This window comes from Psychroserpens ponticola (assembly GCF_023556315.2).
Lineage (GTDB): Bacteria > Bacteroidota > Bacteroidia > Flavobacteriales > Flavobacteriaceae > Psychroserpens > Psychroserpens ponticola.
Genome location: NZ_CP116221.1, coordinates 115343 through 576715, shown reverse-complemented (window position 1 = coordinate 576715; position 461373 = coordinate 115343). Strand labels below are relative to the sequence as shown.

Here is a 461373-nt window from a genome sequence, read left to right as displayed (position 1 = left end):
TGAATTGATAAAAAGTTGTCCATTTGTTGGATTTGGATACACAGAAACAGAATTCTTTAGTCCAAATTCATCAACTGATAAGGCATCAAAAGTTGTGGTTGCAATGTTGGTTTCAATAGGATAGTTATAATCGAAATAAATATCTGCTTTATTTGAAACTGAATCACCAATAGATAACGAATTCAAAGTTTTAATTTTAAATACGACATTTCCTCTTCCTTCAGGTTCTAGGTTAATATTATCAAAAACAAACTCAATACGATTATCAGTTATTCTTGTCATCATTTCATGAGAAGCGTGCATAACTCGCAACGTATTCATATCAAACTTAGTCTCATCAATATCATCTTTAACAACTACAAAGGTTGCAGCAGCTGTACCTGTATTTTCAAAATTGATAGTGTAATGCAGGTAGTCTCCTATTTTATCTGGCGAAACAATATCACCTTCTAAACAAGTAATATCGTTAGGATCATAAGAACCAATAACTTCTTGTTCGAAGCTAAACTCATTATCATCTGGTGTTTCATCACTACCAATAGGATTTATGGTTGCCAAAAAGTCTAATTGATCATCAATATTAACAGCTGGTTTTTCAATAAGATGTATTAATATACAAAAGGTTGCGTCTAAAAACAAAAAAACCTACACGAATCAACGGATAGGTTTTATAATCTCTATTTGAAAAATTCTTACTTCACTTTAAACGCATTCATTTTAGGAAAGTAAGCCACGTCTTGTAGTTCTTCTTCAATACGTAATAACTGATTGTATTTTGCCATACGATCACTACGAGAAGCAGAACCTGTTTTAATTTGTCCAGTATTTAAAGCAACTGCTAAATCTGCAATGGTATTATCTTCCGTTTCACCAGAACGATGTGACATTACTGATGTATAACCAGCATTATGTGCCATGTTTACTGCTGAAATTGTTTCAGTCAACGTTCCAATTTGATTCACTTTAATTAAAATAGAATTTGCGATGCCATTTTCAATGCCACGTGATAAACGCTCTACATTAGTAACGAATAAATCATCACCTACTAATTGTACTTTATCTCCAATTTTTTCAGTTAAATATTTCCAACCATCCCAATCGTTTTCATCCATACCATCTTCAATAGATAGAATAGGATACTTTTCAGAAAGTTCAGCTAAATAATCGGCTTGTTCTTTGCTAGTTCTTACAACTCCAGAATCACCTTCAAAAAGTGTGTAATCATATTTACCATCTTTATAGAACTCTGCAGCAGCACAATCTAAAGCAATCATCACATCATCACCTAATTTGTAACCAGCATTTGCAACCGCTTTAGCAATCGTTTCTAAAGCATCTTCAGTTCCTCCTTCTAGGTTTGGTGCAAAACCACCTTCATCACCAACAGCTGTACTTAAACCTCTATCGTGTAATACTTTTTTAAGGTTATGGAAAATTTCAGTTCCCATTTGCATAGCGTGTGTGAAATTTTTCGCTTTTACAGGCATTACCATGAATTCTTGAAATGCAATTGGTGCATCACTATGAGAACCACCATTAATGATATTCATCATTGGTACTGGCAATGTATTTGCGGAAACGCCTCCAACATATCTATATAATGGCATTCCTAATTCGCTAGCAGCAGCTTTTGCAGCAGCCAAAGACACACCTAAAATAGCGTTAGCTCCCAATTTTGACTTGTTAGCTGTTCCGTCTAAATCAATCATTAACTGATCGATTCTATTTTGATCAAATACTGACTCTCCTAATAATTCTTGAGAGATGATTGAATTTACATTATGTACAGCTTTAGTAACACCTTTTCCCATATATGCATCTCCACCATCTCGAAGCTCAACTGCTTCATGTTCTCCAGTAGAAGCTCCAGAAGGCACAGCTGCTCTTCCCATAACTCCATTTTCAGTAATTACATCAACTTCAACGGTTGGATTTCCTCTTGAATCTAAAATTTGTCTTGCATGAATATTAATTATAATGCTCATTTTCTTTTGATTTTTATGTTTAGAATGTATTACAAATTTACGAAATAGTTGACCTAAAACTGATTTGACTCTTCAGAATTACATTATATCTCAACTATAATGTTTTCGTAAAATAAAAAAAGCAACAAATTTATAGTTTCGTTGCCTTTTTAATATTAATTATTTTTAATATTCTGAATAAACTCATCAAACAAATAGGTCGAATCGTTTGGTCCAGGACTTGCTTCTGGGTGATATTGTACTGAAAAGCAATTTTTATGTTTCAATTTAATTCCTGCCACAGTATGATCATTTAAATGTACATGAGTGATTTCAATATTTGGATTTGCCTCAGTTTCTTCTCTATTGATTGCGAAACCATGATTTTGAGAAGTAATTTCACCTTTTGTCGTTACTAAATTCTTCACAGGATGATTGATTCCTCTATGACCATTGTGCATTTTATAGGTTGAAATTCCGTTAGCCAAAGCTATTACTTGATGTCCTAAGCAAATTCCAAATAACGGTAAATCTCGTTTAATAATTTCTTTAGCTACTGTTTGAGCTTCTACTAAAGGTTCTGGATCTCCAGGCCCATTAGATAAGAAATAACCATCTGGTTTAAACGCTTCTAAATCTTCAAACTTTGAATTATAAGGAAACACTTTAATATACGCATCTCGCTTAGCAAGGTTACGAAGGATGTTCTTTTTAATTCCGATATCTAGTGCAGCAATTTTATGCGTTGCATTTTCATCTCCAAAATAATAAGGTTCTTTAGTTGAAACTTGCGACGCTAATTCTAGGCCTTCCATACTTGGCACTTCGGCTAATTGCTTTTTCAAATCTTCAATATTTTCAACATCTGTAGAAATTACTGCATTCATTGCGCCATGATCTCTAATATGACTTACTAGAGCACGCGTATCTACATCTGAAATTGTTAACAAATTATTGTCATTTAGAAATTCTTCTAAAGACTTATCTCCTGAAGGACGTGAATAGTTGAAGCTAAAGTTTTTACAAATCAATCCTGCGATTTTGATAGAATCAGATTCTACTTCATCAGCTTTGGTTCCGTAGTTACCAATATGTGCATTGGTGGTTACCATTAGCTGACCATAATAGGAAGGATCTGTAAAAATTTCTTGATAGCCTGTAGTTCCAGTATTGAAACAAACTTCACCAAAGGCAGTACCTTCTTTGCCGATTGATTTTCCGTGAAAAATTGTTCCGTCTGCAAGTAAGATTAGTGCTTTTTTACGTTTTAAGTATGCCATTGTTGTTGTGTGTCGTAAACGTTGTTTGTTGTTTTGTCTAATTTTCCTATTATGTTTCTCCTACGTTAAGGATTGAACGGCCTGTTTGAGCTCCTCGCAGAGAGCGAGTAGTGAAAGCCTGACTTTTTGCGATCCTGCAAGGTTTTAAAAACCTTGTAGGTATGAGTAAAAAGTAACGCCAAAAATAGTTTCACAAAAATCTATAAAAAAAAGGATAATCTAAAACAGATTATCCTTTATATATTAAATGCTTATTAACATTTATTCTTCTTCGTTAGTTGCTACTGGTGGAACTGGAGTAGTTTCAGTTTTTGAACCTCCTCTTCTACTTCTTCGAGTCGTTTTCTTCTCTTTCTTACCAGCGTTGTAGATTTCGTTGTAATCTACTAACTCAATCATTGCCATATCAGCGTTATCACCAAGTCTGTTTCCTAATTTAATGATTCTAGTATAACCACCTGGACGATCGCCAATTTTAGGCGCTACATCTCTGAACAATTCAGCAACTACATCTTTTTGTCTTAGCTTAGCCATAACAATACGTCTGTTGTGAGTTGTATCTGATTTAGACTTTGTAATCATTGGTTCAACAAATTGTTTTAAAGCTTTTGCTTTAGCTACAGTTGTGTTGATACGTTTGTGTTCGATTAACGAACATGCCATGTTAGCTAACATTGCTTTTCTATGAGCAGTTTGTCTTCCTAAATGGTTAAATTTCTTTCCGTGTCTCATGACTTTCTATTTATCATCTTGCTTCCAAACTCAATTTCTGAGGAGCAAAATATGATTATTATAATTTAATCTTTATCTAATTTGTATTTTGCTAAATCCATTCCGAAGTTAAGACCTTTAACATTTACAAGCTCTTCAAGCTCAGTTAAAGATTTCTTACCAAAATTACGGAACTTCATTAAGTCATTCTTATTGAACGATACTAAGTCTCCTAAAGTATCTACTTCTGCTGCTTTTAAACAATTTAATGCACGGACTGAAAGATCCATATCAACTAATTTAGTTTTCAATAGTTGTCTCATATGAAGTGATTCTTCATCATAAGTTTCAGTTTGTGCAATTTCATCAGCTTCAAGAGTGATACGCTCATCAGAGAATAACATGAAGTGATGAATTAATATTTTAGCGGCTTCAGTTAATGCATCTTTAGGTGCAATTGAACCATCAGTAATAATTTCAAAAACTAATTTTTCAAAATCTGTTTTTTGTTCAACACGCCAGTTTTCAATGCTATATTTTACATTCTTAATTGGTGTATATATTGAATCTGTAAAGATAGTTCCAATTGGTGCAGAAGCTTTTTTGTTTTCTTCAGCAGGAACATATCCTCTACCTTTTTCAATAGTGATTTCCATATTGATGCTCACTTTTGGATCTAAGTTACAAATGACTAAGTCTTTGTTTAATACTTGGAATCCTGAGATAAACTTTTGGAAGTCACCTGCAGTAATTTGATCTTGACCAGAAATAGAAATTGAAACAGATTCGTTATCAACTTCATCAATTTGTCGCTTAAAGTTTACTTGCTTTAAGTTCAAAATCATCTCAGTTACATCTTCAACTACACCTGCAATTGTAGAAAATTCATGATCTACACCTTCAATTCTAATTGAAGTAATTGCAAATCCTTCTAAAGAAGATAATAAGACACGTCTAAGTGCATTACCCACTGTTAAACCGTAACCTGGTTCTAAAGGTCTGAATTCGAATTTACCTTCAAACTCAGTTGAATCGATCATTATAACCTTGTCAGGTTTCTGAAAATTTAATATTGCCATATTTCTTCGTTTTGATTGTTATTTAGTTGCGCGATTTATAGTATGAAGAAGACTAATAAATCCTTTGGCTAAATTCCAATATGATTAATTAATTATTTAGAGTATAATTCGACAATGAATTGCTCATTGATATTTTCTGGAATTTGGATACGTTCTGGAACAGAAACGTAAGTTCCATTCTTAGTATCGTTATTCCATGTAATCCACTCATATACTTTGCTAGAATTAGCCAATGAGTTTTGAATAGATTCTAAAGATTTAGATTTTTCTCTAACAGCAACAACATCTCCTGCTTTTAATTGGTAAGAAGGAATATTTACAATTCCACCATTTACAGTAATGTGCCTGTGAGACACTAATTGTCTTGCACCACTACGAGAAGGAGATAATCCCATTCTGTAAGCGACGTTATCTAAACGAGACTCACATAATTGCAATAATACTTCACCAGTAATACCTTGTGCAGCAGTTGCTTTTTTGAACATGTTTCTGAATTGCTTTTCTAATATACCATACGTATATTTTGCTTTTTGCTTCTCCATTAATTGGATTGCATATTCAGATTTTTTTCCACGACGTCTTGCGTTTCCGTGTTGACCTGGAGGATAGTTTCTTTTTTCGAAAGCTTTATCATCTCCAAAAATAGCTTCACCGAATTTTCGGGCTATTTTAGTTTTAGGACCAGTATATCTTGCCATTTTAAAATTTGTTTTGAGAGTGTTTATGAATTAAGGTCTTAATCTTATCCTTCGACAAACGTTGATCTCTCGTTGATACTTGTTTATAATTTTTCAGTTTGCAAATTTATGCAAAATAAACTAATATCATACATAAATGTATTAATATTAGTTTATCTTAAATTTTATGAGATTACATAATTAAAATCATGTAGTATCTGAAGGTGGTTCAGATTAAACTCTTCTACGTTTAGGAGGACGACATCCATTGTGTGGCAATGGAGTAACATCAATAATTTCTGTTACTTCTATACCAGCATTATGGATAGATCTGATAGCAGATTCTCTTCCGTTACCTGGACCTTTAACGTATACCTTTACTTTTTTGAGTCCAGCTTCTTTTGCAACTCCTGCAGCATCTTCTGCAGCTAATTGAGCAGCGTAAGGTGTGTTCTTTTTAGAACCTCTGAATCCCATTTTACCTGCAGATGACCATGAAATAACGTCACCTTTTTTGTTTGTTAAAGAGATGATGATATTATTGAATGAAGCAGCAACATGCGCTTCTCCAACAGCATCAACTATAACTTTACGTTTTTTAGTACTTGACTTTGCCATACTTTTTAGTTTCTAGTTGTTAGTTTTGAGTTGTTAGAATCCTAAACATTACTATTTCAAACAGATTCGTCTAACGCTTTAAACTAATGACTAATGTCTTAATTATTATTTAGTTGCTTTTTTCTTGTTAGCAACAGTTTTTCTTCTACCTTTTCTAGTTCTAGAATTATTTTTAGTACGTTGCCCTCTTAAAGGTAAACCAGCTCTATGACGAATTCCTCTGTAACAACCAATATCCATCAAACGTTTGATGTTTATTTGTGTTTCTGAACGTAATTCACCTTCAATAGTAAAAGTTCCAACAGCCTCACGGATTGCTCCAATTTGCTCATCTGTCCAATCTTCTACTTTGATGCTTTCGTCTACTTTAGCTGTAGCTAAAATTTCTTGTGATCTACTTCTACCTACTCCGTAGATATAAGTTAATGAGATCACTCCTCTTTTTTGTTTTGGTATGTCTACACCTGCAATTCTTGCCATAATTACCCTTGTCTTTGTTTGAATCTAGGATTCTTTTTGTTAATGACGTAAAGTCTACCTTTTCTGCGCACTAATTTACAGTCGGCGCTTCTTTTTTTAACTGATGCTCTTACTTTCATCTGTTTTCTTTATTAGTTATTTAACTGTTAGATATGGAATCTTGCGATTTTATCTAATTAGTATCTATAAGTTATACGAGCCTTAGTTAAATCGTAAGGACTCATTTCTAATTTCACTTTATCACCTGGTAATAATTTTATATAATGCATACGCATTTTACCAGAGATATGTGCTGTCACAATGTGACCATTTTCAAGTTCAACACGAAACATTGCATTTGACAATGCCTCTATAATTGATCCGTCTTGTTCTATTGCTGCTTGCTTTGCCATAGTATTATATTATTACGAAACCGCTTTTCTATTTTTACCAGTTTTCATCAAGCCATCATAATGCTTATTTAACAAGTATGAATTAACTTGTTGCATCGTGTCTATTGCAACTCCAACCATAATTAATAGCGATGTACCACCAAAGAATAAAGCCCATCCAGCTTGTACATCCATAAGCTTTACAATAATTGCTGGGAACACAGCTATTAATGCCAAGAATATAGAACCTGGTAAAGTAATTTGAGACATGATTTTGTCTAAATATTCTGAAGTTTCTGTTCCTGGTCTAATACCAGGAATAAAACCGCCACTACGTTTTAAATCATCTGCCATTTTGTTCGTTGGAACAGTAATAGCAGTATAGAAATAGGTAAATATGATAATCAATAAAGCAAATACGATGTTGTACCATAATCCAAAAATATCAGAAAATTGAGCAATCATCCATTGACCAGCGTCACTACCATCAATTGATTTACCTATTAAACTAGGCACAAACATAATCGCTTGAGCAAAGATAATCGGCATTACACCAGATGCATTCAACTTTAATGGTAAAAACTGTCTAGAACCAAAAACATTTTTCTCATATCCACCAGAAGCAGTTCTTCTTGCATATTGAACAGCGATCTTACGAACAGCCATAACTAACATTACAGATGCCATAATAATGACGAACCATATTACTAATTCAATTAAGATCATCATTAATCCTCCATTACCACCACCACTTAATCGTGAAAGCGCATTTTGAATGAATGAAGCAGGCAAAGTTGCTATAATACCAACCATAATCAATAATGAAATACCATTACCAATACCTTTATCTGTTATCTTTTCACCTAACCACATTGCGAATACACATCCAGTAACTAAGATAATCACTGAAGATATATAGAATGTAGGTCCTGTACCTAATAAGAATGCAGATTGAGGAATACCAAACGCAGTTGGTAAACTAGCTAAATATCCTGGTGCTTGAAATAAACAGATAACGATAGTTAACCAACGTGTAATCTGAGTGATTTTCTTTTGTCCGCTTGCACCTTCTTTTTGTAGTTTTTGAAGATACGGAATTGCTATTCCCATCAACTGAACTACAATAGAAGCCGAAATATAAGGCATAATACCCAATGCAAAAACAGAAGCGTTAGCAAAAGCACCACCAGTAAACATATTTAATAATCCAAGTAGACCTTGTCCAGTTTCAGATTGTAAATTACTTAGTTGACTTGCATCAATACCTGGAAGTACAACCTGAGCACCAAAACGGTATACTAAAAGCAAACCAAGCGTTAGAATGATTCTATCTTTTAGTTCGGTTATTTTCCAAACATTCTTTAATGTTTCTATTAATTTCATACTCTAAAGTTGTCTTATAAAGTTACAGCTTCTCCACCTGCAGCTTCAATTGCAGCTTTTGCTGAAGCAGTAAATTTATGAGCAGTTACTGTTAATTTTGATTTTAATTCACCACGTCCAAGAATTTTTACTAATTCGTTCTTTCCCGCCAAACCTAGATCAACTAAAGTTTGAAAATCAACTGCATCTTTTATTTTCTTATTGTCTACTAACTCTTGTAGTTTATCTAAGTTAACACCTTGATATTCCACTCGGTTAATATTTGTAAATCCAAATTTTGGCACACGTCTTTGAAGCGGCATTTGACCACCTTCAAAACCTAATTTCTTAGAATAACCAGAACGAGATTTAGCTCCTTTGTGACCACGAGTTGCAGTACCACCTTTTCCAGAACCTTGTCCTCGACCTATTCTTTTACCTTGATTCTTTACAGAACCTTCTGCTGGTTTTAAATTACTTAAGTCCATTCTATATTATTATTTTGTTTCTTCAACAGAAACTAAATGTGAAACTTTATTTACCATACCAAGAACACTTGGTGAAGCATCATGCTCAATTGTTTGACCAATTCTTTTTAGTCCAAGAGCTTCTAATATTCTTTTTTGGTTTTGAGTACGATTGATTGCACTTTTCACCTTTGTTACTTTAATCTTTCCCATCGTCCTAATTGATTAACCGTTAAATACTTTTTCAAGAGAAATTCCTCTATCCTTTGCAATTGCTTTTGCATCTCTCAATTGTAATAAGGCATCAAAAGTTGCTTTTACAACGTTGTGAGGATTAGAAGATCCTTGAGATTTAGATAACACATCATGGATACCAACGGCTTCTAATACTGTTCTTACAGCACCACCAGCAATTACACCTGTACCAGGAGCAGCAGGAATAATGTTAACTCTAGCGCCTCCAAATTTACCTTTTTGTTCATGAGGTAAGGTACCTTTAATGATAGGAATTCTTACTAAGTTTTTCTTAGCATCTTCAACTGCTTTTGCAATTGCTGTAGCTACATCTTTAGATTTTCCTAAACCGTGACCTACAACTCCAGCTTCATCACCAACCACTACGATCGCTGAAAAACCAAAAGCTCTACCACCTTTTGTTACTTTAGTAACTCTTTGAACACCAACTAAACGATCTTTAAGATCAATTCCACTTGGTTTTACTAATTCTGCGTTTTTATATTTTTGATACATAGTGTCTTAGAATTTAAGTCCGCCTTCTCTTGCGCCTTCAGCTAATGATTTTACTCTTCCGTGATATTGGTATCCACCTCTATCAAAAGAAATAGTATTTATACCAGCTTTTATTGATCTTTCAGCAACAGCTTTACCAACTAAGGCTGCCATTTCTGATTTAGTTCCTTTTGCAGAAGCTACATCTTTGTCTCTAGAAGATGCTGCAGCTAAAGTTTTACCTGTTACATCATCTACAACTTGAGCGTAGATTTCTTTATTGCTTCTAAAAACAGCTAATCTAGGTCTTGCTTCTGTACCAGAAACAACCTTGCGGATTCTGCTTTTTATTCTTAGTCTTTTTTCGTTCTTTGTTAATGCCATAACTAATTTTTTAAGCTGATTTACCTGCTTTTCTTCTTAATTCTTCACCAACAAACTTGATTCCTTTTCCTTTGTAAGGTTCTGGTTTTCTGAAGCTACGTATTTTTGCAGCAACTTGACCAACCAATTGTTTGTCAAATGATGTTAATTTTATTACTGGATTTTTTCCTTTTTCAGAAATTGTTTCAATTTTCACTTCTGGAGCAATATTTAAAACAATATTATGAGAAAACCCTAAAGCCAAATCTAATTTTTGACCTTGATTTGAAGCTCTATAACCTACACCAACTAATTCCAATTCTTTAGTCCATCCTTTAGAAACACCATCTATCATGTTGTTCATTAAAGATCTGTATAAGCCATGTTTAGCTTTTTGCTCTTTATTATCTGCTGATCTAGTTACAAGTACGTTTCCGTCTTCAACTTTAATCTCTACAGTATCATAGTTTTGTGTTAATTCTCCTAATTTACCTTTAACAGTAACTACGCTGTCTTTAATATCTACTGTAACTCCTTCTGGAATTGCTACTGGATTATTTCCTATTCTTGACATGTTCTTTCTGCTTTAAATTAGTATACGTAACACAATAATTCTCCACCAACATTATCTCTTTCAGCTTGCTTACCTGTAATTACACCTTTAGATGTAGAAACAATCGCAATACCTAAACCGTTAAGGATTCTGGGCATTTCTTTAGCATTAGCATACTTACGTAAACCTGGTGTACTGATTCTTTGTATTTTCTTAATTACTGACTCTTTAGTTTCTTTATTGTACTTCAAAGCAATTTTAATTGTTCCTTGTACAGTTGAGTCGTCGAATTTATAACTTAAAACATATCCTTGATCGAATAATATTTTAGTCATTTCCTTCTTTAAATTTGACGCAGGAATCTCGACCACTCTGTGGTTAGCCATAACTGCATTTCTGATTCTTGTTAAATAATCAGCAATTGGATCTGTATTCATTTATATTAATTTGCGGTAGTGGTTTTCGACACTATTGTCGAACCTAAAACCAATTTATAATTCATTGTTTATCGCAGAGCGATAGATTTTACCAAGATGCTTTTCTAACACCTGGAATCAAACCTTGGTTAGCCATTTCACGGAATGTTACACGTGAAATACCAAAAGTTCTCATATACCCTTTAGGTCTTCCTGTAAGTTTACATCTGTTGTGCATACGAACTGGAGAAGCATTTTTAGGTAACTTTTGTAATGCTTCGTAATCTCCTGCTTCTTTCAAAGCTTTACGTTTCTCAGCATATTTAGCTACTGTTTTTGCTCTTTTAACCTCACGGGCTTTCATTGATTCTTTAGCCATATCTTAGTTCTTTTGAAAAGGTAATCCCATTTCAGTTAATAACGATTTTGCTTCTTTATCTGTATCAGCTGTTGTTACAAATGTAATATCCATACCAGATATTTTATTGATTTTATCAATATCAATTTCTGGAAAGATGATTTGCTCTACAACACCTAAGTTATAATTTCCACGACCATCAAAACCTGTAGCTTTGATACCGTTAAAATCTCTTACTCTTGGTAATGCTGAAGTTACTAAACGATCTAAAAACTCATACATTTGCTCACCTCTTAACGTAACACGAGTACCAATTGGCATTCCTTTACGTAATTTGAATGATGCAACATCCTTTTTAGATAATGTAGCTACAGCTTTCTGACCAGAAATTTTTGTTAATTCATCAATAGCATGATCAATTAATTTCTTGTCTGCAACTGCTGCACCAACACCTTTAGATATTACTATCTTAATAAGCTTAGGAACTTGCATTACATTTTTATATCCGAATTCTTCTGTAAGAGCAGAAACTACTTTGTCCTTGTACTCTTGTTTTAATCTTGGAATATAAGCCATAACTATATTACTTCATTTGATTTCTTAGAAAATCTAACTTTCTTATCACCTTCCATTTTAAAACCAACTCTAGTTGTTTCTCCTTTTGAAGTTAACAACGACAAGTTAGATAAATGCATAGGTGCTTCTTTTTCTACAATTCCACCTTGAGGGTTTTGTGCACTTGGTTTGGTATGTTTCTTTACCATGTTCACGCCTTCTATGATGGCTTTGTTCTTATCTTTAAATACTTTAAGCACTTTACCTTCTGTACCTTTATGGTCTCCAGCAATTACTTGAACTGTATCTCCTGATTTAATTTTAAGCTTTGTCATTTTTTTAGTCATTAAAGCACTTCTGGTGCCAATGATACAATTTTCATGAACTGTTTGTCACGAAGTTCTCTAGCTACTGGTCCAAACACACGTGTACCTCTCATTTCTCCTGTTGGATTTAAAAGCACACAAGCATTATCATCAAAACGAATATAAGATCCATCTGGACGTCTTACTTCTTTTTTAGTACGAACCACTACTGCAGTTGAAACTGCACCTTTTTTAATACTTCCGTTAGGTGTAGCGTCTTTTACAGATACTACAATTTTATCTCCAATTGAAGCATATCTTCTTTTTGTACCACCAAGAACACGTATTGTCAATACTTCTTTTGCTCCTGTGTTATCAGCTACTTTTAATCTAGATTCTTGTTGTACCATAATTATTTAGCTCTTTCTAATATTTCTACTAATCTCCAACATTTAGATTTACTTAAAGGTCGTGTTTCCATGATCTTTACCGTATCACCAATGTTACAGTCGTTTGTTTCGTCGTGAGCAACATATTTCTTTGTTTTCAAAACGAATTTTCCATACATAGGATGCTTTACTTTTTTTACTTCAGCAACAACGATTGATTTCATCATTTTGTTACTAGTAACAACTCCTATACGTTCTTTTCTTAAGTTTCTTTTTTCCATCTTTCAGCCAGAATACAATTACTGTATTTCTCTTTTAGTTAATTCTGTTGCAATTCTTGCTACTGAACGTCTAACGTTACGTAACTGAATTGGATTTTCTAATGGAGAGATTGCATGAGCCATTTTTAGGTCTGCATAACTCTTTTTTGTTTCGCTAAATTTTTCTTGTAACTCGGTTACTGATAGCTGTGTAATTTCTGCTTGCTTCATAATTTTTTATATTAAGCTTCGTAATCTCGAGCTATTAAAAACTTAGTTTTTACTGGTAGTTTTTGAGCTGCTAGACGTAATGCTTCTTTAGCAACGTCCATTGGCACACCACCAACTTCAAAAAGGATTCTTCCTGGTTTAACTACAGCTACCCAGTATTCAACAGCACCTTTTCCTTTACCCATACGAACCTCTAAAGGTTTTTTAGTAATTGGTTTGTCTGGAAATATTTTAATCCATAATTGACCTTCTCTTTTCATATAACGTGTTGCTGCAATACGAGCTGCCTCGATTTGACGCGACGTTAAAAAGTTTGTGTCTAGAGATTTTATACCAAACATACCATAAGAAAGCTGATGTCCTCTTCCAGTATTTCCTTTCATACGTCCTTTTTGGACTTTACGAAATTTTGTTCTTTTCGGTTGTAACATTGTTCTTTGTCTTTAAAAATTACTTTCTGCGACGAGATTTGTTGTTCCCACCACGTCCTCCTGACTTGCCACCTTGTTTCTTAGACAAGCCAACTAATGGAGAAAGTTCTCTTTTACCATATACTTCACCTTTCATAATCCATACTTTTACGCCTAATCTACCATAAGTAGTATGCGCCTCAACTAAAGCATAATCAATGTCGGCTCTAAATGTTGATAAAGGAATACGTCCTTCTTTGTAGTGTTCACTACGTGCCATTTCAGCACCATTTAAACGACCACTAATTTGGATTTTAATTCCTTCAGCATTCATACGCATAGCAGCAGCAATTGCCATTTTTATTGCTCGTCTATAAGAGATACGATTCTCAATTTGACGTGCAACACTTGATCCTACTAAAAACGCATCGAGTTCAGGTCTTTTAATTTCAAAGATGTTTAACTGAACTTCTTTACCAGTAATTTTCTTAAGCTCTTCTTTTAACTTGTCTACCTCTTGACCGCCTTTTCCGATAATGATACCAGGTCTTGCAGTAGTGATAGTAACGGTTACAAGTTTAAGCGTACGCTCAATAATTACTCGTGACACACTTGCTTTTGATAAACGAGCGTGAACGTATTTTCTAATCTTATCGTCTTCTGCTAGCTTGTCGCCATAGTCATTTCCTCCATACCAGTTAGATTCCCATCCTCTGATAATTCCTAAACGATTTCCGATTGGATTTGTTTTTTGTCCCATATCTCTATTTAAGCTTGTGTGTTATTTTTTGCTCCAATCACAACTGTAACGTGATTAGATCTTTTTCTAATTCTGTGTGCACGACCTTGAGGTGCTGGACGCAATCTTTTTAACATAGATCCTCCATCAACTCTAATCTCTTGCACAAATAAATCTGCATCTTCAATACTTGCATCTTCGTTTTTAGCTTGCCAATTAGCGATAGCTGACAATAACAATTTCTCTAAACGACGTGATGCTTCTTTAGAACTAAATCTTAAGATTTGAAGTGCTTTTTCAGCTTCTTTCCCTCTTACCAAATCTGCTACTAAGCGCATTTTTCTTGGTGAGGTAGGACAGTTATTTAATTTTGCAAAAGCAACTTTCTTTCTGTCTTCCTTAATAGCGTCTGCCATTTGTTTTTTACGACTTCCCATAGCTTACTATTTTTTTCCTTTATTTTTTGCACCTGCATGACCTCTAAACGATCGTGTTGGTGAAAATTCTCCTAATTTATGACCTACCATATTTTCAGTTACATAAACTGGTACAAATTGACGACCATTGTGAACAGCAATTGTTTGTCCAACAAAATCTGGAGAAATCATAGAGGCTCTAGACCATGTTTTGATTACCGTCTTTTTATTTGAAGCAACATTAGCTTCAACTTTTTTACTCAATTTATAATGGATGTAAGGTCCTTTTTTTAATGAACGTGCCATATTATCTCAATTATTTCTTTCTACGTTCTACAATATATTTATTACTCGCTTTAGTCTTAGAACGAGTTCTATAACCTTTAGCTGGAATACCATTTTTAGATCTTGGATGTCCTCCTGAAGACTTACCTTCACCACCACCCATTGGGTGATCAACTGGATTCATTACCACAGGTCTTACTCTTGGTCTTCTACCCAACCATCTTGAACGCCCTGCTTTACCAGAAACCGTTAATTGATGATCTGAATTAGAAACAACTCCAATAGTTGCCATACATTCTGTAAGCACTAATCTTGTTTCACCTGAAGGTAATTTAACAGTAGCAAACTTTCCGTCTCTTGCCATTAGTTGAGCAAAAGCTCCAGCACTTCTTGCCATTACTGCTCCTTGTCCAGGACGCAATTCAATACAAGAAATAATAGTACCCAAAGGTATTTGACTTAATGGCATTGCGTTACCAATTTCTGGTGCAATTCCTTCTCTACCAGAAACTACATTTTGCCCAACTTGCAATCCATTTTGCGCAATGATGTAACACTTTTCTCCATCTTGATAGTTCAATAATGCGATAAAAGCTGTTCTGTTTGGATCATACTCGATAGACTTAACTTCAGCAGGAACTCCTGTTTTGTTACGTTTAAAATCGATAATACGATACTTTCTTTTATGACCTCCACCAATATGGCGCATAGTCATTTTTCCTCGACTGTTTCTACCACCAGATCTCTTGTTCGGAACGAGTAAACTCTTTTCCGGCTTATCAGTAGTTATGGCATCGAATCCATTTACTACTCTAAAACGCTGAGCTGATGTGATTGGTTTTAATTTTCTTACTGACATTATTGTCTAATTACATGTTAGTGTATAAATCAATTACTTCACCTTCCGCCAGTTGTACAATTGCTTTTTTAACAGCATTTGTTTTACCATGTTGAATACCAGTTTTTGTAAACTTAGTACTACGATCTGGACGGACATTTATAGTACGAACTTTTTCAACAGAAACGCCATAGGTTGCTTCCACAGCCTTTTTGATTTCTACCTTGTTCGCCTTAGTGTTCACTTGAAATGCATAAGCATTTAACAACTCACTTTGCATGGTTGCTTTTTCGGTGATTATAGGTTTAATTAAGATACTCATGACTTTCTATTTACTTAAATTCGATTCAATTCCTTCTAAAGAACTCTCTAGAAGAATTAATTTATTTGCGTTTAAAATTTTATAAGTACTTAATTCTGAGTTTATTACAACTTCAGACCCTTTAAAATTTCGTGATGACAAATATACATTATTATTTGAAGCACCCAACACAAACAACGATTTTTTGTCTTGTACATCTAATGCTTTCAATACTGCTGTAAAGTTTTTCGTTTTTGGAGCATCAAAATTGAAGTCTTCCAAAACGACGATATCTTTAGCATTTGCCTTCATTGTCAAAGCCGACTTACGAGCTAGACGCTTAAGGTTTTTATTCAGTTTAATACTGTAATTTCTCGGTCTTGGCCCAAACATACGTCCACCACCTCTAAATACACCAGATTTGATACTACCAGCTCTTGCTGTACCAGTACCTTTTTGTTTTTTAATCTTACGTGTACTACCTGAAATTTCAGCTCTTTCTTTAGACTTATGTGTACCTTGACGTTGATTAGCTAAATATTGCTTAACATCTAAGTAAACTGCATGATTATTTGGTTCAATAGCGAACACATCCTTAGAAAGCTCTGCTTTTCTACCTGTGTCTTTTCCGTTTATATCTAAAACTGCTACTTTCATTACTTCTGAATAATTACATAAGAGTTTTTGTGTCCTGGAACACATCCTTTAACCACAAGTAAGTTCTTTTCAGCAACCACTTTATAGACTCTTAAATTTTCAACATTCACTCTTTCGCCACCCATTCGACCAGCCATTTTCATACCTTTGAATACTCTCGCAGGATATGAAGCTGCACCAATAGAACCTGGAGCTCTTAAACGGTTGTGTTGACCATGCGTTGCTTGACCTACACCTGCGAATCCATGACGTTTTACAACACCTTGGAAACCTTTTCCTTTTGAAGTTCCAACTACATCAACAAACTCACCTTCAATGAAGTGTTCTACTGTTATAGCATCTCCTAATTTGTAATCTCCTTCAAATCCTTGAAATTCCGCGACTTTTCTCTTAACAGAAGTACCAGCTTTTTTGGCATGACCAATTTCAGCTTTAGTGGCACTTTTCTCTGTCTTGTCATCGAAACCAAGTTGAAGGGCACTGTACCCGTCGACCTCTTCGGTTCTGACTTGGGTAACGATACATGGTCCAGCTTCGATAACTGTACAAGGAATATTCTTCCCGTTTTCATCGAAAATGCTGGTCATACCGATCTTTTTTCCTATTAACCCAGACATAATTATTAATTTATTTATTATTACTATTTATTAAAATTCAAGGTCGAAAATACATTCGACCTTGAATTGTATTTTTACCGTTTTTCCTTTGCTCGCAGCTCAGGACATGTTTCGCTTTAAATCTTAAGCGATAAAATTCACTTACACCTTAATTTCCACTTCAACTCCGCTTGGCAATTCAAGTTTCATTAATGCGTCAATAGTTTTAGAAGATGAAGAGTAAATATCTAATAAACGCTTATAAGAGCTTAATTGAAATTGTTCTCTAGACTTCTTGTTTACGTGTGGTGAACGTAATACAGTGAAAATCTTTTTGTGTGTTGGTAATGGAATTGGCCCAGTTACAACAGCACCTGTACTTTTTACTGTTTTTACAATCTTATCAGCAGATTTATCAACTAAATTGTGATCGTAAGATTTTAATTTTATTCTGATTTTTTGACTCATTTTATTAAGATTTACGATTCAACGCCTTTAGCTACTGCTATAACTTCCTCTGAAATATTCTTAGGAGTTTCTGCATAGTGTGAAAATTCCATTGTTGATGTTGCACGACCTGATGACAATGTTCTTAATGTTGTTACATAACCGAACATTTCAGATAATGGCACAGTAGCCTTAACAGTTTTTGCACCAGCTCTATCACCCATATCACTTACTTGACCACGTCGACGGTTTAAGTCACCTACAATATCACCCATATTTTCTTCTGGAGTGATAACTTCAAGTTTCATAATAGGCTCCATTATAACAGCTTTAGCTGCTTTTGCAACGTTTTTAAAACCTAATTTAGCTGCTAACTCAAAAGATAATTGATCAGAATCAACATCATGGTAAGAACCATCTCTTAAGGTAATTTTCATAGCATCAACTTCGAAACCTGCCAATGGCCCATTTACCATTGCCATTTTGAATCCTTTCTCAATTGAAGGAATAAATTCCTTAGGAACATTACCACCTTTAATTACAGATTCAAACTGAAGTCCTACTTGTCCTTCATCTGCAGGCTCAATAGTAAATACGATATCTGCGAATTTACCACGACCACCAGATTGTTTCTTATAAACTTCTCTATGATCTGCAGAAGCCGTAATAGCTTCTTTATATTCTACTTGAGGTTGACCTTGGTTAACCTCAACTTTGAATTCACGTTTTAAACGATCAACAATAACATCTAAGTGAAGCTCACCCATTCCAGAAATAATTGTCTGTCCTGAAGCTTCGTCTGAACGTACAGTAAATGTAGGATCTTCTTCAGCTAACTTAGCTAATCCCATTCCTAATTTATCAACATCAGCTTTAGTCTTAGGCTCAACCGCAATACCAATTACTGGATCTGGGAAGTCCATAGATTCTAAAACGATAGGATGTTTTTCATCTGTAAGTGTATCTCCTGTTTTGATAGATTTAAACCCAACAGCAGCTCCAATATCTCCAGCTTCGATAAAATCAATAGCATTTTGCTTGTTAGCATGCATTTGATAGATACGAGAAATACGCTCTTTTTTACCAGAACGATTATTTAAAACATAAGAACCTGCATCTAAGCGACCAGAATATGCTCTAAAGAATGCTAAACGTCCTACAAACGGATCCGTTGCAATCTTAAATGCCAAAGCAGCGAATGGCTCCTTTACATCTGGCTTACGCAATTCTTCTTGATCTGTATCAGGATTCATTCCTTTAATACCTTCCTTATCTGTTGGAGAAGGCAAGTAACGACATACAGCATCTAATAAGAACTGTACCCCTTTATTTTTGAAAGCAGAACCACAAATCATAGGAATGATTGCCATATCCATAACAGCAGCTCTAAGCGCAGCATGCACTTCCTCTTCTGTAATAGAATCTTCATCTTCCATGAACTTCTCTAATAAGTTCTCATCGTAGCTAGCTACTTCTTCAATCAATAAAGCTCTGTATTTTCTTGCTTCAGCTTTTAAATCTTCAGGAATTTCAATAACATCAAAAGTTGCTCCTTGAGTTTCATCATGCCATACAATTGCACGATTTTTTACTAAATCAATAATTCCTTTAAAGTTATCTTCGTCACCAATATTTAATACGATTGGCACAGCATTAGACTTTAACATGTCTTTTACTTGTTGACAAACACCTAAAAAGTCAGATCCTTGACGATCCATTTTATTAACGAAACCAATTCTAGGAACTTTATAGTTATCAGCAAGTCTCCAGTTAGTTTCAGATTGTGGCTCAACACCATCAACTGCACTAAATAAGAAAACCAAACCATCTAGTACACGTAATGAACGGTTTACTTCAACCGTAAAATCTACGTGACCAGGAGTATCAATAATATTAAAGTGGTATCCTTTAGTATCTGGAGTTTTTTCGCCATTTTCAATCGGAAAATCCCATGTACAAGTTGTAGCAGCAGAAGTAATTGTAATACCCCTTTCTTGCTCTTGTTCCATCCAGTCCATTGTTGCAGCACCATCATGTACTTCACCAATTTTGTGAGAAACACCTGTATAATAAAGAATACGTTCTGTTGTAGTAGTTTTTCCTGCATCAATATGAGCAGCAATACCTATATTTCTTGTGAATTTTAAATCTCTTGCCATCTTAAATTAAAATCTAAAGTGTGAGAATGCCTTATTCGCTTCTGCCATTTTGTGAGTATCAACTCTCTTTTTAACAGCTGCTCCTTCTTCTTTAGCTGCAGCTAAAATTTCAGCAGCTAACTTTTGAGGCATAGATTTTTCATTTCTTTTTCTTGAGTAAGATATCAACCACTTCATAGCTGTTGATACTTTACGATCTGGACGAATTTGCATTGGAATTTGAAATGTCGCACCACCAACACGACGACTACGTACTTCTACGTGAGGCATTACGTTTGATAAAGCGTCTTTCCAAGTTTCTAAAGCTGTTTTTTCTTCGTCAGTTTTCTTTGATTCTACGATATCAATTGCATCATAGAATACTTTAAAAGCGACAGACTTCTTTCCATCCCACATCATCATGTTAACGAAACGAGTTACTAACTGGTCGTTAAAACGTGGATCTGGTAAAAGCGGTCTCTTTTTTGCTGCTCTTTTTCTCATGTCTTCTTCTTAAAGTTTTAAATTACTTCTTAGGGCGTTTTGCACCATACTTAGATCTACGTTGTGTTCTACCTGCAACACCTGCTGTGTCTAAGGCACCACGAACAATGTGATATCTAACTCCTGGCAAATCTTTTACCCTTCCACCTCTAACCAATACTATCGAGTGCTCTTGTAAATTATGTCCTTCACCACCGATGTATGCATTAACCTCGTTTCCGTTTGTTAAACGAACCCTTGCTACCTTACGCATTGCTGAGTTTGGTTTTTTAGGAGTCGTCGTGTAAACACGAGTACACACACCACGTCTTTGTGGACACGAATCTAAAGCAGCCGATTTACTCTTCTTGGTTATTTTGGCTCTTCCTTTTCGTACTAATTGTGAAATTGTTGGCATATATTTCTATATAATTATTATTTAACCCTCTACTTTGAGGGCTGCAAAGGTAGAAATAAATATCAATTTTTCAAATGCTAAGCCATTAATTTTTAAAAGTTTCCTAAATTATTTTATTACTTGCATATTTTTACTTGTTAATTTGCGTTAGTTTTGAAAAACAATCCAGTACATGCCTAATAAATTTCATACTTACATTGCTATTCTGTTTTTTCTTTTTTTTGTGAAAATTTATTCTCAAAATCTAGAACTTAAAGTTATTGGAAGTGATGAATTAGAAACCAAAGTTATTGATTCAATAGGATATGAAAATTTTTTTAAGGATTATATTACTCTAAAAATCGAAATCGATTCAATAGCCAAACGATTTTTATCTATTGGCCATATAAATAGTCAGTTATTAAAAATTAAACGGCAGAATGATTCTTTATATGAAGCAAAATTCAGTTTAAAGGCACGCTATAATTCTATTACCATAATTCATAATGGTTTAATTGATAAAGACATTTTAAAAGTAGCTGATATAAAATCAGAAGGAACGTCATTTACGCTTCCTATTTCTAAATTAGAAAACACTTTAAAGTTTATAAATACTGAAATTGCTAATCGTGGCAAACCCTTTTCAACTCTTCAACTAAAAGATATTAAGAAAGAGAGTGATAGTAGCCTTTCAGCAAACTTAGAATTATCACTGCCTATTGAGCGTTCAATAGATAAAATAATTATTAAGGGCTATGAAAAGTTTCCGAAGACATATATAAAACATTATATGAAGATTAAAATTGGGCAACGCTTTAACTTATCTCGTATTAAAGAAAAAACGTCTGAGCTTAATGATTTACGTTTTGCTAATCAGATTAAAGATCCTGAAGTGCTATTTACAAAAGATTCTACAATACTATATATGTATATAGAAAAAACCAAGAGTAATTCTTTTGATGGCTTTTTAGGTTTCGGAACCAATGAAGACACTAACAAAATAGAATTTGATGGATATCTAAACTTAAGTCTCACCAACAATCTTAATTATGGCGAGACATTAAAGCTACTTTATAAAAGCGATGAGAATGATCAACAAACCTTTGATGGCAACGTTACAATGCCATATATGTTTGGTTCTCCTTTAGGCGTTGAAGTCAACTTAAATATTTTCAGGAAAGATTCTACTTTTGTAACTGCAAGACAATCTGCAAAACTCAATTACCAAATAAATTCTAATCATCTTGTAAGTGTTGGTTTGAGTAGTGTCAATTCTTCAGACTTACTAGACACTCAAGTATCTTCAATTAATGATTTTAATTCAAGTTATTATTTTACGAATTATATTTACACCAAACGCCAAAATTATGACTTCCTATTTTCCGTAAATTTCTTGTTTGATATTACTGGTGGATTTGGAAATAGAACATTTGACGATGTCCATGAAAACCAAACGAAGTTTACACTAAATACATATAAAATATTTAACCTTAATGATCGGAATAGTATTTATATTAGAGGAAGTGGTCAAATTATAGATTCTGAAACGTTTCTTGAAAATGAACTTCCTAGATTTGGAGGTATTAATTCTATTCGTGGTTTTGAAGAAAATAGTTTGATTGCTAACATGTATGGCGTGATTAATACCGAATATCGTTATCGATTAAATCGCGACATTTATGTACATTCAGTTATTGATGCTGCTTACTTTGAAAACAAGATAAGCAACCAAAAAGGAAAGCTATTTGGATTTGGATTTGGGTTTGGGCTACTTAGTAAAGCTGGTTTATTTCGTTTTAACTATTCTAGCGGAAAATCAGAAAATCAACAATTTAAATTATCTGATTCTAAAGTGCACTTAAGTTTAACGGCCACTTTTTAGTAATATTCACTTAATCTTATTCACAAAACAAACCCTGAAAAAGCCTTTTTTCATACCTTTATCCCATTGAAAAAGAAAAATTAGTTTTGAATAAAAATGATTTCAGTGAAATTAAAGCTAGTATAGTTTAAGGTTTCTAACATTATTCATTGTATTCAACAATATTATAATTATGACATTAAAAAAAATTGCAACGCTCTTAGTCTTTATCGCATTTAGTTCAGGATTAGTATCTCAGAATACCGTTGGAGTAATTTCCTATAATCAAAACGACACGTATAACGGATTAACATTATTTACATCTCTAACTGAAACCTATCTCATAAATAGTTGTGGAGAAGTCGTGAACCAATGGACTAGTGCCTTTCCTCCAGGAAATGCAGTTTATCTTTTAGAAGATGGCTCATTATTAAGAGCAGGAAAAGTAACAAATACGACTATAATGTTTGGTGGCACAGGTGGAATAGTTGAAAAATTTGATTGGGAAGGCAACCTAACGTGGAGCTTTACAATGTCTGATGACACCACAATACAACATCATGATATTTTCCCGATGCCAAACGGAAATATATTAATACTAGCGGTTACAATAATGTCTAATGCTGAAGCAATTCAGGCAGGTCGTGATCCAAACCTACTTACAGATGGTGTGCTATTTAATGAACAGATTTTAGAGATCGAACCTTTGGGTATTAATCAAGCTAATGTAGTTTGGGAATGGAATATCAAAGACCATTTAATTCAAGATTTTGATGTTACTAAAGATAATTTTGGTGTTGTTGAAAACAATCCACAATTACTTGACATTAATTTTTTAGGTGGTTTAAGTGGAAGTGAAAATTGGCTACACATGAACTCCATACAATACAATAACAATCTTGATCAAATTGTAATGAGCGCGAGACATATGAGTGAAATTTATATTATTGATCATTCAACATCAACAGCTGAAGCTTCTGGTGATACTGGTGGAATTTACAATAAAGGTGGCGACTTTTTGTATCGATGGGGAAACCCACAATCCTATAGACAAGGCACTCAAAACGATCAAAAGCTTTTCGGACAACATTATCCACATTGGATTCCTGATGGTTTGCCAAATGCTGGTCAGTTGATTTTATATAACAATGGCTTCTCAAGAACACCTAGTTTTTCAGAAGTCTTTATTTTAACACCTCCAACTACAGCTCCTGGTGTATATGATTACACGTCAAACACAGCTTATGGACCAACAGCTACGGATTATACGTACACCAATCCTGTTGATCCTATTAATTTCTTTTCAAGAATACTATCTGGTGCTCAAGTACTTCCCAATGGAAACATCTTGATTTGTGATGGTGATTCTGGATACTTCTTTGAGATTGATTCTAATGAAAATATCGTTTGGGAATATATTAATCCTTCTGGAGCAACTGGAATATTATCACAAGGAGATGATCCTGAAGGTATTCCAAATTTAGTGTTTCGAGCACATAAATATGGTTATGATAACCCAGCTTTTACTGGACGTGATTTAACTCCTGGAAATCCAATAGAATTAAACTCAGGTATAAATGAACCTTGTGATGTTTTAAGCACTGAAGAATTTGCATTTGAAGATGTAACAGTGTATCCAAATCCTGCCACTGATGTTATCAAAGTAAATTCAACACATCAAATCAATAAAATTGAAATTTACAATAGTCTTGGAGCTATAATAAGTCAAGTAAGTAATTCTAATGAAATAAATGTTTCAAGTTATAATTCTGGAATTTACTTTGTACGAATTTCGTCAGACACGAGATCTATCACTAAAAAAATAATTAAACACTAATTTAACAATACATAATTATCAGACCACCTTTTATAAGGTGGTTTTTTTTATACCTTTGACCCATGGAAAAAGAGACTACAATTTTTGGTATTCGTGCAATTATGGAAGCCATTAAATCTGAAGAAAATATTGATAAAGTATTTTTACAAAAGGGATTACGAGGTGATTTATTTTCAGAATTAGAAGACTTACTAAGAAAAGAACGTCTCAATATATCTTATGTTCCAGTAGAAAAACTAAACAGACTTTCTAAACAAAATCATCAAGGCGCAATAGCTCAAATAGCTCCTATAAGTTTCTATACGATTGAAAACTTAGTCGAATCGGTTTTAGAATCTGGTAAAACACCTCTCTTTCTTCTCCTCGATCAATTAAGTGATGTCAGAAATTTTGGTGCAATTATAAGAACTGCAGAATGCACAGGAGTTTCAGGAATTATCATTCAGAAAAAAGGAGGAGCTCCTGTAAATGGTGATACTATAAAAACAAGTGCAGGCGCAATTTTTAAAATCCCGATTTGTAAAGTTGATCATATTAAAGATGCTGTATTTTACATGCAAGCTTCTGGAATAAAAGTAATTGCAGCAACCGAAAAAGCTGAAGACACCATTTATGATGTGTCATTTAAAGAACCATGTGCAATCGTAATGGGTTCCGAAGGTAAAGGCATTAATCCTTCCGTATTAAAAGTTTCAGATGATAAGGCAAAATTGCCAATCTTAGGGGAAATTGAATCTTTAAATGTTTCTGTAGCTTGTGGTGCGTTTCTTTATGAGGCTGTAAGGCAAAGACGTTAATCCTTTTTTTCTTTAAATGTATAGGTAATATTCAATGTGTTTTCTTCGGAAGGCATCTCATCTTCGATTTCAGGTTCTGAAATTTCAATAAAGTTTCCGTTTTCATCAAAGTGCTTTAGAAACGGATCATCATCTTCGTTATAATCTGGCTGCTGCCAAACATAACGTTCTGGCTTTGCGACCGATTTCCTAAAAACAATTGCAAAAAACAATCCAGATATTAATCCGCCCAAATGTCCTTCCCAAGACATACCTTCCTTAACAGGAAACACGTACCAAATCATGCTTCCGTATAAAAAAATAATAATTAGAGATAAAGCAACTAATCTGTAATGCTTAGCAAAAATGCCCTTAAAGAAAATAAAACTTACGAGCACATAGACTAAACCACTTGCTCCAATATGATTTGAAGGTCGACCAATTATCCATGTAATTAATCCTGAAAGTAAAATACCATAGAAAATGACTTTCCAAGAAATTTTTCGATAGAAATAAAATAAGGCTACCGAAAGGATAAACAGCGGAATACTATTGTGATATAAATGCTGAATATCTGCATGAATAAAAGGGCTAAATAAAATACCACTTAGTCCTTCAAGCTTTTGAGGATACACGCCAAACGTTTTAATTACTGGAAAAAAACGCACTTGTAACCAAAACACAACCCAAATAAAAAGCACAAAAAACACAGGATACGCAACGACTCCTGTAGAATATTTAAACTGTTGTTGGTTTTGACTCATCTTCAAATTTAGAATTTAATTAGCAAAATGCTCTCCATTTATTAAAACTATGAAATATTGTCACATTCATTTTTGTAATTTTACAATATGAACGAACCATTAGCAGAACGATTACGTCCGCAAACACTTGATGATTATTTAAGTCAGTCGCATTTAGTTGGCAAAACTGGCGTTTTAACTCAACAATTACAAAATGGAGCCATAGCTTCCATGATATTTTGGGGACCACCTGGAACTGGGAAGACGACACTAGCGAACATTATAGCCAATGAGTCTAACAGACCTTTTTATACGCTAAGTGCTATCAATTCTGGAGTTAAAAACATTAGAGACGTTATAGACAAAGCCAAGCAAAGAGGTGGATTGTTCACCACTAAAAATCCTATTTTGTTTATTGATGAGATTCATCGGTTTAGCAAATCTCAACAGGATTCACTTTTGCAAGCTGTTGAAAAAGGTTGGGTGACATTAATAGGTGCCACAACAGAAAACCCAAGTTTTGAAGTGATTCCAGCATTACTTTCAAGATGTCAAGTATATGTTTTAAATGCATTTGACAAATCCGATTTAGAAGCGCTTTTAAAGCGTGCCATAAAAGAAGACGATTCACTATCAAAGCGCAACATAAAACTAAAAGAAACAGAAGCACTTATTAGACTTTCTGGAGGTGATGCTCGTAAATTACTTAATGCTTTTGAACTTATTGTTACTTCATTTACAAGTGATGAAAAGATTGTAATTACAAATGAAATTGTTTCAGAGAAAGTACAAAACAACACGGTTAGATATGATAAAACTGGAGAACAGCATTACGATATCATTTCGGCATTTATAAAATCGATTAGAGGTAGTGATCCTAATGCAGCTGTATATTGGTTGGCGAGAATGATTGAAGGAGGTGAAGATGTAAAATTCATCGCCAGACGTTTACTTATTTTAGCTAGTGAAGATATTGGTAATGCAAATCCTACTGCCTTAGTGATAGCGAATAACACTTTTCAAGCAGTCTCTATAATTGGCTATCCTGAATCACGAATTATTTTAAGTCAGTGTGCTACCTATTTAGCTACGTCTCCAAAGAGCAATGCTGCATACGAAGCAATTGGTAAAGCACAACAATTAGTTAAAGACACTGGAGATTTGTCTGTACCTCTTTCCGTACGAAATGCACCTACAAAATTAATGAAAGAATTGGGCTATGGCGATAATTATAAATATGCACATAGTTATGACAACAATTTTGCAAATCACGAATTCTTACCAGAAGAGATTATAAACACAACCCTTTATAATCCTGGAAACAACACAAGAGAAAATGCGCAACGTGAATTTTTAAAGCAACGCTGGAAAGACAAATACGGTTACTAGAACTTAATATTTAAACGCTCTAAAGACGTTACATTACCATCATTTTTTGACAAGTACCAAAATCCGTCCTCTTTATAAACAATCGCGTTTTGGTCTTTTACAATGAACGTGTTTTCTTTTGGTGTTACTAAAAGTATCATGATTACTTTTGGTGTTTTATCAACGACTTGAAAACCGTTATCAATAGGCTGTGCGTAGAGTATGCTGACATTCGTTTTTAACGCTGTTGATTTTATAATCTTCTTATTGTTTATAGAAGTTTCAGCTACTGGTACAATTACGGTTTTGTTGACTTCCTTTTCTTCTTTTAGAGAAGCAACTTCTTGTTTTAAACGTTCTATTTCTTCTTGAGCAACTTTAGTGTCTTCTACATTTGGCTTTACTAAACTTGTAGTACTAGAAGTTACAATTGCTGCATTTGGATTTGGTTTGTATTTGTAATTATGAAACTGAAAACTTTGAAATGCATTTCGTACTGCTAAATTATATGCCGTTTTGAATTCTTTCTCTCTCGTTTTCCCAACTTTTGAAGACACAACCAACTGCCCATTACAATCCATAAGGTTAATTTTAAGTCGTGTACTTAAAAAACCCCCTTTAACTTTAATAACATCTGCTTTAAGAGCCAAGCATCCATTTTGACGTAAATCTTCTGGAAACGAATCATTCTCTAGAAACGCTGCATAGCCATATTTATTAAATAAAAATTTTGTTAATGAATTGATTTGATACTGATCTACTTCGCTCAACACTTCAAACTTTAAGGGAATTATGACATATTTATAATTATTAATAGCTTCAATATTGATCTGCTCATCTTGTGAAGAAGCATTAAAAGAAATCAGTAATGATAGTGAAAGAAATAAGATTATATTTTTCATGTAAATTGACTATTTTAAATGTTCAAAAAAGAGTGATTAAAGATACATTTTTATATCTAATAAAGACGTTACTTGCTTTATTTGAACATCTGCTTTATGATTATGATAATTGAACAAAATGGCATCAAAACCCATCTCAAGTGCTCCTAAAATATCGGCTTCAATATTGTCTCCAATCATTATACTTTCATGTGGCTTTGCTTTAGCACTATTTAAGGCATATTCAAAAATAATAGGATTTGGCTTTTTTACACCTGCAATTTCTGAATTTGTAACCGTTTCAAAATATTGAGAGATATTAGCATTATCCATCTTTTTTTGCTGAGCTTCATCAAATCCATTCGTAATAATATGCAATTGATAATGTTTAGTTAAGTGTTCTAATAACTCAAAAGTGCCTTCAAATAAGTGATTAAAGCTTGTTAAATATGTTATATAGTCTTCAGATAATTGATTTATGGTATCGTCTGAAACTTCAAACTCAATAGCATCAAAAGTATCTTTCAAACGTTTATAACGCAAATTAGACTTGTCTATTTTCTCTTCACGATAGAGTTTCCAATAGTTCAAATTAATAGGTTCATACCTTGATAAAAATTGATTCTTATCAATATTCAATTGATGCAACTCAAATATTTTATCGAAGGTAAGCGCTGAGTTTTTATCAAAATCCCAAAGTGTATGATCGAGATCGAAAAACACATGTTTAATATCCTTAATCTTCATTTGCTGAATCTAATATTATGGTGAATAATTCTCTATACCCTTTCCAAAGTACATCGTCACTAAAACTATAATTATGGAACACAGGTGTAAACGTCCCATTGACTTGTTTGACTTGTTTTATTATACGCTGTAGGGCTTCTTTTTTATCTAATTGAGACTGGTGTTTCAACAATGCTGCGTCTAAGCAATGAAAAGAATGAATTTGCAATGGAGTTTGGACTTCATAATCCAAATCATAAAACAAAAATGGCGTGCAAGTTCCTGCTCTAAATCCTAATTCTTTAATATAACCCATTGTATAATCCTGGTTAATTTCAAGTTCTACCAGATGACGATATGACTTGGGCAAGTTTAGTTTAGAAAATGAATGTCTTGACGCTTGAAGTTCATAATTAACAATTGCTTCCATTTTTTTCTTTTCCTTTTTCAAAATAGAAATATCATCTAAGGCAAAATATGAGGCTTTGATACCTACTTTACAATAATCTGCAACGGATTTAATTAGAGATACGAATTCCTTTTTATTGACATTGATATTTTTGTCATATGTAGAATAATCACCTATTAAAAATAAAACTACAAACTTAAAATCACAGGTTTTTTGTTTATTAATTATCCATTTAAATGTATCGTGTGGATCACGCTTAAACCCAGATAAAACTAAAGTTCTTAGATACAAACGCTTCAATCGTAGTCGAAACAAGTCATTAAAGATTCCACCAAAGGTTCGTATCAATCCTTTTTTTCGATAATAGTATGCTCTTGGCACATCAATAACGGGTTGCACAGTATATTTTTTCTGCGGAAAATTAAAGTTTTCAAATTTATATTCTAAAATCGTTTTAAACTTATACGCCCAAATATCTACAACTGGTTGATGTAAAAAATTGTTATTGAAGGCAATACTTTCAGAAGCTGTAAATCGACCAAAATCATCCTTTACATGAGGCAAGTATTCTTCATATCGACTCAGCAAATAAAAAGAAGCCGCAAAAATATCAAAAGGCAAAACACTCTTTTCTCCTGTAGAAAAAAAACATTTTGTTTCTTCCCATTTCTGAACATTTATATCAATATCTGAAAGGCCTTGTTCAAAAAGCAGCTCATGACATCTCACAAAAATTTCATTACTCAAAGGTTGTTTTGTATATGATATTTTTATACTCTCATGAGCAATAAAATCTTCAATTGTAGTTGTAAACGATACTGGAATCCCTAATATTCGTGTACACAAATGCTTAAATGTGTAACGTAACCTTGGTGTTATTTTATGTGTATAAACGAGGAGCATATTTGATATCAGATTCCAATTCCTAAAAATACCAAATTACGAATTGAAAATCATCATTTTACAATAGAGATTCATCAGCAAAACTAAAGTAACTATTTTCAGTAATGATGAGATGATCTAAAACCTTTATATCTAAACTTTGAGCAGCCAATTTTAGTTTTTGAGTCAAATTTTTATCGGCTTCACTGGGTTTTAAAGTACCAGACGGATGGTTATGAGCTAATATCAACCCAACAGCTCCAACTTCTAAAGCTATTTTAAGTGCCAAACGAACATCGACTAAAGTTCCAGTAATTCCGCCTTTACTTAATTGGTTTTTCTGAATGACTTTATTAGAATTATTTAAATAAACAATCCAAAACTCTTCATGAGGCAACTCACCAATTATGGGTTGTAGGAGTTCAAAAACAGAAACACTAGAGCTAATTTTATTTTTTTCTAGTGCTTCGTTACCTCGTCTGCGTCTACCAATTTCTAAGGCAGCAACAATAGCTATGGCTTTGGCTTCCCCAATTCCTTTAAAGGTCATGAGTTGTTTTAAAGACAACTTTCCTAATGCATTAAGATTATTATCAACACTTGCTAAAATTCGCTTACTTAATGACACAGCGCTTTCATCTCTATTCCCAGAACCAATTAGAATAGCGACTAATTCTGCATCGCTTAGGACTGCTTTGCCTTTATCGCGAAGCTTCTCTCTAGGTTGATCGTCTTGTGACCAATTTTTTATGGAAAAGGCTGTATGTTTTTTAGTCATTTTATAAAGATAAATTGTAACTTTCTGAGGTATAAATATATGAATTGTATAGAAAAAATACTATGTTGTTATGAAATCCTTATTCACGACTGAAGCTCATAATGAAATTATGAGCAGAATTGAAAAACTTAATACACAAGCACAACCAAAATGGGGAAAAATGAATGCTAACCAGATGTTAGCCCACTGTAGTTTTCCTTTACAAGTTGCTTTACAAGAGCTTAAATTAGCAAAACCCAATGTAGTTAAACGCTTATTATTCTCTATGTTTAAAGCGTCTTTATATGATGACAAGCCTTGGAAAAAAAGCCTTCCAACTACGAAACAGTTTATAGTGCATGATAGCAAAGATTTTACTACTGAAAAAAGTAACTTATTAGAGAAAATTACTCAATTTCATAATGAAAAATCAAAAATAGAATGGCCTCCACATCCAATGTTTGGTAAATTCACAAACGAACAATGGGGAAAAATGCAATACAAACATTTAGATCATCATTTAAAACAATTTGGTGTCTAATGAAGTATCCTCCTAAATATCATTTGGACAATGATCAAAATCATATGATAGAAGTTATAAAAACCTATCCTTTAGCGACTCTAATATCAATACAAGATAATATTCCATTGATTACACATTTGCCATTAATATTTGATAATGGAAAACTGATTGGTCATATAGATATTTATAATCCGCAAGCCAAACTATTGAAAAGCAACAACGATGTTACGCTTATTTTTTCTGGGCCAGAATGTTACATTTCTCCTAGTGTTTATGGCACCACACAATTACCTACATGGAATTACATTAAAGTACACTTAAAAGGAAAGGTAAACGCTATTGAAAGTAAAGCAGCTTTAAAACAATCTTTGATTGCCATGACAGAATTTTTAGAAGCTCCAGACCACAAATACGCTTTAGAACCAGATAACCCAAGATTAGATAAAAACCTGAATTATATCAACATGTTTGAAATTACAATTACCAATTGGGAAGGTAAATTTAAATTATCTCAGGACAAAAAACCAAGTGACACAAAGTTAGCTAGAGCTCAATTAGTGAAGGCAAATCAAGACAGTACTAAGGAGTTTCTGGATAAAGTATTTGCATAAATATATCTGATTAATTTATTATTTTTGGCATAAGTTTTGAATAAAGCTTGTTTTTAAAAATCAATACTTATGAAAAAAATAACCTTTTTAACTTTAGTACTTGTGAGTTTGTTTTCAACAGCTCAAGAATCTCGTTTAACTATTTTCTCTGAAGATGGAAATCCATTTTATGTGATCCTTAATGGCATTAGACAAAATGAAGAACCAGTCGTAAATATAGCTGTAGATTATTTAGTACATGAATATTATGATACTAAAATTATTTTTGCTGATGAATCTATTCCAGTGCTTGAAAAAAGGCACCTTATGGTTGTAGATGCAGATAATAAACATGGTGAGTTTGTTTATAAAATAAAAACGACTAAGCGTGGTAAAAAATTACGTTTTTACTCATTTACACCGTTTCAAAATATTCAAGCTCCTCCGAGCAATGTTTCTGTAATTCGTTATAATACTGTAGCACTTCCTCCTATTCAAACCATTACACAAATGACTACCACTACGTCTTCAGGTAACGGAGAACAAATTAATATTGGTGTTGGTGTAAATACTAGTGACACTAATGTAGGTATTGGCATTAATGTGAATACAGGTTCATCTTCAACGACAACACAAACCACGACGACAACAATTGGAGCACCAGATGAAATTGTGATTATTGAAGACACTGATTGTTATGAAATGTCTCGTTCAGATTTTAATCAGGCATTGGAATCCATTAGAAGTAAAACATTTTCAGATTCAAAATTAACACTAGCGAAACAAGTCACTAAAGGCAATTGCCTAACTTCTGGTCAGATTGCTCAAGTTACAAGTTTATTTGATTTTGAAGCTACCAAAATAGAGTATGCAAAGTTTGCGTATTCGTATTGTTTTAATCCAGAAAATTTTTGGAAGGTGAATAACTCATTTGAATTTGAATCTACAATTGAGGAGCTAAACGAGTATATTGAGTCTTTTGGGCACTAAATTAAGTTTTAAATAAAACTATTATTGAATACTATAAGAAAAACATACTTCGTGATAAAATGGTGTTTTGGTTAAAACTTATTGAATGTCATAAGACTCTAATCGTCTTATAACCACTGGTATTTCTTGAGTTACAAAAGAGGATGAGTCATAAATTAATCCGATACCATCTGAATAATAAAATTTATCTAAAGCAGGCGCTTGTTCTCCATCTGGAAAAATAACAAAACGCTCAGAATTTATACATTCGAAAGTTCCGGCTTCAACACTGAGTGTTGTTGTATTTTCTGTTAATTTTTCTACGATATTTCCCCAATCATTTTCGTCAAGAGTTCTAACAGAATAATCATTATTTGTGAATTTCACTTCACCAGTATCCCAAATAAGATTGCCTTCAAACTCTCTTAAATACTCAAAATATTCTCCATTGGCATTACAATAAGTGATTTGATCTTCATTACCTGTCGTGAGTCTTCTAAACTTAAAATAAGTGTTTCCATCGATATCTTCAGTACCTAAGATACTAACTGCATCAATAACTCCTGTATCTTCGTAAGTTTCTGTATTTATATTATACTGATAATTTTTATACACCCAAGAGTTCCCAACGGTTAAAGCATAAAAATTTCCGACTTGAGCTTCTGGTGCATTAGAATCGTCATTAGAACATGAAAAAAATAAAGACAGCATGCATACTGTGATAAGAATACGCCTCATAATAATTTATTGATTTTAAAAATTGATTAATAAACGTAATTGTGTAGTATAGATTATATGGGTTTGGTTGGTTTGAAATGATAACGAGATAAGATTAAAATTATTATAAACTTAAATAATAATCTTTACTGTGTTCAGAATGACAGAACATCTAAAATAGTTTCTTCACTTCATCAAAATCCAATCCACCATAATTACCAGAACTCATTAATAATAACGCTTTATTATCAAAATTTTGAGCGAACAAAAAGTCTTTAAAGTCTTCTGGATTGGTGTAGATAACTAAATCGTCACGCTCAAAAGCATTGGCAATTTGTTCATGAGTTACTTTATCCAATTTTTTAATTTCTACAGCATGTGGTGAATAAAAAACGACAGCAACATCTACAGCATTCAATGCGCCTTTATATTCTTTTAAAAATTCAGCATTTAAACTACTGTAGGTATGCAGCTCTAAACAAGCAACAAGTGTTCTGTTAGAATATTGTTCTTTAACAGCATTGGTTGTTGCTTCAACTTTACTTGGTGAATGTGCAAAATCTTTATAAGCGACACTTTTAGGAGATTCAGCAATTTTTTCTAAACGCTTACTTGCTCCTTTAAAGGTTGCAATGGCTTCATAAAAATCATCCTCATCAATTCCCATGTGCTGACAAATCCATTTGGCACCAGCAAGATTATTAAGGTTATGTGCTCCAAAAATCTCAATAGGTAATTCACCTTCAGGTGTTTCTAATAATGTTTGTCCGTTGTCAACACGATATTCTGGAGTTTGATACGCCAATTTTCTAATAGTGTTTTCAGAAGCTTCTACGACTCGTTTTACTTCTAAATCTTCTTCATTATAATTAATGCTTCCACCATTAACAATACTATCGACAAATATTGAAAATTGCTCTACATAATTTTCATAGGTAGGAAACACATTAATATGATCCCAAGCAATTCCACTTAACAAAGCAATATTAGGTTTATACAAATGAAATTTTGGTCGTCTATCGATTGGAGAACTCAAGTATTCATCACCTTCTAAAACGATAAAATCATTGTTATCAGTAAGTTTCACCATGACATCAAAACCTTCCAACTGAGCGCCAACCATATAATCGACATCGCGATCATGATAATGCATCACGTGTAAAATCATGGAGGTTATTGTTGTTTTTCCATGACTTCCACCAATAACAACACGTGTTTTATGCTTGGACTGCTCGTATAAAAACTCAGGATAACTATAAATTTTTAAACCTAATTCTTGTGCTTTTAATAATTCAGGATTGTCCTTTTTAGCATGCATTCCCAGTACGATTGCATCTAACGAATTTGTAATTTTTTCTGGAAACCAACCAAACGTATCAGGTAACAACCCTTTAACTTCTAAACGCGATTTTGAAGGATCAAAAATTGTGTCATCACTTCCAGTAACTTTATAACCTTTATTATGTAAGGCAATAGCAAGATTATGCATTGCTGCTCCACCAATAGCTATAAAATGTACGTTCATGAGATGATATTTTTAAAAATTAACTTATTCAATATATGACTTTGCAGCATTAACAGCCTTGTCTATTCCATCTGGATTTTTACCACCTGCAGTTGCGAAAAAAGGTTGTCCTCCTCCACCTCCTTGGATGTGTTTTCCTAATTCTCTTACAATTGTTCCTGCATTTAAATCTTTACTTGCTACAAGTTCTTTAGAAATGTAACAGGATAAAATCGCTTTACCGTTATTTTCAGATCCAAAGAGTAAGAATAAATTATCAAACTGACTACCGAGTTCAAAACATAAATCTTTAATACCAGAAGCGTCTAAATCAACTTTTCTTGCTAAAAACTGTACACCATTAATTTCAGTTATCTCACTTTTTAAATCACCTTTAATATTCTTAGCTTTATCTTTAAGGAGGTTTTCAATCTGTTTCTTTAAATCTGAATTTTCCTCTTGTAGATTTTGAAGTGCTTTAACAGGTTTCTTCGCATTATTTAATAAATCTTTCATTTCGAAATACGCTCTATTATTTTCAAAATAGAAATCTTTCACTGCATCATTAGTTATGGCTTCAATACGGCGAATACCAGCAGCAACTGCACCTTCTGAAACAATTTTAAAATGCCAAATATCACCTGTATTCTTCACGTGTGTTCCACCACAAAGTTCAATAGACTGACCAAAGCGAATGGTACGTACTGAATCACCATATTTTTCACCAAATAATGACATTGCGCCATCTGCAATAGCTTGCTCTTTTGGCACACTTCTATGTTCCACTAAAGGCAATTTACCTTCAATTCTTGAATTCACAAAGTTCTCAACATCACGCAACTCGTCAATACTAAGTTTAGAAAAATGTGAGAAATCGAAACGCAAATGCTTTGAATGCACTGCAGACCCTTTCTGCTCAACATGAGTTCCTAAGACTTCGCGTAATGCTTGGTGCAATAAATGTGTAGCAGTATGATTACACTCTGTTCTATAACGTTGTTTAGCATCAACAACCGCTTTTAAAACCTCATCCGTATGCTTCGGTAAATTTTTAGCAAAATGAATAATTAAATTATTTTCTTTTTTAGTGTTTAATATATAAACTACATCTCCATGTTGACCTTCCAAATAGCCTTTATCTCCTACCTGTCCACCACCTTCAGCATAAAATGGTGTTATATTGAACACTAGCTGATACATTTCACCATCTTTTTTAGAAACAACTTTACGATAGCGTGTAATTTTCACATGTGCTTCTAAAGTATCATAACCGATAAATTCTTCAACTTCGTCTTGATGTAATATTGTCCAATCATCAGATTTTAGTTGTGACGCCTGCTTACCTCTTTCTTGTTGTTCTTTAAGCCTTAACAGAAATTCTTCGTTGTTATATGTATATCCTTTTTCTCTTAGGATTAAATCTGTCAAATCTTCTGGAAACCCATAAGTATCTTTAAGTTCGAAAACTTTCTCTCCAGAAATTTCTTTTGAATCTGAATCAGAAATAATTCGATCTAATAGTAACAAACCTTGATCCAATGTTCTTAAAAAAGAGACTTCTTCTTCTTTGATTACATTTTCAATCAAATGCTTTTGCTCTTTTAACTCAGGGAATGCAGTTCCCATTTTTTTAACAAGAACATCTACCAATCTGTAAATGAAAGGTTCTTTTTTATCTAAAAAAGTAAATCCGTAACGAACTGCACGACGTAAAATTCTTCGAATCACATAACCTGCTCCAGTATTACTTGGCAATTGACCATCAGCAATAGAAAAAGCTACAGCTCTTACATGATCAGAAATCACACGAATGGCAATATCTACTTTATCATCGTTTCCGTAGTTTTTATTAGTAATCGCTTCAATCTCTCTAATTATTGGTGTAAACACATCAGTATCATAGTTAGATTGCACACCTTGTAACACCATACATAAACGTTCGAAGCCCATTCCTGTATCAATATGCTTATCAGGTAAATTTTCTAGACTTCCGTTAGCTTTACGATTGTATTGCATAAATACGAGATTCCAGATTTCAACAACCTGTGGATGATCCATATTTACTAATGACTTTCCGTCAACTTTTGCTTTTTCTTCTTCAGAACGAATATCAACATGAATCTCACTACAAGGTCCACAAGGTCCTTGCTCTCCCATTTCCCAAAAATTATCTTTCTTATTTCCCATAAGAATACGATCTTCAGGAATTAAAGCTTTCCAGAAATCATAAGCCTCTTGATCCATAGGCAATTGATCTGCATCTTCACTACCTTCAAAAACAGTCACATAAAGGATGTTCTTATCAATGCCATACACTTCAGTCAATAATTCCCAAGCCCAAGCAACAGCTTCTTTTTTGAAATAATCTCCAAAGCTCCAATTTCCAAGCATTTCAAACAATGTGTGATGATAGGTATCGTATCCTACTTCCTCTAAATCGTTGTGCTTACCAGAAACACGTAAGCATTTTTGAGAATCTGAAATTCTATTGTTTTTGGGTTCAGCATTTCCTAAAAAGTACTCTTTAAAAGGAGCCATCCCTGAATTAACAAACATCAAGGTTGGATCGTTTTTTAAAACCATTGGTGCAGAAGGCACGATACTATGCTTCTTTTCTTGAAAGAAGTTTAAAAATGTGTTTCGAATGTCTTGAGACTTCATAATAAGAAATTAAATCCTTGTAAATTAACAAATTGAAACACCCAAATTAATGAAAACCACTAAAACTAAAGTTCAAATGACTTCAAAGTGTGAAACAATTTATATATTTGTGTTACGTTCTATTATTCCTGCAAAAATAGAACTTTTTAAGATATGGCTAAAGTAAAATATTATTACGATTCTGAAACGCTTTCTTACCGAAAAATAGAGCGCAAAAAAAGAACTACAATAAAGTTTGCTTTGTTGTTTGTTCTTGCATCAGCTTTATTTGGATTTCTTTTCGTTTTTATTGCTAGCCAATATATTGAATCACCTAAAGAACGTGCTCTAAAAAGAGAACTCGCTAATTTAGAATTACAATACAAACTTATTAATAAGCGTGTTGACAATGCTTTTACTGTTTTAGAAAGTGTTGAAGAACGCGATAATGCGATTTACAGATTGTATTTTGAAGCCAATCCAATACCTTCAGAACAACGAAGAGCAGGTTTTGGTGGTATTAACAGGTACAAAAAATATGAAGGTTACGACAATTCAAAACTAATTATTGAAAGTAACAAACGTTTAGATTTACTTCAAAAGGCGATTGTTGTTCAATCAAAATCTTTAGATGAGATTGCTGTTTTAGCCGAAGACAAAGAGAAATTTTTATCAGCAATTCCAGCTATTCAACCTGTGAAAAATGAAGATTTAAAACATATGGCTTCTGGTTATGGTTACAGAACAGATCCTTTTACAAAGGTTAGAAAATTTCACTTTGGAATGGACTTTACTGCACCAAGAGGTACACCTGTATATGCTTCTGGTGATGGCAAAATAACTCGTGCAGATAATAATGCATCTGGTTATGGAAAACATATTAGAATAGATCATGGTTATGGCTACATGTCGCTTTATGCACATTTATATAAATACAATGTACGTTCAAATCAAAAAGTAAAACGTGGTGATTTAATTGGTTTTGTAGGAAGTACAGGACGATCAGAAGCACCTCATCTTCATTATGAAGTATTCAAAGACGGAGAACGTATCAATCCAATAAACTTTTACTACGGAAACCTTTCTGCGGACGAATATGCAAGACTGTTAGAGAAAGCATCTTTAGAAAATCAATCCTTAGACTAATGCATATAGATTTACCTGAAAAACGATATTACAATATTGGCGAAGTCGCTAAAGCTTTTGGTGTAAACACCTCCTTAATTCGATTTTGGGAAAAAGAATTTGATGCTATTAAACCTAAGAAAAACGCCAAAGGAAATCGAAAGTTTACTCCTGAAGATATTAAAAATCTTCAGTTTATTTATCACTTAGTCAAAGAACGTGGTTTCACATTGGAAGGTGCAAAAACACATCTCAAAGAGGAAAAGCAAAAATCATTAAACAACTTTGAAATTATCAATAAGTTAGAAGGCATAAAAGCGCAGCTTATTAAAATCAAAACACAACTTTAAAACTATATCATTATGAAAAAATGGCTTATTCCTGTTATTATAATTGCAGTAATTGTACTCGGATCCTATTCTTGGGTTAAAGGATTTAATAACACAGCAGTTCAACTTAACGAAGGTGTAAGTGAAGCTTGGGGAAATGTTCAAACCTCTTACCAACGACGTAATGACCTTATTGGCAATCTAGTAAACACGGTAAAAGGGGCTGCAGATTTTGAACGTAACACATTAAAGGATGTGATTGAAGCTCGAGCAAAAGCAACTTCAATAAATATTGACCCTTCAAACGTAACTCCAGAACAATTGGCACAATATAACCAAGTTCAAGGAGGTTTAAGTGGTGCTTTAAAAAGTTTATTAGTGACTGTTGAGCGTTATCCTGATTTAAAATCAAATCAAAATTTCTTAAAACTTCAAGACGAGTTAACTAGTACTGAAAACACAATTCAAACTGCAAGAACACGTTATAATGAAGCTATCAAGCCTTATAACATTCATGTAAAAGAGTTTCCAAACTCTTTATTAGCTGGAGTTTTAAACTTTGATGACAAGCCTTATTTTGATGCTGAAGTTGGAGCTGAAAAACCAGTTGATGTAGAATTTGATTTTGACAATTAAGATGTCTAAAATTGAAGCCTTTCTTACTGCTCAAGAAGAGCAAGACATTATTAAAGCAATTCGAACTGCTGAACAAAACACTTCTGGAGAGATTAGAGTTCATCTTGAAAAAACTTCAAATAAGGATGCTTTTGATCGTGCAATGGAAGTCTTTCATTATCTTAAAATGGACAATACCAAACAACAAAATGGCGTATTAATTTATGTTGCTGTTGAAGACAAAACATTTGTAATTTATGGTGATAAAGGTATCAACGATGTTGTACCTTCAGATTTCTGGGACTGTACAAAAGATGTTATGCAATCTCATTTTAAAAATGGTGATTTTAAGCAAGGGCTTATTGATGGAGTTCTGAAAGCTGGCAAACAGTTAGAAACTCATTTCCCTTGGATTCATGGTGATGTAAATGAATTAACCGATGATATTTCAAAAGGATAAATAACATGTTAATATCAATTCATAAAAACATCAGAAATTCAAATGTTTACAAAAGGAGACTAAAACATTTACTAACAGTATTACTTTTAGTATGCTCTTTCTCTTTATTTGCGCAGTACAATATTCCGGAAAAACCAAATTTCATTCCACCTGTAATTGATAGTACAAACACTTTATCCCAAAGCGAATACAAACAACTATATGATAAACTAAAAAATTATAACGACTCGACTTCAACAGAGGTTATAGTTGTCATAATTCCTACAACCAAGGGAGAAAATATTGGTTTATTAACTCCAAAATGGGGTCAGAAATGGGGAATTGGACAAGCCAAAGAAGACAATGGTGTTTTCATTTTATTGGCTAGTAATGATCGTAAGATATGGATTTCTCCAGGTTATGGTGTTGAAGACAGACTTACAGCAGGAATTACAGGAGAACTTATAAGAAATGTAATTATTCCTGAGTTCAAAAAAGAAGATTATTACCAAGGACTCAATAAAGGTACAGATGCAATCTTTGAAGTATTATCAGGTAAATATCAAAGTAATACAGAAGCTAACTCTAATGAATTTCCATTTATAATCTTCATTTTCTTATTTATAATTTTTATTATTTTCCTAATTGCCATTTCTAAAAATAGACGTGATGGAAACAATGGAAAGGGTGGCAATCACACTAATGGAACTAGCATACTTGATGCCATTATCCTAAGCAACATGGGACGTGGCAGCTATGGAAGAAGCTCTAGCGGAAGCTTTGGTGGCGGATTTAGTGGAGGGAGTTCTAGTGGTGGTTTTGGAGGCTTCGGAGGTGGAGGAGGATTCTCTGGAGGAGGAGCTGGTGGAAGCTGGTAGTTGTTAGTTGTTAGTTGTTAGTTGTTAGTTGTTAGTTGTTAGTTGTTAGTTGTTAGTAAACAAAAAAAAGCACTATTCCAAAAATGAAAAAGTGCCCTGATTATCAAATCATTAAATCCATCTTTATTTCTTACGCATATAAATACTAATAGGAACACCTTTGAAATCAAAATGATCTCTTAATTGATTTTCTAAATAACGCTTATATGCATCTCTTACATACTGAGGTAAATTACAGAAAAATGCGAATTGTGGCTGAGGTGTTGGCAATTGCATGATATACTTAATCTTTACAAATTTACCTTTATACGCTGGAGGTGGATAATTTTCTATTATTGGTAGTAATACTTCATTAAGCTTACTTGTCTTAATTTTTTTAGTTCGGTTATTATAAACTTCTACAGCAGTTTCTATGGCTTTAAAAATACGTTGTTTATTTAGTACAGAAATAAAAACAATAGGTACATCAGTAAATGGTTCTATTTCTTTTCTAATTTTTCGTTCAAAATCACGCATAGTCATCGTGTCTTTAACTACTAAATCCCATTTATTAACGAGTATTACTATTCCTTTTCGGTTACGTTGTGCCAACCAAAAGATATTTTGTACTTGACCATCAAAACCTCTAGTAGCATCTAAAACGACAAGACACACATCACAATGCTCAATCGCTCTAACGCTTCGCATTACAGAATAAAACTCTAAATCTTCTCTAACTTTTGATTTTCTTCTAATACCAGCTGTATCCACTAAGTTAAATTCAAATCCGAAGCGATTATATTTAGTATCTATAGAATCTCGTGTGGTTCCTGCAATATCAGTTACGATATATCTATCTTCTCCAATTAATGCATTTATAAAAGAAGATTTTCCTGCATTTGGGCGACCAACAACAGCAAAACGCGGCAATTCGTCTTTCTCTTCCTCTTCTTCTTGCTCTGGCAAAGCTTCAACTAAAGCATCAAGAAGATCACCTGTTCCACTTCCATTAATACTTGCAATGGTATAATACTCTCCTAATCCTAATGAGTAAAATTCAACAGCATCTTCTGAACGTTTTCCATTATCAACCTTATTAACAGCTAAAAATACGGGCTTGTCAACTTTACGAAGCAATCTCGCTACATCTTCATCCATTCCTGTGACACCAGTTTCGACATCTACCATAAAGATGATAGCATCGGCTTCATCTATGGCTAATTCAACCTGTTTATCAATTTCGGCTTCAAAAGCATCATCACTTCCTTTAACATATCCACCTGTATCAATTAATGAAAATTCTTTTCCATTCCAATCACTCTTCCCATAATGCCTATCTCTAGTCACTCCACTAACAGCATCAACAATGGCTTCACGACGTTGAATTAATCGATTAAAAAATGTTGACTTTCCAACATTTGGTCTTCCTACAATAGCAACTATATTACTCATAACTTATATTTTATCTGCATTACATATCCTGTAAGCGGCTGCAAATGTACTAAATAAGTACTGATGTAGCATCAATTTTACGTTAAACATGAAATGAATTCTTTTTATGAATAAAAAACAGTAATTTGAAATACTATAAAACATCTAATGGCTACAGCTAACGAAATTGTATTAAGACCTCGATTTAAGTTTAAAGTCGCACATGAAAACGAGATACTTTTACAATTATTTGAAGACACAAAAGTTACTCAATCAGATTTTATAGTATCACGTATTGATGACCATGTTTTTATTAGAATCCCTAAAGCTAAACAGCATTTTTGGTCGCCTCAATTGCATTTAGAAATTAATAACGAATACGACAAAGAAGGCAGTACCATTCATGGCTTATTTGGACCAAATCCAACAGTTTGGACCATGTTTATGTTTTTTCACTTTTTAATAGCTGGACTTTTTATAGCCTTTGGAACTTGGGCTTACGTTAATTGGTCTTTAGGTCATAGCTACGCCTTTCAATTATTTTTTGCCTTGTTTACAATTGTTATTTGGTTTGCCCTTTATTTTGGTGGACGTATTGGAAAAAAAACGGGAATGAATGAAATGCAACAATTACATCACTTTATGCGTGACACACTAAGAAGCAAAGGGATACATACAGAACTGTAATCTACTTTTGGTTATATCCAAAACGTCTCAATTGTCGTTGATCGCTTCTCCAATTCTTATTGACTTTTACATAGAGTTCTAAATGTACTTGTTTGCCAAAGAATTTTTCTAAATCCTTTCTAGCTTCTACACCAACACGTTTAAGAGCCGAACCTTTATGTCCTATAATAATTCCTTTTTGAGTCTCACGTTCAACCATAATTACCGAACGCATTCTGATAATATTTTCTTCTTCAAAAAACTCTTCGGTATCTACTTCAACAGCATAAGGAATTTCCTTTTTATAATGCATTAGAATTTTCTCACGAATGGCTTCGTTTACAAAAAATCGCTCAGGTTTATCTGTTAATTGATCTTTAGGATAGAAGGCTGGCGATTCTGGTAATAATTCTATAATTCTATCAAATACATTCTGAACATTAAACCCTTGCAACGCAGAAATTGGAAAGAATTCTGCATTAGGCACCTTACTTTGCCATAGTTCTGCTTGTTCTTCTAATTGTTCTTGATTAGAGTTATCTATTTTATTAAGTAATAATAAAACTGGAATTTTTGAATTTTGAATTTTATTAAAAAAGGCTTCATCTTTTAATTCTTTTTCACCGATTTCAACCATATAAACCAATACATCTGCATCATCAAAAGCTGACTTTACAAAATCCATCATAGACGCTTGTAACTCATAAGCTGGTTTGATGATTCCTGGTGTATCACTTAGAATAACTTGAAAATCCTCGCCATTAACTATTCCTAAAATACGATGTCTTGTGGTTTGCGCCTTTGATGTAATGATTGATAATTTCTCACCAATAAATGCATTCATAAGCGTAGACTTACCTACATTAGGATTTCCAATAATATTAACAAAACCTGCTTTATGACTCATAATATGCTTTTAAACTAGACTACAAAGTTACGACCTTGGTTTGTTTATTCCTCTATCATACATCACAATACTTCCAGCAACTGAAACATTTAGACTTAATTGCGATTTAAACTTTACTAAAAAATGACTTTTTTTAATGGCTTGATTAGACAAACCATGATCTTCTGCGCCTAGCAGATACACACATCGTCTTGGATGATGAAAGGTTTCTAAATTTTCTGCTGCATCAGTCAACTCTACACCAACCAGTCTAGTCCCTTTAGGCATATTAATTAAAAAATCATCAAAGGTTTTATAATGAAAATAAGGCATTGCATTTACAGCATTATGTGTATCACAAGCTTGTTTAGCATAGCGATTTCCAATTGTAAAAATAAAACTAGCACCTAAATTTTGAGCAGATCTCCAAAGCACACCTAAGTTTTCTGGAGTTTTACCGTTTTGGATTCCTATTCCGAAGAATTCATTTTTGAAATTGTCATTCATATTACAAAAATAAAAAACAAATAATTTAGAGAGCTAAAGGAATTTAATTCAACACTCAATAATTGTCTTTTTTTGCAATATTTAAGTTTTAGTTTCTTTTGCATTATGGTTTAATTTTTAAATTAATAATTACGCAACAACTAATTGACAAAAAAACTCAAATACTTGAATTATTCCTAAATTTTACATTAAATTTACTGTATACCAATAAGTTACACGAAAAAGAATGTCAAAAAAAAAGATAACTAATGCACATACACACGTATTCACAAGTCATTTTGTACCACCATTTCTTGCAAAGACTATTGTTCCTTGGCCATTATACTATCTCGTTCATACGCAATGGATTGTAACCTTAGCTAAAAACTATTATCGACATAAAAACAGTTCAAAATTTCCTATAAAAAGTGATGACGAAAGTTGGGAAAAAATTTATCATGAACGAAGAAAAAAGAAACGTCAAACAGATTTTCATTATAGCTTAAAATCTAAACCATATTTATACATTCCATATAAGTTAATCATTTTTATAGTTTCTTTAATTGCATTTTTTTACACCGTTGAATTCCTAGCTTATATTCTTGGTTTAGATAATGATATTAATCGTTTTTTAAGTAAAACCAAAATATGGCTATCAACATACTATTTGTATTTTGAACTGCCTGTTTTCTGGAAGATTATTTGGGTTACTTATGTTATTATTTTCATTAACTGGAGTCGTAGATTTCTATGGTTTGCTTTGAAGAGTCTCTTTCCCATTTTTAATAAAATTATTAGTCCAAAAGGTGTAGAATTACTTGAACGCTACCTTTTAATGGGACGTTTTTCTCTTTATAACTCACAACAACAAGTCGCACAACGCGCTCTTTTCCAACTACCTCATAATTCTAAAATGGTAATACTACCGATGGATATGGAAGAAATGGGAGCTGGAAAAACTAAGATGACTAAGAACATGCTAAACTCAAAGGCTGAAAACCTTAAGGAAACAAAATTAAAAAAAGATATTGATGGATGGACTGAATATGATTATAGTGACACCTACAAGTACCAAATGCGAGAATTGTGGGAATTTGTGAAAACAAATAGAATATCAAAGGCAAAAAAAAATGAATCAGCATCATATTATCCATTTCTTTTCTTAGATCCTAGACGTATGGCAAAAGAAAAAACAGCCTTTTTTGATTACGAAATTGTTAATGATCGCATGAAACTTAAAGACTGTTTTGTAAAAACTTACATGGAAGATCGCAATTTTAGTGGATTTAAGATATATCCAGCATTAGGATATTATGTTTTTGATGAACTTTTACTTCCTGTATGGAGGTATGCTTCAGAAAATAATATTCCAATAATGACTCATTGTGTTATTGGTGTTATTTATTATCGTGGCAAAAAGAAAAAGACATGGAATTACCATCCCGTTTTTAAACAATACTATGCTGACAGAACAAAGCCTGAAAATGAGTCACAACCTATGTTATTACCACAAACAAAAAATGTAGACATACAATTTAACTTCACTCACCCTTTAAACTATCTGTGTCTGCTTGAAGAGCAACTCTTCAAAGAAGTCTTAAAAACAATTAAAGATGATGAGATTAAAAATTTATTCGGTTATAAGGATGATAATACTCCGTTAAGTTATAATTTAAGTAACCTCAAAATATGCTTAGCACATTATGGTGGAGAAGAAGAATGGATTAAGTTCTTAGAAACTGATCGTGATGTTTACAGCAGGCGTATTATTAAAAATCCAGATGAAGGCATTCTATTCATGAAAAACAATAACAATCAATTTTCGCATGATAAAATTAATAGCTTATGGCATGATACTGATTGGTATTCAATCATAACGAGTATGTTGATGCAGTACACAAATTTTTATGCTGATTTAAGTTATATCATAAGTAAACCTTCTATTTATCCTTTATTAAAACAAACACTACAAAAAGGTAAAAACTATAAAAAACAACATCTAAATTATTTGGCTGAAAGTTCTCCAAACAAAAAAGCATCACACTTAAAAGGAAGAAATCGACTGAGAAGTCACATTCTTTACGGAACAGATTTTTATGTTGTTCGAAATCACAATTCAGACAAAGACCTATATACTGAAGCAAAAGCGGTATTAGATGAAGAAACTTTTGACCTCATCGCTAGAGAAAACACGCATAATTATTTATCAAGACATTAACACAAACATCATGAGGTTTATAGATAGAAATTTAGTTCCAGCTCCACATAGTTTATTAAGTGAGATTGTTCCTAACGAAAAGAAGCGAATGCAACGTTATTTTTAGTGATGCAGGTACAAAAAAACAGTAATGGATCTTCTTGTTGAACATGAAAAACCGTTGAAACTTTTGATTGAAGACTTAAATCGTATTTTCCAACTGAAACATATTACCTCTGTAATATTCTAACACTTTAACACGTAATATATATTCATATTTTGCATTAGTAAAATTAACTTTAGCGTTATCTAAATTATTCTTACTAGTCACATAATTTAAGAAATTTGAAATCCCATTATTAAATCTTATTTCGTTTACGCGATACGATTCTTCAAAAGCTTCAACTTGTTTTGCTAAACTTTGATATCTTAAGTAAGCTGCATTCATTTCAAAATGCACTTGAGCAATCGCATTTTTAATATCTAAATGTGTGCGTTCTAATTCTAGAATTGACTCTTCAACTCGAACTTTTTCTAAAGCCACATTGTTTTTTGCTCTCAACCCGTTAAACAATGGCACATTTACTGCGACTCCAACTACAGTGCTTAAATTATTATCTAATTGCTCTTTATAAGGAATCCCTTCAGAACTAAATGAACTTTGATGAGTAAGGACTGGAAAATCTTGACCATTTACAGTAACAAAATCTCCTGTTGGTGTAATGCTTGAACCTATCTCAGAAAATATTTGAGCTGCACTTGAATAATTTGAATTAACGCCTGCAAAAACAGAAAACTCTGGTGTAAATTGAGCTTTTGCTATACTAACTCCTTTTTTTGCTGCATCAACTCTAAGTTCATTGGCTTTAAATGTCGCCATATTTTTAAGAGCATCTGCATATACTTGGTCTGCAGAAAAAGCATAATGATCAATATCTAAAAGCAAATCTTCTGTATCTAAAGTGAGTTCATTATTTATATTTAGTAATCTAGTAAGAGATAATTTAGCATTATTGAGTCCGATTTCTGCAACTACAATACTCGTTTCGTCTATCGCTTTTTGAGCAACGATATCTGTGAAATCAGCAGGATTACCAACCTCGTTATTATAAAAATCCTCTTGAATTTTCATTTGTTTTTCGGTCGTTTCAAGACGCTGTTTCGCCAATCTTAAATTATCCTTACTATTTGAAACTTGAAGATATGCTAAGGTCACTCGCAATACTAAATCTTGCTTTACAGCTTCATTTTCCATTTCGGAAGCAAGTCTATTTAATTGATTCTGCTTAACCGTATTTATTAATCGGAACCCATTAAAAATGGTAGCATCTAAGTTTAAACCTACATTTGAAAACGTAAACTCTTGATTAATAAAATCATTAGTAAAAGGATCAATACTTCGTCCTCTATTAACTCCCAAATTAAAATCTCCATTAATAGATGGTAATAAATTTGCTTTTGAACGTTGGTGATTAACTTTTTCTCTATCAGCATTTAAATGGGTAGATTTTAAGTCTAAATTATTTTTCAAAGCCATACTAAGGCATTCTTCTAACGAATAACTAATTTCTAGTTCACTTTGAGCAAATCCTCCCCAAACCATCATCATCATGAAGGCGTAAATTATTGTTTTCTGTTTCATACTATTTAGCTTATTCTGTGACTATTTTTCCATCGAGAAGATTAACAATTCGCGAACCGTAAGATGCATTCTTTTCTGAATGTGTCGCTTGAATAATAGTGACACCTTCATTATTAAGTTGAGAAAATAACGCCATAATCTCTTCACTTTGTTTTGAGTTTAGATTCCCAGTAGGTTCATCTGCTAATATCAACTTTGGTTTACTTATTAAAGCTCTTGCTATGCCAACTAATTGTTGTTGACCTCCACTTAATTGAATAGGAAATAAATCTTTTTTACCAACAATGTTAAATCGGTCTAACATATCAGCTACTAAAGCTTTTCGTTCTGAAGATTTTACATTTTTATAAAGTAAAGGTGTTTCGATATTTTCTTGCACTGTTAATTCATCAATTAGATGATATGCTTGAAAGACAAAACCGATATATTCTTTATAGAGTTTAGATCTGTTTTTTTCTTTCATGCGATGTACAGGTTCACCTAAAAACGTATAACCACCATCTGTAAAATCATCTAACATTCCTATACAATTGAGTAAGGTCGATTTTCCAGAACCAGAAGGTCCCATTAATGAAATAAACTCACCTTCTTTAACTTGTAGATTGATAGTATTTAATACTGTAACTTTATTATGTCCTGAATTAACAGTTCTTGATGCTTCGTTTAGACTTAATAGTGTATTTTTCATTTTGATTTTAGCTTTAATTACTACTCTGTTTTTAAACTATCCACTGGATTTGCCACAGCTGCTTTAACAGCTTGAAAACTTACTGTAATCATAGCAATTCCAATAGCGCATAATCCAGTAAAAACAAAAGGTTGCCAACTCATATTGATTCTATATGTGAAATCTTGCAACCAATTATTCATTACATAATAAGCCAATGGAAATGAAATTAATAAAGCAATAGCGACCAATTTGATAAAATCTGCAGACAATAGTTTCACGATACTAGTAACGGAAGCTCCTAGTACTTTACGAATTCCTATTTCTTTACCACGTTGTTCTGCAGTAAAAGCTGCAAGACCGAAAAGACCTAAACAAGCTACAAATATGGCGAGTAAAGAGAATACCATTCCAATAGAAGCGGTTTGTTTTTCTTCAAGATATAATTGTTCAATATTTTGATCTAAAAAACTATAGTCGAATGGAATATTTGGCGCTACCTTTTTAAACTTTTTTTCTATGCTTGATATACTTTTCTGCAAATCAGCTACTTTCATTTTAACCAAGAGATATTCTTTATATTCACTAGGAAAATTATGAAATGCATATGCACCTATTGGCTCACGTAATGAAGCATAATTGAAATCATCTACAACACCAACAATAAACGCATTCTGACTCGGTAACATTTGAATGTTTTTACCAATAGCTTCTTCTGGTGTATAACCCAAGTAGTCTGCTATCTTTTTATTAACCACAACATCAACTAATGAATCGCCTTCGCTTTTAATAACTGGTATATTTTTTCCAGCAATAAACCGCAATCCCATAACATTAAGCGCTTCAGCATCAACACGATTTGTCTGTACAGATATTCCTCCATCGTCTTCAAGTGGGTTTTGCACCATTCTTCCGCTTACTGTTTTTCCAGGAAAACCTTGTGCAGCTCCAACATTTGTAATCATAGATAATTCACCTAACTCTTGTTCTAAAACCTTTACATTATTAACGTCATTTATGCCATTAATAGAAATTGCCATGACTTGTTCTGTATCGAATCCTAAATCTTTTTCTTGAATGAATTTCAATTGATTATAAATTACAACGACACCAATTATAAGCACAGTAGATGCTCCAAACTGTATAACAACGAGACCTTTTCTTACATTAGTAGCCCAAAACGATCCTATTTTTCCTCCTTTTAATATATTTTTAGCAGAAAGATGGGACATATATATTGCAGGATAAGAACCTGCAAGCAAAGTTGTAATTACCCAAATAGTCACAAGTGATAAAAGAAACATTACAGACCACAACATTGAATCAGGAATCTCTTTGCCTGCAATCTGATTAAATAATGGCAAACACAGCAATGCCAAACCTATACCAAGAAGCATTGAAATTGCTGTTATGAGCCCAGTTTCCGCATAAAACCGCATCATTAAATTACTAATAGACGCGCCCAATGTTTTACTTACACCTATTTCACGAGAGCGTATTTGAGAACGAGCCGTAGTAAGATTCATATAATTGATACATGCGATTACAAGAATTAATAACGCAAGCCAAGACAAACTCTTTACTTGATCTATTGAGCCTTTTCGAGAACTATAAGCATTTTGGATATGACTAGAATACAAATGAACTCTTTCTAGTTGTTGGGTGTTTAAAGCATACCATTGTGATTCTTTCTCAATATGCTTATCTAGCATTATTTTAAACTTCGATTTTAAAGACTTTTGGGTTGCACCTTTTGCTGTTAAAATATAAGTTTCCAAACTTGCATTAGACCAGGTTGGTCTTTTAGAAAAAAAGCTCGTAGCAAAAGAAACATAAACATTACCATCTAAAGTTGTATTTGATGGTAAATCTTGAAAGACTCCTGTGATTTCAATGTTCAGCCTGTCGTCTATTTTAAAAAGCTTACCTATTACTTGGTCAGTTCCAAAATATAGCAAAGCAGTATTTTTAGAAATTATTGCTGTATTTGGCTTCACTAATGCTTCATTTTCAAAGCCTTGAATTAATTTAAAATCAAAAATTTTAAATAGACTAGAATCTGCATAGTATAATGACGATTCAATAAATTCTGAATCACCAGTACTTATATAAGCAGGCTCACCAAAACCATGTTTTAAAAAACGAACAGCATCTAACACTTCTGGTATTTCGACCATGCTGGTTGGTGCAACCATTGCTGGAACTGTTGCATATATTTCATTGCTATGACTTTCAGATGTTTCCATTAAAACTCTATAAATCTGATTCTTTTGTGAGAACATAGTATTAAAACTATTCTCGTGATTAATAAACATAAACAACAAGGTTGAAATAGCAAGACTTAATGTTAACCCTAAAACATTTATAGATGAAAAAAGAGGATTCCCTTTAATGTTTCTCCATGCTATTTTTATATACGTTTTTATCATGACTAATAGGTTTTAAACGATTAATTTACTCTGATCGTAAAGCGTTGACAGGATTAGCATTTGCAGCTTGTAACGTTTTGATACTAATCACTAATAAAGCAAAGAAAATCATAGCACAACCACTTATTAAAAACACCCAGAAATTAATACTCGTTTTATACACAAAATCCTGCAACCAATTATTAATACCATACCATGCAATAGGAGATGCAACAATAAAAGCAATGGTAACTAACACTAAAAACTCTTTACAAAGCAATGTATTTATTTGCATCAATGAAGCTCCTAAAACTTTACGAACACCAATTTCTTTAACACGTCGGTTTGTGGTATAAATCACAAGTCCGAGTAATCCCAAACAGCTAATTAAAATAGATAAGCCTGTAGCCCAATTTAGAAGTTTCGATATTTTTTGTTCACGTTGGTAAAAATTTTGAATGGTTTCATCAACGAACTCTAACCTAAAATTACTATCTGGATAAACGTCTTTGAATACATTTTCAATCTTTGAAAGGCTCGTTTTTAAACTTTCAGGTGAATCATTCTTAAACGCTATATGTACGGCTTGAAAGTATGTCCAACTTTCTCTATACCAATCACCTCGTAATGCCATTGGTCTAATTTCTGCTTTTAATGATCGTTGATGAAAATCACTCATAACTCCTACAATAGGCAAGTTTTCTTTATCGTAAAGAAGTGTTTTACCAATAGCATCTTCTGGAGATTCGAAGCCGTAGAATTTTCTGGCAGCCTCATTGATTACTAATTCTTTAATAGTATCATTACGATATCCACGACCAGCAAGCAACTTTATTTCAAAGAGTTCTAAGAAGTTTCTATCACCAGCTAGCAATTGTATATCTCCATAGATTTCCTCATCACCAATCATTCGTCTCATATCTGTAACATTGCTGCTTTCTGAAGCTGGAGGCGCACCACCTAGGCTAATTTTCTTTAGTTCTGGAATAGCTTGAAGTTTTTCAGCAAACAACTCTATTTTATCCAGGCTACTAACTTCTATTGGCTTATAAACAGAAACAACAGCATCTGTTTTAAATCCCATATCCTTATTTAGAAGGTAATTAATTTGTTTTCCAACCAAAAGCGTTGCTATAATAAAAACTTGAGCTATTGTAAATTGAAAAACGGTTAGAAATTTTCTGAGTCCTACTTTTTTATCTCCAACTCCTATATTCTGTTTTAAAACAGAAACTGTATTAAATCTTGATAATACAAGTGCTGGATAAAATCCTGAAAGAAGAGTCACTAAAATTAAAAGCAAAACAACTCCACTTATAATTATTGGTGATTGAAATAATTCAAAATCTAAGCCTTTTGGAACAAAATCTGAAAAGACAGTAATTAACCATTTAGAAAGCAATAATGATAGGATTGAAGAAAAAAGCACCAGTAAAAAAGTTTCTCCCAAAAATTGAGTAACCAATTGCTTTTTTGAACTACCAAGTGTTTTCCTAATCCCAATTTCCTTAGCTCTTTGAGAAGCCTGAGCTGTATTTAAATTAATAAAATTAATACACCCAAGCAATAGCAAAAACAGCGCTACTAAGGCTAGGTTTTTTAATAACGATTTACTTGCTTGACCATTAGACCAATCGTAAATCCCATAGTTTTCATTAAAGTGAATATCTTGAATTGGTTGCAACGTAAAACGACGTTTATCACCATACTTTTTAGACTCTTCATCTTCATGTTCAGTTGCTAAATTATCTAATCGTTTTTGAAGCGTTTCGAGGTCTGCATTAGAAGTTACTTTTACAAAGAGTTGTGAGTTTGAATTTGTATTATTCCAATTTTTATTTAATATATTTTCTCGAAGTCTAGTTTGTAATAGAGTTGGACGCGAAATTACTTCTTGAAAAACAAGATCAGTTCGTTCCTTAAAATTTTCAACAATACCTGTAACGGTTGCATTTAAGGAGTCGTTATAAACTAGTGTTTTGCCAACTATTTCATTAGGAGATAATTTTGGAAAATATTGAGATGCGCGTTTTTCAGTAAGAACAACTTGATTAGGACCTGTAAACACATTCTGTTCTTCGCCAGCTAAAAAATTATAATCGAATATATCAAAATAACCTTGGTCAGCATAGATGACAAATTTTGGTAATTTAAATTCAACATCTGTACTTTGATTTTTTACTTTCATAGGACGTTCAACATAAAAACCACCTACAGCTTCAAAATTACTATTATCAGCTATTTCATCTTCAAGAGCCAATGTTACACCTGAATTATGGAAACTCCCATCAGGCGTAATAAAATCGGATACAACTCTATAAATACGATCTCCATCTTTATGAAATGTATCAAAAGTTACATCGTAATAAATCATTAGACTAATAACAAATGAAGCGCTAAGACCTATAGTTAGACCAATAATATTAATTAGAGAAAACACTTTGTGTTTCATAATATTTCTCCATGCTATTTTGAAATAATTTCTAATCATGATTATACTGTTTTGATTGGTTATTCAGTTCTCAAGGATTCAACAGGGTTTTGCAATGCTGCTTTAATCGTTTTATATCCAATTGTTAATAGTGCAATTACTAAGGTGATTAATCCTGCTACAACAAAAAATCCAAAATTAAGTGAGATTTTATATGAATATTCTTCTAACCATTTATAACTCAACCACCAAGCTACAGGAGTTGCTATTACAAAGGCAAGTATTACAAGTTTTATAAAATCACCTAATAATAATTTCATCAAACCAGTAATACTGGCACCAACAATTTTCCTTACTCCAATTTCTTTAGTTCTTTGATTTACCATAATCATGGATATTGCAAACAAACCAATACAGCTTAATATAATAGCCACAATAGAACCACTAGTTATAATGGTTGTAAGGACTTTTTCTTTTTTTAAAGTCCTGTCAATATTTTCATCTAAAAAAGACCCTAAAAACGGTGCATTTGGCTCTATATCTTTCCATGCTTTTTCAATTTTATCATATGCTGAAATTGCATTTTTAGGATCTACTTGAACAAACGCATAATAATATCCTAAACTATTATCCATAAACATAGTAATAGGCTCTACCTGTCGTTTTAAACCTCTAAAATTATAATCTTTCACCACTCCAATTACATTATAACGCGAACTATCTCCTATAGCAACAGTTACATCTAAAGGGTTTTCTTTGCCATATTCTTTTGCCATGGTTTCATTTATAACCATTGATAAACTATCTGTTGAAAACGCTCGATTAAAACCTCTACCAGCAACTAGTTCCAAACCTAATGTCTTTATGTAATCATAATCTACAACTAGGCTATGTGTCTTTAGTCCTCTACCTTCATAATCAAAACCAGAAACACTTGTATATCCACTACCATCTCTTCCATAGCCAAGATTGTTGTCGGCTGCGGTTATACTTAATACTTCAGGTTCGTTTTGCAAACTATTACGCAATCTGTTTAGTGCAGTATAACTATCTAAACTCCCATTAAAAGGAAATGAAACAACATTATTTTTATCAAACCCTAAATCTTTATGTCTTAAGTAATTGATTTGACTGCTCAATACAAGTGTTCCGCTTATTAGTAAAATTGCAATACTAAATTGGATGATTATTAACGTGTTTCGTAGTTGAGTGCCTGCCTTAGCTTCCAATTTACCTTTAAGTGCTTTTAGTGTACCAAGTTTACTTAACAACAGTGCAGGATAACCACCAGCTATGATTGTAATTAAAAGAATGGTTACAAAAAGCATCATTAGAATTTGTGGTCTTAATAAAGTTTCGAATGAACCTTCAGTTCTAAATAGGGTTTGAAAATCTCCCAACAAACCATATCCTAACAATGACCCTAAAACTAAGGATAGAGTAAAAATGAAGATACTTTCAACCCATAATTGAATAAAAAGTTGTGATTGTGAAGCACCTAATGTTTTTCGCATTCCTATTTCGCGAAGTCGTTGTCCGCTTTTTGCAACGCTCATATTAATAAAATTAACACTAGCAATGAATAGGATAAGAATAGCAATACCTAGCACTATGTAAGGCATGGTGTGCGAAACATTAGCGATACCACCTTTGAATGATGTAAACTCACTCTCTGCAAAGGGAAACAAACGGAATTGGTAGTATTGTCCATTTACATCTACAGACACACCATCTCTCTTAGCATCATCGATAGTTTCTTTATAATGTTTAGCTACAAATGCTCTTGTACGTTCTTCAAATTGCTGAGTGGTTACACCTTTAGACAGTTTAAGATAAACACTATGATTTCGACTATTCCATGCATTTAAATTCTCTTTATAATTTGGACTCTCATCAAATGCCAATAACAGATGAAAACCCATTGAGCTTTCATGTGGAATATCTTTTAGAATTGCAGTAATTGTAAAGGGTTCTTTTACATTTTCCTTTTGAATCATTATTGTTTTTCCAACAACCTCATCTGTACCAAATAGCATATTTGCTGACTTTTGCGTTAAAACGACCGATGATTTTTTAGCGAGAGGAGAATCAGTTTCTCCTTTTAAAACAGGAAACGTAAATAATTGCAGAAAATCTTGATCCACATAAGACAAATCTAAGATTAGCTCTTTATCTCCATCAGACACCAATGTATTCATTTCTAAATGTCTAGAAATCTTCTCTATTCCAGGCACCTCGTTTTGCAATGTTGGAGCAAACGGTATTGGTCGTGAAATAGCTTCTTTTGGGCCCTTAACTGTTTGCTCAGTAGCATATACTTTGTAAAGGTTATCTTTTTCTTCATGAAACTGATCTGTGGCTAATTCATCTAATGATGAGATTATTAAAAGCGTGGCTACGCAAAATGCTACAGATAAGCCTAAAATATTAAGACATGTAAATACTCTATCCTTCCAAAGGTTACGACATGCAAGTTTAATATAGTTGAAGACCATGATTGTTTGTTTTTTGATTGGTGATGATTATTCTGTTTTTAAACTTTTAACTGGATTAGCAGTTGCGGCTTTAATAGACTGAACACTTACTGTAATTAGAGCAATAACAATTGCTATAATAGCCGATAAAGCAAAAATCCACCAACTTAAATCTGTTCTATATGCAAATTCCTGAAGCCATATTTTCATGATATACCAACCAACTGGTATGGCTATTATAAAAGCAATTATCACCAACTTTATAAAATCCTTATTAAGTAATTTTAGAATTTGAAATATGCTAGCTCCAGTTACTTTTCTAATTCCTATTTCTTTTCTACGTTGTAAGCACATATATGATGTCAAGCCAAATAATCCTAAAGCCGCTATTAAAATCGCTAATACTGTGAAAATTTGAAAAGCAATACCAAACTTTTGGTCTTCGATATATTGCGCCTCAAATTTTTTATCTAAAAACGTATAGTCTAAAGTACTATTAGGAAAAATGGACTTGAATACCATTTCAACCTTATCTAAACTGGTTTGCATTCCTGCAACAGAATTTGCAGAAGAATTAAACTTCACTAGAACGTTATTGTTATTATTTTGATGACTATAAACTATCAAAGGTTCAATTTCTGTCTTTAAACCAAAATGATGGTAATCTTCCATAACGCCAGAAATATTCCATTTCTCACCCCAAAACTCAACATGTTTATTCACAATAGCGCTTGGGTTTGTAAATCCCATTTGGCGAGCAAATGTTTCGTTAATAACTATATTTTTAGAAATTTTATCGGAACTTTCTTTGAAAGCCTCTCCTGCTGAGAATTTAATATCTACAACATTAAAATAATCTGGCTTAGCTGAATGAATATAGAATACTTTTTGTTCATTAGTCTCTCCATTTGGATATTGTATACCTATAGTTGATGATAAATTATCATAGCCGTCGCCTGGATAAGTTTGAGTTCTAGCGACGTTTTTAATAAATGATAGATTTTTTAATTCATTTTCAAAGATTCCTACTTTAGTAATCATTAAAGAGTCTGATAATGTTTCTAAAATTTCACCTTTAAAAGCGCAGACCTGAGACAACTCTACACCAATAGGTTGTTCTTTTAAAAAATTGATTTGCTTTACTACAACCAAAGTCCCTATAATCAATATTATTGTTGCAAAAAACTGAAAAGCAATAAGGCCTTTTCGAATATTAAGTTTATTTGAGGATGTCTTAATTTTTCCTTTTAAAGCTTTTATAGGTGAAAAATTACTTAAAATAAGCGCTGGATAAAATCCTGCAAGTAAACTTCCTAACAACATTAAACCAACAAATGGAAGTAGTGCTTTTATATTTCCTATTCCAAGTACTAAAGACTTTTCAACAAAGCCATTGAAAACTGGTAATAACACTACAACAAATAATATTGCCACAATAAAAGCAAGAATAAACAAGCACATAGACTCAACTAACGATTGTATTATTAATTGCGAACGCTGAGCACCAGCAACTTTTCTTATACCAATTTCACGAGAACGCTCTAAAGATTTTACAGTAGAAAGATTGATGTAGTTTAACCACGACAAAATGAGAATAATTATGGCTATAATTGATAAAAATCTTATGCGACTTATACTTCCATTTGCTTCTGCTTCATAAGGTTTATCTGAATGTAAATGAATGTCACCTATGCGTTCAATATTATGCCTTTCATCAGGATCATTTTCTATGTCTGTGTTAATTATTTTGTTTTGAAGTTCGTCAAAATTAGAATTTTTATTAACTTTTATGTACGTAAAGAAGTTATTCCTGCTCCAGTTTAATTCTGCCTGACCATTTATCGCTTCCCAGGTTTTCATAGTTTCAAAAGACACCAAAAAATTCAGTTTCATGTGCGTAGTTTCGGCAACATCTGGCATTACAGCTATTACTTCTAGCAATGCTTCAGAACCATAAAAAACAGAAACTGTTTTGGATATCGGATTTTCGTCACCAAATAGTTTTTTCGCTAAAGTTTCTGATAGAATGATTGTATTGGGTTTGCTATAATCTTGAGCACTGCCTTTTAATAGTGATATATTGAAAATATCTAAGTAAGGAACATCTGTTAACGCTCCACTAGGTTGCTCGATTGCTCTATCGTCTTTAACAAACGTTACTTTTTCTAATCTATAAATTCTAACATTATCAATAACCTCAGGAAATTCTTTTTCTAATGTAGGTCCAGATAAATTATAGGTTTGTGCATCACCAGCCTCAAATGTTTCTCCTTTTAAGTAATCCATATAAACCCTATAAACTTGGTCTGAGTCTTCAAATGTATCGTAGCTCTTTTCATAACTTACATAAAGTGAAATAATTATAAACGCAGCAATACCCAGAGAAAGACCAATAATATTAATAAAGGAATACAGTTTGTTTTTAAACAAGTATCTAAAGGCTATTTTAATATAGAGTAGATTCATAATCTCTAATATTTATTATTCATTTTTTGATTGATTTATTCCGTTCGCAATGATTTTACTGGATTTGATGTTGCGGCTTTAATGGCTTGAAAACTCACAGTAAAAAGTGTGATAATTAAAGCACCGAAACAAGCAACTGCAACGACATCCCAACCTACTGACGTTCTATAACTAAACTTTTGCAACCATTGTCCCATGATATAATAGGCTAAAGGAGATGCAATCAATAAAGCAATAACCACTAGTTTGATAAAGTCTTTTGATAACAATAACCATAACTGGCTGATAGATGCTCCTAGGACTTTTCTAACACCAATTTCTTTGGTGCGTTGTTCTGCTACAAAAGATGCCAATCCAAATAAACCTAGACAACTAATAAAAATTGCTAAACCTGTAAATACTCTAGCCAAACTGGCAACCCGTTCTTCTGATTTAAACTTTTTTCCGTATTCTTCATCCACAAACTGATAATCGAAAGGTGTATTTGGAAAGTTTTTTTTAAAGACGCTTTTAATAATCTTTAAACTTTCTGCAGTACTTTTCTTAGGATTTAACCTTATATTATAAAAATTCCCATTTCCACGATTATCAAATGCATATATTGATTGTTTTACAGGATTATAAGGCGATTGCATAATAATATCATCAATAACTCCAATGATTTTCAAAGGATCATTTTGATTTTCAATATCAAGATCAGAATCTCTCAAATACTTTCCTATTGGGTCTTTAATTCCCATATATTCTACTGCAGTTTTATTCAGAATAACTCCTAAAGAATCTGTAGGAAAATCTCTTGAAAAACCTCGACCTTCAATTACTTTAGCTCCCAAAGTTTCAACAAACTCATAAGACACTGAAGTATGAGCCAAATCTTCCTGAAACCCAACCTGCTTGCCATCCCAAGTATAACCAGATCTATTAGACCAAACACTAGTTGTAGGGCTACTAGTTGTTGCCATTTCTAGAGCACCTTCAGAAGCTATAAATTGAGTTCTCATGACTTCTGACTTTCCTACAAATTCATTGCTCATTACAGGTATTTGAATCAATCCTTCTTTATTATAACCTACAGGTCTATCCTTGCTAAATTGAATTTGATTCATAACCACTAACGTTCCAATAATTAAAGCGATGGATACCGTAAATTGAACTACGACCAAAACTTTTCGAGGTAATGATGCATATCGACCAGATTTAAAAGTTCCTTTTAAAACCGCAACAGGATTGAATGATGATAAATACAAAGCTGGATAACTACCCGCTAAAAAGGCTGTCACTATAATGAATATTAATGAAGCTAACCAAAATTGAATATTCAACCATGGAAACACAATCGCTTTACTAGCCAAATTATTGAATCCATTCAAGAAGAGCAAAACAATGCCAAGAGCAAATACAAATGACAAAACGACGATTAAAAAAGACTCACTTAAAAATTGAAATATAAGTTGACCACGTTGCGAACCGATGGATTTTCTAATCCCAACTTCGGTTGCTCGTTTTTCAGAACGTGCAGTACTTAAATTCACAAAATTGATACAAGCTAATAACAGGATGAAGATTCCTATAATTCCGAATAACCATACATTTTCAATGCGTCCACCAGACTGAATCCCATTTTCAAAGTCACTTCTTAAATACCAATCTTCCATTGGAAATAAAAATAGCTGAGGGTTAAACTCAACATGAACTGGGCTCTCATTTTTCTTAACATCAATAATCTTTGATGTTACGTTTTTCATAGTCGTATTATCATTGATTTGAACAAACATTTGAAAGGAATTGTTTCCCCAAGATGTTTTGGCACTTTCGAACCAATCTTGTGTTGTAACATAATATTTCCATGGGATTAAATAATCCATTTCACTGAACGAGTTATTCTCTGGTATATCATTATAAACAGCTGTTACCATTAAATCATCTTCATTATTCACTTTTACTATTTTACCAATAGCAGTATGAGAACCAAATATTTTTTTTGCAGAAGTTTCTGAAAGCATTATGGAGTTCTTTTCCTTTAAACCATCTCTTACACCTTCAATAATTTGAAGATCTAATAATTCTGGTGCACCTTCTTGCATCGCATTTCCAAGTGTATAAATATTAGTTTCTCCAAACTTCAAATATCTTGGTTGCTCCCATGAAGACATGATAATATGTTTAAAATTATCATTATGCTTTTCGCGTAATGCAAATTCTAGAGGTCTCGGAATTGCTGAACCAGTTTCAACTTCACCATTACTTGATTGGTTTTGAAAAATTTGGGCTATAGTCGCCTTATTTTTAAAGTGATCGTCATAACTCAATTCATCTGCTATCCATAAACCTATCATCATAGTAGCTGCCATACCAACTGCTAAACCCGAAATATTTATAAATGAATACACCTTGTTTTTGAGAAGATTTCTAAACGCTATTTTGAAATAATTTTTAAGCATGATATCTAAAATTTACTGTTCGTTTTTGATTGATTTGGCTTTAACACTTCAGTACAAGTTGGTTAATTGAATGATTTTATACTGAAGTGCTTTCCACCTGATTGATTGATGAAAGTCGATTTAGGTTAAAATATTCTCGGTAACTTTTTGTCCGTCTAACATTCTAATAATTCTGTGACTGTATTTAGCATCGTGCTCACTGTGTGTAACCATTATAATTGTAGTACCAGCTTCATTAAGATCAATTAGCAAATCCATAACTTCATTTCCATTTGTACTATCTAGATTTCCTGTTGGCTCATCTGCAAGAATCAATTTTGGTTTGTTTACTACTGCACGTGCAACAGCAACACGTTGTTGTTGACCACCAGATAGCTGTTGTGGAAAGTGATTTCGACGATGCATGATTTGCATTTTTTCTAATACAGCTTCCACTTGTTTTTTACGTTCAGCTGGTTTCACTCCTGTATAGATTAATGGCAATTCTACATTTTCAAAAACGGTAAGTTCATCGATAAGATTAAAACTTTGAAAGACAAAACCAATATTGTGTTTACGTAATTCTGAACGCTTACGTTCATTGTAACCAGCAACTTCAATTCCGTTGAACATAAAACTTCCTCCATCAGGATCGTCTAATAAACCTAAGATGTTTAACAATGTAGATTTACCACATCCTGAAGGTCCCATTATGGCAACAAACTCACCTTCTTTTACTCCAAATGATAGTTTATTGAGAGCAATAGTCTGTACTTCTTCAGTCTTATAAAACTTCTCTAAATCATTAATTTGTATCATTATATTCGTTTTTTATTTGATTGTTTTTATTTTAAAATAAGTTCTTCAGTATCTCCAAATGAATCATAACTAGATGTTATCACTTTGTCACCAGAATTTAAACCTTCAATAACTTCATAGTATTCTGTATTTTGACTTCCTAATCTTATATTTACTTTGTAGGCTGTGCTTCCGTCTTCGCTCACTTTAAAAATCCAATTCCCTCCAGTTTTTTGAAAAAACCCACCTTTAGACACCAATAATGCCTCCTTTTCTGCACTTAAAGCAACTCTAATTTGAAGGTTTTGACCTCTTCTTATTCCTTCTGGCAAATCTCCAACAAACTTCATGTCTACTTGAAAACGACCATTTGTTACTTGTGTAAATACTTTCTTTATTTCTAAAACATAAGTCTTATCATTTAACTTAAACGTTCCTCTTTGCCCATTATAAATTCTTGATATATAATGTTCATCAATATCTACTCTAACTTTAAATCCGCTTAACACATCTACTTGACCTAATCGAGTTCCTTTAGTAATTGACTGACCAATTTCTGCATCTAAAGATGTAAGCTGACCATCAATTGGAGCTCGCACAACTAAATCTCCAACTTTTTTACGCATAAGTTCCAAAGCACTCTGCGTTCTTGCGTAAGAATTCTTAGCTTGATTGACTTCTAATTTAGAAGATGTAGAATCTTCAGACAAAACCTGTTCTGCTAATCTCATGCGTTCTTTTTGATACTCATAATTATTTTTAGAAGATTCAAAATCTTGTCTCCCAATAGCACCTTTATCATATAAACGATTATTCAAATCAAACACACGTTTGGCTTCTATTAAATTATTCTCTACATCTGTATATTGATTTTGTCTATTAATAGTGTTTTGACGCGCAGCATTTTGAGATATCTGCATTTGCGTCAGTAAATTATACACTGACGTTTCTTGATTGACAAGGCTTAATTCTAAATCGGTGTTAGACAATCTTAAAATAGGCTCACCTTGCTTTAAAATAGCACCATCTTCAACAAATTTTTCTTCAACACGACCACCTTCAAGAGCATCTAAATAAATGGTTGTTATTGGTAATACGATTCCATTAACTGGAATATTTTCTTGAAATACATTTTGAGTAATTTCTGTAATCGAAATACGTTCTTTTTGAACATTTAATTTAGAACCTCCTGAAGTTTGAACAACCACATAAATTATTAATGATACAATAGCAAGAATCCCTAATACAAGCCCTATTTTTTGTTTTGAGAATTTTTTCTTTTGAATTGGAACGTCCATTTTTAATTTTTTGATTACACAATACATATAGTGAAGATGATGCCAAAATAGTAAAGATCTAACTATCATATGTTTACAAATAATCAATACGATATAACTGTTCGATTTTGATACACTTTATGTTCGAAAATGCACACTTTTACCACTATTCCTATTTTTGTTTTTCTAATCTTTTTAAGCTGAAGATAATATCGTAATATTGTATAGATGGTATTAAAAAACGCTACAATATTAGTTATAGACGACGATGCAGATGTGCTTACAGCATTGCGATTACTTCTTAAACCACTTGTAAAAAATGTGGTTACTGAAAAAAATCCAAGCAATATTTCGTCACAAATAGAAGCTTCAGATTATGATATCATCATATTAGACATGAACTTTAATGGTTTAGTAAATACTGGTAATGAAGGCATTTTTTGGTTAAATAAAATTCGACAACAGAAACCTGAAACGTCTGTTATTCTAATGACTGCTTACGCAGATATTGATTTAGCAATACGAGGTCTAAAAGAAGGTGCTTCAGACTTTTTAATGAAACCATGGAAGAATGAAAAAATCATTGAAACAATTACAACGATTCTAAGTAATAAAAAGTCTAAAAAAGCTCAGAAAAACAAACTCAATTCTAACCGTTTAGAAATTATTGGCGACAGTGATGTAATGAATGATGTCTTCGTCAAATTAAAAAAGGTTGCTCCTACAGATGCTAATGTTTTGGTGCTTGGAGAAAACGGAACTGGAAAAGATTTAATTGCTAGAGCACTTCATGATAATTCTAACAGACGAAACCAACCTTTTATAAAAGTAGATGTTGGTTCATTAACGGCTTCGCTTTTTGAAAGTGAATTATTCGGTTATAAAAAAGGTGCTTTTACAGATGCAAGAGAAGACAGAAAAGGACGCTTTGAAGTTGCAAGTGGAGGCACATTATTCTTGGATGAAATTGGCAATATTAGTTTAGGTCAACAAGTACGTTTATTAACAGTTTTACAAAACAGGCAAGTCACACCTTTAGGTTCTAATGAATCTATTCCGATAGATATACGATTAATTTGTGCAACTAATATTGACCCAAGCGTATTAGCAGATGAAAAGAAATTCAGAAAGGATTTAATTTATAGAATTAATACAGTTGATATCATTGTACCTCCTTTAAGAGATCGTGGTACAGATATTACCGAATTGGCACACCATTTTGTAGCATTGTTTGCTGAAAAATACAATAAGAATCCGTTTAGTTTTGATTCTGGGTTTATTTCAAAATTAAAAGATCACGATTTCCCTGGCAATGTAAGAGAACTTCAATATGTTTTAGAACGTGCTGTAATTATGACTGATGGTTCCGTTTTAAAACCTGAAGATTTAGTGTTTTCATCAATAGAGCGTTCAACAACAACTACGAGCAACACAACAACGAGCTTAAATTTAGATGATATTGAAAAGAATGCGATTCTTACAGTACTAGAAAAAAACAAAGGCAATGTTTCAAAATCAGCCAAAGAATTAGGAATCACAAGAGCTGCTTTATATAGACGACTAGACAAGTATGAACTATAGAGCATACATCTTTAAGTTGTTTTTTAGAATTCTACTTTTAGTTAGTATAATACTAGCTTTAACCTATGCGATCTATAAGGACAAAACAGCTTATACTGTGATTATAGGTATCGCATTATTTTACTTACTCATCAATACATACACATTTATAAAACGCCGTTTTGTTGCAATGGACGATTTTTTTGAAGCTGTTAAGTATCGTGATTTTTCAAGGTGGTTCCCTGAAGATAGAGGTCCGAAAGACATAAGGTTTTTGTACACAGGTTTTAATGAAATCAATAGAACTATTAAAGAAATTAACTCCCAGAATCAAGCCCAATATGTGTACTTGCAAAAGATTTTAGAAATGGTAGACATAGGCATTATAGCTTATAATCTGGAATCTGGAGACGTACTTTGGAGCAACGATTCTTTTGGTGACATTTTGGATGTACCTTCGTTTAAAAACATCAGATTTGTAGAACGCAGAAAGCCAGAATTATTCAATACTGTTTTTGAAACTTACCATAGAGAACCGAATTCTATTTCTATAGCATTACAGAATGAAAGCATTAAAATCTTAATTTCTGACACGGTTTTTCAAGTTGATGAAGATGCTTTTAAATTAATTGTCATTCAAAATATTGATGATACTTTAAATAAAAATGAATCTGAATCTTGGAAAAAGTTATTAAGTGTAATGACACATGAAATCATGAATTCTATTGCACCTATTTCGTCCTTAGCAGATACCCTTCAAAAAAACTTAGAAGTAGCAATTAATAAACCTGAAGAGTCGCATTTAGAATTAGAAGATCTCAATTCTGGAATAAAAACCATTAAAAACCGAAGTGAAGGCCTTTTAAAATTCGCAAAAACCTATCGCAGTTTAAGTAAAGTCACTCATCTTAATTTACATCGCGCTAAAGTTTCTGAATTACTCAACAATATTCAGTTGCTTATGGAACCGTCAATAAAAGCTAAAAATATTAATATACAGTTCAACGTTTCTGATCCAAAATTGGAATTAGATATAGATACACACCTAATTGAACAGGTATTAATTAATCTTATATTAAATGCTGTAGACGCTTGTAAAAGTGACGATAATGCAGAAATCAAAGTACTTGCCTCGCAAAATTCAAATAGAAACATTGTTATTAAGGTCTATGACAATGGTTCTGGTATTCCTCAAGACATTCTAGAAAACATCTTTGTTCCATTCTTTACAAGTAAAGCTACTGGAAGCGGAATTGGTTTGAGTTTATGTAAGCAAATAATGCTTCTTCATAAAGGGAGAATACTTGTAAAAAGTATTGAAGGAGAAGGCTCGGTATTTAGCTTGGTGTTTTAGAATTGAAAAACCTCCAGCCAAAATGACTGAAGGTTTTATTAGTAGCGGGAACTGGACTCGAACCAGTGACCTTCGGGTTATGAGCCCGAACCCGACCCCTTTTTCAACACAAACACTGGGTGTTTGAGCTGCTACTTATATGAAACCGTGTTCAAAACCGTGTTCTTAGTTTTGTCTACGTGATTAAACTATATATTAACCCAAAGGTAGATTTTTTCGCATGTAATCCTGCCATTTTATGAGAATATATTTACCAATACTATGCTCTTCTCTTTTTAAAAATCCATATTCATATACAAATAAATAAACATCGCCTTTATTGTTTTTCCAATAATGTGTGAAAAAATTAGGATCAAAACCTTCTTTTCTAATCAATGATACTCTAACAATTGCTTTACCAGCTTTATTATACTGCTTAAGTATTCTTCTATTAGCTTTAAGTTGATTGTCTACCTCATTAAAAAATCTAGGTGCCTCTTCTATTGATTTTATTATAATGGTATGAGCTTTTACAATAAGCATCACAGAACTTTTTATCTGATCTTCCCTTTAATTCTTTCCCACATGAAACGCAAGTTTTCTCTCTTTTACTCTTAATCATATATAACCGTTGGCACACATTATGACCCGTCCTGAAATATGTATACACTAAACCAAATGTATATGTATAAAAATGATGGATATGTAAGACGTTATAGCGAAAGCTTTAAGCTCAAAGTTCTTGATGAACTTGCTAAGGGAAACCACTCTAAAAGACAAGTAGGACTGCTCTATGGCGTACAATCCAGTACCATTAACGAATGGATAAAAAAGTACAATCGCAAAGATTTAATGAACACCCGTGTAATTGTTCAAACAGATGATGAACTTACCCGAATAAAAGCCCTACAAAAAGAGCTTAAACAGCTAAAGGAACTTCTCATAAAGAAAGACCTCGATAAACTTATTGATAATAGTTATCTCACTGTGGCTGCTAAGAAACTAGGCTACAAAGATGCTTTAGAACTCAAAAAAACTAAACATCTAGCACTAATGGAGACTTTAGACAATAATCCAAAAGAAAGACCTTACAGTATAGCAACAATCTGTAAGGGATATTTCCTAACTCGTGATGCGTTTTATAAATACAAAAAGCGATATGTCAAGCGAATAAAGATTGAAAACCAGGTGTTGGAAATCGTTCATAAAAGAAGAAGGACTTTACCAAGAGAAGGAGCTCGAAAGTTGATGCGGTCCCTAAAAACGGACTTTAAAAAACACAACATCAAAATTGGTAGAGATCAATTGTTACGTATCCTTAGAGATAATAATCTTTTGATACGGCGAAAGAAATATTCGTCCAGAACAACCAACTCACATAATAGATTTTACAAATACAATAATAGTATTAAAGATGTAGAAATAGTTAGTTGCAACCAAGTGTGGGCTGCAGATATAACTTACATCAGAACTATTAAAGGATTTTGTTATCTAGCACTCTTAACAGATATGTATTCACGTAAAATCGTAGGATATGACCTAAGTGACAGCTTAGAGCTAACCGGTTGTGTTAGGGCGCTTAAAAAGGCAATCTATCATAACAAAGAACTCAAGAATCTAACCCACCACTCAGACAGAGGAATACAATATTGCAGCAATGTATACATCAACGAGCTAAACCGAAAAAAGATAGTAATAAGCATGACAGAAGAAAATCATTGCTATGAAAATGCCCTAGCAGAGCGGGTAAATGGAATTTTAAAAGATGAATTTTACCTCGACCAGACCTTTGCCAGCGTAGAAGATGCAAAAAGAGCAACTAAAAATGCAATCAAATTATATAACTCTAAAAGATTACATTTATCTTTAGACTATAAAACACCTAATAACGTGCACCAAAATGCAGCTTAATTTTAATCAATAACTTGTAGACGTATTTAGGACGAGACATTAAAAATAAAGCATCCAGTTTAAAGTTTTTTTGAGAAAAAAATTTCTTTACCAAAAAACTTATCTATATTTGCATTCTATATATCAAGTATATCAAGTATGAGTTACTCTTTATCTTTTACAAAATCAATATTAGTTGTCATTTTTATCTCTGACAAGATCAGACAAAAACAACTTGGATTTTTATCGACTGCGGATATTTCAAAATATTTAAGCATACCTAAACCAACTTTAGTTAAAATCCTTCAAAATTTAAATGCAGCAAACATCATTGAAACAAAAGAAGGAAAATTAGGAGGCATACGATTAATGAGAAAACCTTCTGACATAACAATATTGGAAATTTTTGAAGCTAGTGAAAAAGGAAAACCATTATTTCAAACTTCATTCAATATTTTGGCAGAAGGAAAAAGACCAAATAACGCTCAAAAATCAATTAAAAATATTTTTAGCAATGCTGAAAATCAAATGAAAAGTGAATTATCAAAAAAAACCATTGCTGAAATATTATTAGAAATGAACTATTAATTTTTTTTGCAATAACTAAATATACATAATATATCGTATAGTTATTAATAATTTATATAAATCACAAATCTTAAAAACAAAAAAATGAAAACAAAATTAAAACTATCAATGGTAGTATTAGGTTTAACTTTTACTACCCTATCCGTTTCAGCTCAAGGAAATAAAAAAGCAGAAACAAAAACAAAATTCTCAATAGAAATCGACCCTGCAACTTTTGCTTTTAAAGGTTATTCGGCACATTTCCGAATTCAACCAAAAAATTGCGAACATTTACTATTTGGAGTTGGTATCTATGCTATGGATATGCCAAGTCTTCTAGTCGATTTCAATAAAAATAATAAAGATAAGGGATGGGATGTTCGACTAAACAATGGTGTTGGGCTTTTTGGCGAGCATCATTTTACAGAAGTAAATCGCAAATGGTTTGTAGGAGCGCAAATGAGTATTCAAGAATATAAAATTGAAAATGAAACAGCTACTGGCAGTGAAAAATTTACAAACTTCCTTGCTATGGGCTATTTTGGTTATACTATAAAACCGTTTAAAAACAATTTATATATCAAACCTTGGGCAGGAATTGGATACACATCAAAAATAGCTGGTAATAACACTTTAGAGACTTTGGAATATGACATATCTCCTATTACAATGTTTGCAACGTTACATATTGGATACACATTTTAATATAAAAAAACAAAATGAGTACTAAAACAAAAAACAACTTAGGAATAGCTATAAATTATCTAATAGCTATCTCATTAATTATAAGTGGAGTTTTGTTTCAATAAAAGCGCTCACAAATCCTAATCAGAAACATCTAATTGAATTAAAAGAACTTGCTGAAAAGGGAAACGTTAGACCATATATAGACAAAAGTTTCCCACTTTCTGAAATTATGGCTGCACACGAATATGCTGATAAGGGAAGGGAAAAAGGGAATGTAGTCATTGAAATAATAAATTAAAACGAACACACAACGCTCCCTGTTGATCGCACCTCGACAATTTAACGTATATTTATACTGTTCCTTGTGAACTCCTCACGAAACTACACACAACATAGTGTATAGCTAATGAGGCGCGAACATGTCTCTCCGTCAGGCGCGCCTTACTACGCCATACACAGGGAGCGTTGGCAAATATTTGAGGAGAGTCAAGTTACATTTTTCTTTAAATAAGGAAAAAAGACATTTAATCTTTAGAAATTATTTTCTGAAATATTTCTAATACTACTATGAATTATAAAAATTGTGAATTTTCGGAATCTTAGCTAAGCCCAAATTTTCATCGTAAAAAAATATGGGAAGTTTAGATATTATTTTAATTACAATTAGTGGCGCAGGTTTAATGCATGGTATTTTAGTTTCAATACACCTACTTACTAATAAAAAAAATCAAACACTTTCAAAATCATTAATGGCAATAATACTGCTATTAATGGCTTTTAGAGTTGGTAAATCAGTGTTGTTCAATTTTGCCGAGGATTTGGAATTCTCTATTATAATGATTGGATTGTCTGTATTATTACTTTTAGGTCCTCTACTCTATTTTTACATTCAATCTATTACAACACCTAATTTCCAGCTGAAGAAATCTTATGTCAATTATTTTTCACCATTCGTTGCAATGTTCGTTATAAGCTTTTTTGCTACTGAACAATGGTTTATTGAAAATGGAAAATTCTGGTCTTTCTTGCTACTTGCATTTGTATATCTTCATTTTGCCTACTATATAATTAGATCCTCGAAAATTGTAATGAAGGCATCAAAAGAAGGAAACCAAGTATTAACTAAATCTCAAAATACGGTAATTCTCTGGTCAAAATATGTCATTGTAGGAGTTATAATCATTTGGTTGTCCTATGTGTTAAATATTTTTGAAGATAAGATTCCTTATATATTAGGACCAGTAATATATAGTATTACTATATACGCACTTACATTTATTGCTTTTAATTTAAGAGTTATTAATTATGATGGAATGGTCTTTAAAGAAGACTTAAATAAAAATACCTTGTTTAAAAATATTGATGCTATCATTAGAAAAGATAAACTCTATCTAAATTCAAATTTAGATTTAACTCAAATTGCTAAAGTTTTATCTGTTAGTATTCATGAAGTCTCACACATGATAAATGAAAAAACCGATACTAATTTTAATGGTTATATTAATAAATTCAGAATTGAGGAAGCAAAAAAAATTATCTCTAAGGATAAAGCAAAGCAATATACAATTGAATCAATAGCCTACGATGTTGGTTTCAACAGTATGTCTACCTTTAATTCTGCCTTTAAAAAGCTTGAATCTACTACGCCTTCTCAGTACAGAAATTCTCTTTCTTAAAACTGACGAATTTATAATCTCGTCATTGCAATTTATAATTCTTCGTTTAATTCATAATGTTAAATGGTTCTTTTGTTTGTAGAAATCAAAAAAAAAACAAATCACGTGCAAAGAGTCTTAATTATATTTACAATTTTATTTTGTTTCAGTTTAACTTCAAAAGCTCAAAATCCAGAATTCGAAAATTTAAAAAATATTGACAGCTGGTTAGAATCAAATATAAAGGATCGTAACTTATCTGGAGCGACAGTCTTAATCGCAGATAAAAGTAAGCTTATATATTCTATAACAGTAGGCAAATCTAATTTAGAATCGCAAAGAGAGCTACAACCCAATGACTATTTTAAGATTGCATCATTATCTAAAGTAATCACAACTGTTGCTGTAATGAAGTTATATGAAGATGGCTATTTTGATCTAGACGATCCTATTGAAAAGTATATGCCCATTTTTAAAAACACCAAGGTGATTAACCGTCAAGATGATTCTGATAGCTTTACCTTTGAAAACGCTAACACTAAAATAACCATAAGACATTTATTAAATCAAACTGCGGGTTTTGCTTATGATGGTCCAATAATTTCAAAACTTTACAAAGAGAAAGGTTTATCTTTTTTTAATCCTTCACATGAAAGCTTATCAAGTTTTATGAATGACTTGAGTTCTATGCCAATTATTCATCAACCTGGAAAAAAATTCACTTATGGCCCATCTACAGATATTCTTGGGTATCTAATTGAAACTGTAACTAATCAAAATTTAGAAGCCTACTTAAACAACAGTATCTTTATTCCTTTAAATATGACAGGCACAGGATTTGATGCACACCGGAAAGACATGAATCGATTAGTAAGATCTTATTCTAAACAAGAAAATAACCTGAAAGCAATTAATAATGAACTCGATTTAACAAAAGGTTTCAAAACAAAAGTATTTATGGGAGGAAGTGGTTTAATTTCAACTTCTTCAGATTATATGAAGTTTTGTCAAATGCTTCTCAATTATGGAGTCTACAAAAATACGCGAATAATTTCAAGAAAATCCATTGAGATGATGACATCCAATCAAATTGGAGACATTGACTATCCTCAAGGATTTCATCCAATATTGGGTAAAGGCAACAAATTTGGTTTTGGCCTAAATGTGATTACCAAAAAAGGTAAGGTTAATGAATTCTATAGTCAAGGTAGTTACTACTGGGAAGGTGCTTATTCTACTACATTCATCATTGATCCTAAAGAAGGTTTTGCTGCTTTAATGATGACACAACTGGGTGGAAGACAATCCTTGAAGGTAAGAAAAGACTTTAGAAAAACAGTTTATAAAACCTTAAAATAGTACCTCCAATTTTATGAAACGTAAATTCATTAAATTTTTGCTCCCAATTGTTGGTCTAGCAGTATTATTCTTTGCTGGTTTATATTGGCCTCTTCAAGACTTAAAAGTCCCCATAAAACATGGGACTATCTTAATTAAATCTGTAACCGTTATAGATGTCGTCTCTGGGGCTTTAATTGAAAATCAAGACATCATAATAAAAGGGAACAGAATTACTGAAATAGGAATGTCTGATTCTATTAATAGCTCTAATGATGCATTTGTAATTGATGGTCTAGGAAAATTTGTAATCCCTGGACTTTGGGACATGCACACACATTCAAATCAACATTCAGAATGGCTTCATCATCCTCTTTACATTGCCAATGGCGTTACAGGTATTCGCGATATGTCTGGTCAACTTAATGAAAAAGACAGTTATTGGGTTGGCAGTAAAGAACGCTTGCATTGGAATACCGAATTGAATAATAATGAAAGAATAACACCAAGATATGTTTTGCAAAGCAGTTACCAAATTGACGGCTCTTCTTCTGTTCCTGAAAACTTTCCAGATTTTTTTAAGCTTGAGAAAGACGAACATGTTGACTCTCTTTTAAGTTTTTACAAAAATGAAAAAGTAGATTTTATTAAAGTATACCAACAAATACAACCTAATATCTATAAAAAATTGGCTTTGGCTGCACCAAAATACAAATTACATCTTGCAGGCCATAAACCAATGTTTGTGAGTCTTAAAGATGCCATTTTATTAGGACAGAGAAGTTTTGAACACGGACGTATTTTTATGTTTGAGTCTTTTCCTAAAGCAGATAGTTTGCGAAATCCAAAAAATTGGAAAGCGTTATTTTCAAAATTCAAAAAATCAATGATTGAAGATTTTAATCCAGAAATAGCAATTAAATTAATGACGTTAATGAAAGAAAATAACGCCTATTGGACACCAACACTTCAAACCCTCAAATTCGAGGCATTTGCTCATAAATCTACATTTATTGATAATCCCAACTTAAAATATATTACTTCAATACGAAAAAACATATGGTGGGGAATTGATGTAAAAAATAACAAGAAAAAGAATTTATCTGAAGAAGGAAATGGATTAAGTACAGATTTTTATAATGCGGCAAAAAAACAAATTAAAATGGCTAAAGATATCGGCGTTCCAATTATGACGGGAACAGATGTGACAGATTCATATACTTTTGCTGGGTTTAGTATACATAATGAATTAGAAGATTTGACTAAAAGTGGTTTATCGAACCTTGAAACTTTGCAAAGTGCTACTATTATTCCAGCAAAGTTTGTTGGAAAAGAAAAAGAGTATGGAACAATCGAAAATGGAAAAATTGCAGATTTAATTATTTTAAATAAAAATCCTTTAGAAAATATTGTCCATTCCAAAACAATCAATGGTGTTGTTATGAATGGAACTTATTATGATTCGGATAAATTAAATGAACTAAAAAACTTTACACAATCAATTTCTTCAAGTTTTCATATGAACATCAAAGTTTTTTATAGTCTTATAAGTAGTCCTCTGGTTAGAGTCCAATTTGCAGATTAAAACGTTTGCTAACTTAAGTGTATAAACAACGTAACTAACCTTATACAAATACGTTACCAAACATATTGACAAAAATAGAGAATTATTAAATGCTACTTTCAAATGAGGTTATCCGTAAAAAAAACTGTTTTTAGTGTTTTCTTAACAAGAATATACTATGAATGATTGTAAATATGCATTTATTATTATGTTGACAAAAATTAAAAACTTAAACAATGAGAAATAACAACTTTATATTTTTAATACTTGTATTCGCACTATTTTTAAATGCCTGCAATACTAAAAAACAGAAATCAAAAGACAGTGATGCTCCAATTACAGAAGAAGCCTATCTCGGGCAAAAGCCACCTGGCTCAATTCCTGAAATTTTTGCTCCCTTCAACTTTAACGTAAATTGAAAACAAATACTCCGTAACGGCTACTATTCTAAACAAACCATTGTAAGACATAAAAAAACTAAATGAAAAACACATTAATACTCGTTTCTGCATTAATTATAAGCCTTAATGCAATTGGACAAAAAAAAGAACCTAATAATTGCTTAAATAACATTCACCTTGAACCAAGCTTTATCGCTTTTACCACACATAAAAATAGTGAGCTAGGAAATTGGTATAAAAATACTTTTGGACTAAAAATTGTTAAAGAATTTGCATTCCCTGACGGAAGTACAACAGGTGTTTTGATGAAAAAAGGAGAATTTGTTGTTGAAATATTTTTCAGAAATGATGCACTTAAAAAAAGTGAACTTAAGCCAGGTTCTAACTCTGAACAATGGAGTGGTTTCATGAAATTTGGATTCTATACAGATGCAAACCTGGTAACATTAAAAGCTTGCTTAAAGAGAAAAAATATAAATGCAGGCAGAATATTTAAAGATGATAATCTTGGAGTTGATTTATTACAAGTTATAGATCCCGAAGGAAATATTCTTGAAATTATTAGTAGGCATAAGAAATAAACTCTCGATTCCAATGAATAACTCAGAACAACAACGTGTATGTTTAATTGCTAGGTCTCGGCTACTTACGAATATTCCTGCGGAATATTCTATCTGTGATTTATTTGCTAAATTAGTTGCTTAACCTCGCAACTAACCATACACAAAACCGTTAGCAACAATTAAGACTATGAATTTTCCTGAAATAGTTGGAATGAAAGAAGTTTACATTGACAATAATTTAGTCTATAAAAGTTCAAATAGCGAACTCTTTACAGGAGTTGCTCAAAGTAAACGAAAAAACGGACATTTCGTTTATGACGAGGAATACAAAAACGGAATTATTCTGTCGAGCAATTTATATTACAATGGAAAAGAAATAAGAGTTTCCAATAAAACGATATATAATCCGAATAAACCATTAGTAGTTTCAAAAGAAAATAAATACCATTTGGATGGCAAAATTCATGAAACTACAACTTATAACTACGATGGAATAAAAATCCTTGTAGAACAATTTGAAAACGGAAAATTGATGTATAGTTTCAATATTTAGGAAAAAAGAAACACGGAACTAAATATTGCCTGAATGGTGACGGCACTGAAACAAAAAAAGAATATAGAAACAGAAAGAAAATAACTATTGCCAACAACGTTTATAACTAATTGCTTGGTCAATGTGTACTCGGAAAATCCTATCGGATTTCCCTACTGGTTAGTTTTCTTTTTGCTAACTTAGTTCTTGCCAACGCAACTAGCCATGCACGTACACGTAAGGCATAAAAAAATCACGATTGACAAAAGAAAAATACATTTCAGAATTAAAGTTAAAGTTTGAAAGTTATGCCCAAATCTCAAATAGATCTTGGACGTTAATTGAATCTATAATAACATTTCAAAAATTAGAAAAAGACGAAACTTTACTAAGAAATGGACAGATTGCAAAAAAAACACATTTTGTTTGTAAAGGTGCTTTAAGAGCATATGTAACTGATTATGATGGAAACATCTATAATAAAAATATTTTCCTTGAAACAGATTTTGCTGGTTCAACAGTTTCATATCTATTAGGTGTTCCTTCAAATTTCACTTTAGAAGCTCTAGAAGAAACTATTTTAATCAATCTTGATTATAAAAAATATAGACAGTTTATTGAACAAAACATCGACTTAAAAAATTTCTATATCGCCTATATGGAAAATAATTGGATTGTTGAAAAAGAACAAAGAGAAGTTTCTTTAGTAATGGAAAACGCTACGGAAAGGTATCTGAAATTACTTCAAAAACACCCAAACATTGACCAAAGAATACAAAAACTACATATAGCTTCTCATTTAGGGATTACACCTACTCAATTAAGTAGAATAAGAAAAAATATAAAGAAAGATTCCTAAATCAACATATGTAAAGGCACAACTTTACTCTTCATTATATCTTTGTACTGTTAATCAATATAAAAAAGTCATTATGAATTTAATTAATAATTTAGAGTGGAGATATGCCACTAAAAAATTCGATACTTCCAAAAAGGTTTCTACAGAAAACTTAGAACAAATCAAGAAAGCTATTCAATTATCAGCATCTTCTTATGGTCTTCAATTGTATAAAGTGCTTATTATAGATAGTAAAGAAATAAGAGAAAAACTAAAATCAGCTTCTTACGGACAAACTCAAATAACAGAAGCGTCTCATTTGGTCATTTTTTGTAACTACTCCATAGTAACAGAAGAACATATAGATGAGTACTTCGCCTTAAAATCTCAAATAGAACAAGTTAATGTTTCTGATTTAAAAGATTATTCAGACTTTATTAAAGAAGATATTAACAATAAATCTAAAATTGAGAAAGATAAATGGACATCTAATCAAACTTATCTTGCCTTAGGAAATTTATTGAATGCTTGTGCAGAGCTTAAAATAGATGCTTGTCCAATGGAAGGCTTTGAAAGAGGAAAATACAACGAGATATTATCTCTTGAAGAACAAGGGCTAAATACTTCTGTTATTGCAACTATTGGTTATCGTTCTGATAATGATACTTCCCAACACACAGCAAAAGTTAGAAAACCAACCAAAACCTTATTTGCATAATGGAATCATTAAAACAAGCATTAACAATGGGAATAACGGGGGCAATAGCCGTTTTTACAGCCTCTTATTTTGGACTACCTACTTGGGTACTATTTATGGCTTGGGTCAGCTATTATTTATTTGGCACGAAAACTAAAACTACTTTCTTAGTCCTTGTTCAGCAAATATTTGGAATTCTAATAGCTATGATTATTCAATATTTAGGTACTTTGCTTTCAGAAACTTTAGCAATATTCGGATTTCCCATCATCGTATTTATTGTTATGATTGGAGTATTTTATATATCTAAATTAAAATATTTAAATAATATACTTGCTTATTTTTTAGGAATGATTATTGGGTTTGGTTCAAATTCAGAAATAGATATAAACATTCTTCTATTATTAGGAATAACCTTACTCTCTGGTTATACTTTTGCTTGGTTAAACGTAACTATAAGTAAACGAATTGAATCCAAATAATAAGCATATGAATAATTCTGGATTAATAATTTTTGCTTTTATTGGAGGAGTATTTTTAGCGATGCAAGGTGGATTGAATGCACAATTGGGTGTTTTATTAAGAAACCCTTTATTGGCAAGTTTAGTTGCATTTTTTTGCAGCACAGTGTTTGCTTTAGTATTTGTCCTACTTAATTTCAAATCGCTACCAACAATTTCACAAATAAAAGAGATACCTTTTTATCTATGGTTTACTGGTGGTTTTTTCAGTGTATTCGGAATAAGTTTATACTATTACACCATTCCTAAACTAGGAATTTCTACAATGATTTCAATTGGGCTTTGTGGTCAATTAATCTTTGCTGTAATTGCAGGGAATTACGGTTGGTTAAATTCACCTTTAGAACCTATAACGTTAAAAAAGACAATAGGCATCTCATCAATGATTCTAGGAATCATATTAATCAATATAAAATGAACAATATAAAATCAAATATTCAAAATTTGACATCTCTTTGGCAAACAGTAAGTAAACCATTCAATTCGTATTTTATTGAAACAAATTTTAAGTATAGTTTAATTGAAAACTCAGAATGGCCAAATAGATTGTGGTTAAATCAAGAAATTAACAAAGATGTAATCACATTAGTCAAGGAAAAATTATTATCTATCTCTACAAATCTAACTATACCATATTGGGATATTTACAATAGTGATTCTTTTAAAATATTAGAGCAAAATGGATTCATTCTTAAGTTTGAACAAACAGGAATGTCTTTAAAATCATCTCAAATATTTACTGAATTAAAAGGATTAAGCTTACACAAAGTATCTACAAAAAAAGAAGCAAAATTATGGTCTATCCTTTTTTCTAAATCTTTTGGGTATTTTACAAATCCCGAATTATTGATCAAATCTCAAAAAAACACGAACTACTATATTGCTTATGACCAAAATATAGCTGTTGGAACAGGTATTTTACACACGACAGGTAATGTGTCTGGCATTCACTCTGTTGGTATTATACCTCAACAAAGGCAAAAAGGTTATGCAGAGCAAATAATGAAGCTTTTAATTAATCAGTCAATTAAAATAGATAGTGATTTTATAACTTTACAATCATCTGATATGGGAAAAGGATTATATTTAAAATTGGGGTTTGAAGAACAATTCACGATAAAAAATTACGCCTTACAACACCGTGTATAATTAATTCCTTGGTTTTAGGCAATTTAGTCGCTTAACCACGCAACTAAGCATACACAACACGTTGTAAGACATAAAAAAACTAAATGAAAAACACATTAATACTCGTTTCTGCATTAATTATAAGCCTTAATGCAATTGGACAAAAAAAAGAACTTAATAGTATATCCTCACAAGATGGCACAGACCCTCATTTACATAAAAAAACCGAGTCTTTCATTAAAGCTTATAGTGCAAAGCAACAACCACATAGTGACTTAAAAGATATAGATTACTTCTTATCCTTTTTTGCAGATGATTTTATTGATGAGCATATTAAGTATAATGTAATCATAACCGATAAAGAAATATTTAGAAAGGGAATGATCGACAAACTTCAAAATAAGGTATATTATCATATAGTATCTATTGATGACATTATGCTAGGAAAAAATGTAGCTTTTATAAAAATCACCATTAAAGCCAAGGTTAAACCGTTTCACATGGATAAAGTTATTGAAAATACTGCAAGTCAAATAATGTCAATTGAGTACGACCAAAATGGATTAATAAAACATTTAAGAAGGCACCATAATTAGCAGAGTTTAATCTAGAAACATGATATATGGAATTTAGAAAAACAAAAAAACCGATGCTCCTGCAATTGTAGAAATGATTACTGATGATAAGCTAGGGTAAACAAGAGAATATTTTCAAATCCCCTTAACTAAAGAATACCATAGTGCATTTAATAATATAAACAATGATGATAACCAAGAACTCATCGCTTACTTTCAGCGCAACTTACTTCACTATACATAGTGTGCGTCATCGGAAAAAATAGGATCATATAGTTTACATTAAGACGTGGTTAGATTTTCGAATTTTAAAAAAGAATCCCTTGTGTATTTTTATTTGGTGGTGGTGTTCCTTTGAAAAAGGATTATCGAGCCATTTGTATAGATCTACTTTAACAAAAAGATTAAGTCTAATAAAGGTGACTAAATTTGATAAAAAACAAGGATGTTTAGCTTGTATTTTTAATGCTTTTATATTTTAAAACTTTCGTTTTCCGAATTAAAAAAACAAAAACCAGTTGCCAACACCGTGTATAATTAATTGCTTGATGGTGTTTAAAGACTTCTTGGGAAATTCTGGCGAATTTCCTAAACGCTGTTCCTTTTTGTTATCTTAGTGCCAATCGCAACAAACCATACACGAACACGTTCACCAGTCAATCGGCAAATGAATTTTCCTGAAATAGGTTGACTAAAAATTAAGCAATTAATTACAGTCACTTATGAAAACACATAATGAACACTGGCGAAAAAAAAGCTATCAAAAAGCAACTTTAGAGACTAAACTTTTAGTCGTTGACCAAATCCTTAGCGGACAATTATCCAATAACCAAGCTTCTAAAAAATATGACGTTCCCAGAACAACTATCTCCTATTGGTTAAGAAAATACAGTACCTTAGTACAGCAAAATACTATTCTGAAAAAAAATGTTTGTATTGCTCATTAAAGGAATAAACTCAAATGTAATTGTGAGTGTTAAACTCCACATTAGATTTGATAAAGGGTATTGTTTAAGGATTAGAAAAAATGATCAGATAGGTAGATAGATATAACTTCGTTCTTCGGAGTAATATAAAAACTCATTTACTTAACAATTTAACCATAATCATAAATGAGTTTGTAAATTAAAGGTGTTTTAATAATATTTTGTATCACACTCAAACTAAAGTATTGCAATAAGTCAATTGAGAGAAAAAGCACTAAAATAGGCGTTATTGATAACTATCGTACTCATAATCAACAGTTAAAAACAGTTGTTATATTTTGTGATATTATTGTATCACAAAAATATCACACTATTTATCACAAAATATTTTGGATTAATTTTTAAAATATGATGCCTTCTTATTAAAAAATATTAGTTATATTAACCTCTCCTCTTTCAATAAAGGCTTCCAATATGTTTTCATCCAATAGAAACTTTTCTACTTTTTCGTAATTGAATTTTTTGTCATCACTGTAGTTCTTAGGAAAATCAAAACGATCTCCATCATATCCTTTACTAACTCTAACTACAAGCAAATTATTTAGCACCTTATCAAGCTCAAATACTAAATTTTTAGGAAGAAAATTCTCAGTTCTTTTTAATGTCTTAACATAACTATCTAAATCATTTTTATCAACTTCACGACTATTATTTTCACGTTTTCTATAAATCCAAACTATCAGTTGTAAAAACTCTTTTGAAAACAAAAAGTCTTCACGTTCAGATTTCAACTTATCCAGGTGACAATAACTTCCATTATGTACTGACTCTAATAAATTACGCAGATATTTAGAACTAGTTATTTTTTCTATTTCGGCCTTAGCAACAATTGTCGCTTTTAATGATTTCGGCACTCTAAAATTTAGCGTTGCATCTTCATCCGTAATTGATTTTTTATTAGTCATATATTTCAGTTTAGATTACTCTAATCGTACGTTAAATATAGTTTTTAAAAGGAGTTTTTCTGCCTCATCTTCTGTAATAAGCACTTTCTTTTTGTTTTTTATAGGTTTAGCCAACTTCTCAAATATACGTTCTGTCTGTGACTGATCACCAGTTATGAAATCAGGTATTTTTACTATATCTTGAGTATTCAATTGAGCACTATCAAAATAGTTTTCTATATGTTTTGGAATCAAAAAATGTTTTTCAATATAGTCCCAATGTTCAGTAAATGCTACTTTCTGAATCCCAAATGAATTTATAGTTTCTTCACTACAGTCAGGAATATCGTGTTTAACATGCTCTACCATCCAATTTGATACATGTTTATAAAATGCTACGCTTAAAGAATATCTTTCACATAAAAAACTGAAAGCTTCAGGGCTTAACTTGGCTTTCAAATCTAAAAGTTCATAAATATTGTCAGCCAACGCGGAAGCTTTACTCAATAAATACAAACTGGAGGCATCATTATCAAGGATATAATTATCTCCATTCTCACGCATTAGAATAACAGTATTGAACACGGTATCGAACTTTTTATCCATCCACATGCCATCCAGATCAGCCCAGATCTTTCGAGGAAAGTAAAATATGAGTGGTTTATACAATCTATGTATTAATTCACTGTGTTTATCTTTTAAAGGCTTTTCCAAAATACAAACTTAAGATTTTATTAATTCAGAATAATCATCAGGAAACTCGGCATCAATATCACGTAAATATTTTTCAAGTGCTGTCATTGAAGAGTGTCCTGTAATCTGCATCAATTTACTTTTAGCTTCGAATGGTGACGACCCCTTGACTAACTCGCGATATAATTTTGTAATATATGTATGTCTAAAGCTATACAACCCATAATCTGCCCCCAAATTAAATGGGTCCTTGATAATACGCTTGAACCGTTTTGAAAAGTAATCCCGCTTGTTACTTAACTCGGACTCCCAAACACCTCCTATACCATCAGGAGTAAACAAATTATGTTCTTTATTTAGTTTCGAGAGATCAGGCAAATCATTCAGCAATAAATCAGGTATGATTTTAGTCTTTAAAGGACTATTCTTGGCTCTAAATTGAATGCGCTTATGATGTATATCTAAATCACCAACTCGTAATCTACAGACTTCTATAGGTCTCAAAAAATTATAAGAAATAAATTTTATAAAGAGCAATAAGGTTTTATCTGTTTTCTCCAAATGTTCAAATATATCCTTCTGTTGCTCCTTTGAGTAAGTTTTATTTCGTTGTGGTGTAGATTTTAAAACAGGTATCTTTTTAATAAAGTTGGACGAGATAATATCATTATCCTCTAACGCCTGCATAATACTACTTAAATCAGTTCGATAATTATTACGGTTTCTAGGACTAGTTAGGTCTAAAATATGATTTAAAAAATCCATGACCACTTTCTTGTCAATATCGGTAATCGCCTTTAGTTCTGGATGATGCTTTTCAACCCAAAGAAGAAAGTTTTTTAAGCGATTTTCATAACTACGTCTTGTAGTATCACTTATTAGCTTTTCCTTGTACTTCAACCCTTTTGTAAAGGCTACTTTATAAGATAAAACGGAAACTTTTGGCTTAATCATTAATTCAACTTCAGGCACTTTATTAGTGTTCTTCATTGGATTTAGTGTCTTATCCTCACGATTTAAATAACGTGCAGTATTATCTTCAAAGGGATTAAAACCCTCATTTAATAAACTTAAAAGCTTAACTCTATAAATACTTAAAATAGTAAGTCGATCTTCTTTTGTATTATATCTATTTGCACCACCGTAGACATTTTTCATACGTTGGAGTATACCAGATTCAGGATTTCGATAGGAGTAATAGACGTACCAACGCTTGTTCAAATTTCCGTTAGAGGAATAAATTTTGGGGACAGTAAATTTCTTCTTGTTTGACAAACTGTGTTCTAAAATGTGTTCGTTTCCGTGTTCATTCGTAAGATAAGAATTTAAATTAAACATAAAAAAAATGGTTTTGCGTAAACAAAACCATTGATTTTAAACAGATAACATTTAGTAGCGGGAACTGGACTCGAACCAGTGACCTTCGGGTTATGAGCCCGACGAGCTACCTACTGCTCTATCCCGCGATTTAAACTTAAAATGATTTTCTTAGCTTTCAACTTTCGGTTCATAATGCCGACTCAATCATTTTAGGAATGCAAATATACAACGCTTTTTGTTTATTACAATAATAAACGCAAAAAAATAACTCTCAATGTAAAACACAGTGAGAGTTATTTAAAAATTAAAACAATAAATTATATATTAATCGTCGTCGTCTTCTATATCTAAAGTTGCTAACACTCCAGAATCACCACTGTTTACAGCATCAAACTGCTGAATATTTGGAAACTGTGTTTCTAACTGTGCAAATTCTCCTTTGAAATCATTGTTACCAATCATCAACACTTTTAAGTTTGATAAGTTTGCTAAGTCTCTAGGAAGGTTGCCATAAAAAGCATTATTTGCTAAAACTAATTCTTCTAAATGCACTAGACTTGAAATAACATTAGGAACAGTACCAATAAAACTATTATCGAAAACACTTAGTATTTTTAAATTTGACAAGTTACCTAGACTATGAGGCAATTTACCTGTTAGGCTATTACTACTTACTAATAATCCTTTAAGCTTAGACAAATTACCTAAAGAATTTGGTAAAACTCCAGAAAGATTGTTACTATACAATTCTAAAGTTTGTAGTTGAGTTAGTTGACCAATAGACTCAGGAATTGATCCCTTTATATTGTTCATAAATAATTGTAATGCCTCTAAAGACGATAAGTCTCCAATTGTACTTGGCAATTCTCCATCTAGCTGGTTGATTGCAACATTGATTATTTTCAGAGCTTTTAGATTTCCAATTGAATTTGGAATCGCTCCTGTTATATTATTTCTAAATAAATTTAACTCTCTAAGGAAAACCAAATCTCCAATTGCTTCGGGAAGTTGACCTTCAAGGTTATTAAATTCTAAATTAAGGGCTATAACTTTATCTTCTTCAAGAGTTACTCCATACCAATCCGAAACTGGACTATTTAAATCCCAAGGATTATTCCATGATGTTCCATTTGTTGAATTATGTAAAGCAACAAGTGCTTCCTTTTCTTTTGTAGTTATATTAGCAAACGAAAATATCGTTACCAAACATAATAGCATTGTAATTTTAGCGGTTTTCATAATAGTAGATTTTTGTGAGGGAGCACATTTACTATAACGAAAATAAGAGAATATCGACTATCTACCAATTTTTTTCGATGAAATGCATGGTCAATCATCGAATAAATTTCAAACAATTGATTATCAATAGTTTAAAAAACAGCTATTGTTCAATATTTTTAGCTTCAAAACTTAAAATAGCATTATTTTCAGTACTGATATTCAATTGAATAGGATTACAACACACTTCACAATCTTCAATATAAGTCTGTTTTACTTGTGAAAAATCAATGAGCATTGATATATTTTCCCAACAATATGGACATTGAAAAAAATGCTCTTTCATAGATTTATATTAGAATTTAGAATTCTACATTTAATAATTCTCCACCTAACTGAAGAACGGTCAACTCTGCCAATTTTGCATCGTACTTTGCTTGATTTCTACTTAATTCAGAATTAAGTAAATTAAGCTGAGCTTGTCTAAACTCAATTGATGTCGCTTGTCCGATTTTAAATTTTTCTTGTGTACGATCAAAATTATTTTGAGAGGTAATTATATTGTCTTCTTGTATTCTATAAATCAATAACTTATTTTGAAAATCATCCCATGCGTTATTAAAATTACGTTCAATTTCAATGATTAATTGATCTTTTAAAAACTGCTGGCTCTCTAAATTGATTTGAGCATTTTTAACACGTGTAATTGTGCTTCCTCCATCAAATAAATTCCAAGACAAATTTAAGCCACCAGACAATCCAGTGTTTGTTGATACTGAAACAAAAGAAGCTGCATTATTATTACTTTTATTCCATCCATAAGTACCTACTAAATCTACTGTTGGTAAAAATTGTGCCTTGTTTGTTTTTATATCAAACTCACTTATGCTGATATTTTTTTCTGCTTGAAGTAAAGACACGTTATTAGATTTTGTTTTTTCTAGCAAGTCTGCTTTATTAAGCTGAAGCATAAAATCAATATTTGTATCAACCTTAAATTCTTTAGAAAGCTTATTACCTAAAACCACGTTTAAATCTCGCTTAGTGTTTTTTAATTGTTGCTTAATATTTATCAAGCTAATACTATCATTATTAATATCAACTTGAGCATTTAAAACACCAAGTTTTGTGCTCTGACCATAATCAAACTGATATTGAGCACGTACTAATCTATCCTTAGAAACAGTTATCGTTTGTTCTAGAGCATTCGTGTTTTCAGAAAATTGAGCTATAGTATAATAAATTGAGAATATCTGAAGTACTGTGGTTTCAATAGTTTCTCTTGCTTCTAATTCAGAAAGTTGATGTTCTTCTTTTAAGCGTTTATAGTTATATAAGCGACCTAATCCATCAAACAGTGTGTAATTTAAATTTACAGAAGCATTATAACGAGAACTTTCAGCACCTTTCAAAACAGTATCAGGAATACTACTATCTGAAAATTCAGATTCATTATTATCTAAACTATGTGTTGCTCCTGCACTACCTGTAAGCGTAGGCAAATATCCCGAATTTAAAATACTAGTGTTATTCTCTGCAACGTCTGTATTATTGTTCGCTATTTTTATTCCGTAGTTATAGTCTAAAGCTAATTCTACAGCTTCTTTAGGACCTAACATTTGTTGTGCGTTAAGATTTAATCCTATAAAAAACACAATACATGTCATATAAATTCTAGTGTTCATCTGCCTCATTTTGTTCTTTTATAGCACGTTCTACTTCTTCTTTTGTAACACTTTTATTCGTCCACAACCATTTTACATTTTGCTTAATACTATTACTAAATGATAAAAATAACGGCAATACTAATAAAGTTAATATAGTTGCATAAGCAATTCCGAAGGAAATAGAAATCGCCATAGGTTTTAAAAATTGGGCTTGTCTACTTTTTTCTAAAAGCAAAGGCGCTAAACCTGCAATGGTTGTTAAAGACGTTAAGAAAATAGCTCTAAAACGAGATTTTCCAGCATTTAAAAGTGCTTCATCAAATTTTAACCCTTCCCGTAAATTAGAATTAAATTTACCGATAAGCACTAAGCCATCATTTACCATAATACCTATTAAAGCAATGATTCCTAAAAGTGATAATATATTTACCGAAAACCCTAAAAGCCAATGTCCCCAAGCTACAGCAGTTAAACTAAAAGGCACTAATAGAATTAATAAAATTGGCTGACTGTAACTTCTAAACGTAAAAGCTATCACAATATAAATTAGTAATAAAATTGGGATTCCTGCTTTACCTAAAGAACTCATTAATTTATCTTTCTCTCTGTTTTGTCCTTCAAAAGATGCAGATATAGTTGGATATTTAGATTTTAAATCTACTATAGTTATATTTTTTAAATCATCAATAATATCAGTTGTACTAGTACTTGGGTCTTTTAAGTCTGCAGATACCTGTATTTCTCTTTGACCTTCTAAATGATTAATTGCAACATCACCTCTTTCTATGGTGTAAAAAGCTATATCTTTAAGTGTTACTCGCTCTTCCGTTGGAGTAACAATTCTCATCTCATCAAGATCATTAATAGATGCTCTATTATTTCTATCATAACGAACCCAAACGCGAATTTCATCTTGACCTCTTTGAAAACGTTGCGCTTGTGTCCCGAAGAAACCAGAGCGCACTTGACTCATCACTGTACTTAAATTTAAACCTAATAAATAAGCACTTTCTTTAAGTTCTATACGAATTTCTTTAATTCCTGCAGGATCATTATCTTCTATATCCTTTAATAAAGGATTAGATGCTAATACTTGCTTTAATTCTATTTTAGCAGCTTTAAGTTCTGCGATATTATTGCCTAATAAAGACACTGAAACTGGACTACCACCAAAGTTTCCACCTGAACCAAAAATCAATCGTTCTGTACCAATTACAGGACCTACCAACTCACGTAATCTATTTGCAACTACATCAGATTTTATAGCATCTGGTCGTTCTTCTCCTGGCAGTAAATTAATTTGTAAACTTGCGCTAGAACTACTGCTAATTGTTAAAATTGTATTTTCAAAAAGTTGCTTATTGGTTCCTTTTAAATATTTTTCGGTTAACTCTTGATTTACTATAAACGATTTTTCTTCTATCATTGAAATAATAGAATCGGTTATTTTTTCATTCGTCCCATTAGGCATATCTAATTCTATAGAAACACGGTCACTTGCGATAGATGGAAACATAGTCACACCTATAATTCCGCCTCCAATTGAACCAAAGGTTAGAATTAATAGTGCCACAAAAACACCTAAGGATAGTAATTTAAAATTTAAAATAAAAGTGATTGCTGGTGTGTATAATTTATCTCTTAAGAAGTTCATAAAATTATCTCCCGCTTTATTTATGACTCGCATTATAGAGAAGAATTGCTTCATTTTCGAAGGGTTTTCTTCGACAACTTGCTTTCTTAGTGCTTTAGAATGTGCCAAATGAGCAGGAAGAATTATTAGCGCTTCTACTAATGAAACTGTCAGTGTAAGTATTACAATTACAGCAACCTCACTAAAAAACTCACCTATTCTACTATCTAAAAACAGGAATAATGAAAATGCTAAAAGTGTCGTAATAATTGCAGAAACCACTGGAGGAATTACTTCCATAATACCATCTACGGCTGCTTCAATTGGCGATTTTCCCTTTTCATAATGTTGATAGATGTTTTCGGCAATAACAATTCCATCATCAACTAAGATTCCGATGACGATAATCATTCCGAAGAGAGATAACACATTTATGGTTACATCAAACTGTCCTGCAAAAATAAACATGCCTAAAAATGAAATTGGCAATCCAAAAGCCACCCAAAATGCTAATCTTGTATTTAAGAAAATAGATAAAAACAGTAATACTAACAACATCCCAATGATGGCATTTTCTGTTAATAAATCGGTTCGTTGGTTTAGTGTTTTAGACAAATCTCTAACCACATCTAATTGAACGTTATTGTGTTTTTGATTGTAGGTTTCTATGTAGTTTTTTACATTATCGGCAGAAGTTATTAAATCTTCAGTATTGGTACTTGTTATGGAAATATTTATAGATAACTTTTGGTTAAAATAAGTGGCATTTGGTGTCTCAGAAAAACGATCTCGAATAATAGCGACGTCTTTTAATCGTACTACTTTACCATCATTAGAGGCACTAACTACAACATTTGAAAGCTCATCACCATAATAGGAACGATTGTTTGCACGAATAAGATATTCTTCAGCATCTGTTTTAATTGTACCTCCAGTTGTTAAAATATTTGACCTGCTAACGGCTTGTGACACCTCTGCAAAGGTTAAGTCATAAGCCAATAAACTTGTTTCGTTTACAGCGATTTCAATTTCTTCATCTGGATATCCAGAAATGGCTATTTGCGAAATACCATCAATAGCTCTTAAATCATTTTCTACCTGTCTTCCAATTTGTTTTAAAGTTGCTAATGGAATATGTTCACCACTTAAAGCAAAAGAAATCGTTTCCCTTACAGCTTCTTGCTTTGCAACAATTAAAGGTTCCATTCCTGATGGAAAAGAAGGCACGCGATCTACGGCATTTTTAACTTCTAATAACATGAAGTCTATGTTCTCATCTTTTTCTATTTCAACAGTAATACTTCCACTGTTTTCTCTAGACACAGACGTAACTCTATCTATCCCTTTTAAACCTTTTAGATTATCTTCAATTTGAAGCACAATACCTTCTTCAATCTCCTGAGGTGAAGCACCAGGATACGTAACACTTACCGTTATAATTTTAGAATCTGTTAAAGGAAAGAAAGACGATTTTAAGGATAAAGCACCTATTATACCGAAAACAACAAAAGCAAAAATGAAAATATTAACTGCTACGTGGTATCTAATAAAATATTCAATGAGTTTTCTCATGCTTATTGCTTGTCTTTACGATCCTGATTATCCTGAAAAGGTTTTACTAACATTCCTGCGTAAGCGCCTGGAACCGCTTTTTTAAGTATAATTGTTCCATTTGGTATATTTTTCAAAACCACTTTTGTTTCTGAAAAATATACAGGTTTTACATCTATAACATCTAACAAACTATCTTTAACCACATAAATTTGTTGACTTTCTAATAAAAGATTTCTATCTATTTCAATGGCTTCAGACTCTTCTTTAGCATTTAAATTAGCCTCTAGATACATACCTTCTTTAAGGTTATCATTTTTTACTTCAATAAAAGCAGTAATGGTTTGCGTTGTTGCATCAATACTTCCATTAACACGTGACACAATTCCCGTATAGCTTTCTGTATTCTCTAAATTATTTAGCACTACAGTTTCTCCAACTTTTAAAAGGCTAGCGTAAGTTTTACTCAAAGCCACTTCCATTTCATAAATTGAAGGATCAATAAACTCACCTAATTTTTGTCCGCTACGAATTAAAGAGCCTTCAGTAGCTAAAGCTTGTGTAAGTATTCCTGAAAAAGGTGCTCTAATATTGTACTTTGCTAATCGTTGTTCTAAATTTTTAACCGAATAATAACTAGAAACAATTCCGCGTCCAGTAATGAAATAATTTTCTTTTTCAGAAGTCATTTCAGGAAGTTTAGGTGTCGTATTACTTAAATCAAATCCATTAAGATAGGATTGCCATTTTTGAAAAACCTCAGGAAAATCTAACTTTAAATCTGGCATAATAGCCGCAATTGAATTATAGAGATTACTTTTTGAAGATTGCACACTTGCATAATATTCTGAAGCATCAATACGAATAAGCGCTTCACCTTTACGATATTCCTGGCCTGGTTTAAATAATGGGCTTCCAGATTTAAAAACACCTTGCACTTCTGAGTATAATTCTACTCTGCGTTTTGCGATTAAACTCCCATTAGCTGGAATTACAATTGGAATCGTTTTATTTAAAACCGTATCTATAAAAACCGTTTTTACAACCTTAGCTGGAACTGGTTTCGGTTTTGTTTTAGTATTAATAAGATGTTTGGCAAAAAAATAAGAACCAACAATAAGTAAGATTCCTAAAATTGAAAGTATAATATTTCGCATTGGTCTGGTTATTTTAATATGACCACAAAAGTATCAGTTAGTTTAGTCTGTAATTGTTAATTATTCCATAAAAAATGAACTGAACTCTTTTAACTCAATTCATCTAATTCTAAAGTTATGGTTTCCCAATCAGACATTAATTGTTGAAGCTTTGTTTTCTTTGCTTGGTAACGGTCAAAAAAAGTTTCATCTGATACTGTGGCATCGTAGTTTGTTGCCAGCTCAACATCATCAGTTTTAATATCCTTTTCTAACTGATTTATTTTAGATTCAATATTACTGAGTTTATTGTTAAGAGATTTAAGTTTCTTTTGATCTTCATAAGATTGCTTATTCGTTGTTTTTGGGGTTTCTTTTACAATGGTACGTTTTTCAACTTCACGTAAATTTTCAACATTACGTTGTTCAAGATAAAAGTCGATATCACCTAAGTATTCTTTAATTTTTTGATCTTTAAATTCATACACTTTATTAGTAAGTCCTTGAAGAAAATCCCTATCATGAGAAACCAAAACTAAAGTTCCTTCATACTTTTTTAATGCTTCTTTTAATACATTTTTAGATTTGATATCAAGGTGATTTGTTGGTTCATCCATGATCAAAACATTAATGGGTTGTAGCATAAGTTTAGCTAAAGCCAATCGATTTCTTTCACCACCAGAAAGCACTCTAACATATTTCTCGGCTTCTTCGCCTCTAAACAAAAAAGAGCCTAAAATATCACGTACTTTACTTCGATTCGTTTCATTTGCGGCATCAATCATTGTGTCTAAAACGGTTTTACTACCATCTAAATATTCAGCTTGATTTTGAGCAAAATATCCTATTTGAACATTATGACCTAGTTTTAGGTGTCCATCATATTTAATCTCACCAACAATAATCTTTGCTAATGTTGATTTACCTTGACCATTTTGTCCAACAAAAGCTGTTTTACTATTTCGCTCAATCATTAAATTAACATCAGTTAATACCTGATTATCATCATAACGTTTAGATATGTGCTCTGCTTCGACAACAACTTTACCAGGAATAACGGATACTGGAAAATTTAAGGTCATTACACTATTATCATCTTCATCAACTTCAATACGATCAATTTTATCTAACTTCTTAATAAGTGATTGAGCCATTGTCGCTTTACTCGCTTTCGCTCTAAATTTTTCAATGAGTTTTTCAGTTTGTTCAATTTGTTTTTGTTGATTTTTCTGTGATGCCAACTGCTGTGTTTTAATTTCATGGCGAAGCACCAAAAACTTAGAGTAAGGTTTCGGATAGTCGTAAATTCTACCTAATGAAATCTCAATCGTACGATTAGTGACATTATCTAAAAACATTTTATCGTGAGATACAATTACTACAGCTCCAGAATAGTTTTTCAAAAAACTCTCTAACCAAATAATAGACTCGATATCTAAGTGATTTGTTGGCTCATCTAGCAGCAACACATCATTATTTTGTAACAGTAATTTTGCTAATTCAATACGCATTCTCCAACCTCCTGAAAACGTATCTGTGAGCTTATTGAAATCTTCACGTTTAAATCCGAGTCCTTGCAGTATTTTTTCAGTTTCTCCTTGATAATTATAACCGCCTATAATTTCATATGAATGTTGAACTTCATTAAGATCAATCATTAATTGATTATAACTTTCGCTTTCATAATCTGTTCGTTCTACTAATTGCGTATTAACGTCTTCCATTTTAGCTTCAAGTTCTTTTATCTCTTTGAAAGCTTCATAAGATTCTTCTAGAACTGTTCTTCCCAAAACAAAATCTATATCCTGTTTTAAAAAACCGATGCTTAAATTTTTATCAGCTGCAATTTGACCTGAATCTGGTTCTAATTCTTTTGACAAAATTTTGAGCATTGTCGATTTTCCAGCGCCATTTTTTCCGATTAAACCAATGCGATCTCCAGGACTGAGTTTAAATGTAATATCCTCAAAGAGAAATTCGCCTTGAAATGAAATAGAAAGATTATGGATATTGAGCATTTGTTACTTTTGTTACAATTAAATTATTAATAAAACGTAAATTTGTATTGAAATACAAAACGCAAAAGTAAACAAATTTAAATCATGTTAAAAGGCACGAAAGTATACAGTATTTTCACTGGAGTTTGTCCTAAATGTCATCAGGAATCTATGTACGAAACTAAGAACCCTTATGTATTAAGTGATGTTTTAAAAATTAATGAAAAGTGTTCCAAATGTAATACACGTTATCGTATTGAACCTTCATTTTTTTATGGTTCAATGTATGTAAGTTATGGCGTTGGAATTGCATTTGCTGTTGCAGCTTTTATTATTAGCTACTTATTTTTTAATTCTACGCTTTTTACAGCTTTCATTGCAATTATTGTAACGACTATAGCATTTGGACCTATTATAATGCGACTTTCAAGAAATATATGGATTAATCTATTTATGAGTTATGACAAAAATTTGGTGAAAAAATAATTATTATCATTTAAGTATTAACGACCTACTTTGAATCTTTTTATGTTTATTTCTTTATCTAATTCAATTTCATGTTCAATATGATTGAATAACTGTTCTGCTACAAATGGAGATATCATGACACCTCTTGTTCCAAGACCATTAAGTACAAACAGATTTTTATGCTCTGGATGAACACCAACTAAAGGCCTACGATCTTTTGTAGTTGGTCTAATACCTGCGACTTGGTGAATGATTTCAAAATCACAATTAATAATTTTTTTTAACTTTTCAATTAATTCATCTTTAGCTTTAGTTGTTATTGAATGTGATTTATCTTCTCTTTCATAAGTTGCACCAATCCAATATAAATCATCTCCAAGAGGTACTATAAAAACTGAAGATTTTAAAATAAAATTCATCTTCAAATCAGGAGATTTAATTGTAAGCATTTCGCCTTTTGTTCCATTTAATGGAAGTGTCTTAAAAAACGGGTTTTTATATAATCCGAAGCCTTCAGCAAATACAATATATTTTGAAACAATATTTTTATACTGCACTCCATATGCTTTAATCTCTAATTGATTATAATAAAACTCTTCTTGAAACAACTTGTTTTCATTATCAAGATAATTTCGATAGGATGGAATTAATTGTGATGTCTTAATTCTACCAGAATGCAAGACTTCACCAAAACCAAATTCAGCATGTATAGATGGGTTTACATTTTTGATTAGTGCTGTAGACAAGAAATCTGATAAAACAGGTTGATCTGAAGCTGTAAACCAATCGTTTTGTTCTTCAACTGAGGTAAACTTTCTGTATACAGGCATTGTATAATCAAGTTTAAGGTGAAGTAACTCTTCAAGCTCCTTATACTTTGGAATTGCTAATTCTAGTTGAAGTTTAGCGTTCCAAACTTTTGTAAACCGTTTTAGAATTACAGGATTGTATAAACCTGCTGCAACCATTGAAGATTGTTGAGATTGGTTGTCAAATACAACAAAGTCTTTATTATGTTTTCTAAGTTGCTCACAAAAAGCAATACCTGCTAATCCATTACCAACTATTATATAATCTACCTGCTTCATTATAACAAAAGTAATATAAAAGAGTATTGTAATACATATTCTTAAAATAAAAAACGCTCACTAAAATAGTGAGCGTTTTTATATATACTATGTGATACTTAATAGGACCACATGTCTTGCTCGAAATTACGAATCTTATTTTTAATACGATCAGATTCTAACATTTGCATTAAAGCATTATCTGCAACATATTCTTTTACTTCACGATCTCCATATACATTTTCTTCTTTGTACATGTAAGCGTTAAAGCGTCTAGAATTTAACAAATGATCAAAAGATATTGGCATTGCACTATTCTTGTTATTAAAAGCTTTAGAATTGTGTAAAACTTCTCTAGCTTCAGGGAAAAACACCCAAAACAATGCATTTGGAACTCTATTCGTTTCGTCATTAGAATCAATAAAGTTAATATCTGGTGCTGCTGGCGCAATACCTAAAATTCTATACTTTAATTCTCCATGACGCTTATCAAAATACCAAAGCCCTTTAATTAAATAAGCGCTAATATCAAAAGCTTCAATATTTCTTGTTGTGATATATTCAGGATCTACATAACCATCAGCGTTTAATTGGTCGTAACCAATATCTAAAGTATCTACTTTAGTGGTGATGTCTTTAAGTTCCTTAACCGATCTTTTTTCAGTAAAATAAGAATCATTATAAACATTTTCAATCTCTCCATCTTTAACAGCTTTTATCAATGTATGATATAAAGAACGTCTGTCTTTACCAATATTATTTGTATCTGTTGGAAAGTACATAGGAAAGTTTACACGTTCATCTAAAACCACTTTTTCCCAAGTCATTTTAGAGAACAATATATCTCTATCATCAAGATAACCGTATTCTAATGGTTTGTCATTATCTAGTGCTAACTGAGCTTCAGTTTTAACACCAACTTCTTGAGGTGTTTTAGCATTTAAAATATTTGCCTGAGAAAATACACTAGAGGTGATTCCTACAGTAACAAAAATTGATAATACGAATTTATAATTCATCTCTTTTAATTTTAAATTTGGGTTATTCTATAACGTTGATTAGTTAGATAACTCTATAACAACTGGTGTTGCAGGCTTGATAACTGGCCCAGTACTTCTAGACTTGATATCAAAAATTTGAACTGCTGCACCTCTTTTGGCTTTACGTAAAGCCCCTTTTGCTGTTCCATTTAATCTGTTTCCAGAACATGTTACAGATGGTTGACCAGGTACTTTAATTTTAAAGCTTGTTACAGTTAATGGTAAATCAAAATCGAAATCTTCTAATACAGATTCAACTTTACCAATCTCTACGTTATTTCTAGGTAATTTACCTTCACTCTGACCGTTAATTTTTCCGGTAGGTTTAGGAATATCTTTAATTCTAAATACAGCTTTATCACTTACTTTAGAACCATCATCTAATGTTGCAGTAACATTAATTGTCACTTCTCTACCAGAACTAGGAACCATTGAGTATTTACCTGTACCAGATCCTTTTTTCAATCCAGCACCTGAAGCAGATACTTTATTATCTGGAACACCAGCAAAAGAAATTGTCATTGGATTTACAACACCACGATACACAACGTTCATCTTATCTGCAGAAATTGTAGCAGAATTTGGTCTTGGTACAACAACATAATTAGATTCAATTTTAATAGGTAACTCTTTACCGTTTTCGATAAATGTAAATTCACCATTAATTGTGTGTTCACCTACAGCTCCAACATTAAAATCTAATCGAGCAGCACCTGAAGAATCAATAGCTTTTGATAGATCAACTTCTTGACCTTCGACAACTAATTTAGTTGGTGGTACATTAGCATATTTACCTATTACAACACGTCCTTGAAACTTCTCACCAGCAAAAAATGCAGATTTATCAGCTAATACGATTGCTTTATAGTTATTTAAGGTAGTTGCTTCTGTTAACGTTTTTCCTAAAAACAAATTATACATACTTGCTTCTGCAACTTTAACATCATTTTGCATTGCTGTTAACTTCGTATAAGATGCAATAGCAGGAAAACCTTGGAAATTATAATTTAAAAAATCAATTTTCTTTCCATCTTTGTTCACCTCTTGAGCTGTACTAAAAGTCTTTTCAAAAGATTCACTAGAACCTCTGTAAGCTTCATCAGTTGCTAAAACTGTTTTAATAGCGTCTTTATACCCATTAAGTTCAGCCATTACTTCATCACCTTTTTTAGTTAGGCGATCTCCTGTAAACCATGCTTCATCAAGAATATCAGTTTTATCCATTGCTTCAAAAGGCAACTTACCAGTTTCAGGATCGATTTTATACTCTCCTTTCCTAAGTAAATCTACTTTTAAAGATTCAAGATAATTATAAAATTTATCAGATGCTATTTGTACTTGTTCAGCACGTGCAGCCGGTATTTTAAACTCTTCTGGTTTTTCAACACCCTTTTCTTTTAAATCTGTCAATAATGCTTCATTTCTATTTGAAGTCGCTTCGTTAGCATCAGCAAATTTTGCTTCCATTAATCCGAAAGCGGATAGTACTTCTTTAGACATATTCATCGCCATCATAGCAATAAATACTAAGTACATTAAGTTAATCATTTTCTGCCTTGCAGATAATTTTCCTCCTGCCATTTTAAATTAGTTTTTTAGTTTGTTAATAGTTATTATTAATTCTAGTTTAAAAACTAATTAGCTTTTATTCATTGCAGTAAGCATTCCACCATAAACACCATTTAAAGATGACAAGTTAGATGCTAATGATTGCATTTGTTCTTTTAATTTAGTTGCGTTTTCAACAGCTTCTTCATTAATAGTAGCTTGACGATTAGCGCTTTCCATTTGTACTTTATAAAGGCTATTTAATGATTCCATTTGAGCAGCAGCTAAAGACATTTCTTCGCTATATTTCTTTTGAGCATTCATAGAATCAACAGTTGGACTGATTCCTTTTGCAGCGCCTTCGAAATTTTTGATACTTGACCCTAAGCTTGCCATTAATTCACCATCAATTTTAGCTTCTTTTAAAAGGTTATCTAATTTTTTAGACAGTAATCCTTCAGCATCTTTAGGCTCTTCTTTTTTCTTTTTACCACCTAATGATTGACCACCAGCTAATTCTGGATACACTAAAGACCAATCTAATTCACCACCTTGCTTTTCGAAAGCAGATAAAGTAAATACTAATGCTTCAACAATCATACCTATAGTTAAGATTAAAGATCCATAAGGCCAGTGTTGTATTTTGAATAAAGCTCCTACAATTACAATTGCTGCTCCAAGTCCGTAGACCATATTCATTGTTGATAATTTCTTTTGTGCCATAATTTGTTTTTAGTTTTAAGCCTAAGTTAATTACTTAAGGTAGATTAATATATTTAGTTTAGTTAATTATTAGTTAGTTGCTGCATTTAATGTTACTTCAGTTCCCATATAATCCTGAACTGTTCTAAATCCAATGTAGCTTCTTGCAGAATCTGCATATTCGTAATCTCTAGAACTTACTTGTAAGAAGTATGCAACATCTTTCCAAGATCCTCCACGAACAACTTTACGTTCGTTATCTGGATCATTTACATTTGGATTAAATGATGCAGAATACTCGTATGAAGCAGGATCATAAGATCCTTGAACCCATTCTGAAACATTTCCTGCCATATTATAAAGGTCGAAGTCATTTGGCTCATACGCATCAGCTTCAACAGTATAAAGTGCTTGATCTGCTGCATAATCACCTCTTAATGGTTTAAAGTTCGCCATAAAGCAACCTCTATCATTTTTAGCATAAGGTCCACCCCAAGGATAAGTCGCTCCTTGAAGACCACCTCTCGCAGCGTATTCCCACTCTGCTTCTGAAGGTAATCTAAACGTATTTACAAATGGCTTCCCTTTACTTTTTTGATATGTATTTTTCTTTAATGTTCTCCATTGACAGAAAGCTGTAGCTTGTTTCCAAGACACTCCTACTACAGGATAATCACCATAAGCGTCATGCCAGAAATAATCATTATGCATTGGCTCATTATAAGAATATGAAAAATCTCGAATCCAAGCAGTTGTGTCTGGATACACTTCAACTTCTTCAGTAATTATAACATCTTTACGTGATAAGTTACGATCTTTGGCAGCTTTTTGGATATCCATATATTTATACTGGAACTTAAATTTCTTCACATCCCAAGTACGTTGCCCATTATATGATTCCTCAATAGGTATATACATCGTATCCATAACTTCAGCATAATACTCATCTGGATAGTCGTTGGTATCGAAAATCAATTCAGCATCGCGATTAAGTTTACGGCCTTCATAACCAGTTGGTCCTAATCCACTATAGTTATCATACATGTATTTCTCGTACACAGACATGTTTTCTGGATCGGCATCATTAAATGCAAACTCTCCAATTCCTCCAGTACCTGGAGTTTCGCCAATTTCATCAGCTAAAATTGCTAGTTTAGTCTTTAATATTGAATCTCTAACCCAATATACAAATTCACGATATTCGCTGTTAGTAATTTCAGTTTCGTCCATATAGAACGCTCTAACTGTAACAGTTCGTGTTGGTGCATCTTGAACACCAGCAAGGTCATCATCTGATTTTCCCATAATAAATGCTCCACCAGGAACAAGTGCCATACCATAAGGTTTTTCAGGATGCCATTTCTTTCCTTTAACTCCTATCAGTTCTCCTCTGTCACCAGAGCCACAACTGACTAATAAAGCTAAAACAGCAGTCAATAAAACAAACTTCTTAATATTCATAGAAACTCGAGGTTAAATTATTTAGTTGTAATTATATGTCTTAAAAATGTGTTTATTTTTTTTAAGGCAGTAAACATATTTATATATTTTGTAAAAAACAATTTTTTTTACAGTTTTTTTGCATTTCATCCTACAAAATTAACATTTCATCGATTAAAAAAGCGTTGAAATTTTAAAAGCTAAATATACTAAAAACTGTTCTTTTTATACGCTTTATACCATCTTTCTGGTATTTTACCTTGACTCGCTTCTAGATAATCTTCGTGCGTGCAAGGTAATAACGTATGCTTTTTTAATTTATTATTAACATTTGGCAAAAAAGGTATTTCTATCCACCATCGTCCAGTTTTTATACTTTTATAGAATATAAGCTCTTCATCTTCAATAAGTACATTGTATTTTTGATAGTTATTTTCATCCTCAAAACCATCATCATTTATTCTACAGTTAACACCTTCGATGAAATACCATATCATTTGAGATATTAGCATTGGAGTCGCATCTAGTTCTGTAGTAGATTTGAATTCATAAATACCAAAAGAGGACACCTTATTACTAATACCAGCATAACGTGAAATAGCACAAATCTCTTTTCCATTAAAACCATTCGGTGAATACTTTTGTTTTGCTCCTACTTCTGCAGCACGAACAGATTTCAAATCCATTGTTACAATATGAGCATCACGCATTACAGGTTCTACCACATTAATATTATGAGTTACTTCTCCTAATCTGTAAGCTTCAAAATAGAGTTTATCCATTAAATCTATCTCTTCCTGAGAATTGAAATAGGTTTGATAACCTACAACTGAGTAATTGAATAAATTATAAGGTTGTTCTAAAATGATTTTACCAAAGAAACTATTGTTCTTCATTTCGACAGAGGCATCTCCTAAATCAAAATTACTATCTACATTCACAATATTAACCATAGGAGCCATAGTATCATATGCACGATAATTAGCATAAGTTAAATCTTGACTTCCGCCTATTATTATTGGAATGATCTTTTTTTCAATTAAAACAGAAATAATTGTACGTACAGCATAGTAAGTATCTTCAATCGTTGATCCTGCAGGAATATCACCTAAATCGGCAATATTTGTATGCCAGTTTCCAGGAAATAGAGAATATAACGATGTACGAATGGTATCAAAGTTTAGCTCTTCTCCCATATAATTAACATCGTTACGGTTTTCTTTTACACCAATGATTACTAACCGAACTCCTTCTAGATTCGGGATTCCGTTTTGGGTAGAATGTATTTTAATTTTTTTACCTAGCGCTTGCTCAGATAAAAGTTCATTATGAGCTAATACTGAATCTGTTACAGGAGACAAAAAATTAAAATTCATTTATATTACTTTTTAGTAGCTGTTTTCTTTTTAGTAGTCTTCTTTTTTGTTGCAGTTTTTTTCTTAGGCGCTTTTTTCTTAGGAGCCTTCTTTTCTATTTCAGCTTTAGCTTGCTCTAAAGTCATTTCTGAAACATCAACTGTTTTTGGAAGCTCTACTTTTATTTTTCCTTTAATAATATTATGTCTTCCCCATCGTGCCTTTTCAACTCGAATCCCTTCTTCTTCCCAATTGTGAATGACTTTATCAATTTCTTTCTGAATTTTTTCTTCAATCAAAGTTACAATATCAGTATCAGATAAATTATCCCAATCGTATTTTTTGTTGACATTGATAAACATACTGTTCCATTTTATAAATGGCCCAAAACGTCCTTTTCCTTTTTGAACAGGTAAATCTTGATACATATATATAGGAGCATCAGCTTTTTGCTTTTCTTTAATCAATTCAATAGCCATATCCATCTCTACATCCATTGGATTTGTACCTTTTGGAAGTGAAACGAATTGCTTTCCAAATTTCACATAAGGACCAAAACGACCATTATTAACCTCAACAGGTTCATCTTCATAAGTTCCTAATTGCTTTGGCAACTTAAATAGCTCCATTGCTTCTTCATAAGTAATCGTAGTTAATTGTTGATCTGGAGATAAGCTTGCAAATTGAGGTTTCTCTTCATCATCAACTGTACCTATTTGAACCATTGGCCCGAATTTACCTAAACGCACACTAACTTGCTTACCTGTTTTAGGATCTTTTCCAAGAACACGTTCACCAGATTCGCGATCTGCATTTGCAGCAACATCTTCTACTTTTGGATGAAAGTCTTTATAGAAATCTTTCATCATTTTTTTCCAATCTTCTTTTCCTTCAGCAATTTCATCAAAATCCGCCTCTACTTTTGCTGTAAAATTATAATCTAAGATACCTCCAAAATGATTGACAAGAAAATCGGTAACTATCATTCCAATATCTGTTGGCACCAATTTTCCTTTATCACTATTTACTTTTTCTGTAAGTGAATTATCTTTTACACTTCCGCTTTGAAGTAGGAGTTGTGTATAATCTCTTTCTACACCTTCATTAGATCCTTTTTCTACATAATTTCTATTCTGTATCGTAGAAATTGTTGGTGCATATGTTGACGGACGACCAATACCTAATTCTTCTAATTTTTTAACTAGAGATGCTTCAGTGTAACGATATGGTGGACGAGAAAAACGCTCAGTTGCAGTGATATAACTATTTAATAGTGTTTCATTGACTTTCATTGCAGGCAACATTCCTTCTTGCTCAGTATCTTCATCATCTGTACCTTCAAGATATACTTTTAAAAACCCTTCAAAAGTAATCACCTCACCATTAGCAGTAAATGTTTCTTTATGAGTTGACGCATTAATTTTCACATTGGTACGTTCTAACTCTGCATCACTCATTTGAGAGGCAATAGCACGTTTCCAAATTAAATCATATAATCGTGCTTGATCACGCTCAATATCTACGGAATGTTTTTTAAAATCTGTTGGTCTAATCGCTTCGTGAGCTTCTTGAGCTCCTTTTGATTTTCCTTTATATTGTCTTGATTTACTAAACTTAGAACCATAAGCATCTTCAATTTCTGCTTTTGCTCCTTTTTGAGCTTCATTAGATAAATTAACACTATCAGTTCTCATATAAGTAATCAAACCAGCTTCATATAAACGTTGTGCATTTTGCATTGTTCTACTAACTGAAAATCCTAACTTTCTGGATGCTTCTTGTTGTAAGGTAGACGTTGTAAATGGTGCTGCTGGTGATTTCTTTGCTGGTTTTTTTTGTAAATCTGCTACTTTAAAATCTGCATTTGCATTAGATTCTAAAAAGGCATAGGCTTCTTTTTTTGAAGAAAAATTCTTTGGAAGTTTTGCTTTAAATGTTTGTCCATCTTCATTTGAAAACTCAGCATCAATACGATAAGACGCTTCAGCAGTAAAATCAATAATTTCACGTTCACGTTCTACAATTAAACGTACTGAAACCGATTGCACACGTCCTGCAGATAATCCGCCTTTTACTTTTCTCCATAATACTGGAGATAATTCGTAACCAACTATACGATCTAAAACACGTCTTGCTTGTTGCGCATCTACCAAATCATAATCTATACCTCTTGGGTTTTCGATTGCATTTTGAATGGCAGATTTTGTAATCTCATGAAAAACAATACGTTTCGTCTTTGATTTATCTAATTTTAAAGTTTCAGCTAAGTGCCACGCAATAGCCTCTCCTTCACGATCCTCATCACTTGCTAACCAAACCATTTCAGCTTTTTTAGCGAGCTCCTTTAATTTTTTAACGACATCTTTCTTGTCTTTTGAAACTTGATATTTAGGATCAAAATCTCCATCTACATCTACTCCTAATTCTTTTGAAGGTAAGTCTGCAATATGTCCAAAACTAGATTCTACTTTAAAATCTTTTCCAAGAAATTTTTCTATGGTTTTGGCTTTTGCTGGTGACTCTACAATGACTAAATTCTTCGGCATATTTGATTTTTTCAGGCTACAAATGTATGTCAAAAAAAATTTATCATCCTAATTTTTAAAAATTTCGATGGTATTTAATCTTAAAAAAGTGTGTGTTTATCTATGAAAATTCACTTAAAAAAAGTGTAAAATTTAATACATATATAATGTATGACCTCATTTTAATTTATGGATATAAATAATTAATAGGATCTGGAACACCTTCAATATTCAAAACTATTTCATTTGAGCCATCAACTCTTAATCCTGAAAGATCAAATACACGACTCTGACTAAACACTGCCAAACATGCTTCCTCATTTGTAAATACAAACTTTAAATAACGCTGTTCTGGTGATGATTCAGCAACAGCTCCTGAGTCAACTAAAACCATACTCCATGACTCGCCATCACATCCACTTGCTGAAACTTCAATGGTTAAGCAATCTTCAATAATTTCAAAACCAACTAATGCATAATCTCCTGAAATTGCAGATTCATAAAACGCATTATCAATAATGACTGTTTGACCACAATTACGAACTTGAAAGTCATCATCTTCATCACATTGCGTATTCATCAATAATAACGGGAAACAGATTAAAGCCATACTAATTTTAGATAATTTCATAACATCAATTTTTATTTAGATGTACAAACAAACAAATGGTTGCGTTAAATTCCTTATTCACTGCCAATGTATTTGATTTCATCATGATCTTCAAAACCTACAACTTCACGATATATAAAATAGACTGGTAGGTAAACTATTGAAATAGTGAATATAACGCCTATTCCACAAGCGATAATACCAAGCATGCCTAAAATCCCAGTAATAAACATTAATCCGAAGGTTAAAAACCATTTCTTATTCCCTAAACTAAAGCTTAGTTTAACAATTTCTGTTTCACTCAATTCTGGATTATGAGCAAAAACAACCGCAAAAAATGATAAAGGAATGAAGACATATATATAAGGTAATAAAAATAACGCTTGTGCAACAGTAGCAATTATTGAGTATATGAGACCAAGCATTAATACCTTTCTAACATTATCACCTTTAAAAAAATAAAATATATCATCGTCTTGAGACTCCTTTAAATCAACTTGCTTACAAATTCTATAAAAACCAGCTAACATTCCAAAAACCACAGGACTAACGACAATTGTTTGAGGTAAATTATTAAATGCACTTTTAGCATAATAGGTTGTTAAATTTAACGCTTCACTTCCTGCAACATCATAAGGGTTTGGAATTAGACCAATAGACACAAATAAAATAGCGATAACACCTCCAAAAACCATCGTAATTAAAATCATTAAAACTCCTTTTAACCAAACCTCTTTAAATAGTTTAATAGAAAGGTCAAGTATATTCCCAAAATCTAATTTTTGAGAACTTTTAATTTTATTTTGAATATTTTGAAATGCCATTTGTAATAGATTGATTCGTTCCTCAAATGTAATTATTCTTATTTAGAAAATTATAGCACTGCCACTTTGTCATATTTTTCAAAAATATCGTATCTTTGCATGCTTATTGAATCAGCATCATTATTATAATTGGAAGTTTGCTGGAGCTAAAATCACCTATGAAAAAAACAATTGACGAAAACAAGCAAGGAGAATCCCTTTTTCTCGAAGCTAAACAAGAAAATAGTCGTAAACTTTTTATTGAAAGTTATGGCTGTGCCATGAATTTTAGCGATAGTGAAATAGTAGCTTCAATATTGTCTGAACAGGGATTTAACACCACACAAAACCTAGAAGACGCTGATTTGGTACTTGTAAACACCTGCTCTATACGTGACAAGGCTGAACAAACAGTAAGAAAACGATTAGAAAAATACAATGCAGTAAAACGTATAAACCCAAAAATGAAAGTTGGTGTTTTAGGTTGTATGGCTGAACGTTTAAAAACTAAATTTTTAGAAGAAGAAAAAATTGTTGATTTAGTCGTTGGTCCAGATGCCTATAAAGATTTACCTAACCTTTTAGCCGAAGTTGATGATGGTCGAGATGCTATAAATGTTGTGCTTTCAAAAGAAGAAACCTATGGCGACATTTCGCCAGTTCGATTAAACAGCAACGGTGTTTCAGCTTTAGTTTCTATAACTCGTGGCTGTGATAACATGTGTACATTTTGCGTAGTACCTTTTACCAGAGGTCGCGAACGTAGTCGTGATCCTCACAGCATTATTGAAGAAGTTAATGATTTATGGAATAAAGGCTTTAAAGAAATTACACTTTTAGGTCAAAATGTAGACAGCTATTTATGGTATGGTGGCGGACTCAAAAAAGATTTTTCAAAAGCGAGTGATTTACAAAAAGCAACAGCTATAAATTTTTCACAGCTATTAGAATTATGTGCTAAAGCTCAACCAAAAATGCGTATTCGTTTTTCTACCAGTAATCCGCAAGATTTGACATTGGATGTGATAAAAACCATGACGAAATTTGATAATATATGTAAACACATTCACTTACCCGTTCAAAGCGGAAGTAATCGTATTTTAAAAGAAATGAACCGCTTACACACAAGAGAAGACTATTTTAATCTCATTGACAACATAAGACGTATCCTTCCAGAATGTTCTATTAGTCAGGACTTAATTGCAGGTTTTCCGACTGAAACAGAACAAGATCATCAAGATACTTTAAGTTTAATGGAGTATGTGAAATACAACTTTGGTTTTATGTATATGTATTCTGAACGTCCAGGAACTATGGCAGAACGCAAATTGGAAGACGATGTAACTGAAGACACAAAGAAACGACGCCTTGCTGAAATTGTACAATTACAACGTGAGCATGGTGCCATTCAAATTAAAAAATATCTCAACACAGAAGTTGAAGTCCTTATTGAGCGAGAATCAAAAAAATCAAACGACCAATGGTCTGGAAAAACATCCCAAAACATTGTAGCTGTATTTCCTAAGGAAAATTTCAAGGTTGGAGAATTAGTTAAAGTTAAAGTTTTAGATTGCACAAGTGCCACTTTAATTGGTGAGGCTGTTGGATATTAAAAAGAAAATTAAGAAAAACAAATGGAATCAATACAAGCCATAAAACAACGTTTCGGAATCATTGGCAACAACGCTAAACTTAATCGCGCAATTGAAAAATCGATTCAAGTCTCTCCTACTGATATTTCGGTATTAGTGACAGGTGAAAGTGGTGTTGGTAAAGAAAGTATTCCAAAAATCATACACCAATTATCACATCGCAAACATGGCAAATATATTGCTGTAAACTGTGGTGCAATTCCAGAAGGAACTATTGACAGTGAACTATTTGGCCATGAAAAAGGAGCCTTTACAGGAGCGACTTCAACACGATCTGGCTATTTTGAAGTTGCAGATGGAGGAACCATCTTTTTAGATGAAGTTGGTGAATTACCTCTAACAACCCAAGTACGTTTATTACGTGTTTTAGAAAATGGAGAATTCATAAAAGTAGGTTCAAGTAAAGTACAAAAAACTGATGTTCGAATTGTAGCTGCCACAAACGTAAATATGTTTGAAGCTATAAAAAAAGAAAAATTTCGTGAAGACCTTTACTACAGGTTAAGTACTGTAGAAATCAATATACCTCCTTTGAGAGAGCGTCAGGAAGACATTCATTTATTATTTAGAAAATTCGCTAGTGACTTTGCATTAAAATATAAAATGCCAACCATTAAGCTAAATGATGATGCCGTAGACATGCTATTAAAGTTTCGTTGGAATGGTAACATTAGACAACTGCGTAATGTTGCTGAACAAATTTCGGTGCTAGAGCAAAATCGTATTATAAATGCAACGTCGCTTAGAGCTTACTTACCTAATACATCCACAAATTTACCAGCTGTTATAAATAATTCTAAATCTGAAAGCGATTTCAGCAATGAACGTGAAATTCTTTACAAAGTACTTTTTGACATGAAAAGTGATCTTACAGATCTCAAAAAGCTTACGATGGAATTGATGAAAAGTGGCAATGGAAATGAGGTTCAAAAAGACAACGAGCATTTAATTCAGAAAATATATGGTGGCAATAAAGAAAAAGCATCTTTTGAAGATGAATTTCAAGATTTAGAAGTATTACCTATTGCTGATAAAAATGATACGTTTACTGAAACTGTTGATGACGCTTCTCAAGATAAATATCATTTTGCTGAAGAGATTCAAGAGGAAGAAACCTTATCTTTACATGATAAAGAGTTAGAGCTTATAAAAAAATCACTAGAACGTCACAGTGGAAAGCGTAAACTTGCAGCTGCAGAATTAGGCATCAGTGAACGCACTTTATATAGAAAAATAAAGCAATTCGATTTATAGATTTTTTAGTAACTTTAAGGAAATCATAAATTGCATAAAATGAGATTCCTTTTTACGTTTCTAATTACCATACTTCTATTAACCTCTTGTAGTTCTTCTGAAGATCCTGATTCGCAAGAGGTTGACAACTCTGCTATAGAAGTTACAGTTACAGCTTCAGTAATTGACGAAGGTAATGGTATTAATGGTGTTGATGACATTATAGAATACACCATTTCAATACAAAATACTGGAGATGTCTCTTTATCAAGCTTATCTCTTGTAAGTTCATTAAAAGATTTTTTAAATAATTCATTAGAACTTGATACAGCTCCCAATTTTATAAATGCTTCTTTAGGAAGCACAATGGGTTCTATTCAAGCTAGCGAAATTGCTACTTACACTGCACGTTTTACAATTACACAAAGTGAAGTCGACGCAGACGGATTGAGTTATTCGGTAACAGTAAATGCGATGACACCTCAAAATGAAAGTGTTTCTGACCTTAGCGATAATGGTGACGATTCTGATGGTAATTCAGAAAATGATGACACAGAAATCAATATTGAATTTGACCCATTAATTATTGCTGAATATCATTTATTAAATTCAGAAGGAAACCCATCTAACAAGTATTTTTTTAATGCTGATGGTCGTATTAAAGAATTGCACACTACAGATACTAAATTTTATTTTGAGTTTGACAATTCACAACAACTAATCAACATTACCATAACAGATATTAATAATGTTCCTATTGAATCTCAAGATATAGTTTATGGCACTGGAAACCGAATCTTAAGCATTGGAAACCGAAATTTTGAATTCTTTGAAACTGAGAATTATTATATAGATTCTGAAAGTTATTATAGTGATGGGCCATTAACCTATGAAGACAATGGTGTCACTTATGAAGAATATGAATTATGGTATGATAAATATGAAGTATTTACAGGAAATCCTATAGTAAAACGCTGTCTTTATTCAGGTGGCGAGATAACTAATTTAACAACTAACGAGCTACAAGTTTATGGTGACTGTTCTGAATTTGAATCTAATGGATATTCAAATAACGTCACTAATAGTTGTGGAGATACAGACTGTGTTGATTATGGATATGACACAAATCCAAATCCACTTTTTGGTGACACAAATCTTATTGATGTTTATGGTTTTATTAGGAACTTAACCTTTGGAATTCAGCCATCAAAATTAAACATTTTAATAAACGCAAATAACCTAACGCTTATAAATTATTCAGATCCAAGTTATATACTCTATGATTATGAGTTTAATGAAAACAATTTACCCATTACAGGTAGCAAACAATATATGGATGAACTTGGGGCTTATGATATTAATCCATATTCTAGATATTACTACCAAGGTGATGTTATTACAGATTAAATAATTTTTGAAAATTTTATGACAATCAGATTTTTAAAAAAGTTATTTTTGAACTTATAAAATCATCTAAACAATACATGAAAGCAGTTGAAATATTTAGATTAAGACGATCGTTTGGACCAAACAGTTCGGAAGCTATTAGAAAAGAGGCTGAAGATTTAATCAACGAAAAACACTACAAAGGCTATCGATTAATAACCACATCTTTTACAATTGAAGGTGGTAAAATTTATGCTTTCATAACAATGAAACGTCCAAACACGTATTAAATGAACGTATTAAAAAAAATAATTCTCCTTTGTGTACCTGTGCTATTTTTTGGATGCTGGAAGTATTCTTTCACAGGAACTTCAATTGCTGACAATATTGAAACCTTTCAAGTTAATTATTTTCAAAACGCATCAGATTTAGTAGAACCTGGTTTAGATCGTGACTTCACGTTAGCGCTTCAAGATTTGATTTTAAATCAAACCAATTTAAGCATTGTGAATTCTGGTGGTGATTTAATTTATGAAGGTGAAATTACTGAATACCGAATTTCACCAACAACTGCTCAAGCAAATAGTACAGCTGCACAAAACAGACTAACGATTGGTGTTAATGTTCGCTTTTATGATAAAAATGAACCTGAAGAAGAATTTGAAAAACGCTTCTCTTTCTTTTTTGATTATGATGGTGGCGAACAATTAATAGGCTCACAAAAAGATACAGCAATAGAAGAAATTTTTGAGCGTATCACACAAGACATATTTAATGCTACCTTAGCTAAATGGTAATACTATTTTGAATACAACAGATTTCACACACATACTCCAAAACCCTCAGAATATTACACCTGAGCAAACCCAACAATTACAAGAGTTAATCACAGAGTTCCCGTATGCACAATCTGCAAGAGCATTATACCTTAAAGGACTTAAAAACAAAGAAAGCTTTAAATACAACCAAGAGTTAAAAACGACTGCAGCCTACACTACAGATCGTAGTATTTTGTTTGATTATGTCACTTCTGAAGCTTTTAATCAAAATGAAATATCTCAAATTATTAAGCAAAACTCAGAACACCTCAAAGGCATTATTGTCAATGAAGCAGATGATATTTCGATTGACAGAAGTGTTACCATTGACGATGCACTAAAAGAGCATGTAAAAAATACTGAAGGTGTTCTTGACCCACACCTATTTGAAGAAAAGTTAAAAAAAGAAGATGTTGCAAATTTTTTAGCTCTTCGGAATTCTACACCAGAACAAGTAATTCTTGATATTGACGCCAAATCAATAGAAGAAGCTCCAGAAGAAGCTTTACAGATTGGAAAACCCTTAGATTTTAATAAATCTGAAACACACTCATTCACAGAATGGCTAAAAATAACAAGTTTCAAACCTATCAATCGCGAGGAATCAACTACGGTTTCAAAAGACAAATCAGACAATAATTCTGAAAAAACGAACCCTTCAATTCACAAAAAATTTGAGCTTATTGACAAGTTTTTAGAAAGCAATCCAAAAATAGTGCCTTCAAAAGAGAGTCCAAAAATAGAGCTAAAATCAGAGGACACAGCTAAGCATGATGGCTTAATGACAGAGACATTAGCAAGAATCTACCTAGAACAGAATAATTATGAAAAGGCAATTCAATCTTATAAAATTTTAAGTTTGAAATATCCAGAAAAAAGTGGTTTCTTTGCAGACCAAATTAAAGCAGTCAAACAATTACAAGAAAATAATACATAGAACTAATGAATACGTTTACTATATTTTTAATCCTTATCGTACTAGTTGCATTTTTACTAGTCGTAGTAGTAATGGTACAAAACCCAAAAGGTGGCGGATTATCATCTTCTTTTGGAGGTGGTGGCACACAACAAATGGGTGGTGTTAAAAAGACAACAGATTTCTTAGATAAAAGTACTTGGGCTTTAGCTACTTTATTGTTAGCGCTAATTTTAGCATCTAACTTTGCTATTCCTGGAGCTGGTGGTGCTCAAGATTCTAAAGTAATTAATGGAGACGACACAGAAATATCAGTTCCTGTAACAACTCCAAATACTTCAGCTGAAGACACTGCAACTCCTGATGGAGCTACAGAATAACAAATACAAAACATACCATATAAAAAATGCCAACAGTACTGTTGGCATTTTTTATATCTGAAACTTTGTCAGTATTATCCCATTGGCACATTTTTAGCATAATGCATAAGCATTAACATTAATCATTTAATTAAAATCTTATATAACAATGAGCTTAAATATTAAACCATTAGCAGATCGAGTTCTTATTGAACCTGTTCAAGCTGAAACTAAAACAGCTTCAGGAATTATTATTCCAGACAATGCTAAAGAAAAACCACAAAAAGGAAAAGTTGTCGCTGTTGGTAAAGGCACTAAAGATGAACCTATGACTGTTAAAACGGGTAATACTGTTCTATACGGAAAATATGCAGGAACTGAACTAAAGCTAGAAGGTAAAGATTACCTCATCATGCGTGAAAGTGACATATTAGCAATTGTTTAAACAATTCTGTCATTCCGTACTTGATACGGAATCCAATTAAAAATCAGTTAAAAACATAATACTCCTGCATTCGTAGGAATGACAAAAACATAAAAAAATGGCAAAAGATATAAAATTTGATATTGAAGCACGTGACGGATTAAAACGTGGTGTTGATGCATTAGCAAATGCAGTAAAAGTAACCTTGGGACCAAAAGGGCGTAATGTAATTATTAGCAGATCATTTGGAGCACCTCAAGTCACTAAAGATGGTGTTACTGTAGCAAAAGAAGTAGAACTTGAAAATGAGCTTGAAAATATGGGAGCTCAAATGGTTAAAGAAGTCGCTTCTAAAACTAATGATTTAGCTGGAGACGGAACAACAACTGCTACAGTTTTAGCTCAAGCCATCGTTAAAGAAGGGTTGAAAAATGTTGCTGCTGGTGCAAATCCAATGGATTTAAAACGTGGTATCGACAAAGCTGTAATTGCAATTACTGAAAACTTAGATAAGCAATCTAAAAAGGTTGGTAATTCTTCTGAAATGATTAAGCAAGTCGCTTCAATTTCTGCAAATAATGATGATACTATTGGTGATTTAATTGCAACTGCTTTTGGTAAAGTTGGAAAAGAAGGTGTAATCACTGTAGAAGAAGCTAAAGGAACCGATACCTATGTTGATGTTGTTGAAGGCATGCAGTTTGATAGAGGTTACCTTTCTCCTTACTTTGTTACAGATTCGGATAAAATGATTGCAGATTTAGAAAATCCATATATTTTATTATTCGATAAAAAGATTTCTAACTTACAGGAAATTCTTCCAATTCTAGAACCTGTTGCACAATCTAGCAGACCATTATTAATTATCGCTGAAGATGTTGAAGGTCAGGCCTTAGCAACTTTAGTAGTTAATAAATTACGTGGTGGACTTAAAATTGCTGCTGTAAAAGCTCCAGGATTTGGAGACAGAAGAAAAGCAATGTTAGAAGACATAGCCATCTTAACTGGTGGAACTGTAATTTCTGAAGAAAGAGGCTTTTCTCTTGAAAATGCAGATTTAAGCATGTTAGGTACTGCTGAATCTATCATGATTGATAAAGACAACACAACAATTGTAAATGGTTCTGGAAAGTCTTCAGATATTAAAGCAAGAGTTAATCAAATAAAAGCTCAAATTGAAACGACTACGAGTGATTATGACAAAGAAAAACTTCAAGAACGTCTGGCTAAATTAGCTGGTGGTGTTGCTGTTTTATATGTTGGTGCTGCTTCTGAAGTGGAGATGAAAGAAAAGAAAGATCGTGTTGATGATGCTTTACATGCTACAAGAGCTGCAGTTGAAGAAGGTATCGTCGCTGGAGGTGGTGTTGCATTGGTTAGAGCAAAATCAGTTTTAGAAAAAATCACTACTGAAAACCTTGATGAAGTTACAGGAATTCAAATTGTAGCTAGAGCAATTGAAGCGCCTTTAAGAACCATTGTTTCTAATGCAGGTGGTGAAGGTTCTGTAGTCATCTCTAAAGTTATGGAAGGTAAAAAAGACTTCGGTTTTGATGCCAAAACAGAAACTTATGTTGATATGCTAAAAGCAGGAATTATCGATCCTAAAAAAGTAACTCGTGTTGCTTTAGAAAATGCAGCATCTGTTGCTGGAATGATTCTAACTACTGAATGTGCATTAGTTGACATTAAAGAAGATACTCCTGCTGGCGGAATGCCACCAATGGGAGGCGGAATGCCAGGAATGATGTAAAATCATTTTGATAAAATTTTTTAAATTATAAAAGAGCTTTCAAATATTTGGAAGCTCTTTTTTTTATTATAAGGCACAAAATTTGTGATTTTATCTTTATCTTAATCAATAAATTCATATCATGAAAAATCTCTACTCAGTTTTATCTTCCGTAAGTATTCATCATTTACCTAAATTAGTTTTTGCTTTTTCATTCCTCTTTTTGTTGACTCCAAGCATCACCTATTCCCAAAACAAAGAAAATATTTTAGAAGACAGTTACACGTCATACTTTAATGCAGAACGTGAAACTATTTATTTACATTTCAATAAACATAAATTCCTACTAAATGAATCTATTTGGTTTAAAGGCTATATTTACGATAAAAAAGGAGACATTCCTTTTATAACATCTTCAAATATTTATGTTAGTCTTTATGATAAAGATGGAAACACACTAAAAACCAACCTATATTATGCAGAAAACGGAACATTTTCTGGTCAGTTTAAAGTCACTAAAAATCTAGCTTCTGGTCATTACTTTATTAAAGCACACACCAATTGGATGAAAAATTTTCAGGAGGATGAGTCTTTTACTTCCGAAACGCTTCAAATTATAAACCCAAATTCTGAAACTAATGAGGTAATAGAAAATAACACCTCTACATTCGATTTACAATTTTTACCAGAAGGAGGTCATTGCATATCTGATGTCACCAATAGTATTGGCTATAAAATTATAAATTGTGAAGGCAAAGGCTTAATGATAAATGGACAAATTGTAAACTCGAAAAATGAAATCATAAATACTTTTAAAAGCAATCTATTTGGAATAGGTAAATTTGATCTTCACATGGTAACTGGTGAAAGTTATACTGCAAAATACACAATTAATAATAAGAATTTTGAAACCAAATTACCTATAAGTAGACCTATAGGGTTTTCAATATCTTTAAACAATTACACCACTAAACTCATCACTTATTTAACACTTAAAACAAATAAGAATACACTTCTAAAAGAGGCTGGAAAAACCTACTATGTCGTAATTCATCAAAATAACAAAAGCTCTGTCATTAATCTTGAGATTGACAAATTAAACCTAAACCATGTCATTCCAATTGATAACAAAAAACTTCCTATTGGTGTGAATACGATAACCGTTTTCAACGATCAACTTCAGCCATTGCTAGAGCGTTTAATATTTAATTATAGAGAAGGTGATTATATTAAAACCAATCTAACTGCAAAACCGATTAGCAATGATTCTATTCCAATACATATTAATTTAAAAGACAATTCTAATGTTGCATTCTCATCTAATATTAGTGTTTCAGTTCTTCCTGCAGAAACCGAATCGCTAAGCACAAGCAGAAACATAATTAGTAGTATTTATATTGATCCCTATATAAATGGTGAATTAGAAAATGCGAATTTTTATTTTGAAGATGTTAATAGGATTAAATCCTTTCATCTTGATCTTGCCTTACTCACTCAAGGATGGAGTAAGTACAAATGGGATAATATTAAAAAAGGGACTCAAAATCTTATCATACCATTTGACAAAGGGGTAACAATAAATGGCACCATAAATGAGACTTTAGATCCTAAATCTAAATATCAGATTCAACTGTTTTCACTCGTAAATAATATTAACGAAACGAGACCTATTGGAGAAGACAAGGCATTCAACTTTGACAACTACTATATACAAGATTCAACTAAAGTTCATTTTAGTGTTTTTAAAGATGGAGAAAAAATAGCACAGCCAAAACTTTACGCGAAGGTTCTTAACAAAGACAGGAGTTCGTTGAACCAAATTTTTAAATCACCTAATACTTGTAGTATCATTGAATCTAACCAAGTAATCGAGCTTACAAAATATGCTGACATTGATTTTAAAGGAGAAGTACTTGATACGATAAACCTATATTCAAAAAACACTGTGAAACAAAAAAAACAAGAGAATGTATTAAAATATATAGGGAATGCTTACAGTAAAGGCATTAAAGTTGGATCTGATCAAGAGCGGGCTTTTCCATTTATTATAGACATTATCAATGCTAATGGATTCACTGCTAGAAATGATGTTGGACGAATTACTATTTTTAATAGGCAACCTGTTTCTTTCCTTGGAAGCAACTCTCCACTACTCATCGTTGATGATGTAAACTTTGGAAGAGATTATCAAGTTTTAACAAGCATGCGAACCAATGAAATTGATGAAATATATTTTAATAAATCTGGTCTAGGCTATGGATCAAGAGGTGGAGCTGGTGTGATTAGAATTTATTTAAAAAAAGACTTAGGACTTCTATCTGATAATAGTTTAGCACGATACGCAAATTCACTATTAGTTAGTGGTGGATTCGCAGATCAAAAAGAATTTTATTCACCTTTATTTTATAATAAATCAAACCATTTATTTAATACTTATGGTGCCGTTGACTGGCAACCTAAACTGATCTCTGATAAGAACGGCAACATCCAATTTAAAATAAAAAAACCTGATGCTGATAGGTTATTATTTATTATTGAAGGCTTTACTGTAAATGGTAAATTGATTTCTGAAATCAAAGAATTTTCAATTAGCAAAAACACGAACAATTAACCCAAAGATCAATTATAATCAATAAATTGAACACTATTAACCTCAATTCAAATATGAAAAAACAACACTTAGTATTATTCGTTTTACTTAGCTTTTTAGTAAACCTTACTAATGCTCAAGTTGAGAGAAAAAACCAATTAGAAGACACATACGCTTCCTATTATAGTATTGAAAGAGAGACGATACATTTACACCTTAACAAAAATGTATTTATTCTTGAAGAACCTGTTTGGTTTAAAGCCTACATTTACAATAAGGACACTAATAAACCAGCTATAAATTCTACAAATATTTTTGTGAGTTTATATGATGAAAAAGGCAAAGAAATTGATAAAAAATTGTTTTTTGCACAAAATGGTGTCGTTAGTGGTACAATGGAATTAAGCTCAGCTGTAACACCTGGTAATTATTATTTAAGAGCCTATACCAATTGGATGAATAATTTTCCTGAAGATGAATCTTTTACATCTTTACCTATTCATGTTGTCAATCCTTATAAAGAAGAATTAGAAGCGTTTCAAGATGAAGAAACAGCAACTCCTCATGATGTTCAATTTTTACCAGAAGGTGGTTATGCCATAGAAAACTCGAACAATACAATTGGTGTTAAAGTTTCAAATTTAAATCAAAATGAATCAAAAATAAAAGGCTCCATTTTTGACAATAATACTACTGAAGTATTAACCTTTGAAACTAATTCGTTTGGTCATGGTAAATTCAATTTAATATATGAAAAGGACAAAACATACTATGCCGTTTACACTATTAACAATAAAGAAGAAAAAACATTCTTACCTAAACCCAAACCAACTGGGTTCAATATAACAATTGACAATTACAGCAACGAAAAATACACGTACATAAATCTTAAAACAAATGCGAATACATTAGAACTCAACAAAGGTAAAACGTATTATCTTGTTATAAATCAGAATTCAAAAATTTCAGTTGTTAATCTTGATTTAAACAATCTTAAAACACAGAACACCATTCCAGTAGAATCAGCAAACTTAGTTCCAGGAGTGAATACTATTGCATTATTTGATGATAATTCAAATCCAATTTTAGAACGCTTAATTTTCAATTATCAAAATATAAACGTAGCATCTGTTAACACCAATATAAAAAAAGTTAAAGATTCAATCACAGTTAATTTAAAGGTTAATACACAAAACAACCAAAATCAATTATCCCAATTAAGCGTAAGTACTTTACCAAACATTAATATCACCAATGCTTCAAATGCAGATATCATGTCTTCATTTTTAATTCATCCCTATATTAAAGGTCAGGTTCAAAATGCAAGTCATTATTTTAAAAATGTAGATCGATTAAAAAAATACGATTTAGATTTATTATTACTCACACAAGGCTGGAGTAAATACGAATGGAAAAACATTAAAAAAGGGCAGCTTCCAGTAACCTATGGTTTTGAAGTTGGTCTTAAAATTGAAGGCACTTTTAATAGATATGCAAAAAAACATCGTTCAAATAAAACTCAAATGTTTTCAATGACAAATGGCGTTAATGAAAATACAACTATAGACCAAAACACAAATACATTTGTTTTTGACAACTATTTTTTAAAAGATGGAGCTGTCATTAATTTCTCATTATATGAAAATGATAAAGCTGTACCTAAGGTAAACCCTGTAATACAAACTATAAATGGCAAAAGAGAATTAATGCATGCTTTTAAATCTAAAACAAAAGTTATTCGTAAAAAATCGACTCAATCAGATTTAAGAACGGCTTTTAAAGCTTATAATATAGAAAAGCTAGACACAGTAAATCTTTCATATAAAAAGAAAAAAGTAGTAGAGAAACCTTTAAAGCACGAAAAATCATATATCGCAAATAAATACAGTAATGGTATAAAAATAGATTCCATGATTGAACGAACTTATTTTAATATTTCAGATCTAATAAATGCCAATGGTTTTGTTGTTGAAGATCTAGCAGGTACTGGTTTTACAAGAATTAAAAATAGAAATCCAGTAACATACTTAGGAAGCAATGAACCTATTCTTATTATTGACAACGTTAATCTAGGTAATAACTATGACATGTTATTTAACCTAACCTTTGAAGATATTGATGAAATATACATAAACACAAATGGTTTAGGTTATGGCGCTGCAGCAGCAGCTGGAGTTATTAGAATCTACAGAAAAGATGGGAGTCAATCTTTAGAAAAAATTAAACTAAGAGAATATGGAGATGTTGTAATAAAAAATGGTTTTTCTATTGAAAAAAAGTTTTATACACCAGCTTACTATTTTAAATCAGACGATGTGTTAAGTGAATTTGCTTGCTTAGATTGGGCTTCTAATATCACAACAAATGATTTAGGAATGTATACTTATAAAATGAAAGATTCAGGACTAAACGATCTTGTTTTAGTCATTCAAGGTTTCACAAGTACTGGTGAATTAATCTCAGAAATAAAAACTGTAAAAGTAGATAAAAATCAGTAGTAATTTTAGACAAAAAAAAACCTCTTTAAACAAAAAATGCCACATAATATGTGGCATTTTTCTTATAAGTTATTGTTATTAATTTTTATGATCATCTTGCACTTCTTCATCGCGATACTTACAACATGGATGAACCGAATTATAAGCTTCATCTGTAGCTTTAACTTCTTTAGTATCATGACCAACAGCAACGATACTTTTTGTAATCGCATCTAAACTCGTTTTGCGCTCGTCGTAAATAAGTTTCAACTCATGAGTCTCTACACTCCAAATAGCAGATTTAACACCTTTTGTTCTAATTGCTGCTTTTTCAATACGCTCTTTACACATTAAGCATACTCCATCAACTTCTAAAGAAGCTTTTGCATTTTTGTTTTGAGCAAATGATGCTATTGAAACTAACATCACAATCATTATAACTAGTACTTTTTTCATATCTGTAATTTTAAATTTATTTATTTTATTTTAAATCGTAATCCTGCGTAATACATACTTCCATAAATTGGACCATATACAAATGTAGTATCAAAATTTGAACCAAACGGATCATTTGCGCCTAAAATTGGATTATTTTGTCTTACATTAGTTACATTTTCACCTCCTAAATATACTTCAAATTTAGGAGAAAAGACTTTAGTCACTTGAGCATTTAAAGTTCCGACTGTTGGTGATTCTTCAGGCAATCTATATCCTTGTGAACTAGAACTTGTTGAAGCAAAACGCTGCTCACTTAGCCAATTATAAGTCAAATCAAATTTCCATCTAGACGTTGCGCCTTCTTCAGCATTTGTTACATAAGATGCATTTGCAAAAAAACGATGCTTAGGTGTTAGTGGTTTTGATTGTTTCCCTGTTAGATACTCTGTTTGAACATCATAATATTTATAAGCTGTTCTAAAATCAAAATGATCAAACATATTATAATTTAATTCCACTTGAAAACTATTAGCAAAACTATCCCCTTTCAGGTTATAGAAATTCACTTCTTGAGGATTTTCCCAATCTACAACTACTTGATTTTGAAAATCGGTTCTATAGAAGTCAAAAGTAACATCTGCTTTTCTTCCGAAGAGATTAAATCCTTGCAAATAAGACACACCATAATTCCATGCAATTTCAGGATCTAATCCATAAATGCTTCCATTTGTATTTAAAATATTTATGCTTCTTGAAGTGGCAAACATACTTTGATTTTCTGCAAAAATATTTGCACTTCGTTTACCTTTACCAATAGAAAAACGTAATGCTGATTTTTCCCAAGGCGTATATCTCATATGCAATCGTGGTGTGATAAATTCTCCTAACAAATTATGCGTATCAAACCGAAGTCCAGCCGTTAAAGTTAGCTTATCTAAATTATCATAAGCGTATTCAAAAAAGCCACCAAATGAACGTTCACTACGTTCAAAATTAGTGTTTATTGCCAACTCATCATAATGATCATAAGTAAAACTTAATCCTGTTTTAATCTTATGTCTAGAATCATTTATAATAGAATTGTAAATCACATTTGAGTACACGCTATTATGATTAATATCATAGGTGTTCAAGCCATAATATGAATCTTGCTTATGTGAGCTAAAAGCAAATTGCACACCTAAACTTTGCCATGGAACTTCTGGATTTACATATCCAAATTTAGTAGTGATTTCAAAACGTTCGGTATCAATTTCACTTCCCCAAAAATTAGTAGTTAGCTTATCTCGACTGGGATCAAAATCTAATTGCCCAGCCTGTTTGGAATCATTTAAATACCTAACATTAATAAAACTCACTAATCCCTTTTCAGGATTTACATACTGCCAACGATTCATCACATTAATTTGATTATACAAAGGCATATCTAGAAATCCGTCATCATTAACATCATGTTTGGCCTGATGCGTATTACCATGAATATAAAAACCTGTACTCCATTTATCACTCACCTTAGTATTAAAATGAGTATTTAATTCCATACGCTCACTACTTGCACCATATAAGTTTACAAAAAATCGGTTGTCTGTTGAAGGTTTTTGAAGTTCTGCATTAATTTGTCCTGCAATACTTTCAAATCCATTAGTAACACTTCCAGCACCTTTAGTAATTTGAATACTCTCTACCCAAGTACCTGGAATAAAACTCAAACCAAAAGCTTGAGATGCACCACGAATTGATGGCACATTTTCTGTGGTTATTAAAATATATTTACTGGTTAAACCCAGCATTTTAATTTGTCGCGTACCAGTAAGAGCATCAGAAAAATTCACATCAATTGACGGATTGGTTTCAAAGCTTTCAGACAAATTACAACAGGCTGCTTTAAGTAATTCATCACTACTTACAGTAATTATATTGGCTGCTCTCATATAAGATTTCACAGTAGATTGTTTACGTGAAGTTACTATTACTTCATCTAACTCACTTGAAGGCTTAAGGTTGTGTTTGATAAATTTTGGCGCATCAATAGTTAAAGTATCTGTCTGATAACCAACGTAACTTATAACCAATTGCTTATAACTCGTTTCATATGGAATTGTAAATTTCCCATCTAAATCTGTTACTGCACCAACAGTCGTATTGAGCCAAAACACATTAGCTCCAACTACTGGAATTGTTTTATTTTCGGTATTAGCTTCCAAAATTTCACCAGATAATTGATCTTGGGAAAACAGCAACAAAGGAAGCATAAATACGATATATATTATGTTTTTCATTTAATTGTAGGATTTTAATAACATGACAACAGCCATAGTAATCATAATGCTGTTTTCAATGAACGTCGCTTTCGTCATAGGCAATTTCAAAGCAGTTCCTAAGCAAGCACATTGAATGGATTTTTTACTCCATAAAGTTCTAATAACTCCAAAAGTTGTAACACCAAGAATCACCAAGGTTATTACAAGTGCTAAAGTGATTTCCATTCGCATTAAGAACAATAAGCCTAAGCCTAATTCAATAAAAGGATATAGCCATCCATATACAGGAATTCGCTTTGCTAATGGATCATACATTCTGAATGAATCTGGAAAACCTTTTAAATCGAGTAGCTTAAAGAAACTAAACACAATGTAAAATAAGCCCATAAAATCGAGCATAAAACTGGTAGTGCTCCAAGGGTTATTATTTAACAATATTGAAGCTCCTATGATATATCCAAAGATTATAAACAAAGGGAATAATTGTCTGAATTCACTTTTAGGAGTATCTTTCTCTGAAGTCGAACTATTAAAAATATTAACTTCTGAATCGTCTAAAATTGTATATTTTGATGGTAATCCGTTTTGTAATGTTTCAACAGAAACTGGGTTAGACATCTCAATTATAGCCTTAGATTTTTCCAAGTCAATAGATATATTTTCGACAGAATCAATAGATTTTAATGCTTTCTCAACAGAAGCTTTGCAATTATTACAAGTCATACCTGTTATGCTGTATGTACGTGTCATGATTTTGATTTATTAGTATATAAAATTTGTATAGGCTAATCAAAACCTATACTTAAAAGAATTTATACTAGTAAATCAAATTAAGAAAACCGCATCGAGAACTTGAATATCATCAATGAGATCAGGTGGAGAATAATGTAAATGAGGAATAACAAGTTTAGATAATTCCTCAATACTATTAATATAGGTGTATAGATAAGAAACAACAAAAATCTGTTGCTCAAATGTAATATCTTCAAATTGTGAACGCTTAAGTTTGTCTTGTCCTTTAACAACTTCTAATTCATCTTTACAACAATGTACTTTCGTAATTTTAGTTTGTTCTATTTCAAAAGCTTCCATTTTGCATTTCTGTGCCTCAGAAAACACAGCAGAATCAATTAAAACATCACCACAAAAATGCTTCTCCACAGTAAATGATACTGTTGAAAACAGCACTAAAATAGCCATGAAAGCCGAAAATAATTTATGTATTATTAGTTTAAACATTGAACAAATTGAATGACAAAGTTACAAAAAAGATAAATACAGCACTTTTTTTAAGTTAGGATTAACGTTTTATTGTTTTAACCTATAATAGTAAAACGCTGGCAATAAGAGTAATAATAATATTGGCTGAATTAAAAAACGTCTGAAATTAAAAAACAAATAGTAGTCTTCTTGTCGTGGATGTATTACAAAATACAAAAATAAGGCAATCAAAATAACATAAGCTAATCCAAATACAGTTAAAGAAAATTTAACAATAGACTTATCTTTAAAAAACAGATAAATAATTCCGAGTGACATACCAGAATTAAGGATATATCGTAAGGTTGTGTACATCGTTAACTTAAAAACCTCACGTCTTGGAGAATCAATGTGCAAATAATCATTTTTAAAAAACGAGAGGTATGGATCGTAAAATAATTCATTTTCAAAAACGCGAATAAGCACTAACATTCCGAACAAAACAAAAAGCAATATGTAAGTAATAGGATTACGCATTGGCTTTTTCTATTTTAGAAAATCGATTGACCCAAAACATCCAAAGGAGAAAGACCATTCCGTAAATAATTAATGGAAAAATTACAGTATGCAAAATTTCTCGTCGCCAAGGGTAATTATACAATCCTATAGATAAAATGACAATACGCAATAAATTAACTGTATAAATCAAAACACTTCCTGATAATAGATATAAAAATGTGGCCTTGAATTTACCTGCAAAAGCAATAATAAAAGAGATAAATAAAATAATAACACTTATAGAATTACAACCTTCGACGACTCTAGCAACAAATTTATCGTTTATAATAAGTTTCATAGATGGTTCATCTGGGTGTGGTATAACACTCGCATCATAACCAACAGCATGTAATAATACATTGCACTGTTTAGACACTAAATTGGTAAAATAGTCTGGATAGTAAATAGAACCTTCAGAATAATCCAGATAAAATTTATATACTAATGTTAGTATAAAATAAACCGTTAGAAAGGTTAAAATAAACGTTACGACAGATTTATATTTAAGAAAAAGTGCTTTCAATAGCTATCTATTTTATTCAGTTAAAATTATATAAAAATAAATCTAGAACTAACACTTTTTAAATACTTTTACCAATATTTTTTAACACATGACATTAGAAACGCTAAAACCAAAAGTAGAAGACATCATAAAACTCAGCTCTGCATCTGTAGATGAACGCCTTATGAATATTTGCAAACTTCTTGAAGAACACATTTCTCATTATAATTGGGTCGGTTTTTATTTTAAAAATGGAAATAAAAACGAGTTAAAACTTGGCCCTTATGTAGGTGAACCAACTGACCATACTATTATTCCTTTTGGAAAAGGCATTTGTGGACAAGTAGCGGTTTCTAATGAAAACTTTGTAGTACCAGATGTTGCAGCTCAAGACAATTATATAGCTTGTAGCATTACTGTAAAAGCTGAAATTGTGATTCCGATTTTTAAGAATGGTAAAAATATTGGTCAAATTGACATCGACTCAAATACGCCAGATCCTTTTACAGAAGATGATGAACGTTTTTTAGAGTTTGTTTGCGAGAAGGTTTCTAGAATGATAAGCTAAAACAAATTACATTCCAGTTCTAATGGCTTCCACAGGATCTAATTTGGAAGCAGAAATTGCAGGAATAACTCCAGAGATCAATCCTATCAAGGTAGATAATCCAAACCCTAATAATATATTCCCAAAAGATAAGATAAACTCAAAGTCATCAATCATATAATTTGCTCCTAAAGAAATAAGCCAAACAAGAAAAACACCAATTACACCTCCTAAAAGCGAAAGTATAACTGCTTCAAACAAAAACTGAAATAATATAAATCTGTTTTTAGCACCTAACGATTTTTGAATTCCAATAAGATTGGTTCGTTCTTTTACACTAACAAACATTATGTTAGCAATACCAAATCCACCAACTAATAATGAAAAGGCACTAATCACCCAACCTGCTCCATTTAAAAAACTAATAATTCCATCAATAGCATCTGTAAATCCAGACATTTTATTGACAAAAAAATTATCAGGCTCACCAGCTTTTAGCCCTCTATAAACGCGATATTTTTGTTTTAAAACCTCTTCAAACGCTCCAATATCAACACCCTTTTTAGGTTTAATAATAATGGCTCCTGCAATTCCATCTGCTCCTCCATTTTTAAAACGTCGTACAAAATTAGCAGGAACGTAAGCTTTATCATCTGGCGAATCAAAGATTCCTGACCCAAATTTCTTTAGCACACCAATGACTGTAAGTTTTCTTCCAAAAACGCGAACTTGTTTGCCTATAGGATTCAAATTTTTGAATAAATTTTCGGCTACAGAATGCCCTAATACAATTACTGGTGCTCCAGAATATGATTCAGATTCTGTATAAAAGCGTCCGTTTACAATTTTAAAATCTTCAATATCATAAATACCATTAGACACTGGAGTTAATTCAACACCTGTAACAGATTCTCCTTGATATTTTATAGATTCTGTAGCGCCAAATATCACATAAGCTATCGCCTCTATATTTGGAACATTTCGCTCAATAAATTCAAAATCATCATTCTCAGTTTGAGGAAAATTATCACGTTGCCATCTTGGTATGTCTGTAGGCCCAAAGGAGTACTTAGTTAAGTACATGGTGTTTTTGTCTAAACCAGACAAGTCTTCTTTTATACTTCTGTCTAAAGAATCTACAGCAGCAAGAACTGCAATAATTGAAAATATACCAATTGTGATACCTAATAAAGATAAAAATGTGCGTAGCTTATTATTACGCAAAGCATTAAGAGCAAACGAAAAACTTTCTTTAAATAATCTTAAATAAACGAGCATAAATAAAAATAGCTACTTGTAAGTTATAAATAAGACGCAACAACTAAGTCAATGTTACAAATAATTCTAGTTAATTGATAAATTAAAAAGAACCAGAAATATAATATCGATTACATTCCAGATCTAATAGCCTCAACAGGATCTAATTTTGAAGCAGAAATTGCAGGAATCACACCTGAAATCAACCCTATTAAAGTCGATAAAGCAAACCCTAAAAAGATGTTATAAAAGGATAAAATAAATTCAAAATCTTCAACCATTCCCGAAGCAATAAGTGAAAGAATCCAGACCAAAACAATCCCTATTAATCCTCCAAGTACTGATAATATAATCGCTTCAAATAAAAATTGAAACAGTATAAAACGATTCTTTGCGCCTAAAGATTTTTGTATTCCAATTAGGTTCGTTCTTTCCTTAACACTAACAAACATAATATTAGCAATCCCAAAACCACCAACTAAAAGGGAAAACGCACTAATCACCCAACCAATAATATTTAGCGTTGAAATTATACCATCAATAGCATCTTGCAAACCTGAAATAATATTGACAAAAAACGGATTAATTTCATTTGGTTTTATACCGCGTCTCGCACGCATTTTCTGGACTATATCAGCTTTTAATTCAGCAACATCAGCTCCAGAATCTGGCTTAATAATCACAATATGATTCATATTAGTATTATTATCACCAAAACGATTTCTAACATAATTAGCTGGCAGAAAAATTGAAACATCATTACTGTCTCCGAAAAGTCCAGAACCTTCCTTTTTAACGACACCAATAACTGCGAATTTCTGACCATATAGCCTTACTTTTTTTCCTATAGGCTCAAACTCTCCAAAAAGTGCTTTGGCAACTTCATCTCCTATGACAACGACTGGCTTTCCAGAATTTGATTCAGATTCGTTATAAAATCTCCCCTTCGAAAATTTTAATGCTTGTATATCTTCAAATTCATTGCTAACCACCACAGTATTAACACTAGTCATCATTTCTTTACCATATCGAATATTCTCACGCTGAACAAACAATTGGTAAGCCACATGCTCAGCATCATTTAACGACGATTTTAAATGTTTATATTCATTGTATGATACTTCTGGAAATTGTAAGCGTTTCCATCTTGGCACATCTGTAGGTCCGAATGAAAATTTTGCAACATACATCGTATTGCTATCCAAACCACTTAGTTGTTCTTTGATACTTTTATCTAAAGAATCAACAGCAGACAAAACTGCAATTATTGAAAAAATACCAATCGTAATTCCTAAAAGAGATAGAAATGTTCGAAGTTTATTATTACGCAACGCATTGATTGCAAAAGAAAAACTTTCTTTAAATAATCTGAGATAAACGAGCATAGAATTGGTTTGGTTTTCGGAAAAATTAAAGATAAGATGTTTTCAACAATTTATTGTTACAAAAAACTTAAATAAACTCCATTTCTCACTTATAAAAACTATGGATATTACGTACTTTTGGACTTAAAATTTCACAACACTGTTTCAACTATAGAAACGCAACGACAACAACACAACAATGAGTAACAACAAAGCAATAAAATCTGCATTAATTTCTGTTTTCAGCAAAGATGGTTTAGAACCTATCGTAAAACAACTTAACGAACAAAATGTCACCATTTATTCTACAGGAGGCACCGAAAAATTCATCAAAGACTTAGGTATTGATGTCGTACCAGTAGAAGATGTTACATCATATCCATCAATTCTAGGTGGTCGTGTAAAAACATTACATCCAAAAGTTTTCGGAGGAATTTTAAATCGCCAAAACAACGAAAGTGATGTTGCTGAATTGGTCGATTTTGATATTCCTCAGATTGATTTGGTTATTGTAGATTTATATCCTTTTGAAAAAACAGTAGCTACTGGAGCTTCTAATCAAGATATCATTGAAAAAATTGATATTGGAGGCATATCTTTAATTCGAGCTGCTGCCAAAAACTATTCAGATGTGGTTTGTGTATCTTCCGTAGATGATTATTCTGAATTTTTAGAATTGCTAAAATCTAAAAACGGCGACACTTCAGAATCAGATAGAAAACATTTTGCTGCAAAAGCGTTTAATGTATCATCACATTATGATGCTGCTATTTTCAATTACTTTAATGCTGACCATAGCATTGCTTCTCTTAAAATTAGCGAAACTAACGGAAAAGTTTTACGCTATGGTGAAAACCCTCACCAACGTGGTTTTTTCTTCGGAAACTTTGATGACATATTCACAAAACTCCACGGAAAAGAATTAAGCTACAACAATCTTTTAGATGTTGATGCAGCTGTAAATCTAATGAACGAATTTAAAGGTGAAACGCCAACATTTGCTATCTTAAAACATAATAATGCTTGCGGTTTTGCGCAACGGGAAACGATTCAACAAGCCTACAAAGATGCATTAGCAGGCGATCCTGTTTCTGCATTTGGTGGTGTTTTAATTGCCAATACCGAAATTGATAAAGCCACAGCCGAAGACATTCATACACTTTTCTGTGAAGTTGTAATTGCACCTTCCTTTTCTGATGATGCTTTAGCCATTTTAAAAGGAAAAAAGAACAGAATTCTACTCATTTTACATGATGTAGATTTTCCTCAAACCAATGTAAGAACTTGTCTCAATGGTGTTTTAGTCCAAGACAGAAACAATAAAACGGATAGCATTAATGATTTATCTAATGCGACTAACAATAAACCAACTCTAAATGAGTTAGATGATTTAATATTTGCCTCAAAAATATGTAAGCATACCAAATCAAATACTATTGTTTTAGTAAAGGACAAACAACTGTGTGCAAGTGGAACAGGGCAAACAAGTCGTGTAGATGCACTTAATCAAGCGATTCACAAAGCACAATCATTTAAATTCGACTTAAAAGGTGCTGTTATGGCTAGTGATGCATTTTTTCCATTTCCAGATTGCGTAGAAATTGCAGATAATGCAGGAATTACTGCTGTGATACAACCTGGAGGCTCAATTAAAGATCAATTAACTATTGATTATTGTAATGATAATAATTTAGCAATGGTTATGACTGGAACACGTCATTTTAAGCATTAAAATTCCTTAAAAAAAAGGAATCTCTAACATGGAATGTTTTTACCTAATTTCAAACATCCAAATGTAAAAAGCATACGTTTAACTATAAAAAGTTAAACACTTAGCTTTCATGTAAATTGAAATACAAATAAACTGTAAATATTTAGTAAGTTTTACTACATTTACAAAAGACCAAGAACTGAATACAATAACGCCCTCATAATATTAGAATAGCATATGGGATTTTTTGATTTCTTAACCGAAGAAATAGCCATAGATTTAGGAACTGCGAATACGCTTATTATCCACAACGACAAAGTAGTTGTTGATAGTCCTTCAATAGTTGCAAGAGATAGAATTTCAGGTAAAATTATCGCTGTTGGAAAAGAAGCCAACATGATGCAAGGAAAAACGCATGAAAACATTAAAACGATTAGACCTTTGAAAGATGGTGTAATTGCCGATTTTGATGCATCTGAGCAAATGATTAGTATGTTTATTAAAAACATTCCTGCACTTAAAAAGAAATTATTTACACCAGCACTTCGCATGGTTGTATGTATTCCATCTGGAATTACTGAAGTAGAAATGCGAGCTGTAAAAGAATCTTGTGAGCGTGTTAATGGTAAAGAAGTGTATCTTATTCATGAACCAATGGCAGCAGCAATAGGTATTGGTATTGATATCATGCAACCAAAAGGAAATATGATTGTTGATATTGGAGGTGGAACCACTGAAATTGCTGTTATTGCACTTGGTGGAATTGTTTGTGACAAATCGGTAAAAGTTGCAGGAGATGTATTTACCAACGATATTATTTATTACATGCGAACACAACATAACCTTTATGTAGGTGATCGTACTGCTGAAAAAATAAAAATTCAAATTGGTGCAGCTACTGAAGATTTAGATCTTCCACCAGAAGAAATGAGTGTTCAAGGTCGTGATTTATTGACTGGAAAACCTAAGCAAGTTCAAATCTCATATCGCGAAATTGCAAAAGCACTTGATAAATCAATTTTGAGAATTGAAGATTCTGTTATGGAAACCTTATCTCAAACACCTCCAGAATTAGCTGCAGATATTTACAATACTGGTATTTATTTAGCAGGTGGTGGTTCTATGTTACGTGGATTAGACAAACGTTTATCTCAAAAAACAGATTTACCAGTTTATATAGCTGAAGATCCCTTAAGAGCAGTTGTTCGTGGTACAGGAATTACACTTAAAAACTTACCTAAATTTAAAAGTGTATTGATTAAATAACTGAGAATACCTACTTAACATGCAACAGATTATAAACTTTGTCATTAGAAACAAAACTTCTCTTTTGTTTCTGCTGTTGTTTTTTGTTTCTATTGCTTTAACGATTCAATCGCATTCTTATCATAAAAGTAAATTCATTAATTCTGCTAACTTTTTTACTGGTGGCATTTATGAAAGTGCAAATAATGTTTCAAATTACTTCGATTTAAAGACTCAAAATGAAATTCTAGTTGAAGAGAATAATAAATTACGTTCGCAGATTCTAAACCGTGAGGATTCTACAATAGTTTCTACATCAATTATGGATACAACTACATATAACGGTCGTTATAAAATTCAAACTGCAAAAATCATAAACAATAATTATTCAGCTTCAAAAAATTACTTAACACTAAATAAAGGTGAAAAACACGGATTTAAAGAAGATTTAGCTGTAATCACTTCAAAAGGAATTGTTGGTATTATTGATAATACGTCTAATGGGTATTCGAGAGTACTTTCAATTTTAAATACAAAAAGTCGAATTAATGCACAGTTAAAATCTTCTAATCATATAGGCTCATTGGTTTGGAATGCAAAATCATCAGCAAAAGGTCAACTTACTGATATTTCAAAATTTGCGCCTGTAAAACAAGGTGATACTATTGTTACAGGAGGTGAATCTTCAATTTTCCCTCAAGGGATTCCAATTGGGATTGTGGATAATTTCGTTTTAGATATTAGTGGAGACACCTATACTATCGATGTTAAATTATTTAATGACATGACAAATTTATCACATGTTTATATCATTGAAAATTTAGATGCAGAAGAAATAAAACAACTAGAAAACCCAGGCAATGAATAGTTTAAATATTAATAGCATCATACGTTTTGTTGTGTTAATATTGACGCAAGCATTGCTGTTCAATCACATTAATTTTTTAGATTCTGTAAATCCGTATCCTTACATTCTGTTTATACTCCTATTCCCAGTAAACAACAATCGTACACTCTTTATTTTTTTAAGTTTCATGTTGGGATTATTTGTAGATATCTTTTCAGATTCTGGAGGTGTTCATGCAGCAGCATGTGTCACAATTGCGTTTGCAAGACCACCAGTTTTAAAGTTTGCTTTCGGAATGATTTACGAACATCAAAATATAAAATTTAACAACACCGAGTTTGGGAATAGAGTTATTTACTTTTTAATATTAATAATTCTTCATCATCTTATCCTATTCACTTTAGAGGTATTTAACATCTCAAATATACTTTTAGTACTTAAAAAGACGTTATTTTCAAGTGTCTTTACACTTATACTTTGTATATTAATTTCGATACTTTTTAGTAACAAACAACAATGAGAAAACTGCTACTCTTATTAACTGTAATCATTGTTGGGCTTTTGTTTATTACACGTTTGTTTTATCTACAAGTATATAATAAAGAAGTCTATAGCCTTTATGACGACAATGCTATTCGTCCAGTGTATAATTATCCAAAGCGAGGTTATGTTTATGACCGAAATGGGACTTTACTAGTAGCGAATCAGCCATCATATGATGTCATGGTAATTCCTAGAGAGGTAGAGCCTTTAGATACTTTAGAGTTTTGTAACCTTCTTAAAATCACTAAAGAAGATTTCATTAAAACTTATAATAAAGCCAATAACTATTCACCAAGATTACCATCCGTTTTTGTTCCACAATTATCGAAAAAAGATTATGCAGTCCTTCAAGAAAAGATGCGAAAATTTGATGGCTTCTATATTCAAAAGCGATCACTTAGAGATTATCAAACTACTATTGGAGCAAATGTATTAGGAGATATTGGTGAAGTAAATCGGCGTATTATTAGCAATGATCCTTATTATAAAATGGGAGATTTAATAGGAAAACAAGGTGTCGAGATATCTTATGAAAAAATATTACGTGGTGTAAAAGGTATTAATTTCATTCAAAAAGACAGGTTTAATAAAAATATTGGACCATATAAAGAAGGTAAATTTGACACCTTACCTCAACCAGGAAAAGACATTACAATTACCATTGATTCTGAGCTACAGCAATATGGTGAATTATTAATGACCAATAAAAGAGGAGGCATAGTAGCCATAGATCCAAGTAATGGAGAAATTCTAGCACTTGTTTCAGCTCCAAGTTATAATCCAAATATATTGGTTGGTAGAGGTCGTTCAAAAAATTTCACAAAATTATTCAGAGACAGCATTGCTAAACCCTTGTTTGATAGAGGATTGCAAGCACAATATCCTCCTGGATCGCCATTTAAGGTAATTAATGCTTTAATAGCACTTCAAGAAGGTGTTGTTGAAACTACAGATAAGTTCACCTGCAGAATGGGTTATTACTACGGAAGCAGAAAGCTTACAGGTTGTCATCATCATAAAAGTCCAGTTGACATGAACAAAGGTATTGCTCAATCGTGTAATGCTTATTTCGTAAATGTGTATCGAAGAATTATTGATAACTCTGATGATGCTGGAGATGCTATGAATACATGGGCAAATCATGCTAAAAGTTTTGGACTTGGTGATTTTTTAGGTTACGATTTACAAGTTGGTCGACCTGGCCGAATTCCTGATGGAGATTATTACGATAGAGCCTATGGTGATAATCGATGGGGTTCAACCTACAATGTTTCTAATGCAATTGGTCAAGGTGAAGTTGAAGCGACACCTATTCAGCTAGCTAATATGGCTGCTGCCATAGGAAATCGAGGTTATTTTTACACACCACATATTATAAAAGCAATTGAAGGAGATACAATTCCAAGTAAATATACAACTCCTAAATACACAACTATAGATAAGCGTCATTTTGAACCTGTGGTTGAAGGCATGTTTGATGTTTATAATGATGGCACAGCTTCAACACTGAGAATTCCAGGAATTGACATCTGTGGAAAAACGGGAACTGCCGAAAACTTCATGAAAATTGATGGAGTGAAAACCCAACTAACAGACCATTCGATATTTGTTGCTTTTGCTCCTAAGGACAATCCAAAAATTGCTATTGCTGTTTTTGTTGAAAATGGATATTGGGGAAGTAGATTTGCTGGTCGAATGGCTAGTTTAATGATTGAAAAATATCTTAAAGGCGACATAACAAGAACAGATATGGAGCATTGGATATTAACCCATAGTCTTGAAAACGAATATGCGAAACCATATTCTGGAGAACCTTTTAAAATTAATGGAGAAACCACATTACAAATCGTAGAAAAAGTTCAAGCTCCAAAAAATATTGATTATAACTATTCCATTTCAACAAACTCAAATAAACCAAATCTGTAGTTATGAATAGAGAAAGCCATAGAGGTTTTAAATTTGATTGGGTAATTATCGCATTATTTTTACTACTCGTTGCATTTGGTTGGCTAAATATTATGTCTGCGTCTCATGTTGGTGACATTGAGAGCTATTTTGACATGAGTCAACCCTATGGAAAACATACTGTTTTTATTGGACTAACATTTGTTATAATTGTTTTTATACTCTCCTTCGAAGCGAAATTCTATGAACGCTTTGCAAGTATTATTTACATTGTCGCCATGCTAGCGCTAATTGGATTATTTATCTTCGGAAAAGATGTAAATGGTGCAAGATCTTGGTACGGAATAGGAAGTATGACGTTACAACCTAGTGAGTTTGCTAAATTCGCTACAGCTCTTGCAGTTGCTAAATACATGAGTGATCTACAAACAGACATGAATACCTTGAAGCATCAATTACGAGCGGTTGCAATCATTATATTCCCAGCACTATTAATTTTATTACAAAATGATGCAGGAAGTACTTTGGTATATGCTTCTTTCTTTTTTGTGTTTTATAGAGAAGGTTTACAACAAATATATTTAGCCATTGCACTTTCAACAATTATACTTGCCGTTTTAGCTCTAAAATTTGGGATCATAATTACTGCAATAATAGCAACATTAGTTATTTTCGGATTCTATTTTTTTCAAAAGAAAAAGCGCGTGTCCATTATACAATCTGTTGTTATTCTTTTGATTTGCATTTCATTTTCTTCTGGTATAAAACTATTTTATGAACATGTACTAAAACCACATCAACAAAACCGAATTAGCCTTTGGCTAAGACTTGAAAAAGACCCTGTAAAGCTTGAAAGTATGAAAAAGGCTGAAGCTTATAATCTTATTCAATCTGAAAAAGCGATAAGCTCTGGTGGTTTTACTGGTAAAGGTTTCATGGAAGGAACTCGCACCACAGGAAAATTTGTTCCAGAACAACACACCGATTATATTTTTAGTACTGTTGGTGAAGAATGGGGATTTTTAGGAACCTCCTTTGTTGTCATTCTTTTTGTTGCACTTATCATTAGGATTTTATTTTTAGCAGAAGCTCAGAAATCACAATTTAGTCGTGTTTATGGTTATGCAGTTGCATCCATACTATTCATTCATTTTACAATAAATATCGGAATGGTCATGGGATTAATTCCAACCGTTGGAATACCGCTTCCGTTCTTTAGCTATGGAGGTTCTGGACTTTGGGGTTTTACTATTTTGCTATTTATTTTTGTAAAGTTGGATAGCAATAAGATTAATGAATGGTAAATAAAAAAAGAAGCTTAATGATAAGCTTCTTTTTTTATTTTAATAGTACAGTTTAATCGAATCTATTTCAGACTTGCTAAACTTGCTTTAATCGTTTCAATTTTAGCCAAGGCATCAGCTTCTTTTTTCTTTTCTGATGCAACAACTTGCTCAGGTGCATTATTAACAAAACGTTCATTTTTCAACTTACCTTGAACCGATTTCAAAAAGCCTTCGGTATATTTAAGTTCTTCTGAAAGCTTTATAATTTCGGCATCAACATCTATACTACCTTCCATTGGAATAAAGTATTCGTTAGATTTAACACGAAAGGTTAAAGCACCTTCAATAGGTTCATTTATAGTATCAAAACGTTCTATGTTACCTAATTTTGAAATCACTTCGTCAAAAGTATTGGCTACATTTTCATTATTCACAACTGAAAAATTAATAGCATCCTTAAAAGCTATATTTTTTTGTTTTCTTATATTTCTAATACCAGAAATCACTTCAGAAGCAAAATCAAATTCAGAAATCAAAGCTGATTTGATTGGTTTAGCTTCTGGCCATTTTGAAATAATTAAAGCATTTTCTGGAGTACGTTCTTCAATTCTTTGCCAAATATCTTCAGTAATAAAAGGCATAAATGGATGTACGATCTTTAGATTCTCTTCAAAAATAGACATCACTTTTTTATATGTAATAGCATCAATTGGCTTCTGATAAGCTGGCTTAATCATTTCTAACATCCAACCACAGAAATCATCATAGATTAATTTATAAATAGCCATTAAAGCATCACTTAATCTGTATTTACTAAAATGATCTTCAATTTCGATAAGTGCAGCTTGAAATTTAGACTCATACCATTCTAAGGCGATTTTACTTGAATTTGGTTGTTCAATGTCTGAAACATCCCAAAGCGTTGTTAAATAAAAAGCACTCCAAATTTTATTAGCTAAACCTCTACCTTGCTGACACAACGCTTCATCAAACATTAAATCATTTCCAGCTGCAGAACTCAACAGTAACCCAACACGAACGCCATCAGCACCATAATCTTCAATTAACTTTAAAGCATCTGGCGAATTACCAAGAGATTTAGACATCTTACGACGCTGCTTATCTCTTACCAATCCTGTTAGGTAGACATTTTCAAATGGCTTTTCGTTTTTATATTCATAACCAGCTACAATCATACGTGCTACCCAAAAGAATAAAATATCTGGACCAGTAACTAAATCATTTGTAGGATAGTAATATTTAATTTCTTCGTTTTCAGGGTTTCTAATTCCATCAAACACACTCATTGGCCACAACCATGAACTAAACCAGGTGTCTAGAGCATCTGAATCCTGAGTTAAGTCTTCTAAAGTTAAAGACCTCTCGACTGCGCTCGAGGAAACATTAATTTTTTCTTGAGCTAATTTTAAAGCTTCTTCTTTAGTCTCTGCAACTACGAAATCTTCTTTTCCGTCACCATAAAAGAATGCAGGGATTTGCTGTCCCCATCTTAACTGACGAGAAATATTCCAATCACGAATATTCTCCATCCAGTGTCTGTATGTATTCTCAAATTTCTTAGGAAACAATTTAACGTCACCATTAGTTAAAACAGCATCTAAAGCTGGTTTAGCCAAATCTTCCATTTTCAAGAACCATTGATCACTTAGACGAGGTTCGATAACAGCTTTTGTACGCTCTGATGTTCCAACTTTATTAATGTGATTTTCACTTTTCACTATAATACCAGCCGCTTCCAATTCTTTTGCTACTGCTTTTCTAACCACAAAACGATCTTGACCTTCATAATGCATACCGAAGCTATTCAATGATGCATCTTCATTAAAAATATCTACAACATCAAGCTTATGCTTATCTCCTATAACTTTATCATTTTCATCATGAGCAGGTGTCACTTTTAAACATCCTGTACCAAATTCAATATCTACATACTCGTCTTCAATAATAGGAATAACTCTTCCGCAGATAGGAACGATGGCTTTTTTTCCTTTTAAATGAGTAAAGCGTTCATCTTTAGGATTGATACAAATTGCAGTATCACCAAAAATAGTTTCAGGACGTGTCGTTGCTATGGTAAGTTTCTCATCACTGCCTTCAATTTTGTATTCTAAATAGTAAAGTAATCCTTGTTGCTCAATATGAATTACTTCTTCATCAGACAATGTTGTTTTAGCCTCAGGATCCCAATTAACCATTCGATAACCTCTATAAATCAAACCTTTGTTGTATAAATCAACAAAAACTTTAATTACAGCTTCACTCATGTCATCATCCATTGTGAATTTGGTACGATCCCAATCACATGAACAGCCTAATTTTTTTAGTTGCTCAAGAATAACACCTCCATATTCATGAGTCCATTCCCAAGCATGCTCTAAAAATTCTTCTCGAGTTAAATCATTTTTATCAATTCCTTGTGCTTTAAGCTTAGCCGCTACTTTAGCTTCAGTTGCAATAGAAGCATGATCAGTACCTGGTACCCAACATGCATTTTTACCTTGTAATCTTGCTCTACGAATAAGAACATCTTGAATGGTATTATTCAACATATGTCCCATATGCAAAACTCCAGTAACATTTGGTGGAGGAATAACTATGGTATAAGGTTCTCTTTCATCTGGAACAGAATGAAAATAATTATGTTCCATCCAATAGTTATACCACTTACTTTCTACATTAGAAGCTGAATATTTTGTTGGTATGCTCATGCTTTGGTATTGTTTTTGCTTTATAACTAACAAAAGTACTTATATTTCTTTTTTCGCGAAATTAATGACAATATATTATTGCTAGAATTATCCTTGAAGATGTTAATAATTGTTGCATTACATCTAATTAATTTTGCAGAATGCCAAAAAGTAAGTAGCTTTGATAGTATCAATTTAAAACATAAATGATGAAAAATGTATTATTAATTTTATTCGTAGGCTTAATAAGCTTGGGTGTTAATGCTCAAGAAAAGGTCGCAAAAATAGAATTTAAAACCGATGTGATTGATTATGGAACCATTGAAAAAGGTTCTGATGGTGTAAGAATATTTGAATTTACAAATACAGGAAATGCACCTTTAATTATTTCTAAAGTAAAATCTACTTGTGGTTGTACTGTGCCAAAAAAACCAGATGGACCGATCATGCCTGGTGAAACTGGAGAGATTTCTGTCAAATATGACACGAACAGAGTGAATCCTATAAGGAAGACAATAACCGTAACATCAAATGCAGACACTCCAAGTGTGGCTTTAAAAATTAAAGGCCTAATTATAGATCCTAACAAGCAAAATCCTCTTGAGAAAAAGGAAAAAAGTGTTATGGAACAATAGTAACTCCTTTAAATAACAGTTAAGAACTCTCTTTCAAGGGAGTTCTTTTTGTTTAAACACATCTTCTAATCTAAAAGTGAACAGCATCATCTCTCCATTTCGATTAATTTTAAGGTTGATCAGTTTTCCTGTTTTAGATTTAAAATATCCGATTACATTTTGAAGCTTTAATAAGTGAGTTTCTTTATTATTTATTGTTACTATAATATCACCTTTTAATAAGCCAGCTTTTTCTGCAGGAGAATCTTCACGTATTTCAACTATGGTATAGGCAGGTTTTACGGAAAGCTTATAATGTGTAACTGTTTCGACATGAATATTGGAATCACTTTTATCATTAAAACCTAGGCCTGAACGGTTCTTTCTTTCTTTTACAATCATGACGCCATTTTGCTCAATAATAATTCCACTTTTATTATAAGAAAAAGCCGATTTGAAATTTTTATTCTTTTTGAGAGTTAGCTTTCTGTTCTTATAATCAACGATGATATTAAAACGTTTTAGCACTTCTCCAGAAACACTTCCACTCCGTTTGATATTTTTTCGAGCAAAACTTATAGAGGTAGAATCTGGAAACGCTGTATTCACATTGTTAAGCACGAAACTTTTTAATTTAAATTTTTCAATTTTTGAGCGTTTACCATAGATGTTCCCACTCAAACCTTTACCTAGAAAATCTTCGAAATACATATTTTCAGTTGGCACAAGACCTTTATCTTCATTTTCAAAAATCCATAGGGCATCACTACTTCCTGTATCAATTAGCAAATTCAGTGGTATAAAAGTAGAATCGACTTCAATTTCACCAGTAACATATGGCTTATTCTTATAAAATGACAAATTGAAGGTTTCACATCGTTTACATGATTTATATTTATAAGTATCAGGTCTGTGAAGTACAATATATTTAGAAGCATAATTTATTTCAACAATAAAATTTTTGAATAAATCATATCCAATAATACCATGAACTGGTCTTCCTAGTCTAGGTGTAAAATTTATTGAATTATCAAAAACCATATAAATGTCTTGATTGATATTAATAGCATCACCTACTCTTAAAAAGTTCTGTTTTGACCTAATAGCTTCAATTGGCTCTCCTCCTCCAAGTCCTCTTATTAAAATAGTTTCTACTTTATTGATCTGTAATGAATCAACATGAGCAAGATTAAACAAAATAGGCTTACTAACTCCAGAGTCTAATACAAAAGACAATTCTACGCCGTTAAGCTCAACTGGAATAATTATTAAATTACCTACAAGATCAAATCTTATTTTATCTTTTTCTAAACTCGGCAAACTAAACTCATTTTGCGAAAAAGAAGACGCAATAGCAGATAAAAATAACAGTATTAGAGTATTCTTTTTTAACATGAGTTGGATTGTAATTATCTCAATTTACAAATCTTAAAATTAAACACATTTTTTAGATGTATTTTTTAAATAAACTTTAAGATAATTTTCAGAACTTTACGTCATAAATAATTCATTATGCCAAGAATATCTAATAAAGGGCTACAAATGCCTGAATCACCAATACGAAAATTAGTTCCTTTTGCTGAAAACGCTTATAAACAAGGTAAAACAGTTTTTCATTTAAACATTGGCCAACCTGATATTAAGACGCCTCAAATAGCATTGGATGCCGTAAAGATTCACTCTTTAGATATACTAGCATATACGCGTTCTGAAGGTTCAGAAGGTTACCGTCAAAAAATTGCTAACTATTACGCTAAAAATGATATTCATGTTACACATGAAGATATTATTGTAACGACAGGAGGAAGTGAGGCATTATTATTTGCCTTTGGTAGCATCACAGATGTTGGTGATGAAGTTATTATTCCAGAACCATTTTATGCAAATTATAACGGATTTTCAACAGCTTCTGGTGTAAAAGTAGTTCCTGTTATTTCTAAAATTGAAGATAATTTTGCTTTACCACCTATTGAAGAGTTTGAAAAATTAATTACACCAAAAACAAAAGCAATTCTTATTTGCAATCCTGGAAATCCAACTGGATATTTGTATTCAAAAGAAGAAATAAAAAAATTAGCTGAAATTGTAAAAAAACACGACCTGTTTTTAATTGCAGATGAAGTATACAGAGAATTCACCTATGATGGTATAAGTCATTATTCTATTTTACAAGAAGAAGGACTAGAAAACCATGCTATAATTATTGACTCTGTATCAAAACGTTATAGTATGTGTGGTGCTCGAATTGGGTGTCTAGTTTCGAAAAATAAAGAGGTTATTAAAACGGTATTAAAATTTGCACAAGCTCGTTTAAGTCCACCAACGTTAGCTCAAATTGCAAGTGAGGCAGCTTTAGACACACCTCAAAGCTATTTTGATGATGTCATTAATGAATATGTCGAACGTAGAAATGTACTTATTGAAGAGTTAAATAAAATAGAAGGTGTACAAGTTGCTAATCCAAAAGGTGCATTTTATTGCATTGCACAGTTACCAATAAAAAATTCGGATGCATTTGCCCAATGGCTATTAGAATCTTTTGATGTCAACGGAGAAACAATTATGGTTGCTCCAGCTGGTGGTTTTTATAGTACTCCAGGTGTTGGATTAAATCAAATTAGAATTGCTTATGTATTAAATAAAGAAAGCTTGATAAAAGCTGTTCACATCTTAAAAGAAGCATTAAAAGTTTATAAAGACTAGTGAAAATTCAAAACAACATATCTCTAAAATCCTATAATACGTTTGGCATCGATGTAAAAGCTAAGCAATTTATTTCTATTACTTCTGTAGAAGAATTAAAAACGATTTATAGTTCTGAAAACAATTCGTCAAAATTTATTTTAGGAGGTGGAAGCAATATGCTACTCACAAAAGATATTGATGCACTAGTGATGCATATCAACTTAAAAGGCAAGCAAATTATTTCTCAAACAGATGAAAACGCTTTAGTTAAAGCTAATGCTGGAGAAAACTGGCATGAGTTTGTTCTATGGACTCTAGAAAACAACCTTGGAGGTTTAGAAAACCTATCTCTAATTCCTGGCAACGTAGGTACAAGTCCAATCCAAAATATTGGTGCTTATGGTGTCGAATTAAAAGACTCGTTTCATTCCTGTGATGCATTAAACCTTGAAACTTTAGACATAGAAACATTTACAAATTCAAACTGTAATTTTGGCTATCGCAATTCAATCTTTAAACAAGAAGCCAAAGGAAAATATATCATTTTGAGTGTTGTTTTTAAATTATCATCAACAAATCATGTGTTACACACCAATTATGGAGCGATTAAATCAGAATTAGAACAAAGACACATTTTAAAACCGAGTATTCAAGACGTTTCAAAAGCAGTAATTTCTATAAGACAAAGTAAATTACCAGATCCCAAAGAGATTGGAAATAGTGGAAGTTTTTTCAAAAATCCAATTATCTCTAAAGCCAAATTTTCAAGATTAAAAAGCAACTTCCCAAATGCACCACATTATGAGGTGTCTGAGCAAGACGTAAAAGTTCCTGCTGGTTGGTTAATTGAAACTGCAGGATTTAAGGGCAAAACATTAGGTAAATATGGTGTTCACAAAAAACAAGCTTTAGTGCTTGTCAATTATGGTGGTGCTTCTGGTAGTGACATTTTGAAATTTTCAAAGCTAATACAAGACACCGTTTTACGTCTCTTTGATATTAGTATTGAAGCTGAAGTGAATATTATATAACAAAAAGCCTCAACGAATTGAGGCTTTAGAATTATTGTAGAAATTTGAAAAAGCTATTAATCAATTTCTTAAGAAAGAAAATTAATTTCTACAGATATAAATTTTAATTTTGTACATTAACTTTACCAACCATTTATATATACGAACCAAAATAGGTATTTAGATCATTTCAAATTAAATTCTTTTTGAGCACACCTTTAGAACAACAAATCGTACACTTACTTGCAAAAGGTGATAAAAAAGCCATTAGTCTTCTCTATGAAAATTATTCAGATAGTTTGTATGGTATCATTCTCAAGGTTACAATAAATGAAGAAATTGCCCAAGATGCATTACAAGAAACCTTTGTAAAGGTCTGGAAAAACGCCAAAAAGTACGACTCCAAAAAAGCAAAACTTTTTACATGGCTCTATCGAATAGCCAAAAATACTGCTATCGATAAATTAAGAAGTTTTAATAAGAGATTTGAAAAGGAAGTCCAAATTGATAAATCAAACGTATATATCTTACCAACAGCGAATTTAAATCAAGATGTCTTAGATTTAAAAGAGCATGTGGCAAGATTAGACGAGAAATACCAAATTGTTTTAAAAGCTTTGTTTTTTGAAGGCATGACACAGCAAGAAGCAAGTGATGAATTAGAGATTCCATTAGGTACAATTAAGTCTAGATTAAAAATAGGATTACGAGAACTCAAAAAAGTTTACAATCCTTAAATAAGTTATATATGGAAAAAAAACTACATACTTTTTTTCAATCTGGTTTACTTGACAAGTACATACTAGATGAAACCTCTGCTTCAGAAAGTCTGAAAGTAGAACATTATATTGACACCTATCCTGAAGCGGAAAGCGAATATAAAAGGTTACAAGACAACCTCGAAATCATCGCCAAAGCTAATGCTGTAGAAGTTCCAAAATTTGTTTTAGAAAACATCTTAAATGAAATTGAAGAAGACTCTATTCCCGTTATTAAGTTAGAAAAAATGCAACGCCGAACTCCTTGGTATAGCATCGCAGCAAGTATTATTGCTTTACTTTTTGCTGGTGGATATTATATGAAGACACAACAAAACCTAGATTTATTAAAAGAAAATCAAGTTGTTGTTGAAGAAATTTTTGATTTAAGAAGTGACATTGATGAAAATAACAAAAGACTCGATAATTTAATGCATGAGTTTTTGAAACTCAATAATCCAGAAACTGAGAAATACGTATTTAGAGGAAATGATCGTGCTAAAGACTTAAAGACTGTAGCTTACATTAACCCTGTAGATGAAACATCTATGATAGATGTTGTATCTTTGCCTCAATTACCTGAAGATCAAACATATCAACTCTGGGCAGAAATGCAGGACAGAATGGTAAATCTAGGAATTTTAGATGCTTCTCAGAAGAATCTACAATCTGTTCCTTATGTAAAAGATGCATTAGCTTTAAGCATCACTATAGAGCCATCTGATCGATTAAACACCATTGCCACTGATAGTGCAGTAGCAGAAATAGACCTAAACAATAAAAAACATAATTAATAGCAATTTTTTTAATAATGAAAGCCACTTTTGAACACGTCAAAAGTGGCTTTCTTTATTTAGATAGAAACAAGTTTTACCTATTCCTTATCAAATAGTGCTTTATGAATAAATCCTGCAACAATTGCACCTGCTATTGGAGCTAACCAAAACAGCCATAATTGAGCAGTAAAATCGCCTCCAGCAAATAAAGCTTGACTTGTAGAACGTGCTGGATTAACAGACGTATTAGAAATTGGAATACTAATTAAATGTATTAAAGTTAATCCAAGTCCAATAGCAATAGGAGCAAATCCTTTAGGTGCTCTTACATTAGTACTTCCTAAAATGATAAGCAAGAAAAATAATGTTAGTACAAATTCAGCAATTAATACAGACATCATACTAAAACCACCTGGAGATAAATCACCATAACCATTGGAAGCAAATCCTCCTATATCAACAAAATCAGATTTTCCAGAAACAATAACATACAAAACACCTGCAGCAGCAATGGCTCCAACAAGTTGCGCAATGATGTAACCTAAAATATCTTTAGCAGGAAACTTTCCTCCTGCCCATAAACCCAGTGAAACTGCTGGATTAAAATGCCCTCCAGAAATATGACCAACAGCAAAAGCCATTGTTAAAACGGTAAGACCAAAAGCTAGTGCAACACCAGCAAAACCGATACCTAATTCTGGAAATGCAGCTGCAAAAATAGCACTACCACAACCTCCAAAAACAAGCCAAAATGTTCCAAAAAATTCTGCAAATAATTTTTTCATAATACTTAATTTAGTTAGTTAAAAATTTAATTTATTAACTTTTAGACACTTAAACAAACTTCAAAGTCACAATCTTTATTTAAACACCAATAAACTGACGACTAAATTTTGTATAAAAGCATCCAAAACATGTATCTTTACACAAAATAGAATTCAATGAAACTTGTTCTAATTACATTAGTACTTTTAGGTTTAGGCGTTGCAGGTATTGCCATAAAAATTTGGGCAAAAAAAGATGGTAAGTTTGCTGGCACTTGCGCAAGTCAAAACCCTATGCTCAATACTGAAGGTGAAGCCTGTGGTTTTTGCGGAAAATCACCAGATCAATTCGAAGATTGCAACGAACCTCAACACTCTTAATTATTAATGGTAATTCTTGAAATAGCATTCTACATATTTATAGCTGTTGTAGGTATTCAAGTTTTCTTTTACGGAATTATTTTTAATAGTCTTACTCGACACAAAGTCATAAAACCAAAACAAAAAAACATTTCAGTTTCAGTTATTATTTGTGCTAAAAATGAAGCTGAAAACTTAAAAAAAAATTTACCATTGATCATGACTCAAGATTATTCTGATTTTGAAGTCATATTAATTAATGATGATTCAACAGATGACACTTTAAAGGTATTAGAAGAATTTCAAGAAAAGCACAATAATATTAAAATTGTAAATGTAAAATCAGTTGAAAAATTTTGGGGTAATAAAAAGTACGCACTTACTTTAGGAATAAAAGCTGCTACTCATAATTTCCTGTTATTTACTGATGCAGATTGCAAACCTTTATCAACATATTGGATCAAAGAAATGACCTCTCATTTTTCAAATGACAAAACGATAGTTTTAGGCTATGGAGCTCATAAAAAAATTAAAGGCTCATTCATTAATAAGCTCATTCGTTATGAAACCTTCTTAACTGCTATTCAATATTTATCTTATGCTGCACTAGGTCAACCTTATATGGCAGTAGGCAGAAATTTAGCCTATAGAAAAGAACAATTTTTTGAAACAAATGGTTTTATGCAACATATGCACATAAAATCTGGTGATGATGATTTATTCATCAATCAGGTAGCAAAGGCATCAAACACCACTATTTGTATCACAAAAGAAAGTTTTACTGAATCAATTCCTAAACAATCTTTAAAAGATTGGACAATACAAAAACGCAGACATATAACCACTGCAAATCATTATAAATTAAAACATCAATTTTTTCTAGCGACCTTTTACTGCTCGCAATTATTATTTTGGATATTAGCTATTACATTATTAATTGTCATGTTTAATTGGAAAATCGTAGTAGGATTAATTATTTTAAGATTTTTAGTTCAATTTATTAATCTCTTTTTGGCTTCAAAAAAACTTAACGAAAAAGACCTTCCTCTTCTTAGTCCATTACTTGAGTTGTTTTTAATTGTCTTTCAATTCTTTATATTTATAAAAAATATGATCTCAAAACCTAAATATTGGAAGTAAAAAAAGCAATTGAAAAAGCAAAAACTAACGATCAAATTGCATTTAATTTTTTGTTGGACACCTTTTGGAATAGTGTTTACGGATTTCAACTAAAACGTACGGAAAATGAAAACGATGCTGAAGACATAACCATTCAAACCTTTTCTAAAGCCTTTGATAAAATTGAGACCTATGATGACAAGTATGAATTCAAAACTTGGTTAATAACAATCTCAAAAAACATTCATATTGATTTAATACGGAAACGAAAATCATCTATTCCGCACACATCCAATAGTGATAAAGATGATAGTTTTCATACAATAATTGATGAATCACCTTCTCCTGAAGACAAGCTCATTACTGAACAAAACCTTGCAAAATTGCTTCGTGATATAAAAAAACTAAAACCACATTATCAAGAAGTTATTCATTTAAGATACTTTCAAGAATTTAGTTATAAGGAAATATCTGAACAACTTGATGAGCCTATGAATAATGTAAAAGTTAAACTTCTAAGAGCTAAAAAACTTTTGGCTGAGATTATTAAAAAGAAATAATTACAAGTGAATTTCAGTCTCAAAAAAATAGGTCCAGGATTACTTTTTGCTGGTGCTGCTATTGGTGTTTCTCATTTAGTCCAATCTACAAGAGCTGGAGCCGATTTTGGTTTTGGATTAATATGGGCATTACTTTTAGTCAACCTTTTTAAATATCCCTTTTTTCAGTATGGGCCTCGTTATGCTTCAGCAACTGGAGAATCACTTTTAGATGGTTATAAAAAACTTGGCAAACCTGTTTTAATTGTCTATTTCTTACTCACATTTGCAACAATGTTTACCATTCAAACTGCAGTAACAATTGTAACTGCTGGTATTGCTGCATCATTATTTGGAGATGTTTTCAGTATTGAAATTTGGACAATTATTGTATTAATAGTTTGTCTACTAATATTACTCATTGGAAAGTACAAACTTCTTGACAAGCTTATTAAAATCATAATCATAACACTTACGATTAGCACTATAACGGCTGTTTGTTTTGCTTTATTTAATGAAACAAAAGCCATATCAATCAATCAAATATTCCCATCAAACGGAATAGAAATTGCCTTTTTAATTGCTTTTATGGGCTGGATGCCTGCACCTTTAGATATTTCGGTATGGCATTCACTTTGGACGATTGAAAAGAAAAAAACTTCAGGTGAATTTTCACCAAAATCGGCATTATTCGATTTTAACGTAGGCTACATCAGTACTATCTTATTAGGTATTGCATTTGTAGCATTAGGAGCATTAGTCATGTTTCAGAGTGGTACGACATTTAGCAGTTCAGCAGGACAATTTGCCAATCAATTATTAGATATGTACACAAAACACATTGGGAACTGGGCTTATGTTTTTATTGGCATTGCAGCATTTACAACTATGTTTAGCACCACTTTAACCACTCTAGATGCATCTCCAAGAGCTATGGCGAAGACCTCACAATTACTCACTGGGAAAATTTTTAATAAAGGATATGTATTTTGGATACTAATTTTAACCTGTGGTACTATTATTATTTTCTTCATATTTGCTTCAGAAATGGGATTACTTATCAAGGTCGCAACTATTCTTTCATTTTTAACAGCTCCTTTTTATGCAATAATTAACTATATTTTGATTTCTAGCAAGCATACACCTAAAGAATGGAGACCATCTAAAGGGTTACACCTACTAAGCATTCTTGGAATTGTATTCCTAATAGGATTCGGGATTTGGTATCTTATTTATTAAGATTAATTTAAAAGAATACTTCGTATCTTTGTATTTGAAATTTTTTTAGAATGAGTACAGAATCAGCTTCAAATACAATCACTAAACGTCAACCGAAACCTAAATGGCTTCGCGTAAAGCTACCTACAGGAAAAAAATACACGGAACTAAGAGGTCTAGTTGACAAGTACAAATTAAATACGATTTGTACATCTGGGAGTTGTCCAAATATGGGTGAATGTTGGGGAGAAGGAACAGCAACATTTATGATTTTAGGCAATGTATGTACACGTTCTTGTGGTTTCTGTGGAGTAAAAACAGGACGACCTGAAACTGTAGATTGGGATGAACCAGAAAAAGTAGCACGTTCTATAAAAATAATGGGAATCAAACATGCTGTCTTAACAAGTGTTGATAGAGATGACCTAAAAGATATGGGAAGTATCATGTGGAGCGAAACTGTGAAAGCAGTAAGACGAATGAACCCTGAAACAACTTTAGAAACACTCATTCCTGATTTTCAAGGTTTAGAACAACATATTGACCGAATTATTGATGTTGCTCCAGAAGTCGTATCTCATAATATAGAAACAGTAAGACGTTTAACTAGAGAGGTTCGCATTCAAGCTAAATACGATCGTAGTATGTATGTTCTTAACTATTTAAAACAACAAGGACAACGTCGTACAAAATCTGGAATTATGCTAGGTTTGGGTGAAACACGTGAAGAAGTCATTGAAACACTTCACGATTTAAAAGCAAATGATGTTGATGTCGTCACTATTGGACAATATTTACAACCAAGTAAAAAGCATTTACCTGTCAAACAATTTGTTACTCCAGAACAATTTGATGAATATAGAGACATTGGATTAGATTTAGGTTTCCGTCATGTAGAAAGCAGTGCTTTAGTTAGATCTTCATACAAAGCGCAAAAACATATCAACTAGATGATTAACGTTGCTATTAATGGTTTTGGAAGAATTGGAAGACGCGTTTTTAGACTAATTCAAGATCGTGAAGACATTCAAGTTGTTGCAATAAATGACCTTGCAGACGCAAAAACGCTTAGTCATTTACTTAAATATGATAGTATTCATGGTGTTTCAAAACATGACATTTCATCTGCAGAAGCAATAATTAGCATTAATGGTAGACACATTCCACTTTTAAACAAGAAGCACCCAAAAGAAATTGATTGGAGTCCATTTAATGTTGATTTTGTCATTGAGTCATCTGGGAAATTTAAAATATCTTCAGATTTAGAATACCATATTAAGAATGGAGCAAAACAAGTTATTTTATCTGTTCCTCCAATTGACGATGACATAAAAACTGTTGTTCTTGGTATCAATGACCACGAGATTCAAGGAAACGAATTAATTATTTCAAATGCATCGTGTACTACCAACAATGCTGCACCAATGATTTCTGTCATTGACAAACTTTGTGGTGTTAAACAAGCCTACATAACAACTGTTCATTCTTATACTACAGATCAAAGTCTACACGATCAACCTCATAAAGATTTAAGAAGAGCAAGAGCTGCTGGACAATCTATTGTACCAACAACAACAGGTGCTGCAAAGGCTTTAACAAAAATTTTCCCTGATTTATCTGACGTCATTGGTGGTTGTGGCATTAGAGTTCCTGTAGCAAATGGTTCATTAACAGATATCACTTTTAATGTTGATAGAACAGTAACTATTGAAGAAATTAATACCGCATTTAAGCATGCTTCTCAATCTCACTTAAAGAATATACTTGAATATACCGAAGATCCTATTGTATCAATAGATATCGTTGGCAATCCTCATTCTTGCATTTTTGATTCTCAAATGACTTCTGTGATTGGAAACATGATAAAAATCGTTGGCTGGTATGATAATGAAACCGGATATTCTTCAAGAATTTTAGATTTAATTTGCAATTTATCGATGAAATTAGTACGTTTATCGAATAAATAATTATATTTGTCCAAATAAAGTGGCCAAAATATGTCCCAAATTAAATATTACATATTAGCTTTTTTAATCACTTTATCGACATTTGCTTTTGCTCAAATTGATACAGAAGAAGATGTTGATATATTAAAAATGCGCATTGAAAACCTAATCACTCAATCAACTTTTGATAATGAGAGAGGTGAATATTTTAATGCAAAAGACAACCTTGAAAAAGCGCTTGTTATCGCTGTAAAAATAAGCGACAGAAAGAGCGAAGGCGAAATTCACACCAAAATAGCTAAACTACAATACACAGTTAACGAGTATGAAAATGCTTTAGTTTCATTGACTAAAGCAGCAGAAATACAACGTGAAATTAATGATTATGGTAATTTAGCCATGACCTATAATATTAGAGGCTCACTTCACGCAAGTAAAAAAGAATACCAAACAGCTTTAGATTACTACAATTCAGCAAAAACCAAATTCGAGGAAGAAAACCTTGAGCATTTTATACCTGAAGTGACATTAAATGAAGCAAAAGTTAATTTAAAACTTAAAGATTATAAAACAGCAAAAGCACTGCTTGAACGTACAATCGTACTTGCCAAAAAATATAATCAAAATAATATTTTATCAAACGCCTTAATCTATAGTGGAAAAACAGTTGACAAACTTGGAAATAATCAATTGGCGATTTCGATAACAAAAGAAGGTCTTGACATTGCAAATACTAACGGATTTATTGAGAATACTAATGAAGCCTATTTAACATTAAGTAATATCTATGAAAATGAAACTGATTTTGAACTAGCACATGAATATCTTGCTAAACATGTTCAGCTTTCGGATTCTATTCTTAATGTCAGAAGAGAAAATTTAACGCCTGAAAAAAGAGTACAATATATTGATGCATACAATGCTGCAGATTATGAAAAGCTAAAAAATATAATAGAAAAACAAGAATCTGAAAGTAGTTTAGCAAAAATAACAACCATATTAAGCATTGCCTTAATTACAATTTTATCATTGTTAACCTTAGCTCTTTATAAAAACAACAATATTAGATTGAAATCTAATAATATGCTTCATGAAAAAAATGATGATCTTATAGAAGCGATGCGTAAAGCAGAGCAAGCTTCAAAAACTAAAGCAAACTTTTTATCTACAGTTACTCACGAGCTTAGAACACCTTTATATGCTGTAACTGGTTTAACAAACATGTTATTAGATGAAGAACCTAAAGAACACCAAATACCACATTTAAAGTCTTTAAAGTTTTCAGGTGATTACTTATTGACCTTTATTAATGATATTCTTCAAATTAACAAAATTGAAGCTAATAAAGTCGAACTTGATCCTGTTCAGTTTAACTTGCAAATGAAAGTAGAAAACGTAGTTTCTGCACTTAATAATTCGGCATTAGACAACAATACCATAATGCACTTCGAATATCAAAAAGATTTACCACATACGTTTGTTGGAGATAATTTAAAAATATCACAAATATTAATCAACCTCATTGGTAACTCCATCAAGTTTACTAAAGATGGAGATATTTGGGTAAGAGTATATAGTATTTCTAAAAACGGAAACGACCACATGCTTCGATTTGAAATTGAAGATAATGGTATTGGAATCTCTAAAGAAAAACAAGACAATATGTTTGAGAGCTTCTCCCAAGGCTCTATACAAATTAATAGAAAATATGGTGGAACAGGTCTAGGTCTATCCATTGTAAAAGGATTAATTGAAATATTAAAAGGAAAAATCTACCTAAAAAGTGAACTCGGAAAAGGAACTACTTTCTTTTTTGAAATCCCATTAACCTACGCTCCAGAAGAAGTTAAAATTATTAAAGAGGATTACTCTAAAAACATTAGCAAATTGGACATTAGCAACATTAAGATTTTGATTGTTGAAGACAACAAGATTAATCAAATGATTACCAAGAAAATCTTGAATAAGATGGGTCTTGAGTGTGAAATCGTAGACAATGGTGAAGCTGCAGTAGAAAAAGTAAGAGAAAATACTTACGACGTTGTACTCATGGACATTCACATGCCAGGAATTAGCGGACTAGAAGCCACTAAAATCATTAGAACATTCGACAAAGAACTTACTATTTTTGCACTTACAGCGGTAACTCTAGAAGACAAAATGCATGAGTTTGATGAAGCTGGATTTGATGACATCATTTCTAAGCCTTTCAAACAAGAAGATTTTGAGAAGAAGTTATACGAAGTACTTGCAGAAAACGAAAAGACAACTCCGTCTGTATAATTAAGTTTTTAGATAATTATTAATTGTATTTTTAAATACTTCAGATTGATCTATCTTAAATTCAATCGGTAAATAAAACAAGGTATCATTATCTTGAAAATAAGGTTGCAATCTTACATAATCCTTTTCGGTAGTTAGTATTCTTTTCTTCCTTTTTAAACTAGAAATCTCTTCATCACTAAAGTTATGATGATCTTTAAATTTCAAGTGCTCAAATTTCAACCCTTTATGCTTTAAGTAATCTTCTAATGGTTGCGGATTGGCAATTCCAGTAACTAAGGTAAATTCATCTTTTAAATCTGATAATGCTATATTTCCAGTCTCATTCAAAACAGTTTCAGAATATACAATCGAACTAAAAAACACATCTTGATTAGGCAATGGTTTTAGTCGATTAATAACAGTAAATTTTTCTTCCTCAGAGATCGTTCCTGGACATTTAGTTACCACAATTAGATCAGCACGTTTTGCTCCAGACCTTGGTTCTCTTAAATTCCCTGTTGGCAAAACAATATCATCACAATACAAATTATCATAAGATGTCAATAAAATATTAAATCCAGCTTTCACCTTTCTATGCTGAAATGCATCATCTAACAAAATAAGATCGAGTTGCTTTTGTTTCAGTAATTCTGAAATCCCATGCCTTCTATCTGCATCTACAGCTACGGTTACATCTTGAAATTTTTTATAAAACTGAAAGGGTTCATCACCAATTGAAGTTACAGTTGCATTTTCATCTGCAATAATAAATCCTGAAGAGTCACGCTTATAACCTCGACTTAAAGTCGCTACTTTATAATTCTGACTTAAAAACCGAATAAGATATTCTATTGTTGGTGTTTTCCCTGTGCCTCCTACACTCAAATTGCCAACACATATTATTGGAATTTGATAGACTGTAGAAGACTTCCAACCTAAATCATACAATCTATTTCGCAACCATGTTACTGAATAGTAAACGGGAACAACTGGAAAAAGTATGTTTCTAATTAGTTTCATCTTGACGAAATCAATTGCTAAGATAATCATATCAAATGACTATAAAATTTTATATTTGAAACAAATTTATAATTATGATTGTAAAAGATGTTATCAATTATCTAGAAGAATTGGCTCCTCTTCAATATGCTGAAGACTTTGATAATGTCGGACTTCTAGTTGGAGACAAACAATCAAAAATCACAGGAATACTAGTAACATTAGATACTTTAGAAACTGTTGTTGATGAAGCCATTGAAAAGAATTGTAATCTTATTGTGAGCTTCCATCCTATTATTTTTAAAGGTTTAAAAAAGATAACAGGAAAATCATATGTTGAAAGAACTGTTTTAAAAGCCATTAAAAATGATATTGCTATTTATGCAATTCACACAGCTCTAGACAATGCACTTAAAGGTGTAAATGATATTATTTGTAACACTTTAGGCTTAATAAATAAAAAGATTTTAATTCCACAAAAAGGAACCATAAAAAAATTAACCACTTATGTTCCAACAAAGAATGCAGAAGCTTTAAGAACTGAATTATTTAAAGCAGGAGCTGGAAATATTGGAAATTACGATAATTGCAGTTTTAATACTGAAGGAAAAGGTACATTTAAAGGAAATGAATCATCAAATCCGAAAGTTGGAACAAAAGGTGAATTACATGAAGAACCAGAAACTCAAATTTCTGTTACATTTAATAAACATGTCGAGTCACAGCTTTTAAATACACTTTTTAAACATCATCCATATGAAGAAGTTGCATTTGAAGTTACAACGCTTGATAATTACAACCAAAATATTGGAATAGGAATGGTTGGCGAATTAAAAAACAGTCAAAAAACAGAAACATTTCTTCAGTTTGTAAAAGAAAAAATGAATGTCTCTTGTATTAGACATTCAAATCTCTCAAAAAATAATATCGCTAAAATCGCAGTCTTAGGAGGATCAGGAAGTTTCGCAATCTCTGCAGCTAAAGCAGCTGGAGCTGATGTATTAGTAACTTCAGATTTAAAATATCACGATTTCTTTTCTGCAGGAAACGACATTATATTGGCTGATATTGGACATTACGAAAGCGAACAGTTCACAAAAAGCTTTTTAGTAGACTATCTCTCGAAAAAAATTACTAATTTTGCAGTCGTTTTATCAACGACGAATACAAATCCGGTAAAGTATTTATAATTATGGCAAAAAAAGCTGAAACATCTGTTGAAGTACGATTAAGAGCATTGTATGATTTACAATTAATCGACTCTAGAGTAGATGAAATTAGAAACCTAAGAGGAGAATTACCTCTAGAGGTTCAAGATTTAGAAGATGAAGTTGAAGGTTTAAATACAAGACTTGAAAAGTTAGGTACGAACTTAGATCTTATTGACGACCAAATCAAAGGAAAGAAAAATCTTATTGAAGAAGCGAAAGCGCTAATCAAAAAATATAGCGAACAGCAAAAGAATGTTAGAAATAACAGAGAATACAATTCTTTAACGAAAGAAGTTGAGTTTCAAGAATTAGAAATTCAATTAGCTGAAAAGCACATCAAAGAATTTAAAGTTCAGATCGATCAGAAAAAAGAAGTGATTTCTGAAACTAAAAGCAAACTTAAAGATCGCACAACACACCTTAAGCATAAGCGTGGTGAGTTAAACGAAATTTTAGCTGAAACTCAAAAAGAAGAGGATGCATTACTTAAAAAATCTGAAGATTTCCAAAAGAAGTTAGACGATCGTTTAGTAAACGCTTACTTACGTATTAGAAATAATGTAAAAAATGGATTAGCGGTTGTACCAATTGAAAGAGGTGCTTCTGGAGGATCATTCTTTACAATTCCACCACAAATTCAAGTTGAAATTGCTTCTCGTAAAAAAGTAATTACTGATGAGCATAGTGGACGTATTTTAGTTGATGCTGAATTAGCTGAAGAAGAGAAAGAAAAAATGGAAAAAATGTTTGCAAAACTTTAGTGAACTATCCATTATAAATTTTAAAAAGCCTTCACTTCTTATTGAAGGCTTTTTTATTGTTTTTATAATCGTAATATTGCAATATTACAATTTCAATATTATAGAACTTAATAATCTCAAAACTAAACTTTAATATAATTTTCACAAATTTCATATTAAGGTATCTTCCCTTTTATCGACTAATTGAAAAACTATTCATAAAAATGAAAACATTATTTATAACATTAATCATCACATTACTCTTCAGTTGCAAAAACATTGCGCAAGTTAGTAATGAACAACAGGCCATTATTAATGCAAGTCCAATTGAAGTCCCTTTAGATAACGGAAAAGCACGCGCTTATTTTGCTAGTGGTTGTTTTTGGTGTGTAGAAGCTGTTTACGAAAGCGTTAAAGGTGTAGATGAAGTCATTAATGGCTATTCTGGTGGTTTTACAGATAAACCAACTTATCAATTGAGCAATACCGGAAGAACAGGACACGCAGAAGCTGTAGAAGTTATTTATAATCCAAATATAGTAAGCTTTGCAACTTTAGTGGATGTCTTTTTTGCGTCTCAAAATCCAACACAGGTTAATGGTCAAGGACCAGATTATGGATCTCAATATCGTTCTATTATTTTTTATCAAAATGATACACAGAAAAAAATCATTGAAAAGAAGAAAACTACTTTAGCTAAAGAACTCAATGCAAAAATTGCTGCGGAAGTTTATCCGTTTTTAAAATTCTGGATAGGAGAAGACTATCATCAAAATTACGAAAGGCTTCATCCAAATAATAGTTATATTAGGAATGTATCAATTCCAAGATTAAGAAGTTTTCAAGCTAAAATGCCAACTATTTTAAAAGCGAATCATTAAATTTTAGTTGCCTTAATTTCAAAAATAAGAGGATACAATTTATCATTAGTTGCATAATTTCCAGATTTAGTTTCTACTAAGTTTGGTAAAACATTATACGGACTTTCATCACATTCGTTTAAGTAATCAATTTTCAAACCTGCCTCAACAAGAGCATTAATAACTTCGCTTAAACCATGATTCCAGCCATATTCCTTACTTATCATTTTTGATTTTTGATTCGCATAAGTACCTTCGTATTCTTCGTAAATAGCCTCGTCTTGCATATAGCCATATGTCATCATTGGTTTACCTTCTAAATAATCAAACATCCAAACAATAGGATGAAATTCAACCATATAAAACGCACCTCCTTTTTTTAAGCGCTCAGCAATCATTTTTCCCCAAGGTTTCAAATCTGGTAACCATCCAATAACACCGTAAGACGTAAATACAATATCAAACACTTCTTTTATATTCTTAGACGTATCTAAAACATTACATCGCACAAAGTCAGCATCAAGTTGAAGTTCTTCATTTAAAGATTTCGCTAAAGTAATCCCTTCATCACTTAAATCAATACCAACACATTTGGCACCTGCTCGACTCCAACTTAAAGTATCTTGTCCGAAATGACACTGTAAATGCAATAAGGATTTTCCTCTTACATCACCTAAAGCATTTAATTCATAAGTCATTAATGAAGACTTACCGTTTTTAAAAGCTTCTAAATCATACATATCACTTTTAGAATGTATTTTCACTTTTTCATTCCATGTTTGTCTGTTTACTTCAAAATAATCTTCTCTCATTGCTTCATTAATAAAGTGCTAAAGTAATAATAACTATGGAAATGCAAACACCAAACATCATCTGCTAGGTTTCTACTACTTGATTAGATTATCTTTGTTAAAAAACTAATGACACGACTACTAACTATTATTTGTATACTCTCAATTCTGGCAGCTTGCAAAGCTGAAACAAAAGAACAAAGCTCAAAACCTGAAACTATATCTGAAGTAAAAAAAGAGCTTAGTTCTGCCGAAAAAATCGCACAAGCTCATGGCATTGATAATTGGAAAAATGTGAATGAAATTCAATTCACATTTAATGTTGATCGAGATGAAAACCATTCTGAACGGACTTGGAAATGGCAACCAAAAAATAATTATGTGGTTTCTATTGTCAGTAAAGACTCTATCATCATGTATACAAGACATGATAAACTCGAACCTAGTTTTGTTAAAGTTGACCAAGGTTTTATTAACGATAAATTCTGGCTATTATTACCTTTTCAATTGGTTTGGGATGAAGGCACAACAATTTCAGAATCTATAAAAGAAGTCGCTCCAATTTCAAAAATAAAACAAAACAAAATCACTTTAACTTACGGAAACAAAGGAGGCTATACTCCTGGTGACGCTTATGATATTTATTTTGATGAAGATTATCTCATTAGAGAATGGGTGTTCAGAAAAGGTAATTCTGAAACACCTTCAATGACCAATACTTTTGAAAACTATGAAGAATTCAACGGTATGAAAATCGCAAAAGACCATAAAATGACTGAAGGTAATTTTAACTTGTACTTTTCAAACATTAAAGTTAAATAAATATTAAAATTGAAAATCGCCTGTAATTATAACATCCAATTTACGACTCATAGACGTATATAAAGTATATATAAAAATATTCCGCATATTGCGTCTATATATATTCAAAGCGCTTCAATTATTTAGTTGAAGCGCTTTATTTTTTTCTAAAAGTCTATAATTCGATTGATTTAATCGGTTTTTAAATCCATATCTATACTAAACCAAAAAGAAGTTCCTTCACCTACTTTACTTTCTAATTCCAAATCTCCTCCTAACATTTCCACATAAGCTTTTGCTATTGAGAGACCAACACCTGAACCATTGAGCGTATTTTTATTAGCCACATCAACTTGATAAAAAGAATTAAAAATAGTTTCTACTTTATCTGCAGGAATTCCAATACCAGTATCGTTTAGATAAAATTTTAATTGTGAAGCACTACTACCATCCAAACTACAACTAAGAACAATGCTATCGCCTTCTGAAGTATATTTAATAGCATTTTCAATCAAATGTTTTAAAATAGCTGTAAACTTATCTTGATCTGATTTTATAATACTATCTCTTTTAGAAATAAAACTATTTAAAGTAAAATGAACCTTTTTTGTTTCAGCTTCTGGCAACAACAATTTATAAACAGCTGCAATACTCTCATTAACATCAAATTTAGATGTGTTAACTTTCATCAATCCTGTTTCTATTTTAGAAATACTTAAAATATCTGTAATAATCCCTAACAATTCTTTTCCGTTATTTTCAATAACATTCACGTATTCCTTAAAATCCTCATCTTCTGAATTGTATGATTTTAAAAGTTCAGCACATCCTAAAATACCATACATTGGTGTTCGAATTTCATGACTCATATTGGCTAAAAAAGCAGACTTTAACTTATCTGATTGCTCAGCTCTCTCCTTAGCTATTATGACATTTTCATGTTTTTTAATAAGCTCTTCCTGCAATAGACTTTCCTTTAATAAAGCATTGTGCAATTGGTCTATTAAAAATGAAACCGAGAAAACAGTAAGTAGAGTAAAAAGTACATTATTAACACAAACGATTAGGACAATCTCAATAGGAGATATTTTATAAAATGGCAAATCAATCCATTTAAAATTATATATAGTTAAAATAACCACATAAAAAATAGTAGTCACTAACACAGATATTATTCCTGCTTTTCTTCCACTGTAAAGCGTCATTAAAACACTAAGTAAAAAAAGCAAAATCGTACCATTTCCATTAAATCCTAAATCAATAATAAGCGCAAATGACAAAGCAAAAAAATTGACAGAAAACACAATTTTCTTTGTTTTCAAACTCATTTGTTTATTAAAAAACAAAATCAATAATACAAAAACAGCAATGGTATCAACATAAAACACAAACCATTTGTCTAATAAAATAGCCATTCCTGCACTAGGAAAGTAAGAGACAAGGCCTAGTACAACCGTTAACATTAAAATAGAAATAAACAATTTGTCTCTAAAATAAGTCAAGTCTTCTTTTTCGTTTTCACTTGAAAAACTACTATAATTCACATACCATTGGTGGTATAAGGACCAAAGTCTTTTTAACATATAAAAATAATTGTATCTGATAAATTTTGTTAGAAATATAAGCACAAAATTATCTAATTCCTTTTAATTTCATGTTTCTTTCTACTTTATTCGATTAACAGAAATATCATATAATTATGCTATTTTTGTTAGCAACCGAAAATAAACACATTTTGTCCAACTATAAACTTGGTCTTGATTATGCAAAGCAACAAGACACATTAGACGAATTATCAGGCTATCGACAGCAGTTTCATATCCCGAAAGACAACAAAGGAAATGAGGTCATTTATATGACAGGAAACTCTTTAGGCTTACAACCTAAAATCACAAAAAATTATATTAATCAGGAACTTGAAGATTGGGCAAATCTAGGAGTTGAAGGTCATACTGAAGGCAAAAATCCTTGGTTACATTACCACGAGTTCTTAACAGAAACTATGGCTAACATTGTAGGTGCAAAACCTTTAGAGGTTGTTGTTATGAATTCGCTAACAGCAAATCTTCATTTTATGATGGTAAGCTTTTACAAACCAACTTCAAAACGTTATAAAATATTGATTGAAGCAGATGCATTTCCTAGTGATAAATATGCTGTTGAATCGCAATTGCGTCACCATGGTTATGATGATAAAGACGGTTTAATTCTCTGGAAAGCTCGCGAAGGTGAAGAACTAGCCAATTACGATGATTTAGAAACCATTTTAAAACAACATGGAGACGAGATTGCTATGGTTATGATTGGTGGTGTCAACTATTACACAGGGCAATTTTTCGATTTAAAACGTATTGCTGCTTTAGCACATCATCATGGATGTGTTGTAGGTTTCGATTGTGCTCATGGAGCAGGAAACGTACAACTAAATCTTCATGATTCTGGAGCAGATTTTGCTGTATGGTGTAGCTACAAATATTTAAACTCTGGACCAGGAAGTTTATCTGGTGCTTTTGTACACGAACGTCATGCAAACAATAAAGACCTGAATCGTTTTACAGGTTGGTGGTCACACAATAAGAAAACACGTTTTAGAATGCGTGATGACTTTGATCAATTACCTGGCGCTGAAGGTTGGCAATTAAGCAATCCTCCTATTCTATCAATGGCTGCAATTCGAGCATCATTAGATGTATTTAAAACGGCTGGATTTGAAAAATTATGTAAGAAATCAGAGCATTTAACAGGTTATTTTGAATTTCTATTAAATGAACTAAATAACTCAGATATAAAAATAATCACACCTAGCAATCCTAAGGAACGTGGTTGTCAGCTCTCAATTCAAGTAAAAAATGCAGATAAAGCTTTGCATGATAAACTCACTGATGCTGGAATCATAACCGACTGGAGAGAACCTGATGTGATTAGATGTGCTCCTGTTCCTCTATATAATTCGTATATGGATGTGTATGGATTTGTGGAACGTTTAAAAACAATATTGAATTAAAGATAGTGTCACCTCGAGCACTACTGAAGTGAAAATATGTTTTCATTGAAAGTACACAACGCAGTTAGCGAGAGGTCTCAAAAAGGTCTCGACTGTACTCGACCAGACAAAAAATCATATGAAACAACAACAAAATATATTAATCATTGGTGCAGGACTCTGCGGAAGTCTTCTCGCATTGCGCCTTGGTCAAAGAGGTTACAACGTTACGGTCTACGAAATGCGTCCAGATTTACGTAAAACAGATATTTCTGCTGGTCGCTCTATCAACTTAGCATTTTCAGATCGAGGCAATAAAGCCATGAAATTGGTTGGTATTGAAGACAAAGTCAAAGCGCTTTGTATTCCTATGAATGGTCGTATGATTCACGATACTGAAGGCAATACGTTTTTATCAAACTATAGCGGAAGAGATCACGAATACATCAACTCTATTTCTCGAGGTGAACTCAACGGACTTCTACTTACTGAAGCCGAAAAACACGACAATGTTACCATTCATTTTAATAAGAAATGTAAATCGGTAGATTTTGAACACACGACTGCAAGATTTAGAGACTATCAAACAAAAGATGAATTTGTCGAAGATGCTGATATAATCATAGCCACTGATGGAGCAGGTTCTGCCTTAAGAAGAAGTTACTATTTAGAACGTAAATTTCTATTCAGTTTTTCTCAAGATTATTTAACACATGGTTATAAGGAATTATCAATTCTTCCAACCGAAACTGGAGATTATAAAACCTATAAAAACGCTTTGCATATTTGGCCAAGAGGTGATTTTATGGTCATCGCTTTACCCAATTTAGACGGAAGCTTTACAGTAACTTTATTCTTGAGTTATGATGAAGGAGCATACAATTTCAATAATTTAACAACACCAGAAATCGTAACAGAATTCTTCCAAAAAGAATTCCCTGATGCTTTAGAATTGATGCCTAACTTGATTGAAGACTTCTTCGGAAACCCAACAGCTCCCTTAGGAACCGTAAAATGTTCGCCTTGGCATTATAAAGGAAACACACTATTAATGGGAGACTCTGCACATGCTATTGTACCTTTTTACGGACAAGGAATGAATGCGTCTTTTGAAGATGTAGTAGAATTTGATAAGGTTCTAGATGAACATGAAGGCAACTGGGACACTATTTTTTCTGAATATGAAAAAACAAGAAAGAAAGACACAGATGCCATAGCAGATTTGGCGATTGATAATTTCCATGAAATGAAAGGTCATGTTGGTCAAGCCATATTTCAAGAAAAGCGAAAAATAGAAATGGCTTTAGAGAAAGAATTCCCTGAAGATTATTCCTCAAAATACAGCTTAGTCACTTTTAACGAAGATATTGGTTACAGAGAAGCCATGTTAAAAGGAAGAGCGCAAGACAAAGCCATCTTAAATCTGTTAACTGATGGAATTATATCCACTGAAGATGATTTAAAAGATATTTTAGACAAAGTAATAACAGAAACCGATGCCATTCTTCAAGACGATAGAATTGCAAGATTGAGATAATGTCACCTCGAGCGCAGTCGAGAGGTCTCGACTGCACTCGACCAGACAAATAAACAAAATTATGAGCAAAAACATAGTAACACCAAGAGGAGCCTATCCACACATCAAACAAGTTGGCGATTTTATTTTTGTTTCTGGAACGAGTTCAAGGCGACCAGACAATACCATTGCTGGTGTTGACATCATTGACGAGATGGGAACCAAACGTTTAAACGCCTACACGCAAACCCAAGAAGTCTTAAAAAATATTGATAAGAATTTACAAAAAGTAGGCGCAAGTTTAAAAGATGTGGTCGATGTCACGTCATTTTTAGTCAATATGAATGACTTTGCAGATTACAACAAGGCCTATGCAGAGTTTTTTGAAAAAGAAACTGGACCAACACGAACCACAGTAGCTGTGCATCAATTACCACATCCAGATTTAGTAGTAGAAATTAAAGTCATGGCTTATATGCCAAAATAACAAGCCTGTTTTGTAATGTTGAGCGTAGTCGAAACATTTCAACATAAGATTAGTGAATAGAATTCCTTATTTTTAAACATACTTACCTCAAACCAACCATCGCTTAATCACTTTTTAAATAAAAAATGTGATTAAATTTTTCAGAGGTATACGTCAACAATTGCTATCAGAAGGAAAAACTCCCAAATATTTTAAATACGCTGTTGGTGAAATAATTCTTGTGGTAATTGGTATTCTTATAGCTTTACAAATTAACAATTGGAATCAAGACCGATTGAACCAATTAGAAAAAAAAGATTTAATATCTAAACTACATTTAGAATTTAAATCGAATAAAAAAGTTGTTGCGAACTTTAGGATCGAAGAGAAAAAAGCCATTAATGCCTTAATTAAGTTAATGAGTTTTGTTGGTGCTTCTGAAGAAGAACTTTTAAATCATAATTTAGACAGCTTATTTTTTAAATCATTCCCTTCTAACGAAATTGCATTTGCTAACAATGCAGTTCATAGCATCGTACAAAATGGACGTCTTAATCTTTTTGAAAACGATTCGATTTCTTCGCTTTTATACCAATGGAATTCGCTCTCTGAAATTAGTAAAACACGTTATGAAAAACTAGATTCATGGAGTAACGATCATTTTTTACCCTTTTTGTTACCACATATTTCTTTCAAGGAAATGGACAGTAATGCCAACTTTAAATGGGCTGGAACTTCTAAAGTAAAGCCTAATTATTATCCATTATTTCAAAAAGTGGAATTTGAAAACTTAATAGATAATTCATTATGGTTACATCAACAGGTCATTTTTAGACTTGATGAAACTGATCTACTAATAGAAGACATTCTTCAAGCAACAGAACCTCAAGCTAATGATTAAATTCTTCCGAAAAATTCGTCAAAACCTTCTTATGGAAAACAAAACAGGCAAATACTTTAAATACGCTATTGGTGAGATTGTACTTGTGGTTATTGGGATTCTGATTGCGCTTCAAATAAATAATTGGAATGAAAACCGATTAAAATTAAACAAAGAATCTGCCATTTTAGCTAATATTCACAAAGAGTTTAAAGGCAACAAAAAACAATTAGACTCAGTCCTATACCAACATAATTTAGCTCATAACGCTTGTAAAAAAATCATAAACTTTTTCCCAATCACCTCTAAACCTAAACCAATAGAATTAGACTCTTTATCGCGTTATATGTGGGATTCTTATGGAGGTATGACATTTAACCCTTCACAATCAAGCATCAATGCACTGACCAACACCTCTTCTTTTGATATTATTTCTAATGAAAATCTACGCGATTTATTGATTTCTTGGAATGATTTAATTGAAGACTATCAAGAAGAAGAATTAAGGTCTAGAGCTTATGTATGGGAACAATTCGACCCTTATTTTGCAAAACATTTTGATTGGGATATTAACTTTAACGATCCTCGAAATAATTTTGATGCTTTGCAAACATTAGAATTTGAATACTTAATTAAGAATAGATCAGATTTATTAGATCAAATTTTAAATTCTAGTGGAGAATTACAAAAAGTATTAGAGACTTTAGATGACATCATTGCACTTTCTAAACCAAAAAACAATTAAAGTAATATGATTAAATTCTTTAGACATATTCGCAAAAACTTACTCATGGAAAACAAAACATCCAAATACTTCAAATATGCCATTGGAGAAATAGTGCTCGTCGTGATTGGGATTCTCATTGCACTTCAGATTAATAATTGGAATGAGAACAACAAACAAAAAGCCGAACTAAAAGGCTATCTTAATAATATTTCTAAGAATATACAATCAGATGTCATAGATCTAAATGTTATTAAGAGCTTTCGAGACAGTTCGAAATTGGGTGCGCAACAGTTTATAAAACTTGCAAATCAAAACACAATAACAATTGATGAATTTAGTGAATATACATCAACGTATTTATATAAATACAATAGCCTTTTTGATGTCTATTTTAAATCTGACAAAAGCGGATTTGAAGCCTTAAAAAACTCAGGTTACTTAAGTAAAATTCAAGGCACTGTTATAGAAACAGAACTCTATAAGTATTATAATTTAGTTACAGATATTGAACAAGAAGAACAGAGCTTGAATAACTTTATAGAAGAAATGGAATATGACATGTTTAAATCTAATGTTGTACTTCAATTTATTACTGCTATAAAAGACATCAGAAGCGATCCAACTGAAGACAATTTAAAAAAGGCACATCAACTAATGAATTTTCCAGCTTTTAAAGGCGCTAATTTTAGGGTGTCAAGGTTAAGAACCATTCTTAAAAGCTATGAAACTATGGATAGTGCTGCAAAAAAAGTCATGTCATTAATTGAAAATACAAAATGATAAAATTCTTTACAAAAATCCGTCAAAACCTCCTCAGGGAAAATAAAACAAGTAGATATTTCAAATATGCTATTGGTGAAATTATCCTCGTCGTGATTGGGATTCTCATTGCACTTCAGATTAATAATTGGAATAACAACCGACAAGAACGCCAATATGAAAAACAAATTTTAGTTGAAATTCAAAAATCACTTCAAAACGACTTTTCACTTTTTCAACGATTAGGTGATCGAAACATTGTTAAAGATCAAGCCATAGATAGCCTTTTACTCGTTAGGCAAAATCGATTACAACTTAATGACAAAACAATTACTAAACTTATTCAAAAAGCAAATTGGGGTTTAGTGTTTTCATATGACAAAGGTGCGTATGAAGCATTAAAATCTAGTGGTGTTGAAAAAATTAAAACAGATTCTCTGCGTAACAGCCTTATACGTTTTTATGAAGTTTCTTTACCACGTACGAAGTACTTTATGGATAATATATATGTTAGGTATGAAAATGAGATCATTGAAAAGAACAAACAATTGAAAGACATCAATCTTTACGAAGATTATTTTAAGCCCAATAAAGACACTACAGGTTTTTACAAAAGCCGCAGATACAATGTTGAGCAAATCCACCATCCAATATATAAAGAATATTTGCTTTTACAAGCTAATAAAAAAGAAGACTATCGCTTAAGGCTTTATTATATAGTTGAGGATATTAAAAAGCATTTAGAAAACATTAATAAAGAGTTAGAAGTTAGATTTAATATAAAATGATGATTAAATTCTTCAGAAAGATTCGTCAAAACCAAATTATGGAAAACAAAACAGGCAAATATTTCAAATATGCCATTGGTGAAATTATTCTTGTAGTTATTGGGATTTTAATTGCGCTTCAGATCAACAACTGGAATGAACACAAAAAACAGAAAGAAAAAGAGCGACAAGTACTCACTGAGATTATTTCAGATTTAGACTACACACTTTTTGATTTAGACAGAGTTCTTAATACTAGAACCAATAATTTAAACAGAACAATTAATTCTATTAAAACAATAATTGATGTCCTAGAAACAGACAACACCTATCACGATTCTCTTGCTTATCATTTTAGAGCTGTTAATGCATATGATGAAATTGATTTTAAAACTAGTGGTTATCAATCTCTGGTTTCTATAGGAACAGATCTTATTGAAGATCCACAGTTGCGTTCTGAAATTGGAAAATTCCATACCTCATCTATAAATGATACAAAAGGAAGTTTTCAAGAAGTGCATTTAGATTTCTACAGTTATATGTTAGATTATTACAGAACGTATTTCACAACAGTCATTGTTAATGATTCTATTGACAAAATGGTACCCAATGATTTTGAAGGGCTAAAAAGTGATCGCGAATATCAACAATCATTAAATGCTTTTTTAGGCGTTAATATTGCTTACTTAGAAACCTTAAATAAAGTCAATATTGAAGCAGAAAAATTAAAAGAAGCTATAGAAAATTATATAAAATAATGTTAACTTGTCACTTCTTGTACTTAAGGTTTGTCAGGTCGAGCGCAGTCGAGACCTACTTTAAATAATAATTTAAATTGAAATCATATTTTGTTTACATATTACAATGTTCAGACAATTTAACTTACACAGGAGTTACAAACGATTTATCTAGAAGATTAGAAGAACATCAAAAAGGAAGGAATAAAAATTGTTTTACATACAAAAGAAGACCTTTAAAATTAATATTTCATCAAGAATTTAACGATATTGAGCAAGCAATACTTTTTGAGAAGAAAATTAAAAATTGGAGTGCAAAAAAGAAACTAGCTTTAGCCAACGGAGAGTTTGATTTGTTGCATATTTTATCTGAATGTAGAAATGCAACACATTCTAATTATAATCCTAACAATAAAGTAGGTCTCGACTGCGCTCGACCAGACAATAAAATGAACATAAAAAACTATATCAACGGAAACTTCCACAATCCAATTCAAGACCAATGGATTGATAATTATAACCCTTCAAACGGTGAAGTTTACGGACAAATACCAAACTCGTCAAAAGAAGACGTTGAAAACGCATATATAGCTGCAAAATCTGCTTTTCCTGTGTGGTCACAAACCACTTTAGAAGAACGCAGTCGCATTCTCATCAAAATCTCAGAATTACTCGAAGCTAACGTACAACGCTTTGCAGAAGCAGAATCTAAAGACAATGGCAAACCTGTTTCATTAGCTAAAAGTGTTGACATTCCAAGAGCAGCAAGTAATTTTCGGTTCTTCGGAAATGCCATTACTCAATTTGCTAGTGAAAGCCATGAAAGTGTCGGACAGCAAGCCATCAATTATACTTTACGTCAACCTATTGGAGTTGTGGGTTGCATTTCACCTTGGAACCTTCCACTCTATCTCTTTACTTGGAAAATCGCTCCTGCTCTAGCTGCTGGAAATTGCGTCGTAGCAAAACCGAGTGAAGTTACACCAATGACTGCTTACCTTTTAGGTGAAATTTGTAATGAAGCTGGACTCCCAAAAGGTGTTTTAAATATTGTTCATGGTCTTGGTGGTTCAACTGGACAAGCCATTATTGAACATCTAGATATTAAAGCCATTAGTTTTACTGGTGGAACAGCAACTGGAGCTCACATTGCAAAAGTGGCAGCACCAATGTTTAAAAAACTATCGTTGGAATTAGGTGGAAAAAACCCAAACATCATTTTTGCAGATTGCGATTATGACGATATGTTAAATACAACAGTCCGTTCCTCTTTTGCTAATCAAGGTCAGATTTGCCTTTGCGGAAGTAGGATTTTTGTGGAAGCTTCTATTTATGACAAGTTCAAAACTGATTTTGTTGAAAAAATAAAACAACTCAAAGTAGGTCATCCATCTGAAGCTGACACGAATATTGGTGCTTTAGTATCAAAACCACATTTAGAGAAAGTAAAAGAATACATCCAAATTGCTAAAGACGAAAATGGAACGGTGTTATGTGGTGGAAAGGAAGTCTTAGTCAAAGGTTATGAAAATGGATATTACTTAGAACCAACCGTTATTGAAGTACCTAATGATGAGTGTCGTGTGAATCAGGAAGAAATTTTTGGTCCAGTAGTGACTATTATACCTTTTAATACTGAAGACCATGTATTAAAAATGGCAAACAAAGTTAAATACGGATTATCAGCAACACTTTGGACAAACGATTTAAAACGCACCATGCGAATGAGCAACCAATTACAAGCTGGTATCGTTTGGGTAAATACCTGGATGATGCGAGATTTACGAACACCATTTGGAGGAGTTAAAGCATCAGGTGTTGGGCGTGAAGGTGGTTTTGAAGCCTTACGCTTTTTTACTGAAGCTAAGAATGTATGTATAAAATATTAATCGTCACATCGAGTGATTTTTGAAAAAAATTGTATCAAGATGTAATTTGTTCTCGATATAAAAATTCTAAAAAAGAATTTTCACTCGAACTGACGCCAAAACCATATTATGAATTTAAACTTAAATAATAAATACGCATTAGTCTGTGGAAGCACAGCAGGAATAGGAAAAGCAACAGCAATCGCTTTAGCTGAAGAAGGGGTTCAAGTCACTCTTATTGCTAGAAATGAAGATAAACTTAAAACAACTTTAGCTGAATTACCTCAACACAGAGCTCATGATTACATCGTAGCCGATTTTTCTAATCCAGCAGCATTGAAAACAAAAGTAGAAGCCTATATTTCTCAACATCACGGATTTCACATTTTAGTGAATAATACTGGAGGACCAAAAGGTGGACCCGTATTTTCTGCTGAAGTCTCAGAATTCGAAAGTGCGTTTACGCAACATTTAAAATGCAATCATGTGTTAGCACAAGCGGTTGTTCCTTATATGAAAAGCGAAAATTATGGTCGGATTATTAATGTGATTTCAACGTCTGTAAAACAACCTCTTGATGGTTTAGGTGTTAGCAATACCATTCGTGGTGCTGTTGCCAATTGGAGCAAAACCTTAGCTAATGAATTAGGTCAATTTGGAATTACTGTCAATAATGTACTTCCTGGCGCTACAGGAACAGATCGTTTAGCTGAAATCATTAAAAACAAATCGGCTAAAACAGGAAAAACCGAAGACGAATCTGCCAATGCTATGAAAAGTGCTGTGCCTGCAAAACGTTTTGCCAAACCAGAAGAATTAGCTGCAGCCATAACTTTTTTAGCTAGTGAACCTGCTGCTTATATCAATGGAATTAATCTTCCTGTGGATGGTGGACGAACAAAAAGTTTATAGACTAAAAAATTCCGTTTTTTATTACTAATTTTATAGGATTGATGAATTTGCGTTAAGGATTGAAACGGCATCCTTTTTATTTGACGACTTCTCGACTGCGCTCGAAGAGACAAATAAAAAGATACAGTGAAAAGCCTGACAATTTGCATCCTGCGAGGTTTTAAAAACCTTGTAGGTATAAGTAAATTGTAACGCCCAAAATAAAACACGATGAGTAAATTATTTCCACCAATAAATTTTAAAGCTTGGATTGAAGAAAACCGACACCTTTTAAAGCCTCCAGTTGGTAATAAAGTGGTTTGGAAAGATGGTGATTTTATCGTTATGGTTGTTGGAGGACCAAACAGTAGAAAAGATTATCACTACAATGAAACGCCAGAATTTTTCTATCAAGTGGAAGGTGATATCGTTTTAAAAGTGATTGATAAAGGCACACCAAAAGACATTCATATTAGAGAAGGAGAGATCTTTTTATTACCTCCAAAAGTGCCGCATTCTCCGCAAAGAGGTGCTAATACTGTAGGTTTAGTTATTGAATATCCACGTGATGAAGGCGTACAAGATGCTTTATTATGGTTTTGTGAAAACTGCACGACCAAATTGTATGAAGAAGACTTTACTTTAGATAATATTGAAACCGATATGCCTGCCATTTTTGACAAATATTATGGTGATACAGACAAGCGTAGTTGCCCGAATTGTGGCGAAGTCATGCAACCACCAAAAAAAGTACAATTAGAAGACTAATTTTAATTACAATAGATTTCTGTTTTTGCAGTAATGACAAATAACGTTAATGAAACGCTTCAATTCCGCTCAGTAGAACTTATGAAAGAAAAACGCAAACTAAGAATAAACGGTCACTCACATCTGCTTCCTTATCCTGAAGAGATTCCTGAATTCATGAAAAATAAAGGAATTTTTTGGGTCGATAAAGACCGAAAATTTATGCTTCAAAAGGATTGGAATCGTCCCATTACAGATTCTAGTTTCTTTTTAGACGAGAAGCTGGCTTGGATGGAGCATTTTAAAATTGATCATGCTGTGGTTTTAAACTTATCTCAACTCTACGGAAATGGCCTTAGACTTGAAGAAATGAAGCAAGCTTTACGTTTTCAGAATGATTTTAATGCTAAAGTCCAAAAAGAGAATCCGAGTAAATTTACGACTGGTTTTGTAGTACATCCTGGTTTTGTTAGAGGTGCTTGTTGGGAAATTGAGCGTTGTGTTGAAGAATTAGGCATGCAATTGTTGTGTTTACCAACACATTACATGGATACTATTGGTACTTGGCGCTGCATTTTTGATGAAGAGAACGAGCCTATTTTTGAGCTTGCTGATAAATATAATTTAGCGGTTGAAGTTCACCCTTATGATGGTGAGAAATTCATTAAACTAGAAAATACATCTTGGCGTTTTCATTTGATTTGGATGCTTGCTCAATGTGCTGATGCGTATCACTTTTTAACCTTAAATGGTTATTATGAAAAGTATAAGAACATGCGAATCTGCTTTGCTCATGGTGGACAACTAGCACAAATCAATTTAGGAAGACGTATTCAAGGGTTTGATGGCAGACCCGATTTATTTGAAGGCAAAACCCATCCTAGAAAAGCTGTTGGACATAAAAATATTTTCTTTGACACCTTAGTTCACGACACAGGTGGTCTAGATTTACTTATGAAAAACCAAGGTTCAAAACAGGTGTTAATGGGATTAGATGATCCTTATCCTTTAGGAGAAATGGAAAGCGAAAAACAAAGTTCTTATCCAGGAAAAATATTAGACCTCGCCGTGAATCAAAATATTATCAATGAAGCTCAACGTGATGCTATTTGGGAAGATAATGTCATACAATGGTTATGTGGTGATGATGAAAAGGCTAAACAAAAATTGGTCAACAGAATTTTAGGATAATTACAATGACCTACGTTTCTGAATTTTATTTTTTATCACATATTTTTATTTCACTAATTGGTGCTATCTTACTATTAGCGCTTTGGTTTAATATCAGAAAACGATTTAAAATAATTTTAGAGGAAGACGAGACCAAAAAGCGTGTTGATAAAGGGTTGTTATATTTAAGTCTGGCCATGTTTATTTGGGTTATTTCTGGATGTTGGTCTTATTTTGGACACTTACTTTCATTTGAAAAAACAATCCCTTTTCAATTCGGAATTCATTTGTTGTCTATCGTCAATAACATGTTTTTATTATTGGCTCTATTCTACTTTTATTATGCGCCACGTTTTATTTACAACAACACTAAAAACATTAATAAAATTCTAGTTGTGATTGTAATCACTTCAATTTCCACGTTTTTATTGTCCAACTTTTCAGAAACAAATACGATTAGAAATGATATTAATTTTAGTGGAATTCCGGATTTAATCTTATCAGGATTATTATGCTCTTTATTAGGCATTTCCCTTTACAGAACGTTTGCACACAGAGGTTTAAAAATCGTTGGTATCATTTCTACACTTGTTGTATTGCTCATGTTTTCCTCTCAACTTTCAGAAGTTTTCGTAAATTACGGCAATGACTTCAGCAATAATCTTATTAAAATAATTGCTAAAACATCGTTGATTTCTATTTTTTTAGTACTCTCTACAACTTGGGTTATTCGCTTAGCAAATATGCCTAAGCCTAACGAAATGACCATCAGTTTCAGGGATTGGAGTTTGGTTAAAATCAGTATTCCTACAAAAGGTGTGTTTGAACAAACGATAGATTTTGGTTCTAAAACGACGCAATATAAGAATCTATTAAAATTTGCTATTAGACGTAAATATGGAGAAGGCGATACGCAAAGTTTAATTGTTGGATTAGCTGGAGAAATAAAGAATCAAACGTATCTTACAAGAATTATCGATAATACGAATACAATTTTAGACTTAGACAGCATGCAACAGTTAGAAAGACGAGATCTTTTTACATTTATTGGTGAAGGTCGCTACAGATTACGTATGATTCCTAATCACATCACAATAGATTCGACACTCCTAGAAGAATTCTTAAAAACCACTGAAAACAAAGACTATAACTCACTTATTACAGTAAACTAACTTCAGTTACAAATAAGCACAATTGATTATAAATTACTATAATTAGAAACAATGTTCGAAATAAAAATGCTTGGTTAATACATTGCCAAACATCAAAACACGAACAGATGACTACAACTAATTCCAATGAAGCTTTTGGGCATCCAAAAGGATTAATCTACTTATTTTTTGCTGAATTATGGGAACGTTTTTCCTTCTATGGAATGCGAGCACTTTTGGTGCTCTATATGACCAAACAATTATTATTTACAGACGACATGGCTTTTGGTGTATATGCAGCTTATATGTCACTAGTTTATGTAACACCAATGATAGGAGGAATTCTAGCCGACAAAATTTTAGGCTTTAGGAAAGCCATTTTACTTGGAGGTGTTTTAATGGCCTTAGGGCATTTCTTTTTAACCTTTGAGCATCCTATTTTCTTTTATGGCTCCTTAGGATTAATAATCGTAGGAAATGGATTTTTCAAACCAAACATTTCGACATTTGTTGGTGATTTATACCAAAAAGGTGACACAAGGCGTGATTCTGGCTTTACAATTTTCTATTTAGGCATAAACCTTGGCGCAGCCATTGCACCTCTAGCTTGTGCTTGGTTTGCTGAAACCTATGGCTGGCACTATGGCTTTGTTTTAGCAGGAATTGGAATGGTTGCTGGATTATTGGTATTTAATAAAGGCTTAAAAAACAATGTTTTTGAAGATAAAGGATTGGTACCAAATCAAGAAATATACGATTCTAAATGGCTTGGTTTAAATAGAGGAAAACTCATAACTATTCTAGCATTTTTATCTGTTCCAGCATTTGCATTGGTTATTAAATTTCATGAGTTTGAACATTATCTGGTTTGGATCATATCTATGTTTTTAATTGGCTATATTTTTTACATTTTATCTACTGTAAATGCTGATGAGAAAAAGCGATTAATTGTTGCCGTATATTTCACAGTATTATATACGTTGTTTTCAGCTATATTTGAACAAGCAGGAAGTTCATTAACATTATTTGCCGATAGAAACGTAAACCTTGTAGGTATGGATGCTGCTGGAACAAACAGTATAAATGCAGGTTTTATTATTTTGTTTGCGATTCCATTTTCAATGTTATGGACTTTTTTAAGTAAGCGAAAAAAGAACCCAAACTCTCCAATTAAATTCGGATTAGGATTAATGTTCTTAGGCTTAGGTTTTTTAATCTTTGCCTTGTCTGCACAAAGCATTGATGAATTTGCAAGAACCTCAATGATGTACTTAGTTTTAGGGTACTTGGTTTTAACTATTGGTGAGTTATTTTTATCTCCAATCGGTTTATCTAAAATGACAGAATTATCTCCTCTAAAATATGTTTCTTTTATTATGGGAGTTTGGTTTTCGGCAAATTTTTATGGTCATTTTTTTGCTGGAAAAATCGCAAAATTAACAACAGTGACTCAAGGTGAAACCAATGTATTTACCAAAGGTTTTTTTGGAGATATCACAGAGTTTATTACAGGAATAACACCAGAAATTGCAATGAAAAATGGAGATAATTTCCAGCAATTATTTTCTTATGTATCAGTATATGCTAGCTTTGGAGTTATTAGTATTGGTGTTGGATTATTAGCCATTTTAATAGCTCCAATAATTAAAAAAATGATGATTGATATACATTAAAAAAAGACCTGTCATTTTTTAAAACATGACAGGTCTAATAAAATTTTCTGTAAAACAATGGTGTCTATTACAAGCCTAATGCTTTTGTTCCTTGTTCAAAAATTACATCAACTGGAATATTAGCTTCAGTCAATCGATCTAAATCAGCTTGAAGTTCAGGAGAAATAATTCCTTTTTCAGCAACTAAATTTGCAACACCTTCATAATCTCCATTTCCTTGAAGTGTTAAGATAAGGTTTGACAAATCTTCCATCGCTGTTTCCATTTTATCAAAATTCACTTTATAAGTTCCATTTTCATTTCGAGAAAATGCGCCCTTTTCTTTAAAGAAATTAAAACGTATCATATTGGCTTTTCCATGTGCAGATGAAGCTCCAAAACGCACAGACCTAAAAATACCAGCCATAAACGTGACCATATTATCTTTTAAATCTTCTTCCAATTCTCCTTTAGCATGTAATTGCTGAATCATATATAATCCTAAAATATCGGCTTTACCTTCTTCTAAAGCGCTAGCATGTTCTTTTAAAGAAGTTCTAACAGTTCCTTTGCCATTAATGGTATTCTTAATCCCTAAACCATGAGCGACTTCATGAAACATAGTATTAGCAAAAAAGGCATCAAATGTGATGTGTTGACGCTGACTTTCTTCAATCAATTCATCTGCAATTGGCATTAAAATTTTATCAAACTTTGCACGCATTGCATTTTTTAATTGTAAGCGACGTGTTCCTTTTTGCAGTTGTACTTCTTCATCATTAGGAAGATTTATAGCGATGGTTTTACTTCCTGAATTACAATCTCCAGCGTAATACACAACATCATAAGCATTTAAATCACTATCTGTTCCTGGTGTTTCTTGTTTATATTTTTCATCAACAGGTAAACCAACTTGAAGTTCTGGCAAATACGCACTAAATTTTGCTAATCGCTTACTCCATTCTTGATCTTTAATCAACACATAACCTTCGTGAGCCGCTTTATTACCAAACATTTGGTCTTCGTAAGTTTCAATTGGGCCAATAACAATATCAAGTGTATTTGTTTTCATATCCATCCAAGCCAAATCACTTTTTTGGTAATCATCATCTAATAAAGCTTGAGACCTTAACTCCAAGTATGTTTTAAGTCCAGCATCTTCAGCAAGTTCTGAGGCTTGTTTTAATAAATCTGAAACAACCTTAACTTCTTTTTCAAATTGCTTGTGATAAGGAATAGAAAACAACGTTCCATTTTCATTGCGACGTACAAAATTATAAATGCTTGATTTGTTTTCTATATCTGCAGCATCAAATTCTTCCTTAGTCATATCTTTTGGATAGAAGTTTGCTCCAGCTGGTTTTTCACCTATACCTTCAACAAACGAGCTGTTTCCATCTAAACGATCCCAAGGTCCATAATTTATCGTTACATATTTTTTAGTATTCTCATCTGAAATAGAATTCAAAAGGGCATTCTTATCACCATAAGATTCGTACCAAAATAATTCGTTCATTTTATCAGCCGCTTGAATAAGCAACGGAAGCATTTGACGTTCATTTTCAGTTAATCCACTAAGATCTGCTGTGAGTTTAAAACTCACATATTTGCTAAGATTCTTTTCCATTTTAGTCATTTCTTTTTCTGGTGTAACGACCTCCTCTTTTTTATCTTCTTTACATGACATAACTATCACTAAAAGTGACAATAAGGCTATTATTTTTTTCATAAATTTTGATTCGTTTATTTGTTTTTCAAAGTTAATTAAATTCAGAGGATTGCAAAACTTCCGTTTCCATTATATTTTTTAAATAATAAATAATCATTCTTTTGATTATCGCGCAATTTATATAACAAACCAATATTCAATATAATGTTACAACATATTGAAAAAACTCAAAAAAGTTAAATTGAGGTTAAAACCGATAACACGTTAAACCTTAATAAATTATTACAGTCTTACTTACATCTAGTAAAAACAAATATTTATAAATTATGAAAAAATTAATGATAATAGCTATAGCTTTATTAACCTTAAATGCAACAGCTCAAGACAAGAAAAACAGAAAAGGATTTCTTAATGATTTATCTGCGGAAGAAGCAGCTACTTTGAAAACAAAAAAGATGACCTTACAATTAGATCTTAATGATTCTCAACAACAAAAAGTAAAGGTATTAATGCTTGAAGATGCCAAACAAAAAGAAGGCATTAGAGCTAAACGTAAAGCAAAAAAAGAAAGTGAAGATTCTAAAAAGCCGACTAAAGAGGAACGTTATGCAATGGCTAATAATCGATTAGACAAACAAATCGAAATGAAGAAACAGATGAAAATCATCTTAAACGACGAACAATACAAAAAATGGGAAGCGTCACTTTCTAAAAACGGGAGAAAGAAACAAATAAGACATCAGAAAAATAAATCTGATAAAAAACAGTAATACAGATTGATTGGTTTAGTTTTAAAAGCATTGTTTTTTTTTAATCAATGCTTTTTTTATTTGCCGTTTTAAATTAAAAATCATTAATTTAGTAGCCTAATTTCATTTACAAAATTCATAATGATGAAAAAACTAATAACACTTTGCTTTTTTTCTTTTGCACTTTTATTTAGCACACAAGGATTGGATGCTCAAAACAAATTAGAAATTAATGCAGCAGCTTCAGAAAAAGCAAAAGAAATTCGAAAAACTATTAAAATTGACAAGAATCAATTAGAAGAAGTTTACCAAGCTTATAAAACATATGAGACTACATATCAAAAAATAAGTAGTGATTTAGAAAGCAATCAGCAAAAACTTGAAAAAATCAATACAATTTTAGATACTAAATTAAAAAGCATCTTAACCGAAGCGCAATTTGAAAAATATATTGCTATTTACAGAACAGATGAGTAATCTATTATTAGTAACAACAAAAAAGCCTGCTTAAATTTAAGCAGGCTTTTTTGTTGTTAGCCGTTAAGAACACTATAAACTTTTTATGTTGTGTATTGAGATGCTTCGCTTAACTGTAGATGATATCTAATATACAGTGTCTTGTTTTTTTATAAGGTTTTTGCAATTTTTGCTACAGCAGCTATCGTTTCATCTAAATCCTTATAACTAAGAGCATCTGTTATAAACCAAGTTTCAAAAGCGCTTGGAGCTATATAAATTCCTTCATTTAGCATGCCATGAAAGAAGCTTTTAAATGTCTCATTATTTCCCTTTGCAGAACTCTCAAAATCGACAACTTCACCTTCCGCAAAATGTATTGAAATCATTGAACCTATTCTATTTATAGTATGTGTAATTCCAGATGCTGTTAAAACTCTTGAACAGCCCTTATGCAAATAAGCTGTTTTTTCTTCTAAACGTTGAAATAACTCAGCATCATTATTTACAGATTCTAACATCGCTAAACCTGCAGCCATTGCAAGTGGATTACCACTTAATGTTCCTGCCTGATACACATTTCCTATAGGTGCTAAATGATTCATAATTTCTTCACGAGCTGCAAAAGCACCAACTGGAAGTCCGCCTCCAATAACTTTACCAAAGCAGACAATATCGGCATCAACTCCAAACAATTCTTGACAACCACCTTTGGCAAGTCTGAAACCTGTCATTACCTCATCAAAAATTAATAGAATAGCATTCGCATCGCAAAGACTTCTTAGCTCTTGTAAAAAATTAGCTTTTGGCGGAATACAACCCATATTACCTGCAACAGGCTCTAAAATTATACACGAAATTTCATTAGGATTGGCCTCAATAAGTGATTTCACATTATCAATGTCATTATACCTTGCCAACAATGTATCTTTTGCAGTTCCTTCTGTCACTCCTGGACTGTTTGGACTACCAAAAGTAACAGCTCCACTACCAGCTTGAATTAAAAAGGCATCACTATGACCATGGTAACAGCCTGCAAATTTTATAATTTTATCTTTTTTAGTATAACCTCTAGCCAATCGAACAGCACTCATACAAGCTTCAGTTCCAGAATTCACAAAACGAATTTTGTCAATATTTGGAACCATTGACACTGCCAACTCCGCAATTTTAGTTTCAATTTCGGTTGGCATTCCAAACGATGTACCTTGCTTTGTTTTTTCAATAACGGCATCTACCACAGGTTGAAAAGCATGACCTAATAACATTGGTCCCCAAGAATTAATGTAATCAATATAACGATTATCATCTTCATCATAAACATAAGCTCCTTTGGCAGATTTTGCAAAAATTGGAGTTCCTCCAACAGCTTTAAAAGCCCTTACAGGAGAATTAACACCACCAGGAATTACCTGTTCTGCAGCTTTAAAAAGCGCACTACTTCTTTTATATAACATAGGTCTTTATTTTATAATCAAAACCTGACCGATTGATAATTCATTATCAGAAAGATTGTTCAATAATTTAAGTTTATCAACACTTGTATTATAGGTTCTAGACAATGAATACAAGGTATCGCCTTTAACTACTGTATGATTGAATTCACTTTTTTTGTCATTAGTTCTAATCACTTCTGCTCTTCCTAAAACCTCATTATCAAACTTATAAAGCTGATAGCGTTCTATTAAACTAATCAATTTTTCAGGATACTTTCGGTCTGTAGCATAACCAGCAGCTCTTAAGCCTTTAGCCCATCTTTTATAATCGCCTTCATTTAATTGGAATAATTTTGAATAACGACCACGAGTGGTTAAAAATGCAGAATGGTCTTCAAAGGAAGATTCTGCGTGTTCGTATTTCCTAAAACACTCTTGAGACGCATCATCATCATGATAAATTTTTTGACCTGTCCATCCATGGCATTTAATTCCAAAATGATTGTTTGCTTTAACAGCCAAACGCCCTTTTCCTGAACCCGATTCTAAAATCCCTTGAGCTAACGTAATGCTTGCTGGTATTTTATATTTTCGCATTTCTTCTTTTGCAATGGCACTAAAATTAGCAATATAAGCTTCAATAGCATTGGCATAAGTTGTAGGTTTCGCAGGCACATTTGGAGTGCTAGGCTCTACTGTACTCGTTGGTTTTGACACCTTTTCTGTTTTTTGCCTATTGTCTTTCTTTTTGGTGACAATTTTACGCTTAGAGCTACAACTAACAACGACAAGCGACATTAAAAAAATAATACTAATTCTCTTCATAAATTCTTAAACGATTAAGGGCTTATTTTGTTGTTTTAACTTTGCATTCATTCCCTCAATTCCTTGTAAACCTCCTGTATGAATTGCTAAAATCTTTGCATCTTTTTCAAAATAACCTTTAGAAATCAAATCATAAATACCATACATCATTTTACCAGTATAAATCGGATCTAATGGTACATCATACGTCTTTTTAAATTCATTTATAAAATGAATTAAATCTTCATTTATTTTAGCATAACCACCAAAGTGATAATCTGTAATAAGATCCCAATTTGTTTTCGTTACAAATTTAGCAATTTCTTCTCTTAAAAAATCACCTTTTAATGCTGGAAAACCAATAATTTTTTGAGACGGATGACTCGAGTTTATTAAACCAGAAATCGTACCTCCAGTTCCTACTGGGCAACAGACATAATCAAATTCCTCATGGACTTCAGTTAAAATTTCTTCACAACCTTTAACTGCTAAATTATTAGTTCCGCCTTCTGGGATGAGAAAAAAATCACCAAATTCTTGTTCAAGTTCCTCAATAAAACTGAGCGATGTTTTAGTGCGAAATTGTGCTCTAGACACAAACTTAAACCGCATTCCACAAGTCTTAGAAAATGATAACGTGGGATTTAAAGTTTTAAAATTTTTAAGCTCTTCACCTCTAATCACACCTATCGTTTGAAACCCATTTTCTTGTCCTGCATGAGCCACTGCAGCAATATGATTTGAAAATGCGCCACCAAAAGTTAATAGCGTCTTTTCACCTTGTTTTTTGGCATCAAGGAGGTTATACTTGAGCTTTCTCAATTTATTGCCAGAAACATAAGGATGGCTTAGATATTCAGGCTTTATAAAAACATGATTATCAGTTAAAATAAGATTTTTATCCATAAAAAGAAACACTTTATCAAAAAAACAAAATAATCAATAAATATCACGAAATATTATTTATTTTTGAGTAAATTTGGATGCCACTTCTCGAAAGTATTGTCCAGACCTTATAAATCCTACAAACATTGACTTTTTTAGTCGATGCTATTTTGTTTTAAAAATTTAAAGATTATGATAAGAAAAATACTTTTCTTTTGCCTCTTAACAATCACCACTCAATTATCTTTAGCGCAAGCACCTGGACCTGTTGCTGCATCAGCAACGCCTTTAACACTTATACCAGGTGGAACTGTCGGAACTGGCTTACAATCCACTTCTGGTTTAGGCACAAATTATGATGGTACAACATTATGTGGTGGAATTGCACCATTTTATGGTATTGGTGAAGATGGTATCTATTCTATAAATGTAATATTCCCTGGAAATCACGATTTCACATTTACGAATCAAGGAAATAACTGGAAAGCATTAACGGTACATTCGGATCCTTCCATTACAGCTGGAAATTGTTTAGGTGGAATTAATGTTACTGGAACCGTTGTTGCGGCAACATTTAGCACATATTTAGCTGCTGGAACATACTATATTCGTATTGATGCAGCACCATTTAATATTGTTAATTATGCAGATTTTGAATTACAAGTAACAGCTCCTGTAGCAAACAGCGATTGTATAAATGCGTTAGAATTAAACTCTAATATTAATTGCGATTTTAAAACATTTTCTAATAACGGATCGTCAGATTCTGGAGTTGGAGATCCTACTTGTGGAAGTTATGATACAGTAGGAGGAACTACTGGAGATGTTTGGTTTTATTATGAAGTGAATTCTACTGGTGAATTTACAATAGAAACAACATCTGGAACCATGACTGATAGCGCTGCAGCTGTCTATTCTGGAACTTGTGGTGCATTGGTATTAGAAAGCTGTAATGATGATGGTGGACCAGGAAATAATGCTTTAATAACCCTTTCTGGAAGAACAATTGGAGAGATTTTATACATTAGAGTTTGGGACTTTTACGATGGTGAAGGCACATTTGATATTTGTATTACAACTCCTGTTCCTGTAGGTACTCATGGTGTCGTATTAGATTGTGCTGGTGATGATTCTTTGGAAATGTCTTCTGATATAGGACTAACATGTGGCGCTGTTGCTGGTACTACAAGTTTAGGAAATACCATTTCTGGAAATCTCAACTCAGCAACAGATCCTGTAACGTTTCAACTTGAAGCTTCATTAGATAGTGGTGATCCTTGTGGATTTGAAATTGCTCCAGATACAGCGAATTACCAAGCTATTAATTTCACAGTGACCCAAACTGGTACTTATATTTTTGAATTTGATGTGCCAACACCGTATTTTGATGCTCAAGGCTATATTCTTGTTAACGATGTAAATTACAATCCTGGCTCTTGTACCTCAACTTATGTTGATGGAGATGATGATAGTTCTCTAGCTGGTCTTTACCCATTAATGACTGTAGATCTTGTTGCTGGCACAAATTATACTTTAATTACAACTCTATATGGCCTTGGTGCTACAACACATACTGGACCTTACAGTTGGTCTGTTAGTTTTCCTATTTCAACGCCTGAACCTGATTGGTATGATTCAGCAATTGGTGGTACATTATTAGGATCTGGAGATGGCTTTAATCCTGTTGGTGTGGCTGGCTCTGGTCTTCCAGATACAGATACTCCAGGCGTGTATTCTTTTTGGGTTGAATGTCCTACTTATCCTGGAACTAGAGATCAAATAGATTATGTTATTGGTAATGTTTGGAATGGCTCTACATCTAGTAATTGGACCAATGCGTCTAACTGGTCTAAAGGTAATGTACCAACAGATTCTGAATGTGTATGCATTGCAGCAGGCACACCTAATGATCCCGTTTTATTAGATAACGATAATGGAGATGGTTTAAGCTTAACTGTAAAAACAGGTGCTTCTTTAACCTTAACTTCTGATACTGACGGACTTGGCTTAGCATCTTCTTTAACCATTCAAGATAATATTGATGTTCAAGGTACAGGTGTTTTAACGGTTCAAGATGGTGCTAGTCTAATACAAGTATTTGATACAGATCAACCAACGTATGCCTTGCAACCAAAAGGATCAAATACTGGTAATATATCACTTCGTAGAATAGCTGATGTGAGTCGAACAGATTATGTATACTGGTCTAGCCCTGTACAAGGTTTTGATGTCGCTGATGTTTATGGTGCGAACACGCCTTTAAGTTATATTTTTGAATGGATTCCAACTATTGATACAGGCTTTTTTGGACCTCCTACTGATAGTGCACCTATTTGCTTCGGAGAATGGAATAACAATAGTAATTTAACAATGAGTCCTGGTAAAGGGTATGCTGTTAGAGGACCAAATGACCACGATAATGTCGCTTCTCAAAATGAAACCGTTACATTTAATGGTGTGCCAAATAATGGTGTTATTAAAATGCCTATACTTAGTGGTTCAAATCCTTCTGCTAATAGTCCTTATTTAAATACGATTACAAATAATTATGGCTTAACAGTGACATCTTCTGATGATAACTGGAACCTTATAGGAAATCCTTATCCTTCTGCTTTAGATGCAACTGCATTCTTATCTCATCCTGATAATGCAATTTTGGAAGGCTCTGTTCACATTTGGACACATTCAACTCAAATTGGTAATAATGGACAATCATTTTATACGCAATTTGGATCGTCTTATGATGCTAGTGATTACATTTCGTTCAACTTTTCTGGACCTAGTTATCCAGACACCTCATTTTCAGGAGATATCGCTTCAGGACAAGGCTTTTTTGTCATGGCATTAAATGATGATGAATCTGGAAATGTGACTTTTAATAACAGCATGCGAAGTAGAACGCAAAGCAATACTGATTTTTATAGAATGTCTGGCGAAAATCCAAACATTACAGATTCTAATGCTATAGAGCGTCACCGAATTTGGTTAGATTTAATTGATCCAAACAACGCATCATCAAACATATTAGTTGGTTATATTGAAGGCGCAACTCAAGAAAAAGACAGACTTTATGATGCTTACGCTAGAGAAGCTAACAGCTTAAGTTTGTATTCAAAAATTGGTAATGAACGCATGCTTATTCAAGGACGTGCTTTACCATTTAATGTAAACGACCAAATTCCTTTAGGAACAGTACTTCCTCAAGCTGGAGAATATACCATAGCTATCAATAAAGTAGATGGTTTATTTTTAGATGAAAGTCAAGACATCTATTTAGAAGATACTGTAGCTGGTATCATTCATGATTTGAGAGCTGCTCCATATACGTTTACTGCAACAGAATCGACTAACTATGACGATAGATTTATATTACAATATAAAAATAGCGCTTTAAGCATAACTGATTTTGATTTAAACACTGTAAGTATCGTTGCTCCAAAAGGAGACTATATAAAAATCAATTCTGATACGAGTCCTATTGATGCAGTAATTGTGTACGACCTTCTAGGAAGAACATTAATTAACGCAACTGCTATTAATACTTCAGAATTTGTGATACACAATCACAACCTTACAAGTGGAGCTTACATTGTTAATGTCACTTTAAGTAATGGACTTTCAAAAACACAAAAAGTAGTCTTAAAAGATTAATTTTTAATACATTTCAAAAACATAAAAGAGCCTTGATTTAAAAAATCAAGGCTCTTTTTTTATGGCAACACATTAAAATTTAAAATTCGATTTCTAGTCAAACGATAGTACAAGTTACTGCGACATAGGACCTAAGAAAAAACACTTTTTGTAGGAATTTTAAGCCACACAATCCTATGATTATCAAAGGATATCTTGTTTTTATCTATAAAACAAAACACTTTAACAAAAAAGCAAAGAAATTCTAAATATTTTGTTAAAATTATATAATTTTTAACTACATTGTTAATACATATTACGCCCTCACCTACCCAAAATCACTTAATCTTACCTGCTAGCTAATAATAGCTAGCATCAGTTATTGTAAAAAATTTAGATTATGATTAAAAAATTACTCCTCATTCTGCTATTAATAATTACACCAATATCTGCTCTTGCGCAAGATCCTGATGATGATTGTGGAGCAGCAACCGTTCCATTGGCACTGATACCAGGAGGAACTTATAGCACAGGACTTCAATCAACCTTAGGTCATGGTAATGATTATTCTAATGCCATAATGTGCATTGGAGGTTCTCCAGCTTATGGTGCCCAAGAAGATGCCGTCTATTTAATAAATGTAACCGTTGCAGGAAATTATACTTTTGAATTCACCAATGCAGGAAACAATTGGAAATCACTCTCTGTGCATTCAGCATGTGCTCCTACGAATGGAAATTGTGTAGGTGCATTTTATACAAACGCATCAAATACTGGTACAGCAGCTACTGGTGCTCCGCTAGTCGTAAACTTGCCAGTTGGATCGTATTATATCGTTATTGATGCAGCTTCAATTGGAGATCCTTACGCAGAGTACGTTTTAGAAATCACATCACCTATTGCCAATGATGATCCCTGTGGTGCAATAAGCCTAACCGTTAATCCAGACTACTCCTGTACTAACACAAGTCCTGGAACTGTAGAAAATGCAACAGATTCTGGCATAGGTCCAGCTGCCTGTGGTGGCACAGAAGATGATGATGTTTGGTTTAGTTTTGTAGCGACAGGAACCTCTCACACTGTAGACTTAATAAATGTGGCTGGTAGTACAATAGATTTATACCACGCACTTTATGGAGGTTTTATTGCTCCAGATTGTTCAGTTGCTGTTGGAGATAATTTTGGTTGTTCAGATTTTAATTCGAGTATATTAACAGGTTTAACATCAGGAGAAACTTATTTTATTCAAGTGTTTACATGGACAGGAACTACAGGTCAAGATACAACGTTTGACATTTGTATTGGTACACCTCCTCCACCTCCATCTAATGATAATCCTTGTAATGCAGAAGTATTAAGTGTCAATACACCTTGTTCATATTCAACGTTCACTACAGATAGTGCCACTGCAACAGGTGGTGTGCCAAATCCTGGTTGTGCCTCTTACAATGGTGGCGATGTTTGGTTTAGTGCTACAGTTCCTGCAGGAGGTTCAATCATTATAGATACCAATGATATCGATTTTACAGATAGTGGTATGGCACTTTATCAAGGCCCTTGTAATTCACTTACATTTATTGAATGTGATGATGATGGCAGTGCAAATGCTAATATGTCTTCAATTTCAGCATCTGGCTTAACACCAGGCAGTACTGTATTTATTCGGGTTTGGGTCTATGGCAATAATAATATCTCAGGGAATTTTGGCATTTGCGTGTCAGAACCACCACCACCACCAACAAATACAGATTGTGCTTCTGCAGATGATATGACGTGCGGACAATCAATATCTGCAACAACAAATGGAGTTACTGGAAGTTCAGCTCATGGTTCAGGATGTACAATGAGTGATTATGGTGTATGGTATCACTTTGTTGGTGATGGAAATATAACGACCATAGATGTAACACCAAGTGGTGGATATGATACCGAATTAGCTGTAATGCAAGGCAGTTGTGGATCACTAACAAATATTGATTGTGATGATGCATTTGGAACTGATTCTTACACATTTACAACAACGAATTTAACGGATTACTATGTATATGTCGCACATTATGGTTCAGGAAGCACGACAACTGGAGACTTCACCATTAGTTTAACGTGTACACCTCCTAACTGTACTGTAGGACCAGGAACAGGAACGTCATCTCTTGGATTACCAAATTTAATGGCTTTAGATACCAATGGTAATAATCCTACAACGACTTCGTGTGGTGCAGTAGCCACTGTAGATATTGAAGCTACTTATTTACAATTAGGTGATCCTAGTGCTTATAATGTTGCTTCAATTCCGTACAATCCTCCATATCAGTTTGATTGTTTAGCAAATCAATTTTCTACGTTTAATGATGATACTTGGTCTCCAGTAGTCCCAATGAATTTCGATTTTTGTTTTTATGACAATGCTGCAATAAATGCCTTTTCACAATTACAAGTTACTGCAAACGGTGTTATCTCTTTTGATAGCTTTACACCTGGAGATAATTGTGGCTACATAAATGATTGGAATGTACCTAACGCTATAAATTCTGATGGAATTTATGGAACAGAATTTTATGGTCGTTCAATTTATGGTGTGCATCACGATATTGACCCAAGTCAAGGCGGAGAAGTTGGTTATGAAACCATTACTTTAGATACTGGTGAGAGAGCTTTTATCATGTCGTGGCATGACATTCCTATGTTTTCAGACAATAGTATACTTTATACAGGTATGATGGTTTTATATGAACATAGCAATGTGATAGATGTCTATATTGAAGAAAAAAACATTGATGATAATGATGTATTACCATGGAATGATGGTAATGCTACTGTAGCCATTCAAAATGATGCCTCTACAGGTTTGGCAGCTCCTAATAGAAATAGTTTAAACAATAACTGGAACGCAACTCAAGAAGCTTGGCGATTCACACCTTCTGGTGGTGGATTAGGTTCCATTTCAAATTTAACCTGGTATGAAGGTTCTGCAACTGCAAATGGAAATACCACAACTGGATTAACTTCAATTGGAAGTACAGATGTTATTGCTGTTGCTCCAACGTCAGACACAACATATACTGCAGAAATAATTTATACGTTTTGTGATGGCACAACATTATCAAGATTTGAAGAAATTTTAGTTCAAATATCAAGTACTAAAATTTGGAATGGATCAGTAAATACAGATTGGTTTGTAAATGCGAATTGGACGCCATCTGGATTTCCAACAGCAGCAGATTGTGTGATTATTCCTGTTACAGCTAATGATCCAATCATAAGCGATGACACGCATGGAGACGGTTTAAATTTAACGATTTATGCAGATGCTACTTTAACGTTAAAAACCAATTCAAGTGGAAACAACTTTGCGTCGTCACTAACCATTCAAGATTATATTGATATTCAAGGTGTTGGCATAAATGCTGGTAATTTAATTGTGGAAGATGATGCGAGCTTAATTCAAGTTTTTGACATTTCAACACCAACAACACTACCAACAGCAATAAATACTGGAAACATAGAGTTATATCGAAATACAGCCGATATTAGACCAACAGATTATGTGTATTGGTCCTCTCCAATAGAGAGTCATGATGTATCAACCATTTATGGAGCCAATACACCAAGTTATATCTATGAATGGGTTCCTACTACAGGAACCGTTGGCAATGGTCCTGGACCAGATTTTGTTCCTATTTGTTATGGATATTGGAATCCATTACCTTCAGGTGGTGCCATGAATGCAGGTAAAGGATACATTGTAAGAGCTCCTACAAATCAACCTGCAGGACTTAATCCTGCAACGTCTCTGTTTACAGGAGTTCCAAATAATGGTGTAATTACTGAGCCCATATTTAGTGGAGAAAATACGAGTTTAACGTCATATTTCTATAACCCTTATGGTGTTGATTTGATAGAAGTTACGCGTTTTGATGATAACTGGAACCTTCTCGGAAATCCTTATCCATCCGCTTTAGATGCGTTATCATTTTTAACACATCCAGACAATGCTTTAATTGAAGGTGCTGTGCATATTTGGACGCACGGAATTCAAATTGGAAATAATGGAGATTCGTTTTATGATGATTTTGCATACACCTATAGTGTTAATGATTATACCACTTTTAATCATTCTGGTACTAATGTTTATAACGATCAATCGTTTGGTGGAAAAATCGCATCAGGACAAGGCTTTTTTGTACTGGCTCTAAATGATGACGAAGATGGAAGTAATACTGTAACTTTTAATAACAGTATGCGTGATAGATCACATAGTAATACTGTCTTTTATAGAACCACAAATGAAGATGAAGCAACTTCTTCTATAGAGCGCAATCGAATTTGGCTTAATTTAATAGATCAAAACGAATCAACATCGAGTATTATGGTCGGTTATATTGAAGGCGCTACCCAAGAAAAAGATAGATTATTTGATGCCTTTACTAGAGAAGTTAATGAACTAAATATCTATTCAAAAATTGGAAATCAACGTATGATTATTCAAGGTCGTGCCTTACCTTTTAATGAAAACGATCAAATCCCATTAGGAACTGTTATTCCTTCCGCTGGAGAATATACCATTGCTATAAGTAATGTAGATGGTTTGTTTTTAAACGACAATCAACCCATCTATTTAGAAGACACATTAACTGGAATAATTCACGATTTAAGAGCAGCACCTTATACGTTTTCAGAAAGTGAAGCTATCGATTATGAGCATCGTTTTATATTAAGATATACAAATGAAGCGCTTAGTATTAACGAATTAGAATATGAAACTGATTTAACTATAATCGCACCAAAAGGTGATTTTATTAAAGTGTATTCTGAGCGAAGCATGATAGAATCTGTGATTGTATATGACCTATTAGGAAGAATATTATTTGATGTGAATTCGATTAATGAAACGACATTCATTTTAAATAATCACAACTTATCTTCTGGTGCATATATCGTAAAAGCAACATTAACTAATGGACAAACAAAAGCCCAAAAAATAGTTTTAAAAGATTAAATTTTAATATAATTTATAAAATTCCAAAAAGACCTTGATTGTAAATAATTAAGGTCTTTTTCATTGGCATAAGCTTCCCTCTCAAATGAAATATTTTGATAGGCTGTATTCCAACTTCTATACGCTAAAAGTCGGATTAAAAACTCAAAAGCATAAAAGAAATAAAATGGAAGTACAAAAAGCTCTAATTGTTGTCTTAGGTGAATTTTTTCATGATTCATTAAAGTAGTATTCATTTTCAAATGCCTATATCTAAGAAAAACAAATGGAAATATTGCAATCCCAACATAACCTTTAGGAACCAAATATTTAGAGATTAAGATCATAGTTTATTGCTTTCAAAAATCAATCCAATTTGCACTATCTTTGTAATATATGAAGAAAATCATTCCTTTAGAAGAAGGCGATTATTATTTAACACCAGAAGGCTATCGTTGTTTCACAGAGCAATATCTCTTAAAAAGAGGTTATTGCTGTGAAAGTGGATGTAGACATTGTCCTTATGGTTTTGACAAAAACTCTTTAAAAAAAAAGTAATGCAAACAACACATATATCGTTTCAGAATCAAATTAAAGAAGGAATCCCAAAAAGTTTACCTCAAGCTAAACCTTATGATACTTCAATTAATCATGCGCCAAAACGTAAAGCTATTTTAGCTTCAGAAGAAAAGAAATTAGCCTTAAAAAATGCACTTAGATACTTTGATAAATCTCAACATGCCGAATTAATTTCAGAATTCAAAAATGAATTAGAAACCTACGGAAGAATATACATGTATCGTCTTCGTCCAGATTACAAAATGTATGCAAGGCCTATTGAAGACTATCCAGCAAAATCTAAGCAAGCTGCTGCAATAATGCTAATGATTCAAAATAATCTAGATTATGCCGTTGCACAACATCCTCATGAATTAATAACCTATGGTGGAAATGGAGGCGTGTTTTCTAATTGGGCTCAATATCGCTTAACTATGAAATACCTTTCAGAAATGAATAACGAGCAAACACTTGTTATGTATTCTGGACATCCTATGGGCTTATTTCCTAGTCATGATAATGCACCAAGAGTTGTTGTCACCAATGGCATGATGATTCCTAACTACTCTAAACCAGATGATTGGGAAAAATTTAATGCCTTAGGTGTTACGCAGTATGGACAAATGACAGCTGGAAGCTATATGTATATTGGACCACAAGGCATCGTACACGGAACAACAATTACTGTATTAAACGGATTTAGAAAAATAAATAAAGATCCTAAAGGCAATCTTTTTGTAACTTCTGGACTTGGCGGAATGTCTGGAGCGCAACCAAAAGCAGGTAATATTGCTGGTTGTATTACGGTTTGTGCTGAAGTAAATCCGAAAATCACTCAGGTTCGATTAGACCAAGGTTGGATCGATGAAAAAATCACAGATTTAAATGAACTTGTAGCTAGAGTTAATAAAGCAAAAGCTGAAAAGGAAACCATTTCTATAGCATATTTAGGAAATATTGTAGATGTATGGGAAAAATTTGATGAAGCAAATCTTCATATCGATTTAGGAAGCGATCAAACCTCACTACACAATCCTTGGGCTGGTGGCTATTATCCTGTAGACATGACTTTTGAAGACGCGAATGAGATGATGGCAAACAATCCAGAACTTTTTAAAGAGAAAGTACAAGAAACCTTACGTCGTCATGCAACTGCCATAAATAAACACACAGAAAAGGGCACCTATTTCTTTGATTATGGTAATGCGTTCTTATTAGAAGCTTCCAGAGCTGGCGCAGATATCATGGCCGAAAACGGTATAGATTTTAAATATCCTAGTTATGTACAAGACATCATGGGACCTATGTGTTTTGACTATGGTTTTGGACCATTTAGATGGGTTTGTGCTTCTGGAAAATCTGAAGATTTAGCAATAACAGATGCTATAGCTTGTGAAGTGTTGGAAGCACTAAAAAGAAAAGCTCCTAATGAAATTCAACAGCAAATGGCTGATAATATCCAATGGATTAAAGGCGCACAAGACAACAAACTCGTTGTTGGCTCACAAGCAAGAATTCTATATGCGGATGCTGAAGGACGACTAAAAATTGCTGAAGCCTTTAATAATGCAATTAAAAATAAACGCATAGGCACTGTTATTCTTGGACGAGATCATCACGATGTCTCAGGAACAGATTCTCCTTATCGTGAAACCAGTAATATTTACGATGGCTCACGTTTTACAGCAGATATGGCGATTCACAATGTTATTGGAGATAGTTTTAGAGGAGCAACTTGGGTTAGCATTCATAATGGTGGAGGCGTTGGTTGGGGAGAAGTTATAAATGGTGGATTTGGTATGGTTCTTGATGGTAGTATTGAAGCAGAAAAACGTTTAAAATCGATGCTATTCTGGGATGTAAATAACGGAATTGCAAGACGAAATTGGGCAAGAAATGAAGGTGCTGTATTTGCTATAAAACGTGCCATGGAAAGTGAACCTAATTTAAAAGTAACACTTCCAAATATAGTTGATGAAGACCTACTAGACGCATTATAACTTAAAAAACCATTGCTATGAAAAACTTTCTTACAAAATCATTACTCGTTCTCTTTGGACTCTTAATTGTGTCATGCGCTTCAGTAAAAGTTGCCGCAGATTATGATAAAGAAGCCGATTTTAATTCTTATAAAACTTTTGCTTTCTTTAAAACAGGAATAGATAAAGCTGAAATAAGTGATTTAGATAAACGTAGAATTTTACGTGCCATCGAATCAGAATTATTAGCCAAAGGTTTTACAAAATCTGAAAACCCAGATATGTTGGTTAGCATCTTTACCAAATCTCAACAACGTATAAATGTCTATAATAACACTTGGGGTTGGGCAAATTTTGGTCCTCGTTGGGGTTACAATAATCAAACTATAGTTTCCTCAAATCCAGAAGGCACATTATATATTGACCTTATTGATATGGAAAAGAAAGAATTAATTTGGCAAGGAATGGGAACAGGTTATATTTCTAAAAAAATGGATAAAAAAGAAGAACAAATCAAAGAGTTTGTAATGAAAATAATGGAAAAGTATCCTCCAGGAGAGAAACAATAAATAATATATATTACAATTTCACAAGCATCTATATAATATAGATGCTTGTTTGTTTTATGACATGAGTTTTAAGCTTCATTTATAAAAGCCTATATTTGCCGACTTTTAAGAGCATGTATTATGATATTAGGTCAAACCACTAGAAAAAACTTCACTCAAAACCCAAAAAACGATATTCTCTCAGGTCTTACTGTCGCTTTAGCACTTGTACCAGAAGCGGTCGCCTTTGCATTTGTTGCAGGTATAGACCCATTAGTTGGACTCTATGGTGCATTTATGATGGGAATAGTAACTGCGCTATTTGGTGGTCGACCAGGAATGATTTCAGGTGCTACTGGAGCAATGGCAGTAGTTATGGTTCATTTAATTCAAAAAGGAAATGAAGTTGGTATTAACCTTGATACACCAATAGACAACCTTGGTCTTCAATGGCTGTTTATCACCTTACTATTTGTAGGTGGAATTCAAATATTAGCAGGTGTTTTTAAATTAGGAAAGTTCGTTAGACTTATACCACATCCTGTAATGATGGGTTTTGTAAATGGTCTTGCTATAGTAATCTTCCTTTCACAATTAGGTTTATTCCCAAATGCGGTTCCAAAAGACTTATCCATTTTATCAAATACATCTGAATGGTTTTCAGCATTATTTACAAATGCTACCTTCTGGAAAATGATGGGTTTTATTGGGCTGACAATGGGAATCATGTATGGTTTACCTAAACTTACCAAAAAGATTCCAGCTGCTTTAATTGCTATAATAGTTGTTGCATGTATTACCATTTTTGGTGGTATCGAAATGAGTACTGTAGGATCTTTTATTCAAGAAGGAGGTGGCAAAGGTTTAGAAGGAGGATTACCAACATTTCAAGATCAAATATTTGGATTATTTAGCACATTAGCTGGACATTGGGATTTAATACTTTCTACAGCATTTATTTTAGCTGCAGTTGGTTTAATTGAATCTTTAATGACACTTAACCTCATTGATGAAATGACTGAAACTAGAGGAAATGGAAATAGAGAATGTATTGCACAAGGTGGTGCAAATATGCTTAACGGATTATTTGGAGGTATGGGTGGCTGTGCCATGATTGGTCAATCTATTATTAATGTAGATTCTGGTGGACGTGGCAGACTATCTGGTGCTGTAGCAGCAGTCGCATTATTATGTTTTGTACTCTTTGGAGCTCCATTAATTGAGCAAATTCCTATTGCTGCACTGGTAGGCGTTATGTTTATGGTTGTTATTGGAACCTTTGCTTGGAGTAGTTTTAGAATTATTAGAAAAATTCCATTATCTGATGCCATTGTTTTAATAGCAGTTTCTGCAATCACAGTATGGAAAGATTTAGCTGTTGCTGTAATTGCTGGAGTTATAATTTCGGCTCTAGTATTTGCATGGAAAAATGCAACGATGATTAGAGCGCGTAAGCGATTACAACCTGATGGTACAAAAACATATGAAATTTGGGGTCCTCTTTTCTTCGGATCTATCCAAAATTTTAATTCAAAATTTGATGTAAAAAACGACCCGAAGAATGTTGAAATAGACTTTATAGAATCTAGAGTAAGTGACCATTCTGCTTTAGAGGCTATTTTTAACTTAGTTAACAAATACGAAGCTGAAGGTAAATCAATAAAATTAAGACATTTAAGTGAAGATTGTAAAATTTTACTTTATAAAGGAAATCCAAAATTTCAGGAAGTTATTGTTGAAGATATTGACGACCCAAGATATCATTTGGCAGCTGATCCAGAAAAATTCACCAAACCATTATCTGAATATGATATATAAAAAAAGCGACCATAGTTGGTCGCTTTTTTTATATAGATTTAAAGATCATTTATTAAATTCTAAAAACTTGGCATACTGTTCTTCCGTTAAGATTTCTTTCATCTTATACTCAATATAATGTTTTATTTTTGCCTGTTTAGCAGTTTTTTCTTTAGCATCTGAAATGCCATTTACATTTGTAATTTTCTTATCAAAACTCTCATAAAGTTTATAAATTTTCCCCTCTTGAGATTTAGAAAGCGCATCAGTTCTTGTAAAAAGTGCAACTACTTTTTTCGCTTGAGTTTCTGCACTCATATCTTGCTGAATGATTGCATTAGTAGAAGACATTGACGGGGTTTGGGCGTGTAAAGATTGAGCACCTATAAAAGCACAACATCCTAAAGCCAATAAAAATAATTGTTTTTTCATAATAACATTTAATAAATTAAAGGTTCAATATACAAAATTTGAGCTACTTAACATTAAAAAATAAAAAGCTAGTAACTTAACAATACTTCTATTTTAGTTTTCACTTTTTTAGTTGAAGGAATCATGGTTTCCTCTAACGTAGAATTTAATGGAATTGCTGGCATATTCTCACTACCAATAGTCATCACTGGAGCATCTAAATATTTAAAGCATTCTTCTTGAATTTTACCAGACAATGCTCTGGCAAAACTATTATTGGAAGGTTCTTCTGTAACTACTAAACACTTCCCTGTCTTTTTAACCGATTTCATAATCGTGTCTTCGTCTAACGGAAATAAGGTTCGTAAATCAATTATTTCAATTTGATCTCGCATTCCTAATTCTCCAGATGCATTATAAGCCCAATGCACTCCCATTCCATAAGTAACAATAGTTAAGGTTTCAACATCGTCTTGTTTCCAAATTTCTTGTAATATCCAAGCTTTTCCAAAAGGCAACACATAATCTTCAGAAGGTTCTACAGATGTTGCAGTTAAAGTTCCAGGCACTTTTGACCAATACAAGCCTTTGTGTTCTAAAATTACAACTGGATTCGGGTCATAAAAAGCCGCTTTCATCAAACCTTTTAAATCTGCGCCATTACTTGGATACGCGATTTTAATGCCGCGAATGTTAGTAATTACACTTTCAACAGAAGACGAATGATATGGTCCTCCACTTCCATAAGCGCCAATTGGCACACGAAGAATCATGCTTACAGGCCATTTTCCGTTTGAAAGGTAACAGCTTCGACTTACTTCAGTAAACAACTGATTTAATCCAGGCCAAATATAATCAGCAAACTGAACCTCAACAATGGGTTTTAATCCAACAGCACTCATGCCAACCGTAGAACCAACAATAAATGCTTCCTGAATTGGTGTATTAAACACGCGATCATCACCAAATTTCTGAGCTAAGGTTGCAGCTTCTCTAAACACACCTCCAAGTCGTCCACCAACATCTTGACCGTAAAGCAAACATTCTTGGTGCTTTTTCATCAATTCTTCAACGGCAAATAAGGCACAATCGACCATGACCACTTTCTCTGCACCTTCAGGAGCACGTGTTCCTTTTTCTTCAGTAATAGGCGTAGGCGCAAAATCGTTAGTAAATAGATCTTCAGGTGTTGGATCATCCGCTTTTAAAGCTTCCTTAAAATCACCTTCAACTTTCGCTTTCGCGGAATTTTCGATAGCATCAACTTCCTTTAAAGAAAACCCATTATCTAATAATTGTTGTTTTAAAACAGGATAAGGATCACGAGATTTAGCTTCTTCCAAATCATCACGATACCATTCCATTCTTACTCCTGAGGTATGATGATTCAATAACGGGACTTTTGCATGTATTAAAAATGGTCGTCGTTCTTCACGAATGGTTTTGATTACCTTCTGTACAGCTTCATAGCTTTCTATAAAATTTGCACCATCAATTGTAATAGCTTCTAATCCATGGAATCCTTGCGCATATTCATGAGCATTTTGAGCTCTAGTTTCGGCTGCATTAGCCGAAATATCCCAACCGTTATCTTGAACCAAATAAAGTATTGGCATTTGCTTTAAGGCAGCCATTTGAAAGGCTTCGGCTATTTCACCTTCGGTAACCGAAGCGTCTCCAAGAGAACACACTGTTATTGGTTTGAGAGCGTTCTCGACTGCGCTCGAACTCACAGGGTCTGATTCTAAACTAAAATCATCTAAACCTTGCAATTCTTTATATTGCATTCCCATAGCAACACCTGTTGCAGGAATGGCTTGCATACCAGTTGCAGAGGATTGATGCGGAATTTTAGGTTTATCATCATCCTTCAAACTTGGATGTGAATAATAGGTTCTTCCACCAGAAAACGGATCAGATTTTTTGGCTAATAATTGCAACATTAAATCATATGGTTCTAATCCGAATGACAACAACATGGCATCATCTCTATAATATGGAAACGCATAATCTTGTGGTAATAATTGCATTCCTAAAGCCACTTGAATGGCTTCATGACCTCTTGAGGTTGCGTGTACATATTTTGAAACTTGCTTAAAATTAGCTTCGTATAATTCTGCCATTGCTTTGGCTGTACACAAATTTGAAAATCCTTTCTTTAGTATCTCTTTGTCCATCTTTAATGCCTGTTAAAACAGGAGTGTTTTATTATTGTCGGCAGTTCGAGTGAAATTGTTTTTTGAAATTTTGTATCGAGAACTACTGAATGCTTCTCGATACAATTTGTTCATACTTCACAAATCACTCGAAGTGACGTAACTCTTTTAAATTTCTCTATTGCTATCAAATTGCTCAAAGTAATCTGCAACACAACGCACAAAGCTTCCGCCTAAAAATCCATCAACAACTCTATGGTCAAATGATAAGGATAAATACATCATACTTCTTATTGCGATTTCATCACCTTTTTCTGTGGTAATTACTTCAGGGCGTTTTTTTATAATTCCTAAAGCAAGAATAGCGACTTCTGGCTGATTAATAATTGGTGTGCCCATAACACTTCCAAAGGTTCCTACATTTGAAATTGTGAAAGTGCTTCCTTGAATGTCGTCAGCTTTTAAATTATTCTCTCGAGCTTTATTTGCAAGTTCATTTACATTGACTGCTAATGTTTTTAAATCTTTCGTATCAGCATTTCGAACTACTGGAACAATCAAATTCCCACTAGGCAAAGCCGTTGCCATACCAATATTGATATTCTCTTTAACGATGATGTTTTTACCATCAACTGAAGCATTAATATTTGGAAAATCTTTTATTGCTTTTGCAACAGCTTCAACGAACAATGGTGTAAATGTTAAACGCTCGCCATGTTTTTCTTGAAATGCCACTTTATTCGCATTTCGCCAATTTACCATATTGGTTAAATCTGCCTCAACATAAGCTGTAACATGAGGTGAAGTATGCTTTGAATACACCATATGATCTGCAATCATTTGTCGCATTCTATCCATTTCAATCACTTTGCCTTTGCCTTTATCAAAATTCAATTGCGGAATACGATAAGCTGTTGGATCTTGTTGTGCAACAGGTTGCGCAAATTTAAATGGTCTTCCATCTTCTATGTATTGAAAGACATCACTTTTACGTAAGCGATTGTCGTGACCAGTTGCAGGAATTCTTGCTAATTCTTCAAAACTAATATGATGTTCTTTGGCGATTTTGACTACTAATGGTGAAAAAAAAGTATTACTGTTAGATACTGAAAACGAATTTGAATGAGACATCTCGACTGCGCTCGATGTGACAGTACGCGTTTTTTTAGCTTTTTCATCTTTCTTTTGAGACGCCTTAACTGTGCTCGACGTGATATCTTGCTTTGTATTAGTTTTAGATTTTGAAGATAATGTTTTATTTACCTTAATTATAGCGATAGTTTCACCTATTTTGATAACATCATTGGCATTATATAAAATAGCTTCAATAACTCCTGAAACTGTTGAAGGCACTTCAGAATCTACTTTATCTGTAGCAACTTCTAGAAACATTTCATCTTCTTCTATGGTATCACCAATATTTTTGAACCAGGTAATAATGGCTGCTTCGGTAATGCTTTCTCCCAATTTGGGCATTTTGAATTCGAATTTTGACATTTTTATTTTCAATTTCGTCAGTTAGCGTAAAACTTATTTTTACAATTTTATATCGAGAACTTTTGAATGCTTCTCGATACAATTCCGATAAAATATCGGAATCACTCGAAGTAACGTTAATTTATTTTTTCATAAAATCACGAAGGGTATCATAGGCTCCTTCTTGCATTTTCATAATTGAAGGAACTTCCCTTAAAGGTTCAACTTCTCTTAAACTCTCATGACAATCAGTTGGTAATTGTTGATATAATTTTGTGCCTTTTGTTTTCCAAGCAATCATTTCATCACTAACTTGTTTAATCACTTTTGCAGGATTTCCTACAACTAAACTTCTCTTCGGAATTTTGGTTTCTGCTTTTACAAATGCCATTGCACCAACTATAGATTCATCTCCAATTTCGGCATCATCCATGATGACTGTATTCATCCCAATTAAGCAATTTCTACCCAAATTAGCGCCATGAATTATGGCTCCATGACCAACATGCGCACTTTCTTTTAGTGTAATCGATTTGCCAGGAAACATATGCACTGTGCAATTTTCTTGGACATTTACACCATCTTCTAAAATGATTTGTCCCCAATCTCCACGAATTGCAGCACCTGGACCAATGTAACAATTTTTACCAATGATGACATTTCCTGTTACTGCAGCCAAAGGATGCACGAAACTTGACTCGTGTACTACTGGTGTATAGCCTTTGAATATATAAATCATAATTATTGATTTGTCATTGCGAGAACAAAGAATGTGGTAATCTCATCATGAGATTATTCGCTTTGCTCTGAATAACATTTCTATTTAAATCCTTTTAATTTCTCTTTTGTAAAGTCAGACAGCACTAGTCGTCCGCTTGTTTGGGCACGTATTGCTAATAACTCATCCCAATCATCTGTTCCTTTCCAGAATACTTTTTTCATTTCCAGCATGGCTTCAGTATTGTAAGTACAAAGATGTTCTGCAGTCGTTTTCACAGCGTTGTCAAGGTCTTCTGTACTCTCATAAACTTGTGTAAATAAGCCTTTTTGTTTTGCCCATTCAGCAGGATAAAAGGAATTGGCATCAATTGCTATTTGCGACATTGCGCTTAGTCCCATTTTACGCTCAATTGCTGGTCCAACAACAAATGGTCCGATACCAATATTCAATTCACTTAATTTGATGGCTGCAAATTTTGTTGCCATACAATAGTCGGTTGAAGCTGCTAATCCAACACCTCCTCCAACGGTTTTTCCTTGAATGCGACCAATAATGAATTTTGGACATTTGCGCATCGCGTTGATGACATTAGCAAATCCAGAAAAGAATACTTTCCCTGTTGCAGCATCATTGATGTTTATTAATTCTTTAAAGCTTGCTCCAGCACAAAATGTTCTGTCTCCTCCACTTTTAAGAACGATGACTTTAATAGCATCGTTGTCTCCAGCTTCGGTTATGGTTTGTGCCAGTTTAGCTAATACATCTCCTGGTAAAGAATTGTGCGCAGGATGGAAAAATTCTATGTATCCTACTTCGTTAAGAATATCCAACTTTACATAAGGGTCACTCATATTTATATTTTTTGTTATTCCTGCGAAAGCAGGAGTCTAATTTTAAACTTATTCTTCTGTTGTGAATTCCTGCCTTCTCAGGAATGACAAATTATAGTAATTCGAATTGCTCGAAGTGGTGGTTTAAATGTTTTCGTTCTAACAAATACGATTCATATTTATTTAATTCACCGAAAACTAAATTCTTTAGTTTAGCTTCAGGATTTTCTTTAAAATACTTCAAATACTTTTCTCTTTGCTCTTTAAACTTTTCTATTGCTGTTTTTAAATCCGCATGTTTCAATTCATCTAAAGTATTTTTTTCAAGATGCGGAAACTGTGATTTAAGTGGAAACTTGTCATAGTTCCATAAACTATTATGCACTTTATCCAAAATCTTATCTGGTGTTGCTATTTCGAAATCTTGAATATCTCCTGAAGTAATTTTATAAGTGTATTCTAAATGCTCAATCATGTGTTGAGGCGTCATAATTCCCCATTTTGGCTTTGCATCTTCTATTAATGCGGAAAGACATTCATCAATCTTCTCGTCTGTCATTTCAACAAAAACCTCTTGCTTTTTCTGAACCATTGTTAAGACCGTTGCAAAAGCTACTTTCTCATCGTTGTTAGCATCAAAAATTTCTGCATACCATTTTACAATTCCACTAGGATGTTCTGCAGAAGCGACATCACGATCTACTTTTTGCTTACAGGTTAAACGCACATAAATAGTATCGTTGTGATATAATGGACGTAAGAATCTACATTCTTCTAGTCCATAATTTGCAGATACTGGTCCTTTATTTGGATAGACGAACAATCCGGCTGCTGCTGAAATAATGAAATAACCATGTGCTGTTCTCTTCTCAAAAATACTTCCGTCTAAAGAAGTAATATCTGTGTGTGCATAAAAATGATCCCAAGTGATATTGGAAAAATTAATGATATCTGTGTCTGTAAATGTTCGGTTATGAGTCTTCATAGACATTCCAGGTTGGATGTCTTCCCAATGGTATTTAAATGGATGCTGTGGTGCTTCTTTATATTTCGCATTTTGCTGATAAATCCCAGTAATTTCTGTGATTGTTGTTGGTGAACCTTGAATAGCTGTACGTTGTAAATAATGTTTTATGCCACGCATTCCTCCCATTTCTTCTCCTCCACCTGCTCGTCCTGGACCTCCATGCACTAAGTATGGTAATGGTGAACCATGACCTGTACTTTCTTTTGCCATATCTCTATTAATGACCATGATTCTTCCATGATGACTTGCTGCATTGACAACATAATCTTTAGCAATTTTATCGTCATTGGTAGCAATTGAAGATACTAAAGACCCTTTACCCATTTGAGCTAAAGTAATCGCTTCTTCTAAGCTTTTATAAGGCATTATGGTGCTTACTGGTCCGAAAGCTTCACGTTCATGAATGACTGTGTTTTGGAATGGATGGTCTGCACGTAATAAAATTGGACTAATGAAAGCACCTTTTTTAGCATCTGCGCCAATAGTATTTATTTCATCTAAACTTCCATAAACGATTTGAGCTTCTTTTGATAAATCACTTACGGAATCTCTAACCGCTTGTACTTGTTGATGACTAACTAGTGATCCCATTCTGACTTCTTTTAGTCTTGGATCACCAATGGTCACTTTATCTAATTGTCTAGCCAATGCAACTTGTACATCTTCTACTAAGCTCTCTGGAACAATAATTCGTCTAATAGCAGTACATTTTTGTCCTGCTTTAACCGTCATTTCTTTTCGAACTTCTTTAATGAATAAATCAAACTCTGGTGTTCCAGGAACTGCATCTTCGCCTAAAATTGAAGCATTTAAAGAATCTGCTTCCATAGTAAAAGGTACAGATTCTTGAATTAATCTTGGATGTGCTTTTAGTAGTCGTCCTGTTTGCGCAGAACCAGTAAAAGTTACCACATCTTGAGATTCTACAGTATCTAAAATGGTTTTAACAGTGCCATTTATGATTTGCAAAGCGCCTTCAGGTAAAATACCTGAAGCGATTATTTCTCTAGCAACTGCTTCTGCTAGATACGCTGATGAAGGTGCTGGTAAAACTACAGCAGGAACTCCAGCCATCCAATTAACAGCACATTTTTCCAACATTCCCCAAACAGGGAAATTAAAGGCATTAATATGAACTGCAACCCCTTTTTTAGGCACCATAATATGATGCGCCATAAAGCGTCCACCACGAGATAAGTCGATAGCATCGCCTTCTACATGATAAGGCTGATTTGGAAACAGTTTTCTTAACGATGCATTGGCGAATAAATTTCCGAAACCACCTTCAATATCAATCCAACTATCTACTTTTGTTGCTCCTGTTCTATAGCTCAATTCATAGAATGCATCTTTTCTTTTGGTAAGATATAATGCTAATTTCTTGAGCATATTTCCACGTTCTTGAAACGTCATTTTACGAAGTTGCTCACCTCCTTTTGTTCTTCCGTAGTTTAAAATTTCAGGAATATCTAATCCTTCAATGGCTACACTAGTGAATGCCTCACCAGTAACTGCATCTAGAATTGGTGCTCCTTCTTCTTTTCCTGTTGTCCAATGACCTTGAACGTAATGTTGAATTTTATTCATACTTTTTACTTTATAGTGGATTCCGCATCAAGTGCGGAATGACAAAACGGATTAATTTTCATGAGATCCTGAAACAAGTTCAGTATGACGTTTCTATTTTATCTTATTCTCGATACAATTCCGATAAAAAATCGGAATCACTCGAAGTGACGTTTTGTACTATTTATTTGACCTACAAAATATTATAATCTTCAATTTGTTTAGCAAAACTTTCTTCGTCTTTAAACGCAATTAAATTCCCATCAGGATCTTTAAATTTTGCTACTTTTCCCCAAGAATGCTCTTGGTAATCGACTTTAATATTTTGTTGTTTTAGTTGTTCTGAAATTGTTTTTACATTGTCAATATTAATTCTTAAACAACTATAATTTTTCAATTCGGAATTATCTTCTAAATAATCTTTTCGATCTTCTTTTTCAACCATTAGATAAGTTCCAAAGAAATCAAAACAAGTTAAATCTTCATTCTGAAATAATATCGTAAGGTTTAGATTTTCAGCATAAAAAACAACGCATTCCTTGTATGCTTTTACGTATAAAATTAAACCTGTTCTATCTATTTTCATATTCATTGCTAGTAAGCAGCTATCTTATTATTTAAGCTTCTATTTTAATAACTACAAGGTTTTGAAACCTTGCAGGATTACATTTTAACCGACTACGCAAGCGTTAGCGATTGTAACGGCATCCTTTTTTACGTCAGTTCGAGTGAAATTGCTTTTTTGCAATTTTGTATCGAGAACAAGTAAAAAAGATATAGTGGAAAGCGCGACCCTTGTGGTAACGCCCAAATTATTTTACAAATTCACATTCTCAATAATTGCGGCATACCCTTGACCAACACCAATACACATCGTAATTAACGCATAACGCTTATTTTGCACTTGTAATTCTAAAGCTGCTGAATAAGCTACTCTCGCACCTGTTACTCCTAGTGGGTGACCAATAGCGATTGCACCTCCATTTGGATTTAATCTAGGATCGTCATCTGCTAATCCCCAAGCTCTAGTACAAGCTAATGCTTGTGCTGCAAAAGCTTCGTTTAACTCGATCACATCCATATCATTCATCGTCAATCCAGCTTTTCCTAAAGCTTTATTAGACGCTTGAACTGGACCAATACCCATAATTCTTGGTTCTACTCCAACCACTGCAGAACTTACAATTCTAGCTAAGGGTTTTAGATTATATTTTTCAACAGCATCTTGAGAAGCAATAATAGTTGCCGCTGCTCCATCGTTTAATCCTGAAGAATTTCCAGCGGTTACACTTCCACCTTCTTTTTTAAAGGCTGGTCTTAACTTCCCTAAGACTTCTAAGGATGTTGTTGGTTTTACAAATTCATCTTTTGAAAATCGAATTGGATCTTTTTTGCGTTGAGGAATTTCCACAGTTACAATTTCCTTAGCCAATCTGCCACTTTCTTGAGCTTTAGTGGCTTTCATTTGACTCCAATATGCAAATTTATCTTGATCTAATCTTGAAATGGCATACTTTGCTACTAAGTTTTCGGCAGTATTCCCCATACCATCCGTTCCATATAATTCTTGCATTTTAGGGTTTATAAAACGCCATCCGAACGTAGAATCATACATTTTTGAATCACCACCAAATCCAGTTGAAGGTTTTGCAATGACGTATGGTCCACGTGTCATATTTTCAACACCTCCTGAAATAAATAGATCTCCATCTCCAGCTTTGATAGCTCGATTTGCGTGAATTATAGCTGATAATCCAGAACTACATAACCTATTAACCGTTTCTCCAGGAACCGTAAATGGTAAACCTGCTAATAAAGAGGACATTCTTGCGACGTTACGATTGTCTTCTCCTGCTTGGTTTGCACAACCCATAATAACATCATCATAAGCTTCTTTTGGGATACTTGGATTTCGTTTTACGATTTCTTCAATTACAATTGCACCTAAATCATCTGTTCGAACAGCTGACAATGTACCTTTGTAGTTTCCAATTGGTGTTCTAATTCCGTCTATAATGTATGCTTCTTTCATTGTTCCCAATCTTTTTGTGTTCTATATACAACGCCTTTAAATAAGGCTACTAATTCTTCTCTTCGTTTGACTTCAATAATATTGAAGCCTAATTTGTTTTTCACATTTTCTATGACTGATTCTGCTGTTAAATAATCACCTTCATCTAAAGCTTCAATGTGATTAATACTTGTTTCGATGGACACTGCATATTTACCATGAGTATTGGCAGCAAAACCGAACGCAGTATCAGCTAACGAATAACTAATTCCACCATGCGCTTTGTTCATGCTATTTAGCATTTCCTTTCTAATGGTCATTCCGACTTTGCATCGTCCGATTTCACATTCTAGAATTTCTATTCCTAGCCAACTGCTATAAGCATCTTGGGAAAGCATTTTATATGGAATTTGTTCTCCTTTCAATTTATAATCTTATTAATTTAAGGCCTTTCGCTAACTTCGTTATGTACTTTCAATGAAAATATATTTTCATTTCAGTAATGCTCAAGGTGACCTTTTTATAATTTGTTCTCTATTCAAAATTGCTAAAAAGCAATTTCACTCGAACTGACGTTTTAACTAAAAAACGTTTTATGTTCTCTATTCATTTTACGCAATAATGGACTACAACGGTATCTATCTTCGTGATATTCGTTGTACAATTCATCTAATTTAGACACACACCAATCGATTCCATATTCGTCTGCCCAAGCCAATAACCCTTTTGGATAATTAACGCCTTTGGTCATTGCATTATCAATATCTTTTGCTGAAGCGATATTTAAAAATAAGGCATCTGCCGCTTCGTTGATTAGCATGACTAGAACACGTTCGAAAATTTGTTCCTTTAAAGACTCATCGACTGCGCTCAGTGTGACATCTGAATTTTCGATTATCTTTCCGTTTTCATCATAATCATAATAGCCTTTTCCAGATTTACGTCCTAAATAACCTGCTTCAGCAAAACGTTTTTGCGTGAATGCTGGTTTGTATCTAGGATCGAAATAGAATGCTGTAAAAACCGTTTCTGTTACTGTGTAATTGACATCGTTTCCTATAAAATCCATTAACTCAAAAGGTCCCATTCTAAAACCACCTAATGTTTTTAAACTGTAATCTATAGTTGTAAAATCAGCAAGTCCTTCTTCATAAATACGAAGTGATTCTCCGTAAAATGGTCTAGCGACTCTATTTACGATAAAACCTGGAGTATCTTTAGCCACAGCAACTACTTTTTTCCAATCGGAAATGGTTTGTATCGATTTTTCAAGAACTGCTTTTGAGGTTTGAATAGCAGGAATTACCTCAACTAATTTCATTAAAGGCGCAGGATTGAAAAAATGAATTCCGACACAGCGCTCTGGTTTTTGTAATGATGCTGCAATGGAAGCTATAGATAAACTTGACGTGTTTGATGCGATGATACAATCCTCAGCAACATAGCTTTCTAATTCTGAAAAGACTTTTTGCTTGATATCTAGGTTTTCTATAATGGCTTCAATGGTTAGGTTTGAATCTGCTAAATATTTTAAAGAATCGACGTAACTAATGTTCGATTGAATTCTTTTTTTTTCAGCAGTATCTATTCGTCCTTTTTCAATTAATCGCGCTAAGATTTTCTCAAGACTTGCTTTTGCTTTATCTAGAGCGGCTTGGTTAGTATCGTATAATTTCACTTTACAACCAGCAGTAGCAGCAACTTGTGCGATACCGCTTCCCATTGTTCCTGAACCGATTATTCCTATGTTCATATTTTTTCTTTTATTGTGAATTCTGCATCAAATGCAGAATGACAAACTCTTCTTTTTTATATCTGTTCTCGATACAAAATTGCTAAAAAGCAATTTCACTCGAACTGACGTATTATTTGTAATCAAGACCTAATAAGATTCTTCGCTTTGCTCTTAATGACATCTATCTTCCTTTGAATTCTGGTTTACGTTTTTCAATAAATGCTGCAACACCTTCTGCGTAATCTTCGCTTTGTGCTGCTTCAATTTGCAATTTAGATTCTAATACCAATTGGGCATCTAAATCGTTAGTCATTGATTGATTAAATAATTCTTTAATAAAACCTAGAGCTTTAGTTGGCATATTGGCTAATTTTAAAGCTAGCTTATTTACTTCCTTTTCAAAATTTTCTAGCGGAAGTATTTTGTAAATCATTCCCATTTTTTCAGCGTCACCTGCTGAAATTTTATCGCCTAACATTGCTAAAGCTAGTGCTTTTTGAAATCCGATTAATCGTGGTAAAAAAAATGTTCCGCCACTATCAGGAACCAAACCAATTAAACTAAAAGCTTGAATAAAACTCACTTTTTCATGAGCAACCACAATATCACATGCTAAAGCAATGTTAGCTCCTGCTCCAGCTGCTACTCCATTTACAGCAGCAATAATTGGTTTCTTTATAGCTCTAATTCTTGTAATAATTGGATTGTAATGTTCTTCGAGTATTTTTTTGAATCCAGGATTTAGGTCAGGATCTGTCACTTCTTTTAAATCTTGACCAGCACAAAATGCTTTTCCGTTTCCTGTAAGTACGATTGCTCTTACATCATCGTTTTTTTCGCAAGCGTCTAACGTGTCGTGAAGCAAAAATGCCATTTCACGATTGAAACTATTAAACACTTCTGGTCTATTGAGCGTGATGTACGCTATTTTGTTTTCAATTTTTAGCTGAATACTTTTATTCATATTTATTCTTTTACAGTCGATTCCTGCTTTCGCAGGAATGACAAAACTTTGTGTGTTCTCGATACAAAATTGCAAAAAGAGCAATTTCACTCGAACTGACGTTAATTGTTTATTCTTAATGAGATTCTTCACTAACGCTCAGAATACCATTCACTTTAAACACTTAAAATAATCAAAAGGTTCTTGGCAATCCTCACACTGAAATTGTGCTTTACATGCTGTTGAACCAAACTGACTTACTAGTCGTGTGTTTGTTGATCCACATTGTGGACATTTTACAATTCGTTTTCCATTTAGCAATACATCTTTATCTGCTTCAGCCTCTAAAGGTGCTGCTATACCATAATTTTCTAGTGCTTTTCGTCCTCTTGGCGTAATCCAATCGGTTGTCCAAGCTGGATGCAAAATCAAATCAATTTCAGATTCATAACCTGCATCTTTTAATTCTTTTTTGATATCGTCACCAATCACATCCATTGCTGGACAACCGCTATAAGTTGGAGTGATTTCGACTTTCACAATATCATTAATAATTATAGCAGAACGCACAACTCCCATATCCATTATAGACAATACTGGAATTTCAGGATCTGAAACCTGTTCCAAGATTGGAATTAAGATGTCATCTATGTTTTGTTCTGTTGTAATCATTTTTGCTTTCCAATCTTCTCGATACGATTTTCTCGTTCCTCACAAATCACTCGAAGTGACGTATTTTTTTTGTTTTATGATGAGATCCTGAATCAAGTTCAGGATGACAAATCAAATATCTCTTACCATTCCATATTTGGATATGTACGTTGCATGTATTGCAAATCGCTCAATAAATATCCTAAATGTTCTGTATGAATGCCTTCTTTTCCTCCTTTTTGAAACCATTTAGATTCAGGAATTTGAAGGTTTGCTTCTTCTAAAAGAAGACTTACTTGTTTATAATAATTTTCTTTTAGTTTGGTTACATCAACACCAATTCCTTCAGCTACCATAGTTTTATCAGCTTCAGTTTGATGAAATAATTCATCAGTATACGTCCATAAAGCATCAATAGCATCTTGCATTTTTTGATTACTTGTTTCAGTACCATCACCTAAACGCTTTACCCAATCTGAAGAGAAACGCTCATGATAACTCACTTCTTTAATACACTTATTTGCAATTGCAGAAAGCGTTAAATCTGTACTCTTTTGTAATTCAGCTAGAAATGCTAAATGATAGACATCAAATAAAAACTGACGTCCAATCGAATACGCAAAATTAGTATTAGGTTGTTCTACAAGTAAAACATTTTTATACTCACGTTCTTTACGAAGCATGGCAATATCATCCTCTGTTCTTTTATCTCCTGCAATTTTTGCCGCATACTGAAAATAACTTCGTACTTGTCCGAATAAATCCAATGAAATATTAGTACAAGCAATATCTGTTTCTAAACTTGGTCCATGACCACAGAGTTCTCCTAGGCGTTGACCAAGGATAAGGCTGTTATCTGCGATACCAAGAATGTATTTGTATAGATTTTTGTTTTTCATATAAATTTTCCACAAAAGCGGCTGTCTTTTTAATTACTTCTCGATACGATTTGCTCGTTCCTCACAAATCACTCGAAGTGACGTTTCTTTTATTATTGAGATTCTGAAACAAGTTCAGAATAACGTTAGCATTACATATGTTTTACTTCGTCTGGTAAATCATAAAATGTTGGATGACGATATACTTTATCTTGAGCAGGTTCAAACATTTCTCCATTATGCTCAGGATTAGATGCTGTTATATTTTTAGATTCTACAACCCAAATACTAACACCTTCGTTTCGTCTAGTGTAAACATCTCTTGCATTCTCTAGTGCCATTTCTGCATCTGTAGCGTGAAGGCTACCAAAGTGTCTGTGTTCTAATCCGTTTTTACTTCTTACGAAGATTTCCCAAAGAGGCCAGTTTTTTGTTGACATAGTTTTATTTTATTTCTATTAAATAGTTCTCGATACAATTTTCTTAGATTTCGACTGCGCTCAATCTGACAGAAAATCACTCGAACAGACGATAAAAATTTAAATTGCTTGTTTTTGTGTTCTTTCTTGTTTCTTTTTGGCATGAGCCATTGCTGCATCACGAACCCATTCGCCTTCTTCCCATGCTCCAACTCTAGCTTTCATACGCTCTTTATTGCAAGGTCCATGACCTTTTACAACTTGCCAAAACTCATCCCAATCTATTTCACCAAAATCATAACTTCCTTTGTCTTCATTCCATTTTAAATCTGGATCTGGAATTGTGAGTCCGATTAATTCAGCTTGAGGAACGGTTTGATCTATAAATTGCTGACGTAAATCATCGTTAGACTTACGTTTTAATTTCCATTTCATGGATTGTTCAGTGTGAATAGACTCTGCATCTGTAGGACCTAACATCATTAAACTTGGCCACCACCAACGATTAAGTGCATCTTGAGCCAATTCTTTTTGCTCAGGCGTTCCGTTAGCCAATTTTATCATGATTTCATACCCTTGACGTTGATGAAAGCTTTCTTCCTTACACACGCGAATCATTGCTCTAGCATAAGGACCATAGGACGTATTACACAAAGGTACTTGATTAATAATAGCTGCACCATCAACCAACCAGCCAATGGCTCCCATATCTGCCCAAGTGATGGTTGGATAATTAAAAATACTTGAGTATTTGGCTTTACCTGAGTGCAATTGCTCATACAATTCATCTCTTGACACTCCTAGAGTTTCGCAAGCTGAATATAAGTACAATCCATGTCCTGCTTCATCTTGAACTTTAGCAAGCAAAGCCACTTTACGTCTTAGAGAAGGCGCTCTTGTAATCCAGTTGCCTTCAGGAAGCATGCCGACAATTTCAGAATGTGCATGCTGTGACATTTGTCTGATATGTGTTTTGCGATACTTTTCTGGCATCCAGTCTTTAGGTTCGATTTTTTCGTCTCTTGCGATACGTTTATCGAATTGTGCTTCTAGATTTTTTATTTGTTCTTCACTCATCTTAACAGCTATTCGCTATTAGCTTTTGGCCTTTAGCTAGTTGAACTTTTTCTTTCTTTTTCAAAATATATTTAAGATTCCTCGACTAAACTCGGAATGACCTATTATTTTTATTAGACTTTCGCTTTGCGTTAAGGATGGAGCAATTGTTGGAGCTCATCTTTGATAGCGACTTGCGAGAGCCTGACCCTTTTGGGTAACGCTATACTTATTTTAAACATCGAAATCGACGACTACTTTATCTGTTGTTGGTACAGCCTGACAACTTAAAACCAAATTTTGCGAGACTTCTTTTTCGTCTAGCGCGTAATTAATTTTCATTTCTACAGCACCTTCAATCACTTCACACTTACAGGTACTACAAACACCACCTTTACACGCGAAAGGCAAATCGGCTCCAGCACCAAGAGCTGCATCGAGAATATTATCATAGTCTTTGGTCATGGTAAATTCAAATTCTTTTCCTCCATCGACAATGGTCACTTCTACGCCTTCGACATTTTGTTGTGCTAGGCGTTCTACTCGTTTTATATCCTCTTCTGACAGACCTGTTACAAACAATTCAAAATGCACTAATTCTTTTGGTAATCCTTTGTTTATTAAATACTCACTTACATAGTTTACCATGTTTTCTGGACCACAAAGAAACACTTCGCTAGTATCAGGAATATCGATAAATGTTTTTGTGAGGACTTGCATTTTCTCGTCATCAAAACGTCCATTAAACAAATCGATATCTCTACGTTCTTTGGTTAAGAAATAATAAATTTCAAATCTTCCGAAATAGGTATTTCTCAATTGCTCGAGTTCCTCTTTAAAGATAATGGATTTTGCTGTTTTATTGACATAAAACAATTTACAAGTTGAATTTGGTTCGGCTTTAAGGTGCGCCTTCACCATTGACAAAACAGGAGTAATTCCGCTTCCTGCAGCGAAAAATAGATAATTTTTTTGTTCTTCAGGCTTAACGGGAACTCCAAACGTTCCGCTTGGCGCCATGACTTCAAGTTGATCTCCAATGTTAACGTTATCATTGATGTAAGTTGAAAATTTTCCGCCAGGAATTAATTTTACAGCGACTTTCCATTGCTTATCCAATGGGCTTGAACATAAGGAGTATGAACGTCGAACATCTTCGCCATCAATATCAGCTTTTAAGGTCAAATGCTGTCCTTGTCTAAATTTAAATGCGTCTTGTAATTCTGAAGGAATTGTAAAAGTTACTACTGAAGTATCCTCTGTTTCCTTATAAATATCTGCAACTTTTAAATTGTAAAATTCTGCCATACTGTGACACGTATAGAACGTGCGAACTTTAAATTAAACTTTCAATTTTCATTGATAAGATTCCTGATTTCTCAGGAATGACAAACTTAACTAACACTTGTTAGTTAAGGAAACAAAGATACAAATATAATTCTTAATTAGGTATTAATTCCTTCAATGAGGACTTCGCTTAAGCTGTGAGCTAAATCGTTTGCGTAAAGCTCTTCTTTTTTAGGAATCCATAAATACAATGATCGCAAAGTGGTTAGCATAGAAAACATGATAATTTCGGGATTGCTACTTTTAATTTCAGAAGTTGAAATACCATTTTTTATGACGTTAAGAAAGTTCGTTTCATATTCATTTCGAAGCTGAAGATAGTAGTCTAATTGATCTTCGAGATGCATCCAATCATTATTTAAAGATGCCATACCATTTGTATTATGAGACGTAATATAGACATGAAGCGAAACAATTTTCTTTAATTTTTCAATATTAGTGACTTCAGAATGGATAATGGTATTCATTCCTGAAGTGAACTCTTCAGCTATAGAAATGATAATAGCCTTTAGAATGTCTTGTTTAGAATTGATATGATTATAAAGACTAGCGGCTTTAATTCCCATAGCAGTAGCCAAATCGCGCATTGTAACAGCACTGTACCCTTTTTCTTTAAAAAGTTTTGAGGCTGTATTTATAATTTCATCTTTTCTAGTTTCTGTTTTCATATTGTTGAGGAAGATAAAAAAAATAAGTTGTAACTATTGTTACTAACCTTTTGAAATAATTGTATGTAATTTGTAAAAAAATAAAAATATGGGATTATTAGACACATTATTTGGAAACAAGAGTGATAAAATTAAAGATTTTCAATCGAGAGATGCTTTAATAATAGACGTAAGAACTGAAGGTGAATATAATCAAGGTGCAATTCCTGGGTCTAAAAACATTCCTTTGCAAATTATTAAAAGCAAAATAAGTGATATTAAAAAACTGAACAAACCAGTGATTACATGTTGCGCAAGTGGTATGCGTTCTGGCAGTGCTGCTAGTATTCTAAAAACTCAAGGTATTGAAGCAATGAATGGAGGAGGATGGCTTAGTTTAAGTAAAAAACTATAGTTTAAAACCATTAATATTGTCTAAATTAGTAATTGGTGTATCATTAAATTTTAATGTCCAACCTAAAGAATTGGTCAATATATAAAATTTAGCCAACTCACTAATCAATCTATTTTTTGCATTAGATTTCAATTCTGAATCTTCAATTTTTTTCATTAATGACGTTTTTACAATCTCTTTAATTTCATTATAATCTTTAGCTTCAAATTGATTAAAAAAATCTGCTTGTATGTCGTAATATTCAAAATCGGGATTGATATTAATCTCTTCTTTAGGAATGCTTTTAATGTGTAAAGTTTTGTTTAGTTCGTCAATTTGATAATCAATCAAACTTAGATCATATCCAATTGTGACATCTGCATTAACGATGACTACAGCTCTTTTTTCAGCTTCTAACCAATCTCCAAAAACAGTTTTTGAGTTTTCATAAGTAAACACCTCACTAAAATGACCTTCGGTAACTACCAATTTACCTACGTTTTTGACTTGTTTATTGATGAGAGCTGAATGCTCTCGCAAAGTGATTTTATCTTCCTTTATATCTCCACAATATTTAAAAGTAAACAAGACAACTAAAGTAATAAAGACACCAAAAAATATTTTTCGCATGTGCTAATTTAATTATTAAAAAATGATCATTACTAATGGACATTAAATTTATACAAAATCTTCAACTAAACAGCTAATAATTGTGACCAATTCGAAATGTAAGTGTCTAAATTATGAATGACCCGAATTAAATAATTCTTTTAAAACAAACACAAACAAAATGAACAAAAGATTGTCTTTATCAATATTAATTTTAATGATTACCACCTTTTTGGCTTATGGTCAGGAAATAACTTTCCAAAAGAATGTAAACTACAAGGCAAGTACATTACTACAAAATTTGAACAAAAATAGAGATAGTCTTTTACTCGAAAGCAAAAACAAGCAAATCAGTCAAGTTGATATTTTCAACGAAAACTTTTCGCAAAGTATTGATGTTTACAGTAATAAAACTAAAATTGACCTTAAAACATTACCAGTAGGAGATTTTGTTATTCAAGCTATAGTGGACAAAAACCTAATAATCATGTATTTGCATAAAAACAAAACCATGAAGATTGCATCTTCTGACCAAATGGGAAATATTATAGTTGATAAAGAAATAGCATCAAATCACAATGCTAATATTATTGGTAAAGAGGAAAACCACCTTTATTACTGGGTTGTATCTGAGAGTAATTCTAATTTTGGATCAAGTAAATCTATGACGTTAGTATACAGGGAAGATGTAGCTAAATTAATTTCAAAAAATAAATTAGAATTAAAATCTGGCGTAGGAAAAGATAATAAACTACTTGTCTATACGATTTATAATAAATCAAAATTCATGAATAAACAGTTTAGAAATCCTAAATATTATAAATCTGCTGAAGAATCAAAATTCTTCAATGCAGAACCCTATTATGCATCAAATAATGAAAAAGAGGATACCTCTAAGCCTTAAAACCTTCTAAAACGAAGCTTTCAAATAATTGCATTCAAATCAAGGTTAAATTACTTTCACACATAGCCTAATCGAATACAAATCGAGACTGAGATTGGCATATCTCATTATTTTTAACTATATTAGATTTAATTATAGCCCCAAACTATGACTAAAAACACCTACATTGTAGCAGCTTTGCTATACACTTTATTTAGCTATGGCCAGCAAATTACTTTTCATAAAAATGTAAACTACAAAGCGAGTACTTTACATCAAAGCCTTAATAAGAAAAGGGACAGCCTTATATTAGAAAGTAAAAATCAGCAAATCCACATCATAGATATTTTTAACAAAAACTTTTCAAAAAGTATAGTTATTAATAGCAATAAGGCTAAAGTTGACCTTAAATTTTTACCCATAGGAAATTTTGTTATTCAAGCCAAAATAGACAAAAAATGGATTATAATGTATTTAGAGAAAAGTGAAGCTATAAAAATTACAGCTTCAGACCAAAAGGAACAAAATATAGATTATAAAGTTAGTGACTTCAAGGATATTGAAACCAAGGACAAGTCTGACGGTATTACAACATCAGTTCAAAATGTACATGATTTAGAGGAAAAAGGATTAGCATCTAATATAACACCAGAAAACACTAAAACAAATAACAGTTCACATTATTACTGGGTTGTATCTGAAAGTAATTCTGGTTTTGGATCGAGCAAATCTATGAGGCTGGAATACAAAGACGATATTGCCAAATTGATTTCTAAAAACAAGTTAGAATTAAAATCGAACGTCGGAAAAAATAATAAATTAATAATTTATGAGATTTACAACACTTCAAAGTTTATGCCTAAGCAACTAAGAAATCCAGTGTATTATAAAACAGATAAGTCAAATTTCTTTAATGTGATACCTATTTATGCTTCAACAAATATGGAAACAAGCTCTTACAATCCATAAACGCTAACACTCGTAAAGCAATTAAACATAAATATTAAAAGTGCTGTTTTGCTAGATATATTTAATAAAAAAACATTAGTTTCCTTCGACATATGAAGTCTAACTAATGTAATTTCAAATTGAATTGACAGCAAGACAAAAATAACAAGTTTATCACATTACTACATGACCAAAGCTTTAATCTATGATTAAATTATTATTTCTTTTTCAACTCTAATTTTTCTGCAAAATAATCACAGAAATCCATCATAGTTGCCGACATTTTTTCATCTTGAGTAGCTCTATGAAACGTCTTACTCATTTCAACCAAGGTTTGATGAAAAAATAATTTCATTTCATCAACAGGCATGTCTTTAGTCCAAAGATCAATTCTAAGAGTTTCTTGAGCTTTACTGTCCCAAACAGCAAGCATCATCGCTTTCGCTTCAGCATTAGAAATCCCTCCATCTTGAGCAGTCCAATGCAATTTCTCAGGCACTCTGTTTTCGTCAAGTGAAACGTTGAGTTCTATTTTAGAAGTATGTTTTTTTGCCATTATTTTGGTGGTTTATAATTCGAATTATTAAAAATTTCAACGGCATCTTTTTTCAACATATCTAAAAAAGGCACATTGTTATTATTCATATAGGCTCTTACAATTTGCCAGCCAATATATTGACCAAGACGTCCTGGAGATTCTCTATCTAATTGCAAATAAAACTTTGAAAAAGGTGCATCTGCTATAAAGCGACTAGGTAAAGTATTATCAGTACTAAACACATATTCATTCTCAATAAAGTTGGTCCAAATCTCACCTTCATTGTTCTTAGCAAATTCTAATTGTAATTGAGTATATCCTATTTTTTCCTCATCCGTTTTAAACGGAATCATTTTATCTTTAAAATATAACTGCTTCCCAAAATAGACCATATCATCCAAAAGAGTTTTCTTTTGAGGCTGAAATATATAACGTTCAGCATAGTCAGATGTGAGATTAGAAACAATCTGAGAAGGCTTCATGTTTTGTGTAATGTATTTTGGAATATTAGCATAATACTCATGTTCTGAGCCTAGGTAATTATCAAGAGGAATAAGTACAATTGTATCTGTAACAATCACTTTATCTCTATACTTTACATCATTGGTTAAGGTAATCACACGTGGTTCAGAAAACGTAAGGTCGTAATACTTTAAGTGTTGAAAAAGCCCAGTAAGTTCACTTTCAATAGTTGAAAAATCATTAAATTTTTCATGTACTTCATTCAATAATTCATTCTGTAAAGTATCTTTCATTCGAGCTATAAAAACAGAATCAGGAACGTATTTAGAAAACATAAAAGGAAATGCTTTCTTGAGTTGTTCTAAATCTTGAGGACGAGCTTCTGAAAATGCACGATCAAAACGTTCAACCATAAGGTTGACATCAATTTTAGAAATTTCAGTTTCCACTTGATCTTCATTTTTACAAGAATAAACAGTTAATAATAAGAAAAGAATACAACAAATGTTTTTCATATCTATGTTCAAAAAAACTTAAGCATTATTAATTTTTATAACTAACGTCATTGCTTTATTTTTGTTTTGCAAAGGTACTATTCTTTCATTTAAATTCTATAAAAATGCAAACAGAAAAAGTTGTTGATTATATTGTAAACTGGCTTAAAGATTATGCTACAAACGCAAAAGTAAATGGCTTTGTGATTGGTATTTCCGGTGGAATTGACTCTGCTGTAACTTCAACTCTTTGTGCAAAAACAGGTTTAGACCTTTTATGTATTGAAATGCCTATTCATCAAGCTGCAAGTCATGTTAGCAGAGCTCAAGAACACATTACACAATTAAAGCAACGTTTTCCAAATGTTAAGGACATTAAAACTGACCTAACACCAGTATTTGAAGAATTTAAAACAGAGGTCTCACTTGAAGGTAAGCAGAGTACTGTTGATATGGCATTAGCAAATACTAGAGCAAGATTACGAATGACCACTTTATACTATCATGCTGGACTTTTAGGTCTATTAGTAGCAGGAACAGGCAATAAAGTTGAGGATTTTGGTGTTGGATTTTACACAAAGTATGGTGATGGAGGCGTTGATTTAAGTCCGATTGCTGATTTACTAAAATCTGAAGTTTATGACATTGGCAAACTTTTAAACGTCCCAGAATCAATAATGAAAGCTGCACCAAGCGATGGTCTTTTTGGTGATGCCAGAAGTGATGAAGATCAAATTGGAGCAACATATCCAGAATTAGAATGGGCAATGCAGCAAAAAGATGAAGGCAAAACCGCTGATGATTTTGAAGGAAGACAACGCGACGCTTTTCAAATATTTTCGCGATATAATAGTAATAATCAACATAAAATGGTGCCTATACCAATTTGCGAAATTCCTAAGAATTTAAAATAATCAATGAATTAATCACTATAAAAAGCCGTACTTATTATTTTTTTTCTATTTTTACGTTGTTGTCTCCACATTCTAGAACTTAATCTAATTAGGTTCTGGCACTTAGTAACCAACTAAAATAAATATCATGATTAAGGTATTAGTAGTAGACAGCCATCCAATAATAAGGACTGGTTTAGAACTCTTATTTAAGGAACACAATGAGATAGAAGTTATTGGAACAGTTGGAAGTGGTGTTGAAATATTTGAGTTTGTAAGACGTCATCAGGTCGATGTTATCATATCAGAAATTGATCTTCCTGAACTTAATGGCATTACTGCATTGAGAGCCATTAAGAAAGAGCACAGTAGCATTAACATTATAATGTTTAGTTATCATCCTGAAGAAATATATGCGATTAGCACTATAAAAGCTGGAGCTTCTGGATATGTATCAAAAACAGAATCTACTGAAGTTATCGAAAAAGCAATTCTACTTGCTCATAGAGGTGATTTGTATTTAAGTGAAAAAATGTCAAAACATCTTAAATATAATGATACCAAAAAATCAAAAAGCAGAATTTACAAGCGACTATCAACTCGTGAAGTAGAAGTTTTAAAACTATTGTCTTCAGGTAAAAAGAATAAGGAAATTGCTTTAGAACTAGATATTAATGAAAAAACCGTTAGCACCTACAAAGCTAGATTATTCAAAAAATTGAATGTTACCAATTTAATAGATCTTGTCAACCAAGGCAAGCATATGGAAATTACTTAAACTTTTCCACCAATGACTTTTCCAAGCTTTCTTGAGAGCAACATTTTAAGACCTAGATAATCTTTGACATCTTCTAGAATACTTCTTGAGTTTGAATCTTCTTTTAATGTCTCATTTTGATATTCAGCAACTTTTTTATCAATTAAATAGCATCTTAATGTTAAAATAGTCTGATTTACCAATTGCGAAATACTATGTTGTTTTTCTTTTGGAATGATATGATTGCGCTCCCAATCGTGCAAATTATAACGTTCGTCATTCATTAAAATAGTGGTCACTTCCTCAGCTAAACTTTGGTCTAGTTTATTTACAAAGTTTCGTGTAGAGAATTCAGACTCTTGATGTAAGGTATCAATTATTGAATAATACAATGTTTTGAATATTGCATTTGTAAATTGCATTTCATCTTCTTGTAAATCCAAGTAGACTTTTTCAAAAACGCGCGCATTATGAACCACAGGTTCTAATTGTAATTCGCCATCATCACCTTCCTTTAAAACTAAATCTTCAAAATCTTCTGTTTTAGTTCCGTAGAGCAATAATATTTCAATGATTTTGCGTTCTAACTCGTATTGTAAATCTATTTTAGGTGCTTTAACCTCAGGTTTTACAACTTGAAATGCTTTTTGTTGCGTTTTATATACTTTGTTTGCCTCCTGATTTTCTTTTTTATTGATTTGAGCCAAGGTGCTAAATAACACATCTTCACTAATATCCATGATTCGTGAACACTCTTGGATATAGATTTCCTTTTTTATTTGGTCTGGAATTTTAGAGATACTATTAACAATTTCTCTAATCGTTTCGGCCTTTTTAATAGGATCATTATTTGCTTCTTTAACCAATAAAGAAGCCTTAAACTGAATAAAATCTTTAGCATTATTATCTAGATATGATGCCAACTCTTCTAGCGTATTTTGTTTTGCAAAACTATCTGGATCTTCACCTTCTGGAAACGTACAGACTTTAACATTCATACCTTGTTCTAGAATGAGATCAATACCTCTAATAGACGCTCTAATTCCTGCAGCATCACCATCAAAAAGAACCGTTATATTTTTTGTTAATCGATTTACAAGTCTAATTTGTTCTGGTGTTAATGCTGTTCCAGAGGATGCTACGACATTTTTAATTCCGGTTTGATGAAACTGAATTACATCTGTATACCCTTCAACCAAATAGCAATTATCTTCCTTTGCAATACTTTGTTTTGCATGAAATAAACCATACAAAATTTTACTTTTGTGATAGACTTCACTTTCAGGTGAATTTAGGTATTTAGCTGCTTTTTTATCCGTTTTTAAAATTCGTCCACCAAATCCTAAAATACGTCCACTCATACTATGAATAGGAAACATTACACGACCTTTAAAACGATCAAATTTCTTTTCCTCTTTTACAATAGTAAGTCCCGTTTTATTTAAAAACTCTAATTGATATCCTTTCTTTAATGCTGCATCAGTAAATGCATGCCATTCGTTAAGGGAATATCCTAAATTAAATGTTTTAATCGTTTCATTTGTAAAGCCACGTTCTTTAAAATAACTCAGTCCAATGGCTTGTCCTTGGTCAGTTTTAAGCATGACTTTTTGAAAATACTCATTCGCAAATTCGTTAACTAAGTACAAACTTTCGCGTTCATTAGCCTCTAACTTTTGCTCGTCTGTTTGTTCAGTTTCTTCAATTTCAATGTTATATTTTCTAGCTAAATATTTAATCGCTTCAGGATAAGTGAAGTGTTCATGCTCCATTAAAAACGTTACTGCATTTCCTCCTTTTCCGCTAGAAAAATCTTTCCAGATTTGCTTAACAGGTGACACCATAAAGCTTGGTGAACGTTCATCACTAAATGGACTTAAGCCTTTGAAGTTACTACCTGATTTTTTTAATTGCACAAAATCACCAATAACCTCCTCAACTCGAGCGGTTTCAAATACTTGTTCTATACTTCTTTGTGAAATCAAATGATTAAATAAAATTGAATGGTAAATTTAGGATATTATTAGCTAACAAAAAAGCTTCATTACTAATGGTAATGAAGCTTTTTAAGAAAATTAGTTTTCTATCTAATGTAAATCAAATCTTAGACCTAAAGATACATTATGTTGTTCAACAAGTTGGTCTTTAAACAATGGATTTAAATCATATTTTGCATAAAGTGATATTTGGCCATAACCAACATAAGCACTCAATCCATAAACAAAAGTAGAGGCATTAAAACTACGTCTTGATTTGTCTTTTACTTTATCTCCATCTTCTTTATAACGCAATTTACTTTGTGTGGCTAATCTCACTCCAGCATAACCTCCAAGTCCAACTTTAAATTTATTATATGTTGAATAACGGATTCTATTACCATAATCTTTAAATTTAGAAGGTCCAAATTCAATATGAACAGGGAACACCAAATTAGTGACTCTAAGTTGTGATTTCCTAAGTTCAACAGGAAACTCCTCAAGTGTAGTTTGGTCTCCATTTTGAACAAAATACAAATCATCTTTTACATTGAGTTTATTCCATTGAAAGGCAAATCCATAGTTGATTCTTGCAAAATTAGAAGTCTTAGACAAACGTGTTTCCCAAATCCATCCTAACTCAACAAACCCAGAACCACCAAGCTCATAAGGTGTATTGCTCAAATCTTGACCATCACCAATAGCGTTATTAAACCCTATTGAGAATAATAATTTGTTAGACGTACGAATATCATATTTAGGTGGTTTTCTTTTCCCTTTTGCAAAGTCTATTAAAAATCCACTAGAACCAATATTAATAGACATAGCGTTGTTTTCTTCATCTGCAATATGCTTAATTCCAGGATTTCGTTTAAGAAGATTAATCTTTGCATCAATAATAGCAATACGATCTTCAATATTTGCTGCATGTTTTAAAGCGGCTTCCTTTTTAAGATTTTCAGCTTCTTCACTAGTGATATCACCTTTGTCTAATCGCTGATTAATCGTTTCGACTTCTTGTTTTAAAAAATCACGTTCTTCATTAGCAATCGTTTTTTTAGTTTCTTCCAATCTATCAATTTTTAAACCGTTTTCTACATACGGAATTGTTTCTTTTGCGATGGAATCTTTTTGTTGTTCTTGTGCAGTAATTGTGCTTGCAATTAGACATAGGACTAGCAGCACTACATGTTTAGTAATAGTGTTCATAATGTTAGTAATTTAATTGATGTTTTGTTTAACTATTCGTTTTTGATTGATGATTTTTTTTTAGTTTCGACGTTCGGCAACTGCAGTCTTTACCGAAGTATAACTAGATTTTAAGGCTTTAAATACTTTGTCTCTAAACGATTGCTCCAACTCTACTTCAACGTCTTGAAGTAATGCATCGGCATCAACAGTTCTCGTAGTTTCATCGTATATACGTTGCTTTAAAATTTCTCTTTGAGCTTGTTTTAAAAGTGAATCTATTTCTTTATCAGTCACTGATGATTCATTGGTTTGAAGCTGTTTTATTACGTTAACAACTTCAATAATTTTTAAGTCTTCATTAGATAGGACTTCTACTGGACTATTATCATTCCTTTTCGTTTTATCATTCTGTACTGAAGCCATCACATTTTCAGGTTCTTCTTGGAGTAGATTTTTTTTCTCTTTAACTACTTTCTGTGTATTTAGAGTTTTATTATTTGACGCTGAAGCGACTTTAGTTGCATTTATCTTCTCTGTATTTTTATTCTCTAATGCTGTATTTGTTACGATGTTTTCGACAGGATTAGGTTCAGGGATTAATTCCGTTTCACTTTGAGTACCTGTATTTGTTTCAACAACAATTGGTAGTACATCTTCAGTAGTAGAACTTTTATAAAACTGAGTCGTTACAAGAATGACACCTACAATACTTGCAGCTATCCCAATCCACCAGAATCTAGTGTTATTGTTCGTTTTTTCTTCTTTATCTAATCGGTCTGCCAAAGTATTCCAGGCAGCTAATGTTGGCTCTAAGGTTCTATTTTCGAGCTTGTCTTTTAGTTTGTCTTCAAATTTAATTGGTGCCATAACTCGTTTTATTTAATTCTTTAATTTTTTTCTGAAGCATTTGTCGTGCTTTAAATAATTGTGATTTAGAAGTTCCTTCAGAAATATTAAGCATTTGAGCTATTTCAAAATGTTTGTAGCCTTCAATTGCATACATCACAAATACCATTTTGTAACCTTCAGGAAGCTCGTCAATTAATTGTTGAATTTGCGCAACTTCAATTTCAGTGTTGATATTATTAGAATATTTTTGTGGAATGGATACCTCTTCAATTGAAAATTCTATTTTTTTCAGTTGTCGTAAAAAAGAAATAGATTCTCTTACCATTATTTTCCGCAGCCATCCTTCAAAACTTCCTTGATGCTTAAACTTTTTCAAATTTGTAAACGCTTTTAAAAAACCATTAAGCATTACAGATTCTGCATTTTGAATATCCTTTATATAATACCTACAAACACTTAACATTTTTGGTGCATGAACCTTATACAATTCGTGTTGCGCTTCACGATTGTTTTTGGCTGCTTTTTTTAAAAGTGCAGTGTTGTTGTTATGTAAATGAATAACTTTCAAATGTGCTAGTTTAGGTCTTCTATTTATAAAGACGCAAGAATTGTGCAAATGGTTGCCTAGTAGCTAAAAAAAAATTATTGAGCTGTTTTTATTGAATTTCAAATGTACTTCTATAACATTTAAATCAACTTAACAACCTTTTATTTTTTACGATCAATAACGTAATTTACCATGAGTTGTAAAGCAGATTTATATTGAGATTCCGGGTATGTATTTAGTAGTTGTAATGCTTCGTGCTGAAAGGATTTCATCTTAGTAACAGCATATTCTAATCCGTTGTTTTGTTTGACAAATGCAATAACCTCTTTAACTCTCTTTTTATTTTTATTATGGTTTTTAATAGAATTAATCAACCACTTTTTTTCTTTTATAGAGCAGTTATTCAAAACATGAATTAACGGCAAGGTCATTTTTTGCTCTTTTATATCTATTCCAGTAGGTTTACCAATAGCTTCTTCTCCATAATCGAACAAATCATCCTTAATTTGAAATGCCATACCAATAAGTTCACCAAACTTCCTCATAGTATCAACATCTTGAGAATTTGGTTTAACAGATGCTGCTCCAAGACTACAGCAAGCTGCAATTAAAGTAGCCGTTTTTTGACGGATAATATCATAATAAATTTCTTCAGTAATATCAAGTTGTCTGGCTTTTTCAATTTGAAGCAATTCGCCTTCACTCATTTCTTTAACTGCAACCGAAATAATCTTCAGCAAGTCAAAATCGTTATTATCAATAGACAGTAATAATCCTTTAGACAACAAATAATCACCAATAAGAACAGCAATTTTATTTTTCCAGAGTGCATTTATTGAGAAAAAACCACGTCTTCTGTTGCTATCATCTACAACATCATCATGCACTAAAGTGGCTGTATGAATCAACTCAATTACAGAAGCACCTCTATAAGTCCGTTCGCTTACCTGACCATTATCAACCATTTTAGCAACCAGAAACACAAACATAGGACGCATTTGTTTCCCTTTTCGATTTACGATATAATGTGTGATTCGATTTAATAAGGCCACCTTACTTGACATAGACAACAAGAACTTTTGTTCAAAAAGTTCCATTTCATAGGCAATGGGTTGTTTTATTTGTTCCGTTATTTTCAAGTGAAGTCAACTTTTAACAAACCTAGTAAAAAAAAGAATAGTCATTAGATTTAGAATGCAAAAAATGCATATATTTAAGTTAAATTTTTTTTATGAAAAAAATAGTATTGTTTGTTTTTATCTTCAGTTTCATAAGTTGTAACAATGATGATGATTCAGAAACTATAAATCAACTTCATTTATCAGAAAACATTGAAGTTTACGAAGAAAATCTGATAGAAAATAGTTTAGTTCTAGCTATTGAAAATGGCGGAAACACTTCATATTTATTAAACAAACAAGGGCAACGTTTACATCAATGGGATTTTGATACTAATTTAGGTAATGATTTAGAACTGTTACCTGATGGAAATTTAATAGGTATGTTTAAGGTGTTTGGTCCAGACATTAGTTTTGGTGGATCTGGAGGAACCATAAAAATATTAAATTCAAATTCTGGTGTAGAATGGCAATACACATATGCCTCAAACAATTATATCGCTCATCACGATGTTGAGTTACTACCAAATGGCAATGTATTGTTTATTGCTTGGGAACGTGTTTACGGATTAGTAGCACAAACTAATGGTGTTAATGTAGCTGATGACATTTTTCCTGAAACTTTAGTAGAAGTAAATCCTACAACAAATCAAATTGTTTGGAAATGGAATAGTTTTGACCATATAATACAAGATTTTGATGCAAACGACTTAAATTTCGGATCGATAAACGAAAACCCACAACGCATTGACATCAATTATAATAGTAGTGCCAATGGAGGAGATATCATGCATGCCAATGGTATTGATTATGATGAAACAAACGATATTATTTACTTAAGTGTCAATAATTACAGTGAAATTTGGGTCATAGACCATAGTACAACTACAATTGAAGCTGCTTCAAATACTGGAGGAAATTATAATAAAGGAGGTGATTTGGTATACCGCTTTGGAAATCCTGAAGCTTATAATAGTATTGGAAATCGTTTATTCTACAATAATCATTTTCCAAATTTGATTGAAAAAGATGTTCCAGGAAAAGATAACATGCTTGTTTTTGTGAATAAGGATAATAATCTAGAACAATCTGCTGTTTATGAATTAGAGTTACCAGTCCCTTTTAATTTACTTCCAAACACAAATAATGAACCAAACATTGTTTGGGAATTCACAGACCCAACGATGTATTCTCGTATTATTTCAGGAGCCGTAAGACTAAAAAATGGTAATACGCTTATTTGTGATGGCGCTTATGGTTTCTGGGAAATAACTCAAGATGGTGTTATTGCGTGGAAATATAATAGTCAAAACACAAATATGTGGCGTGGTTATAATTATTATCAAGATGACAACGCATTGTCATTCTTAGATTTACAATAAAACCACACAAAGCTAAAAATTACTATATTTGTTTAATAATCAATTTAAAACACGAAAATTATGAAAAAAATTACTCTATTACTTTTATTTTGTTTAACAGCTGTGTCTTGGTCTTATAGCCAATGTTTTGACCCAGTTTACCAGTATCCACCAACAACAGTTACTTTAGGCGCTATACCTGGTCCACAAGAGATAGCTGAAGATAACTGGCCACAAAATGAATTTTCAGTTCTTGATGGATTAGTAATTGGTGAGTCCTATACTGTTACTGCTACTCCTGATCAAACTGATCCAGATTACACACCAGGCGCAATGACTTACATTACGGTATCATCTGATGGTATAACAGAAATAGTTTCTGGTTTTGATTCTGTATCTTTTGTTGCAACAACTGCTGGAATTACAATTTTTTGGACTCTGGATGCTGCATGTAATGATGGGCCTGACTTAAACACAGAAACAGCAATTGAATGTACAACGTGTACATGTGATGCAACAGCTGCTCCAGAAGCAGTATCAAATCCTACACCAGCTGATTTATCTGATGTAGTATTAACTCTAACAGGAGGAACTACATTCGCATGGGATGAGAGTATGACAGGTGATGCTGCAGATAGCTTTACGATATTCATTGGCACAACAATGGCAGCCGATGAAATTGGCTTCTTAACAAATGCTACAAGTGGTAATGGTGTTAATTTTGGTGGAGTTGCTAATACCACTTATTTCTGGAAAGTTGATGCGATAAACTGTTTTGGTACAACAACAAGTGCTGTATGGAGCTTTAACACCATAGACTGCCCAGAGGTAGCTGCTCCTGCTTGTAATATGATGCTTGCTCCTACTGACAACCAAATGGATGTCGCTACAGTTGAAGCAACTGATACGTCAAGAGAGGTTAATTTATCATGGAATGCGATTGCTGGTGCAGACTCGTATCAAATAACATTTGATGGAAATGTACTTGGTGCTACTCCAGAAACAGATATCGATATTTTTGGATTAGATTACAATACTTCTTATACTTGGTCTATAGCTCCTACAAATTGCTTTGGTGCAGCTGCTGCTTGTAGTACATTTACTTTTACTACAGAAGAAGATCCTGCATTAAGTGTTGCTCAATTTGAAAATCAATCACTTTCTGTGTATCCTAACCCAGTAAAAGATCAATTGACTATTAAAACAGAATTATCAATTGAAACTGTTGAAATTTTCAATATCCTTGGAAAACAAGTGAAAAGCATTTCAGGTAATTCTATGTTAAACAATAAAGTAGACATGACATCTTTACTTGATGGTATTTATTTCTTAAATATTACAGCTGAAGGTAAAAAACAAACTATAAAAGTTATCAAGCAATAATAACTTATTTAATGTATTAAAAAAGAGCTACAAATTGTAGCTCTTTTTTTATGCTTTATTTGCTAGTTGTCCGCAAGCAGCATCAATATCCTTACCTCTAGATCGCCTCACAGTAACAGTAATGCGATTGGCCTCCAACATGGACACATACATATCTAAAGCTTTTGAATTGGCTTGTTGAAACTCACCATCATCTATTGGATTATACTCAATAAGATTCACTTTACTTGGTGCAAATTTGCAGAATTCGATTAAAGCTTCAACATCTCTTTTAGTATCATTAATGCCATCCCAAACCACATATTCGTAAGTAATTCTATTTTTTGTTTTAGCATACCAATATACTAGAGCTTCTCTGAGATCTTTAAGAGGAAACGTCGCATTAAACGGCATGATTGATGTCCGAACCTCATCTATAGCAGAATGCAACGATACAGCAAGCTTAAACTTCACTTCATCATCTGCCATTTTTTTAATCATTTTTGGCACACCTGAAGTAGATACAACTATTCGTTTTGGAGACATTCCTAAACCTTCAGAAGATGTGATTTTATCAATAGCCTTGAGCACATTATTGTAATTCATGAGCGGTTCTCCCATTCCCATAAAAACGATATTACTTAATGGTCTGTTATGATATAATTTACTTTCTCTATCAATAGCCACCACTTGATCGTAAATCTCATCTGGATTAAGGTTTCGCATACGCTTAAGTCTCGATGTAGCACAGAATCTACAATCTAAACTACAACCTACCTGACTAGACACACAAGCAGTTGTTCGATTTTTAGCAGGAATTAGAACCGACTCTACTATTAAACCATCATGTAATCGAACTGCATTTTTAATCGTTCCATCAGAACTACGTTGCATTTGATCAACCTTAATATGATTTATGGCAAAATTAGTCTCTAGCATCTCTCTCGTTTCTAAAGAAACATTTGTCATGTCTTCAAAACTATGAGCACTCTTACTCCATAACCATTCATAAACCTGATTTCCCCTAAACGCTTTATCACCTTGACTCACAAAAAAATCACGCAATTGTGCTTTAGTTAATGCTCTTATATCTTTCTTTTTTATTTCCATTGGTTCATAAATGATGTTACAAAAGTAAGCAAAGGTTTTTTGATTTGATTGAAATTAAAGGATCTCACACTTAACAAAAAAACAAAGCCTTATCATTTAAGACAAGGCTTTGTTAAATATTGTATAAAAAATATTTACTTATATAATTAACATCGCATCACCATACGTATAGAAACGATATTTTTCTTTTACTGCAATCTCATAAGCTTCCTTCATAAAATCGTGTCCAGCAAAAGCAGACACCATCATTAACAAAGTAGATTTTGGCGTATGAAAATTAGTAATCATGCTATTTGCGATACTGAAATCATAAGGAGGAAAAATAAATTTATTTGTCCATCCAGCATAATCATTTAATGTTCCGCTTGAAGACACTGAACTTTCAACAGTTCGCATTGCAGTTGTACCTACAGCACAAATACGTCTTTTTTCAGTAATGGCATTATTAATAACATCTGCAGCACCTTCTAGGATTTCGATTTCTTCGCTATCCATTTTATGCTTAGATAAATCTTCAACTTCGACAGGGTTAAAAGTTCCTAAACCAACATGAAGTGTCACTTCTGGTAAGTGAACACCTTTAATTTCTAAACGCTTTAACAAGTGTTTTGAAAAATGTAAACCTGCAGTTGGAGCAGCGACAGCGCCTTCTTTTTTAGCAAAAATAGTTTGGTAGCGCTCTTCATCTTCTGGCTCAACCTCTCTTTTAATGTACTTAGGTAATGGTGTTTCGCCAAGTTCGGTTAATTTTCGTCTAAATTCTCTGTAAGATCCATCATAGAGGAAACGTAATGTTCTTCCTCTTGATGTTGTATTATCAATAACTTCAGCTACTAAAGTATCATCATCACCAAAATAGAGTTTATTACCAATTCTAATCTTTCTAGCTGGATCAACTAAAACATCCCAAAGACGTTGTTCTTGGTTAAGTTCTCTCAGTAAAAACACTTCGATTCTCGCACCAGTTTTTTCTTTATTTCCATACAAACGCGCAGGAAACACCTTTGTATTATTTAAAATCATCACATCATCCTCTTGAAAATAATCGATAATATCTTTAAAAAGCTTGTGTTCAATGGTTTTATTTTTTCTATCTAAAACCATTAACCTAGCTTCATCTCTTATGTCTGAAGGGTGTTCTGCTAATAATTCTTCTGGTAAATCAAAATTGAAGTGTGATAATTTCATTTGTTATTTTTTATTTTTCAAGTTGCAAATATACAATCTCAAAGTAGGCCTTGTCAAGTAAATCGACTGATTTTATTAAGAAATATTAAATCCGAGGGTTTTAAGGTCTTCCCAAAACGACGGAAATGACTTTGAAACGACATTAGCTTCATTAATTTGAATTGATATTTTTAATGCTAAAGGTGCAAACGCCATAGCCATTCTGTGATCATTATAGGTGTCAATTGAAACGTCACAATTCAAACTTTTATTTGAGAATAAATGAAGGGAATTTTCTGTAATATCAATTTGTCCTCCTAACTTCTCAATTTCAATTTTTAAGGCCTCTAAACGGTCTGTTTCTTTAATCTTTAAGGTATGTAATCCCGAAAGTTGACATTCTATTCCTAATCCGAGACAAGTCACAGCTATTGTTTGAGCAATGTCTGGCGAATTATTAAGATTATACATTTTAGGAGTGACGTTTTCAGCTGTCTTTTTCAAAACAATTGCGTTTTTATTAAAACGTGTTTCAACACCAAAATCTTTATAAATAGTAATTAAAGCGGAATCCCCTTGCAAACTATTCTGTTTATAAGAAGACAGAGTAATCTGTGTTCCAACAGGACTCAATGCCAAGATGCTATAAAAATACGATGCAGAAGACCAATCAGATTCTACGATTAATGTTTGCGAATCCGCTTTTGTAGTTTTAGGACTTACCGAAATAACATTTGCTTCAAACTCGGTTTTAACTCCAATTTGATGGAGTAAATCTAAAGTCATATTAATATATGGAACAGAAGTTATTTCACCTTCAAGCGTTAACTCAAGTCCGTTAGTAAGTTTAGGAGCTACAAGCAATAATGCTGAAATATATTGGCTACTCACATTTGCGTTTAGAGTTACTTTATCTTTAATTAGTTGTTGTCCGTTAATTTTCAAAGGCGGACAATCTTCACTTTCTAAATATGCTATGTCAGCGCCTAGAGTATTTAAAGCCTCAACTAAAATTTTTATTGGTCGTTCTTTCATACGAGACGAACCCGTTAACACAACTTTTCTATGTTCTTGAGTTGCAAAATACGCCGTAAGAAAACGCATTGCAGTTCCTGCGTGATGAATATCTATATGATCTTCTGAAGTCTGCAAAGCGTATTGCATGACTTTAGTATCATCACTATTTGAAAGATTTTTAATGTTGATTTCTGGGAATAAAGCCTGAAGCAATAACAATCGATTAGATTCACTTTTAGAACCTGTAATAACGATTGATGATTGATTTGCTATTGACGATTTTTGAAGTATAACGTTCATCGTTACTTCAATTTTTGATTATTATGGTGTCTGTCGTGGTCACGCTTTGTTTTGATATCTAATTTTTTATCAAAAGCAGACTGAAGATCAATACCAGTTTGATTAGCAAGACATAAAACCACAAACATAACATCTGCTAGTTCTTCACCTAAATCTTTATTCTTATCGCTTTCCTTTTCACTTTGCTCACCATATCTACGCGCAATAATACGAGCTACTTCACCAACTTCTTCTGTAAGTTGCGCCATATTAGTCAATTCGTTAAAATAACGAACACCATGTTTTTTAATCCAGTTATCAACCTCGAGTTGAGCATTTTTGATATCCATTTATTTTTTTTTGAGAACAACTTGTTCTGTCTGTTTTTCAATCATTAATTGATAAAACTCTTTAAATTGCTCATATTCTGAAGGCAAAATTAAGGTTTTGTTCAAGTCTAATGAAACAATAAACTGAATAAAATTACCATTCTCTTTTGCTAAGTAAGTAAACTCACCATCAGTTCCATTAAATTGATACTTTACACTCTCAGGCAAAGACTCTATTGCATAACCTTCTGGAATCATCATATTAACCATAAACTTATCTGCAATAGGATATACAAAATCAATTGGATACACTCGTGTATCATCTTTAAAAGGGTTCTCATTATTAGCTAAGAACAATAAAGGCGTTACGTATAAATTACCTCCAATATCTTCCATTGCATTATTGAGAACATAGCTGTAAGATTCATTAATTGGTTTATTGACGTCATTCATATGGTCTAATTTCACTTCTGAAATTTCAATTTCACCTTTATCTTTTTCTAAGCTTTCAATAATCTCATCATCATTGTGATTTTCAAACTTGTTTCTGATATTTTTTGCTTGATAATCCGTATACTGATGTCTAACTTTACCACTAGCAGATAGGTCTTCGCTAAGTTTCACATTAAGGGAAACAGATTCTTTTGAAGACATTTTAGGAATCAAATCAACCCAATCTGAGCTACCATCTTCTTTGATTAATCGACCTAACCAATTTAATGTATTTGTAGGCAAAATATTGGCTGTATTAAACTTACGTGTTGCATCTAAGAGAACAATATTACCATCAATATTTATTGTAGAAATCAAGTAATTAAAACCTTTACGAGTTGGTACTAATGGAATTCCATTACTTTTAGTGCTCACTAAAACTGGGTTTGCATCTAAACCTGCATAACGCAGCATAGATGTCAGCATTAAATTAATATCTCCACTATTTCCAGTGCCTGTTTTATAGGCCTTAACAACTCCTTCATCAGAGGTGTAACCATAATAATCATTCCATTTTACTTTTGACTTTACATGATTAAATATTAAAGCTGCTCTTTGCTGTGCATCACTTTCTGGAACACCAGACAATAATGCGTCAAGTTCATCTTTATAATAGTTCTTTTTCTTTAATTGATCACCAAAATCTGAGTTATCGTAAATACTTTTAGTTACTTTTTCCCATGTATTAGAAAAATATTGAATAGGATCTCCAGGAAACTCTAAACGTTCTAACTCTACAATCAACCTAGATTGATAGTTTCTCAAGTTATCAATATAGTTTTCATCTTTTAAGGGAGGAATATTAGATAAATCTGCTTCTACAACAACATCCATAAAAGTTATTTTAGATGTATTATATTCAGTTATTCCGCCTGCTCTAGCTTTTGAGCGCTCTTTACTTGTAATTGTAACAGTTCTATTCTTCTTGCTATTTACAAACTCAGGAAGATAAGAAGCTCTAGGGTTTAAAAATGTTTTGTAGACTAAATATTCTGGCATATTTAAAGAAATATCCAGTTTTTTAGTTGGAATTAATTGCTGGAAATCGATATCATCAATTCCATAGAGCTGAGATTGAACAGTATACTCAAACTCAATAATGCAACCTTCTTTGATGTTTGGCATTGTGAATTTAGTAGTTTTCCTATATTTATTTGTTTCCTCTTCAAAAACACCATCATTCTTTAGCTTGTCTTTAATTATTTTTCCGCCTTCAATATTATAGGTATAAGCTTTTAAACCCAAGACTTCTTCCTTAGAAGTACTATTTCCTCCAACATATAAACTAATTGATTTTGTAGCATAATCGAATCCTTCTTTTGTATAAATTTTAATACGTTGATGAATCTCATTATTCTGAATAAAACCCTTTCCTTGTTGATAATCAAATTTAACCTTTTGCTTTTTATACAATATTGCTGCAGTAGCATCTGGGTATTCTGGATGTGATTTTTCTAAAAGTTCTGCTTCACTAACTTTACCAAATTTATAGTTTTGCGCAGTGAGTGTTTGAGCGATAATTAGAACAGCAATTATTACTAATTTTTTCATTATTTAAGCTTTAGATTTTAGTACTATTTTTGATTTATCATATTTAACAATTTCGAGCCAAAATTGCCTAAAATCATCATATTCTTCTTTGGTATACTTGCCTTTATTCATAATCAATTCACGTTGATATAATAAAGTGTCATCTGAAGTTTGTGTAATTGAAGCTTTATAAATTCCAAACTTGTTTTCTATGAAAACGGGATTCATCAAAGCCTCGACTTCAAACGTGCTAGGGATTTTAATTTCATAAGCATCTGTATCTGTGAACCCTCGATCCATTTCAAATGGAAGTGTACGCGTAACATATCGTTTTGGAGCAGATTCAATTCGGTTAAAAACATTAGGTTGCAATAAGAGTCTATTTCCAGCTTTTGCTGCATAGCGTTCTGCTGCAACTTTAAGGGTTTCAGTAAAAACAATACTATCTTTATCGTTGCTGTAGTTCATGCCAGAAACATTAAGTCCATTGATATAATTCCAATAGTCTTTATAAGCTAACATTTGATCTTTGACAGGTAACGCTTCAGTCTCTTCGTGTTGGCCATATTGCGTACCATAAGATTTTGAAACAATTTCAGCCTCTATATTTCCAGTAACATCTACGTTAATTAGTGCTTTAGTATCTAATAAATTGTCTTCAGTTTTATACACTTTGGTATGAACAATTTCACCGCCTTCTGGAGTAATAATAAGAGCATTTCTATCGTCTGTAAACCCAGCATTATAAGCAAATGGAGCCGTTTGACTTGTACATTCTAACCAAACATAATCAGATTCATTTGGCAAGCACAAAATAACATGATTACCTTGAACAGATGAAAACGTTTCATCAATATGCCTTATATCTCTACCTCCATAAATAACTGTGTAAAAACTTTCTACATCTAATTCATCTAACATTGCTTTTGTGTAATTTGTAAGACCTTTGCAATCTCCATAACCCAATCTATCAACGTCACTAGCCAGCATTGGTTTCCATCCACCAATACCAACCTGTACACTTATATATCTCGTACGACTCTGCATATATTGATATACTATTTTTGCTTTTTCTAAATCTGTTTGTGCATTTGCGGTCAAACCTTTTATTTCATCGATCACATGTTGAGGTAATTCTTGTGTATCTTGAATTAATTCATCACTCATCCACTTACCAAAATCCTTCCAATTGGTATTTACTCCCTCAACACCTTCCATGTCAAATCGAGTTAATGACGCTTTAAAAATGGGTGCAAAACTGTTAAATGGAGGACTGTACGTTTCGTATTTTAAAGCCTTCAAATTCTTAGCAGAATAATGTGTTTCGCTGTGTTTTTCAATGCTGTAATCTTCAAAATTGGATACTTTTGTTTTTAAATCAACACCAGAATTGTTAGTTATTTTATAATCCACATTTTGTGAACTTGTGTAATAGCCATCTACAGGTCTCCATATAGGAATAAAAGCTGTAGAACGATACTCAACTTTAGTCTCAAAAACAACAGTATATGGATAATTTATGGGTGTATAATCCATGTATTTAACTCGATTATCGGAATACAAGGTTCCACCAGACACTGCGGATTGATCTTTAAAATCGCTTTTACGTATTTTCTTGATTTCCTTACCTTGTTCATTATAAACTCTAGCTTCTAATTTTTTAATATTAGTATTTTTATCATAGCCCATGTAAGCACCATGTTTCGAATCAGCAGAAGAATTTAGAATTGTTACAATTCGCTTATTTGTATACACCATTTTATTATACGATTCAATCTCGATGAGTGTGTTTTCCAATCTAATAATGGCATTAGCATTCTCTCTTAGTTCTGTAGGAATTGAAAGTGATTGTAGCAAAAGTTCATCTTGTGCCATTGAAGGTAAAGACGTAAACATAAAGCAAATAAGAAGCAGTAGTTTATTAAGCATTCTTAAGAAAAATAGTTCTTTATTCAAAAATATAAATAATTAAATCAGAACAAAACTTTAAGACTATTTTCTATACTTATTTCTTAAAAAAATAACACATAATACTAATATACAAGGAGTAACAATATATTTCAACTCGCTTAACAATACTTGCAAGCCCCATTCTGATAAGAATTTTTCAATACCAATTGGAGAGACTTTTATGCCTCTAAATGAAAAAAAATACCGTTCAGAATTAAATGGAATTAAAAAACCAACTCCTTTTCCACCTGAAGTCATGGCATCTAATATCCCATGAGATAAGGTTGATAAAAATAAGACGATAAAGAAAATGATTCTTTTGGTTTTTGAAAACAGAACGGTTAACACTAACGACCATAGTAATGCAAAAGCTATGGAATGTGTGAAACCACGATGACCTAACATATGTTCATATGGAATCCCAAAACTAAAGGCTAAGACATCTGCATCCGGAAGAATAGACGATAGTATGGCCAATAGCATTAAGATTTTTAAATCTTGCTTATCAATAACTTTCGAAATGGTGAACGCTAAAATCCCATGACCAAAAAGAGATGCCATTATACTTTATTTTTAGAATCCATAATAATAGTTACTGGTCCATCATTTAGCAATTCAACTTTCATATCTGCACCAAATTGCCCAGTACCAATCGATTTACCTAAATCTGATTCTAATTGCTTAATAAATGATTCATAGAGTGGAATTGCAATATCAGGTTTTGCAGCTTTAATATAGCTTGGTCTATTTCCTTTTTTAGTACTTGCCTGAAGCGTGAATTGACTTACTACAATTGCATCTCCTTTTGACTGAAGTAAAGACTCATTCATGACGCCATTTTCATCAGAAAAAATGCGAAGATTTGTAATTTTATTAGACAGCCATTTAATATCTTCTGAAGTATCTTCATCAACAACACCAATAAGGATTAACAATCCGTTTGCTATGGAAGCAACGATTTTAGAATCAATTGTCACGCTGGCTTTTGATACTCTTTGGATGACTGCTTTCATAAATTGAAACTATTTAATCTTCCCAATTATCAGTTCTATAATGTTCATCTTCACCTTCTAAAATTTGAAGATAACTTCTGTATCTAGAATAGGAAACTTCATCATTATCTAAAGCTGCTTTAACAGCGCATTTAGGCTCCTCTTTATGCAAACAATTATTGAATTTACAATCTTGTTTGAGTTCAAAAAACTCTGGAAAATAATCACCAATTTCTTCCTTATCCATATCAACGATTCCAAAGCCTTTAATACCAGGTGTATCAATAATTTTTGCTCCAAAACTCAAATCAAACATTTCTGCAAATGTTGTTGTATGTTGCCCTTGACTATGCTGCGTAGAAATTGCTTTTGTTTTTAAATCTAAATCTGGCTCAATCGCATTTACCAATGTTGATTTTCCAACTCCAGAGTGACCAGCAAACATGCTGACCTTATCTGTCATTAGTGCTTTCACTTTATCTACATTCTTTCCTGTTACTGCTGAAACACCTATACATTCGTAACCAATTTTTCGATAGACATGCGCTAAATATTTCACCTCATCTAAAGTGGTATTATTATAAGTGTCAATTTTATTAAATAGCAATACTGTTTTTATAGAATAGGCTTCCGCAGTCACTAAAAAACGATCAATAAAACTGGTGAAAGTTGGAGGATTATCAATAGTAATCAACAAAAACACTTGATCAATATTTGAAGCAATTACATGAGTCTGTTTAGATAAATTTACCGATTTACGAACAATATAATTTTTACGATCATGAATGGTATTAATGACACCTGTAGTTGTATCATTATTCGTTTCCAATTCAAAATCAACAACATCACCAACAGCAATAGGATTGGTACTTTTTATGCCTTTTAATCTGAATTTACCTTTAATTCTACATTGATAAACAGCACCAAGATTTGTCTTAATGGTATACCAACTTCCTGTAGATTTATAAACGGTTCCTGTCATTACAACAAAGATGCTAATTATTATAGCATTTACCAATAAAAAAAGGCCGTCAATTGACAGCCTTTTTAGTTTATGAATTTATATTAGTCCTTTTTCATTCGACCCAATTTATCTTCAGACTTTCGAGATGAATAAATAATATATTCTGTAGGAGTGCTTCTGTAATGCACTCTTGGTCTTAAAACTAATTGATGCTTTTCGACATCTTCTTGATCTACACGTGTCATGACACCATTATCATCAAACATGATTGCAGCAGGAACTGCTTTATTGTAATTCCCCAACCATTTAATGTCTTCGATGTCAGTAATTCCGTAATTTTTCTTATTATCATTGAATAACACAGTTAATTGCCCGTTTTCATAAATAGGCATTGCGCTTAAATATTCAGGACCTTTTCCTAGAACACCAATTGGAACACTTACACTAGCACTCACTGTAAAATTTGAATTTCCAGCAAAAGCAGCAAAACCAATTGCTAATGATGAATACGATGCTTTTTGTTTTTTAGGGATCACATTTGCCCAATCTACTGAACCATCAGGTGCAATAGAAGTCACAATAATTTCATTATTAATATGTGTGATTGGTGTAATTTGCAAAGGTCCAATCCCAGAAGGTCTTCCAACAATAATTAGTTGATATTCTGAAAGCAATATAAGTCCACCATCACTCTTTTGAACTAAACTATGTGTAACATAAAGAGGCTTAACATCCTTTCCTTTTTTAGCTCTACGCTCGCCTAATAATTTCACTTTAGTGTCATAATCAAACTCGTTAAACTTTAATTGATCTACACTTTTAGCATTAACATCAACTACTGAAGCATACACGCCTTTAAGCTCTTTATTTGCTTTACCATTTTTTCTTACACTAGAATAAAATCCAACTAATCGTACTTTACCATCTTCACCAGCTAACATTTCACAATTGATAATTTCTTTATTAGTAAAGGCGATATCTATAACTTCTTTTTTAAATCCGTTAGAAGATTTAAATGCATGAAGTTGAAATTTCTCATGATTTGTTTTTGTTTTTCTATCTCTAAAACTTTCGTTAATTACAATAAAAACATCATCATTAAAGTTCACATCAAAATCAGCGATATCAAACTCTAATCCTTTTCTATCGTTAAAAGGAACTTTTTCTATTTGTTCCATCAATATATCAAGGTTATTATTAATCAGTTTTATTTCATACTGAATCACTTCTTCTTTATCAAATAAAGCCGCATGCAAAATTAAAAGTCGGTCACGATCAGGAGATTCTTTTATGTAAAATGCACCACGTTCTCGTTTTTTGGTCACTTTAGTAGAAAATAGTTTCTTCGCATTTGATGTTAATTTCCCATCTTCTGAAATCTCGACTGCTAGTAGATTTGCAATTTTAGCTTTTTTATCATAGACACTTCCAAGAATAAAAACTTTGCCATCTAAAACAGCAATTTCTTCAAATTCTGGCTCTTTGTCTTTAAAATCTGACATTTCGATTTCATTAGTTGAAATCAAAGCCATGTCATCAGATTTAAATACTTTAATATAGAAGTTTTTACCTTTTGTAGCCAGTGTGTAGATTTTACCGTTGGCTTCACCAGCGATTCTGACAATCTTTTCTTTATCAGCTTCTATTTCTTTTCCATGAGTGATTGAAATTGGGCCAATATTTTGCGCGTTTACTAGTAATGAGAGGCCAACCATCATTATTAGGCACATCATTTTTTTAATCATAAGTTGAGTAATCTTGTTGTTGTTGAAAATTCTTTAGTTAACAAAAATAGACTTTTAATTGACTTTACAAATGTTACAGTCTATAATCTAATTGCTTTTCTAGAAGCAACATGCATGCCATTAAAACAAAATATTAGCGAAGACAAAAAAAGCCTCGAATAAACGAGGCTTGTTTTTTAATGATTAATAATCTTTTCTTGGTGATTAATCGATTCTTGGTGAATGGCTTTAAACATGCGTAAAATAAACTCTTCACTGAGTCCTTTTTCATCACCTTCGAGAACCATTTTTCCTAAAATCTCATTCCAACGTTTGCTTTGTAATACAGCAACGTTCTTTTGTTTTTTAAGCTGACCAATGCCATCGGCTACTTTCATTCGTTTGCCTAATAACTCAATAAGTTGATTATCTACAACATCAATTTGAGCTCTTAAATTATTAAGTTCGCTATTATATTCTGCTTCAGGATCTGTTTCTTTTCTAATTCTCAAATCCGTCATAATCTGCACCAAATGTTCTGGTGTGACTTGTTGAGCAGCATCACTCCATGCTTTTTCTGGAGTTGTATGAGTCTCAATCATTAAGCCGTCAAAATTAAGATCCAATGCCGTTTGAGATACATCAAAAATCATATCACGTTTTCCAGTTATATGTGATGGATCATTAATTAATGGCAAATCTGGAAATCTATTTTGAAATTCAATAGCAAGTTGCCATTCAGGAATATTTCTATATTTAGATTTCTCATATGTAGAAAAACCTCTGTGTATGGCTCCTAAGTTTTTTATTCCTGCTGTATGCAATCTTTCGATGCCGCCTAACCATAAAGCCAAATCTGGATTTACTGGATTTTTCACGAGTACAACCTTGTCTGTACCTTTTAAAGCATCAGCAATTTCTTGCATTATAAATGGGCTCACAGTAGATCTTGCACCAATCCATAATAGATCAATATCATGTTCTAAAGCAAGTTCAACATGATTTCTATTGGCTACTTCTGTTGCTGTTTTTAATCCTGTTTCTGCTTTAACTTTTTGCAACCATTTTAAACCTAAAGCACCAACACCTTCAAAATTTCCTGGACGTGTTCTAGGTTTCCAAATGCCAGCTCTGTAATAATTTACATCTGTGTTTTTAAGCTCGTTCGCTATTTTTAAAACTTGTTCTTCGGTTTCTGCACTGCATGGTCCAGCAATTACTAGAGGATGATTTAATCCTAAATCATCTAACCATGTTCTCATTTCTTTTTTATTTTCCATAATCTTTATTAAGCAATTCCTTTTAATATGTCTTTTATATGATTTGTATTTTGCATTTCCTTAAATATCTCTTCGAAATCGTCAGATTCCATCAATGATTTAAACTGTTTTAAATTATTGATATATTCATCAAGAGTCTCAATTACATTCTCTCTATTCTGTTTGAATATTGGTGTCCACATAGCTGGTGAACTTTTTGCTAAACGCACTGTACTTTCAAAACCACTTCCAGCCATATCAAAAATATCGCGTTCATTTTTTTCTTTTTCAATGACTGTTTTTCCTAGCATAAAAGAACTTATATGTGATAAATGTGACACGTAAGCGATGTGTTTATCATGAGCTTCTGAATTCATATACCGAATACGCATTCCTAAGTCTGAAAACAACTGCAAAGCTTTCTCTTGAAGCTTAAATGCTGTTTTTTCTACTTCACAAATAATATTAGTTTTCTTCTGAAACAATTGATGAATAGCAGCTTTTGGACCAGAAAATTCAGTACCAGCAATGGGATGCGTTGCTAAAAAATTACGACGCTTTTTATGATTTTCAACAGCTTTGCAAACTGGACCTTTAGTAGAACCAACGTCTATAACTAAGGTTGAATCTGAAATTACATCTAACACTTTTGGCAATTCTAAAACTGCTTTATCAACTGGAATAGACAGCACTACTAAATCGGCTGATTTTAAATCTGCATATGTTGCTTTTTCATCAATAAGATTGCGTTCTAAGGCGTCTTCTAAGTGAGACATTTTAGTATCTATTCCGAAGATTTTAGCATGTTTATTCTTAGACTTGATATCTAAAGCCATACTTCCTCCAATTAACCCAACTCCTATGATATATATATTATTCATTTTTATTTCAATCTTGCTAAGGCTTCTTCTAATTGATCTTGAGGTGCACAAAGCGATATTCTTATGTAGCCTTTTCCGTTAGTTCCAAAAATTGTTCCTGGAGTAATAAACACTGACTTTTCTTTCAGTATCAAATCGATATATTCTTCAGCATCTATATAATCAGGAAGTTTGCACCAAACAAATAATCCTGCTGCATTTGTATCGTAAGTACATTTAAGTGCTTCTGCAATTTTCCATACGATTTGTCGACGTTGTTCATATACGCTATTGAGACTAAGGTACCACATATCAGAACAGTTTAAAGCTTCAATTGCGCCTTTTTGAATTCCTAAAAACATCCCAGAATCCATATTACTTTTAACACGTAAAACGGCATCAATATATTCGGTTTTACCTAATAACATTCCAACTCTCCAGCCAGACATATTGAATGTTTTACTTAAAGAATTTAACTCTAGACACACATCTTTAGCATCTCGATATTTTAAAATACTTCTTGGGTAACGATTTAAAATAAAACTGTAAGGATTGTCATTTACTATTAATATATTATGACGTTTAGCAAAAGTTATTAAATCTTCAAATAATTTATTAGTTGCTTGAGCTCCTGTTGGCATGTGCGGATAATTAATCCACATTAATTTTACTTTTTTAAGGTCCTTTTTCTCTAAGGCTATAAAATCTGGAGACCAATTATTTTCTTCTGTTAAATCGTAAAACACAGGTTTTGCGCCTACTAAATTAGTAACTGATTTGTATGTTGGATAACCTGGATTAGGAATTAACACCTCATCACCTTCATTTAAAAATGCCATAGAAATGTGTAAAATCCCTTCTTTACTTCCCATTAAAGGCAAGACTTCTGTTAACGGGCTTAGAGGCACGTTAAAATGTCGTTTATAAAAATCTGTAATAGCTTCTCTAAATTCTGGAATGCCTTTATAACTTTGATATTTATGAGCTCCATCTTCATTAAAGATTTCAACCAATGCATTGAGAACACGTTCTGGCGGATTTAAATCTGGGCTTCCAATTCCTAAATTGATAATCGGTTTCCCTTGAGCTTTGAGCAGATTTACTTCTCTCAATTTCTTTGAGAAATAATATTCTTCAACATTTTTTAATCGATCAGCAATCTGTATCATAGTCTTGCATTTTTATATTCTCCTAGTACTTTAAAATCTTGTGCCATGATTTTCATGATAGACTTCGCCTTAATATAATCGCTATATGCATCAAAAGTGACATCAACAAAAAAAGCATATTTCCAAGGTGTTTCAATTTTCGGAAGCGATTGTATCTTGGTTAAATTTAACTTACAATCACTTAATACATTCAAAATAGTCGCTAAACTTCCTCTTTTATGGTCTAATTCAAATTTTATAGACGCTTTATTAATTTCTATTTCTGGTATTTCAGAATTTTTAGTTTTTACGATAAAAAACCGTGTCTCATTATGCTTTATCGTTTGTATGCTTTCCGACAAAATTTGAAGTTGAAATAACTCAGAAGCTAATCTTGATGCAATAGCAGCAACATTTTTTAATTGGTTAGCTTGAATGCGTTGCGCTACTTCAGCTGTATCTTTATCTTCAATTAATTTTATATGTGGAAATTTCTTAAAAAACGCTTTACATTGTAACAATGCCATTGGATGAGAATACACTTCTTTAATGTCCTCAATGGTTTGATTTGGCAAGGCCATTAAATGATGCTGAATATCTAAATAATGTTCACCAACTATATGCAAACCAAAATTATCAATTAATGCGTAATTAGGAATGATAGAACCAGCAATAGAATTCTCAATCGCCATAATAGCAGCATCATTTTTAGCATTCATAATGCTATCTACAACACCATCAAATGTTAAATATTCTGAAACATCAATCGTCTTATCAAAAAACTGCTGTGACACAATGTGATGAAATGATCCTTTAACTCCTTGTATGGCTACAGTTTTTATCATAAAAAAAGTCTCGATTTTCATCGAGACTCATATTAAATTTATTGTTGTAAATTATACATATAACGCCTCTATCTTTTAGCTAAAAAAGAAATAAAACCAGTTATAATATGCAAAATTTAGTGTATTCATGTTATTAATATGTTGCTAATGTAATTATTATTTTAGTAAATCAAAATTGTTATACGTTATTTTTGAGTTTTGCGTTACCGTTTTAAAGAATTCATAATTTAAAGGTAGGCATTGGTTATAATTACTATTTTTGAATAAACTATTTGATATATGTCTATTGAAGTTGAAAATATTTCTAAAATCTATGGCGAACAAAAAGCGCTAAACAACATTTCATTTTCGGTTAATAAAGGTGAAATTGTTGGTTTCTTAGGTCCTAATGGTGCTGGAAAATCAACACTTATGAAAATATTAACGACATATATTAATGCTACTGAAGGCAAAGCAAAAGTTAATAATTTTGATGTTATAGAGAGCAAACAAAACGTTCAAAATAGCGTTGGCTATCTTCCAGAGCACAATCCTTTATATCTCGAAATGTATGTTAGAGAATATTTGATGTTTAACGCTAACGTCTACAAAACCTCTAAAACTCGAGTTAATGATGTTATAGAACTCACAGGATTGACACCTGAAGCACATAAAAAAATCAGTCAACTTTCAAAAGGCTATCGTCAACGTGTTGGATTGGCAAATGCATTATTACATGAACCTGACGTTTTAATCCTTGATGAACCAACAACAGGTTTAGATCCGAATCAACTGGTTGACATTAGACATTTAATAACAACCGTTGGCAAAAACAAAACGGTGTTTTTATCGACACATATCATGCAAGAAGTTGAAGCTATTTGTGATCGTGTTATCATTATAAATAAAGGTGAAATTGTAGCCGACAAAAAACTAAAAGAGCTTAGAAATGCCAAAGAACAAACTGTTATTGTAGAATTTGATTATCGTGTAGAGGATGCGTTTTTATTAAAATTACCTAATGCAAAAACAGTAAAAAACACGCACGACTTTGTTTATGAAATTACATTTTCTACAACTGAAGATATGCGATCTTACGTTTTTGATTTTGCTCATGATAATCAATTAAAAATTCTACAATTGAATCAAAAAAATGCAAGTCTAGAACATCTATTTAGAGAGTTAACTTCTGAATAAAATTTATTCAAAAATTAATCTACCTGTGTAGAAGCGTTCAACATCTATTGTTGGAGGTGTATTCACAACAATCACATCACCTGTACTTCTAATTTCTCCTGTAAGTGATAATTGTGGATTTATGACTAAATCGTTACTACTTCGTTGAAAAATTCGAATGTTTTGAGCGATTAAATTTCGACCTTCAAAACGCGAATCACCTGAATAATAACCTACAAACAAATTTTCAACTTCTCCTCTTATAAAAATCGTAGAGAGATTATTAATCACACAATCTAACTGAATACAATCGACTTTCACATTAAAGTCTCCATCGCTATTTACATCTCCATCTGCATTAAAATCTTCTGAAACCAATCTCAACTCATCAAAAGCCAGAACACCATCGCTACGCACTGTTAATCCTGAACCGTTTCTAATTTCGGTTAAATTTGGAACACTTACATACACTTTGGTAATACCATAATCTCTATTAATATTACAGGCGTTATTGTTAGTGATTAGTAATCTGTTATTGACCACTTTTACTTCAATATCATTCAATAAATACGCACCAGTTTCAACAACAACTTTCTGTATTGGATCCTGTTTTACAATGAGCTCAATTCTAGGAAAAACTGTAATTTCGGTAAATACATTTACATTAAACTCTTCTTGAATAATATCACCAGAATTTTGAAAACAGTCTGGTGTATTTTCATTATTACATGAAAACACTACAAGTGCTAAAATTATATAAAGTAATTTTTTCATAATCTGACTCCTATTCCAAATTCTACTGCTTCAGCTTTAGCTCCATGCGACTTTAGAGTAATTGCTCCAAAGAATCTATCTCCAAAATAACGTTTCATTCCAACTCTGTTATAAACACGTCCTTCAAAATCATATGGATAATAAATATAATAACCCAATTGTGTGACGATAGACATTTTATTAATAAATAACTCGTGACCAACAAAAACACCAACACGCTTCCAGTCTTCGTCACCAGAAACATCCAACTCAGGAAAGGCTACAGAATAGAAATAAATTAGCTCTTCTAAAAACTTAGAAAAGAACACATCTGTTCCCACTTGAATGGCACTTTTTCGATTTAAACGCTTATCTGCATAAGCTGATACTATATAAAAGGGAAATTGACCAACATCAATAATATCACTTTCGTTAACACCTGTTCTGAATGCTAAATTATATTTGATTTTCTCCTTGAATTTTTTGTTTTCAGTAGAAGGAATATATTCAGGTTCGCTTTCGTAATCGAACATATAATTTGTTCCTACATTAAAAACAAATGTATTTGTTGATGTGTTAGGTGCTTTAAAATTAGCATTAGAATAATGTATAACAGAAATACCTGCTTGCAAACCAAATCCTTTAAATAAATTTTCTTTCTTATAATTGAACATCACATACGTCGTACTCAACAAATGTGATCCGTAAGCATTGTTTTTAAAATTCGTTTCTTTATCATAAGGGTTAGTATTATATGCAATCCCTTGACCAATTCTTAAATTGAGATTTCGCTTTAGAAAGTAAAAATTATAATGCGCATACAAACTATAATTCTCTCCTAAAACAGGGTTTTTCATATCCTGATAAATGAAAGAAAATCCCCAATCTGGATAATTAAATCGACTTTCCCAATCTTTAAAACCGTAAGTTTTTTTGTTGTAACTTAAAATAAATCCTTTGGGATGGTCTGTAATTAGATGAGCAATGTCTGGATTATGTTCTAAAATAGTACCAGAAAACAGGTTCGCATCTAAAGTAAAGATATTGTCTTTTTCATCTTGTGAAAACAAGAATCCACAACAAAGTGTCAATAAGATAGTAAGGTTAAACTTCATGAGTTTTATTCTGACGCAAAAGTAACAGAATAATTGAAATAACAGTTATGATAAATCTGTAAGTGCTTGCTTTAATAATTCAAAAACCGTTGAGATATCTTCTTTCTTAGAGGTACCTACAGAAAGTCTAAACCAATTAGAATCTATCGATGTTCCAAAAGCATAAAATGGAACAATTGCTAGTTTGGCTTCAATAAGCAAATAACTTGTCACTTCTTGAATTGTAGTTAAGATTTTTCCATTTGAAGTTTTTTTGCCTATGAGATCAAACTGAACTGTTAAGTACAAAGCCGCTTCTGGTTCAATAGCATTTACTGGCAAACCTTTAGATTTAAGTTCTTGAAACCCTTCGTAAAAGTGATTTAATCTAAAATCTAATTCGCTTTTGATATGTTTTAAATAATTAGACACGGCTTCCGATTGATTTAAATATGAAGCAGTAGCCATTTGCTCTGCTTTAGGAGCCCAAGCACCAATATGACTTAACATGGCCTTCATTTTATCAATAACATGACTAGGACCAAAAGCCCAACCTACACGTACTCCTGTAGCAGCGAATGCTTTTGAAATTCCATCGACAAAAATGGTATAATCTCGCATTTCAGGCACGAGTTCAACTGGATTATAATGCTTTGTCGTTCCATAAGTTAATTGCCAATAGATTTGATCGTAAAGTACATACAAAGGTTTTATGTTTTGGATGGCTCTACGTTTGTTTTCGATAACAACTAATTGAGAAATTTCAGTTAGAGTTTGTTTATCAAAAGTTGTTCCTGTTGGATTTAACGGCGAACAGAGTGCTATTAAATTCACATGTTGAATATGTGGTTGAATGTCGCCAACTGTAGGCATAAATTTATTTTCAGGCTTGGTTTCAACAATAACAGCATTATTACGAGCTAGATAGGTATAGGCATCATTATTCCATGAAGGCACAGGATATAACACAGTATCTTCGAGGTCTAAAATTGTTTGATATACTGCGTAAATTAATGGTCTTGCTCCTCCAGAAATTAAGATTTCATTTTTAGAATACTCAAGTTCAAGGTTCTTAGACAAATAAGAGGAAACGCTTTCACGAAGTGCTTCCATGCCATTTGCAGCAGGATAATTCGTTTGATTGTTATGGTAAGCCGAAACGATTTCTTCTTTTAACTCATTTGGAATAGGAAAAATACTCGCATCAAAATCACCAATAGTTTGGTTATAAATTATATCTCCTTTAGCTTTTAAAGCTCTGACTTCTCCAGCAATTTTTATGATTTCTGAACCTTTTAATCCTTCGGCTAATTTTGATGTTTGCATAACTTTTACTAAATCGTTTTCGTAGTGCAAAAGTAAGGCTTAATTAATGATTTTAGAAATGTGGTTTTCAAATTAAAACACCTTAGACGCAATGGTTTTTATATTATCACTCTTACCCATTGAATAATAATGTAATACAGGGATTTTTGCCTTTTGAAGTTCTAAAGATTGTGTGACACACCATTCAATTCCGACTTGTTTGACCTGCTCATTATTTTTACATTTCACAATTTCAAGTATCAAATCTTCAGGTAGATCTACATGAAATCGATGTGGAATTAAATTGAGTTGCTTTTTAGTTGCAATAGGTTTTAAACCTGGAATAATAGGAACAGTAATACCTTCACTTCTACATTTATCTACAAAATCAAAATACTTTTTATTGTCAAAAAACATTTGCGTCACAATATATTCTGCTCCATTTTTAATTTTCTTTTTCAAAAAATGAATATCACTATCTAAACTTGGAGCTTCCATATGCTTTTCTGGATAAGCACCAACACCAACACAAAAATTGGTTTCAGAAGTGTTTTTTAATTCCTCATCTAAATACCTACCTTTATTTAATTCAGTAATTTGACTTACTAACTCGCTTGCATACACATGTCCTTCTTTTTCTGGCTTGAAATACGTTTCCGTTTTTACGGCATCACCTCGCAATGCCATAACATTATCAATTCCTAAAAAATCAAGATCTATTAAGAAATTCTCTGTGTCTTCTTTTGTAAATCCACCACATAAGATATGAGGTATTGCATCTACATTATATCTGTTTTGAATTGCGGCACAAATACCAACAGTTCCTGGTCTTTTTTTAACAACTTGTTTTTTCAAAAGACCGTTTTCTAGTTCTTTATAAACATATTCTTCTCTATGATAAGTAACATCTATAAAAGGTGGTTTAAATTCCATTAAAGGATCAATATTATTAAAGATAGATTGAATATGTTGCCCTTTTAAAGGTGGTAATATTTCAAATGAAAACTGAGTGTTCCCATTTGCTTTTTTTATGTGTTCTGTTACTTTCATTTTATAATGTTCACGTTAGAAAAGCAATCAACAATGAGACTGTTGTTAATAGTAATAACTGTATGGCGAATCTTATTTCTAGTTTATGTTTTTTCATCGTCTTGACTTTAAAAATTTATACACAAGAATACAACGTAATTTAAATGTTACTGTGCTCCTAAGTCTAAGAAATTGTTAAGTTTCTGCAAGGTTTGGGTTTAACCATTTATTAGCTATTTCTTCAGAGATTTTTCTTCTTTTGGCATACATTTTTAATTGATCTTTTGCTATTTTTCCTAATCCGAAATACTTTGCTTCAGAATTTCCAAAATAATAACCACTTACACTTGCAGCTGGCCACATGGCTAAGTTTTCAGTTAGCTTTACACCAATATTTTTTTCTACATCTAATAGTGCCCAAATAGTAGCTTTCTCTAAATGATCTGGACATGCAGGATAACCAGGAGCTGGACGAATTCCTTTGTAAGTTTCTTTAATTAGCTCATCATTAGTTAAGTCTTCATTTTGAGCATAACACCAATGTTTCGTTCTCACTTCTTTGTGTAAATATTCTGCAAAAGCTTCAGCCAATCGGTCTGCTAATGCTTTAATCATAATTGAATTATAATCATCATTATCAGCTTCAAATTGTTGCGCCAATTCTTGAGTACCGAAACCTGTGGTAACACAAAATGAGCCAATATAATCTTGAATCCCTAAATCTTTTGGAGCAATAAAATCTGCTAGAGCATGATTTGGAATTCCTTCTCTTTTCTTCAGTTGTTGCCGAAGTGTTAGGAACGTGTACGTTTGTTCATCATTGTGACCTCTTGACTGCGCTCGAGGTGACATGGTCACTTCAATATCATCATCATTAACCGAGTTCGCTGGAAACAAACCGAAAACAGCTTTAGCTTTCAACAGTTGTTCCTCAAAAATGCGCTTCAAAAGGTTTTGAGCATCTTTAAACAGTTCTAGCGCTTGAGTACCAACAATATCATCCTTTAAAATATCTGGATATTTTCCATGTAAATCCCAGCTTCTAAAAAACGGACTCCAGTCAATAAATGCTTCAAGTTTTCTAACATCAAAATCGTCAATAATTTGAATTCCTAACTGATTAGGTTTTACAATTTCAGTTGTTTTCCAATTGATTTGATATTTATTTTTTCGAGCATCTTCTATAGATATATATTCTTTACGTTTACTTCTAGACAAAAATTGCACGCGAAATTTATCGTATTCTACTCGTATTTGATCTTTATAGATTTGATTGTCTTTCTGCAACAAATTGCCTACAACTGTTACTGCTCTTGAAGCATCATTTATATGAACCACAGTATGCTCATAATTTGGAGCAATTTTTATTGATGTATGTGCTTTAGATGTGGTTGCACCACCAATGATTAATGGTATGGTTAAATTTTCCTTTTTCATAGCTTTCGAAAGGTATACCATTTCATCAAGTGATGGCGTTATCAATCCACTTAGTCCGATGACATCAACATTTTCTTTGATTGCTGCATCTATTATTTTTTCTGGAGGCACCATGACACCCAAATCGATGATTTCATAGTTATTACAGCCTAAAACTACACTGACAATATTTTTACCTATATCATGTACATCACCTTTTACTGTTGCCATTAAAATTTTACCTGCAAACTCTTGTTTACCATCTTTTTCAGCTTCAATAAAAGGTTGTAAATAAGCAACAGCCTTTTTCATTACACGTGCTGATTTCACGACTTGAGGTAAGAACATTTTCCCGCTTCCGAAGAGATCACCAACCACATTCATTCCAACCATTAAATGCCTTTCGATAACTTCAATGGGTTTCGCTGAAGCCAATCGTGCTTCTTCAACATCCTCAATAATAAAGGCATCGATTCCTTTAACGAGACTATGTGTTATTCGGTCTTGTAATGGCTCGTTTCTCCATTCTAAAATTTTGGTTACATCTTCCTTTTTATTGCCTTTAACAGTTTCGGCAAAATCAAGTAATCGATCTGTTGCATCATTACTTTTATCAAACAAAACATTTTCAACATGCTCTAATAAATCCTTCGGAATTTCATCATAAACTTCAAGCATTGTTGGATTAACGATTCCTAAATTCATTCCGTGTTGAATGGCATGATATAAAAACGCAGAGTTAATAGCTTCACGAACCACATTATTTCCTCTAAAAGAAAATGACACATTACTCACACCTCCTGAAACATTAGCGTATGGTAAATTTTCGCAAATCCATTTTGTAGCATTGAAAAAATCCAAGGCATTTAAACGATGTTCATCCATTCCTGTAGCAACAGGAAAAATATTAGGATCGAAAATAATGTCTTGAGGCGGAAAGTAAACTTGATGCACCAAAATATCATAGGAACGTTTACAAATTTCAATGCGTCGCTTGTAAGTATCTGCTTGACCAACTTCGTCAAAAGCCATAACAATTACAGCAGCTCCATAACGCATAACGAGTTTTGCTTGTCGGATAAATTCGGTTTCTCCTTCTTTTAAACTTATAGAATTGACGACGCATTTTCCTTGAACAACTTGAAGTCCAGCTTCTATAATGTCCCATTTAGAACTATCAATCATTAATGGAATTCGAGCAATATCAGGTTCTGACGCAATAAGATTAAGAAATTTAGTCATTGCAAATTCACCATCTAACATGCCTTCATCCATATTAACATCTAGAATTTGAGCACCACCTTCAACTTGATCTCTTGCAACACTTAGTGCTTCATCATAGTTATCTTCTTTAATTAATCTTAGAAACTTTCTAGAACCAGTAACATTAGTTCGCTCACCAATATTAATAAAGTTACTTTCTGGAGATACAACTAGAGGTTCAAGACCAGATAGCGTTAAATATTTATTTCGTTTCTTCATCTTATAAATTAGTTCTCGACTATGTTCGAACAGACAGTTGTTCTAGGTAAATAATTTTCAGCAACTTCAGCAATCGCTTTAATGTGCTCAGGATTTGTTCCGCAGCAACCACCTATAATATTTATTAATCCGTCTTTAAGATAATCTTCAATCAATACCTGCATTTGTTTTGCAGATTGATCGTACTCACCAAAAGCATTAGGTAAACCTGCATTAGGATGTGCAGAAGTATAAAAGTCCGTTTCATGTGACAGACGTTGTAAATAAGGTTTGAGTTGTTCTGCGCCTAAGGCACAATTAAATCCGACACTTAAAAGAGGAATATGAGAAATAGACGTTAAAAATGCTTCAACAGTTTGACCAGATAGTGTACGTCCTGAAGCATCAGTGATTGTACCTGACACCATAATAGGAATATCAAATTGACGTTCTTCTTTAACTTCTTCAATAGCAAATAAAGCGGCTTTGGCATTTAGTGTATCAAAAATGGTTTCAACTAAAAGGACATCTACTCCACCATCAATTAAAGCTTCAACTTGCAACTTATAAGCAACTCTTAATTCATCAAAAGTGATGGCTCTATATTCTGGTTTATTAACATCTGGAGACATACTAGCAGTCTTATTTGTAGGCCCAATACTTCCAGCTACAAATCGAGGTTTTTTAGGATTAGATTTAGAAAATTCATCAGCTACTTTCTTAGCTATTTTTGCAGATTCGTAATTTAGTTCATAAACCAAATCTTCCATATTGTAATCTGCCATAGCAATGGTTGTTCCCGAAAAGGTATTGGTTTCTACGATATCTGCTCCTGCTATAAAATACAATTTATGAACATCTGCAATTGCTTGTGGCTGTGTTAGTGACAATAAATCATTATTCCCTTTTAATGAGGTTGGATAATTTTTGAAACGTTTGCCTCTAAAATCATCTTCGGAAAAATTATAACGTTGCAACATAGTTCCCATAGCGCCATCAAGCACTAAAATTCGTTTTGATATTTCTTCAACAATAGTACTCATAAGCATTTCTTTAAAGTCTCGTTATAAATAGATTGGTAACTTGAATCGAAAATTGGTTTAAGGATTTTTATAAGTTGCTCGTACTCGATTAGAAAAGCATCATGACCATGAATGGATTTAATTTCAGAAATATTGACATTATCTCGAGTTAGTTTTAAATCGACATATGCATTCCAATTATCATCAGATTTAAAAAACAAATCACTAGGAATAGTCACCATATGAATTGTTGAATTTATTGCACCAACAACTTCATTAAAAGTTCCTCTATTTTTAGTTATATCAATGGTTTTTAAAATCTGGTTCATCAACTTATAGGCCGATAAATTAAATCGTTTACTCAATACTTTGCCATGATAATCTAACCAGCTCTCTACATTAAATCTTTCTTTAGAAACTTCTGTTCGTTGAAACTTATTAGTGAACGATTCTGGAGTTCTATATAAAGTCATAGCGTGCATTCTAGCATCAACTAATGGTAAACTTGAATTATTCAAAATTGAATCTTGTATGTGGCAATTAGCAATTAACCAATCTGTAGATTTCCAATCGCTAGCAACAGGAATTAAATGTGTTGCTAAATTTGGCTCCAAAGCTGCAAGTTCCCATGCAATTCCTCCACCAACAGACCCTCCAATTACAGCGAATAACTTATTAATTTGTAAGGACTTCAATCCGATTGAAAAAATTTCAGCAATAGTTCTAGCAGTAAAGTCTTTATAATTTTCAATAAGATGTTTTTCTACATTATCATATCCATTTCCAGGAATATTAAACGCTAAAATTGCAAATTGATTGGTATCAATACATTTATTTTCACCTATTAAATCACTCCACCAACCCTCTTTTCCACAGACATTAGAATTCCCTGTCAAAGCATGATTAACCAAAACAATTGGTGCTTCATTTAGAGGCTTCCCAAAAAGCTGATAGGATAATATTATATCTTGAGTTGTTTTTGAATTTAGCTCAAAACTTGAAATCGTTATATATTTTAATGACGACATTTTAAAATTTTAATAGTGTAGATGCCACGTATTATGGCATTACGCAGCATCTTATTAAACACTAATTAATATGATGCTAAAACCGTTTGTTTAAGAACTCCAAAAGCTTCCTTAAGATCAGTCTTTAAGTCATCTATATTTTCAATTCCGACAGATAAACGAATCAAATCATTTGTAACACCTGTAGTTAGTTGAGCTTCATCACTCAATTGTTGGTGCGTTGTACTAGCAGGATGAATAATCAAAGATTTTGTGTCACCAATATTAGCTAGTAAAGAAAAAAGCTTAGTTGTATCTGCAATTTTCTTAGCAGATTCAAAACCACCTTCAGCACCAAACGTTACAATTCCACTTTGACCATTTGGTAAATACTTATCTGCTAAATTTTTATACTTACTAGATTCTAATCCAGGATAATTTACCCAAGAAACTTCAGGTTGTTTTTGCAGCCATTTTGCTAATTCAAGTGCATTTTCACTATGTTTTTTTATTCGAAGTTCTAGTGTTTCTAAGCCTTGAATAATTTGAAATGCATTAAATGGACTTAAAGCACCTCCATAATCTCTTAGCCCTTCAATTCTAACTTTTGCAATAAATGCTGCTGCTTCTAGAGCTTCGCTATAGACCAAACCATGATAACCAGCAGAAGGCTCTGTGAATTCTGGGAATTTCCCGTTAGTCCAATCAAAAGTTCCAGCATCAATAATGACGCCTCCAAGCGCAGTTCCATTACCATTAATGTATTTGGTTAAAGAGTGTATTACAATATTAGCACCATACTCTATAGGATTTAACAAATAAGGTGTAGCAACCGTATTATCAACAATTAAAGGCACTTTAAATGTTTTAGCTTGTTGAGAAATAGCTTTAATATCCAATACATCTAGTTTAGGATTTCCTAAAGATTCAATAAAAAAGGCACGTGTGTTTTCTTGAGCTGCTTTTTCAAAATTTTCTAGATTTGAAGGATCTACAAAAGTTGTTGTAATTCCATGTCTTGGAAGTGTAACACTTAACAAATTATAGGTTCCTCCATACAAACTACTTGAAGCAACAATATGATCGCCAGATTTAAGCAAAGTCAGCAATGTAGTTGAAATTGCTGATGTTCCAGATGCAGTAACAACTGCTGCTATTCCGCCTTCTAAAGCTGCTAGTCTTTCTTCTAAAACGCCATTTGTTGGGTTGTTTATTCTGGTATATATATTTCCAGGTTCAGTAAGAGCAAATAGATTTGCTGCATGATCTGAATCGTTAAAAACATAAGCAGTAGATTGGTAAATAGGAACAGCTCTTGTTCCTCCATTTTGTGTAACGTCATGTCCTGCGTGCAACGCTTTTGTTGCAAATTTTTGTGTACTCATTTTTCTAAGTTTTTGAGTTAATAAATTAAACCAAAAGCCAAATAAGCCTCATGAGAAGCATACTTAATAGAAAAATATTATAAAGAAAAACGTGATTACAGATGAGTAATTACGTGTGGTTATCTATCCGAATAAGCGATAAATGAATCGCGTCTTCAAGTAGAATTTAGCACCTTCTTAATTGCTTAAGGGTTGCTAAGGCTTCAATGGGTCTAATCCCTCCGCCTTTCTTGATAACATTTCAGTAAGTGTTTGAACTTTGTGAACACAAATATTGCAACAGAAAAATTACAATTCCAAATTTATCTTTGAATTTTTAACTTTTTTTATGAGATTCTTATTTTAAAGCTTTTTAATTCAATTATTACTAATACAGCTTTTAGACAACTTCAAAATATTGAAAATCTACTATTTAGCATTAATTGATTTTAAATAATTCTGACGAATAACATCTCCAACTGGTTTGTTTTGAATTTTACTTTCCAACCAAGAAATAATATCTAAATACAAAAATGCTCTGCGTTCGTATGGATGGTTTTCATATGTTTTAAGTGTGTCTCTTAAATTCATAAAAGCCTGTTTTATATCTTGCGGATAAATATCTTGCAATCCTCTTAAAAATTTAATCATCTCTATTTGTACTTCATATAAATCATTAATCTTTATTAAAAATTTATAGGTGCTTTTGAGTAAGGTTTCAATATGATAATCTAGACCAGCTTCATAATGTGCAACAAGATTTAAGACACGTGCAAAACATTGTAAATCTTCACGCATTAATAAAGATTTATTGCTAATGATTTTGTCTAGATAAAAAATACATTCTTTATTATTTCCATTACCAAAATGCATACTTGCAAATTTATAATAGAAAATCATAACATGATGCTCGTCTAACCTGTTTTTAAAGGTCTCTAATTCCTTTTCGATTTTTGAAATAATCTTTACGCCATCTTGAAAAGTTCCATCAATAAAATATAAATTAATCGAATTGAGGTTTAAATATAGAAATGTTAATGCCTGAACGTTTTCATCGTTAGGAAACTTTTTTTCGGAAGTTACATCTTGAAATTTCAATAAGTGATCTTGAAATTTTTCTTTATTACCAATAAAAAAGAGTGCCTCAAGCAGATAGTTATTACCTTTTAAAAAAAACACTGGATTCACTGTAATCATCTGTGGATTCTCATAAAATAAGTTCACCCACTTAAGTGCATATCTATAACAACTTCTAAAATCTTGCAATAAGAAACTATACCATAAATAAGCATTATACAACCACAATTTCTCTCTAAAGCCTAAGTCTTGAATGTTGAATTCAGGAAGTCTATCATTAAAATAATCTTTAATTTCTTTACTCTCAGTTTCATTTTTGACATAACCAGATTTCAGAATAATGCCATACAATTGCAATGATAAGTTTGAAAGTTTACTCGCCAATAAATTAAGTGAACTCAGCTCTTCAGCTTGAAGAGTCAACTCATCAGCTCTTGTGCTAATACTTCTGGTTATATATTGTGATTCAATTATTTTTTCAAGTTCAACAATTTCGTAAGCAAGATTTTTTTCTTCGTTTTGTATTGCAACCTCCTTAGATTTATCTAATATTTTCAAGCTTTGTTTGTACAATCCTTTATGATACAGAATCGAAGCAAAATCTAATTGTTCTCTAATTTGAGATCTTATGTTTTGATGCGAAGGATTCAACTTTAGGCTAATCAATATTTGCTTATATAAATGTGCTTTTACATTAGCTAATTGCTGCTTTTTTACAATCCCTTTTTTTAAAATAGAAAACTCGTCATAGGTTTTAGATTTGTCTAAAAAATTAAAAAGATTTAGAAATTTTGAATCCTGATTCACATCCAATCGACCAACATATAATTTGAATTGTCGTTTTTCAGATTTGGTTAAGGATTTAACCAACAAAAATAAATTGTCTTTTTGGTCTTTAGTCATCAAACAGAATTTGATTTAAAATATTGAATATCAGGTTTTTTATGACGAAAAACAATGTTGAACATCGTAATCTCAATTCAAATAAAAACAGTAATGAATAAGCAAAGTATAAATTCGTAAGACAACAGAAAAATAAATTCCGATAAATGTCTGATAATAATGTTCAAATCTTTGATACAACCTTAAGAGATGGTGAGCAAGTACCAGGTTGTAAACTCAATACGAGCCAAAAGCTAGTTATTGCTGAGCGGCTCGACCAATTAGGTGTTAATGTCATAGAAGCTGGTTTTCCTGTCTCTAGTCCTGGTGATTTCAAATCGGTTGAAGAAATTTCTAAATTAATCAAAAATGCTACAGTTTGTGGATTAACTCGTGCTGTAAAAAATGATATCAAAGTTGCTGCAGAAGCATTAAAACATGCTAAATTTCCAAGAATACATACAGGAATTGGAACTTCAGAATCTCATATAAAATTCAAATTCAATTCTAATCAAGACACCATTTTACAACGCGCTTACGATGCAGTAGCTTATGCAAAATCATTTGTTGAAGATGTAGAATTTTATGCTGAAGATGCTGGTAGAACTGATAACGAGTTTTTAGCTCGTGTTTGTGAGAATGCAATAAAAGCTGGAGCGACAGTATTAAATATTCCAGATACAACTGGTTATTGTTTACCTAGTGAATATGGTGCAAAAATGAATTACCTGAAAGAAAATGTAAAAGGGATTGAAAAAGCAATTTTATCTTGTCATTGTCATAACGACTTAGGCTTAGCAACAGCCAATTCTATTGAAGGTGTGATTAATGGTGCTCGACAAATTGAATGTACAATTAATGGCATAGGAGAACGTGCTGGGAATACTGCTTTAGAGGAAGTTGTAATGATTTTAAAACAACATCCATATCTTAATTTAGATACAACTATTAAAACAGAAAATTTATATGGTATAAGTCAACTGGTTAGTGACAGCATGGGAATATACACTCAGCCAAATAAAGCCATTGTAGGCGCGAATGCTTTTGCTCATAGCTCAGGAATTCACCAAGATGGTGTTATAAAAAACAGAGAAACTTACGAAATCATAAACCCTAAAGACGTTGGTGTTACTGAAAGTGCCATTGTATTAACTGCTAGAAGTGGTCGTGCAGCGCTAGCTTATCGCGCTAAAAATGTTGGCTATGAACTCACCAAACTTCAGCTTGATAATGTATATGCAAACTTCTTAACTTTTGCAGATCAAAAAAAAGAAATCAATGACACTGACATACATCAAATCATTGAAACAAGTCAAGTATATCGACAAATAATTTCAGCTTAAATGGGAAAAACATTATTTGATAAAGTTTGGGATTCGCATGTGGTTGATTCGATTGAAAATGGACCACAAATTTTATATATCGACAAACATTTAATTCATGAAGTTACAAGTCCGCAAGCATTTAATGAACTTGAAGATCGTAACATTCCTATCTTTCGTCCAGATCAAATTGTAGCGACTGCAGATCATAATACACCAACAACAAACCAACATTTGCCCATTAAAGATGAGTTATCTAGAAAACAGTTAGAACAACTCTCTAAAAATTGCAAAAAAAACAACATTAGACTATACCAACTCGGACACAAATACAATGGTATTGTTCATGTTATGGCTCCAGAATTGGGCATCACACAACCAGGAATGACAATCGTATGTGGAGATAGTCACACCTCAACACATGGTGCTTTTGGAACAATCGCCTTCGGTATTGGCACAAGTCAAGTTGCTCAAGTTTTTGCAAGTCAATGTTTATTACTCACAAAACCAAAAAGTTTACGAGTTACAGTCGATGGTACGTTAAAAAATGGCGTATTACCTAAAGATGTCATTCTCTATATCATTTCAAAAATTGGCACTAATGCTGGTACTGGGTATTTTTGTGAATATGCTGGTGATGTGTTTAAAAACATGTCTATGGAAGGCAGAATGACAGTCTGCAATATGAGTATTGAAATGGGAGCACGTGGCGGAATGATCGCACCAGATCAAACTACTTTTGATTACGTTGAAGGCAAAGAATTTGCTCCAAAAGAAAAGGACTTTGAAAAAAAAGTAGCCTATTGGAAGACTCTTCCTACTGATACAGACGCTGTTTTTGACAAAGAATATCATTTTGATGCAGAAGACATAGAACCAATGCTGACTTATGGAACAAATCCAGGAATGGGAATTAAAATTTCCGACTATATTCCAAAAACTAATGATGTTTCATTTGAAAAATCATTAGAATATATGAATTTCAAAAAGGGAGATTCCTTAATAGGAAAACCGATCAATTTTGTCTTTATCGGAAGTTGTACAAATTCACGTATTGAAGATTTTAGAGTTGCTGCCAATTACATAAAAGGAAAACAAAAAGCAGATAATGTTACCGCTTGGTTAGTTCCAGGAAGCAAGCAAGTTGAAGCTCAAATTATTGAAGAAGGTTTGAAAACAATTTTTGACAATGCTGGCTTTGAATTACGCCAACCTGGATGCAGTGCATGTTTAGCAATGAATGAAGATAAAATTCCACAAGGTGAATATTGCGTTTCTACAAGCAATAGAAATTTTGAAGGCAGACAAGGACAAGGCTCAAGAACCATATTAGCAAGTCCGTTAATGGCTGCTGCAACTGCAGTTGAAGGCAAGATAATTAACATCACTAAACAGTTGAATTAGTATGGAGAAATTTAAAATAGTAAGTTCAACAGTAATTCCTCTGGATATTGAAAACGTCGACACCGATCAAATAATTCCTGCGCGTTTTTTAAAAGCGACAGACAGAAAAGGTTTTGGTGAAAATGCTTTTAGAGATTGGAGATACAATAAAGATGGAACAAAAAACACTAATTTCATATTGAATAACCCAAATTTCTCAGGTTCTATATTGGTAGCAGGTAACAATTTTGGTTGTGGCTCTAGTCGCGAGCATGCAGCTTGGGCTTTAACAGATTTCGGATTTAAAGTGATTGTATCGAGTTTTTTTGCGGATATTTTTAAAGGAAATGCTTTAAACAATGGTTTATTACCTGTTCAAGTTTCTGAAAAATTTCTAAAGATTTTACTAAAGAAAATTAAAAACAATCCAGATATAAAATTAACTGTAAATCTTGAAAAACAAACTATAGCTACTGAAAACATAAATCTATCTGAAGATTTCGAAATAGATGCTTACAAAAAAACATGTATGATAAATGGGTATGATGATATTGATTATCTAATTAGCAAAAAGGAAACTATTGAAATCTTCGAAAACACCTACAACTAATAATAAAGAATTAAAACACTAACAAAATCGCATAACGTCGAAACTATATGAAACTAAATATTGCTGTTTTACCAGGTGATGGAATTGGACCAGAAGTCACCAAACAATCTATAAAAGTATTAAAAGCGATAGCTCAAGAATTTGATCACACGTTTAGGTTTAAGGAAGCTCCAGTTGGAGCAATTGCTATTGACAAAACTGGCGAGTCTTTACCAGAAAAAACATTAGATCTTTGCAAGTCAACAGATGCCATTTTATTTGGTGCTATTGGTGACCCTAAATATGACAATAACCCTTCAGCTAAAGTGAGACCTGAACAAGGCTTATTAAAATTGAGAAAAGAATTAGGATTGTTTGCAAATATAAGACCAGTAAAAGCATATAATAACTTACTATCAAAATCACCTTTAAAGCGCGAGATTATAAAAGGCACAGATATTAGTATTTATAGAGAGCTAACAGGAGGTATTTATTTTGGAAAAAAAGAACTAAGTGAAGATAAAAACACAGCGTCAGATTTGTGTGAATACTCACGATTTGAAATTGAACGCATTACTCATTTAGCTTTTAAAGCGGCTAGAACTCGAAAGAACAAAGTAACTTTAGTTGATAAAGCAAATGTATTAGAAAGCTCACGTTTATGGAGACGTGTTGTTACTGAAGTATCTAAAAATTACACAGATGTTAAACTTGATTTTCTATTTGTTGATAATGCTGCGATGCAAATGATTCTGAACCCGAAACAATTTGATGTCATACTAACTGAAAACATGTTTGGTGACATCATCAGTGATGAAGCAAGTGTTATTGGAGGTTCAATTGGCTTATTAGCGTCAGCTTCAGTTGGTGAAAAATATGCAATGTTTGAACCTATTCATGGTTCTTATCCTCAAGCTACTAATTTAGGCATTGCTAATCCAATTGCTTCTATTTTATCAGCAGCCATGTTACTAGACCATTTTGAATTATTTGAAGAAGCTGAATTAATCAGAGAAGGCGTTGAAATATCATTAAAACTAAATATCACAACTCCAGACTTAAACACAAAATACGACCATATTTCGACTAGTAAAGTTGGTGATTTTATAGAGGATTTCATAAACAATCCGAAAGATACAACTATGAATTTTTCAAACATACACATTGGACAATCTACTATTATTTAAAATTTTAAGGGTAAAAGTCTATTAATTGTAGTGGAATTGTAAAAGCATCTGTTTTCAGATGCTTTTTTATTATACCAAAAACTGAAACAAATCCGGTTTGTCGTTAAGGTAATCACCATAAAAGTTATGGAGTTTCATTTTAGTAATTAAAGGCGATAAGTCATTCGGATCTTTTAATTCCAATCCAACAACAGCAACATCATTTTCTCGGTTTGCTTTTTTTGTATATTCAAAATGAGTAATATCATCTGTTGGACCTAATATATCTACAACGAAATCTCTCAAAGCTCCTGTTCGTTGTGGAAACTTAATAATAAAGTAATGTTTAAGGTTGGCATAAAGTAATGCACGTTCTTTAATTTCAGCCGTTCTTGTAATGTCATTATTACTTCCACTAATAATACAAACCACATTTTTACCTTTAATTTCTTCTGAAAATTGCTCTAGAGCACAAAGACTCAAAGCTCCTGCTGGTTCAACAACGATTGCTTCTTTATTGTATAAGTCTAGAATGGTCTGGCAAACCTTTCCTTCTTCAACTTCAACAACACGATGCAGTGTCTCTTTACAAATCGCAAAGTTTAAATCACCAACACGCTTAACAGCAGCTCCATCTACAAAATTATCTATCGTTTTTAATTCAATATTTTTATTTGCTCTAATTGACGTTAACATTGAAGACGCTCCTTTTGGCTCTACGCTAATAATTTTAGTTTGCGGTGATAAAATTTTAAAAACTGATGAAACACCAGCAGCAAGTCCACCACCACCAACAGGCAAGAACACATAATGAATTGGGTGTAATTCAGCCTGAGCTATAATTTCTAAACCAACGGTTGCCTGACCTTCTATAACTTTCTCGTCATTAAACGGATGAATAAATGTTTTATTTAAACGTTCGCATTCTTGCATTGCTGCATGATATGCGTCGTCAAATGTATCTCCAATTAAAACAACATTCACATACTCTTCGCCGAACATATTTACCTGTTCAATTTTTTGATTAGGCGTAGGTGAAGGCATAAAAATAGTACCTTTAATTTTTAATAATTTACACGAAAGCGCAAAACCTTGTGCGTGATTTCCTGCACTAGCGCAGACAATTTCATTTTCAATTTGAGACAAACTTAAAGATGAAATTTTATTATAAGCACCACGAATTTTGTAAGAGCGAACTTCCTGTAAATCTTCTCTTTTAAAAAAAATATTAGCTCCAAACTGTTTCGAATATTGCGCATTTTTAATCAAAGGCGTTACAGATGCAATCCCTTTTAATTTTTCAGCAGCTTCTTCAACAGCTTTAAGTGTAGGTCTATATGTCGTTGTGGTATTTTCCATGTAATGAGATCCTGAAACAAATTAAGAGTACCAAGATTTATTTAAGCTAATACTGAATCTTCAGTTGTAGTTTTAATCACTTTCATTGCTGTCATTGCTTCACGTAAACGTTGTCCAACGGATTCAATTGGATGATTTCTTATCGCATCATTTACAGCAATTAATTCAATATTATCAACACCATTTGTTTTAGAAAATAGAGTTCCGATAATAGATGTATCTACTGTTTTCATAAAATCAGTCAACAATGGTTTACAGGCATGATCAAATAAATAACAGCCATATTCTGCTGTATCAGAAATAACTCTATTCATTTCAAATAATTTCTTTCTAGCAATTGTATTTGCAATTAATGGTAATTCATGCAACGATTCATAATAAGCTGAATCTTCAATAATACCTGCACTTACCATCGTTTCGAAAGCCAATTCAACACCAGATTTCACAAAAGCTACCAATAACACACCATGATCAAAATACTCTTGTTCAGAGATATGTTCTGACGTTAACGCTGTTTTTTCAAAAGCGGTTTCACCAGTTGCAGCTCTCCATTTTAGAAGATTGACATCATCATTTGCCCAATCTTCCATCATGGTTTTTGAGAAATGACCAGAGATGATATCATCCATGTGTTTTTCAAATAATGGACGCATAATTCCTTTTAACTCTTCAGATAATTCAAAAGCTTTTATTTTTGCTGGATTTGATAAACGATCCATCATATTGGTAATTCCACCATGTTTTAAAGCTTCAGTAATTGTTTCCCAACCAAACTGAATTAACTTAGCAGCATATCCTGGCTCGATGCCTTCTTCAACCATTTTATCAAAAGATAGAATTGCTCCTGTTTGTAATAAACCACATAAGATGGTTTGTTCTCCCATTAAATCTGATTTTACTTCAGCGACAAAAGACGATTCTAAAACACCAGCTTTATGTCCACCAGTTGCTACTGCATAAGCTTTAGCTTGAACCCAACCTTTGCCTTCAGGATCATTATTTGGGTGAACAGCAGTTAGAGTTGGCACTCCAAATCCGCGTTTATACTCTTCACGAACTTCACTACCAGGACATTTTGGAGCAACCATAATTACCGTTAAATCTTCACGAATTTGCAGCCCTTCTTCAACAATATTAAAACCATGAGAATAACTTAATGTCGCTCCTTTTTTCATCAAAGGCATAATCGTTTTTACAACATTAGTATGCTGTTTATCTGGTGTTAAGTTCAACACTAAATCTGCTGTTGGAATTAATTCGTCATAGGTGCCAACATTAAATCCGTTAGAGGTTGCATTCATATAGGAATCACGCTTTTCATCTATTGCAATTTGACGTAGTGTATAAGAAATATTTAATCCAGAATCTCTCATATTTAGGCCTTGATTAAGACCTTGTGCGCCACAACCAACAATAACGATTTTCTTTCCCTTGAGCGCTTTTACGCCATCTTCAAATTCTGAAGCATCCATAAAACGACACTTTCCTAATTGCTCTAATTGTTCTCTTAATGGTAATGTGTTAAAATAATTTGACATTTTTTTCAATTTTAATGTTGAAATGCTTCTAGCATTGTTGATATTTTCATTTCATCTTTAGTAACAGCAATACGTCCTGAACGTGTAAATTGCATAATTCCAAAGACACTTAATTCTCGGTATAATAATTCTATTTCTTGTGTTCTTCCTGATTTCTCAAGAACGAAAAACTCTTTATTTACAGTGACGATTCTGGCGTTGCTTTCTTTAATGATATTCTGAATTTGGCGCTCATCAAATAATAAATCGGACTTGATTTTAAACAAGCAAGATTCCTGATAAATTGTTTCGTCTTCAGTATGATAATATGCCTTTATAACTTCAACTTGTTTTTCAATCTGACCTTGAATTTTCTTCATTTGAGATTCGGTTATATTAATCACAATTGTGAATCTTGAAACTCCTTCAATTTCAGAAGGCGAAGTGTTTAAGCTTTCAATATTAATATGTCGTCTTTGAAAAATAGCAGAAATTCTATTCAACAATCCGATATTATTTTCTGTATAAACTGAAACTGTATATTGTTTTATTTCTGTATCCATTCTATTTAAACTTTTAGCTGTTTTTCCATTAGCTTTAAATTCTTATTCATTTGTCACTTCTAGTGATTTTGTTGAAGAACGACATAAAATTTTATCGAGAAGTTGCTCTAACTGTTCTCGATACAAATTTTAAATCTGTTATATTTCTTTGAAATTCACTCGAACTGACGTTATTCTAATCTTATATCTGAAACACTTGCTCCAGTTGGTATCATAGGAAATACATTACCTTCCTTTTCAACACAAACCTCTAAAAAATACGGACCATCACAATCTATCATTTCTTTAACAGCAGCTTTTAAATCTTTTCGTTCTACAACTTTTTTTGCATCTATATGATAACCTTTTGCAATCGCTACAAAATCTGGATTTGTCATTTCTGTAGATGCATAACGTTTATCAAAAAATAGTTGTTGCCATTGACGCACCATTCCGAGAAATTCATTATTCAATACCACAATTTTCACTGGAACTTTTTGTTGAAAAATAGTACCCAACTCTTGAATAGTCATTTGATATCCACCATCACCAGCAATCATAACAACTTCTCTTTCTGGCGCTGCCATTTTTGCTCCAATTGCAGCAGGAAGTGCAAATCCCATTGTTCCTAAACCACCAGATGTAATATTACTTTTAGTTGTCTTAAAATCTGCATAACGACAAGCAATCATTTGATGCTGACCAACATCACTCACAATAGCAGCTTCACCTTTAGTTTGCATATTGATTTCTTTCAATACTTCTCCCATAGTCAGTCCTTCCTTTGTAGGATGCAAGTCATCTTTTATAACTTTTTCATATTCTATGTTGTATAAATCTTTAAACTTTTGAAGCCATTCCTTATGAGAATTTGTATTTAATAATGGTAATAAGGCTCTTAAACTTGCTTTAGCATTACCTAAAACGGCAACATCAGTTTTTACATTTTTATCAACTTCGGCTGGATCAATCTCAAAATGAATTATTTTAGCTTGCTTAGCGTAGCTTTCTAAATTTCCAGTAACACGATCGTCAAAACGCATTCCGATTGCAATTAACACATCACATTGATTTGTTAATACATTAGGTGCATAATTGCCATGCATTCCTACCATCCCAACATTTAAAGAATGAGACGTAGGAATCGCTGAAGCACCTAAAATCGTCCAAGCAGAAGGAATTCCAGCTTTCTCAATAACGGCTTTAAACTCTTCTTCAGCTTCGCCTAAAATAACACCTTGTCCCCAAACTATCATTGGCTTCTTAGCGTTATTGATTAATTCAGCTGCTGCATTTAAATCATTTTCGTTAGTATCTGGTACTGGAATATAACTTCGTATTCCTGTACATTTTTCATAAGAAAAATCAAACTCTTCAAACTGAGCATCTTTAGTAATATCAATTAAAACAGGTCCAGGTCTTCCACTTTTAGCAATGTAGAATGCTTTTGCGAAAACCTCTGGAATCTCTGAAGCTTTTGTAATTTGATGATTCCATTTGGTAACAGGAGTAGAAATTCCGACGATATCAGTTTCCTGAAACGCATCACTTCCTAATAAATGAGAACCTACTTGGCCAGTGATACAAACCATTGGTGTAGAATCTATTTGTGCATCAGCAATACCAGTAATTAAATTAGTTGCTCCAGGTCCTGATGTTGCTATTGCAACACCAACTTTTCCAGAAATTCTAGCATAACCTTGGGCTGAATGTGTTGCACCTTGTTCATGTCGCGTTAAGACATGATGAATTTTATCTTGATATTTATATAATTCATCATAAACAGGCATAATTGCGCCTCCAGGATAACCATAAAGTATATCTACACCTTCAGCTAATAAGCATTTTATAACAGCTTCACTACCTGAAATACGTTCTGTAACTTTTTTTGACTTTTCTTTATTTTTTAAGGTTTGAGTTTCTTTCATCTCATATTATTTTTGAAACCTTTCAACTACGCTCAAGGTGCCATTTCTCTATTGATTATTTGTTATTAGAATTCATCAGTAACACAGCCTTTAGAAGCAGATGATACTGTTTTTGCATATTTATATAATACACCACGTTCAAATTTCAATTCTGGTGCTTTCCAATGTCGTCTTCTCTTTTTCAATTCTTCATTTGAAACTTCTACTGAAATAGTATTTGTTTCAGCGTCAATAGTAATTATATCTCCATCTTTAATTAACGCAATAGTTCCACCTTCTTGAGCTTCCGGAGTGATATGACCAACAACAAAACCATGCGTTCCACCTGAAAATCTTCCATCGGTAATTAAAGCCACATCCTTACCTAAACCTGCTCCCATAATAGCAGCAGTAGGCTTTAACATCTCTGGCATTCCAGGACCTCCTTTTGGGCCTTCATAACGAATAACAATGACATCTCCTTTTTCAACTTCACCATCTCTAATTCCATCATTTGCAGCATACTCACCTTCGAAGACTTTTGCTTTTCCTTTAAAGCTTAATCCTTCTTTTCCAGTAATTTTAGCCACGCTTCCTTCCGTTGCTAAATTTCCATAGAGCATTCTTAAATGTCCAGAAACTTTAATCGGTTCTTCAATAGGTTTTATGACATCTTGACCATCTTTTAAATCATCGACATCTAATAAATTTTCAGCTATTGTTTTTCCTGTAACGGTTAAACAATCACCATGAATGAGTCCTTTTTTCAAAAGATATTTTAATACTGCAGGAATACCACCAACTGCATGGACATCTTCCATCAGGTATTTACCACTAGGCTTTAAATCGGCTAAGAATGGCGTATTATCACTTATATCTTGAAAATCTTTTAAAGTAAAATCTATTTGAGCCGCTCTTGCAATGGCTAAGAAATGTAATACCGCATTGGTAGAACCTCCTAAAATTGTCACTAATCGCACAGCATTTTCTAATGACTTACGCGTAATGATATCTGAAGGCTTAATATCTTTTTCTAAAAGTAAATGTAATGCTTCACCAGCTTTAACCGATTCTTGTTTCTTGACATCACTCAATGCAGGATTTGAAGAATTAAATGGCAATGCCATACCTAAAGCTTCAATTGCAGATGCCATTGTATTTGCGGTATACATTCCGCCACAAGCGCCAGCTCCAGGACATGCTTTTTCAACGATGCTTTGATATTCATTTTCGGTAATTGTGCCAGCAACCTTACTTCCCCAAGCTTCAAAAGCAGAAACAACATCCAGTTTTTTCCCATTATGACAGCCTGAATCAATGGTACCTCCATAGACCAAAATACTTGGTCTATTTAATCGAATCATAGCCATTAATGCACCAGGCATATTTTTATCACAACCAACAACAGTTATCAATCCATCATAACTCATCGCTTGTACCACAGTCTCCATAGAATCGGCAATAATATCACGAGAAGGCAAAGAGTAACGCATTCCTGGTGTACCCATAGAAATACCATCACTCACTCCAATGGTATTAAAAATCAATCCGATGACATCTTCATTTTTTGTGCCTTGTTTGACCAATTTCGCCAAATCATTAAGATGCATATTACAAGGGTTGCCTTCATACCCAGTACTAGCAATTCCAACGATGGGTTTATTAAAATCTTCTTTTGTTAATCCGATAGCATGAAGCATCGCTTGAGCAGCTGGTTGCGTAGGGTCTTGAGTTACTGTTTTACTGTATTTATTTAGTTGATTCATTATTTTATTTTGGAAACGTATACTTGATTGGTCTAATTTACTTTATTGACAGACTTTGATAATTTACACACCTTTAAACAGGCTAAACCCAAGAACAATATCTCGCATTTAAACACTTGACTTTTAGATAATTACCATCACGTTTATATGATGTTCAAAAGTGATAATTTTTTACAAAAAAAACCTTCCTATTACGGAAGGTTTAATACGTTAAGACTATTTTAGTTTATACTCGAGGTAAATCACCATCTTCTTTTAAAGGCAAATTTGAATGTCCCATTAAAAATACATCCATATGATGAGCCGCCTGACGACCTTCAGAAATCGCCCAAACAATTAATGATTGTCCACGTCTCATATCTCCAGCTGTAAAAATACCTTTCATATTTGTTGCATAATTTTTAGTTGTAGCTTTGATATTGGTTCGGTAATCCATTTCTAATCCAAATTGCTCAGCAAGTGTTTTTTCAGCACCAGTAAAACCAAGTGCTAGTAAGACTAAATCACAATTCCATTCTTTTTCTGTATTTGGAATTTCTTTTAACTCTGGCCGTTCATCTTCTCTAAAAACCCATTCCACTTCAACTGTTTTTAAACCGATTAAATTTCCGTTTTTATCTCCTAAAAACTCTTTAGTGGAAATACTAAAGTAACGTTCAACACCTTCTTGATGAGACGATGTTGTTTTCAATCTCATTGGCCAATATGGCCATGGTTGATTTGCTGGTCGACCTTTAGATGGCTTACTTAAAATCTCAAAATTGACTACAGAATGTGCACCATGACGATTACTTGTACCAATACAATCTGAACCAGTATCACCTCCTCCAATCACAATGACATTTTTATCTTTTGCTGAAATAACTTCTTCAAACCCAATTAAACCATCAACATATTGATTATTCAATTTTAAAAAATCCATAGCTTGCACCACACCTTTAAGATGATTCCCTTTAATAGGAATCTCGCGTTTTACGGTTGCTCCTCCAGAAAGCAAAACAGCATCAAAATCGGCTTTTATAGTTTCAACACTAATATTTTTTCCAACATTGGCATTGGTTTTAAAATTAATACCTTCTTCTTTTAAGATGCTTAAACGCCTATCAATCACATGTTTTTCCAACTTAAAATCGGGAATACCATATCTCAACAAACCACCAGCCTTAGCATCACGCTCAAAAACCGTAACACTATGTCCAGCACGATTTAATTGTTGAGCAGCTGCCAATCCAGAAGGACCAGAACCAATAATTGCTACTTTTTTATTAGTTCTCGTTTTTGGCGGATTTGCTTTAATCCAGCCTTCTTCAAAAGCAGTTTCTACAATATTTTTTTCAATATTTTCAATTGAAACTGGATCTTCATTTATTCCCAACACACACGCTTCCTCACAAGGCGCAGGACATAATCGACCTGTAAATTCTGGAAAATTATTAGTTGAATGCAAAATTTGAGCAGCTTCTTTCCATCGACCTTGATAGACTTTATCATTAAAATCAGGTATGAGATTACCTAAAGGACAACCACTATGACAAAATGGGATTCCACAATCCATACATCTTGCACCTTGATCTTTAAGTTTTCGTTCCTCAAGCGGAATGGTAAACTCTTTATAATTTTTCAGTCGTTTTTCAACCTTTACATAAGTTTCATCAACTCTTTCAAATTCTAAAAATCCTGTAGTTTTTCCCATCGTCTTATGCGTTTATTGTGTTTTCTTGTTCCAATCGAATTAATGCTTGTTTGTATTCTTCAGGTAAAACCTTTACAAATTTCGGCAATTCGTTTTGCCAATTTTCCAGTATTCGTTGTGCTAATGGACTCAGCGTTGCATTGTAATGATTTTCAATTAAATCTTTTAATTCAAAAATATCTTCAGGAATAGTAACAGGATCAAGGTTTAATCCTTCTGCATTACAATGCTTATGAAATGTTCCTTTTGAATTATATATATAAGCAATTCCTCCACTCATTCCAGCTCCGAAATTTCGACCTACTTCTCCTAAAACGACTGAAATTCCACCAGTCATATATTCACAACCATGATCTCCAATACCTTCAACTACTGCTTTTGCTCCTGAGTTCCTAACACAGAAACGTTCTCCAGCTTTCCCATTAATATAAACGTCACCAGAAGTGGCTCCGTATAATGCTACATTTCCAATAATGATATTCTCTTCAGGAACAATAGTAGCTTCATCAGGAACTTTAACAACGAGCTTTGCTCCTGATAAGCCTTTTCCTAAATAATCATTAGAATTACCATTAATTACCAAGGTTAGTCCATTCGTCGCAAAAGCACCGAAACTTTGTCCTGCAGAACCTGTAAAATTAATTTTTAGTGTATTATCTGGAAGCCCTTGAGCACCATATATTTTAGAAATTTCATTGCTTAGTATGGCTCCAAAAGCGCGATCCATATTCGTGATTTTACAATCTAAAACTGTTTTTTCTTTTCTGAATAAAGCGGGATGTGCACGACTTATGATCTTAAAATCTAATGTTTTTTCTAAATTGTGATCTTGTGATTCCGTATTATGAAATTTAGTTCCAGAAGGTACGTGAACTTGATGTAAAATTGGAGACAAATCTAATCCGAGGGCTTTATAATGTTCAATGGTTTTATTTCGATCTAGTTTTTGAACTTGACCAACCATTTCATCAACAGATCTAAAACCTAATTGCGCCATAATCTCACGTAATTCTTGAGCAACGAAATACATAAAATTGACAACATGTTCAGGCTTTCCTTTGAATTTTTTCCGTAGGTCAGGATTTTGAGTTGCTATACCAACAGGACAGGTATTAAGATGACAAACTCGCATCATTACACAACCCGAAGCTACTAAAGGTGCAGTAGCAAAACCGAATTCTTCAGCACCAAGAAGACAAGCAATGGCGACATCACGTCCGGTTTTTAATTGTCCATCACACTCTAAAACCACACGATTTCTCAAATCGTTCATTACTAAGGTTTGTTGTGCTTCGGCGAGACCTAATTCCCAAGGTAAACCTGCATGTTTCAATGATGTTAATGGCGAAGCTCCTGTTCCACCATCATGACCAGAAATTAAAATCACATCACCTTTAGCTTTCGCAACACCAGCAGCGACAGTACCAATTCCAACTTCGGAAACAAGTTTCACATTAATTCTAGCTGCTCTATTAGCTGATTTTAAATCGTAGATTAATTGTGATAAATCTTCAATAGAATAAATATCGTGATGAGGAGGAGGTGAAATAAGACCAACATAAGGCGTAGAATTTCTAGTTTTAGCAATATCAGGATTCACTTTCGGACCAGGTAATTGTCCACCTTCACCAGGTTTCGCGCCTTGAGCCATTTTAATTTGTATCTCTGAAGCATTAGTTAAGTAATTAGACGTGACTCCAAAACGACCAGAAGCCACTTGTTTAATTGCTGAATTTTTCCAGTCACCATTAGAATCTTTGTAGAAACGCTCTTCATCTTCTCCACCTTCTCCAGAATTACTTTTACCTCCAATACGATTCATGGCAATCGCTAAATTCTCATGAGCTTCTTTACTAATAGAACCATAAGACATCGCTCCTGTTTTGAATCGTTTTACAATTTCTGTCCAAGGCTCAACATCGTCTATTGGAATTGGGTCATAATTTGTAAACTCAAACAAACCACGAATGGTCATTAATTGTTTGGTTTGCTCGTTAATTAATGATGAATATTCTTTATAGGTTTTATGCTTATTACTCCGAACAGCTTCTTGTAATTTTGCAACAGTTAAAGGATTAAAGGCATGTTTTTCGCCTTGTCGTCTCCATTTATATTGTCCACCAAATTCCAAATTCAGATTAGCATCAACAGCATCCGTTTTATAGGCGTTTTTATGACGCTTACAAATCTCTTTTTCAATTTCCCTCAATCCTATCCCTTGAATTCTAGTAATGGTATTTGGAAAGTAATTATGAACCACTTTTGTATTTAATCCAACACATTCAAATAGCTGTGAACCACGATAAGAGTTGAGGGTAGAAATTCCTATTTTGTTCATGACTTTCAGGATTCCCATACCAACAGCTTTGTTGTAATTCTTAATAGCTGAAAGGTATTCTAAACCTTCGATTTCTTTATCTTTAACTTGATTGTAAACTATTTCATTTACGATATACGGATTTATTGCACTTGCTCCATAACCGAACAATAACGCAAAATGATGAACTTCACGAGGTTCAGCAGATTCAATTATTAAACTTACTCTAGCTCGTTTTCCTATTTTATATAGTTCATGATTAACATAAGAACACGCTAACAATGCTGGAATAGGCGCCATTTTTTTAGTCACACCTCTATCTGATAAAATTATAATATTTCCACCTTCATCAATCGCTTTTGAAGCTAGTTTAACAATATTAAAAAGTGATCGTTCTAATTCGTTTAAGCCTTTATCAACTTCATATAAGATTGAAATATTGGTGACTACAAAATCAGGGTTATCAGTATAATTTTTAATCTTATCTAAATCATGCTTAGAAATTACAGGGTTTTGAATTTTCAACTTGCGACATTGATCTTCATTAATTTTAAATACGTTGATATCACTACCAAGAGTTAAACTAATATCTGTAATTAGTTGTTCTCTAATTCCATCAAGAGGTGGATTTGTAACTTGTGCGAACAGTTGCTTGAAGTAGTTATATATTAACTGCGGTTTTTCAGATAATACAGCAATTGGTGTATCATTTCCCATTGAGCCAATGGGTTCTTTACCATTTTGAGCCATTGGTTTAATGATTGTACTCAAATCTTCTTCAGTGTAACCAAAAACAATTTGTCGCTTATTTAAAGCATCTTCTTTGTGTTTTATTTCTCCTTTTTTTGCAGGAATATCTGCTAGATGAACTAAATTTTTATCCAACCATTTTTTATAAGGATGTTTAGAAACAATATCATTTTTAATTTCCTCATCATTAATGATTCTACCTTGATTCATATCCACTAAAAACATTTTCCCTGGTTCAAGACGTCCATGATGTTCAATGTTTTTTGGGCTAATTTCAATAACTCCAGTTTCAGAAGACATAATTACAAATCCGTCTTTTGTAACAGAATACCTCGAAGGGCGTAATCCGTTTCTATCTAAAACAGCACCTATGTAATTCCCATCAGTAAACGGAATAGAAGCTGGCCCATCCCAAGGCTCCATAATACAAGAGTTGAATTCATAAAAAGCTCTTTTAACATCAGACATATCTGGGTTTTTCTCCCAAGCTTCAGGCACAAGTATCATCATAACTTCAGGCAAAGAACGTCCTGTCATTAATAATAATTCGACTACCATATCCATGGAAGCCGAATCAGATTTACCTGGAAGAATGACAGGAAATATGCTTTTTATATCGTCACCAAACCATTCACTCTCCATCAATTCTTGTCGTGATAATATCCGAGACGCATTTCCGCGAAGCGTATTAATTTCACCATTATGACACATATATCGAAATGGCTGTGCTAAATCCCAAGTTGGAAATGTATTGGTAGAAAAACGTTGATGAACTAAAGCAAGCCTAGTTACTAGAGTTGAATCTTGTAAATCGGTATAATACAATTTTATATCTTCAGGAATTAATAGTCCTTTAAATATGATTGTTTTAGTTGAAAGGCTAGGAAGATAAAAACGAGAGCTCTCTGATAACTTTGACTTATTAATATTATGTTCCGCCTGTTTTCTTGCAGTAAACAACTTTAAATTAAACTCAAAATCGGATTGTTTTTTATTAGACTTTCCTATAAATATTTGTTTAATAAAGGGTTCCGTTTGCCCTGCAATTTCTCCAATAACTGAAGTATCTACAGGAACATCTCTCCATCCCAAAATTTCAAGCCCTTGAGTTATCATAAAATACTCAAGCTTTTCAATGCAATACTGTCGTTGATTTTCTTTTTTGGGTAGAAAAACATTACTTACTGCATATTCTCCAAATTGCGGCAAATTAAAATCACAGTTTGCAACAAAGAAGTCGTGAGGAATATCAATTAAAATGCCTGCTCCATCACCAGTTTTACCATCAGAACTCACAGCTCCTCTATGTTCTAATTTTTCTAGAATCTCAAGTGCTTTATGAATTATAGAATTTGATTTATTTCCTTTTAAACTACAAATAAATCCTGCACCACAATTATCGTGTTCAAATTCTGGATAATAAAGCCCTTGTTGTTTTAACATAACTATAGATTTTTTTAGCACATTTCGCGCTAGATAATTTCTCTAATATATTGGGATTATTGTTATAATAAAAAAAGTAGAATCACTTTTCAAGAATTCATAAAATGATCTTATTTAATTGTAAAGTCGATAATTTACAGCCATATAAACTACAAATACATCAATGAATAAAATTCAATAAAATTTATACTTCTTTAAGAAAACACTTGCAAAAAGAGAAAAACACAAAACATTTCTTAAAAAAAAAGCGCTTTTGAATCAAATTACTCAAAGTAGCGATTATCAATTTTACATAATTTCATGCAAATTTAAAACTAGCCCTAAATTTTTAAGGGTATAAATACGTAAATCAATAAAAATAACATTATTTACCCTAATTTTTTATAGGTATAAATTAAAATTACATAGTTTAGCATTGATATAACCCTTAAAAATAAATTTCAATGAAACAACTATTCACTTTAACATTTTTAATAGTATCAACAACTTTGTCAGCTCAAGAAACCGAAGAAGTTTCCGAAAAAAAATTCTCAGTAACAGGAAGTTTAGACGCGTACTTTAGAACAAATTTAACCGCAAGTGATACAATAACACAGTCACCAGCATCATTTGCAGATCAAACAGGGTTTGCTTTAGGAATGGCAAATGTTATTGCATCATATGAAAACGGAAAAGTAGGAGCAGTAGCAGACTTAGTATTTGGCCCAAGAGGAGATCAAGCTGTAGGATCAGATGCTTTATATGTAAATCAGCTATATGCCTACTGGAATCTTTCGAAAAAAACAACCTTAACTTTTGGTCGTTTTAATACCTTTCTAGGATATGAAGTGATTTCACCAACAGGAAATTTTAATTATAGCACTTCATACCTATTTGCAAGTGGCCCTTTTTCGCATGTTGGCTTAAAAGCAGATTTTGAGCTATCTGATGATTTTAGTTTAATGTTAGCCGTAATGAATCCTACAGACACCAACAATAATGCAACTGGCGATTATGCATTTGGCGCTCAACTTGGATATTCTGGTCAATACTTAAATCTATACTATGATTCAAAAGCTGTTTTAGGTTTTGAAATTGATTACACAGGTGGTTTTGATATCTCTGATGATTTCTACTTAGGAATTAATGCAGCATATCAAGACAATGATGGCACAGGTTTTTATGGAGGCACTCTTTATCCACAATACCGTTTTAATGAAACATTTGCTCTTGGTTTTAGAGGAGAATATTTTGCATGGCATGGTGACGGAAACGATTTGCCTAGCGCTTTTGATTTAACACTAACTGGCAGTTACTCTGTTGACGATTTAACCATAAAACCAGAAATACGATTTGATTCTTGGTCAAATGCTACTCCATTTTATGATTCAGACTACATGCCAACAGAAAGCCTAGCATCATTCGTCGTTGCAGCGATATACAATTTTAACTAACACAAATCAAAATGAAAAAAGTTGAAGCAATTATTAGAAAATCGAAATTTTCTACCGTAAAAAAAGCACTACATGAAGTTGGTGTAAACTTCTTCTCTTATTGGGATGTTACCGGATTGGGTAATGAAAAAGAAGGTCATGTTTACAGAGGAGTATCCTATAGCACAAGCGACATTCAACGTCGTTATCTATCAATAGTTGTAAATGATGATTTCGAAGAAATCACCATAAAAGCCATACTAGAAGCAGGCTCAACTGGTGAAGTTGGAGATGGAAAAATATTCGTCTCACATATCGAAGAAGTTTACAGGATACGAACAGGAGAAAAAGGAGGAAACACTTTAAAATAAAACTATGGAATTACTTACTACAAATAATGTATGGATGATGATCTGTACTGCACTCGTTTTCTTTATGCATTTAGGATTTGCATTTTTAGAAATTGGACTAACACGTCAAAAAAATACAATCAATATTTTATTCAAAAACATCTTTATCATAACAGTTGGTCTACTTCTGTATTGTTTAGTCGGATTCAACTTAATGTATCCTGGTTTTGCAGAAGGAGATATTGGAATCTTCGGATTTGCCGGATTCGGCTTAGACTCGCCTCTAACTGATGCTGGAACTTTAGATTTAGCATACAATGAAGGCTACACCTATTGGACAGATTTCTTATTCCAAGGTATGTTTGCAGCAACAGCAGCAACCATTGTTTCTGGAGCTGTTGCAGAACGAATGAAAATTGGACCATTTATGGTATTTACTGTTATTTACGTTGGGTTAATTTATCCTATTGCTGGTTCTTGGAAATGGGGAGGCGGATTTTTGCAAACATTAGAAACTCCATTTTATGATTTTGCAGGCTCAACATTAGTCCACTCAGTTGGAGGATGGGCAGCTTTAGTAGCTGTATGTTTACTAGGCTCAAGAATCGGGAAGTTCAAAGACGGGAAACTACAAGCAATTCCTGGTCACAATATTCCATTAGCAACAGCTGGTGTTATTATTCTATGGTTAGGGTGGTTTGGATTTAATGGTGGCTCAGTATTATCTGCAGATCCAGGATTAACATCGCTAACATTAGTTACAACTTGTTTGGCTGCAGCATCAGGTGGTGTTGTAGCAGCTCTAGTATCTACACTAAAATTCAAGAACTTAGACTTAACCATGTTTCTAAATGGAATTCTAGGTGGATTAGTTGGAATTACTGCTGGAGCAGATCAAATGAATCCAACAGATGCTATTATAATTGGAGCCGTTGCTGGAGCTATTATAGTATTCGCAGTATCTCTAATTGACAGATTAAAACTTGACGACCCTGTAGGAGCAATTGCTGTACATTTAGTTTGCGGTATTTGGGGAACTTTAGCTGTTGGAATTTTTGGAGCTTTGGCTGGAGGCGCACAATTTGTAAGTCAGCTTATTGGAGTTGTATCGTATGCAGGCATCTGTATTGTCTCTTCATTCTTAATCATTTTTATTATGAAAAAGACAGTTGGCATTAGAGTTTCAGAACGAGAAGAATTAGAAGGTCTAGATGCTCATGAACACGGCATGGACGCCTATCCAGACTTTAGATTAAACGAACATTAGCGTGTGAATTAGTTTTATTAGTTTTTAAGCCTTTAACATCATTGTTAAAGGCTTTTTAATTCCTTTAATTAAGCATTTTCTAGTTTCAATATTATATGTATTTTTGTCTTCAATAAAAAAAGAGGAAAAATTTGTTCTGATTGCAACCTCTAATACTAAAAAAACAGTATACAAAAAATGCTAAAGCAGTTAGTTTATAACTTCTCTAGCGACCAAGCAATCTTAACAACATATTAGAAACAAATATTTAGAGATTATGGCATATTTATTTACTTCGGAAAGTGTTTCAGAAGGACATCCAGATAAAGTCGCAGATCAAATTAGCGATGCATTAATAGACAACTTTTTAGCGTTTGATAGCGAATCTAAAGTAGCATGTGAAACTTTAGTAACTACTGGTCAAGTTATATTAGCTGGCGAAGTGAAATCGAACACGTATTTAGACGTTCAAAAAATTGCTCGTGATACGATTAACAAAATCGGCTACACGAAGAGCGAATACATGTTTGATGGCAACTCTTGTGGTGTTTTTTCTGCTATTCATGAACAATCTGAAGATATTAATCGTGGTGTAGATAGAGCTAGCAAAGATGAACAAGGCGCAGGAGATCAAGGAATGATGTTTGGTTATGCCACTCGCGAAACTGAAAACTACATGCCTTTAGCTTTAGATTTATCACATAGAATTTTAAAAGAACTTGCAGAACTTAGACGAGAAAATAACGACATCACCTATTTACGTCCCGATTCTAAAAGTCAAGTAACAATTGAATATAGCGATGACAACTTGCCGCAACGTATAGATGCTATTGTTGTATCTACCCAACATGATGATTTTGATGAAGATGAGGACATGTTAGCTAAAATCAGAAAAGATATTGTTGATATTTTAATACCAAGAGTTGTAGCAAAATTACCAGAACACATTCAAGTATTATTTAATGATGATATCACCTATCATATTAATCCAACAGGAAAGTTTGTAATTGGAGGACCACATGGTGATACAGGATTAACTGGCCGCAAAATTATAGTTGATACTTATGGCGGAAAAGGTGCTCATGGTGGTGGTGCTTTCTCTGGAAAAGATCCAAGTAAAGTTGACAGAAGTGCTGCTTATGCCACAAGACATATTGCAAAAAACATGGTTGCAGCTGGTATTTGTGATGAAATTTTAGTTCAAGTAAGTTATGCTATTGGTGTTGTAGAACCGACTTCAATATTTGTAGACACTTATGGCACTTGTCCGTTTAATATTACTGATGGAGAAATTGCTGAAAAGATTACTGCAATTTTCGATATGCGACCAGCAGCCATTGAATCACGCTTAAAACTTCGTCAGCCAATGTATAGCGAAACTGCGGCTTATGGTCATATGGGAAGAGATGCAGAAACAGTTAGCAAAACATTTAGCCAACCTCATGGCGAAACGATTACATTAGATGTAGAATTATTTACTTGGGAAAAATTAGATTATGTAGATATGGTGAAATCTGCTTTTGGATTGTAAACACTACAATAAACAACAAATTATTTAAAACCTCTAAGTTCATCTTAGAGGTTTTTTTGAACCCAACGCAACCTTTTTAAAGGTTTTGCATCTACTAAACACAAACGACATTGATTAAAACATTTTTAAGGATAACGGTGTTTTAAGAGATAGATCCACATATATATTTCATAAAACAAAAGCTTTCTTATTTAGAGAAAGCTTTTTTATGCGTTAAGGATAGTAGCGGCATCCTTTTTTGTTTTTTCAAAAAAGATACAGCGAATAGCCTGCAGGTTCTACTGCTAGTTTGACTTTTTTCGTTAAAGCTGAACGCCCAAAATACTACAATGAATAAACCACTCTAAACGTTACAAACCTAGGCTGTATAAAGGTCTCTGAGTTAAATACTGAAATATTACTTGAGCTGTTATTGACTTTAGAATCGATATCTAACAAGTTAGACGCTTTGACTTCATATTCCCATTTGGCATCTTTATCTTTTCTATATGCTAAACTCGCATCCCAAGTTTGGAACGACTGAGATGGTCTTACACCATCATCCTGATTGGTATAGGTATAGTCTGTTCTGAATGTTACTGATTTCCAGATGTAAGCATCAAACTCAACTGAAGGAGAATTTGTAATGAACTTGGTAGATGTTGAGCCTTGGTCGTTTTTACTAATAGAATAATCATATTTTAAACGCACATTTGGTGCTTCTCTAAAATTGGTACGTAACTCTGGCGAATAACTTTGAGTAAAACTTTGGTTAACGGTTTGCTCTCCTTGAACAATTTGATTTTGTTTCGCATAAGAAAAACGCGCTCCCAATCTTGCTCTAATCTTTTTGAAAGTTCGCTCAACACGACCAAACACACTTGCGGATTCATCGGCAAAGTTAGAGTTGAAATATGAACTTGTTCTAATCACATTATCAAAATTTGTTTCGCTTCTAATTTGATCTATATTCTTACTATAATTTGCAAAAGCAAACACATTAGTATAATTAAAAAGGTTAAAACTGAAATATCTCAAACTCAAATTATGTGATAATGAGTTTTGCAATTCAGGATTACCATAACTAATGTTACTAAAGCTATTTAAAACTATGCCTTCAGCTAAATTCGTTACATCTGTAAAAGAGTTGCTCATGTTATAACTGAAGGTTAAACTTTCACTCTTTTTAAACTGAATAAGTGTTTCAAATTCTGGCATTACCCTAAAGAAATTGTCTTTATGCTCAACGCCAAACTGTGTGTTTTTATTTCCATAAGCGTGTAAAGAAAAGCCTGGAGTTATGGTGAATTTTCCTGTTTTAACACGATATCTGAATCCTAAATACACATCACTAAAATTATACTCTGTATCGTTTTCATTTTGTAAAAGATTACCATCACCATCTTCTAATGTTGCTACTGGATCTAGATATGAACCATCATCTAAAAACTGAAAAATATTAGAATTAAATTTTTGATTGCTTAAAATCGTACCTAAGGTTAGGTTAATATTACTCTTATTATTTAAAATATAGTAGTAATCTAATTTAGCGTCTAATTGATTGGACTTGATACGTCTGTTTTGATTTAGGTTATACCCAAATTGATCTCTATCAATTCCTAAAGCATCAGCAGTGCCATCAAATGCATCTTGATCTTGAGGAGCATCAAAGTTATTTGTAGGATCATTGACAAGCATTGCATTGTAAAAAGGATCTTCGTCTTTTATAAGGTGCTGTGCTTCTAGAGCAAAAATATTTTTCTCGTTTAACGTGTAATAATAGTTCAGGTTTTGATTGATACTAAACGGATTTACTTCGTCTATTTGATCTGTACTACCAACAACAGACGACACTTCGCTTTGCATTTCTGAATCACTAGACATGCGTCCTAAAAGATCATAATCTAATTGATTATTAGCATTCGGTTTATACGACGCACTTAATTTTGCGATGCCTTGATTAGATGCTTCTCTTCCTGTTTGAACGGTTTCTTCATTAGGAATTCCTAAATCAGAATCGATATATCTTACAAAACTTTCTTCACGAGTTCGTAAACGACTGCTATTGTAGATAAAAAATCCGCTTAGGTCTAAAGCCTTATTTGGTGAGTAACTAAAGTTAGCAGCTCCGAGTTTTGATTCAATTTCTTGAGCATTAGCAATACTTGTTAATCCTCCAAGTCCATTATCGCCTAAATTAATACTTGTTCCACTACTCTGACTAGGACGCCTAAATCCGCCTCCAAAATTTCTAATATCGCGATTCGTTAAAGCCACTTCTCCAATATTATTTAAATCACCAATGACATTGACACTGTATTTGGGACTATAGTAAAACAGTTTAGGCTGAACCAAATACAATTCATCATCTGTAGCAACTCCTACTCCAGCTGTTACATCTCCAAACCAGAAATTTTCTTTTCCTTCTTTAAGTTTTATATTTATGGCAACATTATCTTGATTATTTTGCACACCTCTTAATTGCCCAACTTCAGAGTAATTACGCAACACTTGTATCTTATCAACTGCATTTGACGGAATATTTTTTGTTGCCAATTTCGAATCACCATCAAAAAAATCTTTTCCATTAACCATTAATTTATTGACGACTTTACCTTCGACTTCAATTTGCCCATCGTCATTAATTTCGACACCTGGTAATTTCTTGAGAACGTCTTCTAGTTTTCGTTCAGAACCATCTTTAAACGAATCTGCGTTATACACTAAAGTATCACCTTTAATGGTTACTGGCATTTCGTAAGTTAATTCAACAGCATCAAGAGCATTATCGTATTCAAGAGTATAGTTTTTTGTAATATCATCTTCTTTGGTTGCTATTTCTTCGGAAAGCGATTTCATTCCAATATAGCTCACTTGAATTGTATAGGTTGTATTCATATCTAAATCAAGCTTAAATCTGCCTTTATCATTTGATATCGCGTAGGAACCCATCGCCTTTGTTGCTTTATTAATAGCTATAATATTAGCCAACTCAAGAGGAGCTCCCAAACTGTCTTTTACGACACCTTGCACTGTAATTTGCGCACTAGTTATGCTTGTCACTAGCAGTAACGCGAGTAAAATTAAATTTCTCATGTATTGAATTTTGTTTCTTTGATTATTTCACTTCGGAAAATTGAAACTTTGGTTTAGTTATTAATTTCTTCGTCCACCTCCTCGTCCACCACGACCACCATACATTTCTCTCATCTCTTCAATTTTCTCTTTCATTATGGTATTGTACGCTTCACGAGTAACGACTTCTCCAGTCTCAGGCTTATTAATTCCCTCTTTTTCTTGAGGGTTCATTACTATTTTAGTACAGAGCATAACGGTTTTATCTGCTTGAACTTCTAGAATTAATCCTGGAAGCCCATGATATTCACCAGGTCCAGTACTAACAGGAATTTGAGGTGTGTACCAAGCCGTAACTACAACAAATTTTGGAGTCTCAAGTTCATCTAATGGATTATCTAATTCTGTTTTTGTAGTATCTGTAATTTCCTCACCTTCTTTCTTTTCGTCTTCTTTCTTATCATCATTATTTCTTCCTCGTCTACGCATGCTCATAAAATCCATTTCATCAACAGACTTTGTAGCCGTTGCTTTAAAACAAGTATATTGTCCAATCTTCTTTGTTTCACTACCTAGTTTCCATTCTAATTTTGGCAATGAATCTTTAACCAAAAATTGTTTACCAAAAAACTCTTGTTCTTGCAGAATCACATTTTCTTTAATGTCTTTATATTGAGGACCACCAGTAAAACTACTCATAAAGCCCCTCATACGACCACCTCCAACACCAGGAGCATCCAATTTTTCTTCTTCCTTGTATGTAGATTCACTTCGATTAAAATTAAGGATATATGTTTTTTCTAACATACTTTTCATACGTTCAGCAATTTGCTTTTTTTGCTGATCACTCATTTGTCCTCCACCAAAATTACTCATATCTACAGTTGTTTTGGTTTGATAAATTGCTTGTCCTTGAAAGTCTTGTTGCGCTGAAATTACTGTTGTTACTAATACAAAGAAAACAGTACAAATTCTTGTGATAAATTGAGTCATGATATCCTATATTTTATTTGTGGGTAAAATTAACCCATTAAAATATGTAAGACTCTAAAAACATTAAATAGTTAAATTCGAAAAAGTTAAAATTTTATTAAATAATTAAACTTAATTATCCACCAATTTTAATCATCACTTTTTCACCATCACCTCTTCTTGATCTCATGTTTTCCATTTGCTCTTCCGTTTTCTTATCCATTATTTCGTCAAATTTAGCCTGAGTGACTTCTTTTCCTTTTTTTGGCTCTTTTATGTCTATTGATTCATCTGGATTCATCACGACTCTAGTACAAACTAAAGTTAATTCTCCATCATTAATTTCAAGAATTAAACCAGGCAAACCATTAAAATCTTCTGGACCATTATTAATCGGAATTTGTGGCGTATACCAAGCTGTAGTAAGTCGATCTTTAGCAACTTTATCTAACTTACCTTCTTCTGTAATTGTTTGCGTCTCATAAGTTTCTGAAAAAGTCGCCTTAAAGCATGTGTAAATTCCTATGTTTTTGGTCTCATTTACCAATGTCCAACTCTTAGTTATTAAACTATCTTTAATAAGGAATTGCTTGCCGTAAATTTCGGTTTGATTTACAAAACGCTTCTCTTTGATGTTTTTATACAAAAGATCAGATCCTTCAGAAATCGTAATTTGAATTCCATTAGAAGCTGGTGCTGGAGCTGCTAATTTTTCATTCTTTTTATAAAGAGATTGATATTGATCAAAAGTTAGTGTGTATTCCTGCTGAAATTGTTTTCTCAATTGTTCTTGAATCTGCTTTTTCATTTCAGAATTCTTGTCATTGTCATCCATTTTTAAATCCACTTTACGATGTGATTTATATATGGCCTTTCCTTTAAATTCTTGCGCATCCATTTTTGTTACTACTAAAAGTATTGCAGCGACTAAAAAACTCATGTATACTTTCATTATTATTTGTTTTTATAATAGTTAATTGCTCCTTTTCTAATCTTTTTTATCGTTTTCAAAAAAGGCTTTAGATTATTAGTATTACCTTTCACCTTGTATGATACTTTACTTTTTTCTCCTTTAGATATTTGATTTCCATTGCAAATAATTTCAAACGATATGTTTTCATCTTCACTTACATCATTTAAAACATCTTTGATATCTTTCAATTTAAATGTAGATTCTATATCTGACGCAGAATCTACTGTCATTGAAATTTTAAAATCGGAAAACTTAGTTATTTGTAATGGTTCCGAATCATTAAAATTTTGTGGCTGAGCAAAACTAATTGTTGCTAATAATAGGAATAGAATTGTAATTACTGATTTCATATGTATTGATTTTATGATTAGTACTCTGCAAATATAATTGTGCCTTTCATGGCTTTTAGTTAACCAATGTTAACGTGTGTTAACCGATTAGTTTTTGCGTCTATTAACATTTACATTTGAATTATGAATGATAAACGCTATCAATACATCTTATATCTTATTGTTTTTGTGATTATTAGCACGATTGCTATTCAGGTATTTTGGAATTACAAAAATTATCAAACCAATAAACAACAGGTTTATAATGACATACAATGGAGTTTAGACAATGCCGTAGAAACGTATTACACAACCCTTTCTAAAAAGAATTTTCTAACCGTTATAAATTCGACTGACACCAATGACAAAACCGATTTTAGTCATGTTGCTTGGGACACCATATTAAAACCATTTAAAACTAAAATCAAAACCATAAAAGAACAAAACACAGGTCACGATTCTATATTTAAGATTACAACTATTGATATTTCTGGAAACGACCAATCCGATTTAGACAGTATAGACAACATGTATATTAATGACATGTTTGATTCTTACGAAGACTATTTTAATAAAGAAACAGCTTCTGGAGACACCTTAAAAACTGAAAAATTCACACAGCTTTCTAAAGACAATAAAAGAGGATTAACCTTTGACAAAAACGCAAAATCAATCACAGCTAACAAGGTGTTTTGGGGCAAAAAATCGAGAGATAGTTTAAAACTAATTAAAGGGCTTTCTACTATTTATATTGCTATGCAACAAGACTCTTTAGATTATAAAAAGTTAGATTCTTTACTTATTTCTGAATTGAAAAACAAAGGTGTTTCTAATGATTTTTATGTTACTCATTTAAAAAATAAAGACACTTTACATTCGTCTAAAATTAATAATCAAGCTGAATTCCCTATAAAAAAGAACGCAAAAACAACCTATTTAAAAGCAGATGAAATTATCACACTAAACTTTAAGAACCCAGTAAGTGAAACTTTCAAACGTAGCTTTTTAGGCATCTCGCTGTCTACATTACTTATCCTTGCTGTTATTAGTTGCTTATTCTATTTGTTGAGAATCATAAAACACCAAAAGCAATTATCTGAAGTTAAAAACGATTTAATCAGCAATATCACTCATGAGTTTAAAACACCTATCGCAACCATTGGTGTCGCACTAGAAAGCATTCAGAGCTTTAACGTCATTGACGATAAAGAAAAAACAAAAAACTATTTAGATATGTCAAGCACACAATTATCTAAACTAAATACTATGGTCGAAAAACTATTAGAAACCGCAACGCTTGACAGTGAAAATTTAGAACTCAATACAGAGCGTTATAATATTTCAGAAGTCATAACAGCAGTTATTGAAAAACATAAAATACAAAATGACAAATTGGTCCATTGCGACATCGATGACAATGTCTTTATAAATGTCGATATTTTTCATTTTGAAAATGCAATTAATAATATTATTGATAATGCTTTCAAGTATGGAGGAAATCAAATTGAAATTCAACTAAAAAGCAAATCATCACAAATAGAAATTTCAGTTTCAGACAATGGAACCTCACTTACAAAAGCCAATAAAGATCGTGTTTTCGAGAAATTTTACCGCGTTCCTAAAGGCAATACACATGATATTAAAGGGTTTGGAATAGGACTATACTACACTAAAAAGATTATTGAAAAGCACAACGGAACGATTCAAATTCAACTAGAAAAACAAAAAACAACATTTAAAATCGTCTTAGCTTATGCATAAAACAACCATTTTACTTGCTGAAGACGAACCTGCTTTAGGGCAGATTATAAAAGAAAGCTTAGAAACAAGAGACTTTAATGTATTACTATGTGACGACGGAGAAAAAGCCTTAGACACATACCAAACTAAAAACCCTGAACTTCTAGTTTTAGACGTTATGATGCCAAAAAAAGATGGCTTCACTTTAGCGAAAGACATAAGAGCTATTGATGACAGCATTCCTATTATCTTTTTAACAGCAAAATCACAAACGCAAGATGTAGTTGAAGGATTTACTATTGGAGGCAATGATTACCTAAAAAAACCTTTCAGCATGGAAGAATTGATAGTTAGAATTAATAATTTACTCAATAGAACTAAAGTTCAAAAAACCTCTGAAATACTTCAAATAGGTGATTATACTTTTGATTTCCCAAAGCAAACACTACAACATAATGGAGATGAATTTGTTCAACTCACTCATCGTGAAGCCCATTTACTATTTCATTTAGTAAAGAACAAAAACAAAGTTCTAGATCGTTCATTAATTTTAAATAAACTTTGGGGAAATGACGATTTTTTTAATGCAAGAAGCATGGATGTTTTTATTACTAAGCTTCGCAAAAAACTAAACAGAGACAATTCTATTCAAATTTTAAACGTTAGAGGTTTTGGGTATAAATTAATCTGCTAAAAGTGGTTTGATTTTTGTACTTTTCAAATTGCAATGCGACACTTAATTTACATTTATTTTTTATTTTCAATGTTACTCAATAGTCAAGAATCTATTGATGCGACACTTATAAAGTCTACGGATTTAAAAATAGATCAAATTATTGCCTTAGATAATTTCGAAACCTTTTACTACTTGCAACACAATACTATTTACAAGCAAGATAAAAATGGTACATCTATAAATTACAGCAATTATCAATTAGGCGAAATCACGACAGCAAATACATTTAATCCGCTAAAAATTAATTTGTTTTATCAAGATTTCAATATGGTTGTCATTTTAGATAATCGACTTGCCGAAATTTTCAAAATCGATTTCAACACAATCCACCCTTATAAAAATATATCACATGTTTCAACTGGTTTTGATAATACACTTTGGGTTTTCAATATGGATTTTCAGCAATTGGAACTCTTCGATTACAAAACTAACAAAACCCGTTTCTCTGCTGTTCCTGTGCAATCTGAAGTTTTAGACCTAGTAAGTGATTACAATTATTGCTGGCTACTAACTAAAAAATACCTCTATCAATATAATTACTTTGGAAGCATGATTTCAAAAATTGAAAATACTGGTTTTACCAAAATCACAAAAAGCAATGGCCATCTTATTTTTAAAAAAGAAGACCACTTATATTTCAAACACAAGAAAAAAGAAGACATTGTACCTATAAATCTTCCAAAATTGTTAATAAATCAGTTTTTATTGACCAATGAAACCTTGTATATTTACGATCTTAAAAAACTCCATAAATACCAACTAAAAATCAATTAGATATGCATGTTGCAGTTGCAGGAAATATAGGTGCTGGTAAAACAACACTCACAAAATTACTCGCTAAACATTACAAATGGGAACCTCAGCTTGAAGATGTTGTGGACAACCCTTATCTCGATGATTTTTACAATCAAATGGAACGTTGGAGTTTTAATTTACAAGTATATTTCTTAAACAGTAGGTTTCGTCAAGTATCTCAAATTCGAAAGAGTGGCAAAGACATTATTCAGGATCGAACGATTTATGAAGATGCACATATTTTTGCACCAAACTTACACGCTATGGGTTTAATGACCAATCGCGATTTTGAAAATTACCGTTCGCTTTTTGACCTGATGGAATCTTTCGTTGAAGGCCCAGATTTATTGATCTATTTACGTAGTTCTATTCAGAATTTAGTAGCTCAAATTCATAAAAGAGGTCGTGATTATGAAAACACCATTAGCATTGATTATCTAAGCCGATTGAATGAACGTTACGAAGCTTGGATTCATGGTTATGACAAAGGTAATTTATTGATTATCGATGTCGATCCACTTGATTTTGTAGCAAACCCTGAAGATTTAGGAGATATTATCAATAAAATTGATGCTCAGATTAACGGCTTATTTTAGGGCGTTACATTTTGCTTACACCTACATGGTTTAAAATCTTGCAGAAACACAAAAATGTCAGGCTCTCGGTAAAAGTTTATCTTGAGCGTATTCGAAAGGCTCTCTGCAAAGAGCTCCAACAATACCTCCATCCTTAACGCATGGTTAGAACTTGATTACAATAATGACAATTTCAATTTATCTTTTTAATTCAATCGTATTTGTTTTTGCGTCTTGGACCATAGGTTTAGTAATCAATAACGCTATTAAAAACATGGCATTCTACTCAAGATTCTCCCATTTCAACTTTATAAAAAAGGAATCTACTTATCGAGCAATCGGAATGACAAGTTTTAAATGGATTCTTAAAAATTCATTCTTTAAATACTTTAATCAGAAATTAAAATTTGAGTCCAGACCAAGTATTTCTCAATTGCATGATATAAGAAAGGAAATGACCTATTCTGAAATAGGTCATTTGATTGGCTTCATTTTTATACTAATCGTTATGATTTTAAAATTACGCGATGGACACGTAACTTATGCAGCGATTCTATTTATATGCAATATCATTTTTAACCTTTATCCTTCATTACTGCAACAACAGAACAAAAAACAAATTGATAGAATTCTTAAGCGATAAAACCATGTTGTCGAGCATGTTTTATAGCATTTTTACTACTATTGACTAACAACACAGGAATTTGATTATAATCTTTAAATAAAGATTTGACGCGTTGCATTTTCTTTTTATGTTTCACGCTTCGCAAATAAATGGCCATCACTTGAGTTGGATAATTGTTAGCAACATCTAAATAAATATCAGCATCGCACTCTCCAGCATCTCCAATTAAAATGAACTTTAACTTCGGATAGGTTTTGAGAATATTTATAATTTCAATATGCTTTTGAGGTTGGTCACCAGAAGTCTTCTTAAAAATATCTTTAAAACTTCGTAATAATATAGGTCCTTTCGGAAAATTATTTTGCTTTAAAAAGAAATCGAGATAGCGGTATAAATTCCATGGACTATGACTTACATAAAAAATTGGGTTTGCATTTTCACCTGAATAACCTCGATGTAACTTTTGATAAAACTCGGCAGCACCTTCTAAAGGAATTCGACTAGTCGCACTTTTAAAAATGCTATTAATTAACACTCTCCACTTTAAAGTAGACACCACTCCAGTATGAAGTATTGTATCATCAATATCGCTTATTATTCCGAAATCGGCTTTAGAACAAGGAATTAATAATTCGCCAGGAAACCGATTCTCATTTTGAATGTTGCGTTTAATATTAACACCACTAAAAGATACTTCTACATGCAACCAACCTTCTTGGTTTGCAAGGGCATTTAAACCATCAACCTTTTGATCGATTTTAAAATAGCCATGATCATTTGTGGTTGTTTTTAAAACCGTAGAATTAGGCAAAGTGATTTTGAGTTCAGCATATTTAATCTCATCGGTTTCAAAACGTTTCCAAGAATTAATAAATAAACCGAACAAACCCTTCTGTTCTAGATTAATTGTTTCATCCTCAAATGCTCGTCCACGCATATAAAAATGCGTATCAGTACCATAACTTTGAAAGATTACAATTTGTAAAGGATCCTTTTTGAACCAGCTCATCTAAAACGATTAGAATTTATAAGCTAAAATTAATAAAAAAAGCCACATTTTTCAATGTGGCTTAATGTAGTATCTAATAATATTACTTTTTAATAACATCAATTTCTTTAATGATTTTTTTGTTTTCTGCTTGAGAATTTTGATTTGTTCTTTCAAAATCTCTTAGCTTTCTTTCAACTTCAACTTCAGTCCCTTTGAACGTTTCTTCTTTAGTCACTTCCACTCCGTTTTCAACCATTGAATAAGTAATGGTTGCTTGAGCAAGGTCTTTAGAGTCTAGTACCATTTCAATATTGACATCTTCAGTCATTGCAACACCTTCTTCAGAAGAATGCCCTCCTAAAATTGGAGCAATTACTAAACCAATTAAACATGTTAATTTAATTAAGATGTTCATTGAAGGTCCAGACGTGTCTTTAAATGGATCTCCAACAGTATCTCCAGTTACTGCTGCTTTGTGAGCTTCAGAACCTTTATAAGTCATTTCTCCATTAATCTCAACACCAGCTTCAAAAGATTTCTTAGCGTTATCCCAAGCACCTCCAGCATTATTTTGGAAAATTGCCCATAACACACCAGAAACTGTAACACCAGCCATATAACCACCTAACATTTCAGCAATAGCAAGATTATCCATACCAAATAACATTGGCACAAAAGCAATCACTAATGGAAATCCGATAGTTAATAAACCAGGTAACATCATTTCTTTTAAAGACGCTTTAGTAGAAATATCAACACATTTATCGTATTCTGGTGTCCCAGTACCTTCCATAATTCCAGGAATATCTCTAAACTGACGACGTACTTCTTCTACCATTTCCATAGCAGCTTTACCTACAGCGTTCATTGCTAAAGCAGAGAATACTACTGGAACCATTCCACCAACAAATAACATGGCTAATACTGGTGCTTTAAAGATATTAATACCGTCAATCCCAGTAAACGTGACATAAGCAGCAAATAAAGCTAATGACGTTAATGCTGCAGAGGCAATAGCAAATCCTTTTCCAGTTGCGGCAGTTGTGTTTCCAACTGAATCTAATATATCTGTACGTTCTCTTACGATTGGTTCTTGTTCACTCATTTCTGCGATACCACCTGCATTATCAGAAATTGGTCCGAAAGCATCAATAGCCAACTGCATAGCTGTTGTAGCCATCATTGCAGAAGCTGCTAAAGCTACACCATAAAATCCAGCAAATGCATACGATGCCCAAATTGCTCCAGCAAATAATAACACTGAAGGAAATGTAGAGATCATACCTGTTGCTAAACCAGCGATAATGTTAGTTCCTGCTCCAGTAGAAGATTGTTGAACGATTTTTAAGATTGGACTTTTCCCTAATCCTGTATAGTATTCAGTAACTGAAGAAATCACAGCACCTACAAATAAACCAACTAACGTAGCATAAAATACTCGCATCGAAGAAATAGTTATTGGCATAGCGTCTCCAGTTGTTTTGTCAATATTTTCTCCGAAAAATACCATTGAAACTTCACTAGGCAACATATATTTCACTAAAGCAAAACAAGAGATTGCAACTAGTATTATAGAAACCCAGTTACCAATATTTAAAGCTCCCATAACTTGAGACTCTTTAGCATCGTTACTTTTTATTTTCACCAACATCGTTCCGATGATAGAAATTATAATTCCTACACCAGCAATTGCCATTGGTAATAAAATTGGGCCAATACCTCCAAAAGCATCAGAAATAGATCCACCCATATCTTTAATCACATAATTACCAAGAACCATTGCAGCTAATACTGTGGCTACATATGATCCAAATAAATCGGCTCCCATACCAGCAACATCACCTACATTATCACCAACGTTATCTGCAATAGTTGCAGGATTACGAGGATCATCTTCAGGAATACCAGCTTCAACTTTACCTACTAAATCGGCTCCAACATCTGCAGCTTTCGTATAAATACCACCACCTACTCTTGCGAATAATGCGATTGATTCTGCTCCTAAAGAGAAACCAGCTAATGTTTCTAATACAATAGTCATGTCCATTGTGTTAGTCCATTCGCCTCCCATAAAGAAGTGAAAGAAAAATATAAAGAACGCTGTTAAACCTAATACAGCTAAACCTGCAACACCAAGCCCCATTACGGTTCCACCTCCAAAAGAGATTTTAAGTGCGTTTGGCAAACTTGTACGAGCAGCTTGTGTTGTTCTAACGTTAGTTTTTGTTGCGATTTTCATTCCGATGTTTCCTGCGAAAGCAGAAAACACAGCTCCAAAAACAAAAGCGATTACAATTAGCCAGTGTGTTGTTGGCACTACAAAAGAGACAACTGCTAATAGAGCAGCAACAATTACAACAAAAATTGCAAGTAATCTATATTCAGCATTTAAGAATGCCAATGCACCTTCGTAGATGTGATCTGAAATTTCTTTCATTTTACCATCTCCAGCGTCTTGTTTCATTACCCAAGATTTCTTTACAAGCATGTAAATTAATCCTAAAAGCGCCAAAGCTATTGGCATATAAATCATTAATGATTCCATATTTAAATTTTTTATTTGATTAGTTTTTAGCTTGGCAAAAGTAGTAAAATGAATCATATATTACCAAAAAAGCAATATCAATTACTTGATATTGCTTTTTTAATAGTGTAATGTTAAAAAACTATTGATTCTTAAATCATTTCATTTAGATAGTAAAAGTACGTTTCTTCTTATGCTCACTTTCATCATAACGCTGTACACATTCATGATAAATTTTTATAGCTTCATTAGCATCTCCCCAACCACCTGTATCAACTTTTTTCTTTTCTAAATCTTTATAAACTTTAAAGAAATGTTCAATCTCTTTTAATCTATGTGGATTTAAATCGTTTATATCTTTATTATTACTCCAAATAGGATCTGAAACTGGCACGCAAATAATTTTTTCATCAGGTCCTTTTTCATCTGTCATATGAAAAACACCAATAGGTCTAACTTCCATAACAACCATTGGATACGTTGGCTGATGTCCTAAAACCAAAACATCAAGAGGATCGCTGTCTAAAGCCAACGTTTCTGGTATGAATCCATAATCTCCAGGATACATCATAGATGAAAAAAGCATACGATCAAATCTTATCTTGTGTAAGGTAAAATCATATTCATATTTGTTACGGCTTCCTTTAGGTATTTCGATTAATACATCGAAAGTTAATTCTCCTGTTTCTGACATGTTAAATTTATTTTATAATTTTTAAAAAACAGAACACTATTGATTTATAGTGTCTGCATTATTTCAAGATGCAAAGATAATGCATTGTTTGATTTGGACAATTAAATAAATGAGCATTTGATTATGAAACAAGAAAATAACAGTTTTCAAAAACATATATATTTAATTCCTTAAGAATGTTTAAAAGATTCGCATGAAAAATCTATAGAATTATCTTCGCATTGTTTCTTTTTGTTATCTTGGCTCTTAGCAATTAAATCATAAACAAACACGTTGCTCTCAAGATGGAACAAACTGAATTTTTAGAAAAAAAGATATTTACTGATTTAAAAAACATGAATGATGGATTCGACGATGAGGCGATTCATTATTTTTCTGAATCGGATTTCGAAACTGTTCTTAAACAAGTTGAACACTTCGGAATTGGCATTTACACCATTAAGTCTCACTTAAATGGAAAATTCAATGCAGATTCCACACATGATGATCATAACAAAAAAGCAACAGATCCAAAATGGTACAAGAAAGCATTTAAGACACTAAAAACGAGTCAAACTGAACTATTGTATGCAGCAACATATAAAGTTTCAAAAAAACTTTTAGAGAGGTAACATTTCACTTTAATTAACTTTGCTCTAAACAAATATGCTGACTATATTTAAAGCACATAAACGCAAGAATTTTTAGGATCTATAATTGTTTATCCAATTGAATGTTCTGCAACTAATTTTACAAAATCTAAAGAACTAACCATACCTACTATTACACCTTCGTCCATGACAACAATGTGATGTACTTTATATCTTATCATCATTTTAGCAGCAGCTTGAGCGCTAGAATCTACATGAACAACATGTACATTTGAAGATGTCATTACTTGACTTACAGCAATAGCATCATTAATCTCTTTGTTTATATCTGTAGAAGTAACAATACCTCGAATAGTCATTTCAACTTTTAGTTTGTCATTAGTAGATGAAATAATTGGGATAGCGTGAATGCCTTTTTCCTTCATAAGTTCTCTAATTTCAAGAACAGTATTCTCTCCCAGAGCAGTTGTAACTGGAGTCGACATAAAATCTTTTACTTGTATTCGCATAACTAATGCTTTAAGTTAATAATATGTGTTATAGTCTGAATAAAAAAGTAGTTGACACATACTCTACATTCACTCTATCGTAAAAATATGCATAAAGATTAATTCTGAATATGATAAAAATCATACTCTAGTCATAGTTGATGCTTGATTAAAATAAATAGTGTTAGAAATAAAAGCCAAAGCTTCCAGTAACACCAAAACGTCTAGCATCTGGAGTATCGAGGTAATTCCCTCTAAAATTGAAGTCGATTCTTAATACTTTAAAAATGTTTGCTACACCAAAACTATATTCATAATAAATACGCTCATTTGGAGCAATTAGAGGAATCTCAACTGGACTTCCAGTTGTATTTAAAGCTAAATTATCATTAGATAAATCTCCCCAAACACCCCTTAACCCTAGTACGAATCTTAAGTTGTATTTCTTTAAAAATGGAATTCTAGAAAACAAACGTCCATTGAAATTATGCTCAATATGCATTGAGGTATAAGTATCTGTCACAAACTCATAAAAATCGAGTTGTGGAAACGTATTATATATTGAAAAATAGGTTTGGTTTCCTGGCACGACACTTAATAATCCTAAAGGCACATCACCAAAAGTTTTTCCTGCTTCTAACGAAGTTGTTAATCTACCAAAACCACCAACTTGCCAAGGTTGTATATATGAAAACTGAACTTTGGTATAATCAAAATCACTATCAAACCAATTACGATCACCACGACTTAGCTGTGCAAACAATCGTGCAAAATTATCGTTTTTAAACTTACGCTCTACTCCAAAACCTGTCATTTGTCGCTTTGGGTAATAGCCAATTGAAAGTCGACTTTCAAACTGTTTTATTTCTGAAGAAATCCCAGTATTAGATTCAGGGTCATTATAATCTAAACTAAACGTTGGTGATGCCGAACGTAATGTTCTGAAACTTCCATCTACACGGATTTCAAAATTACGTGATGGTTCAATCGACATTCCTAGATTGGTTAAACTAATATTAGTTAACTTATCATTTGAGCCTGTCCCAATCACTGAAGATGATGCCAAGCTACGTCCTAAAACATCTGTAGAACTTGTTAAACTCGCACCAATTTGTTCTACATCACGCCTATTTCCTCCAAAGATGGTCCACCGACTCTTTTTATCCATTAACCACTTACCAGAAATACCATATTTAAACTTGTCATCTCTAAAACCATAAGCGATAAATCCTTCTAGTCGCCATAAATCATTTCGTCCAAAATAAGTTCGTCCTCCAGTTCTTAAACGTAATCCTTCAACATCATTAAATCCAAATGTTGAGAATATTGGTCCATAATCAAAATTGAGACTCGGAAATTCCACATAACCAGATGCAAGAATACTACCTATATTATAAAGTCGCTTAAACTTCTTCACAGTTTTCAGCGTATCTAACATTTTGTAGACTCCTTTTTCGTCTTTATTAAGAGACTCAAATCGGTTTTGTTCCCAAAATTCATCCTCACGATTATAGATGTCTTCATCGAAAAAATAGACTTCTTCATCATAAAACGGCTCGCTTTTAGGCACATCAAACACGTAATTTTCGTAGAGTGTTGTACGTTTCCCATAAACACCACGTGACTTTTCTTTTTTATTTAAGGCGAAATCAGACAACATATAATCACGCTTAATTAAGAAGACAGAATCATTTAAAACTTCGAATTCTTGTTCGATGTAAATTTCTTTGACCCAATTAATGTTAGCACTTTTAGATGCTTGTAAATTGATATCTTTAATAGCATATGTAGAATCGTTCACCCAGAAATCACCTTTAAAGGTCAATTCATTTTTACGTCGAGGATAATAGATAATATTATAACACCATTTATTATCAATAAAAGCACTATCGGAAAGCACATAGTTATAAGTCTGAATTCCTGTACGTGATAACGGACTCACAAAACTCTTATCAAAAAACTTAAGATAGTTATCGTATACATTGAAATCGGCATACAAATCATCAATAAAATCAATAATTACTTGATTGTTACTAAAACCAGAATTCTTATTTCCTTTAAGATCTTCTTTTACTTTGTTTAATTGATTATCACCATAAACCGTACTTACAGCTTCATTTAAAAAAATTGGCAGATATGTTTTACCAGTAATTTTAGACGTATCTACTTCTTCAAAAACAAACTCCATACCTCTAAATAATTTGCTTTTTATGAGCGAACTATCAATAGTATTAAGATCAAATTCTACTTTTTCGTATTTATCGTATTGATATTGTTTAAATTGATTTAATCCGTTTTTCCGTTTGCGTTCCCAAATTTTCTTTAGGATTCTAATGGCAGGATTCTCTGAAGCTTTCTTAGATTGTTTTCCTGAAACAATAACAACCTCATCTAAAGCAGCGGCTTCTTCTTTTAAAACAAATCTGAGATCGTAATTTACTTTCTTATCAAGTGCAATCTCTTTCAATTCATAGCCTAGAAATGAAATAATGACTATATCCCAAGTGTTTTCAGACTCTAAATAAAAACGCCCATCTTCATTGGTAATAGTGCCTTCAGTAGACCCTTTAAAAAGTACATTAGCAAAAGCAACTGGCTGGTCATATTCATCAAACACGTAACCACTAACTTTGGTTTGCGAGAATCCGAAAAGTATTCCGAAGAAAAAGAAAAAAAGAAATAGTTTAAAGTTCATAGGCAAAAACTTCATCAATAATCATGCAACATGTATTAATGAAATTTATTAACGCAAAAAATCACGATTTATTAGATGGGTTTATAAAAACCATTAGGCATTGATATACATTACTTTTTTAACAGCTTTAATAACCTCATCTTTATTTGGCAACCATTGTTCTAGTAATACTGGAGAATATGGCGCAGGAGTATCTGCTGTATTAATTTTTACTACTGGAGCATCTAAATAGTCAAATGCTTCAGATTGTACAAGGTATGTGATTTCAGTTGAGACATTACCAAAAGGCCAAGCTTCTTCAAGAATTACCAAACGATTTGTTTTCTTAACAGAAGTGATAATCGCCTCTCTATCTAGAGGACGAACTGTTCTTAAATCAATAATTTCACAAGAAATGCCATCTTTTTCTAACTCGTCTGCTGCTTTATATGCTTCTTTAATAATTTTTCCAAAAGACACAATAGTAACATCAGATCCTTCACGTTTGATATCAGCAACACCCAACGGAATTGTATATTCTCCTTCAGGTACTTCCCCTTTATCACCATACATTTGTTCACTTTCCATAAAAATCACAGGATCGTCATCACGAATAGCCGATTTCAACAACCCTTTAGCATCATAAACATTTGAAGGCACAACTACCTTTAAGCCTGGAGTATTAGCAAACCAACTTTCAAAAGCTTGAGAATGCGTAGCAGCTAATTGTCCTGCAGATGCTGTTGGACCACGAAATACAATTGGGCATTTAAATTGTCCACCAGACATTTGTCTAATTTTGGCTGCATTATTTATAATTTGATCAATCCCAACTAACGAGAAATTAAAGGTCATATATTCTACAATAGGACGATTCCCTGTCATTGTAGAACCAATAGCGATACCAGCAAAACCAAGTTCAGCAATTGGTGTATCAATCACCCGTTTAGCACCAAACTCATCTAACATACCTTTTGAAGCTTTATAAGCTCCATTGTATTCCGCAACTTCTTCTCCCATTAAGTAAATGCTTTCATCTCTGCGCATTTCTTCACTCATGGCTTCGCAAATGGCTTCTCTAAATTGAATTGTCTTCATCTATTAATTTTTTAAATCGAATAGCAAAAGTAATAATTATTGCTAATAAAACGATATAAAATTAATGCTGAAAACACTTTAAAAACACAACGATACGGGATTGAGATTATATTTTAGACTATTCGATACTCATAGCAAGCTTATAATTCTTTTTAAAAACACAAAAAATTGAATAATTATTGATATCATTTAATATTTCTAAGAAATTCATAAACAAACAGCATAAAACTAAAAATTTTACTAATTTTATTATGCACGCATAGTAAAATCTGAATTATTATAATTATCTTCGTGCATTAGAAAAAATATACACTCAAAATAAACAATTTCAATATGAAAATATTAGTATGTATTAGTCACGTACCTGATACGACTTCAAAAATTAATTTCGCAGATAACGACACAAAATTTGACACTAATGGTGTTCAATTTGTTATTAATCCAAATGATGAGTTTGGTTTAACACGTGCGATGTGGTTTAAAGAAAAACAAGGCGCAAATGTTACTGTTGTTAATGTTGGTGGACCAGAAACAGAACCTACACTTCGTAAAGCTTTGGCCATTGGTGCAGATGCAGCAATTAGAGTAAATACAGACGCTAAAGATGGATTTCAAGTTGCTAAAGAATTAGCAAATATTGTTAATGAAGGTGGTTATGACTTAGTAATTGCAGGTCGTGAATCTATTGATTACAATGGTGGAATGGTTCCAGGAATGATTGCAGCATTAACTAATGCAAATTTTGTAACCAATTGCATTAGTTTAGAAGTGGATGGCATAAATGCTACAGCCATGCGTGAGATTGATGGCGGAAAAGAAACAGTCTCAACAAGTTTACCTTTGGTAATAGGTGGACAAAAAGGACTGGTTGAAGAAAGTGATCTTCGTATTCCAAACATGAGAGGGATTATGATGGCACGTCAAAAACCATTATCTGTTGTTGAACCCACAAATGCTTCAACAGAGACATCTACTGTTAAATTTGAAAAGCCAGCTCCAAAAGGTGCTGTAACTTTAGTTGATGCAGACAATGTTGACGAGTTGATCAATTTACTTCACAACGAAGCAAAAGCGATTTAAACTGTCATTCCTGCGAAAACAGGAATCCAAAAAAAATTAATAAAAATAGATTCCTGCTTCCGCAGGAATGACAAAAAATAAAAAACATGTCAGTTTTAGTATATACAGAATCAGAACAAGGAAAATTTAAGAAAACAGCTTTTGAAGCGGCTTCTTACGCCAAAGCTGTAGCAAATCAAATGGGAACAACAGTAACTGCTGTAGCCATAAATGCAAATGACACATCAGAATTAGGAACTTATGGTGTTGACAAGGTATTAAACATAACTAATGGCGATTTAAAAGCATTTAACGCGAATGCTTATGCGAGTTCTATTGAACAAGCTGCTAAGCAAGAAAATGCAACTGTCGTCATTGTAAGTTCTAGTGCAGACAGCAAATACTTAGCGCCTATTTTAGCAATAGGTTTAAATGCTGGTTTTGCGTCTAACGTTGTTGAAGCGCCTTCTAATACATCACCATTTACTGTAAAACGTACTGCGTTTACAAACAAAGCGTTTAATATGACTACAATTGATACAGCTGTGAAAGTTGTTGGTGTGTCAAAAAATGCATTTGGTTTAGTGGAATCTAATGGAAGTGCAACTACTGAAGAGTTTTCTCCTTCTATACCAGCTAGTGGAGTAAAAGTAGAATCCGTAGATAGAGCAACAGATAAGGTAACCATTGCTGATGCAGAGATTGTAGTATCTGCAGGAAGAGGTTTAAAAGGTCCTGAAAATTGGGGAATGATCGAAGAATTAGCTGACGTTTTAGGTGCAGCAACTGCGTGTTCTAAACCAGTTTCAGATTTAGGATGGAGACCTCATAGCGAACACGTTGGACAAACAGGAAAACCTGTAGCCTCTAATTTATATATCGCAATTGGTATTTCAGGCGCTATTCAGCATTTAGCAGGAATCAATGCTTCAAAAGTAAAAGTTGTTATCAATACAGATCCTGAAGCCCCTTTCTTTAAAGCTGCAGATTATGGAATTGTTGGTGATGCCTTTGAGGTTGTACCAACACTCATCGAAAAATTAAAAGCATTTAAAGCTCAAAACGCATAATTTTTTTTAAATTGTGTTTTGAAAAGGGCTGTTTAGATTTGGTTCTTTAGTCATAAATCTGCAATTTGCAGTTGGTAAAGTCCTAATTTAAACGGTTCTTTACGTTTTATATATTATGAGCTTAGTAAAATTAAACATAAAAGGAATTTCATATAGCCAAACCCAAAATGGCGCATATGCTTTGATTCTGAATGAAGTTGATGGTGATCGTAAACTCCCAATCGTTATTGGAGCTTTTGAAGCTCAATCTATTGCAATCGCTTTAGAAAAAGAAATCAGACCTCCAAGACCACTTACTCACGATTTATTTAAAAATTTCGCAGATCGTTTCGACATTGTTGTTAAACAAGTCATCATTCACAAATTGGTTGATGGAGTATTCTACTCAAGTTTAATATGCGAGCGCGATAAGATTGAAGAAATTATTGATGCAAGAACTAGTGATGCTATAGCTTTAGCATTACGTTTCCAAGCACCAATATTTACCTATAAAAACATTTTAGATAAAGCTGGTATTTATTTAAAAGTGAATCCTAAAAAAGGTGAAGAGGAACAAGATAGTATTTTAGTAGATGACTTTGTTGCTGAAGAAATAGAAGCAAGTGTTCAAGACAACTACAAAAATAAAAGCCTTAAAGAACTGAACACCCTTTTAGATGAAGCCGTAAATAATGAAGATTACGAAAAAGCAGCTAAAATACGAGACGAAATTTCTAAACGCTAAAACCTCTTTCAGATGAAACATTTTCTACTAGCTATTGCAGCTATTTTTTTTGGACTTACGACAAGCTTTAGTCAAGAGACTCATGAAGTTTCAACAGACAGTTTGCCTGTAATTGTAAAAGTTGAAAACAATGTTGAAAAAGTTAATGAAATCATTAATGATTGGCAATTATTATCTCACGAAACTTTCGACAATTATCCAGAAAATAAAACTGGTGATTCTGATTTCAGTAAGGGAAAAGAGTTTTTAAATCTTGCTAAAAATGGAAAGTATTCATCCATTCTAAACAATAATTTTAACGAAGGATTTTGGCTTCAGAATAATAATTTAATCGTTTTTAAACAAAAAGTTCCTACTACAGTAGATATCTATTATGAGGTTGTAAATAAAAACGAAACCAAATTAGTTTTAAAAAACTCTAATGATGTTTACACATTTATATCAGATAAACATCCTAGTTATATTGTTCAAGGAGAAGCCATAGACGACATAATAAAAAGTCAAGGTTATAGTTTTAACAGTATTTGGCGTGGAGTACTAGGTATGATGACCTTACTTATAATCGCCTTTTTATTTAGCAGTAATCGAAAAGGCATTAATTGGAAAACCGTAGCAATAGGCTTAGTATTTCAGCTAGTTATTGCTGTATGCGTTTTACAGGTTGATTTTGTAAAAGATATTTTTGAATCAATAGGTCAAGTTTTTATAAACATATTAGACTTTACTAGAGCTGGAAGTGAGTTCTTATTTAGCGGAGTTATGGATATTAATTCCTATGGTTTCATATTCGCTTTTCAAGTATTACCAACCATTATTTTCTTCTCAGCGTTAACCTCTGTTTTATTCTACTTAGGAATTATTCAAAAAGTCGTAAAAGCAATGGCTTGGTTACTCTCTAAAACTCTTAAAATATCTGGAGCAGAAAGCTTGAGTGTGGCTGGAAATATCTTTTTAGGGCAAACTGAAGCACCACTTTTAATCAAGGCTTACCTCGAAAAAATGAATAAATCCGAAATGCTTTTAGTCATGATTGGTGGTATGGCAACGGTTGCTGGAGCTGTACTTGCAGCCTACATTGGTTTTTTAGGTGGTGAAGACGAAGCTTTACGTTTGTTTTATGCAAAACACTTGTTAGCAGCTTCTGTTATGGCAGCACCTGGAGCTATTGTAATTTCTAAAATTTTATATCCACAGACCGAAAAAGTTAATACAGATGTTGCTGTTTCAAAAGAAAAAATTGGCTCAAACATTTTAGATGCTATTGCAAATGGTACTACTGAAGGTTTGAAACTTGCTGTTAATGTAGGTGCAATGCTACTTGTATTTGTTGCCTTTATTGCTATGGCTAATGGCATTCTAGGTTGGGTTGGAGATATTACAAATCTAAACGGTTGGATCGCAGGAAACACAGCCTATCAAAGCCTCTCTCTCGAACTTATTCTAGGCTATATTTTCGCTCCTTTAATGTGGTTAATTGGAGTTGCTACTGAAGATATGGCGCTTATGGGTCAGCTACTTGGTATTAAATTAGCTGCGAGTGAATTTATTGGTTATATTCAATTAGCAGATCTTAAAAACGCTGCAAATGCAACGCATTTAAAGTACGAAAAATCAATCATCATGGCAACATATATGCTTTGTGGTTTTGCGAACTTTGCTTCTATCGGAATTCAAATTGGTGGTATTGGTTCTTTAGCTCCAGGACAACGTAAAACATTATCAAAATTTGGAATGAAAGCACTTATTGGCGGAACTTTGGCCTCTTTAATTTCGGCTACTATAGCCGGAATGATAATTGGCTAACAAATTCCTGCGCTGGCAGGAATCTTATAAAACATAGTTAATAACTTCTCATATATAGTAAAGCATCAAATATTAAATTTTGATGCTTTTTTTTTATTTTCGCCTTTAGCAATGCTGAACTCACTTATTGAGTATAGTTGAAATACAAACCAGCATTAAGGCTTTAGTTTAATTTAATGAGATTCCCACTTTCGCGGGAAATACTATGAAACAATATCACGACTTAGTTAAACGTATTTTAGAAGAAGGAAACGTAAAAGGAGATCGCACAGGAACAGGAACAAAAAGTGTTTTTGGTCATCAAATGCGATTTGATTTGAGTGAAGGCTTCCCAATGGTCACCACAAAAAAATTACACCTAAAATCTATTATTTACGAATTGCTTTGGTTTTTAAAAGGCGACACTAACATTAATTACCTAACAGAAAATGGTGTAAAAATCTGGAATGCTTGGGCTGATAAAAATGGTGACCTTGGACCAGTTTATGGCCATCAATGGCGTAACTGGAATAGTGATGATATCGACCAAATTAAAGATGTCATCGACACATTAAAAAACAATCCTAATAGTCGTCGTATGTTAGTTTCTGCTTGGAATCCTTCGGTACTTCCAGACACTTCTAAATCCTTTGACGACAATGTAGCAAATGGAAAAGCAGCACTTCCACCTTGCCATGCTTTTTTTCAATTTTATGTTGCTGATGGAAAATTATCTTGTCAACTATATCAACGTAGTGCAGACACTTTTTTAGGAGTGCCGTTTAATATAGCTTCCTATGCACTTTTCACAATGATGATCGCTCAAGTTTGTGGATACGAAGCAGGAGAATTTATCCACACATTTGGTGATGCCCACATTTATAGTAATCACTTTGAGCAATTAGAATTACAACTCTCTCGCGATATTAGACCATTACCAAAAATGAAATTAAACCCTGATGTAAAAGATATATTCGAATTCGATTTTGAAGACTTTACTTTAGTTGATTATAATCCGCATCCACACATTAAAGGTGCTGTGGCTGTATAATTTATTTTTATGAAATATTTCATTCTTACTATTTCCATGTTATTTGGACTACTCGTTTTTAGTCAAGAAATCAAATTAAATCAATCTGAATTAGATGCTTTGTCAACGACAAAAGACACTACAGAGGTTATTGAACACGTTCCTATTTATAAAGGCTGTAAAAACGAAAAAGGCAATACAAACAAAATGAATTGTATGTCTCAAAAAATAAACGAACTTTTTAAAAATCATTTTAATACTGAAATGCATGAAGAGTCAGATTTAGAGCCTGGATTAAAACGGATTGCAATAATTTTTAAAATTAACAAAGAAGGTAAAATCACTAACATAAGAGCAAGAGCAGAAGACGAATATCTAGAAGCTGAAGCCATACGTGTTATAAACTTAATTCCACAAATGACTCCTGGAATACGAGATGGAGAACCAATTGCTGTACCTTACTCAGTACCTGTAAAGGTAGAAATTACTCCAAATAAAAATGAAGGCAAAACAAGATATCCTATTTATAGAGGTTGCGATAAAGAGGCTACAAATTTAGAATTAGAAGCATGTTCTAAACGAAAAATCATGAACTTTATTAAAATGAGTTTTGACATTGAAATGGCTAGTCGTGCATTGCCTCAGGCAAAATCAACACAGTTTCTTTTAGAATTTACAATTAGTAAAAACGGAAAAATCAAAAATATCAATGCAAAAGCAAATCACAAAGCCATAGCTATTGAAGCCATAAATGTAACCAAGCGCCTACCAAAATTCAAAGCACCAGGAACCTGGGAAGGAATTGAAGTTGACACACCTTTTAGCATGTTAATGACACTTGATTTTTATTAACTAAGTGATTTATCAAAAAACAAAAAGAGCTTTCAAAATTGAAAGCTCTTTTTTTAATGTCGTATAACGAAATTAACTATACATTTAAAACACCATTTTCTGCTGAAGCATAATCATTCCATGCGTAAGCATCTGCCTGGTCATCGTTGGTATAAGCACCATCAACTAGATATCTAAACTCATATGAGTTATCTTTTTCTAAATCTACAGTCCCTTTAAAGTTTCCGTTTTTTAATTTCTTAAGTTGAACTGCTTTTTTAGTGTTCCACTCGTTAAAAGTTCCTACAACTGCTACCTTTTTCGCTTCTTCAGCAGGTACAGTAAAAGTTACTTTACAAACTGGTTTGCTTTTTAAGTATTGTTTTGTAATTGCCATAATATATGAATTAAATTATGGGTCAAATGTATAAAAGAAACTGTAAGGTTCGTACGATTAATTCACTATAAATTAAAGAATTATCAATTTGATAAAATTAAGTGTACTTTAATTTAAAGTACGAATAAAAAACACCTTTAAATTATTAAATTACCAAGCATTAATTTATTTATTAAACACTGATTTTCAATTATATTGATACGAAAACGTTTTCTCTTGCACTGTATAATTTTTAATTTACTTCATTACTAAGTTCACATTAAAAATCATAACTTTATATTTGTATATATTTATAATTATGTTCGGAAAAAAGAAAACAACTCCAGGTATAGATCAAGAACAATTAGCTTTAATTAAAGCTGCAGAAAAACGCATCAAACAAAAAAAGCGTTTGTATGTTCATTTTGTACTTTTTCTAATTGGAGCTGTCTTTTTGATTTTAGCAAACACCTTGTTAGGTATTGGTAAAGATTTTAAAATAGCTGGACTTGAATGGTTTGTATTTGCTATTGGTTTTTGGCTAATCTTATTTATATACCACTTTATTACTGTTTTCATTACCCATAAATTTATGGGTAAAGAGTGGGAAGATCAACAACGTGAAGTGCTAGTATCAAAGCAACAAAAACGTATTGAACAACTTAAACAAGACTACTTAAAAGAAGAAAAAGAAATTGCTAAATCACAAGCCTATAATGAAACTCTTGATAGCCAAGAAATTTCAGAAAAAAAAACGGCTGAGCTGACTATAATAGTTGCTGCAGGTGAGAACAATGCAATTGGTAAAGACAATGATTTGATTTGGCATTTAAGTGATGATCTAAAACGATTTAAATCACTAACTAATGGTCATCATATCATTATGGGACGAAAGACTTTTGAAAGTTTCCCAAAACCATTACCAAACAGAATTCATATTGTTATTACAAGACAAAGTAATTATAAAGCTCCAGAAGGTGTTATAGTCGTGAATAGTTTAGAAGATGCAATTGATGCTTCTAAAAATGACAAACAACCTTTTATTATTGGTGGTGGTGAAATCTATAAACAATCAATCCCTTTAGTAGATAAAATTGAATTAACTCGTGTGCATTCTAACTTTGAAAATGCCGATACTTATTTCCCTGAAATTGATACTTCACAATGGAGAGAAGTAAGTAGAACTACTCATGATGCAGATGATAAACATGCCCATGCATTTTCTTTTATTACGTATTTGAAAAAATAAACATTGTTCAAAATTTTAATTTTACTTCAGTTCTAGGCAACCATTCTTAAATATATTACGTCTTAATATATAAGTAGTATCTTGGTATGAGATATTACAATTGTAACGCTTTTAGCTTAGCTTCGTCTTATTTACATTAACCAATCAAATTTCAATTTCCAATGAGTACATTAAAAATCAGTAATTTATCGAAAACTTACGCGAATGGCGTTAAAGCATTAGACAATGTTAATCTAGAACTCGAAAACGGAATGTTTGGCTTATTAGGACCAAATGGCGCAGGAAAATCATCTTTAATGAGAACGCTTGCAACACTTCAAGAAGCTGATTCAGGAAGCGCTTCATTAGATGAAATTGACATTTTAAACCAACCAGCAGAATTACGTAAAGTCTTAGGTTATTTACCTCAAGAATTTGGTGTGTATCCAAGAATTACTGCGGAACAATTATTAACTCATTTAGCCATATTAAAAGGAATTACAAATGGTTCTGAACGAAAAGAACTGGTTAAGTATTTACTAGATAAAGTTAATTTATACGACAAGCGAAATAAATCTGTAAAAGGGTTTTCTGGAGGAATGAAACAACGTGTTGGAATTGCTCAAGCATTGATTGGCAATCCAAAATTGATTATTGTAGATGAACCAACTGCTGGTTTAGATCCTGGCGAACGAAACCGCTTTTATAATTTATTAGCAGATGTTGGCAAAGAAGTTATCGTTATTTTATCGACGCACATTGTAGATGATGTAAGAGAATTATGTACTAAAATGGCCATAATGAATTTGGGAGAAATCGTTTTTCACGGATCTCCTCAAACTGCAATTGATGACTTACGAAGTAAAGTTTTCCAAAAAATTGTGAGCAGAGACGAACTTGAATCTTATGCTAACGAATATAAAATTATCTCAAATAAAATGGTAGGTGGAAAACCACTAATTCATATCTATAGTGAAGACAATCCGCAAAACGGATTTGAACAAGTAACACCTAACTTAGAGGATGTTTTCTTTTCTAAAATTAACACATCAAACGTTCTTGTTTAATCATTCCTAACCATTTTAATCATGTTTAAAACATTCTTTTTATCAGAATTAAAATATACACTTAAGCAACCTATGGTGTATATTTTCATATTCGTATTGGCATTAATGGAGTTCTTTGCAACAGTTAGTGATAATGTGCAAATTGGAGGAGCCATTGGAAATGTCTATCGTAATTCACCTTATACCATTACCATTCACGTTACTATATTTTGCATCTTTAGTTTATTAATGGCAGTTGCCTTTTTTAATAATGCTGCATTACGTGACCATAATAATGAGTTTAATGAAATTCTTTTCGCAACGCCTTTAAGTAAACCAGGTTACTTTTTTGGTCGCTTTTTAGGCGCTCTATTCGTTTCAACCTTACCTCTTCTGGGCATTTTTATCGGAATGCTGATAGGAACTTCTTTAAATTCAGTTTTTGAATGGATAGATCCAGCGCGCTTTGGTCCTTTCTATTTTGAAACCTTTTTGAATAATTACTTACTGTTTATTTTACCAAATATGTTTCTTGCTGGAGCTGTCATCTTTGCTATGGCTAACAAATGGAAAAGCACAGTCATCTCATTTGTTGGTGGCTTATTAATTATTGTAGCCTATATTGTTTCTGGTTCGTTAATGTCTGATGTTGATAATGAAACTATTGCTGGTTTATCAGATATTTTTGGAATTAACACGTATCGCATAGAAACCAAGTATTTTACACCTGTAGAAAAAAATACAATAAGTCCTGGCTTTTCAGGGATTCTATTTTGGAATCGACTAATTTGGATAGCAGTTGGACTTATCATTTTAATGCTTTCTTATTTTAGCTTTTCTTTCAAAAAGAAGAATAAAAAAATCAAGAAAGAAAAATTAAGACCTTCAAAGAAAGACACTGTATTTGCGCTACCAAAGTTAAATCCAACGTATAACGCATCTACTAATTGGATACAATTTAAGAGCTTTTTCTACACTAATTTTTTAAGTATTATAAAAAGTGTCACCTTTAAAATATTATTTCTCTTTTGTATTATCATTTTAGTTGCAGACTTAAGTGGTGGATTCGAGTTTTTCGGACTACAATCCTATCCACTTACCTACAAACTTATAGACTCGATAAAAGGCAACACAAACATATTTACCGTAATTATTCTTATATTTTTTAGCGGTGAATTAATATGGCGTGATAGAGATCATAAAATAAATGAAGTTGTTGATGCTACAGCTCATACGTCATTCATTTCTATGGCTGCTAAAGCCTTATCCTTAGTTTGTATAACTTCTATATTAAACTTATTTTTTATTGGTATTGCAATAATTTATCAATTACTTCATGGATTCACTCGTGTTGAATTAGATGTGTATCTATTAGATTTCTTCTACGAAAACCTTGCGCTTTACATTGTTTTTGGTGGCATCATGATTATGATTCAAGTCCTTTCTAGTAATAAATACATTGGTTACTTTATATCCATATTAGTATTATTAGTTTGGGATATCATCTTAAGTATTTTAGACATCAGTTCTAATATGTTAAGTATTGGTGGAGGTGCTTCAGTTTTTTATTCAGACATGAATGCATTTGGTCCTGGACTAAAAAGCACACTTTGGTTTAATTTATATTGGATTATATTATCCTTTTTAGGATTATTAATTGCTGGTGCACTTTGGAGTAGAGGTTCTAAAAGCTCATTATGGAGTCGCATAAAAACAGCCAGAAAAGAAGTCCCAAAAAGCTATAGAGCTGTCATAATTACTACAGCTGTAGCTTGGCTAGGAGTTGCTGCATTTGTTTATTATAATACACAAGTTTTAAACCCTTATTTCTCTAGTGATACTCTAGAACAATTGTCTGCAGATTACGAAAAAAAATATGGGAAGTATAAAGATATTGTATCTCCCAAAATTACTGATGCTAAGTATTATCTAGATATTTTTCCAAATAAAAGAGATATACATGTTAAAGCCGATTTAGAATTAACTAATACGACAGAACTTCCAATCGATTCACTTCATTTTTATAATAATGATGGTTGGGACACGAAGTTAATTATTCCGAATTCAAAGGCAGTTTATAAAGACACGACCTATTTATTTACAATCTATAAATTGAGTCCTCCTTTGCTACCAGGTGAAAAAATAACAATGACGGTCAATAACAAATACATTACCAAAGGGTTTGCCAATGATAGAGGAAATACAATGGTAGTTAAAAATGGAACCTTCATTAATAATGGTAATATTTTACCAACCATGGGTTATAATGACAGCTATGAAATAGGTGATAAAAACACGCGTAAAAAATATGACCTTCCTGAAAAAGAAAGAATGCCAGAACTTACAGAAGGTGTTACCGATTTACACATGGGAAATTATATTTTTAATGGACAATCTGATTTCGTAAACGTTGAAACTGTAGTTTCTACTTCTGGAGATCAAACGGCAATTGCTCCTGGCTCATTAATTAAAAAATGGGAAGAAAACGGTCGAAATTATTACCATTACAAAACAGACACGCCTTCATTAAACTTCTATTCATTTATGTCTGCTAAATTTGAAATAGCAAAACGAAAATGGAATGGCATAGATATTGAAATCTATTATGATGAAAAGCATGATGTTAATATTGAAATGATGTTAGATGCTGTTGAGCGTTCATTAAAATATTTTACAGAAAATTTTGGTCCATATTACCACAAACAAGCTCGAATTATTGAGTTTCCTAGGTATTCAAATTTCGCGCAAGCCTTTCCAGGAACCATGCCTTATGCTGAGTCTTTCGGATTTATTATAAATCTAGAAGATGAAACGGAGAACAATGTTATTGATGCTGTAATTGCACACGAAATGGGTCACCAATGGTGGGCACATCAAGTTATTGGAGCTTATATGCAGGGAAGCACAATGCTAAGTGAAAGCTTTTCAGAATATTCATCATTAATGACCTTAAAAAACATCAATGAAAATCCAATGAAAATGCGCGAATTTCTTAAATACAATCACGATCGTTATTTACGTGGTCGTAGTGGTGAACGTGAAAAAGAATTGCCTTTATATCAAGTAGAAAACCAAGGCTATATCCACTACGGAAAAGGAAGTGTTATTTTGTATGCTTTACAAGATTACATTGGAGAAGAGAAAGTTAATACGGCAATGAAAGGTTTCTTAGAAGAATATCGTTACAAGGAACCTCCTTATCCAAGTTCACACGATTTCTTACGTTATTTAGAACCACAAGTACCAGATTCATTACACTATTTAATAAAAGATTGGTTTAAAGAAATTACACTTTACGACAATAGACTAACAGATGCTACATATAAGACATTAGATAATGGCAAATTTGAAGTCACTCTGGAAATTGAAAGTTCTAAAATAAAATCTGACAGTCTAGGAAATGAAGTAAAAACGGCTATAAACGATTGGATTGATATTGGTTTCTTTATGGATAGTGATGAAGAACGATTATACCAACAAAAACGAATGAAAATCGACAAAGAGTCAACTTCAATCACAGTTCAATTAGATTCATTGCCAGTAAAAGCAGCTATTGATCCTAGACACATTTTAATAGATCGTGTTTATAAGGATAATATTAAAAGCATAAGTCTAGAAGAATAAAATAGTAAATGTATCACATAAAAAAAACACTATTTCATTAATTGAAATGGTGTTTTTTATGATTTTTTATTTTGATATTAAAGTTTATTCAGAGCTTTAAAATAATCTTTCATAGGCGTGAAATAATGTTCTTCCCATCCTTTTTTATAATGCTCACCAGATTCTGGAACATTGGTATGTTTTAATGTTAATGTTGTTTCTTCTCCATCTTCAGAAAGTAAAATCTCAATTTGAGAATCACTTTCATCATTTTGAAAATTAGTACTTCTCCAAGATTGAACAATTTTATTATAAGGTTTTAACTCAATATTTTTTCCTGTTATATACCCTTCCCAAGCCGTAAATTCATCACCAACCTTATCAGACACAAAAGCTGTTCCACCAGTCATTTTAGAATGTCTTTGTGGACTTAACCATGATTTATAGATTTGTTTTGGAGTTGCTTTTATATTTGTTGTTAATGTAAATTCCATACAATCTTGTTTTTATATTTCTTAAGTTAAACTTTTAAACCTAATAAATATAACTAATTTCGCAATATGATTAAAGCTTTACAACTACGTATTAATTTACATCAAGAGGGAAAACCAAATGGATTGCTCCTCAAAGCAGCTTATGATTTAGGAATTGAACCTTCAGAAATCTCCGGAATTAAAATCCTTAGAAAATCTATTGATGCACGTAAACGTAACATTATGTTTAACTATAAAGTTGAAGTTTACATCAATGAACCTGTTCCTGAAAACTCAGATTACCAATTTGATTACAAAGACGTTTCAAAAGCAAAACCCATTCATATTATTGGATTTGGACCTGCAGGCATGTATGCTGCGCTTCGTTGTATTGAACTAGGTTTTAAACCTATCGTTTTAGAACGCGGTAAAAATGTTCAAGACAGACGTCGTGACCTAAAAGCGATTAATCAAGATCATTTTGTTAATGAAGATTCTAATTATTGCTTTGGTGAAGGTGGAGCAGGAACGTATAGTGATGGCAAATTATATACTCGAAGTTTAAAACGTGGAGATGTACGTCGCATATTCGAAAATTTAGTCTTTCATGGTGCAACTGATCAAATTTTAGTAGATGCACATCCACATATTGGGACTAACAAATTACCGAAGGTTGTTCAGAATATTAGAGAAACTATTTTAAAATTTGGTGGAGAAGTTCATTTTGAATCCAGAGTTTCAGATTTCACTCTAAAAGACCATAAAATTGTTGCTATTCAGCTTCAAAACGGAAATGAATTGGATGTTGAAAAAGTTATTTTAGCTACAGGACATTCAGCTCGTGATATATTTTATTTATTGAATGATAAACACATTCAGTTAAAAGCAAAATCGTTTGCTATGGGAGTTCGCGTTGAACATCCACAAGATATTATTGATGGCATTCAATACCATTGTAAAGGAGAAAAACGGGATGAATTATTACCTGCAGCTGCGTATAGTTTGGTGCAACAAGTCAATAATCGAGGTGTATATTCTTTTTGCATGTGTCCTGGCGGATTTATTGTTCCAGCTGCAACTGCAAATGGCGAAGTTGTTGTCAATGGAATGTCGCCTTCTAGACGTAACAATACCTTTGCAAATTCTGGTATTGTGGTCGAAATTAATGCAGACAACGATTTATATAAATATGAACCGTTTGGAGAATTGAAAGGCTTAGAATATCAAAAAGATTTAGAACGTTTGGCATTCACTTCTGGCGGAAGGCGTCAATCTGCACCAGGACAACGATTAACAGATTTTGTTGAAGGGAAATTGTCACCTAACTTAAATGAAACATCGTATCAACCAGGTTTAAAATCGGCACCTATGCACTCGTTGTTACCAAAATTAATTGGTAGTTCTCTACGAAAAGGTTTTAAAGCATTTGGAGAAAAAATGCATGGTTATTATACTGAAGAAGCTAATGTAATAGGTGTTGAATCTAGAACATCATCACCTGTAAATATCCCTAGAACAGAAACCTTAGCGCATCCTGAAATTTCTAATCTTTATCCATGTGGTGAAGGTGGTGGTTATGCTGGTGGAATTATTTCTGCTGCTATGGATGGCGAACGTTGTGCAGAAGCTGCAACTTCTAACTTATAAGTTCAATATTATTCCTATTTTTGCATCATAAATTTTGATTAAAATGAACGCATATATATTTCCAGGTCAAGGTGCTCAGTTCTCAGGAATGGGATTAGACCTTTATGAAAACTCACCTTTAGCACAAGAACTTTTTGAAAAAGCAAATGACATCTTAGGGTTTCATATTACGGACATCATGTTTGAAGGTTCTGCTGAAGACTTAAAAGAAACTAAAGTCACACAGCCAGCTATCTTTTTACATTCTGTAATTTTAGCAAAAACACTAGGTGACAGTTTTAAACCAGATATGGTTGCTGGTCACTCTCTTGGAGAATTTTCTGCATTAGTCACAGCTGGAGCTTTAACTTTTGAAGATGGATTAAAATTAGTTTCGCAAAGAGCCCAAGCAATGCAAAAAGCTTGCGAATTACAACCAAGTACAATGGCAGCCGTTTTAGGTTTGGAAGATCATATTGTAGAAGATGTGTGTGCAAATACAGAAGGAGTTGTGGTTGCTGCAAACTATAACTGTCCTGGTCAACTAGTGATCTCTGGAGAAGTTGAAGCCATTAACAAAGCTTGCGAAGCACTGAAAGAAGCTGGAGCAAGACGTGCTTTAGTGTTACCTGTTGGTGGCGCATTTCACTCACCAATGATGGAACCTGCTAGAGAAGAATTAGCAGCAGCTATTGAAAATACTACATTTAGCAAACCAAACTGTCCAATTTATCAAAATGTAACAGCTACTGCAATAACTGATGAAAATGAAATTAAAGTAAATTTAATATCTCAGTTAACTGCTCCTGTTCGTTGGACACAATCTGTCCAACAAATGATAGCAGATGGAGCCTCTCATTTTACTGAAGTTGGTCCAGGTAAAGTATTACAAGGTCTAGTTAAAAAAATCAATAGAGAATCTGAAACTGCTTCAGCTACATTTGAAACTAACGCTTAAGATTTTATGAAATTATCAAGAAATGTAGGCATCATTTTGCTTATAATCTTCAATATCACTATTGATCAAATTTCAAAAGTACTCGTTAGGGCTAATTTTGAATACCTGGAAATCAAAGAACTTATTGGAAAGAAGTTCATCATGCAATATGTCGATAACAAAGGAGCTTTTCTAGGAATGGGAAGTGACATGAATGACACCTTAAGAATTGTTTTTTTATTAATCCTTCCTACATTAGTCTTGGGTTATCTTATCTATTATATTTTAGTAAATAAAACTTTAGACAAACTAAGTACTATTGCATTAAGTTGTATTGCTGGTGGAGGAATTGCCAATGTTTTTGATCGTATCGCTTTTGGCAAAGTAACCGATTTTTTCTTTATAAACTTAGGTGGTATTTTTAAAACTGGTATTTTTAATGTTGCAGATATGTCTGTTACGTTCGGAATGATTGTTTTAATTTATACATGGTTTATATCTTCAAGAAAAAAACAAATCAAATAAAACTCAAAAAAGCCTCTTCAAATTGAAGAGGCTTTTTATATTATTTCGCTAAACTAATATTGACACAATCTTTTACTTCTCCATAATAAGTTTCTCTATACTTATATAATGTTTTGAATGGAATATTCAAAAATTGCTTCTTAATGTAAGTAACTTTTACAGATAAGGCACCCATTTTTGGAGTGAACCTAACTTCAGGTTTTGTTTCTCTTTTAATACTAATCAATTTCATTGGTTTTCATTTATCATTAGTTTCAAATAAACAAAAAGGAAAACCAAAGCACAAACAAAAAGAACTAAATCACTGTTAATCAATTTGTTAAATCAAAAACTAATAATAAAATACCTTAAAAATTAGCAGATCAATAATTAAACCGCCTATCATTATCAAATTTATAATTCAATTCTAAGGAATTATTATAGATTTCTAATGATTTTCTCCCATTTCCAAGCTGAAAGCATCGCATCATCAAGTGTAGAATTAGCTTTCCAGCCTAAAACATTATTTGCTTTTTCAGTATTTGCAAAAGCTTTCTCAATATCACCTTCACGTCTTGGTGCAATCTTATAATTAAGAGATTGCCCAGAAACTTTTTCAAAAGATTGAATCACTTCTAACACAGAACTACCAACTCCTGTTCCGACATTAAACGTTTCATAATTAGACTGATTTTTAGACTCTAAAAGGCGCTCTAAAGCTACCACATGAGCTTTTGCAAGATCAACAACATGAATATAATCTCTTATACAAGTTCCATCTGGTGTTTCATAATCATTACCAAAAACAGACAAACATTCACGAAGTTTAGCTCCTGTTTGCGTAATAAATGGCACTAGATTTTGAGGCACTCCAATTGGTAATTCACCTATTTTAGCAGAAGGATGAGCACCTATCGGATTGAAATAACGCAATGCAATTGCATTTAAATTATCATTTACTTTACAAGTATCTTTAATGATCTCTTCTCCAATTTGCTTTGTGTTTCCATAAGGCGATTCAGCAGATTTAACTGGCGCACTTTCTGTTATTGGCATGTCGTCAGCTTGTCCATAAACTGTACATGATGAACTAAAAATAAAATTGGATGAATTAAGTTTAAGTACATCTTTTAGTATATAAATAAGTGTATTTAGATTATTCTCATAATACAACAATGGTTTTTCAACACTTTCACCAACAGCTTTACTTGCTGCAAAATGAATAACTCCAGAAATGTCATTATGTTTTTGAAAAAAGCGCTCAACTGAAGCTTTTTCTTTTAAATCTAACTTTTCAAAAATTGGAGTTTTTCCAGTAATAGCAGTAATACCTTCAATCACCTCTATAGTAGAATTTGATAAGTCATCTATTATAACAACATCATAACCCTCATTTTGTAATTCAACAACAGTATGTGAACCAATGAAACCTAATCCACCAGTTACAAGTATTTTTTTCATTAGTTTAAGAGTTTACAAAATTAATAACAGTAGATGTAATGAATTCAATTTGCTCATCATCTAATTCTGTATGCATTGGCAATGAAATTACTTCTTTTACCAATTGATTAGTGACCGTAAAATCAGCTTCATTATATCTAGAGTCTTGATATGCCTTTTGTAAATGCAAAGGAATTGGATAATACACACCACAAGGTATGCCTTGTTCATTTAAGTGTTTCACCAAAGCATCTCTATCTGCATTTAAAATCTTAAGTGTATATTGATGAAAGACGTGACAGTTTTCAACATCTTCTCTATAAGGAGTGATGATATTATCATGATCTTTAAAAGCATCATCATAAGCATTTGCCGCTTTTAGCCTTGCATTATTATAACGATCTAAATTTTTGAGTTTAATATCTAATATGGCAGCTTGAATTGAATCTAATCGTGAATTCACACCAACGACATCATGGTGATAACGCTCGTACATTCCATGATTTACAACACCTCTAATCGTATGTGCTAAATCGTCATCATTAGTAAAAATAGCTCCACCATCTCCATAACAGCCTAAATTTTTAGATGGAAAAAATGATGTCGAAGCCACATCTCCAATAGTTCCAGCTTTTACTTTTCGACCATCACTATAGGTATATGTTGAGCCAATGGCTTGCGCATTATCTTCAATAACGTAGAGATTATGTTCTTTTGCAATCTCCATAATAGCTTCCATATTGGCACACATTCCAAACAAATGAACAGGAACTATAGCCTTAGTTTTGGGAGTGATTGCCTTTTTAATAGCATCAACATCTATATTAAATGTGATTGGATCAACATCTACTAAAACTGGAGTCAATTGTAACAATGCAATAACCTCAACAGTTGCTGCAAATGTAAAATCTGCAGTAATCACCTCATCTCCTGGCTTCAAACCTAATCCCATCATGGCAATTTGCAAAGCATCTGTACCATTAGCACAAGGAATCACATGTTTAACACCTAAATACGCTTCAAGATTTTTCTGAAACTCATGAACCTTAGGTCCATTTATATATGCTGTAGAATCTAATACCTCTAAAACAGAGCTATCAACCTCAGCTTTTATTTTGCTATATTGACCTTTAAGGTCAACCATTTGAATTTTTTTCATACAAGACGAAATTACGAAATTCATTAGCATTAAGCAATGAAATTATTTTAAAGAACAGTATTTTAGCAGTAACGTAAACGTTTATATATTGTATAATTTAGGAATACATATACTTTCATTCATTTTAAAAATTCTTGCATTTTTTAATTTAAAGATTAAAAAAGGTGTTGAAGGACGTCGTCAAACTTTTAAATTATTGAAGAAAAACTTATCTCCAAATGATAAAACTATTTGGTTTCATTGTGCCTCATTAGGTGAATATGAGCAAGGCTTACCAGTATTTGAATCAATTAGAACTAATTACCCTTCGTATAAAATAGTATTGACTTTTTTTTCTCCTTCAGGATATGAAATCCGAAAAAACACTCCTATTGCAGACATTGTTACATATTTACCTTTAGACACAAAATTAAATGCAAAACAATTTTTAAACATTGTTAATCCAGAATTTACCGTGTTTGTGAAATACGATATTTGGCCCAATATTTTATATGAATTAAAAAGAAGAGATGAACGTGCTATTTTGATTTCTGCATTATTCAGAAAAAAACATTCCTATTTTAAATGGTATGGCAATCACCTTCGGAAAGCTTTGCAAGTGTTTGAACATATTTTTGTACAAGATGAAAATTCGAAAAAATTACTCCAAAATATTAGCATAACAAATGTTACGATTTCTGGTGACACTAGATATGATCGTGTTTCAAATCAGCTAATACAAAATAATGATTTGAGTTTTATTTCAGAATTTAAAGGCGATAGCCTATGTGTTGTTATTGGTAGTTCATGGCCTGAAGATGAATCCATTCTAATAGATTATATAAATAAGACTGCTTCAAAACATTTAAAATTTATTATTGCTCCTCATAATATCAATAAAGTTCAAATTGATAATATTACAAAAAAGCTAGAGCTTGATTATGTATTATTTTCCGAAAAGAATCGTAAAGAAGTTATTGGCTATTCAGTATTCATCATAGACACCATAGGATTGTTATCTAAAATATACAGTTATGCAGACATTGCTTATGTAGGTGGAGCAATGGGAACGACTGGTCTTCACAATATTTTAGAACCAGCAGTATTCGGTATTCCAATTATTATTGGTAATAACTATGACAAATTTCCAGAAGCAAAAACAATGATAAAAAATGGAGGCGTACTAACTGTAAGCAGTAAAAACACGCTTAAAAACGGACTAGATAACCTAATCAACTCTTCAGAAAAAAGATTAAAAGTTGGAACACTAAACGAAAACTTCATTAAAAAAAATAAAGGAGCTGTAAACCAAATCATGGATTACATACGTATATAAGACTGAAATTAAAGTAAAACCTAAGCCTGTTAACAAAAAGTTAATTTTTTTAAGGTCTTTTCAATATAACTTATTAATTTCGTGTATTATTAATTAACACTAAAACTATTACAATGAAAAAATTATTATTAAACATCGCATTGGTATTGGCACTTGTAGTATCAGTATCATGTAGAGAAACAAAAGAAGGAGCTGAAGGTGCTGCTGATGCTGTTGAAAATGCTGCTGAAGAAGCTGGTGATGCAATCGAAAATGCTGCAGATGCTGCTGGAGAAGCAGTAAATGACGCTGCAGATGCTGCAAGTGATGCTGCTGGAGATGCAGTAGACTCAGTTAAAGAAGGAGCTGCTGATGCTGCCGACAAAGCTAAAGATGCTGTAAATGATGCTGTTGACAAAGCTAAAGGTGATGCTAAAGATGCAGTAAATGATGCTGTTGATAAAGCTAAAGAAAAAGGTAAAGATATGGCAAGTGACGCTGTAGACAAAGCCAAAGAAAAAGGTAAAGACGCATTAAATGATGCTGTTGATAAAGTTAAAAAAGACAACTAAACTTAAACTTAACGTTGCTTTTATAAAAAAAGGTCTGATTTTATCAGATCTTTTTTTATAGGTATACATTTAAAACAAAAAAGCCGAAACATATGTTTCGGCTTTTCATTTGTACTGAAGACGGGACTTGAACCCGTACGTCCTAATGGACATTGGATTTTAAGTCCAACGTGTCTACCAATTCCACCACTTCAGCATTTAGATGTACTAGACGTACAAATTGGTATATTTTTAAGTGTAGAGCGAAAGACGGGATTTGAACCCGCGACCCTCACCTTGGCAAGGTGATGCTCTACCCCTGAGCTACTTTCGCATTAGCAATGTATAAGAACGTTCTTTGTTATTGCGAGGGCAAATTTAAGACTTTTATCAGAAAAGCAAAGCCTTTTTAAAAAAAAACTTAGATATTTTTATGCATGTTTCTTTTTCAGCAACATACGCTTTATTTCATTCAGCTTCATTAAGGCCTCAACTGGTGTTAAAGTGTCAATATCAATATTAACTATTTCATCTTTAATCTGCTCTAAAAGAGGATCATCCAAATTGAAAAAACTCAATTGCATATCATTTTCTAGCCTTTTTACTTTATCTGTTAATTCTTCACTAGAATGTGATTTTTCAAGTTGCTTTAATATTTTATTTGCACGATGAATCACTTGTTGTGGCATTCCTGCCATCTTTGCTACATGAATACCAAAACTATGCTCACTTCCTCCTTCAACAAGCTTTCTTAAAAACAACACATTATCTTTTAATTCTTTTACAGATACATTGAAATTTTTGATACGTTCAAACGTTTCAGACATTTCGTTTAACTCATGATAATGCGTAGCAAACAACGTCTTAGCTCTGCTTGGATGTTCATGTAAATACTCACTAATTGCCCAAGCAATAGAAATACCATCGTAAGTACTAGTACCTCTTCCAATTTCATCTAACAACACCAAACTTCTATCTGATATATTATTCAAAATAGAAGCGGTTTCATTCATTTCAACCATAAAAGTCGATTCACCCATTGAGATATTATCACTTGCTCCTACTCTTGTAAAAATCTTATCGGTTAATCCAATCGTTGCACTTTCAGCAGGCACAAAACTTCCCATTTGCGCCAACAACACAATTAATGCCGTTTGACGTAAAATAGCAGATTTACCAGACATATTCGGACCAGTAATCATAATGATTTGTTGCTTTTCACGATCTAAATACACATCATTTGCAATATAAGGCTCGCTATGTGGCAATTGTTTTTCTATAACTGGATGTCTTCCGTTTTTGATATCTAGCTCATACGTTTCAGTAAGTATTGGTCTCGCATAATTATGATCGATAGCCAACTTTGAAAAACCACAAAGGCAATCCAACTGAGCAATAAGTGCCGAATTTTTCTGAACAGGTTTTATAAAACCAATCATCCAATGAATCAACTCAGCAAACAACTGTTGCTCAATAGCCAAAATACGTTCTTCTGCGCCTAAAATTTTAGTCTCGTACTCTTTAAGTTCTTCTGTAATATAACGCTCTGCGCTAACTAGAGTTTGCTTACGTATCCATTCTTCGGGAACTTTATCTTTATGTGTATGACGCACTTCAATATAATAACCAAACACATTATTGGAAGCTATCTTTAGAGATGTTATTCCAGTACGTTCACTTTCACGTTCTAGCATTTTATCTAGATACTCTTTGCCAGAAGCCGAAAGATCTCGAAGTTCTTTCAACTCAGAAGAAAAATCTGAAGAAATCGTATTTCCTTTTAAAATATTAACTGGAGCTTCTTCATTTAAAGTTGCTTTAATACGCTCACGAAGTTCATCACAAGCATCCATTTGTTCTCCTAAATATTGTAATGCCTTATTTTTAGACTGAACCGCTAATGCTTTTATTGGCACAATAGCTTCCAAAGCATTTTTAAGTTGAACGACTTCTCTCGGACTTATTTTAACTGTAGCAACTTTTGAAATCAAGCGTTCAATATCTCCAATTTGCTTCAATTGATGCTGAAACTTAGTCAATAATGTTATATCTTCATTAAGAAATTCAACTACGTCGTGCCGATGTTTAATACTTTCAAGATTCACTAAAGGCAAAGCCAACCAACGTTTCAGTAGTCGTCCACCCATTGGTGAAATCGTTTTATCAATCACATCCACCAACGTCACTGCATTCTGATTATTAGATTGATACAGCTCTAAATTTTTAATCGTAAAACGATCCATCCAAACATGCTCACCTTTAGTTAAGCGTTGTATAGAGGTAATGTGTTGTAATTTATGATGCTGTGTTTCGCTTAAATAATGTAAAATTGAACCAGAAGCTACAATCCCTTCATATAAGTCTTCAATCCCAAAACCTTTTAATGATTTTGTATTGAAATGTTTCAGTAACGTTTCATTAGCATAATCATCTTGAAACACCCAATCTTCTAAATAAAAAGCATGAAAATCGTTCCCAAAAGCAGTATTGTATTTTAACTTATTAGGCTTTGACACCAATACTTCACTTGGTTTAAAATTCTGAAGTAACTTATCTATATATTCTTCGTTGCCTTGAGATATAAAAAACTCACCTGTAGACACATCTAAAAATGACACTCCAACAGCATGCAATCCAAAATAAACAGACGCTAAAAAATTATTGGTTTTAGAATGTAAAATATCATCATTCAGCGCAACACCTGGAGTAACTAATTCGGTAACACCACGTTTTACAATGGTTTTGGTTTGCTTCGGATCTTCAAGTTGATCACAAATAGCAACACGACAACCAGCTTTCACCAATTTAGGTAAATACGTATTTAAAGAATGGTGTGGAAAACCTGCTAATTCAATTTCGGTCGGACTACCAGCGCCTCTTTTGGTTAAAATAATATCTAAAATTTTAGACGCTTTTACAGCATCTTCACCAAAGGTTTCATAAAAATCTCCTACTCTAAACAATAATAATGCATCAGGATACTTTGCTTTGATAGCATTGTACTGTTTCATTAATGGTGTTTCCTTTTTTACTTTTTTAGCCAATGGTTTTGTGTATTTTTGTGAACATTGTAAGACTGCTAAAGTACTTATAATTTGAAGTTTTAGAAAATGGTAACCTTATAAGTTATCTACAATTAAGACTAGATTTTAACAACTAAGCTAGGAGATTGCCACGTCTTTCGTCCTCGCAATGACAGAAAGATGATTTTGAAATGAGAAAACTAAAAAACAGCGAACTTGACCGATTAAATGTCGACGAATTTAAATTGGCAGAAAAAACACCTCTTATTATTATTCTTGACAATATTAGAAGTCTAAACAATATTGGTTCAGTATTTAGAACTAGTGATGCATTTTTAGTTGAAAAAATTTATCTCTGTGGAATCACGGCAACACCTCCTCATAATGACATTAGAAAAACAGCTTTAGGAAGTACAGAAACCGTAGATTGGGAATATGTTGAACACACTATCGAATTAGTTGATAAATTAAAAACTGAAGGCACATCAATAATAAGCATTGAACAAGCTGAACGCGCGACAATGCTAAACGATTTTAAACCTAAAGCCAATCAAAAATATGCTTTAGTCTTTGGAAATGAAGTAAAAGGCGTGACTCAAGATGTGGTTAATGCAAGTGATGTTGTAATTGAGATTCCACAATTTGGAACCAAACACTCATTAAACATTTCAGTGAGTTGTGGTGTTGTGGTTTGGGATGTATTTAGTAAAATGAATTCTATTTCTTCCTAACAGGAATCCAAATATCTTCTTCAATATTCTGAAGATCTTTACTATAATTTTCACTTAAAATTTCAAAATGTGCTTTTGGATCTAATTGATATTCAGAATTAGGCAACCACTCTTGAAAGATATAAGCTCTACTTTTTGGAAACTCAGAAACAGAACCTTTAAAACTGAATACAACATAGGTTCCAGATTTTATAATAAATGAATCCATTCCTTCAGGTAAATCATTACTGTCTTTAACCTCTACTGCAACCCATTTATCAAATTCTGAATTGAAATCAGTAGGCGAATAATTGTCACCATAATCTTGAATAGAAAACACATGTTCCCCAATTCTTGAAGCTACTTCATGTCGTCTAGGCATAAACAATTTTGCTAATTGCTTCGTCTTTTCATTTATAGTTAAAACAGATGTTTGGGTTTTCATACCAACAATCAATCGATCTTCAATAACTTCAATACGATGTTTCATCATGCAGTACAAATCTCATTAAGCAGCCACAAATAGTCTGCTCGATTTTTCACAAAATCCTTTTCAGAAACATCAATGATTTTCACATTGAGTTCGGTCTGATTTTTTAAAAAGTCTAAATAGCCTGAATTAATTTTCTCTAAGTATTCACTTTCAATATTTTGTTCGTAATCACGACCACGTTTTTTGATATTCTCTTGTAAACGCTCTGTGTTTTGATAGAGATAGACATATAAATCTGGTTTTGCAATGTCCTTATACATCAAATAAAATAGTTTTCTATAGAGTTTGAATTCATCTTCAGGCAACGTGATTTTTGAAAAAATAAGCGACTTATAAATATCGTAATCACTTACCATAAAATCTTTAAACAAATCTAATTGTGATAAATCATCACTTATTTGCTGATAACGATCGGCAAGAAAAGACATTTCTAAAGTAAACGCATAACGCTGTGGTTCTTCATAAAATTTTGGCAAAAACGGATTATCCGCAAAACGCTCTAAAATCAACTTAGCATTAAAATCTTGTGATATTTTATAAGCCAAACTTGTTTTACCAGCTCCAATATTTCCTTCAATAGCAATATAATTCTGATTCGAAAAATTAAATCGCTTTGTTGGATTCTTCAACCAAATCTTAATTGGTACAATATCACTAACATCCTCACAGGCTTCTAATAACTCTGCAACCGTTTGTTCCAAAACAGGATGTTTCAACTTTGAAGCGATATCATGTAAAGGATGTAATACAAACTTTCGTTTTTGCAATTCAGGATGCGGAACCTTCAGTGTTTTTGAATCTATGATCTCATCATTATAAAACAACACGTCTAAGTCAATCGTTCTGGCTTCATAGGTTTCAGAAATTGTTCTTGAACGTCCTAATTTGGTTTCAATTTGCAACAGTTTGTCTAAAACAGCTTCCGCAGAACATTCAGTTTCAGCATAGAGACAGGTGTTTAAAAAATCATCGCCTTCAAACCCAAAAGCTGGAGTATTATAGACTTTAGCAATGCTATTCACTTTTCCAATTTCTTCAAAAATCAAATTCACAGCGTCCTGCAGATGTTTAATTCTGTCGCCTTTATTACTTCCAAGAGCTATGTAAACGTGGTTAGGTGAATTCATAATGAATGCCAAAATAATGAAAAGAAATCCGTTTTATCTTATATTTACAGTAAGTATTTATTCACAATTTATGACCTTAAAAGATAAACTAGCTGCACAAAAAATCTATTTGTTCTTAGCTGCTCTGTTTATCACGTCTTTAGTCGTTTCAAATCTTATATTTCAAAAGTTTTTTTATTGGTATCCATTTGATGTAGAAATTTTTGGTGCCAAGTTATTTGAGATTTCTGTTGGCATACTTCCTTATCCTATTACATTTTTAATTACAGATTTAATTAGTGAGATTTACGGAAAAAAGAGAGCGAACCAAGTCGTTGTATCTGGAATTTTTGCATCTCTATTTTCATTATTTATCATTTTAGTGTCAAGTAATATGCCAGCAACCTCTTGGTCGTATGTTAATGACGAAACGTTTTCAAATGTATTTGGTAATTCAGCGATAGCAGTATTTGCAAGTATGATTACCTATTTGTTTGCACAATTTGTAGATATTCAAATCTATCATTTTTGGAAGCATCTTACTAAAGGTAAACACCTTTGGTTAAGAAATAATTTTTCAACTTGGTTTTCTCAGTTTGTAGATACGTTTACCATTTTAACATTATTATGTTCGTTTGGAATTATTCCTTGGAAAAACTTCGAAGGCTTACTCATCAGTGGCTTTCTATTCAAAGTAATCGTTGCAGCATTAGATACGCCATTTTTATATTTAGGTGTGTATCTTTTCAGAAAACGTTTTGGCTTAAAAGTCAATGAAGAAATTGAATTGATCTAATCAGGCAATAATCTCATCAATTGGGTTAAAATTTTGCTAAACTTTAATATAGATTGGTCTAAAGTGAAACTAGCTTCGTATATATTTACACACAAATTAGAATTGATATCATTTTATGAAAAAAGCACTCAAGATTATAGGCATCTCTATACTAATTATATTCTTCCTTTTATTAGCCATTCCTTTTGCATTTCAGTCGCAAATTAAAGACATGGTTAAGCGTTTTATAAATGAAAATGTAAACGCTCAAGTTGAATTTAGTGATGTAAGTTTAAGCTTAATTCGTAGTTTTCCGCAGGCACATGTAGAGATCGAAGACTTGGTGATTACCAACTTCAAACCTTTTGAAGGAGAGACCTTTGTGACATCAAAAAATATTGCATTTACAATGTCTGTAAATGAACTCTTTAAAACGTCAAGTGAAGAACCTATTGTTGTTAATTCAATAATAATAGATGAAGCCTTAGTCACGCTCAAAACTGACGCATTAGGTAATAATAATTACGATATCACTAAAGAAGATGAAACTACTTCTGTAAAAACGGAAGAAATCAGTAATAGTTTTTCGTTTGATATTGAAGACTATGCAATCAACAATAGTGCAATTACCTATTTAGATGCGATTTCGAAAATAGAATTGCATTTAACCGAATTGAATCATTTTGGTCACGGCACCTTTTCTGCAGAAAATTCAGAACTCGATACTGAAACAACAACCAATGTGAGTATGAGTGTGGATAGCTCAAAATACCTCAATAATAATAGTATAAAATTAGATGCTTTAATTGGCTTAGATCTTAACAATCAAAAATATACGTTTAAAGACAACAAAGCATATATTAATCAGCTACCACTAGAGTTTAAAGGTTATGTTCAGCTTATAGAAGAAGGTCAAGATATTGATATCGCCTTTGAAAATTCAGGATCATCTTTTAAAGACTTTTTAGCTGTGATTCCTGAAGCGTATTCTAAAAACATTGAAAGCGTAGAAACTACGGGGAATTTTAAAATTAATGGTATCGTTAAAGGTAAAATAACCGAAGAAACCATTCCAACCTTAGACATTCGTATTATTTCAGAAAATGCTTCATTTAAGTATCCTGATTTACCTAAAGGAATTAGAAATATTATAATTGATACAGCTATTAAAAACGAAACTGGATTAGCTGACGATACATTTGTAGATATTAAAACACTCAACTTTAAAATTGATGATGATGTCTTTAAAGGATCTGCAATAGTAAAGAACATCACAAAAAATATCTTTGTCAATGCAGATATTGATGGCACACTTAATCTTGGAAATCTAACTAAAGCATATCCAATAGATTTTGATAAGGAATTAAGCGGAATTTTAAAAACAAAACTCAATACTCAATTTGATATGAATGCAATTGAAACCAATGCATATAATCGTATTAAAAACAACGGATCGATGAGTATTACCGACTTTGTATTCTCTTCCGAAGATATCGTAAATCCTATACAAATTAGTAAAGCAGATGTGACTTTCAATCCTGGCACTGTTAAGCTTAATAGCTTTAATGCAAAAACAGGAACAAGTGATTTCACAGCAACTGGAAATATTAAAAACTTGCTCGGATTTTTACTAAGCGATAAAAAGCTACAAGGTCAATTTGATGTAAATTCTAATACCTTTGTTTTGAGTGATTTTATGGTTGAAGATGAAACAGCGTCAGAAGCATCAAATAAAACAACATCAGATTCTGAATCGCTTAAGATTCCAGATTTCTTAGATTGTACAATTAATGCAAATGCTAAAACTGTTGTTTACGATGATTTGACATTAAATGATGTCAAAGGAACGCTTATCATAAAAGACCAAGAAGCCAATCTTCAAAATATGACAAGTAAAATATTTGATGGCAATCTAGCAATAGCTGGTAAGGTTTCAACAAAAACAGATACTCCAGTTTTTAATTTGAATCTAGGTGCTGACGGATTTGACATCTCAAAATCATTTAAAGGGTTAGACTTACTTCAAAAATTAGCACCTATAGCAAAAGCGATTCAAGGTAAATTAAATACATCGATAAATCTTCAAGGCACATTAGATAGTGAATTCTCTCCTAACCTTAGTACTGTTACTGGTGATGCTTTCGCAGAATTATTAACAACTAATATCGACCCAAAAGAAGGCTCAGTATTGAGTAAACTTGAAGGCGAATTAAGTTTTATAGATTTTAGTAAGCTAGACTTAAAAGACTTAAAAGCAAATTTAGATTTTGCCGATGGAAACGTAAGTGTAAAACCTTTCAATCTTAAATATGAAGATATAGCAATTCAAGTTTCAGGTTCTCATTCGTTTGACCAAACCATAAATTATAATGCAGTATTTAATGTTCCCGCAAAATATTTAGGAAGTGATGTTAATCGCTTAATTGGCAAAATAAATGATAATGACACTAATAAGATTACCATTCCAGTGACAGCAAATATTACTGGCAATTATACGAGCCCGAAAGTAAAAACAGATTTATCAAGTGGTGTTTCTAACCTTACAAAGCAACTTATTGAAATTGAAAAGCAAAAAATTATAAATAAAGGAAAAGATCAAGTTAAAGATTTACTAGGTGGCCTTTTAGGAGGTAATAAGAATGATACTACTAAAGATTCGACATCGACAACAACTGATAGTACAAAAACTAAAGACCCAATTAAAGATGGTGTAAAAGGAATTTTAGACAATCTTCTTGGAGGAAAAAAGAAACAGAAAGATTCAACTAAAAACAACTGATTTATCAACGTCAAAACCTAAAAAAAAGTTAAAATCACTAGTTTTTGGCTTTTTTTCATAAAGAAGTGCTCAATTATTTGCTTTTGTCAAATTAAAAGTTACATTGAGCTCTTGCGAACTTTTAAAATAAGACAGAATATATGAGGCAATTAAAAATTACCAAACAAGTTACCAACCGCGAATCTAAATCACTAGATAAATACCTACAAGACATCAGCAAGTTACCTATGATTACTGCTGAGGAAGAAGTTGAACTCGCTCAGCGAATACGAGAAGGAGATCAAGCTGCTTTAGATAAGCTTACAACGGCTAACTTACGTTTCGTAGTTTCTGTTGCTAAACAATATCAAAATCAAGGACTTACACTTCCGGACTTAATAAACGAGGGAAATGCTGGTCTTGTAAAAGCTGCAAAACGCTTTGATGAAACCAGAGGATTTAAGTTTATCTCTTATGCTGTTTGGTGGATTAGACAAGCAATTTTACAAGCTTTAGCAGAGCAATCTCGAATAGTTAGATTACCTTTGAACAAAATTGGTTCAATAAATAAAATCAATAAAGCGTTTTCATTTTTAGAGCAATCGCATCAAAGAGCACCTAGTGCGGAAGAAATTGCTCTTGAGTTGGATATGACAGTTTCTGAAGTAAAACAATCTCTGAAAAATTCAGGTCGCCATTTATCAATGGATGCGCCTTTAAAAGAAGGAGAAACGTCTAGCTTATATGATGTTGTTAAATCTGGTGAGTCACCAAACCCAGATCGTGATTTAATGAAAGAATCATTAAACGTTGAAATCAACAGAGCTTTAGACACGTTGTCTCAAAAAGAAAGTGATGTGATACGTTTAAATTTTGGTTTAAGTGATGAACCACCAATGACTCTTGATGAAATTGGAGTAACCTTTGATTTAACAAGAGAGCGTGTTAGACAAATACGTGAAAAAGGAATCAGGCGTTTACGTCAGGATTCTAAAAGTAAAATATTAAAAACATATTTAGGATAATTTATAAACATTAAAACAAGTAGATGATTAAGATATTAGTAAAAGAAGGAGAAAGTATCGAACGTGCTTTAAAGCGTTACAAAAGAAAACACCGTAACGTAAAAACGATGCAAAACATTCGTGAAAATCAATTTTTCACTAAGCCTTCTGTAAAAAGAAGAAGAGAAATTCAAAAAGCTGGATATATTCAAGGTTTAAGAGATCAAGAAGATATTTAGTAGTTTTTTCTTAAAAGAAAAAAAGCATACTTTTTATGAAGTATGCTTTTTTTATGTCCAGTTTGTAAGTTTTTTAAAACCCATCCTACAAACCACACATGATTGTTCTATATTTTCTTATCGGAATTTCAGCTAGTATAATTGGAGCTTTACCTTTAGGCGCTTCAAATATTGCAGTCATAAACACTACCATAAAGCAAAATGCGAAACAAGCGTTTAAAATCGCTATAGCTGCAGGAATTGGAGAGGTTATTTTATCGTATTACGCATTACATTGTAATATGGTTGTTCGTGATTTTTTTGATCAAAATATGTGGATTCAAATTCTAATCGTTATCATCTTAATGATAGCTGGCAGTTTTTTACTATTTAAAAAGAATAAAGAAAAAACAACTAAAAAAAACAAACTTAACACTTCAAAATATACTACTGGTTTTCTTTTAGGCGTATTAAATCCACCTGTATTAATTTATTGGATTGTTGCCTTCGGAATTATTAATAATAACGACTTTACGCTATCATTGGGTTCACCTTTGCTAATTCTTTTTTTGTTCTTCGCTGGTGTTTATTTTGGAAAACTCATCACCTTATACCTATATAGCATATTTAGTATTAGGATTAAAAACAAAGTACAGAATATTACTGCTGTTATTAATAAAGCTACTGGAATTTTACTAATCTTAATAGGAATCGTCCAAGCAATCAAATTAAGTGTTTAGATAATTGTAAACTTCACGACCAAGCCTTCATTACTTCTAATATTAAAAACGGTATCATCATCAAAAATGAGGTACTGTCCCTTAACACCTACCAATTTACCAGTAAAAGTCTGTTCTTTTTCAATATTAAGACTTTTAGGTTTTTCGGGATAATTCAAAACTGGAAAATCAATAATAGTTTCAGTATTAGAAGCAATAAAATAATCTTGAGCCTCTTCAGGTATGTGTGATTTAAGTCGTTCACGCCATTCTACTAAATTTTCATCTTCAACATCATTCTTCAACATTTTTCGCCAATTGGTTTTATCAGCAACATAATCTTTAAGAGCAACTTCTGTAATTCCTGCGAGATATCGATTAGGCACTTCAACAATTTCAATAGCTTCATGAGCACCTTGGTCAATCCAACGTGTTGGCACTTGCGTTTTTCTAGTCACACCAACTTTAACATTACTTGAATTGGCTAGGTATACAATATGTGGTTGTAATTGTACTCTCTTTTCGTATTCCAAATCACGATCTTCTTTTCCTAAATGCGCTGTACTCAATTCGGGTCTCATAATCCAATCACCAGCTTGAGGAATATCGAAAAAATCTTGTTTGCAAAAGCCTTGTCGGTAAATAGGTTTATCTAATCCACATTTTAAACACTGATGTTTTATAAATTCCAAAGTAATGGTTTTTCCGAGTAACTGATTCATATTCAAGAAATCACTCTCTAGCACCAAATAATATTGAATAGGCTCAGCAAACTCTGTTTCCATCTTTGTTAAAACACCTTGGTAAAACATATAAAAAAAAGTATTATTTTTAATGGTTTCATCTTAGGCTTTTTTGTTTAAGCGAAAAGTCAAGGATTTATTTTCAGATGAAGGCTTTTTTGAACATCATAGCATCGCTACGCTGTAATAAAAAGACAAAATATGGAAATAAAAGATGATTTTGCAGCAAATCAAAAAGCCTAAGATAAAACCAACCATAAAGATACTATAAAAATGTCGATTCCATTAGTAAATTCAATTGCATCATGGTTCCTAAAAAAACGGTTTCATCAGATTGAATTATTTTTAAAATATCCTAATGACGTACAAAATGAATTACTTTTTCAGCTTCTTTCTAAAGCAAAAGATACTGAAATTGGGAAGCAATATAACTTTGACTCGATAACCAATTACAGTACATTTTCTGAACGGATTCCAATTTCATCTTATGAAGACTATCAAAATGTAATAGAACGTTCTCGACGAGGTGAAAACAATATCTTTTGGCCAACTCCTATAAAATGGTTTGCAAAATCTAGTGGAACTACAAATGCAAAAAGTAAATTCATTCCAGTAAGTCAAGAATCATTAGAAGATTGCCATTATGCTGCAAGTAAAGATTTACTCTGTATGTACCTCAATAATAATGAAGATTCACAATTATTTACAGGAAAAGGATTACGTCTAGGAGGCAGTAAAGAATTGTATAAAGAAAACGGAACTATTTTTGGTGATCTGTCTGCGATTCTAATCGACAATATGCCATTTTGGGCGGAATTTAGTAGTACTCCTAGTAATAACGTTTCATTAATGAGCGATTGGGAAACGAAAATGCAAGCTATTGTAAATGAAACTATAAATGAAAATGTGACAAGTCTGGCTGGCGTTCCATCATGGATGTTAGTACTACTCAATAATGTTTTAGATGCAACAGGTAAAGACAGTTTACTTGATATATGGCCAAATCTAGAAGTTTATTTTCATGGTGGCGTAAGTTTTGTACCTTATGTTGACCAGTATAAAGCCATTTTACCAAAACCAGATTTTAAATATTATGAAATCTATAATGCATCTGAAGGTTTCTTTGCCATTCAAGATCATAATAACAGTAGCGAATTATTGCTCATGTTAGATTATGGAATCTTTTATGAATTTATTCCGATGTCAACTTATGGCACTTCAGATATAAAAGTGATTCCGCTAAGCGAAGTAGAAATTGGCGTTAATTATGCTGTTATTATTACTACTAATGCTGGACTTTGGCGTTATAAAATTGGTGACACTATTCGATTTACATCAACAAACCCTTACAGAATTAAAGTATCTGGTAGAACAAAACATCATATTAATGTCTTTGGCGAAGAATTAATTATTGAAAATGCTGAAGATGCTTTACGAATAGTCTGCAAAACTACAAACGCAGAAATTGTAGATTATACTGCTGCTCCAATTTTTATGGAAGGTAAAGAGAAAGGATCTCACGAGTGGCTAATAGAATTTAAGAGACCTCCTAAAAACGTTAATTATTTTAAAGAGCTTTTAGATAATACACTTCAATCTCTAAATTCCGATTATGAAGCCAAGCGATATAATGACATGACACTTAATATGCCTAGAGTGAATATCGCAAGAGAACGTTTGTTTTATGATTGGCTGAAGCAACATAACAAACTTGGTGGTCAACATAAGATTCCACGTTTATCTAACAATCGTGAATACATGGATGAATTGCTTCATCTAAATACTAGTAAAACCAGTATTAGTTGAATAAAATAACATTGTATATATCGACGAGTGGAAACATTTTTCAAATTTTTCCGACAAACAGCGTCAGAATTTTCCACATAACGAGTATTTAAATCTGTTTATCCAAAACAGCTAAAAGTCGTTTTTTATCTCATCTTATTGCGCTTATATTTACAAAGTAATACAGAGAAATTATAATCACAATTTTAGATTTTATCCCTTATAAATAACTTGTGAAAATATAAAGATATTGTTCGCAATATTAATTTTTAAATCCAAACAAATAAAAACCACTCCGAAAAGAGTGGTTTTATTTTTTTCTATAAATAGACATCTCAATTAAGATACCGCTTTCAACTTCTTTAACGTTGTTTTTTCCAATTTACTTTCAGCATACGCTTTTGTGACATTTAACTTTGTCTCATCACCACTAGGCAGTTCAAACATGGCATCCGTTAAAATCTCTTCACATAACGAACGTAAACCTCTAGCTCCTAATCGATATTCAATAGCCTTATCTACAATAAAGTCTAGTGCTCCATCTGTAATTGAAAATTCAATATCATCCATCTCAAACAATTTTTTGTATTGCTTTATAATGGCATTCTTAGGCTCAGTTAAAATAGCTCTTAAGGTTTTTTCATCTAAAGGATCCATGTATGTCAGTACAGGAAGTCGACCAATAATTTCTGGAATTAATCCGAAATCTTTTAAATCCTTCGGATTAACATATTGCAATAAATTATCTCCATCTAAAGCTTCTCCTTCGTGTGCTGCCTTATAACCAATTGCAGCTAAATTAAGGCGTTTAGATATTTTTCGCTCAATACCATCAAAAGCACCACCAGCAATAAACAAAATATTTTCTGTATTGACTTCAATAAACTTTTGATCAGGATGTTTTCTTCCTCCTTTAGGTGGTACATTAACTGTAGTGCCTTCTAATAATTTAAGTAAGGCTTGCTGAACACCTTCACCAGAGACATCTCTAGTGATAGATGGATTATCGCTTTTACGTGCAATTTTATCAATTTCATCAATAAAAACGATTCCTTTTTCAGCTTTTTCTAAACTGTAATCTGCAGCTTGCAATAAACGTGTTAAAATACTTTCAACATCTTCTCCTACATATCCCGCTTCAGTTAATACTGTAGCATCAACAATAGCTAGAGGCACATTAAGCATTTTAGCAACAGTTTTTGCCATCAATGTTTTACCTGTACCTGTTTGACCAACCATGATGATGTTACTCTTTTGTATTTCAATATCATCATCTGATGCTGGCTGAAGTAACCGTTTGTAATGATTGTATACTGCAACAGACATTATTTTTTTGGTATATTCTTGACCAATAATATATTCATCAAGAAACCCTTTGATTTGTTGTGGCTTCCTAAGCATCAACTCAGAAGACAACTCTGCATTATCAGACTGTTTAGACTCTTCTACAACAATACCATGCGCTTGCTCGATACAACGATCACAAATATGTGCATCTAATCCTGCAATTAATAAACTGGTTTCTGGCTTTTTTCTACCACAAAACGAACATTCTAATTCTTCCTTTGCCATTTTACAAGTTAAAAGTGAAAAGTGAAAAGTAATAAATGAAAAGTTTTACTCAAACTCATTCAATTTAGACTTAACTTACTATTTATATTTTTACCCTCTTGATAGTACTTCGTCTATCATTCCGTATTCTTTTGCTTTATCAGCTTTCATCCAGTAATCACGATCACTATCTGCATAAATTTTGTCGTAATCTTGACCAGAATGCTTACTAATAATTTTATATAGCTCTTCTTTAAGCGTTAGTATTTCACGAGCAGTAATTTCAATATCACTAGCCTGACCTTGTGCTCCACCTAATGGTTGGTGAATCATCACACGTGAATGTGTTAAACCGCTACGTTTGCCTTTTTCACCTGCACATAACAATACAGCTCCCATTGACGCTGCCATTCCTGTACAAATAGTTGCCACGTCTGGTTTGATTAATTGCATGGTATCGTAAATACCTAAACCTGCATACACACTTCCTCCTGGAGAGTTGATATAAATCTGAATGTCCTTAGAAGCATCTGTACTTTCTAAAAACAACAATTGAGCTTGAATAATGTTTGCGACTTGATCGTTAATGGCAGTTCCCATAAAAATAATACGATCCATCATCAAACGAGAAAACACATCAAAAATTGCAATATTCATTTGACGCTCTTCTATAATATTAGGTGTTAAAGCATTTGGATACATACTACTTACAATTTCATTATAATATGTACTGCTTATTCCTTGATCTTTTATTGCGAATTTTTCAAATTCTTTTCCGTAATCCATATGTGTTTTTGAAATAATTTATTGTGAAACAAAAAAGCGTAAAACCATTCGGTTCTACGCTCAAATATACTAATTTATAATGTATTTCTTAGCTGTAAAACTCTTTTACAAAATCGTCGTAAGTTATTTCCTTTGTCTTTAAGTTTGCTTCAGATTTGTAAAGATTTAACAATTTAGTGCTCATCAATTGCTCAGATAAACGTTTTACTTCATCCTTATTAGATAAGATTCGAGATGCAATACCATCTAATTCTTCATCTGAAGAATTCATTTGACCAAACTGTGCCATTTGAACTTTTATCATTTCTCGCGCATGTGCTTTTAGATCATCAAAAGTGACTTGAAGGTTATGTTTTTCAATTAATTTCCCTTCAATTAATTGATAACGCATGCTTTTTTCAGACTTTTCATATTCTTCTTTTGCCTGCTCCGCATCCATTACTTCTTCACCTGCTGTTTGCATCCATTTTTGTAAAAATGATGCTGGTAAATCAAATTTTGTATTTTCAACTAAACTCTCAGTCACATCATTCAATAGCTTTTGATCACCTTGTTGAGCAAATTGCTTTTCAGAATCTTCTTTAATTTTTTCTTGTAATTCTGTTACAGAAGTTACCACTCCTTTTCCAAATAATTTATCAAATAATTCTTGATCTAAATCTGCTAATTCTCTAGAATTGATTTCGTTTATTGTGAAATTCACTTCAACGTTCAAACCATGAGCATCATCATGAGACACTTTTAAGAAATTCATTAAGTCATGATCGTCATTAAATAAACCTTTTGTTTTTAAAGTCACTACATCACCAGCTTTAGCACCAATGAATTGTTTTTCTGTTGACTTCCCTTTGAATTTATCTAAAGTGATAGTAGCTGAATTATTAATTCCTTTCTCTTCGTTTTCAAAAACACCAGTGATTTCAGAATCTTTAGCAACCATCTTTTCAGAGATGATTTTACCATATTGCTTTCTGATATGTTCTACTTGACCGTCAAGCATCTTCTTATCTGCAACAATATTATAATGAGTGATTGCTTTTTTACCTTTTAAGTTTACTTCAAACTCAGGTGCTAAACCCAATTCAAATTCAAAAGAAAATGCATCAGCAGCATCCCAATCTAAATCATCTTGAGGCTTAGGTAATGGATTACCAAGTACATCTAATTTTTCTTCAGTTAAGTACTTATTAAGTGCATCTTGCAATAATTTATTGACCTCATCAACCAATACCGCTTTACCGTATTGTTTTTTTACCATTCCCATTGGCACATGTCCTTTTCTAAAACCAGGAATGTTAGCCGACTTACGGTAATCTATTAAGATTTGTTCCACTTTATCGCTATAATCTTCTTTAGCAATGTCTACTTTTACCACTGCATTTAATGCATCGATGTTTTCTCTTGTAATATTCATTTTAAATCATATCAAAATTGGGCTGCAAAAATACGATATTTTTTACAACCCAACAATATTTTAAGTTACTGATTATTAGTCTGTTTTTTTCTGCTCTTTCAAAAACGAACGCGCTATAGATTGTGAAACAGATAATAAAATACTAAAGAGTAAGGCGGTCCAGAACCCATTCACTCCAAATCCATCAATAAATTTATCCGCTAGAAGAATAATACATGCATTGATGACTAATAAAAACAAACCTAAAGTCACAATAGTAATAGGAATGGTTAAGATGATTAAAATGGGCTTTAAAATTGCGTTAAGCAATGCTAATACAACAGCGACTATAATTGCTGCTTCAAATCCACTTACTGCAACGCCTGGCAAAAAATGTGCTAAAAGCAACACAATTCCTGCTGTAATTAAAAGTCTTAAAATGAGATTCATAATTTGTATTTTTATCTACTAAATGTAATGAAATTTATCACAGCTTCATAGAAATCTTTTGGGTTTTCAGCATGAAGCCAATGACCAGCATTACTAATGGTTGCAATTTCTGCTAGTGGAAAATGTTGTTTGATTAGAACCTCATCACTTGACATAACATATTCGCTTTTATCGCCTCGAAGAAATAATGTCGGTTTTTCAAATTTTGAATGCATAGGCAATGCTTCACCTACTTCTGACACATTTTCTTTTAGAACGTCTAGATTAATACGCAAAGCCAATTGTCCTTTTTCAATCCAATATAAATTCTTTAATAGAAACATCCGAGTCCCTATTTCTGAAACATATTGAGATAAGACTTTATCGGCTTCACCTCGACTTTTAATTTTAGAAAAATCTAATGCGTTTAAACCGTTTAAAATTGAATCGTGATGTATTGGATAAAAACGCGGACTAATATCTGCCACCAATAATTTAGATACTAATTCTGGGTATAAGGTAGCAAATAACATGGCTGTCTTTCCTCCCATAGAATGTCCTAAAATAATAATATTTTCTAATAGATGCTCATTACAATACTGTTTCAAATCTTCAGCTAAAACCTCATAATCAAATGCGTCATCATGAAAACTTCGTCCATGATTTCGTTGATCAACAAGATGCACTTGAAAACCAGATTCACTAAATTTAGTCCCTAAAGTTTTCCAGTTGTCGCTCATACCAAGAAATCCATGAAGAATGACAAAGGGCTGACCTTCGCCTAAGATTTTTGAGTGTAGTTTCATTTTAAAATCTTTTTAATTATTACAAGACATCTCGTCTTGAGTTTATCTTGAGCGTAGTCGAAAGGCTCGATATGACAGAAAGAATTTACTTTAACTTTTGAAGATACATTTGCACTACATTTTCAACACCTAAGTAAAGGCTTTCTGACACTAATGCATGACCAATAGAAACTTCTAACAATCCTGGAATATGATCTTTAAAAAATTTAATATTATCTAAAGACAAATCATGCCCAGCATTCACACCTAATCCAATTTCATTAGATAATTCTGCTGCGCTTGTAAAAGGCTCAATTGCTTTCATATCGCCTAAACCATATTGATGAGCGAAACTTTCGGTATAAAGCTCAATTCTATCTGTTCCAGTAGCTTTTGCTCCTTCAATCATTTGCAGTTCTGGATCTACAAATATTGACGTACGAATTCCATTAGATTTAAATTCTGAAATGACTTCAGTTAAAAAACTTTTATGTGTAATCGTATCCCAACCTGCATTAGACGTTAATGCATCAACAGCATCTGGAACAAGCGTTACCTGAGTTGGCTTCACTTCTAGAACTAAATCCATAAAAGATTGTATCGGATTCCCTTCTACATTAAATTCAGTATAAACTTCTGATTTTAAATCTCGAGTATCTTGATATTTAATATGACGTTCGTCTGGTCTTGGATGAACTGTTACCCCTTCAGCACCAAAACGCTGAACATCTTTTGCAAATTGCACAACATTAGGCGTGTTGCCACCACGTGAATTTCGCAAAGTAGCAATCTTATTAATGTTTACACTTAACTTAGTCATTTGTTCATATTTTATGAGACAAAAATACAAAGTACTTACTGCTTTTTGTGGTTATTTTTAATTAATTTGCGGTTGATTATAAATAGGATTATGCCTTTACAAGAATACATTATAAATGATATCAAACCGTTAAGCATTAATGACAAGGTTAGTGACTTGCAATTGTTATTTAACGAACTTACATATTCTCATATTCCTATTGAAAAAAACGGCACTTATTTAGGCTGTGTTTCTGAAACTGACGCACATTGTTTTGAAGGCCAAAAGACGATTGCTGAATGTAATTATGCCATTGAAGGTTTTTTTGTAAGAACAAACACTAATTGGCTAGATGTGCTAGAGACTTTTGCTCAAAACTCATGTAATATCATGCCTGTTTTAAGTGATAAGAATAATTATTTGGGTTATTTTGAACTTAACGACATTATAGGATTATTCAATCAGACACCATTCTTTTCTGAACCTGGTGGCATACTAATTGTTGAAAAGGGATTGGTTGATTATTCTTTTAGTGAAGTCAGTCAGATCGTAGAATCTAATGACGCAAAAATATTAGGTGCTTTTGTATCTAAATTAGAAAGCGATGTGGTTCAAATTACTTTAAAAATTGGTAATGCAGGACTAAATGATGTAATTCAAACATTTAGAAGATACAGTTACAATATAGTATCTGGACATGAAGAAGACAACTATGTTGAAAACTTAAAAGATCGTTCAGAATACTTAAGAAAATACCTCGACATATAATGAAAATTGCTATCTACGGACAATATTATCACAATAGCACTCATGAAAGTATTGAAGCACTTTTAGATGCTTTATCGCTAAAAAATGTTACTGTGTTTATTGAAAATGATTTTTTCAATATCATAAAACATGAAAGCAATCAACCTTCAAAATTAGATGAATTTGAAACCTTTGAATCTTTAGACGACTCCTATTCACTATTAATTAGTATTGGTGGTGATGGTACAATTTTAAGAGCCATAACATATGTAAGAGATTTATCAATACCAATTGTTGGCATTAATACTGGCAGACTTGGATTTTTAGCAACCATACAAACCAATCAAATTAAATCTGCTGTTGACGATATTATAAATGGAAATTATAAAATTTCAGAGCGCACACTTTTATGCGTTGAAACACAGCCAAGCAATAATGAATTAAAAAAAACCAATTTTGCACTGAATGAAATTGCTGTAAGTCGAAAAAACACAACGTCGATGATTACAGTAGAAACCCATTTGAATTCAGAATACCTTACCTCGTATTGGGCAGACGGGCTTATTATTTCTACACCAACAGGTTCAACTGGATATTCTTTAAGTTGCGGTGGACCAGTAATCACGCCAGAAACAGACAGTTTTGTGCTTACACCTATTGCACCACATAATCTTAATGCAAGACCACTTGTAATTCCTGATGATACCGAAATACAACTCAAAGTAGATGGACGTGAAGAGCATTATTTAATTTCTCTCGATTCTAGAATTGCAACATTACACAATTCAACAACAGTCACAATTAAAAAAGCAGATTTCGAAATAAAAATGGTTGAACTTTTACAAGAAAGCTTTATTGATACATTAAGAAAAAAGATGCTTTGGGGAGAAGACAAGCGAAATTAAACAATAAAACCAAACAAAAACTGTTAATCTGTAAGACTATTTGCCACAAATTGTTATAGGCAATTCATAATTGTTATATTTGCAAACTTTTAAAAATTTATGAGATATTTAATCTTATTTTTATTGAGTGTGTTTTTCGCCCAAACTAGTCATTCTCAAATATATGAAGTTGGCGTGTATGCTGGTGGAAGTAATTTTATTGGAGATGTAGGTGCTACAAATTATATTGCGCCTAATGCAGCTGCTCTGGGATTGATATTAAAATGGAATCGAAGCCCAAGACATTCTTGGAGAGTTTCATTAATATATGCTGATTTACAAGCAAATGACAATGATTCAGATGATCCAAGACGAAAAGCTAGAACATATGAATTTGATAGTAATCTATTAGAAATTTCAGCAGGTATGGAATTTACATTTTGGGAATTTGACCTACATTCCTCAGATTTTAAATTAACACCATATTTGTATTCTGGGATTACTGCAGCAAATCATGATAATTTCTTTTTTGACCAAAACGGGGAAATTACAAGTGAAAACACAAGTAGTTGGGCATTTGGAATTCCAATGGTTTTAGGTCTTAAATCAAATATTACCAATCAAATCATTTTAGGGTTTGAAATTGGCGCAAGATATACATTTTCAGATGAGATAGATGGAAGTGTTCCTGATGCGGAATTTAGAAAAGAAGCCTTTAGCTTCGGAAACACTAACAGTAATGACTGGTATGTATTTACAGGATTTACATTAACATATACATTTGGGCAAAGACCTTGTTTTTGCAATTTTTAAATGAGTCTAAAAGATCAAATATTAAAAGATAAATTACCAAAGCATGTTGCAATAATCATGGATGGTAATGGTCGTTGGGCTAAACAAAAAGGAATGCTAAGAGCTATTGGTCACGAAAATGGAACCAAATCTGTTAGAGATGTAGTTGAAGCTTCTGCTGAAATTGGAATTAAAAACTTAACCTTATATGCGTTCTCAACTGAAAACTGGAATCGCCCAAAACTAGAAGTTAAGACCTTAATGAAGCTTTTAGTAAAATCACTAAAAAAAGAAATAAAAACATTACAAGATAATAATATCAAACTTTCTGCTATTGGAAATCTTAATGATTTACCTAAAAAGGCACATACAGAATTATTAGAAGTTATCGATAAAACCAAAAGCAATACTCATATGACATTAACTCTTGCTCTAAGCTATGGTTCTAGAGAAGAATTGATTAATGCTATTAAAGAGATATCGATGAACGTTAAAAATAATATAATTTCTGCGGAAAGTATTGACGAATCAATTATAAATAAGCATCTTTACACGCAAAATTTACCAAACGTAGATTTGCTAATTAGGACTAGTGGTGAACATAGAATAAGTAACTTTTTGCTTTGGCAAATTGCTTATGCCGAATTATATTTTACAGATATCTTATGGCCAGATTTCACAAAACAAGACCTATATAAAGCTTTGATTAATTATCAAAACAGAGAACGAAGATTTGGAAAAACTAGTGAACAACTTAGCTAATAATTTACTTTTGAAAACTTACATAAAGCAACTATTTACGATACTAATCCTCATTATTTCAAGCGTAGTTGTAGCACAACAAACTAGCTTCAATAATGGAAAAAGTTACATCTTAGAAGAAGTAACCGTTACTGGTAACACCAATTTTAGCGAAACAACAATTGTATCTTTCTCAGGATTACGTAAAGGTCAAGAAATTATCATTCCTGGAGAACAAATAAGTAATGCCTTAAAGAAACTTTGGGCAAGTAAATTATTTAGTAGTATTGATATTTATCTCATTAAAACGGAAGGTAACAAGGCATTTCTAGAAATTAATCTTGCTGACTTACCAGAACTTAATACTTTAGAAATACAGGGTATTAAAAAGAAGAAAAAAGAAGATGTCATTAAAGATAACAATCTTACGAAAGGTGTTAAAGTCACAGAAAATTTAACGACTACAACTCGTAACTACCTTACCAATAAATACAAAAAAGATGGATACCTTAATACAAAGGTGACTGTAAACACGACTGAAGTCACGAATGATTCAATTGCTAAAAGTCGTGTAAACATGCTTGTCTATATCGATAAAGGAGAGAAAGTAAAGATTGATAAAATCACATTTAATGGTAACGAAAAAATTTCTAGCAAAAAGCTTAGAAAAGCCATGAAAAACACTAAGAAAAAGAACTTTTTACGTGTTTTTAAACGTTCAAAATATATTGAAGAAAACTACAAAGAAGATCTTGTTAGCATCATTGATAAATATAAAGAAAATGGTTACAGAGATGCTAGAATTATTTCAGACTCAATTATTTATAAAGACAAGAAAAACATAAGTCTTAATATAACCTTAGAAGAAGGGGAACAATATAAATTTGGAAAAATCACTTTTGTAGGAAATAGTGTTTATACTGACGAACAATTACAAACCATATTACGAATTAAAGAAGGGGAAACTTATAATGGAGTAGAATTACGTAAGCGTATAGCAGACGATACTAAGCCAGATGCATTAGATTTAACTAATCTCTATCAAAATAACGGCTATTTATTTTCTAGTATTAATCCGGTTGAAATTAGTGCGGAAGGAAATGTTATTGATATGGAAATTCGTATTTCTGAAGGAAAACCAGCGTATTTCAATAATGTTTCTGTTACTGGTAATGATCGAACAAATGACCATGTAATCTATAGAGAATTAAGAACTAAACCTGGTCAATTATACAGTAAAGCTAATGTCATTAGAACGATTAGAGAACTCGGACAGTTAGGCTTTTTTGATGCTCAGCTTTTAACTCCAGATTTTAAAAACATGAATCCAAATGAAGGAACAGTAGACTTAGAATATACTGTTGTTGAAAGAGGTTCAAGCCAAATAGAATTACAAGGTGGTTATGGTGGAGGTGGTTTTATTGGTACACTTGGTTTATCATTTAACAATTTTTCGATTAAAGATATATTCAAAAAAGAAGCCTATAAGCCTGTTCCAATGGGAGATGGTCAAACTTTAGCATTACGTTTGCAAGCCTCGCAATTCTTTCAAACCTATAGTTTTTCTTTTTCTGAGCCTTGGTTAGGTGGAAAACGCCCTGTACAATTATCAACGTCTTTATCGCATACAAGACAGTTTCTTTATGATCCTACAACGGGAGGTGCTAATAAAGACAAGCGATTTAATATTACAGGTATTTCTGTTGGAATTGCAAAACGTTTAAAAGTACCAGATGATTATTTCACATTATCACAATCGGTTAGTTTTCAACATTACAACTTAAAAAACTATAATACTGGTTTATTTACTTTTGGTGATGGCTATTCAAATAACTTATCTTACACCATTGGTTTAAGTAGAAATAACTTATTTACAGATCCAATATATCCAGAAGGTGGTTCAAGCTTTTCTATAAGTGCAAAAATGTCTTTACCTTATTCATTATTTAATAACGTAGATTATGAAGCCTTAAAAGAAGAGCGTGATGCATTAGACCCAACTGATGCCGATGATCTAATAAGACTTGGTGAAATAGACCAAGAACGATACAATTGGTTAGAATTTTACAAAGTGAAATTTAAAGGAGATTGGTATACACGTATTGTAAAGAAATTAGTAGTTAAGTCTGGTTTAGAATTTGGTTTCCTTGGCGCATATAATAGTGATAGAGGAGTTATTCCTTTTGAACGTTTCTTTCTTGGAGGTGATGGTTTAGGAAACTATTCATTAGATGGCAGAGAAGTAATTCAACTTCGTGGTTATCCAAATCAATCATTATCTTCTCAAGATGGTGGTACCATTTATAATAAATTCTCATTAGAATTAAGATACCCAATTACTCTTGGAGCGCAAGCTAAAATTTATGGATTGATGTTCGCTGAAGGAGGTGCTTCTTTTGATAACTTTAGAGACTATAACCCATTTGACCTTAATCGTTCTGCAGGTTTTGGACTTAGAATATTCATGCCTGCATTTGGTTTATTAGGTATCGATTTCGGTCATGGATTTGATGCTATTTCTGGAACAACGCTTAAAAATGGATGGGAAACTCACTTCATTATTGGACAACAATTTTAATTTTGGCACGATATTTTCTATAAGCAATATGACGATTTAATGAGTGTGTTAAAATTTTTCAAAATATATTTCGTTAATTTGAAAAGTAAAACATGGACAGAATCGTTATATTTATCTGTCAGTTTAATAATCTTAGAAGATATCAGTAAATTATAAAATAAAACAGATGAAGTATAAAGTTCTTTTTTTAGTGACAGTATTAAGTCTAATGAGCTTTGTTTCTAATGCGCAACGTGGTGTTAGAATTGGTTATATAGATACAGAGTATATTTTACAAAATATACCTGAATACCAACAAGCAACAATGCAATTAGAACAAAAAGTTCAGCAATGGAAGACAGAAATTGAGCAGCGTTTAAATGCTACAGACCAAAAGAAAAAGCAGTTAGAAAATGAAAGTGTGCTTTTAACTAAGGAATTGTATGAAGAGCGTTTAGAAGATATCGTTTATGAAGAAGCTGAAACGTTAGACTATCAACAAAAGCGTTTTGGTCCAAGTGGAGATTTAATGATTCAGAAGCAACAGTTGATGCAACCAATACAAGATCAAATTTTTTCTGCAGTTCAAGAAATTGCTGGCAATAAAAAATATGATTTCATATTTGATAAATCTGCTGACGTAGTGATGTTATATTCTGCTGAGCGATTTGATATAAGCGAATTGGTTATAAGAAGCATCACAAGATCTTCTAAACGTACACAAGCTAAATCTCGTTCTGAACGTAAAGAAGCAGGAAAAGAAGATGTAGTTCCAGTAATTAATGAAGAACTTGATGAACGTCAAAAAGCATTAGAAGAAAAAAAATCGGCACGTGAAGCTGCAATAGCAGAAAAACAAGAAGCGCAACTTAAAAGAAGAGATTCATTAAAAAATGCCTCTGCAGATCGTCGACAAAAAATTCTTGATGATAGAGCTAAAGCTAAAGCAGAACGTGATAGTATTAATGGCTCAAAACGAACTCAAGCTAAAGATACATCTTCAGTAAAAAAAGATGGTACTAAAGCTGAAGCAAGAAATGCTGGAGATAGTTCTGAAAAAACACCTGCGCAAATAGCTGCAGAGGAAAAGAGACAACAAAAATTAAGAGACAGAGAGGCTAGACAAAAAGCGCTCGATGAAAAAAGAAAAAAAATATTAGAGGACAGGAAAAAAGCAAAAGAAGAACGAGACGCTCAGAAAAAAAGCAAAGATTCTATTCCTAATGAAGATAACTAAAAACAATAATTATAACACGTAACAAATTTTAAAATGAAACAATTTAAAACCCTTTTATTTGCATGCTTACTTTTTGTTGGAGCAACAAGCTTTTCAACAGCACAATCTAAAATTGCACATATTAACACAACGCAGTTGGTAGAGGCTATGCCAGAGATGAAAACTGCTCAAGCTGAAATTGAAAGGTTAACAAAAACCTATGAAGCTGAAATCAAGACAATGGCTACAGAACTTCAAAATAAAGTAAAACAATATCAAGCAGAAGTTGACACAAAAACTGAAGAAGAAAACTTAAGTCGATCACAAGAAGTTCAAACTATGGAACAAAGTATTCGTCAGTATCAAGGGCAAGCTCAACAAGACTTACAGAAAAAAGAAGCAGATTTATTAAAGCCTATTTTTGAAAAAGCAAAAGCTGCTATTGATAAAGTTGCAAAAGCGCAAGGTTTCCAATATGTATTAGATTCTACACAAGGAAGTGGCGTTTTAGTTGCAGACGGTAAAGATTTATTAGTAGATGTGAAGACAGAATTAGGTTTCTAAATCACTACACTAAAAATAATTGAATATGAAAGCCACTTACTAAAGTGGCTTTTTTATTTTTGTAAAACAAATGAACACAAAAGCAATAGGCATATTTGACTCAGGTATTGGTGGCACATCAATTTTTAAAGAAATTCATGCCCTATTACCAAATGAAAACTCAATTTATCTTGCAGATAGCAAGCATGCACCTTATGGCAATAAGAGTAAACAAGAGATTATAGAACTCAGTAAAAAAAACACGGAGTATCTATTATCAAAAAATTGCAAACTAATTGTGGTGGCTTGTAATACAGCAACAACAAATGCTATATCTTATTTACGTTCAACTTATGATGTTCCATTTATTGGTATAGAGCCTGCAATAAAGCCAGCAGCTCTTAATACCAAAACCAAAGCCATTGGAATTTTAGCTACAAAAGGAACTTTATCGAGTGACTTATTTCATAAAACAACTGATTTGTATAGTAATGGTATTAAAGTTATTGAACAAATTGGCGAAGGAATTGTTCCCTTAATTGAAGACGGAAAAGCAACATCCAAAGAGATGAAAGCGTTACTTGATTTGCATTTGCAGCCTATGATTGATGCAAATATTGATTACTTAGTTTTAGGTTGCACACACTATCCTTACTTAATGCCTTTACTTCTAGAACTCCTTCCGAAGCATGTTAAAATAATCGATTCGGGATTAGCAGTTGCCATACAAACCAAATCGATACTAGATCAATACCAACTATTAAATTCAATCAGTAAAACACCTGAAAACAGGTTTTACACCAATACCAATACTGTGGTTTTAAATGACATTCTTGATGGGAATTTCAAAGTAGAATACTTAGATTTTTAAACTACTTAAACCAACTCGAATACGTTATGTAGTTGCTCGCTATTCTATTGATTTCACTAGAAATTAGCTCTTGGCTAATATCTTTTATCTTTTTAGCAGGAACACCAGCGTAAATACTTCCAGATTCAACTCTTGTATTTGCTGTAACAACAGCACCTGCAGCAATGATACAATTACTTTCAACAACGCAATCGTCCATAATAATGCTTCCCATTCCTACAAGTACATTGTCATGAATTGTACAACCATGCACAATCGCATTATGACCAATTGAGACATTGTTACCAATAGTTGTTGGTGATTTCTCATACGTTGCATGAATCACTGCACCATCTTGTACATTCACCTTATTTCCCATTTTAATAAAATGGACATCACCTCTAACAACAGCATTAAACCAAATACTACACTGACTTCCCATAGTCACTTCTCCTACAATGGTTGCGTTTTCTGCAATGTAACAATCATCTGGTATTTGCGGATGAATTCCTTTTACTGGTTTTATAATTGGCATTTGTTTACTATTTAAAATATGATAAGAAATCAGCTTTTTTTGAAGCTGAGACCATGATTTGTTTTCCGTTACTCAAAACTACGCTTCCTCCTTTTCCCTTTAGATATTTAGTGACTTCATTGACATTAACTAAATAACTTTTATGAACCCTTGCAAAACCATTTCCATGAAGTGCCTCTTCAAAATATTTCAAAGTTTTACTAACTAGTTTCTTCTTGTTGTTATTTAAGTGAATTTCTGTGTAGTTATCGTCCGCTTTACAATACATAATATTTGCAGTTTCTATGACTTCAAATCCGTCTTGCTGTGGAATTGTTATTTTACCAATGACAGTATTTGCCTTTGGAACGAGAACTTGATCTTGTAAAGCGTCTTCTTTCATTTTAATTTTTGAAACATAATCTACTGCTTTTATTAACTCATCAATAGAAATTGGCTTCATTAAATAATACGATGCATGAGCGTTTAATGCCTCAATAGCATAGTGATTATAAGCCGTTACAAATATGGTTTCAAAATCGACGTCTCCAACTTTATCTAATAAGTCAAAAGCGTTTCCGTAAGGCATTTCAACATCCAGAAATACCAAATCTAAATCATAATTTCTAATCAATACTAAAGCTTCATCTACATTTCCTGCTTCACCTAAAACTTCAACATTTGGGCAATATTTTTTGAGATAATTTTTTAAAATTTCTCTACTTGTCTCTTCGTCTTCTACTATTATAGATTTCAATTTCATCTAGTCTTTTTTTAGGGTCACAACAACTTTGGTTCCTACGTCATCATCATTTTGATAATCATCAATAAACACATCAACTTTGTCTTTATACATTTCATTTAAAATGGCAACACGTTTTTTAATATTTCCCATTCCTTTTGAATTTTGTTTTTTCTGATGCTCCGTTTTTATGGCTTTCGAACGTTCTCTTCCAATCCCATCATCAGAAACACTAATCGCTATTTCATTGTTGCTTTTCTTATCTATTGAAATGCATAAATGTCCTTTTTCAGTTTTATAACGTAACCCATGCCATACTGCATTTTCAATGTAAGGTTGAAGTAACATTGGAGGAATTTGATATTCTGAAACGTTTACAGCATCATCAACAGTAATGTTATAGTCAAACTTATCTTTAAACCTAAAATGTTCTAATTTAGTATATAAATCAAGTAATTCAATCTCTTTTTTCAAAGGAATAAAATCTTCTTCACTATTCTCTAAAACCGATCGCATTAAATGTGAAAAATCAGAGAGGTACTTATTTGCTGTTCGCTCATCATTGCTAGCAATAAAGCTATTCACAGAATTCAAAGCATTGAAAATAAAATGAGGATTCATCTGACTTCTTAACGATTTTAAAGCCAACAAATTATTAGCAAAGCGTTGTTGCTTTATATACTTATACATCACAAATGCCATTACTGTTAAAAGCAACATACCAGCTATTAAAGCATAAATAACTATTTGCTGATTTTTATTACGAGACTCCACAAGACTTTCGTTTAAGGCTCTATCACTTTCAAGGCTATTGATTCTGTTTTGTTGTTCGCTAATGTTTCTTCTTAATCGATCAGCTTGCGACAATTCCTGTTCTCTTTTAACGTATAACTCATCAACTACTTTAGTATAAGCAGTAAATGTTTCAAGAGCTTTTTGATAGTTTCCTTCGTCGACATATACATCTGAAAGTTTTTTAGTCGCATCTTTTTTAACAATTAAATCCTCCTTATCGTCTGCTTCTTCTATACTTTTTTCTAGATAAGGTATTGCATTATCATAATCCTTTTGTAACGCGTAAGCATTCCCGATTTTATAGTTTTGTTTTTGTGAGGTAAGCGCGCTTTTATTATCAATTAATGAATCTTTTTCAACAGCTTCAACATCTTCAACAATTTGTTTTCGAAGTTCTATTTCTTTATCATAGTTACGGTTTTCATTTTGAAAATCGGCCACAGCTCCTTTCTCTTCAAGCGCACGTTTTTTTGTTTGTTTTTCCGCAAAATTCATTGATCTGTCAAAATATTCTTCTGCTTCTTCTGCTTTACCACTTGCATTATAGGTTTGCGCAATTTTTGAATTAAGATCTACTACTTTAGGTGAAATTAAATGATCTTTAGCAACAGTAAGTCCTTTTTGATAAGAGCTAAGAGATAAATCATAATTTTTTATACTGAAATTAGTATCACCTAATCCTTCATAAAGCATTACTAATTGATAATTACCAAGTTCATTTTTATTTATAGCATTGTAGGTCTCAATACTTTCTTGATAATTTTTATTAAGCTCATATGCTTTTGCCAGCCCTAACTTAGACTCGTTAGTTTCAATATTTTGTAGACTTATTCTATAATTGTTAACCGCAAGATCATATTGTTTCCAATGCATATAGACTTCAGCTAGAATCTGATAAGTTTCAGCATTTTGAGATACTGAATTACTATGAGTTAAGGCTTCACCTGCAAATTTTATACTCTTAGCAATATCTTTTTTCTTATAGACAGCAACCGAATCAATTAAAGAATTGAAATGTTTAACATCTCGTCTGAACTTTGAATTTTTATTTTTACTAACCACTGGTTCAACTTCAATAGTTATACGTTCGGCATTAGTTATCGTATAATAAACAGTTTCAAAATCTTTATGTCTTACGATAAGTTCGTCACCTTTTCTTGCCTTTATTGTAAAATGACCTTGCCAATCTGTAATAGTATAAGCGCCTCCATTAATTTCAATATTGACCTTAGAAATTGGCTCATAGGTATCACTTTCTCTTACCGAACCTCTTATATGCAATAGAGGTTCTTCTTGAGCAACCAAATTATAAACAGGCATACACAATAAGAAAATGAGACTATATTTTAAGATTTGTTTCATTTGAAATTTTTCAACAGAATAAACTTACACACTTTAATTCATTAAATAAAATTGAAAAAAGTCAAAACATTTTATCTAAGACCTAAAAAGGTATAGTTCACTCAATAAAAAACCATTCTCACTAACTCACAAACTCGTTTTACTCAATGCTCCTTTTTATTAAAAAAAGATGCTCATAGTTTTATCGTATCAATCTTAAAACATAAATGATGAAAACAATTTTTAATTCGATAGTATTAGGTGTTATAATGATCACATGCCTATCCTGTAATGCAAATAACAAATCGAACAAAGCTAACGTCGTCCTAGTAGAGACTATAAAACACGAAACAACCGAAAATGAAGCTAATAATCAATTTATAAAAGTGGCACTTTTATTAGATACTAGTAATAGTATGGACGGATTAATAGATCAAGCTAAGGCACAACTTTGGAACATAGTTAATGAACTTTCCTATGCAAAATGTGGTGATGAAAAACCAAATTTAGAAATTGCATTATATGAGTATGGGAATGATAATCTGACAGGAGCTGAAGGTCATATTCGTCAAGTATTAGCCTTTAGTAGTGATTTAGATGAAATATCAAAACAATTATTTTCTCTTACTACAAATGGCGGAAATGAATATTGTGGACAAGTAATAGAAACGTCTTTAAATCAATTAAATTGGGGCAAAAACCAAGATGATTTAAAACTCATATTTATCGCAGGTAACGAACCATTTACACAGGGTCGAGTGAGCTATAAATTTGCTGCAAAACTAGCACACAAAAATGATGTTACTGTGAATACCATTTTTTGTGGTGATTATGAACAAGGAATTTCAACATATTGGAAAGATGGAGCAGATTTAGCACATGGTGATTATATGGCTATCAATCATAATAAAGCAACTACTTATGTGTCTACACCATATGATGATCAAATTTTGAAGCTTAATCAAAAACTAAATAAAACCTACGTAGCTTATGGTAGCGTTGGAGAATCAAAAATGACACAACAGTCATTAGAAGATGATAATGCTAGAGGTTATAGTAGTGAAAATGCGGTGAGTAGAACGGTCAGCAAAAGTTCACATTTATATAAAAATGCTACTTGGGATTTGGTAGATGCCGAAAAAGAAAAAGATTTTAAATATGAAGATCTAAATGAAGTTGATTTACCCAAAGAATTGAAAGGCAAAAGTAAATCTGAAATAAAAGATTACGTTTCTAAAAAGAGATCAGAAAGAGAATCCATACAAAGTGAAATTCAAACCTTAAACCAATTACGACGCAAGTATATTTCTAAAAATCAAAATGACAATGATAATAAATTAGAAAATGCAATGATACATGCTATAAAAACACAGGCTAAAGAAAAGAAATATAAATGGTAATTTATTTTAACGTTTCTAAATGAAGAATGTGCATAAGCTTTAATACACGATAGACTAAAGGTCATTAAATAAAAAAGTCTCGGAATATTCCGAGGCTTTTTTATTTATATATGATAAGTACTAGTTAATTGCAGGACAATTACACTCGTATTTTTCCCTTCTACAATTAAAGTTATAACCCAATGTTAGTTGATGAAAACCACCATTATTAAACACTACAGAGTTCACTTGATATGAATATGTATACGCAAATACAAAATTATTATAATCTACTCCAAAAAATGGCGTAAAGTATTGTAATTTTTGACTACTTACACCAGCTCCATCTTGAAATTCGGCGCCATCAAAACTTCTTCTGTATGATATTCCTCCCCAAAGTTTTCCGAAATCCATCTCTCTATAAGCTTTTATATTTACATCAATTGACGATTCATCAGTAGCATCTCTATTCATGTACATAATTGATGGTTCATAGCTCCAAGGACTATTGTATTTACTGAAAGTATTTCCCGCAGAAATTAAATACGTTCTTAAATTATCATAACTCAATCCTTGTTCATTAAAATTAATACCTTCATTATTAAGTACATTTTTGACAGTTGCATGCGCATAGAAATTGATTAAATGATATGAAAAACCAAAATCAACATTAAAATTAGTTGCACTTTGTTCAACACCAGCAATAATTGGATCATAACCATCTGCTAAAAACTCAGTTTCATCAAGTTTATATTGAATTAAACCTGCGCTTAAACCAAATGAAAGCATGTTTAAATCAATCTCATTCCTAGAAAACATTAAATGATGAGCGTAAGTCAGATAACCACCTGTTTGCGAGTGATATCCATTCTTATCGTTATAAAAAATTGCTCCAACAGCAGATTGAGAATCTCCTATTCTACCATTAACACTTAGTGTTTGTAAATTTGGTGCTTCCTCTTGTCCAAACCATTGTTGTCGTGCTGTTAATCTTACCTTAGCACAATTTGCTACTCCAGCCATTGACGGATGAATTAAATAATAGTTATCAGTCAAATAATCTGAATAAATTGGTAATCCTTCTTGGGCATTTCCAATTTGGCTAAATAAAGCTAAACTTGCTATTAAACAATATTTTTTTAAATTCATATCTTAATTATCTTTTCAGGGTGAAATGGGCTTTAAATTCTTTACGTTCTCCGGTATTAGGTTCATTGTACTCTACTACAAACCAGTAGTCACTCGTTGGCATTGGGTTGCCATTATAGCTACCATCCCAACCTTCACTCGTAGGACTTATCTGTTTTATTAGTTTTCCGTACCTGTCAAATATATAAATTTTTGCACTAGGTTGGTCGGCAATACCTTTTATGTTCCATGTATCATTATAACCATCATCATTTGGCGTGAAGAACGTTGGGTAATCCATAACTGTAACCTTATCACTAACATAACCACAACCGATCCTATCTCTTACATCTATATCATGCTCACCTGCAGAAACATCCACAAAGATATTGCTATCCTGCCATGTACCTCCATCCAAACGATATTCATAGTCTCCTAATCCGGTTACGGTAACAACTATAATATGTAACTCTGAAAAAGCATCTGTAGTCACATCTACAAGCGTAATGGTTGGTGGTGAACTCTCTATCACTTCTGTCATTACACTGCTTGAACAACCCGTAATTGCATCAGTCACTGTCACACTATACGTGCCACCTTCACTTGGCTCATAACTACCTGCTGTTGCTCCTGATATCACTGTACCTCCCAAACTCCACTCAAACTCATAGTTTGGTGTTGTTAGTTCTGTGTCTAATACTGGAACATTCAAGACTTCTGTTCCATTTACATCTACACATAATATATAACTATCATCTAAGCCAAATACTGGTAATGGATTCACCTGCAAGGTTAATGGGGCTACAGCATAACAAATTGAACTATCTATCATATTGCCTGTTCCATCATCTATCAGCGTATCATTATCTACTCTCACATAAATAATCTGTGGATTGACTATATTCTCATATAAAAATGGCAATGGATTAACGCCTAACTCGGCATCAGTCTCTGTCTCATAGTAAGTCAATATATAATTTGCTGGATCCTGACCATCTAAAACCTGATCCTGAACACTCCCTGGTATTAAATCAACAGCATCTGTAACTGGTGTTAAATCAAACTGAGCGCTATTATTACTTAAATCGCCATCATCATCCATCTGATCGTCACAAATCTCCTCTAAAATAGGCTCCATACCTGAGTTAGCCTCTGCTGCTTCCTGAACTTCAATATTAAAACTCGGCGTGCTTATTGAACAGCCTGTATCATTATTTGTAATCGCTATAAAAATCTGTTGTGGATTTGTGAGATTTGTATAAGGACTAACCAAGGCATTGATTAAATCATCTGCATCGGTTTGCGTCTCATGGTAAGTCACTGTAAACATTGTTGCATCTTGACCGTTTAAGATTTCAGCATCCTTAAGGGTCAAATCAAAATCGTCGATACCATCTGTATTTAACTCACAAAGTATAAAATCTGTAACGGCTACAACATCTGGTAATGGGTTTACGATTATATCAAAGGTTACTAATGTATAACACTCGGTTATATCATTTGTTACTCGTACATAAATCGTTTGTGGTGTACTTGTGTTGGTATACGCCATTGGAGCCACGATAGCATTCAATCCTAATTCGGCATCTTCCTCTGTCTCATGATACGTCGCAGTAACTCCTGATTCTCCATTGATGATATAAACCTCATTCTCTGTAAGATCAAACTCCTCTTCCATATCGCCTGGATTGATATCATCACACAACTCTAAATCATCTGGATCTAAACTAGGTGTTGGATTTGGTAATACACGAATCGTTAATGTTGTATAATCCACACAACCTGTATCTGTATCTGTAACAACAACATATAAAGTCTGTGGATTCGCCGCTGCTCCATTTACTGAACTATTACTATAAGTCTCTGCATCTACAGCATTAATCTCTGACTGTGCATCTGCATCTGTCTCATAGTAAGAAACACTCCAACTTGATTCGCCACCTGTAATCTCATTATCCTTTAAGGTCAAATCAAAAACGGTAACTTCATCTGCAATCTCATCATCACACAACTCTAATGGTGTTGGTTGGATAGCCTCTGGTGGTAACTCTACTCGGATATCAAAGAAACCTGTCGTTGTTACACAACCATTGAGAACGCTTACTAATCGAACATAAATCGTCTGTGGATTTAAAACATTAGTGTAGTTGGTTACATTTACTATTGGGTTATTTCCTGATTGAGCATCTCCAATAGTAATATGATAGGTCAGTATAAAGTCTGATGGAATCTGTGTCCCTAATATCTCTGAATCCTTAGTCGTTAAATCAAACTGTGCAAAACCATCATTATTGGTGTCACAAATTACATAGTCGTCAATATCTACTGGAACTTCTGGTGAAGGTAACACACGGATGATTAAAACCTCAGAGGTATTATAACAGCCTGTTATTATATTCTCTGCTCGAATGTAAATCATCTGCTCATCCATTACTATATTTGTGTATGGACTAACAAGTGCATTTAGATCCATATCTGCATCACTCTGAGTCTCATGGTACGTAATTGCAATATCTAACTCTCCATTAATGATCTCTAGAGTTTTACTCTCTAAATCAAAAACTTCAAAACCATCATTATCAGCATCACAAACCTCTAAATCTGTCGGAGGCGCTGGTGATGGAATAGGGTTAACTCTTAATAGTATCGTAGCGGTTGTACTTACAAAACATCCTGTAACATCATCTGTAGCTCTTACAAATACCGTTTGTGGATTGCTTGTATTCATGTAAGGACTTACAATTGGATTTGTGTCATTATCTGCATCCAACTGCGTCTGATAATATGTGAAACTAATTCCGGTTTGTCCATTTAACATCTCTGAATTGGAATCCTCTAATGTAAATGCCTCTATCTCATCTCCTGGATTATTATCATCACATAACTCTAATGGAACTGGTTGTAATAGCACTGGAAGGGCATTCACAATTAACTCTAAGGTTGTAATCTTATAACAGCCATTAACTGTATCCTCTACTCGAACCCATAACATTTGATTAAAGGCTGTCGTATTGGTATAGTTAGTTGGATTTAAAATAGCATTCATACCAGATTCTGCATTTGCCTCTATCTCATAATAAGTCACTAGATATTGTAAAGGGTCTAATCCATCTAATATCTCTAAATCTTTACTTGTCAAATCAAACTGCGCAAAACCATCTGCAGACACATCATCACATTCCTCTAAAGGAGTTGGATCTTCTATCTGTGGCGTTGGATGCACTATTAATATAAGTTCTACTATTGTCGCGCAATCTGTGGCGATTGTTGCGCTCTCAACGCGTACATAAATTGTTTGTTGATCTTCTACAATATTGTTATAAGGACTCCCTAACGCATTTACATTATTATCTGCATCTGCCATAGTCTCATGATAACTAACCGTTAAAGCCGGATCGCCTGAAGTAATCTCTGTATCTGCATCAGTTAAAGTAAAAACTCCAAAACCATCACTATCTGCATCACAATACTCTAAAGGAGTTGGCGTATTTGCAACTGGTGCTTGCTCTACTACCAAAGTTAAAAGCGTGGTAGCATAACATCCTGTATTTATATCTTGAACTCGTACAAATACGATTTGACCATTTACTATATTAGTATAAGGAATTGGTAAGGGATTTAATCCTAAATCTGCATCCATTTGAGTTAAATAATAACTCACAGAATAATTAGGATTAGGTGCTATCTCCTGATTCTTAATCGTTAAATCGATACTCGTTAAACCATCAGGAACGCCATCATCACAAACCTCTAATGCTGTTGGAACAACTATAGATGGTAACGGGTTTACTACCAATTCAAAACTCCCAGTTGCTACACAATTTGTCGTTGTACTTACGAGTGCATAGTAAATCATTTGGGGATTACTCGTATTACTATAAAGACCTACTATTGGATTAAGTAATCCTTCAGCATCTGATAAAGTCTCATAATAACTAACTGTGACCATTTGACCATCAGATATCTCAGCATCTTTCGTTGGTAAATCAAACTGCTCTATCTCATCGCCTGGTAAATCATAATCACACAACTCATAAGCCGTAACTGATAATGTATTGGGTATCGGATTTACTAGTAATATAAGCTCTACGGTATCATAACAACCCGTTGAACCACTCTCTACTCTTATGTATACGGTCTGAACACTTGGAACAATATTATCATATGGTATTGCCAAAACATTAACGCCATTGATCGCATCTGACTCGGTCTCATGATACGTCACAACCATACCTGTTTGAACTCCTATCGATTCTGAATCTTTTAAACTTAATTCAAAACTTGAAAATCCATCATTGTCATCATCACAAACCGATAAAGGTGTAACTATATTTGCTGTCGGATTACTTACAACCTCTAAATCTAAAGTAGTGGTATTATAACAACTTGCTTCATTATTTGCTTCTAATCGCACATAAATAGTTTGGTTATTAACTATTGTATTTGTGAACGGAATTGTTAAAGGGTTTGTACCAGCATCAGCATCAACTTGTGTCGCATAATAAGTTACGTTTACAGTAGTTGGATCTAGAGCTCCAATAGCTTCAGCATTCTTTGTGCTTAAATCAAACATTGCAAAACCATCAGTATTATCATCACAAACTTGAAATACTGTAACTGGATTAATAGCTAATATGCTAAACACTAAATCAAAAGTTGTTGTTGAGAAACACTCTTGAGAAGTCTCTGCTATTCTAGCATAAATTGTTTGAGGATTAGAGATATTTGTATAAGGGCTTGCTAATGGTCCTACATTTAAATCAGCATCAGCCTGAGTTAAATGATAGCTAATAACAAAATCATTAGGATCTTGTGCTCCAAAAATTACAGCATCATTATCTGTTAAATAAAACTCACCAACACCTGTCAAATCACAAATATTGAGATCAGGAGCAGGATTTGCTATTGGGCTAGGTTTAAATTCTACTTCAATTGAATCTGATGAGTCACATCCTGGAGCAAAAACTACATTAACCGAGTAATTTCCACTTTCAGTAACTTCAATAGTCGAATCTGTTTCTCCAACAATTTCAATACCATCTTTAAACCATGTATGTGTTGCTGTAGGTGCTTCAGTATCTAAAGCAACCACCTCTCCTTCACAAAGAGCAGTACCTGCGGCAATAGTTATATCATCACCAAGTTCTCCTCCTAAATTAAAACTACCTGCTTCAAGAAATATTGCTGAATCCCAAATAGAATCCCCTTCATCAGCGACAACTAGTTTTATCTCATATGTAGTATTAGGAACAACAGTTGCAGTTGCGGTTAAAACTACTGTTCTTCCTCCATAATTGGTGTCGTTTAAAAGGTAACCTTCAAAAAACCCAGGATTGGCAGTACAATTTCCAGAATCATTTATATTAGTAACACTTACAGGAGTACCATCTGGTAATACAGCAAGATTAGTATAAGCTGTTGTTCCAACTTCTCTTAAAAGGAAAGCGAAACTATCTGCAAAACTACATTCGGTACTTCCATCATATTCTTCAGAAAACATCATATAGCGGAAACTAATTTCATCTGCTGTTGGAACGAAATTAAATTTTATAAATGTTGCGTCATTAGTATTAAATCCAGGATCAGTTGGTGTGAAAAATGCATCTAAATCGGCATCACCAGCCTGACCATTATCAAAAGAGACTAAACCTCCTCCATTTGGAGTATTTCCTGCCGGAAAAGCTCTTCCTGTTGATAAAACAATTCCTTCATCAAAAGGAAAATCAACTGCACCTCCTTTAGTGAAATAACCATAACTTTTGGTTTGAAGAGCATTAGGTGTTCCGTTTACTTGAAATGAAAAATTATCAACTCCTGAACATCCTCCAGAGACAAGAACATTTTCTATTAGTTCTTCGGGTGTAAAAGAAGATTCTGGGTAGGCAGGATTATTAATTGTAACAATAGGTTCCAGTACTAAAACAGTTATCGTTTCTGTATCTGAACAACCTGTAGGATTAGGATCTGTAACAGTTAATGTAACAGTGTATGTACCAGGATTAGCATAAAAATGTGAAACTGAGGTTCCAAAATCTGTAACAGTATCTCCAAAATTCCAATCATAAGTCGCACCAGCAGCAGCATCCGAAAATGTAGCACTTCCATTAAAATCGATATTAGTCGCAGGTGGCACTTCAATTACTCCTGAACCATTAGCTACAGGAATTGTACTATCAATAGATGCTGTAATAATTTGACATTGCTCTTGGCATGTAATATTTGCAGACCAACCTGTTGTAGTACCTGTTGTATTGGAAACAAACTCTAATGTAATACAACCGCTTGTATTAGCTGCGGAAGCTGTAATTATTCCAGGTCCAGCAACTCCAGAATAAGAACCAATTACTGGCGCAGTGGTATCATCACCATCATAAATTGTTAATATATCTATATTGAGTTGGGTACTAAATGTAGAAAAGCCAAGGCTTATAAAATCTCCAGCATTTTCTGGGCAAATAGTAGTTACGATATTTTCATCATTCGAATATGAACCAAATTCTCCTCCAGAATCATAAAACACATCAGGTTCACATCTATTAAATGTACCAACTTGCATCAAAAGATCTTGGGCATAAGAACTAAATGCAAATAATAATAAAAGTATTGTGTATAGTTTCTTCATAAACTTGATCGATCTGTAATCTAAGCTTTATTTCAAAAGGTTACAAAAGAAAAAAAATCATAACAAATTAAAAAACAACAACATACACATATACAATTCATAGATCAAATATCACATCTGTACTAATAACATTTAGTGTAGTAATTAAGCTTTTTCATAATAAAAGCGAAATTTAGTAAATTTTAACTAATTACGTCTTGTTATACCCTATTAAATTGCCAGTTTAACAGTTCTAAACTATTAAGCAATGTACTTTATAACTGTTTTTTTTCAGCTTTAGTATATAATATAAGACAGATCGCTTATGTAATCCTAAAAAAACATAACATTAACCTATTAGTTTAGTATTTTTGCAAAAAAATAAATAACATGGAAAACGTGACAATTTCAATTAAAACCACTTCCAATCCGACTATAATTAAATTTGAAGCTGACCAATTTCTAACTAAACACGAGAGCTTTGAATTCAACACTATTGATGATGCTGCACCATCTCCTTTAGCTCAGCAATTATTTTACTTGCCTTTTGTGAAAAAAGTTTACATTTCAGGGAATTTTATAGCTGTAGAACGCTTCAATATTGTAGAATGGTTAGATGTACAAGATGAAGTTGCTGAACAAATCGAAACTTACATAAACAAAGGAGGTGTTATAATCTCTGATACTTCTGCAAAAAAGAAAGTGCCTGTTACTATTTATGCTGAAAGCACTCCAAATCCAGCAGTGATTAAATTCGTTGCCAATAAAAAACTAGTTAATAACTATCATGAGTATAAGTCTATAGACGATGCAAAAAACTCACCTTTTGCATCTGAATTGTTTCATTTTCCTTTTGTGAAAAGTGTTTTTTTAGATGAAAACTTTGTTTCTATAACTAAATATGATATTGCGGATTGGAATGAAATCACATTGGAGTTACGTGAATTTATTAGAGTTTATATTGAAAACGCAAAAGAGATCGTACTCATTGACGAAAATAATTCTATTGAAAAATCGAATGAAGTTCTAGACACTAAATTTGAAGCTCATGATGATATTTCGAAAGAGATAATCAATATTCTTGAAGAATATGTTAAACCTGCTGTAGCAAGTGATGGTGGCAATATTGAATTTCAATCCTATGATGAAGATAGTAAAACGGTAAAAGTTATATTACAAGGCGCTTGTAGTGGATGCCCTTCTTCCACATTTACTCTAAAAAATGGTATAGAAAATATGCTAAAGGAAATGTTAAACGGAAAAGTTAATACTGTAGAAGCCATTAACGGCTAGGCATCCATCTTAATTTAAGATTATCGTAAAGCACTCTTTTTTAGAGTGTTTTACTAGTTAAAAAGTGATTTTTATTTAAAACAAAGTTAGTTTTTATTATTTTTTTATTATTTTTAATAAAAAGAAAATTATGAAAACTTCACACATTTTATTCATCGCTTTATTATTCCCTGTCATTTCTGCTTTTCCACAACAAGAACTCATAGGTGGTCAAGCTATTGGCGGAAGTCGAGTTAATCTACTTATTGATGTAACACCTGTAGTACTTAATGAATCTGTAGAAGGTTCACCTTACATAAATGAAAAATACTTACCTGCAACCATTTCAGCTTCTGAAGGAGATGTTTTTTATGTAAGGTATAATGCATTAAATGATATTTTCGAAGTTAAAGGCGACAAAAACAAAGCCTATTCTCTTAATAGATACAGAAGAGATATTGTAATTGAAATGCTTAACTTAAATAAAACATATCAAGTATTGGGTTATTATGACGATGAGAAGAATGAGAATTTTGGCTACTTTTTGTATTTAAGCAATCCCAACCCAAAAACCATTCTATTTAAAAAAGAGAAAATCACTTTTATTGATGAACAAAAGGCTTCTACTGGTTATGACTCTAGCAAACCTGCAAAATACAAAAGGTTAAATGATAAATTTTTCATTAAACTAGAAGATGAAAAAATACTTTCTGAATTACCTAGCAACAAAAAGGCTATAGCAAAATTATTTCCAAATCATCAAGATAAGGTTCTTAAATTTATTAAGGAAAACAGAATAAAAACTTCTAAAGAAGATGATTTAGTTCAGCTCATAAATTACATAAACACACTTTAGTTTATAAGATGCAAATCGTATTTAAACTGTTTATTTTTCTAACATAAATACATACGATTTTTTACAAAAAACACTTGTTTTTAGCTTGTAGTACTTTATTTACATAAAATTTAACAACCATCAGTAAACATTTACCTTAATCTTAACACATTATTCTTTCTAATTCGTCAATTTTTTGTTTTTTTTGAAAAAATTTTTTTATGAAAAAGACATATTTATTATTACTAGTAGTATTATTACCTATAATTTCTGTTTCTGGTCAAGAATTTTTGGCTGGACAAAGCGTCGGAGGAAGTCGCGTTTCCGGAATAATTTCTACTACTCCAATTGTTTTAAACGAATCGGTTGATGGTTCTCCATATACTAACAAAGAATATTTACCTGCTAAAATATCAGCTGCAGAAGGAAGTACATTTTTTGTAAGGTATAATGCCATGAGAGATGAATTTGAAGTTAAAGGACAAAACAACAAAGCATATTCACTAAACAGATATAGAAGAGATATCGTTGTAGAAATTGTTCCTTTAAAAAAGAAATATCAAGTATTTGGTTATTTCGATGAAAAACAAAATGAAAACTTTGGTTACTTCGTGTATTTAAGTGATTCTAATGCTTCAACGGTTTTACTTAAAAAAGAAAGGATTACGTTTATTGGTGAAAAAAGAGCTGTTACTAGTTACGACACTCCAAGATCAGCAAGATATAAAAGATGGGATGATAAATTTTTTATGAAGCTTGGAGAAGACAAAATAGTTAAAGAACTACCAAGAGGAAAGAAAGCTATTTCAAAGCTATTCCCAGAACATAAAACCGCAGTTTTTACCTTTTTAAAAGAAAATAAAATTAAAACATCTAGAGAAGAAGATTTAGTTCAATTAATGAATTATGTAAACTCACTTTAGATTATAGAAATACTGAATATATTAAAACCGAATGTGTTATCTAAAAAATAATCCATTCGGTTTTTTTATTTTTGTACATATTAAATAAAAAACAAACACTAATGGATTTACAAAAATGGATAGATAAAGGCTTCGAAATTATTATTGATTTCGGACCTAAAGTAGTGGGAGCAATAGCCATCTGGATTATTGGCTCATGGATTATTAAGTCTTTAATTAAAGGCTTAAGAAAAACTATGGAAAAAAGAGATTATGACGAAAGTCTCAAAAAATTCTTATTAAACTTATTAGGTTGGGTTTTAAAAATTGTACTCATTATAGTTGTTCTAGGAACTGTAGGTGTAGAAACAACATCTTTTGCTGCTATTCTTGCAGCTGCAGGTCTTGCAATTGGATTAGCACTTCAAGGCTCTCTTGGTAATTTTGCAGGAGGTGTTTTACTTATGATTTTTAAACCAATGAAAGTTGGAGATTTAATTGAAGCACAAGGAGAGTTAGGAGTTGTAAAAGAAATTGAGATTTTTACAACCAAACTAACTGGACTTTCTAATAGAGAAATCATTATTCCTAATGGAGCGCTTTCTAATGGTAATATTATTAATTATACTACTGAAGGTACTAGACGTGTCGATTTAGTTTTTGGTGTTGGTTATGATTCTGACATCAAAAAAACTAAAGAAGTGCTTACAAAAGTATTAACATCGCATCCTAAAGTACTTAAAGACCCTGCTCCTGCTGTAACTGTTATGGAGTTAGCTGATAGTTCTATAAATTTTGCTGTACGTCCTTGGTGTAATAGTGAAGATTATTGGGATGTATATTTTGATGTTACTGAAAACACTAAAGAAGCTCTTGATGCTGCTGGAATTGAAATCCCTTATCCTCATCAAGTTGAAATACACAAAAATGAATAGATTTTTATTTTTTAGATTTTAATGCTATAAAATCTTTTAAATAAAATGGCTCAAAATAGGCGACATCTTCGATGTCGCTTTTTTTATACTTTTGGTACGCTAAAAAACTCATTTCATTTGCTGAAGGCAACTTCCCTTCGACAAAAACAGCATTTGGATGGTCTATCATTTTTTTTGTTTTCTCAACACCATTACCAATAAAATAAACTTTACCATCTTCTAAATACTCTGAAAATGAATTATCATCTAAAACTTGAGCTTCAACATTTCTTAATTCAGCATAAGAATTGCTATAAATAGCAGAATACACTTCTAAACGACGCGCATCTAACATTGGCACAATATTTCCTTGATTAATTTTTACCTGATGTGCCAACGCATTTAAGGTTGATACAGAAATAAGCGGAATATTTAACGCATAACAAAGACCTTTAGCCGCTGAAACTCCAATTCGTAATCCTGTATAAGAACCTGGCCCTTTACTCACAGCAATTGCATCAATTTCCTTAAGGGTGAGTTTCGCAGATTTAATTACATCATCGATAAAAACGTGTAATGATTCTGCATGCGAATAATTAACATTATTATCTTCCTTTAAAACTAAAGTCTCTCCTTCTTTTGAAAGAGAGACTGAGCAATTTGTTGTTGACGTTTCTATATTTAATAGGATTGCCATATTAATTAGGAATTAAATTATTCATCAGAAGATACTTCTTCATCTTTTCCTGTGTTTTTGTCTTTTATTTTATCGCCAGAATTTAAGGTTTTAGAAACAATGTTATATGGACCAGTAATAATTTCATCATTTTCCTTTAACCCTGAAATCACTTCAATATTAGTATCATCTTGGATTCCGGTTTTGACAACTCTTAACTTAGCCTCACCATTTTCAGAAATAAAAACACATTCAAATTTCTCTTCACTTTCAGGTTTAATAGTTTCTGAAGACCTTTGTTTATAATCTTTTTTAACTGAAGATGTATCTGTTTTTATAACAATTGAACTTATTGGAACTGCGACAATCTTATTACGTTTATCAGTAATAACATCTACAGTAGCAGTCATTCCTGGTCTAAATGGCGAATAAAAATCTGGCTTACCTTCCATAAGGTCTAGATAAGATTCTTCAAGTATTCTAACTTTAACTCTAAAGTTAGTTACCTGATCTGCTGTTAAAGTTCCAGCAGCAGAATTCGCGATTTCTGTAACTATGCCTTTAAATTCTTTCTTTAAATAAGCGTCAACTTCTACTATTGTAGAATCGCCAATTTGAACCTTTACAATGTCATTTTCATTAACATCAACCTCAACTTCCATATTATTAAGGTTGGCTACTCTTAATATTTCTGTACCTGCCATTTGCTGAGTTCCTACAACTCGTTCACCTAACTCTACATTAAGCAGCGATATCGTACCACTCATTGGAGCATATATTTCAGTACGACTCAAATTATCGTTTGCTTCATTTACAGAAGCTGCTGCACTTTGAACACTATAATATGCAGAACTTCTTCCTGCAACTGCAGTTTCATAAGCTGCAGTTGATCTGTCCCAATCTGCTTTAGAAATAACCCCTTTATCAAAAAGCGATTTGTTTCTATCATAATCTGCCTTAGCTTGTTTTAATGTTGCTTCAGCTTGCTCTAAACCTGCTTTAATATTTTGGTATGTAGCTTGTGATCGACTTACAGCAGATTGAATTAAATCTGGATTAACTCTAACGAGTAAGTCTCCTTTTTTTACTTGTTGACCTTCTTTAAAGGGAAGTTCAAGGATTTCACCTGAAACCTCACTTGAAATTTTCACTTCTACTTCTGGCTGAATCTTTCCTGTTGCAGAAACTGTTTCAACGATATCAACTAAAGTAACTTTCTTTATTTCTACTTCTTTATGATTACCTTTTTCACCAAACCAACCCATTGTTTTCCCAATCACTAAAGCGGCTATAAGGATGACAAGAACAAGAAGGCAAATTTTTACTGTTTTACTCATTTTATGTTAATTTAAGTCGGTTATTGGTAGCCCAAAATAAAATTCTAAGACTTTGAGCTTAAAAATATAATCATATTTTGTTCGTATTACATCAGATTGAGAGTTTTCGTAAACAATACGAGATTGATTAAAATCAAATGCATTTGACATCCCTACATCATAACGTTCTTTTGCATATTCAAAGGCTAATAGACGAGCTTCTTCTGTTTGCAAAGCAGCCTCATACGTTTTTTTTGAATTTTTAGCATCATTATACGCTTGGTATACCGTTGATTCTAAGTCTATTTTGGCTTGTTCTAATAGATACTTTGAACGCTCAACTTCAACTTTACTACGTTTTACATTATTACGAGTTGTAAATCTATTAAAGATAGGAACATTCAATTGAACACCAACCGATGTACCATCAAATAAATACAATTGATCAATAAAAGGAATATCTTCTCCAGTAAATGGATTTAATTGAGTACTTGCCCATCTTGTATTATAACCCCAAAATCCTGAAAGCGTTGGATAATAATTGGTTTTTTGCAATTCTAAATCTTTTTCTGCTAATTCAAAATTGGTTTGTGCTATTTTTACATCATTGACTTCTTCTTTTGCTTTTTCAACAATCTCAGTAGCTTGTTTTTCTAAGATATCACCTCCAACCAATCCGTAATCATCATCTGAAATATCAAAAGTTTCATAATCTTTCAATTGTAACATTTGAGCTAAGCCCAATTTTGAAATAAATAAGGTGTTCTCAGCAGCAATAATTTGTTGAAGTTGCGTTGCATCTGTGGCTTTTAATTCTAATAAATCACCTCTAGGAAGTACTCCTGCATCCACTAATTGTTGGGTGTTTTCTATATTTCCTTTTGTAACATCATTTTGAGACATTAAAACTTTAAGTTGCTCTCTATTAAAAAGAATTTGCAAAAATGAATTTGCTACAAATAATGAAATATCGTCTTTCATTTTATCTAAACGATACTCTGAGGCCATTTTATTAATTTTAGCACGCTGAAGTGTTTTCCAATTCGCAAGGCCACTAAAAATATTGACGCCAGAATTAATTGCGCCAGAAACAGATCTAAACGTATTGTTTTCAAACTGATTGGTAGCTGGATTAATATTAGCTCCAGTATTAACACTATAGGATCCATTTGCACTTAAAGTGGGTAGAAAATTACTTCTTGCTTGATTCTTATTTATATCGGCTAAATTTACATCTAGCTCAGATTGTGCAATAGAAATATTATTTTCTAAAGCATGATTAACACACTCTAATAATGTCCATTTTTTTTCTTGTGCGTTGACTAAAACTCCACAAAGAAGTAATGCTATGATGATTGATTTTTTCATAATGTCTTATATGTCTAGATAAATCCTAAAGTGTTACACTAAATGTTAAAATTATTATTGATCAAATTATTCGAAACCTTGAATTTGGTTCCAAACCTTAATTTTATCGTCTTTTGTGATGCCACTTTTAACCTCAACAAAGATACCATCGCTAATTCCTAATTCTAATTCTTTTCTTTCAAATTTTTGATCTCCAACCTCAACTTCAACGTAAGGTTTTTTAGTTTCATCATCGTATTGCACTAAAGCTTCTTTAATCGCTAGTACTTTTTCAGCTTTTTCTAAGATAATTGAAGCATTAGCGCTTAAGCCCGCTCTAATGAATATTGAATCCATTTTTTTAAGTGTTCCTTTTATTTCAAACTGAATGGCACCATTTTCTTCAACACCTTTTGGAGCAATATAATCTAAAATTGCATCAAATTTCTGGTCTTCAATGGCTCCAACCGTAATTTCTAGAGGTAAGCCTTCTTTAATTTTCCCTACTTCACTTTCATCAACTTTTCCTTCAAAAATCATTTGCTTCACGTCTGCCAGAGATGCTATTGAAGTTCCTTCATTAAAGTTATTAGCTTCAATGACTTGGTTTCCTGCTTTTACAGGCACGTCTAACACCATTCCAGAAACGGTTGCTCTTACTTGAGTTTGAGCCACACTTCCTAAACCTGATGTTGTTCCTGTTTTTATAATATCGTAATTCTGACGTGATTGAGTCACATCAATTCTTGCTTGTCCAACGCGTTGTTTCGCCTGTAAATACGTATTATTAATTTCATCAAATTGATTAGCAGAAATAACACCCTTGTCAAATAAAGCCTTTTGACGATCATAGATCGCTTGCTGCGTTTTAAAATTAATCTCAGCAGTTTGCAATGCATTACTATTCGATGAGATATTATTTTTTGCACTTGTAAGGTTTGACACATTAGGAATGACTCTAATTTGTGCAATCAAATCACCTTGCTTTACATATTCGCCAGCTTCAATAAATATTTCTTCAATAACACCAGAAATATTAGGCTTTATTAGTATTTCTTCTTTAGGAACAATACTTCCTGTAGCCACTGTTTTAACTACTATAGTTTGCTCTGAAGGCTCTTCAGAAGTATATTTTACTGGATCTTCTTGACCTTTAAGCCAAAAGAAATATAAGGCTCCTAAAAAACCGAATACTATAATAAGTAAAATGATAATTGTTCTTGTTCTTTTCATGAGTTGATTGTTATGATTAATTGGTTCTAAGAACCTTAATTGATGACTATATGTTTTTTATTCTACTCTCAATGCGTCTACAGGTTTCATTTTGGTTGCACCATTTGCTGGGATTAAGCCTGCTAATAATCCAGATACTACTAAAATTAATAATGCTGTTAATATAACAGATATATCAACACTCGGGTTCGCAAAATTTTCAACCTCACCAACACTATCCAGAACAGCATTCATTCCCCAAATTATTATTGCTGCAAATGAAACACCTACCATACCAGACAAAATAGTTAATATTAAGCTTTCTTGTAAAATTTGTCCTTTCACCATCCAAGGTGTTGCACCTAAGGCCCTTCGGATACCAATTTCTTTTGTACGTTCTTTTACAACAATTAGCATAATATTATTTATCCCAATAATTCCTGATGCCAATACTAATATGCCAACAAAATAACCTACGAAAGCAAGTATGGTAAACAACCCGTTTATTCGTCCAAACTCTTCAGCTAAATCAAAATGTCCAATGGCACGATCATCATCTGGATGCACCTTATGTCTTGACTTCATGAGGTCAAAAACTTGTTGTTTTACCGTTGTAATAGGCACATTATCTTCGGCAGTGATTGCCATCCATCCAACTCGATCTCCTCTATTAAATGCTTGCCCAAATGTGGTAAACGGGATATAAATTGTACTTGCCTCTTCCTCACTATTCCCTTGGCTATTGCTCATTTTAAATGTACCAACTACTAAAAAGTTAACACCATTTATCTTGATATAAGTTCCAAGCGTTTTTTCACCTTTATCATACAATCCTTTTACGACTCCAGCACCAATCACGCAAATTTTTCGTTTTGCATCAATATCTGAATAACTAATAAAACGGCCCTGAATAACATCCATAGGTTGTTGTTTGATGTACTCTGGATAATCTCCATATATTTCAAATGCTCCAGTTTTTGTTCCTCTAACTACATTATTATTTCCTCTAAATCCTCCCAATTGATTTCTTGGAGATACATATTTCAGGCTAGGAATTTGAGATTTAATAGCAGCTACATCATCAATTTTATAATTAAAATAACGTCCTTTAGGCAAACCTTTATATGGTTTTGAAGTTCCTTGAGTCCACATGAACATAGAATTGGTAGCAAAATCCCCAAAATCTTTTAGGACACCATTTCTTAATCCGTTAGTAAGTGCCAAAAGAACCACAAGAATAAAAATACCCCAAGCGACACCAAATGCTGTCATAGCAGTTCTAAGCTTGTTTGCATTTAAAGCTTCTAATATTTCATCCCAACGATCTCTTTTAAACATACTATTCGTCTCTTAATGCTACAATCGGTTTAATTTTAGCAGCACGATATGCTGGTATAAATCCAGCGAAAGCACCAGCAAACACTAACAAAAACACAGTAGTAAGTGCAATATTAAAATTTACTTGTGGATATTTTATAAAATCGCTTTCAATTTGAGGACCTACTAATTCTAACAATCCTAATCCGAAGATTAAACCAAATAAACCCGCGAACATAGTCACAAAAATGGCCTCTTGAAGAATCATGCTAATAATAGAAATTGGCAAGGCACCTAAAGCTTTTCGAATACCTATTTCTTTTGTTCGTTCTTTAACAATGATGAGCATAATATTTCCGACACCTACAATTCCAGCAATTATGGTTCCAATACCAACAAACCAAAACACAGCTTGAATTGTTGCAACTAGCGAATAAATTTGCTTTGCTTTGTCTAGTGTATTAAAGACTCTAACAGCACTTGTATCATCTGGTGAAACAGTATGCATCAGTTTCAACTCATTTTCAACAGCGTTAGCCATATTTTGAGATAAGGCTACAGCTTCATCAAAATTATCAGACATTTTAACTGTAAATAGCATGTTTCTGATATTATCTCCAGCTCCAAATACTTTCTGCGCTGTCGTTATTGGAATGTAAGCTTGTTGTTCTTCGCGTTCTCCGCCTGGATCAATAAAAACACCTATAACTTTAAAATTCATTCCATAAATGGTGATACTTTTATTGATTGGATCTTCATCTTTAAATAAATCTTGTCTCAGTTTACGTCCAATAACCGCTACTTTTCTAGTGTCATCTAAATCTGCTTGATTTACAAATCTACCAGATTCCATATCTGCATTTTCAATAAATTGATGACCAGGCATTGCACCTCTTACTTGATAATTTACCGATTCATTTTTATAAGAAATTTCGGCTCCCCAAATTGAATATAATGAAGTTTCATACTCAATATTATCTTCATATTTCTGAGAAATCTTATCGAAATTGTCGTTTTTCATCTGAATGTAACGACCAGGATTTAAGCCTTTATAGCCTTTTGTAGTTACACCTGTCCAAACAGTAATTAAATTAGTTGCATCTCTTTCAAATTCTGACTTAACTCCATTTTCAATACCTTTACTAAAACCAAGAAGTATTACTAAAATAAATATTCCAGAAGCTACAGAAAGGCCTGTTAAAAACGTACGCAATTTATTTTTGCTTAGTGTTTCAAATATTTCTTGCCAACGTTCTATATCAAACATATTGAGATGCTCTTACTTGTTTTACCGTATTGTCATCTATGATAATTCCATCTTTAAGATTAACAATACGTTTAGTCATTTGAGCAATATCGTGCTCATGTGTTACAACTAGTATTGTTTTACCTTCGTCATTAATTCCTTGAATAAGTTCCATCACTTCATAAGACGTTTTGGTATCTAAAGCTCCTGTTGGTTCATCTGCCAATAACACTTTAGGATCACTTGCTAATGCTCTAGCTATTGCAACACGTTGTTTTTGTCCACCAGACAATTCACTAGGCAAATGATGAGACCATTCTGCAAGACCAACTTTTTCAAGGTAATGCATTGCTCTTTCTGTACGTTCTTTTCTTTTAATCCCTTTATAATATAATGGCATTGAAACATTATCTAATGCGCTTTTATAATTAATAAGATTGAATGATTGAAAAATGAAGCCTAGAAATTCGTTTCTATATTTAGCGGCGATTTTTTCATTTAGACCTTTAATGGATACGTTGTCAAGCACATAGCTTCCAGTATCAGCTTCATCTAACATCCCTAAAATATTTAGAAGTGTAGATTTTCCAGATCCTGAAGACCCCATTATAGATACAAGTTCGCCCTCCTTTACATCAAAATTTATTCCTTTTAAAACGTGAAGCGAATTGCTTCCCATGTGATAAGATTTGTGTAAATCCTTGATTTGTATCATAATGGAGATGGTTGATTCTTAACAAAATTACGACAATCCATAAACGGATTATCCTAACTATTTGTTAAGAATTGATTTTGATTGATATTTATAAGACTTCTAAATACACAAAATGTTACAGTAAAACGCAGATAATTTTATTTTATTTCATTCTTGTTTCTGAAGAACTTCCAATAAATTATAAAACCTATACTTCCCACAAGAATATATGGAACAGCCATGAGGTACATTATACCATCATTTACACCTTCGGCCGTAGATTGTCCTTCTTCACTTTCTAAGACTGCTCTACACATAGCACATTGCGCATTGCTACTTAGAAAAAAGAACATAAAAAACACCAAACAGATTAACTTTTGCTTCATATCTTAAACATAATAAGGTGATATCATCATGTATACAATTACTCCTGTAACAGCAACATACAGCCATAGAGGAAACGTGATTTTGGCGATTTTTTTATGACGTTCAATATTATTCGTTATGGCTCTAACATAAGTTATTAAAACAAAAGGAATGATTACAATAGATAATAAAATATGTGTCAATAAAATGAAATAATAAACATATTTAATAGTGCCTTCTCCTCCAAACTTTGTTGAATCACTTGTCATGTGATAGGCTACATACATAATCAAAAACACTACAGAACACCAAATAGCTGTTGTCATTAGATTTTCATGAAGCACTATGTTTTTATTTTTTATTGCAATAAAAGCAACAATAAGAACAATCGCTGTTAATCCATTTATAGCAGCATAAATAGGCGGTAAAAAAGTTAAAGGTTCAACTTCAATTCCAAAATCTTGCAATTTCACTCTTGAAAGCACAGCTACTACTATAGGAATTACTATCGCTAAAACTACAATCCACTTATTATATTTTTTTTCTTCAATAAGATTTTCGTTATTCATGATGCTTTAATCTTCTTTTAAAAGTTTTGCAATATCTTCTTTTAACATACTTATCTCTTCTGTTTCGCCATCTTCATCCTCTTTTTCCGTTTCGCTAATGATTCCTTTATAGAATATTTTAGGGTTACCAAAATCATCTTTTCTAGATCGAATAAATCCATTTTTATCAATTAAAGCAAAATTTCCTGAATGCTCAAAACCACCTTCAACGTTAGGGTTTTCGCCAGCATATATATTAAATCCAACATTCGCTAATTCGAAAATCTCATCTTTGTCACCAGTCATTAAATGCCAATTTGGATTTATAATTCCGTAGTTTTCAGCATATACTTTTAAAACCTCTTGCGTATCAAAATCAGGATTTATTGTAAATGAAGCTACTCCAAAATCTTCAAAATCTGAAAATGTGTTTTGAATTTGGACCAAATTCCTATTCATTCTTGGACAAATTGTTGGACATGTTGTAAAGAAAAACTCAACAACGTAAACCTGACCTTCAAAAGTGCTATTGGTTATGGTTTTACCATTTTGATTAACAAATGAAAAAGCAGGCACTTTTTTGGGTTGACCATTAATTTCTATAAACATTAAATCTGAAACAAAACCTTCAATATCTGTAGACACATTACTACTTCTACTTTCTGTTCTTGTAACATCATCTTCTGTAATTCTATCTACAATTTTAGGAATAAAAATAATTCCGAAAACTAGAATTATAAAAGCGATACCAATAAAAGAGTAGTTTGTTTTTTTTGTGCTCATAATAATTTATTTATCGTTAGCCTTTAAATCTTCTGCACGTCTTGAGGATGAATCAAATTCTCCTTTACGTTTTTGACGATACTCAGTAAATAAAATTCTAAGATCGTCACTCATTTTGTTTTTCACTTCAGCTACTTCTATACAATCGTATGAATACAAAGGATAGATGGGTTCGTTTCTTTCTTTCTCTTTATCTTCTCTATCATCAAGTCTACCTCGTTGAGCATTATCTTTGTCTACTATAAAAATATGATCAGTAAATAAATTTTCATCAAGCTTTTCTTCAGTTTTCAAGCTATTGAAGAGATTATTTATATCATTGGGTTCACCAAAAACATAATGCCAAAAGCGCATGTCATCATAATTATTTATCTCTTTTTGAAGTTGTTCAGCTTTAGTTTCTGTGCCTTTAGGAAGCACAATAACGATTTGAAACTTTTTAAACCCTTTAAATTTATCATAAACTAATTCTTTTAAGTTTGAAGCCGCAATAACATGATTAATTGGCTCATTACCTAAAAACCCAATAATTGTAATGTGGTTTTCTAATTGTATTTTTTCTTCAGACTTTGAAGAAAAAAACTGCAATTCAGTTACATTATTATCAATAATATCTAACGGATTATAATTGTGTGTCGATGGATATAAAAACAACAAAAACATGACAGGTAAAAAAAACAAAACACATAAAACTAGGATCGTTTTTAATGACATTTTCTTCATGATTTATAGTATTTAATTTGTTTTACAAAAATAAAAAAGACGGTTTAAATAAACCGTCTTTTTATATACTTTATGTGATTACAATATGTTAAAAGTCTCTTTTTACAAATCCGCTTGAATATACAGTTTCAATGTAACCTCCTTCTTGTAAAAGGATAAAAATAAGATAACATATTAAGAATATAGCTGTCCAAACCACCATTCGTCTAAGGGCTTTAACTTCATCTCTCATGTGCATGAAATCCCAAGTGATGTAATATGCTTTAACGATTGTTAATATGATAAAAATCCAATTAAGAATTTTCATTCCAACAACCTTAGACATTAAAGATTCTGGTTTATAAATACCTAACACTACTTCTACTGCTGTAATGATAGAAAGTAAGATTAAAACTCCCCAAATTTTTTGAGTGTTTGATTTAAACTTTATCAAACCTCTTAATATTTCTAATTTATGTGCGTCTGCCATTTTAAATACTATTATTCGAAATTAAACAAGATAGAAGAATGTGAATACGAATACCCAAACTAAATCTACAAAGTGCCAATATAATCCAACTTTTTCAACCATTTCATAGCTTCCTCTTCTTTCATAAGTTCCTAAAATCACATTGAAAAAGACAATGATGTTAATTACTACACCCGAGAATACGTGAAATCCGTGAAATCCTGTTATAAAGAAAAAGAAATCAGCAAATAATGATGTTCCATATTCATTGACATGCAAATTAGCACCTTCAACAACTAGTTTTCCATTATTTTTAATTTGACTTAATGACTCTTCTCTAGACAATACTGTTTTCTCACCTTCAGCATTTATAGTCTGTGTTCTAACTAAAACATTAGAATTCGCCTCTAGACCATTATACACTTCGTTAACAGTGTAAGCTGGCAAAGCACCTTCACTAACAAACCACAAACCACTTTTACGATCATGTTGAACTCTTTCTCCATGGGCATCTATTGCAATATCTCTTACGGCAACTCTATCTCCATTTACATCAACAAACTGAAGAATATTTCCACCTTTAGTTTGTACAGCACCATAATCACCTTTAATGAATGTTCCCCATTCCCAAGCTTGAGACCCAACGAATATTAAACCTCCAATAATAGTTAAGAACATATACCATATAACCTTGTTCTTTTTCATGTGATGTCCAGCATCTACTGCAAGTACCATAGTTACTGATGACATAATCAATACGAATGTCATGAAAGCAACATAAATCATTGGATAGTTTCCGTGGAAAAATGGAATGTGTGTAAACACTTCGTCTGCGATTGGCCAAGAGCCAATAAACTTAAATCTTGAAAATCCGTAAGCTGCTAAAAACCCTGAAAAAGTTAAGGCATCAGATACGATAAAGAACCACATCATCATTTTACCATAACTAGATTTTAGAGGTTGATTACCTCCACCCCAAGTTTTGCCTTCTGTTCCAGTATTTGCTACTGTAGTATCCATATAAAGCGTTTAGTTATTAAAAGTTGCACAAAAATAATCATTTTATCTATGTAAAAAAACATCATCTTCTAAAAAATGAAAACATAGACCAATACTAGACTAGATATAGGCTTTTAGCCTATCAAATTGACTGAAAAATTATACTAAATATGATAAAAACAAAAACAAGAATAGCCACAGTATATCTATAAAATGCCAAAAGGTAGCAGAAAGGTTCATGCCTAGCATTTCTGTTGCGTTATATTTTTGTTTAAAATGATTATAAATTACGACCAACAAAGAAATAAGACCTGCTGCAACATGCAAAATATGTACAAATGCAATGACATAAATGAAACTCATTGTGACATTACTAGTTGGTCCTGTAAAATTATAACCAGAAGCTACAATTTGACCAAAGCCATAAAACTGGCAGTAAATAAATGCAATTCCCAATGCAAAAGTCAGCAATAGCATCAAAGTAGCATTGTTTCTGTTGTTATTCTTAATTGCTCTTTTTGCTAATATAAAAGTCAAACTACTTATGACAATTAGCACACAACTTACCAAGAAAGCATTAGGCATTTCAAAATCATGCATCCAGTCTTCACGTTTTCTACTTACCAAAACGGCACTGGTTAATCCTGCAAAAGACATGATAAGTGATATAATTCCAAACCAAAGCATCATTCGTTTTGCTCTATCGTTTTTCTCCTGTATTGTACCTTCTGTTAAATCCATATTTATCTTATAAACTTATCAACTACATAAACTATTTGTAACAATGTGATGTATAAAACACTCGACAACATTAACTGTTTTGCCGCTTTAGCTGTTCGTTTTTTAAATAATTCAAATGCATAATACAACATAACCAAACCTAGTATAAAAACGATAGCCGCAGCTACAATAGACAATTTCAAATCTCCCGTAACTCCAAACACTGGAACAATAGATATCAAAATAGTCCAAATGGTATACATGATGGTTTGCACTGCAGTTCCTTTATCACGTTTCCCAGTTGGCAACATAAAAAAGCCTCCTTTTTTATAATCATCAAAAAGGAACCAACCAATAGCCCAAAAGTGAGGAAACTGCCAAAAAAACTGTAAAGCGAATAACGTACCTGGTTCAATACCAAAATCATTGCGTGCAGCAACCCATCCCAACATAAAAGGAATAGCGCCAGGAATTGCACCAACAAATACAGCTAAAGGTGTTTTTGTTTTTAATGGAGTATAAACGCAAGTATATAAAAAGATAGATATGGCTCCATACATAGCTGTACTAGGATTAATCACATATAATGTTGTAATTCCTGCAATTGTAAAAACAGTAGCAATAATAAATGCTGTTTTTACAGACATTCGTCCAGCTGGAACTGGTCGGTTTTTAGTGCGATCCATTAAAGCATCTAAATCTCTTTCAATGATTTGATTATATGCGTTAGAAGCACCAACCATAAAATAACCACCAAAAGCCAATAAAATCAAAGTGTATACATCTACTTCTACTGCGCCAAGTAAATATCCTGCAAGTGCTGAAAAAACGACACTGACAGACAGCCTTATCTTAGTGATTTCTTTGAAATCAGAAATCATTGATGCTTTTGGAGCTGAAGTTTTTACTGTACTCAATACAAGTGATTTTATTGCGTTTGCAAAGATACTCGGAAAAAAGGTTTTGAGCAATGCTAATTAAAAGTAATTCGATTTTTAATGAGGTTTTATAATTTCAGAGAAAAACAAAAGATTTTTTATGTTAGTTTAAAAAAGATAACATTTTTTAGAAATCATTATACCAATTAAATAAATCGGTTCTAACTCCAATATTAAACCAAGACGTATTTGTGTTTAATGCTGCTGCTGTATCAGCTTCAGGATTATAATCCCTAAAAGTCACATTAGCAAAGACTCTTAAATTACTAACAGGATTAATTATATATCCAGCCATCAAATCAGCTTGAAATACTTTAGTAGAATTTCCTTGACCAACCGTGATTCCTGTATCAGCAATACGATCGTCTTCAGTTCTATAAATATTAGAACCATAATTAGCGAAATTAGTACCATCATTAAAATCGAAACCTCGCTTACCAAAAATCAGTTTCGCATCAGCAAACCACCTTTTATAATTATATCTCCCAATTATTATTGCCTCACTAAAATTTGCTCCCCAAAGATGCGCCATTGGTTGATTATTATGAGCATAATTTAAAACAATCGAATTATGAGAATACGTATACGGCCTCACTTTATTATATTCAAATTGTAGCATTAAATTTTTCACTTTAAAAGCATCAAAATATTTAATTCCTAACTGGTATCCAAGCTTGTTTTTCCAACTTTTATTTCCTCCAGTAATATCATCTAGTGAAAACTCATCAACAATAAATTGTCCATAAAGATTGACTTTGTTATTCCACTTATATTTCGCTGATGCACCTAAAATTGCATTACCAGCTTCAGGACCTGTTGCAAATTCGATAGCTCTATAAAAAATGACAGGATTTAGATAATTCGCATCAAATCCTCTATCATTAGAATCTGTCCATATTACAGATTCAAATAATCCAACATTTAATCGTTTAGAAACATTCCAGCTTAAATAATGAGTTGCCATATATTTGGTTAGAAAGGCATCTTCTTCTGTAACCTCAGGTCTTACATCTCTTAGCCACATCCAAGTATTGGTATATTTAATTTTCCAAAATTTAGTGTTTAGTTTTAAAAATGGGTAAGGGCTTGCAACGTCACTTTGTAACAACGATCTGTAACCGTCACCAATAAAGTTCTTGCCATGACCAAATTGAATATTTATGAAATCTGAAGGCGTATAAGACACATAAGCTTCTGCTACTGGATAGTCGTAAGCATCATCTTTAAATCTTTTGGCAATACCTCTACCAGGTATTATTGCAGGATCTGAACCAGAAGCTTTTAAACTTTCAGCATATTGATTAAAATATTGAGCAAATCGACCTTGGCTTTCAAATACAGAAACTGTAAAATTAAACTTCTTACCTAAACCTCCTTGTATTAAAAGGCCTCTTGTATTATTAAACGTCGTATTAAAATCTGCTTCAGTATCTTTACCAAGTTGCAAATCAAATATTGGATTTAAAGTAAACCAATACTCTTTACTTTGGACAGCAACCAAATGCTCATCCCAAAGTTTTCTACTCCACCATCCATCAGTGCCTTTTATTAAAGATTCCTTTTCTGCTTCAAAATCGTAATATTTTGAAACATCACTATAAACAAAGGGTTTAGCAGCCGTATGACTGTTTGTTCCCAAGCCATTCATTTGCTGATCGAACTTACTATAATAATTATGAGTGAACGGAATATTAAGCTGACTTTTATACTCTAGCTTTTCATATTTCGTAGTATTGATATTAACACTATCAAACTCATTACTTACTAAATCATTTAAATCTACTATCTCCTTAACGCTTGGCAAAGGTTTTATTTCACTAGTTAAAATTTCGGGATCAACCAAAGGAATCTTTACACTTATAGAATATTGATAATACGTTGGTCTACCATTATATGTTCCTGGAGAGACCTTAGAAAGTGATTCAAAAACACGTTTGATTTCATCTTTAAGTTCGACATAAACCGCATCAATATGAAGGAGATTTACTTGACCTTCCTTATCAACTTCAAATAAAATTTTTATATCTCCTTTATAGGACTCATCATTAACAATTTGTGGCACTTTAAATGTGCTGTAAATATGCTGATTTATTCTGTTATTAAAACAAACTTTAAGAGCATCAATTGGTTGGCCTTCACATCCAGGAAAAATTGGTGGTTTTTCATAACTATCAATTGTTTGTGCATTTAAAAAACCAATAAAAAAAGTAAAAATAATAATGCAGCAATTTTTCATAAACAAGGGATGCGTTTTTCTAGCTCGAAAGATACTATTTTTTTCAAAAGAGATAACAAAACCTATAGCCAATTCGTATTCATAATAAAAAAAAGCCGTCATCAAAATGATAACGGCTTTTCACAGCAAAGATGCTAATGATTTATCTTACCTGAAATTTTATTGGTAAGTTATACAATACTGCTACAGGTTTATGACGTTGCTTCCCAGGAGTCATTTGAGGAATCTTATTTACGACACGATTAGCTTCATCTTCTAATTGCTGAAGAGGAGCTCTCGTTTTAATTTCGGTGATTAGACCATTCTTATCAATCTTAAATTGCACATCAATTTTTTGCATCCCAAATAAACCTAAATCGGCAGCTAAGCTAGTATTAAACTTTCTCTGAATTAATTTCCCTAACTTATTTGACATGCATTTAACACGCTCTCTATTGGTCGTTGCTTTTTCACATCCTGGATAAATTGGCACTACCTCAACATCTTTCATACTGAATGGAGGCTCGATAATTTCATCTGGTTTTTCAATATTACCAAGACTACCAACATCTATTGGTTTATTTAAAATTTCATTTTTTGATATAACAATTGGGTTTTCAATAATTACAACATTATCTTCAACAATTACTGGTGGCTTGTCAACAAGAGATAATGATTTCTGCTCTACTTGTTTTTCAATTTTAACATCTGTCTCAATCGTGTAAGGTTTGACCAGCACTTCTCCAGTATCTTCAATTTGGGCGATTTCTTGAATGGTAAACTCTTTCTTTTCAAATTTCATTTCAAACAAACCATAAGTGCCCAACAAACATAAAATAAGCCCTATTTGAAAATAGAGCATTGAGTTTTTTTGTAAATTTGCATCATGCTTTTGCGATTTTTGCATCTTAGCATTGCTCTGACCAGCAATACTGTGCGATTTTTTAAAATTTTTCATAATATTAAAATGTTAATGTTAATGTTATGATAAAATCGCAATAAGTATACCAAAGTAAAAATCCCATCTAATTAATTAGATGGGATTTTGAATATTAATATGTTTACACTTACTGTCTAGTCTTGTACTTGGAATAAAATTGGAAGTGAGTAAGGTACTGTTACGGCTTTTCCACGTTGTTTTCCTGGTTTCATTTTTGGAAGCAAACCTATTACTCGTTTTGCTTCTTTTTCTAAACCTGGATGCGGAGCTCTAGCTCTAATATTAGTAATATTACCGTTTTTATCAATTTTAAAAATAACGCTGATACGTTGCTTTCCTGAAAGCCCTAAGTCTCCAGCTAATTCAGTATTAAATTTTCTGTTTACAAATTTTGCAATCTTATCAGACATACATTGCTTTTTAGCATTGTTTCCTTTTTCCTTTTCACATCCTGGAAAAATTGGAACATTCTCAATGACTGCAAATGGCACTTCAATATCTTCTTCGACTTCTTCTACTTCTACTTCTTCCACCTCAACAATTTCTTCTTCTTGATCAGTTTCTGTAGATTCAATTACTGTTTCTTCTACCTCTTTTTCATCCTCTACAATTTCAATTTCTTCTGGAACAACTGGTGGTGGAGGTGGTGGTGGTGGTGGAATTATTTCCTGTTGAGTGATTGGAATTTCTTCTTCTAATTCATCATCAACATCTACCATTCCATAGTCTATATCAGATTTATCATATGACTTATAGTTTATTGTTAAATAGGTCAATGCCATCATTAACGTTAAACCGACTGCAAAATAGAGAGATGCATTTCTGCTCACATCAGATTTTGTATTTTTTTTAGGTTCCATATCACTTAAGGTATTAAGAATGCTAAATTAACCAAAAATATGTTAAAAAAGCAAGCTATTATTTATTTTAACTTTAGTTTCGTTTTAAATCTCAACAACAACATTATAAATACCACTCCTATTGTATTTGCAAGAACATCATAATAATCTGGTGTTCTAAAATCTGTTAATGTTGATTGTAAAACCTCAATAATAATGCCATAAACAAATGCAATACTTGCCGAAAGTAAAATAGCCTTTTTTACTTGGGTTGTTCTAATGTAATTAAAGAGCAAAAAAGTAAGAATTGCATAGGCCAATAAATGATAAATTTTATCATCAAATGTAAATCCCAATTTTGGAACTCCGCTAATATTACCTAAACTACCATAAGTGAGTGCTATTATATAAACGAGCACTATTGGCAACGACAAACGTTTAAGCACCTACAATAGCTTTATAATCGTCTGAAGAAAGCAAACCTTCAACTTGTGAAGCATCAGAGAATTTCATTTTTATCATCCATCCTTCTCCATATGGGTCGGAATTGACCTTTTCTGGTTCATCTTCCAGAGATTCATTAAATTCAACAATTTCGCCAGAAAGTGGTAAGAATAAATCTGAAACGGTTTTTACAGCTTCAACAGTACCAAAAATCTCTTCAGCATCAAGTGTTTCATCAACAGTTTCAACCTCAACATAAACGATATCACCTAATTCACTTTGAGCGAAATCAGTAATTCCTATCGTTGCAGTGTCACCTTCAATCTTAATCCATTCGTGGTCTTTTGTGTATTTTAAATCTGATGGTATATTCATCTTATTAGTTATAATTATTATGCTTACAAAAATAATTTTTTTGGATTAATTTCTATAATTAATTACCAAAATTATATCGCAGAGTAAATCCTGAACGTATTGTTGTTTGAGGAAAAGCTGTTGAAATCTCATACTCAGAGAATGTATAATCAAAATAGAAAATAGCAGTTAGGTTGTTAGTAAATGCATAATCAGCAGCAAACTTTAATCCCCAAATTGTTTGACCTTGAGTAATTTGATTGTTTTCAATATCTAAATATCTAATGATCGTTTTATTATTTCTTACTGAAATATCAGCTTTCAAATTTAAATCACTCTTAATGATTTGTTTAGGACCTGCTAATTTAGAACGTATTCTTAAATCTTTAATACGATAACCAAGCCCTAAGATATATTCATTTCCTTGAATTTCTGTAAGGAGATTATTATCAAAACTTAAAGACAAAATTCTATCCTTTTTCATTTCAGCCAATATCTTTATTGAATTTTTCATTTCAAAATCCAACCTAAATAGCGGACTAAATTGTTCTTCTAAATTGATATTACTAAATATGGTTGCATTTTTAAAATTACCAGCTTGATCTAGAACTTTGTCTTGATCTTGATTTTCATAAGTAACTCCTGGTTTTAAACTTCCAGGCTCTAAATCTAGGTTTGATCTGAATTGATTAATAGTATAACTAGATCTATAACCATGCGTGATTGAGAAACGCTTAAAATTCTTTTTAAACCATTTCATTTTCATGAAACCTGTATATTTCAATTGCCAATTAGGAATTGGAATATCTCTAAACGCTGATAAACCTATTTTATCAGCACTCTGACCTTTATAAGCCGCTAAAAACGCTGGCAATAATACGGCTTGGTTATTTTTACCAAAACCTAATGGAAAACCTTCGCCATCTCTAGCAAAGTTATCTGTTCCATAAAACTCTTTAGCCAAACGATTTGCAATTACTATTCTATTAGATCTAAAATCATCAAAAGGAGCAGATTGAGTTTCGTCGCTAGCACTAAATGCTGTTTTAATAAGAGCTGTTGAAATACTAAAGTTTCCAAATGAATTGGTTAGTAATCCATTGTAAGTATCACTAAAACCATCATCATTAAGATCTGTGGTATTAAAGTTTTGAGTTAAATTTTCTGAGTAAGTCCTGTTTCCAGTGATATCAATTTTTAAATCTTTTATCAACTCGACATTTGCAGATACATCAAGAATTTTAGTTGTAACCTCAGTATATTGCTGATTAAAATCTGGAAACACAGTTAGCCATCCATTTCGTGCTGCTCGATCTCTAATATCTGCTTGGCTACCAAAAGTAAATCCTAAAGACGGTTTTAATGTTCCTAGAAAGCCTGGAGTTGGCAAATAACCTGGTAAAAATGTACCATTATTTTCAGAGTAGTTAATTTGAATTCGTTTTACGCTAGTTAATAAATCGATAGCACCATTTAAAATTTTTGTTCCTGCACCAACCTTACTCTTAATTGGATTACCATTTGCATCAAGATTATTAGCATCTGATTTACTATCTTTTTTAATATCTTTTGCTTCAAGCCCTTTTGGAACTGCGTTATTTGACGCACGACCACCTCTAGCTGCTCTAACTGGTTTTTTTACAAGTCCTACATACTTGTAAAGTTTAGCCATATCTAAGGTAGAATTGATATTATGAGTATTCGCATTTTGAATGGAATTACCTAAGTTATAGGTATTAATAATATTTGGATCATCTTGATCTCTGATCTGTAAATTCTGATTTAAATCTGAACCTTTTTGCCATTGAAAATCTCCAGTATAAGAATATGTAGCTCTTAAAAAGCTTAATGTTGGAATTTTATACAATGGAATTTCATAATTAATTTGAAGTTGTTGATTTTGGATATTTGGGTCTCCAAAATCGAAGAAGCCATCCCAAACATCTAAGTCAGAATCCTGTCTTCCATTTAAAACATCATCAACAAAATAATTACGAACAATATTAGAGTTTGAGGCTGTGAAATTAAGGCTTAATGCCTTCGTAAGGTTATAATTAATAACATACTGAAGGTTGAAATTATAATTTCTTCTATACAGTTCTTCTAAACCAATATTATCACCTGTTAAATCGACTTCTCTAAATTTCTGTTTATTAAACTGTCTAATTATATCTGTATTTATTGAGAAACTAGTTGGAATTGGATTGAAATTAAAATCTTTAAGAATTTTCCAATATTTCCCTTTAAATAAAGAATCGTTCTTTTTGAAAGGTTCTATACTCTTTGGTTCAAAACTATAGTTATAATTAACTCCAGCTCTCACATTTTGGTCTAAAGAGTTTTCAATTTCAAAATCTCTATGTTCAGTTTTATTATATGAATAGTTTAAAGTTAAATTTTCAACATCATAAAAACGAGGCTTTTTATCAGTAGTTCTATTTTTTCTTACACCAATAAAATTAATACTCTGTCGCTTTGTATATTGCTCATTAACATTTAAGATTGAATCCTTATTGTTTGTATTTGCTAATTGAGTTTCTAGTTTAATGTCACGATAAAACTCATCATATTCTGGTGTAATTATTTCTTCACCAATACCATAATTGAATGGAATTTGCATTCCCCATTTTTTAGGCAAAAGCTGTCCTAAATTCATATTGGTTACGATATCAAATTGTTGAACATCTTCTCTACTACGCTCATTTGGTCGTTGTTCAACAGAACCAAATCCAATGGTACTTTTTCTTCCTGTAGCACTAATATCTGCGAAATCAGCAAAATTTGCATCCACAGCTGCCACAGCAGCCCAACCACCTTCGTTGTCTAAATCTGATAAACGAAGTTCATTAAACCATGCTTCAGCGCAAGCATTCATACCATTATTGTCAGGATTTTTAAGTCCAACCATTAACACTCTAACATCTCCAAAGTTTGGATTACCTTTAATAGCAACTCTTTGTTGTCCTATAGTATGCGTGTCAAATTCATCAACTTCGGTGAGTTGACCATCTTGAACATCATAAAATGTAGGATCTTCATTTGCTAAAGTTCCATTAGTAATCCCTAAGGATTTTATCTGTTCAAGAACACTAAGTTCAATATTGATTTCATTAACTTCAGGCCAGATATTTTCAGCTGTAGATGACCCAGAAGACACTTGCAAAGGCACTTCGATTTGATAATAGTTTTGAGTAAAATCATTACCCATACGAATAAAACCAACCATATCACCATCAACTAAATTGCCTGTTTCACCTTCTTGAGCATGTATAAACATTCGCAGTTTATTATACTGACGCATATCTATATTAATATTTTTAAATACACCTCTAGAATCTCTAGGTTCTAATTCGCAAACCTCAACTTGTAAGGATTGTTCATTCTGTCTGATAATATTGTTGTTATTATTAAGTTGTTCAAGCTCAACTCCTGGAGGCAACACATAATTCCCATCATTTTCCTGTAAGCCAACAACGCCTACATTAAGGTCTGTGTTATCACTGTCATTATTTGGCTCTTCATCTAGAGTAAGTGTATAACGTCTCCAATCACTTCTAACTAAATCTAATGTTGCAAAACGTAATACTCTTGGTTGTTGAAACCCGTTTACAAATAGTCTAGCAAAACGTATAGATCTAATATCAGTTATTCCACCAATAGCATCAGTTGGGTCAGAGATTGGAACTCTAAATTGGTACCAAGTCACATTGCGTTCATCACCATTTGGAAGTGTGACATTTCTATTTTTAATATCATTAATTTGAGGATTCGAAATATTCAATGACGATGGTGTAATATCTATTTCATATTGAAAATAGCTATCAATCGTATTCATTGTATTATCTCTATTAATATCTTCAACATCTGGCTGAGCCGTTGAACCTCTATTAGTATCAGAAAATTCGTCCGGAGAATTTCCTTCTAAACCGTTATATTTTTTGTAACGTTCAAAAATATCTCCACTAGTATTTAGATAATATCTGTAGTTATCATTTGCTGGATCTGGTCCAAAAGCAGCACCATTAGGAATGATCGTTGCTTCTTCATTGTCATCATAACCATCATAACCAACATCTTGATTATCTCGGTTTGCTCCTGTAGATGAAAATGTATAAATCAAAGATTGATTTCTTGGCACTACAGTAGTATAACTCGTTGGTATTAAATCGCTAATATTACCATTTTCGGGAAGTCCGTTTTCGAATTGCTTTTTACCATCTTTTAATACATCTTCAGAGATATTTCCAAGATTTATAAATAGTTTTCCTCCATGCGCAGCAGCAGGAACAGCGTCATCTAAGAAAGGATCTTGCACCCAAAAATCGATATATTCAACATTAGCTTGCTCAAAATCTGTAGACGTAATTTGTCTTGTAATACCTGCCCAACTATCATTGGCATCAATGACTCCAGTTGTAGCATCTGGATCAAAATTATAAGGACCTCTTTCTGTTGGATAGTAGGCTAAATCTAAAGAATTTATGATCGTTTGCTGGCCTTGAGCGACATTAATTTCAGGGAATACTTCGTCAATGAATATTCGTCTCGTATATAAATTCGACACATCATCATCTGTAATTTCACCAGGACGTTGACTACTATAAAAAATTGGATCAATAGTATACCAGTTTAGCATGGCTCTATCAAATCCGTTTTGTAAACCGTTTTCATCTTCACCAATAAAACCTGGATACGTTTTACCTAATAGTCTAGGTCTACTAGACAAAAACCAAGATTGAGGTGATAATAAATCGATAGCACCTTGAGTGCCTTCAAAATCATCAACATAAGCTGTAGCTTCATTATTAAAATCTGTCCCTTTTGGAGCACCTGGAGCTAAATATGCAAATTCACCTCTAACAGATAAATTAGAAGGCACATCTGTATCTACATTTGGAAGTTTATTTACTAAACGTGTAAAAAATGGAATCTCAGTTGAGTAATTACCATTAAAACCAAAAATGGTGTTGTTAATTGGTTCTGTATTATAATTTGCTTTTTGAGTGATTGGTCTTTCGCTAAGATTTAAAATAGTAGCTCCTAAAACAAAATTCTCATTAAACTGGTGTTCAACATTTACACCTGTAAATCGTTTTGTTTGTTGACCAAAAACTGCATTATTTTCTACGGAAACGTTTATTGGAATATTAGAAGCTTTTAAAGCCTCATCTAGAATTTGAACACGTCCAATTTGATAATTTACAGTATAATCTACACCTTCAACTAAAGTACGACCACCAGCAGTAACAACAACAGAACCTCTTGGAACATTAAATGCTCCTAAAGGAATACCATCACCACCAGAAGATTTATAACGTCCTTTAATTTGAAACTTATTCTTTTCTGCTTCATCTAAAGCTGCTGTTTTAGTTTCTTTATACAGGATATCATAAACATATTTTTCTTGATTTAAGTTTGTATATGTTTCTTCCTCATAATCTGCAGCATTATCATTTGGATTACCATCATCATCTAGTACATCAAAAAGGTAACGTCCAAAAGGTTCAACTTTAGTAAATATAATTTTTCCATTTTGTGATAATACCGTCATTCCTTCTACATAATCAAAGAAACCATCACCTCCAGCTTGTGGATCGTTATTGAAATTTAATCGGTCTAAATGAAATAATCGAATTAATGGTGTATCTACAATCTCACCATCATCAGTGGTATCAAAAGGAGAGTTATTATCAAAAGTTGGGAATGGTATTGTTGTTCCATCGGATAAAACCACTGGAGAAATATAATTTAATGGCGAAGCTTCTGTATAAAAAATGTTAAGTTTAAAATCATCTTTTTCTAATTGAAATGCTCCTGTGTCATAAATATTTTTCATCATCAAGTCCCAAATAGGCTGATCGACACTTGTTACAGGGCTCTTAAGCATCTTAACAATTAAACTTTGAGTAGAGCCTTCAAGAACAATGGAGTTGTCATTAATTCCATCACCATCGAAATCTGTACCATTGTCAAGAGTTCCATCGCCATTTACATCGGCATCAGTTGCATCATTAATTCCATCTCCATCTGTATCAGTGCCATTGTCAGGAGAACCATCTCCATTTACATCTACATCTGCATCATTAGGAATGCCATCTTGATCATCATCATTATTTGTTGCCGTAGAATTAACACCATCATTTGCAAATTCACCAACTTGATACACTTCTCCACCAATAGTATATTGGAAAGCCACTGCTAAAATTTCATCATTTAAAAGTCTTTGGTTAAGTGAAATATAACCTAGTTGCTGTTGTAATTGATAGTCGGAACCTTCTTGTAATTTTCTAGCATTTTCTAATTTACCAAAATCGAATCCTTCATTGGCTGGCACCTGAATACCTTGTTCGACAGTTGTAATATCTCTAACTAAAGGAGACAGTAAAGAACCTGGTCCTGCTATATTTGTTGGATCGAAGTCGTTATTACCATTATCTGGTGGCTGATTAGCACCTACATTAACAAATCCTGGTGGTGGACTATTTAAACCTATTACTTCTGACTCTCCTAAATCTTGGAATGCTGCTAAATTTCTAACGTTATCTGTTTGATTACTTCTATTTGTCACCCAAACTTCAACACGTGTAATTTGGATATTATTATTAATGTATGGATACCGAAGCATCGCTTCATCATAATTATTTCTAAAGTGTTGTGCCAAAAAGAAGTGTCTATTTTCATCATAATCCCTTGCGAAAAACTCAAATTCTTCTAATGTTCCTCCACCTTGAGCAGTAACAGATTGTGATTGAGATCGTTGTTCAGAAAAGATAGCGGTCACTCTTGTTTTTCCAAATTGCAATTCAGTTTTTACACCGAAAAGACTTTGGGCTCCAGTAATTAATGAACTATTAAGAGGCATGGCAACGTTACCTACTTCAATTTTTCTTACAATATCGTCTTCGGTTGGTGTGTATTCTAACTTAATTAAGTTTTGAAAATCAAAAGTAGATTCTGTATCATAATTAGCGGTTACCTGTAATCTTGTTCCCACTTTACCGAGTAAACTTAAACTGATACGTTGATCAAAATCAAATGTAAAATTACTTCTGTTTCTAGGAGAAAATGTTGGATTATCTTGTTTGGTATACAAAATACCTAAATCCATTTCAACAGAACCTTGAGGAATCACTTCTATAGTATTACCACCAAAAACAGTTTCGAAAAACCCTGAATTGATATAAAACTCTGGCAACAGATTTTTTTGCTCTTCTTCAGCACCTTCTTTTTTACCCTCTTTCGCATCAATTTTTTGTTTATAGTACAATTGTTGTTGCTCTTGTAAAACTAATTTTTGAAACTCTGCTGGTGTTAATATTATTGGATAATTAATATTAAATTTGCCAACTGATTCTGTATAAATGTAACGATCTGTAACAGGATCATAAGTATATTTTGAAACAATACTTTGAGGATTAGGCATATTCATACTACCTAATGAAAAGCCTGTTTTAGCTGTAGCTGTAGTATCTTGTCCTGTTGGTATTTGCTGTGAAAAAGCAGAAGTACTAACTAGCACCAAAATTAGAATCAAGATAAAACGTTGTAAAGATTTAAGCAAGGTATCGTTAGTTATTTTAATCAAATTTATAAATTTTTTAATGCGTCCTTAATAAGGGTTTCTACATTTGAATCTGGTTGTTGCGACAATAATTTGTCTAATACGCGTTCGGATTGTTTTTTAGCAAATCCAAGAACTTCTAAAGCAGATAACGCTTCATCTTTATTAGTATTGTTTTTATTAACAGAAACTTCATCAATATCATAAACCTTCAAAACTTTATCTTTTAAATCTAATATTACTCTTGCCGCTGTTTTTGCACCAATTCCTTTTATAGATTGAATCAAAGCAACATCGCCATGAGCAATACCTTCTTTAACTTGTTGTGGAGTAAGTGAAGACAACATAGTCCTTGCTGTGCTAGCTCCAATCCCACTAACAGACAATAAAAGTTTAAAAATTTCACGTTCAGAAACTGAAGAAAATCCGTAAAGCGTATGTGCATCTTCGCGCACAATCAAATACGCAAATAACTTTAGGTTTTCTTGATCAGGAATTTGAGAATACGTATGTAATGATATGTTCAACAAATAACCAACACCATTGCAATCTATAACAACATCTGTTGGGTTCTTCTCTACTAATTTCCCCTGAATATGCGTAATCATTTATTAGCTTAGGTTAAAAACTCAAATGTAATAAAATTATTTACATTTCAAAGGTGATGTTTGCTAATGTTTTAGGCGTTCATTTTCAATTTTTTCCTTTTGCTGAGCATCAATTACAGCGATTGCTGTCATATTAACAATTTCGTCAACACTTGCATCTAATTGAAGTATGTGAACGGGTTTACGCATTCCCATCATAATTGGACCAATAGAATCTGCTTTATTCAACTCTTTTAAAAGTTTATAAGTAATATTTGCTGACTCAAGATTAGGAAAAATAAGTGTATTTACTTTTTTGCCTGCTAACTTTGAAAACGGAAAAATATCTTGAAGCATTTCACTATTCAATGCAAAATCGGTTTGCAACTCTCCATCTACCAATAAACTAGGATGACGTTTGTGTAAATATTCAACAGCTTCACGAACTTTTGTTGCTGTTTGACTTTTTGAAGATCCAAAATTTGAAAAAGATGTCATTGCCATAACAGGTGTCATGCCAAACATTCTTACAACTTTAGCTGTCATTTGAGCAATACGTGTTAGATCATTAGCAGAAGGATTAATGTTTATAGATGTATCACTTAAAAACATTGGTCCGCGTTTGGTCATCATCACATTCGTAGTTGCAATTCGAGTAGCTCCTGGAGCTAAACCAATAAGTTCAAGCATAGGCTTAACAACTGTAGGATAGCTTCGAGAAAAGCCAGTAACTAGGGCATCGGCATCACCTTCATTAACCATCATAGCTGCAAAATAGTTACGCTCACGCATAATTTTTTCAGAGGAGTATAAGGTTACGCCTTTGCGTTTTCGGTTTTTCCAATAGACTTCAGCATATTTATTTTTACGCTCTAACTCTTCGTCAGATTTAGGGTCGATAATTTCAACATCAGCATCAAACTCAATTTCTTCCATAAGTTCTAAAATAGTCTCTTTTCGACCTAATAAAATTGGAATAGCAATGCCTTCATCATAAGCAATTTGAGCAGCTTTTAAAACGTCAAGTTGATCTGCTTCAGCAAAAACAACACGCTTAGAGTTTAATTTAGCACGATTATGTAGTAAACGTACAATCTTATTATCTGCACCTAATCGCTGTAATAACTCTTCTTCATATTTGTTCCAATCTTCAATAGGCTCTTTACTCACACCACTTTCCATAGCTGCTTTTGCAACAGCAGGAGGCACAGTAGCAATAAGTCTTGGATCAAAAGGTTTCGGAATGATATAGTCTTTACCAAAAGTTAATCGCGTTTCGCCATAGGCAATATTTACTTGTTCTGGCACAGGTTCTTTAGTTAAATCGGCCAATGCTTTTACTGCAGCCATTTTCATAGCCTCATTTATTTTTGTAGCTCGAACATCTAAAGCGCCTCTAAAAATAAAAGGAAAACCGAGTACATTGTTCACCTGATTAGGATGATCACTTCGACCAGTAGCCATAATGATATCATCACGTGTATCAATTGCTAACTGATATTCAATTTCTGGATTTGGATTGGCCATTGCAAAGACGATAGGATTTGAAGCCATCATTTTTAACATATGTGGTTTCACGATATCTGCCATGGATAAACCTATAAATACATCAGCACCTTTCATAGCTTCTTCAAGAGTATCTATTTTTCGATCTGTTGCAAATTCAGCCTTTTGAGACGTTAGATTATCGCGATCCTTTCTAATAACACCTTTACTATCTAGCATTACCATATTTTCTCGTTTGGCACCACAAGATTGATATAGTCTTGAACAAGAAATGGCAGCAGCTCCTGCTCCACTAATTACAATTTGAACTTCATCGATCTTTTTTTCGGCTATTTCTAAAGCATTAATTAAAGCAGCAGCAGAAATAATTGCAGTACCATGTTGGTCATCATGCATTACTGGAATATCAAGCTCTTCTTTTAATCGCTTTTCAATTTCAAAAGCTTCAGGAGCTTTAATATCTTCTAGGTTAATACCTCCAAAAGTTGGTGCAATATGTTTTACGGTTTGAATAAATTCTTCAATATTCTCAGTATCCACTTCAATATCAAATACATCAATATCTGCAAAGATTTTAAAAAGTAATCCTTTACCTTCCATCACAGGTTTTGAAGCTTCAGGACCAATATTACCTAAGCCTAAAACTGCTGTCCCATTTGAAATAACAGCAACTAAATTACCTTTAGCTGTGTATTTATAAGCGTTGTCTTTGTTTTTTTCAATTTCTAAACAAGGTTCAGCAACTCCTGGCGAATACGCTAAAGACAAATCCCGTTGTGTCGTATATTTTTTTGTTGGGATGACTTCAATCTTTCCTGGCTTTGGTTTTGCATGATATATTAATGCCTCTCTTCTTTTACTTTGCTTGCTCATAATCTAATTGGATTAAGCTGTAAAGATACGACATGAAAATAATTTTAAGTCAATCTTTCAAAAACTTAATATTACGTTGCAAACCTTCAAATTTAGTTCGTTTTACTGCAGACTTTTTAAACACTTTATTGAATGTATCCTTTGTAATTTCTTCCCAATCCTTTTTCGTCATTGATAATAATTCTGGATGTGGATTGAATAAAGGTTCGTTATGTGCTTTTGAAAAACGATTCCATGGACAAACATCTTGACAAACATCACATCCAAACATCCAATCATCAAACTGGCCTTTAAAATCGGAAGGAATATTTTCTTTCAATTCAATCGTAAAATAAGAAATGCATTTACTGCCATCAACCACGTATGGTTCAGTGATTGCTTCGGTTGGACACGCATCAATGCAAGCTGTACAGGTTCCACAATGATCAGTAACTGCATGATCATATTCTAAATCTAAGTCAATAATCAGTTCTGCAATAAAATAAAAAGAACCAACTTGTTGCGTGAGTAAATTGCTGTGTTTTCCTATCCATCCTAATCCAGATTTAGCTGCCCAAGCTTTATCTAAAACAGGAGCCGAATCTACGAATGCACGACCATGAACCTCACCAATTTGATCTTGAATAGAATGTAACAACTGTTTCAACTTATCTTTTATGACAAAATGATAATCGGTTCCATAAGCATATTTGGATAGTTTATAGGCATCGTGATTTTGAATTTCAGAAGGGTAATAATTCAACAATAAAGACACGACACTTTTTGAACCTTCAACCAATTTGGTTGGATCTAAACGCTTATCAAAATGGTTTTCCATGTAACGCATTTCGCCATGTGCATTATTCTTTAACCATTTTTCAAGTCTTGGTGCTTCAACTTCTAAAAATTCAGCTTTACTAATTCCACAAGACAAAAAGCCAATGCGTTTAGCTTCGGATTTTATAAATTGACTGTATTTCGATTTGTAATCTATCACTTCGATCTTTCTTCAAATTCCAGGAACGCATTTTTTGGTTTCAAAGTAATTAATGGTGTGATTTCTATGCTATCAAAACTAGAATGAATTTTATATTTAGAAACCAATTCGCTAATTGCAATTATCATTTCAAACATTGCAAAATTATTTCCAATACATTTTCTTGGACCTGCTCCAAAAGGAAAATATTGGGATGAGAATTTTCGTCCGCCTTCATTAAATCGTTCTGGCAAAAATGCATTTGGTTGCTCCCATAAATCAGGATGACGATGCATTTCATATACTGAAAAGAGTAAGTTAGAACCAGCTTCAAAATGCATTCCGTTAAAATCATCATCTGTAATATTAACACGGTCAATAAAATAAGCTGGTGGATATAATCGCATGGATTCTTCAAGCACTTGCTGACAGACTTTAGATGTTGACACACGCGTCATTAAATCTGAATTATTTCTGCTTAAATTTTGCCACTCTTTATAAATTTTATCTTGCCATTCTGGATGTTTCGCTAATAATTGAAATGTAAAGGTTAAAGCATTTGATGTGGTTTCATGACCAGCAGTAAAAATAATTAAGATTTCATCGATAAGCTGTTCTTCACTCATTCCTTTACCATCGTCATATTTTGTTTCTAAAAGCATGTCTAACAAATCGCCATAGTTTTTGCCTGAGGATTTCCGTTCATCGACAATACCTTTTAAAATAGTTCGAGCTTCTTTTGAAAGGTTTATGTGCTTTTGTAATGTTCCGCTTATTTTAAACCACCATGCTAAATAAGGCTGACGTAATTCTTTAACGAGCATTCTTTGATTAGCTTCGGTAATAAACTGAAGCTTTTCCATATCTTTTCCTTTAGCTGCTTTTGTGAATAGTGATTTCACAACGGTTTGAAAAGCCAAATCATTTAGGATTGGAAATAGGTCTATTGTTTTATCAGTTTCTATGTTTTTATATTCAGAAATTATGGTGTCTTGCATTCCTACCAATAAATTTTCTAATTGTTTTTTATGGAAAGCAGGCTGCATCATTTTGCGTTGCTTCTTCCATTTTTCTCCTTCGGAAGTTAATAATCCTTCACCAACATATTTTACTAAGTCTTCCGTTTGAATTTTTGACTTGACATAATTTTTTTGATTTTTCTGAAGAACGTATTGTGCAAATGCAGTATCTCTAACAAAAAAGACTGCATTATTGAAGCCTATTTTTAATCTGAAGACATCACCTTTATCATTAAAATTCCGATGGTGAAAAGGTAAAGGATTCTTAAGAATCTCTAACGAATGCTTTATGAATTTAATTAAAGGAACAGTAGGAATGTCTTTTTTTGAATGCATTAAAAACGATTTCCTATAAAGGTAAGATGAGATTTTGAAACATATTCAATATGACAACCTTTTTTTAAAATAATCCGCCTTGTGAAGGCCCTTTAATTTTACCTAAATGTTTATAAGCTTGTTCGGTAACTTCACGTCCACGAGGAGTACGCATAATAAATCCTTGTTGAATAAGAAAAGGCTCATATACTTCTTCAATCGTTTCTGGACTTTCACTAACAGCTGTTGCAATCGTTGAAATTCCGACTGGACCGCCTTTAAATTTTTCGATAATAGTTTCAAGGATTTTATTATCCATTTCATCTAAACCATGAGCATCAACATTAAGCGCTTCTAATGCAAACTTTGCTATTTTTATATCGATACTTCCATTCCCTTTTATTTGTGCAAAATCTCTAACACGACGTAATAAAGCATTTGCTATTCTAGGTGTTCCTCGACTTCTGCCAGCAATTTCAATTGCAGCTTCCATTGAGATTGGAACATCAAGAATTGCAGCACTTCTTTGTACTATACTAGTTAATAAATCGGTTTTATAATATTGTAATCGGCTTTGAATACCAAAACGAGCACGCATTGGTGCTGTTAACAATCCTGATCGCGTTGTGGCTCCAACAAGCGTAAAAGGATTTAAATTGAGTTGAACTGTTCTGGCATTAGGGCCAGATTCAATCATAATATCAATTTTATAATCTTCCATAGCAGAATACAAATACTCTTCTACTATAGGACTTAATCTATGAATCTCATCAATAAATAAAACATCGCGTTCATCAAGGTTAGTCAACAATCCTGCTAAGTCTCCTGGTTTATCAAGTACAGGACCAGAAGTCACTTTAATACCAACACTAAGTTCACTTGCTAAAATATGTGCAAGTGTTGTTTTACCGAGGCCTGGAGGACCATGAAACAAGGTATGGTCTAATGCTTCATTTCTTTGATTAGCTGCCTGAACAAAAATTTGAAGGTTCTCTAGTACTTGATCCTGACCTGTAAAATCATCAAAGGATAAAGGTCTCAACTTTTTTTCGACGTCTATTTCTTCTGAAGAGAAATTTTCGTTTGTAGGATCTAAGTTTTCGTTCATAAAATTAAATTAGAAACTGAAACTTGTTCAGCTCAAACAAATATAAACAAAAAGCCTTTCGATATTTACGAAAGGCTTTTCAATATTTTATAAAGACAGTTTAATGTTGAAGTTCTTCTTCTCCATCTTTTAATGGAATATTCTGAGGCACGAAATCGACATCATGTCCAGGTTTACTGTAATCATAAGCCCAACGGTGAACGTGAGGAATTTCACCTTCCCAGTTTCCATGAATATGTTTTACTGGAGCTGTCCACTCTAAAGTTGTAGATCTCCAAGGATTTTGTACTGCTTTCTTTCCGAAGAAAATAGAATGGAAGAAATTCCATAAATACACTAATTGAAATACTCCACCAACAATAGCAAACATAGTTATAACAACATTTGCATTGGCAGTATCATCAAATAATGGGAAATTTGAATTTGTATAGTAACGTCTTGGTAAACCAGCCATACCTATAAAGTGCATTGGAAAGAACACACCATAAGCACAAACTGCTGTCACCCAGAAATGTAAATATCCAAGGTTTTTATTTAGCATTCTACCAAACATTTTAGGGAACCAATGATAAATACCAGCAAACATCCCGTAAAGTGCCGAAATACCCATTACTAAGTGGAAATGCGCTACAACAAAGTAAGTATCATGAACATTAATATCTAAAGCACTATCTCCTAAAATAATACCTGTAAGACCACCTGTAATGAAAGTTGAAACAAATCCTATTGAAAACAGCATGGCTGGATTCATCTGGACATTTCCTTTCCAAATGGTGGTTATCCAGTTAAAAGCTTTAACCGCTGAAGGTATTGCAATTAATAAGGTTGTAAATGTAAATACAGATCCTAAGAACGGATTCATACCTGATATAAACATATGATGTCCCCAAACAATAGTTGAAAGGAATGCAATTGCTAAAATTGACATAATCATCGCTCTATAACCAAAAATAGGCTTACGAGAACTAGATGCCATAATTTCTGAAACTAGTCCCATAGCTGGTAATATCACAATATAAACTTCAGGATGACCTAGAAACCAAAATAAGTGTTCAAACAAAACAGGAGATCCACCTTGATAATGTAAAACTTCTCCTTGAATAAATATATCTGACAAGAAGAAAGATGTACCAAAACTTCTATCCATTATTAACAATAACGCGGCAGATAATAATACTGGGAATGATACAACACCAATAATGGCTGTTACAAAGAATGCCCAAATTGTTAATGGTAATCTTGTCATAGACATTCCTTTTGTACGCAAGTTAATTACGGTTACTATGTAATTTAATGAGCCAAGTAATGATGACGCAATAAATATTGCCATAGATACTAACCATAAAGTCATTCCCATACCAGAACCGCCTTGAGCCATTGGTAAGGCACTTAAAGGTGGATAGATCGTCCATCCTGCTGCAGCTGGTCCAGCTTCAACGAATAATGAAATGACCATAATCACACTAGATAAGAAAAACAACCAATATGAAACCATATTTAAGAAACCAGATGCCATATCTCTTGCACCAATTTGTAATGGAATTAAAAGGTTACTAAACGTACCACTTAATCCTGCTGTCAATACAAAGAATACCATTATGGTACCATGAATGGTTACCAATGCCAAATAAATATCAGCATCCATAACGCCATCAGGAGCCCATTTCCCTAATAATGCTTCAAAAAGAACATTAGGTTCTTCTGGCCATGCAATTTGCATACGGAACATAATCGACATTAAAACACCAATAACTCCCATAATAGTACCTGTAATTAGATACTGTTTAGCAATCATTTTGTGATCTTGACTAAAAATATATTTAGTAACAAAAGTCTCTTTATGATGATGTCCGTGATCGTCGTCGTGTGCGTGAGTATCTGCGTGTGCTGACATAATCTATTTTCTTTTTTTAATCTTTTAGTTAGTTAAAGAATTCTTGAACGTTTTTTGTTCACTTATCCAAGCATCATATTCTTCTTGAGTTTCAACAATAATCTTCATTTGCATATTATAATGAGATGTACCACATATTTTATTACATAATAGTAGGTAATCAAACTCATATATTAATTCTTGTCCTTTAGCTTCAATTTCAACTTGTCGTTCTAATCGTAGTGTATTGATATTTTTTACTTTTTCAATAATATCTGGATTACGACGCATATCAGTAGTTGTCACTGAAGGTGTGAATCCAAATTGAGTAATCATACCTGGAACACAATTCATTTGTGCTCTAAAATGAGGCATATATGCAGAGTGTAATACATCTTGCGAACGCATCTTGAATAAAACTGGTCTTCCAACAGGTAAATGTAATTCAGTGGTTATTACATCATCTTGAGCATAAGGATCCGATTCATCAACACCTAATATGTTTGCACGATCAATATCAATTAATCTCACATTAGCCATACCCAATGTATTGTCTTCTCCTCCATAACGAGCTTTCCAGTTAAATTGTTGCGCATATAACTCAATAACCATTGGGTCATCACTTTCATCAACATTCATGATAGTTGTCCAAGTAAATAAACCATAAATAATTAATCCAGCTAGCACAACTACAGGAATAAATGTCCAAATAGCTTCTAAAGTATTATTATCAGCATAAAACAATGCTTTACGCCCTTTTTCACCTTTATATTTATAAGCAAAATAGTGTAATAAAAATTGAGTAAAGGTTTGAACCACAAAGATAAGAGCCATTGAGATAACCATTAAATTATCTAAACCAGGTCCATGTTCTGAAGCAGAATTTGACATTAATGGCAAATCTCCTAAATACCAGAAACTTGCGATAGTAATGGCATAGATAAAGATTAGGAATCCCATCATTAAATATCCATTAAGAGTATTGTCTTTATCTGTAGCTACTTGTCCATTATCTGAACCTACTTGAGAGAGATCAAATATTTTCACCATTTGCCAAATTGCAACAGCTATGAAAAGTACTATTATAAGTGTTAAAAAAGCAGTCATTGTCGTTTGTCTTCTTTATTTAATATTATTAATAATGGAAATGTTCACTCTCTTTTAAGAAAGGATTACGCTCTGGTGTCAATGGCGCTTTTGTTAAAGCAGTAAAGACAATAAATATAAATAATCCTGCAAAGAATAACATTGAAAATATTTCTGGAATTCCAATTGACCATTGATCACCAACTGTTGCTGGCATAATCATATTAAATATGTCAATATAGTGACCACATAAAATAACGATACCTGCCATAATAACGAACCAAGGAATACGTTTGTAATCACTATTCATTAATACTAACAATGGGAACACAAAGTTCATAGCAACCATCCCTAAGAAAGGTAATTGGTAATCTTGGAATCGTGTCACAAAGTAAGTAACTTCTTCTGGAATATTAGAATACCAAATAAGCATAAATTGTGAGAACCATAAATATGTCCAAAAAATACTAAATGCAAACATGAATTTAGCTAAATCGTGAATATGGCTATCATTTACTCTAGGCAAATACCCTTTAGATTTTAAATAAATAGTAATCATTGAAATTACAGTGATACCACATACCATCATTCCTGCTAGAACATACCATCCAAATAATGTTGAGAACCAGTGAGGATCAACACTCATAATCCAATCCCAAGACATCATTGATTCAGTATACAAAAAGAAAACTAAGAATGCTGCCGAGATACGGAATGTCTTTTTAAAATTTTTGTCGTCGTTTGCTTTATCTTGAGCAATTGAAAATTTACGAGAGAAATATCTATAAAGAAACCATCCACCGATAAATATCAACCCTCTTAAAATGAACATCCCAACATTTAACCAGCCTTTTTTACCAGCGACTAATTTATCATAATGTTCACTTGATGGATCAACCATATCTGGATTCATCCAAACAAAAATATTGTTATGTCCAACATAGTGAGATAATGCTGCTATACCTAAAACAATTAAAGCTCCTGGCAACATGTATGCAGTAATACCTTCCATGACTCTTAATAGTAATGGAGACCAACCTGCCTGTGCAGCATATTGAACTGCATAAAAAGCTAACACACCAAGTGCAATCATAAAGAAGAAAAAAGCTGCAACATATAAAGCTGACCAAGGTCTATTGTGCATAGCATGCATTACATGATTCACATGTTTTGTATGTTCATCAACTTCTGCATGTTCTCCATGAACTGGAGCAACAGCGTGAGTAACTTCATCATGAGCATGTTCAGTTCCTTGAGCATGGTCAACCGCATGAGAATCATCTGCTTCAGCTTCATGATGATTTGCTGTTTCTCCATGACCATCACCATGATGAGATTCGCTAGCCAACATTTCTTCAACTTGGGCAAAATCTTTATGAGATGAGAAAAAACCATAAGCAACTCCAATGGCTCCTATTATCATAAGGCCAATTGCAACTGATTTTAATTTACTTGAAAATGTATACATATCTATATATAATCTTTATCTATCTTATTTTTCTAAGTCTCTTTTTAACGTCAATACGTAATCAACAACTTGCCAACGCTCTTCTTCATTTAACTGATTAGCATAAGAACCCATTGCATTTTTTCCGTAGTAAATAGTATGATAAATACTACCTTCTGTAATAGCTCTTCCTGCATCATCATAACTAGGAACACCTAATATTTTTTCTCTTTTCACTAATTTACCTTGGCCTTTGCCTTTATTTCCATGGCAAATTCCACAATAAATATTGTATAATTCTTTTCCTCTTTCACTATCAACTTGTATTGAATTTAGTGAACTCTTTAAAGATTCTTTCGCAAAAAGGTAACCATCATTAGTGTTTTCAATTTCAAAAGGCATAAAATCTCCTCTTGGTATTGAACCTTCTGCTGGTAACTGAGCTTCAACTCCTCCAGGAAAAGCATCAGACTCTGCATAAGTTTCATAACCTATAGGCTCATACATATTTGGCATAAACTGGTAGTTTGGTCTAGTATCTTTCTTACATGAGAGAATACTTACAAACACCATTAATACTACTATTATTTTAAATAAGCTTTTCATCTGAATAAATTAGTGCTCTTTATCAATTAAATTAATTTCTACTGCTCCAGTTTCTTTTAATAACTCTGACAATTCGTTTTCGTTACCATTAACAGCTATTTCCATAAGGAAATGATCATCAGTAGTTCTAGGATCAGGGTTTTCAGCTTTTTTAAATGGCCACATTCTACTTCTTAAGTAAAACGTGATTACCATTAAGTGAGCTGCAAAAAACACAGTCAGCTCAAACATAATAGGCACAAAAGCTGGCATGTTTTCAATGTAACTAAAACTAGGCTTTCCTCCAATATTTTGTGGCCAATCTTCAATCATGATAAAATTCATCATCACAATTGCAACTGTTAAACCTACACATCCATACATAAATGCAGCAATTGCAATACGAGTTGGTTCTAAACCCATCGCCTTATCTAGTCCGTGAACAGGAAAAGGAGTATAAATCTCTTCGATGTGATGTCTTTCTGCCTTAACTTTCTTGACAGCATTCATCAAGACGTCATCATCTGTATAAATAGCGTGAATTACTTTTGAAGCTTCCATGTACTATTTTTAGTTTATTAATTTTTTAGCTTGTCCAGACCAATCGTCACGTTCAGCTCTTCCTGGAAAAGAACCTGTAATTGAATCTAGCAAGTCATATTCTCTTTTTGTCATTTTGCTAACTTGAAGGAATGTATAAATACCAATACTATTCAATACGTCTTCCATTTTAGGTCCAATGCCGTTTACTTGTTTTAAATCATCAGCAGTTTGAGAGTTCGCATCAAAAGCACCAATCGAACCTAATAGATCTGTTACTTTTGCTGAATTATCTTCAGTAGGTTTAGTTGATTCTTTCTTTTTAACAACTGTTGCTTTACCAGATGTTCTTTCATCAGAACCTGTACCAACTAGACTATCTCCTCTATCTCTAATATTTTTATAACGTTCACCAGAAGATTTCAAAATCGTTTTCACTTCTGCTTGAGCTATTACAGGGAAAGTTCTTGCATACAATAAGAATAATACGAAGAAGAAACCAATAGTTCCTATGAAAATTCCGATATCAACAAATGTTGGTGAAAACATTGTCCAAGATGATGGTAAATAATCTCTATGCAATGATGTTACAATAATTACGAAACGTTCAAACCACATCCCAACATTAACAACAATAGAGATGAAGAATGAGAACATAATACTTGTTCGCAATCTTTTAAACCACATAAATTGAGGTGAGAATACGTTACATGACATCATCATCCAATATGCCCAAGCATAAGGACCTGTTGCTCTATTTAAGAATGCGTATTGTTCATACTCAACACCAGAATACCACGCAATGAATAACTCTGTAATATATGCCACACCTACAATAGAACCAGTAAGCATAATTACGATGTTCATTAATTCGATATGTTGAACAGTAATATAATCTTCTAAATTACACACTTTTCGCATAATAATTAAGAGTGTGTTTACCATTGCAAAGCCAGAAAAAATCGCTCCTGCAACAAAGTAAGGAGGAAAAATCGTCGTATGCCAACCTGGAATCACTGAAGTTGCGAAATCGAAGGATACAATTGTATGTACAGAAAGCACAAGAGGTGTTGCCAAACCAGCAAGAACTAAAGATACTTCTTCAAAACGTTGCCAATCTTTTGCTCTACCAGACCATCCGAAACTCAATAATGAATAGATTTTCTTTTGGAAAGGTTTAACAGCTCTATCTCTTATCATTGCAAAATCAGGAAGTAAGCCTGTCCACCAGAATACTAATGATACCGAAAGGTATGTTGAGATTGCAAAAACATCCCAAAGTAATGGTGAGTTAAAGTTTACCCAAAGTGAACCAAATTGGTTTGGAATAGGTAACACCCAATACCCTAACCAAGGTCGTCCCATATGAATAACAGGAAACAAACCTGCTTGTACAACTGAAAAAATGGTCATTGCTTCTGCAGAACGGTTAATTGCCATTCTCCATTTTTGACGGAATAGTAAAAGTACAGCAGAAATTAGTGTTCCAGCATGACCAATACCAACCCACCAAACGAAGTTAGTAATATCCCAAGCCCAACCAACGGTTTTGTTTAGACCCCAAACACCAATTCCAGTAGAAATTGTATAAATAATACATCCTATTCCCCAAAGGAAGGCAATTAGTGCTATTGAAAATACAATCCACCAAGATTTGTTTGCTTTTCCTTCAACTGGAGCAGCCACATCTACCGATACATCGTGATATGATTTTTCTCCCGTAACTAAGGGTCTTCTAATAGGTGCTTCGTAGTGAGACGCCATAATCTATTATAATTGTTTCTTAATTAATTTTTATGCTTCTGTTGTATTTCTCACTTTAGTATGGTACTGCACATTTGGCTTAGTACCAACACTTTCTAATAAGTGATACATACGATCATCTTTTAAAAGTTTTGCAACTTCACTGTCTTTATCATTGATGTCACCAAATACCATTGCTCCACTACTACAAGCTGCAGAACATGCTGTTTGAAACTCTCCATCTTTAATTTCACGTCCATCGCGTTTAGCATCAAGAATTGTTTTCTGTGTTTTTTGAATACACATAGAACATTTTTCCATTACACCACGAGAACGAACAACAACATCTGGATTTAATACCATACGTCCTAAATCGTCATTCATATAGTAATCAAACTCGTCATTCTTATTGTATAAGAACCAGTTGAAACGTCTTACTTTGTATGGACAGTTATTTGCACAATAACGTGTTCCTACACAACGGTTGTAAGCCATATGATTTTGACCTTGACGACCATGTGATGTTGCTGCTACTGGACAAACTGTTTCACAAGGTGCATGATTACAGTGTTGACACATTACTGGTTGGAAAGCTACTTGTGGATTATCAGCTGGATGTTCCATTTCTCCAAATCCGCCTAACGACCCTTTATCTCCCCAAAGTCCAGAAAATTCTTCTTTTTTAGTATCATCTTCAGAAAACGTATCTTCTGAAGAATAATATCTATCAATACGCAACCAGTGCATATCACGACTTCGTCTAATTTCTTCCTTACCTACAACAGGCACATTGTTTTCAGCGTGACAAGCAATTACACATGCACCACAACCTGTACATGAATTTAAATCAATAGATAAATTGAAATGATGACCAATAGATCTATCAAACTCATCCCATAAATCAACTTCAGGAGATGTTACTTCAACCTCTTCATGATTTAAAGATACTGTTGGCACCTTATTCCAAACATTTCTATCTTTTGTATTGAAGATTTCTAAAGTTGTTTCCTTTATAATATCTCCACGACCCATTAATGTATTCTGTAACTGGACACATGCAAATTCATGCATTCCAGAAGCTTTACTAATAGATACACTTTGTACGTTATTAAAATTCTGATATAACGGATAAGCGTTTACACCAGTCTTCATTTCGTCTTTTAAACCTGTAGTTCTACCAAATCCTAAAGACAGTCCTAAAGAACCTTTAGCTTGACCTGGTTGAATAATTACAGGTACATTTTTAACAGTAACACCGTTTACAATCAAATCCGCATAACTACCATTTAAACCACCCGTTGCTTCATGCTCATTTACTAAATTCAATGATTTTGCATCAGCTGCAGAAATTGTTAAATAGTTATCCCAAGATGTTCTTGTAATTGGATCAGGAAATTCTTGTAACCAAGGGTTGTTAGCTTGTTGACCATCTCCCATTCCTGTTTTTGTATAGAGTTGTAACTCCATACCTTCGGTTTTAGAAGAAGCTAACGTCCTTGCAGCATTTCCTGCATTTATTGCAGCTATACCTGAAACAGAATTTGAGTTTCCTGATGTTGTAGTTGAAGATGATGTTGTCGTAACATATTCATCTTTATCTTCATCCTTAATTCCAACACCAACAGCAACATCATGAATAATCCCACCAAATAAAGTTCTGTCTTTTTTATCTTTTAGCTCTGTTGACGTCTCTGTAGTTGTAATAGAAGACCCTGTTGGATTACTTCCAAAAACTCCAGGAACATAAACCCCATCTTGAACGGCTTTATTAAAGGAAGTTCCAGATAATACTGAAGTTCCCCAAGCTTCTTTAATATACTCACGATACGACAAATCGTTATCAGTCCATTTTAATAATGCCTCTTGAAATTGACGCGTATCAAATAATGGACGTATAGTTGGTTGCATTACGCTGAAATGTCCTTTTTTCATTTCAACATCTCCCCAAGATTCCAAATAGTGAGGTGCAGCTGCGATATAATCACAAGCTGAAGATGTTTCATCAGATTTTAAAGAGAATGCTACAGATAATTCTGTCTTTTCTAGACCTTCGGCAAAATCAACTGCGTTAGGAAGTGTATACATTGGATTTACACCACTCATGATTACAGCTCCAACTTTTCCAGCTTTCATATCAGCAACTAAAGTCATAAGCTCTTCAGTACGACCTTGTCTTGTTTTAATCGTTGTTTTGGGATCAAATGCTTTACTACCTAAAGACTCATTAATTGCTAATACAACTGCTTGAGCATTGACATCTTGAATGCCAGTAACTAAAACTCCGTTTCTTCCAGCTCTCTTTAATTCGTTTGCTGCACTTTGAACAGCTAAATTTATATTTTCAGGTAAGTCTGATGATACAGAACCACCAACAACTAAACTATATAATTTTGCTAAAGCTTGTTTTTGTTGACTTGGAGTTAATGGCACACGTTTATCTGCATTTGCTCCAGATAATGACATATTTGATTCAAATTGAATATGACGAGACATCTTACCTTCCTTTGGCACACGCCCTTTAGCATATCCTGAATCAAATCCTCCACCTTGCCAATCTCCCAAGAAATCTGCTCCAACAGACACAATTGTTCCTGCCTTAGAGAAATCATAATTTGCTAAGCCACGTTCACCATATTTAGCTTGATAAGCATCTAATGCTGACGATTCTGAAACTGCATCGTAAACAACGTGACGTACATTTCCATATTTAGCTGAGAACTCAGAAATTAATTTTGATGTCGATGGACTCGCAAATGTTTGTGTTAATAACACGATTTGCTTTCCAGAAGACTTCATTGCATTTAACTTTTGCCCTACTTCTGTATCTAAAGTTGACCAAGAAATTTCAGATTCACCTTTCATTGGTGACTTCACTCTCAATATATCATACAATCCTAAAACTGAAGCGTTAACTCTAGCATTAGCACTACCATTAGTACCAGCCATTGTATTATTTTCAATTTTAATTGGACGGCCTTCACGAGTTTTAACCAATATACTTGCAAAGTCAAAACCATTAGCAATGGTTGTTGCATAGTAATTAGCAACTCCAGGAATAATCTCTTGAGGCTGTACTACGTAAGGAATAGATTTAATTACTGGCCCTTCACAAGCCGCTAAAGACGCTGCAGCAGTACTAAAACCTACATACTTTAAAAAGTCACGACGCGTAGTAGAAGACGTTTCTAAAGATTCTTTATTACCTAAAAACTCATCGGTAGGAATCTCATTAACAAATTCATTCTGTTTAAGCGTCTCAACAATAGAGCTATTTTCGTTTAGCTCTTCAACACTTTTCCAGTATTTCTTGTTTGATGACATATTATATAATTGAATTACTTCTTATTAAACTTATTAGTAATGGCATTTTCCACATTCCAGTCCACCCATTTGAGCAGCTGTTAATTTATCTACACCATATTTCTTAGACAATTGCTCATGTATTTTTGTGTAATACGCATTATCTTTTACATTGACTTCCGTTTTTCTATGACAATCGATACACCAACCCATTGTTAAAGGTGCATATTGATACATCACTTCCATTTCTTCAACGGGTCCATGACATGTTTGACATTCTACACCTGCAACAGTAACGTGTTGTGAATGGTTGAAATACGCAAAATCAGGCAGATTATGAATTCTTACCCATTTTACAGGTTTTGTTTCACCAGTATACTTTTGCTCAGCATCATCCCAACCAACAGCATCATAAAGTTTTTTAATTTCAGCATTGTAATCAACACCATATTCATTTTGACCTTCAGCTTGTGTCTCTGCTGCAACTTCATAAATAGATTTATGACAGTTCATACAAACATTTAACGAAGGAATACCTGACGTTTTACTTACTCTAGCCGACGAGTGACAGTATTTACAATCAATACCATTATCTCCAGCATGTATTCTATGTGAATAGTGAATTGGCTGAACAGGTTCGTAACCTTGATCAACACCTACTTGCATCAAATAACCAAATACAAAATAAGCACTTGATAATAATAGAAATATTGAAAAAACCAAAACTAGGAATTGATTTTGCACAAAGGCTTTCCATAAAGGTAGACTCTTGTCTTCTTTTGCAATATCTACACCTTTAGCTTCAGCAAAACGATTTAATGTTTTACGAACTAAAATCAAAGCCATTGCTAATAACACAAATAAGATTGCTAATGCGCCTAAGATTAATTTATTAGAAACACCATCAGAATCAGCATTTGTTCCACCTCCTGTTTCAGTACCTGGAGTTATTACTGGTTCCTTTTTAGGTTCAGCTGTATATGCTAATACATCAGAAATATCTTGATCTGATAATTGAGGAAAAGCAGTCATAGCTGTTCCATTATACTCATTAAAAATTTGGTTAGCATACGCATCACCAGTTTTAACTAAACCAGCACTATTTCTAATCCATTTGTCTAACCACTCTCTTTCTAAACCTTGCTCATCATTTAGACGCGCTTCCACATTACGTAAAGCAGGTCCAGTCATTTTCTTATCTAATTGATGACAAGATGCACAGTTAGTATTAAATAAAGTTTTTCCTTTTGCGGGATCACCTTCTTGAGCAGTAAGTGAAGTAGAAATCGTGAGTAAAAAAACTAACCCTAAATTGAGAAAATTTGCTGTTAGTTTACGGTAAATCACTTGTATCATAGTGTTAGTTGAATTATCTTCTAAACTTTGGTATGATTTTTTCATTAATTAAATTGAAAAAAACGTTTGTAAAATCTCACGCAAAAATAACATATAATGTCGATTTTAGAAATGTTAGTGAACTGTTAATTGTTAATTTATACAGATTCTAAATAATATTTTAAATCTTCAATAAGTTATATAATTGAAACAAATATGTTCTCACTTAAAAAAAAACATTTTCTTTGCATTAAATTAGATAGTTATGATTAAACATGATATAAAATTTTTAATAATCGCGATCGCTTTTTTAAACCTTTCAATTGTGAGTTTTGCACAAAGTGGAACTGTTTCTATAGATCAGGATAGTGATATAGATAAATTATTAGAATTCAAGAAAGACGTTAAAACGGTAAATCTATATAAGATTCAAGTATATTCTGGAACTCGTTCGGGTGCTGAATCCTCTAAGCAGAATTTTTTAAACGCATTCAATGAATGGCCTGTAAGTATGGAATTTGATTCGCCAAACACAAAAATATGGGTCGGAAATTTTAGAAGCCGATTAGAAGCTGACAAAGCGCTTTTAAAAATAAAAAGAAAATATAATAATGCTTTTATTTTTGAACCTAAGAAAGATAAAAAATAAATCGATTGTATTTAAACCTCATAAAAAAAGCGACCAATTGGTCGCTTTTTTTTTATACTTCTCGATATCATTTCGATAAAATCACAATCAGTCAAAGTGACATTGATTATTTCAATTTCTTTTTAACTTCTACTTCTTGGAAAGCTTCGATAACATCATCAATTTGAATATCATTGTAATTTTTTAATTGCAAACCACAATCGTAACCTTTTGCAACTTCTTTGGCATCATCTTTAAAACGTTTTAATGATGTTAATTCGCCAGTGTGAATTACAACACCATCACGAATTAAACGAATTCCTGAACTTCTATAGATCTTACCATTAGTTACCATACAACCAGCAATAGTTCCAATTTTAGAAATCTTAAAGGTTTCTCTAATTTCTGCTGTACCAGTAATTTCTTCTTTAAGCTCTGGAGACAACATACCTTCCATCGCATCTTTCAAATCATTGATGGCGTCATAGATAATAGAGTATGTTCTGATATCAATTTCTTCGTTATCTGCAATTTGACGTGCATTACCCATTGGTCTCACATTAAATCCGATAATAATTGCATCAGAAGCTGTTGCTAATAAGACATCACTTTCGGTAATGGCTCCAACACCTTTATGTATGATATTAACTTGAATTTCTTCAGTAGATAATTTTTGGAATGAATCTGTTAATGCTTCAACAGAACCATCTACATCACCTTTAAGAATGATATTTAATTCTTGGAAATCACCAAGTGCAATTCGACGTCCGATTTCATCAAGAGTAATATGACGTTGCGTTCTAACAGATTGTTCACGTTGTAACTGTGTACGTTTTGCTGCAATTTGCTTAGCTTCTCTTTCATCTTCAAACACATTAAACTTATCACCCGCTTGAGGCGCTCCATCTAATCCTAATATTGATACAGGAGTTGATGGTCCAGCAACTTTAACTTCATTGCCACGTTCATCATGCATTGCTTTTACTTTACCACTGTTTTTACCAGCAAGTACGTAATCACCAACTTTTAATGTTCCAGCTTGAACTAAAATTGTTGATACGTATCCACGACCTTTATCTAAAAAGGCTTCAACAACAGTTCCGTTTGCTAATTTATTTGGATTTGCTTTTAACTCTAATAATTCAGCTTCAAGCAATACTTTTTCTAATAATTCTTTAACACCAGTTCCATTTTTAGCTGAAATATCATGGGATTGGATTTTCCCTCCCCAATCTTCAACTAATAAATTCATTTGTGCCAAGCCTTCTTTTACTTTTTCAGGATTTGCACCTTCTTTATCAATTTTATTAATTGCAAAAACTATTGGCACTTCTGCTGCTTGAGCATGAGCAATAGCTTCTTTAGTTTGCGGCATGATTGAATCATCTGCTGCAACAACAATAATTGCTAAATCGGTTACTTGAGCACCACGAGCACGCATGGCTGTAAAGGCTTCGTGACCTGGTGTATCTAGGAATGCTATTTTTTGTCCATTTTCTAATTGAACACCATAAGCACCTATATGCTGTGTAATTCCACCAGATTCTCCAGCGATTACATTTTCTTTACGAATATAATCTAGAAGCGATGTTTTACCATGATCTACATGACCCATAACTGTAATAATAGGAGCACGTGATACTAAATCTTCTGGTTTATCTTCGATCTCTTCAATAGATTCTTCAATATCAGCAGTAATAAAATCAACATTATAACCAAATTCATCAGCCACAACCGATAAAGTTTCAGCATCTAAACGTTGGTTCATGGTCACCATCATACCGAGTGACATACATGCCGAAATAATTTCAGTCACAGAAACATTCATCATGGTAGCAACTTCATTAGCAGTAACAAACTCTGTTACTTTAAGAATTTTGCTTTCCGCATCTTCAATTTTCTGATCAATTTCTGTTTGTTCTCTATGTTGTTCTCTTTTTTCTCTTCTATATTTTGCGCCTTTTCCTTTGCTCGATTTACCTTGAAGTTTTTCTAGCGTTTCTCGTACTTGCTTTTGAACTTCTTCTGCACTTGGCTCTTCTTTAACTGTTGTTGTACGTTTTCCTTTTCCTTTATAACCACCTCTTTGGTTTCCGCCTCTGTTTCCATAACCAGCATTTCCTCCAGGAGATCCTGGCCCTTTACTAATACGTCTTCTTTTCTTTTTATTTGCGTCACCAGAACCCGTTTTATTATCAGCTGGTTTCTTTTCTTCTTTTTTCTTTTTAGGCTTATTAAACTTAGAAAGGTCAATTTTTTCTCCAGCAATTTTAGGGCCTGTTAGCTTTTTGTATTGCGTTTTTAAGGTTTCATCTACAGGCTCACTCGGAGACTCGTCTTTAACTTCTTTCTTAGGTTCTTCTTTAACTTTATGATCCGCCTTCTTAGGCGTTTCTTCTACCTTCTTAGGAGTTTCCTCTTTTTTAGGTGATGCTTCAGTTTTTGGAGCATCTTCTTTAACTTCTTCCTTTTTAACTTCAGGTTTTTTATCTTCCTTAGGTTCTTCAGGCTTTGGTTCAGCTACTTTTTTAGGTTTGTCTAAGTCTATTTTACCAACTTGTTTGGGACCACTAAGTTCAGCTTTTGCTTTAACAACTTCTTTACTCTTTCTCTCTTCTTCTTTAGCCTTTTCTTCTAACTCACGCTCTCTCTGTTCGCGCAATTCTTCCTTTTCCTTTAGTTTTGCTTCACTAACTTCCTGCGACGCCATTTTTTTATTAGCATCCGTTTGAAATTCATTGGAAAGAATTGTGTAAACGTCCTCTGATATTTTGGTATTAGGACTCTTCTCTATTTCGACGCCTTTTGATTCTAAAAAATCAACAGCACGATCAATAGAAATATTGAGTTCTCGTAATACTTTATTTAATCTTGTTTGAGCCATAAATCGCTTATAATATAACTTAAAAATCTTTTATACCAAATTAACTTTACAATGTTAAGCTAGTATTATTCTTCGAATTCTTCTTTAAGAATTCTAATAACATCTAATATTGTTTCTTCTTCTAAATCTGTACGCTTTACAAGATCTACTACATCTTGTTCTAAAATACTTTTTGCAGTATCTAAACCTGCTTTACTAAATTCTTCAATAATCCAGCCTTCAATTTCGTCAGTAAATTCATTTAACTCGACATCTTCCTCAGCACCTTCTCTAAACACATCAATCTCATAACCAGTTAATTGACCAGCTAGTCTAATATTATGACCACCTCTACCAATAGCTTTAGAAACTTCTTCAGGTTTTAATAAAACTTCAGCACGTTTTGTTTCTTCATTAATTTTAATTGAAGTTACTCTTGCAGGACTTAATGCTCTTGTGATAAAAAGATTAAGATTATTTGTGAAATTGATAACATCAATATTTTCATTTCCTAATTCACGTACAATACCATGAATTCTTGAACCTTTCATACCAACACAAGCACCTACAGGATCAATTCTATCATCATAAGAATCAACAGCAACTTTTGCTTTTTCACCAGGAATACGTACTACTTTTTTAATCGTAATTAAACCATCAAATACTTCAGGAATTTCTTGTTCAAATAATTTTTCAAGGAAAACAGGAGCCGTTCTTGACATAATAATTGCTGGCTTGTTTCCTTTGAGCTCTACACTTTCAATAATGCCTCTCACATTTTCTCCTTTTCTAAAGAAATCAGAAGGAATTTGCTTATCCTTTGGAAGAATAATTTCGTTACCATCATCATCTAATAAAATGATAGCTCTGTGACGAATGTGATGTACTTCAGCAGAATAAATTTCCCCTTCTAAATCTTTAAACTGCTTATAGATGTTGGTATTATCATGTTCGTGAATTTTAGAAATTAAGTTTTGTCTTAATGCTAAAATCGAACGACGACCTAAATCAACTAGTTTAACTTCTTCAGCGACATCTTCACCAACTTCAAAATCAGGTTCTATTTTTTGTGCTTCAGATAATGCTATTTCTTGGTTTGGTTCTTCAACTTCATCATCTGCAACAACGATTCTATTTCTCCAAATCTCTAAATCACCTTTATCTGGATTGATAATAATATCAAAGTTATCATCGTCGCCATACTTTTTCTTTAAGGCATTTCTCAACACATCTTCTAAAATCGCCATTAACGTTACACGATCGATTAACTTTTCGTCTTTAAACTCTGAAAAAGAATCAATTAACGCAATATTTTCCATTATTCTTATGAATTAAAATTTTATTACAACTTGAGCTGTACTTATCGTATCGTATGATAATTCAGCTTGCTTTTTTACAGTTACTTTGCCTTTCCCAATTGGTTTTGGCTCTCTTGTTTTCCACTCCAGAAGAATTTTTTCATCATTAACTTCTGTTAGTTTACCTTCAATAGCTTCATCATTTATTGTTTTCACACTCAATGTTCTGCCAATATTCTTTTTGTATTGTCTTTTATTGATTAAAGGTGACGTTGCTCCTGCTGACAACACTTCTAAAGAAAAATCTTGTTCTTCTCTATCCAGATTATGCTCTATTGCTCTACTAATAAACATGCAATCTTCAACAAGCACTCCATTGTCGCCATCTATTACAACCTTAATGATATTATCTCCTGACATATCAAAATCGACTAAAAACAGGTCTTCTCTTTCACTTAGACCTTCTTCTAATAATTTTTTTACGGAATCTCTGAACATTTTTAGTATAAAAAGAGCGGACTTCCCGTCCGCTCATTATTCTTTTTTCTTCAAACAACGCTGCAAATATACAATAATTATATTGATTTCACCAAGCTGTGATATGTCGATTTTTATTATTAAATTTAGGTAATTAAAATCAACCTTAAACTTTATGAAAAAAATATTAGTTCCAACAGACTTTTCACAAGAAGCAGAAAACGCATTAAAAGTAGCTGCGCAGATTGCAAAGAAGCATGGTAGTGAAATTTATTTATTACACATGTTAGAAATTCCAATGCAAGAAATTGATGCTGTAAATTCGCATGTTGAAGTTCCAGAGGTAATGTTTTTTATGAAAATGGCTCATAAAAAGTTTGAAGAAATTATGGAAAGTGATTATTTAAAAGATATTACTGTTCATGAAATTGTTAAACCTGAAGCATCATTTAATAATGTTACAGATATATGTCATGAGCAAGGTGCAGAAATAATTATCATGGGTTCACATGGTGCTAGTGGTTTTAAAGAAATGTTTGTTGGCTCTAACGCTGAAAAGGTTGTTAGAATGTCTGACATACCTGTATTAGTTATAAAAAACGAGCATGAGGAATTTAGCATAGACGATTTGGTCTTTGCTTCAGATTTCAAAAATGACAGTAAAGAAACCTATCGTCAAGCATCTGAATTTGCTACAGCATTTGGAGCTAAGGTTCATTTGTTAATGGTAAATACTGCAGGTAATTTTACAACTACTAAAAATGCAAAAGAGCGTATTAATACTTTTATAGAAGATTATAGCTTTAAAAATTATACGATCAACATATATAATGATGATAGTGTTGAAAAAGGGATTTTAAACTTTTCAAAAGATATTGACGCAGATCTTATTGGGATTAGCACACATGGCAGGCAAGGTATTGCACATTTTTTTAATGGAAGTATTAGTGAGGATTTAGTAAATCATGCCAATAGACCAGTAATTACATTCAAAATATAACAAACAAATTTATAAAAGAAAAAGTCTTCCAAATAATTGGAAGACTTTTTTGTTGGCCCACTAGGGATCGAACCTAGACTCTTTGGTACCAAAAACCAATGTGTTGCCAGTTACACCATAGGCCAATCTCTTAAAGAGGGTGCAAATTTAGTACAAAGTTTTATTTGTACAAACAAAATTCTATAAAATAATCAAAAAAGTATAACGTTTACTTAAAAACTTGAGCGTTTCATATAATTATTACTAAATTCGCTCGCACTAATAGACCTTGAATATGACACATTTCAACTTCAAGAAATGGAATACCATTTTAGGATGGTTTACGTTTACAATAGCATTGATTACATATGCATTAACCATTGAACCCACTGTAAGTTTCTGGGATGCTGGCGAATACATCTTAACTTCTTCAAAGTTACAAGTTGGGCATCCACCTGGAGCTCCTTTGTTTCAAATCTTAGGTGCTTTTTTCTCGATTTTTACTTTTGGGAATAATGAATTAATTGGTATGATGATGAACATGATGAGTGGCGTTGCTAGTGCTTTCACTATCCTTTTCATGTTTTGGACAATTAGTTTATTATTAAAAAAACTAGTATCTAATGAAGGTGAAGTCACTCAAAATGGATCAATTGCAATTCTAGGTAGTGCTTTTGTTGGCAGTTTAGCATTTACATTTACTGATTCGTTTTGGTTTAATGCTGTTGAAACTGAAGTGTATGCAATGGCTACACTAATTATGGCGATTTTGTTTTATTTAGGTTTACGCTGGGAACAAGACATGAACAAGCCTAGAGGTCATAAATGGTTAATCTTAATTGCATTTGTAATCGGACTTTCATTTGGCGTACACTTTATGGGACTTTTAACCATACCTGCTCTTGGCTTAATTTACTTTTTCAAGAATTATAAAAAGGTCAATCCTAAGAATTTTATAGTAGCAAATGTAGTTGCAGTTGCCATCTTATTATTCATATTTAAATTACTGCTTCCAAATGCCTTAAAATTATTTAGTGTATCAGAAATATTCTTCGTCAACACTATAGGCTTACCTTTTAATTCGGGGTCGATAATTGCTGGATTAACACTAATTGCAATATTTTATTTCAGTTTAAAAAAAACAAAGAAGAAAGGCTTAAAATATGCCAACACTCTTATTTTGTGTTTAATCTTCATTTTTATCGGATTTTCATCATGGCTAATGCTACCAATAAGAGCAAATGCAAATGTAATTATTAACGAAAATAACCCATCAAGTGCAAGAGAGCTTCTAGCATATTATAACTTAGAACAATATCCTGAAACACACTTGTTTTATGGTCCACTTTTTACAGAACAGTATACAGGTTTAGATGAAAACAACCCTTACATTGATGATAAACCTAAATATGAAAAAGACTATGATAAAGGCGAGTATGTCATTGTAAATGAATATAAAAATTCCAAGCAAAATTACAATTCTGTTCAAGCAGCAGTTTTGCCACGTATGTGGAGCACAGAACATGCTGAAAACTATATGATGTTTACCAATTTACTTGAGTTCAAAATCAAACCCGATTTAGGTATTACACTTTACAATGATGCCATTGCTCAAGGCTATCCAAATGACGAAGCAAGTCAGTATTCTAACTTAAGAGTGAATAGCATTAAAGAACAAGTAAATGCCTTCAGAAAGGATGTTATGGAAGGTCAAGTTGATTATGAAGATTATCATATGTTTCTGAAACAATTTGGGCAACAATATTTAGATATCGAAAAACCTTCTCTTTTAGATAATTTTCATTACATGATAGATTATCAATTAGGCTATATGTATTGGCGATATTTTATGTGGAATTTCACAGGACGTCAAGACGATATTCAAGGAAAATATACAGATTTACATGGTAATTGGATTAGCGGAATTGATTTTATAGATGAAATTCATCTAGGTATGTCTCAAGACAATTTGCCTAGTGATGTTGAAAACAACAAAGCTAGAAACACCTATTATTTCCTTCCATTTTTATTAGGACTTATTGGATTCTTTTATCTCATGTCTAAAGATCCTAAACGGTTTTGGGTGATGCTAGTATTCTTTTTGTTTACAGGATTGGCTATTCAATTTTATACCAATGTAAGACCATTTGAACCAAGGGAACGAGACTACTCTGTAGTAGGATCTTTTTATGTGTTTGCAATTTGGATTGGCTTTGGAGTTTATGCCATTTATGATCTTTTAAGAACTCAAGTGACCTCAAAGTTTTTAGCTCCAACGATCACTATCGCTTGTTTGGTTTTAGTTCCTGGTATTTTAGCAGCTAATAATTGGGACGACCACGATAGATCTGACAAGTATACTGCCAATGCCATGGCAAGACAATATTTAGAATCTTGTGCACAAAATGCAATACTTTTCACCATTGGTGACAACGACAGTTTCCCTCTTTGGTATTTGCAAGAAATTGAAGGTGTTCGAACTGATGTTAGAGTTGTTAATACAAGTCTGTTTCAAACCGATTGGTATATTGATCAAATGAAACGAAAAGCATACGAAAGTGACCCAATTCCTTCTCAATTGACTCATGATCAGTATAAATACGGAACTAGAGATTATGTAATGAGGCGAGAAATTACAGATGACACGTTAATGATAAAAGACTTCATGAATTTTATTGCTAATGATGACCCTAAATATAAACTGAAATACATTTTACAGCGTGAAGGTGAAGATCCTAGTGGTTATCCATCACAATTGCTGAATTCAAATTATTTCCCAACGAGATATATTAGAGTTCCTGTTGACAAACAAACTGTTTTAGACAATGGTATAGTTAAGCATAAAGATGCTGATAAAATACTACCTTATTTAGACGTTGAGATTAAAAGTAGTGCTTTATACAAAAACAGATTATTGATGTTAGATATCGTAGCAAATAACGATTGGAAACGTCCTATATATTTCACAGGAGGTGCTTTTAGTGATGAAGATTATATTTGGATGAAAGATTTCCTTCAATTAGATGGTTTGTGTTACAAATTAGTACCTATTAAAACAGCTATTGATAGAGCTAATCCATTTGATATGGGTCGAATTGATTCTGAATTGATGTACGAAAAAGTAATGTCTTGGGGCTGGGGAAATAGTGGTAGTGACGCTATTTACCATGATGTTGAAACTCGAAAAAACGGCATAACTTATAGAGGTAATCTTGCTCGTTTAATAGAACAACTTATTAATGAAGACCAACCAGATAAAGCAGAAAAAATAGCCGATTTAGCAATGGAAAAAATGCCTGTTGATAAATTTGGATATTACACTTTACTAGAGCCTTATATTGGTGCATATTTTGAAATTGAAAAGACCGAAAAAGCTAGAAAACTGTACCAAGATATTGCAATAAAATATCAAGAAAGTTTAAAGTATTACAGCGAACTATCAATTGAAAATCAAACACGATATCTCGACGAAATTGTTTCAGATATTGAGCGCTATAGAGGATTAGTTGATTTGCTGGTCATTTATGATGATAAGGAGTTAGCATTAAAAGAAACAGAGAAATTCAACAATTATCTTAGACTCTTTAGGCATTTTACTGATGAAGATGAGCCTGTTGATGATGATTACTTAAGAGAAGATGTTGATATTGCAAAAGATACTATAGATAGTATTCTAAAATTAGATCAATAGTGAATTGTGAAAATCACACCTGTTAAAACGCCATTAGTAGCAAAAAAAATGTTTCCAAATTATGTTTGGGATATTCCAACCAATACTAAAGAATTATATTTGACTTTTGATGATGGACCAACTCCAAAAGTCACAAATTGGACCTTAGACATACTCAAACAGTATAACGCAAAAGCTACGTTTTTTTGTATTGGTGCAAATATTGAAAAGCATCCTGAGATATTTCAAAACATTATAAAAGCAGGTCACACGATAGGAAATCACACCCAACACCATGTTAAAGGTTGGAAAACAAAAACCAAAACCTATATTTCAGAAGTTCTACAGGCTGAAAAGCAAATAGAACTACAACGATCTGAAAGATCTCATTTATTTAGGCCTCCATACGGACAAATAAAACCAAAACAAGGCAAAAAACTAATTGCTTTAAATTATAAAGTTATTATGTGGGACGTATTATCTTTCGATTGGCAGAAAGAAACTTCAAGAGAAGAGTGTTTAAACAATGTCATTTCAAAAAGCAAAAAAGGTAGTATTATCGTTTTTCACGATAGCATAAAAGCATCAAAAAATATGATGTATGCACTTCCGAAAGTTTTGGAATATTTTAGCGAAGCTGGTTTTAACTTTAAATCCTTGAATTTCTAAAGAAACTCTTGAACAATCCCAATAAGTGTATTAGCATCTTGTTCTCCACTATGACGCCATTTCATTTCGCCATTTTTATAAATAATAAGTGTTGGCAAGCCTTTAACACGAAGTGCTTCAGCTAATTCTTTGTTCTTATCAACATCTATTTTTATAACCTTAGCTTTATCACCAAGAGCTGCTGCTACATCACGCATTACAGGATGCATTGCTGTAGATTGTTCATTCCATTCAGTGAAAAAATCCAATAAAACAGGAATATCAACATCTATAAGTTCCCCAAATTTTGACATACGTTTAAACTTTTAAATTAAACATGTTACTACAAATATAACATTTCCACACTATTATGCATTATTTGAGCCTTTTTTAAGTGTAATCACAGTTACCTCAGGCCAAATTCCAACTCGACCAGGATAACCTAAATAACCAAATCCTCTATTTACATTTATATATTGTCCTAATTCTTTATAAATTCCAGCCCAATGTTTATACCTCCATTTTACAGGACTCCATTTTATCCAACCAGGAATTTCAATACCAAATTGCATCCCATGTGTATGACCACTCAAAGTTAAATGGTAATGGTATTCATCATTTACAACCTCAGCTTCCCAATGACTAGGATCATGGCTCATTAATATTTTAAAATCTTCAGAAGCGACTTGTGCAGATGCCTTCTTCAAATCTCCAGCTTTTTTAAATCCACCTTTTCCCCAATTTTCTACACCTACAATAGCAATTCGTTCTCCATTTCGTTCTAAAAAATGAGATTCATTTAATAACAAATTATAACCCATTTCTTTTTGAAGTGCTTTTAAAGCATCTAGATTTCGAGCTTTCTCTTCCTTTGTATCCCAACTTACATAATCGCCATAATCATGGTTTCCTAAAACTGAAAACACACCATCTTTAGCCTTCAATGTGCCAAAAAGATCTTTCCAAGGCAACATTTCTGAAGCTTTGTTGTTTACCATATCACCAGTAAACATAATCACATCTGACTGTTGTTCATTAATCAAGTCAATACCATACTTTATCTTTTCTCTGTTGTCAAAACTTCCGGAATGGATATCACTAATTTGAGTGATTTTATAACCATCAAAAGCCTCAGGTAAGTCTTCAAAGTGAAGCACATAATCTAAAACTCTAAATCGATATTTCCCTCTATACATTCCATAAAGCAAAGATGCAAATGGTATTGCAGCTAATCCAAGTGCGACAGTACTAATAAACTTTCGTCTTGACGGTAAGTAGAATGATTCTTTTGTTGCAAAAAGTTTGTCATACACACCTAGAAAAACTCGAATAATATCTTCTCCAATCAGGATAGGTACAATAATTAAATTTAAAGACATAAAAGCCAGTAAAAATCCAAAAGCATAACTTTTGGCAGGATTAAGAACTCGACCTTCAGCTCCTACCGAAAATTGATAAATAAAATTCCCTGCTACTATAATTGCAATAGCTATAAAAAGATAATGCAACCAACTTATTTTAGTTACTGTTTTAATGGCTTGATAACCATATACTGAAAAAAGAAAATAGATTAAAATAAAGATAATCCAACGCACCATACCTGTAGTTTTTTCAAAGGTAACCCATTTTAAAATGTAACTATATAGATGAAAAACATATTTAACTATACCTTAAGATTTACTATCTTTTCATTCGAATAAAAAAGCCTTTCATGAGATTACTTTTTTCTTTTGTTTTTATAGCTTTCATTTTATCGAGTTGTAACCCTGATTCTGAGACATATATCGCAAAAAAAGATACAGAACTTATTAATTATATAAACCCTTTTATTGGAACTGGAGGTCATGGTCACACCTATCCTGGTGCCTCAATGCCGTTTGGAATGATGCAACTTAGTCCAGACACAAGATTAGTTGGTTGGGATGGTTGTTCTGGTTATCACTATAGCGACGACTATATTTATGGGTTTTCTCACACACACCTAAGCGGAACAGGTGTAAGTGATTATGGCGACATCCTTTTGATGCCCACAAATACAATCAACTTTAATAATGGTAGCGACGGAAAATCGGGTTATCGTGCGCACTTTTCGCATGACAATGAAACTGCTGAAGCTGGTTTTTATAAAGTGCTTTTAGATTCTACAAACATTGAAGTAGCATTAACTGTTTCTAATCGAAGTGGCATTCATAAATATAATTATCCATCTTCAAGAAACCAATATGTCATCTTAGATTTAGACCATCGTGATGAATTGTTAGACTATAGAATCCAAATGATTAACGATTCTACAATTACTGGATTCAGACATTCTAAAGCTTGGGCAACAGATCAACGCTTGTTTTATACAATTCGTTTTTCAAAACCTATCAAGAATATTACATACCTAGAAAGAGGTGCTCCTATCTCTAAAAACTATAAATATATTAGTAAAAAAGCAGCTATTGAATTTGACAATTCGACTAATGAACCCGTTTTTGTAAAAATTGGTATTAGTGCAGTTGACCAAGAAGGTGCTCTTAAAAATCTCGAAGCCGAAATAGGCAGCAAAACCTTTGAGCAAATAAAAACAGAAGCACAAAAGAAATGGGAAACGCAACTTGAAAAAATAGTTATTGAATCACAAAACGAAGATCACAAAACCAATTTTTATACTGCATTGTACCACACAATGATAGCTCCAAATTTATACCAAGATGTAGATGGCCGTTATCGAGGCATAGACTTAAAAATTCATGAAACCTCAAATTTTGATTATTACACAGTATTCTCACTTTGGGACACTTATCGTGCCGCACATCCATTATATACTATTATCGAACAAGATCGAACTAATGACTTTATCAATACTTTTATCGCTAAATATGAAGAAGGTGGTATCATGCCAATCTGGGACTTAAGTGCGAATTATACAGGTTGTATGATTGGCTACCATGCGGCTCCAGTAATTGTTGATGCTTATTTAAAAGGTATAAATGATTATAACGTTGAAAAAGCGTTTGAAGCGATGAAACATTCGGCAACTCGAGATAAACTCGGACTTAAATCTTATAAAACATTTGGATTTATTCCTGTGGAAGAAGAAAGCGAATCCGTGTCTAAAACCTTAGAATATGCTTATGACGATTGGACCATTGCTCAAATGGCTAAGTCTATGAAAAAAGAAGAAGATTATAAAACTTATACTGAAAGAGCACAGTACTACAAGAATAGTTACGATTCAGAAACACAGTTTATGAGAGGTCGTTTCAGAAATACGTGGTTTGCTCCTTTTGACCCTTATGAAGTGAACTTTAATTACACTGAAGCCAACGCTTGGCAATACAGTTTTTATGTGCCTCAAGATATTACTGGTTTTACTAATCTTCTCGGCGGAAAAGATAAATTAGAAACGCAACTCGATGAATTATTTAGTGCTCAAGCTGAAACTTCTGGCAGAAGTCAATCTGACATCACTGGCCTTATAGGGCAATATGCTCACGGAAACGAACCAAGTCATCATATGGCTTACCTCTATAATTTCGTTAACAAACCACATAAAACTCAGGAGAAAGTTCATCAGATATTAACCGAATTATATACCAACGAACCTGATGGTATTTCTGGCAATGAAGATTGCGGACAAATGAGTGCGTGGTACGTGTTTTCTTCAATGGGATTCTATCCTGTAACTCCTGGTAGTAACCAGTATATTATTAGTTCACCTTTATTTGACAAAGCAACTATTAATTTAGAAAATGGAAAGAAATTTTCAATTATTGCTCATAATTTAACTGAAACCAATAAATACATCGAAAATGTTTCTTTAAATGGTGAAACATTAAACAGAAGTTATCTATTTCATGAAGACATCTTGAAAGGTGGATTATTAGAATTTCACATGACAGGACAGTCAACTATTTGGGGAACTCTCGATGGACAAGAACCAAAAACTGAAATTGTCGAACATTTAATTGTTCCAGTACCTTTTATTGCAAAAGGTGAAGTTACTTTTAAAGGTGAAACTGAAGTGATTTTAGATAATGTCGATAATGAAGCGTCTATTTTTTACAGTTTCGACAATTCAGAATTTATAGCATTTGAAAACCCTTTAATTATTTCTGAACCAACAACTCTTAAAGTCTATTCTGAAAACAACGGAATCAAAAGTGCAACAGTCGAAACCAAATTTTATAAGATAGATCCAAATCTGTCAATTAAACTCGAAACCGAATATGCAAATCAATACAATGCTGGTGGAAATGAAGCATTAATTGATGGTGTTTTTGGAACACAAGATTTTAGAACTGGAACTTGGCAAGGCTATTGGAATGAAGACTTGATTTCCACTATCGATTTAGGTCGTATCAAACCAATTCAAAATGTAAACGTGAACTTTCTACAAGACCAAGGTGCTTGGATTTTTTATCCAACTGAAGTAGAATGCTTAGTTTCAAAAGACGGAACACAATACAAATCTATTGAAACCATAAAAATAGATGCAGCTTTTAAAAATGAAGATATCATCATTAAAAATTTAGCTTTTAAAATTCCTTCAGAACATTATCGCTACGTCAAAATTATAGCTAAAAAAATGGGAGAGTTACCGACTTGGCATTTAGGCAATCCTCAAGATGGCAAAAGCTGGATTTTTGTAGATGAAATATCAATTAAATAAAAAACGAATTAATATGAATCAACAAAAATCATATCGCTCGTCGTTTATTCTTTTAACCACATTATTTTTTCTTTGGGGATTTATTACTGTTTTAGTAGATTCTTTAGTACCAAGACTAAAAGAGCTTTTTACATTAAGTTATGCGCAAGCCATTATGGTTCAGTTTGCTTTTTTTGGTGCATATTTTATCTTATCAGTTCCTGCAAGTTATATTCTTTCAAAAATTGGCTATAAAAAAGGAATCATTCTCGGCTTGTTAACGATGGCTATAGGCTGTTTACTCTTTTATCCAGCAGCATCTTATCGTGTCTTCGGAATATTTATTCTCGCTTATTTTATTTTAGCTGGAGGCATCACCATTTTACAAGTCGCAGCCAATCCTTTTGTTACTGTTTTAGGTAGTGAAGAAGGGGCTTCAAGTCGATTAAATTTATCTCAAGCGTTTAACTCCTTAGGAACTGCAATCGCTCCTCCCGTTGGTGCTTTATTTATATTAAGCGATCGAATTAAAACCGAAACTGAAATTGCAAATCTTACAAGTGAAGCTAAACAATTATATTTATCTGCTGAAGCTTCAGCAGTACAAAAACCCTTTTTAGGATTAGCAGTTTTCATCATATTAATTGCCTCAATTTTCTTTTTTGCAAGACTTCCAAAGTTAATAGATGAAACACTTACAGGAACTTATTCTGGAGCATTCAAAAACAAAAACCTGATGTTTGGTGTTTTAGGCATTTTCTTTTATGTAGGTGCTGAAGTATCTATTGGCAGCTTTTTAGTCAACTATTTTCAAGACATGAATATGGTTCCAATAATTAGAGAAAGTTCAGCACTAATGAACATTGCAGATGCTGTCGCAACCATGTTCTTTAAATCTTTAGATGGTACAGACGAAAAGGCATTACTTGGAATTTTTGTAATTTTCTATTGGTCTGGAGCAATGATTGGACGTTTTGTAGGTTCGTATTTAACCAAAATCATGAAGCCAGGGAAAGTCTTGGGCATTTTTGCAAGCATTGCAATTCTATTGATTGTTATTTCAATTTCTAGTTCAGGTTTAATTTCAATGTGGAGCATTTTAGCAGTAGGATTATTTAACTCAATTATGTTTCCAACCATTTTCACACTTGCTATTGATGGTATTGGAGATTTGAAACCTAAAGGCTCTGGATTATTATGCATGGCGATTGTTGGTGGAGCGATCATTCCATTAATTTGTGGGAACCTAATTGATGAGCTCGGATTCAAACTTGCATTTCTATTTATTACCATTTGCTATGGGTATATTTTATGGTATGGTTATAAAAATTCTAAAAAAGTAATCCTATGAAACGTAGAAACTTTATAAAAAAAGCATCGCTTACAGGAGTTGGACTTACAGTTGGAAGTTCACTTATCAATTGTGCTGACACACCTTCCGAAGACAAAAAAGTAGTTGCAGGATTTTCAGCTAAAGAAACATTGCCAATGGTTATAGCTACTTGGCACGTGATAGATGCAACTGCAAAAGCAATGGACGTTTTACAAGCTGGAGGCAATGCCTTAGATGCAGTAGAACAAGGTTGTATGGTAGAAGAAGCTAATGAAAAAGGGCAATCTGTTGGAAAAGGAGGTTTACCAGATCGCGATGGAAATGTAACACTTGATGCTTGTATTATGGACAAACATGGTAATTGTGGATCTGTAGTCTATCTTCAAAACATTATGCATGCAGTTTCAGTGGCAAGAAAAGTCATGGAAGACACACCTCATGTCATGCTAGCTGGAGAAGGCGCAAAACAATTTGCAGTTTCAAAAGGATTTAAAGCTGAAGATTTACTGACTGATGCTTCAAAAGAAGCTTGGAAAACATGGAAAGTTGAAGCCCAATACAAACCTATTATTAATATCGAAAACCATGATACTATTGGCATGTTAGCAATCGATAAAAATGGTGATATTTCGGGAGCATGTACAACAAGTGGATTGGCTTATAAAATGCGTGGACGCGTAGGAGATTCGCCAATTATTGGGTCTGGCTTGTTTGTAGATAACGAAATTGGAGGTTGTGTTGCTACAGGTTTAGGAGAAGAAGTAGTTAAAACCGTTGGTAGCTTTTTAGTGGTTGAACTCATGCGACAAGGAAAAACGCCTCAAGACGCATGTGAAGAAGCAATTAGTAGAATCGTAAACAAACCAAATAGTGACTATAAAAATTTTCAAGTTGGTTATATTGCTGTGAACAAGAAAGGTGAAACAGGAAGTTACTCCATACACCAATGGTTTAGTATGACTAAATTTCAAAAGGGTGTCAATGAACAAATTCAATCAGATTATTTTAATAAAGCATAAATGAGTAAATTGGTGAAACAAACCATCTAAATTTTTAAATAAATTGAAATACATTTACCTTATTTTCTTGTTATGTTTTTCATATGTTTTGCAGTCTCAAAATAACACAGATAAACAAAAATTTATTGATTCCTTAATTCGTGTTGTTGATACATACGATGATAATTTTGAAAAAATAAGAGTCCTCACAAGCAATGCTGGTCAGTTACGTTATTCAAAAGATTCACGTGTTTTAATTGACAAAGCCATTAACGTTTCAAAAACTAATAATAATCCAAAACAGTATGCTAATTCTTATTACTCCTTAGGTAATTATTTCTATTACAATAGTCAATTAGATTCGGCTGAAGTTTACTTAGACAAGTCTATATCTTACGTTAATGATGAGACCATGCCTTTTTTAAGAGCATCAAATTTAATGACCAAAAGCGCCATTTACAGAAAGCACGGAAATATACCATTAGCTTTAGCAACTATGCTGAATTCTAAACGTTCATTAGATAAAATCGATACTTTAAAATTAGATGAAACCCAACGTCATAAATTTAAAGGTGAAAGTTCTGTTTTAAACAACTCTTTAGCAAATTTTTACAATCAAATGGAAGAATTTGATAAAGCTTCCGAGTATTATGACAATGCCTACAAAGCATCTCTAGCTCTAGAGTCCTATGTTAATGCTGGAATTATAATTTCCAATAAAGGTGAAATGATTTTAAATCAAAATCGATACAAAGAAGCTCTCGAGCTATTTAAGAAAGGGAAAGTACTTAAAGAAAAAGGCAAAGCTCCAATGCGATTTATTATGAGTTCAGCTTTAAATATAGGCAATGCACATTCTAAGTTAAAAAACTATACAGAAGCACTAACATATTTAAATGAAGCTCATCAATATTATGAAGAAGAAGGCATTACTGAAAATTTAACCATTGCAAAAAATTATCGTGGAAATCTATATTTTGAAACTGGTAAATACGATTTAGCTATTCAAGAGTGTAAAAGTGCAAAAGTCTTAGCATTAGAGTCTGAAAATCTAGAATTAACTTCTGAAGCATGTGATTGTTTATCTAAAGCTTATAAAGCTGTTGGACAATTTGATAAAGCTTTAGAAAATTATCAACTACTCACTAAAACTAACGATTCTATTTTTAATGAAAATAACATCAAAAAGCAAACGCAACAAGAAATGCAATATGCGTTTAATAAAACTGAAGAACTAAATGCATTAGAACTTGAAGCCAAAGAAAAACAAAGTAAATTGTATTCTTATTTAGCTGTATTAGGTCTTTTATTAGCTGTAGTTTTAGGTTTTTTCTTTTACAGAAATAAAAAGCAGAATATTAAACTTGCCAAGCAGAAAAAATTACTTGAAGTTTCTGTAGATGAAAAAAACGTGTTACTTAAAGAAACACATCATCGTGTAAAAAACAGCTTTCAAATTGTATCTAGTTTATTGTATTTACAATCTGAAAACGTTGAAGATAAGGAAGCTAAAATTGCCATCAAAGAAGCTGAAAACAGAGTGCGATCTATGGTATTAATTCATCAAAGATTATATAATAAAGATGAACTAATTGGAATTAACACCCAAGATTATTTTAGTGATTTGGTCCGTGATATTTTTGAAAGTCATCAGTTTAAGTCCGAATCAATTTCATATAATTTAAATGCAGAACCTTTAGTTTTAGACATTGAGACTACTACTCCAATTGGTTTAATTTTAAATGAACTCATTGTAAACACCTTAAAACATGCTTTTGATGAAGTTACTTCAAAAAGCAGTATAGATATTATGTTTTATAAAGAAAATGAGCATTTGATATTAAAAGTTATCGACAATGGCAAAGGCTTTGAAGGTGAAGTTAAAAGTACATCTTTTGGAATTACTTTAATGAAAGCTTTATCTAAGAAATTGAAAGCCACATTAGATTATAGGTCTGAAATAAATAAAGGAACAGAAGCAACATTAATTATAAAAAAGTATAACCTACTTTAAATAATTCTTTAATATAAAATGCAGTCACTAAAAATAAAGCATCATTCACTAAGTTTTTAAATGATATGGTTTAGCTTTATCATAGTTTCCTAAAAAGCCAAGATTAATTTGAAAGCATTACAAATTTATATTGTAGAAGATGAACCCTTAATTGTATCAACCATAGAAACTGCCTTGTTAAAACAGGGCTACAAAATTGTTGGCGATGCCGAAGATGTTATCAGCGCTATAAAGGATATTAAAACATTACAACCTGATTTAATTCTAATAGACATTCAATTAGAAGGTTCGCAAGATGGCGTTGATTTAGCTTTAGAATTAGACAAAGCGCAACTTCCTTATCTCTTTTTAACCTCTCAAACCGATCCTGAAACAGTAGCTCGAGTAAAACAAACAAATCCTTTAGGTTATATCGTAAAACCTTTTACCGAAGCTGGATTACGTAGCAATATAGAATTGGCTTGGCATAATTATGAGTCAAGAAATTCTGATTTTTTAATGTTAAAATCAGAAGGTAGATTACATAAAATTAATCAAGACAGTATTTTGTACCTTAAAGCATTTGATAATTATTGCTATGTGTATACAGCTTCCAAAAGCTACTTAGTGCCACATACATTAAAATACATGGCGGAACAATTAAACAAGGATAACTTTATTAAAACACATCGTTCCTATTGGGTAAATGTGAACCATATCGATTCGGTTGGTATCAATGAATTGGTTTTAAAAACCGAACCCATTCCAATAAGCGCTTCACAAAAAAGCTTGGTATTGAGTAAATTAAAAAGCACATAATCTAGATTATCTGTGTTTACTAAAAAAAGTAATGTATTTACTAAATATAATACTGGCAACATAACTTATTAATTAGTTTTAACTAGCTATTAATAAGAATTTCAAGTGGTTTTTCACAAATAACGCTCCTACATTCCCACATCGTTATTTCCACTAAAATTCACCTCAAAGACATCTGTTATGAATTTTAGACTACTAATATTTTGTGTACTATTATTTACAATTTCAATTATAAATGCCCAAGTTGGAATTGGAAACACAAACCCACAATCCTCTTTAGACATAAGTGCAAGCAACAGCTCAAGTCCAACAAATAGTGATGGTATTCTAATTCCGCGAATGAGTGCCTTTCCTGCTTCTCCTGGATCAACACGTGACGGAATGCTTATTTTTTACACTGGAACTAGTAGCTCAGGCAAAGGGTTTTATTATTGGAATCAAGGTACAGGTTGGGTGTTTTTATCATCTGGAGGCAAAAACACTTTAGATCAAGCTTATGATGAAGGAGGTGTGGGAAATGGTAAAACTATTAATGCAACAGATGGTGCAGTAACTATTAATGGCGAAGATGGTTTGTTGATAACTGGTACTTTTGGAGTTGGAGAAACAATCTTAGCCTCTGGCTCAGGTACTCGTATGTTTTTTAATCCTCGAAAAGCTGCTTTTAGAGCTGGTTACGTAAATGGAACAAATTGGGATGATGCTAATGTTGGAGACTATTCTACAGCTTTGGGATATGACACAAGATCTTTTGGAGATTATTCAACTGCTTTAGGAATTTTAACTGATGCTTCTGGATTTTCTACTACTGCCTTGGGATATATAACAGAAGCTTCAGGGAATTATTCTACGGCGTTTGGAAGAAATTCAACGGCTTCAGGAGAGTATTCTACTGCCTTTGGAAACAACTCTACAGCTACTGGAGAGTATTCTACTGCTTTTGGAGACAATACAACAACTTCTGGAGAGTATTCTACCTCTTTTGGAAGAAATTCAAGCGCTTTAGGAGATTATTCTACTTCCTTTGGATACAACACAGTAGCATCAGGAACTTATTCTACGGCGTTTGGAAGAAATTCAACGGCTTCAGGAAATGACACTACTACTTTTGGATATGGAACTGAAGCCACAGGAGTTCGTTCTACTTCGTTTGGATCTTCAACTGAAGCTTCAGGTGCTTATTCTACCTCTTTGGGTTCTGCAACTGAAGCTTCAGGAAATTACTCTACCGCTTTTGGGCGTAACACCGAAGCACCTTCGTATGCAGAAACTACAATAGGTTTATATTCTACAATATATACGCCTTCTAGTTTAACCACTTTTAATAATAATGATCGGCTATTTAGTATAGGTAATGGCACTAGTAGTAGTAGTAGAAGCAATGCCTTAACCATCTATAAAAATGGTTTGATGAATATTAATGACGAGTACAATATGCCACTTACAGATGGAATTAACGGTCAAGTATTAACTACAGATGGTTCTGGACAAATAAATTTTACAACATTGTCTTTAACTAATACACAAAACACTTTAGATCAAGCTTATGATGAAGGTGGATCTGGAGCCGGAAGAACTATTAATGTAGATAATGGCAGAGTCACTATGATAGGTGAGTCAGAAATACTTGACCTCTCTTCTTCTAACATAGATAGTAATAATGATAGTACACTGAGTATTAATTCCTATTTAAATGGTAATAATAATAATAATGGTATTTATATAGGTTTATGGGGAACAAACCCAACAAGTAGCCCAAATATAGGAGTGTCGAATGCCATAAACAATTACATTAGACATAGTACAGTAAATGGAATCACAACTGGATTGAAAAACTCTTTTGTTTTAGGAACAAATTCGGGAATGAATCCATTTTCAACTGGATTCAGAGGTGTCTTAAATGATTTCTATTCGGTGACAAATGCAAATGGCAAAAATATTGGAATTGAGAATTTATTTTCGAGAAGTTCTAACATGCAGATAGGAATAGAAAATAATTTTAGGGCAAATGCCACCTTATCCTATGGTGTTTGGAATCATACACTAGGCAATTTGAATTCTGAGCATACAGGTGTATATAACCAACTAAATAACATTACAGGAACGAGCAATACTTATGGTGTACGCACCTCTATATCTGGTTGGAGTACTGGAATAAAATATGGCAGCTATATAGATATTAACTCATCTGCTGGAGGAACTCATTATGGAATATACAGCAATGTAACCAAATCTAATAGCTATGCTGGTTATTTTAGAGGACGAATGTCTTTAGGTACAGGAACTACTAATAGATATTTAATGCCTGATGTAGACGGAACAGCAAATCAAGTATTAACTACAAATGGTGCAGGAGTTACGTCATGGTCAATACCTACAGAAGTAGATGGTGATGTTACCAACGAACTACAAGATTTAACTTTAACTGGAGACGAATTACAAATTTCTAGTGGTACATCTGCAAACATGCGAGCATTCATGAATCCAAAATATCCAGATGGATTTGCAAATGTAGATCCTATAACATTTAATGATTTAACAGGAGCAAATAACTATACAGTACCTGCAGGGAAAAATTTATATATTACTAATGTCTTTAGTGATTCCAATTTTGCCGACCTCACTGTTGATGGTAATTTTTCTATTCTATCTGGACAGCAAAACACGGCTGATTATCAATCAATCAATAATCCAATAATTGTAGGCTCTGGTAGTGTCGTAGAAGCAGATCTAGCATTAGTGAAAGTGAATGGATTTTTAGTAGATGCCTATTGTGAACCTATCAATATCAATGCAACTTATACAGTGCCAGCTGGTAAAATCCTAGTTATTCTTAATTATTTGGGTTTTCACAGTGATTTAATTGTGGCGAGTACTACAGTATATAATGGTAGCGGAACAAATAATAATGCAGGATTCATTTCTTTTATAAACCCCATATTTGTAGACACTGGTGAAGCCGTTAGTTCAACTGCCGGATCTTATAATATTAATGGTTACTTAATAGATAAGTAATCTGTAATTAATTATAATTTCAACACATATCTATTAATTGAAAATGCTATTCAATTGTATTTTTGAGAAGAAAAGTCGTTTGTAGGGAACGGCTTTTTTTTATTAAAACCACTTAATCGTTAAATCCACAAGCTTTTGTTTAAAGTTCGTATAAGGTGGCATCAATAAATCTACAGCTCCAATAGTTTGTTGTTTTAAGACCGAACGTTGATTTGTAAATTCTAAAAAACCGAAATAACCATGAGACTTTCCAATACCACTATTGTTAGAACCTCCAAAAGGTAAATTATGATTTAAGAACTGTAATAAGTTATGATTAATACACGTACTTCCTGCTCTAGTATTATTGATAATGTAATTGATATTCGTTTTGTTTTTACTAAAAATATACAATGCTAAGGGTTTTTCTTTTGAATTAATATAACCAACAACCTCATCTGTTTTACGATAAGTTTTGATAGGAAGAATTGGTCCGAAAATTTCATTCTGCATAACAGCACTGTCTTCAGGAGCATTAAATATTAATGTAGGCTCCATATAATTGTCTTTTTCTTCTGAAATTCCACCAAGTTCAATTGAAGCGTTTTTAGAAATAGCATCTTCCAAATACCCTTTTAATCTATTGAAGTGTTTCTGATTCACAATTCTTCCTAAGGAATCTGAAGCGGAAGGATTTTCAGAATAAAACGCTGTAAGATGCTTTTTAAAGGCACTTTTAAATTCAGATACAATAGATTCATTAACGAATACATAATCTGGAGCAATACACGTTTGTCCAGCATTGAGAAACTTTCCGAAGATAATTTTCTTAACGGCTTTATCTAAATTAGACGTGTCATCAATAATGACTGGCGACTTTCCTCCTAATTCTAAAGTCACCGAAGTTAAATGCTCTGAAGCAGCTTTCATCACGATTTTGCCAACTTGTGGAGACCCTGTAAAAAAGATATGATTAAAAGGAAGCTTCAGCAATTCTTGTGATACCTCAACTTCACCTTCGACAAGTGCAACTTCATTGTCATTAAAAATGTCGCTTATAATAGTTGACATCACCTTAGACGTATGTGGTGTCATTTCACTCGGTTTTAAAATAACCGTGTTTCCTGCAGCAATGGCAGACACTAATGGTCCGAATGTAAGATTCACAGGAAAGTTCCAAGGAGAGATAATCAAACAGACGCCTTTAGGTTCATTTTTAATCCATGATGAACTTCCAAGCAAAGCCGTAGGTGTATCAACCTTTTGTCGTTTTAACCAAGACTTTAAATGCTGACTTACAAAATTAATTTCGTCAATGACAGGATAAATCTCTGTAAGGTCTGTTTCGAGCGTTGGTTTTTTGAAATCTGCATAAAGCGCATCTCTGATCTCTTGCTTATACGTTTTTTCTAAAGCAAGCTTAAGAGCTTTCAACTTTTTGATACGTTCTTTATAAGTTGTATTACCAATATGAAACTGATTTTCTCTTTGTCTCTTGAAAAGGGTTGCGTAGGTATTATCTGAATAATTCATTCGTTGTTCTAGTAAAACTGAAAGATACAAAATTCCGTACCTCCTATTTATCCGATGAGTATTAAAAAACCATCGATGAACGGTAAATCCTAACGCATTTACACTCACAACCCATATAAACAAAGGGATTATAAAAACTAGTGTCAATTTCACCGCCGAAATGCACATCAAAAAACCACTTACCCAAGAAATATATCACTTAATCTACAACGTATTTATTGGGCTTCAAGCCGATTTTGTGTAGTTCACCGATGTTTTTTACGAACCGTTTCATCTTAACTAAAAATCGGTCGTTTTATCCAAAAATTTCATCCTCAACCTGTATTGTGATGTTTCTTTGACATGAGTTTAATAACAAAAACAAACAATTATGAAAACAGTTTTAACAATATTAGCGATCACATTATTACCTTTCTTATCTACAGCACAAGAAGCTAATACAGATATCAATAATGACGATACAATTGAAACTGTAATTGAAAACAATATTGAAACTCAAGTAATTAAAAGTGAAACTGCTGCTGCTTCTGCAGTAAAAGCTCAGATTATTAAAATTAACCGCAAGAAGAGTTCTGAAATCATTAGCATTAAAGCTTACAGAAAGAGTTTACACATTAAAGTAAAAGAAGTAAGAGTTTGCTAAGAGTCAATAGATATTATAAAAAAAGCCCGAAACAATGTTTCGGGCTTTTTTTATTTTTATTCTGAAAATAACTAAGCAAGATTTAATTCTCCTTTTGCTTCTAGTTCTTTAAACTTCATAACTAAATCTAATGCATCAGGAATCACATCACTACATAATATAATTAGCGAGCCTTTTACTGCATTTTTAACAGCAAACGTGATTGCTTCTTTCTCAGAAGGAATAATAGTCGTTTTCTTATTAGGATCTTTCATTTTAATGCCATCATTCAACATTTTGATAAGCTCCTCTTCCGTTTTTCCGCGTAAGCGTTTATCCTGACGAATAATTATTTCATCAAACATTTCAGCTGCAATTCCACCCATTTCATTATTATCTTCAACACGTCTATCACCAATTCCTGCAATAATACCAACTTTAACTGTGGCATCTAATTCATCTGTAAACTTCTGAAGTGCTCTCATTCCCGCTGGATTATGTGCATAGTCTAAAAGAATTGTAAAATCTTTGAATTCAAATATATTTAAACGTCCAGGAGTTTGAGCAGCAGAAGGAATAAACGTTTCTAAAGCAGCTTTCATATCTTCGATGCTAATACCTTGTACATGTGCAGCTAATACAGCTCCAAGTACATTTTGAATCATGAATTTTGCTTTTCCTCCATAAGTTAATGGAATGTTTTCAGCCTTCATTAAACGCATTTTCCATTCACCTCTACAAATAGTAACCCAATCGTTTTCATATACTGCAGTAATTCCATTAAGTCGTTGTAGTGCTTTTATACGTGGATTATTTTCATCCATAGAAAATAGAGCAACATTACAATTCACATTACGTCTCATATCATACACCAAATCGTCATCTGCATTTAAAATAGCATAGCCATCTGGCAATACTGTTTCAGGAATTACGGCTTTCACTTTTGCTAATTGTTCAATGGTATGAATTCCTTTTAACCCTAAATGATCTGCAGCAACATTAGTTACTACAGCGACATCACATTTTTTAAATCCTAAACCAGCGCGTAATAACCCTCCTCTAGCACATTCTAAAACTGCAAAATTCACCGTTGGATCTTTAAGCACAAATTCTGCACTTGCAGGACCAGTGCAATCACCTGTCATTAATAATCGATTTTGGATATACACACCATCGCTAGTGGTATAACCAACACGATACCCTTTCATTTTAGCAATGTGTGCTATTAAACGTGTTGTAGTTGTTTTCCCGTTTGTACCAGAAGTTGCAATTATAGGAATACGTCCAGTTTCACCTTTTATTGGAAATAATTTATCTATCACAGGAGCTGCAACATTACGTGGCAATCCGCTTGTTGGTGCTAAATGCATTCTAAATCCTGGTCCAGCATTAACTTCAAGAACAGCGCCTCCAGTTTCGGATAATGGTTTAGAAATATCTGTGGTCATGATATCAATACCGCAAATATCTAAATCAATAATTTTAGATATTCGTTCAGCCATACTTACATTAGCAGGATGAATAATGTCTGTAATATCTTCAGCTGTTCCTCCTGTACTTAGGTTTGCAGTATCTTTCAAAATTAGTCGTTCGCCTTCTGCAAGAACTGAATTTAGCGTATAACCAGCATCTTTAATGATGGTTTTTGTCAATTCATTAGTTGTTATTTTGGTAAGCACATTTTCATGCCCAAAACCACGACGAGAATCAGAATTCACTATGTCAATCAATTCTTGTACTGTAGATTTTCCATCACCAATAACATGAGCAGGTGTTCTGATTGCTCCAGCAACTAATACATTATTAATGACTAACAATCGATAATCTTCACCAGTAATAAATTTTTCGACAATGATTGCTCCACTTTTAGAACTCTCTTTGGCATGATGAAATGCTTGAAGTGCATCTTCATAATTTTGAATATCAACCGTAATACCTCGGCCATGATTGCCATCAATTGGCTTAATCACTAACGGATAACCTACATAGCGACAAGCGTCTTCTAAACTGCGCTCGCGACGAATAATATCACCTTTAGGCACTTCAACTTCAGCTTGCTCTAAAAGGTATTTAGTATCTTCTTTATCGCAAGCCAATTCTACACCAATACTACTTGTTTCACTCGTTACAGTAGCTTGAATTCGTTTTTGATTGGCTCCATAACCTAACTGACACAATGAATATTTATTTAATCGAATCCAAGGAATTCCACGAGCTTCCGCTTCTTCAACAATAGACCCAGTACTTGGACCTAATCGATCTGCTTCACGTAACTCACGCATTTCCTGAATATCTTGAGATAAATCATAGTCTTCACCACTAATCAAAGCGTCACAAATTCTAACCGAAGCTTTCGCTGCAAAACGACCAACAGATTCTTCCATATAAGCGAAAACCACATTATAAACCCCTTCTTCTCCATAACCTCTTGTTCTTCCGAAGCCAACATCCATTCCTGCAAGTGTCTGAATTTCAAGAGCAATATGCTCGATAATATGACCCATCCAAGTACCTTCTTCAACACGTTGAAAAAATCCACCAGCTTCTCCTACAGAACAACGATGTTCATACATCGTTGGAAACATCGTTTTTAATCGATCATAAAAACCATCAATCTTATTAGATGGTAATTCTTCCATCTCTTCAAGATCAAGAACCATTACTATTAATTTATGTCGTCTAACAGACCAATAATTTGGTCCTCTCATGGCATTTATCTCGCGTATTTTCATGTAATATTATTTTCAGTTAGTTAATGTGAAAGATTATAAATATAACATTTTTCAATAGAAAATTTAGTTTATTTTTGTCCAATATTCAAACCAGAGAAAGATTTATATGTTGACGAATAAAGGAACACTAATACCTATTGGTGGAAATGAGGATAAAGGAACAGAAGAGAACGAACAATACACTTTAGAGTTTATTGATGAAGGCATTTTATATCATGTTGTTAGAGAAGCTGGAGGTTCGGATGCTAAAATTGTTGTTATCCCAACTGCATCAAGTATTCCTGTAGAAGTTGGAGAAAATTACTTAGAAGCGTTCTCAACTTTAGGTTGTGAAAATGTTACAGTATTGGACATTAGGAGCAAAGCAGATTCTGAAAAACAAGAATCTATAGATTTAATAACATCTGCTAATTGCATCATGTTTTCTGGTGGTGATCAATCTAAAATTACAGACAAAATTGGAGGCACTAAAATTCATGAAATCATAAGACATCGTTATAAAAACGAAAAGGGTTTTGTTGTTGCTGGCACAAGTGCAGGTGCAATGATGATGTCACAAGAAATGATAGCTGGAGGTAGCGCTACTGAATCCTTTATTAAAGGAGCCGTAAACATGTACAAAGGATTAAGCTTAATCCCTGGTTTAATTATCGATACACATTTTATTAAACGTGGTCGTTTTGGTAGAATTTCTGAAGCTGTAGCAAAATTCCCTAAGTTAATTGGTATTGGTCTTGCAGAAGATACTGGTATGATTATTAAAAATAATAAATGTAGAGTTATTGGCTCTGGTATGGTTATAATCTTTGATGGTAGACGTATAAAACACAACAATCATAAAATACTTAGTCCAGGCACTCCAATGTCATTAACAAATATGCGAACTCATATTTTATCTAATGGAGATTCCTTTCATATCGATAAGAAAAAAGTGAAAGTGCTCGCTATAGAAGCACCTTTTATCTAATTTTCTTGAATCTTATTCTAATTTCTTATAGATTTGAGTCTTATGAAAGTTAGGGTTTTTATAGGCATACTTTTCCTGCTACTTCAAGTCGGCTCAATGACTTATGCACGTTTTATACCTGAACGCTTTTTTTGTTGGGCACCATATGATACACATGTAAAGTTTGAAGTTTTTGTAACTATCGATGGAAACACCTTAAACCCAGAAGACACAGAAGCGCGTTACAAATACAAAATGAAGGGTTGGGAACAACGCTCTATTGATAATATCTTCTCATTGATTTCACAATATGAACGTACGTATGGCAAAGTTGATAATGCAAAAGTGCTAATGACATATTCTATTAATGGACATGAAGAACAAGAATGGCGATTTGAACATGAATAGTTTATCTGCATTCATATTAAGACCATTTCAATTTGAAGGCACAAAGTTGCAGCCAAATGTATTATTGATGTGTAAGCTATTGGTCATATTATTGACTGCTCATCACATGTTTTTTAAAATCGCTGATCCATTTATCCCTTTTATTCCTACTTTAGATTGGTTTAATGAGCATCCTAATTTGTTTAAGTATTCTCTAAGATTCATCTACGCATTAAGTGCTTTTGCTTTGCTTTTCAATATTAAAGTTCGTACAGCAAGCATTGTAACTGGTTTAGTCGTTATATTAAACATACTGGCTTCAAAACCTTTGTTTTTTAATCATGCTTTTATTTGTGGTTGTGCTTTGTTTTTAGCAGGATTAACTAACGACAAAGAACCTCCTTACTTACTAATATTTCAATTAAGCTTGGTGTATTTTGGAGCTTCAATAAATAAATTTTTAGAACCAGACTGGTGGTCTGGAGCGTTTATGAACACGTGGTTAGGAGTTGCAAGAGAGAATCCTATTTATTTGTATTTTTCTGAGTTTTTACCAGAATTACTCCTTGCTAAAGTATTATCTTATATCGCAATGTTTACTGAATTTATAATTGCTATATTAATCTTAATAAAGAGAACTCGACATCTTACACTTTGGTTTATCATTATTTTTCACATGTCATTATATACATTAACTTCTTCTAGATTTGGTCACTTTATAGATTCATTAGCTATCATATTATTGGCGTTTTTGAGTATCCCAAAAGAACAATTGATTGTGAATTACAAATCGCAAACTTTAGATACATTAAAACGTTTTTTTAAGTTTCTTGATCGAGACAAAAAGCAAATATGGTCACCTTTTTCTTCGGAAAACACATATTGGCTTAGTCTTAAAACTAAAAACAAAATAGTATATAATCATGATGCTTTGAAGGATCTCTTTTTATATACACCTAATTTTTTTATGCTCATACTATTTATAGATATGACATTATATGTTATTCTCTATAATCATAGAACGACGTTGTTTGTATTCAATATGATCTTTATATGGAGTGTTATTTTTTATTTCTTACCAGTAAAATGGTTCAAGAAGAAGATATAATCTTATAAGTTTAATTCCATTTCATATTGATTCACAGTATTTTTTAAACCTGCATTTTCTATTGCAATACGTTTAGATTCAAGTCGATCATCCAGATTAATAATTCTCACTTTTTCTAAAATCGATTGAATTGCATATAGCAAGCGTTCCCAATTTCCAATTTTGGTATTAAACACCTCAAATTGATTTATAGTTCCATCAGGATTAATGGCAAAAAACGATTCTAATTTAGTATTGTTATATACATAATAGAACCTAGATTTCCCATGCTTTAAACTGGTATAATGAAAGTCCCAAGAATACATGTCTTGATTAGGTATTTGCTCCCAAAGCACTTTTTCAAAAGGAATTTTCTCAACATTCACTTGACGTTTATCAACTGATAATTCACCAGCAAAACAATTATAAGTCTTACAAATTTTAAACCCAATACTTTCATATGATTTTATAGCTTTGTGATTTTCAGTAATCACTTCTAGAGTACATTTTGTGATTCCATTTTGAATTAAACCTGGAATCGCATGCGCATAAATAGACTTTACTATTTTCTGACCACGATATTCAGGAATCACTCCTGTTCCTGTATTAAATGCAATGTATTCACCATGACGTTCATCAATTGCGTTAATTATAAACCCAACTAATTTGCCATTATCAAACATACCATAAGACAAATTGAAGTTCACTTTAGCGACTTTCCAACATTGCCTATAATAGTTATAATCTGTTGGCATTTTGACAAAATAATTTTCAAACGCAGATAAAAAACACTCCATAATCGTATTAAAATCTGTATGTCCTAAATGCCTAACAATCATGGTTTATTTATAAATTGAAATGTCTTCTTCTCCTTCGGAATTTTTACTCGCACGATACATGCCCTCCGTATTAAAAGGCATTGCGATATTTCCTTTGACATCCACAGCAATCAATCCTCCATCACCTCCAATTTCAAGAATGCGTTTATGAATTACTTCATCTGAAGCAGCTTGTAAACTCATATTTTTATGTTCCATCAAACAAGCCACATCATAAGCTACAACACCTCGAATAAAAAACTCTCCACTTCCAGTACATGAAATTGCACACGTTTTATTATTAGCGTAGTTTCCTGATCCAACCATTGGAGAATCACCAACGCGTCCCCATTTTTTATTGGTCATTCCTCCTGTTGAGGTTGCTGCTGCAATATTTCCATCTTTGTCACAAGCTACAGCTCCAACGGTTCCAAATTTTGAATCTTTTTTAGTAGCATGATCTAATTGAAAACGATCTGTATCTTTAATTTCTAACCATTGCTTATGACGAAATTCATCATAGAAATACGCCTCATTTTCCAAGGTATAATTAAGTTCTTTAGCAAACTGCATTGCACCTTCTCCTGCCAAAAACACATGTTCGCTTTTTTCCATCACATCACGAGCTAAACTTACCGGATTTTTAATACCAGAAATTAAACTCACAGCTCCTGCGTTTAATGTTTTTCCATCCATAATAGACGCATCCATTTCGTGAGATTCGGTTGCTGTAAACACAGAGCCTTTTCCAGCGTTAAACAATGGAGAATCTTCCAAAACCTGAACAGCAACTTCAACAGCATCAATTGCTGATCCACCTTTATTCAAAACAGCATAACCTTTATTGAGTGCTGCTTTTAAATCATTTCTATATTGAGCTTCTAATTCAGCCGTCATCATTCCTTTAACTAAAGTTCCTGCTCCTCCATGAATGGCTATTGAAAATGTTTTCATTTGTTAATATTTTACTTCGGAAAAATACAAATTGCTATTTAAAATAGCTGCACTAATTATTTAAGTTTTTATAAATTTAGTACTTTGGGAACTTTTGCCATTAATAATAAAAAGAAACAAATCATAAAGCACCTATTTTTTGGAATTTTAAGTTTAATTATGTGTGCTCTTTTTGGGAGTTCATCTTCTTATGCTCAAAACTTAATATTTGACCATTATGGATTAAACGAAGGATTACCTCAAGAAACCATTCATTGCATAACGAAAGACAAAGATGGTTTTTTATGGTTAGGCACATCAGATGGTGTGGTGCGTTTTGATGGACATGATTTTGTAGTTCCGTTAGCAGATGATATTAATGGATACCGAATTGGTGCTATTCTGGCCAATAACTCAAATTTATATATTGGCACAGGGCAAAAAGGGCTCCTATCGCTTAATTTACAAACTGAGGTTATTAAACAACTCCATATTAGTGATAGTAATTGCACAAGGATTACAACCCATGATTCCTTAGTAATAGCAACGTATTATAATCAAGGTGTAGTAATCATAACTAATGACCATGTTATACCCTTAACCTTTAATTCTGAAAACCCAAAAGAAATCTTAGGCCTTGCTGTTATTGATGACATGGTTTATTTAGCTTCTAAAAACGGAAGTCTCTATAATTTTCATTTAGATACCCAAAAATTAAATCAGACTATTACACTCAATAAAATCTGTCAAACCTCTTTTCAAATCAACAATATTGTAGCTTTAAACAACAGCTTATTTATTTGTTCAAATGATGGAATTTTCAAATTAAGCGACACTTTAACTCCTGAAAAAGTTAACATATCAACGACTAATTCTTCAGAAAATTTCAAAATAAATGACATCATAAAAACCGATAAACACTACTATATTGCTACAAATTCAGGTCTATTAAAATGTACTTATAGTGATTCTATATTTACAATTGTTAAGCATTTCAAATCTGATAAAAAATATGATGCATACACGATTAATTCAGATGATATTTATACGCTTTTCTACGATAATGAACTTCTATATATTGGTAACATAAATCTCGACATTGCAGCTATTAAGAGTAATCCTGTTTTTGAACAACCTACAGATAAATTTAAATTAAAAAATCCGTCTGTTTTTGCTGTTATAGAAACTGAAAACTTCTTATTTATAGGGACTTCGAGTGGTTTAATCATTTCTGACAATAAAAATCTTGACCACTACATTATTTTACCACAATATGATCGTATTCGAAGCTTCACACAGGACAACGAGAATTATATTTGGTTTGTTGGAAACAAAGGTGCTAACGTTATCGCTTTAAATGATTTAAACCTCAATGACCCAAAAATTATTGGACTTCCTGTTTCAGAAAACAACCCATTATCAATCCCAAATGAAAATTTAAGAAGTGTATATACCGATAATGAAAATACAACTTGGATTGTAACTTATAACTCTGGTTTTTCAAAATTTACAGGTTCAATTAAAAACAATGATTTAAAATTTAAAAATTACAGTGCCAAAAGCTTTCCTTCACTTTTTACCCTATCTATGCTTCAAGATCAAAATGGATCTTATTGGATGTGTACACAAAATGGTTTGAGCAAATTTACTATTGAAAATGAAGTATTTAAGCTTATAAAAAATTACGATGAAACAAATGGACTCGCTACAAAAGGTGTTTTGAGTGCGTTTATAGATTCTAATGAAACGCTTTGGGTCGCCTCAAGAAAAGGACTCAATAAATACAACGCGCAAACAGATCATTTTACAGCCTTCGGAAAACGCGACGGACTCACAAATACTTTTGTGTACAATATTACTGAAGATGATAATAAAAACCTTTGGCTATCCACAAATGACGGATTGTTCAGTTTTAATGTTTCCGAAGAGACCTTTGCTAATTACAATCCGAAAGATGGTGTTCAAAGTACAGAATTTAATCTTGGAGCTGTGTTCAAAAACATCAATAACGGGAACTTGTATTTTGGTGGCATTAATGGTTTAAACATTTTTAATCCAAAACGTATTGGAGAACTAGACAAAGAAGGAGAATTAAAATTCACCAACCTAAAGATTAAAGACGCTTATGTGTCTCCAATAGCATCATCAAACGTAATTCCAACAAGCATTATTAACACTAAATCAATTCATCTTAACTATGATGATTTTCCAGTAAACTTAAGTTTTTCTGCACTAGATTTTAGACCAAACAGCAACACAAACTATGTATACAAACTGTTGCCTGATGACGCAGATTGGAATACTTTAAATACTAAAAACAATCTTCAGCTTTTAAATTTATCATCAAAATCGTACACCCTTCAAATACAAGGAACATCTAGAAACAACCTCTGGCAAAAACCGCCTTTAGAATTGAAGATATCGGTTACTCCTCCTTGGTTTAAGAGTAATTTAGCTTACCTCACTTACCTATTATTATTTTTGGGAATTGTTTACGCCTTTTATAAAATAAGCTTACAGCGACAAATTGCAGGACAAGAATCTAAGCGTCTTCAAGATTTAGACGATTTAAAATCTCGATTCATTACAAATATTACACACGAATTTAGAACACCACTTACTGTAATTCTAGGGTATTTAAGTAATCTAAAAGAACGTTACTCAGAAAAAGAAGAAATTAATGTTGCTATAAATACTATTGAGCAAAACAGTAATAATCTGCTCCATTTGGTTAATCAAATGTTAGATTTAGCCAAATTAGAACAAGGAAAATTAACTCTCAATACAACACAAAGTGATGTTGCATCTTACATTCAATACCTAACACATAGTTTTTCTAGTATTGCTGAGGAAAAATCGATAATTCTAAAGTTCGAATCGGAATTTAACGAACTAAAAATGGATTTTGATGCTGAAAAAATGCGACAAATACTCACCAATTTAATTTCTAATGCACTCAAATTTTCTTCGGAAGACACACACGTTACTGTTGCTTTAAAAAAAATAAATAATCAGTTAGAAATTAAGGTTATAGACCAAGGCTTAGGGATTCCTGAAGACGAGTTACCTCATATTTTTGATCGCTTTTTTCAAGTCGATAACCAAGATTATAAAGTCTCACAAGGCACTGGAATTGGTTTATCACTAACCAAAGAATTGGTTCAACTTATGGAAGGCGATATAGAAGTTCATTCAGCAGTAAATCAAGGCACAACATTTACAGTTAGATTTCCAATAAAAAACTCTGCTCAATTAAGCTCACCAGAACTAAAAGCATTAAAAAGCACGATTGGCGAAACTTATGTGCCGCAATTAGATGATATCATAACTCCCGAAGATACCAACTCCGTTTTAATTGTTGAAGATAATACTGATATGGCACGTTATATTGCTTCATGTTTACAAGAGCAATACAAAGTAACATTTGCAAAAAACGGTTTAGACGGTTTTGAAAAAGCAAAAGAAACCATTCCAGATATTATAATCACAGATGTTATGATGCCAGTTATGGACGGATTTGAATTGACTCAAAAGCTTCAAGCGCAAATAGCAACGAATCATATTCCTATTGTGATGCTGACTTCAAAAGCCATGCAAGATGATAAGTTAGAAGGCATTTCTAGTGGTGCAGATGCTTATTTAACCAAACCCTTTCAAAAAGAAGAATTGTTGTTACGTATGCAAATGCTCATCGCAAAACGAAAAAAGTTACAAGAAAATTATTTGATAGACACAGTCGCTGAAAAAACAGAATTAAAAAAACAAACAACAGATAAAAACCTCATCTTTTTAAATACAATTATAGAAGGGATTCATAACCATTTAGACGATTCTAATTTTGGAGCTACTGAATTAGCTCAATTTATGACTATGAGTGATTCACAACTCTACCGAAAACTGAAAGCTATTTCTAATACAAGTACTTCAATTTTTATTAGAAAAATACGCCTTGAAAAATCGAAAGAATTACTAAAAAACTCCAATTTATCTATTTCAGAAATTGCATATTCTACAGGATTTAACGACCCTAACTGGTTTAGCAAAGCTTTTAAAGAAGAATTTGGAGAAAGTCCATCGTATTTTCGCAACTAACTCAAAATCAATATTATTACATTTGAAATGAATAGATAATCTTTATGATTATTATTGCATTTGACAAAATACTACCTGTTTTTGAAAAAATAATCTAGGTCAGTTTTTGAGTTTACAAATAGGTTTGTAATGCTATTAATTATAAACCTATTCCTTGATTAAAATATCCACACTACTTGTCTCATTAATAATTATTAATTCAAGTTTCTTAGCTGGTCATATCACGATTCAGTTAATGGGAAATCTTAACCCATTTGTACTCATAGCTAGCGAACTATTTCTAGTTATAAGTTATTACACCAATACCATCATAAGCGATGTAAGAAGTGCATTTGATGTCGTAGCAAAACTTTAATCTCAAGAAAATTAAAAACCAACATTATGAAAAAAATTACTTTACTATTTTTATGCGTTTACACAATAAGTTTTTCTCAAAACACCTATGTGCCAGATGATAATTTTGAACAAGCATTAATCGACCTAGGTTATGATTCTGAACCGATAGACGATTATGTCCCAACTGCAAATATTAATACGCTTACAAATTTAAGTGTATCTAGTAAAGGTATTTCAGACCTTACTGGAATAGAAGATTTTACAGCACTTAGTAACTTACTATGCTGGAATAATAATTTAACCGAATTAGATCTTTCACAAAACTTAGCTTTAACCGATTTAAAATGTAACGGAAACCTCTTGACTTCCTTAGATTTGAGTAACAACTTAGCACTTACCAATTTAAAATGCTACGACAACCTTTTAACATCTTTAGATCTTAGTATTAATTCTAATTTAGATTATTTAAGATGTGAAGACAACCAATTAACATCTCTTAATGTTCAAAATGGAACTAATGAAATTATTACATTCTTCAATGCAACTTCAAATGACAACCTCAACTGTATAAATGTTGATGATATTACCTATAGCAACACTAATTGGACAAATATTGATTCGCAAACTAGTTTTAGTGAAGATTGTGATGCGCTTTCAATAGACGAATTTAATCTCAATACTTCTATTTCTCTATATCCAAACCCAACATCAAATCGCTTAAATGTGGCTTTTGAAATTACAGTAGATTCCATTCTCGTCTATAACATTCTCGGCAAAGTGGTTGCTAAAGCTTCAAACCAAAACCACATAAATCTAATACATCTAGATGCAGGCATGTATTTAGTAAAAATACAAGTTGAAAACAAAACGACTGTTAAGAAAATCCTACACGAATAAACTAGATTTCTAACTTCAAAACCCTATTATCATGAAGACAGTAAAATTTATATTGATTCTGTTACTGACCTCTTTAGCAGGTTTTGCTCAAGTAGGAATTGGTAACACAGACCCAAAGGCAAGTTTAGATATTTCAGCATCTAATACAACAACACCTTCTAATACAGATGGTATTTTAATACCTAGAATAGATAATTTTCCAAGTCCAAATCCTAGTTCTGAGCAAAATGGTATGATGGTATTTGTAACAGGTAATGGTGCTCCAACTAAAGGCTTTTATTATTGGGACAATGGAACTACGAATTGGATTTCGGTGGTTGGAATAGATACAAAAAACACATTAGATGGTGCTTATGATGAAGGAGGAAGTGGTAATGGTAGACTAATTACCGCAGACAATGGTGCTGTTGAAGTTTCTGGTGAAGACGGTTTTCAAGTCACTGGTACTTTTGGAAGCGGCAATAACATAAATCTTTCTGGAGCAGGTGTAAAAATGTTCTTTAATCCGCGTAAAGCAGCTTTTAGAGCTGGTGAAGCCGGTTCAAATGAATGGAATTCTTCTAATGTAGGTGAACATTCAGTTGCATTTGGAATAGGCAATGAAAGTTCTGGAGTAAGATCAACGAGTTTTGGTTTAAACAATGAGGCATCTGGAGCTCAATCTACAGCCTTTGGGACTTCTACGCATGCTATAGGATTTTCAGCAACTTCTTTTGGTTTTGACACAAATGCTAGCAATCATTATTCAACTGCTTTTGGTGCTAGCACAACTGCTAATGGATGGTATTCAACAAGTTATGGTGGATACACCATTGCAGATGGGTACGCAGCTACAGCAAGTGGCTGGTATACAACGGCACCTTCATTTGCTGAAACGACCATAGGAATGTTTTCTACAAATTATTCAGCTATTGCTAATTTATCTTTTGATTCAAATGATAGATTATTTACCATTGGTAATGGAGAAACATTCTTCACAAAAAGCAACGCGCTTACCATATATAAAAGTGGGCTAATGAATATAAACGATGCCTATAACATGCCACTAACTGATGGTACAAACGGACAAGTAATGACAACAGATGGATCAGGTAATGTTACATTCAGTGATATTGTGGCTGTAGATGATAATGATTGGACAAATGCAGGTTCATTTTTACATCCTACTGATGGTATTTCAGAAGATATAAGTATCGGAAAAACAACTTCACCTAATGGTAAACTAGATATTGCATCTGATAAAACTTATGGAATTTATATAAACAATCTACACAATGGTAGTAGTTCAAATAACAGCATTTACAATATTTTTGATACTACTACAAGTACTGGTTTAAAAACAGGAATACATTCTGTTTTTTCAACAGATTTAGCTGGAAATCAACTAGGTATTTATAATTCCTTTAATAATGACTCTCCAGGAGACAGAACAGGTGTAGATAATTATATTATTGGTAATAGTAGTGGTGAAATGATTGGAAACAAAAACTATATTGCTTTAACTTCTGGTAATGGCGACAGTTACGGTACAAAAAACAGTTTAGCCTCAGAGAGAGCTGGCATACAATATGGCGTTCATAATTTTGTTGGAGGTGGTGGCTTAAACTCTTATAGCAGGTACGGAACCTATTCACATGTTATTGCTTCAAGTACTGGAGGAGCTGCTTATGGAACGCGTCTTTTTGTAACTGGAATTGGCACAGGTAACAAATATGGTGTGTATTCAGAAATTAGTAATACAGCAGCAGGAACAAATAATTGGGCTGGGTATTTTCTTGGAAGCGTATATGTTGGAACCAATACAGTAAATGGATACAATTTACCAGCAACTGATGGTACAAACGGACAAGTAATGACAACAGATGGTGCAGGAAATGTAACGTTTCAAAATGCAGCAATAAATACAGATAACCAAAACATATCAGGCTCTATGCTCTCAGGTACAAATCTTACAATTGGCATAGAAAATGGAAGTTCACAAGTAATAGACTTATCTAGTTTAGCTGGTGTAGAAAAAATAGATGATTTAATAGACGGAAAAAGTGATAATGATGGCACAGACAATGGTTCTTCTCTATTTTTAGGAGTTAACGCTGGTGCTAATGATGACAGTACACATAATTTTAATGTTGGTATGGGATTTGAAGCCTTACAAAACAATATCTCTAGTTGGGGAAATACAGCCATTGGCTACCAAGCAATGCAGGCTAACACCATAGGAATGAATAGTACTGCTACTGGATCTTTTAGCTTAACTAATAATTTAAGTGGAACTAATAATTCTGCATTCGGAAATGGCACACTATCAGCAAATACCTCAGGAAGTTTTAATTCAGCAATTGGTCAAGGTTCCTTAAATTCTAACACAGATGGATCTTATAATACGGCTCTAGGCTATTGGTCTTTATTAAATAATGATTCAGGAGCTAGAAATGTGGCTTTAGGCTCAAGTTCAGGATACACTAACAGCACTGGAAGCAAAAATGTTTTTATCGGTTATCAATCTGGATATTTTGAAATGGGCTCAGAAAAACTTTATATTGAAAACTCTAATGCAGATGCAAATAATGCTCTTATTTATGGTGAATTTGATAATAATATTCTTAGAATCAATGGTGAATTTCAAATAGGTAACCCAGTGACAACTGGTTATACATTTCCATTAACAGATGGGTCAAATAACCAAGTCATGATTACAGATGGCTCAGGAAATTTGAGCTTTCAAGACATTGTTGGTGATGGAAACACGCAAAACACATTGGATGAAGCTTATGACGAAGGTGGTATTGGCAATGGTCGTTTAATTATAGCAGATAATGGCGCTGTTGAAATTGGTGGAGAAGATGGGTTTCAAATTACTGGCACCTATGGAAGTGGTGATCTTATATCATTGTCAGGTGGAGGAACACGACTATTTTTCAATCCTCGAAAATCAGCTTTTAGAGCAGGAACAACATCTAATACTGAATGGGATAACACAAATATTGGAAATTACTCTACAGCTTTTGGTGATTCAAATATAGCATCAGGAGAAGGTTCAACTGCAACTGGTTTTAGTAATACAGCTTCTGGAGTTTTAGCTTTCGCAACTGGAGAAGAGACCACAGCTTCTGGTGCAAGTGCTGTAACTTTTGGTGTGAACACAACAGCATCTGGAAATTACTCAATGGCCTCTGGCTATTTAACTGAAGCAACATCAGACTATGCAACTGCTTTTGGAAATAGAACTGAGGCTTCAGGAAATCAGGCTGTAGCTTTTGGCTTTTTAACAGACGCATCTGGTAGTAATTCTGTAGCTTTTGGTGATAGCACAACAGCCTCTGGTGATAGATCCGTTGCATTTGGAAATAACAATACAGCTTCAGGTGGCTCATCTGCAGCATTTGGTGTAAGCAATATTAGTAGTGGTACCGCAAGTTTTTCTGTTGGAAGTAATAACTCATCATCATCAAATTACAGCATTACTTTTGGCGTAGAAAACAATGCTACCAATACTAATACATTTGCACATGGATATCGCAGTACTGCTTCTGGCAGTGCAGCTGTAGCTATGGGACTGCAAAACAATGCTCCTTCATGGGGAGAAATGACAGTTGGAACTTTCGCTTCAACTTATGCACAAAATAGCACAGCTAGCTGGCATGCTAACGATCGTGTATTTACAGTTGGTAATGGTACTATTACTACCTCTAGAAGTAATGCACTAACTATTTACAAAAATGGCCTAATGAATATTAATGACGAATACAATATGCCATTAACCGATGGTGCAAATGGTCAAGTCATGACTACAGATGGTACTGGTAATGTTACATTTCAAAATATTCCAACGGTTACAGATACTGATAACCAAACTATTGATGTTCTAAATCTTAATGGCACTGATCTCGAAATCTCTTTAGAAGATGATGGACAAGCCACTCAGACATTAGACCTATCGTCATTACAAGATGGTACAGGCACAGACAACCAACAAATAGACACCTTCACTTTTAATTCATCATCTAATGTACTAACTCTAGAAATGGAAGACGATGGACAAGTTCCACAAACCATAAATCTTTCTAGTTTAAATCCTCAAAAAGCTGCTGCTCACTTAACCTTAAGTGCTGACCAAAGCAATTCGGGTAGTGGGACCACTAAAGTCGTATTTGATACTGAAGGTTTTGATATAGGGAATAATTTTGATACTGCCACTGACGTATTTATTGTTCCTGAAGATGGTATTTATCGAGTTAATGCTCAAATAGCAATTAATTCATCAATATCAACTGGTAGTTTTGATATACGTATTCGCGTTGATGGTAGTCAAGTAAGAATAACAGCTTATAATCATTCAGGAACTGGTAATATCATCCGACAAATTACCAGTTTGCTAGAGCTAACCGCTGGACAAACCATTGATATTGCGTACCAAAGAGCAACTGGAGTAACTGTAAATTCAAATAATTCAATAACCTATTTTGATATTGAACAATTGTAATCCAGTAAGCTTTAAGACCTAGAAATTTATTTACAAAACCTGTAGTCAATATGACACCACATATATAACTTAATTGAATTGTCTTCAGTTATTTTTAGTTTGAAAGTCGTTTGTAGGGAGCGACTTTCTTTTTTTATTACTACGAAAACGGGAATCTTTAAATACAGCCTATTTTTAATTTAGCATTCTTTCATTTCAAGACTTAAGTTTTGTAATTTGCATGTTGTCCGTTCGAGCGCAGTCGAGAACTTTTTTTAAAGGGCAAAAGCATGATTTAAAAAACCTCTCGACTGCGCTCGAGGAGACAGAACTTTCAATTTTAATTTCATTATGTCTGATCAAAAACGCTTATTTCTAGTAGATGCTTACGCACTTATTTTTCGAGGTTATTATGCCTTTATAAAGAATCCAAGAATCAATTCCAAAGGCGAAGACACGTCTGCTATTATGGGCTTTATGAACTCCTTATTAGATGTCATAAAACGTGAACGTCCTGATCATTTAGCGGTTTGTTTTGATAAAGGTGGTAGTGCAGATCGTGTAGAAATGTTTGAGGCTTACAAAGCCAATCGCGATGAAACTCCTGAAGGCATAAAAACTGCTGTGCCTTATATATATGAAATTTTAAAAGCCATGCACATTCCAATTATGGTGAAGGAAGGCTATGAAGCCGATGATGTGATTGGAACCTTGGCAAAAAAAGCTGAAAAAGAAGGCTATCAAACCTTTATGGTGACACCAGATAAAGATTTTGCGCAGCTCGTTTCTGAAAATATTTTTATGTACAGGCCTATGTTTGGAGGTGGTTATGAAACTTGGGGAATTCCTGAAGTTCAGAAGAAATTTGAAGTCACAGATCCTTTACAAGTGATTGACTTTTTAGGTATGATGGGAGATGCTTCCGATAATATTCCTGGTCTTCCAGGAGTTGGCGAAAAAACCGCTAAGAAATTTTTAGCAGCTTATGGAAGTATGGAAAACCTGTTAGCCAACACACATGAGCTAAAAGGAAAAATGAAAGAAAAGGTCGAAGCAAATAGTGAATTGGGTATGCTTTCAAAGAAGTTAGCCACGATAATGTTAGATGTTCCTGTAAACTTTAATGAAAAAGATTTTGAAATGTCGGAACCAGATATTCCTAAAGTCACAGAAATTTTTCAAGAACTAGAGTTTAGACGATTAATTGATAATTTTAATAAAACATTTTCTGCAGAAACGGTTGCGCCTAAGGTAGAAACAACACAGTCAACTGAGGCTAAAGTTTCAGATAAAACGGAAACAAAAACAACACCAAAGGAAGTTAAATCGGCTGGTGCTGGACAATTTAGTTTATTTGGAGGTGAAGACAATTCCGCGGAAGCGACACCAAGTAACACAAGAAAAACGGCTGAAAACACATCGCATTTTTATCAGAGTATCGCTTCAGGAATGGCAACCAAACTATTCGTGAAAAACCTGATGAATCAAACGTCTGTATGCTTTGATACTGAAACCACTGGACTTAATTCGTTGACTGCTGAACTCGTAGGTATTTCATTTTCTTGGGAAACAGGTAAAGGATTTTATGTGCCATTTCCAGAAGACAAAAATGAGGCTCAAAAATTGATTGAAACCTTCCGACCATTTTTTGAAAATGAAAACATCCAAAAAATTGGTCAGAATTTAAAATACGACATCAAAGTCTTAGCAAAATATAATATTGAAGTCAAAGGAAAACTCTTCGACACTATGCTAGCGCATTATTTGATTAATCCAGATATGCGACATAATATGGACGTGTTGGCTGAAACGTATTTGAACTATACTCCAATTTCAATAGTAGATCTTATTGGCAAAAAAGGCAAGAATCAATTATCGATGCGAGAGGTTCCTTTAGAGAAACAAACCGAATATGCTGTTGAAGATGCTGATATCACGCTTCAGTTAAAAGAACATTTCGAGAAAGAATTAGGTGAAGCCAATACTCAAAAGCTATTTGATGACATCGAAATTCCGTTGCTACGTGTTTTAGCGACTATGGAATTAGAAGGTATTAATCTAGATAAAGGTTTTTTAAATTCTTTGTCTGAACAACTTAATACAGATATTGAAGCACTTGTAAAAAACATTTATGAAGCTGCAGGTGAAGAATTCAATATTGCCTCACCAAAGCAATTAGGTATCATTTTATTTGAAAAACTAAAATTGGTTGACAAGCCAAAAAAGACAAAAACGGGTCAGTATAAAACAGGAGAAGATATCTTGTCTTACTTAGCGAAAGATCATGAGATTATTCAAAATATTTTAGATTATCGTGGACTCGCAAAACTGAAAAGCACTTATGTTGATGCTTTACCACTTCAGGTTGAAGAAAGTACAGGCAGAGTACACACAGATTATATGCAAACCGTTGCTGCAACAGGACGATTGAGTAGTAATAATCCAAATTTACAAAACATTCCAATCAGAACAGAACGTGGACGACAAGTTCGTAAAGCATTTATCCCTAGAAACGAAGACTACACTTTACTAGCTGCCGATTATTCTCAAATAGAACTTAGAATTATTGCTGCTTTAAGCAAAGAAGAAACCATGATTGAAGCTTTTAAAAACGGAGAAGATATTCATGCGTCGACTGCTTCAAAAGTATTTGGTGTGCCTATTTCTGAAGTCACTCGTGAGCAACGTAGTAATGCCAAAACCGTCAACTTCGGAATCATTTATGGAGTCTCTGCTTTTGGATTGAGTAACCAAACCGATTTATCTCGAGGTGAAGCCAAAGAGCTTATTGATACCTATTATGAAACCTATCCGAAATTGCGAGCTTACATGAGTGAGCAAGTCGATTTTGCAAGAGATCATGGTTATGTACAAACCGTTTTAGGTCGACGTCGTTATTTAAAAGACATCAATTCTCGTAATGCGATTGTTCGTGGAGCAGCAGAACGAAATGCTGTGAATGCGCCTATTCAAGGCTCTGCTGCAGATATTATTAAAATTGCTATGATTAACATTCATAACAAAATGAAAGCTGGTGATTATAAATCTAAAATGCTCTTGCAAGTGCACGATGAATTGGTATTTGATGTTTATAAACCAGAGCTTGAAGAACTCTCTTCGCTTATAAAAACGGAAATGGAAGGTGCTTTTAAAATGGAGGTTCCTTTGGATGTTGAAATTGATACTGGTTTGAATTGGTTGGAGGCGCATTAAATAGCATTTAGATGAAAATAATTCCTGTCACTTGTGCAATAATTCATTTTGGAGATAAAATTTTGGCTGTTCAAAGAAGTGAAACCATGAAACTTCCTTTGAAATGGGAATTTGCTGGTGGTAAAATTGAATCAGGAGAATCCGAAATTGCTTGTATTAAACGAGAAATATTTGAAGAACTAAATATTCACATTGAAGTAAAAAAAAGATTGACTCCTGCGACTCACCAATACCCAAATTTCAAAATTGAATTAATTCCTTTTACCGCTGAATTTGTTTCAGGAGAATTGAAACTTAGAGAGCATAGTAGTTTTATTTTAGCCAAAAAAGAAGAATTGATTAATTTAGATTGGGCAGAAGCTGATTTACCTATTTTAAAAGAATATTTAGCAACTTAAAACAATTCTTCAATCCCAATTTCTTTGAAATAATTATAAGTTCCATCATAAAAATGACTTGGTCTTGTATGGTCTATATCTGAACCTTCAGGTAAATAAATTATTAAACCTTGCCTTGCTCTAGTTAATAATACTCGGTAGGTGTTTTTTAAATATTCTTTACTTTTTTCTATATGGATGTTATTCCATTTAGTACCACGAAAACTCTGAAATTTCCAATGTCCATCTACAATATGAAAATTTGCTCCCCAAGCCAAACAAGTATAATCAATTTCTAAACCTTGTATATCGAATTCTGTTGCTGTTTCTTCAAGAAAATTAGAAGACCTGACATCTTCATTTATATTTAAAAACCATTTTGGCGCTTCAATTTCGTTTTTAACATCAATTCCAATAGATTTCAATCTCCTTGCTCCTGAAGAAGCAACAACTCCTATTCTTTCTGTACCTTTAGCTTGTTCTCGAAGCCATTTTTTTGCAATTGTCAAATTTCTAGTAAAGAATATTGGAAAATCATCCTTAACTAATTTAAATAATTCTTTTGCTCTTTCGTTATTGATTTCTAAAAACTCATGAACAAATTCTGATATTTTTTCAGACCTAAACGAGCGAACAGAAACAGATAAATGTAATTCCTTTTCAGAAACTGCGTTCTCAATAAGCCATAATTTTTGACAATTAGTTCGAATATAGTTTTGGCTTTCAGTTATTAAATCGGAATAATGAATATTCCATTCTTGATAATTCTCTTTGAAAGTATTTATCCATTCCTCTATTCCGGCTTCTCCTCTGTTTATCTCTTGACCACCACCAATCAAACAAACAATCGTACACCAATCTGAATGTCGATTCATTACATCTATTAGGAATTCAGGTTCAGACATTGAAAAGCCTTCTTCATTCATCCAAGAAGTCAACTTATCTTTATCCCAAGCTCTTTGAGCTTCATCAAATACAACTACTTTTTCGTTTGGTGGTTTTGTATCTGTTATATATTCATTTCTAAAGTGATGTATATTTTGAATAAAAGTATTTGCTTCACTTCTTGCATCTGCAATTTTAATTTTTTCTCCTCTTTCGTTGTAGTCTTTAACACTATCTCTTGACAAAGCTTCTCTTAAAACATCAACTAAAGGACCGTTACCTGAGAGAAATACTGCATACTCATTTTCATCTACTTTCATTCTTTCATTTGCAATATTCAAACCTGCTAAGGTTTTTCCTGCACCTGGAACACCTGTTACAAAACAAATTGATTTCTTCTTATTTAACTTTGAATATTCAATCACCTTATTCAAACAAGTAGTGGTTTTTGATAAATTAATAGCTCCGGAATCATAACGGGATATTTCCTTGACATCATGACCTTTATACAAGGCTTGAGCAGCCTCAACTATCGTTGGAGTAGGCTTATATGCTGAATCCTCCCAATATTTTATATTAATTTTATAATTGGAAGAATTTACAAATCCCTTGATTACTTCCTCAATTCCATTTTTATTACATTTTACTACTTCATTAAAATCTAAAACTTCATCTATCTCGAAAATAGTTTTTTTAGCATTTGTAGCTACTAGAACTGGAACTAATTTAGCATGATGACTTCCTTCATGAAAATTTCTTAAGTCTAAAGCATAATCAATGGCTTGCATCTGTGCATGCTTAGTATAAATATTTGTCCCAACTTTAAATTCAATTACGAAAATGCAATCTTCAATTATCACTATATTATCAACCCTTTTACCCATTCTGGGAATCGCAAATTCAAAATAAACTGACCCATTAAAATTACCTAGTTGTTCTTTAAGAATTTCAATTTGCTTGAGCCAGGCTTTTTTTTGTAATTCCTCAAGTGAATGGCCTTTATGATTTGAACTTAGTTGCCCATAAATTGAATTTGAATCTTCAGTGATGAAACTTGAAATTGAATTACTATAATAAGCTCTATTCATTTAGTTATCAGTTTTAAGTTCATAATCTTGATAACTCAACTTTGAATTCTGGTTTTTGAAATCTAACAAATCAGACAAATTCATTTCAAAAGCTTTTGAAAATACAGCAATATTGGTCAGAGATATATTTCTCTCACCCCTTTCAATCATACCAATATAAGTTCTATGAAACCCTGTTTTGAAAGAAAGTTTTTCTTGACTTAAATTACTTTCGAGTCTTAACTCTCGAATTCTTAGTCCGAATTCTTTAAGAATAAATTTGTTTACCATATATCGAAACTATACTTATTGTATGCACTAATCAACATACAATAAGTATCATTTTGTTATATTTGTTTTTAAAACAACTCGGCATGAAAAAATCTAAAATGACATTATTTGCCATTTATAAGAATGGGATACATTTAGGAAATGAGAAAGGAAAAGATATTGATGATGCTATTAATAAATATCTTGTAGCATCTTTTTTTGAAGAGTTTTTAGATGATTTAGAATTCAAATCTCTTTACAGTGGTAAAATCGCAATGAAAAGTATTCATTATTCTTAGAAGGAAGATAATCTCGACAAAATATTATCTCCTCCTCTTCTTAGACTTAAACTTAGCCTTAGTCTTCCGCTGATTAAAAGGAACCGCATCATCAAACGTATGTTTCGCCTCACCACTTGGCTTATTTTTACGCCATTTTTCGTCTTTTTCAGGAAGCAATACGTCTAATAAATCTTGACGACCAAGTTTGTTTAAGGTCTTTTTAATCCACGCCTTATTTTCGTCCTTATACCAAAAGAAAAAACGATGTTGCTCATCTTTTTCTTTGCGTGTTATAGGTGTGTTTACTTTTTTAAGCGTGTAAGGATGGTAACCACTATAATAAATCACAGTAGCTACAGTCATAGGTGTTGGTGTAAAGCCTTGCACTTGCTCTAACTGGAAACCCATATCTTTTGTTTCGGCAGCTAGATTTGCCATATCCTCCACTTCGCAAGCAGGATGGTTAGAAATAAAGTAGGGGATTAATTGCAGTTTTAAACCTTTAGCGACATTAATCTTATCAAAGCGTTCCTTAAACTTATGGAAGTATTTAAACGAAGGCTTTCTCATCAATTTCAACACAGGATCACTCGTGTGCTCTGGCGCAACTTTAAGTCGTCCAGACACATGTTTGGTCATCACTTCTTCTGTGTAATCGTCTAACTCTTTGGGATCTGCATTTTTATTAAATTCTGGAACTAACATATCGTGACGAATTCCAGAACCTATAAACGATTTCTTCACTTTTGGGTGACTATCAACCGCTTTATATAATTCGGTTAAAGGTTTGTGAGACGTATCCAAATTACTGCATATCACTGGTGAAATACAACTAGGAGCCACACATTTGTCGCAGATAGATTGTACTTTTCCTTTCATCTTATACATGTTGGCACTTGGTCCACCAATATCAGACAAATACCCTTTAAAGTCTGGCATATTTGCGACTGTATCGACTTCTCTTAAAATAGATTCCTGACTTCTAGACGCTATAAATTTCCCTTGATGTGCAGAGATCGTACAAAAACTACAACCACCAAAACAACCACGATGTATGTTGATTGAAAACTTAATCATTTCAAACGCAGGAATTGGTCCTCGCTTATTATATTTTGGATGTGGTAATCGTGTGTAAGGCAACTCGAATGACGCATCAATTTCATCTTCGGTCATGGTTGGATAAGGCGGATTTATCATCAACGTCTTATCGCCTACGTTTTGAAAAATTCGTCGTGCTGCTAACTTATTTGATTCCTGCTCAATAACTTTAAAGTTAGACGCGTATTTTTTCTTATCCTCTAAACAAATTTCATGCGATGCGATTTCAACATCTTCCCAATTACTATTCTTAGGAATTTTAGCATCTTTATTTAAAAGCACTGCTGTTTGCTTAATCGTCGTAATGCTAGAAAACGGAACCCCTTTCTGCATCAAACGCACCACTTCTTTCAAGGGTTGTTCTCCCATTCCGTATACCAACATATCAGCTTTAGAACTTTCTAAAATGCTTGGCATCAACGCATCACTCCAATAATCATAATGTGTCACACGACGCAATGACGCTTCAATTCCACCAAGTAGCACAGGAACATCTGGCCATTTTTCTTTTAGAATTTTAGAATACACTGTGGTAGCATAATCTGGACGAAATCCAATATCTCCATTTGGCGTATAAGCATCTTTATCACGACGTTTTTTATTCGCATTGTAGTTACTAATCATAGGATCCATACAACCACCTGTAACTCCAAAAAACAACTTCGGAGCACCAAGCTTAACAAAATCCTGAAGATTATCTGTCACACTAGGTTGCGGAACAATTGCAACACGCAAACCAAAACTTTCTAGTAAACGTCCAATTACAGCAGGACCAAACGTTGGATGATCCACATAAGCGTCTCCACTAAACAAAATAACGTCTAGTTCGTCCCAACCGCGTATTTTAACCTCTTTGTTTGTGGTAGGCAACCAATCTGAAAGTTTTAATTCACTCATCGCACTGCAAAAGTAGTTAAAATATTGCCGCTTAGGCAGTACAAAAAGTTAAGGTCTTTATTTGGGCGTTACCACACTCATACCTACAAGGTTTCCAAAACCTTGCAGGATCGCTTAGGTCGTGCTCTCGGCAGTCGCTTTTTTGTGTTGCATAAGCGCAACAGTACAAAAAGAGCTTCAACAAATGCCTCCATCACTAACGCAGTTAACAAAAATGAAAATTACTAGTGAAATGAAAAACGTCAGTTCGAGTAATTTTGAGATTATTGAAGTTAAAATATATTTTAATTGAAAATACCTAAACGAAGTTTAAAAAATCGTATCGAAAACTCATTTAAAGCAGACAACCCAGTTCTCGATACAAATTTTACTCATTTTTAATCGTAAAATTCACTCGAACTGACAAATGTCATCAATATGATCAACAGATTATAAAACTTATTTCAAACTCAAATCACAAGTCTAAGCCTTTCAAACTCTCAACGCGATTTCTAACTAAGAAATCATCAATCGTCTCAAAATGCTCAACCACACGTTTGTCTTTAAATTCAAATACCTTTTTAGATAAGCCTTGTAAAAAATCACGATCGTGAGACACAAGTATCAGTGTTCCATCAAAATTTTGAAGTGCTTCTTTTAAAACGTCTTTAGATTTTAAATCTAAGTGATTTGTTGGCTCATCTAGAATAAGTAAATTCACAGGTTCTAGCAATAGTTTCACCATCGCTAATCTGGTTTTTTCTCCACCAGACAACACACTTACTTTTTTATCTATCTCGTCGCCTCTAAACATAAAACGACCTAAAATATTTTTGACTTGTGTTCGTACATCACCTTTTGCAACCTCATCAACTGTTTGGAAAATCGTTAAGTCTTCATCAAGCAAAGCGGCTTGGTTTTGAGCAAAATAACCAACTTTAACATTATGACCTAAACTACATGTTCCTTCGACTTCAATTTCACCTAAAATAGATTTTATCATGGTCGATTTCCCTTCGCCATTTCGACCAACAAAACAGACTTTCTCTCCTCTTGCAATCGACATATTTGCATCTTTAAACACAACATGTTCATCATAAGATTTAGAAACATCTTTAACTGTTACAGGATAATCACCTGAACGATTTGTTGGTGGAAAACGCAATTTTAAAGCTGAGGTATCTACATCATCAATCTCTATAATTTGCAATTTTTCAAGCATGCGTTCTCGCGACGTTACTTGATTCGTTTTTGAATAGGTGCCTTTAAAGCGATCAATAAACGCCTGATTGTCGGCAATAAATTTCTGCTGTTCTTGATACGCTTTTATTTGATGTGATCTTCGGTCTTCACGCAATTGCAAGTAATGTGTGTATTTTGCTTTGTAATCGTAAATGCGACCCATGGTCACTTCAATCGTACGATTGGTAATGTTATCAATAAAAGCGCGATCGTGTGAAATCACAACCACTGCATTGGCTTTATTAATCAAGAAATCTTCCAACCAAATCACAGATTCAATATCGATATGATTCGTAGGCTCATCTAATAAAATCAAATCTGGTTTTTGAAGTAATATTTTCACGAGTTCTATTCGCATGCGATAACCTCCAGAAAACTCATTGGTTTGTCTTGTGAAATCTTCTTGTTTAAAGCCTAAACCTTTAAGCGCTTTTTCAACTTCAGCATCATAATTTACATCTTCTAAAGCGTAGTAACTTTCCCCTAAATCTGAAACACGCTCAATAATTTTCATGTAATCATCAGACTCGTAATCGGTTCTAGTTTCAAGCTGTTTATTTAAGCCTTCCATTTCATCACGCATTTCAAACACATGACTAAAGGCTTTTGAGGCTTCATCAAAAACAGTGGTATTATCTTCAGTTAATAAATGCTGTGGTAAATACGCAATAATTGCGTCTTTTGGCGTTCTTACGTTGCCGCGTGTGGCATTTTGAACACCTGCAATAATTTTCATCATTGTCGATTTTCCTGCACCATTTTTTCCCATTAATGCAATTTTATCATCTGCATTAATCGTGAATGACACATCACTAAACAACGTGTGACCACTAAACTCTACTGCTAAATTATCTACTGAAATCATCCTATAAATTTTAAAGCTGCGAAATTACTAAAAACCAAAGTTCAATATATAAAAATATTAATTTTAATAAGGAAGTCAATAATATTTCTATTTGTCACCTTGAGCGCAGTCGAAAGGTCTCCCATAAAAATATTTATAAAGGTTTCGACTGCGCTCAACCAGACATTAGAACATTAAAGACTTGACTAGTTTCATATAATTCTTTCGTTTTTTTGAACTAATATTGCAATCATTAAAGCACAATGAGTATCCTATCAACAGACATATCAAAAGCGGTTGCTATTTTAAATGCAGAAGAATTAGTTGCAATTCCTACTGAAACGGTTTATGGATTGGCAGGAAATATCTTCAGTGAAAAAGCCATAAAAAGTATTTTTGAAACGAAAAAGCGTCCGTTTTTTAATCCGTTGATTGTTCATATTCCTTCTGTAGAAGTATTAACAACTATAGCAAGCTACATTCCTGCTAAAGCAAAACTTTTGGCTGATGTCTTTTGGCCTGGACCTTTAACGCTTGTGCTTCCTAAGAATTCAACAATTCCTGACATTATTACTGCAGGAAAAGATACAGTAGCAGTACGTATTCCGAATCATCCAATGGCTTTAGAATTACTGAACCATTTAGACTTTCCTTTGGCTGCACCAAGTGCAAATCCGTTTGGGAGTATTAGTCCGACAACTGCGCAACACGTCAACGATTATTTTAAAGAGGACATCAAAATGGTGCTTGATGGAGGCGCTTGTCAACGTGGAATAGAATCTACAATCATCGGATTTGAAGGCGAAGAACCTGTGATTTACCGTTTAGGCTCCACATCAATTGAAGAAATCGAAAACGTGGTTGGATCGATTCAAATAAAGAATAAAAAGGACATTGCTCCAAATGCTCCAGGCATGTTAGATCGTCATTATGCACCTTCAACACAAACTATTTTAGTAGATGATCTTTCTAAAGCTGTTGAAGAACATTCAAACAAACGAATTGGTGTTTTAGCAATTAATAAATCTTTAGAACATGATGCTATTGCATTTCAAATTGTACTTTCAGAATCTACAGACTTACAAGAAGCGGCTTCAAAGTTGTATGATGCCTTACATCAATTAGACAAACAAGATTTAGACATTATCATCACAGAGCGGTTTCCAGATTTTGGCTTAGGAAAATCTATCAACGATCGCTTGCAACGTGCGACTGTAAATAAATAACTATTTAAAGTTTATAAGGTTCTTTTAACTCTTTTTTTTATTTTTAGTCTTTATATCAGGTAATTATCAAAAACCAGCCTAACTCTAATGACGAAGACCTACAGAAACGCTACATATTATATTTTTATATGTCTCATTTTTATCACTTCACAATCTAAGGCTTTTGTATGTTTTCAAGAAGATCGCAGTATTGAACACAAGCAACTAGAAAATCAAAAACAGAAAGCTGATAGTCTCTTTGGAATTCATAAAATTAAAGACGCTGTTTCTGTATATCAAGATGCAATTAGCAATTTTAAAAAAGACAACTTAAAAAACAAAGGGCTGCTTTTTGAACTTTATGCTGATTTATCATATTGCTATGCTTATGATTATTTAAATAATCTAGACAATCAAAAAAAATATTTAGAAGAAGCACGATTAATTCTAGATGAAAAACTAGTAAATCCTGAAAAACTAGTTAACTTTTATCTGGACTTAGCTATTGTAAACAAAGAGGAAGGTGATTATTTAAAATCACTAGGTTTTGTAAATAAAGCTAAAACTGTTTTTAAGACTAGAAAACAGGATTTAATAAACACTAAAGGATTAAGTTCAACTCTCGAACTACAAGCGTCAGTTTTCGAATCTGAAATTAACTATCTCCAAATGTTGGAAGATGAAACAAAATTGCTTGACACTTATCAAGATTTTAAATCATTTTATGATGCCAATTCATCTAAAGCATCTTTAAATTCAATTTTTAGTCAAGCGCTTTTTAGAATTGGTCGTTATTACCAGAAAAGAGATTTAAAACAAGCCGTTTACTTTTTTGACGAAGCCGAACGCATAAGTCCTTCAATGAATACAAAAATATATTCTGTGATTTGTAAAGGGTTTAGCCATTTAGATTTTAAGGATTATCAAGGTGCTCTAAAAGTCATGGAACATCTAAAAACATTCGAAAACCTAAATAAGTTTCAGCAATTAAATGTGTATGAAATTGCGAGTAGATGTCATTCAGAATTGGGACAAAAACCTGCATTAATCGAAAACACAAACAAAGCTCTTACACTTCTAAATAAAAACAATTCAGACGTTGATGTCCTTAATTTTAACGCTGAAGAATTCTCGCCAATTACCGAATTAAAGTATCCAGTATTATTGAATCAATTCGCCATGTTTTTGGAAGACATTAACGATGACACTTTGAATAATACTGCTGATGAAATTTTTAGAATTGGACTAAAACAATTTGCAGATCGCATAGATCATAATCCGTTAAACAAACATTTTGTAAACTATGAGATTATAAAAAACAGGGTTTTACAACAAATTGCTGATCACGAAATCAGTGACCTAGAAATGATACAATTTCTAAATAGGATTGAACGTATTGAAACCAAATCTCAATTTAACACCATTTTACTTAACCGAAGTTTAGCCGAAAACACATCAGATTTAGATGAACTGTTTAATAAAGAATCCAATCTACGTTCAGAACTTACAACATTAAAACAAAAGCAACAAAATGGTGACTCGCTTGCAAAACAACACATCTTTGATATTGAACTAAAAATCACTGACATCAAAAACGAAATCAAGTCCGAAAATAGTCCAATTTACAAATTAACGAATACCGATTTTTCTCTTGAAGATTTAAAAATCCCTGAACAGACGACCATCTTAAAATTTACAAAGGCAAATGATGAGTTATTCAGAATTTACATAAACTCTAATACAGTAAACATCGAATCACTTGGTGATTATGAAACTATAGAAAAACTCACAAAAAAGTATGTATCTCAATTAAAAGACCATACTCAAATTGAAACATTAAATACATTATCAACAGAACTCTATGATGTTTTATTAAGTGATATTTCGATCTCAAATCAAACCGTTATCATCGCAGATGCTATTTTAAATTATTTACCATTTGAATTACTTAAAAACGACAACAATTACTTCATTGAAACCTCAGCAATAAGTTACGCAAATGGCTTGAGCTATATTGATACTGATGCTTATAAAACTGTTAATCATAAGAAAAATATTACTTTTTTCGCACCTGCTTACAGTAAGTTTACAGCAACTGAATCACAACTAGCAGTAAGAGGTGAACCATATGATTTACTTGGCGCAAAAGAAGAAGTGACCATTTTATCTGATTTACTTGATGGAACCGTTTATGAAAACGAGAATGCTTCAAAATATGAATTTATCAATTTACCAAAAGACTATGCTATCATTCACTTAGCTGGTCATGCGTTTTTAAATGATGAAGATCCTGAACTTAGTAATATTTTATTTTCAGATGATAAAGAGGATAACCAGTTATTTGTTTCAGAATTATACGGACTTAAAAGCAACGCAGACTTAGCAGTATTAAGTGCTTGCAACACAGGTGTTGGAGGCTATTCTTCTGGAAAAGGTATTGTCTCACTTTCTCAAGCCTTTATGTATTCTGGAATTCCAGCTACAGTTTCAAGTTTGTGGAGTGCTCCTGATAATTCTACAAAAGAGATTATGATTTCTTTTTATCAGCATCTAAAAGACGGAAAATCTAAATCTGTTGCACTACAACAAGCTAAATTAGATTATTTAAAGTTGACTTCAAATCCGAAATTAAAACATCCTTATTACTGGGCTGGATTTGTACTTTATGGAAATGATGCACCTATCGAATTAACTAATAATTCTTGGGCATTATATTACTGGATCAGTATTGGTTTCGCTATACTGCTTCTTGGTTTTGCAATTAAAAACAGTCGACGAAAATCTTAAACTGCAAGTTTTAAACTATCCTCTATTATTTTGAAACTCTTTTATAGCCACATTTAAAGTCATTGTTCCTGAGCCTTCATGTAATACTTTCGTTTCTGGCAAATATTGTGATTGAATAGAACTACATTTTGCTTTTTCTTCTTCAGAACTTACGACGCGTTTTTCAACACATTGCTCAATATGTATGCCTCTAAATTCTGCTACAAACCGCTCTTCATTAAACGTTTTGATGTACAAATAACCTGAATAAGGCTGAGATTCAGTTTTGGTATCATCGTTATAAAACACTATTGAAAAGTTTGAATTGTTCTGAAACTCTTCAGCTTCTGTATTAGCAATTGCCGAATGATCTAATTTATTTAGATAAGGCTCAGATAAAGCTAGCAATTGTTTTTGTGCTTCTTCTGGAGATAATTTTCCTTCTTGCATCAGTTTTGCAATTTCTTGGCCTTTCACTTTAATCACATCAGCCTGATTTTTCAATTGATTTTCTTCAGACCTATTTCTAGATGCATTCATTGTATTCACTTGAGAAAGATTGTGCTTATGTTCTGCCAAGTTTTTTTGTAAATGCGTCACTCTAACATACACACTGTCGTCTTCTGTAATGGGAAACTTAAATGATCGTGTGAAATCAACATCTAAAATTAATGATTTTGACGTTGGACAATCCTCACAATTATCAGTTTGATGCTTGGTCATATCAATTTCATGAAGCACAAGCATTATTTTCTCCTTAGAAATTTGGGCTTCAGAAATCTCTAGATTAGAATTCATTTTAACGCCATCATAACTCACATGCTGTTGAGCAGCCATCGATATTGTAATTCCGAAGAAAAATATACCAACCAAATAATTTAAATAGTTCATAAAAAGTTCGTTTTTTAGTTAATGTATCCTGCTTGCTTTGCCATAGCAATCGCAATGGTTTTGTAATCTCTTTGCTTCGATTTTTCTTCATTAAAACCAGTTCCTGGTGCAATTACAGACAAGGTATAACCATCAAGTTTTATATCTAAGGTACGTTTACTTCCCATCCAAAGTGATGCTTTTCCCATATTAGGAATCCACTCAGCACTTTCATACATAGATTTTTTAAGACTCCATGCTTGAACCCAATCTTCTCCTCTACCAGCAGCCTCAGCAACATCTGACATATAGTCGTCCTTTTTTACTTCTGGCATTATTGTAATTGAGCCTGACAAATATTGGAATTCATTATCTCCAAATTGAATTCGATATTGACAGGTTGGAAGTGGTGTGGCTCCATAATTATTCGACTTTGTAGGATCTATAACAGTCACTTTTTCTTCGGAAACTTTATATAATTTAGCCATTGTACTTGCTGAAAGCTGATCACAAGCACTCATTTCTTTGCTATAATTGATGTTATTTCCTTTAAAGTTTTCATTTACAAAAGAAGTATCACTTAAGTCTTCTACATCAATTGATTTTCGATCACCAAGGCATGAGGTGATAAACACAAATGATAGCACTGTCATGATTATGTATCTGGTACGTTTCATAGTTTTTTTTATTTTAATTGATTACTAATTTTTTTGTTATTGTAGTTGCATGATTTGAAATCTTCAGAAGATAAAATCCTTTTGATAGTTGACTAACATCCAAACGATGATTGTAAGACTTAAGATCTTGCTGATTTAAAATTTGCTTTCCAGAAATCGTATAGAGTTGAATGTTCTGAATTTCTTTTTCTGATGAAATTGAAATTAGATCTGAAGCTGGATTTGGAAACACAGAAATATTGCGTTCTGAAATTTCAAACGGATTAGTATTAAGCGTTTCTGGTATGCCAGCAAACAAAGCAATGAGAGGCGATTTAGGTTGCGCATTATAGCTTCTAAAATCTCCACCAACTAATAACTGACCAGAATCTCTGAGTTCTAAACTATTCACAGTATTTGAAAAGTCATCTGTTCCTGCATACGTATCAGGATCTTGAGATACAACTTCTGGATTGAAGGTATCATCAAATGTACCATCACTATTTAAACGCGCTACACCTCTAATGTCTCTACCATCTATATCATCAAAATTTCCGCCTATAATTAGTTTACCATCGTCCTGTAACTCCATATCCTCGACTCTTGCATTGATATCTGCTAGAGTAAATCCTGTATCTAGAGATCCATCAGCATTTAACTTTAATACGCTGCCTCCTTGAGAGCTGTAATAGCCTCCAACTAGTATCTGACCATTTCCTAATACCTTAACGATTTTGGTAGTACCTGAAATTATACCAGTAGCATTAAAGGAAGTGTCTCTTGTACCATCTGGATTAATTTTAGCTAAGCGACCAGTAATAATATCGTCGTTATAACTGTATGTACCTATGAAAAACTGCCCATTATTTAGAAGAAAGATATCGTAAATTTGAGATGCACTCGACACAAAAAACGTAGTATCTATACTTCCATCTGCATTTAATCTTGCTAAATTTCTTGTCGTAAATCCATCGAATTCATCAAAAAATCCTCCAATTAAA

At 32.7% G+C, this 461373-nt stretch carries 397 protein-coding genes, 4 tRNA genes and 1 riboswitch (2 of these 402 only partly in view); of the genes, 169 read left to right on the top strand and 232 right to left on the bottom strand.

The features are described from left to right. The 35 genes from MUN68_RS02520 to rpsL form a co-directional block, all read right to left on the bottom strand. Positions 1-639 carry the 5' portion of a T9SS type A sorting domain-containing protein gene (locus MUN68_RS02520; RefSeq protein WP_249994869.1) on the bottom strand. It extends 171 nt beyond the left edge of the window, so the window shows 639 of its 810 coding nt (coding positions 1-639); it begins with the start codon at positions 637-639; its stop codon lies beyond the left edge, outside the window. A 53-nt stretch (positions 640-692) separates the two neighbouring features. Next, a complete protein-coding gene (eno, locus tag MUN68_RS02515) occupies positions 693-1985 on the bottom strand; it encodes a phosphopyruvate hydratase (RefSeq protein ID WP_249994870.1) in 1293 nt (430 codons plus the stop codon). Between the two features lie 155 nt (positions 1986-2140). Beyond that, complete coding sequence (gene carA, locus MUN68_RS02510) at positions 2141-3244, bottom strand: glutamine-hydrolyzing carbamoyl-phosphate synthase small subunit (RefSeq protein WP_249994871.1); 1104 nt, start codon at positions 3242-3244, stop codon at positions 2141-2143. 261 nt (positions 3245-3505) lie between these two features. Then, a complete protein-coding gene (gene rplQ / locus MUN68_RS02505) occupies positions 3506-3976 on the bottom strand; it encodes a 50S ribosomal protein L17 (RefSeq protein WP_249994872.1) in 471 nt (156 codons plus the stop codon). A gap of 65 nt (positions 3977-4041) precedes the next feature. Then, complete coding sequence (locus MUN68_RS02500) at positions 4042-5034, bottom strand: DNA-directed RNA polymerase subunit alpha (protein WP_249994873.1); 993 nt, start codon at positions 5032-5034, stop codon at positions 4042-4044. A 92-nt stretch (positions 5035-5126) separates the two neighbouring features. Beyond that, a complete protein-coding gene (rpsD, locus tag MUN68_RS02495) occupies positions 5127-5732 on the bottom strand; it encodes a 30S ribosomal protein S4 (protein ID WP_249994874.1) in 606 nt (201 codons plus the stop codon). A 213-nt stretch (positions 5733-5945) separates the two neighbouring features. Then, entirely contained in the window at positions 5946-6329 is a 384-nt protein-coding gene (gene rpsK, locus MUN68_RS02490) for a 30S ribosomal protein S11 (RefSeq protein ID WP_120202429.1), read from the bottom strand. Positions 6330-6434: 105 nt separating this feature from the next. Further along, positions 6435-6809 (bottom strand): 30S ribosomal protein S13, encoded by a 375-nt coding sequence (rpsM, locus tag MUN68_RS02485; protein WP_249994876.1) that lies wholly within the window; start codon positions 6807-6809, stop codon positions 6435-6437. A gap of 2 nt (positions 6810-6811) precedes the next feature. After that, the gene (ykgO, locus tag MUN68_RS02480) at positions 6812-6928 is read right to left on the bottom strand and encodes a type B 50S ribosomal protein L36 (protein WP_008269159.1); all 117 of its coding nucleotides are present in this window, start codon (positions 6926-6928) and stop codon (positions 6812-6814) included. Positions 6929-6985: 57 nt separating this feature from the next. After that, positions 6986-7201 (bottom strand): translation initiation factor IF-1, encoded by a 216-nt coding sequence (gene infA, locus MUN68_RS02475; RefSeq protein WP_026753784.1) that lies wholly within the window; start codon positions 7199-7201, stop codon positions 6986-6988. Positions 7202-7213: 12 nt separating this feature from the next. Further along, positions 7214-8563 (bottom strand): preprotein translocase subunit SecY, encoded by a 1350-nt coding sequence (gene secY / locus MUN68_RS02470; RefSeq protein ID WP_249994877.1) that lies wholly within the window; start codon positions 8561-8563, stop codon positions 7214-7216. A 14-nt stretch (positions 8564-8577) separates the two neighbouring features. After that, positions 8578-9030, bottom strand: a complete 453-nt coding sequence (rplO, locus tag MUN68_RS02465; protein WP_120202435.1) for a 50S ribosomal protein L15 — start codon at positions 9028-9030, stop codon at positions 8578-8580. Positions 9031-9039: 9 nt separating this feature from the next. After that, positions 9040-9222: a 50S ribosomal protein L30 gene (gene rpmD / locus MUN68_RS02460; RefSeq protein WP_249994878.1), complete on the bottom strand. Its 183-nt coding sequence runs from the start codon at positions 9220-9222 to the stop codon at positions 9040-9042. Positions 9223-9234: 12 nt separating this feature from the next. Further along, the gene (rpsE, locus tag MUN68_RS02455; protein WP_249994879.1) at positions 9235-9759 is read right to left on the bottom strand and encodes a 30S ribosomal protein S5; all 525 of its coding nucleotides are present in this window, start codon (positions 9757-9759) and stop codon (positions 9235-9237) included. Positions 9760-9765: 6 nt separating this feature from the next. Then, positions 9766-10122, bottom strand: a complete 357-nt coding sequence (gene rplR / locus MUN68_RS02450; protein ID WP_249994881.1) for a 50S ribosomal protein L18 — start codon at positions 10120-10122, stop codon at positions 9766-9768. 10 nt (positions 10123-10132) lie between these two features. Continuing rightward, positions 10133-10675, bottom strand: coding sequence for a 50S ribosomal protein L6 (gene rplF / locus MUN68_RS02445; protein WP_249994882.1), 543 nt, complete (start codon positions 10673-10675; stop codon positions 10133-10135). A gap of 17 nt (positions 10676-10692) precedes the next feature. After that, on the bottom strand, positions 10693-11091 hold the full coding sequence (gene rpsH / locus MUN68_RS02440) for a 30S ribosomal protein S8 (RefSeq protein ID WP_249994883.1): 399 nt from the start codon (positions 11089-11091) through the stop codon (positions 10693-10695). A gap of 88 nt (positions 11092-11179) precedes the next feature. After that, the gene (rpsN, locus tag MUN68_RS02435; protein ID WP_034043320.1) at positions 11180-11449 is read right to left on the bottom strand and encodes a 30S ribosomal protein S14; all 270 of its coding nucleotides are present in this window, start codon (positions 11447-11449) and stop codon (positions 11180-11182) included. Positions 11450-11452: 3 nt separating this feature from the next. Further along, positions 11453-12004, bottom strand: a complete 552-nt coding sequence (gene rplE / locus MUN68_RS02430) for a 50S ribosomal protein L5 (protein ID WP_249994884.1) — start codon at positions 12002-12004, stop codon at positions 11453-11455. Between the two features lie 2 nt (positions 12005-12006). Beyond that, entirely contained in the window at positions 12007-12318 is a 312-nt protein-coding gene (gene rplX, locus MUN68_RS02425) for a 50S ribosomal protein L24 (protein ID WP_249994885.1), read from the bottom strand. 11 nt (positions 12319-12329) lie between these two features. Further along, complete coding sequence (gene rplN / locus MUN68_RS02420; protein ID WP_249994886.1) at positions 12330-12698, bottom strand: 50S ribosomal protein L14; 369 nt, start codon at positions 12696-12698, stop codon at positions 12330-12332. 2 nt (positions 12699-12700) lie between these two features. Then, a complete protein-coding gene (rpsQ, locus tag MUN68_RS02415; RefSeq protein ID WP_249994887.1) occupies positions 12701-12958 on the bottom strand; it encodes a 30S ribosomal protein S17 in 258 nt (85 codons plus the stop codon). 18 nt (positions 12959-12976) lie between these two features. Beyond that, the gene (rpmC, locus tag MUN68_RS02410; protein ID WP_249994888.1) at positions 12977-13168 is read right to left on the bottom strand and encodes a 50S ribosomal protein L29; all 192 of its coding nucleotides are present in this window, start codon (positions 13166-13168) and stop codon (positions 12977-12979) included. 11 nt (positions 13169-13179) lie between these two features. After that, positions 13180-13599, bottom strand: coding sequence for a 50S ribosomal protein L16 (gene rplP, locus MUN68_RS02405; RefSeq protein ID WP_249994889.1), 420 nt, complete (start codon positions 13597-13599; stop codon positions 13180-13182). A 19-nt stretch (positions 13600-13618) separates the two neighbouring features. Further along, a complete protein-coding gene (rpsC, locus tag MUN68_RS02400) occupies positions 13619-14338 on the bottom strand; it encodes a 30S ribosomal protein S3 (protein WP_249994890.1) in 720 nt (239 codons plus the stop codon). 8 nt (positions 14339-14346) lie between these two features. After that, positions 14347-14754, bottom strand: coding sequence for a 50S ribosomal protein L22 (gene rplV, locus MUN68_RS02395; RefSeq protein WP_249994891.1), 408 nt, complete (start codon positions 14752-14754; stop codon positions 14347-14349). Positions 14755-14760: 6 nt separating this feature from the next. Next, positions 14761-15039 (bottom strand): 30S ribosomal protein S19, encoded by a 279-nt coding sequence (rpsS, locus tag MUN68_RS02390; protein WP_033960826.1) that lies wholly within the window; start codon positions 15037-15039, stop codon positions 14761-14763. A gap of 10 nt (positions 15040-15049) precedes the next feature. Further along, positions 15050-15877, bottom strand: coding sequence for a 50S ribosomal protein L2 (rplB, locus tag MUN68_RS02385; protein ID WP_249994892.1), 828 nt, complete (start codon positions 15875-15877; stop codon positions 15050-15052). 10 nt (positions 15878-15887) lie between these two features. Beyond that, entirely contained in the window at positions 15888-16178 is a 291-nt protein-coding gene (gene rplW, locus MUN68_RS02380; RefSeq protein WP_249994894.1) for a 50S ribosomal protein L23, read from the bottom strand. Positions 16179-16184: 6 nt separating this feature from the next. Continuing rightward, positions 16185-16814: a 50S ribosomal protein L4 gene (gene rplD / locus MUN68_RS02375; protein ID WP_249994895.1), complete on the bottom strand. Its 630-nt coding sequence runs from the start codon at positions 16812-16814 to the stop codon at positions 16185-16187. Further along, positions 16814-17431 carry a 50S ribosomal protein L3 gene (gene rplC, locus MUN68_RS02370; protein WP_249994896.1) on the bottom strand — a complete coding sequence of 206 codons (618 nt, stop codon included), beginning with the start codon at positions 17429-17431 and terminating at the stop codon, positions 16814-16816. The genes rplD and rplC overlap by 1 nt, the downstream gene beginning before the upstream one ends. A gap of 141 nt (positions 17432-17572) precedes the next feature. Beyond that, entirely contained in the window at positions 17573-17878 is a 306-nt protein-coding gene (gene rpsJ / locus MUN68_RS02365; protein ID WP_007650482.1) for a 30S ribosomal protein S10, read from the bottom strand. 11 nt (positions 17879-17889) lie between these two features. Beyond that, on the bottom strand, positions 17890-20016 hold the full coding sequence (fusA, locus tag MUN68_RS02360; RefSeq protein WP_249994897.1) for an elongation factor G: 2127 nt from the start codon (positions 20014-20016) through the stop codon (positions 17890-17892). A 6-nt stretch (positions 20017-20022) separates the two neighbouring features. Next, complete coding sequence (gene rpsG / locus MUN68_RS02355) at positions 20023-20499, bottom strand: 30S ribosomal protein S7 (RefSeq protein ID WP_249994898.1); 477 nt, start codon at positions 20497-20499, stop codon at positions 20023-20025. A 22-nt stretch (positions 20500-20521) separates the two neighbouring features. Beyond that, the gene (gene rpsL, locus MUN68_RS02350; protein WP_008269190.1) at positions 20522-20896 is read right to left on the bottom strand and encodes a 30S ribosomal protein S12; all 375 of its coding nucleotides are present in this window, start codon (positions 20894-20896) and stop codon (positions 20522-20524) included. A gap of 172 nt (positions 20897-21068) precedes the next feature. Here rpsL and MUN68_RS02345 point away from each other — a divergent pair, with 172 nt between their 5' ends. The 3 genes from MUN68_RS02345 to rlmB all read left to right on the top strand — a co-directional run bounded on the left by MUN68_RS02345 (position 21069) and on the right by rlmB (position 25370). After that, positions 21069-22757 carry an outer membrane protein assembly factor gene (locus MUN68_RS02345; protein WP_249994899.1) on the top strand — a complete coding sequence of 563 codons (1689 nt, stop codon included), beginning with the start codon at positions 21069-21071 and terminating at the stop codon, positions 22755-22757. Between the two features lie 172 nt (positions 22758-22929). Further along, positions 22930-24573, top strand: a complete 1644-nt coding sequence (locus MUN68_RS02340) for an aryl-sulfate sulfotransferase (protein ID WP_249994901.1) — start codon at positions 22930-22932, stop codon at positions 24571-24573. 62 nt (positions 24574-24635) lie between these two features. Further along, positions 24636-25370: a 23S rRNA (guanosine(2251)-2'-O)-methyltransferase RlmB gene (gene rlmB, locus MUN68_RS02335; protein ID WP_249994902.1), complete on the top strand. Its 735-nt coding sequence runs from the start codon at positions 24636-24638 to the stop codon at positions 25368-25370. Here the strand turns inward: rlmB and MUN68_RS02330 are convergent. Next, the gene (locus tag MUN68_RS02330; RefSeq protein ID WP_249994903.1) at positions 25367-26113 is read right to left on the bottom strand and encodes a rhomboid family intramembrane serine protease; all 747 of its coding nucleotides are present in this window, start codon (positions 26111-26113) and stop codon (positions 25367-25369) included. The genes rlmB and MUN68_RS02330 overlap by 4 nt on opposite strands. An 87-nt stretch (positions 26114-26200) precedes the next feature. On the opposite strand from MUN68_RS02330, the gene MUN68_RS02325 reads away from it, so the two are divergent. Next, a complete protein-coding gene (locus MUN68_RS02325; RefSeq protein WP_249994904.1) occupies positions 26201-27481 on the top strand; it encodes a replication-associated recombination protein A in 1281 nt (426 codons plus the stop codon). Here the strand turns inward: MUN68_RS02325 and MUN68_RS02320 are convergent. From MUN68_RS02320 to radC, 4 genes are read right to left on the bottom strand one after another with little or no spacing between them, the layout of a single operon-like run. Further along, positions 27478-28362, bottom strand: coding sequence for a hypothetical protein (locus tag MUN68_RS02320; protein ID WP_249994906.1), 885 nt, complete (start codon positions 28360-28362; stop codon positions 27478-27480). The two genes, MUN68_RS02325 and MUN68_RS02320, sit on opposite strands and share 4 nt — an antisense overlap. Positions 28363-28398: 36 nt before the next feature. Further along, entirely contained in the window at positions 28399-29088 is a 690-nt protein-coding gene (locus MUN68_RS02315; protein WP_249994907.1) for a YjjG family noncanonical pyrimidine nucleotidase, read from the bottom strand. Continuing rightward, positions 29078-30379, bottom strand: coding sequence for a polysaccharide deacetylase family protein (locus tag MUN68_RS02310; protein ID WP_249994908.1), 1302 nt, complete (start codon positions 30377-30379; stop codon positions 29078-29080). Before MUN68_RS02310 ends, MUN68_RS02315 begins: the two co-directional genes overlap by 11 nt. 58 nt (positions 30380-30437) lie before the next feature. Then, complete coding sequence (gene radC / locus MUN68_RS02305) at positions 30438-31136, bottom strand: RadC family protein (protein WP_249994909.1); 699 nt, start codon at positions 31134-31136, stop codon at positions 30438-30440. A gap of 70 nt (positions 31137-31206) precedes the next feature. Between radC and MUN68_RS02300 the strand changes: the two genes are divergently transcribed. From MUN68_RS02300 to MUN68_RS02290, 3 genes are all read left to right on the top strand, one after another. After that, positions 31207-31656: a DUF1569 domain-containing protein gene (locus MUN68_RS02300; RefSeq protein ID WP_249994910.1), complete on the top strand. Its 450-nt coding sequence runs from the start codon at positions 31207-31209 to the stop codon at positions 31654-31656. Continuing rightward, complete coding sequence (locus MUN68_RS02295; protein WP_249994912.1) at positions 31656-32249, top strand: FMN-binding negative transcriptional regulator; 594 nt, start codon at positions 31656-31658, stop codon at positions 32247-32249. The genes MUN68_RS02300 and MUN68_RS02295 overlap by 1 nt, the downstream gene beginning before the upstream one ends. 69 nt (positions 32250-32318) lie before the next feature. Next, positions 32319-33218, top strand: coding sequence for a DUF4476 domain-containing protein (locus tag MUN68_RS02290; protein WP_249994913.1), 900 nt, complete (start codon positions 32319-32321; stop codon positions 33216-33218). 78 nt (positions 33219-33296) lie between these two features. Here the strand turns inward: MUN68_RS02290 and MUN68_RS02285 are convergent, their stop codons facing one another. The 3 genes from MUN68_RS02285 to alaS form a co-directional block, all read right to left on the bottom strand. After that, positions 33297-33935, bottom strand: coding sequence for a hypothetical protein (locus MUN68_RS02285; protein ID WP_249994914.1), 639 nt, complete (start codon positions 33933-33935; stop codon positions 33297-33299). 151 nt (positions 33936-34086) lie between these two features. Beyond that, positions 34087-35439 (bottom strand): UDP-N-acetylmuramate--L-alanine ligase, encoded by a 1353-nt coding sequence (locus MUN68_RS02280; RefSeq protein WP_249994915.1) that lies wholly within the window; start codon positions 35437-35439, stop codon positions 34087-34089. Positions 35440-35463: 24 nt separating this feature from the next. After that, entirely contained in the window at positions 35464-38079 is a 2616-nt protein-coding gene (gene alaS, locus MUN68_RS02275) for an alanine--tRNA ligase (RefSeq protein ID WP_249994917.1), read from the bottom strand. 153 nt (positions 38080-38232) lie between these two features. Between alaS and MUN68_RS02270 the strand changes: the two genes are divergently transcribed. Genes MUN68_RS02270 through MUN68_RS02250 form a run of 5 tightly spaced genes read left to right on the top strand, consistent with a single transcriptional unit; the run spans position 38233 to position 41444 of the window. After that, a complete protein-coding gene (locus tag MUN68_RS02270) occupies positions 38233-39204 on the top strand; it encodes a M23 family metallopeptidase (protein WP_249994918.1) in 972 nt (323 codons plus the stop codon). Continuing rightward, a complete protein-coding gene (locus MUN68_RS02265) occupies positions 39204-39533 on the top strand; it encodes a MerR family transcriptional regulator (protein ID WP_249994919.1) in 330 nt (109 codons plus the stop codon). Before MUN68_RS02270 ends, MUN68_RS02265 begins: the two co-directional genes overlap by 1 nt. A gap of 12 nt (positions 39534-39545) precedes the next feature. Further along, entirely contained in the window at positions 39546-40148 is a 603-nt protein-coding gene (locus MUN68_RS02260) for a LemA family protein (protein ID WP_249994920.1), read from the top strand. A gap of 1 nt (position 40149) precedes the next feature. Next, entirely contained in the window at positions 40150-40587 is a 438-nt protein-coding gene (locus MUN68_RS02255) for a TPM domain-containing protein (protein WP_249994921.1), read from the top strand. Positions 40588-40592: 5 nt separating this feature from the next. Continuing rightward, positions 40593-41444, top strand: a complete 852-nt coding sequence (locus MUN68_RS02250; protein ID WP_249994922.1) for a TPM domain-containing protein — start codon at positions 40593-40595, stop codon at positions 41442-41444. Positions 41445-41567: 123 nt separating this feature from the next. Here the strand turns inward: MUN68_RS02250 and der are convergent, their stop codons facing one another. Continuing rightward, positions 41568-42875, bottom strand: coding sequence for a ribosome biogenesis GTPase Der (gene der / locus MUN68_RS02245; protein ID WP_249994924.1), 1308 nt, complete (start codon positions 42873-42875; stop codon positions 41568-41570). 147 nt (positions 42876-43022) lie between these two features. Here der and MUN68_RS02240 point away from each other — a divergent pair, with 147 nt between their 5' ends. Beyond that, positions 43023-43541, top strand: a complete 519-nt coding sequence (locus tag MUN68_RS02240) for a GTP-binding protein (protein ID WP_249994925.1) — start codon at positions 43023-43025, stop codon at positions 43539-43541. Position 43542: 1 nt separating this feature from the next. Here the strand turns inward: MUN68_RS02240 and era are convergent, their stop codons facing one another. Together era and MUN68_RS02230 are read right to left on the bottom strand one after the other, a co-directional pair. After that, positions 43543-44427, bottom strand: coding sequence for a GTPase Era (gene era / locus MUN68_RS02235; RefSeq protein WP_249994926.1), 885 nt, complete (start codon positions 44425-44427; stop codon positions 43543-43545). Between the two features lie 27 nt (positions 44428-44454). Continuing rightward, positions 44455-44913 (bottom strand): RNA methyltransferase, encoded by a 459-nt coding sequence (locus tag MUN68_RS02230; protein WP_249994927.1) that lies wholly within the window; start codon positions 44911-44913, stop codon positions 44455-44457. A gap of 226 nt (positions 44914-45139) precedes the next feature. Between MUN68_RS02230 and MUN68_RS02225 the strand changes: the two genes are divergently transcribed. Next, positions 45140-47110 carry an amidohydrolase family protein gene (locus MUN68_RS02225; RefSeq protein WP_249994928.1) on the top strand — a complete coding sequence of 657 codons (1971 nt, stop codon included), beginning with the start codon at positions 45140-45142 and terminating at the stop codon, positions 47108-47110. Positions 47111-47291: 181 nt separating this feature from the next. On the opposite strand, the gene MUN68_RS02220 is transcribed toward MUN68_RS02225, so the two are convergent. The 9 genes from MUN68_RS02220 to MUN68_RS02180 all read right to left on the bottom strand — a co-directional run bounded on the left by MUN68_RS02220 (position 47292) and on the right by MUN68_RS02180 (position 63693). Continuing rightward, positions 47292-48731 (bottom strand): TolC family protein, encoded by a 1440-nt coding sequence (locus tag MUN68_RS02220; protein ID WP_249994929.1) that lies wholly within the window; start codon positions 48729-48731, stop codon positions 47292-47294. A gap of 10 nt (positions 48732-48741) precedes the next feature. Continuing rightward, on the bottom strand, positions 48742-49419 hold the full coding sequence (locus MUN68_RS02215) for an ABC transporter ATP-binding protein (protein ID WP_249994930.1): 678 nt from the start codon (positions 49417-49419) through the stop codon (positions 48742-48744). 20 nt (positions 49420-49439) lie between these two features. Next, on the bottom strand, positions 49440-51827 hold the full coding sequence (locus tag MUN68_RS02210) for an ABC transporter permease (RefSeq protein WP_249994931.1): 2388 nt from the start codon (positions 51825-51827) through the stop codon (positions 49440-49442). A 25-nt stretch (positions 51828-51852) separates the two neighbouring features. Next, entirely contained in the window at positions 51853-54297 is a 2445-nt protein-coding gene (locus MUN68_RS02205) for an ABC transporter permease (protein WP_249994932.1), read from the bottom strand. 20 nt (positions 54298-54317) lie between these two features. Next, a complete protein-coding gene (locus MUN68_RS02200) occupies positions 54318-56732 on the bottom strand; it encodes an ABC transporter permease (protein WP_249994933.1) in 2415 nt (804 codons plus the stop codon). 27 nt (positions 56733-56759) lie between these two features. Next, entirely contained in the window at positions 56760-59177 is a 2418-nt protein-coding gene (locus tag MUN68_RS02195) for an ABC transporter permease (protein WP_249994934.1), read from the bottom strand. A 35-nt stretch (positions 59178-59212) separates the two neighbouring features. After that, a complete protein-coding gene (locus MUN68_RS02190; RefSeq protein WP_249994935.1) occupies positions 59213-61618 on the bottom strand; it encodes an ABC transporter permease in 2406 nt (801 codons plus the stop codon). A 120-nt stretch (positions 61619-61738) separates the two neighbouring features. Continuing rightward, entirely contained in the window at positions 61739-62416 is a 678-nt protein-coding gene (locus tag MUN68_RS02185) for an ABC transporter ATP-binding protein (RefSeq protein WP_249994936.1), read from the bottom strand. Between the two features lie 26 nt (positions 62417-62442). Beyond that, positions 62443-63693, bottom strand: coding sequence for an efflux RND transporter periplasmic adaptor subunit (locus MUN68_RS02180; protein ID WP_249994937.1), 1251 nt, complete (start codon positions 63691-63693; stop codon positions 62443-62445). Between the two features lie 207 nt (positions 63694-63900). Here MUN68_RS02180 and MUN68_RS02175 point away from each other — a divergent pair, with 207 nt between their 5' ends. Further along, a complete protein-coding gene (locus MUN68_RS02175; protein ID WP_249994938.1) occupies positions 63901-65253 on the top strand; it encodes a sigma-54-dependent transcriptional regulator in 1353 nt (450 codons plus the stop codon). Further along, positions 65243-66586, top strand: coding sequence for a sensor histidine kinase (locus MUN68_RS02170; protein ID WP_249994939.1), 1344 nt, complete (start codon positions 65243-65245; stop codon positions 66584-66586). Before MUN68_RS02175 ends, MUN68_RS02170 begins: the two co-directional genes overlap by 11 nt. A 195-nt stretch (positions 66587-66781) precedes the next feature. Here the strand turns inward: MUN68_RS02170 and MUN68_RS02165 are convergent, their stop codons facing one another. Continuing rightward, complete coding sequence (locus MUN68_RS02165) at positions 66782-67108, bottom strand: hypothetical protein (RefSeq protein ID WP_317134786.1); 327 nt, start codon at positions 67106-67108, stop codon at positions 66782-66784. A gap of 141 nt (positions 67109-67249) precedes the next feature. On the opposite strand from MUN68_RS02165, the gene MUN68_RS02160 reads away from it, so the two are divergent. The 17 genes from MUN68_RS02160 to MUN68_RS02085 all read left to right on the top strand — a co-directional run bounded on the left by MUN68_RS02160 (position 67250) and on the right by MUN68_RS02085 (position 80468). Next, the gene (locus MUN68_RS02160; protein WP_249994940.1) at positions 67250-68476 is read left to right on the top strand and encodes an IS3 family transposase; all 1227 of its coding nucleotides are present in this window, start codon (positions 67250-67252) and stop codon (positions 68474-68476) included. 138 nt (positions 68477-68614) lie between these two features. Next, the gene (locus MUN68_RS02155) at positions 68615-69043 is read left to right on the top strand and encodes an RrF2 family transcriptional regulator (protein WP_249994941.1); all 429 of its coding nucleotides are present in this window, start codon (positions 68615-68617) and stop codon (positions 69041-69043) included. 84 nt (positions 69044-69127) lie between these two features. Continuing rightward, entirely contained in the window at positions 69128-69727 is a 600-nt protein-coding gene (locus MUN68_RS02150; RefSeq protein ID WP_249994942.1) for a hypothetical protein, read from the top strand. A 73-nt stretch (positions 69728-69800) separates the two neighbouring features. After that, the gene (locus tag MUN68_RS17745; RefSeq protein ID WP_394357638.1) at positions 69801-70007 is read left to right on the top strand and encodes a zinc-binding dehydrogenase; all 207 of its coding nucleotides are present in this window, start codon (positions 69801-69803) and stop codon (positions 70005-70007) included. Between the two features lie 334 nt (positions 70008-70341). Then, complete coding sequence (locus MUN68_RS02145) at positions 70342-71385, top strand: helix-turn-helix domain-containing protein (protein ID WP_249994943.1); 1044 nt, start codon at positions 70342-70344, stop codon at positions 71383-71385. 105 nt (positions 71386-71490) lie between these two features. Continuing rightward, entirely contained in the window at positions 71491-72723 is a 1233-nt protein-coding gene (locus tag MUN68_RS02140; protein ID WP_249994944.1) for a serine hydrolase domain-containing protein, read from the top strand. A 13-nt stretch (positions 72724-72736) separates the two neighbouring features. Then, positions 72737-74287: an amidohydrolase family protein gene (locus MUN68_RS02135; protein WP_249994945.1), complete on the top strand. Its 1551-nt coding sequence runs from the start codon at positions 72737-72739 to the stop codon at positions 74285-74287. Positions 74288-74502: 215 nt separating this feature from the next. Then, positions 74503-74685, top strand: coding sequence for a hypothetical protein (locus MUN68_RS02130; RefSeq protein WP_249994946.1), 183 nt, complete (start codon positions 74503-74505; stop codon positions 74683-74685). Positions 74686-74747: 62 nt separating this feature from the next. Next, complete coding sequence (locus tag MUN68_RS02125) at positions 74748-75248, top strand: VOC family protein (RefSeq protein WP_249994947.1); 501 nt, start codon at positions 74748-74750, stop codon at positions 75246-75248. Positions 75249-75417: 169 nt separating this feature from the next. Next, positions 75418-75783: a hypothetical protein gene (locus tag MUN68_RS02120; RefSeq protein ID WP_249994949.1), complete on the top strand. Its 366-nt coding sequence runs from the start codon at positions 75418-75420 to the stop codon at positions 75781-75783. A 238-nt stretch (positions 75784-76021) separates the two neighbouring features. After that, complete coding sequence (locus MUN68_RS02115) at positions 76022-76621, top strand: Crp/Fnr family transcriptional regulator (RefSeq protein ID WP_249994950.1); 600 nt, start codon at positions 76022-76024, stop codon at positions 76619-76621. Between the two features lie 73 nt (positions 76622-76694). After that, positions 76695-77318 (top strand): NAD(P)H-dependent oxidoreductase, encoded by a 624-nt coding sequence (locus MUN68_RS02110; RefSeq protein ID WP_249994951.1) that lies wholly within the window; start codon positions 76695-76697, stop codon positions 77316-77318. Further along, positions 77318-77779: a DUF1097 domain-containing protein gene (locus MUN68_RS02105; RefSeq protein WP_249994952.1), complete on the top strand. Its 462-nt coding sequence runs from the start codon at positions 77318-77320 to the stop codon at positions 77777-77779. The genes MUN68_RS02110 and MUN68_RS02105 overlap by 1 nt, the downstream gene beginning before the upstream one ends. A 7-nt stretch (positions 77780-77786) precedes the next feature. After that, positions 77787-78236, top strand: a complete 450-nt coding sequence (locus tag MUN68_RS02100; protein ID WP_249994953.1) for a DMT family transporter — start codon at positions 77787-77789, stop codon at positions 78234-78236. Beyond that, positions 78233-78967 (top strand): GNAT family N-acetyltransferase, encoded by a 735-nt coding sequence (locus MUN68_RS02095; RefSeq protein ID WP_249994954.1) that lies wholly within the window; start codon positions 78233-78235, stop codon positions 78965-78967. Before MUN68_RS02100 ends, MUN68_RS02095 begins: the two co-directional genes overlap by 4 nt. Before the next feature lie 83 nt (positions 78968-79050). Then, a complete protein-coding gene (locus MUN68_RS02090) occupies positions 79051-79542 on the top strand; it encodes a hypothetical protein (protein ID WP_249994955.1) in 492 nt (163 codons plus the stop codon). 701 nt (positions 79543-80243) lie between these two features. Beyond that, positions 80244-80468: a helix-turn-helix domain-containing protein gene (locus MUN68_RS02085; RefSeq protein WP_249994957.1), complete on the top strand. Its 225-nt coding sequence runs from the start codon at positions 80244-80246 to the stop codon at positions 80466-80468. Between the two features lie 401 nt (positions 80469-80869). Here the strand turns inward: MUN68_RS02085 and MUN68_RS02080 are convergent, their stop codons facing one another. From MUN68_RS02080 to MUN68_RS02035, 10 genes are all read right to left on the bottom strand, one after another. After that, on the bottom strand, positions 80870-81412 hold the full coding sequence (locus tag MUN68_RS02080) for a hypothetical protein (RefSeq protein WP_249994958.1): 543 nt from the start codon (positions 81410-81412) through the stop codon (positions 80870-80872). A gap of 15 nt (positions 81413-81427) precedes the next feature. Then, positions 81428-81997, bottom strand: a complete 570-nt coding sequence (locus MUN68_RS02075) for a hypothetical protein (protein WP_249994959.1) — start codon at positions 81995-81997, stop codon at positions 81428-81430. A 117-nt stretch (positions 81998-82114) separates the two neighbouring features. Continuing rightward, positions 82115-83242: a tyrosine-type recombinase/integrase gene (locus MUN68_RS02070; protein WP_249994960.1), complete on the bottom strand. Its 1128-nt coding sequence runs from the start codon at positions 83240-83242 to the stop codon at positions 82115-82117. A gap of 235 nt (positions 83243-83477) precedes the next feature. Next, positions 83478-83550: transfer RNA gene (locus MUN68_RS02065), tRNA-Met, on the bottom strand. A gap of 178 nt (positions 83551-83728) precedes the next feature. Next, a complete protein-coding gene (locus MUN68_RS02060; RefSeq protein ID WP_249994962.1) occupies positions 83729-84643 on the bottom strand; it encodes a leucine-rich repeat domain-containing protein in 915 nt (304 codons plus the stop codon). Between the two features lie 142 nt (positions 84644-84785). Beyond that, positions 84786-84968: a CPXCG motif-containing cysteine-rich protein gene (locus MUN68_RS02055; protein WP_249994964.1), complete on the bottom strand. Its 183-nt coding sequence runs from the start codon at positions 84966-84968 to the stop codon at positions 84786-84788. Positions 84969-84984: 16 nt separating this feature from the next. Continuing rightward, positions 84985-86307: a TolC family protein gene (locus MUN68_RS02050; RefSeq protein ID WP_249994965.1), complete on the bottom strand. Its 1323-nt coding sequence runs from the start codon at positions 86305-86307 to the stop codon at positions 84985-84987. Continuing rightward, positions 86297-89494: an efflux RND transporter permease subunit gene (locus tag MUN68_RS02045; protein ID WP_249994966.1), complete on the bottom strand. Its 3198-nt coding sequence runs from the start codon at positions 89492-89494 to the stop codon at positions 86297-86299. Before MUN68_RS02045 ends, MUN68_RS02050 begins: the two co-directional genes overlap by 11 nt. 2 nt (positions 89495-89496) lie before the next feature. Next, positions 89497-90630: an efflux RND transporter periplasmic adaptor subunit gene (locus MUN68_RS02040; protein WP_249994967.1), complete on the bottom strand. Its 1134-nt coding sequence runs from the start codon at positions 90628-90630 to the stop codon at positions 89497-89499. 89 nt (positions 90631-90719) lie between these two features. Then, the gene (locus MUN68_RS02035) at positions 90720-92627 is read right to left on the bottom strand and encodes an ABC-F family ATP-binding cassette domain-containing protein (RefSeq protein ID WP_249994968.1); all 1908 of its coding nucleotides are present in this window, start codon (positions 92625-92627) and stop codon (positions 90720-90722) included. An 81-nt stretch (positions 92628-92708) separates the two neighbouring features. On the opposite strand from MUN68_RS02035, the gene MUN68_RS02030 reads away from it, so the two are divergent. Next, the gene (locus tag MUN68_RS02030; RefSeq protein WP_249995195.1) at positions 92709-93092 is read left to right on the top strand and encodes a DUF983 domain-containing protein; all 384 of its coding nucleotides are present in this window, start codon (positions 92709-92711) and stop codon (positions 93090-93092) included. Positions 93093-93109: 17 nt separating this feature from the next. On the opposite strand, the gene MUN68_RS02025 is transcribed toward MUN68_RS02030, so the two are convergent. The 9 genes from MUN68_RS02025 to MUN68_RS01985 form a co-directional block, all read right to left on the bottom strand. Then, entirely contained in the window at positions 93110-94162 is a 1053-nt protein-coding gene (locus MUN68_RS02025; RefSeq protein WP_249994970.1) for an NAD(P)/FAD-dependent oxidoreductase, read from the bottom strand. Positions 94163-94260: 98 nt separating this feature from the next. Further along, positions 94261-95160, bottom strand: a complete 900-nt coding sequence (porN, locus tag MUN68_RS02020) for a type IX secretion system ring subunit PorN/GldN (RefSeq protein ID WP_249994971.1) — start codon at positions 95158-95160, stop codon at positions 94261-94263. A 39-nt stretch (positions 95161-95199) separates the two neighbouring features. Beyond that, the gene (gene porM / locus MUN68_RS02015) at positions 95200-96762 is read right to left on the bottom strand and encodes a type IX secretion system motor protein PorM/GldM (protein ID WP_249994972.1); all 1563 of its coding nucleotides are present in this window, start codon (positions 96760-96762) and stop codon (positions 95200-95202) included. A 57-nt stretch (positions 96763-96819) separates the two neighbouring features. Beyond that, a complete protein-coding gene (gene porL, locus MUN68_RS02010) occupies positions 96820-97452 on the bottom strand; it encodes a type IX secretion system motor protein PorL/GldL (RefSeq protein WP_249994973.1) in 633 nt (210 codons plus the stop codon). 69 nt (positions 97453-97521) lie between these two features. Then, on the bottom strand, positions 97522-98886 hold the full coding sequence (gene porK, locus MUN68_RS02005; RefSeq protein ID WP_449421299.1) for a type IX secretion system lipoprotein PorK/GldK: 1365 nt from the start codon (positions 98884-98886) through the stop codon (positions 97522-97524). Between the two features lie 194 nt (positions 98887-99080). Continuing rightward, positions 99081-100247, bottom strand: coding sequence for a formimidoylglutamase (locus MUN68_RS02000; protein ID WP_249994976.1), 1167 nt, complete (start codon positions 100245-100247; stop codon positions 99081-99083). A 5-nt stretch (positions 100248-100252) separates the two neighbouring features. After that, positions 100253-102772, bottom strand: coding sequence for a type I DNA topoisomerase (topA, locus tag MUN68_RS01995; RefSeq protein WP_249994977.1), 2520 nt, complete (start codon positions 102770-102772; stop codon positions 100253-100255). 166 nt (positions 102773-102938) lie between these two features. Then, on the bottom strand, positions 102939-103382 hold the full coding sequence (locus tag MUN68_RS01990) for a hypothetical protein (protein ID WP_249994978.1): 444 nt from the start codon (positions 103380-103382) through the stop codon (positions 102939-102941). 53 nt (positions 103383-103435) lie between these two features. After that, the gene (locus MUN68_RS01985; RefSeq protein ID WP_249994979.1) at positions 103436-104185 is read right to left on the bottom strand and encodes a hypothetical protein; all 750 of its coding nucleotides are present in this window, start codon (positions 104183-104185) and stop codon (positions 103436-103438) included. Between the two features lie 158 nt (positions 104186-104343). On the opposite strand from MUN68_RS01985, the gene miaB reads away from it, so the two are divergent. From miaB to MUN68_RS01930, 11 genes are all read left to right on the top strand, one after another. Then, positions 104344-105777, top strand: a complete 1434-nt coding sequence (gene miaB / locus MUN68_RS01980; protein WP_249994980.1) for a tRNA (N6-isopentenyl adenosine(37)-C2)-methylthiotransferase MiaB — start codon at positions 104344-104346, stop codon at positions 105775-105777. 21 nt (positions 105778-105798) lie between these two features. Continuing rightward, entirely contained in the window at positions 105799-107070 is a 1272-nt protein-coding gene (locus MUN68_RS01975) for a sigma 54-interacting transcriptional regulator (protein ID WP_249994982.1), read from the top strand. Between the two features lie 39 nt (positions 107071-107109). Further along, positions 107110-108456, top strand: coding sequence for a DUF7507 domain-containing protein (locus tag MUN68_RS01970; RefSeq protein ID WP_249994983.1), 1347 nt, complete (start codon positions 107110-107112; stop codon positions 108454-108456). 77 nt (positions 108457-108533) lie between these two features. Then, complete coding sequence (locus MUN68_RS01965) at positions 108534-108725, top strand: hypothetical protein (protein WP_249994984.1); 192 nt, start codon at positions 108534-108536, stop codon at positions 108723-108725. Continuing rightward, on the top strand, positions 108726-109232 hold the full coding sequence (locus MUN68_RS01960) for an LptE family protein (protein WP_249994985.1): 507 nt from the start codon (positions 108726-108728) through the stop codon (positions 109230-109232). A gap of 7 nt (positions 109233-109239) precedes the next feature. Next, positions 109240-110190 (top strand): hypothetical protein, encoded by a 951-nt coding sequence (locus MUN68_RS01955; protein ID WP_249994986.1) that lies wholly within the window; start codon positions 109240-109242, stop codon positions 110188-110190. A gap of 5 nt (positions 110191-110195) precedes the next feature. Beyond that, positions 110196-110549, top strand: a complete 354-nt coding sequence (gene secG / locus MUN68_RS01950; RefSeq protein ID WP_249994987.1) for a preprotein translocase subunit SecG — start codon at positions 110196-110198, stop codon at positions 110547-110549. A gap of 148 nt (positions 110550-110697) precedes the next feature. Further along, on the top strand, positions 110698-110973 hold the full coding sequence (locus MUN68_RS01945; protein WP_249994989.1) for a co-chaperone GroES: 276 nt from the start codon (positions 110698-110700) through the stop codon (positions 110971-110973). 97 nt (positions 110974-111070) lie between these two features. After that, complete coding sequence (gene groL / locus MUN68_RS01940; protein ID WP_249994990.1) at positions 111071-112705, top strand: chaperonin GroEL; 1635 nt, start codon at positions 111071-111073, stop codon at positions 112703-112705. 121 nt (positions 112706-112826) lie between these two features. Next, positions 112827-115295, top strand: a complete 2469-nt coding sequence (locus tag MUN68_RS01935) for a hypothetical protein (protein ID WP_249994991.1) — start codon at positions 112827-112829, stop codon at positions 115293-115295. Between the two features lie 53 nt (positions 115296-115348). Continuing rightward, positions 115349-117772, top strand: coding sequence for a hypothetical protein (locus MUN68_RS01930; RefSeq protein ID WP_249994992.1), 2424 nt, complete (start codon positions 115349-115351; stop codon positions 117770-117772). 78 nt (positions 117773-117850) lie between these two features. Here MUN68_RS01930 and MUN68_RS01925 read toward each other — a convergent pair whose 3' ends face one another. The 6 genes from MUN68_RS01925 to xrtF all read right to left on the bottom strand — a co-directional run bounded on the left by MUN68_RS01925 (position 117851) and on the right by xrtF (position 122731). After that, a complete protein-coding gene (locus MUN68_RS01925; RefSeq protein ID WP_249994993.1) occupies positions 117851-118207 on the bottom strand; it encodes a heavy-metal-associated domain-containing protein in 357 nt (118 codons plus the stop codon). Between the two features lie 20 nt (positions 118208-118227). Further along, positions 118228-120468 carry a TonB-dependent receptor plug domain-containing protein gene (locus tag MUN68_RS01920; RefSeq protein WP_249994994.1) on the bottom strand — a complete coding sequence of 747 codons (2241 nt, stop codon included), beginning with the start codon at positions 120466-120468 and terminating at the stop codon, positions 118228-118230. After that, positions 120469-121200 (bottom strand): heavy metal translocating P-type ATPase, encoded by a 732-nt coding sequence (locus tag MUN68_RS01915; RefSeq protein WP_249994996.1) that lies wholly within the window; start codon positions 121198-121200, stop codon positions 120469-120471. Positions 121201-121275: 75 nt separating this feature from the next. After that, on the bottom strand, positions 121276-121689 hold the full coding sequence (locus MUN68_RS01910) for an HYC_CC_PP family protein (protein ID WP_249994997.1): 414 nt from the start codon (positions 121687-121689) through the stop codon (positions 121276-121278). A gap of 69 nt (positions 121690-121758) precedes the next feature. Continuing rightward, the gene (locus tag MUN68_RS01905; RefSeq protein ID WP_249994998.1) at positions 121759-122187 is read right to left on the bottom strand and encodes an exosortase F system-associated membrane protein; all 429 of its coding nucleotides are present in this window, start codon (positions 122185-122187) and stop codon (positions 121759-121761) included. Then, entirely contained in the window at positions 122180-122731 is a 552-nt protein-coding gene (gene xrtF, locus MUN68_RS01900; protein WP_249994999.1) for an exosortase family protein XrtF, read from the bottom strand. The genes MUN68_RS01905 and xrtF overlap by 8 nt, the downstream gene beginning before the upstream one ends. Before the next feature lie 88 nt (positions 122732-122819). On the opposite strand from xrtF, the gene MUN68_RS01895 reads away from it, so the two are divergent. Beyond that, the gene (locus tag MUN68_RS01895; protein ID WP_249995000.1) at positions 122820-123278 is read left to right on the top strand and encodes a GAF domain-containing protein; all 459 of its coding nucleotides are present in this window, start codon (positions 122820-122822) and stop codon (positions 123276-123278) included. Positions 123279-123284: 6 nt separating this feature from the next. Here the strand turns inward: MUN68_RS01895 and MUN68_RS01890 are convergent, their stop codons facing one another. Both MUN68_RS01890 and MUN68_RS01885 read right to left on the bottom strand, forming a co-directional pair. Then, positions 123285-124535, bottom strand: a complete 1251-nt coding sequence (locus MUN68_RS01890; RefSeq protein ID WP_249995002.1) for an ABC transporter permease — start codon at positions 124533-124535, stop codon at positions 123285-123287. A 110-nt stretch (positions 124536-124645) separates the two neighbouring features. Beyond that, positions 124646-125899, bottom strand: a complete 1254-nt coding sequence (locus tag MUN68_RS01885; protein WP_249995003.1) for an ABC transporter permease — start codon at positions 125897-125899, stop codon at positions 124646-124648. Between the two features lie 178 nt (positions 125900-126077). Between MUN68_RS01885 and purH the strand changes: the two genes are divergently transcribed. From purH to rodA, 6 genes are all read left to right on the top strand, one after another. After that, positions 126078-127610 (top strand): bifunctional phosphoribosylaminoimidazolecarboxamide formyltransferase/IMP cyclohydrolase, encoded by a 1533-nt coding sequence (gene purH, locus MUN68_RS01880; RefSeq protein WP_249995004.1) that lies wholly within the window; start codon positions 126078-126080, stop codon positions 127608-127610. Between the two features lie 216 nt (positions 127611-127826). Beyond that, a complete protein-coding gene (locus MUN68_RS01875) occupies positions 127827-128855 on the top strand; it encodes a rod shape-determining protein (protein WP_033960946.1) in 1029 nt (342 codons plus the stop codon). A 19-nt stretch (positions 128856-128874) separates the two neighbouring features. Next, entirely contained in the window at positions 128875-129702 is an 828-nt protein-coding gene (gene mreC, locus MUN68_RS01870; RefSeq protein WP_249995005.1) for a rod shape-determining protein MreC, read from the top strand. Further along, a complete protein-coding gene (locus MUN68_RS01865) occupies positions 129695-130201 on the top strand; it encodes a rod shape-determining protein MreD (protein WP_249995006.1) in 507 nt (168 codons plus the stop codon). The genes mreC and MUN68_RS01865 overlap by 8 nt, the downstream gene beginning before the upstream one ends. After that, positions 130198-132150, top strand: a complete 1953-nt coding sequence (gene mrdA / locus MUN68_RS01860; RefSeq protein WP_249995007.1) for a penicillin-binding protein 2 — start codon at positions 130198-130200, stop codon at positions 132148-132150. Before MUN68_RS01865 ends, mrdA begins: the two co-directional genes overlap by 4 nt. A gap of 2 nt (positions 132151-132152) precedes the next feature. Further along, positions 132153-133433: a rod shape-determining protein RodA gene (gene rodA, locus MUN68_RS01855; protein ID WP_249995009.1), complete on the top strand. Its 1281-nt coding sequence runs from the start codon at positions 132153-132155 to the stop codon at positions 133431-133433. 62 nt (positions 133434-133495) lie between these two features. On the opposite strand, the gene MUN68_RS01850 is transcribed toward rodA, so the two are convergent. Continuing rightward, a complete protein-coding gene (locus tag MUN68_RS01850; RefSeq protein ID WP_249995010.1) occupies positions 133496-136144 on the bottom strand; it encodes a valine--tRNA ligase in 2649 nt (882 codons plus the stop codon). Positions 136145-136332: 188 nt separating this feature from the next. Between MUN68_RS01850 and MUN68_RS01845 the strand changes: the two genes are divergently transcribed. Beyond that, entirely contained in the window at positions 136333-136758 is a 426-nt protein-coding gene (locus tag MUN68_RS01845; protein WP_249995011.1) for a DUF1573 domain-containing protein, read from the top strand. A 33-nt stretch (positions 136759-136791) separates the two neighbouring features. Here the strand turns inward: MUN68_RS01845 and MUN68_RS01840 are convergent, their stop codons facing one another. Next, the gene (locus MUN68_RS01840; RefSeq protein ID WP_249995012.1) at positions 136792-138132 is read right to left on the bottom strand and encodes an aspartyl protease family protein; all 1341 of its coding nucleotides are present in this window, start codon (positions 138130-138132) and stop codon (positions 136792-136794) included. 117 nt (positions 138133-138249) lie between these two features. On the opposite strand from MUN68_RS01840, the gene MUN68_RS01835 reads away from it, so the two are divergent. The 4 genes from MUN68_RS01835 to MUN68_RS01820 all read left to right on the top strand — a co-directional run bounded on the left by MUN68_RS01835 (position 138250) and on the right by MUN68_RS01820 (position 141984). Next, complete coding sequence (locus tag MUN68_RS01835; RefSeq protein ID WP_249995013.1) at positions 138250-139440, top strand: pyridoxal phosphate-dependent aminotransferase; 1191 nt, start codon at positions 138250-138252, stop codon at positions 139438-139440. Next, positions 139440-140453, top strand: a complete 1014-nt coding sequence (gene murB / locus MUN68_RS01830) for a UDP-N-acetylmuramate dehydrogenase (protein WP_249995014.1) — start codon at positions 139440-139442, stop codon at positions 140451-140453. The genes MUN68_RS01835 and murB overlap by 1 nt, the downstream gene beginning before the upstream one ends. 185 nt (positions 140454-140638) lie before the next feature. After that, positions 140639-141169: an RNA polymerase sigma factor gene (locus MUN68_RS01825; RefSeq protein ID WP_249995015.1), complete on the top strand. Its 531-nt coding sequence runs from the start codon at positions 140639-140641 to the stop codon at positions 141167-141169. An 11-nt stretch (positions 141170-141180) separates the two neighbouring features. Beyond that, positions 141181-141984, top strand: coding sequence for an anti-sigma factor (locus tag MUN68_RS01820; RefSeq protein ID WP_249995016.1), 804 nt, complete (start codon positions 141181-141183; stop codon positions 141982-141984). An 80-nt stretch (positions 141985-142064) separates the two neighbouring features. Here the strand turns inward: MUN68_RS01820 and aqpZ are convergent, their stop codons facing one another. Beyond that, entirely contained in the window at positions 142065-142751 is a 687-nt protein-coding gene (gene aqpZ / locus MUN68_RS01815) for an aquaporin Z (protein WP_249995018.1), read from the bottom strand. Between the two features lie 156 nt (positions 142752-142907). Between aqpZ and MUN68_RS01810 the strand changes: the two genes are divergently transcribed. From MUN68_RS01810 to MUN68_RS01780, 7 genes are read left to right on the top strand one after another with little or no spacing between them, the layout of a single operon-like run. Beyond that, positions 142908-143111, top strand: coding sequence for a membrane or secreted protein (locus MUN68_RS01810; RefSeq protein ID WP_249995019.1), 204 nt, complete (start codon positions 142908-142910; stop codon positions 143109-143111). A 6-nt stretch (positions 143112-143117) separates the two neighbouring features. Continuing rightward, complete coding sequence (locus MUN68_RS01805; RefSeq protein WP_249995020.1) at positions 143118-144230, top strand: glycosyltransferase; 1113 nt, start codon at positions 143118-143120, stop codon at positions 144228-144230. Next, positions 144221-144769 (top strand): RNA polymerase sigma factor, encoded by a 549-nt coding sequence (locus tag MUN68_RS01800; RefSeq protein WP_249995021.1) that lies wholly within the window; start codon positions 144221-144223, stop codon positions 144767-144769. Before MUN68_RS01805 ends, MUN68_RS01800 begins: the two co-directional genes overlap by 10 nt. Before the next feature lie 6 nt (positions 144770-144775). Then, positions 144776-145987, top strand: coding sequence for an Nramp family divalent metal transporter (locus MUN68_RS01795; RefSeq protein ID WP_249995022.1), 1212 nt, complete (start codon positions 144776-144778; stop codon positions 145985-145987). 50 nt (positions 145988-146037) lie between these two features. Beyond that, the gene (lipA, locus tag MUN68_RS01790; protein WP_249995023.1) at positions 146038-146916 is read left to right on the top strand and encodes a lipoyl synthase; all 879 of its coding nucleotides are present in this window, start codon (positions 146038-146040) and stop codon (positions 146914-146916) included. Further along, positions 146917-147933, top strand: a complete 1017-nt coding sequence (gap, locus tag MUN68_RS01785) for a type I glyceraldehyde-3-phosphate dehydrogenase (protein ID WP_249995024.1) — start codon at positions 146917-146919, stop codon at positions 147931-147933. 30 nt (positions 147934-147963) lie between these two features. Then, positions 147964-150195, top strand: a complete 2232-nt coding sequence (locus MUN68_RS01780; protein ID WP_249995025.1) for an ATP-binding protein — start codon at positions 147964-147966, stop codon at positions 150193-150195. Here the strand turns inward: MUN68_RS01780 and lpxK are convergent, their stop codons facing one another. Continuing rightward, on the bottom strand, positions 150196-151197 hold the full coding sequence (lpxK, locus tag MUN68_RS01775) for a tetraacyldisaccharide 4'-kinase (RefSeq protein ID WP_249995196.1): 1002 nt from the start codon (positions 151195-151197) through the stop codon (positions 150196-150198). Between the two features lie 74 nt (positions 151198-151271). Between lpxK and MUN68_RS01770 the strand changes: the two genes are divergently transcribed. The 3 genes from MUN68_RS01770 to msrA all read left to right on the top strand — a co-directional run bounded on the left by MUN68_RS01770 (position 151272) and on the right by msrA (position 154008). Further along, positions 151272-152366 (top strand): Nif3-like dinuclear metal center hexameric protein, encoded by a 1095-nt coding sequence (locus MUN68_RS01770; protein ID WP_249995027.1) that lies wholly within the window; start codon positions 151272-151274, stop codon positions 152364-152366. 2 nt (positions 152367-152368) lie between these two features. Then, positions 152369-153148: a zinc ribbon domain-containing protein gene (locus MUN68_RS01765; protein WP_249995028.1), complete on the top strand. Its 780-nt coding sequence runs from the start codon at positions 152369-152371 to the stop codon at positions 153146-153148. Between the two features lie 203 nt (positions 153149-153351). After that, a complete protein-coding gene (gene msrA, locus MUN68_RS01760) occupies positions 153352-154008 on the top strand; it encodes a peptide-methionine (S)-S-oxide reductase MsrA (RefSeq protein ID WP_249995029.1) in 657 nt (218 codons plus the stop codon). Here the strand turns inward: msrA and MUN68_RS01755 are convergent. Continuing rightward, positions 154005-154799, bottom strand: a complete 795-nt coding sequence (locus tag MUN68_RS01755) for a class I SAM-dependent methyltransferase (RefSeq protein WP_249995030.1) — start codon at positions 154797-154799, stop codon at positions 154005-154007. The two genes, msrA and MUN68_RS01755, sit on opposite strands and share 4 nt — an antisense overlap. 108 nt (positions 154800-154907) lie before the next feature. Here MUN68_RS01755 and MUN68_RS01750 point away from each other — a divergent pair, with 108 nt between their 5' ends. Further along, positions 154908-155600: a hypothetical protein gene (locus tag MUN68_RS01750; protein ID WP_249995031.1), complete on the top strand. Its 693-nt coding sequence runs from the start codon at positions 154908-154910 to the stop codon at positions 155598-155600. 170 nt (positions 155601-155770) lie between these two features. On the opposite strand, the gene MUN68_RS01745 is transcribed toward MUN68_RS01750, so the two are convergent. Continuing rightward, positions 155771-157162 carry a sensor histidine kinase gene (locus MUN68_RS01745; RefSeq protein WP_249995032.1) on the bottom strand — a complete coding sequence of 464 codons (1392 nt, stop codon included), beginning with the start codon at positions 157160-157162 and terminating at the stop codon, positions 155771-155773. A 152-nt stretch (positions 157163-157314) separates the two neighbouring features. Here MUN68_RS01745 and kynU point away from each other — a divergent pair, with 152 nt between their 5' ends. The 14 genes from kynU to MUN68_RS01675 all read left to right on the top strand — a co-directional run bounded on the left by kynU (position 157315) and on the right by MUN68_RS01675 (position 171914). Beyond that, positions 157315-158583 carry a kynureninase gene (gene kynU / locus MUN68_RS01740; protein ID WP_249995033.1) on the top strand — a complete coding sequence of 423 codons (1269 nt, stop codon included), beginning with the start codon at positions 157315-157317 and terminating at the stop codon, positions 158581-158583. A gap of 118 nt (positions 158584-158701) precedes the next feature. Continuing rightward, a complete protein-coding gene (locus MUN68_RS01735; RefSeq protein ID WP_249995034.1) occupies positions 158702-160099 on the top strand; it encodes an FAD-dependent oxidoreductase in 1398 nt (465 codons plus the stop codon). Positions 160100-160160: 61 nt separating this feature from the next. Then, the gene (locus tag MUN68_RS01730) at positions 160161-160565 is read left to right on the top strand and encodes a RidA family protein (RefSeq protein WP_249995035.1); all 405 of its coding nucleotides are present in this window, start codon (positions 160161-160163) and stop codon (positions 160563-160565) included. 127 nt (positions 160566-160692) lie between these two features. Next, positions 160693-161445: a hypothetical protein gene (locus MUN68_RS01725; RefSeq protein ID WP_249995036.1), complete on the top strand. Its 753-nt coding sequence runs from the start codon at positions 160693-160695 to the stop codon at positions 161443-161445. A gap of 31 nt (positions 161446-161476) precedes the next feature. Next, on the top strand, positions 161477-162169 hold the full coding sequence (locus MUN68_RS01720) for a DUF6090 family protein (RefSeq protein WP_249995037.1): 693 nt from the start codon (positions 161477-161479) through the stop codon (positions 162167-162169). A gap of 45 nt (positions 162170-162214) precedes the next feature. Next, the gene (locus tag MUN68_RS01715; protein WP_249995038.1) at positions 162215-162931 is read left to right on the top strand and encodes a DUF6090 family protein; all 717 of its coding nucleotides are present in this window, start codon (positions 162215-162217) and stop codon (positions 162929-162931) included. Continuing rightward, positions 162928-163698 carry a DUF6090 family protein gene (locus MUN68_RS01710; protein WP_249995039.1) on the top strand — a complete coding sequence of 257 codons (771 nt, stop codon included), beginning with the start codon at positions 162928-162930 and terminating at the stop codon, positions 163696-163698. Before MUN68_RS01715 ends, MUN68_RS01710 begins: the two co-directional genes overlap by 4 nt. Positions 163699-163736: 38 nt before the next feature. Next, positions 163737-164435, top strand: a complete 699-nt coding sequence (locus tag MUN68_RS01705) for a DUF6090 family protein (RefSeq protein ID WP_249995040.1) — start codon at positions 163737-163739, stop codon at positions 164433-164435. Between the two features lie 77 nt (positions 164436-164512). Then, a complete protein-coding gene (locus MUN68_RS01700; protein WP_249995041.1) occupies positions 164513-166303 on the top strand; it encodes an aldehyde dehydrogenase family protein in 1791 nt (596 codons plus the stop codon). Positions 166304-166411: 108 nt separating this feature from the next. Further along, the gene (locus tag MUN68_RS01695; RefSeq protein WP_249995042.1) at positions 166412-167194 is read left to right on the top strand and encodes an SDR family oxidoreductase; all 783 of its coding nucleotides are present in this window, start codon (positions 166412-166414) and stop codon (positions 167192-167194) included. 210 nt (positions 167195-167404) lie between these two features. Then, the gene (locus tag MUN68_RS01690) at positions 167405-167941 is read left to right on the top strand and encodes a 3-hydroxyanthranilate 3,4-dioxygenase (RefSeq protein ID WP_249995043.1); all 537 of its coding nucleotides are present in this window, start codon (positions 167405-167407) and stop codon (positions 167939-167941) included. An 81-nt stretch (positions 167942-168022) separates the two neighbouring features. After that, entirely contained in the window at positions 168023-169111 is a 1089-nt protein-coding gene (locus MUN68_RS01685) for an amidohydrolase family protein (protein WP_249995197.1), read from the top strand. 5 nt (positions 169112-169116) lie between these two features. Continuing rightward, positions 169117-170262: a hypothetical protein gene (locus MUN68_RS01680; protein WP_249995044.1), complete on the top strand. Its 1146-nt coding sequence runs from the start codon at positions 169117-169119 to the stop codon at positions 170260-170262. 107 nt (positions 170263-170369) lie between these two features. Further along, complete coding sequence (locus MUN68_RS01675; protein WP_249995045.1) at positions 170370-171914, top strand: peptide MFS transporter; 1545 nt, start codon at positions 170370-170372, stop codon at positions 171912-171914. A gap of 67 nt (positions 171915-171981) precedes the next feature. Here the strand turns inward: MUN68_RS01675 and MUN68_RS01670 are convergent, their stop codons facing one another. Beyond that, positions 171982-173622 carry a dipeptidyl-peptidase 3 family protein gene (locus tag MUN68_RS01670; protein WP_249995046.1) on the bottom strand — a complete coding sequence of 547 codons (1641 nt, stop codon included), beginning with the start codon at positions 173620-173622 and terminating at the stop codon, positions 171982-171984. 266 nt (positions 173623-173888) lie between these two features. Here MUN68_RS01670 and MUN68_RS01665 point away from each other — a divergent pair, with 266 nt between their 5' ends. Together MUN68_RS01665 and MUN68_RS01660 are read left to right on the top strand one after the other, a co-directional pair. Continuing rightward, positions 173889-174332, top strand: coding sequence for a hypothetical protein (locus MUN68_RS01665; RefSeq protein ID WP_249995047.1), 444 nt, complete (start codon positions 173889-173891; stop codon positions 174330-174332). A 123-nt stretch (positions 174333-174455) separates the two neighbouring features. Next, a complete protein-coding gene (locus MUN68_RS01660; protein ID WP_249995048.1) occupies positions 174456-174788 on the top strand; it encodes a hypothetical protein in 333 nt (110 codons plus the stop codon). A gap of 149 nt (positions 174789-174937) precedes the next feature. Here the strand turns inward: MUN68_RS01660 and hemL are convergent, their stop codons facing one another. Genes hemL through MUN68_RS01645 form a run of 3 tightly spaced genes read right to left on the bottom strand, consistent with a single transcriptional unit; the run spans position 174938 to position 177913 of the window. Beyond that, positions 174938-176224, bottom strand: a complete 1287-nt coding sequence (hemL, locus tag MUN68_RS01655) for a glutamate-1-semialdehyde 2,1-aminomutase (protein ID WP_249995049.1) — start codon at positions 176222-176224, stop codon at positions 174938-174940. 6 nt (positions 176225-176230) lie between these two features. Beyond that, positions 176231-177028, bottom strand: coding sequence for a glucosaminidase domain-containing protein (locus MUN68_RS01650; protein WP_249995050.1), 798 nt, complete (start codon positions 177026-177028; stop codon positions 176231-176233). Between the two features lie 6 nt (positions 177029-177034). Next, positions 177035-177913 (bottom strand): 1-aminocyclopropane-1-carboxylate deaminase/D-cysteine desulfhydrase, encoded by an 879-nt coding sequence (locus tag MUN68_RS01645; RefSeq protein ID WP_249995051.1) that lies wholly within the window; start codon positions 177911-177913, stop codon positions 177035-177037. A 171-nt stretch (positions 177914-178084) separates the two neighbouring features. Between MUN68_RS01645 and MUN68_RS01640 the strand changes: the two genes are divergently transcribed. Together MUN68_RS01640 and MUN68_RS01635 are read left to right on the top strand one after the other, a co-directional pair. Further along, positions 178085-181543 carry a T9SS sorting signal type C domain-containing protein gene (locus MUN68_RS01640; protein WP_249995052.1) on the top strand — a complete coding sequence of 1153 codons (3459 nt, stop codon included), beginning with the start codon at positions 178085-178087 and terminating at the stop codon, positions 181541-181543. 379 nt (positions 181544-181922) lie between these two features. Next, positions 181923-186521, top strand: a complete 4599-nt coding sequence (locus MUN68_RS01635) for a T9SS sorting signal type C domain-containing protein (RefSeq protein ID WP_249995053.1) — start codon at positions 181923-181925, stop codon at positions 186519-186521. Here the strand turns inward: MUN68_RS01635 and MUN68_RS01630 are convergent. Then, the gene (locus MUN68_RS01630) at positions 186518-186847 is read right to left on the bottom strand and encodes a hypothetical protein (RefSeq protein ID WP_249995054.1); all 330 of its coding nucleotides are present in this window, start codon (positions 186845-186847) and stop codon (positions 186518-186520) included. The genes MUN68_RS01635 and MUN68_RS01630 overlap by 4 nt on opposite strands. A gap of 49 nt (positions 186848-186896) precedes the next feature. On the opposite strand from MUN68_RS01630, the gene MUN68_RS01625 reads away from it, so the two are divergent. From MUN68_RS01625 to MUN68_RS01610, 4 genes are all read left to right on the top strand, one after another. Next, on the top strand, positions 186897-187058 hold the full coding sequence (locus tag MUN68_RS01625; protein WP_249995055.1) for a DUF5522 domain-containing protein: 162 nt from the start codon (positions 186897-186899) through the stop codon (positions 187056-187058). 14 nt (positions 187059-187072) lie between these two features. Next, complete coding sequence (locus MUN68_RS01620) at positions 187073-189058, top strand: urocanate hydratase (RefSeq protein WP_249995198.1); 1986 nt, start codon at positions 187073-187075, stop codon at positions 189056-189058. A gap of 17 nt (positions 189059-189075) precedes the next feature. Beyond that, positions 189076-189606 carry a DUF4136 domain-containing protein gene (locus MUN68_RS01615; RefSeq protein ID WP_249995056.1) on the top strand — a complete coding sequence of 177 codons (531 nt, stop codon included), beginning with the start codon at positions 189076-189078 and terminating at the stop codon, positions 189604-189606. Between the two features lie 120 nt (positions 189607-189726). Then, complete coding sequence (locus tag MUN68_RS01610) at positions 189727-191403, top strand: SulP family inorganic anion transporter (RefSeq protein WP_249995057.1); 1677 nt, start codon at positions 189727-189729, stop codon at positions 191401-191403. Positions 191404-191448: 45 nt separating this feature from the next. On the opposite strand, the gene MUN68_RS01605 is transcribed toward MUN68_RS01610, so the two are convergent. The 17 genes from MUN68_RS01605 to MUN68_RS01525 all read right to left on the bottom strand — a co-directional run bounded on the left by MUN68_RS01605 (position 191449) and on the right by MUN68_RS01525 (position 209277). Continuing rightward, positions 191449-191814, bottom strand: a complete 366-nt coding sequence (locus tag MUN68_RS01605; RefSeq protein WP_249995058.1) for a hypothetical protein — start codon at positions 191812-191814, stop codon at positions 191449-191451. 68 nt (positions 191815-191882) lie between these two features. Beyond that, positions 191883-193970, bottom strand: a complete 2088-nt coding sequence (locus MUN68_RS01600; protein ID WP_249995059.1) for an alpha-ketoacid dehydrogenase subunit alpha/beta — start codon at positions 193968-193970, stop codon at positions 191883-191885. A gap of 147 nt (positions 193971-194117) precedes the next feature. Next, positions 194118-195446: a dihydrolipoamide acetyltransferase family protein gene (locus tag MUN68_RS01595; RefSeq protein WP_249995060.1), complete on the bottom strand. Its 1329-nt coding sequence runs from the start codon at positions 195444-195446 to the stop codon at positions 194118-194120. 121 nt (positions 195447-195567) lie between these two features. Next, complete coding sequence (locus MUN68_RS01590; RefSeq protein ID WP_249995061.1) at positions 195568-196164, bottom strand: acyltransferase; 597 nt, start codon at positions 196162-196164, stop codon at positions 195568-195570. Between the two features lie 80 nt (positions 196165-196244). After that, positions 196245-196997, bottom strand: coding sequence for an enoyl-CoA hydratase/isomerase family protein (locus MUN68_RS01585; RefSeq protein ID WP_249995062.1), 753 nt, complete (start codon positions 196995-196997; stop codon positions 196245-196247). A 91-nt stretch (positions 196998-197088) separates the two neighbouring features. Beyond that, positions 197089-199590, bottom strand: coding sequence for a phenylacetic acid degradation bifunctional protein PaaZ (gene paaZ / locus MUN68_RS01580; protein ID WP_249995063.1), 2502 nt, complete (start codon positions 199588-199590; stop codon positions 197089-197091). Between the two features lie 172 nt (positions 199591-199762). Beyond that, positions 199763-200155 (bottom strand): VOC family protein, encoded by a 393-nt coding sequence (locus tag MUN68_RS01575; RefSeq protein WP_249995064.1) that lies wholly within the window; start codon positions 200153-200155, stop codon positions 199763-199765. Positions 200156-200386: 231 nt separating this feature from the next. Continuing rightward, positions 200387-201601, bottom strand: coding sequence for a 3-oxoadipyl-CoA thiolase (gene pcaF, locus MUN68_RS01570; protein WP_249995065.1), 1215 nt, complete (start codon positions 201599-201601; stop codon positions 200387-200389). After that, positions 201598-202005 (bottom strand): PaaI family thioesterase, encoded by a 408-nt coding sequence (locus MUN68_RS01565; protein WP_249995066.1) that lies wholly within the window; start codon positions 202003-202005, stop codon positions 201598-201600. Before MUN68_RS01565 ends, pcaF begins: the two co-directional genes overlap by 4 nt. A gap of 152 nt (positions 202006-202157) precedes the next feature. After that, the gene (locus MUN68_RS01560; protein WP_249995067.1) at positions 202158-203333 is read right to left on the bottom strand and encodes a 3-hydroxyacyl-CoA dehydrogenase NAD-binding domain-containing protein; all 1176 of its coding nucleotides are present in this window, start codon (positions 203331-203333) and stop codon (positions 202158-202160) included. A gap of 163 nt (positions 203334-203496) precedes the next feature. Then, positions 203497-204279, bottom strand: a complete 783-nt coding sequence (locus MUN68_RS01555; protein WP_249995068.1) for an enoyl-CoA hydratase-related protein — start codon at positions 204277-204279, stop codon at positions 203497-203499. A gap of 150 nt (positions 204280-204429) precedes the next feature. Then, positions 204430-204930 carry a 1,2-phenylacetyl-CoA epoxidase subunit PaaD gene (paaD, locus tag MUN68_RS01550; RefSeq protein ID WP_249995069.1) on the bottom strand — a complete coding sequence of 167 codons (501 nt, stop codon included), beginning with the start codon at positions 204928-204930 and terminating at the stop codon, positions 204430-204432. 122 nt (positions 204931-205052) lie between these two features. Then, entirely contained in the window at positions 205053-205808 is a 756-nt protein-coding gene (paaC, locus tag MUN68_RS01545) for a 1,2-phenylacetyl-CoA epoxidase subunit PaaC (protein WP_249995070.1), read from the bottom strand. A 131-nt stretch (positions 205809-205939) separates the two neighbouring features. Further along, the gene (gene paaB, locus MUN68_RS01540; RefSeq protein ID WP_249995071.1) at positions 205940-206227 is read right to left on the bottom strand and encodes a 1,2-phenylacetyl-CoA epoxidase subunit PaaB; all 288 of its coding nucleotides are present in this window, start codon (positions 206225-206227) and stop codon (positions 205940-205942) included. 99 nt (positions 206228-206326) lie between these two features. After that, positions 206327-207283: a 1,2-phenylacetyl-CoA epoxidase subunit PaaA gene (gene paaA / locus MUN68_RS01535; RefSeq protein ID WP_249995072.1), complete on the bottom strand. Its 957-nt coding sequence runs from the start codon at positions 207281-207283 to the stop codon at positions 206327-206329. A 213-nt stretch (positions 207284-207496) separates the two neighbouring features. Continuing rightward, complete coding sequence (locus tag MUN68_RS01530) at positions 207497-208570, bottom strand: FAD-binding oxidoreductase (RefSeq protein WP_249995073.1); 1074 nt, start codon at positions 208568-208570, stop codon at positions 207497-207499. Between the two features lie 137 nt (positions 208571-208707). Beyond that, positions 208708-209277, bottom strand: a complete 570-nt coding sequence (locus tag MUN68_RS01525) for a TetR/AcrR family transcriptional regulator (RefSeq protein ID WP_249995074.1) — start codon at positions 209275-209277, stop codon at positions 208708-208710. 88 nt (positions 209278-209365) lie between these two features. Here MUN68_RS01525 and MUN68_RS01520 point away from each other — a divergent pair, with 88 nt between their 5' ends. Beyond that, the gene (locus MUN68_RS01520; protein ID WP_249995075.1) at positions 209366-209671 is read left to right on the top strand and encodes a rhodanese-like domain-containing protein; all 306 of its coding nucleotides are present in this window, start codon (positions 209366-209368) and stop codon (positions 209669-209671) included. Here the strand turns inward: MUN68_RS01520 and MUN68_RS01515 are convergent. Further along, positions 209666-210280: a DUF4230 domain-containing protein gene (locus tag MUN68_RS01515; protein WP_249995076.1), complete on the bottom strand. Its 615-nt coding sequence runs from the start codon at positions 210278-210280 to the stop codon at positions 209666-209668. The genes MUN68_RS01520 and MUN68_RS01515 overlap by 6 nt on opposite strands. 160 nt (positions 210281-210440) lie before the next feature. Between MUN68_RS01515 and MUN68_RS01510 the strand changes: the two genes are divergently transcribed. Together MUN68_RS01510 and MUN68_RS01505 are read left to right on the top strand one after the other, a co-directional pair. Continuing rightward, entirely contained in the window at positions 210441-211163 is a 723-nt protein-coding gene (locus MUN68_RS01510) for a hypothetical protein (RefSeq protein ID WP_249995077.1), read from the top strand. A 147-nt stretch (positions 211164-211310) separates the two neighbouring features. Next, a complete protein-coding gene (locus MUN68_RS01505; RefSeq protein ID WP_249995078.1) occupies positions 211311-212111 on the top strand; it encodes a hypothetical protein in 801 nt (266 codons plus the stop codon). Positions 212112-212307: 196 nt separating this feature from the next. On the opposite strand, the gene gldC is transcribed toward MUN68_RS01505, so the two are convergent. Together gldC and gldB are read right to left on the bottom strand one after the other, a co-directional pair. Next, entirely contained in the window at positions 212308-212646 is a 339-nt protein-coding gene (gene gldC / locus MUN68_RS01500) for a gliding motility protein GldC (RefSeq protein ID WP_249995079.1), read from the bottom strand. Then, complete coding sequence (gldB, locus tag MUN68_RS01495) at positions 212646-213605, bottom strand: gliding motility lipoprotein GldB (protein WP_249995080.1); 960 nt, start codon at positions 213603-213605, stop codon at positions 212646-212648. Before gldB ends, gldC begins: the two co-directional genes overlap by 1 nt. Before the next feature lie 104 nt (positions 213606-213709). Here gldB and nadE point away from each other — a divergent pair, with 104 nt between their 5' ends. Together nadE and MUN68_RS01485 are read left to right on the top strand one after the other, a co-directional pair. Further along, positions 213710-214498 (top strand): NAD(+) synthase, encoded by a 789-nt coding sequence (nadE, locus tag MUN68_RS01490; RefSeq protein ID WP_249995081.1) that lies wholly within the window; start codon positions 213710-213712, stop codon positions 214496-214498. 127 nt (positions 214499-214625) lie between these two features. Beyond that, positions 214626-215255 (top strand): response regulator transcription factor, encoded by a 630-nt coding sequence (locus MUN68_RS01485; protein ID WP_249995082.1) that lies wholly within the window; start codon positions 214626-214628, stop codon positions 215253-215255. On the opposite strand, the gene dnaG is transcribed toward MUN68_RS01485, so the two are convergent. The 5 genes from dnaG to MUN68_RS01460 form a co-directional block, all read right to left on the bottom strand. Further along, positions 215252-217219: a DNA primase gene (gene dnaG, locus MUN68_RS01480; RefSeq protein ID WP_249995083.1), complete on the bottom strand. Its 1968-nt coding sequence runs from the start codon at positions 217217-217219 to the stop codon at positions 215252-215254. The genes MUN68_RS01485 and dnaG overlap by 4 nt on opposite strands. 102 nt (positions 217220-217321) lie before the next feature. Then, positions 217322-218419 carry a hypothetical protein gene (locus tag MUN68_RS01475; protein WP_249995084.1) on the bottom strand — a complete coding sequence of 366 codons (1098 nt, stop codon included), beginning with the start codon at positions 218417-218419 and terminating at the stop codon, positions 217322-217324. A 60-nt stretch (positions 218420-218479) separates the two neighbouring features. Further along, on the bottom strand, positions 218480-219268 hold the full coding sequence (locus MUN68_RS01470; protein ID WP_249995085.1) for a hypothetical protein: 789 nt from the start codon (positions 219266-219268) through the stop codon (positions 218480-218482). Then, positions 219255-219818 (bottom strand): RNA polymerase sigma factor, encoded by a 564-nt coding sequence (locus MUN68_RS01465; RefSeq protein WP_249995086.1) that lies wholly within the window; start codon positions 219816-219818, stop codon positions 219255-219257. Before MUN68_RS01465 ends, MUN68_RS01470 begins: the two co-directional genes overlap by 14 nt. Before the next feature lie 140 nt (positions 219819-219958). Beyond that, entirely contained in the window at positions 219959-220936 is a 978-nt protein-coding gene (locus MUN68_RS01460) for a polyprenyl synthetase family protein (RefSeq protein WP_249995087.1), read from the bottom strand. Between the two features lie 92 nt (positions 220937-221028). Here MUN68_RS01460 and MUN68_RS01455 point away from each other — a divergent pair, with 92 nt between their 5' ends. Together MUN68_RS01455 and MUN68_RS01450 are read left to right on the top strand one after the other, a co-directional pair. Further along, positions 221029-222297 (top strand): aryl-sulfate sulfotransferase, encoded by a 1269-nt coding sequence (locus MUN68_RS01455; RefSeq protein WP_249995088.1) that lies wholly within the window; start codon positions 221029-221031, stop codon positions 222295-222297. A gap of 60 nt (positions 222298-222357) precedes the next feature. Then, positions 222358-223659 carry a T9SS type A sorting domain-containing protein gene (locus MUN68_RS01450; RefSeq protein ID WP_249995089.1) on the top strand — a complete coding sequence of 434 codons (1302 nt, stop codon included), beginning with the start codon at positions 222358-222360 and terminating at the stop codon, positions 223657-223659. A gap of 48 nt (positions 223660-223707) precedes the next feature. Here MUN68_RS01450 and rlmN read toward each other — a convergent pair whose 3' ends face one another. From rlmN to MUN68_RS01380, 14 genes are all read right to left on the bottom strand, one after another. Further along, a complete protein-coding gene (gene rlmN, locus MUN68_RS01445; protein WP_249995090.1) occupies positions 223708-224748 on the bottom strand; it encodes a 23S rRNA (adenine(2503)-C(2))-methyltransferase RlmN in 1041 nt (346 codons plus the stop codon). 138 nt (positions 224749-224886) lie between these two features. Beyond that, the gene (gene queA / locus MUN68_RS01440; RefSeq protein WP_249995091.1) at positions 224887-225936 is read right to left on the bottom strand and encodes a tRNA preQ1(34) S-adenosylmethionine ribosyltransferase-isomerase QueA; all 1050 of its coding nucleotides are present in this window, start codon (positions 225934-225936) and stop codon (positions 224887-224889) included. 75 nt (positions 225937-226011) lie between these two features. Further along, entirely contained in the window at positions 226012-227232 is a 1221-nt protein-coding gene (locus MUN68_RS01435) for a 3-phosphoshikimate 1-carboxyvinyltransferase (RefSeq protein WP_249995092.1), read from the bottom strand. 2 nt (positions 227233-227234) lie between these two features. Beyond that, entirely contained in the window at positions 227235-227561 is a 327-nt protein-coding gene (locus MUN68_RS01430) for a nucleotide pyrophosphohydrolase (RefSeq protein WP_249995093.1), read from the bottom strand. After that, entirely contained in the window at positions 227562-229583 is a 2022-nt protein-coding gene (locus tag MUN68_RS01425; RefSeq protein WP_249995094.1) for a DUF3857 domain-containing protein, read from the bottom strand. It abuts the gene before it with no gap. Positions 229584-229586: 3 nt separating this feature from the next. Beyond that, on the bottom strand, positions 229587-231518 hold the full coding sequence (locus tag MUN68_RS01420; RefSeq protein WP_272792394.1) for a DUF3857 domain-containing protein: 1932 nt from the start codon (positions 231516-231518) through the stop codon (positions 229587-229589). A 36-nt stretch (positions 231519-231554) separates the two neighbouring features. Continuing rightward, positions 231555-232073: a metal-dependent hydrolase gene (locus MUN68_RS01415; RefSeq protein ID WP_249995096.1), complete on the bottom strand. Its 519-nt coding sequence runs from the start codon at positions 232071-232073 to the stop codon at positions 231555-231557. After that, positions 232073-232525, bottom strand: coding sequence for a D-aminoacyl-tRNA deacylase (dtd, locus tag MUN68_RS01410; RefSeq protein WP_249995097.1), 453 nt, complete (start codon positions 232523-232525; stop codon positions 232073-232075). The genes MUN68_RS01415 and dtd overlap by 1 nt, the downstream gene beginning before the upstream one ends. Positions 232526-232538: 13 nt before the next feature. Next, positions 232539-233486: a ribosome small subunit-dependent GTPase A gene (gene rsgA, locus MUN68_RS01405; RefSeq protein WP_249995098.1), complete on the bottom strand. Its 948-nt coding sequence runs from the start codon at positions 233484-233486 to the stop codon at positions 232539-232541. An 83-nt stretch (positions 233487-233569) separates the two neighbouring features. After that, positions 233570-235213 (bottom strand): hypothetical protein, encoded by a 1644-nt coding sequence (locus tag MUN68_RS01400; protein WP_272792393.1) that lies wholly within the window; start codon positions 235211-235213, stop codon positions 233570-233572. 176 nt (positions 235214-235389) lie between these two features. Next, positions 235390-236472: a bifunctional 3-deoxy-7-phosphoheptulonate synthase/chorismate mutase type II gene (locus MUN68_RS01395; RefSeq protein WP_249995100.1), complete on the bottom strand. Its 1083-nt coding sequence runs from the start codon at positions 236470-236472 to the stop codon at positions 235390-235392. Between the two features lie 8 nt (positions 236473-236480). After that, on the bottom strand, positions 236481-237332 hold the full coding sequence (locus MUN68_RS01390; protein ID WP_249995101.1) for a prephenate dehydrogenase: 852 nt from the start codon (positions 237330-237332) through the stop codon (positions 236481-236483). Between the two features lie 2 nt (positions 237333-237334). Continuing rightward, positions 237335-238480 carry a pyridoxal phosphate-dependent aminotransferase gene (locus tag MUN68_RS01385; RefSeq protein ID WP_249995102.1) on the bottom strand — a complete coding sequence of 382 codons (1146 nt, stop codon included), beginning with the start codon at positions 238478-238480 and terminating at the stop codon, positions 237335-237337. After that, on the bottom strand, positions 238477-239304 hold the full coding sequence (locus MUN68_RS01380; RefSeq protein ID WP_249995103.1) for a prephenate dehydratase: 828 nt from the start codon (positions 239302-239304) through the stop codon (positions 238477-238479). The genes MUN68_RS01385 and MUN68_RS01380 overlap by 4 nt, the downstream gene beginning before the upstream one ends. Positions 239305-239583: 279 nt before the next feature. On the opposite strand from MUN68_RS01380, the gene gldA reads away from it, so the two are divergent. Beyond that, complete coding sequence (gene gldA, locus MUN68_RS01375; RefSeq protein WP_249995104.1) at positions 239584-240480, top strand: gliding motility-associated ABC transporter ATP-binding subunit GldA; 897 nt, start codon at positions 239584-239586, stop codon at positions 240478-240480. Positions 240481-240483: 3 nt separating this feature from the next. Here gldA and MUN68_RS01370 read toward each other — a convergent pair whose 3' ends face one another. From MUN68_RS01370 to MUN68_RS01330, 9 genes are all read right to left on the bottom strand, one after another. Continuing rightward, on the bottom strand, positions 240484-241233 hold the full coding sequence (locus MUN68_RS01370; protein ID WP_249995105.1) for a head GIN domain-containing protein: 750 nt from the start codon (positions 241231-241233) through the stop codon (positions 240484-240486). Beyond that, the gene (locus tag MUN68_RS01365) at positions 241230-242327 is read right to left on the bottom strand and encodes an acyloxyacyl hydrolase (protein ID WP_249995106.1); all 1098 of its coding nucleotides are present in this window, start codon (positions 242325-242327) and stop codon (positions 241230-241232) included. Before MUN68_RS01365 ends, MUN68_RS01370 begins: the two co-directional genes overlap by 4 nt. A gap of 45 nt (positions 242328-242372) precedes the next feature. Then, positions 242373-243632 carry a pyridoxal phosphate-dependent aminotransferase gene (locus MUN68_RS01360; RefSeq protein ID WP_249995107.1) on the bottom strand — a complete coding sequence of 420 codons (1260 nt, stop codon included), beginning with the start codon at positions 243630-243632 and terminating at the stop codon, positions 242373-242375. A gap of 72 nt (positions 243633-243704) precedes the next feature. Beyond that, on the bottom strand, positions 243705-244661 hold the full coding sequence (gene metF, locus MUN68_RS01355) for a methylenetetrahydrofolate reductase [NAD(P)H] (RefSeq protein ID WP_249995108.1): 957 nt from the start codon (positions 244659-244661) through the stop codon (positions 243705-243707). A 174-nt stretch (positions 244662-244835) separates the two neighbouring features. Further along, the gene (gene metH, locus MUN68_RS01350) at positions 244836-247538 is read right to left on the bottom strand and encodes a methionine synthase (protein WP_249995109.1); all 2703 of its coding nucleotides are present in this window, start codon (positions 247536-247538) and stop codon (positions 244836-244838) included. An 8-nt stretch (positions 247539-247546) separates the two neighbouring features. After that, positions 247547-248560 (bottom strand): homocysteine S-methyltransferase family protein, encoded by a 1014-nt coding sequence (locus tag MUN68_RS01345; RefSeq protein WP_249995110.1) that lies wholly within the window; start codon positions 248558-248560, stop codon positions 247547-247549. Further along, positions 248557-249567: an alpha/beta fold hydrolase gene (locus tag MUN68_RS01340; protein WP_249995111.1), complete on the bottom strand. Its 1011-nt coding sequence runs from the start codon at positions 249565-249567 to the stop codon at positions 248557-248559. The genes MUN68_RS01345 and MUN68_RS01340 overlap by 4 nt, the downstream gene beginning before the upstream one ends. Positions 249568-249632: 65 nt before the next feature. After that, positions 249633-250931 (bottom strand): O-acetylhomoserine aminocarboxypropyltransferase/cysteine synthase family protein, encoded by a 1299-nt coding sequence (locus tag MUN68_RS01335; RefSeq protein WP_249995112.1) that lies wholly within the window; start codon positions 250929-250931, stop codon positions 249633-249635. Positions 250932-251047: 116 nt separating this feature from the next. Next, a riboswitch (SAM riboswitch) is annotated at positions 251048-251171 on the bottom strand. A 168-nt stretch (positions 251172-251339) separates the two neighbouring features. Next, complete coding sequence (locus MUN68_RS01330) at positions 251340-252890, bottom strand: hypothetical protein (RefSeq protein ID WP_249995113.1); 1551 nt, start codon at positions 252888-252890, stop codon at positions 251340-251342. Positions 252891-253036: 146 nt separating this feature from the next. Between MUN68_RS01330 and MUN68_RS01325 the strand changes: the two genes are divergently transcribed. The 4 genes from MUN68_RS01325 to leuB are packed head-to-tail and all read left to right on the top strand — an operon-like array spanning position 253037 to position 257350. Then, positions 253037-254212, top strand: a complete 1176-nt coding sequence (locus MUN68_RS01325; protein WP_249995114.1) for a 2-isopropylmalate synthase — start codon at positions 253037-253039, stop codon at positions 254210-254212. Beyond that, a complete protein-coding gene (gene leuC / locus MUN68_RS01320; RefSeq protein ID WP_249995115.1) occupies positions 254213-255595 on the top strand; it encodes a 3-isopropylmalate dehydratase large subunit in 1383 nt (460 codons plus the stop codon). It begins immediately after the preceding gene. A 1-nt stretch (position 255596) separates the two neighbouring features. Beyond that, positions 255597-256184, top strand: a complete 588-nt coding sequence (gene leuD, locus MUN68_RS01315; RefSeq protein ID WP_249995116.1) for a 3-isopropylmalate dehydratase small subunit — start codon at positions 255597-255599, stop codon at positions 256182-256184. A 47-nt stretch (positions 256185-256231) separates the two neighbouring features. Beyond that, positions 256232-257350 (top strand): 3-isopropylmalate dehydrogenase, encoded by a 1119-nt coding sequence (gene leuB, locus MUN68_RS01310; protein ID WP_249995117.1) that lies wholly within the window; start codon positions 256232-256234, stop codon positions 257348-257350. 69 nt (positions 257351-257419) lie between these two features. Here leuB and ilvA read toward each other — a convergent pair whose 3' ends face one another. The 7 genes from ilvA to gltB form a co-directional block, all read right to left on the bottom strand. Beyond that, positions 257420-258688, bottom strand: coding sequence for a threonine ammonia-lyase (ilvA, locus tag MUN68_RS01305; protein WP_249995118.1), 1269 nt, complete (start codon positions 258686-258688; stop codon positions 257420-257422). A 41-nt stretch (positions 258689-258729) separates the two neighbouring features. Next, positions 258730-260226, bottom strand: a complete 1497-nt coding sequence (ilvC, locus tag MUN68_RS01300; RefSeq protein WP_249995119.1) for a ketol-acid reductoisomerase — start codon at positions 260224-260226, stop codon at positions 258730-258732. 11 nt (positions 260227-260237) lie between these two features. Beyond that, positions 260238-260768 (bottom strand): acetolactate synthase small subunit, encoded by a 531-nt coding sequence (gene ilvN, locus MUN68_RS01295; protein ID WP_249995120.1) that lies wholly within the window; start codon positions 260766-260768, stop codon positions 260238-260240. A 170-nt stretch (positions 260769-260938) separates the two neighbouring features. Then, positions 260939-262675 (bottom strand): biosynthetic-type acetolactate synthase large subunit, encoded by a 1737-nt coding sequence (ilvB, locus tag MUN68_RS01290; RefSeq protein ID WP_249995121.1) that lies wholly within the window; start codon positions 262673-262675, stop codon positions 260939-260941. Between the two features lie 65 nt (positions 262676-262740). Beyond that, complete coding sequence (gene ilvD, locus MUN68_RS01285; protein ID WP_249995122.1) at positions 262741-264420, bottom strand: dihydroxy-acid dehydratase; 1680 nt, start codon at positions 264418-264420, stop codon at positions 262741-262743. A 226-nt stretch (positions 264421-264646) separates the two neighbouring features. After that, positions 264647-266113: a glutamate synthase subunit beta gene (locus MUN68_RS01280; protein WP_249995123.1), complete on the bottom strand. Its 1467-nt coding sequence runs from the start codon at positions 266111-266113 to the stop codon at positions 264647-264649. Between the two features lie 4 nt (positions 266114-266117). Further along, a complete protein-coding gene (gene gltB / locus MUN68_RS01275) occupies positions 266118-270623 on the bottom strand; it encodes a glutamate synthase large subunit (protein WP_249995124.1) in 4506 nt (1501 codons plus the stop codon). 443 nt (positions 270624-271066) lie between these two features. Between gltB and MUN68_RS01270 the strand changes: the two genes are divergently transcribed. The 4 genes from MUN68_RS01270 (at position 271067) to metK (ending at position 275162) form a co-directional block, all read left to right on the top strand. Continuing rightward, positions 271067-272056 carry an outer membrane beta-barrel protein gene (locus MUN68_RS01270; protein WP_249995125.1) on the top strand — a complete coding sequence of 330 codons (990 nt, stop codon included), beginning with the start codon at positions 271067-271069 and terminating at the stop codon, positions 272054-272056. An 11-nt stretch (positions 272057-272067) separates the two neighbouring features. Further along, positions 272068-272406, top strand: a complete 339-nt coding sequence (locus tag MUN68_RS01265; RefSeq protein WP_249995126.1) for a P-II family nitrogen regulator — start codon at positions 272068-272070, stop codon at positions 272404-272406. Between the two features lie 4 nt (positions 272407-272410). Continuing rightward, entirely contained in the window at positions 272411-273652 is a 1242-nt protein-coding gene (locus MUN68_RS01260) for an ammonium transporter (RefSeq protein WP_249995127.1), read from the top strand. A 256-nt stretch (positions 273653-273908) separates the two neighbouring features. Beyond that, positions 273909-275162: a methionine adenosyltransferase gene (metK, locus tag MUN68_RS01255; protein WP_249995128.1), complete on the top strand. Its 1254-nt coding sequence runs from the start codon at positions 273909-273911 to the stop codon at positions 275160-275162. Between the two features lie 324 nt (positions 275163-275486). On the opposite strand, the gene MUN68_RS01250 is transcribed toward metK, so the two are convergent. From MUN68_RS01250 to MUN68_RS01235, 4 genes are all read right to left on the bottom strand, one after another. Beyond that, complete coding sequence (locus MUN68_RS01250; protein WP_249995130.1) at positions 275487-278237, bottom strand: TonB-dependent receptor; 2751 nt, start codon at positions 278235-278237, stop codon at positions 275487-275489. A 60-nt stretch (positions 278238-278297) separates the two neighbouring features. Next, complete coding sequence (locus MUN68_RS01245; protein ID WP_249995131.1) at positions 278298-279209, bottom strand: GLPGLI family protein; 912 nt, start codon at positions 279207-279209, stop codon at positions 278298-278300. Between the two features lie 115 nt (positions 279210-279324). Next, positions 279325-280140 (bottom strand): GLPGLI family protein, encoded by an 816-nt coding sequence (locus MUN68_RS01240; protein ID WP_249995132.1) that lies wholly within the window; start codon positions 280138-280140, stop codon positions 279325-279327. Between the two features lie 2 nt (positions 280141-280142). Next, positions 280143-280511, bottom strand: coding sequence for a hypothetical protein (locus tag MUN68_RS01235; protein WP_249995133.1), 369 nt, complete (start codon positions 280509-280511; stop codon positions 280143-280145). Positions 280512-280634: 123 nt separating this feature from the next. Here MUN68_RS01235 and MUN68_RS01230 point away from each other — a divergent pair, with 123 nt between their 5' ends. The 5 genes from MUN68_RS01230 (at position 280635) to MUN68_RS01210 (ending at position 284979) form a co-directional block, all read left to right on the top strand. Further along, on the top strand, positions 280635-282251 hold the full coding sequence (locus tag MUN68_RS01230; RefSeq protein WP_249995134.1) for a sensor histidine kinase: 1617 nt from the start codon (positions 280635-280637) through the stop codon (positions 282249-282251). After that, positions 282244-282924 (top strand): response regulator transcription factor, encoded by a 681-nt coding sequence (locus MUN68_RS01225; protein ID WP_249995135.1) that lies wholly within the window; start codon positions 282244-282246, stop codon positions 282922-282924. The genes MUN68_RS01230 and MUN68_RS01225 overlap by 8 nt, the downstream gene beginning before the upstream one ends. Positions 282925-282957: 33 nt before the next feature. Continuing rightward, the gene (locus MUN68_RS01220) at positions 282958-283740 is read left to right on the top strand and encodes a hypothetical protein (protein WP_249995136.1); all 783 of its coding nucleotides are present in this window, start codon (positions 282958-282960) and stop codon (positions 283738-283740) included. A gap of 2 nt (positions 283741-283742) precedes the next feature. Further along, positions 283743-284357: a deoxynucleoside kinase gene (locus MUN68_RS01215; protein ID WP_249995137.1), complete on the top strand. Its 615-nt coding sequence runs from the start codon at positions 283743-283745 to the stop codon at positions 284355-284357. A gap of 163 nt (positions 284358-284520) precedes the next feature. Then, positions 284521-284979 carry a glycosyl-4,4'-diaponeurosporenoate acyltransferase CrtO family protein gene (locus MUN68_RS01210; RefSeq protein WP_249995138.1) on the top strand — a complete coding sequence of 153 codons (459 nt, stop codon included), beginning with the start codon at positions 284521-284523 and terminating at the stop codon, positions 284977-284979. Here the strand turns inward: MUN68_RS01210 and MUN68_RS01205 are convergent. The 3 genes from MUN68_RS01205 to MUN68_RS01195 form a co-directional block, all read right to left on the bottom strand. Continuing rightward, complete coding sequence (locus MUN68_RS01205; protein WP_249995139.1) at positions 284969-285970, bottom strand: App1 family protein; 1002 nt, start codon at positions 285968-285970, stop codon at positions 284969-284971. The genes MUN68_RS01210 and MUN68_RS01205 overlap by 11 nt on opposite strands. Positions 285971-286052: 82 nt before the next feature. Continuing rightward, a complete protein-coding gene (locus MUN68_RS01200; RefSeq protein WP_249995140.1) occupies positions 286053-288497 on the bottom strand; it encodes a sodium-translocating pyrophosphatase in 2445 nt (814 codons plus the stop codon). Between the two features lie 145 nt (positions 288498-288642). Next, positions 288643-289170 carry an inorganic diphosphatase gene (locus MUN68_RS01195; protein WP_249995141.1) on the bottom strand — a complete coding sequence of 176 codons (528 nt, stop codon included), beginning with the start codon at positions 289168-289170 and terminating at the stop codon, positions 288643-288645. Between the two features lie 284 nt (positions 289171-289454). Between MUN68_RS01195 and MUN68_RS01190 the strand changes: the two genes are divergently transcribed. Beyond that, positions 289455-289781, top strand: coding sequence for a hypothetical protein (locus tag MUN68_RS01190; protein ID WP_249995142.1), 327 nt, complete (start codon positions 289455-289457; stop codon positions 289779-289781). Positions 289782-289870: 89 nt separating this feature from the next. Here MUN68_RS01190 and MUN68_RS01185 read toward each other — a convergent pair whose 3' ends face one another. From MUN68_RS01185 to MUN68_RS01175, 3 genes are all read right to left on the bottom strand, one after another. Beyond that, the gene (locus MUN68_RS01185) at positions 289871-290269 is read right to left on the bottom strand and encodes a CBS domain-containing protein (protein WP_249995143.1); all 399 of its coding nucleotides are present in this window, start codon (positions 290267-290269) and stop codon (positions 289871-289873) included. Positions 290270-290432: 163 nt separating this feature from the next. Next, positions 290433-292943: a DUF5686 and carboxypeptidase-like regulatory domain-containing protein gene (locus MUN68_RS01180; RefSeq protein WP_249995144.1), complete on the bottom strand. Its 2511-nt coding sequence runs from the start codon at positions 292941-292943 to the stop codon at positions 290433-290435. A 93-nt stretch (positions 292944-293036) separates the two neighbouring features. Further along, positions 293037-294020, bottom strand: a complete 984-nt coding sequence (locus MUN68_RS01175; RefSeq protein ID WP_249995145.1) for a pyruvate dehydrogenase complex E1 component subunit beta — start codon at positions 294018-294020, stop codon at positions 293037-293039. Between the two features lie 333 nt (positions 294021-294353). Between MUN68_RS01175 and MUN68_RS01170 the strand changes: the two genes are divergently transcribed. From MUN68_RS01170 to MUN68_RS01145, 6 genes are all read left to right on the top strand, one after another. Continuing rightward, positions 294354-295100, top strand: a complete 747-nt coding sequence (locus MUN68_RS01170) for an electron transfer flavoprotein subunit beta/FixA family protein (RefSeq protein ID WP_249995146.1) — start codon at positions 294354-294356, stop codon at positions 295098-295100. Positions 295101-295186: 86 nt separating this feature from the next. After that, the gene (locus MUN68_RS01165) at positions 295187-296149 is read left to right on the top strand and encodes an electron transfer flavoprotein subunit alpha/FixB family protein (protein ID WP_249995147.1); all 963 of its coding nucleotides are present in this window, start codon (positions 295187-295189) and stop codon (positions 296147-296149) included. A gap of 115 nt (positions 296150-296264) precedes the next feature. Continuing rightward, positions 296265-296873, top strand: a complete 609-nt coding sequence (locus MUN68_RS01160) for a bifunctional nuclease family protein (protein WP_249995148.1) — start codon at positions 296265-296267, stop codon at positions 296871-296873. Positions 296874-297311: 438 nt separating this feature from the next. Then, a complete protein-coding gene (locus MUN68_RS01155) occupies positions 297312-298676 on the top strand; it encodes a NupC/NupG family nucleoside CNT transporter (protein ID WP_449421300.1) in 1365 nt (454 codons plus the stop codon). A gap of 205 nt (positions 298677-298881) precedes the next feature. Continuing rightward, positions 298882-299706, top strand: coding sequence for a thymidylate synthase (locus MUN68_RS01150; RefSeq protein WP_249995150.1), 825 nt, complete (start codon positions 298882-298884; stop codon positions 299704-299706). 9 nt (positions 299707-299715) lie between these two features. Next, entirely contained in the window at positions 299716-300537 is an 822-nt protein-coding gene (locus MUN68_RS01145; RefSeq protein WP_249995151.1) for an energy transducer TonB, read from the top strand. Between the two features lie 76 nt (positions 300538-300613). Here MUN68_RS01145 and MUN68_RS01140 read toward each other — a convergent pair whose 3' ends face one another. Then, positions 300614-300913, bottom strand: coding sequence for an isoamylase early set domain-containing protein (locus tag MUN68_RS01140; RefSeq protein WP_249995152.1), 300 nt, complete (start codon positions 300911-300913; stop codon positions 300614-300616). 298 nt (positions 300914-301211) lie between these two features. On the opposite strand from MUN68_RS01140, the gene MUN68_RS01135 reads away from it, so the two are divergent. From MUN68_RS01135 to MUN68_RS01125, 3 genes are all read left to right on the top strand, one after another. Further along, entirely contained in the window at positions 301212-302141 is a 930-nt protein-coding gene (locus MUN68_RS01135; protein ID WP_249995153.1) for a dihydrofolate reductase, read from the top strand. A 161-nt stretch (positions 302142-302302) separates the two neighbouring features. Then, positions 302303-303187 carry an ABC transporter ATP-binding protein gene (locus tag MUN68_RS01130; RefSeq protein ID WP_249995154.1) on the top strand — a complete coding sequence of 295 codons (885 nt, stop codon included), beginning with the start codon at positions 302303-302305 and terminating at the stop codon, positions 303185-303187. A gap of 21 nt (positions 303188-303208) precedes the next feature. Beyond that, on the top strand, positions 303209-306790 hold the full coding sequence (locus MUN68_RS01125) for an ABC transporter permease/M1 family aminopeptidase (RefSeq protein ID WP_249995155.1): 3582 nt from the start codon (positions 303209-303211) through the stop codon (positions 306788-306790). Between the two features lie 77 nt (positions 306791-306867). Here the strand turns inward: MUN68_RS01125 and MUN68_RS01120 are convergent, their stop codons facing one another. Further along, on the bottom strand, positions 306868-307263 hold the full coding sequence (locus MUN68_RS01120; protein ID WP_249995156.1) for an SRPBCC domain-containing protein: 396 nt from the start codon (positions 307261-307263) through the stop codon (positions 306868-306870). Between the two features lie 66 nt (positions 307264-307329). Between MUN68_RS01120 and MUN68_RS01115 the strand changes: the two genes are divergently transcribed. Genes MUN68_RS01115 through lspA form a run of 3 tightly spaced genes read left to right on the top strand, consistent with a single transcriptional unit; the run spans position 307330 to position 310330 of the window. Further along, positions 307330-308889, top strand: a complete 1560-nt coding sequence (locus MUN68_RS01115) for an NAD(P)/FAD-dependent oxidoreductase (RefSeq protein ID WP_249995157.1) — start codon at positions 307330-307332, stop codon at positions 308887-308889. 43 nt (positions 308890-308932) lie between these two features. Next, positions 308933-309826, top strand: a complete 894-nt coding sequence (gene fabD / locus MUN68_RS01110) for an ACP S-malonyltransferase (RefSeq protein ID WP_249995158.1) — start codon at positions 308933-308935, stop codon at positions 309824-309826. 6 nt (positions 309827-309832) lie between these two features. Further along, entirely contained in the window at positions 309833-310330 is a 498-nt protein-coding gene (lspA, locus tag MUN68_RS01105) for a signal peptidase II (protein WP_249995159.1), read from the top strand. Positions 310331-310370: 40 nt separating this feature from the next. Here lspA and MUN68_RS01100 read toward each other — a convergent pair whose 3' ends face one another. From MUN68_RS01100 to MUN68_RS01090, 3 genes are all read right to left on the bottom strand, one after another. Then, positions 310371-310562 carry a hypothetical protein gene (locus MUN68_RS01100; protein ID WP_249995160.1) on the bottom strand — a complete coding sequence of 64 codons (192 nt, stop codon included), beginning with the start codon at positions 310560-310562 and terminating at the stop codon, positions 310371-310373. 185 nt (positions 310563-310747) lie between these two features. Next, complete coding sequence (gene galE, locus MUN68_RS01095; RefSeq protein WP_249995161.1) at positions 310748-311770, bottom strand: UDP-glucose 4-epimerase GalE; 1023 nt, start codon at positions 311768-311770, stop codon at positions 310748-310750. Between the two features lie 4 nt (positions 311771-311774). After that, entirely contained in the window at positions 311775-312908 is a 1134-nt protein-coding gene (locus tag MUN68_RS01090; protein ID WP_249995162.1) for a DegT/DnrJ/EryC1/StrS family aminotransferase, read from the bottom strand. A gap of 196 nt (positions 312909-313104) precedes the next feature. Between MUN68_RS01090 and MUN68_RS01085 the strand changes: the two genes are divergently transcribed. Next, on the top strand, positions 313105-314223 hold the full coding sequence (locus tag MUN68_RS01085; protein ID WP_317134785.1) for a 3-deoxy-D-manno-octulosonic acid transferase: 1119 nt from the start codon (positions 313105-313107) through the stop codon (positions 314221-314223). 113 nt (positions 314224-314336) lie between these two features. After that, the gene (locus MUN68_RS01080) at positions 314337-314774 is read left to right on the top strand and encodes a hypothetical protein (protein WP_249995164.1); all 438 of its coding nucleotides are present in this window, start codon (positions 314337-314339) and stop codon (positions 314772-314774) included. 112 nt (positions 314775-314886) lie between these two features. Here the strand turns inward: MUN68_RS01080 and MUN68_RS01075 are convergent. The 3 genes from MUN68_RS01075 to mutS form a co-directional block, all read right to left on the bottom strand. Next, a tRNA-Leu gene (locus tag MUN68_RS01075) sits at positions 314887-314970 on the bottom strand. 45 nt (positions 314971-315015) lie between these two features. Beyond that, a tRNA-Gly gene (locus tag MUN68_RS01070) sits at positions 315016-315087 on the bottom strand. A gap of 97 nt (positions 315088-315184) precedes the next feature. Beyond that, positions 315185-317797, bottom strand: coding sequence for a DNA mismatch repair protein MutS (gene mutS / locus MUN68_RS01065; protein ID WP_249995165.1), 2613 nt, complete (start codon positions 317795-317797; stop codon positions 315185-315187). A 170-nt stretch (positions 317798-317967) separates the two neighbouring features. On the opposite strand from mutS, the gene MUN68_RS01060 reads away from it, so the two are divergent. Beyond that, a complete protein-coding gene (locus MUN68_RS01060; RefSeq protein ID WP_249995166.1) occupies positions 317968-318507 on the top strand; it encodes an RNA methyltransferase in 540 nt (179 codons plus the stop codon). Here MUN68_RS01060 and MUN68_RS01055 read toward each other — a convergent pair. Beyond that, complete coding sequence (locus tag MUN68_RS01055) at positions 318494-318979, bottom strand: GyrI-like domain-containing protein (protein ID WP_249995167.1); 486 nt, start codon at positions 318977-318979, stop codon at positions 318494-318496. The two genes, MUN68_RS01060 and MUN68_RS01055, sit on opposite strands and share 14 nt — an antisense overlap. After that, entirely contained in the window at positions 318976-320106 is a 1131-nt protein-coding gene (folK, locus tag MUN68_RS01050) for a 2-amino-4-hydroxy-6-hydroxymethyldihydropteridine diphosphokinase (protein WP_249995168.1), read from the bottom strand. Before folK ends, MUN68_RS01055 begins: the two co-directional genes overlap by 4 nt. Positions 320107-320176: 70 nt before the next feature. Between folK and MUN68_RS01045 the strand changes: the two genes are divergently transcribed. The 5 genes from MUN68_RS01045 to MUN68_RS01025 all read left to right on the top strand — a co-directional run bounded on the left by MUN68_RS01045 (position 320177) and on the right by MUN68_RS01025 (position 325580). Then, on the top strand, positions 320177-320881 hold the full coding sequence (locus MUN68_RS01045) for a queuosine precursor transporter (RefSeq protein WP_249995199.1): 705 nt from the start codon (positions 320177-320179) through the stop codon (positions 320879-320881). Positions 320882-320996: 115 nt separating this feature from the next. Then, the gene (locus tag MUN68_RS01040; RefSeq protein WP_249995169.1) at positions 320997-323639 is read left to right on the top strand and encodes an AsmA family protein; all 2643 of its coding nucleotides are present in this window, start codon (positions 320997-320999) and stop codon (positions 323637-323639) included. Positions 323640-323779: 140 nt separating this feature from the next. Beyond that, on the top strand, positions 323780-324643 hold the full coding sequence (locus MUN68_RS01035; protein WP_249995170.1) for a sigma-70 family RNA polymerase sigma factor: 864 nt from the start codon (positions 323780-323782) through the stop codon (positions 324641-324643). A 23-nt stretch (positions 324644-324666) separates the two neighbouring features. Further along, positions 324667-324861 (top strand): 30S ribosomal protein S21, encoded by a 195-nt coding sequence (gene rpsU / locus MUN68_RS01030; protein ID WP_040281277.1) that lies wholly within the window; start codon positions 324667-324669, stop codon positions 324859-324861. A 98-nt stretch (positions 324862-324959) separates the two neighbouring features. Further along, positions 324960-325580: a LysE family transporter gene (locus tag MUN68_RS01025; RefSeq protein WP_249995171.1), complete on the top strand. Its 621-nt coding sequence runs from the start codon at positions 324960-324962 to the stop codon at positions 325578-325580. On the opposite strand, the gene MUN68_RS01020 is transcribed toward MUN68_RS01025, so the two are convergent. Further along, positions 325577-326371 carry a DUF2797 domain-containing protein gene (locus tag MUN68_RS01020; RefSeq protein ID WP_249995172.1) on the bottom strand — a complete coding sequence of 265 codons (795 nt, stop codon included), beginning with the start codon at positions 326369-326371 and terminating at the stop codon, positions 325577-325579. The two genes, MUN68_RS01025 and MUN68_RS01020, sit on opposite strands and share 4 nt — an antisense overlap. 204 nt (positions 326372-326575) lie before the next feature. Here MUN68_RS01020 and MUN68_RS01015 point away from each other — a divergent pair, with 204 nt between their 5' ends. Beyond that, on the top strand, positions 326576-328108 hold the full coding sequence (locus MUN68_RS01015) for a GH3 auxin-responsive promoter family protein (protein WP_249995173.1): 1533 nt from the start codon (positions 326576-326578) through the stop codon (positions 328106-328108). Positions 328109-328426: 318 nt separating this feature from the next. Here MUN68_RS01015 and clpX read toward each other — a convergent pair whose 3' ends face one another. The 6 genes from clpX to MUN68_RS00985 form a co-directional block, all read right to left on the bottom strand. Further along, positions 328427-329659: an ATP-dependent Clp protease ATP-binding subunit ClpX gene (clpX, locus tag MUN68_RS01010; protein WP_249995174.1), complete on the bottom strand. Its 1233-nt coding sequence runs from the start codon at positions 329657-329659 to the stop codon at positions 328427-328429. Between the two features lie 90 nt (positions 329660-329749). Further along, entirely contained in the window at positions 329750-330424 is a 675-nt protein-coding gene (clpP, locus tag MUN68_RS01005; RefSeq protein ID WP_249995175.1) for an ATP-dependent Clp endopeptidase proteolytic subunit ClpP, read from the bottom strand. A gap of 88 nt (positions 330425-330512) precedes the next feature. Next, a complete protein-coding gene (gene tig / locus MUN68_RS01000) occupies positions 330513-331838 on the bottom strand; it encodes a trigger factor (protein WP_249995176.1) in 1326 nt (441 codons plus the stop codon). Positions 331839-331913: 75 nt separating this feature from the next. Next, positions 331914-332267, bottom strand: coding sequence for a phage holin family protein (locus tag MUN68_RS00995; protein ID WP_249995177.1), 354 nt, complete (start codon positions 332265-332267; stop codon positions 331914-331916). 11 nt (positions 332268-332278) lie between these two features. After that, complete coding sequence (locus MUN68_RS00990) at positions 332279-333052, bottom strand: alpha/beta fold hydrolase (RefSeq protein WP_249995178.1); 774 nt, start codon at positions 333050-333052, stop codon at positions 332279-332281. A gap of 85 nt (positions 333053-333137) precedes the next feature. Continuing rightward, complete coding sequence (locus MUN68_RS00985; RefSeq protein ID WP_249995179.1) at positions 333138-333851, bottom strand: pyridoxine 5'-phosphate synthase; 714 nt, start codon at positions 333849-333851, stop codon at positions 333138-333140. A gap of 90 nt (positions 333852-333941) precedes the next feature. Between MUN68_RS00985 and MUN68_RS00980 the strand changes: the two genes are divergently transcribed. The 8 genes from MUN68_RS00980 to murI all read left to right on the top strand — a co-directional run bounded on the left by MUN68_RS00980 (position 333942) and on the right by murI (position 342181). Beyond that, positions 333942-334598 (top strand): CBS domain-containing protein, encoded by a 657-nt coding sequence (locus MUN68_RS00980; RefSeq protein WP_249995180.1) that lies wholly within the window; start codon positions 333942-333944, stop codon positions 334596-334598. Further along, positions 334598-335482 carry an NAD kinase gene (locus tag MUN68_RS00975; RefSeq protein ID WP_249995181.1) on the top strand — a complete coding sequence of 295 codons (885 nt, stop codon included), beginning with the start codon at positions 334598-334600 and terminating at the stop codon, positions 335480-335482. Before MUN68_RS00980 ends, MUN68_RS00975 begins: the two co-directional genes overlap by 1 nt. Before the next feature lie 99 nt (positions 335483-335581). Next, entirely contained in the window at positions 335582-336274 is a 693-nt protein-coding gene (porG, locus tag MUN68_RS00970; RefSeq protein WP_249995182.1) for a type IX secretion system protein PorG, read from the top strand. After that, complete coding sequence (locus MUN68_RS00965; protein WP_249995183.1) at positions 336275-337015, top strand: isoprenyl transferase; 741 nt, start codon at positions 336275-336277, stop codon at positions 337013-337015. It begins immediately after the preceding gene. Continuing rightward, complete coding sequence (locus MUN68_RS00960; protein ID WP_394357627.1) at positions 336987-339572, top strand: BamA/OMP85 family outer membrane protein; 2586 nt, start codon at positions 336987-336989, stop codon at positions 339570-339572. The genes MUN68_RS00965 and MUN68_RS00960 overlap by 29 nt, the downstream gene beginning before the upstream one ends. 166 nt (positions 339573-339738) lie before the next feature. Beyond that, the gene (locus tag MUN68_RS00955; protein ID WP_249995185.1) at positions 339739-340788 is read left to right on the top strand and encodes an OmpH family outer membrane protein; all 1050 of its coding nucleotides are present in this window, start codon (positions 339739-339741) and stop codon (positions 340786-340788) included. Between the two features lie 33 nt (positions 340789-340821). Next, positions 340822-341331, top strand: coding sequence for an OmpH family outer membrane protein (locus tag MUN68_RS00950; protein WP_249995186.1), 510 nt, complete (start codon positions 340822-340824; stop codon positions 341329-341331). Between the two features lie 70 nt (positions 341332-341401). Then, positions 341402-342181: a glutamate racemase gene (gene murI, locus MUN68_RS00945; protein WP_249995187.1), complete on the top strand. Its 780-nt coding sequence runs from the start codon at positions 341402-341404 to the stop codon at positions 342179-342181. A gap of 1 nt (position 342182) precedes the next feature. On the opposite strand, the gene MUN68_RS00940 is transcribed toward murI, so the two are convergent. Genes MUN68_RS00940 through MUN68_RS00930 form a run of 3 tightly spaced genes read right to left on the bottom strand, consistent with a single transcriptional unit; the run spans position 342183 to position 345573 of the window. Further along, a complete protein-coding gene (locus tag MUN68_RS00940) occupies positions 342183-342695 on the bottom strand; it encodes a gamma carbonic anhydrase family protein (RefSeq protein WP_249995188.1) in 513 nt (170 codons plus the stop codon). Between the two features lie 7 nt (positions 342696-342702). Continuing rightward, positions 342703-343437, bottom strand: coding sequence for a LytR/AlgR family response regulator transcription factor (locus MUN68_RS00935; protein WP_249995189.1), 735 nt, complete (start codon positions 343435-343437; stop codon positions 342703-342705). Beyond that, entirely contained in the window at positions 343438-345573 is a 2136-nt protein-coding gene (locus tag MUN68_RS00930) for a histidine kinase (protein WP_249995190.1), read from the bottom strand. Between the two features lie 209 nt (positions 345574-345782). On the opposite strand from MUN68_RS00930, the gene MUN68_RS00925 reads away from it, so the two are divergent. Continuing rightward, complete coding sequence (locus MUN68_RS00925) at positions 345783-346952, top strand: vWA domain-containing protein (protein WP_249995191.1); 1170 nt, start codon at positions 345783-345785, stop codon at positions 346950-346952. Positions 346953-347072: 120 nt separating this feature from the next. On the opposite strand, the gene MUN68_RS00920 is transcribed toward MUN68_RS00925, so the two are convergent. Both MUN68_RS00920 and MUN68_RS00915 read right to left on the bottom strand, forming a co-directional pair. Continuing rightward, on the bottom strand, positions 347073-348080 hold the full coding sequence (locus tag MUN68_RS00920; protein ID WP_249995192.1) for a PorP/SprF family type IX secretion system membrane protein: 1008 nt from the start codon (positions 348078-348080) through the stop codon (positions 347073-347075). Between the two features lie 7 nt (positions 348081-348087). Then, positions 348088-354681, bottom strand: coding sequence for a choice-of-anchor L domain-containing protein (locus MUN68_RS00915; RefSeq protein ID WP_272792392.1), 6594 nt, complete (start codon positions 354679-354681; stop codon positions 348088-348090). A 369-nt stretch (positions 354682-355050) separates the two neighbouring features. On the opposite strand from MUN68_RS00915, the gene MUN68_RS00910 reads away from it, so the two are divergent. The 4 genes from MUN68_RS00910 (at position 355051) to MUN68_RS00895 (ending at position 358604) form a co-directional block, all read left to right on the top strand. Then, positions 355051-355953, top strand: coding sequence for a NifU family protein (locus MUN68_RS00910; RefSeq protein ID WP_249996491.1), 903 nt, complete (start codon positions 355051-355053; stop codon positions 355951-355953). 130 nt (positions 355954-356083) lie between these two features. Then, positions 356084-356788: a hypothetical protein gene (locus MUN68_RS00905; RefSeq protein WP_249996490.1), complete on the top strand. Its 705-nt coding sequence runs from the start codon at positions 356084-356086 to the stop codon at positions 356786-356788. Positions 356789-356988: 200 nt separating this feature from the next. Next, positions 356989-357690, top strand: a complete 702-nt coding sequence (locus MUN68_RS00900; RefSeq protein ID WP_249996489.1) for a hypothetical protein — start codon at positions 356989-356991, stop codon at positions 357688-357690. 101 nt (positions 357691-357791) lie between these two features. Next, positions 357792-358604 (top strand): mechanosensitive ion channel family protein, encoded by an 813-nt coding sequence (locus MUN68_RS00895; protein WP_249996488.1) that lies wholly within the window; start codon positions 357792-357794, stop codon positions 358602-358604. Positions 358605-358608: 4 nt separating this feature from the next. Here MUN68_RS00895 and tsaB read toward each other — a convergent pair whose 3' ends face one another. From tsaB to MUN68_RS00725, 34 genes are all read right to left on the bottom strand, one after another. Further along, on the bottom strand, positions 358609-359280 hold the full coding sequence (gene tsaB / locus MUN68_RS00890; RefSeq protein WP_249996487.1) for a tRNA (adenosine(37)-N6)-threonylcarbamoyltransferase complex dimerization subunit type 1 TsaB: 672 nt from the start codon (positions 359278-359280) through the stop codon (positions 358609-358611). A gap of 17 nt (positions 359281-359297) precedes the next feature. Next, positions 359298-360596 (bottom strand): efflux RND transporter periplasmic adaptor subunit, encoded by a 1299-nt coding sequence (locus MUN68_RS00885; protein ID WP_249996485.1) that lies wholly within the window; start codon positions 360594-360596, stop codon positions 359298-359300. Positions 360597-360602: 6 nt separating this feature from the next. After that, positions 360603-361943 (bottom strand): TolC family protein, encoded by a 1341-nt coding sequence (locus MUN68_RS00880; protein ID WP_249996484.1) that lies wholly within the window; start codon positions 361941-361943, stop codon positions 360603-360605. Between the two features lie 66 nt (positions 361944-362009). Beyond that, entirely contained in the window at positions 362010-363155 is a 1146-nt protein-coding gene (locus MUN68_RS00875; RefSeq protein ID WP_249996483.1) for an efflux RND transporter periplasmic adaptor subunit, read from the bottom strand. A gap of 57 nt (positions 363156-363212) precedes the next feature. After that, on the bottom strand, positions 363213-364472 hold the full coding sequence (locus MUN68_RS00870; protein WP_249996482.1) for an ABC transporter permease: 1260 nt from the start codon (positions 364470-364472) through the stop codon (positions 363213-363215). A 1-nt stretch (position 364473) separates the two neighbouring features. Further along, the gene (locus MUN68_RS00865; RefSeq protein WP_249996481.1) at positions 364474-365718 is read right to left on the bottom strand and encodes an ABC transporter permease; all 1245 of its coding nucleotides are present in this window, start codon (positions 365716-365718) and stop codon (positions 364474-364476) included. Continuing rightward, positions 365711-366412 (bottom strand): ABC transporter ATP-binding protein, encoded by a 702-nt coding sequence (locus MUN68_RS00860; protein ID WP_249996480.1) that lies wholly within the window; start codon positions 366410-366412, stop codon positions 365711-365713. The genes MUN68_RS00865 and MUN68_RS00860 overlap by 8 nt, the downstream gene beginning before the upstream one ends. 137 nt (positions 366413-366549) lie before the next feature. Next, entirely contained in the window at positions 366550-366777 is a 228-nt protein-coding gene (locus MUN68_RS00855) for a hypothetical protein (RefSeq protein ID WP_249996479.1), read from the bottom strand. 3 nt (positions 366778-366780) lie between these two features. Next, a complete protein-coding gene (locus MUN68_RS00850; RefSeq protein ID WP_249996477.1) occupies positions 366781-367326 on the bottom strand; it encodes a DUF420 domain-containing protein in 546 nt (181 codons plus the stop codon). 6 nt (positions 367327-367332) lie between these two features. Next, positions 367333-368088, bottom strand: a complete 756-nt coding sequence (locus tag MUN68_RS00845) for an SCO family protein (RefSeq protein ID WP_249996476.1) — start codon at positions 368086-368088, stop codon at positions 367333-367335. A 6-nt stretch (positions 368089-368094) separates the two neighbouring features. Beyond that, entirely contained in the window at positions 368095-368811 is a 717-nt protein-coding gene (locus MUN68_RS00840; RefSeq protein WP_249996475.1) for a hypothetical protein, read from the bottom strand. 88 nt (positions 368812-368899) lie between these two features. Continuing rightward, positions 368900-369280, bottom strand: coding sequence for a cytochrome C oxidase subunit IV family protein (locus MUN68_RS00835; RefSeq protein WP_249996474.1), 381 nt, complete (start codon positions 369278-369280; stop codon positions 368900-368902). Positions 369281-369301: 21 nt separating this feature from the next. Next, positions 369302-370279, bottom strand: a complete 978-nt coding sequence (locus MUN68_RS00830) for a cytochrome c oxidase subunit 3 (RefSeq protein WP_249996473.1) — start codon at positions 370277-370279, stop codon at positions 369302-369304. Positions 370280-370417: 138 nt separating this feature from the next. Continuing rightward, positions 370418-370999: a cytochrome c oxidase subunit 3 gene (locus MUN68_RS00825; RefSeq protein ID WP_249996472.1), complete on the bottom strand. Its 582-nt coding sequence runs from the start codon at positions 370997-370999 to the stop codon at positions 370418-370420. Between the two features lie 2 nt (positions 371000-371001). Then, entirely contained in the window at positions 371002-371859 is an 858-nt protein-coding gene (gene cyoE, locus MUN68_RS00820; RefSeq protein ID WP_249996499.1) for a heme o synthase, read from the bottom strand. A 184-nt stretch (positions 371860-372043) separates the two neighbouring features. Next, positions 372044-374152 (bottom strand): gliding motility protein RemB, encoded by a 2109-nt coding sequence (locus MUN68_RS00815; protein WP_249996471.1) that lies wholly within the window; start codon positions 374150-374152, stop codon positions 372044-372046. 142 nt (positions 374153-374294) lie between these two features. After that, complete coding sequence (locus tag MUN68_RS00810; RefSeq protein ID WP_249996469.1) at positions 374295-375089, bottom strand: energy transducer TonB; 795 nt, start codon at positions 375087-375089, stop codon at positions 374295-374297. A gap of 116 nt (positions 375090-375205) precedes the next feature. Further along, positions 375206-375931, bottom strand: a complete 726-nt coding sequence (locus MUN68_RS00805) for an energy transducer TonB (RefSeq protein ID WP_249996468.1) — start codon at positions 375929-375931, stop codon at positions 375206-375208. Positions 375932-375993: 62 nt separating this feature from the next. After that, positions 375994-376329 carry a VanZ family protein gene (locus tag MUN68_RS00800; protein WP_249996498.1) on the bottom strand — a complete coding sequence of 112 codons (336 nt, stop codon included), beginning with the start codon at positions 376327-376329 and terminating at the stop codon, positions 375994-375996. 19 nt (positions 376330-376348) lie between these two features. Next, positions 376349-376729: a glycine cleavage system protein GcvH gene (gene gcvH / locus MUN68_RS00795; RefSeq protein WP_249996467.1), complete on the bottom strand. Its 381-nt coding sequence runs from the start codon at positions 376727-376729 to the stop codon at positions 376349-376351. Between the two features lie 58 nt (positions 376730-376787). Beyond that, complete coding sequence (gene sov / locus MUN68_RS00790) at positions 376788-384290, bottom strand: T9SS outer membrane translocon Sov/SprA (RefSeq protein ID WP_249996497.1); 7503 nt, start codon at positions 384288-384290, stop codon at positions 376788-376790. A 5-nt stretch (positions 384291-384295) separates the two neighbouring features. Then, positions 384296-384877 (bottom strand): Holliday junction branch migration protein RuvA, encoded by a 582-nt coding sequence (gene ruvA, locus MUN68_RS00785; RefSeq protein ID WP_249996466.1) that lies wholly within the window; start codon positions 384875-384877, stop codon positions 384296-384298. Between the two features lie 63 nt (positions 384878-384940). After that, a complete protein-coding gene (locus MUN68_RS00780) occupies positions 384941-387235 on the bottom strand; it encodes an NADP-dependent malic enzyme (RefSeq protein WP_249996465.1) in 2295 nt (764 codons plus the stop codon). A 49-nt stretch (positions 387236-387284) separates the two neighbouring features. Further along, positions 387285-388211: a tRNA epoxyqueuosine(34) reductase QueG gene (gene queG, locus MUN68_RS00775; protein WP_394357626.1), complete on the bottom strand. Its 927-nt coding sequence runs from the start codon at positions 388209-388211 to the stop codon at positions 387285-387287. Next, a complete protein-coding gene (locus MUN68_RS00770) occupies positions 388208-389545 on the bottom strand; it encodes a cytochrome P450 (RefSeq protein ID WP_249996464.1) in 1338 nt (445 codons plus the stop codon). Before MUN68_RS00770 ends, queG begins: the two co-directional genes overlap by 4 nt. 64 nt (positions 389546-389609) lie before the next feature. Continuing rightward, positions 389610-390632 (bottom strand): Holliday junction branch migration DNA helicase RuvB, encoded by a 1023-nt coding sequence (gene ruvB, locus MUN68_RS00765; protein WP_249996463.1) that lies wholly within the window; start codon positions 390630-390632, stop codon positions 389610-389612. Positions 390633-390732: 100 nt separating this feature from the next. Beyond that, on the bottom strand, positions 390733-392526 hold the full coding sequence (locus tag MUN68_RS00760) for a cytochrome c oxidase subunit I (protein ID WP_249996462.1): 1794 nt from the start codon (positions 392524-392526) through the stop codon (positions 390733-390735). 24 nt (positions 392527-392550) lie between these two features. After that, complete coding sequence (locus tag MUN68_RS00755) at positions 392551-393612, bottom strand: cytochrome c oxidase subunit II (RefSeq protein ID WP_249996461.1); 1062 nt, start codon at positions 393610-393612, stop codon at positions 392551-392553. Between the two features lie 28 nt (positions 393613-393640). After that, positions 393641-395059: a quinol:cytochrome C oxidoreductase gene (locus MUN68_RS00750; RefSeq protein ID WP_249996459.1), complete on the bottom strand. Its 1419-nt coding sequence runs from the start codon at positions 395057-395059 to the stop codon at positions 393641-393643. A 24-nt stretch (positions 395060-395083) separates the two neighbouring features. Next, positions 395084-395644 (bottom strand): c-type cytochrome, encoded by a 561-nt coding sequence (locus tag MUN68_RS00745; RefSeq protein ID WP_249996458.1) that lies wholly within the window; start codon positions 395642-395644, stop codon positions 395084-395086. A gap of 9 nt (positions 395645-395653) precedes the next feature. After that, on the bottom strand, positions 395654-396184 hold the full coding sequence (locus MUN68_RS00740; RefSeq protein WP_249996457.1) for a DUF3341 domain-containing protein: 531 nt from the start codon (positions 396182-396184) through the stop codon (positions 395654-395656). Positions 396185-396193: 9 nt separating this feature from the next. Continuing rightward, on the bottom strand, positions 396194-397927 hold the full coding sequence (gene nrfD / locus MUN68_RS00735; protein ID WP_249996456.1) for an NrfD/PsrC family molybdoenzyme membrane anchor subunit: 1734 nt from the start codon (positions 397925-397927) through the stop codon (positions 396194-396196). A gap of 30 nt (positions 397928-397957) precedes the next feature. Further along, complete coding sequence (locus MUN68_RS00730; protein WP_249996455.1) at positions 397958-401227, bottom strand: TAT-variant-translocated molybdopterin oxidoreductase; 3270 nt, start codon at positions 401225-401227, stop codon at positions 397958-397960. 33 nt (positions 401228-401260) lie between these two features. Next, entirely contained in the window at positions 401261-402562 is a 1302-nt protein-coding gene (locus MUN68_RS00725) for a c-type cytochrome (RefSeq protein WP_249996495.1), read from the bottom strand. Positions 402563-402866: 304 nt separating this feature from the next. Between MUN68_RS00725 and MUN68_RS00720 the strand changes: the two genes are divergently transcribed. Beyond that, positions 402867-403190 (top strand): SPOR domain-containing protein, encoded by a 324-nt coding sequence (locus MUN68_RS00720; RefSeq protein ID WP_249996453.1) that lies wholly within the window; start codon positions 402867-402869, stop codon positions 403188-403190. 106 nt (positions 403191-403296) lie between these two features. Here MUN68_RS00720 and infB read toward each other — a convergent pair whose 3' ends face one another. From infB to rimP, 3 genes are all read right to left on the bottom strand, one after another. After that, positions 403297-406053 (bottom strand): translation initiation factor IF-2, encoded by a 2757-nt coding sequence (gene infB, locus MUN68_RS00715; RefSeq protein ID WP_249996452.1) that lies wholly within the window; start codon positions 406051-406053, stop codon positions 403297-403299. A 65-nt stretch (positions 406054-406118) separates the two neighbouring features. After that, a complete protein-coding gene (nusA, locus tag MUN68_RS00710) occupies positions 406119-407351 on the bottom strand; it encodes a transcription termination factor NusA (RefSeq protein WP_249996451.1) in 1233 nt (410 codons plus the stop codon). 12 nt (positions 407352-407363) lie between these two features. Then, entirely contained in the window at positions 407364-407828 is a 465-nt protein-coding gene (gene rimP, locus MUN68_RS00705) for a ribosome assembly cofactor RimP (protein ID WP_249996450.1), read from the bottom strand. Positions 407829-407982: 154 nt separating this feature from the next. Here rimP and MUN68_RS00700 point away from each other — a divergent pair, with 154 nt between their 5' ends. Beyond that, on the top strand, positions 407983-408807 hold the full coding sequence (locus MUN68_RS00700) for a universal stress protein (protein ID WP_249996449.1): 825 nt from the start codon (positions 407983-407985) through the stop codon (positions 408805-408807). Positions 408808-408859: 52 nt separating this feature from the next. Here MUN68_RS00700 and MUN68_RS00695 read toward each other — a convergent pair. Beyond that, a tRNA-Gln gene (locus MUN68_RS00695) sits at positions 408860-408932 on the bottom strand. Between the two features lie 149 nt (positions 408933-409081). On the opposite strand from MUN68_RS00695, the gene MUN68_RS00690 reads away from it, so the two are divergent. Together MUN68_RS00690 and MUN68_RS00685 are read left to right on the top strand one after the other, a co-directional pair. Continuing rightward, the gene (locus MUN68_RS00690; protein ID WP_249996448.1) at positions 409082-412477 is read left to right on the top strand and encodes a glycosyltransferase family 117 protein; all 3396 of its coding nucleotides are present in this window, start codon (positions 409082-409084) and stop codon (positions 412475-412477) included. A 6-nt stretch (positions 412478-412483) separates the two neighbouring features. Beyond that, the gene (locus MUN68_RS00685) at positions 412484-413125 is read left to right on the top strand and encodes a polysaccharide deacetylase family protein (RefSeq protein WP_249996447.1); all 642 of its coding nucleotides are present in this window, start codon (positions 412484-412486) and stop codon (positions 413123-413125) included. Here the strand turns inward: MUN68_RS00685 and MUN68_RS00680 are convergent. Further along, complete coding sequence (locus tag MUN68_RS00680) at positions 413122-413418, bottom strand: thioredoxin family protein (RefSeq protein WP_033957573.1); 297 nt, start codon at positions 413416-413418, stop codon at positions 413122-413124. The two genes, MUN68_RS00685 and MUN68_RS00680, sit on opposite strands and share 4 nt — an antisense overlap. Before the next feature lie 54 nt (positions 413419-413472). Further along, positions 413473-414702, bottom strand: coding sequence for a metallophosphoesterase (locus MUN68_RS00675; protein ID WP_249996446.1), 1230 nt, complete (start codon positions 414700-414702; stop codon positions 413473-413475). Between the two features lie 113 nt (positions 414703-414815). On the opposite strand from MUN68_RS00675, the gene MUN68_RS00670 reads away from it, so the two are divergent. The 6 genes from MUN68_RS00670 to MUN68_RS00645 all read left to right on the top strand — a co-directional run bounded on the left by MUN68_RS00670 (position 414816) and on the right by MUN68_RS00645 (position 425898). Continuing rightward, entirely contained in the window at positions 414816-417761 is a 2946-nt protein-coding gene (locus tag MUN68_RS00670) for a GH92 family glycosyl hydrolase (RefSeq protein WP_249996445.1), read from the top strand. A gap of 13 nt (positions 417762-417774) precedes the next feature. Then, complete coding sequence (locus tag MUN68_RS00665) at positions 417775-419091, top strand: sugar MFS transporter (protein WP_249996444.1); 1317 nt, start codon at positions 417775-417777, stop codon at positions 419089-419091. Further along, entirely contained in the window at positions 419088-420092 is a 1005-nt protein-coding gene (locus MUN68_RS00660; RefSeq protein WP_249996443.1) for a N(4)-(beta-N-acetylglucosaminyl)-L-asparaginase, read from the top strand. The genes MUN68_RS00665 and MUN68_RS00660 overlap by 4 nt, the downstream gene beginning before the upstream one ends. A 43-nt stretch (positions 420093-420135) precedes the next feature. Beyond that, positions 420136-422085 carry a tetratricopeptide repeat-containing sensor histidine kinase gene (locus MUN68_RS00655; protein WP_249996442.1) on the top strand — a complete coding sequence of 650 codons (1950 nt, stop codon included), beginning with the start codon at positions 420136-420138 and terminating at the stop codon, positions 422083-422085. 108 nt (positions 422086-422193) lie between these two features. After that, positions 422194-422883, top strand: coding sequence for a LytR/AlgR family response regulator transcription factor (locus MUN68_RS00650; protein ID WP_249996441.1), 690 nt, complete (start codon positions 422194-422196; stop codon positions 422881-422883). 180 nt (positions 422884-423063) lie between these two features. Next, entirely contained in the window at positions 423064-425898 is a 2835-nt protein-coding gene (locus MUN68_RS00645; protein WP_249996440.1) for a hypothetical protein, read from the top strand. A 102-nt stretch (positions 425899-426000) separates the two neighbouring features. Here MUN68_RS00645 and MUN68_RS00640 read toward each other — a convergent pair whose 3' ends face one another. Then, on the bottom strand, positions 426001-427410 hold the full coding sequence (locus MUN68_RS00640; RefSeq protein WP_249996439.1) for an aldehyde dehydrogenase family protein: 1410 nt from the start codon (positions 427408-427410) through the stop codon (positions 426001-426003). 370 nt (positions 427411-427780) lie between these two features. Here MUN68_RS00640 and MUN68_RS00635 point away from each other — a divergent pair, with 370 nt between their 5' ends. After that, positions 427781-428053 (top strand): hypothetical protein, encoded by a 273-nt coding sequence (locus MUN68_RS00635; protein WP_249996438.1) that lies wholly within the window; start codon positions 427781-427783, stop codon positions 428051-428053. A gap of 71 nt (positions 428054-428124) precedes the next feature. Here the strand turns inward: MUN68_RS00635 and cphA are convergent, their stop codons facing one another. Further along, positions 428125-430764, bottom strand: a complete 2640-nt coding sequence (cphA, locus tag MUN68_RS00630) for a cyanophycin synthetase (protein WP_249996436.1) — start codon at positions 430762-430764, stop codon at positions 428125-428127. Positions 430765-430870: 106 nt separating this feature from the next. On the opposite strand from cphA, the gene MUN68_RS00625 reads away from it, so the two are divergent. The 3 genes from MUN68_RS00625 to MUN68_RS00615 are packed head-to-tail and all read left to right on the top strand — an operon-like array spanning position 430871 to position 433205. Continuing rightward, a complete protein-coding gene (locus MUN68_RS00625; protein WP_249996435.1) occupies positions 430871-431731 on the top strand; it encodes a cyanophycinase in 861 nt (286 codons plus the stop codon). 42 nt (positions 431732-431773) lie between these two features. Continuing rightward, entirely contained in the window at positions 431774-432118 is a 345-nt protein-coding gene (locus MUN68_RS00620; protein ID WP_249996434.1) for a hypothetical protein, read from the top strand. Further along, positions 432084-433205, top strand: a complete 1122-nt coding sequence (locus MUN68_RS00615) for an HTTM domain-containing protein (RefSeq protein ID WP_249996433.1) — start codon at positions 432084-432086, stop codon at positions 433203-433205. Before MUN68_RS00620 ends, MUN68_RS00615 begins: the two co-directional genes overlap by 35 nt. Positions 433206-433207: 2 nt before the next feature. Here the strand turns inward: MUN68_RS00615 and MUN68_RS00610 are convergent, their stop codons facing one another. Together MUN68_RS00610 and MUN68_RS00605 are read right to left on the bottom strand one after the other, a co-directional pair. Further along, a complete protein-coding gene (locus tag MUN68_RS00610; protein WP_249996432.1) occupies positions 433208-434023 on the bottom strand; it encodes a GNAT family N-acetyltransferase in 816 nt (271 codons plus the stop codon). A 3-nt stretch (positions 434024-434026) separates the two neighbouring features. Further along, entirely contained in the window at positions 434027-434956 is a 930-nt protein-coding gene (locus MUN68_RS00605) for an isoaspartyl peptidase/L-asparaginase family protein (protein WP_249996431.1), read from the bottom strand. An 84-nt stretch (positions 434957-435040) separates the two neighbouring features. Between MUN68_RS00605 and MUN68_RS00600 the strand changes: the two genes are divergently transcribed. The 6 genes from MUN68_RS00600 (at position 435041) to MUN68_RS00575 (ending at position 448333) form a co-directional block, all read left to right on the top strand. Next, positions 435041-439027 carry a hybrid sensor histidine kinase/response regulator transcription factor gene (locus MUN68_RS00600; RefSeq protein ID WP_249996429.1) on the top strand — a complete coding sequence of 1329 codons (3987 nt, stop codon included), beginning with the start codon at positions 435041-435043 and terminating at the stop codon, positions 439025-439027. Positions 439028-439181: 154 nt separating this feature from the next. Next, complete coding sequence (locus MUN68_RS00595; RefSeq protein WP_249996428.1) at positions 439182-439382, top strand: hypothetical protein; 201 nt, start codon at positions 439182-439184, stop codon at positions 439380-439382. A 26-nt stretch (positions 439383-439408) separates the two neighbouring features. Then, positions 439409-440260 carry a T9SS type A sorting domain-containing protein gene (locus MUN68_RS00590; RefSeq protein WP_249996427.1) on the top strand — a complete coding sequence of 284 codons (852 nt, stop codon included), beginning with the start codon at positions 439409-439411 and terminating at the stop codon, positions 440258-440260. A gap of 31 nt (positions 440261-440291) precedes the next feature. After that, positions 440292-444743 carry a hypothetical protein gene (locus tag MUN68_RS00585; RefSeq protein ID WP_249996426.1) on the top strand — a complete coding sequence of 1484 codons (4452 nt, stop codon included), beginning with the start codon at positions 440292-440294 and terminating at the stop codon, positions 444741-444743. A gap of 330 nt (positions 444744-445073) precedes the next feature. Then, entirely contained in the window at positions 445074-447935 is a 2862-nt protein-coding gene (gene polA / locus MUN68_RS00580; protein WP_249996425.1) for a DNA polymerase I, read from the top strand. 11 nt (positions 447936-447946) lie between these two features. Then, entirely contained in the window at positions 447947-448333 is a 387-nt protein-coding gene (locus tag MUN68_RS00575) for a (deoxy)nucleoside triphosphate pyrophosphohydrolase (RefSeq protein WP_249996424.1), read from the top strand. Here the strand turns inward: MUN68_RS00575 and MUN68_RS00570 are convergent. Next, the gene (locus MUN68_RS00570; protein ID WP_249996423.1) at positions 448330-450285 is read right to left on the bottom strand and encodes a DUF2075 domain-containing protein; all 1956 of its coding nucleotides are present in this window, start codon (positions 450283-450285) and stop codon (positions 448330-448332) included. The genes MUN68_RS00575 and MUN68_RS00570 overlap by 4 nt on opposite strands. Further along, the gene (locus MUN68_RS00565; protein ID WP_249996421.1) at positions 450286-450555 is read right to left on the bottom strand and encodes a helix-turn-helix domain-containing protein; all 270 of its coding nucleotides are present in this window, start codon (positions 450553-450555) and stop codon (positions 450286-450288) included. Positions 450556-450638: 83 nt separating this feature from the next. On the opposite strand from MUN68_RS00565, the gene MUN68_RS00560 reads away from it, so the two are divergent. Beyond that, on the top strand, positions 450639-450833 hold the full coding sequence (locus MUN68_RS00560; protein WP_249996420.1) for a hypothetical protein: 195 nt from the start codon (positions 450639-450641) through the stop codon (positions 450831-450833). 24 nt (positions 450834-450857) lie between these two features. Here the strand turns inward: MUN68_RS00560 and MUN68_RS00555 are convergent, their stop codons facing one another. Continuing rightward, a complete protein-coding gene (locus MUN68_RS00555) occupies positions 450858-452810 on the bottom strand; it encodes a YgiQ family radical SAM protein (protein WP_249996419.1) in 1953 nt (650 codons plus the stop codon). Positions 452811-453264: 454 nt separating this feature from the next. Continuing rightward, positions 453265-454896: an ABC-F family ATP-binding cassette domain-containing protein gene (locus MUN68_RS00550; protein ID WP_249996418.1), complete on the bottom strand. Its 1632-nt coding sequence runs from the start codon at positions 454894-454896 to the stop codon at positions 453265-453267. Between the two features lie 242 nt (positions 454897-455138). Between MUN68_RS00550 and MUN68_RS00545 the strand changes: the two genes are divergently transcribed. Further along, entirely contained in the window at positions 455139-456101 is a 963-nt protein-coding gene (locus MUN68_RS00545) for an L-threonylcarbamoyladenylate synthase (RefSeq protein ID WP_249996417.1), read from the top strand. 87 nt (positions 456102-456188) lie between these two features. Then, positions 456189-458867, top strand: a complete 2679-nt coding sequence (locus tag MUN68_RS00540; protein ID WP_249996416.1) for a CHAT domain-containing protein — start codon at positions 456189-456191, stop codon at positions 458865-458867. 15 nt (positions 458868-458882) lie between these two features. Here the strand turns inward: MUN68_RS00540 and MUN68_RS00535 are convergent, their stop codons facing one another. The 3 genes in view from MUN68_RS00535 to MUN68_RS00525 are tightly spaced (at most 14 nt apart) and all read right to left on the bottom strand, a layout consistent with a single transcriptional unit that may run on beyond the window. Then, on the bottom strand, positions 458883-459737 hold the full coding sequence (locus tag MUN68_RS00535; RefSeq protein WP_249996415.1) for a hypothetical protein: 855 nt from the start codon (positions 459735-459737) through the stop codon (positions 458883-458885). Between the two features lie 14 nt (positions 459738-459751). Then, the gene (locus MUN68_RS00530) at positions 459752-460393 is read right to left on the bottom strand and encodes a hypothetical protein (RefSeq protein WP_249996413.1); all 642 of its coding nucleotides are present in this window, start codon (positions 460391-460393) and stop codon (positions 459752-459754) included. Positions 460394-460406: 13 nt separating this feature from the next. Further along, positions 460407-461373, bottom strand: partial view of a T9SS type A sorting domain-containing protein gene (locus MUN68_RS00525; RefSeq protein WP_249996412.1) — the end only. It continues 1670 nt past the right edge of the window; only the last 967 of its 2637 coding nucleotides appear in the window; its start codon lies off the right edge, out of view; it ends in the stop codon at positions 460407-460409.

What these genes read in the sequence shown, in the direction of transcription:
- MUN68_RS02160 (WP_249994940.1), top strand. Translation starts at nt 67,250, where the DNA reads ATGTATAAAAATGATGGATATGTAAGACGTTATAGCGAAAGCTTTAAG.
- leuC (WP_249995115.1), top strand. Translation starts at nt 254,213, where the DNA reads ATGGGAAAAACATTATTTGATAAAGTTTGGGATTCGCATGTGGTTGAT.
- MUN68_RS01270 (WP_249995125.1), top strand. Translation starts at nt 271,067, where the DNA reads ATGAAACAACTATTCACTTTAACATTTTTAATAGTATCAACAACTTTG.
- MUN68_RS01485 (WP_249995082.1), top strand. Translation starts at nt 214,626, where the DNA reads ATGATTAAGGTATTAGTAGTAGACAGCCATCCAATAATAAGGACTGGT.
- MUN68_RS00560 (WP_249996420.1), top strand. Translation starts at nt 450,639, where the DNA reads ATGAAAAAATCTAAAATGACATTATTTGCCATTTATAAGAATGGGATA.
- MUN68_RS00555 (WP_249996419.1), bottom strand. Translation starts at nt 452,810, where the DNA reads ATGAGTGAATTAAAACTTTCAGATTGGTTGCCTACCACAAACAAAGAG.
- MUN68_RS01685 (WP_249995197.1), top strand. Translation starts at nt 168,023, where the DNA reads ATGAAAGAAAAACGCAAACTAAGAATAAACGGTCACTCACATCTGCTT.
- MUN68_RS00540 (WP_249996416.1), top strand. Translation starts at nt 456,189, where the DNA reads ATGACGAAGACCTACAGAAACGCTACATATTATATTTTTATATGTCTC.
- rpsS (WP_033960826.1), bottom strand. Translation starts at nt 15,039, where the DNA reads ATGGCACGTTCATTAAAAAAAGGACCTTACATCCATTATAAATTGAGT.
- MUN68_RS01330 (WP_249995113.1), bottom strand. Translation starts at nt 252,890, where the DNA reads ATGACTAAAGACCAAAAAGACAATTTATTTTTGTTGGTTAAATCCTTA.
- MUN68_RS01145 (WP_249995151.1), top strand. Translation starts at nt 299,716, where the DNA reads ATGAAATATTTCATTCTTACTATTTCCATGTTATTTGGACTACTCGTT.
- MUN68_RS00950 (WP_249995186.1), top strand. Translation starts at nt 340,822, where the DNA reads ATGAAACAATTTAAAACCCTTTTATTTGCATGCTTACTTTTTGTTGGA.
- rpsJ (WP_007650482.1), bottom strand. Translation starts at nt 17,878, where the DNA reads ATGAGTCAAAAAATCAGAATAAAATTAAAATCTTACGATCACAATTTA.
- hemL (WP_249995049.1), bottom strand. Translation starts at nt 176,224, where the DNA reads ATGTTATATAAAAGAAGTAGTGCGCTTTTTAAAGCTGCAGAACAGGTA.
- mreC (WP_249995005.1), top strand. Translation starts at nt 128,875, where the DNA reads ATGCAACAGATTATAAACTTTGTCATTAGAAACAAAACTTCTCTTTTG.
- MUN68_RS02060 (WP_249994962.1), bottom strand. Translation starts at nt 84,643, where the DNA reads ATGAAAACCGCTAAAATTACAATGCTATTATGTTTGGTAACGATATTT.
- mrdA (WP_249995007.1), top strand. Translation starts at nt 130,198, where the DNA reads ATGAGAAAACTGCTACTCTTATTAACTGTAATCATTGTTGGGCTTTTG.
- MUN68_RS01325 (WP_249995114.1), top strand. Translation starts at nt 253,037, where the DNA reads ATGTCTGATAATAATGTTCAAATCTTTGATACAACCTTAAGAGATGGT.
- MUN68_RS01090 (WP_249995162.1), bottom strand. Translation starts at nt 312,908, where the DNA reads ATGAAAAAAATTCAAATGGTTGACCTTAAAGGTCAATATAGCAAAATA.
- MUN68_RS00585 (WP_249996426.1), top strand. Translation starts at nt 440,292, where the DNA reads ATGAAGACAGTAAAATTTATATTGATTCTGTTACTGACCTCTTTAGCA.
- MUN68_RS01560 (WP_249995067.1), bottom strand. Translation starts at nt 203,333, where the DNA reads ATGAACATAGGAATAATCGGTTCAGGAACAATGGGAAGCGGTATCGCA.
- lipA (WP_249995023.1), top strand. Translation starts at nt 146,038, where the DNA reads ATGAGTACAGAATCAGCTTCAAATACAATCACTAAACGTCAACCGAAA.
- MUN68_RS02095 (WP_249994954.1), top strand. Translation starts at nt 78,233, where the DNA reads ATGAACAATATAAAATCAAATATTCAAAATTTGACATCTCTTTGGCAA.
- MUN68_RS00575 (WP_249996424.1), top strand. Translation starts at nt 447,947, where the DNA reads ATGAAAATAATTCCTGTCACTTGTGCAATAATTCATTTTGGAGATAAA.
- MUN68_RS01235 (WP_249995133.1), bottom strand. Translation starts at nt 280,511, where the DNA reads ATGAAATCAGTAATTACAATTCTATTCCTATTATTAGCAACAATTAGT.
- rplW (WP_249994894.1), bottom strand. Translation starts at nt 16,178, where the DNA reads ATGAGTATCTTAATTAAACCTATAATCACCGAAAAAGCAACCATGCAA.
- MUN68_RS02325 (WP_249994904.1), top strand. Translation starts at nt 26,201, where the DNA reads ATGAACGAACCATTAGCAGAACGATTACGTCCGCAAACACTTGATGAT.
- MUN68_RS01450 (WP_249995089.1), top strand. Translation starts at nt 222,358, where the DNA reads ATGAAAAAAATTACTCTATTACTTTTATTTTGTTTAACAGCTGTGTCT.
- MUN68_RS01850 (WP_249995010.1), bottom strand. Translation starts at nt 136,144, where the DNA reads ATGAGCATACCAACAAAATATTCAGCTTCTAATGTAGAAAGTAAGTGG.
- rpsH (WP_249994883.1), bottom strand. Translation starts at nt 11,091, where the DNA reads ATGAATACAGATCCAATTGCTGATTATTTAACAAGAATCAGAAATGCA.
- MUN68_RS01200 (WP_249995140.1), bottom strand. Translation starts at nt 288,497, where the DNA reads ATGGAATCATTAATGATTTATATGCCAATAGCTTTGGCGCTTTTAGGA.
- MUN68_RS01100 (WP_249995160.1), bottom strand. Translation starts at nt 310,562, where the DNA reads ATGAAATTGATTAGTATTAAAAGAGAAACAAAACCTGAAGTTAGGTTC.
- MUN68_RS00550 (WP_249996418.1), bottom strand. Translation starts at nt 454,896, where the DNA reads ATGATTTCAGTAGATAATTTAGCAGTAGAGTTTAGTGGTCACACGTTG.
- MUN68_RS00640 (WP_249996439.1), bottom strand. Translation starts at nt 427,410, where the DNA reads ATGAATTATTCAGATAATACCTACGCAACCCTTTTCAAGAGACAAAGA.
- nrfD (WP_249996456.1), bottom strand. Translation starts at nt 397,927, where the DNA reads ATGGCGTCTCACTACGAAGCACCTATTAGAAGACCCTTAGTTACGGGA.
- MUN68_RS01240 (WP_249995132.1), bottom strand. Translation starts at nt 280,140, where the DNA reads ATGAAAGTATACATGAGTTTTTTAGTCGCTGCAATACTTTTAGTAGTA.
- MUN68_RS01755 (WP_249995030.1), bottom strand. Translation starts at nt 154,799, where the DNA reads ATGAGAGAAGATTATTTTGAAGTAAACAGACAAACATGGAATGAAAAA.
- MUN68_RS02035 (WP_249994968.1), bottom strand. Translation starts at nt 92,627, where the DNA reads ATGCTCAATATCCATAATCTTTCTATTTCATTTCAAGGCGAATTTCTC.
- MUN68_RS01970 (WP_249994983.1), top strand. Translation starts at nt 107,110, where the DNA reads ATGAGATTCCTTTTTACGTTTCTAATTACCATACTTCTATTAACCTCT.
- rpmC (WP_249994888.1), bottom strand. Translation starts at nt 13,168, where the DNA reads ATGAAGCAAGCAGAAATTACACAGCTATCAGTAACCGAGTTACAAGAA.
- MUN68_RS01665 (WP_249995047.1), top strand. Translation starts at nt 173,889, where the DNA reads ATGAAAAAATTAATGATAATAGCTATAGCTTTATTAACCTTAAATGCA.
- MUN68_RS02230 (WP_249994927.1), bottom strand. Translation starts at nt 44,913, where the DNA reads ATGAATGACAATTTCAAAAATGAATTCTTCGGAATAGGAATCCAAAAC.
- MUN68_RS01935 (WP_249994991.1), top strand. Translation starts at nt 112,827, where the DNA reads ATGAAAAATCTCTACTCAGTTTTATCTTCCGTAAGTATTCATCATTTA.
- MUN68_RS00725 (WP_249996495.1), bottom strand. Translation starts at nt 402,562, where the DNA reads ATGATACAAGTGATTTACCGTAAACTAACAGCAAATTTTCTCAATTTA.
- MUN68_RS01745 (WP_249995032.1), bottom strand. Translation starts at nt 157,162, where the DNA reads ATGTTAAAAAGACTTTGGTCCTTATACCACCAATGGTATGTGAATTAT.
- MUN68_RS01630 (WP_249995054.1), bottom strand. Translation starts at nt 186,847, where the DNA reads ATGATCTTAATCTCTAAATATTTGGTTCCTAAAGGTTATGTTGGGATT.
- MUN68_RS00635 (WP_249996438.1), top strand. Translation starts at nt 427,781, where the DNA reads ATGAAAACAGTTTTAACAATATTAGCGATCACATTATTACCTTTCTTA.
- MUN68_RS01670 (WP_249995046.1), bottom strand. Translation starts at nt 173,622, where the DNA reads ATGAAAAAAATAATAGCCTTATTGTCACTTTTAGTGATAGTTATGTCA.
- gap (WP_249995024.1), top strand. Translation starts at nt 146,917, where the DNA reads ATGATTAACGTTGCTATTAATGGTTTTGGAAGAATTGGAAGACGCGTT.
- MUN68_RS00870 (WP_249996482.1), bottom strand. Translation starts at nt 364,472, where the DNA reads ATGTTTAAAAGAGATCGTTGGGATGAAATATTAGAAGCTTTAAATGCA.
- MUN68_RS02100 (WP_249994953.1), top strand. Translation starts at nt 77,787, where the DNA reads ATGAATAATTCTGGATTAATAATTTTTGCTTTTATTGGAGGAGTATTT.
- MUN68_RS01575 (WP_249995064.1), bottom strand. Translation starts at nt 200,155, where the DNA reads ATGAAAATAGATAGAACAGGTTTAATTTTATACGTAAAAGCATACAAG.
- MUN68_RS01965 (WP_249994984.1), top strand. Translation starts at nt 108,534, where the DNA reads ATGAAAGCAGTTGAAATATTTAGATTAAGACGATCGTTTGGACCAAAC.
- MUN68_RS01335 (WP_249995112.1), bottom strand. Translation starts at nt 250,931, where the DNA reads ATGAGTACACAAAAATTTGCAACAAAAGCGTTGCACGCAGGACATGAC.
- MUN68_RS01150 (WP_249995150.1), top strand. Translation starts at nt 298,882, where the DNA reads ATGAAACAATATCACGACTTAGTTAAACGTATTTTAGAAGAAGGAAAC.
- MUN68_RS02265 (WP_249994919.1), top strand. Translation starts at nt 39,204, where the DNA reads ATGCATATAGATTTACCTGAAAAACGATATTACAATATTGGCGAAGTC.
- MUN68_RS02105 (WP_249994952.1), top strand. Translation starts at nt 77,318, where the DNA reads ATGGAATCATTAAAACAAGCATTAACAATGGGAATAACGGGGGCAATA.
- MUN68_RS01510 (WP_249995077.1), top strand. Translation starts at nt 210,441, where the DNA reads ATGAACAAAAGATTGTCTTTATCAATATTAATTTTAATGATTACCACC.
- MUN68_RS00900 (WP_249996489.1), top strand. Translation starts at nt 356,989, where the DNA reads ATGAAAAAGACATATTTATTATTACTAGTAGTATTATTACCTATAATT.
- MUN68_RS01265 (WP_249995126.1), top strand. Translation starts at nt 272,068, where the DNA reads ATGAAAAAAGTTGAAGCAATTATTAGAAAATCGAAATTTTCTACCGTA.
- rlmB (WP_249994902.1), top strand. Translation starts at nt 24,636, where the DNA reads ATGGAAAAAGAGACTACAATTTTTGGTATTCGTGCAATTATGGAAGCC.
- MUN68_RS00980 (WP_249995180.1), top strand. Translation starts at nt 333,942, where the DNA reads ATGCCTTTACAAGAATACATTATAAATGATATCAAACCGTTAAGCATT.
- MUN68_RS02195 (WP_249994934.1), bottom strand. Translation starts at nt 59,177, where the DNA reads ATGAATCTACTCTATATTAAAATAGCCTTTAGATACTTGTTTAAAAAC.
- MUN68_RS01960 (WP_249994985.1), top strand. Translation starts at nt 108,726, where the DNA reads ATGAACGTATTAAAAAAAATAATTCTCCTTTGTGTACCTGTGCTATTT.
- metF (WP_249995108.1), bottom strand. Translation starts at nt 244,661, where the DNA reads ATGAAAGTAACAGAACACATAAAAAAAGCAAATGGGAACACTCAGTTT.
- MUN68_RS01930 (WP_249994992.1), top strand. Translation starts at nt 115,349, where the DNA reads ATGAAAAAACAACACTTAGTATTATTCGTTTTACTTAGCTTTTTAGTA.
- MUN68_RS01395 (WP_249995100.1), bottom strand. Translation starts at nt 236,472, where the DNA reads ATGGAAAATAAAAAAGAAATGAGAACATGGTTAGATGATTTAGGATTA.
- MUN68_RS01585 (WP_249995062.1), bottom strand. Translation starts at nt 196,997, where the DNA reads ATGAGTGACCCTTATGTAAAGTTGGATATTCTTAACGAAGTAGGATAC.
- MUN68_RS01015 (WP_249995173.1), top strand. Translation starts at nt 326,576, where the DNA reads ATGTCGATTCCATTAGTAAATTCAATTGCATCATGGTTCCTAAAAAAA.
- purH (WP_249995004.1), top strand. Translation starts at nt 126,078, where the DNA reads ATGAGTAACAACAAAGCAATAAAATCTGCATTAATTTCTGTTTTCAGC.
- gldB (WP_249995080.1), bottom strand. Translation starts at nt 213,605, where the DNA reads ATGAAAAACATTTGTTGTATTCTTTTCTTATTATTAACTGTTTATTCT.
- MUN68_RS00590 (WP_249996427.1), top strand. Translation starts at nt 439,409, where the DNA reads ATGAAAAAAATTACTTTACTATTTTTATGCGTTTACACAATAAGTTTT.
- MUN68_RS00815 (WP_249996471.1), bottom strand. Translation starts at nt 374,152, where the DNA reads ATGAAAAATTGCTGCATTATTATTTTTACTTTTTTTATTGGTTTTTTA.
- rplC (WP_249994896.1), bottom strand. Translation starts at nt 17,431, where the DNA reads ATGTCTGGGTTAATAGGAAAAAAGATCGGTATGACCAGCATTTTCGAT.
- MUN68_RS00665 (WP_249996444.1), top strand. Translation starts at nt 417,775, where the DNA reads ATGAATCAACAAAAATCATATCGCTCGTCGTTTATTCTTTTAACCACA.
- MUN68_RS01250 (WP_249995130.1), bottom strand. Translation starts at nt 278,237, where the DNA reads ATGAGAAATTTAATTTTACTCGCGTTACTGCTAGTGACAAGCATAACT.
- MUN68_RS01770 (WP_249995027.1), top strand. Translation starts at nt 151,272, where the DNA reads ATGATTGTAAAAGATGTTATCAATTATCTAGAAGAATTGGCTCCTCTT.
- MUN68_RS01455 (WP_249995088.1), top strand. Translation starts at nt 221,029, where the DNA reads ATGAAAAAAATAGTATTGTTTGTTTTTATCTTCAGTTTCATAAGTTGT.
- MUN68_RS00660 (WP_249996443.1), top strand. Translation starts at nt 419,088, where the DNA reads ATGAAACGTAGAAACTTTATAAAAAAAGCATCGCTTACAGGAGTTGGA.
- MUN68_RS00830 (WP_249996473.1), bottom strand. Translation starts at nt 370,279, where the DNA reads ATGGATACTACAGTAGCAAATACTGGAACAGAAGGCAAAACTTGGGGT.
- MUN68_RS02225 (WP_249994928.1), top strand. Translation starts at nt 45,140, where the DNA reads ATGTCAAAAAAAAAGATAACTAATGCACATACACACGTATTCACAAGT.
- MUN68_RS02340 (WP_249994901.1), top strand. Translation starts at nt 22,930, where the DNA reads ATGACATTAAAAAAAATTGCAACGCTCTTAGTCTTTATCGCATTTAGT.
- rplB (WP_249994892.1), bottom strand. Translation starts at nt 15,877, where the DNA reads ATGTCAGTAAGAAAATTAAAACCAATCACATCAGCTCAGCGTTTTAGA.
- MUN68_RS01590 (WP_249995061.1), bottom strand. Translation starts at nt 196,164, where the DNA reads ATGATTTATATATTCAAAGGCTATACACCAGTAGTACACGAGTCAAGT.
- MUN68_RS01125 (WP_249995155.1), top strand. Translation starts at nt 303,209, where the DNA reads ATGTTTAAAACATTCTTTTTATCAGAATTAAAATATACACTTAAGCAA.
- MUN68_RS00545 (WP_249996417.1), top strand. Translation starts at nt 455,139, where the DNA reads ATGAGTATCCTATCAACAGACATATCAAAAGCGGTTGCTATTTTAAAT.
- MUN68_RS01205 (WP_249995139.1), bottom strand. Translation starts at nt 285,970, where the DNA reads ATGAGCTGGTTCAAAAAGGATCCTTTACAAATTGTAATCTTTCAAAGT.
- MUN68_RS02180 (WP_249994937.1), bottom strand. Translation starts at nt 63,693, where the DNA reads ATGGACGTTCCAATTCAAAAGAAAAAATTCTCAAAACAAAAAATAGGG.
- MUN68_RS00845 (WP_249996476.1), bottom strand. Translation starts at nt 368,088, where the DNA reads ATGAGCACAAAAAAAACAAACTACTCTTTTATTGGTATCGCTTTTATA.
- pcaF (WP_249995065.1), bottom strand. Translation starts at nt 201,601, where the DNA reads ATGAAAGAAGCATACATTATAGACGGAATTAGAACACCAATTGGAAAC.
- rpsC (WP_249994890.1), bottom strand. Translation starts at nt 14,338, where the DNA reads ATGGGACAAAAAACAAATCCAATCGGAAATCGTTTAGGAATTATCAGA.
- carA (WP_249994871.1), bottom strand. Translation starts at nt 3,244, where the DNA reads ATGGCATACTTAAAACGTAAAAAAGCACTAATCTTACTTGCAGACGGA.
- MUN68_RS02080 (WP_249994958.1), bottom strand. Translation starts at nt 81,412, where the DNA reads ATGACTAATAAAAAATCAATTACGGATGAAGATGCAACGCTAAATTTT.
- MUN68_RS01055 (WP_249995167.1), bottom strand. Translation starts at nt 318,979, where the DNA reads ATGATGAAACATCGTATTGAAGTTATTGAAGATCGATTGATTGTTGGT.
- MUN68_RS01025 (WP_249995171.1), top strand. Translation starts at nt 324,960, where the DNA reads ATGATTGTTCTATATTTTCTTATCGGAATTTCAGCTAGTATAATTGGA.
- gcvH (WP_249996467.1), bottom strand. Translation starts at nt 376,729, where the DNA reads ATGAATATACCATCAGATTTAAAATACACAAAAGACCACGAATGGATT.
- MUN68_RS01115 (WP_249995157.1), top strand. Translation starts at nt 307,330, where the DNA reads ATGATTAAAGCTTTACAACTACGTATTAATTTACATCAAGAGGGAAAA.
- fusA (WP_249994897.1), bottom strand. Translation starts at nt 20,016, where the DNA reads ATGGCAAGAGATTTAAAATTCACAAGAAATATAGGTATTGCTGCTCAT.
- MUN68_RS02285 (WP_249994914.1), bottom strand. Translation starts at nt 33,935, where the DNA reads ATGAGGCGTATTCTTATCACAGTATGCATGCTGTCTTTATTTTTTTCA.
- MUN68_RS01430 (WP_249995093.1), bottom strand. Translation starts at nt 227,561, where the DNA reads ATGGATATCAAAAATGCTCAACTCGAGGTTGATAACTGGATTAAAAAA.
- rpsQ (WP_249994887.1), bottom strand. Translation starts at nt 12,958, where the DNA reads ATGGAAAAAAGAAACTTAAGAAAAGAACGTATAGGAGTTGTTACTAGT.
- ruvB (WP_249996463.1), bottom strand. Translation starts at nt 390,632, where the DNA reads ATGAACGAAAACTTAGATCCTACAAACGAAAATTTCTCTTCAGAAGAA.
- MUN68_RS00885 (WP_249996485.1), bottom strand. Translation starts at nt 360,596, where the DNA reads ATGAGTAAAACAGTAAAAATTTGCCTTCTTGTTCTTGTCATCCTTATA.
- tig (WP_249995176.1), bottom strand. Translation starts at nt 331,838, where the DNA reads ATGAATATTACAAGAGAAAACATCGATGCATTAAATGCAGTGGTAAAA.
- ykgO (WP_008269159.1), bottom strand. Translation starts at nt 6,928, where the DNA reads ATGAAAGTAAGAGCATCAGTTAAAAAAAGAAGCGCCGACTGTAAATTA.
- MUN68_RS02295 (WP_249994912.1), top strand. Translation starts at nt 31,656, where the DNA reads ATGAAGTATCCTCCTAAATATCATTTGGACAATGATCAAAATCATATG.
- MUN68_RS02075 (WP_249994959.1), bottom strand. Translation starts at nt 81,997, where the DNA reads ATGGATAAAAAGTTCGATACCGTGTTCAATACTGTTATTCTAATGCGT.
- MUN68_RS01530 (WP_249995073.1), bottom strand. Translation starts at nt 208,570, where the DNA reads ATGGCAGAATTTTACAATTTAAAAGTTGCAGATATTTATAAGGAAACA.
- MUN68_RS01875 (WP_033960946.1), top strand. Translation starts at nt 127,827, where the DNA reads ATGGGATTTTTTGATTTCTTAACCGAAGAAATAGCCATAGATTTAGGA.
- MUN68_RS01165 (WP_249995147.1), top strand. Translation starts at nt 295,187, where the DNA reads ATGTCAGTTTTAGTATATACAGAATCAGAACAAGGAAAATTTAAGAAA.
- queA (WP_249995091.1), bottom strand. Translation starts at nt 225,936, where the DNA reads ATGAAATTATCACACTTCAATTTTGATTTACCAGAAGAATTATTAGCA.
- MUN68_RS01135 (WP_249995153.1), top strand. Translation starts at nt 301,212, where the DNA reads ATGTTCGGAAAAAAGAAAACAACTCCAGGTATAGATCAAGAACAATTA.
- MUN68_RS00935 (WP_249995189.1), bottom strand. Translation starts at nt 343,437, where the DNA reads ATGAAATTGAAATCTATAATAGTAGAAGACGAAGAGACAAGTAGAGAA.
- MUN68_RS02345 (WP_249994899.1), top strand. Translation starts at nt 21,069, where the DNA reads ATGCCTAATAAATTTCATACTTACATTGCTATTCTGTTTTTTCTTTTT.
- gldA (WP_249995104.1), top strand. Translation starts at nt 239,584, where the DNA reads ATGTCTATTGAAGTTGAAAATATTTCTAAAATCTATGGCGAACAAAAA.
- rsgA (WP_249995098.1), bottom strand. Translation starts at nt 233,486, where the DNA reads ATGACAGGAACCGTTTATAAATCTACAGGAAGTTGGTATACCATTAAG.
- MUN68_RS02050 (WP_249994965.1), bottom strand. Translation starts at nt 86,307, where the DNA reads ATGAACACTAGAATTTATATGACATGTATTGTGTTTTTTATAGGATTA.
- rpsK (WP_120202429.1), bottom strand. Translation starts at nt 6,329, where the DNA reads ATGGCAAAGTCAAGTACTAAAAAACGTAAAGTTATAGTTGATGCTGTT.
- MUN68_RS01605 (WP_249995058.1), bottom strand. Translation starts at nt 191,814, where the DNA reads ATGAAAAAACAATTATTTTTATTGGCTTTAGGATGTTGTGCTTTTATA.
- MUN68_RS01735 (WP_249995034.1), top strand. Translation starts at nt 158,702, where the DNA reads ATGAAACAACAACAAAATATATTAATCATTGGTGCAGGACTCTGCGGA.
- rpsG (WP_249994898.1), bottom strand. Translation starts at nt 20,499, where the DNA reads ATGAGAAAAAGAGCAGCAAAAAAGAGACCGCTTTTACCAGATCCACGT.
- MUN68_RS00880 (WP_249996484.1), bottom strand. Translation starts at nt 361,943, where the DNA reads ATGAAAAAATCAATCATCATAGCATTACTTCTTTGTGGAGTTTTAGTC.
- rplO (WP_120202435.1), bottom strand. Translation starts at nt 9,030, where the DNA reads ATGGACTTAAGTAATTTAAAACCAGCAGAAGGTTCTGTAAAGAATCAA.
- MUN68_RS00740 (WP_249996457.1), bottom strand. Translation starts at nt 396,184, where the DNA reads ATGGAAGCTTCAAAAGTAATTCACGCTATTTATACAGATGATGACGTC.
- rplF (WP_249994882.1), bottom strand. Translation starts at nt 10,675, where the DNA reads ATGTCAAGAATAGGAAATAATCCAGTAGCAATTCCAGAAGGAGTTACA.
- MUN68_RS00940 (WP_249995188.1), bottom strand. Translation starts at nt 342,695, where the DNA reads ATGCCAATTATAAAACCAGTAAAAGGAATTCATCCGCAAATACCAGAT.
- rpsD (WP_249994874.1), bottom strand. Translation starts at nt 5,732, where the DNA reads ATGGCAAGATATACTGGTCCTAAAACTAAAATAGCCCGAAAATTCGGT.
- MUN68_RS01555 (WP_249995068.1), bottom strand. Translation starts at nt 204,279, where the DNA reads ATGAATAAAAGTATTCAGCTAAAAATTGAAAACAAAATAGCGTACATC.
- MUN68_RS01045 (WP_249995199.1), top strand. Translation starts at nt 320,177, where the DNA reads ATGACCTTAAAAGATAAACTAGCTGCACAAAAAATCTATTTGTTCTTA.
- MUN68_RS01730 (WP_249995035.1), top strand. Translation starts at nt 160,161, where the DNA reads ATGAGCAAAAACATAGTAACACCAAGAGGAGCCTATCCACACATCAAA.
- MUN68_RS00780 (WP_249996465.1), bottom strand. Translation starts at nt 387,235, where the DNA reads ATGAGCAAGCAAAGTAAAAGAAGAGAGGCATTAATATATCATGCAAAA.
- rplV (WP_249994891.1), bottom strand. Translation starts at nt 14,754, where the DNA reads ATGGGAAGTCGTAAAAAACAAATGGCAGACGCTATTAAGGAAGACAGA.
- MUN68_RS00610 (WP_249996432.1), bottom strand. Translation starts at nt 434,023, where the DNA reads ATGATTGTTAGGCATTTAGGACATACAGATTTTAATACGATTATGGAG.
- MUN68_RS01765 (WP_249995028.1), top strand. Translation starts at nt 152,369, where the DNA reads ATGGCAAAAAAAGCTGAAACATCTGTTGAAGTACGATTAAGAGCATTG.
- gldC (WP_249995079.1), bottom strand. Translation starts at nt 212,646, where the DNA reads ATGGCAAAAAAACATACTTCTAAAATAGAACTCAACGTTTCACTTGAC.
- MUN68_RS01840 (WP_249995012.1), bottom strand. Translation starts at nt 138,132, where the DNA reads ATGTTAAAAAAGAATACTCTAATACTGTTATTTTTATCTGCTATTGCG.
- MUN68_RS00995 (WP_249995177.1), bottom strand. Translation starts at nt 332,267, where the DNA reads ATGAATCTCATTTTAAGACTTTTAATTACAGCAGGAATTGTGTTGCTT.
- MUN68_RS02110 (WP_249994951.1), top strand. Translation starts at nt 76,695, where the DNA reads ATGAATTTAATTAATAATTTAGAGTGGAGATATGCCACTAAAAAATTC.
- MUN68_RS01715 (WP_249995038.1), top strand. Translation starts at nt 162,215, where the DNA reads ATGGAAAACAAAACATCCAAATACTTCAAATATGCCATTGGAGAAATA.
- MUN68_RS01945 (WP_249994989.1), top strand. Translation starts at nt 110,698, where the DNA reads ATGAGCTTAAATATTAAACCATTAGCAGATCGAGTTCTTATTGAACCT.
- MUN68_RS02170 (WP_249994939.1), top strand. Translation starts at nt 65,243, where the DNA reads ATGAACTATAGAGCATACATCTTTAAGTTGTTTTTTAGAATTCTACTT.
- MUN68_RS01215 (WP_249995137.1), top strand. Translation starts at nt 283,743, where the DNA reads ATGCATGTTGCAGTTGCAGGAAATATAGGTGCTGGTAAAACAACACTC.
- MUN68_RS01675 (WP_249995045.1), top strand. Translation starts at nt 170,370, where the DNA reads ATGACTACAACTAATTCCAATGAAGCTTTTGGGCATCCAAAAGGATTA.
- MUN68_RS01975 (WP_249994982.1), top strand. Translation starts at nt 105,799, where the DNA reads ATGGAATCAATACAAGCCATAAAACAACGTTTCGGAATCATTGGCAAC.
- metH (WP_249995109.1), bottom strand. Translation starts at nt 247,538, where the DNA reads ATGAAGAAACGAAATAAATATTTAACGCTATCTGGTCTTGAACCTCTA.
- MUN68_RS00570 (WP_249996423.1), bottom strand. Translation starts at nt 450,285, where the DNA reads ATGAATAGAGCTTATTATAGTAATTCAATTTCAAGTTTCATCACTGAA.
- leuB (WP_249995117.1), top strand. Translation starts at nt 256,232, where the DNA reads ATGAAACTAAATATTGCTGTTTTACCAGGTGATGGAATTGGACCAGAA.
- MUN68_RS00925 (WP_249995191.1), top strand. Translation starts at nt 345,783, where the DNA reads ATGAAAACAATTTTTAATTCGATAGTATTAGGTGTTATAATGATCACA.
- secY (WP_249994877.1), bottom strand. Translation starts at nt 8,563, where the DNA reads ATGAAATTAATAGAAACATTAAAGAATGTTTGGAAAATAACCGAACTA.
- MUN68_RS01190 (WP_249995142.1), top strand. Translation starts at nt 289,455, where the DNA reads ATGGAACAAACTGAATTTTTAGAAAAAAAGATATTTACTGATTTAAAA.
- MUN68_RS01425 (WP_249995094.1), bottom strand. Translation starts at nt 229,583, where the DNA reads ATGAAAAAATTAGTAATAATTGCTGTTCTAATTATCGCTCAAACACTC.
- MUN68_RS00730 (WP_249996455.1), bottom strand. Translation starts at nt 401,227, where the DNA reads ATGTCATCAAACAAGAAATACTGGAAAAGTGTTGAAGAGCTAAACGAA.
- porM (WP_249994972.1), bottom strand. Translation starts at nt 96,762, where the DNA reads ATGGCAGGAGGAAAATTATCTGCAAGGCAGAAAATGATTAACTTAATG.
- MUN68_RS01385 (WP_249995102.1), bottom strand. Translation starts at nt 238,480, where the DNA reads ATGATACAGATTGCTGATCGATTAAAAAATGTTGAAGAATATTATTTC.
- MUN68_RS01035 (WP_249995170.1), top strand. Translation starts at nt 323,780, where the DNA reads ATGAGGCAATTAAAAATTACCAAACAAGTTACCAACCGCGAATCTAAA.
- MUN68_RS01920 (WP_249994994.1), bottom strand. Translation starts at nt 120,468, where the DNA reads ATGAAAAACATAATATATATCGTATTTATGCTTCCTTTGTTGCTGTTT.
- MUN68_RS00975 (WP_249995181.1), top strand. Translation starts at nt 334,598, where the DNA reads ATGAAAATTGCTATCTACGGACAATATTATCACAATAGCACTCATGAA.
- rpsL (WP_008269190.1), bottom strand. Translation starts at nt 20,896, where the DNA reads ATGCCAACAATTTCACAATTAGTACGAAAAGGAAGAGCCAAAATAACC.
- gltB (WP_249995124.1), bottom strand. Translation starts at nt 270,623, where the DNA reads ATGTTAAAACAACAAGGGCTTTATTATCCAGAATTTGAACACGATAAT.
- msrA (WP_249995029.1), top strand. Translation starts at nt 153,352, where the DNA reads ATGAAAACATTATTTATAACATTAATCATCACATTACTCTTCAGTTGC.
- MUN68_RS02500 (WP_249994873.1), bottom strand. Translation starts at nt 5,034, where the DNA reads ATGGCAATATTAAATTTTCAGAAACCTGACAAGGTTATAATGATCGAT.
- MUN68_RS00675 (WP_249996446.1), bottom strand. Translation starts at nt 414,702, where the DNA reads ATGGTGCGTTGGATTATCTTTATTTTAATCTATTTTCTTTTTTCAGTA.
- MUN68_RS01750 (WP_249995031.1), top strand. Translation starts at nt 154,908, where the DNA reads ATGACACGACTACTAACTATTATTTGTATACTCTCAATTCTGGCAGCT.
- rplX (WP_249994885.1), bottom strand. Translation starts at nt 12,318, where the DNA reads ATGACAAAGCTTAAAATTAAATCAGGAGATACAGTTCAAGTAATTGCT.
- MUN68_RS02070 (WP_249994960.1), bottom strand. Translation starts at nt 83,242, where the DNA reads ATGAAAAATGTCTACGGTGGTGCAAATAGATATAATACAAAAGAAGAT.
- MUN68_RS00930 (WP_249995190.1), bottom strand. Translation starts at nt 345,573, where the DNA reads ATGAAACAAATCTTAAAATATAGTCTCATTTTCTTATTGTGTATGCCT.
- MUN68_RS00670 (WP_249996445.1), top strand. Translation starts at nt 414,816, where the DNA reads ATGAGATTACTTTTTTCTTTTGTTTTTATAGCTTTCATTTTATCGAGT.
- ilvB (WP_249995121.1), bottom strand. Translation starts at nt 262,675, where the DNA reads ATGAAAGAAACTCAAACCTTAAAAAATAAAGAAAAGTCAAAAAAAGTT.
- MUN68_RS01180 (WP_249995144.1), bottom strand. Translation starts at nt 292,943, where the DNA reads ATGAACTTTAAACTATTTCTTTTTTTCTTTTTCTTCGGAATACTTTTC.
- MUN68_RS01415 (WP_249995096.1), bottom strand. Translation starts at nt 232,073, where the DNA reads ATGGCATCTCTTTTTGGTCATGGGATTTTAGCGTTCACCATTTCGAAA.
- MUN68_RS00915 (WP_272792392.1), bottom strand. Translation starts at nt 354,681, where the DNA reads ATGAAGAAACTATACACAATACTTTTATTATTATTTGCATTTAGTTCT.
- ilvN (WP_249995120.1), bottom strand. Translation starts at nt 260,768, where the DNA reads ATGGATACAGAAATAAAACAATATACAGTTTCAGTTTATACAGAAAAT.
- MUN68_RS01120 (WP_249995156.1), bottom strand. Translation starts at nt 307,263, where the DNA reads ATGGAATTTACATTAACAACAAATATAAAAGCAACTCCAAAACAAATC.
- nusA (WP_249996451.1), bottom strand. Translation starts at nt 407,351, where the DNA reads ATGGAAAATATTGCGTTAATTGATTCTTTTTCAGAGTTTAAAGACGAA.
- MUN68_RS01260 (WP_249995127.1), top strand. Translation starts at nt 272,411, where the DNA reads ATGGAATTACTTACTACAAATAATGTATGGATGATGATCTGTACTGCA.
- rplP (WP_249994889.1), bottom strand. Translation starts at nt 13,599, where the DNA reads ATGTTACAACCGAAAAGAACAAAATTTCGTAAAGTCCAAAAAGGACGT.
- MUN68_RS01140 (WP_249995152.1), bottom strand. Translation starts at nt 300,913, where the DNA reads ATGGCAATTACAAAACAATACTTAAAAAGCAAACCAGTTTGTAAAGTA.
- clpP (WP_249995175.1), bottom strand. Translation starts at nt 330,424, where the DNA reads ATGGATTACGGAAAAGAATTTGAAAAATTCGCAATAAAAGATCAAGGA.
- MUN68_RS00530 (WP_249996413.1), bottom strand. Translation starts at nt 460,393, where the DNA reads ATGAAACGTACCAGATACATAATCATGACAGTGCTATCATTTGTGTTT.
- MUN68_RS01225 (WP_249995135.1), top strand. Translation starts at nt 282,244, where the DNA reads ATGCATAAAACAACCATTTTACTTGCTGAAGACGAACCTGCTTTAGGG.
- MUN68_RS00835 (WP_249996474.1), bottom strand. Translation starts at nt 369,280, where the DNA reads ATGGCAGACGCACATAAATTAGAAATATTAAGAGGTTTGATAAAGTTT.
- tsaB (WP_249996487.1), bottom strand. Translation starts at nt 359,280, where the DNA reads ATGGCAATCCTATTAAATATAGAAACGTCAACAACAAATTGCTCAGTC.
- MUN68_RS01890 (WP_249995002.1), bottom strand. Translation starts at nt 124,535, where the DNA reads ATGCTCGTTTATTTAAGATTATTTAAAGAAAGTTTTTCGTTTGCTCTT.
- MUN68_RS01435 (WP_249995092.1), bottom strand. Translation starts at nt 227,232, where the DNA reads ATGAACGTTATACTTCAAAAATCGTCAATAGCAAATCAATCATCAATC.
- MUN68_RS02205 (WP_249994932.1), bottom strand. Translation starts at nt 54,297, where the DNA reads ATGATTAGAAATTATTTCAAAATAGCATGGAGAAATATTATGAAACAC.
- MUN68_RS02185 (WP_249994936.1), bottom strand. Translation starts at nt 62,416, where the DNA reads ATGATACAAATTAATGATTTAGAGAAGTTTTATAAGACTGAAGAAGTA.
- MUN68_RS01640 (WP_249995052.1), top strand. Translation starts at nt 178,085, where the DNA reads ATGATAAGAAAAATACTTTTCTTTTGCCTCTTAACAATCACCACTCAA.
- MUN68_RS00770 (WP_249996464.1), bottom strand. Translation starts at nt 389,545, where the DNA reads ATGCATTCAAAAAAAGACATTCCTACTGTTCCTTTAATTAAATTCATA.
- MUN68_RS02280 (WP_249994915.1), bottom strand. Translation starts at nt 35,439, where the DNA reads ATGAACGTACATTTTATAGCTATTGGTGGAGCAGCAATGCATAATCTT.
- porG (WP_249995182.1), top strand. Translation starts at nt 335,582, where the DNA reads ATGAGATATTTAATCTTATTTTTATTGAGTGTGTTTTTCGCCCAAACT.
- ilvC (WP_249995119.1), bottom strand. Translation starts at nt 260,226, where the DNA reads ATGTCAAATTATTTTAACACATTACCATTAAGAGAACAATTAGAGCAA.
- infA (WP_026753784.1), bottom strand. Translation starts at nt 7,201, where the DNA reads ATGGCAAAGCAAGCAGCAATAGAACAAGACGGATCAATTATAGAGGCA.
- groL (WP_249994990.1), top strand. Translation starts at nt 111,071, where the DNA reads ATGGCAAAAGATATAAAATTTGATATTGAAGCACGTGACGGATTAAAA.
- infB (WP_249996452.1), bottom strand. Translation starts at nt 406,053, where the DNA reads ATGGCTCAAACAAGATTAAATAAAGTATTACGAGAACTCAATATTTCT.
- rpsU (WP_040281277.1), top strand. Translation starts at nt 324,667, where the DNA reads ATGATTAAGATATTAGTAAAAGAAGGAGAAAGTATCGAACGTGCTTTA.
- MUN68_RS00810 (WP_249996469.1), bottom strand. Translation starts at nt 375,089, where the DNA reads ATGAAAAATTTTAAAAAATCGCACAGTATTGCTGGTCAGAGCAATGCT.
- cyoE (WP_249996499.1), bottom strand. Translation starts at nt 371,859, where the DNA reads ATGATTTCTGATTTCAAAGAAATCACTAAGATAAGGCTGTCTGTCAGT.
- MUN68_RS02045 (WP_249994966.1), bottom strand. Translation starts at nt 89,494, where the DNA reads ATGAGAAAACTCATTGAATATTTTATTAGATACCACGTAGCAGTTAAT.
- MUN68_RS01710 (WP_249995039.1), top strand. Translation starts at nt 162,928, where the DNA reads ATGATAAAATTCTTTACAAAAATCCGTCAAAACCTCCTCAGGGAAAAT.
- MUN68_RS01650 (WP_249995050.1), bottom strand. Translation starts at nt 177,028, where the DNA reads ATGAAGAGAATTAGTATTATTTTTTTAATGTCGCTTGTCGTTGTTAGT.
- MUN68_RS01170 (WP_249995146.1), top strand. Translation starts at nt 294,354, where the DNA reads ATGAAAATATTAGTATGTATTAGTCACGTACCTGATACGACTTCAAAA.
- MUN68_RS00690 (WP_249996448.1), top strand. Translation starts at nt 409,082, where the DNA reads ATGACACATTTCAACTTCAAGAAATGGAATACCATTTTAGGATGGTTT.
- eno (WP_249994870.1), bottom strand. Translation starts at nt 1,985, where the DNA reads ATGAGCATTATAATTAATATTCATGCAAGACAAATTTTAGATTCAAGA.
- MUN68_RS02090 (WP_249994955.1), top strand. Translation starts at nt 79,051, where the DNA reads ATGAAAAACACATTAATACTCGTTTCTGCATTAATTATAAGCCTTAAT.
- MUN68_RS02055 (WP_249994964.1), bottom strand. Translation starts at nt 84,968, where the DNA reads ATGAAAGAGCATTTTTTTCAATGTCCATATTGTTGGGAAAATATATCA.
- MUN68_RS01345 (WP_249995110.1), bottom strand. Translation starts at nt 248,560, where the DNA reads ATGAGTACTATTGTTGAAGAAATATCAAAACGAATTTTAGTGCTTGAT.
- rpsN (WP_034043320.1), bottom strand. Translation starts at nt 11,449, where the DNA reads ATGGCTAAAGAATCAATGAAAGCCCGTGAGGTTAAAAGAGCAAAAACA.
- MUN68_RS02120 (WP_249994949.1), top strand. Translation starts at nt 75,418, where the DNA reads ATGAATTTTCCTGAAATAGTTGGAATGAAAGAAGTTTACATTGACAAT.
- MUN68_RS01780 (WP_249995025.1), top strand. Translation starts at nt 147,964, where the DNA reads ATGTCCCAAATTAAATATTACATATTAGCTTTTTTAATCACTTTATCG.
- MUN68_RS00965 (WP_249995183.1), top strand. Translation starts at nt 336,275, where the DNA reads ATGAGTCTAAAAGATCAAATATTAAAAGATAAATTACCAAAGCATGTT.
- ilvD (WP_249995122.1), bottom strand. Translation starts at nt 264,420, where the DNA reads ATGAATCAACTAAATAAATACAGTAAAACAGTAACTCAAGACCCTACG.
- rplD (WP_249994895.1), bottom strand. Translation starts at nt 16,814, where the DNA reads ATGAAAGTAGCAGTTTTAGATATAAACGGAAAAGACACAGGTAGAAAA.
- MUN68_RS01520 (WP_249995075.1), top strand. Translation starts at nt 209,366, where the DNA reads ATGGGATTATTAGACACATTATTTGGAAACAAGAGTGATAAAATTAAA.
- MUN68_RS01220 (WP_249995136.1), top strand. Translation starts at nt 282,958, where the DNA reads ATGCGACACTTAATTTACATTTATTTTTTATTTTCAATGTTACTCAAT.
- MUN68_RS00565 (WP_249996421.1), bottom strand. Translation starts at nt 450,555, where the DNA reads ATGGTAAACAAATTTATTCTTAAAGAATTCGGACTAAGAATTCGAGAG.
- MUN68_RS01360 (WP_249995107.1), bottom strand. Translation starts at nt 243,632, where the DNA reads ATGCAAACATCAAAATTAGCCGAAGGATTAAAAGGTTCAGAAATCATA.
- MUN68_RS00905 (WP_249996490.1), top strand. Translation starts at nt 356,084, where the DNA reads ATGAAAACTTCACACATTTTATTCATCGCTTTATTATTCCCTGTCATT.
- MUN68_RS00615 (WP_249996433.1), top strand. Translation starts at nt 432,084, where the DNA reads ATGAAGAACAAGAATGGCGATTTGAACATGAATAGTTTATCTGCATTC.
- rpsE (WP_249994879.1), bottom strand. Translation starts at nt 9,759, where the DNA reads ATGTATCAAAAATATAAAAACGCAGAATTAGTAAAACCAAGTGGAATT.
- MUN68_RS02130 (WP_249994946.1), top strand. Translation starts at nt 74,503, where the DNA reads ATGAGAAATAACAACTTTATATTTTTAATACTTGTATTCGCACTATTT.
- MUN68_RS00990 (WP_249995178.1), bottom strand. Translation starts at nt 333,052, where the DNA reads ATGAAACTACACTCAAAAATCTTAGGCGAAGGTCAGCCCTTTGTCATT.
- MUN68_RS01210 (WP_249995138.1), top strand. Translation starts at nt 284,521, where the DNA reads ATGACAATTTCAATTTATCTTTTTAATTCAATCGTATTTGTTTTTGCG.
- rlmN (WP_249995090.1), bottom strand. Translation starts at nt 224,748, where the DNA reads ATGGAAATAAAAAAGAAAGATATAAGAGCATTAACTAAAGCACAATTG.
- MUN68_RS00805 (WP_249996468.1), bottom strand. Translation starts at nt 375,931, where the DNA reads ATGGAACCTAAAAAAAATACAAAATCTGATGTGAGCAGAAATGCATCT.
- MUN68_RS02135 (WP_249994945.1), top strand. Translation starts at nt 72,737, where the DNA reads ATGAAACGTAAATTCATTAAATTTTTGCTCCCAATTGTTGGTCTAGCA.
- MUN68_RS01720 (WP_249995037.1), top strand. Translation starts at nt 161,477, where the DNA reads ATGGAAAACAAAACAGGCAAATACTTTAAATACGCTATTGGTGAGATT.
- MUN68_RS01805 (WP_249995020.1), top strand. Translation starts at nt 143,118, where the DNA reads ATGGTAATTCTTGAAATAGCATTCTACATATTTATAGCTGTTGTAGGT.
- MUN68_RS01885 (WP_249995003.1), bottom strand. Translation starts at nt 125,899, where the DNA reads ATGCTCGTTTATCTCAGATTATTTAAAGAAAGTTTTTCTTTTGCAATC.
- MUN68_RS01470 (WP_249995085.1), bottom strand. Translation starts at nt 219,268, where the DNA reads ATGGCACCAATTAAATTTGAAGACAAACTAAAAGACAAGCTCGAAAAT.
- MUN68_RS00920 (WP_249995192.1), bottom strand. Translation starts at nt 348,080, where the DNA reads ATGAATTTAAAAAAATATTGTTTAATAGCAAGTTTAGCTTTATTTAGC.
- folK (WP_249995168.1), bottom strand. Translation starts at nt 320,106, where the DNA reads ATGAATTCACCTAACCACGTTTACATAGCTCTTGGAAGTAATAAAGGC.
- MUN68_RS02190 (WP_249994935.1), bottom strand. Translation starts at nt 61,618, where the DNA reads ATGCTTAAAAATTATTTCAAAATAGCGTTTAGAAATCTTCTCAAAAAC.
- paaD (WP_249995069.1), bottom strand. Translation starts at nt 204,930, where the DNA reads ATGATTACAACAGAACAAAACATAGATGACATCTTAATTCCAATCTTG.
- MUN68_RS00645 (WP_249996440.1), top strand. Translation starts at nt 423,064, where the DNA reads ATGAATTTTAGACTACTAATATTTTGTGTACTATTATTTACAATTTCA.
- secG (WP_249994987.1), top strand. Translation starts at nt 110,196, where the DNA reads ATGAATACGTTTACTATATTTTTAATCCTTATCGTACTAGTTGCATTT.
- MUN68_RS00760 (WP_249996462.1), bottom strand. Translation starts at nt 392,526, where the DNA reads ATGTCAGCACACGCAGATACTCACGCACACGACGACGATCACGGACAT.
- MUN68_RS00865 (WP_249996481.1), bottom strand. Translation starts at nt 365,718, where the DNA reads ATGTTTGATATAGAACGTTGGCAAGAAATATTTGAAACACTAAGCAAA.
- clpX (WP_249995174.1), bottom strand. Translation starts at nt 329,659, where the DNA reads ATGGCAAAGGAAGAATTAGAATGTTCGTTTTGTGGTAGAAAAAAGCCA.
- MUN68_RS01865 (WP_249995006.1), top strand. Translation starts at nt 129,695, where the DNA reads ATGAATAGTTTAAATATTAATAGCATCATACGTTTTGTTGTGTTAATA.
- MUN68_RS01985 (WP_249994979.1), bottom strand. Translation starts at nt 104,185, where the DNA reads ATGGCATTTCAAAATATTCAAAATAAAATTAAAAGTTCTCAAAAATTA.
- ilvA (WP_249995118.1), bottom strand. Translation starts at nt 258,688, where the DNA reads ATGGAAAATACCACAACGACATATAGACCTACACTTAAAGCTGTTGAA.
- MUN68_RS02250 (WP_249994922.1), top strand. Translation starts at nt 40,593, where the DNA reads ATGTTAATATCAATTCATAAAAACATCAGAAATTCAAATGTTTACAAA.
- lspA (WP_249995159.1), top strand. Translation starts at nt 309,833, where the DNA reads ATGAAATTATCAAGAAATGTAGGCATCATTTTGCTTATAATCTTCAAT.
- MUN68_RS02330 (WP_249994903.1), bottom strand. Translation starts at nt 26,113, where the DNA reads ATGAGTCAAAACCAACAACAGTTTAAATATTCTACAGGAGTCGTTGCG.
- MUN68_RS00840 (WP_249996475.1), bottom strand. Translation starts at nt 368,811, where the DNA reads ATGAAGAAAATGTCATTAAAAACGATCCTAGTTTTATGTGTTTTGTTT.
- rplN (WP_249994886.1), bottom strand. Translation starts at nt 12,698, where the DNA reads ATGGTACAACAAGAATCTAGATTAAAAGTAGCTGATAACACAGGAGCA.
- metK (WP_249995128.1), top strand. Translation starts at nt 273,909, where the DNA reads ATGGCATATTTATTTACTTCGGAAAGTGTTTCAGAAGGACATCCAGAT.
- MUN68_RS00605 (WP_249996431.1), bottom strand. Translation starts at nt 434,956, where the DNA reads ATGAAAACATTTTCAATAGCCATTCATGGAGGAGCAGGAACTTTAGTT.
- MUN68_RS02220 (WP_249994929.1), bottom strand. Translation starts at nt 48,731, where the DNA reads ATGAAACAGAAAACAATAATTTACGCCTTCATGATGATGATGGTTTGG.
- MUN68_RS00620 (WP_249996434.1), top strand. Translation starts at nt 431,774, where the DNA reads ATGAAAGTTAGGGTTTTTATAGGCATACTTTTCCTGCTACTTCAAGTC.
- paaC (WP_249995070.1), bottom strand. Translation starts at nt 205,808, where the DNA reads ATGAAAAACAAAAATCTATACAAATACATTCTTGGTATCGCAGATAAC.
- MUN68_RS01645 (WP_249995051.1), bottom strand. Translation starts at nt 177,913, where the DNA reads ATGGATAAAAATCTTATTTTAACTGATAATCATGTTTTTATAAAGCCT.
- paaB (WP_249995071.1), bottom strand. Translation starts at nt 206,227, where the DNA reads ATGTCAACAAAAAACTGGCCTCTTTGGGAAATCTTCGTAAGAAGTAAA.
- MUN68_RS02165 (WP_317134786.1), bottom strand. Translation starts at nt 67,108, where the DNA reads ATGCTTATTGTAAAAGCTCATACCATTATAATAAAATCAATAGAAGAG.
- MUN68_RS00850 (WP_249996477.1), bottom strand. Translation starts at nt 367,326, where the DNA reads ATGAATAACGAAAATCTTATTGAAGAAAAAAAATATAATAAGTGGATT.
- MUN68_RS01390 (WP_249995101.1), bottom strand. Translation starts at nt 237,332, where the DNA reads ATGAATAATATATATATCATAGGAGTTGGGTTAATTGGAGGAAGTATG.
- porN (WP_249994971.1), bottom strand. Translation starts at nt 95,160, where the DNA reads ATGAATTATAAATTCGTATTATCAATTTTTGTTACTGTAGGAATCACC.
- paaA (WP_249995072.1), bottom strand. Translation starts at nt 207,283, where the DNA reads ATGAGTGAAGAACAAATAAAAAATCTAGAAGCACAATTCGATAAACGT.
- MUN68_RS02215 (WP_249994930.1), bottom strand. Translation starts at nt 49,419, where the DNA reads ATGAAAAATACACTATTAAGTCTAAACGAAGCATCAAGAACTGTTAAT.
- MUN68_RS01705 (WP_249995040.1), top strand. Translation starts at nt 163,737, where the DNA reads ATGGAAAACAAAACAGGCAAATATTTCAAATATGCCATTGGTGAAATT.
- MUN68_RS01365 (WP_249995106.1), bottom strand. Translation starts at nt 242,327, where the DNA reads ATGAAGTTTAACCTTACTATCTTATTGACACTTTGTTGTGGATTCTTG.
- polA (WP_249996425.1), top strand. Translation starts at nt 445,074, where the DNA reads ATGTCTGATCAAAAACGCTTATTTCTAGTAGATGCTTACGCACTTATT.
- MUN68_RS00910 (WP_249996491.1), top strand. Translation starts at nt 355,051, where the DNA reads ATGGAAAACGTGACAATTTCAATTAAAACCACTTCCAATCCGACTATA.
- rplE (WP_249994884.1), bottom strand. Translation starts at nt 12,004, where the DNA reads ATGGCTTATATTCCAAGATTAAAACAAGAGTACAAGGACAAAGTAGTT.
- MUN68_RS01060 (WP_249995166.1), top strand. Translation starts at nt 317,968, where the DNA reads ATGAGAAAACTAAAAAACAGCGAACTTGACCGATTAAATGTCGACGAA.
- MUN68_RS01810 (WP_249995019.1), top strand. Translation starts at nt 142,908, where the DNA reads ATGAAACTTGTTCTAATTACATTAGTACTTTTAGGTTTAGGCGTTGCA.
- MUN68_RS00745 (WP_249996458.1), bottom strand. Translation starts at nt 395,644, where the DNA reads ATGAAAAGCTTATTTAAAATAATAGTAGTATTAATGGTGTTTGTAAGT.
- ruvA (WP_249996466.1), bottom strand. Translation starts at nt 384,877, where the DNA reads ATGATTACGCATATTCAGGGGAAATTAGTAGAGAAGAACCCAACAGAT.
- MUN68_RS01680 (WP_249995044.1), top strand. Translation starts at nt 169,117, where the DNA reads ATGACCTACGTTTCTGAATTTTATTTTTTATCACATATTTTTATTTCA.
- MUN68_RS01615 (WP_249995056.1), top strand. Translation starts at nt 189,076, where the DNA reads ATGAAAAACTTTCTTACAAAATCATTACTCGTTCTCTTTGGACTCTTA.
- MUN68_RS01040 (WP_249995169.1), top strand. Translation starts at nt 320,997, where the DNA reads ATGAAAAAAGCACTCAAGATTATAGGCATCTCTATACTAATTATATTC.
- porL (WP_249994973.1), bottom strand. Translation starts at nt 97,452, where the DNA reads ATGGCACAAAAGAAATTATCAACAATGAATATGGTCTACGGACTTGGA.
- MUN68_RS01400 (WP_272792393.1), bottom strand. Translation starts at nt 235,213, where the DNA reads ATGATTAAAAAAATGATGTGCCTAATAATGATGGTTGGCCTCTCATTA.
- MUN68_RS01635 (WP_249995053.1), top strand. Translation starts at nt 181,923, where the DNA reads ATGATTAAAAAATTACTCCTCATTCTGCTATTAATAATTACACCAATA.
- MUN68_RS01340 (WP_249995111.1), bottom strand. Translation starts at nt 249,567, where the DNA reads ATGTCGTCATTAAAATATATAACGATTTCAAGTTTTGAGCTAAATTCA.
- paaZ (WP_249995063.1), bottom strand. Translation starts at nt 199,590, where the DNA reads ATGAATAAAATTCAACATTACGTTCAAGGTCATTGGACAACAGGAAAA.
- MUN68_RS02145 (WP_249994943.1), top strand. Translation starts at nt 70,342, where the DNA reads ATGGGAAGTTTAGATATTATTTTAATTACAATTAGTGGCGCAGGTTTA.
- MUN68_RS02260 (WP_249994920.1), top strand. Translation starts at nt 39,546, where the DNA reads ATGAAAAAATGGCTTATTCCTGTTATTATAATTGCAGTAATTGTACTC.
- rpmD (WP_249994878.1), bottom strand. Translation starts at nt 9,222, where the DNA reads ATGGGAAAGATTAAAGTAACAAAGGTGAAAAGTGCAATCAATCGTACT.
- MUN68_RS02155 (WP_249994941.1), top strand. Translation starts at nt 68,615, where the DNA reads ATGAGTTACTCTTTATCTTTTACAAAATCAATATTAGTTGTCATTTTT.
- MUN68_RS00985 (WP_249995179.1), bottom strand. Translation starts at nt 333,851, where the DNA reads ATGACTAAGTTAAGTGTAAACATTAATAAGATTGCTACTTTGCGAAAT.
- MUN68_RS00825 (WP_249996472.1), bottom strand. Translation starts at nt 370,999, where the DNA reads ATGGATTTAACAGAAGGTACAATACAGGAGAAAAACGATAGAGCAAAA.
- MUN68_RS01505 (WP_249995078.1), top strand. Translation starts at nt 211,311, where the DNA reads ATGACTAAAAACACCTACATTGTAGCAGCTTTGCTATACACTTTATTT.
- MUN68_RS02200 (WP_249994933.1), bottom strand. Translation starts at nt 56,732, where the DNA reads ATGGTCTTCAACTATATTAAACTTGCATGTCGTAACCTTTGGAAGGAT.
- MUN68_RS02175 (WP_249994938.1), top strand. Translation starts at nt 63,901, where the DNA reads ATGGTATTAAAAAACGCTACAATATTAGTTATAGACGACGATGCAGAT.
- murI (WP_249995187.1), top strand. Translation starts at nt 341,402, where the DNA reads ATGAACACAAAAGCAATAGGCATATTTGACTCAGGTATTGGTGGCACA.
- rplQ (WP_249994872.1), bottom strand. Translation starts at nt 3,976, where the DNA reads ATGAGACACGGAAAGAAATTTAACCATTTAGGAAGACAAACTGCTCAT.
- MUN68_RS02290 (WP_249994913.1), top strand. Translation starts at nt 32,319, where the DNA reads ATGAAAAAAATAACCTTTTTAACTTTAGTACTTGTGAGTTTGTTTTCA.
- MUN68_RS02040 (WP_249994967.1), bottom strand. Translation starts at nt 90,630, where the DNA reads ATGCGAAATATTATACTTTCAATTTTAGGAATCTTACTTATTGTTGGT.
- MUN68_RS00875 (WP_249996483.1), bottom strand. Translation starts at nt 363,155, where the DNA reads ATGAAAAGAACAAGAACAATTATCATTTTACTTATTATAGTATTCGGT.
- MUN68_RS02025 (WP_249994970.1), bottom strand. Translation starts at nt 94,162, where the DNA reads ATGAAGCAGGTAGATTATATAATAGTTGGTAATGGATTAGCAGGTATT.
- radC (WP_249994909.1), bottom strand. Translation starts at nt 31,136, where the DNA reads ATGACTAAAAAACATACAGCCTTTTCCATAAAAAATTGGTCACAAGAC.
- MUN68_RS02150 (WP_249994942.1), top strand. Translation starts at nt 69,128, where the DNA reads ATGAAAACAAAATTAAAACTATCAATGGTAGTATTAGGTTTAACTTTT.
- MUN68_RS00680 (WP_033957573.1), bottom strand. Translation starts at nt 413,418, where the DNA reads ATGTCAAAATTTGGGGAACTTATAGATGTTGATATTCCTGTTTTATTG.
- rodA (WP_249995009.1), top strand. Translation starts at nt 132,153, where the DNA reads ATGAATAGAGAAAGCCATAGAGGTTTTAAATTTGATTGGGTAATTATC.
- MUN68_RS02270 (WP_249994918.1), top strand. Translation starts at nt 38,233, where the DNA reads ATGGCTAAAGTAAAATATTATTACGATTCTGAAACGCTTTCTTACCGA.
- MUN68_RS01130 (WP_249995154.1), top strand. Translation starts at nt 302,303, where the DNA reads ATGAGTACATTAAAAATCAGTAATTTATCGAAAACTTACGCGAATGGC.
- miaB (WP_249994980.1), top strand. Translation starts at nt 104,344, where the DNA reads ATGAAAAAAACAATTGACGAAAACAAGCAAGGAGAATCCCTTTTTCTC.
- MUN68_RS01910 (WP_249994997.1), bottom strand. Translation starts at nt 121,689, where the DNA reads ATGTTTAAACTAATAATACATAAATTATTTTCGGCTTTCATGGCTATT.
- MUN68_RS01610 (WP_249995057.1), top strand. Translation starts at nt 189,727, where the DNA reads ATGATATTAGGTCAAACCACTAGAAAAAACTTCACTCAAAACCCAAAA.
- MUN68_RS02315 (WP_249994907.1), bottom strand. Translation starts at nt 29,088, where the DNA reads ATGAAGATTAAGGATATTAAACATGTGTTTTTCGATCTCGATCATACA.
- MUN68_RS01660 (WP_249995048.1), top strand. Translation starts at nt 174,456, where the DNA reads ATGAAAAAACTAATAACACTTTGCTTTTTTTCTTTTGCACTTTTATTT.
- MUN68_RS00700 (WP_249996449.1), top strand. Translation starts at nt 407,983, where the DNA reads ATGAAAAAAATATTAGTTCCAACAGACTTTTCACAAGAAGCAGAAAAC.
- MUN68_RS01915 (WP_249994996.1), bottom strand. Translation starts at nt 121,200, where the DNA reads ATGACACGTACATACAGCATAACAGGTATGACTTGTAATAATTGCAAA.
- rplR (WP_249994881.1), bottom strand. Translation starts at nt 10,122, where the DNA reads ATGGCATTAACAAAGAACGAAAAAAGACTAAGAATAAAAAGCAGAATC.
- topA (WP_249994977.1), bottom strand. Translation starts at nt 102,772, where the DNA reads ATGCCGAAGAATTTAGTCATTGTAGAGTCACCAGCAAAAGCCAAAACC.
- der (WP_249994924.1), bottom strand. Translation starts at nt 42,875, where the DNA reads ATGAGTAATATAGTTGCTATTGTAGGAAGACCAAATGTTGGAAAGTCA.
- MUN68_RS02310 (WP_249994908.1), bottom strand. Translation starts at nt 30,379, where the DNA reads ATGCTCCTCGTTTATACACATAAAATAACACCAAGGTTACGTTACACA.
- MUN68_RS00855 (WP_249996479.1), bottom strand. Translation starts at nt 366,777, where the DNA reads ATGAAGCAAAAGTTAATCTGTTTGGTGTTTTTTATGTTCTTTTTTCTA.
- MUN68_RS01690 (WP_249995043.1), top strand. Translation starts at nt 167,405, where the DNA reads ATGAGTAAATTATTTCCACCAATAAATTTTAAAGCTTGGATTGAAGAA.
- MUN68_RS01185 (WP_249995143.1), bottom strand. Translation starts at nt 290,269, where the DNA reads ATGCGAATACAAGTAAAAGATTTTATGTCGACTCCAGTTACAACTGCT.
- MUN68_RS01020 (WP_249995172.1), bottom strand. Translation starts at nt 326,371, where the DNA reads ATGTTTTACCAAGGTGTTTTAACAAAGATGGAAACAGAGTTTGCTGAG.
- rpsM (WP_249994876.1), bottom strand. Translation starts at nt 6,809, where the DNA reads ATGGCAAGAATTGCAGGTGTAGACATACCAAAACAAAAAAGAGGAGTG.
- MUN68_RS01845 (WP_249995011.1), top strand. Translation starts at nt 136,333, where the DNA reads ATGAAAAATGTATTATTAATTTTATTCGTAGGCTTAATAAGCTTGGGT.
- galE (WP_249995161.1), bottom strand. Translation starts at nt 311,770, where the DNA reads ATGAAAAAAATACTTGTAACTGGTGGATTAGGTTTCATTGGTTCACAT.
- MUN68_RS01820 (WP_249995016.1), top strand. Translation starts at nt 141,181, where the DNA reads ATGGAAAAAAAACTACATACTTTTTTTCAATCTGGTTTACTTGACAAG.
- MUN68_RS01245 (WP_249995131.1), bottom strand. Translation starts at nt 279,209, where the DNA reads ATGACTCAATTTATCACAAGAATTTGTACTGTTTTCTTTGTATTAGTA.
- MUN68_RS01525 (WP_249995074.1), bottom strand. Translation starts at nt 209,277, where the DNA reads ATGAAAACAGAAACTAGAAAAGATGAAATTATAAATACAGCCTCAAAA.
- MUN68_RS01370 (WP_249995105.1), bottom strand. Translation starts at nt 241,233, where the DNA reads ATGAAAAAATTACTTTATATAATTTTAGCACTTGTAGTGTTTTCATGT.
- MUN68_RS01895 (WP_249995000.1), top strand. Translation starts at nt 122,820, where the DNA reads ATGACATTAGAAACGCTAAAACCAAAAGTAGAAGACATCATAAAACTC.
- MUN68_RS00625 (WP_249996435.1), top strand. Translation starts at nt 430,871, where the DNA reads ATGTTGACGAATAAAGGAACACTAATACCTATTGGTGGAAATGAGGAT.
- MUN68_RS01990 (WP_249994978.1), bottom strand. Translation starts at nt 103,382, where the DNA reads ATGAAATTATCTAAAATTAGTATGGCTTTAATCTGTTTCCCGTTATTA.
- MUN68_RS01835 (WP_249995013.1), top strand. Translation starts at nt 138,250, where the DNA reads ATGCCAAGAATATCTAATAAAGGGCTACAAATGCCTGAATCACCAATA.
- cphA (WP_249996436.1), bottom strand. Translation starts at nt 430,764, where the DNA reads ATGAAAATACGCGAGATAAATGCCATGAGAGGACCAAATTATTGGTCT.
- leuD (WP_249995116.1), top strand. Translation starts at nt 255,597, where the DNA reads ATGGAGAAATTTAAAATAGTAAGTTCAACAGTAATTCCTCTGGATATT.
- fabD (WP_249995158.1), top strand. Translation starts at nt 308,933, where the DNA reads ATGAACGCATATATATTTCCAGGTCAAGGTGCTCAGTTCTCAGGAATG.
- rimP (WP_249996450.1), bottom strand. Translation starts at nt 407,828, where the DNA reads ATGTTCAGAGATTCCGTAAAAAAATTATTAGAAGAAGGTCTAAGTGAA.
- MUN68_RS00755 (WP_249996461.1), bottom strand. Translation starts at nt 393,612, where the DNA reads ATGACTGCTTTTTTAACACTTATAATAGTACTTTTCATAGCTGTTGCA.
- MUN68_RS01475 (WP_249995084.1), bottom strand. Translation starts at nt 218,419, where the DNA reads ATGAACACTATTACTAAACATGTAGTGCTGCTAGTCCTATGTCTAATT.
- MUN68_RS02210 (WP_249994931.1), bottom strand. Translation starts at nt 51,827, where the DNA reads ATGATAAAAACGTATATAAAAATAGCATGGAGAAACATTAAAGGGAAT.
- MUN68_RS01515 (WP_249995076.1), bottom strand. Translation starts at nt 210,280, where the DNA reads ATGCGAAAAATATTTTTTGGTGTCTTTATTACTTTAGTTGTCTTGTTT.
- MUN68_RS02000 (WP_249994976.1), bottom strand. Translation starts at nt 100,247, where the DNA reads ATGAATTTTAATTTTTTGTCTCCTGTAACAGATTCAGTATTAGCTCAT.
- MUN68_RS01905 (WP_249994998.1), bottom strand. Translation starts at nt 122,187, where the DNA reads ATGCGTAATCCTATTACTTACATATTGCTTTTTGTTTTGTTCGGAATG.
- MUN68_RS02085 (WP_249994957.1), top strand. Translation starts at nt 80,244, where the DNA reads ATGAAAACACATAATGAACACTGGCGAAAAAAAAGCTATCAAAAAGCA.
- MUN68_RS02240 (WP_249994925.1), top strand. Translation starts at nt 43,023, where the DNA reads ATGGCTACAGCTAACGAAATTGTATTAAGACCTCGATTTAAGTTTAAA.
- MUN68_RS01160 (WP_249995148.1), top strand. Translation starts at nt 296,265, where the DNA reads ATGAGCTTAGTAAAATTAAACATAAAAGGAATTTCATATAGCCAAACC.
- MUN68_RS00535 (WP_249996415.1), bottom strand. Translation starts at nt 459,737, where the DNA reads ATGAACTATTTAAATTATTTGGTTGGTATATTTTTCTTCGGAATTACA.
- MUN68_RS02255 (WP_249994921.1), top strand. Translation starts at nt 40,150, where the DNA reads ATGTCTAAAATTGAAGCCTTTCTTACTGCTCAAGAAGAGCAAGACATT.
- alaS (WP_249994917.1), bottom strand. Translation starts at nt 38,079, where the DNA reads ATGAAGTCTCAAGACATTCGAAACACATTTTTAAACTTCTTTCAAGAA.
- MUN68_RS00860 (WP_249996480.1), bottom strand. Translation starts at nt 366,412, where the DNA reads ATGATACAAATCAAGGATTTACACAAATCTTATCACATGGGAAGCAAT.
- nadE (WP_249995081.1), top strand. Translation starts at nt 213,710, where the DNA reads ATGCAAACAGAAAAAGTTGTTGATTATATTGTAAACTGGCTTAAAGAT.
- aqpZ (WP_249995018.1), bottom strand. Translation starts at nt 142,751, where the DNA reads ATGAAAAAATTATTTGCAGAATTTTTTGGAACATTTTGGCTTGTTTTT.
- MUN68_RS00955 (WP_249995185.1), top strand. Translation starts at nt 339,739, where the DNA reads ATGAAGTATAAAGTTCTTTTTTTAGTGACAGTATTAAGTCTAATGAGC.
- MUN68_RS01280 (WP_249995123.1), bottom strand. Translation starts at nt 266,113, where the DNA reads ATGGGAAAAACTACAGGATTTTTAGAATTTGAAAGAGTTGATGAAACT.
- MUN68_RS01925 (WP_249994993.1), bottom strand. Translation starts at nt 118,207, where the DNA reads ATGAAAAAAGTACTAGTTATAATGATTGTGATGTTAGTTTCAATAGCA.
- MUN68_RS01175 (WP_249995145.1), bottom strand. Translation starts at nt 294,020, where the DNA reads ATGAAGACAATTCAATTTAGAGAAGCCATTTGCGAAGCCATGAGTGAA.
- MUN68_RS01600 (WP_249995059.1), bottom strand. Translation starts at nt 193,970, where the DNA reads ATGGACAAAGAGATACTAAAGAAAGGATTTTCAAATTTGTGTACAGCC.
- MUN68_RS01380 (WP_249995103.1), bottom strand. Translation starts at nt 239,304, where the DNA reads ATGATAAAAACTGTAGCCATACAAGGAGTTAAAGGATCATTTCATCAC.
- MUN68_RS02320 (WP_249994906.1), bottom strand. Translation starts at nt 28,362, where the DNA reads ATGAAAAATATAATCTTATTTCTTTCACTATCATTACTGATTTCTTTT.
- MUN68_RS01625 (WP_249995055.1), top strand. Translation starts at nt 186,897, where the DNA reads ATGAAGAAAATCATTCCTTTAGAAGAAGGCGATTATTATTTAACACCA.
- MUN68_RS01230 (WP_249995134.1), top strand. Translation starts at nt 280,635, where the DNA reads ATGAATGATAAACGCTATCAATACATCTTATATCTTATTGTTTTTGTG.
- MUN68_RS01080 (WP_249995164.1), top strand. Translation starts at nt 314,337, where the DNA reads ATGAAAAAATTATTATTAAACATCGCATTGGTATTGGCACTTGTAGTA.
- MUN68_RS01195 (WP_249995141.1), bottom strand. Translation starts at nt 289,170, where the DNA reads ATGTCAGAAACAGGAGAATTAACTTTCGATGTATTAATCGAAATACCT.
- dtd (WP_249995097.1), bottom strand. Translation starts at nt 232,525, where the DNA reads ATGAAAGCAGTCATCCAAAGAGTATCAAAAGCCAGCGTGACAATTGAT.
- MUN68_RS02300 (WP_249994910.1), top strand. Translation starts at nt 31,207, where the DNA reads ATGAAATCCTTATTCACGACTGAAGCTCATAATGAAATTATGAGCAGA.
- MUN68_RS01595 (WP_249995060.1), bottom strand. Translation starts at nt 195,446, where the DNA reads ATGTCAAAATTCGAATTCAAAATGCCCAAATTGGGAGAAAGCATTACC.
- MUN68_RS00750 (WP_249996459.1), bottom strand. Translation starts at nt 395,059, where the DNA reads ATGTATACATTTTCAAGTAAATTAAAATCAGTTGCAATTGGCCTTATG.
- MUN68_RS00895 (WP_249996488.1), top strand. Translation starts at nt 357,792, where the DNA reads ATGGATTTACAAAAATGGATAGATAAAGGCTTCGAAATTATTATTGAT.
- lpxK (WP_249995196.1), bottom strand. Translation starts at nt 151,197, where the DNA reads ATGAAACTAATTAGAAACATACTTTTTCCAGTTGTTCCCGTTTACTAT.
- era (WP_249994926.1), bottom strand. Translation starts at nt 44,427, where the DNA reads ATGAGTCATAAAGCAGGTTTTGTTAATATTATTGGAAATCCTAATGTA.
- MUN68_RS02125 (WP_249994947.1), top strand. Translation starts at nt 74,748, where the DNA reads ATGAAAAACACATTAATACTCGTTTCTGCATTAATTATAAGCCTTAAT.
- MUN68_RS01695 (WP_249995042.1), top strand. Translation starts at nt 166,412, where the DNA reads ATGAATTTAAACTTAAATAATAAATACGCATTAGTCTGTGGAAGCACA.